This is a genomic window from Embleya scabrispora, from assembly GCF_002024165.1.
GTDB classification, from domain to species: Bacteria; Actinomycetota; Actinomycetes; order Streptomycetales; family Streptomycetaceae; genus Embleya; species Embleya scabrispora_A.
Window position 1 is genome coordinate 4485478 of the sequence record NZ_MWQN01000001.1, and the last position, 459022, is coordinate 4944499.

General features: G+C 71.3%; 407 protein-coding genes, 5 tRNA genes, 11 pseudogenes and 1 riboswitch (1 of these 424 cut by a window edge). Of the genes and pseudogenes, 216 read left to right on the forward strand and 207 right to left on the reverse strand.

Annotated features, from left to right (window positions below):
• The first annotated feature begins 201 nt into the window (after positions 1–201).
• Positions 202–1182 carry an ATP-binding cassette domain-containing protein gene (locus tag B4N89_RS49840; RefSeq protein ID WP_078977183.1) on the forward strand — a complete coding sequence of 327 codons (981 nt, stop codon included), beginning with the start codon at positions 202–204 and terminating at the stop codon, positions 1180–1182.
• Positions 1183–1410: 228 nt separating this feature from the next.
• Here the strand turns inward: B4N89_RS49840 and B4N89_RS19825 are convergent, their stop codons facing one another.
• Positions 1411–1761, reverse strand: a complete 351-nt coding sequence (locus B4N89_RS19825; protein WP_078977184.1) for a nucleotide pyrophosphohydrolase — start codon at positions 1759–1761, stop codon at positions 1411–1413.
• A gap of 139 nt (positions 1762–1900) precedes the next feature.
• Here B4N89_RS19825 and B4N89_RS19830 point away from each other — a divergent pair, with 139 nt between their 5' ends.
• Entirely contained in the window at positions 1901–2692 is a 792-nt protein-coding gene (locus tag B4N89_RS19830; protein ID WP_078977185.1) for an exodeoxyribonuclease III, read from the forward strand.
• Between the two features lie 128 nt (positions 2693–2820).
• Here the strand turns inward: B4N89_RS19830 and B4N89_RS19835 are convergent, their stop codons facing one another.
• Together B4N89_RS19835 and B4N89_RS19840 are read right to left on the reverse strand one after the other, a co-directional pair.
• The gene (locus B4N89_RS19835; protein ID WP_414646424.1) at positions 2821–3978 is read right to left on the reverse strand and encodes a DUF5925 domain-containing protein; all 1158 of its coding nucleotides are present in this window, start codon (positions 3976–3978) and stop codon (positions 2821–2823) included.
• 113 nt (positions 3979–4091) lie between these two features.
• Complete coding sequence (locus B4N89_RS19840; RefSeq protein ID WP_078977186.1) at positions 4092–4460, reverse strand: GntR family transcriptional regulator; 369 nt, start codon at positions 4458–4460, stop codon at positions 4092–4094.
• Positions 4461–4704: 244 nt separating this feature from the next.
• Between B4N89_RS19840 and B4N89_RS49845 the strand changes: the two genes are divergently transcribed.
• From B4N89_RS49845 to B4N89_RS19855, 4 genes are read left to right on the forward strand one after another with little or no spacing between them, the layout of a single operon-like run.
• Complete coding sequence (locus B4N89_RS49845; RefSeq protein WP_161500761.1) at positions 4705–4866, forward strand: hypothetical protein; 162 nt, start codon at positions 4705–4707, stop codon at positions 4864–4866.
• Position 4867: 1 nt separating this feature from the next.
• Positions 4868–6304: a hypothetical protein gene (locus tag B4N89_RS19845; RefSeq protein WP_078977187.1), complete on the forward strand. Its 1437-nt coding sequence runs from the start codon at positions 4868–4870 to the stop codon at positions 6302–6304.
• Entirely contained in the window at positions 6286–6963 is a 678-nt protein-coding gene (locus tag B4N89_RS19850) for a hypothetical protein (RefSeq protein WP_078977188.1), read from the forward strand. Before B4N89_RS19845 ends, B4N89_RS19850 begins: the two co-directional genes overlap by 19 nt.
• Positions 6960–7964 carry a collagen-like triple helix repeat-containing protein gene (locus B4N89_RS19855; protein ID WP_078977189.1) on the forward strand — a complete coding sequence of 335 codons (1005 nt, stop codon included), beginning with the start codon at positions 6960–6962 and terminating at the stop codon, positions 7962–7964. Before B4N89_RS19850 ends, B4N89_RS19855 begins: the two co-directional genes overlap by 4 nt.
• A 109-nt stretch (positions 7965–8073) precedes the next feature.
• Here the strand turns inward: B4N89_RS19855 and rpmG are convergent, their stop codons facing one another.
• The gene (rpmG, locus tag B4N89_RS19860) at positions 8074–8238 is read right to left on the reverse strand and encodes a 50S ribosomal protein L33 (RefSeq protein WP_078977190.1); all 165 of its coding nucleotides are present in this window, start codon (positions 8236–8238) and stop codon (positions 8074–8076) included.
• A gap of 182 nt (positions 8239–8420) precedes the next feature.
• Between rpmG and B4N89_RS19865 the strand changes: the two genes are divergently transcribed.
• Complete coding sequence (locus B4N89_RS19865; RefSeq protein ID WP_268812518.1) at positions 8421–9158, forward strand: Mut7-C RNAse domain-containing protein; 738 nt, start codon at positions 8421–8423, stop codon at positions 9156–9158.
• A gap of 69 nt (positions 9159–9227) precedes the next feature.
• Here B4N89_RS19865 and B4N89_RS19870 read toward each other — a convergent pair whose 3' ends face one another.
• From B4N89_RS19870 to B4N89_RS19885, 3 genes are all read right to left on the reverse strand, one after another.
• Positions 9228–10193, reverse strand: a complete 966-nt coding sequence (locus tag B4N89_RS19870; RefSeq protein WP_078977192.1) for a pirin family protein — start codon at positions 10191–10193, stop codon at positions 9228–9230.
• Positions 10194–10478: 285 nt separating this feature from the next.
• Positions 10479–10832, reverse strand: coding sequence for a hypothetical protein (locus B4N89_RS19880; RefSeq protein ID WP_078977194.1), 354 nt, complete (start codon positions 10830–10832; stop codon positions 10479–10481).
• Positions 10833–11012: 180 nt separating this feature from the next.
• Positions 11013–11816, reverse strand: a complete 804-nt coding sequence (locus tag B4N89_RS19885) for a DeoR/GlpR family DNA-binding transcription regulator (protein WP_235618699.1) — start codon at positions 11814–11816, stop codon at positions 11013–11015.
• A 136-nt stretch (positions 11817–11952) separates the two neighbouring features.
• On the opposite strand from B4N89_RS19885, the gene galT reads away from it, so the two are divergent.
• The 3 genes from galT to galK are packed head-to-tail and all read left to right on the forward strand — an operon-like array spanning position 11953 to position 15127.
• Entirely contained in the window at positions 11953–13050 is a 1098-nt protein-coding gene (gene galT / locus B4N89_RS19890; RefSeq protein WP_078977196.1) for a galactose-1-phosphate uridylyltransferase, read from the forward strand.
• Between the two features lie 5 nt (positions 13051–13055).
• Entirely contained in the window at positions 13056–14021 is a 966-nt protein-coding gene (galE, locus tag B4N89_RS19895; RefSeq protein ID WP_101897129.1) for a UDP-glucose 4-epimerase GalE, read from the forward strand.
• A complete protein-coding gene (gene galK / locus B4N89_RS19900) occupies positions 14018–15127 on the forward strand; it encodes a galactokinase (protein WP_078977198.1) in 1110 nt (369 codons plus the stop codon). Before galE ends, galK begins: the two co-directional genes overlap by 4 nt.
• 416 nt (positions 15128–15543) lie before the next feature.
• On the opposite strand, the gene B4N89_RS19905 is transcribed toward galK, so the two are convergent.
• Positions 15544–15616, reverse strand: a tRNA-Arg gene (locus B4N89_RS19905).
• 160 nt (positions 15617–15776) lie between these two features.
• On the opposite strand from B4N89_RS19905, the gene B4N89_RS19910 reads away from it, so the two are divergent.
• The 8 genes from B4N89_RS19910 (at position 15777) to B4N89_RS19945 (ending at position 26282) form a co-directional block, all read left to right on the forward strand.
• Positions 15777–16841, forward strand: coding sequence for a Gfo/Idh/MocA family oxidoreductase (locus B4N89_RS19910; protein ID WP_078977199.1), 1065 nt, complete (start codon positions 15777–15779; stop codon positions 16839–16841).
• 157 nt (positions 16842–16998) lie between these two features.
• Entirely contained in the window at positions 16999–18378 is a 1380-nt protein-coding gene (locus tag B4N89_RS19915; protein WP_143658033.1) for a GTPase domain-containing protein, read from the forward strand.
• A gap of 76 nt (positions 18379–18454) precedes the next feature.
• Positions 18455–20410 carry a GTPase gene (locus tag B4N89_RS51515; protein ID WP_078977201.1) on the forward strand — a complete coding sequence of 652 codons (1956 nt, stop codon included), beginning with the start codon at positions 18455–18457 and terminating at the stop codon, positions 20408–20410.
• The gene (locus B4N89_RS19925) at positions 20395–20865 is read left to right on the forward strand and encodes a single-stranded DNA-binding protein (protein WP_078977202.1); all 471 of its coding nucleotides are present in this window, start codon (positions 20395–20397) and stop codon (positions 20863–20865) included. The genes B4N89_RS51515 and B4N89_RS19925 overlap by 16 nt, the downstream gene beginning before the upstream one ends.
• 543 nt (positions 20866–21408) lie before the next feature.
• The gene (locus B4N89_RS19930; RefSeq protein ID WP_161500762.1) at positions 21409–22809 is read left to right on the forward strand and encodes a Cys-Gln thioester bond-forming surface protein; all 1401 of its coding nucleotides are present in this window, start codon (positions 21409–21411) and stop codon (positions 22807–22809) included.
• A 609-nt stretch (positions 22810–23418) separates the two neighbouring features.
• Complete coding sequence (gene ettA / locus B4N89_RS19935) at positions 23419–25083, forward strand: energy-dependent translational throttle protein EttA (protein ID WP_078977204.1); 1665 nt, start codon at positions 23419–23421, stop codon at positions 25081–25083.
• Between the two features lie 114 nt (positions 25084–25197).
• Positions 25198–25638 (forward strand): acyl-CoA thioesterase, encoded by a 441-nt coding sequence (locus tag B4N89_RS19940; protein ID WP_078977205.1) that lies wholly within the window; start codon positions 25198–25200, stop codon positions 25636–25638.
• On the forward strand, positions 25635–26282 hold the full coding sequence (locus tag B4N89_RS19945) for a hypothetical protein (RefSeq protein ID WP_078977206.1): 648 nt from the start codon (positions 25635–25637) through the stop codon (positions 26280–26282). The genes B4N89_RS19940 and B4N89_RS19945 overlap by 4 nt, the downstream gene beginning before the upstream one ends.
• Positions 26283–26314: 32 nt before the next feature.
• Here B4N89_RS19945 and B4N89_RS48700 read toward each other — a convergent pair.
• The 5 genes and pseudogenes from B4N89_RS48700 to B4N89_RS19965 all read right to left on the reverse strand — a co-directional run.
• Positions 26315–26512 (reverse strand): annotated as a pseudogene (locus tag B4N89_RS48700) (alpha-amylase family glycosyl hydrolase); the annotation flags it as partial.
• A 48-nt stretch (positions 26513–26560) separates the two neighbouring features.
• Positions 26561–26947: a globin gene (locus tag B4N89_RS19950; RefSeq protein WP_078979477.1), complete on the reverse strand. Its 387-nt coding sequence runs from the start codon at positions 26945–26947 to the stop codon at positions 26561–26563.
• Between the two features lie 59 nt (positions 26948–27006).
• Positions 27007–28479, reverse strand: a complete 1473-nt coding sequence (locus tag B4N89_RS19955) for an SDR family oxidoreductase (RefSeq protein WP_078977207.1) — start codon at positions 28477–28479, stop codon at positions 27007–27009.
• Between the two features lie 255 nt (positions 28480–28734).
• Positions 28735–29763, reverse strand: coding sequence for a mechanosensitive ion channel family protein (locus B4N89_RS19960; protein ID WP_078977208.1), 1029 nt, complete (start codon positions 29761–29763; stop codon positions 28735–28737).
• A 135-nt stretch (positions 29764–29898) separates the two neighbouring features.
• On the reverse strand, positions 29899–32094 hold the full coding sequence (locus B4N89_RS19965; protein ID WP_078977209.1) for a prolyl oligopeptidase family serine peptidase: 2196 nt from the start codon (positions 32092–32094) through the stop codon (positions 29899–29901).
• A gap of 202 nt (positions 32095–32296) precedes the next feature.
• On the opposite strand from B4N89_RS19965, the gene B4N89_RS19970 reads away from it, so the two are divergent.
• Together B4N89_RS19970 and malQ are read left to right on the forward strand one after the other, a co-directional pair.
• Complete coding sequence (locus B4N89_RS19970; RefSeq protein WP_078977210.1) at positions 32297–32839, forward strand: HNH endonuclease; 543 nt, start codon at positions 32297–32299, stop codon at positions 32837–32839.
• Between the two features lie 200 nt (positions 32840–33039).
• Entirely contained in the window at positions 33040–35214 is a 2175-nt protein-coding gene (gene malQ, locus B4N89_RS19975; RefSeq protein WP_235618701.1) for a 4-alpha-glucanotransferase, read from the forward strand.
• Positions 35215–35296: 82 nt separating this feature from the next.
• Here malQ and B4N89_RS19980 read toward each other — a convergent pair whose 3' ends face one another.
• The 3 genes from B4N89_RS19980 to pepN (B4N89_RS19990) all read right to left on the reverse strand — a co-directional run bounded on the left by B4N89_RS19980 (position 35297) and on the right by pepN (B4N89_RS19990) (position 41383).
• Positions 35297–35524: a hypothetical protein gene (locus tag B4N89_RS19980; RefSeq protein WP_078977212.1), complete on the reverse strand. Its 228-nt coding sequence runs from the start codon at positions 35522–35524 to the stop codon at positions 35297–35299.
• Positions 35525–36205: 681 nt separating this feature from the next.
• On the reverse strand, positions 36206–38752 hold the full coding sequence (pepN, locus tag B4N89_RS19985) for an aminopeptidase N (protein WP_078977213.1): 2547 nt from the start codon (positions 38750–38752) through the stop codon (positions 36206–36208).
• Positions 38753–38839: 87 nt separating this feature from the next.
• Positions 38840–41383: an aminopeptidase N gene (gene pepN / locus B4N89_RS19990; protein WP_078977214.1), complete on the reverse strand. Its 2544-nt coding sequence runs from the start codon at positions 41381–41383 to the stop codon at positions 38840–38842.
• 239 nt (positions 41384–41622) lie between these two features.
• Between pepN (B4N89_RS19990) and B4N89_RS19995 the strand changes: the two genes are divergently transcribed.
• From B4N89_RS19995 to B4N89_RS20030, 8 genes are all read left to right on the forward strand, one after another.
• Entirely contained in the window at positions 41623–42252 is a 630-nt protein-coding gene (locus B4N89_RS19995) for a disulfide bond formation protein DsbA (RefSeq protein ID WP_201260868.1), read from the forward strand.
• A gap of 125 nt (positions 42253–42377) precedes the next feature.
• The gene (locus tag B4N89_RS20000) at positions 42378–43064 is read left to right on the forward strand and encodes a hypothetical protein (protein ID WP_078977215.1); all 687 of its coding nucleotides are present in this window, start codon (positions 42378–42380) and stop codon (positions 43062–43064) included.
• Positions 43065–43183: 119 nt separating this feature from the next.
• Entirely contained in the window at positions 43184–44581 is a 1398-nt protein-coding gene (locus tag B4N89_RS20005; protein ID WP_078979479.1) for an aldehyde dehydrogenase family protein, read from the forward strand.
• Between the two features lie 137 nt (positions 44582–44718).
• A complete protein-coding gene (locus tag B4N89_RS20010; protein ID WP_078979480.1) occupies positions 44719–45315 on the forward strand; it encodes a biotin transporter BioY in 597 nt (198 codons plus the stop codon).
• Positions 45316–45455: 140 nt separating this feature from the next.
• The gene (locus tag B4N89_RS20015; RefSeq protein ID WP_078977216.1) at positions 45456–46202 is read left to right on the forward strand and encodes a hypothetical protein; all 747 of its coding nucleotides are present in this window, start codon (positions 45456–45458) and stop codon (positions 46200–46202) included.
• A gap of 37 nt (positions 46203–46239) precedes the next feature.
• The gene (locus B4N89_RS20020) at positions 46240–46707 is read left to right on the forward strand and encodes a ribose-5-phosphate isomerase (protein WP_078977217.1); all 468 of its coding nucleotides are present in this window, start codon (positions 46240–46242) and stop codon (positions 46705–46707) included.
• Positions 46708–46846: 139 nt separating this feature from the next.
• Positions 46847–47674 carry an Fpg/Nei family DNA glycosylase gene (locus tag B4N89_RS20025; RefSeq protein WP_078977218.1) on the forward strand — a complete coding sequence of 276 codons (828 nt, stop codon included), beginning with the start codon at positions 46847–46849 and terminating at the stop codon, positions 47672–47674.
• A gap of 55 nt (positions 47675–47729) precedes the next feature.
• Positions 47730–48839: a PP2C family protein-serine/threonine phosphatase gene (locus tag B4N89_RS20030; RefSeq protein ID WP_201260993.1), complete on the forward strand. Its 1110-nt coding sequence runs from the start codon at positions 47730–47732 to the stop codon at positions 48837–48839.
• A 12-nt stretch (positions 48840–48851) separates the two neighbouring features.
• On the opposite strand, the gene B4N89_RS20035 is transcribed toward B4N89_RS20030, so the two are convergent.
• The 6 genes from B4N89_RS20035 to B4N89_RS20060 all read right to left on the reverse strand — a co-directional run bounded on the left by B4N89_RS20035 (position 48852) and on the right by B4N89_RS20060 (position 53471).
• The gene (locus tag B4N89_RS20035) at positions 48852–49691 is read right to left on the reverse strand and encodes an energy-coupling factor ABC transporter ATP-binding protein (RefSeq protein WP_078977219.1); all 840 of its coding nucleotides are present in this window, start codon (positions 49689–49691) and stop codon (positions 48852–48854) included.
• Positions 49688–50431: a cobalt ECF transporter T component CbiQ gene (gene cbiQ, locus B4N89_RS20040; RefSeq protein WP_078977220.1), complete on the reverse strand. Its 744-nt coding sequence runs from the start codon at positions 50429–50431 to the stop codon at positions 49688–49690. Before cbiQ ends, B4N89_RS20035 begins: the two co-directional genes overlap by 4 nt.
• 3 nt (positions 50432–50434) lie before the next feature.
• A complete protein-coding gene (locus B4N89_RS20045; protein WP_078977221.1) occupies positions 50435–50818 on the reverse strand; it encodes an energy-coupling factor ABC transporter substrate-binding protein in 384 nt (127 codons plus the stop codon).
• A complete protein-coding gene (locus B4N89_RS20050; protein ID WP_078977222.1) occupies positions 50815–51528 on the reverse strand; it encodes an energy-coupling factor ABC transporter permease in 714 nt (237 codons plus the stop codon). Before B4N89_RS20050 ends, B4N89_RS20045 begins: the two co-directional genes overlap by 4 nt.
• Positions 51529–51556: 28 nt before the next feature.
• A riboswitch (cobalamin riboswitch) is annotated at positions 51557–51765 on the reverse strand.
• 161 nt (positions 51766–51926) lie between these two features.
• Complete coding sequence (locus B4N89_RS20055; RefSeq protein WP_078977223.1) at positions 51927–52472, reverse strand: RDD family protein; 546 nt, start codon at positions 52470–52472, stop codon at positions 51927–51929.
• A gap of 138 nt (positions 52473–52610) precedes the next feature.
• The gene (locus B4N89_RS20060; protein WP_235618702.1) at positions 52611–53471 is read right to left on the reverse strand and encodes a class II aldolase/adducin family protein; all 861 of its coding nucleotides are present in this window, start codon (positions 53469–53471) and stop codon (positions 52611–52613) included.
• Positions 53472–54305: 834 nt separating this feature from the next.
• On the opposite strand from B4N89_RS20060, the gene B4N89_RS20065 reads away from it, so the two are divergent.
• The 3 genes from B4N89_RS20065 to B4N89_RS20075 all read left to right on the forward strand — a co-directional run bounded on the left by B4N89_RS20065 (position 54306) and on the right by B4N89_RS20075 (position 56468).
• On the forward strand, positions 54306–54677 hold the full coding sequence (locus B4N89_RS20065; RefSeq protein WP_078979483.1) for a hypothetical protein: 372 nt from the start codon (positions 54306–54308) through the stop codon (positions 54675–54677).
• 256 nt (positions 54678–54933) lie between these two features.
• The gene (locus B4N89_RS20070) at positions 54934–55881 is read left to right on the forward strand and encodes an NAD-dependent epimerase/dehydratase family protein (protein WP_078977224.1); all 948 of its coding nucleotides are present in this window, start codon (positions 54934–54936) and stop codon (positions 55879–55881) included.
• Positions 55882–55976: 95 nt separating this feature from the next.
• The gene (locus tag B4N89_RS20075; protein ID WP_078977225.1) at positions 55977–56468 is read left to right on the forward strand and encodes a glutathione peroxidase; all 492 of its coding nucleotides are present in this window, start codon (positions 55977–55979) and stop codon (positions 56466–56468) included.
• 115 nt (positions 56469–56583) lie between these two features.
• Here the strand turns inward: B4N89_RS20075 and B4N89_RS20080 are convergent, their stop codons facing one another.
• Positions 56584–57396 (reverse strand): protein phosphatase 2C domain-containing protein, encoded by an 813-nt coding sequence (locus B4N89_RS20080; RefSeq protein ID WP_078979484.1) that lies wholly within the window; start codon positions 57394–57396, stop codon positions 56584–56586.
• A 242-nt stretch (positions 57397–57638) separates the two neighbouring features.
• Here B4N89_RS20080 and B4N89_RS20085 point away from each other — a divergent pair, with 242 nt between their 5' ends.
• The gene (locus B4N89_RS20085; RefSeq protein ID WP_078977226.1) at positions 57639–59423 is read left to right on the forward strand and encodes a bifunctional metallophosphatase/5'-nucleotidase; all 1785 of its coding nucleotides are present in this window, start codon (positions 57639–57641) and stop codon (positions 59421–59423) included.
• A gap of 157 nt (positions 59424–59580) precedes the next feature.
• A complete protein-coding gene (locus tag B4N89_RS20090) occupies positions 59581–60579 on the forward strand; it encodes a LacI family DNA-binding transcriptional regulator (RefSeq protein ID WP_078977227.1) in 999 nt (332 codons plus the stop codon).
• Positions 60580–60628: 49 nt separating this feature from the next.
• On the opposite strand, the gene B4N89_RS20095 is transcribed toward B4N89_RS20090, so the two are convergent.
• The 3 genes from B4N89_RS20095 to B4N89_RS20110 all read right to left on the reverse strand — a co-directional run bounded on the left by B4N89_RS20095 (position 60629) and on the right by B4N89_RS20110 (position 63796).
• Positions 60629–61498 carry a sensor domain-containing protein gene (locus B4N89_RS20095; RefSeq protein ID WP_143658035.1) on the reverse strand — a complete coding sequence of 290 codons (870 nt, stop codon included), beginning with the start codon at positions 61496–61498 and terminating at the stop codon, positions 60629–60631.
• 325 nt (positions 61499–61823) lie between these two features.
• Positions 61824–62618 carry a hypothetical protein gene (locus B4N89_RS20105; RefSeq protein ID WP_078977230.1) on the reverse strand — a complete coding sequence of 265 codons (795 nt, stop codon included), beginning with the start codon at positions 62616–62618 and terminating at the stop codon, positions 61824–61826.
• A 284-nt stretch (positions 62619–62902) separates the two neighbouring features.
• Positions 62903–63796 carry an ADP-ribosylglycohydrolase family protein gene (locus B4N89_RS20110; protein WP_078977231.1) on the reverse strand — a complete coding sequence of 298 codons (894 nt, stop codon included), beginning with the start codon at positions 63794–63796 and terminating at the stop codon, positions 62903–62905.
• 131 nt (positions 63797–63927) lie between these two features.
• On the opposite strand from B4N89_RS20110, the gene B4N89_RS20115 reads away from it, so the two are divergent.
• Complete coding sequence (locus B4N89_RS20115; protein WP_078977232.1) at positions 63928–64764, forward strand: DMT family transporter; 837 nt, start codon at positions 63928–63930, stop codon at positions 64762–64764.
• 239 nt (positions 64765–65003) lie between these two features.
• Here the strand turns inward: B4N89_RS20115 and B4N89_RS20120 are convergent.
• Positions 65004–65077 (reverse strand) — tRNA-Gly (locus tag B4N89_RS20120).
• Positions 65078–65173: 96 nt separating this feature from the next.
• Between B4N89_RS20120 and B4N89_RS20125 the strand changes: the two genes are divergently transcribed.
• From B4N89_RS20125 to clpX, 5 genes are all read left to right on the forward strand, one after another.
• A tRNA-Pro gene (locus B4N89_RS20125) sits at positions 65174–65249 on the forward strand.
• Positions 65250–65365: 116 nt separating this feature from the next.
• Positions 65366–66793: a trigger factor gene (gene tig / locus B4N89_RS20130; RefSeq protein ID WP_078977233.1), complete on the forward strand. Its 1428-nt coding sequence runs from the start codon at positions 65366–65368 to the stop codon at positions 66791–66793.
• Positions 66794–67221: 428 nt separating this feature from the next.
• Complete coding sequence (locus B4N89_RS51520; RefSeq protein WP_020550724.1) at positions 67222–67794, forward strand: ATP-dependent Clp protease proteolytic subunit; 573 nt, start codon at positions 67222–67224, stop codon at positions 67792–67794.
• 105 nt (positions 67795–67899) lie between these two features.
• Entirely contained in the window at positions 67900–68562 is a 663-nt protein-coding gene (locus B4N89_RS20140; protein ID WP_078977234.1) for an ATP-dependent Clp protease proteolytic subunit, read from the forward strand.
• A 162-nt stretch (positions 68563–68724) separates the two neighbouring features.
• Positions 68725–70005, forward strand: coding sequence for an ATP-dependent Clp protease ATP-binding subunit ClpX (clpX, locus tag B4N89_RS20145; RefSeq protein WP_078979485.1), 1281 nt, complete (start codon positions 68725–68727; stop codon positions 70003–70005).
• Between the two features lie 44 nt (positions 70006–70049).
• On the opposite strand, the gene B4N89_RS20150 is transcribed toward clpX, so the two are convergent.
• Together B4N89_RS20150 and B4N89_RS20155 are read right to left on the reverse strand one after the other, a co-directional pair.
• Positions 70050–70709, reverse strand: a complete 660-nt coding sequence (locus B4N89_RS20150) for a hypothetical protein (RefSeq protein ID WP_078977235.1) — start codon at positions 70707–70709, stop codon at positions 70050–70052.
• Between the two features lie 121 nt (positions 70710–70830).
• Positions 70831–71544 carry a hypothetical protein gene (locus B4N89_RS20155; RefSeq protein ID WP_078977236.1) on the reverse strand — a complete coding sequence of 238 codons (714 nt, stop codon included), beginning with the start codon at positions 71542–71544 and terminating at the stop codon, positions 70831–70833.
• A gap of 270 nt (positions 71545–71814) precedes the next feature.
• Here B4N89_RS20155 and B4N89_RS20160 point away from each other — a divergent pair, with 270 nt between their 5' ends.
• From B4N89_RS20160 to B4N89_RS20205, 10 genes and pseudogenes are all read left to right on the forward strand, one after another.
• Positions 71815–74448, forward strand: a complete 2634-nt coding sequence (locus B4N89_RS20160; protein ID WP_078977237.1) for a valine--tRNA ligase — start codon at positions 71815–71817, stop codon at positions 74446–74448.
• A gap of 54 nt (positions 74449–74502) precedes the next feature.
• Positions 74503–75954, forward strand: a pseudogene (folC, locus tag B4N89_RS20165) (bifunctional tetrahydrofolate synthase/dihydrofolate synthase); the annotation flags it as partial.
• Positions 75954–76289 (forward strand): DUF4233 domain-containing protein, encoded by a 336-nt coding sequence (locus B4N89_RS20170; RefSeq protein ID WP_078977239.1) that lies wholly within the window; start codon positions 75954–75956, stop codon positions 76287–76289. The pseudogene folC and the gene B4N89_RS20170, both read left to right, overlap by 1 nt.
• Before the next feature lie 146 nt (positions 76290–76435).
• Positions 76436–76846: a nucleoside-diphosphate kinase gene (ndk, locus tag B4N89_RS20175; protein WP_078977240.1), complete on the forward strand. Its 411-nt coding sequence runs from the start codon at positions 76436–76438 to the stop codon at positions 76844–76846.
• Positions 76847–77276: 430 nt separating this feature from the next.
• The gene (locus B4N89_RS20180) at positions 77277–78296 is read left to right on the forward strand and encodes a rod shape-determining protein (RefSeq protein WP_078979486.1); all 1020 of its coding nucleotides are present in this window, start codon (positions 77277–77279) and stop codon (positions 78294–78296) included.
• Between the two features lie 115 nt (positions 78297–78411).
• Positions 78412–79452 carry a rod shape-determining protein MreC gene (gene mreC / locus B4N89_RS20185; protein ID WP_078977241.1) on the forward strand — a complete coding sequence of 347 codons (1041 nt, stop codon included), beginning with the start codon at positions 78412–78414 and terminating at the stop codon, positions 79450–79452.
• 4 nt (positions 79453–79456) lie between these two features.
• A pseudogene (mreD, locus tag B4N89_RS20190) lies at positions 79457–79963 on the forward strand (rod shape-determining protein MreD); the annotation flags it as partial.
• Between the two features lie 52 nt (positions 79964–80015).
• On the forward strand, positions 80016–82271 hold the full coding sequence (gene mrdA, locus B4N89_RS20195; RefSeq protein WP_078979487.1) for a penicillin-binding protein 2: 2256 nt from the start codon (positions 80016–80018) through the stop codon (positions 82269–82271).
• A gap of 74 nt (positions 82272–82345) precedes the next feature.
• Positions 82346–83524: a rod shape-determining protein RodA gene (rodA, locus tag B4N89_RS20200; RefSeq protein ID WP_235618957.1), complete on the forward strand. Its 1179-nt coding sequence runs from the start codon at positions 82346–82348 to the stop codon at positions 83522–83524.
• 143 nt (positions 83525–83667) lie between these two features.
• Positions 83668–85593: a TIGR03960 family B12-binding radical SAM protein gene (locus B4N89_RS20205; RefSeq protein WP_078977244.1), complete on the forward strand. Its 1926-nt coding sequence runs from the start codon at positions 83668–83670 to the stop codon at positions 85591–85593.
• A gap of 28 nt (positions 85594–85621) precedes the next feature.
• On the opposite strand, the gene B4N89_RS20210 is transcribed toward B4N89_RS20205, so the two are convergent.
• Positions 85622–86017 carry a PPOX class F420-dependent oxidoreductase gene (locus B4N89_RS20210; protein WP_078977245.1) on the reverse strand — a complete coding sequence of 132 codons (396 nt, stop codon included), beginning with the start codon at positions 86015–86017 and terminating at the stop codon, positions 85622–85624.
• A 104-nt stretch (positions 86018–86121) separates the two neighbouring features.
• Here B4N89_RS20210 and B4N89_RS20215 point away from each other — a divergent pair, with 104 nt between their 5' ends.
• A complete protein-coding gene (locus tag B4N89_RS20215; protein ID WP_078977246.1) occupies positions 86122–86505 on the forward strand; it encodes a winged helix-turn-helix transcriptional regulator in 384 nt (127 codons plus the stop codon).
• A gap of 22 nt (positions 86506–86527) precedes the next feature.
• Here the strand turns inward: B4N89_RS20215 and B4N89_RS20220 are convergent, their stop codons facing one another.
• Positions 86528–87433, reverse strand: a complete 906-nt coding sequence (locus B4N89_RS20220) for an alpha/beta hydrolase family protein (protein WP_078977247.1) — start codon at positions 87431–87433, stop codon at positions 86528–86530.
• Positions 87434–87522: 89 nt separating this feature from the next.
• Between B4N89_RS20220 and B4N89_RS20225 the strand changes: the two genes are divergently transcribed.
• Positions 87523–87894, forward strand: a complete 372-nt coding sequence (locus B4N89_RS20225; protein ID WP_078977248.1) for a MerR family transcriptional regulator — start codon at positions 87523–87525, stop codon at positions 87892–87894.
• A gap of 884 nt (positions 87895–88778) precedes the next feature.
• On the opposite strand, the pseudogene B4N89_RS20230 reads toward B4N89_RS20225, so the two are convergent.
• The 4 genes and pseudogenes from B4N89_RS20230 to B4N89_RS20250 all read right to left on the reverse strand — a co-directional run.
• Positions 88779–89090 (reverse strand): annotated as a pseudogene (locus B4N89_RS20230) (Scr1 family TA system antitoxin-like transcriptional regulator); the annotation flags it as partial.
• Between the two features lie 520 nt (positions 89091–89610).
• Positions 89611–91350, reverse strand: coding sequence for an ABC transporter ATP-binding protein (locus B4N89_RS20240; RefSeq protein ID WP_078977251.1), 1740 nt, complete (start codon positions 91348–91350; stop codon positions 89611–89613).
• The gene (locus B4N89_RS20245) at positions 91347–93065 is read right to left on the reverse strand and encodes an ABC transporter transmembrane domain-containing protein (RefSeq protein WP_078977252.1); all 1719 of its coding nucleotides are present in this window, start codon (positions 93063–93065) and stop codon (positions 91347–91349) included. The genes B4N89_RS20240 and B4N89_RS20245 overlap by 4 nt, the downstream gene beginning before the upstream one ends.
• A gap of 587 nt (positions 93066–93652) precedes the next feature.
• Complete coding sequence (locus B4N89_RS20250; RefSeq protein WP_078977253.1) at positions 93653–95197, reverse strand: fatty acyl-CoA synthetase; 1545 nt, start codon at positions 95195–95197, stop codon at positions 93653–93655.
• A gap of 125 nt (positions 95198–95322) precedes the next feature.
• Between B4N89_RS20250 and B4N89_RS20255 the strand changes: the two genes are divergently transcribed.
• The 3 genes from B4N89_RS20255 (at position 95323) to B4N89_RS20265 (ending at position 98572) form a co-directional block, all read left to right on the forward strand.
• Entirely contained in the window at positions 95323–96585 is a 1263-nt protein-coding gene (locus tag B4N89_RS20255; RefSeq protein ID WP_078977254.1) for a glutamate-5-semialdehyde dehydrogenase, read from the forward strand.
• A gap of 127 nt (positions 96586–96712) precedes the next feature.
• Positions 96713–97372, forward strand: coding sequence for a hypothetical protein (locus B4N89_RS20260; RefSeq protein ID WP_078977255.1), 660 nt, complete (start codon positions 96713–96715; stop codon positions 97370–97372).
• Between the two features lie 150 nt (positions 97373–97522).
• Positions 97523–98572: a hypothetical protein gene (locus B4N89_RS20265; RefSeq protein ID WP_143658037.1), complete on the forward strand. Its 1050-nt coding sequence runs from the start codon at positions 97523–97525 to the stop codon at positions 98570–98572.
• Between the two features lie 37 nt (positions 98573–98609).
• Here B4N89_RS20265 and B4N89_RS20270 read toward each other — a convergent pair whose 3' ends face one another.
• The 9 genes from B4N89_RS20270 to B4N89_RS20310 form a co-directional block, all read right to left on the reverse strand.
• Positions 98610–99014 carry a hypothetical protein gene (locus B4N89_RS20270; protein ID WP_414646382.1) on the reverse strand — a complete coding sequence of 135 codons (405 nt, stop codon included), beginning with the start codon at positions 99012–99014 and terminating at the stop codon, positions 98610–98612.
• A gap of 45 nt (positions 99015–99059) precedes the next feature.
• On the reverse strand, positions 99060–100163 hold the full coding sequence (gene proB / locus B4N89_RS20275) for a glutamate 5-kinase (RefSeq protein WP_078979488.1): 1104 nt from the start codon (positions 100161–100163) through the stop codon (positions 99060–99062).
• Positions 100164–100278: 115 nt separating this feature from the next.
• A complete protein-coding gene (gene obgE, locus B4N89_RS20280; RefSeq protein WP_078977258.1) occupies positions 100279–101724 on the reverse strand; it encodes a GTPase ObgE in 1446 nt (481 codons plus the stop codon).
• 110 nt (positions 101725–101834) lie between these two features.
• Positions 101835–102089, reverse strand: a complete 255-nt coding sequence (gene rpmA, locus B4N89_RS20285; RefSeq protein ID WP_020550744.1) for a 50S ribosomal protein L27 — start codon at positions 102087–102089, stop codon at positions 101835–101837.
• Between the two features lie 11 nt (positions 102090–102100).
• Positions 102101–102415, reverse strand: a complete 315-nt coding sequence (rplU, locus tag B4N89_RS20290; protein WP_078977259.1) for a 50S ribosomal protein L21 — start codon at positions 102413–102415, stop codon at positions 102101–102103.
• A 209-nt stretch (positions 102416–102624) separates the two neighbouring features.
• Positions 102625–106260, reverse strand: coding sequence for an Rne/Rng family ribonuclease (locus B4N89_RS20295; RefSeq protein ID WP_078977260.1), 3636 nt, complete (start codon positions 106258–106260; stop codon positions 102625–102627).
• Positions 106261–106410: 150 nt separating this feature from the next.
• Positions 106411–107280, reverse strand: coding sequence for a TIGR03936 family radical SAM-associated protein (locus B4N89_RS20300; protein ID WP_078977261.1), 870 nt, complete (start codon positions 107278–107280; stop codon positions 106411–106413).
• A gap of 71 nt (positions 107281–107351) precedes the next feature.
• Positions 107352–108167, reverse strand: a complete 816-nt coding sequence (locus tag B4N89_RS20305; RefSeq protein ID WP_143658038.1) for a hypothetical protein — start codon at positions 108165–108167, stop codon at positions 107352–107354.
• 189 nt (positions 108168–108356) lie between these two features.
• Positions 108357–109478, reverse strand: a complete 1122-nt coding sequence (locus tag B4N89_RS20310; RefSeq protein WP_078977263.1) for a M48 family metallopeptidase — start codon at positions 109476–109478, stop codon at positions 108357–108359.
• Positions 109479–109637: 159 nt separating this feature from the next.
• Here B4N89_RS20310 and B4N89_RS50740 point away from each other — a divergent pair, with 159 nt between their 5' ends.
• The 9 genes from B4N89_RS50740 to B4N89_RS20350 all read left to right on the forward strand — a co-directional run bounded on the left by B4N89_RS50740 (position 109638) and on the right by B4N89_RS20350 (position 118591).
• A complete protein-coding gene (locus B4N89_RS50740) occupies positions 109638–109787 on the forward strand; it encodes a hypothetical protein (RefSeq protein ID WP_201260871.1) in 150 nt (49 codons plus the stop codon).
• A gap of 136 nt (positions 109788–109923) precedes the next feature.
• A complete protein-coding gene (locus B4N89_RS20315) occupies positions 109924–111315 on the forward strand; it encodes a TerD family protein (RefSeq protein WP_161500763.1) in 1392 nt (463 codons plus the stop codon).
• A gap of 146 nt (positions 111316–111461) precedes the next feature.
• On the forward strand, positions 111462–112751 hold the full coding sequence (locus B4N89_RS20320) for an extracellular solute-binding protein (RefSeq protein ID WP_078979489.1): 1290 nt from the start codon (positions 111462–111464) through the stop codon (positions 112749–112751).
• Positions 112748–113680 (forward strand): carbohydrate ABC transporter permease, encoded by a 933-nt coding sequence (locus B4N89_RS20325; protein ID WP_078977265.1) that lies wholly within the window; start codon positions 112748–112750, stop codon positions 113678–113680. Before B4N89_RS20320 ends, B4N89_RS20325 begins: the two co-directional genes overlap by 4 nt.
• Complete coding sequence (locus B4N89_RS20330; RefSeq protein WP_078977266.1) at positions 113677–114510, forward strand: carbohydrate ABC transporter permease; 834 nt, start codon at positions 113677–113679, stop codon at positions 114508–114510. Before B4N89_RS20325 ends, B4N89_RS20330 begins: the two co-directional genes overlap by 4 nt.
• A 42-nt stretch (positions 114511–114552) precedes the next feature.
• Positions 114553–115155: a nicotinate-nucleotide adenylyltransferase gene (nadD, locus tag B4N89_RS20335; RefSeq protein ID WP_078977267.1), complete on the forward strand. Its 603-nt coding sequence runs from the start codon at positions 114553–114555 to the stop codon at positions 115153–115155.
• Positions 115152–117368, forward strand: coding sequence for an LCP family protein (locus B4N89_RS53030; RefSeq protein WP_078977268.1), 2217 nt, complete (start codon positions 115152–115154; stop codon positions 117366–117368). The genes nadD and B4N89_RS53030 overlap by 4 nt, the downstream gene beginning before the upstream one ends.
• A gap of 162 nt (positions 117369–117530) precedes the next feature.
• The gene (gene rsfS, locus B4N89_RS20345) at positions 117531–117953 is read left to right on the forward strand and encodes a ribosome silencing factor (RefSeq protein WP_078977269.1); all 423 of its coding nucleotides are present in this window, start codon (positions 117531–117533) and stop codon (positions 117951–117953) included.
• Positions 117950–118591: a histidine phosphatase family protein gene (locus B4N89_RS20350; protein ID WP_201260994.1), complete on the forward strand. Its 642-nt coding sequence runs from the start codon at positions 117950–117952 to the stop codon at positions 118589–118591. The genes rsfS and B4N89_RS20350 overlap by 4 nt, the downstream gene beginning before the upstream one ends.
• 116 nt (positions 118592–118707) lie before the next feature.
• On the opposite strand, the gene B4N89_RS20355 is transcribed toward B4N89_RS20350, so the two are convergent.
• Positions 118708–119289 carry a PadR family transcriptional regulator gene (locus B4N89_RS20355; RefSeq protein ID WP_235618704.1) on the reverse strand — a complete coding sequence of 194 codons (582 nt, stop codon included), beginning with the start codon at positions 119287–119289 and terminating at the stop codon, positions 118708–118710.
• 117 nt (positions 119290–119406) lie between these two features.
• Between B4N89_RS20355 and B4N89_RS20360 the strand changes: the two genes are divergently transcribed.
• The 6 genes from B4N89_RS20360 to B4N89_RS20385 all read left to right on the forward strand — a co-directional run bounded on the left by B4N89_RS20360 (position 119407) and on the right by B4N89_RS20385 (position 124581).
• Positions 119407–120546 (forward strand): LLM class flavin-dependent oxidoreductase, encoded by a 1140-nt coding sequence (locus B4N89_RS20360; protein WP_078977271.1) that lies wholly within the window; start codon positions 119407–119409, stop codon positions 120544–120546.
• Between the two features lie 134 nt (positions 120547–120680).
• The gene (locus B4N89_RS20365) at positions 120681–121445 is read left to right on the forward strand and encodes a glucose 1-dehydrogenase (protein WP_235618705.1); all 765 of its coding nucleotides are present in this window, start codon (positions 120681–120683) and stop codon (positions 121443–121445) included.
• Positions 121446–121555: 110 nt separating this feature from the next.
• Positions 121556–122332, forward strand: coding sequence for a glucose 1-dehydrogenase (locus B4N89_RS20370; RefSeq protein ID WP_078977272.1), 777 nt, complete (start codon positions 121556–121558; stop codon positions 122330–122332).
• A gap of 99 nt (positions 122333–122431) precedes the next feature.
• Positions 122432–123193, forward strand: coding sequence for a glucose 1-dehydrogenase (locus B4N89_RS20375; RefSeq protein ID WP_078977273.1), 762 nt, complete (start codon positions 122432–122434; stop codon positions 123191–123193).
• Between the two features lie 156 nt (positions 123194–123349).
• Positions 123350–123422, forward strand: a tRNA-Ala gene (locus tag B4N89_RS20380).
• Positions 123423–123603: 181 nt separating this feature from the next.
• Positions 123604–124581: an SDR family NAD(P)-dependent oxidoreductase gene (locus tag B4N89_RS20385; RefSeq protein WP_078977274.1), complete on the forward strand. Its 978-nt coding sequence runs from the start codon at positions 123604–123606 to the stop codon at positions 124579–124581.
• An 81-nt stretch (positions 124582–124662) separates the two neighbouring features.
• On the opposite strand, the gene B4N89_RS20390 is transcribed toward B4N89_RS20385, so the two are convergent.
• Complete coding sequence (locus B4N89_RS20390; protein ID WP_414646383.1) at positions 124663–125115, reverse strand: nuclear transport factor 2 family protein; 453 nt, start codon at positions 125113–125115, stop codon at positions 124663–124665.
• Positions 125112–125750: an HD domain-containing protein gene (locus B4N89_RS20395; protein ID WP_078977276.1), complete on the reverse strand. Its 639-nt coding sequence runs from the start codon at positions 125748–125750 to the stop codon at positions 125112–125114. Before B4N89_RS20395 ends, B4N89_RS20390 begins: the two co-directional genes overlap by 4 nt.
• Before the next feature lie 193 nt (positions 125751–125943).
• On the opposite strand from B4N89_RS20395, the gene B4N89_RS20400 reads away from it, so the two are divergent.
• From B4N89_RS20400 to B4N89_RS20410, 3 genes are all read left to right on the forward strand, one after another.
• The gene (locus B4N89_RS20400; protein ID WP_078977277.1) at positions 125944–126900 is read left to right on the forward strand and encodes a GlxA family transcriptional regulator; all 957 of its coding nucleotides are present in this window, start codon (positions 125944–125946) and stop codon (positions 126898–126900) included.
• Positions 126901–126947: 47 nt separating this feature from the next.
• Positions 126948–127724, forward strand: coding sequence for a rhomboid-like protein (locus B4N89_RS20405; protein WP_078979492.1), 777 nt, complete (start codon positions 126948–126950; stop codon positions 127722–127724).
• An 11-nt stretch (positions 127725–127735) separates the two neighbouring features.
• A tRNA-Ala gene (locus tag B4N89_RS20410) sits at positions 127736–127808 on the forward strand.
• 87 nt (positions 127809–127895) lie between these two features.
• Here the strand turns inward: B4N89_RS20410 and B4N89_RS20415 are convergent.
• Positions 127896–129062, reverse strand: coding sequence for an epoxide hydrolase family protein (locus B4N89_RS20415; RefSeq protein ID WP_078977278.1), 1167 nt, complete (start codon positions 129060–129062; stop codon positions 127896–127898).
• Between the two features lie 62 nt (positions 129063–129124).
• Here B4N89_RS20415 and B4N89_RS20420 point away from each other — a divergent pair, with 62 nt between their 5' ends.
• The 8 genes from B4N89_RS20420 (at position 129125) to B4N89_RS20455 (ending at position 140962) form a co-directional block, all read left to right on the forward strand.
• The gene (locus tag B4N89_RS20420; RefSeq protein WP_078977279.1) at positions 129125–130102 is read left to right on the forward strand and encodes a helix-turn-helix transcriptional regulator; all 978 of its coding nucleotides are present in this window, start codon (positions 129125–129127) and stop codon (positions 130100–130102) included.
• 143 nt (positions 130103–130245) lie between these two features.
• Positions 130246–130890 carry a lysoplasmalogenase gene (locus B4N89_RS20425; protein WP_161500764.1) on the forward strand — a complete coding sequence of 215 codons (645 nt, stop codon included), beginning with the start codon at positions 130246–130248 and terminating at the stop codon, positions 130888–130890.
• Between the two features lie 244 nt (positions 130891–131134).
• A complete protein-coding gene (gene leuS / locus B4N89_RS20430; RefSeq protein ID WP_078977281.1) occupies positions 131135–134035 on the forward strand; it encodes a leucine--tRNA ligase in 2901 nt (966 codons plus the stop codon).
• A 233-nt stretch (positions 134036–134268) separates the two neighbouring features.
• Positions 134269–135045 (forward strand): hypothetical protein, encoded by a 777-nt coding sequence (locus B4N89_RS20435; protein ID WP_078977282.1) that lies wholly within the window; start codon positions 134269–134271, stop codon positions 135043–135045.
• Between the two features lie 200 nt (positions 135046–135245).
• Positions 135246–136091: a DegV family protein gene (locus B4N89_RS20440; RefSeq protein WP_078979493.1), complete on the forward strand. Its 846-nt coding sequence runs from the start codon at positions 135246–135248 to the stop codon at positions 136089–136091.
• A gap of 2628 nt (positions 136092–138719) precedes the next feature.
• A complete protein-coding gene (locus B4N89_RS20445; RefSeq protein ID WP_201260872.1) occupies positions 138720–139154 on the forward strand; it encodes a ComEA family DNA-binding protein in 435 nt (144 codons plus the stop codon).
• Positions 139151–140032, forward strand: a complete 882-nt coding sequence (locus B4N89_RS20450) for a hypothetical protein (protein WP_078977283.1) — start codon at positions 139151–139153, stop codon at positions 140030–140032. The genes B4N89_RS20445 and B4N89_RS20450 overlap by 4 nt, the downstream gene beginning before the upstream one ends.
• A 312-nt stretch (positions 140033–140344) precedes the next feature.
• Positions 140345–140962 carry a GntR family transcriptional regulator gene (locus B4N89_RS20455; protein WP_078977284.1) on the forward strand — a complete coding sequence of 206 codons (618 nt, stop codon included), beginning with the start codon at positions 140345–140347 and terminating at the stop codon, positions 140960–140962.
• Positions 140963–141066: 104 nt separating this feature from the next.
• Here B4N89_RS20455 and B4N89_RS20460 read toward each other — a convergent pair whose 3' ends face one another.
• Together B4N89_RS20460 and B4N89_RS52655 are read right to left on the reverse strand one after the other, a co-directional pair.
• Positions 141067–141258 (reverse strand): hypothetical protein, encoded by a 192-nt coding sequence (locus tag B4N89_RS20460; RefSeq protein ID WP_078977285.1) that lies wholly within the window; start codon positions 141256–141258, stop codon positions 141067–141069.
• Positions 141259–141531: 273 nt separating this feature from the next.
• Positions 141532–141663: a hypothetical protein gene (locus tag B4N89_RS52655; protein ID WP_268812519.1), complete on the reverse strand. Its 132-nt coding sequence runs from the start codon at positions 141661–141663 to the stop codon at positions 141532–141534.
• 175 nt (positions 141664–141838) lie between these two features.
• On the opposite strand from B4N89_RS52655, the gene B4N89_RS20470 reads away from it, so the two are divergent.
• The 7 genes from B4N89_RS20470 (at position 141839) to B4N89_RS49050 (ending at position 145727) form a co-directional block, all read left to right on the forward strand.
• Positions 141839–142954: a helix-turn-helix domain-containing protein gene (locus B4N89_RS20470; RefSeq protein ID WP_078977287.1), complete on the forward strand. Its 1116-nt coding sequence runs from the start codon at positions 141839–141841 to the stop codon at positions 142952–142954.
• Positions 142955–142975: 21 nt separating this feature from the next.
• The gene (locus tag B4N89_RS20475) at positions 142976–143551 is read left to right on the forward strand and encodes an HD domain-containing protein (RefSeq protein WP_078977288.1); all 576 of its coding nucleotides are present in this window, start codon (positions 142976–142978) and stop codon (positions 143549–143551) included.
• 118 nt (positions 143552–143669) lie between these two features.
• Complete coding sequence (locus B4N89_RS20480; protein ID WP_078977289.1) at positions 143670–143996, forward strand: DUF6247 family protein; 327 nt, start codon at positions 143670–143672, stop codon at positions 143994–143996.
• Positions 143993–144241: a type II toxin-antitoxin system RelE family toxin gene (locus B4N89_RS20485; protein ID WP_078977290.1), complete on the forward strand. Its 249-nt coding sequence runs from the start codon at positions 143993–143995 to the stop codon at positions 144239–144241. The genes B4N89_RS20480 and B4N89_RS20485 overlap by 4 nt, the downstream gene beginning before the upstream one ends.
• Before the next feature lie 75 nt (positions 144242–144316).
• Positions 144317–145009, forward strand: a complete 693-nt coding sequence (locus B4N89_RS20490) for a SpoIIE family protein phosphatase (RefSeq protein WP_235618706.1) — start codon at positions 144317–144319, stop codon at positions 145007–145009.
• A gap of 29 nt (positions 145010–145038) precedes the next feature.
• Positions 145039–145293 (forward strand): hypothetical protein, encoded by a 255-nt coding sequence (locus B4N89_RS20495; RefSeq protein ID WP_078977291.1) that lies wholly within the window; start codon positions 145039–145041, stop codon positions 145291–145293.
• Positions 145294–145481: 188 nt separating this feature from the next.
• Entirely contained in the window at positions 145482–145727 is a 246-nt protein-coding gene (locus tag B4N89_RS49050; RefSeq protein ID WP_078977292.1) for a hypothetical protein, read from the forward strand.
• Between the two features lie 65 nt (positions 145728–145792).
• On the opposite strand, the gene B4N89_RS20505 is transcribed toward B4N89_RS49050, so the two are convergent.
• The 41 genes from B4N89_RS20505 to B4N89_RS20700 form a co-directional block, all read right to left on the reverse strand.
• On the reverse strand, positions 145793–146155 hold the full coding sequence (locus tag B4N89_RS20505; RefSeq protein WP_078977293.1) for a hypothetical protein: 363 nt from the start codon (positions 146153–146155) through the stop codon (positions 145793–145795).
• On the reverse strand, positions 146148–146591 hold the full coding sequence (locus B4N89_RS20510) for a hypothetical protein (protein ID WP_078977294.1): 444 nt from the start codon (positions 146589–146591) through the stop codon (positions 146148–146150). Before B4N89_RS20510 ends, B4N89_RS20505 begins: the two co-directional genes overlap by 8 nt.
• Positions 146588–146833 carry a hypothetical protein gene (locus tag B4N89_RS20515; RefSeq protein WP_078977295.1) on the reverse strand — a complete coding sequence of 82 codons (246 nt, stop codon included), beginning with the start codon at positions 146831–146833 and terminating at the stop codon, positions 146588–146590. Before B4N89_RS20515 ends, B4N89_RS20510 begins: the two co-directional genes overlap by 4 nt.
• A complete protein-coding gene (locus tag B4N89_RS20520) occupies positions 146830–148269 on the reverse strand; it encodes a glycoside hydrolase domain-containing protein (protein WP_078977296.1) in 1440 nt (479 codons plus the stop codon). Before B4N89_RS20520 ends, B4N89_RS20515 begins: the two co-directional genes overlap by 4 nt.
• Positions 148270–148335: 66 nt before the next feature.
• Positions 148336–148797, reverse strand: a complete 462-nt coding sequence (locus B4N89_RS20525) for a hypothetical protein (RefSeq protein ID WP_078977297.1) — start codon at positions 148795–148797, stop codon at positions 148336–148338.
• Entirely contained in the window at positions 148797–149915 is a 1119-nt protein-coding gene (locus B4N89_RS20530) for a hypothetical protein (protein ID WP_078977298.1), read from the reverse strand. The genes B4N89_RS20525 and B4N89_RS20530 overlap by 1 nt, the downstream gene beginning before the upstream one ends.
• On the reverse strand, positions 149912–150841 hold the full coding sequence (locus tag B4N89_RS20535) for a hypothetical protein (RefSeq protein WP_078977299.1): 930 nt from the start codon (positions 150839–150841) through the stop codon (positions 149912–149914). Before B4N89_RS20535 ends, B4N89_RS20530 begins: the two co-directional genes overlap by 4 nt.
• 8 nt (positions 150842–150849) lie before the next feature.
• Entirely contained in the window at positions 150850–151701 is an 852-nt protein-coding gene (locus tag B4N89_RS20540) for a phage distal tail protein (RefSeq protein WP_078977300.1), read from the reverse strand.
• Positions 151701–154850 (reverse strand): phage tail tape measure protein, encoded by a 3150-nt coding sequence (locus B4N89_RS20545; RefSeq protein ID WP_078977301.1) that lies wholly within the window; start codon positions 154848–154850, stop codon positions 151701–151703. The genes B4N89_RS20540 and B4N89_RS20545 overlap by 1 nt, the downstream gene beginning before the upstream one ends.
• Positions 154851–154853: 3 nt before the next feature.
• Positions 154854–155051 carry a hypothetical protein gene (locus B4N89_RS20550; protein ID WP_078977302.1) on the reverse strand — a complete coding sequence of 66 codons (198 nt, stop codon included), beginning with the start codon at positions 155049–155051 and terminating at the stop codon, positions 154854–154856.
• Entirely contained in the window at positions 155048–155491 is a 444-nt protein-coding gene (locus tag B4N89_RS20555; RefSeq protein WP_078977303.1) for a DUF7426 family protein, read from the reverse strand. Before B4N89_RS20555 ends, B4N89_RS20550 begins: the two co-directional genes overlap by 4 nt.
• The gene (locus tag B4N89_RS20560; RefSeq protein WP_078977304.1) at positions 155491–156219 is read right to left on the reverse strand and encodes a phage tail tube protein; all 729 of its coding nucleotides are present in this window, start codon (positions 156217–156219) and stop codon (positions 155491–155493) included. The genes B4N89_RS20555 and B4N89_RS20560 overlap by 1 nt, the downstream gene beginning before the upstream one ends.
• A gap of 14 nt (positions 156220–156233) precedes the next feature.
• Positions 156234–156677, reverse strand: coding sequence for a minor capsid protein (locus B4N89_RS20565; RefSeq protein WP_078977305.1), 444 nt, complete (start codon positions 156675–156677; stop codon positions 156234–156236).
• Positions 156674–157021 carry a hypothetical protein gene (locus B4N89_RS20570; protein ID WP_078977306.1) on the reverse strand — a complete coding sequence of 116 codons (348 nt, stop codon included), beginning with the start codon at positions 157019–157021 and terminating at the stop codon, positions 156674–156676. Before B4N89_RS20570 ends, B4N89_RS20565 begins: the two co-directional genes overlap by 4 nt.
• Entirely contained in the window at positions 157018–157317 is a 300-nt protein-coding gene (locus B4N89_RS20575) for a hypothetical protein (RefSeq protein ID WP_235618707.1), read from the reverse strand. Before B4N89_RS20575 ends, B4N89_RS20570 begins: the two co-directional genes overlap by 4 nt.
• 11 nt (positions 157318–157328) lie before the next feature.
• The gene (locus B4N89_RS20580; RefSeq protein WP_078977308.1) at positions 157329–157748 is read right to left on the reverse strand and encodes a hypothetical protein; all 420 of its coding nucleotides are present in this window, start codon (positions 157746–157748) and stop codon (positions 157329–157331) included.
• Between the two features lie 10 nt (positions 157749–157758).
• Positions 157759–158235: a hypothetical protein gene (locus B4N89_RS20585; protein WP_078977309.1), complete on the reverse strand. Its 477-nt coding sequence runs from the start codon at positions 158233–158235 to the stop codon at positions 157759–157761.
• Complete coding sequence (locus tag B4N89_RS20590; RefSeq protein WP_078977310.1) at positions 158232–158615, reverse strand: hypothetical protein; 384 nt, start codon at positions 158613–158615, stop codon at positions 158232–158234. Before B4N89_RS20590 ends, B4N89_RS20585 begins: the two co-directional genes overlap by 4 nt.
• 54 nt (positions 158616–158669) lie before the next feature.
• Positions 158670–159584, reverse strand: coding sequence for a P22 phage major capsid protein family protein (locus B4N89_RS20595; RefSeq protein WP_078977311.1), 915 nt, complete (start codon positions 159582–159584; stop codon positions 158670–158672).
• 12 nt (positions 159585–159596) lie between these two features.
• Positions 159597–160403, reverse strand: a complete 807-nt coding sequence (locus B4N89_RS20600) for a hypothetical protein (RefSeq protein ID WP_078977312.1) — start codon at positions 160401–160403, stop codon at positions 159597–159599.
• A gap of 50 nt (positions 160404–160453) precedes the next feature.
• A complete protein-coding gene (locus B4N89_RS47775) occupies positions 160454–162358 on the reverse strand; it encodes a phage minor capsid protein (RefSeq protein WP_101897131.1) in 1905 nt (634 codons plus the stop codon).
• Positions 162359–162361: 3 nt separating this feature from the next.
• A complete protein-coding gene (locus tag B4N89_RS20610) occupies positions 162362–163927 on the reverse strand; it encodes a capsid protein (protein WP_078977313.1) in 1566 nt (521 codons plus the stop codon).
• Entirely contained in the window at positions 163927–165207 is a 1281-nt protein-coding gene (locus B4N89_RS20615; protein WP_078977314.1) for a PBSX family phage terminase large subunit, read from the reverse strand. Before B4N89_RS20615 ends, B4N89_RS20610 begins: the two co-directional genes overlap by 1 nt.
• Positions 165207–165743 carry a helix-turn-helix domain-containing protein gene (locus B4N89_RS20620; protein WP_078977315.1) on the reverse strand — a complete coding sequence of 179 codons (537 nt, stop codon included), beginning with the start codon at positions 165741–165743 and terminating at the stop codon, positions 165207–165209. The genes B4N89_RS20615 and B4N89_RS20620 overlap by 1 nt, the downstream gene beginning before the upstream one ends.
• 10 nt (positions 165744–165753) lie before the next feature.
• Positions 165754–166035, reverse strand: coding sequence for a hypothetical protein (locus tag B4N89_RS20625; RefSeq protein ID WP_143658040.1), 282 nt, complete (start codon positions 166033–166035; stop codon positions 165754–165756).
• Positions 166036–166045: 10 nt separating this feature from the next.
• Positions 166046–167080: a DUF4082 domain-containing protein gene (locus tag B4N89_RS20630; RefSeq protein WP_078977317.1), complete on the reverse strand. Its 1035-nt coding sequence runs from the start codon at positions 167078–167080 to the stop codon at positions 166046–166048.
• Between the two features lie 13 nt (positions 167081–167093).
• Positions 167094–167606 (reverse strand): hypothetical protein, encoded by a 513-nt coding sequence (locus tag B4N89_RS20635; RefSeq protein ID WP_078977318.1) that lies wholly within the window; start codon positions 167604–167606, stop codon positions 167094–167096.
• Between the two features lie 60 nt (positions 167607–167666).
• On the reverse strand, positions 167667–168236 hold the full coding sequence (locus tag B4N89_RS20640) for a hypothetical protein (RefSeq protein ID WP_143658041.1): 570 nt from the start codon (positions 168234–168236) through the stop codon (positions 167667–167669).
• A 92-nt stretch (positions 168237–168328) separates the two neighbouring features.
• The gene (locus tag B4N89_RS20645; protein WP_078977320.1) at positions 168329–168610 is read right to left on the reverse strand and encodes a hypothetical protein; all 282 of its coding nucleotides are present in this window, start codon (positions 168608–168610) and stop codon (positions 168329–168331) included.
• A gap of 150 nt (positions 168611–168760) precedes the next feature.
• On the reverse strand, positions 168761–168934 hold the full coding sequence (locus tag B4N89_RS20650) for a hypothetical protein (RefSeq protein ID WP_235618708.1): 174 nt from the start codon (positions 168932–168934) through the stop codon (positions 168761–168763).
• 93 nt (positions 168935–169027) lie between these two features.
• A complete protein-coding gene (locus tag B4N89_RS49850) occupies positions 169028–169180 on the reverse strand; it encodes a hypothetical protein (RefSeq protein WP_161500765.1) in 153 nt (50 codons plus the stop codon).
• On the reverse strand, positions 169177–169563 hold the full coding sequence (locus B4N89_RS20655; protein WP_078977322.1) for a hypothetical protein: 387 nt from the start codon (positions 169561–169563) through the stop codon (positions 169177–169179). The genes B4N89_RS49850 and B4N89_RS20655 overlap by 4 nt, the downstream gene beginning before the upstream one ends.
• A gap of 29 nt (positions 169564–169592) precedes the next feature.
• A complete protein-coding gene (locus tag B4N89_RS20660; protein ID WP_078977323.1) occupies positions 169593–169805 on the reverse strand; it encodes a hypothetical protein in 213 nt (70 codons plus the stop codon).
• A 130-nt stretch (positions 169806–169935) separates the two neighbouring features.
• Positions 169936–171879 (reverse strand): hypothetical protein, encoded by a 1944-nt coding sequence (locus B4N89_RS20665; protein WP_078977324.1) that lies wholly within the window; start codon positions 171877–171879, stop codon positions 169936–169938.
• A complete protein-coding gene (locus tag B4N89_RS20670) occupies positions 171879–172256 on the reverse strand; it encodes a hypothetical protein (protein ID WP_078977325.1) in 378 nt (125 codons plus the stop codon). The genes B4N89_RS20665 and B4N89_RS20670 overlap by 1 nt, the downstream gene beginning before the upstream one ends.
• Before the next feature lie 65 nt (positions 172257–172321).
• Positions 172322–173254 (reverse strand): hypothetical protein, encoded by a 933-nt coding sequence (locus B4N89_RS49855; RefSeq protein ID WP_161500766.1) that lies wholly within the window; start codon positions 173252–173254, stop codon positions 172322–172324.
• A 281-nt stretch (positions 173255–173535) separates the two neighbouring features.
• Positions 173536–173784, reverse strand: a complete 249-nt coding sequence (locus tag B4N89_RS20680) for a hypothetical protein (RefSeq protein WP_143658042.1) — start codon at positions 173782–173784, stop codon at positions 173536–173538.
• A gap of 4 nt (positions 173785–173788) precedes the next feature.
• The gene (locus B4N89_RS20685) at positions 173789–174085 is read right to left on the reverse strand and encodes a hypothetical protein (protein ID WP_078977328.1); all 297 of its coding nucleotides are present in this window, start codon (positions 174083–174085) and stop codon (positions 173789–173791) included.
• Positions 174086–174116: 31 nt separating this feature from the next.
• Positions 174117–174308: a hypothetical protein gene (locus B4N89_RS20690; RefSeq protein WP_078977329.1), complete on the reverse strand. Its 192-nt coding sequence runs from the start codon at positions 174306–174308 to the stop codon at positions 174117–174119.
• 131 nt (positions 174309–174439) lie between these two features.
• Positions 174440–174634 carry a hypothetical protein gene (locus B4N89_RS49860; protein WP_078977330.1) on the reverse strand — a complete coding sequence of 65 codons (195 nt, stop codon included), beginning with the start codon at positions 174632–174634 and terminating at the stop codon, positions 174440–174442.
• 89 nt (positions 174635–174723) lie between these two features.
• Positions 174724–175080 (reverse strand): hypothetical protein, encoded by a 357-nt coding sequence (locus tag B4N89_RS20700; RefSeq protein WP_078977331.1) that lies wholly within the window; start codon positions 175078–175080, stop codon positions 174724–174726.
• Positions 175081–175204: 124 nt separating this feature from the next.
• Here B4N89_RS20700 and B4N89_RS20705 point away from each other — a divergent pair, with 124 nt between their 5' ends.
• Positions 175205–175390, forward strand: a complete 186-nt coding sequence (locus B4N89_RS20705; RefSeq protein WP_078977332.1) for a hypothetical protein — start codon at positions 175205–175207, stop codon at positions 175388–175390.
• Positions 175391–175392: 2 nt separating this feature from the next.
• Here the strand turns inward: B4N89_RS20705 and B4N89_RS20710 are convergent, their stop codons facing one another.
• From B4N89_RS20710 to B4N89_RS20855, 31 genes and pseudogenes are all read right to left on the reverse strand, one after another.
• Positions 175393–176142 (reverse strand): hypothetical protein, encoded by a 750-nt coding sequence (locus B4N89_RS20710; RefSeq protein ID WP_078977333.1) that lies wholly within the window; start codon positions 176140–176142, stop codon positions 175393–175395.
• Between the two features lie 84 nt (positions 176143–176226).
• The gene (locus B4N89_RS20715; protein WP_078977334.1) at positions 176227–176514 is read right to left on the reverse strand and encodes a hypothetical protein; all 288 of its coding nucleotides are present in this window, start codon (positions 176512–176514) and stop codon (positions 176227–176229) included.
• Positions 176515–176680: 166 nt separating this feature from the next.
• Positions 176681–176893, reverse strand: coding sequence for a hypothetical protein (locus B4N89_RS20720; protein WP_078977335.1), 213 nt, complete (start codon positions 176891–176893; stop codon positions 176681–176683).
• Complete coding sequence (locus B4N89_RS20725; RefSeq protein WP_078977336.1) at positions 176890–177189, reverse strand: hypothetical protein; 300 nt, start codon at positions 177187–177189, stop codon at positions 176890–176892. The genes B4N89_RS20720 and B4N89_RS20725 overlap by 4 nt, the downstream gene beginning before the upstream one ends.
• The gene (locus B4N89_RS20730; RefSeq protein WP_143658043.1) at positions 177186–177518 is read right to left on the reverse strand and encodes a hypothetical protein; all 333 of its coding nucleotides are present in this window, start codon (positions 177516–177518) and stop codon (positions 177186–177188) included. The genes B4N89_RS20725 and B4N89_RS20730 overlap by 4 nt, the downstream gene beginning before the upstream one ends.
• On the reverse strand, positions 177515–177856 hold the full coding sequence (locus B4N89_RS49865) for a helix-turn-helix domain-containing protein (protein ID WP_161500767.1): 342 nt from the start codon (positions 177854–177856) through the stop codon (positions 177515–177517). The genes B4N89_RS20730 and B4N89_RS49865 overlap by 4 nt, the downstream gene beginning before the upstream one ends.
• Positions 177853–178089 carry a hypothetical protein gene (locus B4N89_RS49870; RefSeq protein ID WP_161500768.1) on the reverse strand — a complete coding sequence of 79 codons (237 nt, stop codon included), beginning with the start codon at positions 178087–178089 and terminating at the stop codon, positions 177853–177855. The genes B4N89_RS49865 and B4N89_RS49870 overlap by 4 nt, the downstream gene beginning before the upstream one ends.
• Positions 178090–178141: 52 nt before the next feature.
• The gene (locus tag B4N89_RS51535) at positions 178142–178456 is read right to left on the reverse strand and encodes a hypothetical protein (protein ID WP_235618709.1); all 315 of its coding nucleotides are present in this window, start codon (positions 178454–178456) and stop codon (positions 178142–178144) included.
• 82 nt (positions 178457–178538) lie between these two features.
• Positions 178539–178766, reverse strand: coding sequence for a hypothetical protein (locus tag B4N89_RS20745; protein ID WP_078977339.1), 228 nt, complete (start codon positions 178764–178766; stop codon positions 178539–178541).
• Between the two features lie 69 nt (positions 178767–178835).
• Positions 178836–179993, reverse strand: coding sequence for a hypothetical protein (locus B4N89_RS20750; RefSeq protein WP_078977340.1), 1158 nt, complete (start codon positions 179991–179993; stop codon positions 178836–178838).
• Positions 179990–180340 carry a hypothetical protein gene (locus B4N89_RS20755; protein ID WP_078977341.1) on the reverse strand — a complete coding sequence of 117 codons (351 nt, stop codon included), beginning with the start codon at positions 180338–180340 and terminating at the stop codon, positions 179990–179992. Before B4N89_RS20755 ends, B4N89_RS20750 begins: the two co-directional genes overlap by 4 nt.
• Complete coding sequence (locus tag B4N89_RS20760; protein WP_078977342.1) at positions 180340–180651, reverse strand: hypothetical protein; 312 nt, start codon at positions 180649–180651, stop codon at positions 180340–180342. Before B4N89_RS20760 ends, B4N89_RS20755 begins: the two co-directional genes overlap by 1 nt.
• 70 nt (positions 180652–180721) lie before the next feature.
• Positions 180722–181159, reverse strand: a pseudogene (locus tag B4N89_RS20765) (single-stranded DNA-binding protein); the annotation flags it as partial.
• A gap of 6 nt (positions 181160–181165) precedes the next feature.
• Positions 181166–181411, reverse strand: a complete 246-nt coding sequence (locus B4N89_RS20770; RefSeq protein WP_078977344.1) for a response regulator transcription factor — start codon at positions 181409–181411, stop codon at positions 181166–181168.
• Between the two features lie 342 nt (positions 181412–181753).
• Entirely contained in the window at positions 181754–183280 is a 1527-nt protein-coding gene (locus B4N89_RS20775) for a DnaB-like helicase N-terminal domain-containing protein (protein WP_078977345.1), read from the reverse strand.
• 254 nt (positions 183281–183534) lie between these two features.
• Entirely contained in the window at positions 183535–183939 is a 405-nt protein-coding gene (locus tag B4N89_RS20785; RefSeq protein WP_078977347.1) for a hypothetical protein, read from the reverse strand.
• Positions 183940–183972: 33 nt separating this feature from the next.
• Positions 183973–184341, reverse strand: a complete 369-nt coding sequence (locus tag B4N89_RS20790; protein ID WP_078977348.1) for a hypothetical protein — start codon at positions 184339–184341, stop codon at positions 183973–183975.
• A complete protein-coding gene (locus B4N89_RS20795) occupies positions 184338–184856 on the reverse strand; it encodes a RusA family crossover junction endodeoxyribonuclease (RefSeq protein ID WP_201260873.1) in 519 nt (172 codons plus the stop codon). Before B4N89_RS20795 ends, B4N89_RS20790 begins: the two co-directional genes overlap by 4 nt.
• The gene (locus tag B4N89_RS20800; protein ID WP_078977349.1) at positions 184853–185347 is read right to left on the reverse strand and encodes an SLOG family protein; all 495 of its coding nucleotides are present in this window, start codon (positions 185345–185347) and stop codon (positions 184853–184855) included. The genes B4N89_RS20795 and B4N89_RS20800 overlap by 4 nt, the downstream gene beginning before the upstream one ends.
• Positions 185344–185739, reverse strand: coding sequence for a hypothetical protein (locus tag B4N89_RS20805; protein ID WP_078977350.1), 396 nt, complete (start codon positions 185737–185739; stop codon positions 185344–185346). Before B4N89_RS20805 ends, B4N89_RS20800 begins: the two co-directional genes overlap by 4 nt.
• A gap of 338 nt (positions 185740–186077) precedes the next feature.
• Positions 186078–186821: an exonuclease domain-containing protein gene (locus B4N89_RS20810; protein ID WP_235618710.1), complete on the reverse strand. Its 744-nt coding sequence runs from the start codon at positions 186819–186821 to the stop codon at positions 186078–186080.
• Positions 186818–187609 carry an ERF family protein gene (locus B4N89_RS20815; RefSeq protein ID WP_078977351.1) on the reverse strand — a complete coding sequence of 264 codons (792 nt, stop codon included), beginning with the start codon at positions 187607–187609 and terminating at the stop codon, positions 186818–186820. The genes B4N89_RS20810 and B4N89_RS20815 overlap by 4 nt, the downstream gene beginning before the upstream one ends.
• Positions 187606–188628, reverse strand: a complete 1023-nt coding sequence (locus B4N89_RS20820) for a YqaJ viral recombinase family protein (RefSeq protein ID WP_078977352.1) — start codon at positions 188626–188628, stop codon at positions 187606–187608. Before B4N89_RS20820 ends, B4N89_RS20815 begins: the two co-directional genes overlap by 4 nt.
• Complete coding sequence (locus tag B4N89_RS49875) at positions 188625–188801, reverse strand: hypothetical protein (protein ID WP_161500769.1); 177 nt, start codon at positions 188799–188801, stop codon at positions 188625–188627. The genes B4N89_RS20820 and B4N89_RS49875 overlap by 4 nt, the downstream gene beginning before the upstream one ends.
• Positions 188798–189349, reverse strand: a complete 552-nt coding sequence (locus B4N89_RS20825) for a hypothetical protein (protein WP_078977353.1) — start codon at positions 189347–189349, stop codon at positions 188798–188800. Before B4N89_RS20825 ends, B4N89_RS49875 begins: the two co-directional genes overlap by 4 nt.
• A gap of 89 nt (positions 189350–189438) precedes the next feature.
• Positions 189439–189960 (reverse strand): hypothetical protein, encoded by a 522-nt coding sequence (locus B4N89_RS20830; protein ID WP_078977354.1) that lies wholly within the window; start codon positions 189958–189960, stop codon positions 189439–189441.
• Positions 189957–190526 (reverse strand): hypothetical protein, encoded by a 570-nt coding sequence (locus B4N89_RS20835; protein ID WP_078977355.1) that lies wholly within the window; start codon positions 190524–190526, stop codon positions 189957–189959. The genes B4N89_RS20830 and B4N89_RS20835 overlap by 4 nt, the downstream gene beginning before the upstream one ends.
• Positions 190523–190993 (reverse strand): hypothetical protein, encoded by a 471-nt coding sequence (locus tag B4N89_RS20840; protein WP_078977356.1) that lies wholly within the window; start codon positions 190991–190993, stop codon positions 190523–190525. The genes B4N89_RS20835 and B4N89_RS20840 overlap by 4 nt, the downstream gene beginning before the upstream one ends.
• The gene (locus B4N89_RS20845) at positions 190990–191460 is read right to left on the reverse strand and encodes a DUF6197 family protein (protein WP_078977357.1); all 471 of its coding nucleotides are present in this window, start codon (positions 191458–191460) and stop codon (positions 190990–190992) included. The genes B4N89_RS20840 and B4N89_RS20845 overlap by 4 nt, the downstream gene beginning before the upstream one ends.
• A gap of 96 nt (positions 191461–191556) precedes the next feature.
• Positions 191557–191742, reverse strand: a complete 186-nt coding sequence (locus B4N89_RS20850; RefSeq protein ID WP_143658044.1) for a hypothetical protein — start codon at positions 191740–191742, stop codon at positions 191557–191559.
• On the reverse strand, positions 191739–192026 hold the full coding sequence (locus tag B4N89_RS20855) for a helix-turn-helix domain-containing protein (protein WP_078977359.1): 288 nt from the start codon (positions 192024–192026) through the stop codon (positions 191739–191741). Before B4N89_RS20855 ends, B4N89_RS20850 begins: the two co-directional genes overlap by 4 nt.
• A gap of 247 nt (positions 192027–192273) precedes the next feature.
• On the opposite strand from B4N89_RS20855, the gene B4N89_RS20860 reads away from it, so the two are divergent.
• A complete protein-coding gene (locus B4N89_RS20860) occupies positions 192274–192657 on the forward strand; it encodes a hypothetical protein (protein ID WP_143658045.1) in 384 nt (127 codons plus the stop codon).
• Positions 192658–193002: 345 nt separating this feature from the next.
• Here B4N89_RS20860 and B4N89_RS20870 read toward each other — a convergent pair whose 3' ends face one another.
• Complete coding sequence (locus B4N89_RS20870) at positions 193003–194547, reverse strand: recombinase family protein (protein WP_161500770.1); 1545 nt, start codon at positions 194545–194547, stop codon at positions 193003–193005.
• A 7-nt stretch (positions 194548–194554) separates the two neighbouring features.
• On the opposite strand from B4N89_RS20870, the gene B4N89_RS51540 reads away from it, so the two are divergent.
• Complete coding sequence (locus B4N89_RS51540) at positions 194555–196942, forward strand: ComEC/Rec2 family competence protein (RefSeq protein WP_414646425.1); 2388 nt, start codon at positions 194555–194557, stop codon at positions 196940–196942.
• Positions 196891–197880 (forward strand): DNA polymerase III subunit delta, encoded by a 990-nt coding sequence (gene holA / locus B4N89_RS20880; protein ID WP_078979498.1) that lies wholly within the window; start codon positions 196891–196893, stop codon positions 197878–197880. Before B4N89_RS51540 ends, holA begins: the two co-directional genes overlap by 52 nt.
• A gap of 216 nt (positions 197881–198096) precedes the next feature.
• On the opposite strand, the pseudogene B4N89_RS50745 reads toward holA, so the two are convergent.
• Together B4N89_RS50745 and rpsT are read right to left on the reverse strand one after the other, a co-directional pair.
• Positions 198097–198765: pseudogene (locus B4N89_RS50745) on the reverse strand (WD40 repeat domain-containing protein); the annotation flags it as partial.
• Between the two features lie 616 nt (positions 198766–199381).
• On the reverse strand, positions 199382–199648 hold the full coding sequence (gene rpsT, locus B4N89_RS20890) for a 30S ribosomal protein S20 (protein WP_078977364.1): 267 nt from the start codon (positions 199646–199648) through the stop codon (positions 199382–199384).
• A gap of 364 nt (positions 199649–200012) precedes the next feature.
• Between rpsT and lepA the strand changes: the two genes are divergently transcribed.
• From lepA to hemW, 3 genes are all read left to right on the forward strand, one after another.
• Complete coding sequence (gene lepA, locus B4N89_RS20895; RefSeq protein ID WP_078977365.1) at positions 200013–201866, forward strand: translation elongation factor 4; 1854 nt, start codon at positions 200013–200015, stop codon at positions 201864–201866.
• Positions 201867–202294: 428 nt separating this feature from the next.
• Entirely contained in the window at positions 202295–204163 is a 1869-nt protein-coding gene (locus tag B4N89_RS20900; RefSeq protein WP_235618712.1) for an AMP-dependent synthetase/ligase, read from the forward strand.
• A gap of 49 nt (positions 204164–204212) precedes the next feature.
• Positions 204213–205433: a radical SAM family heme chaperone HemW gene (gene hemW, locus B4N89_RS20905; protein ID WP_078977367.1), complete on the forward strand. Its 1221-nt coding sequence runs from the start codon at positions 204213–204215 to the stop codon at positions 205431–205433.
• Positions 205434–205604: 171 nt separating this feature from the next.
• Here hemW and B4N89_RS20910 read toward each other — a convergent pair whose 3' ends face one another.
• The 4 genes from B4N89_RS20910 to B4N89_RS20925 form a co-directional block, all read right to left on the reverse strand.
• On the reverse strand, positions 205605–207578 hold the full coding sequence (locus B4N89_RS20910) for a dynamin family protein (protein ID WP_161500771.1): 1974 nt from the start codon (positions 207576–207578) through the stop codon (positions 205605–205607).
• A gap of 70 nt (positions 207579–207648) precedes the next feature.
• Positions 207649–210414, reverse strand: a complete 2766-nt coding sequence (locus B4N89_RS20915) for a dynamin family protein (protein ID WP_078977369.1) — start codon at positions 210412–210414, stop codon at positions 207649–207651.
• Positions 210415–210457: 43 nt separating this feature from the next.
• Positions 210458–211567, reverse strand: coding sequence for a hypothetical protein (locus tag B4N89_RS20920; RefSeq protein WP_078977370.1), 1110 nt, complete (start codon positions 211565–211567; stop codon positions 210458–210460).
• The gene (locus B4N89_RS20925) at positions 211567–213609 is read right to left on the reverse strand and encodes a dynamin family protein (RefSeq protein WP_161500772.1); all 2043 of its coding nucleotides are present in this window, start codon (positions 213607–213609) and stop codon (positions 211567–211569) included. Before B4N89_RS20925 ends, B4N89_RS20920 begins: the two co-directional genes overlap by 1 nt.
• A 295-nt stretch (positions 213610–213904) precedes the next feature.
• On the opposite strand from B4N89_RS20925, the gene B4N89_RS20930 reads away from it, so the two are divergent.
• Both B4N89_RS20930 and B4N89_RS20935 read left to right on the forward strand, forming a co-directional pair.
• Positions 213905–214798 carry a phenylalanine 4-monooxygenase gene (locus B4N89_RS20930; protein ID WP_078977372.1) on the forward strand — a complete coding sequence of 298 codons (894 nt, stop codon included), beginning with the start codon at positions 213905–213907 and terminating at the stop codon, positions 214796–214798.
• Between the two features lie 116 nt (positions 214799–214914).
• Complete coding sequence (locus tag B4N89_RS20935) at positions 214915–215484, forward strand: Uma2 family endonuclease (RefSeq protein ID WP_078977373.1); 570 nt, start codon at positions 214915–214917, stop codon at positions 215482–215484.
• 77 nt (positions 215485–215561) lie between these two features.
• Here B4N89_RS20935 and B4N89_RS20940 read toward each other — a convergent pair whose 3' ends face one another.
• Genes B4N89_RS20940 through B4N89_RS20950 form a run of 3 tightly spaced genes read right to left on the reverse strand, consistent with a single transcriptional unit; the run spans position 215562 to position 218444 of the window.
• Positions 215562–216818 carry a WD40 repeat domain-containing protein gene (locus tag B4N89_RS20940; protein WP_078977374.1) on the reverse strand — a complete coding sequence of 419 codons (1257 nt, stop codon included), beginning with the start codon at positions 216816–216818 and terminating at the stop codon, positions 215562–215564.
• Positions 216819–216828: 10 nt separating this feature from the next.
• Entirely contained in the window at positions 216829–217659 is an 831-nt protein-coding gene (locus tag B4N89_RS20945; protein ID WP_078979499.1) for a DUF3097 domain-containing protein, read from the reverse strand.
• 29 nt (positions 217660–217688) lie between these two features.
• Positions 217689–218444: an MBL fold metallo-hydrolase gene (locus B4N89_RS20950; protein ID WP_078977375.1), complete on the reverse strand. Its 756-nt coding sequence runs from the start codon at positions 218442–218444 to the stop codon at positions 217689–217691.
• A 150-nt stretch (positions 218445–218594) separates the two neighbouring features.
• Between B4N89_RS20950 and hrcA the strand changes: the two genes are divergently transcribed.
• The 11 genes from hrcA to era all read left to right on the forward strand — a co-directional run bounded on the left by hrcA (position 218595) and on the right by era (position 229076).
• Positions 218595–219611 carry a heat-inducible transcriptional repressor HrcA gene (hrcA, locus tag B4N89_RS20955; protein ID WP_078979500.1) on the forward strand — a complete coding sequence of 339 codons (1017 nt, stop codon included), beginning with the start codon at positions 218595–218597 and terminating at the stop codon, positions 219609–219611.
• 2 nt (positions 219612–219613) lie between these two features.
• Positions 219614–220747 (forward strand): molecular chaperone DnaJ, encoded by a 1134-nt coding sequence (gene dnaJ / locus B4N89_RS20960; protein ID WP_078977376.1) that lies wholly within the window; start codon positions 219614–219616, stop codon positions 220745–220747.
• A 556-nt stretch (positions 220748–221303) separates the two neighbouring features.
• Complete coding sequence (locus tag B4N89_RS20965) at positions 221304–222371, forward strand: NAD(P)H-dependent flavin oxidoreductase (protein ID WP_078979501.1); 1068 nt, start codon at positions 221304–221306, stop codon at positions 222369–222371.
• Positions 222368–223108 (forward strand): 16S rRNA (uracil(1498)-N(3))-methyltransferase, encoded by a 741-nt coding sequence (locus B4N89_RS20970; protein WP_078977377.1) that lies wholly within the window; start codon positions 222368–222370, stop codon positions 223106–223108. Before B4N89_RS20965 ends, B4N89_RS20970 begins: the two co-directional genes overlap by 4 nt.
• Positions 223109–223199: 91 nt before the next feature.
• Complete coding sequence (locus tag B4N89_RS20975) at positions 223200–223562, forward strand: histidine triad nucleotide-binding protein (RefSeq protein WP_078979502.1); 363 nt, start codon at positions 223200–223202, stop codon at positions 223560–223562.
• 6 nt (positions 223563–223568) lie between these two features.
• Complete coding sequence (locus tag B4N89_RS20980) at positions 223569–224480, forward strand: ribonuclease Z (protein ID WP_078977378.1); 912 nt, start codon at positions 223569–223571, stop codon at positions 224478–224480.
• A 214-nt stretch (positions 224481–224694) separates the two neighbouring features.
• Positions 224695–225747, forward strand: coding sequence for a PhoH family protein (locus B4N89_RS20985; RefSeq protein ID WP_235618959.1), 1053 nt, complete (start codon positions 224695–224697; stop codon positions 225745–225747).
• 5 nt (positions 225748–225752) lie between these two features.
• On the forward strand, positions 225753–226226 hold the full coding sequence (gene ybeY, locus B4N89_RS20990; RefSeq protein WP_078977380.1) for an rRNA maturation RNase YbeY: 474 nt from the start codon (positions 225753–225755) through the stop codon (positions 226224–226226).
• 51 nt (positions 226227–226277) lie between these two features.
• Positions 226278–227585, forward strand: a complete 1308-nt coding sequence (locus B4N89_RS20995; RefSeq protein WP_235618713.1) for a hemolysin family protein — start codon at positions 226278–226280, stop codon at positions 227583–227585.
• A 97-nt stretch (positions 227586–227682) separates the two neighbouring features.
• A complete protein-coding gene (locus B4N89_RS21000) occupies positions 227683–228042 on the forward strand; it encodes a cytidine deaminase (RefSeq protein ID WP_078977382.1) in 360 nt (119 codons plus the stop codon).
• 83 nt (positions 228043–228125) lie between these two features.
• Positions 228126–229076, forward strand: coding sequence for a GTPase Era (era, locus tag B4N89_RS21005; protein WP_078977383.1), 951 nt, complete (start codon positions 228126–228128; stop codon positions 229074–229076).
• Positions 229077–229115: 39 nt separating this feature from the next.
• Here the strand turns inward: era and B4N89_RS50750 are convergent, their stop codons facing one another.
• Positions 229116–229868, reverse strand: coding sequence for a hypothetical protein (locus tag B4N89_RS50750; protein ID WP_201260874.1), 753 nt, complete (start codon positions 229866–229868; stop codon positions 229116–229118).
• 313 nt (positions 229869–230181) lie between these two features.
• Here B4N89_RS50750 and leuA point away from each other — a divergent pair, with 313 nt between their 5' ends.
• The 7 genes from leuA to B4N89_RS21045 all read left to right on the forward strand — a co-directional run bounded on the left by leuA (position 230182) and on the right by B4N89_RS21045 (position 237197).
• Positions 230182–231939: a 2-isopropylmalate synthase gene (gene leuA / locus B4N89_RS21015; RefSeq protein ID WP_078979503.1), complete on the forward strand. Its 1758-nt coding sequence runs from the start codon at positions 230182–230184 to the stop codon at positions 231937–231939.
• 210 nt (positions 231940–232149) lie between these two features.
• A complete protein-coding gene (locus tag B4N89_RS21020; protein ID WP_078977384.1) occupies positions 232150–232758 on the forward strand; it encodes a hypothetical protein in 609 nt (202 codons plus the stop codon).
• A 63-nt stretch (positions 232759–232821) separates the two neighbouring features.
• Positions 232822–233574 (forward strand): DNA repair protein RecO, encoded by a 753-nt coding sequence (gene recO, locus B4N89_RS21025; RefSeq protein ID WP_078977385.1) that lies wholly within the window; start codon positions 232822–232824, stop codon positions 233572–233574.
• Between the two features lie 23 nt (positions 233575–233597).
• Positions 233598–234458 (forward strand): isoprenyl transferase, encoded by an 861-nt coding sequence (locus tag B4N89_RS21030; protein WP_078979504.1) that lies wholly within the window; start codon positions 233598–233600, stop codon positions 234456–234458.
• 159 nt (positions 234459–234617) lie between these two features.
• Positions 234618–235703: a permease gene (locus B4N89_RS21035; RefSeq protein ID WP_078977386.1), complete on the forward strand. Its 1086-nt coding sequence runs from the start codon at positions 234618–234620 to the stop codon at positions 235701–235703.
• Positions 235700–236482 carry a TIGR03943 family putative permease subunit gene (locus tag B4N89_RS21040; RefSeq protein WP_078977387.1) on the forward strand — a complete coding sequence of 261 codons (783 nt, stop codon included), beginning with the start codon at positions 235700–235702 and terminating at the stop codon, positions 236480–236482. Before B4N89_RS21035 ends, B4N89_RS21040 begins: the two co-directional genes overlap by 4 nt.
• 163 nt (positions 236483–236645) lie before the next feature.
• Complete coding sequence (locus B4N89_RS21045; RefSeq protein ID WP_078977388.1) at positions 236646–237197, forward strand: hypothetical protein; 552 nt, start codon at positions 236646–236648, stop codon at positions 237195–237197.
• A gap of 21 nt (positions 237198–237218) precedes the next feature.
• Here B4N89_RS21045 and B4N89_RS21050 read toward each other — a convergent pair whose 3' ends face one another.
• The 4 genes from B4N89_RS21050 to B4N89_RS21065 are packed head-to-tail and all read right to left on the reverse strand — an operon-like array spanning position 237219 to position 240326.
• Entirely contained in the window at positions 237219–237638 is a 420-nt protein-coding gene (locus tag B4N89_RS21050; protein ID WP_078977389.1) for a Fur family transcriptional regulator, read from the reverse strand.
• A complete protein-coding gene (locus B4N89_RS21055; protein WP_078977390.1) occupies positions 237635–238597 on the reverse strand; it encodes a metal ABC transporter permease in 963 nt (320 codons plus the stop codon). The genes B4N89_RS21050 and B4N89_RS21055 overlap by 4 nt, the downstream gene beginning before the upstream one ends.
• Entirely contained in the window at positions 238594–239370 is a 777-nt protein-coding gene (locus B4N89_RS21060; RefSeq protein WP_078977391.1) for a metal ABC transporter ATP-binding protein, read from the reverse strand. Before B4N89_RS21060 ends, B4N89_RS21055 begins: the two co-directional genes overlap by 4 nt.
• Positions 239367–240326 carry a metal ABC transporter substrate-binding protein gene (locus tag B4N89_RS21065; protein ID WP_078977392.1) on the reverse strand — a complete coding sequence of 320 codons (960 nt, stop codon included), beginning with the start codon at positions 240324–240326 and terminating at the stop codon, positions 239367–239369. The genes B4N89_RS21060 and B4N89_RS21065 overlap by 4 nt, the downstream gene beginning before the upstream one ends.
• Before the next feature lie 163 nt (positions 240327–240489).
• On the opposite strand from B4N89_RS21065, the gene B4N89_RS21070 reads away from it, so the two are divergent.
• Positions 240490–241872 carry a glycine--tRNA ligase gene (locus B4N89_RS21070; RefSeq protein ID WP_078977393.1) on the forward strand — a complete coding sequence of 461 codons (1383 nt, stop codon included), beginning with the start codon at positions 240490–240492 and terminating at the stop codon, positions 241870–241872.
• 113 nt (positions 241873–241985) lie between these two features.
• On the opposite strand, the gene B4N89_RS50755 is transcribed toward B4N89_RS21070, so the two are convergent.
• Both B4N89_RS50755 and B4N89_RS21080 read right to left on the reverse strand, forming a co-directional pair.
• Positions 241986–243023 carry a hypothetical protein gene (locus B4N89_RS50755; RefSeq protein ID WP_201260875.1) on the reverse strand — a complete coding sequence of 346 codons (1038 nt, stop codon included), beginning with the start codon at positions 243021–243023 and terminating at the stop codon, positions 241986–241988.
• Positions 243024–243037: 14 nt separating this feature from the next.
• A complete protein-coding gene (locus tag B4N89_RS21080) occupies positions 243038–243730 on the reverse strand; it encodes an NADAR family protein (protein ID WP_078977395.1) in 693 nt (230 codons plus the stop codon).
• 101 nt (positions 243731–243831) lie between these two features.
• On the opposite strand from B4N89_RS21080, the gene dusB reads away from it, so the two are divergent.
• Both dusB and B4N89_RS21090 read left to right on the forward strand, forming a co-directional pair.
• Positions 243832–245028 carry a tRNA dihydrouridine synthase DusB gene (gene dusB / locus B4N89_RS21085; RefSeq protein ID WP_078977396.1) on the forward strand — a complete coding sequence of 399 codons (1197 nt, stop codon included), beginning with the start codon at positions 243832–243834 and terminating at the stop codon, positions 245026–245028.
• Between the two features lie 116 nt (positions 245029–245144).
• Positions 245145–245726 (forward strand): TetR/AcrR family transcriptional regulator, encoded by a 582-nt coding sequence (locus B4N89_RS21090; protein ID WP_078977397.1) that lies wholly within the window; start codon positions 245145–245147, stop codon positions 245724–245726.
• 110 nt (positions 245727–245836) lie between these two features.
• On the opposite strand, the pseudogene B4N89_RS53035 reads toward B4N89_RS21090, so the two are convergent.
• Positions 245837–246748 (reverse strand): annotated as a pseudogene (locus B4N89_RS53035) (M23 family metallopeptidase); the annotation flags it as partial.
• Between B4N89_RS53035 and rpsB the strand changes: the two are divergent.
• From rpsB to rlmN, 6 genes are all read left to right on the forward strand, one after another.
• Complete coding sequence (gene rpsB / locus B4N89_RS21100; protein ID WP_078977398.1) at positions 246747–247685, forward strand: 30S ribosomal protein S2; 939 nt, start codon at positions 246747–246749, stop codon at positions 247683–247685. The pseudogene B4N89_RS53035 and the gene rpsB overlap by 2 nt on opposite strands.
• 203 nt (positions 247686–247888) lie before the next feature.
• Positions 247889–248722 carry a translation elongation factor Ts gene (gene tsf, locus B4N89_RS21105; protein ID WP_078977399.1) on the forward strand — a complete coding sequence of 278 codons (834 nt, stop codon included), beginning with the start codon at positions 247889–247891 and terminating at the stop codon, positions 248720–248722.
• An 80-nt stretch (positions 248723–248802) separates the two neighbouring features.
• Positions 248803–249612 carry a UMP kinase gene (gene pyrH, locus B4N89_RS21110; protein WP_078977400.1) on the forward strand — a complete coding sequence of 270 codons (810 nt, stop codon included), beginning with the start codon at positions 248803–248805 and terminating at the stop codon, positions 249610–249612.
• A gap of 32 nt (positions 249613–249644) precedes the next feature.
• Positions 249645–250202, forward strand: a complete 558-nt coding sequence (frr, locus tag B4N89_RS21115) for a ribosome recycling factor (RefSeq protein WP_078977401.1) — start codon at positions 249645–249647, stop codon at positions 250200–250202.
• Entirely contained in the window at positions 250202–251476 is a 1275-nt protein-coding gene (locus B4N89_RS21120; RefSeq protein ID WP_078977402.1) for a phosphatidate cytidylyltransferase, read from the forward strand. Before frr ends, B4N89_RS21120 begins: the two co-directional genes overlap by 1 nt.
• A gap of 98 nt (positions 251477–251574) precedes the next feature.
• Positions 251575–252681 carry a 23S rRNA (adenine(2503)-C(2))-methyltransferase RlmN gene (gene rlmN, locus B4N89_RS21125; RefSeq protein WP_078977403.1) on the forward strand — a complete coding sequence of 369 codons (1107 nt, stop codon included), beginning with the start codon at positions 251575–251577 and terminating at the stop codon, positions 252679–252681.
• A gap of 390 nt (positions 252682–253071) precedes the next feature.
• On the opposite strand, the gene B4N89_RS21130 is transcribed toward rlmN, so the two are convergent.
• Both B4N89_RS21130 and B4N89_RS21135 read right to left on the reverse strand, forming a co-directional pair.
• On the reverse strand, positions 253072–254382 hold the full coding sequence (locus tag B4N89_RS21130) for a hypothetical protein (RefSeq protein WP_078977404.1): 1311 nt from the start codon (positions 254380–254382) through the stop codon (positions 253072–253074).
• 4 nt (positions 254383–254386) lie between these two features.
• The gene (locus B4N89_RS21135) at positions 254387–255136 is read right to left on the reverse strand and encodes an ABC transporter ATP-binding protein (protein WP_078977405.1); all 750 of its coding nucleotides are present in this window, start codon (positions 255134–255136) and stop codon (positions 254387–254389) included.
• 180 nt (positions 255137–255316) lie between these two features.
• On the opposite strand from B4N89_RS21135, the gene B4N89_RS21140 reads away from it, so the two are divergent.
• The gene (locus B4N89_RS21140; protein WP_078977406.1) at positions 255317–256123 is read left to right on the forward strand and encodes a tyrosine-protein phosphatase; all 807 of its coding nucleotides are present in this window, start codon (positions 255317–255319) and stop codon (positions 256121–256123) included.
• 10 nt (positions 256124–256133) lie between these two features.
• Here B4N89_RS21140 and B4N89_RS21145 read toward each other — a convergent pair whose 3' ends face one another.
• The 4 genes from B4N89_RS21145 to B4N89_RS21160 all read right to left on the reverse strand — a co-directional run bounded on the left by B4N89_RS21145 (position 256134) and on the right by B4N89_RS21160 (position 260250).
• Entirely contained in the window at positions 256134–257513 is a 1380-nt protein-coding gene (locus tag B4N89_RS21145) for an NAD(P)/FAD-dependent oxidoreductase (protein ID WP_078979505.1), read from the reverse strand.
• Positions 257510–258166, reverse strand: a complete 657-nt coding sequence (locus B4N89_RS21150) for a pyridoxamine 5'-phosphate oxidase family protein (protein ID WP_078977407.1) — start codon at positions 258164–258166, stop codon at positions 257510–257512. Before B4N89_RS21150 ends, B4N89_RS21145 begins: the two co-directional genes overlap by 4 nt.
• A gap of 210 nt (positions 258167–258376) precedes the next feature.
• Positions 258377–259762, reverse strand: a complete 1386-nt coding sequence (locus B4N89_RS21155; protein ID WP_078979506.1) for an aspartate aminotransferase family protein — start codon at positions 259760–259762, stop codon at positions 258377–258379.
• Complete coding sequence (locus B4N89_RS21160; protein WP_078977408.1) at positions 259759–260250, reverse strand: Lrp/AsnC family transcriptional regulator; 492 nt, start codon at positions 260248–260250, stop codon at positions 259759–259761. The genes B4N89_RS21155 and B4N89_RS21160 overlap by 4 nt, the downstream gene beginning before the upstream one ends.
• A gap of 186 nt (positions 260251–260436) precedes the next feature.
• On the opposite strand from B4N89_RS21160, the gene B4N89_RS21165 reads away from it, so the two are divergent.
• Together B4N89_RS21165 and B4N89_RS21170 are read left to right on the forward strand one after the other, a co-directional pair.
• Positions 260437–261867 (forward strand): gamma-aminobutyraldehyde dehydrogenase, encoded by a 1431-nt coding sequence (locus B4N89_RS21165; RefSeq protein ID WP_078977409.1) that lies wholly within the window; start codon positions 260437–260439, stop codon positions 261865–261867.
• A gap of 192 nt (positions 261868–262059) precedes the next feature.
• Positions 262060–263277 carry a polyamine ABC transporter substrate-binding protein gene (locus B4N89_RS21170; protein WP_078977410.1) on the forward strand — a complete coding sequence of 406 codons (1218 nt, stop codon included), beginning with the start codon at positions 262060–262062 and terminating at the stop codon, positions 263275–263277.
• 73 nt (positions 263278–263350) lie between these two features.
• Here the strand turns inward: B4N89_RS21170 and B4N89_RS21175 are convergent, their stop codons facing one another.
• Positions 263351–264550, reverse strand: coding sequence for a cation:proton antiporter (locus B4N89_RS21175; protein WP_078977411.1), 1200 nt, complete (start codon positions 264548–264550; stop codon positions 263351–263353).
• 117 nt (positions 264551–264667) lie between these two features.
• Between B4N89_RS21175 and B4N89_RS21180 the strand changes: the two genes are divergently transcribed.
• Positions 264668–265897, forward strand: a complete 1230-nt coding sequence (locus B4N89_RS21180; RefSeq protein ID WP_078977412.1) for a geranylgeranyl reductase family protein — start codon at positions 264668–264670, stop codon at positions 265895–265897.
• Between the two features lie 153 nt (positions 265898–266050).
• On the opposite strand, the gene B4N89_RS50760 is transcribed toward B4N89_RS21180, so the two are convergent.
• Positions 266051–267187 (reverse strand): hypothetical protein, encoded by a 1137-nt coding sequence (locus B4N89_RS50760; RefSeq protein ID WP_078977413.1) that lies wholly within the window; start codon positions 267185–267187, stop codon positions 266051–266053.
• A 215-nt stretch (positions 267188–267402) separates the two neighbouring features.
• On the opposite strand from B4N89_RS50760, the gene B4N89_RS21190 reads away from it, so the two are divergent.
• Entirely contained in the window at positions 267403–269310 is a 1908-nt protein-coding gene (locus B4N89_RS21190; protein WP_078977414.1) for a serine/threonine-protein kinase, read from the forward strand.
• Between the two features lie 7 nt (positions 269311–269317).
• Here B4N89_RS21190 and B4N89_RS21195 read toward each other — a convergent pair whose 3' ends face one another.
• Complete coding sequence (locus tag B4N89_RS21195) at positions 269318–270931, reverse strand: PucR family transcriptional regulator (protein ID WP_078977415.1); 1614 nt, start codon at positions 270929–270931, stop codon at positions 269318–269320.
• 360 nt (positions 270932–271291) lie between these two features.
• Here B4N89_RS21195 and B4N89_RS21200 point away from each other — a divergent pair, with 360 nt between their 5' ends.
• The 8 genes from B4N89_RS21200 to B4N89_RS21235 all read left to right on the forward strand — a co-directional run bounded on the left by B4N89_RS21200 (position 271292) and on the right by B4N89_RS21235 (position 281151).
• Positions 271292–272788, forward strand: coding sequence for a gamma-aminobutyraldehyde dehydrogenase (locus B4N89_RS21200; RefSeq protein ID WP_201260995.1), 1497 nt, complete (start codon positions 271292–271294; stop codon positions 272786–272788).
• A 101-nt stretch (positions 272789–272889) separates the two neighbouring features.
• Complete coding sequence (locus B4N89_RS21205) at positions 272890–274041, forward strand: ABC transporter ATP-binding protein (protein ID WP_078977417.1); 1152 nt, start codon at positions 272890–272892, stop codon at positions 274039–274041.
• On the forward strand, positions 274038–274979 hold the full coding sequence (locus B4N89_RS21210; protein ID WP_078977418.1) for an ABC transporter permease: 942 nt from the start codon (positions 274038–274040) through the stop codon (positions 274977–274979). The genes B4N89_RS21205 and B4N89_RS21210 overlap by 4 nt, the downstream gene beginning before the upstream one ends.
• Entirely contained in the window at positions 274979–275779 is an 801-nt protein-coding gene (locus B4N89_RS21215; RefSeq protein WP_078977419.1) for an ABC transporter permease, read from the forward strand. The genes B4N89_RS21210 and B4N89_RS21215 overlap by 1 nt, the downstream gene beginning before the upstream one ends.
• A 105-nt stretch (positions 275780–275884) precedes the next feature.
• On the forward strand, positions 275885–277315 hold the full coding sequence (locus tag B4N89_RS21220) for an NAD(P)/FAD-dependent oxidoreductase (protein WP_078977420.1): 1431 nt from the start codon (positions 275885–275887) through the stop codon (positions 277313–277315).
• 310 nt (positions 277316–277625) lie between these two features.
• On the forward strand, positions 277626–279128 hold the full coding sequence (locus B4N89_RS21225; RefSeq protein WP_078977421.1) for a CoA-acylating methylmalonate-semialdehyde dehydrogenase: 1503 nt from the start codon (positions 277626–277628) through the stop codon (positions 279126–279128).
• 164 nt (positions 279129–279292) lie between these two features.
• Positions 279293–280252, forward strand: coding sequence for a metallophosphoesterase (locus tag B4N89_RS21230; RefSeq protein WP_161500773.1), 960 nt, complete (start codon positions 279293–279295; stop codon positions 280250–280252).
• A gap of 104 nt (positions 280253–280356) precedes the next feature.
• A complete protein-coding gene (locus B4N89_RS21235) occupies positions 280357–281151 on the forward strand; it encodes a tyrosine-protein phosphatase (RefSeq protein WP_078977423.1) in 795 nt (264 codons plus the stop codon).
• A 99-nt stretch (positions 281152–281250) separates the two neighbouring features.
• On the opposite strand, the gene B4N89_RS21240 is transcribed toward B4N89_RS21235, so the two are convergent.
• Positions 281251–282669, reverse strand: a complete 1419-nt coding sequence (locus B4N89_RS21240) for an APC family permease (protein ID WP_078977424.1) — start codon at positions 282667–282669, stop codon at positions 281251–281253.
• A 236-nt stretch (positions 282670–282905) separates the two neighbouring features.
• Positions 282906–283553, reverse strand: coding sequence for a phosphatase PAP2 family protein (locus B4N89_RS21245; RefSeq protein WP_161500774.1), 648 nt, complete (start codon positions 283551–283553; stop codon positions 282906–282908).
• Positions 283554–283947: 394 nt separating this feature from the next.
• Here B4N89_RS21245 and B4N89_RS21250 point away from each other — a divergent pair, with 394 nt between their 5' ends.
• The gene (locus B4N89_RS21250) at positions 283948–284535 is read left to right on the forward strand and encodes an STAS domain-containing protein (protein WP_078977426.1); all 588 of its coding nucleotides are present in this window, start codon (positions 283948–283950) and stop codon (positions 284533–284535) included.
• Between the two features lie 191 nt (positions 284536–284726).
• Here B4N89_RS21250 and gabT read toward each other — a convergent pair whose 3' ends face one another.
• Positions 284727–286082: a 4-aminobutyrate--2-oxoglutarate transaminase gene (gene gabT / locus B4N89_RS21255; RefSeq protein ID WP_078977427.1), complete on the reverse strand. Its 1356-nt coding sequence runs from the start codon at positions 286080–286082 to the stop codon at positions 284727–284729.
• Between the two features lie 268 nt (positions 286083–286350).
• Between gabT and B4N89_RS21260 the strand changes: the two genes are divergently transcribed.
• The 11 genes and pseudogenes from B4N89_RS21260 (at position 286351) to B4N89_RS21310 (ending at position 302799) form a co-directional block, all read left to right on the forward strand.
• A complete protein-coding gene (locus B4N89_RS21260) occupies positions 286351–288753 on the forward strand; it encodes a hypothetical protein (protein WP_078977428.1) in 2403 nt (800 codons plus the stop codon).
• A 43-nt stretch (positions 288754–288796) separates the two neighbouring features.
• Positions 288797–290317, forward strand: coding sequence for a PucR family transcriptional regulator (locus B4N89_RS21265; RefSeq protein WP_078977429.1), 1521 nt, complete (start codon positions 288797–288799; stop codon positions 290315–290317).
• Positions 290318–290425: 108 nt separating this feature from the next.
• Positions 290426–291868, forward strand: a complete 1443-nt coding sequence (locus B4N89_RS21270) for an aldehyde dehydrogenase family protein (RefSeq protein WP_078977430.1) — start codon at positions 290426–290428, stop codon at positions 291866–291868.
• Positions 291869–292073: 205 nt separating this feature from the next.
• Positions 292074–293998: pseudogene (locus B4N89_RS21275) on the forward strand (acyl-CoA dehydrogenase family protein).
• A 141-nt stretch (positions 293999–294139) separates the two neighbouring features.
• The gene (gene dxr, locus B4N89_RS21280; RefSeq protein WP_078977431.1) at positions 294140–295402 is read left to right on the forward strand and encodes a 1-deoxy-D-xylulose-5-phosphate reductoisomerase; all 1263 of its coding nucleotides are present in this window, start codon (positions 294140–294142) and stop codon (positions 295400–295402) included.
• On the forward strand, positions 295399–296700 hold the full coding sequence (locus B4N89_RS21285) for a M50 family metallopeptidase (protein ID WP_078977432.1): 1302 nt from the start codon (positions 295399–295401) through the stop codon (positions 296698–296700). The genes dxr and B4N89_RS21285 overlap by 4 nt, the downstream gene beginning before the upstream one ends.
• A 157-nt stretch (positions 296701–296857) precedes the next feature.
• Positions 296858–298015 (forward strand): flavodoxin-dependent (E)-4-hydroxy-3-methylbut-2-enyl-diphosphate synthase, encoded by a 1158-nt coding sequence (gene ispG / locus B4N89_RS21290; protein ID WP_078977433.1) that lies wholly within the window; start codon positions 296858–296860, stop codon positions 298013–298015.
• A 338-nt stretch (positions 298016–298353) separates the two neighbouring features.
• Positions 298354–299802 carry an alpha/beta hydrolase gene (locus tag B4N89_RS21295; protein ID WP_078977434.1) on the forward strand — a complete coding sequence of 483 codons (1449 nt, stop codon included), beginning with the start codon at positions 298354–298356 and terminating at the stop codon, positions 299800–299802.
• Positions 299799–301295: an alpha/beta hydrolase gene (locus tag B4N89_RS21300; protein ID WP_161500775.1), complete on the forward strand. Its 1497-nt coding sequence runs from the start codon at positions 299799–299801 to the stop codon at positions 301293–301295. Before B4N89_RS21295 ends, B4N89_RS21300 begins: the two co-directional genes overlap by 4 nt.
• A 102-nt stretch (positions 301296–301397) precedes the next feature.
• Positions 301398–302255: a GNAT family N-acetyltransferase gene (locus B4N89_RS21305; RefSeq protein ID WP_371863021.1), complete on the forward strand. Its 858-nt coding sequence runs from the start codon at positions 301398–301400 to the stop codon at positions 302253–302255.
• Positions 302256–302271: 16 nt separating this feature from the next.
• Positions 302272–302799, forward strand: coding sequence for a GNAT family N-acetyltransferase (locus tag B4N89_RS21310; protein ID WP_078979508.1), 528 nt, complete (start codon positions 302272–302274; stop codon positions 302797–302799).
• Between the two features lie 64 nt (positions 302800–302863).
• Here B4N89_RS21310 and B4N89_RS21315 read toward each other — a convergent pair whose 3' ends face one another.
• From B4N89_RS21315 to B4N89_RS21325, 3 genes are read right to left on the reverse strand one after another with little or no spacing between them, the layout of a single operon-like run.
• Positions 302864–303781: an aminoglycoside phosphotransferase family protein gene (locus B4N89_RS21315; RefSeq protein ID WP_201260877.1), complete on the reverse strand. Its 918-nt coding sequence runs from the start codon at positions 303779–303781 to the stop codon at positions 302864–302866.
• Positions 303778–304263 (reverse strand): ferritin-like domain-containing protein, encoded by a 486-nt coding sequence (locus B4N89_RS21320; protein ID WP_078977436.1) that lies wholly within the window; start codon positions 304261–304263, stop codon positions 303778–303780. Before B4N89_RS21320 ends, B4N89_RS21315 begins: the two co-directional genes overlap by 4 nt.
• Positions 304260–304730 (reverse strand): hypothetical protein, encoded by a 471-nt coding sequence (locus B4N89_RS21325; RefSeq protein ID WP_078977437.1) that lies wholly within the window; start codon positions 304728–304730, stop codon positions 304260–304262. Before B4N89_RS21325 ends, B4N89_RS21320 begins: the two co-directional genes overlap by 4 nt.
• A gap of 232 nt (positions 304731–304962) precedes the next feature.
• Between B4N89_RS21325 and rimP the strand changes: the two genes are divergently transcribed.
• The 9 genes from rimP (at position 304963) to B4N89_RS21370 (ending at position 314519) form a co-directional block, all read left to right on the forward strand.
• Positions 304963–305529: a ribosome maturation factor RimP gene (gene rimP, locus B4N89_RS21330; RefSeq protein ID WP_078977438.1), complete on the forward strand. Its 567-nt coding sequence runs from the start codon at positions 304963–304965 to the stop codon at positions 305527–305529.
• Between the two features lie 3 nt (positions 305530–305532).
• The gene (gene nusA / locus B4N89_RS21335) at positions 305533–306555 is read left to right on the forward strand and encodes a transcription termination factor NusA (RefSeq protein ID WP_078977439.1); all 1023 of its coding nucleotides are present in this window, start codon (positions 305533–305535) and stop codon (positions 306553–306555) included.
• Positions 306556–306563: 8 nt separating this feature from the next.
• A complete protein-coding gene (locus tag B4N89_RS21340; protein ID WP_078979510.1) occupies positions 306564–306932 on the forward strand; it encodes a YlxR family protein in 369 nt (122 codons plus the stop codon).
• A gap of 98 nt (positions 306933–307030) precedes the next feature.
• The gene (infB, locus tag B4N89_RS21345) at positions 307031–310201 is read left to right on the forward strand and encodes a translation initiation factor IF-2 (RefSeq protein ID WP_078977440.1); all 3171 of its coding nucleotides are present in this window, start codon (positions 307031–307033) and stop codon (positions 310199–310201) included.
• A gap of 225 nt (positions 310202–310426) precedes the next feature.
• A complete protein-coding gene (locus tag B4N89_RS21350) occupies positions 310427–310720 on the forward strand; it encodes a DUF503 domain-containing protein (RefSeq protein WP_078977441.1) in 294 nt (97 codons plus the stop codon).
• Positions 310721–310848: 128 nt separating this feature from the next.
• A complete protein-coding gene (gene rbfA / locus B4N89_RS21355; RefSeq protein ID WP_078977442.1) occupies positions 310849–311343 on the forward strand; it encodes a 30S ribosome-binding factor RbfA in 495 nt (164 codons plus the stop codon).
• Positions 311340–312470 carry a DHH family phosphoesterase gene (locus B4N89_RS21360; protein WP_235618714.1) on the forward strand — a complete coding sequence of 377 codons (1131 nt, stop codon included), beginning with the start codon at positions 311340–311342 and terminating at the stop codon, positions 312468–312470. Before rbfA ends, B4N89_RS21360 begins: the two co-directional genes overlap by 4 nt.
• Complete coding sequence (gene truB / locus B4N89_RS21365) at positions 312467–313360, forward strand: tRNA pseudouridine(55) synthase TruB (protein WP_078977444.1); 894 nt, start codon at positions 312467–312469, stop codon at positions 313358–313360. Before B4N89_RS21360 ends, truB begins: the two co-directional genes overlap by 4 nt.
• A gap of 208 nt (positions 313361–313568) precedes the next feature.
• The gene (locus B4N89_RS21370) at positions 313569–314519 is read left to right on the forward strand and encodes a bifunctional riboflavin kinase/FAD synthetase (protein ID WP_078977445.1); all 951 of its coding nucleotides are present in this window, start codon (positions 313569–313571) and stop codon (positions 314517–314519) included.
• Between the two features lie 53 nt (positions 314520–314572).
• Here B4N89_RS21370 and B4N89_RS50765 read toward each other — a convergent pair whose 3' ends face one another.
• From B4N89_RS50765 to eccE, 3 genes are all read right to left on the reverse strand, one after another.
• Positions 314573–318532 (reverse strand): AAA family ATPase, encoded by a 3960-nt coding sequence (locus B4N89_RS50765; protein ID WP_235618715.1) that lies wholly within the window; start codon positions 318530–318532, stop codon positions 314573–314575.
• Between the two features lie 204 nt (positions 318533–318736).
• On the reverse strand, positions 318737–319561 hold the full coding sequence (locus B4N89_RS21380) for a hypothetical protein (RefSeq protein WP_078977446.1): 825 nt from the start codon (positions 319559–319561) through the stop codon (positions 318737–318739).
• Positions 319562–319601: 40 nt separating this feature from the next.
• On the reverse strand, positions 319602–320888 hold the full coding sequence (gene eccE, locus B4N89_RS21385; RefSeq protein ID WP_235618716.1) for a type VII secretion protein EccE: 1287 nt from the start codon (positions 320886–320888) through the stop codon (positions 319602–319604).
• A gap of 167 nt (positions 320889–321055) precedes the next feature.
• On the opposite strand from eccE, the gene eccB reads away from it, so the two are divergent.
• The 7 genes from eccB (at position 321056) to B4N89_RS21415 (ending at position 327899) form a co-directional block, all read left to right on the forward strand.
• On the forward strand, positions 321056–322531 hold the full coding sequence (gene eccB / locus B4N89_RS21390; protein ID WP_078977447.1) for a type VII secretion protein EccB: 1476 nt from the start codon (positions 321056–321058) through the stop codon (positions 322529–322531).
• Between the two features lie 276 nt (positions 322532–322807).
• A complete protein-coding gene (locus tag B4N89_RS21395; RefSeq protein ID WP_020553087.1) occupies positions 322808–323113 on the forward strand; it encodes a WXG100 family type VII secretion target in 306 nt (101 codons plus the stop codon).
• A gap of 136 nt (positions 323114–323249) precedes the next feature.
• Complete coding sequence (locus B4N89_RS21400) at positions 323250–323537, forward strand: WXG100 family type VII secretion target (protein WP_078977448.1); 288 nt, start codon at positions 323250–323252, stop codon at positions 323535–323537.
• A 226-nt stretch (positions 323538–323763) separates the two neighbouring features.
• Positions 323764–325011, forward strand: a complete 1248-nt coding sequence (gene mycP, locus B4N89_RS21405; RefSeq protein ID WP_078979513.1) for a type VII secretion-associated serine protease mycosin — start codon at positions 323764–323766, stop codon at positions 325009–325011.
• Positions 325012–325102: 91 nt separating this feature from the next.
• Positions 325103–325681, forward strand: a complete 579-nt coding sequence (locus B4N89_RS49060; RefSeq protein ID WP_143658047.1) for a hypothetical protein — start codon at positions 325103–325105, stop codon at positions 325679–325681.
• A 2-nt stretch (positions 325682–325683) separates the two neighbouring features.
• Positions 325684–327387: an alpha/beta hydrolase gene (locus B4N89_RS21410; protein ID WP_078977449.1), complete on the forward strand. Its 1704-nt coding sequence runs from the start codon at positions 325684–325686 to the stop codon at positions 327385–327387.
• Between the two features lie 65 nt (positions 327388–327452).
• The gene (locus tag B4N89_RS21415; protein ID WP_078977450.1) at positions 327453–327899 is read left to right on the forward strand and encodes a hypothetical protein; all 447 of its coding nucleotides are present in this window, start codon (positions 327453–327455) and stop codon (positions 327897–327899) included.
• A gap of 4 nt (positions 327900–327903) precedes the next feature.
• On the opposite strand, the gene B4N89_RS51545 is transcribed toward B4N89_RS21415, so the two are convergent.
• The 4 genes and pseudogenes from B4N89_RS51545 to eccCa all read right to left on the reverse strand — a co-directional run bounded on the left by B4N89_RS51545 (position 327904) and on the right by eccCa (position 335472).
• Positions 327904–328158: a hypothetical protein gene (locus B4N89_RS51545; RefSeq protein ID WP_235618717.1), complete on the reverse strand. Its 255-nt coding sequence runs from the start codon at positions 328156–328158 to the stop codon at positions 327904–327906.
• Between the two features lie 147 nt (positions 328159–328305).
• Positions 328306–329202: pseudogene (locus B4N89_RS53375) on the reverse strand (S8 family serine peptidase); the annotation flags it as partial.
• 1693 nt (positions 329203–330895) lie between these two features.
• Positions 330896–331297 carry a hypothetical protein gene (locus tag B4N89_RS21435; RefSeq protein ID WP_078977454.1) on the reverse strand — a complete coding sequence of 134 codons (402 nt, stop codon included), beginning with the start codon at positions 331295–331297 and terminating at the stop codon, positions 330896–330898.
• Between the two features lie 224 nt (positions 331298–331521).
• A complete protein-coding gene (gene eccCa, locus B4N89_RS21440) occupies positions 331522–335472 on the reverse strand; it encodes a type VII secretion protein EccCa (protein WP_078977455.1) in 3951 nt (1316 codons plus the stop codon).
• A gap of 272 nt (positions 335473–335744) precedes the next feature.
• On the opposite strand from eccCa, the gene eccD reads away from it, so the two are divergent.
• The 6 genes from eccD to B4N89_RS21470 all read left to right on the forward strand — a co-directional run bounded on the left by eccD (position 335745) and on the right by B4N89_RS21470 (position 342826).
• Positions 335745–337145 carry a type VII secretion integral membrane protein EccD gene (gene eccD / locus B4N89_RS21445; RefSeq protein ID WP_078977456.1) on the forward strand — a complete coding sequence of 467 codons (1401 nt, stop codon included), beginning with the start codon at positions 335745–335747 and terminating at the stop codon, positions 337143–337145.
• A 144-nt stretch (positions 337146–337289) separates the two neighbouring features.
• Complete coding sequence (gene rpsO / locus B4N89_RS21450; RefSeq protein WP_020553079.1) at positions 337290–337577, forward strand: 30S ribosomal protein S15; 288 nt, start codon at positions 337290–337292, stop codon at positions 337575–337577.
• A 328-nt stretch (positions 337578–337905) separates the two neighbouring features.
• Positions 337906–340131 (forward strand): polyribonucleotide nucleotidyltransferase, encoded by a 2226-nt coding sequence (locus B4N89_RS21455; RefSeq protein WP_078977457.1) that lies wholly within the window; start codon positions 337906–337908, stop codon positions 340129–340131.
• The gene (locus tag B4N89_RS21460) at positions 340128–341489 is read left to right on the forward strand and encodes a M16 family metallopeptidase (RefSeq protein WP_078977458.1); all 1362 of its coding nucleotides are present in this window, start codon (positions 340128–340130) and stop codon (positions 341487–341489) included. Before B4N89_RS21455 ends, B4N89_RS21460 begins: the two co-directional genes overlap by 4 nt.
• A 123-nt stretch (positions 341490–341612) precedes the next feature.
• On the forward strand, positions 341613–342365 hold the full coding sequence (dapB, locus tag B4N89_RS21465) for a 4-hydroxy-tetrahydrodipicolinate reductase (protein ID WP_078979514.1): 753 nt from the start codon (positions 341613–341615) through the stop codon (positions 342363–342365).
• A 5-nt stretch (positions 342366–342370) separates the two neighbouring features.
• Positions 342371–342826, forward strand: a complete 456-nt coding sequence (locus B4N89_RS21470) for a hypothetical protein (RefSeq protein WP_078977459.1) — start codon at positions 342371–342373, stop codon at positions 342824–342826.
• Here B4N89_RS21470 and B4N89_RS21475 read toward each other — a convergent pair.
• Together B4N89_RS21475 and B4N89_RS49880 are read right to left on the reverse strand one after the other, a co-directional pair.
• Positions 342823–343542: a TetR/AcrR family transcriptional regulator gene (locus B4N89_RS21475; RefSeq protein WP_161500776.1), complete on the reverse strand. Its 720-nt coding sequence runs from the start codon at positions 343540–343542 to the stop codon at positions 342823–342825. The two genes, B4N89_RS21470 and B4N89_RS21475, sit on opposite strands and share 4 nt — an antisense overlap.
• A 170-nt stretch (positions 343543–343712) precedes the next feature.
• A complete protein-coding gene (locus B4N89_RS49880) occupies positions 343713–344258 on the reverse strand; it encodes a GNAT family N-acetyltransferase (RefSeq protein ID WP_078977461.1) in 546 nt (181 codons plus the stop codon).
• Between the two features lie 174 nt (positions 344259–344432).
• On the opposite strand from B4N89_RS49880, the gene B4N89_RS49885 reads away from it, so the two are divergent.
• The 6 genes from B4N89_RS49885 to B4N89_RS21510 all read left to right on the forward strand — a co-directional run bounded on the left by B4N89_RS49885 (position 344433) and on the right by B4N89_RS21510 (position 350788).
• On the forward strand, positions 344433–345155 hold the full coding sequence (locus B4N89_RS49885; RefSeq protein WP_161500777.1) for a hypothetical protein: 723 nt from the start codon (positions 344433–344435) through the stop codon (positions 345153–345155).
• A gap of 385 nt (positions 345156–345540) precedes the next feature.
• The gene (gene dapA / locus B4N89_RS21490; protein WP_078977463.1) at positions 345541–346440 is read left to right on the forward strand and encodes a 4-hydroxy-tetrahydrodipicolinate synthase; all 900 of its coding nucleotides are present in this window, start codon (positions 345541–345543) and stop codon (positions 346438–346440) included.
• Between the two features lie 127 nt (positions 346441–346567).
• Entirely contained in the window at positions 346568–348256 is a 1689-nt protein-coding gene (locus B4N89_RS21495) for a ribonuclease J (protein WP_078977464.1), read from the forward strand.
• Positions 348257–348836: 580 nt separating this feature from the next.
• Positions 348837–349154, forward strand: coding sequence for a peptidoglycan-binding domain-containing protein (locus B4N89_RS49890; RefSeq protein WP_161500778.1), 318 nt, complete (start codon positions 348837–348839; stop codon positions 349152–349154).
• A 172-nt stretch (positions 349155–349326) separates the two neighbouring features.
• A complete protein-coding gene (locus tag B4N89_RS21505; RefSeq protein WP_078977466.1) occupies positions 349327–350247 on the forward strand; it encodes a type IV toxin-antitoxin system AbiEi family antitoxin domain-containing protein in 921 nt (306 codons plus the stop codon).
• Between the two features lie 19 nt (positions 350248–350266).
• The gene (locus B4N89_RS21510) at positions 350267–350788 is read left to right on the forward strand and encodes a GNAT family N-acetyltransferase (RefSeq protein WP_078977467.1); all 522 of its coding nucleotides are present in this window, start codon (positions 350267–350269) and stop codon (positions 350786–350788) included.
• 2081 nt (positions 350789–352869) lie between these two features.
• Here the strand turns inward: B4N89_RS21510 and B4N89_RS21515 are convergent.
• Positions 352870–355392: a SpoIIE family protein phosphatase gene (locus B4N89_RS21515; protein ID WP_078977468.1), complete on the reverse strand. Its 2523-nt coding sequence runs from the start codon at positions 355390–355392 to the stop codon at positions 352870–352872.
• Positions 355393–355711: 319 nt separating this feature from the next.
• Between B4N89_RS21515 and B4N89_RS21520 the strand changes: the two genes are divergently transcribed.
• The 9 genes from B4N89_RS21520 to B4N89_RS21560 all read left to right on the forward strand — a co-directional run bounded on the left by B4N89_RS21520 (position 355712) and on the right by B4N89_RS21560 (position 370184).
• Positions 355712–361405: a HAMP domain-containing protein gene (locus B4N89_RS21520; RefSeq protein ID WP_078977469.1), complete on the forward strand. Its 5694-nt coding sequence runs from the start codon at positions 355712–355714 to the stop codon at positions 361403–361405.
• A gap of 401 nt (positions 361406–361806) precedes the next feature.
• Positions 361807–362499: a response regulator gene (locus B4N89_RS21525; RefSeq protein ID WP_078977470.1), complete on the forward strand. Its 693-nt coding sequence runs from the start codon at positions 361807–361809 to the stop codon at positions 362497–362499.
• A 110-nt stretch (positions 362500–362609) separates the two neighbouring features.
• Positions 362610–365123 carry a DNA translocase FtsK gene (locus B4N89_RS21530; RefSeq protein ID WP_078977471.1) on the forward strand — a complete coding sequence of 838 codons (2514 nt, stop codon included), beginning with the start codon at positions 362610–362612 and terminating at the stop codon, positions 365121–365123.
• 57 nt (positions 365124–365180) lie between these two features.
• Positions 365181–365657 carry a helix-turn-helix domain-containing protein gene (locus B4N89_RS21535; RefSeq protein WP_161500779.1) on the forward strand — a complete coding sequence of 159 codons (477 nt, stop codon included), beginning with the start codon at positions 365181–365183 and terminating at the stop codon, positions 365655–365657.
• On the forward strand, positions 365654–365974 hold the full coding sequence (locus B4N89_RS49895) for a DUF4115 domain-containing protein (protein WP_161500780.1): 321 nt from the start codon (positions 365654–365656) through the stop codon (positions 365972–365974). The genes B4N89_RS21535 and B4N89_RS49895 overlap by 4 nt, the downstream gene beginning before the upstream one ends.
• Before the next feature lie 81 nt (positions 365975–366055).
• Positions 366056–367555: a 30S ribosomal protein S12 methylthiotransferase RimO gene (rimO, locus tag B4N89_RS21545; protein ID WP_078977473.1), complete on the forward strand. Its 1500-nt coding sequence runs from the start codon at positions 366056–366058 to the stop codon at positions 367553–367555.
• Positions 367552–368226 (forward strand): CDP-diacylglycerol--glycerol-3-phosphate 3-phosphatidyltransferase, encoded by a 675-nt coding sequence (pgsA, locus tag B4N89_RS21550; protein ID WP_078977474.1) that lies wholly within the window; start codon positions 367552–367554, stop codon positions 368224–368226. The genes rimO and pgsA overlap by 4 nt, the downstream gene beginning before the upstream one ends.
• Positions 368227–368272: 46 nt before the next feature.
• Positions 368273–369550, forward strand: a complete 1278-nt coding sequence (locus tag B4N89_RS21555; RefSeq protein ID WP_201260878.1) for a CinA family nicotinamide mononucleotide deamidase-related protein — start codon at positions 368273–368275, stop codon at positions 369548–369550.
• 244 nt (positions 369551–369794) lie between these two features.
• Positions 369795–370184: a helix-turn-helix domain-containing protein gene (locus tag B4N89_RS21560; protein ID WP_078977475.1), complete on the forward strand. Its 390-nt coding sequence runs from the start codon at positions 369795–369797 to the stop codon at positions 370182–370184.
• 352 nt (positions 370185–370536) lie between these two features.
• Here B4N89_RS21560 and B4N89_RS21565 read toward each other — a convergent pair whose 3' ends face one another.
• The 4 genes from B4N89_RS21565 to B4N89_RS21580 form a co-directional block, all read right to left on the reverse strand.
• A complete protein-coding gene (locus B4N89_RS21565) occupies positions 370537–371334 on the reverse strand; it encodes an SDR family NAD(P)-dependent oxidoreductase (RefSeq protein ID WP_078977476.1) in 798 nt (265 codons plus the stop codon).
• 93 nt (positions 371335–371427) lie between these two features.
• Entirely contained in the window at positions 371428–371901 is a 474-nt protein-coding gene (locus tag B4N89_RS49900; RefSeq protein WP_078977477.1) for a hypothetical protein, read from the reverse strand.
• Positions 371898–372731, reverse strand: coding sequence for a DNA-formamidopyrimidine glycosylase family protein (locus B4N89_RS21575; RefSeq protein ID WP_078977478.1), 834 nt, complete (start codon positions 372729–372731; stop codon positions 371898–371900). The genes B4N89_RS49900 and B4N89_RS21575 overlap by 4 nt, the downstream gene beginning before the upstream one ends.
• A 345-nt stretch (positions 372732–373076) precedes the next feature.
• On the reverse strand, positions 373077–377681 hold the full coding sequence (locus B4N89_RS21580) for an ATP-dependent helicase (RefSeq protein WP_078977479.1): 4605 nt from the start codon (positions 377679–377681) through the stop codon (positions 373077–373079).
• 120 nt (positions 377682–377801) lie between these two features.
• Here B4N89_RS21580 and B4N89_RS21585 point away from each other — a divergent pair, with 120 nt between their 5' ends.
• Complete coding sequence (locus tag B4N89_RS21585; protein WP_078977480.1) at positions 377802–377999, forward strand: DUF3046 domain-containing protein; 198 nt, start codon at positions 377802–377804, stop codon at positions 377997–377999.
• A gap of 153 nt (positions 378000–378152) precedes the next feature.
• Positions 378153–379370: an AI-2E family transporter gene (locus B4N89_RS21590; protein WP_078977481.1), complete on the forward strand. Its 1218-nt coding sequence runs from the start codon at positions 378153–378155 to the stop codon at positions 379368–379370.
• Here the strand turns inward: B4N89_RS21590 and B4N89_RS21595 are convergent.
• Both B4N89_RS21595 and panB read right to left on the reverse strand, forming a co-directional pair.
• Positions 379343–380146, reverse strand: coding sequence for a site-2 protease family protein (locus tag B4N89_RS21595; protein WP_101897136.1), 804 nt, complete (start codon positions 380144–380146; stop codon positions 379343–379345). The genes B4N89_RS21590 and B4N89_RS21595 overlap by 28 nt on opposite strands.
• A gap of 68 nt (positions 380147–380214) precedes the next feature.
• A complete protein-coding gene (panB, locus tag B4N89_RS21600) occupies positions 380215–381096 on the reverse strand; it encodes a 3-methyl-2-oxobutanoate hydroxymethyltransferase (protein ID WP_078977482.1) in 882 nt (293 codons plus the stop codon).
• 312 nt (positions 381097–381408) lie between these two features.
• Between panB and B4N89_RS21605 the strand changes: the two genes are divergently transcribed.
• The 3 genes from B4N89_RS21605 to B4N89_RS21615 all read left to right on the forward strand — a co-directional run bounded on the left by B4N89_RS21605 (position 381409) and on the right by B4N89_RS21615 (position 384865).
• Positions 381409–383016, forward strand: coding sequence for an MFS transporter (locus tag B4N89_RS21605; RefSeq protein WP_078977483.1), 1608 nt, complete (start codon positions 381409–381411; stop codon positions 383014–383016).
• A gap of 1 nt (position 383017) precedes the next feature.
• Entirely contained in the window at positions 383018–383695 is a 678-nt protein-coding gene (locus B4N89_RS21610) for a TetR/AcrR family transcriptional regulator (RefSeq protein WP_078977484.1), read from the forward strand.
• Positions 383696–383809: 114 nt separating this feature from the next.
• Positions 383810–384865, forward strand: coding sequence for an endonuclease/exonuclease/phosphatase family protein (locus B4N89_RS21615; RefSeq protein ID WP_078977485.1), 1056 nt, complete (start codon positions 383810–383812; stop codon positions 384863–384865).
• 76 nt (positions 384866–384941) lie between these two features.
• Here B4N89_RS21615 and B4N89_RS21620 read toward each other — a convergent pair whose 3' ends face one another.
• Positions 384942–386708, reverse strand: coding sequence for an NAD+ synthase (locus tag B4N89_RS21620; protein WP_078979518.1), 1767 nt, complete (start codon positions 386706–386708; stop codon positions 384942–384944).
• A gap of 458 nt (positions 386709–387166) precedes the next feature.
• On the opposite strand from B4N89_RS21620, the gene B4N89_RS21625 reads away from it, so the two are divergent.
• Entirely contained in the window at positions 387167–388528 is a 1362-nt protein-coding gene (locus tag B4N89_RS21625) for a glutamine synthetase family protein (RefSeq protein ID WP_078977486.1), read from the forward strand.
• Positions 388529–388742: 214 nt separating this feature from the next.
• Here the strand turns inward: B4N89_RS21625 and B4N89_RS21630 are convergent, their stop codons facing one another.
• Complete coding sequence (locus B4N89_RS21630; RefSeq protein WP_078977487.1) at positions 388743–389369, reverse strand: TetR/AcrR family transcriptional regulator; 627 nt, start codon at positions 389367–389369, stop codon at positions 388743–388745.
• A 244-nt stretch (positions 389370–389613) separates the two neighbouring features.
• Here B4N89_RS21630 and B4N89_RS21635 point away from each other — a divergent pair, with 244 nt between their 5' ends.
• Entirely contained in the window at positions 389614–392631 is a 3018-nt protein-coding gene (locus B4N89_RS21635; RefSeq protein WP_078977488.1) for a bifunctional [glutamine synthetase] adenylyltransferase/[glutamine synthetase]-adenylyl-L-tyrosine phosphorylase, read from the forward strand.
• Here the strand turns inward: B4N89_RS21635 and B4N89_RS21640 are convergent.
• The 4 genes from B4N89_RS21640 to B4N89_RS53040 all read right to left on the reverse strand — a co-directional run bounded on the left by B4N89_RS21640 (position 392595) and on the right by B4N89_RS53040 (position 396386).
• Positions 392595–393473 (reverse strand): phosphatase PAP2 family protein, encoded by an 879-nt coding sequence (locus B4N89_RS21640; protein ID WP_235618719.1) that lies wholly within the window; start codon positions 393471–393473, stop codon positions 392595–392597. The genes B4N89_RS21635 and B4N89_RS21640 overlap by 37 nt on opposite strands.
• Positions 393474–393763: 290 nt before the next feature.
• Positions 393764–395209, reverse strand: coding sequence for an MFS transporter (locus tag B4N89_RS21645; protein ID WP_078979520.1), 1446 nt, complete (start codon positions 395207–395209; stop codon positions 393764–393766).
• Positions 395210–395394: 185 nt separating this feature from the next.
• Positions 395395–395634, reverse strand: coding sequence for an HNH endonuclease (locus B4N89_RS51550; protein ID WP_235618720.1), 240 nt, complete (start codon positions 395632–395634; stop codon positions 395395–395397).
• Entirely contained in the window at positions 395610–396386 is a 777-nt protein-coding gene (locus tag B4N89_RS53040; protein ID WP_321170701.1) for a hypothetical protein, read from the reverse strand. Before B4N89_RS53040 ends, B4N89_RS51550 begins: the two co-directional genes overlap by 25 nt.
• Before the next feature lie 782 nt (positions 396387–397168).
• Between B4N89_RS53040 and B4N89_RS21655 the strand changes: the two genes are divergently transcribed.
• A complete protein-coding gene (locus B4N89_RS21655) occupies positions 397169–398164 on the forward strand; it encodes an SMODS domain-containing nucleotidyltransferase (protein WP_078977489.1) in 996 nt (331 codons plus the stop codon).
• 359 nt (positions 398165–398523) lie between these two features.
• Entirely contained in the window at positions 398524–399933 is a 1410-nt protein-coding gene (locus tag B4N89_RS21660) for a ThiF family adenylyltransferase (RefSeq protein WP_235618721.1), read from the forward strand.
• An 84-nt stretch (positions 399934–400017) separates the two neighbouring features.
• Here B4N89_RS21660 and B4N89_RS21665 read toward each other — a convergent pair whose 3' ends face one another.
• On the reverse strand, positions 400018–401169 hold the full coding sequence (locus tag B4N89_RS21665; RefSeq protein ID WP_235618722.1) for an HNH endonuclease: 1152 nt from the start codon (positions 401167–401169) through the stop codon (positions 400018–400020).
• A 331-nt stretch (positions 401170–401500) separates the two neighbouring features.
• Here B4N89_RS21665 and B4N89_RS21670 point away from each other — a divergent pair, with 331 nt between their 5' ends.
• Positions 401501–405097 carry an ATP-binding protein gene (locus B4N89_RS21670; protein WP_143658048.1) on the forward strand — a complete coding sequence of 1199 codons (3597 nt, stop codon included), beginning with the start codon at positions 401501–401503 and terminating at the stop codon, positions 405095–405097.
• A 158-nt stretch (positions 405098–405255) separates the two neighbouring features.
• Here B4N89_RS21670 and B4N89_RS21675 read toward each other — a convergent pair whose 3' ends face one another.
• Entirely contained in the window at positions 405256–406797 is a 1542-nt protein-coding gene (locus B4N89_RS21675; RefSeq protein WP_078977492.1) for a peptide deformylase, read from the reverse strand.
• Between the two features lie 144 nt (positions 406798–406941).
• Here B4N89_RS21675 and B4N89_RS21680 point away from each other — a divergent pair, with 144 nt between their 5' ends.
• From B4N89_RS21680 to B4N89_RS21695, 4 genes are read left to right on the forward strand one after another with little or no spacing between them, the layout of a single operon-like run.
• Entirely contained in the window at positions 406942–408099 is a 1158-nt protein-coding gene (locus B4N89_RS21680) for a glycosyltransferase (protein WP_078977493.1), read from the forward strand.
• Complete coding sequence (locus B4N89_RS21685) at positions 408096–408800, forward strand: hypothetical protein (RefSeq protein ID WP_078977494.1); 705 nt, start codon at positions 408096–408098, stop codon at positions 408798–408800. The genes B4N89_RS21680 and B4N89_RS21685 overlap by 4 nt, the downstream gene beginning before the upstream one ends.
• A complete protein-coding gene (locus B4N89_RS21690; protein ID WP_078977495.1) occupies positions 408797–410032 on the forward strand; it encodes a hypothetical protein in 1236 nt (411 codons plus the stop codon). The genes B4N89_RS21685 and B4N89_RS21690 overlap by 4 nt, the downstream gene beginning before the upstream one ends.
• The gene (locus B4N89_RS21695; protein WP_078977496.1) at positions 410029–410919 is read left to right on the forward strand and encodes a hypothetical protein; all 891 of its coding nucleotides are present in this window, start codon (positions 410029–410031) and stop codon (positions 410917–410919) included. Before B4N89_RS21690 ends, B4N89_RS21695 begins: the two co-directional genes overlap by 4 nt.
• Here the strand turns inward: B4N89_RS21695 and B4N89_RS21700 are convergent.
• Entirely contained in the window at positions 410877–411377 is a 501-nt protein-coding gene (locus B4N89_RS21700) for an AAA family ATPase (RefSeq protein WP_201260880.1), read from the reverse strand. The two genes, B4N89_RS21695 and B4N89_RS21700, sit on opposite strands and share 43 nt — an antisense overlap.
• A 103-nt stretch (positions 411378–411480) precedes the next feature.
• Between B4N89_RS21700 and B4N89_RS21705 the strand changes: the two genes are divergently transcribed.
• Positions 411481–412398 (forward strand): FkbM family methyltransferase, encoded by a 918-nt coding sequence (locus tag B4N89_RS21705; protein ID WP_078977498.1) that lies wholly within the window; start codon positions 411481–411483, stop codon positions 412396–412398.
• Between the two features lie 89 nt (positions 412399–412487).
• Positions 412488–412961 carry an NUDIX domain-containing protein gene (locus tag B4N89_RS21710; protein WP_078977499.1) on the forward strand — a complete coding sequence of 158 codons (474 nt, stop codon included), beginning with the start codon at positions 412488–412490 and terminating at the stop codon, positions 412959–412961.
• A gap of 1406 nt (positions 412962–414367) precedes the next feature.
• Here B4N89_RS21710 and B4N89_RS21715 read toward each other — a convergent pair.
• The 5 genes from B4N89_RS21715 to B4N89_RS21735 all read right to left on the reverse strand — a co-directional run bounded on the left by B4N89_RS21715 (position 414368) and on the right by B4N89_RS21735 (position 419798).
• The gene (locus tag B4N89_RS21715; RefSeq protein WP_078977500.1) at positions 414368–416110 is read right to left on the reverse strand and encodes a relaxase/mobilization nuclease domain-containing protein; all 1743 of its coding nucleotides are present in this window, start codon (positions 416108–416110) and stop codon (positions 414368–414370) included.
• The gene (locus tag B4N89_RS53380; RefSeq protein WP_078977501.1) at positions 416110–416775 is read right to left on the reverse strand and encodes a MobC family plasmid mobilization relaxosome protein; all 666 of its coding nucleotides are present in this window, start codon (positions 416773–416775) and stop codon (positions 416110–416112) included. Before B4N89_RS53380 ends, B4N89_RS21715 begins: the two co-directional genes overlap by 1 nt.
• 72 nt (positions 416776–416847) lie before the next feature.
• Positions 416848–417648 carry a DUF2637 domain-containing protein gene (locus B4N89_RS21725; protein ID WP_078977502.1) on the reverse strand — a complete coding sequence of 267 codons (801 nt, stop codon included), beginning with the start codon at positions 417646–417648 and terminating at the stop codon, positions 416848–416850.
• Between the two features lie 517 nt (positions 417649–418165).
• Positions 418166–419269 (reverse strand): DUF3631 domain-containing protein, encoded by a 1104-nt coding sequence (locus B4N89_RS21730; protein ID WP_078979522.1) that lies wholly within the window; start codon positions 419267–419269, stop codon positions 418166–418168.
• Between the two features lie 328 nt (positions 419270–419597).
• The gene (locus tag B4N89_RS21735) at positions 419598–419798 is read right to left on the reverse strand and encodes a helix-turn-helix transcriptional regulator (RefSeq protein WP_078977503.1); all 201 of its coding nucleotides are present in this window, start codon (positions 419796–419798) and stop codon (positions 419598–419600) included.
• Between the two features lie 337 nt (positions 419799–420135).
• Here B4N89_RS21735 and B4N89_RS21740 point away from each other — a divergent pair, with 337 nt between their 5' ends.
• Together B4N89_RS21740 and B4N89_RS53385 are read left to right on the forward strand one after the other, a co-directional pair.
• Positions 420136–420669, forward strand: a complete 534-nt coding sequence (locus tag B4N89_RS21740) for a helix-turn-helix domain-containing protein (RefSeq protein ID WP_078977504.1) — start codon at positions 420136–420138, stop codon at positions 420667–420669.
• Positions 420670–421051: 382 nt separating this feature from the next.
• A pseudogene (locus B4N89_RS53385) lies at positions 421052–421777 on the forward strand (tyrosine-type recombinase/integrase); the annotation flags it as partial.
• A gap of 204 nt (positions 421778–421981) precedes the next feature.
• Here B4N89_RS53385 and glnA read toward each other — a convergent pair.
• Positions 421982–423391 (reverse strand): type I glutamate--ammonia ligase, encoded by a 1410-nt coding sequence (gene glnA, locus B4N89_RS21750; protein ID WP_078979523.1) that lies wholly within the window; start codon positions 423389–423391, stop codon positions 421982–421984.
• A gap of 169 nt (positions 423392–423560) precedes the next feature.
• Between glnA and B4N89_RS21755 the strand changes: the two genes are divergently transcribed.
• Positions 423561–424097: an RDD family protein gene (locus B4N89_RS21755; RefSeq protein ID WP_078977505.1), complete on the forward strand. Its 537-nt coding sequence runs from the start codon at positions 423561–423563 to the stop codon at positions 424095–424097.
• Between the two features lie 134 nt (positions 424098–424231).
• Here the strand turns inward: B4N89_RS21755 and B4N89_RS21760 are convergent, their stop codons facing one another.
• The 5 genes from B4N89_RS21760 to B4N89_RS21780 all read right to left on the reverse strand — a co-directional run bounded on the left by B4N89_RS21760 (position 424232) and on the right by B4N89_RS21780 (position 428195).
• The gene (locus tag B4N89_RS21760) at positions 424232–424918 is read right to left on the reverse strand and encodes a DUF4191 domain-containing protein (RefSeq protein ID WP_078977506.1); all 687 of its coding nucleotides are present in this window, start codon (positions 424916–424918) and stop codon (positions 424232–424234) included.
• A gap of 150 nt (positions 424919–425068) precedes the next feature.
• Positions 425069–425332: a hypothetical protein gene (locus B4N89_RS21765; protein ID WP_235618724.1), complete on the reverse strand. Its 264-nt coding sequence runs from the start codon at positions 425330–425332 to the stop codon at positions 425069–425071.
• A 91-nt stretch (positions 425333–425423) separates the two neighbouring features.
• Positions 425424–426395 (reverse strand): lipoyl synthase, encoded by a 972-nt coding sequence (gene lipA / locus B4N89_RS21770; RefSeq protein ID WP_078977507.1) that lies wholly within the window; start codon positions 426393–426395, stop codon positions 425424–425426.
• Between the two features lie 266 nt (positions 426396–426661).
• The gene (gene lipB, locus B4N89_RS21775; protein WP_078979525.1) at positions 426662–427456 is read right to left on the reverse strand and encodes a lipoyl(octanoyl) transferase LipB; all 795 of its coding nucleotides are present in this window, start codon (positions 427454–427456) and stop codon (positions 426662–426664) included.
• Positions 427457–427484: 28 nt separating this feature from the next.
• Positions 427485–428195, reverse strand: coding sequence for a hypothetical protein (locus tag B4N89_RS21780; protein ID WP_078977508.1), 711 nt, complete (start codon positions 428193–428195; stop codon positions 427485–427487).
• 413 nt (positions 428196–428608) lie between these two features.
• Here B4N89_RS21780 and B4N89_RS21785 point away from each other — a divergent pair.
• Positions 428609–429978, forward strand: a pseudogene (locus B4N89_RS21785) (regulator).
• A gap of 13 nt (positions 429979–429991) precedes the next feature.
• Here the strand turns inward: B4N89_RS21785 and B4N89_RS21790 are convergent.
• The 4 genes from B4N89_RS21790 to lpdA all read right to left on the reverse strand — a co-directional run bounded on the left by B4N89_RS21790 (position 429992) and on the right by lpdA (position 435861).
• A complete protein-coding gene (locus tag B4N89_RS21790; RefSeq protein WP_321170702.1) occupies positions 429992–431245 on the reverse strand; it encodes an NAD(P)/FAD-dependent oxidoreductase in 1254 nt (417 codons plus the stop codon).
• Between the two features lie 293 nt (positions 431246–431538).
• Positions 431539–432432, reverse strand: a complete 894-nt coding sequence (locus B4N89_RS21795; protein ID WP_078977510.1) for a TIGR01777 family oxidoreductase — start codon at positions 432430–432432, stop codon at positions 431539–431541.
• 149 nt (positions 432433–432581) lie between these two features.
• Positions 432582–434402, reverse strand: coding sequence for a 2-oxoglutarate dehydrogenase, E2 component, dihydrolipoamide succinyltransferase (sucB, locus tag B4N89_RS21800; RefSeq protein WP_078977511.1), 1821 nt, complete (start codon positions 434400–434402; stop codon positions 432582–432584).
• A gap of 70 nt (positions 434403–434472) precedes the next feature.
• The gene (gene lpdA, locus B4N89_RS21805) at positions 434473–435861 is read right to left on the reverse strand and encodes a dihydrolipoyl dehydrogenase (protein ID WP_078977512.1); all 1389 of its coding nucleotides are present in this window, start codon (positions 435859–435861) and stop codon (positions 434473–434475) included.
• Between the two features lie 273 nt (positions 435862–436134).
• Here lpdA and B4N89_RS21810 point away from each other — a divergent pair, with 273 nt between their 5' ends.
• Positions 436135–436458, forward strand: coding sequence for a hypothetical protein (locus tag B4N89_RS21810; RefSeq protein WP_078977513.1), 324 nt, complete (start codon positions 436135–436137; stop codon positions 436456–436458).
• Positions 436459–436579: 121 nt separating this feature from the next.
• On the opposite strand, the gene B4N89_RS21815 is transcribed toward B4N89_RS21810, so the two are convergent.
• The 4 genes from B4N89_RS21815 to B4N89_RS21830 all read right to left on the reverse strand — a co-directional run bounded on the left by B4N89_RS21815 (position 436580) and on the right by B4N89_RS21830 (position 442191).
• Entirely contained in the window at positions 436580–438085 is a 1506-nt protein-coding gene (locus tag B4N89_RS21815) for a leucyl aminopeptidase (RefSeq protein WP_078977514.1), read from the reverse strand.
• Positions 438086–438242: 157 nt separating this feature from the next.
• Positions 438243–439025, reverse strand: a complete 783-nt coding sequence (locus B4N89_RS21820) for an adenosylcobinamide-GDP ribazoletransferase (protein ID WP_078977515.1) — start codon at positions 439023–439025, stop codon at positions 438243–438245.
• Entirely contained in the window at positions 439022–440062 is a 1041-nt protein-coding gene (locus tag B4N89_RS21825; RefSeq protein ID WP_078977516.1) for a nicotinate-nucleotide--dimethylbenzimidazole phosphoribosyltransferase, read from the reverse strand. The genes B4N89_RS21820 and B4N89_RS21825 overlap by 4 nt, the downstream gene beginning before the upstream one ends.
• Before the next feature lie 812 nt (positions 440063–440874).
• Positions 440875–442191: a bifunctional adenosylcobinamide kinase/adenosylcobinamide-phosphate guanylyltransferase gene (locus tag B4N89_RS21830; RefSeq protein WP_078977517.1), complete on the reverse strand. Its 1317-nt coding sequence runs from the start codon at positions 442189–442191 to the stop codon at positions 440875–440877.
• A 92-nt stretch (positions 442192–442283) separates the two neighbouring features.
• Between B4N89_RS21830 and B4N89_RS21835 the strand changes: the two genes are divergently transcribed.
• Positions 442284–442490, forward strand: a complete 207-nt coding sequence (locus B4N89_RS21835) for a hypothetical protein (RefSeq protein WP_078977518.1) — start codon at positions 442284–442286, stop codon at positions 442488–442490.
• A gap of 73 nt (positions 442491–442563) precedes the next feature.
• On the opposite strand, the gene B4N89_RS21840 is transcribed toward B4N89_RS21835, so the two are convergent.
• The 3 genes from B4N89_RS21840 to B4N89_RS21850 all read right to left on the reverse strand — a co-directional run bounded on the left by B4N89_RS21840 (position 442564) and on the right by B4N89_RS21850 (position 445064).
• Positions 442564–443562: an aldo/keto reductase family protein gene (locus tag B4N89_RS21840; protein WP_078977519.1), complete on the reverse strand. Its 999-nt coding sequence runs from the start codon at positions 443560–443562 to the stop codon at positions 442564–442566.
• Positions 443563–443691: 129 nt separating this feature from the next.
• Positions 443692–444462, reverse strand: coding sequence for a class I SAM-dependent methyltransferase (locus B4N89_RS21845; protein WP_078977520.1), 771 nt, complete (start codon positions 444460–444462; stop codon positions 443692–443694).
• Positions 444459–445064, reverse strand: a complete 606-nt coding sequence (locus tag B4N89_RS21850) for a DUF3043 domain-containing protein (RefSeq protein ID WP_078977521.1) — start codon at positions 445062–445064, stop codon at positions 444459–444461. The genes B4N89_RS21845 and B4N89_RS21850 overlap by 4 nt, the downstream gene beginning before the upstream one ends.
• A gap of 199 nt (positions 445065–445263) precedes the next feature.
• On the opposite strand from B4N89_RS21850, the gene B4N89_RS21855 reads away from it, so the two are divergent.
• On the forward strand, positions 445264–446025 hold the full coding sequence (locus B4N89_RS21855) for a PspA/IM30 family protein (RefSeq protein WP_101897137.1): 762 nt from the start codon (positions 445264–445266) through the stop codon (positions 446023–446025).
• On the forward strand, positions 446022–446300 hold the full coding sequence (gene pspAA, locus B4N89_RS21860) for a PspA-associated protein PspAA (RefSeq protein WP_078977523.1): 279 nt from the start codon (positions 446022–446024) through the stop codon (positions 446298–446300). Before B4N89_RS21855 ends, pspAA begins: the two co-directional genes overlap by 4 nt.
• A gap of 124 nt (positions 446301–446424) precedes the next feature.
• Here the strand turns inward: pspAA and nadA are convergent, their stop codons facing one another.
• The gene (nadA, locus tag B4N89_RS21865) at positions 446425–447609 is read right to left on the reverse strand and encodes a quinolinate synthase NadA (RefSeq protein ID WP_101897138.1); all 1185 of its coding nucleotides are present in this window, start codon (positions 447607–447609) and stop codon (positions 446425–446427) included.
• 195 nt (positions 447610–447804) lie between these two features.
• On the opposite strand from nadA, the gene B4N89_RS21870 reads away from it, so the two are divergent.
• On the forward strand, positions 447805–448158 hold the full coding sequence (locus B4N89_RS21870) for a HesB/IscA family protein (protein ID WP_020553010.1): 354 nt from the start codon (positions 447805–447807) through the stop codon (positions 448156–448158).
• Positions 448159–448249: 91 nt separating this feature from the next.
• On the opposite strand, the gene B4N89_RS21875 is transcribed toward B4N89_RS21870, so the two are convergent.
• Both B4N89_RS21875 and B4N89_RS21880 read right to left on the reverse strand, forming a co-directional pair.
• The gene (locus B4N89_RS21875; RefSeq protein ID WP_078977525.1) at positions 448250–448831 is read right to left on the reverse strand and encodes a hypothetical protein; all 582 of its coding nucleotides are present in this window, start codon (positions 448829–448831) and stop codon (positions 448250–448252) included.
• Between the two features lie 123 nt (positions 448832–448954).
• Positions 448955–449176 carry a hypothetical protein gene (locus tag B4N89_RS21880; protein ID WP_078977526.1) on the reverse strand — a complete coding sequence of 74 codons (222 nt, stop codon included), beginning with the start codon at positions 449174–449176 and terminating at the stop codon, positions 448955–448957.
• Positions 449177–449362: 186 nt separating this feature from the next.
• On the opposite strand from B4N89_RS21880, the gene B4N89_RS21885 reads away from it, so the two are divergent.
• Complete coding sequence (locus tag B4N89_RS21885) at positions 449363–450340, forward strand: carbohydrate kinase family protein (RefSeq protein WP_078977527.1); 978 nt, start codon at positions 449363–449365, stop codon at positions 450338–450340.
• A gap of 74 nt (positions 450341–450414) precedes the next feature.
• On the opposite strand, the gene B4N89_RS21890 is transcribed toward B4N89_RS21885, so the two are convergent.
• The gene (locus B4N89_RS21890) at positions 450415–451815 is read right to left on the reverse strand and encodes a cysteine desulfurase/sulfurtransferase TusA family protein (RefSeq protein ID WP_078977528.1); all 1401 of its coding nucleotides are present in this window, start codon (positions 451813–451815) and stop codon (positions 450415–450417) included.
• A gap of 235 nt (positions 451816–452050) precedes the next feature.
• Between B4N89_RS21890 and coxB the strand changes: the two genes are divergently transcribed.
• The 5 genes from coxB (at position 452051) to B4N89_RS21915 (ending at position 457985) form a co-directional block, all read left to right on the forward strand.
• Positions 452051–452914 carry a cytochrome c oxidase subunit II gene (gene coxB, locus B4N89_RS21895; RefSeq protein ID WP_078977529.1) on the forward strand — a complete coding sequence of 288 codons (864 nt, stop codon included), beginning with the start codon at positions 452051–452053 and terminating at the stop codon, positions 452912–452914.
• Positions 452915–452917: 3 nt separating this feature from the next.
• Positions 452918–454636, forward strand: a complete 1719-nt coding sequence (gene ctaD, locus B4N89_RS21900; RefSeq protein WP_078977530.1) for a cytochrome c oxidase subunit I — start codon at positions 452918–452920, stop codon at positions 454634–454636.
• Positions 454633–455031: a cytochrome c oxidase subunit 4 gene (locus tag B4N89_RS21905; protein WP_078977531.1), complete on the forward strand. Its 399-nt coding sequence runs from the start codon at positions 454633–454635 to the stop codon at positions 455029–455031. The genes ctaD and B4N89_RS21905 overlap by 4 nt, the downstream gene beginning before the upstream one ends.
• 219 nt (positions 455032–455250) lie before the next feature.
• Positions 455251–456540: a L,D-transpeptidase gene (locus B4N89_RS21910; RefSeq protein ID WP_161500782.1), complete on the forward strand. Its 1290-nt coding sequence runs from the start codon at positions 455251–455253 to the stop codon at positions 456538–456540.
• Between the two features lie 218 nt (positions 456541–456758).
• A complete protein-coding gene (locus tag B4N89_RS21915) occupies positions 456759–457985 on the forward strand; it encodes a L,D-transpeptidase (protein ID WP_078977533.1) in 1227 nt (408 codons plus the stop codon).
• 189 nt (positions 457986–458174) lie between these two features.
• Here the strand turns inward: B4N89_RS21915 and B4N89_RS21920 are convergent, their stop codons facing one another.
• Positions 458175–459022: the 3' portion of a cytochrome b gene (locus tag B4N89_RS21920; RefSeq protein ID WP_101897139.1), read on the reverse strand. The gene runs 796 nt beyond the window's last position; 848 of the gene's 1644 nt are visible here — the last part of the coding sequence; its start codon lies off the right edge, out of view; its stop codon occupies positions 458175–458177.

Here is a 459022-nt window from a genome sequence, read left to right on the forward strand (position 1 = left end):
ACCGAATACGTGCCGTGGCCGGGAGGTGACGCCGAGCCAGGAGGGGAGTCGGCGTACCCCGGCCGGGGCGCGGGAGCCGTCCCGGGTGTCCCCGGGTCGGGGCCGGACGGGGCGGGGGAGCCCTGTTCGACCGTCGACCCGAGCTCGGGTGCGGCTTCCGATACGGGTGGTGCGCGGGTGGGGGGTGACGCCGTGTCAGGTATGGCGTTCGATCCCGCGCGCCGCCCGTGGCGAGGGCCCGATGCCGAGGCGCGTAGACCGACGCGCCTCGGCTCGGGCCCGGGATGTGCTCGGCGGGCGCGGTCGGCCCGGGGCCGGGTTCGGGCGCTGCGCTCGCCGGCCGACGGCGAGATCCCGGATCCCGTACCGCTGTTCGCCTCGGGACCCGAACCGATTCCGGCGATCGGCGTCGATCGGGTCCGGCGACCCGTGCTGCGGGCCCGGGACCTGCGGGTGGAGTTCGCCGGGGTGCCCGCCGTGGACGGGGTGTCCATGTGGGTCGAGCGCGGTGAGGTGGTCGGCGTGGTCGGTCCCGCCGGCAGCGGCAAGACCACGCTGCTGAACGCGCTCACCGGGGTGGTGCCGGCCACCGGCGCGCTGTTCGTGGACGGCCTCCCGGTGCGGCTGGGCAGCCCCGAACGCTCGCGCCGCGCCGGTCTGGTCCGGATGTTCCAGACCCCGCAACCGGTTCGCGCGCTCTCCGGCGCGGACAACTTCGTGCTCACCCGCTCCGACACCCGACACCGGGGTCTGCTCGCCGCGTGGTTGTTGCACCCGCTGCTGGCGCGGGTGGACCTGGAACGGGGCATCGGGACGGACCGGGTCGGGCCGGGGGGACGGCCGCAGCGGGGCGCGGACGTGCTGACGTACGGGGAGCGTCGGCTGCTCGACATCGCCCGGAGCATCGCGGCGGTGCCCCGGGTGCTGATGCTGGACGAGCCGAGCGCGGGGCTGAGCGCACGCGAGACGGACGCGCTGCTGGTACTGCTGCGGGGGGTCGCGGCGGACGGCGTGGGCCTGATCGTGGTGGATCGAAGGATCGAGTTCATCGAGGCGCTGTGCGATCGCGTCACCGTCCTGGACTCCGGCCGCGTGGTTGCGGAGGGCACGCCGGCCGAGATCCGACGCAATCGTCGCGCGATGGACGCCTGCCTGGGGGCGGGGGCCGGGTACGACGCCTGAGCCCCGGCGTCGACGGTCCACCGTTCCCGGGGCGGGGTCGGCGGGCGCGTTCGGGGGCGCCCGACCCGGGGTCACCGGCTCGTCCGGCGACCCCGGCGACCCGCCCACCACAATCCCCCGCCGGCCCGAAACGCTCCCCGGGCCGGCGGTTTCACCCCCTCGCGCGCAGGCTGCCGCCCGGGGGCCGATCCACCGGGATCCGCCGGACGGGGCCTTTGGGGCGACGCCCTAAAGGCCCGGCGCGCCCGCCGGATACTTGATCGCGTTCTTCACCATCTTGTCGCGCAGGGCCTGGGCCGGGTCGATGCCGAGGCGGTTCGCCAGGCTCAGCAGATAGGACAGGACGTCGGCGATCTCCTCGCGGACGTGTTCGCCCCGGTCCGGATCCGACATCACGTCGTCGGCCTGTTCGGGGGTCAGCCACTGGAAGATCTCCACCAGTTCCGAGGCCTCCACGCTGAGCGCCATCACCAGGTTCTTCGGGGTGTGGAAGGGCTGCCAGTGCCGCTCGGCGGAGAACGCGGCGATCGCGGCGGTCAGTTCGGCAAGGTCGGAGCCGGCCGGGGGAGTGGTGTCCATATCCCCATGCCTACCGCACCGGCCGCGCCGCGGGCGGCCCGGCCCTGTCACCCCGGCGAGGGACAATGGCCGAGGGCAGGCCCGGACTCGTCCGGGCGGCCCCGATCGCCGTCGTCCGCCCTGGAAGGTTCACGTTCACATGAGGGTCGCCACCTGGAACATCAACTCGATCGGGGCCCGGCTGCCCAAGCTGCTCGAGTGGCTGGAGCGGGCCGCACCCGACGCGGTGTGCCTGCAGGAGCTGAAGTCCACCCCCGAGGCGTATCCGCTGAAGGAGCTTGAGGAGGCCGGCTACACCTCGGCCGTCAACGCGGGCGGGCGCTGGAACGGCGTCGCGATCCTGTCGAAGGTCGGCCTCGACGACGTCACCGTCGGCCTGACGCCGGGCCCGGGCTTCCCCGAGGCCGACGGCCCGCACGAGGCCCGGGCGATCTCCGCGACGTGCGGCGGCGTGCGGCTCTGGTCGGTGTACGTGCCCAACGGCCGCGAGGTGGACAACCCGCACTACGCCTACAAGCTGGAATGGCTGGGCGCGCTGCGTGCCGCGGTCGCCGCCGACGCGGCCGGCCCGCGGCCGTTCGCCGTGCTCGGCGACTTCAACGTCGCGCCCACCGACAAGGACGTCTGGGACATCTCGCTGTTCGGCGAGAACTCGACGCACGTGACGCAGGCGGAGCGGGACGCGGTCACCGCGCTGGAGGGTGTGGGGCTGCGCGAGGTGATGCCCCGGGCGCTCAAGTACGACGTGCCGTTCACCTACTGGGACTACCGCGAGCTGGGGTTCCCGAAGAACAAGGGCATGCGGATCGACCTCGTCTACGGCAACGCGCCGTTCGCCGCCGCGGTCTCCGACTCGTACGTCGACCGCGAGGCCCGCAAGGGCAAGGGCACCAGCGACCACGCACCGGTCGTGGTGGACCTCGACGTGTAGCCGGTCGCCCCCGCACGGGCCTCCGCGCCGGCCCTCCTCGCACGGCCTTCTTGTACGGCCTTCTTCGCACGGCCCTCCTCACACGCGGTCCCCGAGCCGACCGACCGGCTCGGGGACCGTGTGCGGCGCTACAGATACAGCCCTTCGCCCCCGTGCCGGGGCCGTTCGATCTCCACCGGCGCCGCCCCGTTGCGCAGCGCGTACAACTCGGCCAGCGTCGCGTGTGTACCGATGCCGTCGGCGGTGCCCAGCCATTCGCGCGCCTCGGCGAATTCCAGCGGGCCGACGTCGATCTGGGCCAGACAACGACCGGGGCGGACCACCGCCGGGTGCAGCCGGCCCAGGCTCTCGTTGGTGGTGATCGCGACCATCACGTTGCGCCCCTGGCCGAGCAGGCCGTCGGTGAGGTTGAGCAGCCGGGACAGCGCCTGACCCGCCGAGCGTTTGGCCTCGCCCCGGATCAACTCGTCGCAGTCCTCCAGGACCAGCAGCCGCCACTTCTGCTTCTTCGACTTGTCGTGCGACTCCTCGTCCTCGTCGCCGCGCCCGATCGCGACGTCCATCAGGTAGCCGGTGTCGCCGAACAGCGCCTCGGGGTCCAGGACGCAGTCCATCCGACACCAGTCCTGCCACGCGCGGGCCAGCGCGCGCAGCGCCGTGGTCTTGCCGGTGCCGGGCGGCCCGTGCAGCAGGATCAACCGCCCCGACACGTCGTCGGGCGTGACCTTCATCAGCCGGTCGAACGCGCCGGCGGTGGGCCCCGTGTAGTTGCGGCGGATGTCCTCCCAGGGCGCGGCGGTGATCGCCCGGGTGGTGCGGTACGGGCCGCGCCGGGCGGAGAAGTACCAAAAGCCCATCGCCACGGCCTCGTCCTTGGGCGGCGGGTCGGCCGCCGCGCCCTTGACCGCCTTCTTCAACACCGCGCGGCCGACCTTCTCGTCGACGGCGGTCACGGTCACCTCGCCGCCGCCGCTGCGCCAGCGCACCGACCGCAGGGTCCAGCCGTCGCCGACGGCGAGTTGGGAGGAACGGTCGTCCTCCTCCACGGCGCGGACCACTCTGGCGCCGCGCGGGACGAGTCGGGCGCCGGGCTTGACCCGATCCAGGCGGGTGGTCCTGGCCCAGGGCTGGGCGCCGGTCAGGAAGGCGGCGAGGGCGAGTCCGTCCACGGCGTCGTACGGGGTGTCCGCGTCGTCGAGTCCGAACACGAAGGGCAACAGCGTTGATGGGTCGTCACCGGCTGAATTCGGCGCCCCATCCGGTGGGCGGGGCGTCTGGCGAGGCATCGACATGATTTCGATGATCCGGTGCCCCGGGCCGTCCGTACAGGGGTTTACACATAGCGGTTTCCGGGCCGGACAAGGGCTCGGGAGCCCCGCCGGGGGATCGGGGGCACGCCTCAGCGCGGATAGGCCGCCTCGACCGCGCCCAGTGCGGCGCCGATCGCCTCGTCGCGGGTCAGGCCGAGCCGGTGTGCGCGGTGCGCGTATTCGAGCGCGGCCTCGCTCGCCGCCCGGTGGGCGTGGTCCCCGACCGCGGCGACGAAGCTGCCCGAGCGGCCCCGGGTCTCGATCACGCCGTCCGCCTCCAACTCGCGATAGGCGCGCGCGACCGTGTTGGGTGCCAGGCCGAGTTCGCCGGCCAACCCGCGTACGGTCGGCAGTCTGGTGCCGGCGGGCAGCGTGCCGGCCCGGGCCTGATCGGCGAGCTGCCCCCGAATCTGCTCGAACGGTGCGACGGACGAGGCCGGATCGATGGTGATCACCATGCGGGCGAGCCTAGACCCGCCGGGGTCGCGGGCCGGGCAACCGGGTGCGATTCGGCGGTGGCGGGCGGTGAGGGACGGGGCTTCCCCGCCGGTGGGGATTCGTCAGTGAAGATGGCGAATTGCTCGGTCGCGATGCCATGAACCGTCGTGCCGAATTCGAACGGAGCCCGCGAGAACGCCGCGGCTGCGGCACGGTGGACCCGACGAACCCAGCGTGGCCACACGCTCACCGAAGGGGGAATCCGTGTCCGACCTGCCGCCGATCCGGTCGTCGTCCGCCGTGGACGCCGAGCCGCTCGACTCCCACCGGCGCGCGCCCGCGTCCGCGGTGGCCCCGCACTCGGCCCGCGACGACCGGGATCCGGACGACGATCCGCACGTCGCCGCCCCGGCCCGGGGCGTCTGAGATGACCCACCCCGAGGAGCGACCGCTCGACCCGGTCGACTCGCTCGATCCGTTCGCCTCCGAGGACGTCGACGCACCGCGCGAACCCGGCGGCGGGGCCCGCACGCCGGTGTCGCCGACCGTCCCCGGACCGGCCGACGGGGCGTGGGCCGGCGAGGCTTGGCCCGACGAGGAGTTCGGGCCCGCGGAGTCGGCCGCGACGGTGATCGTCACCCACGACGGAACCGGCCGGCACCACTTCGGCGCGGGCTCGCCCCCGGCCGCGCCGCATCGGCCGCGCCAGGCCCGTGAGGGACCGATCTGGGCGGAGGAGAGCGACCTGGTCCGGCGTACGTTCGTGCCGCCCAAGGGCTACTTGCGCGCCCAGGGCATGATGTCCCGGCAGTTGATCCTGCTCACCGGCGAGGCCCGGTCCGGAAAACGCACGCTGGCCCTGCATCTGATGCAGGATCAGCACGTGGAGAGCGTGATCGCGCTCGATCCCGACGAAGACCTGACCACCCGTCGGATCCAGCGCGGTCGGGGTTACGTGGTCGACTCCGTCGGCGCCGACGCGCTCGCCGGCTACACCCGCGGCGACCTGGAACTGCTGCGCCGCCGCCTGGTCGAGCGCGGCAGCGTCCTGGTCGCCACGGCGGTCGTCGGCGCACCGATGCTCGGCGTGTGGGCGCCCTGGCACGTACCGTGCGCCCGACCCGATCCGGTCCAGGTGCTGCACAGCCACCTCACCGACCGCCTGGGTCCGGGCTGGCAGCGCCGGCACCTGGACCTGGTGGACGAGGACATCGCCGAACTGGTGCGCGCCGACGGCGGCCGGCCCGCACGGGCCGCGAGGATCGCCGCCGAGCTGGCCGGCTTCGCCGACGGCGGGTTTCCCAGGACCCAGGTGCTGAACGCGCTGCGCGATCGTGAGCACGCGGCGGTGGCCGGCTGGCTGCGGGCCCATCCGGCCTGTGCCGACTGGGCGCTGATGATCGCCGCCGCGGTGTTCGAGGGGCACGACTACGGCATCGTCGCCGAGCGGGCCGCGGCGCTGCGCGCGATGCTCGCCGAGCACCTGCCGGCCTCGGCCGGCGCGTCGGCCGACGGGTGGCCGCCGCAGCCCCGGTCCGCGCGCCTGGACCTGATCGACGCGACCGCGGTCGCCGCCGACGCCACCCGGGACGGGGCCCGCTACCGGCTGGACGTGGTGCGCTTCAACCGGCCGCGCTGGGCGGCGTCGGTCCGCGAGCACGTCTGGGACGTCTACCCCGATCTGCGCGACCCGCTGGTCGAGTGGTTGGCCGCGACCCCCCGCCGGCCGGCCGACGTCCACCGGGTCGCGGCCCGGGCCGCGGGCGCGTTCATGGCCGGGGGCGGGGGCATCGGCCGCTGGGCCCGATCCACCGGTGGGCCGCGGCCGGTGGTGCGCGGCGCGCCATGGCGGTCCCGGCGCTGAGGGCGGCGGCCCAGGACGCGGTGGTGGCCACGCAGGTACGGCACCTGGTGGAGGCGTGGAGCCGGGACACCACCCACCCGGGGCTGCGCCTGATGGCCGCCCGCGCCTACCCCGGTCTCGCCTCCGTCTATCCCGGCCCGACGCTGACCGGCCTGCTGCGCCTGGCCCGGACCGGGGATCGTGCGGTGGCGGAGGCGGCCCGGGACGGTATCGCGACGCTGTGTCGGGAGGGCATCCGCGCCGAATCGGTCCTGGAGCGGGTGGAGGACTGGGAAGAGGCCGCCGCCGCGGCCGAGTTGGCCGCACACCTCGTGCTCGACGAGGGGGCCGGCGGGTCGCCGGCCGACGACCGGTTCCTGGCGGTGGTCCGGAACGCGGTCACCGATCGGGACGGATATGCCGTCGTGGCGCGGCTGTTCACCCGACTGCTCGGGGCCGGTGCGGGTGATCCGACCCGCGCCTCGGCGCTGCGGGAGGGCCTGACGCGGCTGTTCGGTCCGGGGCGCGACCACGGGCTGGAACGACTCGCCTTCGACCTGACCCGGCTCGCCTACGAGGGGCTGCCGAACGGCGAGGTGATCGACATCGGGGTGCTCGAACCGGCGATCCGGGCGTTCGAGGCGCCGATCCTCGGGCCGAACGAGGGTGCCGGCGCATGATCGACGAACCCCTGTCCCTGGTCCGCCCCGTCGGCGGATCGCGCCTGGTCGCCTACCTGCGGTACCGCCTGGGCCGGCGTGCGCGGCGGGTGCTCGCGGTGCCGTCGAGCGCGGGGCCGATGCCGACCTTCGCGGAGATCCGCGGGGCGGGCGAGCTGTGGTGGGTCACCGTCCGCGAGTTCGCCGAGGTGCGTACGTTCGAGGTGCGGGTCGACGCGGCGGGGGAACGGTCCGGCCGGGTCGAGGTGCAGCTGCGGTGGTGGGTGCACGATCCGAGGGTGGTCGCCCGGCATCGGGCGGTGGACGCCGCGGCCTTCGTCTATCGCGATGTGGCCAACCGGATGCGTGCGGTGTTGGCGGGTGCGGGGGGTGCGGATGGTGCCGGTGGCGCGGATGGTGCCGCCGATGTCGACGACGGACGGTTGCAGCGTGCGCTCGATATCGCGTTGTCGGACACGATCGTGCTCGCGGAATACGGGCTCGGTTATCGCCTGGTGGGGGCGTTTCTGCGTGCGGAGCCGATATCGGCCGATGATCGCGGGGAGTTGGACCGGGCGCGGGCGGCGATTCCGCTGGAAAAGGAGCGGCAGCGGCTGACCCTGATGCGGATGGAGTTTCACCGGGGGCTGATTCGGGAGGGACCGGAGGCGCTGATCGCCTACTGGTTGACCCGATTTCCCGATCAGATCAAGGCCGTGGTGGATCACTTGGACGACCGGGGAATGACGCGGGGCGTCGATGGTGCACCCGGTGCACCCGGTGTGCCCGGTGCGGCTGGTACGCCTGCCGCTTCGGTCGCGCCCGGCACGCCGGCCGGGGAACTGCTCGCGCTGCTCGGGGACGCCGACGACTTCGAGCGGAATCAGCTGCGCAAGGCGCTGGTATCCGGCCTGGCCGCGTCCGGGCCGCGCGGGATGGCGGTGCTGCGCGAACTCGGCTGGTGGCACGACCTGGTGGGCGACGACGCGTGGGCGGACGAGGCGGGCGAGTCGTCGGCGTAGGGGGCGGCGAAAGGGCCACCCGCTCGATGCGAGCGGGTGGCCCTTTCGATTTCGGCCCGAAATCCGAGTGCTTCCGGCTGCCTACGGTTGCGTGTCCGCTTCCGGTTGCCTATCGCTCTTCGCGGAACAGCACGTGCTTTCCGGCGGCCGGGTCGTACTTGCGCAGCGTCATCCGGTCCGGATCGTTGCGCCGGTTCTTTCGGGTCACGTAGGTGAATCCGGTCCCGGCGGTGGACCGAAGCTTTACGATCGGACGAAGCTCACTGCGAGCCATGGACGCCTCCCGGAGTTTTCGAAGTCTGTCCCGACGGGTGCTTCAAGGCGGATGGGCACCCCGTTATTCCACGACGCCATTCGCGGGAGCGAGAGGGCGCCGGGCGCGCCCCGGCGGACGGGTGCGGCGGGGGGTTCGGAAACCACGGGCGCGCCGGGTGTCGCCGGTGCGATGCTTGCCCGGTGAACCGATCGGACGTGCTGCTTCAGATCCCCGCCGAACTGCAACAGTTCCTGCCGCCGCGCCTGCGCGGGCTGCCGGTGACCGCCCCCGCCGACGGGGATTCGACGCTCGGACACCTGGTCGAATCGGTCGGCCCGCCGCTGCCCGAGGTGGGCGGACTGCTCGTCGACGGCCGCGAGGTGGCGTCGGGATATCGACCGGTGGGCGGCGAGGTGGTCGACGTGCTGCCGATCCGGCGCCCGCAGGCGATTCCGGAGTTCGCCGACGCGGCACCGCGCTTCCTGCTCGACGTGCACCTGGGCGCGCTGGCCCGCCGGATGCGGCTGGTCGGGATCGACACCGCGTATCACAACGACTGCGACGACCCGACCCTGGTGATCCAGGCCAACGCCGAACGCCGGGTGCTGCTCACCCAGGACCGGGGGCTGCTGCGGCGCAAGAACCTGTGGTTCGGGGCGTACGTGTACGGGATCCGCGCCGACGCCCAACTCGACGACCTGCTCCGCCGGTTCGCGCTGCCGCTCGCGCCCTGGACGCGCTGTACGGCGTGCAACGGCGAGCTGCGTGCGGCCACCCGCGAGGAGGTCGAGTCCGAGGTCGAGGCGGGCACGCTGGACAGGGTGGACGCGTTCGCCCGGTGCCGGGCCTGCGACCGGGTGTACTGGCACGGGGCGCACGGCGGCCACCTGGACGAGATCGTGGAGGCGGCGCGGCGGACGGCGGCGGGCATCCGCTGAGTCCGCGCGGCGTGGCACCGGGGTCGCCGACCGGGCCGCACGCGGCGGCCCGGTCGGCGGACGGGGCCACTAACGCACGCGGCCCCGGGCCCGCAGCGGGACCGCCGGCAGCTCCGGTGCGGTCATTCGGGGCGCCGCGTAGCCGGTGACGGTGCCGAAGTCCGACCCGTCCTCCCAAGCCGTGCGCGCGGTCGCGATCTCCTCGCCGGTCCGCGCCACGAAGTTCCACCACATCACGATCTCCTCGGCGAACGGCTCGCCGCCGATGAGCATCAGGTCCGCGCCGTCGGCGGACCGTACGGACAACGAGGTCCGGCCGCAACCGAGGTACAGCAGCCCGCCTCGGGTCAGCGGCACGCCGTCCACCTCGGCCTCGCCCGACATCGACATCACCGCGTACTCGAAGTCCGGCTCCAGCGGCGGCCTTACGTCGGTGCCCGGGGCCAGGGTCAGATCCGCGCCGACCAGCGGGGTGTACGCGGTGCCCGGTGAGGTCGCGCCGTCGAGCGTACCCATGATCACCGTGGCGGTCAGGCCGCCGCCGGTGACGATCGGGAGTTCGGTGTGGTGCTCGAAGTGCGGGTCCACATGCCGGTGCTCGTTCGGCAGCGCGACCCACAGCTGCGCCCCGTGCAGCAGCCGGGCGTGCTCCTTCGGCGACTCCTCGGAGTGCGAGATGGCCCGCCCGGACGTCATCAGCCCCAGTTCGCCGGGCCGCACGGTGGCCAGACTGCCCAGGCTGTCCCGGTGCAGCACGGTGCCCTCGCGCAGCCAGCTCACCGTCTGCAGGCCCAGGTGCGGGTGCGGCGGAACCTGCATGCCGGGCCGATCGGCGATGTCGTCCGGCCCGTAGTGGTCCACGAAGCACCAGGCGCCGATCATCCGCCGACCCAGGCTGGGCAGCAGCCGACGGACCATGTGGCTCTCGCCCAGCAGTACATCGCGCGACTTCAGCAGCTCGCGCACGGGTTCGCCCGACACGTCGGCCCGGCCACCGCACGTGGTCAGGGTCGGTCGGGTATCGAGGTTGCTCATGCCGTCACGGTACGCGGCGGAGCGAGGGCGCGGGGCGCGCGGGCAACCGTACGGTCCGGGGCCGGCGGGAAACGGATGATCCGGCGGCCTTGGCGATCTTCGCGGCCCGAAGGCCCTCATCGGGCACCCGGCTCCGTGATATGCCCGGGCCCGCGCGTGGAACCGCCTCCCCGCCGATTTCACGCCGGCCGACCACCTGGCAATCGGCAACATGTACACGGGTAACCCGCCCACCGCGGCCCGAGCCCTCCGCGCCGACCCGGCCTACCGAAGCCGCGGGGATCGTCAGGCGGCCGGGCCGTTTTGGCAGAGGAGGAAGCCGGTGGCCTGGAGGGTGACGGCCAGCAGGGCCACCGGGATTCCCACCGCGTAGCGGCGGCGGGGGTGGGGTGGGAGGACCAGGGCGAGGAAGGCGACGATGAAGGACAGTACGAACATGCCGAAGACCCAGGGCAGCCTGGTGTCGTACCAGTCGCGGCAGGCCTGGTCGGCGCAGGATTCGGTGCCGCCGCCGAGTCCGAGCAGCACGAACAGGTCGGTCATCGCGACCACGACGAACGCGAACAGGCCACCGACGAACGTCATCGCGCGAGCGAATCCGTGCTCGCCGGCGTCGGGGGTGGGAGGCGTGTAGGTCATGCGGCTCACGCTAGGTGGCGGGGTCGGGCCGGACATCCGTACAGGTACTCACTTCGGCGAGGGCCGCACGGACGACACATCGGCCGTACGGGCGAGGGCCGAGAGGGAAAACGCCCGTCACGGAAGCGAGTTGCCGAAGCGCCGCACCCGCCGCGTTCGCCGAAGCGCCGCACCCGCCCCCTACTCCGCCACCAGGATCTCCAGCCCCGCGTCCCGCAGCGCGTCGAGTGCGTCCGGATCCGCCGGGCCGCTCGTGATCAGCAGGTCGATGTCCGCCAGCGGGCACACCTCGGCGAGTTCGGTCCGGCCGAGCTTCGAGCCGTCGGCGACCACGACCCGGCGCCCGGCCGCTCGCAACATCGCACGTTTCGCCTCGGCTTCGGGCAGGTTCACGTTGGTGATGCCGCCCGTCGGGTGCACGCCGTTGCAGCCGAGGAAGACCGTGTCGGCGTGGATCCGCTCCAGGATGTGGCCGCCGAGCGGGTTGATCAGCGAGTGCTGGAGCGGTCGCAGCGTGCCGCCGGTGACCACGACGGAGAACCGCGGGATCGCCCGCTCCAACTCCAGCGCGATGGTCAGCCCGTTGGTGAAGACCACCAGGTCGCGCAGGTCCTCGCGGTCCACCAGGGCGCGCGCCACGAAGGTGGTGGTGGTGCCGACGTCCAGGACCACGCTCTCCGACGGCGACACCAGCGCCGCCGCGGCCCGTCCGATCAGCGTCTTCGCGGGCGAGGCCGAGGTCAGCGCCTCCTCGAAGGACGGCTCGACGCGCGGATCGCGACCGGTGAACATCGCCCCGCCGCGGACCCGGCGCACCCGACCCTGCCGCTCCAGTACCTCCAGGTCGGCGCGGACCGTGACGCGTGAGATGCCGAACGCCTCGGCCAGGTCGGTGACCTTGGCGAAGCCGCGATCCGCGATCGTGGCGGCCATCCGGGCACGGCGGCCTTCGGCGGGCAGACCGTCGGTGTCGTCGTCAGGCATGGGCAGCATCTTGCGGACACCTTCCGAAACTTGTCAAACCGCAGGTGGGGACGGGTCCAGCCCTTCGTTGGCAAGCTTCATACCTACCAAAGCTTTCTGATTGACAAGATTTGGAAAGCTTCGCAAAATGAAAGACATGAAGAAGACGCAGGCCGTCCTGGCCGACGGTCGCGAGATCGTCTACTACGACTCGCGGGACGAGGGGGTGCGCGCCGCCGTCGACACGCGCGACCTCGCCCCCGTGGTCAGCGGCTCCGAGATGCGCTACGACCGACTCCTCGACGAGTGGGTCGTGGTCGCCTCGCACCGGCAGACCCGGACCCACCTGCCCGCCGCCGACGCGTGTCCGCTGTGCCCGTCCACGCCCGAGCGGGCCACCGAGGTGCCCGAGGCCGACTACGAGGTCGTGGTCTTCGAGAATCGCTTCCCGTCGATGTCCGGCGGCGGCGCCTCCGACCGGGAACCGCTCGCACCCGGATGGGCCGACGACCCGTTCCCGCGCCGGCCGTCCGGCGGGCGCTGCGAGGTGATGTGCTTCACCCCCGAACACGACGCCTCGTTCAAGGACCTCACCCCCGAGCGGGCCCGCCTGGTGCTCGACGCGTGGACCGACCGCACCGCCGAGTTGTCCGCGCTGCCCGGCGTGGAGCAGGTGTACTGCTTCGAGAACCGGGGCCGGGAGATCGGCGTGACGCTGCCGCACTCGCACGGGCAGATCTACGCCTACCCGTTCGTCACCCCGCGTACGGCCGCCATGATCGCCTCCACCGCCGCCCACCGGCACCGCACCGGACGCAACCTCTTCGAGGACGTGGTCGCCGCCGAGCGCGCCGACGGGGCCCGGATCGTCGCGGAGAACGCGCACTGGACGGCATTCGTCCCGGCCGCCGCGCGCTGGCCCTACGAGGTGCACCTGTACCCGAACCGCCGCGTGCCCGACCTGCTCGCCCTGGACGAGGACGCGCGCGCCGCGTTCGGCGGGATGTACCTGGACCTGCTGCGCCGCTTCGACCGCCTCTTCGACGGCGAGCCCGCGCCGTACATCGCCGCCTGGCAGCAGGCGCCGGTGCGCTCCGGGCGGGTCGACTTCGCGCTGCACCTGGAGCTTTTCTCGATCCGCCGGGCGCCGGGCAAGCTGAAGTACCTTGCCGGAAGCGAATCGGGGATGGGCGTGTTCATCAGCGACGTACCGCCGGAGACGGCGGCGGCGCGACTGCGGGAGGTCGGCGAATGAGGCTCATGGTCACCGGCGGCGCGGGCTACGTGGGCAGCGTGGTCGCGGCCCACCTGGTCGAGGCCGGGCACGACGTGGTGGTGCTCGACGACCTGTCCACGGGGCATCGCGACGCGGTGCCGGAGAAGGCGGAGTTCGTCCGGGGCCGGGTCCAGGACGCCGCCGGGCACCTCGACGCCTCCTTCGACGCGGTGCTGCACTTCGCCGCCTCGTCCCTGGTCGGCGAGTCGGTCACGCACCCGGGGAAGTACTGGCACAACAACGTCGGCGGCTCGCTCGCGCTGCTCGACGCGCTGCGCACGCACGGGATCGACCGCTTCGTGTTCTCCTCCACCGCGGCGGTCTACGGCGCCCCGGAGGTCTCGCCCATTCCCGAGGACGCGCCGAGTGCGCCGACGAACCCCTACGGCGCCTCGAAGGCGGCGGTGGATCAGCTGATCGCGTCGTACTGCGCCGCCTACGGCCTGCGGGCGGTGAGCCTGCGCTACTTCAACGTGGCGGGCGCGTACGGGCGTTACGGCGAGCGGCACACGACCGAGACGCACCTGATCCCGCTGGCGCTCCAGGTTCCGCACGGCACCCGCGGCTCGGTCGCGCTGTACGGCACCGACTACCCGACGCCCGACGGGACGTGTGTGCGCGACTACATCCACGTCGCCGACCTGGCCGACGCGCACCTGCTCGCGTTGGACGCCACCGCCGAGGGCGGCGCGGCGACCGGACACCTGGTGTGCAACCTCGGGAACGGGACCGGCTTCTCGGTCCGCGACGTGGTGGACGCGGTACGGGCGGTCACCGGCTGCGCGGTGCCCACGCACGAGGCGCCGCGCCGGGCGGGCGATCCGCCGGTACTGGTCGCCTCCGCCGACCGGGCACGCGAACTGCTCGGCTGGCGGCCCTCGCGCACGTCCCTGGAGGACATCGTGGCGGACGCGTGGTCCTTCCTGCGCGAGGGTGAGGCCGGTCGGTGAGCGAGTTCGTCGTCGAGGGGGTCTGGGCGGCCCCGGGCCGGGTCAATGTGATCGGCGAACACACCGACTACAACAACGGGTTCGTGCTGCCGATCGCCATCCCGCACACCGCGCGCGCGTTCGTCGGCCGGCGTACCGACGGTCGGCTGCGGCTCGCGTCCACGCACGCCGGGAGCGAATCGGTCGACCTCGCGGCCGCCGACCTGGCGCCCGGCGCGCTGTCCGGGTGGGCGGCGTATCCGGCGGGCGTGGTGTGGGCGCTGCGGGCGGCCGGGTACGACATCGGCGGCGCGGACATCCGGATCGACAGCGACGTGCCGGTGGGCGCGGGCCTGTCCTCGTCGGCGGCGCTGTCCTGCGCGGTCGTGCTCGCCTTCGGCGACCTGTACGAACTGGGCTTGGACCGCATCGAGTCGGCCCGGATCGCGCAGCGCGTGGAGACCGACTTCGTCGGCGTACCGGTCGGCATGCTGGACCAGATGGCCTCGCTCGGCTGCGTCGAGGGCCACGCGTACTTCCTGGACTGCCGTGACCTGACGGGCACTCACGTCCCGTTCGACTGCGCGGGCGCGGGCCTGCGCCTGCTCGTCGTCGACACCCGGGCCCGGCACGCGCTGGTGGACGGCGGGTACGCGGAGCGCCGCGCCTCGTGCGAGGAGGCGGCGGCGCTGCTCGGCGTGCCGTCGCTGCGCGAGGTGGCCGACCCGGACGCGGCCCTCGCCGCGCTGCCCGACGGCCCGCTGCGCCGCCGGGTACGCCACGTACTCACCGAGAACGAGCGCGTGCTGCGCGTGGTCGACGCCCTGCGCAACGGCGATGTCCGGGCGATCGGCCCGGAGTTGACCGCGTCGCACGCGTCGATGCGCGACGACTACACGATCTCGTGCCCCGAACTGGACACGGCGGTCGACACCGCGCTCGCCGAAGGCGCCCTCGGTGCCAGGCTGGTCGGCGGCGGCTTCGGCGGCTCGGCGATCGCCCTGGTCGACGAGGCCCGCTGCGAGGCGGTGACGGCGGCGGTCGAAAAGGCCTTCGCGGCCCACTCCTTCACCCCGCCCCGCTTCTTCCAGGCCGTCCCCTCGGCGGGAGCCCGCCGGGAGGGCTGAGCGGCGGGTGCACCGGGGCGCGGCCGCTCGACCTCGGTCGAGCGGCCGCGGCCGTTTTCGGCACGGGTATCACCGCCGCCCCGGTCCGCGTCGGATCGCAGCGGCGACGATTTTGCGGGTTGTGATCCGACCCCGTCGGAAGGGCGTCGTCGTTCCGCTCGCCGTTTACGCTCCGTGCATCTTCGGCCACGAAGCAGATTCACATAAGTGAATCGAGTCGGCGCTCGCGCCGCCCTGACGGACTTCACCGCGTATTCGCCGTGGCTATCCGTGGAAAACCGGTGACAGTCGGAGAGGGCCGGACTCCCGCCGATTCACCCGGTGGGCGTCCGGCGCTTCGTCGTGTCCGCACGAGACCCGCGCCGACCTGCGCGGACGCCGCCCGGGGGTGCGGGCGGCGGACGGCGGCGTGGCTGTGCCCCCGGCAGGACTCGAACCTGCGACCAAGTGCTTAGAAGGCACCTGCTCTGTCCACTGAGCTACGAGGGCTGGGCGAATCAGGATCTTGCACCGGATCCGGTCGCGGCACAACAGAATAGGGCCGTGTGCATGCCTCACCGGCGTTCCGGCGGCCACCGTTACCTGATCAGACGCAGTTGGCGGCCAGAATGTGATCAGCGAAGGGCCGAAACGGACAGCGGGAGGCGCAGTGGGTCCCATCAGGACTGTACTTGTCGGATACGGCGTGGGGGGTTCGGCCTTCCACGCGCCGGTGCTGACGGCCGTCGAGGGGCTGGAACTCGCCGCCGTGGTGACCGGGAATCCGGCTCGGCAGGACGAGGTGCGGGCGCGGTATCCGCGGGCCGAGGTGATCGGCACGACCGACGAGATGTTCGCTCGCACGGGTGACTTCGACCTCGTGGTGATCACCGTGCCGAACCGGTTCCACGTGCCGCTCGCCACCCGGGCGCTGGAGGCCGGGCTGCACGTGGTCGTCGACAAGCCGTTCGCGGGCACCTTCGCGCAGGGGCGGGCGCTGTGCGAGACGGCGGCGCGGTGCGAGCGGAGGCTCGGGGTGTACCAGAACCGGCGGTTCGACGGTGACTTCCGGACCGTGCGGCGCCTCGTCGAGGAAGGGCGGCTCGGCGACGTGTACCGGTTCGAGTCGCGGTTCGAGCGGTGGCGACCGCAGGTGCGCACGGCGGGCTGGAAGGAGCAGGCCGACCCGGCGGCGCTCGGCGGGATCCTGTACGACCTCGGCACCCACCTGATCGACCAGGCGGTGTCGTTGTTCGGGCGGCCCACGCACGTATACGCCGAACTGGACACGCGGCGGGACGCGGCGCTCGTGGACGACGACAGCTTCGTGGCGCTCACCCACGAGGGTGGGGTGCGCTCGCACCTGTGGATGAGCGCGGCGGCGGCCGATCTCGGGCCGCGTTTTCGGGTGCTCGGGTCGAAGGCGTCGTACGTGAAGTTCGGCATGGATCCGCAGGAGGAGCTGTTGCGGGCCGGGAGTACGGCGGTCGGTACGCCCGCGTGGGGGACCGAGCCGGAGAGTGCGTGGGGCAGGCTCGGTACGCCCGGTGACACCGTGGCGGTGGAGACCGAACCGGGGGCCTACCAGGACTACTACGCCGGGTTCGCGGCGGCGGTGCGCGAGGAGAGCGGGCCGCCGGTGCCGCTGTCGGAGGCGCTGACCGTGATCGAGGTGATCGAGGCGGCGCAGCGGTCCTTTGCCGACGGGGCGACGGTGGTATTGCCCACCGGGTGAGCGGTTCGATGCGGATGGGCGGCGGGTGTGCGGCCGGCCGGCCCGTGTGACGCCGTCGGCCGGCCGGGCGGGATGCCGAGCGGGTGACCGCTGTGGTGTGGCGTCGGCTGCACGTTGAGAATGCGGACAATTCGGGCATTGGTCGCCCGTGGTGATCATGGGAAGCGACACCCTGTCCGCAGCCCTCGCCGACCTGCGTGATCGGGTCGCGGCGACGTGCTTCCCGCTCGACCTGCCCGGTGCCGTGCAGGCGCGGTTGGCCCGCCGCGAGTTGATCGAACAGCTCGACGACTACGTGCTGCCGCGCCTGGCGGTACCGCGTGCGCCGTTGCTCGCGGTGGTCGGCGGCTCCACCGGGGCGGGTCGGTCCACCCTGCTGAACGCGCTGGTCGGGCGGGCGGTCACGGCGGTCGGCTCGGTACGGCCGACCACGCGCGTGCCGGTCCTGGTCTGCCGATCCGGGGACCGGCACTGGTTCGCCGCGGACACCGCCATCGCACTGCGCCTGGACGAGCGGGTGCCGCCCGGATTGGCGCTGCTCGACGTGCCCGACATCGACTCGGTGTCCGCCGACAACCGCCGGGTCGCGGTGCGTCTGCTCGGGGCCGCCGACCTGTGGGTGTTCGTCGTGTCCGCGGCGCGGTACGCGGACGCCGCGCCGTGGCATCTGCTCCGGCTCGCGCGGGATCGGAACACGCGGTTGGCGATCGTGCTGAGCCGGGTGCCGGCGGAGTCGGCGGACCCGGTCCGGGCCGACTTCGTGCGGTTGTTGCGGCAGGCCGGGCTCGGCGATGTACCCCTGTACCCGATCGTCGAGGTCGAGCCGGGGGCCGGGCTGCCCGAGCGCAATGTGGTGCCGATTCGTACCTGGCTCGCCGAGCGCGGGGCCGATCCGGACGCGCGGGCCGCGGTGGTGCGGCGCACGCTCGGCGGGTTGTTGCACAGCCTGGACCGGCGGGTGCCGCCGTTGGCGCAGGCGGTGGAGCGGCAGTACGAGGCGGCGGGGCATACGCGCGACTGCGTGGATCGGGCCTATGCGGTGGCGGCGCGGTGGGCGTCGCGGGCGCTGGGCGACGGCTCGTTGCTGCGCGGCGCGGCGGCCGGCCGGTGGCGCGAGGGGGATGCGGACGGGGCGGCGCGGGGGGTTCGGGAGAGCTTGGACGCGCTGTTGGCGGACGCGTTCGCGCGGGGGGCGGAGCGTTCGTGGGGGTGTGCGCCGTACGACGGGGCGCCTCGGCTTCGGCCCGCTCCCGTGGTCTGGCCCGACGCGGGGGAACCGCTCGCGCTGATCGCGGCGGTGGGCGGCCTCGGGACGGAGCCGGGCGTCGGGCGCGACGCGGCGGGGCTGCTCGGGACCCGGATCGGCGTGGAGTCGGCGGCGCGGTTGATCCTGGGCGTCCGTCGGGGCCTGCGTGCCGAACTCGCGGCGGCGCTCGACGCGGAACGGGGCCGGCGCGCGGCGGCGGTGGCGGTGGTGCCGGGGCGGGCCGACGTCGGGTTGATCGAGGCGCTGGACCTGGTGCGGAGGAGCGCGTGAGGGGCGGTGGCGGGCTGCCGGTCGGGGCGGGTGGGCGTCGGGGCGGGCGAATCGGTGGCGTGGTTCGGCGGCGTCGATGACGGCGGGCGGGGAGTACCTCGATCGGTTCGCCGTGCGCCGGGCCCGGCAGGTGATCGAGACGGAGGGATCGGCGCGGCTGACGGCGCGGTCGGCCGCCTTGCACCGGGTGGTGCGGTTGGCCCGGGATCGACTTCCCGGGGCCGAACTCGCCGCCGCCGAGGACCTGCTCGGGCATGCCGAGACGCGGCTCGCCACGGCCGGCCGGCACACCGTGGTGGCGCTCGCGGGGGCCACCGGTGGGGGGAAGTCGTCGCTGTTCAATGTGCTCACGGGGTTGCGTCTGGCGGATACCGGGATGCGTCGGCCGACGACGCGGACCACGCTCGCGTGCGCGTGGGATCCCGACGGGGCGGCGCCGTTGCTTGATCTGCTCGGGATCGAGCCGACGTGTCGGGTGGCGCGGCACGGGGTGTTGGACGGGTGGCACGGGGGCGTTCGGCAGGGTGGGCCCGACGCTTGGCACGGTGGCGGCGCGGGCGCTCGGCGCGATGGCGGGTCGGGCGCCCGATACGGCGCCGGTTCGGACGTCCGGTACGGCGCCGGTTCGAACGCCTCGCCTCGCGCCGGTTCGGATGCCTGGCTCGCCTCGCCGCACGCCCGATACGGCTCGCGGGGCGCTCGGCGCGGTGGCGGGATGCCCGCCGGATTGATTCTGCTGGACCTGCCCGATCACGACTCGATCGACCTCGCGCACCGGACGGAGGTGGACGCGTTGGTGGCGGTCGCGGATTACATCGTGTGGGTGCTCGATCCGCAGAAGTACGCCGACGCGCTTCTGCACGACCGGTATCTCCGGGTGTTCCGGCACCACGCGCGCTGCATGACGGTCGTGCTCAACCACGCGGACCGGCTGCCCGTCGGGGACCTGGCGGCGTGTCTGACCGATGTACGGGCGTTGCTCGCGGCCGACGGGCTCGCCGAGGCGCGGGTGTTGGCGACCTCGCCGGAGACCGGGCTCGGGATCGCCGAGTTGCGCCGCGTGGTGGCCGGTGTGTCCGGGAGCGGCGAGGCGTCGGTGGTTCGGCTGGGCGCGGATCTGGACGCGTTGGCCGAGCGGCTGGAGCCGTACTTCGCCGGCGTGGTGCCGGGTGTGGAGGTGTTCGCCGCGGCGGATCGGGACGCGCTGGTGGGCGAGTTGTGCGACGCGGTCGGGGTGGGCGTGGTGGCGGCGGCCGAGGGGCGGCGGGTGCGGACTGCGCGGGCGTCGTGGTGGCGTCGGGCCCGGCGGCCGGTGGTGCGGGTCGAGCCGGTGCAGGTACATCGGGCCGAGCAGGCGATTCGGCGGGCCGGGGCGACGCTGAGCCGGGGGATGCCGGCGGTGTGGGTGGGCGGGGTGCGTCGGGCGTTGGCCGAGGGGTTGCGGGTGTTGCCGGACGAGGTGGACGCGGCGCTGGTCGGGGCCGTGCCGGAGGCGCCGCCGCCGACGCGGGGGGCGCGGGCGGCGGCGGGTGCGCGGTGGGTCGGCGTGGTCGCGGTGATCACGGGGTTGCTCGGGGTCGGGTTGGCCGCGACGGGGGTGCCGGTGGCGCGGTGGCTCGGGCTGCCGGTGGCGGCGTGGGTGGCGTTCGCGGGGCTGGTGGCGGGGTCTCGGGCGCGTGGTGTGGCTGGCGGGCGGCGGTGGGTGCGGCCGGGCGGCGGGTTGTGGCGGTGGAGGCCGCGTTGCGGGCGCGGGTGGCGGATGTGGCGGACCGGGTGGTGGTGGAGCCGGGGGAGGCGGAGGTGGCGCGGTATCGGGAGGCGTGCGCGGAATTCGGGGCGGTGCTGGAGGGGGGCGGGCGGTCGGATTGTCACCCACGTGAGTGACGCGGTCGTTGTCCACAGGCGCGGAGTTGTCCACACCTCGTCCCGGTTCCCGACCTTCCCACCGCCGCATGCCGCATCGTCGAGTGCGGACGGCGATGCCGCGGTGCACGCCGGTGACACAGGGAGGCAAGCGTGGACACGTACGTGACGGTGGTCGGCAATGCCGCGAGCGAGGTCCGGGTGCAGATGACCCAGGCCGGTGTGCCGCTCGCGCGGTTTCGGATGGCGGTGTCGCCGCGGCGCTTCGACCGGGACAGCGGCCAGTGGGTGTCGGGGGACGCGTCCTTCTACACGATCGTGTGCTTTCGCGGGCTGGCCGAGAACGTGACGAGTTCGATCGACAAGGGCGACCCGCTCGTGGTCACCGGACGGCTGCGGGTGCGCGAGTGGGAGCGGGAGGGACGGTGGTTGACGATCACCGAGATCGACGCCTCCTCGGTGGGACACGACCTCGCCCGAGGGGTCGCGGAGTTCCGACGGGTGGCTCGACCGGCCCGACTGGCGCTCGTGGCGGACGACGTCGCCGCCGGAGCGACGGCCGACCAGGGCGTCCTCGCGATCGGGACGGGGAACAGTCCCGAACGCGAAGAGGAGGCGGCATGAATTGATGCACGACATGGCCGCGTGTTCGGGAAAGCCATTCATTGGCGATAGCCGAGATAATTCCGGTCGGTTTTCGGGACGAATCTGAAACAGAATTGTGACGACACTGCCACCGCCACGATGTGTATCGAAACGGGCCAATCGTCACAACCGAGGCAACCGTCGTGGTGGCGGGGTCGGAAAGCGTCGGATCACGGGGGTGAATACACCCGGGGCAAGGTATTGATCACGGAAGACCGTTTCGTACGGTTGTGCACCTTGAAAAATCAATAGTGAGCCAGATCGCCCTGATCGGCGGCTATGCGGCTCGACGACCGCAATGAGCCGCTATTTCCGTCGAGGACTTGTCGACTCGACGATATTCGAATTACCTTCCTCGAGTCGGATCCTCTCCCGAGGTAAAGAACGTGAAACAAATTGCTACCCCGGGTCGCGGGGGGTGGCCCATCGGCTCATACCATTCGACCGTTCTTTACTCGCGCCGTGCTCGGGGGAACGATGCGCCGCGCGAGATTCGGCATACATTTTCGAGGGGACCACCACATGTTCCGTACACCGGGACGGACGGCCACCCGCCTGTCGGCCATGGTCGTGGCGACGGGCCTGGCGGCGGCCGGCGTGATCGGTTTCGCGGGTGCGGCCGGCGCGGAGGGCGCCAAGGGCGTCTATCAGGGCGGCGATGTCGGTGCGGACATCTACCTGCAGGGCAAGACCGACTCGCAGCGCGCGTCGATCCTGAAGCTCCAGGTGGACGGAAAGATCCTCCGCACCTACTGCATCGACTTCCACACCAAGGTGTACGACAAGGCCAAGTACGACGAGGCGAACTGGAAGGAGACCTCCTTCGGGACCAAGGCCGACAAGGCCAAGGTCAAGTGGGTCCTGCTCAACTCCTTCCCGACCGTCGACCTGGCCAACGTTCGTACGACGATCAAGAGCGAGAAGCTGAGCGAAGGTGACGCCGCGGCTGCCACGCAGGCCGCGATCTGGCACTTCACCGACGGCCAGAACCTGGACGAGGGCAAGAACAACGCCGACATCGTCAAGCTGTACAAGTACCTGATCGGCGACGCCAACAAGGGCGACGTCTCCGAACCGCCCGTCTCGCTCTCGCTCAACCCCGGCGAGAAGACCGGCAAGATCACCGACAAGCCCGGCATCGGCCCGTTCGAGGTCAAGACCAATGCCGAGGGCAAGTCGATCAACGCGAAGCTCACCACGGGCGACACCGACGGCAAGCCCGTGCTGGTGGACGCCGACGGCAAGCCGGTCACCAAGGTCGGCAACGGCGACAAGCTCTACGTGAACCCCACGGGCGCCACCAAGGAAGGCAGCCAGACCTTCGAGGTCTCCGGCGAGTCGACCGTGCAGGCCGGTCGGGTCTTCCAGGGCGTCAACGTCAGTGGGACGACCAGCCAGCTGCTGATCGTCGCGGACAAGCAGAAGGTGCAGGCCTCGGACCACGCGGTCGCCAAGTGGGGCAAGCCCGGCAAGGGCCCGCTCCCGGAGATCAACGCCACCAAGGACTGCGTCGACGGTGGCGTGAAGGTCACCGTGAAGAACAACGGTGACGAGTCGTACAAGTTCAAGCTCGACGGCAAGGAAACCACCGTCGAGGCGGGCAAGTCGTACGAGCAGGTCGTGAAGGTCCAGGAGGACCAGGCGTACAAGATCACGATCGTGGGCCCCGACGGCAAGACCGCCAAGGAGTTCACCGGCACCCTCGACTGCAAGACCGCCGGCGCCTCCGAAGGTGTGACCGGCGGCACCACCGGCGGAACCCCGGCCCCGGTGAACCCGAAGGGCCCGGACCTCGCCGAGACCGGTAGCGACGGCAGCAACACCCCCGCGATCCTGGGCGGCGCCGGTGCGCTCGTCCTCGCGGGCGGCGGCCTCGTCTTCTTCATGCGTCGTCGCAAGGGCTCGACCGGCGCCACCGCCTGATAGCAAAACCGCCACACAAAGCACCAACCCCGAGGACCGGGCCCCGCCGCACCCAACCGCGCCGGGGCCCGCCCCCTTGCACCAGCACCGACCCCAGTCCCCAAACCCCGCCGCAGCCCCAAGCCGAGACCGAGAGCCGAACCGATCAGGACCGGCCCGGTGCCGATCGGGTTGCCGCCGGCGCCGGGGCGGGGCCGGTGTTGCGTCGGCATCGGGCATCGGAGCGGTCCAAGCCGCGTACCGGGCCGCGTCGAAGTCTCGACCGCGACCTCGAGCACCGCCGCACCGAGCCACGACAAGCCCGCTCGATCCCGCACACGCGGCACCCGAACCAAGCCGTTCCAGCCCGTCCGGCGCTGGAGCACGAGCGGGCCGCAGGCCGGCCGACCCTCGATGGGCCGCAGGCGGGCGGCAGGTCCGACTCGAAAGAGCCTCGATTCCGCGCCCACCGCGCGGCCCGTGCCTCGATCTCGCGCCCACCGGGCAGGGGCGCACCGGGCGGCCCCGCCGGGGTGCGCGCGGTGGGCCGCCCGGCCCGCGCGGTTCGCGTCCCGCGCCCATCGGGCACCCATGCACGGGCACTGTCCGCCAGACCATAGGCTTGGACGCATGGCTGAGTACATCTACACCATGCGCAAGGCGCGTAAAGCGCACGGCGACAAGGTGATCCTCGACGACGTGACGCTCAGCTTCCTGCCGGGAGCCAAGATCGGCGTCGTCGGCCCGAACGGCGCGGGTAAGTCGACCGTTCTGAAGATCATGGCCGGGCTGGAACAGCCCTCCAACGGCGACGCGTTCCTGTCCCCCGGCTACACCGTCGGAATCCTGCTCCAAGAGCCTCCGCTCGACGAGACCAAGACCGTTCTGGAGAACGTCCAGGACGGCGTCAAGGAGATCAAGGGCAAGCTGGACCGGTTCAACGCCATCGCCGAGGAGATGGCCACGAACTACACCGACGAGCTGATGGCGGAGATGGGCGAGCTGCAGGACCAGCTCGACCACGCGAACGCCTGGGAACTCGACTCGCAGCTCGAACAGGCCATGGACGCGCTGGGCTGCCCGCCCGGCGACTGGCCGATCGTGAACCTCTCCGGTGGCGAAAAGCGCCGCGTGGCGCTGTGCAAGCTGCTCCTCGAAGCCCCCGACCTGCTGCTCCTCGACGAGCCGACCAACCACCTCGACGCGGAGAGCGTCCAGTGGCTGGAACAGCACCTGGAGAAGTACGCGGGCACCGTCGTCGCGGTCACCCACGACCGGTACTTCCTGAACAACGTCGCCCAGTGGATCTGCGAGGTCGACCGCGGTCGCCTCCACCCCTACGAGGGCAACTACTCCACATACCTGGACACCAAGGCCACCCGCCTGAAGGTCGAGGGGCAAAAGGACGCCAAGCGGCAGAAGCGGCTCAAGGACGAACTCGAGTGGGTCCGCTCCAACGCGAAGGGCCGGCAGGCCAAGAGCAAGGCGCGACTGGCCCGCTACGAGGAGATGGCCGCCGAGGCGGACAAGATGCGGAAGCTGGATTTCGAGGAGATCCAGATCCCGCCGGGTCCGCGCCTGGGCAGCGTCGTGATCGAGGTGGAGCACCTCGGCAAGGCGTTCGACGACAAGCTGCTGATGGACGACCTGTCCTTCACGCTGCCGCGCAACGGCATCGTCGGCATCATCGGTCCGAACGGCGCGGGCAAGACCACGCTGTTCAAGATGCTGATCGACGCCGAGACGCCCGACACCGGCAACATCAAGGTCGGCGAGACCGTCAAGGTCTCCTACGTCGACCAGTCGCGCGGTGGCCTGGACCCGAAGAAGAACCTGTGGGAGGTCGTCTCCGACGGCCTGGACTACATCAAGGTCGGCAACGTCGAGGTCCCGTCCCGGGCCTACGTCAGCGCCTTCGGCTTCAAGGGCCCGGACCAGCAGAAGCCCACCGGGGTGCTCTCCGGCGGTGAGCGCAACCGGCTCAACCTGGCGCTGACGCTCAAGCAGGGCGGCAACCTGCTGCTGCTCGACGAACCGACCAACGACCTCGACGTCGAGACCCTGTCCAGCCTGGAGAACGCGCTCCTGGAGTTCCCCGGCTGCGCCGTGGTCGTCTCGCACGACCGCTGGTTCCTGGACCGGGTCGCCACGCACATCCTCGCCTACGAGGGTGACTCGAAGTGGTTCTGGTTCGAGGGCAACTTCGAGTCGTACGAGAAGAACAAGGTCGAGCGCCTGGGCGCCGACGCGGCCCGGCCGCATCGCGCGACCTACAAGAAGCTCAAGCGCAACTGATCCATCCGATCGGTTCGGCGCGGCCGACGGCCTGTCGCATGCCCCCATGCGGCAGGCCGTCGGCGACACCGGGTCGTCCGGTCGGTCGGCAATCACAGAGAAGAGGCTGGGCACGTGGCCAGGCACATCTATCACGCGGCGGTTCGGTGGTCCGACATGGACGCCTACCGGCACGTCAACAATGTGCAGTACCTCCGCTACCTGGAGGAGGCGCGCGTGGACATGATGTTCACCCTCGGGCAGCGCGAGGGGGCCAAGACGCTCTCCGAGGGCGTGGTGATCGCCCGCCACGAAATCGACTACAAACGCCCGCTGGTGTGGCGCGCCGAACCGGTGCGGGTGGAGACCTGGGTGACCCGGATCGGAGCCGCACGGTTCACCCTGGCCTACGAGATCAGGGACGACGAGCAGGTGTACGCCACGGCACTGTCGGTGCTCGTGCCCTATTCGCTGGTCGAGCAGCGTCCCCGGCGGTTGACCGAGGACGAGCGGACCTACCTGGACCGCTTCCTCGAACCGCGGGACGAGTCGGCGGGGCGGTCGGCCCCCGCATGACCGTGCTGCGCCTCGCCGACCCGGCCGCCGCCGCGGACCTGGGCGGCTACCTGAGCCGACTGCTGCGCTACGACCGCGGCGCGGTGGTGCGGATACGGGCCGAGGGGATGGTGCTCGGTACGTTCGGGCATCCGCCGTTCGGCGCCGCCGCCTCGGGCGTGATCACGCTGCGGGCGAGCGAATTGGCCGAACCCGCGACGGTGGACGCGACCGTGTCCGCCGGACAACTCCTCGACGCGATCGCGGACGACGCGCGTGTGCCGCTCCCGACGTCGGTGACCGGTCCGGGGTGGGCCGGCCTGCTGCCGCCGCGCACCGGCTGGGAACACGTCGCCGACCTCGGAGTGCCCGACCTGGCCCGCGAAGTGGCCGCCGGTGTCGCCGAGTTCCGGGCCAGGACCGAGCCGGGCATGCCGCGTGCCGAGTTCGAGCGGGTCGCGGCCGGGATCTGGACCCGACCGATGGCCGGCCGACTGCCGCTGCGTGCCGCGCACGCCGCGCAGTCCTTCGGCTTCCTGGGCCCGCCGGACGCCGACGCCCGGGCCGAGGTGTTGCGCACCGGCGCCTGGCTGCGCCTGGAGGCGCGCTACGGCTCGGTATCGGTCCGGCGCGAGGGCGCCCCGGGCCTGCTTTTCACCCGCTGACCGACCCCGTCCGCCGCCCACACCGACCCCGCCTACGTCGAGCCGCCGATGTCGGCTCGACGGAGGCAGGTTGTGGTCATGCCCGTCGGCGAGGGTGCCGAACGGGGGCCCGCGTCGCGCGGATCGGGGACGTCGTAGCCGGCGTCGACCATTGGCGAGCGATGGAAGGGGCTCGGCCGGATCGCGTCGACGCCCAGGCTGCTGAGGTGCGGCAGGCGGGCGAGGAGCCCGGGCGGATCGCCGGCCCCGCCCCGACTCGCCCGCCGTGGGTCGCGGCGTCAGTCGAGCCGGTTCACCATCGACTGCGCGGCGTAGACCAGGTATTCCCAGAGGGTGTTCTCCTGCTCGGCCGGCAGCGCGATCTCGTCGACCGCCGCGCGCATGTGCCGCAACCACGCGTCGCGCGCCTCCTCGGTCACGGCGAACGGCGCGTGCCGCATCCGCAGCCGCGGATGGCCGCGTTGCTCGCTGTAGGTGCGCGGGCCGCCCCAGTATTGGACGAGGAACATCCGCAGCCGGTCCTCGGCCCCGTCCAGGTCCTCCTCCGGATACATCGGCCGCAGCAGGGGATCCTCGCGCACCCCCTGGTAGAAGCGGTGCACGAGCTTGGCGAACGTCTCCTCGCCGCCCACGGCTTCGTAGAGACTCGGTTCAGGCGCCGGCATCTGGGTCACCGCCCCATCCTCCCAGATGGCCCCGCGAGCCGGAGGCCCCCGGGCAGGGACTAGCGTTCCGCGGCGCGGGCGATGCCCCGGCGCATGCCGCCGAAGACGATGCCGTGGAAGGGGAACACGGCCCACCAGTACGCGTGCCCGAGCAGTCCCCGGGGATGGAAAAGAGCACGCTGGCGGTACTGCGTGGTGCCGTCGCGGTCCGCGACGGTGAACTCCAGCCACGCCAGGCCCGGCAGGCGCATCTCCGCGCGCAGGCGGAGCAGGCGGCCGGGCACCACCTCCTCCACCCGCCAGAAGTCGAGCGAGTCGCCGACCCGGAGCCGCTGCGGATCACGGCGCCCCCGGCGCAGTCCGACCCCGCCCACGATCCGGTCCACGGCGCCGCGCACCGACCAGGCGAGCGGCCACGAGTACCAGCCGTTGGTGCCGCCGATGCCCTCGATCACCCGCCACACCGCCGCCGGGGACGCGGCCGGCTCCGCCTCGCGCACGTCCTCGTACAGCGTGCCGCCCGACCAGTCCGGGTCGGTGGGCAGCGGATCGCTGGGCGCCCCGGCGGTGGCCGCCGAGGACCAGCGGGTGGCCACGTCGGCGTCGCGGATCCGGGTCAGGGCCAGTTCGAGGGCTCGGTCGAAGCCGATCAGGCCCTCCGGCGGATCGGGGACGTAGCGGGCGATGTCGTGCTCGTGGCAGACCACCTCGCTGCGCAGCGACTCCACCAGTGGCCGGGCCAGGGCGCCGGGCACGGGGGTGATCAGGCCCACCCAGTGGCTGGACAACCAGGGCGAGAGCATCGGCACCGGCAGCACCCGGCGGCGGCGCAGACCGGCCGCGGCCGCGTAGCGCTGCATCATGCGCTCGTAGGTGAGCACGTCCGGGCCGCCGATGTCGAAGGCGCGGTTCACGTCCGGGGGCAACGTGGCGCAGCCCACCAGGTAGCGCAGGACGTCGCGAACGGCGATCGGCTGGATTCGGGAGGTGACCCAGCGCGGGGTGACCATCACCGGCAGCCGTTCGGTCAGATAGCGCAGCATCTCGAAGGACGCCGAGCCGGAGCCGATGATCACCGCCGCGCGCAGCACGACGGCCGGCACCGCGCCGGCGAGCAGGATCTCGCCCACCTCGGCACGCGAACGCAGGTGTGGGGAGGAGTCGCGGGCCGAGGAGCCGGCGGCCGGACCCAGGCCGCCGAGGTAGACGAGCCGGCCCACGTCCGCGTCCTCGGCCGCCGCGGTGAACACGCGCGCGCTCTCGCGGTCGGTGTCGGCGAAGCGCGGTCCGCTGCCGAGCGCGTGGATGAGGTAGTAGGCCACGTCCACGCCGTCGAGGGCGCGGCGCACCGCTGCCGGGTCGAGCGCGTCGGCGCGTACGACCTCCACCCGGTCCGCCCAGGGATGGTCGCGCAGCTTGGCCGGGGTCCGGGCCATGCAGCGCACCCGATGGCCGGCGGCGAGCAGTTCGGTCACCAGTCGGCCGCCCAGATAGCCGGTGGATCCGGTGACCAGGCACAGGGGAGCGTTCACCCGACCCAGTCTCGGCGACCCGGCGGCCACAACGACCGAAGACGCGCCACGGGTAGCCCGAATGGTCCCGCACTCCACGCCCCGGGGACGCCCGCGCGCAGGTGGCCGCCGGCGGGGGCGGCGGGCTCGGTCGGCGAGACGCCAGGGACGAGAACCGGCGGCCCCGACCCGAGAGGACCGGGGCCGAGCGGCATCGGCGACACGGGCAGCGGGGTTCACCCACCCGACGGATGGGGCCGGCACGCGGTGTCGGGATCAGGGCGCCCCGGGGGCCTGCGGCGTGGGGGGCGTGGGCGGCGGGTTCACCGGGATCGGGGCGGGCTCGGCCTGCGGCGCCGGGGCGCCCGGGTCCTCGGTGGGGGGCGTGGCACTGGCGATCGGTTCGCTGATGCGGATGCCCGCGTCGTCGAACGCGCGCTTGACCCGCCCGCGCAGCTCGCGCGCGACCGGCAGTTCCTGGCCCGGCATGGTCTTGATCTGCACCTGGAGCACCACCGCGTCGGCCGTCACCGACTCCATCCCGACCACCGTCGCCGAACCCCAGACCCGCTCGTTCCACGGCTCCACGTCGGCCAGCGCCTCGGCGGTGGAGGCGATCACCGCGCGGACCTTGTCGATGTCCTCGTGGTAGCCGACCTGCACGTCCACCTTGGCCGTGCCCCAGCCCTGGCTCTTGTTGCCGATGCGCTTGATCTCGCCGTTGCGGATGTACCAGACGGTGCCGTCCACGTCGCGCAGCTTGGTGATCCGCAGGCCCACCTCGACCACGGTGCCGGTGGCCGGACCGGCGTCGACCAGGTCGCCCACGCCGTACTGGTCCTCCAGGATCATGAACATCCCGGACAGGAAGTCGGTCACGAGGTTGCGCGCGCCGAAGCCGAGCGCGATGCCGGCGATGCCCGCGCTGGCGAGCAGGGGCGCGAGGTTGACCTTGAACTCGCCGAGCACCATCAGCCCGGCGATGCCCAGGATCACGAACGACGCGGTGCTGCGCAGCACCGAGCCCACCGTCTCGGCGCGTTGGCGGCGCCGCTCGGCGTTGAGCAGGAAGCCGGTGACCGGCCGCCCGCTGCTGTCCGTGCCGCTGTTGGCCATCCGGCCGACCAGCTGGGTGATCAGTTTTCGGGTCACCGCCCGCAGGATCAGCGCGACCAGGATGATCACGAGGATCCGGATCGGCGTCACCACGAGTGACTCGCCGTGCCGATCGAACCACGACGACACCTTGCCGTTGCCTGCGGCGGCGTCGAGGGACAACTGGACTCCGGGGACGAGCGCGGACACGTACGAGACCTTTCGGACGACGAGCGGGGGACGATCTCCCCGCGACCGGGGACCCGCGTCCCACAGTAGTCACGAGGCCGAGGGCACTCGTGCGATAGCTCTCCTTCGCGCCTTTCGTCGTGAATCACCGCTATGTCACCGATCCCCGCCTTCGTCGATCCCGTACCCGAGGCCGTGCCCGAGCCCGGCCGGCGCGGAGCCGGGCCCATCCGGATCGAGGCCGGTGTGCGCGGCCAGGAAGGAGAGGGTGTCCACGGTCAGTTCGACCGTGCGGGTGACCGAGCGGGCCGCGTGGCCCACCTCGGCCTCGGCCCGCAGCAGCACCGGGCGCCCGCTCGTGCTCGCGTGTTGCAGGGCCGCGCACATCTTGCGCGCGTGCAGCGGATCCACCCGGCTGTCCCCGTCGAACACGGTGAACAGCACCGCCGGATACGCCACACCCGGGCGCACGTGGTGATAGGGCGAGTAGCCCAGCAGCCAGAGCAGTTCCTCCGCCACGTCGGCGGTGCCGTACTCGTCGGACCACAACCGCCCCAGGCCGAAGCGCTCGTAGCGGACCATGTCGAGCAGCGGCATCGAGCAGGCCACGGCCGCGTACAACTCGGGCCGCTGGGTCAGCGCGGCGCCGACGAGCAGTCCGCCGTTGGAGCCGCCGGACGCGGCGAGCCGGTCGGACGTGGTCCACCCGCGGGCGACCAGGTGCTCCGCGGCGGCGTGGAAGTCGTCGAACACGTGTTGCTTGTGCCCGCGCATGCCCGCTCGATGCCACTGCTCGCCCTCCTCGCCGCCGCCGCGCAGGTTGGCGATCGCGTACACCCCGCCGGCCTCCACCCAGGCGAGTACGCCCGCCGAGTAGGCGGGGCCGAGCGAGATGCCGAAGCCGCCGTACCCGTAGAGCACGGCGGGCCGGGGGCGGTCCGGTTCGGCGGTCGGCGCGATCACGAACATGCGCACCGTGGTGCCGTCGGCCGAGCGGTACGTCTCCTGGCGCACGTGTACGTCGGGCAGCGTCGCGGTGCCGGGCGCGGTGGCCCAGGTGTCGATCGCCCCGGTACGCGCGTCGTAGCGCAACACCGCCGACGGGGCGGTGTAGTCCGACCAGCCGAACCACGCCTCGTGTCCGCCCTCGGGGTGTTCGGCGAGGCCGCCGATGGATCCGGGCGAGCCGCCGGGCAGGCTCGGCCGGCCCAGCAACCGCCCGTCGGCCGGGTCGTACGCGGCCAGTTCGCCCACCGCGTGCCGGGTCCGAGCGACCAGCAGCGTCGGTCGGGGCGCCTGCGGTCCGTCCAGGATCGCGAAGCCCGTCAGTACCGCGTCCGGCTCCTCGGCGATCAGGTCGCGCCAGCCCTCGGGCCCGGGCGCCGCCGGATCGGCCACGCACAGCCGGCCGCGCGGCGCGTCCAGATCGGTGAACACGTACAGCCGTCCGTCGCGGCCCACCCGCACCCCGGTGAGCGCGTCCAGTCCCACGGTCACCGGTCGCAGCACCGGCCGCTCCGGCGGTCCCGCGCGCAGATCGGCCAGCCACAGGTCGTTGCGCGGCGCGGTGCCCGAGAAGGAGGACACGCTCAGCCAACGGCCGTCCCGGCTGACCCCGACGCCGAAGTAGGTGCCCGGATCGGCGCCCGCGCCGAACACCTCCACGTCGTCGGCCGGATCCGTGCCGATCCGGTGCAGGTACACCCGGCGGTGGTGCTGCTCCTCGCCCTCGGGTACCGCCTCCGGCGGCAGTCGGCGCACCAGGTAACACGCCTCGCCGCCGGGGAGCCAGGCGATCGAGGTGTCCCGCATCCGGTCGATCGGGCCCTCGATCCGGGTGCCGTCGGCGACGTCGAGCACGTACAGGCGCGACTCCTCGTCCCCGCCGGTGGAGAGCAGATACGCCAGCCGGTCGCCCTCGTCGGAGGGCACCCACTGGTCGAGCGTGGTGGTGCCGCCCGGGTCGATCGCGATCGGGTCCACCAGCTCCCGCTCGCTCCCGTCCGCCTCGACCACGAACAACACGCCGTGCTCGCGCCCCGGGTCGCGGCGGAGCAGGAAGTGCCGCCCGCCGCGCCAACAGGGCAGCCCCGTCGACCCGGTGGCGAACAGTTCGTCCAGGCGCGCCCGCAGCCGATCGCGTCCGGCCAGATGGTCCACATGGCTGTGGAACCACTCGTCCTGTGCGGCGGACCAGGCGCGGGTGGCCGGCGCGTCCGGGTCCTCCAAGGCGCGATAGGGATCCGGCACGGGGCGACCGAACAGCACGTCGACCGTGTCGCCACGGGCGGCGGCGGGGGCGAGGGGGATCTCGTGGGGGGCGTGTTCCGCGGGCTGCACAGAGCGCGTCATGGGCGCACCCTAGACGCCCACGCCCATCGCGCGTTCGCACGCTGCGCACGGTCACCGATCCAACACGAGCGGCCACTCGTGCAGGTGAACGCTGTGTGACCTTGTCGATTCCTGGTAGCGCGTGGGGTATCCCGCCATGGACACTGGAGGCCGATCGTCCCCGGCGCGAGCCACGCGCTGTCGGCGTCACAGGGAGGCATACGTGCCGCATTCGCTGGTCCTCAACGCGTCGTACGAGCCCCTGTGCGTGGTGCCCGTTCGCCGCGCACTGATTCTCGTGCTGAACGACAAGGCAATGTGCCTGGAAGAGACAGGCACCATCCTGCACAGCGCCACCACCGAGATTCCCGTACCCAGTGTCATCAGGCTGACCCGTTTTGTCCGAATCCCCTTTCGGGGCCAGGTCCCGCTCACCCGCCGCGCGCTGTTCGCCCGCGACGGAGGGCGTTGTGTCTACTGCGGAAGCGCCGCCACCAGCGTCGACCACGTCGTCCCCCGCAGCCGCGGTGGCCGGCACACGTGGGACAACGTGGTCTCGGCGTGTCGTCGCTGCAATCACGTCAAGAGCGACCGCTACATCGCCGAACTGGGCTGGCGAATGCCGCGCCCACCATCCCAACCCACCGGCCTGGCGTGGCGGATCCTCGGTACCGGGTTCCGCGATCCACGCTGGGAGCCCTACCTGGCGCCGTACGGTGCGCAGGAAGCGGGCTTCGACCATTTCGACCAGGTCGCGAGCGCCTAGACGGCGGCGGATTTCCCCAGGGGAGCCCGTCGCCGTTCGCGTTTCGGCAGGGTGCCGCGTTGCGCGAACACTCTGCGCTTCGACGGGTTCCCCGCCGCGTTTCGACGTGTCCCCGCGCCGCGGTCGGGTTTCGACACACCCGCTCGCGTCCGCGGCGAACACGCCGACAGCCGGGCCGTTCGGGTGCGATGCTCGCGGGCATGGAGGAACCACGCGTATCGCAGTTGTCCCCCGAATTGGTCCGGCTCGCCTCCGCGTTCGGGGTGGCCACGGAGTACGAGGGGTGGCGCGGCGAGGCCGTGTACGCCGCCCCCGCGACGGTGATAGCGGTGCTCGGCGCACTCGGGGTGGACGCGTCGACGCCCGAGGCGGCCCGGGCCGCGCTGGCGGCCCAGGACGAGGCGCGCCGGACCCGGCTGCTGCCTCCGGTGCTGGTGCTGCGGGCGGGCCGCGCGGCCGGCTTCACGGTCAATGTGCCGGTGGGACACCGGGTCGAGTTGTGGATCGAACTGGAGGACGGCGGGATCCGGCGCGACGTCGGTCCCGGCCCGGGGCCCGGCCCGGGGGGTGACCCGATCGGGGCCCACCGCATCCCCTCCGACCTGCCGCTGGGCTGGCACACCCTGCACGCGCGCTGCTCGCCCGCGCCGGAGGAGTCGTTGGGCTCGGGTGGCGTGGCGAGTGCGGACGGCGAGGGGGTGTACGCGTCGTGTGCGATCGCGATCACCCCGGCCGTGCTGCCCGTGCCGGCGGAGCGGTCGTGGGGCTACATGGTCCAGCTCTACTCGCTGCCCTCGCGCCGCTCGTGGGGCATCGGCGACCTGGCCGACCTGGCCGACCTGGCCACCTGGTCGGCGCGTGCGCAGGGGGCCGGGTTCGTACTGGTCAACCCGCTGCACGCGGCTTCGCCGGTGCTGCCGGTGGAGGCCTCGCCGTATCTGCCGGTGAGCCGTCGCTTTCCGGATCCGATGTACGTGCGGGTCGAGGCCGTGCCCGAGTTCGCGTATCTGAGCCCGGTCGAGCGGGCCGTCGCCGAGGAGTTGCGGGCCTCGGCGGGCGACGGGTCGGACGGCGCGGATCGACTGGACCGGGACGCGGTCCGCACGGCCAAGCGGGCCGCCCTCGCGCTGGTCCACAAGGTGCCGCGGAGTCTGGGGCGCGACGCCGACTACCGGGCGTTCATCGCGCGTGAGGGCCAGTGGCTGACCGACTTCGCCACCTGGTGTGCGCTGGTCGAGGAGTACGGCCCGACCTGGCGCGACTGGCCCGAGGAACTGCACGACCCGGACTCGGCCGAGGTCGCCGCGGCGCGCGAACGGCTGGCCGGGACGGTCGACTTCCACCGCTGGACCCAGTGGGTGCTGGCCGATCAGCTGCGCGCCGCGCAGGAGGCCGCGACCCGGGCGGGCATGCCGGTGGGCGTGGTGCACGACCTCGCGGTGGGCGTGCACCCCGACGGGGCTGACGCGTGGGTGCTCGGCTCGACCCGGGGCGGCGGGGTGCTGGCGCTCGGGGCGACGGGCGGGGCGCCGCCGGACGCGATGAACCAGATCGGGCAGGACTGGAACCAGCCGCCCTGGCATCCGCAGCGGTTGGCCGAGGCCGGCTATGCGCCGTACCGGGAACTGCTGCGCGCGGTTTTTCGGCACGCGGGCGCGGTGCGGGTGGACCACGTGCTCGGGCTGTTCCGGTTCTGGTGGGTGCCGAAGGGCAACAGCCCCGCCGAGGGCGCCTATGTGCGCTACGACCACGAGGCCATGGTCGGCATCCTGGCCCTGGAGGCGCATCGCGCGGGCGCGGTGGTGATCGGCGAGGACCTGGGCACGGTGGAGCCGTGGGTGCGCACCTATCTCGCCGAGCGCGGGATCCTGGGCACCTCGGTGTTGTGGTTCGAGCGCGACGACAAGGGCCGGCCGCTGCCGCCCGAGCAGTGGCGGGCGAGTTCGCTGGCGACGGTGACCACGCACGATCTGCCGCCCACCGCGGCCCGGCTGGCGGGGGAGCACATCGACCTGTGGGAGCGGCTGCACCTGTTGGTGCGGGACGTGGAGGTGGAGCGGGCCGAGGATCTGGCCGACCGCGAGCAGTGGCTCGAACTGCTGCGCCGGCGCGGGTATCTGCGGCCGGGCGCGGGCGAGCGGGAGACGGTCGAGGCGCTGCATCGGCTGCTCGCGGCCGCGCCGTGCCGGCTGCTGGGGGTGTGGCTGCCGGACGGGGTGGGCGATCGGCGGCCGCAGAACCTGCCGGGCACCTCGACCGAGTATCCGAACTGGCTGCTGCCGGTCGCCGACGGCGAGGGGCGGCGGGTCTGTCTGGAGGACCTGCCGGTGGATCCGCGCGCGGTGTCGTTGGCGCGGGCGCTGCGGGGTCGCTAGCGCGCGGGCGGGAGCGTCGCGGCCGCGCACGTGCGGAAGCCGCCGAGTGGGCGTGGGCCCGGTCGGCGGCTTCGGCGGAGGGTCAGCGCTTCTTTTTGATGATGTCCGGGAGCATCACGAGGCCCGCGATGAGTACGAACGCCAGGATCGGGATGCCGACGAAGACGGCCAGCGTCGTGCCGAGGCCCATGCTTGCGCCCGGGTCGTCGCCGTCGTCGCGGATGTTCGCGAAGGCGGGCGCCGAGATCAGCGACATGAGCGTGACAACGGCCGACACGGCCCCGGCGCGAAGTGCATTCCTGTTCACCACGGGGGTTACGCTACCTGGCCGGTGCGGTGGGGTGCGCACCGGGTTGACCCTTTCGGGGTGGGCCGACCTCCGGTCCGGTGGCCTCAAACGCCGGCCGGGCTACTTGGCCTCAAGCGCCGGCTGGGCTGATTGGCCTCAAACGCCGGCCGGGCTATTTGGCCTCATGCGCCGGCCGGGCTGAGTGGCCTCAAACGCCGGCCGGGCTATTTGGCCTCATGCGCCGGCCGGGCTGAGTGGGCTCGAGCGTCGCTTGGGGCTGGATGGGCTTGAGCGTTGGTTGGGTTGCTTGGCCTCGAGCGCCGGCCGGGCTGGGTGGGCTCATGCGCCGGCCGGGCTGAGTGGGCTCGAGCGTCGGTTGGGTTGCTTGGCCTCGAGCGCCGGCCGGGCTGAGTGGGCTCAAGCGTCGGTTGGGCTCGGTGGGCTCGAGTGTTGGTCGGGTTGCTTGGCCTTATGCGCCGGCCGGGCTGAGTGGCCCTAAGCGTCGGCCGGGCTGAGTGGCCCCAGGCGCCGGCCGGGCTGAGTGGGCTCAAGCGCCGGCCGGGCTGGGTGGGGTTGAGTGTTGGTTGGGTTGTTTGGGGTCAAGTGCCGGGCGGGCTGAGTGGGGGGCCTGGTGGCTGGTGGGGTGGGTTTGGGTTGGTGGGTCTTGGGGTGGGGCGAGTTGTTTGGGGGTGTCTTTGGGGGTTAGTGGGTGTCTCGGGATTGGGCTCGGAGGCTTCGGGCTACGCCGTCTCGGCTTTCCAGGACCAGGCGGCGGAGGCCGGCCGGGTGGTCTGCGCCGGCCAGCCAGGCGTCCGTGCGGTTGAGGGTGTCTTCGGTGACCTGGAGGGTCGGGTAGAGGCCGATGACGATTTGTTGGGCGATTTCGTTGGTGCGGGTGGCCCAGACGTCGGCGATCGCGTCGAAGTAGCGTTCCGTGTACGTGGCGAGCAGGTCCCGTTGGGCGGGCTGGACGAAGCCGCCGATCACCGCTGCCTGGGTGGCGTTCGGGAGGGTGTCGGATTCGACCACCGCCGCCCATGCCGCGTCCTTGGCTTCGGCGGTCGGGCGGGCCGCGCGGGCCGCTTCCGCGTAGCGCCGGCCGGCCGCGGTGGAGTCGCGCTCCAGTTCGGCCAGTACGTCGGCCTCGCTCGCCCCGCCGGTCGCCGACAGCCGCAGCAGCAGCGTCCAGCGCAGGTCCGCGTCGATCGCCAGGCCCTCGACCGTCTCGGTGCCGTCGAGCAGGCCGCGCAGGATCGCCAGGTGGTCCGGTCGCGCGGCCACCGTCGCCAGGCAGCGGGTCCAGGCCAACTGGTGGTCGCTGCCCGGCTCGGCCGCCCGCAGGAACCGCTCGGCCGCGACCGCGAGTTCGGCCAACGAGCGCTCGCGACGCGCCGGGTCGACGTAGAGCTCCAATGCGCTGGTGACCTGGCGCTGGAGCGACTGGACGATGTTGATGTCCCGCTCGCTGCCCGCGCCGGCCAGCACCAGCTTGAGGTAGTCGCTCGCCGCCATCTCCGCGTCGCGGGTCATGTCCCATGCCGCGGCCCAGCACAACGCGCGCGGCAGCGGCTCGACGAACTCGCCGATCGCCTCGGTGACGCAGGCCAGCGACTGCTCGTCGAGCCGGATCTTGGTGTAGGTCAGGTCGTCGTCGTTGAGCAGCACCACGTCCGGCCGGACGCGCCCGACCAGTTCCGCGACCTCGGTGCGCGCGCCGGCGATGTCCAGCTCCAGCCGGTGGGTGCGCACCAGGCCCGCGTCGGTGCGGTCGTAGAAGCCGATCGCGATGCGGTGCGAGCGCAGCGTCGGCCACGCCTCCGGAGCCTCCTGGAGCACCGCGAAGGAGGTGATCACGCCGTCCGGGCCGAGCGAGATCTCGGGCCGCAGCGTGTTCACGCCCGCGGTCTCCAACCACTCGCGCGACCACGCCTTCAGGTCCCGGCCGGAGGTCTCCTCCAGCGCGCCGAGCAGGTCGGCCAACCGGCTGTTGCCCCACGCGTGCTTCTTGAAGTAGGCCCGCACACCGGCGAAGAAGTTCTCGCTGCCGACGTAGGCGACCAACTGCTTGAGCACCGAGGCGCCCTTGGCGTAGGTGATGCCGTCGAAGTTGACCTCGACGTCCTCCAGGTCCCGGATGTCGGCGAAGATCGGGTGGGTGGACGGCAGTTGGTCCTGCCGGTAGGCCCACGTCTTCATCTTGTTGCCGAACGTGGCCCACGCGTGCGACCAGCGGGTCACCTCGGCCTGGCAGCGCACCGACGCGTAGGTGGCGAACGACTCGTTCAGCCACAGGTCGTCCCACCACTGCATGGTGACCAGGTCGCCGAACCACATGTGCGCCAGCTCGTGCAGGATGGTCTCGGCCCGCGTCTCGTAGGACGCGTCGGTGACCTTGGAGCGGAAGACGTAGTCCTCCAGGATCGTCACGCAGCCCGCGTTCTCCATCGCGCCCGCGTTGTACTCCGGCACGAAGAGCTGGTCGTACTTCGCGAACGGGTACGGGAAGTCGAACTGCTTCAGGAAGTAGTCGAAGCCCTGCTTGGTGACGTCGAAGATGGCGTCCGCGTCCAGGTGCGGCGCGAGCGAGGCGCGGCAGTACACGCCGAGCGGCACCACCGTGCCGTCGGCGGCGGTGTAGGCGTCGTGGACCGCGTGGTAGTGGCCCGCGACCAGTGCGGTGATGTAGGTGGAGATCCGGGGGGTCGGCTCGAACGCCCACACCGAGGCGCCGTCGGCGCCCGCCGTCGGCTCGGGGGTGGGCGAGCAGGAGACCACCTCCCAGTCGCTCGGCGCGGTGATGGTGAACGCGAACGTGGCCTTGAGGTCGGGCTGTTCGAAGTTGGCGAACACCCGGCGGGCGTCGGCCACCTCGAACTGGGTGTAGAGGTAGGTCTTCCCGTCGACCGGGTCGACGAAGCGGTGCAGGCCCTCGCCGGTGTTCATGTAGGCGCAGGACGCCACCACACGCAGCTCGTTGCTCTCGGCCAGGTCGGCGAGCGCGATCCGGCTGTCCGCGAACACGGCGTCGACGTCGAGCGCCTTGCCGTTGAGGGTGATCTCCCGCACCTCGGGGGCGATCAGATCGACGAAGGTCGCCGCGCCGGGCTCGGTACACCCGAACCGCACCACGGTCGTGGACGGGAACGTCGCCCCGGTGCCGGTCAGGTCGAGGGTGACGTCGTAGGAGTCGACGGTGAGGATCCGGGCCCGCTCGCGGGCCTCGTCACGCGTCAGGTTGGTACCGGGCACGCTGCGCTCCTTGTGGGATGGGCGCCGCCGGGATGGCGGCCGACGGACCGGGCCCCGCCGCGGTCGGCGGCGGGGTCCGGGAGGACTTCAGTTGCGCCGGTCGCGCCCGCGCGCTCGGAGGGCGCGGGCCACGTCGTCGCGGCATTCCAGGACCAGGCGGCGCAGGGCCGGCACCGGTTCGGCGGCGGCCAGCCACTCGTCGGTGCGGCGCAGCGTGTCGGGGTCGATCCGGCCCGACGGGTACAGGCCGACCACGATGCGCCGCGCGATCTCGATCGAGCGGTCCCGCCAGACCGGGGTCAGGGCGGCGAAGTAGCGGTCGACGTACGGGTCGGTCAGCTCCTCCTGGCCGGCGGTGGCGAAGCCGGCGATCACCGCGCCGAGCGTGGCGTTGGGCAGTTCGTCGCTGTCGACCGCCAGGTGCCAGGCCTCGGCCTTGGCCTCGGCGGTGGGCCGTGCGGCGCGGCACTCGATCGCGTGCCGCCGGCCCGCGGCGGTGCCGTCGCGCCCGAGTTCGGCGGCGATCTCGGGTTCGTCGGCGGCGCCGCCCGCGCACAGCGCGCGCAACATGGCCCAGCGCAGCTCGGTGTCCATGGCCAGCCCGGGGACCTCCTGCCCGCCGGACAACAGCTCGCGCAGGAAGGCGAGTTCGTCGGGCGTCGCGGAGGCCGAGGCCAGGCAGCGGGCCCAGGCCAACTGGTGGTCGCCGCCGGCCGGCGCGGCCCGCAGCTCCTCGGCGGCGCCGGTCGCGAGCCGGTGCAGCGCCTCGGCCCGCAACGCCGGATCGGTGTAGTGGTCCAGGCCGGTCTTGACCTGGGTGTGCAGCTTCTGCACCACGCCCACGTCGCTTTCCCGGCCGGCGTGCCGCAGCACCAGGTCCAGGTAGTCGCGGGCGGACAGCTCGCCGTCGCGGGTCATGTCCCACGCCGCGCCCCAGCACAGCGCGCGGGCCAGCGAGGAGTCGATCGTGCCGAGCGAGTCGAGCAGGGTCCGCCACGACTCGGGGTCGAAGCGCACCTTCGCGTAGGTGAGGTCGTCGTCGTTGAGCAGGATCAGCGGGGCGCGGACGCGGCCGACCAGCGCCGGTACCTCGGTGCGCGCGCCCACCACGTCCACCTCGACCCGGGCGACGCGCTCGGCGCCGTCGTACAGGCCGATCGCGATCCGGTGCGGGCGCAGCGTCGGGAAGCCCGGCGCGGCCTCCTGGAGCACGGCGAAGGAGGTGATCACCCCGTCGGCGTCGGTCTCGATCGCCGGCCGCAGCGTATTGACGCCGGAGGTCTCCAGCCAGTCCGCCGACCAGGACTTCAGGTCCCGGCCGGAGGTCTCCTCCAGGGCGGTGAGGAAGTCGGCGAGGGTGGTGTTGCCCCAGGCGTGCGTGCGGAAGTAGGACCGGGCGCCCGCGAAGAACTCGTCCTCGCCGACGTAGGCGACCAGCTGCTTGAGCACCGAGGCGCCCTTGGCGTAGGTGATCCCGTCGAAGTTGAGCTTGGCGTCCTCCAGGTCGTTGATCACCGCCACGATCGGGTGGGTGGTGGGCAACTGGTCCTGGCGGTACGCCCAGTCCTTGCGGCGGGCGGCGAAGCTGGTCCAGGCGTCGGTCCAGCGGGTCGCCGCGCCCTGCGCGTAGGAGCCCATGAAGTCCGCGAAGGACTCCTTCAGCCACAGGTCGTCCCACCAGCGCGGGGTGACCAGGTCGCCGAACCACATGTGCGCCATCTCGTGCAGGAGCACGTTGGCGCGGCCCTCGTACGCGGAGTCGGTGACCTTGGAGCGGAAGACGTATTCCTCGGTGAAGGTGACCGCGCCCGGGTTCTCCATCGCGCCGAGGTTGTACTCGGGCACGAAGAGCTGGTCGTACTTCCCGAACGGGTAGGGGAAGCCGAACCGGTCGTGGAACAGGTCCAGGCCCTGCTTGGTGACCGCGAAGATCTCCTCGTGGTCGAACGACTCGGCCAGCGACGCGCGGCAGAAGCCGCCGAGCGGGACGACCAGGCCGGCCTCGCTCGTGTAGCTGTCGAAGACCGCGTGGTACGGACCGGCGACTATCGCGGTCAGGTAGGTGGAGATCCGCGGCGTGGGGGCGAAGTCCCAGCGGGCCACCCCGTCGCGGACCGGCTCCGGGGTGGGGGTGGTCGAGTTCGACACCACCCGCCAGTCGGCCGGGGCGGTGATCGAGAACCGGAACGAGGCCTTGAGGTCGGGCTGCTCGAAGTTGGCGAACACCCGGCGCGAGTCGGCCGGTTCGTACTGGGTGTAGAGGTAGACGCGATCGTCGACCGGGTCGACGAAGCGGTGCAGACCCTCGCCGGTGCGGCTGTAGGCGCACGAGGCGAGTACGCGCAGTTCGTTGGCGCCCTCGACGAGGTCGGTCAGCAGTACGCGGGTGCCGTCGAAGACCTCGGCGGGATCGAGTACCCGGCCGTTGAGCACGACCTCGTGTACTTCCGGGGCGAGCAGGTCCACGAACGTGGCCGCACCCGCCTCTCGGCATCCGAAACGGAGCACCGTCTCGGAGTGGAACGTCTCCGTGCTGTCGGTGCTGACGTCGAGCCTGACGTCGTAGTCCTCGACGCTCAGGATCCGGGCCCGCTCGCGGGCCTCCTCGCGGGTCAGATTCCTGCCGGGCACTGGATCACTCCCTGGTTGGCTGCGGTCCCGGCGATCCTTTCACGGCGCGGGCGCGCCTGTCGGCCCGGTTGTTCGGGAATGGCGGGTCGCGGTCGCCGGTTGCACAGGCGACGCCCGCCATGCGGTCGTCGGTATGTCCGAACCGCGCTCGTCGTCGGCCGGGCGTACCGCATCGCGAACCGGGCGGAACCGGACGCAACTTTGCCCGACCGGATATCAGGACCGAGAGGAACTCCGCAGTGACCACCAAGGACAACGGCTCCCCCCGCGACGTCGCGCACTTCTGGTTCGACCCGCTGTGTCCGTGGGCGTGGATGACGTCGCGCTGGATGCTCGAGGTGGAGAAGATCCGCCCCGTGGACGTGCGGTGGCACGTGATGAGCCTGTCGGTGCTCAACAGCGGTCGGGAGGACATACCCGAGGCGTACAAGGAGATGCTGGAGCGCGGCTGGGGGCCGGTGCGGGTGTGCATCGCCGCCGAGCAGCGGTTCGGCAACGAGGTACTGCTGCCGCTGTACACGGCGCTCGGCACCCGTCGGCACCCGGGCGGCGAGGAGTTCTCGCGCGAGATGATCGAGGCGGCGCTGACCGAGGCCGGGCTGCCCACCGATCTCGCCGACGCGGCCGACTCGACCGAGTACGACGAGGCGCTGATCAAGTCGCACCACGACGGCATGGACCGGGTGGGCATGGACGTCGGCACCCCGGTGATCAGCGTCAACGGCGTTTCCTTCTTCGGCCCGGTGGTGACCCCGGCGCCCAAGGGCGAGGACGCGGGCCGGCTGTGGGACGGTGTGGTGCTGGTCGCGGGCACCCCCGGATTCTTCGAGATCAAGCGCTCCCGGGACCAGGGGCCGATCTTCGACTGACGATCCGGCCGGGCCGGGATCGGCGGTTCGCACCGGCCGCCGGCGGTTTCGACTGACCGGATGAAACCCGTCGATTCCGGCTCGCCATCGACTACAAAGTAAACAAAGCTAATTAATCTGGATAAATGACGGCTCCGGAACGCCAGAGCAGCGTGATCCACACCTCCCGAACCGGGCGGCCGGATCCGCGCACACCCAACGGCAACGCCCCCTACGCGTCCCGCATGCCCCGGTGGCGCGATCGTGCGCTGGCCCTGGGGCTGCGCGCGCTGGTTCCGCTGTGGCGGTTGGTGGGGCTGCGGACCGGCGCCGCCTCGCTGCGGCACTACCTGCTCGGCCGCGGCGCGCCGTTCGTGATCGACCCGGCCCAGCCGCTGCGGGCCAAGCCGTTTCGCCGCGCGGCGCTCACCCACTTCGAGGAGTGGTGGGCGCTCGCGGCGATCCGGTGGCACGACAGCGAGGGCACGGAGAGCGTCTTCGAGACCACCACGCACTGGCACGGGGTGCTCATCCGACGCGCGGACGACACGGACTGGTGGCTGGCGATGCGCGGTCTGCAGTACCGGATCACCGGCCGGATCGAGGTGCTGCCCGGGACGACCGCGCTCCCCGGCTCGCCGGTGTTGCCCGACGTGCGGCTTGTATACCGGGTCGAGGTGTACAAGGACTGGGGCTTCGACAAGGACAAGGACGAGTACGGGATGTCGTTCACCCCGCTCGCCCACCTGCACGAGGTGGGCCTTGCCCGGGAGTTCCCGGTCACCGGACACAGCGGCGAACTGGTGTGGACCTCGAACGGGCCGACGGGCTGACCGGCGCCCGCCCGCTCGGGCCGGTCGCGGCACCGCTCGGGCCGGCGCTGGGGATCGCATCCGCGTCGCCGTACGCTCGAGGGAGGTCACCAGCGGCGAACGGCGAGGAGTCCGGCGGCATGAGCAAGGCTTACGACACCATCTACATCGACGGCGCGTGGACGGCGCCTTCGTCCACCGAGACCATCGACGTCGTCGACCCCAACACCGAACAGGTCGTGGCGACGGTGCCGCAGTGCACACCCGCCGACGTGGACCTTGCCGTGGCCGCGGCCCGGCGGGCCTTCCCCGGCTGGGCCGCGACCGCCCCGGCCGAGCGGGCCGCGTTGTTGACCAAGGCCCGGGACCTGCTCGCGGAGCGCACGGACGCGATGGCCGAGGTGATCACCGCGGACATGGGCGCGCCGGCCTGGCTGGCCTCGCGGGTGCAGGTCGGCCTGCCGCTGACGGTGCTCGCGAGCTACATCGCGCTCGCCGAGGAGTTCCCGTGGGAGGAGCACGCCGGGACCTCGCTGGTGGTGCGCGAACCGGTCGGCGTGGTCGGCGCGATCACGCCGTGGAACTACCCGCTGCACCAGATCACCAACAAGCTCGCCCCGGCGCTGATCGCGGGCTGCACCGTGGTGGTCAAGGCCAGCGAGGTGGCGCCGCAGGCCGCGCACCTGTTCTTCGAGATCCTGCACGACGCGGGTTTCCCGCCGGGTGTGGTGAACCTGGTCTCCGGCACCGGTCCGGTGGTGGGCGAGGCGATCGCGGCGCACCCGGACGTGGACATGGTCTCGTTCACCGGCTCGACCCGGGCCGGCACCCGGGTGTCGGAGTTGGCGTCGGCGACGGTCAAGCGGGTCGCGCTCGAACTCGGCGGCAAGTCCGCCAATGTGATCCTGCCGGGCGCCGATCTGGACAAGGCGGTCCGGGCGGGCGTCGACGGCGCGTACCGCAACAGCGGCCAGACGTGCAGCGCGCTGACCCGGATGCTGGTGCACCGCGACGACCTGCCGCGCGCGGTCGAGGTGGCCACCGCCGCCGCCGAGGCGTCGGCGCAGCGGCTCGGCCCGCTGGTCAACGCGACCCAGTTCGAGCGGGTGCGCGGCTACATCGCCAAGGGACTGGCGGAGGGGGCGACGCTGGCCACGGGCGGTGCGGAACTGCCCGAGGGGGTCGAGGTCGGCTACCACGTGCGGCCCACCGTGTTCACCGACGTGACCCCGGAGATGACCATCGCGCGCGAGGAGATCTTCGGGCCGGTGTTGTCGATCATGGCCTACGACACCGAGGAGGAGGCCGAGCGGATCGCCAACGACACCCCGTACGGCCTGTCCGGCGCGGTGTGGGCGCCGACCCGGGAGGCGGCGGTGGCGTTCGCCCGCCGGCTGCGTACCGGGCAGGTGGAGATCAACGGCGGCGCGTTCAACCCGATCGCGCCGTTCGGCGGGTACAAGCAGTCGGGCAACGGGCGTGAGCTGGGGCGCCACGGGCTCGAGGAGTACCTGGAGGTCAAGGCGCTGCAGTTCTGAGCCGCCGCACCGCTGGTGGTCGTTCGGTGGTGTTCGACAAAGTGCGGATCCGTACGTTGTCGGGCACCACTGTGACCGCTCGATGTCCGATTGGTTAAGTTCACAGGGTCCCGCAACACAAGAGTGTGGAGTCCGCTGTGAGCACTGCCCTTCTCGACACGCGCCGCCCCGTTCTGGCCGACCTCGTCCCGGCCCGCGCCTTTCGCGGCGCGGCCGTCCGTGACGCCGCGCTGGTCGTCGGCGCGTCCGCGTTCGTCGGCCTCGCCGCCCAGATCTCCGTCCCGGTGCCCGGCTCGCCGGTGCCGGTGACCGGCCAGACCTTCGCCGTCCTGCTCGCCGGCAGCGCGCTCGGCGCCTGGCGCGGGCTCGCCGCGATGGTGCTCTACCTGGGCCTGGGCGCGGCCGGGATGCCCTGGTTCGCGGAGGGCACCTCCGGGACCGGTTTCCCGACCCTGGGCTACGTGTTCGGCATGGTGCTCGCGGCGACCGCGGCCGGCTTCCTGGCCCAGCGCGGCACCGACCGCAGCCCGCTGCGCACCGCGGGCACGATGCTCCTGGGCAACGCGGTGATCTACGCGGCGGGCCTCACCTACCTCGCGCACGACCTGGGCATCTCGATGTCCCAGGCGTACGAGATCGGCATGCGCAACTACCTCTTCGGCGACGCGGTCAAGATCGCGCTGGCGATGGCGCTGCTGCCCAGCGCCTGGAAGCTGGTCGGCCGGCGCGGCTGACGCCTCGTCACTCGTTTCGGACGCCCGGCGCCGGACGTCGGGCGCCGGACGCCGAAAGCGCGGACCCCGTTTTCCCACAGGGGAGAACGGGGTCCGGTTTTCTTTGGCGCAGCACGCCCGAGGACGCCTAACCTCGTGTCATGAGACCGGGGGCAAACAAGCGCATCGCCGTCAGCGGGACCATCGTCGCCTTCCTCCTGGTGGCCGGTCTGGGCAACCAGTGGGTCTTCAAGGAGGCGTGGAAGGAGAGCAGCGACCACGACAAGTGGTACACCACGCTGTTGCGCATCGTCAGCTATCCGCTGTGGATCGTGGATCGGGACGACCTGGGCGACGATTTCGGCTTCGCCTTCACCACCCGCTACGTCACCGCCGGATTCGTCGGCTTCGCGCTGCTGCTCGTGGCGGTCGCTGCGGTGCTCGCGCTCGGTGCGCGGGGTCTGGGCGAACGGTCCGGCGGGTTCGCCGCGTTCGTCGTCGGCTGGTTCTCGCTGGTGTTCGGCGGCGCCGTGAACGGACTGACCGTGGTCGCCATCGCCAACGACGACGAGGTGACCATTTCCGAGGGCTCCGGCTTCGATCGGGTCATGGCCAACGCGCAGGCCGGGGCCTACTTCGGCGTCCTCCTCGGGTGGCTGGTCGGCCTGGCGGCGGTGGCCGTCTACCGGTCGGCGGTGAGCCACGGGCCGCCCGCCTCGCCGCTGTCGCCGGGCGGATACGGCCCGCCCTTCGGCTACGGCGCCCCACCCGCCTCCGGCCACCCCGGCTACGGCGCACCCTCCCCCTACGACGCGCCGACCACCATCCGCCCGGCCGGGCCGCCGCCCACCGCGCCGCCGCGGCCGACCGGTGCGCCGGACACACCACCCGGTGGATACCGGCCCTGACGGGACGTTCGGGACCGGGCCTGAGAGACTGCGCCCCATGCGCGTTTACCTCGGCTCCGACCATGCCGGCTACGACCTCAAGCAGCACCTCATCGCGTGGCTCGACGCCAACGGCCACGAGGCCGTCGACTGCGGCCCGGCCGTCCAGGCCGACTCCTACGACTACCCCGTGTACTGTCTGCGCGCCGGCGAGCGCGTCGCGGCCGACCCCGGCAGCCTGGGCGTGGTCCTCGGCGGCTCCGGCAACGGCGAGGCGATCGCGGCGAACAAGGTCAAGGGGGTGCGCTGCGCCCTGGTGTGGAGCGAGGAGACCGCGTCGCTGGCGCGCGAGCACAACAACGCGAACGTGATCTCGATGGGCGCGCGCATGCACACCCCGGACGACGCGACCAGGTTCCTCGAGGTCTTCGTGAACACCCCGTACAGCGAGGCCGAGCGGCACACCCGCCGGATCTCCATGCTGACCAAGTACGAGAACACCGGCGAGCTGCCGGCCCTGCCGTAGCCCGCACCCCGCTCAGCCGCACCTCCCGCCGCCCCCGATCGGTCCGCCCGGTCGGGGGCGGCCGCGTGTCGGTGCGGGTCGGTAGCGTGGAGGGCGACACACCGCCCGTGTCCCCACCCGTCGCAGCGCTGGAGGCCGCGTGCCCGAGGGCCACACCATTCACCGTCTCGCCGCCGAGCACCTGGAGCGCTTCGGCGAGGTGCCGCTGCGGCTGAGCAGTCCGCAGGGGCGCTTCGCGGAGAGCGCCGCGCTGCTCGACGGGGAGCGTCTGGTGGATACCGACGCGCACGGGAAGCACCTGTTCCTGGAGTTCCCCGGCGAGCGCTTCGTGCACGTGCACCTGGGCCTCTACGGACAGTTCTCCTTCGGCGAGGGCGAGAAGTTGCCGGAGCCGGTCGGCCAGGTCCGGCTGCGGATGGCCGCGAAGGTGCCCGGTGGGGCGAGTTGGGCGGATCTGCGCGGGCCGACCGCGTGCCGGCTCCTGGAGCGGGCCGAGAAGGACGCGGTACACGCCCGGCTCGGCCCCGATCCGCTGCGCGACGACGCCGACCCCGCCGCGGCCTGGCGGCGGATCGAGCGCAGCGCGAAGCCGATCGGCGCGCTGCTGATGGAGCAGGACGTGCTCGCGGGTGTGGGCAACGTCTACCGCGCCGAGGTGCTGTTCCGCTTCGGGGTGGATCCCAAGCTGCCGGGCAAACGGCTGGCGCGGGCCACCTGGGACGCGATGTGGGCCGACCTGGTGGCGCTGATGCACGAGGGCGTGCGGCTGGGCCGGATCGACACGGTGCGGCCCGAGCACACCCCCGAGGCGATGGGTCGCGAGCCGCGCAAGGACGACCACGGCGGCGAGGTGTACGTATACCGGCGCACCGACGCCCCCTGCCTGATCTGTGAAACCCCGGTGCGGACCGCCGAGTTGGTCGGGCGGAATCTGTTCTGGTGTCCCACCTGCCAGCCGTCGGCGTAACCTCCGGTTGGTTCCCGTTCGGTAGTGTCGCGGGGTGGCCGCGCCGACGAGCAGGATGAACCGGGCAAGCCGGACGGGCCGGCGGGCGGCGGCGGTGCGCCGGGGCCGGCGGATCGTGGCCTGGTTGCGGCATCGGGTGTTCCCCTCCGACGGCTTCGCGCTGGCCGGTCTGCTGGTCGCGGTCACCGCGTGCGGGCTGCTCTCCGACCTGAACGCCGACTGGTTTCCGGCGACCGCACCGGTCCTGCCGATCCTGGTCGGCGGTCTGGTGCTGCGCATGCCCAGCCTGCTGCTGCTCTACGCGGCGACCGCCGGGGTGCTGGTCGCGCAGGACCGGGTGCACGACCCCGACGAGGTCACCGTCGGCACCGTCCTGGTGGTCGCGGCGGTCGCCGGCATCGTGTTGTTGATGGCCCGGATGCGGACCCGGCTGGGCGTGCAGTGGACGCGCGGCGAGTCGATGTTGTTCGACCTGCGCGACCGGTTGCGGGCGCAGGGGGAGATGCCGGTGTTGCCGCCGCAGTGGCACACCGAGGTGGTGCTGCGGCCGGCCGGCGGGCAGTCGTTCTCCGGCGACTTCCTGGTCGCCGCCCGCAGTTCGACCGGTGGGCGGATGCTCGAAGTGGTGCTCGTCGACGTCTCCGGCAAGGGGCTGGCCGCGGGGACGCGGGCGCTGATGCTCTCCGGCGCGTTCGGCGGGTTGCTCGGATCGCTGCCGCCGCACGGATTCCTGCCGGCCGCCAACGACTACCTGCTCCGCCAGGAGTGGGCCGAGGGCTTCGCGACGGCGGTGCACGTGGTGCTCGACCTGGAGTCGGGCGAGTACGAGTTGTTGTCGGCGGGCCACCCGCCGGGTGTGCACTGGATCGCCGAGACCGGCCGCTGGCGGGTGGTCGAGGCGGCCGGCCCGCTCCTGGGCGTGCTCGACGACGCCACGTTCGAGGGGGTGCGCGGGCGACTGGACCACGGCGACGCGCTGCTGCTGTTCACCGACGGCATGGTGGAACTGCCCGGCGAGGACATCGCCACCGGCATCGACCGGTTCCTCGGCGAGGCGGAGCGGCTGGTCCGGGACGACTTCCACGACGCGGCGCGGCGGATCGTGGCGGCGGCCGGGCGCAACGTGGGCGACGACCGCGCGGTGGTGCTGCTGCGCCGACGCTGAACCCGGCCGCGGTCAGTGCGTACGCGGCTGCGCGGGCAACGCCAGGGCGGTCAGTTCGGCCGGAGTCCGGGGCAGCGTGCCGGGCGGGGCCACCCCGTGCGCGATCAGTACCGCGGCCACCGCGTGCGCCCAGGTCGGCCGCAGGCTCGCGGCGGCCAGCAGCGTGGTGTCCGCGAGCAGCTCCGCGGCCGGCCCGGTATGCAGCCGCCCGTCGGCGAGCACGGCCGCGTCGTCGGCCCAGCGCAGCGCCAGGTCCACGTCGTGGGTGGCCATCACCACCGTGGTCCCGGCCGCACGCAGCTCGGCGAGCGTGTCGAGCAGCGCCTCCTGACCGGCCGGATCCAGGCCCGCCGTCGGCTCGTCCAGGACCAGCACCTGCGGCCGCATGGCGACCGCGCCGGCGATCGCGACCCGCTTGCGCTGCCCGAAGGACAGCAGGTGCACCGGCCGCTCGGCCAGCTCGGCGATGCCGAGCGCGGCCAACGCCTCGGCCACCCGCGAGCGCACCTCGTCCGGCGCGAGCCCGAGGTTGAGCGGCCCGAACGAGACGTCCTGGGCCACCGACGCGGAGAACAGCTGGTCGTCGGGATCCTGCACGACCAGTTGCACCACCCGGCGCAGTTCGGCGAGTCCCTTGCGGTCGTGCCGGATCGGCGTGCCGTGCAGCTCCACCCGACCCGAACCCGGCACCAGGCCGCCGGTCAACAGCCGCAGCAGTGTGGTCTTGCCGCTGCCGTTCGGCCCGAGCAGGGCCAGTGCCCGGCCCGCCGGGACGGCCAGGGACAACCCGGTCAGTACCGGCGGCCCGTCCTCGTAGGCGTAGCCGACCTCTCGTACCCGCAGCGGAATCACGGCATCACCGATCCCAGGAGAAGAGTGGCGACGACGACCGCCGCCACGAGGAACACGGACCGGGCGACGAAGCCGCGCGAGACGGGCACCTCGTCCACGAGCACCCGCAACCGCCCGTCGTAGCCGCGCCCGGCCAGCCCTTCCTCCAGCCGCCGGGCCCGCGCGAACGCGTGCACGAACACCGCCGACCCCAGCCCCGCCACCGAACGCCACCGGGCCCGCCGGGTGCGATGCCCGAGCCGCCCGGCCTGGGCCTGGTTGATCCGGGCGGTGGTGTCGTAGAGCAGGAACAACATCCGGTACATCACCGCCGCCACGTCCACCACGGCCGCCGGCACACCCACCCGGGTCAGCCGGGGCAGCACGTCCGACAGCGGCGTGGTGAACGCGAACAACAACATCGCCAACCCGGCCGCACCGGAGCGGGCCACCAACTCGCCCGCGTGGCGCGGCCCGTCCGGCGCCCAGCCGACACCGTCCGCGCGGATGGACACGAGCAGCGTCAGCGCACCGGTCACCGCGAAGCCCAGCGGCGCGCGGGCCGCCCGCCACAACCGCCGGGCGGGCACCCGGGCGAAGCCCAGCGCGATCACCAGCACGGTGACCGCGACCAGCACCGCGCCGGGCCACGGCGGCAGCGCCACCGCGCACCCGAGCAGCCCGAGGGAGAGCACGGCCTTGTCGGCCGGATGGCGGCGGCGCCAGGCACTGGCATGCGCCGCCGCGTCGATCGGCAGCACGGATCAGCGACCCGGGACCGATACCGGGCCCTCCGCGGCAGCCGCCGGATCAGGGCCCGGGCCCGGCTCGTCGGGGGTGTCGCTCGCCTCGGGCGCGAGCTTTCGGCGGGTGCGCTTGACGCCGAACATGTACCCGACCACACCCGCGCCGAGCGCCGCCTGGAGCGCGAACAGGCCGGACTCGATCTCGCCGGACGGCGGTTCGTACAGCGGGCTGAACCACGGCTCGTAGTCCGGGTCGTTCTCGGTGATCGCGGTCTCGGCCTGGGTGTCGGCGCCCGCGAACGGCTCGTCCTTGTGGTCGCCCATGCCGAACACCACGGGCAGCGCCGCGAGCAGCACCACGGCCAGCACGATCAGCAGGTTGATCTTCGTCGAGCGCTTCACTTGCTCTTCTCCTCCTCGCGCACGGGCCGCGCGTCGGTCAGCACGCCGAGGCGGATCAGGTCACCGCGACTGGACTGCCGCAGCAGGCGCACCACCAGGACCGTCAACAGGCCCTCGCTGATCGCCAGCGGGATCTGGGTGAGCGAGAAGATGCCGCCGAACTTGGCCAGCGCGCCCGGGAATCCGCTGTCCGGGTCGGGGAAGGCGAGGGCGAGTTGCACGCTGGTGACGCAGTAGGTGCTCAGGTCCGCGACGAACGCGCCGGCGAACACCGCGACGTCCAGCGGCATGGTGCCGCCGCGCCGGTCCAGGAGCGAGCGGGCGAGTCGATATGCGCCGTAGCCGGCCCAGGGGCCGACGATCGCCATCGAGAACACGTTCGCGCCGAGCGTGGTCAACCCGCCGTGGGCGAGCAACAGCGCCTGGAAGAGCAGGGTGATCGTGCCGAGCACCGCCATGATCGGCGGCCGGAACAGGATGGCGCCCAGACCGGTGCCGGTGGGATGCGAGCAACTACCGGTGACGGATGGGATCTTCAGCGCGGACAGCACGAACGAGAAGGCGCCGGACGCGCCGAGCAGCAGGGTGTTCTCGGGCCGGTTGCGCACCTCGCGGGTGAGCGCGCGGGCGCCGTGGACGACGAACGGGGCAGACGCGACGCCCCAGGCGGCGGCGTGTTCCCAGGGCAGATAGCCCTCGGCGATATGCATGAGGAAGGGTCCCTCTCCAACACCTCGTGGACGGACGATCGCCGTGGCCGGTCTCCTGGCTGACGGGTCGTGCGTTCACGTCTCCGCCTTCCCGGGTCCGCGACAGCGGTCCCAGTGGCTTCCCGAGGCGACGAGTCAACGTTTCCGCGGGGGTGGAGGAGAACTTCCCGATCACAGTGGCGAGGGCCGCGCCGGCATCGAACCGGCTTCCCGAGCACCACGGCGAGCCGACACTAGTGGTCGAGTGGACATGGCGACAAGGTGGCATCTGCAAACCGTGCGCAAGGCCACAAGGTGGGCGGAGCGGCGGAGCAATAGCCGCATTCCGGGACGGCGCGACGACCCGTCGGGGCAGGAGCGCGGGCGGGGCACGGGGCCGGGCGGTCCGTGCCCGGGCCTCAGCGCAGCCCGGGGCCGCGCCCCCGGACCACCAGGGTGCCGGCGACCCGGTCGCCGATCCGCTGGCGCCGCTCGCTGGTGAGCACCGCGACCAACCCGATCGCACCGAGCGCGAACGCGTCCACGCACAACAGCACCCAGCGGATCGCCAGTTGGCGCCGCCCGGCCCGACCGCCGGACACGTCGACCACACGGATCCCGAACACCTGCATGCCCCAGGTGCGCCCGTCGTGCTCGGCGGGACGCAGCACCCAGTACCAGAACAGGATCGCCACCGCGACCACGAGCACACCGGCGGTGATCGTCGCGGTGAGCGGACCGCTGCGGATCGAGCCGTCGGGGTGGGTGGGCAGCAGCACGAACAGGAACATCGCCGCGCCGGGCAGCAGCGCGGAGGCGATCACGTCCACTACGAACTGGCCGATCCGCCGGTACAGCACCGACGGGCCGACCCGATGTGCGCTCGCCGGCAGCCACACCCGGGCGCGCGGCCCGACGGGATGGGCCGAGCGCGCGAACCGCTGCGGAAGGCTCCGTTCGTACATGTTCTTGTACTTTCCGCAACCGGGCGCGTTGACTCCCGGCAGGGCCGATCTCGCCGAGATTGCGCCCGGTCGGCGGACAACGGGCCCGACCGGGCGGCGGTGAAATGATCATGAATCGGCAGGATCGACTAAAAACGATCAGACCGTCATCGGGCCGTCGACTCCGAACAGGTCCGGCTCGGAGCGGCTGATCACGTCGTACAGCGGCTTGTAGTTGATCCACGCCACCGTGTCGTTGCCGAGCTGCTCCCGGGTCAGCCGCGCGTTCTCCGGCGAGATCGGCCGCAGCTCGCCCGCCGCCTGGGCCAACAGCTGGACCTGGCAGGAGCGCTCCATGGTGATGAACCACCAGGCCGCCGCGTCCACCGACCGTCCGACCGTAAGCAGACCGTGGTTGCGCAGGATCAGCGCCTTGTGCGTGCCGAGCGTCTTGGCGATCCGCCGTCCCTCCTCGGTGTCGAGCACCACGCCCGCGTAGTCGTCGAAGAGTTCGTGGTCCTCGTAGAACGGACACACGTCCTGGGTGATCGGCTCGAGCCGGATCCCCAGCGCGGACAACGCGCGCCCGTGCGTGGAGTGGCTGTGCGCCGCGGCGACCACGTCCGGGCGGGCCGCGTGGATCTGCGAGTGGATCGCGAACGCGGCCTGGTTGACGTGGAACCGGCCCTCGACGACCCGCCCCTCGTGATCGACCAGGATCAGGTCGTCCACGGTGATGTGCTTGAACGACATCCCGAACGGGTTGACCCAGAAGTGGTCGGCGAACTCGGGGTCGCGCGCGGTGATGTGTCCGGCCACCCCCTCCTCGAAGCCGAACCGGCCGAACAACCGCAGCGCCGCCGTCAGCCGCTCCTTGCGGTGTCGGCGCTCCTGCTCGACGGTTTCGAACGTGGGCGGCAGCGCGAAGCTCAGGTCGGTGGGCGAGACCGGTCGCGGCGGCGCCGACCGCTCGGTGCTCGGCGGGCCGTCCTGGGGGCGAGGCGCATCGGTGGCGGACATGTCCATCTCCTCGGGCTCGGGGCGCGCACGGGCGCCGCCGACGCTACCCGCGAGTCACATCCGTGGACAGCCTTGGGCGGGCGTCGGATCGCGCGGGAGCGGCGGGGCCGGGGGCCGTGTGCGCGGGCCGCGGCGGCGGGAGCGGGCCGGGGGTACGCGGCCCGGGATTCTAGCGTCCGAACGTCGTGCGGACCGGGTTTCGGGCAATTAACCGAATATTGCCCACGACCGCCTTCGGGCCGCTCCTACGCTGCCGTTCAGCGAGTCCGGGAGGTCGAGTCCGAAGCAGTCGAACTCGAATTCCCGGACCCGCTCGAAGGCGACGGGAAAAGTACGCGCGGACGTATACACGGGGAAGGGGCGCGTGAGGTGAGCGGCGGGGGAGTGCATTCCACGGAGGTCGCGAATATCGGCGTACGGCCGGCCGCGGGCGCGCCCGGGTCCGGCCGGGGCGACGGGGCGGCGTCCCGGACCAGGACCGAGGCGGGCCGCCGGGGCGCGCCCGCGCGAGCGCCCGCGTCCAGGAGCCCGATCGCGAGGAGTTGGGCGGAGATGGCACCACCCCCACGCCGATCCAGACCGTCCCGGCGCAGATCAGCCGACCCGCCGACCGGATCCGATCCCGGGCGGGCCCCATCGATCGAGGTGGATGTCATCGAAGCAGTCGAGGCCGTTCCCCCCGCGCCGGCCGAGGTCGAACCGATCGCACCGATCGAGACGACCGCGGTCGGCGGGCCGCTCCCGAGCGACCCGGACCCGGGACCGGCCGGGCCCGGCGACGAGCCCGTCGGAGTCCACCGGAAAGCCGCACCGCCGATCGCCCCGGAGGCAATCATGGCCAGTATGGAAACGGCCCTCAAGGAAGCAATGACGATCGAGGGCGCCGTGGGAGTGGCCCTGGTCGACTACACCAGCGGAATGGCGCTGGGAATTCTCGGCGGCAGCAAGGAACTCGATCTCAACGTGGCCGCCGCCGGGAATACCGACGTGATGCGCGCGAAGATGCGCACGATGGAGATGCTGCACCTCGGCGACCAGATCGAGGACATCCTCATCACGCTCGGCAAGCAATACCACCTGATCCGGCCGCTGTCCGGTCGCGCCGGAAAGGGACTGTTCCTGTACCTGGTGCTGCTGAAGGACCGCGCCAACCTCGCGCTGGCCCGACACAGCCTCAAGCGGGTCGAGGAGGAGATCGAGGTCTGAGCCCGGATGCGCCGGCGAGCCGCGGCCCGCCGGCGCTTCCGCAGACCTGTCCTCGACACCTTCCGGCGCCCTCCGCCACCCCCGTGCGGCGGGCGCCGGCGGGTGTCCGGGGACACGTGCGGCGGCCCTGGCCTCCTCGCTCCGTCTCGGATATGACGGTACGTCAGATGTACCGTCGAGCCTCGACGTACCTCGCGCGGGCGATTCCCACCCGATCGTGCGCGGATCGTGTCCCCCGAGTCCTCCGAGGAGCCGCATGTTGTCGGGCGAGAAGATCCTGATCACCGGTCCCGCGGGCCAGATCGCCTATCCGCTGACCGAATACCTGGCCCGGGACAACGAGGTGTGGGGCATCGCCCGCTTCTCGAACGCCGAGGACCGGGCGCGGGTGGACGCCCTCGGGGTGACCACGCGCGCCGTCGACCTGGGCTCGGGGGCGTTCGGCGACCTGCCCGAGGACTTCACCCACGTCCTGCACCTGGCCACCTTCCAGGGCCCCGGACTCGACTACGACGAGGCGCTGCGGGTCAACGCGGAGGGCACGGGCCTGCTGCTCGGGCACTGTCGTCGGGCCAAGGCCGCGCTGGTGATGTCCACCGCGTCGGTACTCAAGCCGCACCCGGACCCGATGCACGTCTTCCGCGAGAGCGACCCGCTCGGTGACGCCAACGTCGGGCACGCGCCGACCTACTCGGTGTCCAAGACCGCCGAGGAGGCGGTGGCCCGCTACTGTGCCCGCGCCTTCGACCTGCCCGTGGTGATCGCCCGGATGAACGCCTCCTACGGCCCCGGCGGCGGACTGCCGACCATGCACATGGACGCGGTGCTGGCCGGCCGGCCGATCACGACCCGCTGGGACCCGTGCATGTACAGCCCGATCCACCAGGACGACATCAACAGCCAGGCGGCGGCCCTCCTGGACGCGGCGTCCACCCCCGCGACGGTGGTCAACTGGGGCGGCGACGAGCCGGTGAGCGTGCAGGACTGGGCGGCGTACACGGCCGAGCTGAGCGGCCTGCCCGCCGAGGTGGTGGTGCGCGAGCAGCCCGGCACGCTGCGCGGGCAGATCCAGGACACCACGAAGCGGGCGGCGATCACCGGGCCGTGCGCGGTCGACTGGCGCGCGGGACTGGCCCGGGTATACGCCTCCCGACGCGACGATTCGGCCCGACCGGGTCGGGCGGCTTCGGGCCGCGCTCGATAGCGTCGAGTCGTCACGTCTTACTCGCGCCGTCGCGGCGCGCGCCACGTCCTCGGATCGGGTGGCCGCGGCGGCACCACGCAGGAGGGACAACGATCATGGGCATCCTCGATACCCCCATCGCCACGCTGGCGGGGGAGAGCACGACCCTGGGCGAGGTGACCGGGGGGAAGGTGGCACTCGTCGTCAATGTCGCGTCCAAGTGCGGCCTGACCCCGCAGTACACCGGCCTGGAGGAGTTGCAGAAGGAACTCGGCCCGCGCGGCTTCACCGTGGTCGGCGTGCCGTGCAACCAGTTCATGGGCCAGGAGCCGGGCAGCGCGGAGGAGATCCGGGAGTTCTGCTCGACCACCTATGGGGTGACCTTCCCGCTCACCGAGAAGATCGACGTCAACGGCGCCGACCGGCACCCGCTCTACGACGTGCTCACCGCGGCCTCCGACGCCGAGGGCGGCGCGGGTGACGTGCAGTGGAACTTCGAGAAGTTCCTGCTCTCCGCCGACGGCGCCATCGTCGGCCGGTTCCGTCCCAAGACCGACCCGCACGACCCGAACCTGATCGCCGCGATCGAGAGCGTCCTCCCCAAATAGCCCGTATGTCCGCCTCATTCGCGAACCCCGGGTCGACACCGACCGGGGTTCGCGGACGAGGCGGGGCACGGGTCTCGCGTGAGGCGTTCGGCGGGACGGGACCGGATCGGCCGGGTCAGATCAGCGCCCAGACCGCGGTCGCGTCGTCGCAGACCTTCCCGCGCGGCCAGCGCGCGCCGTCCGCGTCCGAGGCCTCCGCGGCCCGTACCCGCGCCAGCAGTTCCGCCGGCCCGAAGTGGCGCAGCGTGGTCATCAGCCGATCCCAGTCGCCGATCCCGAACCGGTCCACCAGCCGACTGGCCCCGTCGGTGAGCGCGGCGAACGCGTGCACCTCGCCGAGTGCCAGACCGCCCGTCAGCGCCTCGCCGGCGGCCGCCGGATCGGCCGCCGCGACCCAGTGGCCGCCGGGCACGTTCCGCGTCGCCCGGACCGTGTCGGCGTACTCCTGATGTGCCGTCAGGTAGCCCGGGCTGCCCGGCGGATGGGCGTTGCGCCGGCGCCGCGCCGCCGCGCCGACCACGCCCAGTCGATCGTCGGTGACCACGGTGAGGTCGTCGTCCCGCTCGATCAGCAGCGTCGAATCGGACAGCACCAGGTATTCCAGCCGGTCCTCGACCACCCGCACCACCACGGCGGTCGCGGCCGGCGCGTCGGGCCGGCCCAGGTCGCACGCGTCCACGTGCAGCGCCGAGGTGTCCTCGATCGCGTCGTGCAGACACTCGGCGAGCGAGCGGTCCGGGCGCCCGCAACTGTGGGTGAACAACGCGGTGCCCAACCGCTCGACGAACCACGGCACGCCGTGTTTGCAGCCGTTGTCCGAGCTCGACGTCACACCGTCGAGCAGCACCAGTGTCGTCGGCCCCGCGACGACGAAATCCTCGTTCGGTTCGCCCGGATGACCCGGTTCGGTCGCGAATTCCACGCGCATCGCGGACATCCCTCCCTTTTAGGTGCCACGCCGTACGGCTGCCCCGCGCCCGAGCCCGGGAAACGACCGTTGATCATGCCCCCCTTGCCGGGACGCTCGGAAAGTTCACAGCGGTTTCACGAAACGGTTTCGCGTGAGGTCTCGTGTGAGCCGGGGAACTGCCCCTACTCTCTGGCTTCGAGACACCTTCAGGCCCCACTTCTACGCGCGTCACCATGCGGCGCGCCCTCCGAAGGGATCCCATGTTCGGGATTGGACGACGCCGCGGTCGCCTCGCCCTCACCGGCCTGGTCGCCGCGAGCCTGCTCACCATGGGCGGCCCCGCGACGGCCGGCACGGGCGCCGACCGCGGTCGCCCCTCCGGCACGACGGACCTCGAATTCCTGGCGCTCAACGACCTGCACGGCAACCTGGAGGAACCGCAGGGTTCCGCCGGCAACGTCACCGAGATCGGTCCCGACGGCAAGCCCGTCTCGATCCCGGCCGGCGGCATCGAGCACCTGGCCACCCAACTGCGCGCGGAGCGGGCCAAGAACCCCAACTCGCTGACGATCGCGGCCGGCGACATGATCGGCGCGAGCCCGCTGCTCTCCGGGCTCTTCCACGACGAGCCGACGATCGAGGCGCTGAACAAGGTCGGCCTCGACGTCACCTCCGTGGGCAACCACGAGTTCGACGAGGGCAAGAAGGAACTGCAGCGCATGCAGTACGGCGGCTGCCACCCCAAGGAGGGCTGCTACACGCCGGGCCGCACCTTCGGGGGCGCCGACTTCCAGTACCTCGCCGCGAACGTGCTCGACGAACGCACCGGGCTGCCGATCCTGGCGCCGGTGAGCATCAAGAACGTGGGCGGCGCGCGCGTCGGCTTCATCGGCATGACCCTGGAGGGCACGCCGGACATCGTCACCGCCGAGGGCGTCAAGGGCCTGACCTTCAAGGACGAGGTCCAGACCGCCAACGCGGTGGTGCCGTGGCTGCGGCTGTTCGGCGTCGAGTCGATCGTGGTGCTGCTGCACGAGGGCGGCCTGCCGACGAGCAACGCGTACAACTACGACTGCAACGCGGGCGGCAACCTGGGCCTGTCCGGCCCGGTCGTGGACATCGCCAAGAACCTGGACCCGGCGATCGACCTCGTCGTCACCGGCCACACCCACCAGGCGTACGCGTGCAACATCCCGGACCCGGCGGGCAAGCCGCGCATGGTCACCAGCGCGTCGTCCTACGGGAAGATGTACACGAAGATCGACCTGACCTACGACAAGCGCACCCGCGACATCGTGCGCACCTCGGTCAAAGCACAGAACACGGTCGTGCGCCGGGACACCCCGAAGGCCCCGGACCTGACACAACTGCTCGCCGACTGGCAAAAGCTCGCCGCACCGGTGGCGAACCGCTCGATCGGCTACATCGGCGCCGACATCCGCGGCCGCGGCGCCACCACGCCCGAAACCCCGCTGGGCGACGTGATCGCCGACGCGCAACTGGAGGCGACCGCACCGGCCGACAAGGGCGGCGCGCAGATCGCCTTCATGAATCCGGGCGGCATCCGATCCGACCTGCAATACGCGGCCGCCGGGTCCGAGGGCGACGGCGTGGTCACCTACGCCGAGGCGTTCACGGTGCAGCCGTTCACCAACATGATGCAGACCCTCGACCTCAAGGGTCAGGCCGTACTCGACGTGCTGGCGCAGCAGTACTCCGGCGCCAACGCGGCCAACCCGAAGGTGCTGCAGATCTCCAAGGGCCTGACCTACACGACCGACCGGTCCAGGACGGGCGCCGACAAGATCGTGCCGGGCAGCGTCAAGCTGAACGGCGTGCCGATCGACCCGGCCGCGACCTACAAGGTCAGCGCGAACGAGTTCCTGGCCGGTGGCGGCGACAACTTCGCCGCCTTCAAGACCGGTACGAACAAGCTGGTCGGCGGATCCGACCTGGACGCGCTGCTGGCCTACTTCGCCGCCCACTCGTCGGCGAGCGCGCCGCTCGCGCCGCCGGCGGCGGACCGGATCACCTTCATCGGGTGACCCGCGGCTGATCGCCCGAAGTGGCCCGGCCCCGCAGGGGCCGGGCCTTTCGACGTATCGCCGCCCGCGCGGCACTCCCCGGCGGAGCGTCCCGACACGAGGGCGATCGGGCGGCCCGGATGCCGGGTTCGCCCCGCGGCTGGGCCACAATCGCCCCATGAGCACACCGAGACGCCCCCCGACCGGGGCCGATGTGGCCCGTGCCGCAGGCGTTTCGCGCGCCACCGTGTCGTACGCGATGAACGACGTGCAGGACGCCCGCATCCCCGAGGAGACCCGACGGCGGGTGCGCGAGGTGGCCGCCGACCTGGGCTACGAGCCGCGCTCGGACGCGCGTTCGCTCCGGCGCGGGCGCACCGACCTGGTGATCGTGCCCACCTACGTGGTGCCGTTCGGCCAACTCATCCAGCGGTTCCTCGACGGCCTGGCCCGCGAGTTGCACGGGCTGGGCCACACCCTGGTGATCCACGGCAACCCCGCCGCGCACGGGATCGAGGCCGCCAAGGCGTGGGGCGCGCTGAACCCGACCGTGGTCCTGGTGCTGCCCGAGCGCATGTCCGCCGAGGGCGTGGAGTACCTCACCGCGCGCGGGACCGCCGTGGTGGCCCTGGGGCACAGCGCGGTGCCGGTCGCGCTCACCTTGGGGATCGACCACGCGGCGGCCGGCGGGTGCGCCGCGGAACACCTGATCGCGGGCGGGCGACGCGACTTCGCGGTGGTGGTGCCGCGCGAGCCGGGGCTGGCCGAGATCGGCCGGGAACGGCTGGCGGGCTTTCGGGCCTGCGCCGAGGCGGCCGGCGGGTCGGTCCGCGTGGTCGAGATGGCGGAGAGCGCGGCCGAGGCGGCGCGGATCGTGGGGGAGTGGCGCGCCGGGGACTGCCCCGACGGGGTGTACGGCTACAACGACGAGTACGCGGCGCTGCTCCTGGGCGCGTTCGCCGACGCCGGCCTCGACGTGCCGGGGCGGCTCGCGGTGGTCGGCACCGACGATCTGACGCTGTGTGAGATGGTCCGGCCGCGGCTGACCTCGGTCGCCTTCGAGGAGGTCATCCCGATGCGCGCGGTGGCGGCGGCCATCGTCGCGGCGGGCGAGGGTGCGGTGGCGGGCGAATTGACGCTGTGGCGGATGGCGATGCGGGTGCGGGAATCGGGCTGAGCCGATGCCCGACGGGGTTGTTCGCGCCGTGCCCCGGTCGGTGGACCCGTCAGCCGCCGGCGGTCTTGAGCTTGGCGATCTGACGGGCCACCAGGTCGTCGGCCGGTAGGCCGGGTGTGGCCGCGGCCAGGTCGGCGTTGCTCACCACGACGATCGTCGGGCCGACCCGCACCACGATCATGCCGAGCGCGCCGCCCGCGCCGGGGTTCATCCCGACCGCGAGCGATTCGTCGCCGAGCGCGGCGTGCGGGATCTCGGCGTACGTGTCGGTCTCGGTCGCGCCGTCTTCGTCGATCGAGGTGATCGACGGGCAACCGCGCAGCGCCTGGCGGCCCTGCGCGAACAGGTCCCGGGCACCGGTGTCGGTGAAGGCGAACAACTCGACGACGGTGAACCCGGTCGGGTTCGGATCGCCCCGGGTCACCGACGCCTGGGCGGATGCGATCGGGGCGCCGGCCGCCTGCCCGGGACGCAGCAGGTCGATCACCGGCTGACAGGACGGCTGCTGGGCCCGTTCCCGGCTCTCGGGCTCGCCGCGTGAGCCGTCATAGGCGCCCGCGGGCATCTCGCCGGCGGTCAACAGCGCGGCGTCGAGCCGGGATTGCGCGGCGGGATCGGATCCGGTCCCGGTCCCGGCCCCGGTCGGCCCGAACGACTCCTCGATGGGCGGCAGCGCCGGCGGCGGCTCCCCCGGCGCGGTGGTCGCGGCCGGCGGAGCCACACTCGGCGCGGCCTCGGCGGTCGGAGTCGTGGCGGCCGGCGCCGACGGTACGGCGGCCCTGCCCGCGGCGGGCGCGGTCGCCCGACCCGCCTCGTACTCGCGTGCCAGCGCCTTCTCGTCCCGGCCACACGCGGTGGCGGCCAGAAGCAGGGCCCCGGCAACCGCCGCCGTGCCCACCCGGATCACGATCTTGCGCATGCGCGCCTTCCTCCGAAGCAACGGACCCGACCCGCCGCGGGGTCGGAACGATCCGGACGACCGGAACCACACGAGCGAGCCGAACACGAACCGCCACCGCCGGCCGCATGCCACGAGGCGGCGCGGCGCGGCCCCCACCGGCGTGGGATCGGTCGGCGACGCGAGGGGCCTCATCATCGCGGACGCCCCGCGCCTTTGCCAACCGTCCGGCGCCACCCGCATCGGTGCCTGACCGGCCGTCAAAAAGCCCGCCCACTCGTCGGATTCGCTCCGGGGGCGAAGGCGAGGGTGGTGGGCCGGTCGGAGCACGACCCACCGCCCCGGATCAGCCCTTGGCCGCCGCCACGACCTTCTCGACCTGCCTGGTCACCGTCGCGGTGTCCGGCAGTTTGGGAGTGGTGCCGGTGAACTCGACGATCCTGACGACGACCAGCGTGCCGCCGACGCGGACCACGACCTGCCCGCCGCTGCCGCCGTCCTCCGGCGTGCTGTGGATCGCGAGCGTCTCGTCGCCCAGTTTGGGGTGGGCGGCCTCGGCGTGCTTGACCGTCGAGGCCTCGCCCTCGGAGTCCTTCGTGGTGAGCGAACCGCACTTCGCGAGCGCGGTCCGCGCCTTGCCCAGCACCGTTTCCGCGTCGGTGCCCGCGAACGCGAACAACTCGGTCGTGATCACCGCCGACGGCGTCGGGGCGCCGCCGATCGTCACCGCGGCCTGGGCCGCGGCCGCCGGCTTGACGGCGCCCTGGCGCGGCAGCAGCAGGTCGGTGACCGGTTGGCAGTCGGGCGCCGCCGCCGTCACCCGCTCGCCGGCCCCCTTGGGCTCCCGGGTGAGGTAGGTGCCCTGCGGCAGCTCCGCCGCCGTGAGGAGCGCCTTCTCCAACTGTGCGGCGGTCAGCGGCGTTGCGGCCGGGGCACCCGAGGCGCCGGGCGCGCCGGGCGCCCCCGCGCCGGGCGCCCCCGCGGCCGGCGCGGGCGCGGTGGCCGGGGGCGTGGAGGGCGTGCTGCTCGCGGCGGGCTTCCCCTCGGTCTTCTTGTCGTCGTCGGAGCCGCACGCGGTGGCCGCGAACACCACCGAACCGATGAGCACCAGCGAACTCGACCGAAACAGGGACTTGCGCATGAAGACGGAATCCTCCGGGGAAGGTCGGCCGTGTCCCGGGCCGCGTCGCGTCGTCACGAGGGAGCGGACGAGGCGGCGCGGACCGACGGGATGTGATCGGCCGTCAGGAAAGCGGTGGCAGCGACCGTGCGCCGATCGACGTCCCCCCACGAGACGTGCGTCCGACGGCGAACGGGCCGAGGGCTCCCGTCCGACGCGACGCGAACCACCCTGCACAGCAGGGGAGTCCGGGCCCGGATGACGAGAGCGCGCTCATCATGATGCAGCACCCTCACCTTTGCCAACTATTTAAGCCGAGCGGCCTCGATCACCTCGCGCCACCACGTCGGCAGCGCCTCCACATGCCCGACCCACCCGGTCGGCAACTCGGCGCGGACACCGACGATTCCCCCGACGATCGCGCACGTCGTGTCCACGTCGCCGCCCGCGCTCGCGGTCGACCAGAACGCCGCCGCGTAGTCGTCGAGGTGCCGGGCCGCCGACCAGATCGCGAACGGGACGGTGTCGGGGGCGCTCACCAGGCGGCCGTTGCCGAGCGCGCGACCCACCGCGCGAGAGTCCGTCCGGCTTGCCGACTCCACTGCGGCGCCCAGGCGTTCGCGGACCAGGCCGGCGGGTGTGCGGTCCCGGACGAAGGTGATGAAGTCGGCCGGCTCCGGCCGCTCCAGGGTGGCCGCGCCCGCCGCCGCCACGGCCACCGCCACCGCGCCCGCGACGCCCTCGGGGTGGGTGTGCGTCACCTCGGCCGAGCGCGCCGCCTGCTCCACCACCGCGTCGAGGTCGGCCGCGAACCACGCGCCCAGCGGCGCCACCCGCATCGCGGCCCCGTTGCCCCACGAGCCCTGCCCGTCGAACGGTTCGGCGGCCAACGTCCGCCAGTCGCCGCCCTGACGCACCAGGCGCAACATCCGGTTCGTCGAGGGCCCGTAGCCCCGATCGAAGTCGTGCCGCACCGCGAACGCCCGGGCCAACGCGTCCTGGTCGACGCGCCCGCGCCGGACCAGTTCGGCGTGCAGGACGCAGGCCATCTCGGTGTCGTCGGTCCACGGCCACTCGCCGTCCGGAAGGCGACGGTCGGCGAGGCGGCGGAGGTTGTCGGGAACGAAGAACTGGGCGCCCAGAGCGTCACCGAGCGCGAGACCCCGCAGGGAGGCGAGGGCCGAGGAGTGATGAGTCATATGGACGGCCATTATCGTGCCCGCCGTGCTTGGATGATCCGAATGACGTGCCATCAGCTACCGGCGTCCGGCGGCGAGTTCGCCCGCCCGGGCGGTGTGGCCGGAGTCGACCGCCGGCTCGCGGTGCGTGCGTGACCCCGGCGGTCGCCGCCGCCGTACTCGGCTCGGCCGGGTTGCACGCCGCCTGGAACGCGCTCGCGCACGGCCTCGGGGACCGACGCGGGACCATGGTCATGATCCAGGTGGCGAGCCTGGGCATCGGGCTGGTCTGCCTGCCGTTCGTCGGCGTCCCGGCGGCCGGCGCGTGGCCCTGGCTGCTCGGCTCGGCCGCCCTGCACATGGTGTACAACCTGCTGCTGCTCGCGACCTATCGGCTCGGCGACTTCGGTCAGGTGTACCCGATCGCCCGGGGCACCTCCCCGTGGGTCACCGCGCTGATCGGGGTGACCCTGCTGCACGAATACCTCACCGTGACGCAGACCGTCGGCGTGGTGGTGATCTCGGTCGGGATGCTCGTGCTCGCCCTGGCCGGCGGTATACCGCGCCGAACCGAGGCCGCCGCCGTCGCGGCCGCGTTCGTCACCGGCTGCGCGATCGCGCTGTACACCGTCCTGGACGGCGTCGGCGCCCGCTCCTCCGGCTCGGCGATGTCCTACGCGGCCTGGCTCTTCGTCCTCGAATCGGCCCCGACCATCGTGGTCCTGCACCTGCGCCGCGAGCCCACCCGTGAGCGCAACCCGCAACGCGCCTGGGGCCTGCTCGGCGGCGCCATGTCGATCGCCGCGTACACCCTGGTCATCTGGGCCCAGACCCGAGGAACCCTGGCCACGATCGCCGCCCTGCGGGAAACCTCGGTGGTGATCGGCGCCGTGATCGGCACGGTCGTCTTCCACGAGACCTACGGCCGCCACCGCCTCGTCGCCACGATCCTGGTCCTGCTCGGCATCACCGCGATCAACATCGCGTAGCCCACCGGAGCAACGCCGGCCAACCGGGACAAAAAGTGAGATTGGCGACTTTATCCATCGGTCCCACGGACGGGTCGGCCGCGTAAGAGATCCGAAAATCCACCCGGAGGACCCCGGCGTCGACCCGGAAAGGTCGGGACCGAGGCCCACCGAGTCAAGGCCGCAGCCCCCGCGAGCCGTGTCCGGGCACGACAAAGGCCCAGTTCGGAGAAACAACCTCCGACCTGGGCCTTTACCTTTGGAGCGGGTGACGAGGATCGAACTCGCACCACTAGCTTGGAAGGCTAGGGCTCTACCATTGAGCTACACCCGCAGCTGGTGTGGCGTGCACGTGGCGCCTAGGTTAGCGGATTGGTGCGCGGCCAGTGCAGACTCTAGCGTGTCGTCCTCTAGACTTCATCGGGCGCCACGGGGCGTAGCGTAGTGGCTAGCGCGCCTGCTTTGGGAGCAGGAGATCGGGAGTTCGAGTCTCCCCGCCCCGACCACCACATCGAGAATTCGCTGCAGGATGGATCGGTAGCACCGGTTCTGAACCTTCAGTGTGCCGTCAGGCAAGATGCACAGGCCCGGAAGAACAGCCCGCAGCAAGGAGACCCTTACCGTGAAGAGCGCCGTCGAGACGTTGAACCCGACCCGGGTTCGGCTCACCGTCGAGGTTCCCTCCGAGGAGCTGAAGCCCAGCCTCGACGCGGCGTACAAGAAGATCGGCAAGCAGGTGACGGTCCCGGGCTTCCGCAAGGGCAAGATCCCGGCGCGCATCATCGACCAGCGCTTCGGTCGCGAGGCCGTCTTCGTCGAGGCGTTCGACGACATCCTGTCCTCGTCGTACGGCAAGGCCGTCGAGGAGAACGAGCTGCGCGTGCTGGGCCAGCCCGAGGTCACCGAGGTCACCGACGTGACCGAGCTGGCCGGCGGCGCCGATCTGAAGTTCACCGCAGAGGTCGACACCCGTCCCGAGATCGAGCTGCCGGACTACTCCGGCATCGAGGTCGAGGTCGATGACATCACCGTCACCGACGAGGACGTCGCCGAGAAGATCGAAGAGCTGCGCGACCGCTTCGGTGCGCTGAACACCGTCGAGCGGGCCGCGGCCGAGGGCGACACCGTCGTCATCGACATCGAGGCCAAGGTCGACGGCGAGGTCCTGGAGGACGGCGTCGCGAAGGCGATGTCGTACCAGATCGGCGGCGACACGATGCTGGACGGCCTCGACGCCGCCGTCATCGGCGCGTCGGCCGGCGAGACCAAGACCTTCGAGACCGAGCTCCAGGGCGGCAGCGCCGCCGGGCAGACGGCCGAGGTCTCGGTCGTGGTGACCACCGTCAAGGCCAAGGAGCTCCCCGAGCTCGACGACGACTTCGCGCAGCTGGCCAGCGAGTTCGACACGCTGGACGAGCTGAAGGCGGACCTGCGCGAGAAGCTGGACCACCAGAAGCTGCACGACCAGCAGAACGAGGGCCGGGACAAGGTCCTCGAAGCCCTGCTGGAGCAGATCGAGGTGCCGCTGCCGGAGAGCATCGTCACCGAGGAGATCGAGCAGCGCCGCGGTCAGCTGGAGCAGCAGCTCGGCATGATGGGCATGGACCTGGCCAAGTGGCTGGAGATCCAGGGCCAGACCGCCGAGGAGTACGAGGAAGAGCTCCAGGACAGCGTGCGCAAGGGCATGCGCGCCCAGTTCGTGCTCGACGAGGTCGTGAAGAAGGAGCAGCTCTCCGTCAACCAGGAAGAGCTGACCCAGCACCTCATCCAGCGGGCGCAGCAGTCCGGCATGAGCCCCGACCAGTTCGCCCAGCAGGTCATGCAGTCCGGCTACGTGCCGGTCCTGGTCGGCGAGGTCGCCCGCGGCAAGGCCCTCGAGGTCATCGCCAAGAGCGCCAAGGCCAAGGACGCCTCGGGCAACGAGGTCGGCCTCGGTGTCGACCTGCACGCGGACGACCACGAGGGCCACGACCACGCCGAGACCGAAGAGGCCGCGGCGACGGACGAGGCCACCACGGACGAGACCGCGGCGGACAAGGCCGAGGCCTGATCCACTCGCGCACCGGCCACGGCCGGCGCGGCACGCGACACCCGGGCCCGGTCCCCGCTTCGGCGGGGGCCGGGCCCGTCGGCATGCTCCGCAGGCCCGCAGAGGGGCGCACACGCCTCGGCGGAGGCATCCGGTGCCCGGCGGTCGATCCGGGTCGGATCCGCGCGCGACTACCCCGGCACCGGCCGGATATCGCCCTGCTGCGCTCTGGGCGAACAGTCCTGAGTCTGGGATGGCCTGCGACGATCCGCGCGTTAGGGTCGCTGTACGAAGGGGGTCACCCGCCACAAACGCAGGTGCCTCCCAAGGTCGACTTCGTGACGGCTCGGGATTGCCGTCGGAAACGAGCAGGTGGATACGTGACGAATCCGCAGATCGTGACTCCGGGGCTCGCGGTGCCCACTTCGCGTGCATCTCAGCCGGGTGGGATGGGGCTCGACGACCAGGTCTACAACCGGTTGCTGCGCGAGCGGATCATCTTCCTCGGCTCGGTCGTCGAGGACCAGATCGCCAACGCGATCTCCGCCCAGCTTCTGCTGCTGAACGCGGAGGACCCGGAAAAGGACATCTGGCTCTACGTCAACTCGCCCGGTGGCTCCATCACCGCCGGTATGGCGATCTACGACACGATGCAGTGGATCAGCAACGATGTCGCGACCGTCGCGATGGGCCTGGCCGCCTCGATGGGCCAGTTCCTGTTGACCGCCGGAGCCCCCGGCAAGCGCATCGCGCTGGCCAACTCCGAGATCCTGATGCACCAGCCGTCCGCCGGCCTCGGCGGCTCGGCGTCCGACATCAAGATCCAGGCCGAGCAGCTGCTGCGCACCAAGCGCAAGATGACTCGCCTGATCGCACACCATTCCGGGCAGACCCCCGAGAAGATCGAGCACGACTCGGACCGCGACCGCTGGTTCTCCGCCGAAGAGGCCAAGGAATACGGCCTGGTGGACCACGTCGTTCGCAGTGCGGCCGAGGTTCCCAACACCGGCAGCACCAGCTGATCCCGGCGTCCGTACCGACCGACCGCACAGCCGACAAGCGCTGACGGCGGTCACCGGTCGCCCGGCAACCGAGTCGAGTCCGCAGTCCCGGAGGGCTGAGATTTCATGAACGACAATCTGTTCCACCGGCCCGAGGGCCTGGCACCCCTGGCCTCGCGCAGCGCCGAGAGCCGCTATGTCCTGCCGCGCTTCATCGAGCGCACGTCGCAGGGCTACCGCGAGCAGGACCCGTACACCAAGCTGTTCGAAGAGCGGATCATCTTCCTCGGCGTCCAGGTCGACGACGCGTCGGCCAACGACGTGATGGCGCAGCTCCTGACGCTCGAGTCGATGGACCCCGATCGGGACATCTCGATGTACATCAACTCGCCCGGCGGGTCCTTCACGGCGCTCACCGCGATCTACGACACGATGCAGTTCGTGCGCCCCGACATCCAGACGGTGTGCATGGGCCAGGCGGCCTCCGCCGCGGCCGTGCTGCTCGCCGCGGGAACTCCGGGCAAGCGAATGGCGCTGCCGAACTCCCGCATTCTCATCCACCAGCCGTACAGTGAAACCGGGCGCGCGCAAGTCAGCGACCTGGAGATCCAGGCTCGTGAGATCCAGCGCATGCGCACCATGCTGGAGACGATGCTCGCCAAGCACACGACCAAGCCGATCGAGCAGATTCGCGACGACATCGAGCGCGACAAGATTCTGACGGCCGAAGAGGCGCTCGCGTACGGCCTCATCGACGAGATCACGGCACCTCGGAAGGTCGTCGGCTAGTGTCCCCGCCCGGTCGGCGGCTTGCCGCCGACCGGACAACGGTGACCGGTTGATGGTCAAAACCGGGGGAAACCGGGGGAGCGGAGATTCCGGCGGGGTACCGTCGAAAGACCAGGCACCAGGTCCGGTACATCCGGGGCCCAGGCGAAGGAGATGCACCTCGTGGCACGCATCGGTGACGGTGGCGACCTGCTCAAGTGCTCGTTCTGTGGAAAGAGCCAGAAGCAGGTGAAGAAGCTCATTGCCGGTCCGGGTGTCTACATCTGCGACGAGTGCATCGACCTGTGCAACGAGATCATCGAGGAGGAGCTCTCCGAGTCCTCCGAGTTGAAGTTCGAGGAGCTTCCCAAGCCGCGGGAGATCTACGAATTCCTCGACGGCTACGTGGTCGGGCAGGAAGTCGCCAAGAAGGCGCTTTCGGTGGCGGTGTACAACCACTACAAGCGGGTCCAGGCCGGCGAGGCGGGCAAGGCCTCGCGCGACGACGGCGTGGAGTTGGCCAAGTCGAACATCCTGCTGCTCGGGCCGACCGGCTGCGGCAAGACGCTCCTGGCGCAGACCCTGGCGCGGATGCTCAACGTGCCGTTCGCCATCGCCGACGCGACCGCGCTCACCGAGGCGGGCTACGTCGGCGAGGATGTGGAGAACATCCTCCTCAAGCTGATCCAGGCGGCCGACTACGACGTCAAGAAGGCCGAGACCGGGATCATCTACATCGACGAGGTGGACAAGATCGCTCGCAAGAGCGAGAACCCCTCGATCACCCGCGACGTGTCCGGCGAGGGTGTCCAGCAGGCGCTGCTGAAGATCATCGAGGGCACCACCGCGAGTGTGCCGCCGCAGGGCGGGCGCAAGCACCCGCACCAGGAGTTCATCCAGATCGACACGACGAACGTGCTGTTCATCGTGGGCGGCGCGTTCGCCGGCCTGGAGAAGATCATCGAGGGCCGGGTCGGTCGCAAGGGCATCGGCTTCGGCGCGCAGATCCGCTCCAAGCGCGATGTGGAGAGCGCCGACTCGTTCGCCGACGTGATGCCCGAGGACCTGCTCAAGTTCGGCATGATCCCCGAGTTCATCGGCCGACTGCCGGTGCTCACCTCGGTGCACAACCTGGACCGCGAGGCGCTGATCCAGATCCTGACCGAGCCCAAGAACGCGCTGGTCAAGCAGTACCGCCGGCTGTTCGAACTCGACGGCGTCGAGTTGGACTTCGAGATGGAGGCGCTGGAGGCGATCGCCGATCAGGCGATCATGCGCGGCACCGGTGCCCGCGGCCTGCGCGCGATCCTCGAAGAGGTGCTCCAGTCGGTGATGTACGAGGTCCCGTCCCGCAAGGACGTGGCCCGCGTGGTGGTCACCGACCAGGTGGTGCTCAAGCACGTCAACCCCACGCTGGTGCCGCGCGACGTGGTCAAGCGCGAGCGGCGCGACAAGAGCGCCTGATCGAGGCCGGGTCGGGCCGGCGTGCCGGCCCCGACCCCGATGGCCTATCGGGCGGTACCCGCGTACACGTTGGCGATCACCAGGCGGGCGTGGGCCGTGCCCGCGCCGTCGCTGACGTAGATCAGATCGTGCTCGTCGCCCCACAGGCACATCGCCGTGGTGGGGTTGTGCCAGCACCGGAGCAGCCCCGGCGGACCGCCGGGCACCGGCGCCTCCTCGGGCGTCGCGACCGCCGGTACGAAGTCCCTGACGTAGGCCATCGGCGCCGTCTCGCGCCTGCTCGCCAGGGTCAGCAACACCGTCTCCCGGGTCTGTGCGCCGCCGAAGACCTCGGTGCGCACGTCGGTGAAGGTGCGGGCCATCGTCGCGGACAACTCGGCCACCGCAGGCGGGAGTTCGGTGCGGGCCACCGGCCCGCGGCCCTCGATCGCGGCAGGCATCGCGAGCGGCCCGGACATCCGTGCGGCGGCCGGTGCGGTGGGCAGGCCACGCGGTGTGCGGGCCCCGTCGCCGCCGGTGTCCAGGAGCAGCAGCACGGTCACCACGGCGGCGGTCACCACCAGCGCGCTGCCGAGTACGCCGGCCAGGAGCACGAGCCGTTCCCGCGACCGGCTCCCGCCCGGGTCCGGGTGGCCCGGCGGGCCGAACGGATACCCCGCCCCGCCCGTCCCGGGCCCCTGCCCGCCGCCGTATCCGTCGCCCATCGCCCCCACCGCCCCGTGGTCCGGCCGTACGTCATCGGTACCCGGTACAACGACGGCGGGGCCGCGAGGCGACGCGCGAACCGGTGTTCGACCGGCCGGGCCCGCGCGTCGCCGACGGGCGCTACTTCTCCAGGTCCGCGCGCATCGCCTTGAACTTCACCGCGGCCTGGTCCGCCGACAACCGGTCGAAGTACGCGACGGCCGTGGTGTACCGGTCCGCCCATCCGCAGATCGCCGCCGGCCGGGCGTCCTGGGCCGGTACACACTCCAGGGTGCCGCCCAGCGGGCCCGGGTCGTAGCCCTTCATGGAGAGCCCCGCCGGAACGCCGCCCTCGGTGGCGTTCACGTGGTCGACCATGCCGCGGACCATGTGCTCCAGGCGCTTCCCGTCGATCCCGGTCATCCCGTCCACCCCGACGAACAACACCGAGCGCGGGCCGGACCCGGCCGCGCCGTACGCCGCGACCAGTACGTTGTTCGCCGGCGAGCGCACCTCGCCCGGATCGACCGGGACGTCGCTCGGCCCGTCCGGCAGCCGGACCAGGCCACCGGCCTGGGCGGACGGCCGGAGCCGCGGGACACCGTCCGAGCCGGCCGGCCGGCCCGACGGGGCCGACGTCGACGGCGCGGTCGACACGTTCTTGCCGGGCGGCAGGGTCGGCGGCTTCGTGACGGTCGCGGTCGACAGGACCTTCTCCGGCGGCGCCGTCGTGGCGGCCTGTGCCGGGCCGCTCTTGTCGTCCTTGTCGTCCTTGGCCCCGCAACCCGTCAGCACGGTGGCCCCGAGCAGCGAGAAGGTGGCGGCGGTGAGCAGTGTCGCGGTGCGAGTACGCACGAAGATCCCCCCGGATTCGAGAACTCACGGACATCGGGCCGCTCCCGGCGCTGCGACCGACGCGTGATCGGCGAAACCGGAACGGCTTGTACCGCAAGCTAGCGGTGCCCGCCGGCCGGCGGGGTCGCGGTGACAGCACGGTGACAAGCGCGAGACGTCGTCGACGCGAAACCGGCCCGCGCCGGCCGCGTCGTCGCCCCCCGCCCGCCGCCCGCCCGCCGTCGGCTTGCCGCGTCGAAGGCGCCCACGCGCCTTCCGTAGACTGGGGCGGTGACCGAGAACACCACTCCCGCAGCCGCTGCCGCCGAGCAGCCGCAGGCCCTTCCCTCCCAGTACACCCCCGCCGAGGTAGAGGGGAAACTGTACGAGCGCTGGGTAGCCGCGGGTTGGTTCGAGGCCGACGCCAAGAGCGACAAGCCGCCGTACACGATCGTCATCCCGCCGCCGAACGTGACCGGGCAGTTGCACCTCGGTCACGCGTTCCAGCACACGCTGATGGACGCGCTCACCCGCCGCAAGCGCATGCAGGGCTTCGAGGCGCTGTGGCTGCCCGGCATGGACCACGCCGGCATCGCCACCCAGAACGTGGTCGAGCGCGAACTGGCCAAGGAGGGCAAGTCGCGGCACGACCTGGGCCGCGAGGCGTTCGTGGACCGGGTCTGGCAGTGGAAGGAAGAGTACGGCGGGCGGATCCTCGGCCAGATGCGCCGGCTCGGCGACGGCGTCGACTGGTCGCGCGAGCGGTTCACCATGGACGAGGGCCTGTCCCGGGCCGTGCAGACCATCTTCAAGCGGCTCTACGACGACGAGCTGATCTACCGCGCCGAGCGCATCATCAACTGGTGCCCGCGCTGTCTGACCGCGATCTCCGACATCGAGGTCGAGCACCAGGACGACGAGGGCGAGCTGGTCTCGATTCGCTACGGCGACGGCGACGCCTCGATCGTGGTGGCCACCACCCGCGCCGAGACCATGCTCGGCGACACGGCCGTCGCGGTGCACCCGAGCGACGAGCGCTACGCGCACCTGGTCGGCACCGAGATCGAACTGCCGCTCACCGGTCGGCGGATCCCGATCGTGGCCGACGAGCACGTGGACCCCGAGTTCGGCACCGGCGCGGTCAAGGTGACCCCGGCGCACGACCCGAACGACTTCGAGATCGGCCGCCGGCACGACCTGCCGATGCCGACGATCATGGACGAGCGCGCGATGGTCACCGCGCACGGCCCGTTCCAGGGCCTGGACCGCTACGAGGCCCGCTTCGCCATCGTGGCCGCGCTGCGCGAGCAGGGCCGGATCGTCGCCGAGAAGCGCCCGTACACACACGCCGTGGGGCACTGCTCGCGCTGCAAGACCACGGTGGAGCCGCGCCTGTCGATGCAGTGGTGGGTCAGGGTCGAGCCGCTGGCCAAGGCCGCCGGCGACGCGGTGCGCGACGGCCGGGTGGCCATCCACCCGCAGGAGTTGGCCGGGCGCTACTTCGCCTGGGTCGACAACATGCACGACTGGTGCATCTCGCGGCAGCTGTGGTGGGGCCACCGCATCCCGGTCTGGTACGGCCCGAACGGCGAGACGGTCTGCGTGGGCCCGGACGACGAGGCGCCCACCGGCGAGGGCTGGACGCAGGACACCGACGTGCTGGACACGTGGTTCTCCTCCGGCCTGTGGCCCTTCTCCACCCTCGGCTGGCCCGAACAGACCGCCGACCTGGCCAAGTTCTATCCGACCGACGTGCTGCTCACCGGTCACGACATCATCTTCTTCTGGGTGGCCCGGATGATGATGTTCGGCCTGTACGCGATGGACGGGCAGGCGCCGTTCCACACCATCACGCTCACCGGCCTGGTCCGCGACCAGTTCGGCAAGAAGATGTCCAAGTCGTTCGGCAACGTGGTCGACCCGATCGACTGGATGGACGCGTACGGCACCGACGCGCTGCGCTTCACCCTGGCCCGCGGCGCCAACCCGGGCACCGACGTGCCGATCGGCGAGGACTGGGTCCAGGGCTCGCGCAACTTCTGCAACAAGATCTGGAACGCCACCCGGTTCGCGCTGATGAACGGCGCCACCGTCGAGGGCCCGATGCCGGCCGCCGAGCACCTGTCGGCGACCGACCGCTGGATCCTGTCCCGCCTGGACGCGGTGGTGGCGGAGGTGGACGCCTACTACGAGGACTACCAGTTCGCGAAGCTCTCCGACACGCTGTTCCACTTCGCCTGGGACGAGGTCTTCGACTGGTACGTGGAGCTGGCCAAACTCCCGCTGAACGGCGACGACGAGGCCGCGGCCGGGGCCACCCGGCGCGTGCTCGGCCACGTGCTCGACGTGACGCTGCGGCTGCTGCACCCGGTCGTGCCGTTCGTCACCGAGGAGTTGTGGACCACGCTCACCGGCGGCGAGTCGCTGGTGGTGGCCGAGTGGCCGGCACCGAGCGGGTTCGCCGACCCGGCCGCCGAGGCCGAGATCACCACCCTTCGGCAGGTGGTCACCGAGGTCCGCCGCTTCCGCTCGGACCAGGGCCTCAAGCCCGGCCAGCGGGTGCCGGCCAACATCTCGCTCGCGGGCACCACGATCGCCGCGCACGAGGCGGCGCTGCGTCAGCTCGCCCGCTGCACGCCGGCCGGCGAGGGCTTCTCGGCGACCACGTCCTTCCCGGTCGCGGGCGCCCTGATCGAGCTGGACCTGTCCGGCGCGATCGACTTCGCCGCCGAGCGCAAGCGGCTGTCCAAGGACTTGGCCGAGGCGGAGAAGGTCCGCGACGTGAACACCAAGAAGCTCGGCAACGCGGGCTTCCTGGCCAAGGCCGCCCCCGACGTGGTGGACAAGGTCCGGGAGAAGCTGGCCGGCGCCGAGGCAGACATCGCACGCATCCGGGGCCAGCTCGACCGGCTGCCCTCGGCCTGACCCGTACGGCCGCGCGGCCCGGACACCCCGGGCCGCGCACAGGGCCGGCACTCGGCCGGCTCCCGAAGAACTCGATCAGAACCGGTGACACCTGTGACAGACCCCGCCGAGGCCCTGGCCGCACAGCGCGCCGTCGAGGCCGAACTGGTCGGGCGCTGGCCCGAGACCAAGCTCGACCCCTCCACCGAACGTGTCGTCGCGCTGATGGACGTGCTCGGCCAACCCCAGCGGGCCTACCCGGTCATCCACATCACCGGCACCAACGGCAAGACCAGCACGGCCCGGATGATCGAGAGCCTGCTGGGCGCCCTGCGGCTGCGCACCGGCCGCTACACCAGCCCGCACGTCGAGTCGATGACCGAGCGGATCAGCCTGGACGGCGAGCCGATCAGCGCCGAACGCTTCGTCGAGACCTACCGCGACATCCAGCCCTACGTCGACATCGTCGACGCCGCGCAGCAGCATCGGTTGTCCTTCTTCGAGGTGCTCACCGCCATGGCGTACGCGGCGTTCGCCGACGCGCCGGTGGACGTGGCGGTGGTCGAGGTCGGCATGGGCGGCACCTGGGACGCGACCAACGTGGTCGACGGCACGGTGGCGGTGGTCACCCCGATCGCGGTCGACCACGCCAACCGGCTCGGCTCGACGCCCGGCGAGATCGCGGTGGAGAAGGCCGGGATCATCAAGAAGGACAGCCTGGTGGTGCTGGCCCGGCAACCGGCCGACGCCGCCGAGTCGCTGCTGCGGCGCGCGGTCGAGGTGGACGCGACGGTGGCCCGCGAGGGCATGGAGTTCGGCGTGGTCCGGCGCGACCTCGCGGTGGGCGGCCAGTTGCTCACCCTGCGCGGCCTGGCGGGGGAGTACGAGGACGTCTTCCTGCCGCTGCACGGCATGCACCAGGCGGAGAACGCCGCGGTGGCGCTGGCCGCGGTGGAGGCGTTCCTGGGCGTCGGCACGGCCGACCGACCCGGGCTCACCGGCGCCGGCGCGCTGGACGCCGACCTGGTCCGCGAGGCGTTCGCGTCGGTCACCTCCCCGGGGCGGCTCGAGGTGGTCCGACGCAGCCCCACCGTGCTGATCGACGCCGCGCACAACCCCGCCGGCGCCCTGGCCACCGCCCGCGCGATGACCGACTCGTTCGACTTCCGGCACCTGGTGGGGGTGGTCGCGGTGATGGCCGACAAGGACGTCAGAGGCGTCCTGGAGGCCCTGGAACCGGTGCTCGCCGAGGTCGTGGTCACGCAGAACTCGCAGCCGCGCGCGATGCCCGTCGACGAACTCGCCGCGCTCGCCGTCGAGGTCTTCGGCGCCGACCGGGTGGACGTACAACCCGCGCTGCCCGACGCGATCGAGGCCGCGGTCACGCTGGCCGAGGAGGAGGGCGACCTCGGCGGCGCCGGCGTCCTGATCACCGGCTCGGTGGTCACCGTCGGCGAGGCGCGGGTGTTGCTCAAGGGCGGCGCACGCGAGGCCGGAGCCGGCCGGACCGACGGAAAGGGCGCCTGATGCGCGCGCTGTGCTCGACCCACCTGATCGGCCAGGCCCTGGTGATCTGCCTGGCCGCGCTGGTCGCCATGCAACTCACCGACATCTCCACCGGGGTGTTGTGGGCGGTCGCGGGGCCCTCGGCCCTGGTGTGCGTGTGGTTGTGCGCCAAGCTCAAGGAGCCGTGGGCGATCACGGCGGGCTGGGTGCTCCAGGCCGGCCTGTTCCTGACCGGTTTCGTGGTCCCGATGATGTTCCTGATCGGCGTGGTGTTCGGCCTCATCTGGTACGGCTGCATCCGGGTCGGGCGGATCATCGACGCCGCCAAGGCCGCCCGCGAGGCCACGGCCGAGTGATCCGGGATACGGCCGAAAGGTCCGGGCGTTACCCCGGATAGGCTCTGGGCGTTGACCCATTCGTAGGGTCGCGACACCCGTACGTCGCAACATCCGTACGGTGCGACACCCGTATCGAGTCCCCCTCCGATCAAGCAAGGAGCCCCATGTCCGAGCGCACGCTCGTCCTGGTCAAGCCGGACGGAGTCCGGCGCGGTCTCGTCGGCGAGGTCATCGGCCGCATCGAGCGCAAGGGCTTCACCCTGACCGCGCTCGATCTGCGCGTGATGGACCGCGAGACGATCGAGCGGCACTACGCCGAGCACGAGGGCAAGCCGTTCTACGCCCCGCTCGTGGAGTTCATGACCTCGGCGCCGTCGGTGGCGATGATCGTCGAGGGCGAACGCGTGATCGAGTCGTTCCGCGCACTCGCGGGCGTCACCGACCCGATCAAGGCCCTCCCGGGCACGATTCGCGGCGACTTCGCCACCATCACCCGGGAGAACATCGTGCACGGCTCCGACTCGGTGGACTCGGCCGAGCGCGAGATCAAGAACTTCTTCCCCGAGCACGCCTGACGGTTCGGCCGCGGTGCCCCGGTGCGCGCTTCCCACGATCGCGACCCGCGCACCGGGCCGGACCCCGTGCCGAGACGATCCCCGGCGCCGCGCGACGCGCGCGGGCCGCACCGGGCGTCGAAATTTTTTACGGACCCGCCGGGCGCGCCCGCGCGCGAGCGCGAGAGTGCCGATCGGGCGCCGCGCGTGCGCTGTTAGAGGGAAATCCCTCCATTCCCCGCGCGTGGCACGCAACCCCTCGCCCGGTGATCACGTCATGGTGGATGGAGGGTGCAGCCGTGCCCCGGAACATCGCGGTTCTGTCGCCGTTACTCCGTGCCTACGATTGTGGTCGGCCGGTTCGGCGTCCCGGACGTGACGTCCTCCGGCCGGCTCATGTCCTCATGGCTACGAGCTCGGGAAGGCCCTAGGTTTTTTTATGGCGAACAACTTGTCGTTCATCGGTCGTGACATGGCGGTCGACCTCGGTACGGCCAACACGCTGGTGTACGTCAGAGGCCGCGGCATCGTGTTGAACGAGCCGTCGGTGGTCGCCAAGAACACCACGACCGGGGGCATCCTGGCGGTCGGCGCCGAGGCGAAGAAGATGATCGGGCGCACGCCCGGCAACATCGTGGCGATCCGACCGCTCAAGGACGGCGTGATCGCCGACTTCGAGATCACCGAGCGGATGTTGCGCTACTTCATCCTCAAGGTGCACCGCCGCCGCTACCTGGCCCGGCCGCGCGTGGTGATCTGCGTGCCCTCCGGCATCACCGGCGTCGAGCGCCGCGCGGTGGTGGAGGCGTCCAGCCAGGCCGGCGCGCGCAGCGTGCACATCATCGAGGAACCCATGGCCGCCGCGATCGGTGCCGGCCTGCCGGTGCACGAGGCGACCGGCAACATGGTCGTCGACATCGGCGGCGGCACCACCGAGGTGGCGGTGATCTCGCTCGGCGGGATCGTCACCGCGCAGTCGATCCGGGTGGCGGGCGACGAGTTGGACAACGCGATCATCGCCTACGTCAAGAAGGAATACTCGCTGCTGTTGGGCGAGCGCAGTGCCGAGGAAATCAAGATGTCGATCGGCTCGGCCTTCGACCTCGGCGAGGACGAGCACAGCGAGATCCGCGGCCGCGACCTGGTCAGCGGGCTGCCGAAGACGATCGTGATCTCCACCTCCGAGGTCCGCAAGGCCATCGAGGAACCGGTCAACACCGTCGTGGACGCGGTCAAGAGCACCCTGGACCAGTGTCCGCCCGAACTCGCCGGCGACGTGATGGATCGCGGCATCGTGCTCACCGGTGGCGGCGCCCTGCTGCGCGGCCTCGACGAGCGGCTGCGGACCGAGACCGGCATGCCGATCCACATCGCCGACAACCCGCTGGACTCGGTGGCTCTGGGCGCGGGCAAGTGCGTCGAGGAGTACGAGAAGCTTCAGCAGGTACTGGACGCCCAACCGCGCCGCTGACCGAGGAGACGGAGGCGGCCGACCGTACGCGCCGCCCTCCGTGCCCGATCCGGCGCGGCCACACACCACAACTGCCCACCAGCGCCGCAATGTACGAAAGGGGCGGGCGCGCATCGTGAGGGACTCCCGGCATGGTCGGCTGGTCCTCGTGCTGCTGCTGGCGATCTCTTTCGCCCTCATCACCGTGGACATCCGCGGTGGCCGGAACTCGCCCATCGCGAACGTGCGCGACTGGGCCTCGGCCGTGTTCGGTCCCGCCGAACGCGGCGTGTCCGCCGCCGTGGACCCCGTCGGCCGGGCCGTGAACGCGGTCAAGGACGCGGGTTCCCACGAGGGCGAGAAGAAGCGCCTGCAGGACGAGAACGCCAAACTCCGGCAACAGGTCGACAACATCCAGTTCGACCGCAACCGCGCGGCCGAACTCGACAAACTGCTCAAGGTCTCGGCGGCCGGCCAGTATCGGATCAAGCCCGCGCGGGTGGTCGCCATCGGCCCCGCCCAGGGCTTCTCCTGGACGGTCACCATCGACGCGGGCGCCGGCGACGGCATCAAGCCCGACATGACCGTGATCAACGGCGACGGTCTGGTCGGGCGGGTGACCCAGGTCGGCCCGATGACCTCGACCGTACTGCTCGCCACCGACCCCGGATTCTCGGTCGGCTCGCGCCTGGCGGGGTCGATGGAGATAGGGATCACTTCCGGCCGCGGCAGCAAGCCGATGAACCTCAAGCTGCTCAACGGACAGGCCCAGGTCAAAAAGGGCGACCGGCTGGTGACGTTCGGATCGCAGGGCGGCAAGCCGTTCGTGCCGGGCGTGCCGGTGGGCGAGGTCGCCCAGGTGCGCAACACCCCGGGCGAGTTGACCCGCAGCGTCGAGGTGAAGTCGTACGTGCACTTCTCCAGCCTGGACACGGTGGGCGTGGTGATCGAGCCGCCGCGCACCGATCCGCGCGACTCGATACTGCCGCCCGCGCCGACCCCGGAGACGCCCGCGCCGCCCCCCGCCCAGCAGGCGCCGCCCGCGCCGCCCGCGCCGCCGGCGAGCACCGAGCCGCCGCGCGGCGCCTCGGCCGCGAAGCCGGCCACGGCGGGCAACCGCAGTACCAACGCCAAGCCGCCGGCCGGCGGCACGACCCCATCGACCGGAAGGGACTGAGACGGTGCGGATCTCCCGCGTGTTCTACGCCGCGTTGCTGATCGTCGTCGCCCTCGTGGTCCAGGTGAGCGTGCTCGCCCGGCTCGGTCTGCCCGGCGCGGTGCCGGACCTGCTGCTGTTGGTGGTGGTCGGACTCGCGCTGACGTACGGGCCGACCTCGGGGTGCGTGATCGGCTTCGCGGCGGGCCTGTGCGCGGACCTCGCGCCGCCGGCGGACCACGCGGCCGGCCGGTACGCGTTCGTGTTGTGCCTGACCGGTTACGTGGCGGGCATGTTCGCCTCCCGCAACCCCCGGCGCTCGGTGCTCACCCCGATCGCGGTGATCGCGATCGCCGCGGCGGGCACCACGGTGCTCTACGCGGCGGTCGGCGCGCTGGTCGGCGACGGGGCGGTGCGCGAGGTGGGGCTGACGAAGCTGCTGCTGACCGCGGTGCTCTACGACGCGATCCTGGCCCCGTTCGTGGTCCCGTGGGTGATGGCGCTGGCCCGCAAGGTGGATCCGAAACCGCTGCTCTCGGGCCTGTCCCGGTAGGGGGTGACCGAGCCAGATGCGCAAGAAGTACATGCCCAGCCTGCTCAACGCCGGGCGATCGCGGGGCGACGGCGCACATACCGTGCGCGCCCGGATGGTCATCCTGCTGATCCTGGTCCTGTCGCTGATGATCACCCTCTTCGGCCGGCTCTGGTACCTCCAGATCCGCGAGGGCGACCACTACGCGGCGGCGGCCTCGCAGAACGCGGTCCGGGACGTGGTGACACCAGCGGTGCGCGGCCGGATCCTCGACGACAAGGGCCGACCGCTGGTGAACAACCGCACCGCGCTGGTGGTGTCGGTCAGCCGTACCGAGTTGATGCGCATGCCGGACCTGGGTACGGCCGTGCTGACCCGGCTGGCCAAGGTGTTGGAACTGCCGGTCGACGAGGTCAAGGCACGCACCCGGCTGTGTGAGCGCAACGTGCCCAAGCCGTGCTGGAACGGCTCGCCGTACCAGCCGATCCCGGTCACGGACAACGCCACCACCCAGCAGGCGCTGACCATCATGGAGCACCGCGAGGAGTTCCCCGGGGTGACCGCCGAGCCCACCGCCGTGCGCCAGTACCCGGCGCCCGAGGGGGCCAACGGCGCGCACGTGGTCGGCTACCTCTCGCCGGTCTCCGACGACGAGTTGAGCAAGCAGAAGGCCGAGGGCAAGAAGGACCTCCAGCGCGCCGACGAGGTCGGCCGCAGCGGTCTGGAGCGCACCTACGACGCCGACCTGCGCGGCAAGTCCGGGGTCACCGGGCTGTCCGTCGACCACCTGGGCCGGGTCACCGGCACCGTCTCGGAGACGCCGCCGGTGGCCGGAAACCACCTGGTCACCAGCATCGACGCGAAGATCCAGGCGATCACCGAGCAGCAGTTGGACGAGGCGATGAAGCGGGCGCGCGCGACCTTCGACGCGGGCAACACGCACAAGAACTTCATCGCCGACGCGGGTGCGGCGGTGGTGCTGGACATCAAGACCGGGCGGGTGATCGCGATGGCGAGCGCGCCCAACTACGACCCGTCGGTGTGGGTGGGCGGCATCTCGCCGCAGGACTACAAGGCGCTCACCGACGAGAAGGCCGGCGTGCCGCTGGTGTCGCGGGCCATACAGGGTCAGTTCGCGCCGGGCTCGATCTTCAAGGTGATCTCGACCTCGGCCGCGGCCGAGTCGGGTTACTCCACCAAGGCCACCTACGACTGCTCGCCCAGCATCTCGGTCGGCGGCACGACCTTCAACAACCTGGAGTCCAGGGGTTACGGGCCGATCTCGCTCCAGCGCGCGCTGGAGGTCTCCTGCAACACCGTCTTCTACGGCATCGGCTACGACATGTGGCTCAAGGACGGCGGGATCTTCGGGAAGACCCCCAAGGACCCGATGGTGACCATGGCCAAGAACTACGGCCTGGGCGCCCCCACCGGCATCGACCTGCCCGGCGAGTCGGGCGGGCGGATCGCCGACCGGGCCTGGAAGAAGCGCAACTGGGAGCAGAACAAGGACGCGTGGTGCAAGCAGGGCAACACGGGCAACGAGTACGTGGACAAGATCGCCAAGGAGAACTGCGTCGACGGCTGGCAGTTCCGCGCCGGTGACGCGATCAACTTCGCGATCGGCCAGGGCGACACCACGGTGACCCCGTTGCAGATGGCCCGGGTGTACGCGGCGATCGCCAACGGCGGCACGTTGTGGAAGCCGACCATCGGCAAGGCGGTGGTCAGCCCGGACGGCAAGCTGGTGCGCGAGATCCAGCCACAGGCGGCGGGCAAGGTGCCGGTCGGCGACGCCACGATGAAGTACCTGCAGAACGCGCTGATCGGCGTCGAGATGAACGGCACCGCGGCCGGCGTGTTCGCCAACTGGCCGAACGCGCAGATGCCGATAGCGGCCAAGACCGGCACCGGCTCGGTGTACGGCAAGCAGAGCACGTCGTGGTTCGCCACCTACGGCGGGCCCAAGGACGGTCCGCAGTACGCCGTGGTGATGATGGTCAGCCAGGGCGGTACCGGCTCCGGCACCTCGGGTCCGTCGGTGCGCAAGATCTACGAGGCGCTGCTCGGCGTGGACGAGAAGGGCGCGATCGACCCGAGCAAGGCGCTGTTGCCCAGCCCGCCCGCGGACCTGCCGCACATCCAGGCGGACGGGACGGTGGCCTCGGTGTCCTTGCGCGCGCCGTCCTTCGTGTCGCCGCCGCATCCGCTCGGCGACGGCGACGGGCGCACGGTCGGTGTGTCGGCTTTCGGGCCCGGGGCGCTGCCGCCCGAGCGGGTGACCTACCGGACCGGGAGAGGGACATGAACCTGAACCTGCGACTGCGGCCCGCCTCGCGGGTGGCCGGATTCGGGACACCGGACCTGGGTCGCCTGGCACCGGTGTTCACCCCGCGCCGGTCGATCACCCGGCAGATCATCCAGCGGGACGCGCCGGTGCGGCGGTTGGACTGGCTGCTGCTCGGCCCGGCGCTGGTGTTGTCGGGCGTGGGCTCGCTGCTGGTGTGGTCGGCGACCCGCAATCGGCGCGGACTCACCGGCGGTGATCCGCAGTTCTTCTTCAAGCGGCACCTGCTCAACCTGGCGATCGGGTTGGTGCTGGCCACGGTGGTGGCGATAATCGGTCACCGCCGGATCCGGGCGTTCTCCCCGATAGTGGCGATCGTGGCCGTGCTCGGGTTGTTCGCGGCGCTGAGCCCGCTGGGCAGCACGGTCAACGGGGCGCGGGCCTGGATCCAGATCGGCGCCGGCTTCTCGCTGCAACCCGCCGAGTTGGTCAAGCTCGGGATCATCCTGTGCATGGGGATGATCCTGTCCGAGCGGGTGGACACCGGGGACCTGGCCAGGCCGGGCGACAAGGCCGTGTTCTGGGCCCTGGTGGTGGCCGCGGTGCCGATGGCGGTGATTTTGCTGATGCCCGACATGGGGTCGGTCATGGTGATCGCGATGATCGTGCTGTGCGTGCTGCTCGCCTCCGGCGCGCGGGCGCGGTGGATGGTGCTGATGTTCGCGCTCGCGGGGGCCGGTGCGGTGGCGGTGGTGCGCTTCGGGCTGCTCAGCGAGTACCAGATCGACCGGTTCCGGGCCTTCGCCGATCCGAGCTTCGACCCGGGGGGCGTCGGCTACAACACGGTCATGGCGCGGCTGGCGATCGGCTCGGGCGGGCTCACCGGCCAGGGGTTGTTCCACGGCGAGCAGACCGGCGGCTCGTATGTACCCGAACAGCAGACCGACTTCGTCTTCTCGGTGGCCGGCGAGGAGCTGGGTTTCGTCGGCAGCGCGGTGATCATCGGGCTGTTCGCGCTGCTGCTGTGGCGCGGGATCCGGATCGCGCTGCACGCCGACGACCTGTTCGGCACGATCGTGGCGGCGGGTGTGGTCGGCTGGTTCGCGTTCCAGGCGTTCGAGAACATGGGGATGAACCTCGGCATCATGCCCGTGGCCGGGCTGCCGCTGCCGTTCGTCTCCTACGGTGGATCGTCGATGTTCGCCGTGTGGATGGGGATAGGACTGTTGCAGTCGGTGCACATGAGACACGCCGGCGCCTTCAAATACGCCTGATCGCACCGATCGCACCCCGTGCGGGCGGGCTCTCGCCGACATCTCGGTAGGGGGTCCGCCCGCGTCGCGTTAGGCTGGGAGGTCGATCACCCTTCCCGCCACGAGGTGGTCGATCCCCTCCCCGCACTCCCGGAAGGACCGCCATGCCCGTCGAGTCCCTGTTCCCGCGTCTGGAGCCGCTTCTGCCCCAGGTGCAGAAGCCCATCCAGTACGTCGGTGGCGAACTCAACTCGACCGTCAAGGACTGGGACGCGTGCGCGGTCCGCTGGGCCCTGATGTACCCCGACGCGTACGAGGTCGGGCTGCCCAACCAGGGCGTGATGATCCTGTACGAGGTCCTCAACGAGGTCGCCGACGTGCTCGCGGAGCGCACCTACGCGGTGTGGGGCGACCTGGAAAAGCTGATGCGCGAGCACCGGGTGCCGCAGTTCACCGTGGACGCACACCGGCCGGTGGGCGCGTTCGACGTGTTCGGACTCAGCTTCTCCACCGAGCTGGGCTATACGAACATGCTCAACGCGCTCGACCTCGCCGGGATCCCGATCGAGGCGAAGGACCGCACCGAGGACCACCCGATCGTGCTCGCCGGCGGGCACGCCGCGTTCAACCCCGAGCCGATCGCGGACTTCATCGACTGCGCGGTGGTGGGCGACGGCGAGCAGGCCGTGCTCCAGATCACCGACATCATCCGGGCCTGGAAGGCCGAGGGCCGTCCGGGCGGCCGGGACGAGCTGCTGTTCCGCCTCGCGGTCACGGGCAGTGTGTACGTGCCGCGCTTCTACGACGTGGACTACCTGGACGACGGTCGGATCCAGCGGGTCGCGCCGAACCGCTCGGGCGTGCCGTGGCGGGTGTCCAAGCACACGGTGATGGACCTGGACGAGTGGCCCTACCCCAAGCAGCCGCTGGTCCCGCTCGCCGAGACGGTGCACGAGCGCATGTCCGTGGAGATCTTCCGCGGCTGCACCCGGGGCTGCCGGTTCTGCCAGGCCGGCATGATCACCCGGCCGGTGCGCGAGCGCAGCATCGAGGGCATCGGCGCGATGGTGGACAAGGGCCTGAAGGCGACCGGCTTCGAGGAGGTCGGCCTGCTGTCGCTGTCCTCGGCGGACCATACCGAGATCGCCGAGGTGGCCAAGGGCCTGGCCGACCGGTACACCGACGACAAGATCGGCCTGTCGCTGCCGTCCACCCGGGTCGACGCGTTCAACATCGACCTGGCCAACGAGCTGACCCGCAACGGGCGCCGCTCGGGCCTGACGTTCGCCCCCGAGGGCGGCAGCGAACGGCTGCGCAAGGTGATCAACAAGATGGTGTCGGAGGAGGACCTGATCCGCACCGTCGCCACCGCCTACGGCAACGGCTGGCGCCAGGTCAAGCTCTACTTCATGGTCGGCCTGCCCACCGAGACCGACGAGGACGTGCTGCAGATCGCGGACATGGCCAAGAAGGTCATCCAGAAGGGCCGCGAGGTCTCGGGCAGCCGCGACATCCGCTGCACGGTGTCGATCGGCGGGTTCGTCCCCAAGCCGCACACCCCGTTCCAGTGGGCCCCGCAGCTGGACCCGGCGGCCACCGACGCGCGGCTGCACAAGCTGCGCGACGCGATCCGCGCGGACCGGCAGTACGGCAAGTCGATCGGCTTCCGCTACCACGACGGCAAGCCGGGCGCGATCGAGGGCCTGCTCTCGCGCGGCGACCGCCGCGTGGGCCGGATCATCCGCGCGGTGTGGGAGGACGGCGGCCGCTTCGACGGGTGGAGCGAACACTTCAGCTACGACCGCTGGGTGCGCTGCGCGGGCGAGGCGCTGGCCGACGAGCCGGTCGACCTGGACTGGTACACCACGCGCGAGCGCGAGTGGAACGAGGTGCTCCCGTGGGACCACCTGGACTCCGGTCTGGACAAGGACTGGCTCTGGGAGGACTGGCAGGACGCCCTCGACGAGACCGAGGTCGAGGACTGCCGCTGGAGCCCCTGCTTCGACTGCGGCGTCTGCCCCCAGATGGGCACGGAGATCCAAATCGGCCCGACGGGCCGGAAGCTGCTGCCGCTGTCGGTCGTCAAGTAGCCGGTCGCCGACCGGGGTTCGGGCTCGATCAGACCGAGAACGAGTTCACCCTGGTCGGCGTCACGCGCACCACCACGCGGGCGATCGTTTCGGGCTCCGGCGGCGGGGCCTCGCCGAGGTACTTGAGCGAGAGCGCGAGCGGGAGTTCCTTCGTGGGGTCCGGGACGATCTCGGCGGTGCCTCGCAACTCGACCGAGTGGTAGGGGTTTTCGAGGTCGAAGACGGTGACGCTGACGCGTGGGTCGCGGCGGAGGTTGCGGACCTTTGCGCGGCCCTCGGTCGCGGAGAACACGATGGTGTCGCCGTCGCGTTGGAACCAGACGACCGAGGCCTGCGGGCCGCCGTCGGCGTTGAGCGTCGAGACGGTGGCGAAGTTCTTGGCGTCGAGCAGCTTGAGGGTCGCGTCGTCGAGCGTGATGGACATCGAGTGCTCCCGGTTCCGTGGGGTTTGTGGTGTTCGCTTGGTGCACTTCTTGTTACGGGACACATCCTCCGTGACCATGGAGGCCGACGAAAGAAGGCACTTTCATGTCACAGCGGAACATCTGTGTAACGGAGCAGGCCGAGGTCACCCAGGCATGCCGCGTGCTGGACGTGCTCAACCGGGTGGCGGGCAAGTGGAGCATCAGCGTCCTGATGGAGGCGCGCAACGGCCCCGTACGCTTCACCGAGTTGGAACGCGCCATCCACGGCATCAGCCGCCGCATGCTCACGCTGACGCTCCGCAGCCTGGAACGCGACGGTCTGCTGATCCGCACGGTGTACCCGACGGTGCCGCCGAAGGTCGAGTACGAGGCGACCGTGATGGCGAGGGAGCTGTTCGAGTACCTGTCCGGCCTCACCGCCTGGGCCGAACGCCACGAGCCGGCGGTCACGGCGTCGCGGGAGGCGTACGACCGCGCGGCGGGGTGAGCGCGGGGCGGGCACGGGGGAGTCACTTGGATTCGATACGTCCCATGGGTGTGCCGTTCTTTGCTTCCGCCCAGTCGGCGTCGTCGATGCCGAGGGCGTGGCGGAGGTAGGCCAGGGTGACCCGTTGGATCAGGGCCACACGCTCGGGGTTTTCGTCCGTGGTCTCCCGGGCCTCGTAGCCGGCGATCCCGCCGAGGGAGTGCTCCGCCTCGAAGAGGGTGAGCAGGCTCTTGGGCCCGGGGCTGAGGTGGTACGGGTCGGCGAGCCACTCCGGCCCTCGGACGGACAGCGGCGACTCGTCGTGGTCCCCGGCGACGACGAGGGCCGGCGCGGTCATGTGCGCGAAGTCCGGCCCCTTGAGCCACGGGAGGTTCTCGGCCGCGAAGGGCGTCAGGTCGTCGCCGCCCCGGCCGGCGGTGGCGAGCAGTACGCCGGCCTTGATCCGCGAGTCGGCCAAGTCCTCGGCGTTGCCGGTCACCGGGTCGAGGACGCGCAGCCCCAGCAGAATGCCCGCCGTCTGCCCGCCGAAGGAGTGCCCGGCGGCGGCGATGCGGCTTCGATCGAGGCGCCCGGCAAGCCCGGGAACGGCCGCCTCCAACAGATCGAGCCGGTCGAGGACGAGCCGCATGTCCCCGACCCGGGTGCGCCAGAGTTGCGGCCTGCGGGAGGCGTCCGGGGGGAGGCCGACGGTCCTGGAGTCGAGGTGGGTGGGCTGGATCACCACGAAGCCGTGCGCGGCCCAGAAGTCGACGAGCGGCCCATAGCAGAGCGACGACGACCCGAAGCCGTGCGAGAAGACAACGATCGGCAACCCACTCCCACCAACCGGCGCGGAAACCCGCACCCGCAGATCCACACCCCGATCCGGCGCCGCCAGGACGACGGGCTGTACCGAGACGACGGGGATGGCCACGTCCGAGACGAGCATGAGCGAACTTCCTTCGCGGAGCGGACAAGCAGTCGCGAGCTACGCTAAAACCTGACGCCCACGTCAGAGGCAAGCAGTGGAGAGGCGTAATGCGCATCGGCGAGCTGGCCACCAGCACAGGCGTCAGCGTCCGAGCGCTGCGCTACTACGAGGAACAAGACCTGCTCGCCGCGGAACGCACCCCCAGCGGCCAACGCCAATACCCGGACAGCGCGATAGACCGCGTCCTACTCATCCAACAGCTCTACGCCGCCGGCATCCCCAGCAAGTCGATCGCAGCCCTGTTGCCCTGCGTCATAAACGGCGTGGCCACCCCGGAACTCCTGACCCGCCTGGCAGCAGAACGCGATCACATCGACACCCGAATCGCCGCCCTGGTGACCGCCCGAACCAGACTCGACGCCGTCATAACCGCCGCCAACACAAACCTACAAACAGGCCAACCCTGCCAACGCCCCTGACCGACAAGCCGGTTCCGGCCGGCACTGTGCCCTTGGTCGCGGGTGGCCGGTGCGGGGCCGGTCAGAGTCGGTGATGGGCGGCCGCCGCCGGCGTGCGGGGCTCCGAGATTCGGGCCTACCGACGAGGCGGGTGCGTTGCTCGGCGAAACCCGGCCGGCAGCGAGGGAGCGGGTGGGGGTTCGGGTCGAGTCCTCCGGGGAGCCTTCCCGAGTGGGTCGGGTGGCTTCGGAGTGCAGCGGGCAGTGGGCATGGGAGTGGCCGAGCTTCACGAAACCGGATCTCGTGGGGTGCCACAGCGCCGGACCGAGAGAAAACCGCAGGTCAGCGCTGGCGGATGGCATTGCGGGTGCCTCGGGATCCCGTTCGGCCCCCCTTGGACGCCTGTGTGAGGTCGGAGAGCGCGAAACCGGTCTCGACTCGGCACTTTCGGTCCTCACGCCGGCATCGAGGAGTCCGGAGCAACACGAAACCGGCACTCGACACCCGACTTTCCGCCTCGACCCCAAAACCGCAGGTCATCGATACCCCAGGGCCCCAGAGCACCCGTCGCGATCCGGTTGCGGCCCCAAGCACCCCGAAAACGTCCCCCAAATCACCGACCCATTCGGGAAGGCTCACCGGGAACTCGACCCGAGCCCCCTCCTCCCCGCCGCTGCCGGCCGGGTTTCGCCGAGCAACGCACCCGCCTCGTCGGTAGGCCCGAGTCTCGGAGCCCCGCACGCCGGCGGCGGCCCACCACCGACTCTGACCGGCCCCGCACCGGCACCTCGCAACCAAAGCGCGACTCTCGCCGGGAATGCCCCGGCCGGCGTCCTTGACGCCTTCCGGGGGACTCTGGCCACCATCTCCGATATCCGTGAGCGAGGGCTGAGGGCGTGTCTTCGTCAAGCGCTCTCCAACAGGTCCTGCAGAAGTTGCTGCGAACGCGAAGGGGAGAGAGCTTCGGCCCGCAACAGATCGTATCGATGCTCTACTTCCGTGACCGCTTCGCCCTTGGTGACGATTTGACCCTTTGACATGCTCGCGACGTAGGCGCGCTCGCCGCGGCCCGGAATCGTGAGAACAACGAATGCGCCATCCATACAAGGGTGCAAGCCGCAGTCCATCGGCACCACTTCGAGCACCACGTTGGGAAGTTCGCTCAGTTCCAGCAGATGCACGAGTTGCGGCCTGGCTACGGATACGTCAAGTTGCGCATGCGCGAGGACGGGCGTGCCGAAGGGCGGTTCGTCGACTCCGTTGTGTCCTTTATGCCCTCACGTGAGAGTTCGTCGCCAGAGATCGGGCCCATGATGCGGGCGGCGATCGCCGGCAGGGCGGCGACGACCGGACGCGCCACTCGGGTTGCTGCTGAAGTGCTTGATGACCCGGCTTTCCTGTGGGCGGCGCAGCTTGCCCTCCCGGGCACGATTCGTCTTCGCTACTCGGCCACGCGTGAGGTGGCGGGGCGCTGGTTTCTCCACCCGGATGGGTCGTGGGCGGTCGTGGAGAGTGACGTCGCAGGCGGGGGCAGGTTGTACGAGGGCGGAACTCGGCCGTTGGGGAGCAACCTCGAAGCGGTGATGGCTTCTTGGTTGTCGAATGGCCGACCGGGCTTGAGGCGGTATGGGCTTACTGTCACGCCGCAGGCCAATGTGGTGTGGCTGGATGACCCCGGTGGCCACTCTTGGACTCTCTGACGCAGCGGGAAGGCCCCGGCCGGGCGTGAGCCGGGGCTCACCCGTGCCAGGACCGCCACAGGGCCGCGTAGGCTCCGTCGGCCGCGATCAGTTCGCGGTGGCTGCCCAGCTCCGTGATGCGGCCGTCCTCGACCACCGCGACGCGGTCCGCGTCGTGCGCCGTGTACAGGCGGTGTGCGATCGCGATCACCGTCCGGCCCTCGATCACCGCGCCCAACGAACGCTCCAGGTGCCGGGCTGCCCGAGGGTCGATCAGCGAGGTCGCCTCGTCCAGGACCAGCGTGTGCGGGTCGGCCAGCACCAACCGGGCCAGTGCCAGCTGTTGTGCCTGCGGAGCCGACAACTCGTGGCCCTTGGGCCCGACTTCGGTGTTCATCCCGTCGGGCAGCGCGGCCACCCAGTCCGCGTCGACCGCCCGCAGCGCCGCCAACACCGCGTCGTCGTCGGCGTCCTCGCGTGCCAGCAGCAGGTTGTCCCGCAACGTGCCCCGGAACACGTGGTGTTCCTGGGTCACCAGCGCGACCCGGCCGCGCAGTTCGTCGAGCGGCAGGCCGACCAGCGGCACCCCGCCGACCTCCACCTTCCCTGACGTCGGCCCGTTGACCCCGGCCAACAGCCGCCCCAGCGTGGACTTCCCGGCCCCGCTCGGCCCCACCATCGCGATCCGCTCGCCCGGTCGCACCGTCAGGTCGATCCCGTGCAGCACCTCGCGCCCCGAGTCGTACGCGAACCGCACATCGCGCACGGTCAGGGTCTCGTCCACCGGCTTGGCGTCGGTGGGTACGCGGTCGGACGGCACGTCGGCCACACCCAGCAGTCGGGCCAGCGAGGCCGCCGAGATCTGTACCTCGTCCAGCCAGTTGAGCAGTTCGTCCATCGGCCCGATGATCAACTGCACGTACAACACCGCGGTCGCCACCTCGCCGAGCGTGGCCCAGCCGTGCAGATACGCCCAGCCGCCGAAGGCGGTGGTCGCCACCACCGGCAACATGTAGCCGAAGTCGACCGTCGGGTACCAGATGGTGCGCAGCCACAACGTGTACCGCTCGGCCGCGTACGCCTTGCCGACGTCGTCCTCACCGCGCCGCCGCCGCCGATCGGCCAGCCGCAGCGCCTCGACCGTACGCGCGCCCTCCACCGTCTCCGCGAGCGAGTCGGTCACCTGCGCCCAGGCGGCGTTCTCGCGCAGATAGCCCGCCGGCGCCCGACGCAGGTACCACCAGGTGACCGGGATCAGCAGCGGCACGGTGATCAGCAGCGGCAGCGCCAGCAGCGGATTGAGCACCAGCAGCCCGGTGAAGGTCAGCACGATCGTCACGGCCGCGACCAGCACCGAGGGCACCGCACGACGGGCCGAGCGGGACATCGCCGCCACGTCGCGATTCGCCCGGCCGAGCAGGTCGCCGGAGCCGGCCCGCTCGACGGTGGACAGCGGCAGGTCCAGGATGCGCTCCACGAACTCCTCGCGAACCTGCGCGAGCAGGCCCTCGCCGAGCCGAGCCGCGGCCACCGCCGCCTGACGCACGATCAGCGCCTGGAGCAGCAGCGCGCCGGCGATACCCAGGCCGAGCAGGTCGATCGTCCGGGTCGGGGCATCGTCGCGGACCTTCTCGATCAGCACGCCGAGCAGCCGCGGTGCGACCAGTCCGGCCACCGCGGCGAGCGCGTAGAACAGCACGGTCAGGATCAGGTCGCGCCGCCGCTCGCGCAGCAGCCGCACGGCGTGCCGGCCGACCTCGGCGGCCGGGGCCACCGGCAACAGGCGGCGCGTGCTCACGCGTCCACCTCCTCATCGTCGTCGACACGGGTGACCAACGCCGCGTATCCCGGTTCGTTCGCGAGCAGTTCGCGGTGCGGTCCGACCGCCATGACCTTGCCGTCCTCGACGTAGGCGACCTCGTCCATGGTGTCGAGGACGAGCGGGCTGGTGGTGGCGACCACCGTGGTGCGCCCGCGCCGGTGCGCGGCGAGCCGGGCGGCGATCCGGGCCTCGGTGTGCGCGTCCACCGCGCTGGTCGGCTCGATCAGCACCAGCGTCTGCGGGTCGGCGACCAACGCCCGCACCAGGCGCAGGCGTTGTACCTGACCACCGGAGAACTCCCGGCCGCGCGCCGCGATCTCCGTGTCCAGGCCCTCGTCCAGCGCGTCGACCACGTCCGCGGCGCAGGCCACCTCCACCGCCTCGGCGAGGCCGACGCCGCCCCCGCCACCGCTGCCGGGCGTCAGTTCGCGGCGCAGCGGCCCGGAGAACAGCCCGGCGTCGTGGTGCGCGATCAGAATCCGCTCGCGCACGTCGGCCACCGCGAGGTCGGCCAGCGGCACGTCGTGGTAGAAGACGTCGGCGTCCTCGTAGCGGCCGAGCCGGTCGGCCAGCGCGGGCGCGTCCTGCGGGTCCTCGCAGGCGATGCCGAGTTGCACGCCGGGCCGAACCACCAGGCCGGAGCGCCGGTCCACCAGGTCGCCGGGTGCCGGCCAGGCGAGCGGGTCGGGGCGGTCCTCGACGCCCGGCGCGAGGCCGAGCACCCGCACCACGCGTCGCGACGCGACGTGGCCGCGGACGACGCGGTCGGCGAACTCGGTGAGGGTGGAGAGCGGGACGGTCAGGAACGCCGCATAGCCGTAGAACGACACCATCTGACCGACCGTCAGGCGCCCGTCCAGGGCGAACCGGGCGGCCAGCCAGGTACCGAACGCGACGAAGAAGCCGGGCACCAGGAACTGCGCCGCCTCCAACATCGATTCGATCCTGGCGGTGCGTACGCCCGCCACCCGCAACTCCTGCGATTCGCGCCGGTAGCGGGCCCCGAAGCTGCGCTCACCGCCGATGCCGCGCAGCACGCGCAGCCCGGACGCGATGTCGACGGCCCGATCGGCCAGCCCGGACTGCAGTTCGCGGTAGGCGTTCTGACGCCGGTGCAGCGGTCGCAGCAGCAGCGAGACCACGCCCATCAGCAACGGCACGCCGATCAGCACGAGCAGCCCGAGCGGCACCGACATGTTCAACAGCACGACGGCGACCACGGCGAGCGTGACCACCGAGGCACAGCCGCGCGCGGTGATGTCCAGCGTCGAGCCGATCGCGTCCACGTCGGAGGTACCGATGCCGACCACCTCGCCGGAGGCGATCCGGCGTTGCAGCACGGCGCCGAGCCGGGCGGCCTGCCGGGTGACGAGTTGGATGGTACGAAAGGCCGAGTCGAGGAAGTTGCCGACCGCGTTGCGGTGGCGCATGACGCCCGTGAAGCCGATCAGCACGGCGAGCCCGAGCAGTACGCCGCACCAGGTGTACAGCCGACCCTCGTCCCGCGCCTCGATGGCGTCGATCGCCCGGCCGACGGCGGCGGGCATGAGGGCCTGGGCCACCATCCACACCGACGCCCAGACGATGCCCATGACAATCGTCCGCCGGGTGCGCGCGGCGAGCCAGAGCAGGTAGCGGCCCGCCGACCGGATATCGGGATCGCCGGGGTCGGCGACGGGAAACGTTCGCATTGTCCATCGACGCTAACCCGCGACCCGGGTCACGTTCCACGCATTATTCCCGGCCCCGGCCCGGCGTGAAGCTGCCTGGAAGCCGCAAAACGCAACGGGGCACCGAGCGCGGTGGGCGCGGTGGGCACCGCCCCGACACGTAAGGGACCGCAAGCCGCGCGGCCGGAAGGCCACGCACGGCAGCCCGCAAGCAGCGCCACCCAGTCCTTCCGCACACACTCGGCGATCCGCCGCCGGCGTGCGTGACTCCGAGACTCCGGTTTCTGGCGAGGCAGGCGTGATGCTCGGCCAAAACCGGCCGGCAACGGCGGGCGGTAGGGACTCGGCGGAACCCAGCCCGGCCCCCTCTCTGCCGCCCGCCGTTGGTCGCCTTTCCCCCGACCGGGGCGCCCGTCCCGACGAAAGCCCACACCCCGAAGCCCCACACCACCACCGACCCGGACCGGCGTTCTGTAGCAGGCCGAGGCGCGACTTCCTCCGCCCTGCGGTGGCCTCAAGCGCACTCGGGCCGGTACGGGCGGCAGTCGGTCTCGGGCGTCACCCGGGGCGGCTTTGCTCGGCTGTGGCCGGCGTTGGAAGCAGGTGCGCTATTCCGCAGCCAACTTCGCGTGTTGGTCTCGGAGTTGGCGTTTGAGGATTTTGCCGCTGGGGTTTTTCGGGAGGGATTCGGCGATCACCACATACTTGGGGACCTTGAAGCCGGCCAGGCGGGCTTTGCAGTGTTCGATCACCTCCTCCTCTGTGATCCGCTCGCCCGGGCGGGGGACGACCACCGCCGTGACCGCCTCGATCCAGTACGGGTGGGGGACGCCGAATACCGCCGCCTCGGCCACCGCCGGGTGGGCGTGGATGGCTTCCTCCACCTCTCGGCCGGCCACGTTTTCGCCGCCGGTCTTGACCATGTCCTTTTTGCGGTCGACCACGGTGAGGTAGCCCTCCGCGTCCAGTACGCCGAGGTCGCCGCTGTGGAACCAGCCGTTGCGGAAGGCCTCGGCGGTGCGGTCCGGGTCGTTCCAGTAGCCGAGCATCGTGTGTGGGCCGCGGTGCACGATCTCGCCCACCTCGCCGGGCGGCACCGGGCGATCCTCGTCGTCGACCACGGCGGTTTGCACGTTGAGCCCCGCGCGTCCCGCCGAACCCGCCTTCCGCTCCTGGTCGTCCGGGCCCAGGATGGTGGCCACCGGCGACATCTCGGTCTGGCCGTAGAAGTTGTACAGCCGCAACCGCGGCAACCGGCGCCGCAGTTCGCCCAGCACCTCGACCGGCATCGCCGCCGCGCCGTAGTAGCCCTTGCGCAGCCCGGACAGGTCCCGGGTGTCGAAGTCGGGGTGGCGAAGCAGCGCGATCCACACCGTCGGAGGGCAGAACAGCTTGGTCACCCGCTCGCGTTCGATGGTGGCGAGCAGCGTGGCCGGGTCCGGCGCGGGCAGGATGATCGACGTCGCGCCGAGGTAGACGTCCGGGGTGAGGAAGCAGTGCAACTGCGCGCAGTGGTAGAGCGGCAGGGCGTGGATCTCCACGTCGTCGGCGGCCATCCCGCCGTCGATGATCGCGGTCGCGTACTGGGCGATCAGATTGCGGCTGGTCATCACCGCGCCCTTGGGGCGGGACTCGGTGCCCGAGGTGTACATGATCTGTACCGGGTCGTCGTCGAGGAGCGGCACATCCGGCACCGGGCCGCCCTCGGCGATCAGCTCGGCGAACGGCTCCCACCCCGGAGCCGCCGGGCCGAGCACCACGCGCAGCGCCTCGCGGCCGGCCAGGGCGGCGTCGGCGGTGGCGGTCAGCTCGGGCCCGGCCAGCACGGCGATCGCGCCCGCGTGCTCCAGGACGTAGCCGACCTCGGGCGCGGTGAGCATGAAGTTCACCGGGACCGAGATCGCCCCGAGCCGGGCCAGCGCGAAGTAGGCCACCACGAAGCCGTGCGAGTTGCGGGCGAGCAGCACCACCCGGTCACCCTTGCCGATGCCGCGCGCGGCCAGTGCCCCGGCGGCGCGCGAGACCGTGTCGTCGAGCTCGGCGAAGGTCTGCCGCAGCTCGCCGTCCACCACGGCGAGCCGGTCCGGCAGCCGGGCGGCGGTACGCGTGAGCAGGTCGGCGATGCCGTGCCGGCGGGCCTGGACAGCGGTCACGGATGGCTCCTCGCCTCGGTGAAGGGTGGCGGCGTCATTGTGTCCGGCCCGTCCGCCGGGCGGAAGCGTCTCGCCTCCTGAAATCGTCGTGTTGATCACCGACCCGGCTAGGTAGGCTTGCGGGCATGACCAGCAGCGCAGCGTCCGCAGTCCTCGACACCGCCCGTCGCGCCCGGGAGGCCGCCGCCGTCCTCGCGCCACTGACCCGGCGGGTCAAGGACGACGCGCTGCTCGCGCTCGCCGACGCGCTCGTGGCCCGCTCGGCGGAGATCGTCGCGGCCAACGCGGAGGATGTGGAGCGGGCCCGGGCCAACGGCACCGGCGAGGCGATGATCGACCGGCTCACCCTGACCGACGAGCGCATCGCCGCCATCGCCTCCGACGTGCGCGACGTGGTCGGCCTGCCCGACCCGGTCGGCGAGGTGCTGCGCGGCTCGACCCTGCCCAACGGCCTGGAACTGCGCCAGGTGCGGGTGCCGCTCGGCGTGGTCGGGATCATCTACGAGGCCCGCCCCAACGTCACCGTCGACGGCGCCGCGCTGTGCCTGAAGTCGGGCAACGCGGTGCTGCTGCGCGGCTCCTCGTCCGCCTACCGCTCGAACACCGCCATCGTCGCGGTGATGCGCGACGCGGTCGTCGCGGCCGGCCTGCCCGCCGACGCGATCCAGTTGGTGCCGGGCGAGACGCACGACTCGGTGAAGGAGCTGATGACCGCGCGCGGCCTGGTCGACGTCCTGATCCCGCGCGGCGGGGCGAGCCTGATCCGCACCGTGGTCGAGGGCTCGACCGTGCCGGTGATCGAGACCGGCGTGGGCAACTGCCACGTCTACGTCGACACGCAGACCGACCTGGGGATGGCGGTGAACATCCTGGTCAACTCCAAGGCGCACCGGGTCAGCGTGTGCAACTCGGCGGAGACGCTGCTGGTGCACCGCGACGTGGCCGACGCCTTCGTACCGCTCGCGCTCGCGGCCCTGAAGGACGCGGGCGTGACCGTGCACGGCGACGCCGCCGTACAGGCCTACTCGGCCGACGTGGTGCCCGCCACCGACGCCGACTGGGACACCGAATACCTGTCCTACGACATCGCCGCCGCCGTGGTGCCCTCGCTGCACGACGCGGTCGCGCACATCCGCCGGCACTCCTCCGGCCACACGGAGGCGATCGTCACCACCTCGCAGGCCGCGGCCCGCGAGTTCGTGGCCCTGGTCGACTCCACCGCCGTGATGGTCAACGCCTCGACCCGGTTCACCGACGGCGGCCAGTTCGGCTTCGGCGCCGAGATCGGCATCTCCACGCAGAAGCTGCACGCGCGCGGCCCGATGGGGCTGCCCGAGCTGACCAGCACGAAGTACGTGGTCACCGGCGACGGCCACGTGCGCTCCTGATCGCCTGCGCGACCACCCGGCCGGGGTCGGCGCGCCGAGCCGGAGTCCGGAGCGGCACGGCGAAGGGCCCCGGACCGGTGCGCTGAATCGGTATCCATCGGAGTGCCCGCGGTAATACTGTCTAGGAGTGCCCGATTCACCAGGGCCAGAGTTCCCGGACGGCCCAGACTTTCCCGAGTTCTCGGAGGACGAGCTCTCCTCCGTCGTCTTCGACGAGTCGTTCGTGCGCGCGGCCCGCGTACACGAACCCTCGGCGAACGAGCGTGGCGCGGCGATCGACGCTGCGCCCACACCCACCGCCGCCGCGCCCGAGCGGACCGACCGGACGACCGAACAGGCCGACCGCTCCGACTGGTTCGACGACGGGACGTATCCACCCGACGGCGAGGACCCGTGGCGGGCCCGGACCGTACCCGGACCCGACACCGAGCCGATGTTGCCGCACGTGCCGGCCTGGTTCGCGGGCGAGCCGTGGGCCAAGGCCGCGCGCACCACACGCTGGCGGCGCGGAGTGGCCTGGGCGCTGGCCCTGCTGATGGGCGTCGGCGTGGTGGCGATGGCGGTCACCGCCGTCTACCGCAGCGGATCCTCGCAGGGGCCGACCGCGCCCCGGCAACCGTCGGTGGGCACCGGTCGCAGCGCGACGACCGACAACAACCCCGTGCCGGCGCCGCCCGGCCAGGACACCTCCCAGGTGCGGATCACCGTCGCGCCGGGGGATTCGGGCACGGCCGGCGATACGACGGCACCGTCGCAGGCGGCGGTGGCCCGTTCGGGGCCGGGCTGAGAAGGGCCGGGCCGAGAAGGGCCGGGCCCGTGCGGAGCCGAAGACCCGGCCCCCGGAGGCACGGCCCGCTCGCGACCTCGCCGCAGACCCCGACGCAACCCCGCGCCCGGGCGCATATCCACCCGCTCACGCGCGACTTAAGCTGATGGTATGTCCGGACGGGGAGTGCCCCCCGAAGGCCCGAACAGGGGTGGGCCCGACGGCGAGGACGAGTTCAGCGCCGTCGTATTCGACGCGACCTTCGTCCGTGCGGCGGACCTGCACGAGCCCTCCGCGCGGGAGCGGCTGCACGCCGGCAAACGACCGCACCGGCAGCGCCGGGTGCTCGGTGTCCGGCTGCGCACGCTGCGCGGTGTGGCGGGCGTGCTGGTCGTACTACTGGTGATCGGTGGCGCGACCTTCCTCGGCGCCCGGCGGGCCGGCACCGCCGGATCGCACCCGGAGGTCGGCCCCGCCGTCCTGCAACGGGTCTCGCTGACCCCGCCCGTGGACTACGCGACGGGTCCGCTGCCCGCCGATCCGATGGCCGGCGGACCGGCCGCGGGCTGGGCCCAGGGCGCCGCCGGGATCGTCATCGGCGAACGCCGCGACTCGGCCCACTACTCCGCCGGCCAGGTGGGCCAAGCCCTCGACCTGGTACGCGAGTTCGTGGTCGGCAGCCAACTCGACCCGACCGTCCTGGGGGGCGGCCGGCCGTGGGCGGCGCTGCCCCTGCTGCGCCGCGAACAGCGCGACCAACTCGGCGCGGCCCTGGTCGCCCCCCGCGACGACGACGTGTCGGCGCCCACCGGCTGGATCACCCGCTTCGACCCGGCGGCGATCCGGGTCCTGGACGCGGCACCCCGCGCGGCGGGCACGATCACGGCCGCCGAACACGCGCAGCGCGACCTCGTGGTCACCGCCGACGTGGTGTTCGTCTACGCCGTCGCCCAGTTCGGCGGCCCGGGCTGGACCCGCTTCGTGGTGCACCGCGTCTGGGACTTCCACACCGACGCGCCGATGCTGCACGACGGCCTCCTCCAGGTCCGCCGCATCCTGACCGTGGCCGGCCCCCAGACCTGCACCCCGGACAACGCCACCTGGTTCCACCCCGTCTTCACCGGCCCCACCCCGGCCGACGCCCCACCAGGGCCCGAGCAGATCGACCCCTTCCACCCCACCCCACCCACCACCTGCACCCGCATGGCAACGACCCCGTAGCCGCGTCGGAACGCGTCGAGCGCTCGCCGTACCGCCCTCAGAACGGCTGGACGCGGCCCGGTTGGACCGGGAGGGGCGCCGGGGCGCCGGCGCGTTTTTGATAGGTGGGGCGGTCGACGACCTCCAGGCCGATCAGCTCCCACGGGGGCAGGTCCGCGCTCCGGCGGTGTTCGCCCCAAAGGCGCAGCGCGATCGCGGCGGCGTCGTGGAGGTTGGGGGCCTCCTCCCAGTAGCGCACCTCGGCGTGGTCGGCGGCGTAGCGGCCGGCGAGCAGGAACGGGTGCTCGTGGGCGAGGCGTTCCAGCGCTCGCCGCACGTCCTCGGGGTCGCCCGGCGGACCGGCCAGGGTCAGCGTGATGTGCCACATTCGGCCCGCGCCGTCGGGTTCGGTCCGCGCCGGCGTCGTCGGCTGTCCCCAGGGGCGATCCCCACGCTCCGGCACGGCCGGCCTCCCGTCGGCGAGCTGCTGATCTTCCGTGGTCGTCGCTCAGCGGCGCAGCAGCACCAGGTCGTCGCGGTGGACGACCTCGCGCTCGTAGGCCGGACCCAGCTCCCGGGCCAATTCCCGGGTGGATCGCCCGAGCAGGCCCGGCAGTTCCTTCGCATCAAAGTTGACCAGTCCGCGGGCCACGATGTGACCGTTTTCGTCAACCAGGTCCACCGGATCGCCGGCGACGAAACCGCCCTGGACGCCGGTGATTCCGGCCGGCAGCAGCGAACTGCGCCGCTCCACCACGGCCCGCACGGCGCCGGGATCGAGCGCGAGCCGACCGCGCGCGGTGCTCGCGTGGGCCAACCACAGGAGCCGGTCGGCGGTGCGAACTCCGGTGCGGTGGAACAGAGTTCCGGTGTCCTTGCCGGCCAGTGCGTCGGACGCGAAGCGGGTCGCGGTGAGCACCACGGGAATGCCCGCCGAGGTGGCGATGCCCGCCGCCTCGACCTTGGTGACCATCCCGCCGGTGCCGACCCCGGACTTGCCGGCCTTGCCGATCTCGATGCCTTCGAGATCGGCCGGACCGGTCACGAACGGAACCCGCGACGACGTCGGCTTCGCCGGATCGCCGTCGTACAGCCCGTCCACGTCGGACAGCAGGACCAGCAGATCGGCGTGCACGACGTGCGCGACCAGGGCCGCCAGCCGGTCGTTGTCGCCGAAGCGGATCTCCTCCGTGGCCACCGTGTCGTTCTCGTTGACCACCGGCACCGCGCCCATCGCCAGCAGCTTGTCCAGCGTGTTGTAGGCGTTGCGGTAATGCGCGCGGCGGGTGACGTCGTCGACCGTGAGCAGCACCTGGCCCACCCGCAGGCCGTAGCGGGCGAACGAGGCGGTGTAGCGGGCCACGAGCAGCCCCTGACCCACGCTCGCGGCGGCCTGCTGGGTGGCGAGGTCGCGTGGTCGGCGGGCCAGGCCCAGCGGCGCGAGGCCGGCGGCGATCGCACCGGAGGAGACCAGGACGACCTCGACCCCCTCGGCCCGCTTGGCCGCTATCACGTCCACCAGGACGTCGACCCGATCCGGGTCCAGGCCACCCTGCGCGGTCGTCAACGAGGACGAACCGACCTTGACCACGATGCGGCGCGCGGAGGTCACGTCCTCGCGCGCCGCGCCGGCCCCACTGTGCACTTCAGGCCCCGCTTTCCGGTCGGGAGATTCGAGAGGGTCGCCAGTCCGCGGCGTCGGCGGAGATCCACCGGACCGCGAGGCGTCAGGAGTCGTCCGAGAACGGGTCGAACTCCTCGTACTGCGTCTCGATCGCCTCGCGCTCGCGGCGCCGGTCGACCGCCGGGCGGTGCGTCTGCAGGCGGTGGTCCTCGCCGCGTCGACCCAGCATCTCGGCGCCCGCCGCGACGGTCGGCTCCCAGTCGAAGACCACACCGGTGACGTCGTCGCCGATGACCACCTCGGCACCGGGGACGGCCCCCGCCGACCACAGGGCCTCCTCGACCCCGAGTCGGGCGAGCCGGTCGGCCAGGTAGCCCACCGCCTCGTCGTTGCTGAAGTCGGTCTGGCGCACCCACCGTTCGGGCTTGGCGCCGCGCACGATGAACGCCTCGTCGCGCCGGGTGACGGTGAAGCCGCTGTCGTCCACCGCGGTCGGGCGCAGCACGATGCGGGTGGCCTCCGGCGCGGGCGCCGCGTCGCGGGCGCCCTGTACCTGGGCGGCCATCGCGAAGGACAACTCGCGCAGCCCCGCGCGGCTGACCGCGGAGACCGGGAACACCTTCAGTCCGCGGGCCTCCAACTCGGCCGTGACCATCTCCGCCAGATCGCTGCCGTCGGGCACGTCCACCTTGTTCAGCGCGACCATCCGAGGCCGGTCCTCCAGGCCGCCGTAGGCGGCGAGTTCGGCCTCGATGGTGTCCAGGTCGGTGATCGGGTCGCGGCCGGGCTCCAGCGTCGCGCAGTCGAGGACGTGGACCAGCGCCTTGCAGCGCTCCACGTGCCGCAGGAACTCCAGGCCCAGGCCCTTGCCCTCGCTCGCGCCGGGGATCAGTCCGGGTACGTCGGCGACGGTGTAGACGATGTCGCCGGCGGTGACCACGCCCAGGTTCGGCACCAGGGTGGTGAACGGGTAGTCGGCGATCTTCGGCCGCGCCGCGCTGAGCGTGGCGATCAGCGACGACTTGCCGGCACTGGGGAAGCCCACCAGCGCGACGTCGGCGACGGTCTTCAACTCCAGGACGAAGTCGCCGGCCTCGCCGGGTTCGCCGAGCAGCGCGAAGCCGGGGGCCTTGCGGCGCGGGGAGGCCAGCGCGGCATTGCCGAGGCCGCCGCGACCGCCCTGGGCGATCACGTAGCTCGCGCCGTTGCCGACCAGGTCCTCGACGAATTCCTCGTCGCCGTTGGGAAGCAGCCGCTTGACCACGGTGCCGTCCGGCACGGGCAGGATCACGTCGCTGCCGTTGGGACCGGTGCGGTTGGCGCCGGCGCCGGGCTTGCCGTTGGTGGCCTTGCGGTGCGGGTGGTGGTGGTATTCGAGCAGCGTGGTGGTGTTGGCGTCGACGACCAGCGTGACGTCGCCGCCGCGACCGCCGTTGCCCCCGTCGGGGCCGCCGAGCGGCTTGAACTTCTCGCGGTGCACCGAGGCCACGCCGTGGCCCCCGTTACCCGCCGCGACGTGCAGCACGACGCGGTCGACGAAGGTCGTCACGTGGATTCCTCCTCGGCTCCCGAGCAGGGAGCGAACACTGTGGACAAACACCCGAGGGCGGACCGAATAGGGTCCGCCCTCGGGTGTCGAAGCGAATTGCCGCGGCGGAATTATTCCGCCGGGACGATGTTCACCACGCGGCGACCGCGCGCGGTGCCGAACTGCACGGCGCCGGCCGACAGCGCGAACAGCGTGTCGTCGCCGCCGCGACCGACGTTGGTGCCGGGGTGGAAGTGCGTACCGCGCTGGCGGACGATGATCTCGCCGGCGTTGACGACCTGGCCGCCGAAGCGCTTGACGCCGAGGCGCTGCGCGTTCGAGTCACGGCCGTTCCGGGTGGAAGATGCACCCTTCTTGTGTGCCATGTCGCTGCTCCCTACTTCCCGGAGTTGATGCCGGTGATCTTCAGCTGGGTGTGCTGCTGGCGGTGACCCATGCGCTTGCGGTAACCGGTCTTGTTCTTGTACTTCAGAATGTCGATCTTCTTGCCCTTGGTGTGGTCGACGACCTCGGCCGTCACCTTCACACCCGCGAGGACCCACGGGTCACTCGTCACGGCTTCACCGTCTACGACGAGAATGGCCTGGAGCTCAACTGCCGTGCCCGCCGCACCGCGAATGCGGTCGACCTGGACGACGTCACCGATGGCAACCTTGTGCTGCCTGCCACCGGCGCGAACGATCGCGTACACCGTGGATCTCTCTCTCTGCAGGGTCCGAGCCCCTGAAGCCAGCCACACCGAACAGATATCGGGGGCCTCCTCCGAAGCTTGCGATCCGGAGGGTGGTTGCTCAGGAGCCTGTGCCTAAGCACACCAAGGGCAAAGGTTACAGGATGCCCGGGGCCGAAGGCCAAACGGGTCCGCCCCGGGGATAGCACCCGGGGCGGACCCGTCACGGCTCAGCTTCCGCTCGCCGCCGGCACCGGCTCGGCGCCGTCCACGGCACCCTCCGGCGGACCGGCGGGCCGGGTCGCCCGCCGCGAGGTCTTGCGCGGCTTGGCGGCGGCCTTGGCCGGCTTGGCGGGCTCGGCCTCGGCCGGAGCCTCGGTCGCCGGCTCGGCGGGGGCGGTCTTCGCGGCCCGCTTGGTCGCCTTGCGCGCCTTGGCGGGCGCCGCCGGGGCGGCTTCGGGCGCCGCCTCGGGTGCGGTCGACTCGGTCGGCTGCTCCGTCGCCTCGGCCTCGGCGGCGACCTTCTTGGCCGACTTCCGGGGCGCCTTGGCGGCGGTCTTCTTCGCTGCCGTGGTCTTGGCCGCGGTCTTCTTGGCGGCCGTCTTCTTGGCGGCGGCCTTGCGCACCCGCTTGGCCGGCGCGGGGGCCTCCTCGGCCTCGTCGGCCTGCTCGGCCGCCGCGTCCGGTACGTCCACGCCCTCGGTCACCGCGGGCTCGGGGGCCTCCGCCACCGGCACCTCGGCGACCTCGACCGGCGCCACCGGCTCCGGCACGATCTCCGCCTCGACGACCTCGACCGGCTCCGCGACCTCGACGACCTCGACGTCCTCGAACGTCTCGGCGAGCGCGGGCACCTCGACGACCTCGACGACCTCGTCGAACTCCGGCACGTCCCGCTCGACCGACTCGTCGGTCTCGACGATCTCGGTGATCGGCCCGCTGCCGTTGCGGTCGGCGTTGCCCTTGTTGCGCTTGCGCCGCCCACCGCCGCTCGCCGCACCGTTGCCGCCGTTGCCACCGTGGGTGTGTCCGCCGTTGCCGTGGCCCTTGCTCTCCGGCGCGTCCATGTGCACGATCACGCCGCGCCCGTTGCACCGCTCGCAGTTCTCCGAGAAGGCTTCGAGCAGACCCTGGCCGACCCGCTTGCGGGTCATCTGGACCAGGCCGAGCGAGGTCACCTCGGCGACCTGGTGCTTGGTCCGGTCCCGGCCCAGGCACTCCATCAGCCGGCGCAGGACCAGATCGCGGTTGGCCTCCAGGACCATGTCGATGAAGTCGACGACGATGATCCCGCCGAGGTCGCGCAGCCGGAGCTGGCGGACGATCTCCTCGGCCGCCTCCAGGTTGTTGCGGGTGACGGTCTCCTCGAGGTTGCCGCCCTGACCGGTGAACTTCCCGGTGTTGACGTCGACCACGACCATCGCCTCGGTGCGGTCGATCACCAGCGAGCCGCCGCTGGGCAGCCAGACCTTGCGGTCCAGCGCCTTCATCAGCTGCTCGTCGATGCGGTACGTCGCGAAGACGTCCACCTCGCTGGTCCACCGCGACAGGCGCGGGGCCAGGTCGGGGGCCACGTGGCCGACGTACTCGTGGATGACGCCCCACGCCTCGTCGCCCGAGACGATCAGCTTGGAGAAGTCCTCGTTGAAGATGTCGCGGATGACCCGGACCGTCATGTCCGGCTCGCCGTACAGCAGCGAGGGCGAACTGGTCGTGATCATCTTGGACTTCTTCTTGATGTCCTCCCACTGGGCCTGGAGCCGCGTCACGTCGCGGGTCAGGTCCTCCTCGGTCGCGCCCTCGGCGGCGGTGCGCACGATGACGCCCGCATTCTCCGGCACGATCTTCTTGAGGATGGTCTTCAGCCGAGCCCGCTCGGTGTCCGGGAGCTTGCGGCTGATCCCGGTCATGGTGCCCTCGGGCACGTACACCAGGTAGCGACCGGGCAGCGAGACCTGGCTGGTCAGCCGGGCGCCCTTGTGGCCGATCGGGTCCTTGGTGACCTGGACCAGGACCGACTGGCCGGGCTTGAGCACGGCCTCGATCCGGCGCGGACCGCTGAAGCCCGCCGCCTCGAAGTTGACCTCACCGGCGTACAGCACCGCGTTGCGGCCCTTGCCGATGTCGACGAACGCGGCCTCCATCGACGGCAGCACGTTCTGGACCTTGCCCAGGTAGACGTTGCCGACGTAGGCGGCCTGGGTGTCCTGGCTGCGGCTCACGTAGTGCTCGACGAGCACGTCGTCCTCGAGCACGCCGATCTGGGTGCGGTCGCCGTTCTGGCGCACGACCATGACCCGCTCGACCGCCTCGCGGCGGGCCAGGAACTCCGATTCGGTGATGATCGGCACCCGGCGGCGGCCCTGCGCGCGCCCCTCGCGGCGGCGCTGCTTCTTGGCCTCCAGCCGGGTCGAGCCCTTGACGCCCTGCACCTCGTCGGTGGGGCTGTCGGCGAGCACGTCGCGCTTGCGCGGCTCGCGGACCTTGACCACGGTGCGCTCGGGATCGTCCTGCGGCTCGCCGGCGGGCTCGTCGGCGGCCCCGTCGCGACGGCGGCGCCGACGGCGACGGCGGCTGCTGGTGGTCGCGCCCGCGTCGCTCGGATCGTCGGGGTCCGCGTCCTCGTCGGGGCCGTCGCCGACCCCCTCGATCCGCTGCTCGTCGTCCTCGTCGGAACCGTGGTCCTCGGCGCCGTCGTCACCGCGACCGCGGCGGCGTCGGCCACCGCGCCGGCGCCGACGGGTCGGGCGGTCGCCGTCGGTCTCGTCCTCGTGCGCGTCGTGTGCCTCGGCGCCCTCGGGCTCCTCGGTCGACTCGACCGGCTCGGCCGAGGCGATCGGGCGAGCCGCGTGCCGCTCCTGCTCGTCCTGGTAGCGCGAGTCCTGCGGCTCGGCCTCGGCCGCGCCGTGCACCTCGTCCACCGGCAGCGCGCGACGCCGGCGACGCCGACCGCGCGGCTCCTCGGGCGTGGTCCCCGGCTCGGCCTCGACGGTGTCCTCGGCCGGCGCGGCGACCGGTTCGGCGGCACGCTGCGGCGCCGCGAAGACCGCGGCCTGCGGGGCCTGGAACAGCGGCTGGAAGACCGGCGGCGGCGTCTTGCGCCGGGACGACGGGGCCGCCGGCTCGGCAGCCGCCTCGGGCTCGACCACCGGCTCGACCTCGGCGACGGGCGTCGCCTCGGCCTCCTCGACGGCCGGCACCGCACGCTTGCGGGTACGCCGGGTCCGCCGCGGCGCCTCCTCGGCCTCGGCCTGCGGAGCCTCGGCCTGCGAGGGCTGCGCGGGTTCAGCCGCCTGAGAGACCTGCGCGGCCTGCGCGGTCTCGGCGACCGGCTCGGGCGCGACCTCCTCCGGGGCCGCCTCGGGCGCGACGGCGGCCCGCTTGCGGGTCCGCCGGACCCGACGCGGCGCCTCCTCCTCGGCCGGCGCGCCGGCCTCGGCGGCGACCTCCGCCGGCGCGGCCTCGACCGCCTCCGTCGGCGCGGCCGCGATCGCGGCCGTGTCGGTCACCGGCGCGGTCACCCGCTTGCGGGTACGCCGCGTCCGCCGCGGCGCCTCGGGCTCCGGCTCCGGCTCGGGTTCCGGCGCGGCGTCGACCGGTGCGGTCTCGTCGACCTCCGGCTCCTCCTCGTCGGCCCCACCGGCGGGCGCGGGCGCCTCGGGCGTTGCGGCGGCCGGAACCGGCGCGGCCTCGGGAGAGGGCACGCTCGGCGGTCCGGCCGGACGGCTGGCGGCGCGCCGACGGCGGCGGGGTGCCGACGTCGTGGCCGTGTCGTCCTTCGTACTGTTGTCGTTGTCGGTACCGGGGTTTACCACCCCGGAAGTACCTGATGTCTCAGGCGTGTCGTTGGGCTCGGTGTCGAGCATGCGGGTCTGTCTCCCGTCACGCTTCCGGGCGCTCCAACGCAGGGCGCCGCGCGGAAGCTTCTCTCTCACTCGCCGGTCCCGGCCTTGCGGCCGTGATCCGGGCGATAAGTCTGTCGGAAATTCAAGCCTTGGGCCTCGTGTACCCGGTCGTCACCGATTCGAGGCTTCGACGACGGGTTCTGCACCGCCCTGCGGGCCGGTTCGGAGTTCCTCGCCCCCCTGCGAGGTGTGCTCCACCGCCGATGTCGCGCGGTCGGGCGCGAGCGGGTCGGTCACCGAAACGGTCGCGGCATCGAGCGGCCCCTGCGCCAGGCGGGTGACCGCGGCGGCGGTGGGCGTCACAAGTTCGGCGACCGTGCGAAGACCGGACAGAACGTCGTCGGGTCGAACGGCGGGTGTGGTGTGCCGGACAACCAGTCGCAGTATCGCACAGGGTGCGGCACTACCCGCATCGACACCCTGGTGACCTGCGTCGTTCCCGTCGGGGGTGGTGACGGTCAGCGCGATCACCGCCTCGCGGGCGTCGAATGTGCGCATCCCGTTCTTGCTCATCCGCTGGACCTCGACGGTCTCGGCGGCCAGGAACGCGGTGACCGCGCGCTCGGCCTCCTCGGGAGCGACCCCGTCCAGGGCCAGCTCCCAGACCGACGCCTCCAGGCGCTCGGGGAGGTTGCCGCCCTGTGCCTCGACGATCTCGACGATGTCGAGACCGCTCGGCAGCGACGCGTCCAGCAGATCCCGAAGGCGGGCGGGGTCACAGTGTGTGGCCACGCCGATCTCGAGGTATTCGGCCTCGCTGGCGACGCCGGTGGGCGCCGCTCCCGCGTAGGACACCTTGGGGTGGGGGGTGAAACCGGCGGAGTAGGCCATCGGCACTTCCGCCCGACGCAGGGCCCGCTCGAACGCGCGCTGGAAGTCCCGGTGGCTGGTGAACCGGAGGCGGCCGCGCTTGGTGTACCGGAGGCGCAGTCGCTGGACCGTCGGCGCGGGCGGCGGTCCCTCGGGCGTACGTCGTGCCAGTTTCGCTCAGTCCTCGACTCAAGGGGATGGACAGAAGTCGGTCCAAGACTACGGCCATGGGACGGGTCGGGTCAGCGCCCCCCGATTCCGAGGGCTCGGAGCACCTCTGCGGTGGCCCTGCCGATCGGCCGGAGGACGGCCCGACCGACCCAGCGGCACGGCGCCACGACCAGAACCCGCCATACGGCGCGGATGGCCCTGCCGATCGGCGTGAGCACGTTGCGCCAGGCCCAGGCCACCGGCAGCACCACCAGATGCCGCCAGACCACCGCGATGCCGCGACCGATCGGAACCAGCACCGCACGCCACACCCAGGACAGCGGTCGAATGATCAGGACGTTGAGCACCGCGGTGGAAACGTCCCACGCGAACCGCAGCGCCAGCAGGGTCGCGCGCCCGATCGGCCGCAACACGTGCCGCCACAACCAGGCGCCGGGCACGAGCAGCAGACAGCGGAACAGGAAGGCGAGCGGTCGGTGGATCAGCCGGGTGACCACCCACGCGAGGGCGTTGGCGATCGGGACGAGGATGTAGCGGCCGACGAAGCTCAGCACCGGGTAGAGGAACCAGTCCCACAGCAGCTTCTTCAGCCCCCGCAGGATCGGATGCAGGAACCAGTCCCAGAACAGGAATTTGATCCCCCTGCCGATCAGCCGCACCAACTCCCACAGCAGGCGCAGCGGGACCACGATGATCAGCGCGATGATCCGGGCGGGCCAGCGGACCACCGCGTACAGGCAACCCTCGCCCGGCTCGGGGCCGGTGCGTGGCGGGTACGCGTGGTCCGCGTGCTGTTGCCAGGCCGGCGGCTCCGGCCGGCCCGGTGGCGGATTCCCGCGGGACGGCTCCCACGGCACCCGATCCGGTTGCTCCCCGTTTGCAGTCACCCGGGAAGATTAGTGGTCCCGCCCCCGGCGGGGAGGCGGGACCGGCATCACTGCTTTATGTGACTATCCGACTACTTGACAGCATCGTCAGTGCCCCCGGGTGCGGCCTGTGTGGCGCCTATATATAGGGAGAGCGAGCCACTTCACGCGGGCCACCCCCTCGGCCCCGAGCCCGACCCGGCCCTCGGGTCACTCCGTCGACGTGCCCCCACGCGACGGCGGCGTGTGATCGTCGGGCCGCGCGCCACCGTTCGGCGACATGCCACCGTCCGGCGACGGCCCCGATTCGGCGCGGCGGCCGGCGAACCGGTCCCGGAGCTTGCCGCCCGCGTCCGCCGCGCCGTCGGCGAGGTCGCGCAGCAGGCCGAACAGCGGGTCCGTGGTGGTGCGTACGGACTCGCGGTAGGCGTTCGCCGAGGCCTTGGCCTCCTCGCGCACCGACGCGTTCGGGTCGTCCTCGCGACGCGGATACTCGCCGGCCAAGATCCGCCGATAGTCGTCCCCGTCCGCCCACTTGCGCAGTTCGGCGACCCGGACCACCGGGAACGGGTGGGAACGCCCCAGCAGGTTCATCAACTTGAGCACGCTGTCGCGCAGGTCGCCGGCGCCCTCGTACTCGGCGGCCTGCTCCAGGAACGCGTCGGTGCTCATCTCGTGCAGCTGCGAGCCCCCCGCGACCTTCATCAGTGCGCGCATCGCCACCTCGGGGTCCTGGCCGACCAGCAGGCCCGCCCGGTCACAGGACACCTCCGACTTGCGGAACCACTCCTGCAACGCGGTGATGATCGCGTGCACGCCGATCGTGCCCAGCGGGATCCCGGACAGCGCGGCGGCGAACCGGGTCAGGATCAGCAACATCGTGCGGTACACGGCGTGCCCGGACAGGATGTGCCCGGTCTCGTGGCCGATCACCGTGCGCATCTCGTCGTCGTCGAGCAGTTCGACCAGGCCCGAGGTGACCACGATGAACGGCTTGTCCATGCCGATCGCCATCGCGTTCGGCTGCGGGTCCTGGGTGACGAACAGCTCCGGCACGGCGGGCAGATCCAGGATGTACGCCGACTCGCGGACCATCTCGTGCAGGCGGTGGAACTGCTGCTCGCCCACCCGGACCGAACCCGCCAGGAAGGCGAGTCGGATCGCCCGCTCGGACACCAGGCCCGACATCTGTTTGAGGATGAGATCGAAACCGCTGAGCCGGCGCATCGCCACCAGCGCGGCGCGATCGGAGGGGTGTTCGTAGGCCCGGGAGGAGATCCCGGGGAATCGTCGGCGTCCCTCGAACGGTCCGATCGTCTTGTCGTCCGGCATGCTGCGCCCCCTAGCCTCGAGCAATCCACCTCCACCCTAGGCGCGTCCACGCCCCGAGGCCGAGGGTCGTCCCCGGAACCTGACCGCGCGCCTCACCCTCCGCGCCCGTACGATGTCGTCCGCACACGTCGGCAAAAACTACGCAAGGGCTGACCACGGATGACCCAGCACGCCACGACCGTCCTCACCACGCTGGCCAACGAGAGCGGCAAGCACGAGAACCTGAACGGGCTGGGCGCCGGCATCGGTGCGCTGGCCACGCTGCTCATCCTGCTGTTCGTCGTGACGCGCTTCAACAAGGACCGCTGAGCCCTCGGTCCGAACCCGGACGGCCGCGTCCGGTTCGTCGAATCTCCCTGTCCGCGCCGGGTGCCCCGTTGCCGCCCGGCGCTTCGTCATGCGCGTTAAGGTGACGCCAGGTCAGGGGAGGCCGGGGGAGGGCTCGATGCGCACATTCGCCATGGGCGAGAAGACGAGGCTGGACGATTCGGCCATCAGGGTGGAGTTCGACGTGTCGGGCGAGGGCCTGGCCGCGTACTGCTTCAGCCTCGGGACGGCGGATCTGGACGTGGTCTGCACCGCCCGACCCGCGTCGCTGACGAGCGCGGTCGCGCTCGTGGCGGGCGGGACCGGGACCGCCGAGTTCCATGTGGACCTGTCCGCCGTGGACGACGCGGTGGACCGGCTGGTGTTCGCGATCGGCGCGCAGGCGCCGGGGTTCGGCGCCGGGTCGCGGTTGCGCCTGCTCGGCGCCGACGGCGAGATCGGCCGATTCGTGCTGCCGGTGGGCGAGTTGACCCGGGAGCGGGCGCTGATCCTGGCCGAGGTCTATCGCCGGGACGGGTGGCGGTTCGGCGCGGTGGGGCAGGGCTACGAGGCGGGCCTGGACGAGTTGGTGCGGGACCTGGGCGCGGAGCCCGACCAGGCGCTGTTCACGGCCGCGGTGATGGCGGACCCGGTGATACCGGACACGGCGGCGCACGCCGAACCGGCACCGGAACCCGCCGAGGGAGCCGAGGTCGAGCCCGCGGCCGACGCGCCGGAACCCGCACGGGAGTCCGAGGCCGAATCCGAGGCCGAATCCGAGGCCGAATCCGTGATCGATCCCGAGCCCGCCCCGGAGCCCGACCCCGAGCCCGCGCCGGAACCCGAGGTCGGATCCGCCGCCGAACCCGCGCCGCCCGCCCCGGCCGATGTCGTGGCGGAACCGCCTCCCCCGACCGAGCAGTTGCCGGACTCGCACGCCGCGCCCGACCCCGAGCCCGCCGACGCCGGCCCCCGCTCGCCCCGCCCCGCGCCCGCCGTCGAGTACGAGGGCCGCGGCGACCGGGTCCTCTCCATCGAGCGCCCCGTCGACGCCGGCCCCTTCCTGGTCGAGCTGGAGTCCCGGGGCACCGACAACTTCGTGGTCTGGACGCTGGACGCCGACCTGGAGACGGACAAGCTCCTGGCCAACACGATCGGCACGCACCGGAGCCGGGCCCTGGTGGACGAGCGCGGCACCCGTACCTCGCGCCTGAAGATCGAGGCCGACGGCGCGTGGACCGTCCGACTGCTCACCCCCGAGGCCGCCCGACCGCTCACCGACCGGCTGGAGGGCACGGGTCCCGAGACGGTGCGCTGGGCCGGCCCGCGCACGGTGGTCGCGATGACACACGCCGGCGGCAGCAACTTCATCGTCGGCACCTTCACCGAACACGGCGACGACGAGGCCTATCTCGGCACCCTGGCCAACGCGATCGGCGACTACGAGGGCGAGTCGATCCTGCCCAAGGGCCCCTGCCTGATCGAGGTGGAAGCCGACGGCGCCTGGTCCCTGACCACGATCCCCGACTGACCCGGCGGCCCACCCGCACCTCCCGCCCGGCCGTCGCGACACCCGGCACCGACGCCGACGGCAGACGGCTGAGGCCGACACGCCACCGTTCGGGGGAGTTGGCGGGATAAGGGCCGGTTCCTTGATCTGCTGATCAGGTGAACCACATGCCTCGTCGTCACGGGCTCCTGGCCGTCGCGCTCGCGTTGGTCGCCTCCGTCGTCGTCGGGTGCGGGGGCGGCGGGTCCGGGCCACCCGAGCTGAACTGGTACGTACCGCCGGACAACGGGGCCTATCAAAAGCTCGCCGACCGGTGCAGCCGGGCGTCCGGCGGCGCCTATCGGGTCAAGGTCTCGGTGTTGCCCACCGACGCGTCCGGACAGCGTGAGCAACTGGTGCGCCGGCTGGCCGCCAAGGACTCCTCGATCGACGTGATGGCGCTCGACCCCGTCTACGTACCGGAGTTCGCCGAGGCGCGCTTCCTGCGCCCGTTCACCGCGGCCGAGGCCCCGACGCTGACCGACGGCATGCTGAGCAGTGCCGTGGAGTCCTCGGAGTGGCGGGGCCGCCTGGTCGCCGCGCCGTTCCGGGCCAACACCCAACTCCTGTGGTACCGAAAGTCGGTGGCCGCCGAGGCCGGACTGGACCTCACCCGGCCGATCGGCTGGGACGACCTGATCACCGCCGCGGAGAAGACGCACAAGACCGTCGCGGTGCCCGCCAAGCGCTACGAGGGCCTGACCGTATGGGTCAACGGCCTGGTCACCGGCGCCGGCGGGGCGATCGTGCGGGACGTGGAGAAGGGCGTCGACCTGAAGCCCGCACTGCGCGAGGGCGGCGCGGGCAAGCGGGCCGCCGAGGTGATGCGCCGCCTGGGCCGCTCCTCCGCCGCACCGGCCAACCTGGCCACCTCGATCGAGGACGACACCCGGACCGTGTTCCAGTCCGGCTCCGGCGGCTTCATGATCAACTGGACGTACGCCCGCGGCGCCGCGGCCGAGGCGGTCGCCGGCGGCCAACTCTCGCGCGAGGTGCTGGACGACTACGGCTGGGCCCGCTACCCGCAGACCGATCCGGACAAGCCGTCCAAGCCGCCGTTCGGCGGGATCTCACTGGGCGTCAGCCGATACGGCAAGCACGCCGCCGAGGCGGTGAGCGCGGTGCGCTGCGCGGGCACCCTGGAGAACCAGATCACCTACATGCTGGAGTCCAAGGAGACCACGGCCAGGGCCGCCGCCTACGACGATCCGGGCGTACGCGCGGCGTTGCCGATGGCGGGCCTGATCAAGGAGTCCCTCGACCAGGCCGGCCCGCGTCCGCGCACGCCCTACTACAACGACGTCTCCGCGTCGGTGCAGCGCGAGTACCACCCGCCCGCCGACGTCGACCCGAACTCCGCCCCCCGCGCCACCGACGACCTCATCACCGGGGTCCTGCACGACAAGGTGCTGCTGTGAGCACGGCATCCGCGACCCGCACCGCGCCTCGGCACAGGAAGCCCCGGAAGCAGCTCGACCACGCGCAGCGCATGCGCCGCACCGGATGGCTGCTGTCCGCGCCCGCCGTGCTGATCATGCTCGCGGTCGCGATCGCGCCGCTGGTCGACGCCGCGTGGCTCTCGCTCTTCCACAAGCGGCTGACCACCCCGGACGCCAACTCGTTCGCGGGTCTGTCGAACTACTGGGTGGTGCTCAAGGACCCGCTGTGGTGGACCGACGTGTGGACCACCCTCGCGCTGACCGTGCTCACCGTCTCGGTCGAGTTCGTGATCGGCTTCGGGCTCGCCCAACTGATGCAGCGCGCGCTGTACCTGCGCCGCACACTGCGCACCATCGTGCTGATCCCGTACGGCATCGTCACGGTCGTCTCCGCCTACGCCTGGCGCTACGCGTTCGACCCGTCCACCGGGTTCGTCAACGACTGGTTCGGCACCGACGTCGCCTGGTTCGACCACCGCTGGACCGCGCTGTTCGTGATCGCCCTCTCGGAGATCTGGAAGACCACGCCGTTCATGTCGCTGCTGCTGCTCGGCGGCCTGATCCAGGTCTCCCCGGATGTGCACGAGGCCGCGCGGGTGGACGGAGCCGGGCCGTGGCAGCGGCTCACCCGGGTCACCCTGCCGATCATGAAGCAGGCGATCCTGGTCGCGCTGCTGTTCCGGACCATGGACGCGTTCCGCATCTTCGACTCGGTCTTCGTGATGACCGGCGGCGCCAACGACACCGAAACGGTGTCCTTCCTGGCCTACCGCCAACTGGTCAGCCGCACCGCCCTGGGCCTGGGTTCGGCGATCTCGGTCCTGCTGTTCGCCTGTGTGCTGCTGATCGCGTTCCTGTTCATCAAGCTCTTCCGTACCGACGTGAGCAAGCTCGGGAGCCCCACGTGAGTCAGCCAAGCCCGGCCCGCGAGGGTGTGCGCACCCTGGTCAGCGTCGTGGTGATCGCAATCACCGTGCTCCCCCTGGCCTGGATGCTCTCGCTGTCCTTCAAGAGCGGCGACGACATCAACAACGCGCAGTTCCTGCCCAAGACCTGGAGCCTGGACAACTACCGCACGGTCTTTCGCAACGACCTCTTCACCGACGCGCTGCGCAACTCGATCGGCATCTCGCTGATCGCCACCGCGATCGCGGTCGCCTGCGCCACCGGCACCGCGTACGCGATCGTGCGGATGGAGTTCCCGGGCAAGCGGCTGATCCTGCTCGGCGCGCTGGCGATCGCGATGTTCCCGACCATCGCGGTGGTCGGCCCGCTGTTCGACATGTGGCGCACGATCGGCCTGTTCGACACCTGGATCGGGCTGATCCTGCCCTACCTGTCGTTCACGATGCCGCTGTCGATCTGGACGCTGACCTCGTTCTTCAAGCAGATCCCGTGGGCCCTGGAGGACGCGGCACGGATCGACGGCGCCTCCGCGTGGCAGGCGTTTCGCTACGTGATCGCGCCGATGGCGGTGCCGGCCGTGGTGACCACCGCGATCCTGGTGTTCTTCTTCGCCTGGAACGACTTCGTCTTCTCGGTGTCGCTGACCTCGACCAACAACTCCCGTACCGTGCCCGCCGCGCTGGCCTTCTTCACCGGTGCCTCGCAGTTCCAGCAGCCCACCGCCGCGATCGCGGCGGCCTCCGTCGTGGTGAGCGTTCCGGTGATCGTCCTGGTGCTCGTCTTCCAGAAGCGGATCGTCGCGGGGATCACCTCGGGGGCGGTCAAGGAGTAGGGGCGCGCGCTCGGGGAGCGCGGAACGATAGATTCTCGCGCCATGAGCGAGCGGAACAGACGTGTCGGTGTCATGGGCGGCACCTTCGATCCCATCCACCACGGGCACCTCGTCGCCGCGAGCGAGGTGGCGGGCCAGTTCGGGCTCGACGAGGTCGTGTTCGTGCCGACCGGTCGACCCTGGCAGAAGTCCGTGCAGGACGTGTCCTCGCCCGAGGACCGGTACCTGATGACGGTGATCGCCACCGCGTCCAACCCGACGTTCTCGGTGAGCCGGGTGGACATCGACCGCGAGGGCGAGACGTACACCCTCGACACCCTGCGCGACCTGCGCGAGTCCTCGCCCGAGGGCACCGAAATATTCTTCATCACCGGCGCCGACGCGCTGTCCCAGATCTTCTCCTGGCACAACGCGCACGAGATGTTCGAGCTCGCGCATTTCGTGGGTTGCACCCGTCCGGGGCACACTCTGTCCGACCCGGGTTTCCCGGACGGCGGCGTGAGCCTGGTGGAGGTCCCCGCACTGGCCATCTCGTCGACCGACATCCGTGCAAGGGTGGCCGGGGGCGATCCGGTCTGGTACCTGGTACCGGACGGGGTCGTTCAATACATCAGCAAGCGGGGGCTGTACCGGGGAGCTTCGTGAGCAACGACGACCGGCGCGATTGGGAGCCTTACGGCACCGAGCGAGGGGACGGCGGGCAGGCGCGGGAACCGTACGCCCCGGGGCCGGGCGACGGCGGACACCCGGGATACCCCGCACAACCGCCGGCCGGATCGGGGCCGGAGGGTCTCGAACCGGTGAACTTCGCGCCGCAGCAGTACCCGTACGACCCGAACACCGGTTACGACCCGAACGCGGCCTATGACCCGAATGCCGCTTACGGCGCGGGGAGTTACGACGCGAACGGGTACGGGTCCGGGGCCTACCCGGCGGCGAACCCCGGCGGGGACCCGAACGGGTACGGCCAGGGCGCGGGCGCCGGGACGTACGACCGCAGCGGCGGCCACGGCACGGGCTACGACCCCAACGCCGGCGCCTACGCGCCCGGCACCTACGACTCCACGTCCACCGGCCACACCTCCGGCGGCTACGACCCCAACGCGTACGACCCCAACGCGTACGACCCCAGCCCGTATGACCCCACCCCGTACGACCCCAACGCCTACGACCCGAACGCGTACAGCCCGAACTCGTACGACACGAACGCGTACAACCCCAACGCCTATGACCCGGCGACCCCTTCGGGCGAGGCGTATCCGCAGCAGGGCAACCAGGGCGGATACCCGGACGGGCAGCAGGGCCGCCCCGAACCGCAGCAACCCACCGCGTACTACGAGCAGCCCCCCGCCGCGCCCGCCCCGCCCGTGGTGCCGGCGAGCCGGCCCGGGTCGGCCACGTCGCTGCCGGCGGCCGGTACGGACCCGACCTCGATCGGGGTCGCGGCGGGGTCGACGCCGGTGCGGCCGGCGCGTTCGCGGTCCACCGAGGCGAAGGGCGACGCGGCCCCGCCCGCCGGCTCGTCCGCCGGCAGGGCCGAGGCCGGCTCGACGGGCGACGGTCGGGTGCCGCCGCCGAGGAAGCGTCGCCCGGGTCCGGGGCGGCCGGGACGACCCGGCTACGGCTCGGACGAGTTCGCGTTCGTCGACGACGAGAGCGAGCAGGCCGAGGACGTCATCGACTGGCTCTCCTTCGCCGAGACCCGTTCCGAGCGCCGGGACGAGAAGCGCCGGGCGATCCGGACCCGGCTGATCGCCCTCGTCGTGGTGATCGCGGTGGCGCTGCTCGGTGTCGGCGGCTGGTTCGCCTGGGACACCTGGTTGCGGGACGAGAAGAAGGTCGCCGCGCCGGGCAAGAACGGCGGCGTGCTGGTGCAACTGCGCGGCAAGGACGGCCGCGCCTCGGCCAACGCGCTGCTCACCGTCGACCCGGCGAAGAACACCGCGTCCATGGTCAGCGTGTCCTCGGTCACCATCGTCAACTCCGACAACAGCTCCTTCCCGCTCGGCCAGTTGATGGCCGACGAGGGCCCCGGCGCGTCCCGGGACGCGCTGTCCGACCTGCTCGGGGTCAAGCTGGACGGCTCCTGGGTGGTCTCCGAGCCGGTCCTGCAGGGCCTGGTCGACCTCGCGGGCGGCATCCAGCTCAACGCCGACATCGAGATCAAGGGCCAGGACGGCAAGGTCCTGGTCGGACAGGGTCGCAACCCGGCGAACGGGGTCGCGGCGCTGGCGTTCGCCACGTACAAGCAGCCGGGCGAGTCGCCGACGGTGTCCGGCGACCGGTTCGGCCGAGTCCTCCAGGGCCTGCTGGCCGCGTTCCCGACGCAGCCCGACGCGGTCCTGACGCTGCTCGCCAACATGGCGAACCTGCCCGACCCCTCGCTGCCGGACGACAAGCTCAGCACCCTGCTCGCGAACCTGGCCAAGGCGACCCAGGCGAAGCTGTTGCAGGTCCGGGCGCTGCCGGTCTCGCCGGAGGGCATCCTGGACATCAACGCCGCCGTCCCGATCGTGCGCGAGCTGCTGGGCGGCACCGTACGTCAGGGCCGGGTCGAGGCGGGTCCGGCGCGGGTGATGGTCGAGGACGCGAGCGGCAAGAACGGCGCCCAGGAGGACGCGCACGCCAAGCTGCTGAACGCGGGCGTCACGTACGTCCCCGGCGGCGCGTCGGGCAAGCGCGCACAGCCCACGTCGGTCGTGCAGTACTCCAACGACTCCCGCAAGGCGGACGCGGAGCAGGCCGCGCTGACCCTGCACCTGCCGCCGACCTCGGTGAAGAAGGCGACGGGGGAGATGCTGGCGGACGTGGTGGTCACGCTCGGCCAGGACTACGCGTTCGAAGCGCCCAAGCCGTAGCAGCGGCGCTTCCCGGCCCGCCGGTCCCGAATGGACCGGCGGGCCGGGAAGCGGGCCGGGTCGGCTGCGGCCCGGCCGGTCGGGAAATAACGAGTCGCCGTCGCACGCCCCGCGTGTGAGACCCTGAACGGTAATCCCCTTGTCGTCCGCAGGAAGCGAATCGTGACCGCAACCCCCCACGCCCTGGAGCTCGCCACCGCGGCTGCCGTGGCATGTGCAGAGAAGCTCGCCATCGACGTCGTCGCCTACGACGTGAGCGAGGTGGTCACGATCACCGACGTGTTCGTGCTCGCTTCCGCGTCCAACGACCGCCAGGTCAAGGCGATCATGGACGAGGTCGAGGAAGCGTTGCGCGGGCTCGGCGCCAAGCCGGTCCGCCGCGAGGGCGAGCGCGAAGGGCGCTGGATCCTCCTCGACTACATCGACATCGTGGTGCACGTCCAGCACGCCGAGGAGCGGGCCTACTACTCGCTCGAGAAGTTGTGGAAGGACTGCCCGCGGATCGAGCTGCCGGAAGCGGTGCTCCGCGGCAACGAGCAGGCCCGGGCCGCAGAGGCGGCGGGGGCGGCGGAGGGCGCGCTCTGAGCGGCACCGGCCGCCGGGTCCTGCTGTGGCGGCACGGCCAGACCACGTGGAACGTCGAGCGGCGCTTCCAGGGCCAGACCGACATCCCGCTGACCGACGAGGGCCTGGCCCAGGCCCGGCGCTCGGCCCGACTGCTCGCGGCGCTGCGCCCGGACGCAATCGTGTCCTCCGACCTGACCCGCACCGTGGACACCGCGGCGGAGCTGGCCCGGCTGGTCGACGTCCCGGTCACCCTGGATCCCGCACTGCGTGAGACCTACGCGGGCGAGTGGCAGGGGCTGACGAATCGCGAGATCGAGGCGACCTTCCCCGAGCAGTTCGCCGCCTGGCGACGCGGCGAGCCGGTCCGGCGCGGCGGCGGCGAGCTGGAGAGCGAGGTCGCCGAGCGGATGGCCGAGGCGATCAACCTCGCGGTCGAGAAGCTGCCCGACGACGGCACGCTCGTGGTGGTCTCGCACGGCGGCGCGATCCGCTGCGGACTCGGCGCGCTGCTCGGCCTGCCCCGGGAGACCTGGGGCGCGCTGGGCGCGCTGTCCAACTGCTGCTGGTCGGTGCTCGGCCCGGGGGCCCGGGGATGGCGCCTGCTGGAGCACAACGCGGGGACGCTGCCGGAACCGGTCATCGGGGACGACGTCTGACGGTCGTGACGCAAGGCATGTGACGGTCTCGGAGCCGGGTGCGAACCCGGCTCCGAGACCGTTTTCGCTGCACCCCCGCCGCACCGCCGAGTCTCGCCCCGCTTGCCGCCGAGTCCTCACCCGGCGGCCTCGCCCCCCTGTTTGCGGTACAGGTCCTCCAGGTCGGCGAGCATGCCGTCGGCGAGATCGCGCTCGGCCTGCCAGTAGCGCTCGCTCCACTTGAGCACCAGGGCCGGGAACGGCCAGCGGTCCTGCGCGCTGTCCTCGCTCGCGCGCACCTCGACCAGCGTGCTCGCCGCGTAGTCGCGGTGCTCGACCAGGGTCTTCCGCAGCTCTTCCGGCTCGCTGAGGTGGCCGAGCCAGACCCGGAGCGCGACGCCGTGCTTGAGCACGGGCGGCCCCGCCGGGGTCTCGCGCGCCCACGTGGCCAGCGCCTCCTGACCGGAGTCGGTGATGCGGTACAGCCGCTTGTTGCGCAGTTCGTCCTGCGAGGCGATCCGCGAGACGGCGAAGCCGAGCTGCTCCAGGCGCTTGAGCTCGCTGTAGATCTGGCTGAGCGCCGGACTCCAGTAGAAGAAGCGCAGGGACGCGTCGGCCCACTTCTTGAGGTCGTAGCCGGAGCGCTCGCCCGGGAACGACAAGAGGCCGAGCACGGCCCACGCGGTTGCGGGCAGCTTCGGGAGCGGATCCCCCGTCATCGTGGCCTCCATCGGTACGCGCGAGTTTTTCTGATTCTACGTCAGTTGGCTATTGACCTGACTGGTCGTCATACATCTAATTGAAGTATTCCACGCCTCGCGCACCAGGAGTACGGCATGCAGTTCTCGATGATCTTCGAAGCCCAGATGGCCAATCCCACGGCGGAACACGAGCGTGAGGTCATCCTCGACTCCGTGGAGCAGGCCGTATACGCCGAGCGCATGGGCTTCGACCGCGTCTGGGCCGTGGAGCACCACTCGACGAAGTGGTACTCGCACATGAGCGCGCCGGAGATCTTCCTGACCTGGGTGGCCGCGCGTACCAGCCGGATCCGGATCGCCCACGGCGCGGTCTGCATGCCGTTCAACTTCAACCACCCGGCCCGGGTCGCCGAGCGCATCGGCATGCTGGACACGCTCTCCGGCGGCCGGCTCGACGTCGGCGCGGCCCGCGGCGGCACGCTCCAGGAGTCCTCGCTGTGCGGCGTGGACATCGAGCAGACCAAGGCCCAGGTCGAGGAGGCGCTGCGGATCATCGGCGCGGCGTGGCAGCAGGACGAGTTGGTGTGGCACGGCGACGTGCTCGACATCGAGGGCTCGCACCCGATCCTGCCGCGCCCGGTACAGACTCCGCACCCGCCGCTGTTCCTGGCCTGCAGCAAGCAGCCGAGCCTGGTCGAGGCGGCGGAGTACGGCGTCGGCGCGCTGGTCCTCGGCTTCGCCGGTCCGGAGGAGGTGGCCAACCTCAACCGGATCTACCGGGACGCGATCAAGGAGCGCACCGGGGAGCGGTTCGTGTCCTCGGTGACCAACGACCACTTGGTCGCGCTGTGCCCGACGATCGTCTCCGAGGACGGCGCCCGGGCCCGCCAGGTGGGCGCGCGCGGTCAGCGCTTTTTCGCCCAGTCGATCGCGCACTGGTTCTCCGGCGGCAGGTCCGGCATCCCGGACGAGGCCGTGGTCGAGGGCCGAGACGAGGTGGCGGTCATCCACGAGGCCGCCGAACAGCAGGTCGCGATGCTGCACGAGGCGAAGATCCCGGTCACGGTCAACGCCACCGCCACCTACAACGTGAACCACGCGTACGGCACGGCGGAGGACGCGATCGGCTACGTCCAAAAGCTGATCGACGCGGGGGCCGACGAGATCATGTGCCTGATCCAGATGGGCACGGTCCCGCAGGCGGACTGCATGGAGACGATCCGGATCTGGGGGGAGCGGGTCATTCCGCACTTCCGCGCGAAGTACGGGGCCTGAGTGATCGAGACTTCGTTCGGGACGCGGCGCGCGAGCGCCCGTGTCCCGGGCGAGAGCGACCGGCCGGATCCGGTGCGGAGGACCGGATCCGGCCGACCCGGGGCCGAGGGCCCGACGACTGGGAGGTGGTAACCGTGAGCGATTCGATCGATCTGACCGGCAAGGTGGCGATCGTCACCGGCGCGGCGCGGGGCCAGGGTGCGGCCGAGGCGCGGTTGTTCGCCCGGCGCGGGGCCCGCGTCGTGCTGACCGATCTGCTCGAGGACGAGGGTGCCCGGGTCGCCGAGGAGATCGGCCCCGAGGCCCGGTTCGTGCGGCACGACGTGTCGAGCGCGTCGGACTGGGCGGCGGTCGTCGAGCTGGCCGTGCGGGAGTTCGGCGTGGTGGACGTGCTGGTCAACAATGCCGGGATCATGTGGACCAAGCCGATCCTGGAGGAGACGCCGGAGGGTCTGGACCGGATCCTGAAGGTCAACCTGTTCGGCGCCTTCCACGGGATCCGGGCGGTGGCACCGCTGATGCGGGCGAACGGCGGCGGGTCGATCGTGAACATCTCCTCGCTCGCCGGCCTCCAGGGCATCCCGGGACACGCGGCCTACGGCTCCTCCAAGTGGGCGGTCCGCGGCCTGACCAAGACCGCCGCCCTGGAGTTGGGCGAGTACGGGATCCGGGTCAACTCCGTGCACCCGGGCGCCGTGGACACGCCGATGATCGGCAACCGCTTCACGCGCGGGCCGGGCAATTTCCCCACCGTGCCGCTGCGTCGGGTGGGCGAGCCGGAGGACGTCGGCGAACTGGTGGCGTTCCTGGCCTCCGACGCGTCCTCGTGGATCACCGGTACCGAGTTCGTGATCGACGGCGGTTCGATGGCGGGCATCGTGCCGCCGGTGCAGGGGTAGCGGCGGCAGCGGGGCCGGCCGACAACCGTTCGGTCGGATTTCGATTTGCTTAGTTGTACTATGCAAATGCGAGCCGAGAAGTCGGCAGGCACGGATCGAAGGAACGCATCATGGCTGAACTCCAGGGCCCCAACCTGACCGACAAGGTCGTCATCGTCACCGGCGGCGCCCGCGGCCTCGGCGCCGCGGCGGCCAAGCAGATCGTCGACGGCGGCGGCCGGGTGGTCCTCACCGATCTGCTCGACGAAGGGGCCGAGACGGCCGCCGCACTCGGCGCGCACGCCCGCTTCCACCGGCACGACGTGACCAGCCAGGAGCAGTGGAAGGCCGTCGTCGACTTCACCGTGGCCGAGTTCGGTCGGGTGGACGGACTGGTCAACAACGCCGGCGTGTCCACCGGGGCGATGTTCGACACCGAGACGCTCGAACACTTCGAGTTCGTGATCAAGGTCAATCTGACCGGCGTCTGGCTGGGCATGCAGGCGGTGATCCCGCACCTGAAGGCGAACGGCGGCGGGTCGATCGTCAACATCTCCTCCGCGGCGGGCCTGATGGGGCTCGCGATGACCGGCTCCTACGGCGCGTCCAAGTGGGCGGTGCGCGGCATGAGCAAGGTCGCCGCGGTGGAGTTGGGCCCGGCGCGGATCCGGGTCAACTCGGTGCACCCCGGCATGGTCTACACCCCGATGACCTCGGTCGTCGGCATCCAGGCGGGCGAGGGCAACTACCCGAACACCCCGATGGGTCGGGTCGGCGAGCCGAGCGAGATCGGCGCGGCCGTCGCGTTCCTGCTCTCCGACGCGGCGTCGTATGTGACGGGTGCGGAGTTGGCGGTGGACGGCGGGTGGACCACCGGGCCGACCGTCAAGTACGTGATGGGTCAGTGAGACGGGTGATCGCGCCGCGTCCGGAGACGGGCGGGGCGGCTCCGGTGGAGGGCGTGGTGTCCGTGGACAGTGTGGACGGGGTGGACGGGGTGTGTGGGCATGGCTGATCTGACCGGCAAGGTGGCGATCGTCACCGGGGCCGCCCGTGGGCAAGGGGCGGCCGAAGCGCGGTTGTTCGTGGCCTCCGGGGCGAGCGTGGTGCTCACCGACCTGTTGACCGAGGAGGGTGAGCGGGTGGCCGCCGAACTGGGCGCCGCCGCGCGCTTCGTCCGGCACGACGTATCCGATCCGGCGGACTGGGCCGAGGTGGTCGACGTCGCGGTCGAGGCGTTCGGCGGTCTCGACATCCTGGTCAACAACGCCGCGATCTACTGGACCAGGGGCTTCGCCGACGAGACGGCGGAGCGCGTGGAGCGGATCATGCGGGTCAACTTCTTCGGCGTCTGGCACGGCATGCAGGCGGTGCTGCCCGCGATGAAGGCGCGCGGGGGCGGCTCGATCGTCAACATCTCGTCCCAGGCCGGCCTGGAGGGCATGCCGGGACACGCGGCCTACGGCGCGACCAAATGGGCGGTACGCGGACTCTCCAAGACCGTCGCCCTGGAGGTCGGCGAGCACGGCATCCGGGTCAACTCGGTACACCCGGGCACCATCGACACCCCGATGATCGCCGCGGTCGGGCTGGAGCAGGGCGCCGGGAAGTACCCGTCCGTGCCGCTGCGCCGGATCGCCGCCCCGGAGGAGGTCGCCGAGGTGGTGGCCTTCGTCGCCTCCGACGCGGCGTCCTACCTGACCGGCACCGAATTGGTCGTCGACGGCGGTGCCATGGCCGGGATGGTCCGGCCGGTCGGCAGCTTCTAGGCGCGGGCCGGGGATGGGCGGGGTGCCTCGACGAGCGCGCTCCGCGTATCCCCGGTCACCGGCGATCGGCGCCGGGAAAGGCGTTTGGAAGCGGTGCGGGGGAGCGTGTAAAGTACTCGTGGACGGGCGGGCAAGCCCACCGGCCAAGTGAATAGCGGGGCTGTAGCTCAGTTGGTAGAGCGCTTGCATGGCATGCAAGAGGTCCGGAGTTCAATTCTCCGTAGCTCCACAGAGATGGTGAGACCGCCTTCCGGATGCGTTCGGGAGGCGGTCTTTTTTGCGTCATGGGTGTCTGTCGGATGACTGCGGGACGCCTTCCGGACGTGTTCCCGATCGGCATCGGCGGAAAAAGTGTGAAAGCCCTGTTCCGGGCATTCTCCCTTCGGGATCTCGACGGAGGTGAGCGTGCGATGACGGAGAGTCGGTTCTGGGAGCGGGCGATGGACCGGGCGATCGTGCCCGGATACAGCCGGATCGGGTACCGGGTGCGGCGGTCGGGATTCGCGGCCGACCCCGAGCACGCGCTCAAGGGGCGGACCGTGGTGGTGACCGGGGCCTCGTCCGGGATCGGCGAGGCGGCGGTGGTCGGTCTGGCCCGGCTCGGCGCGACCGTGGTGCTGGTCGGGCGGGACGAGGCGCGGACCGAGGCGGCCGGCCGGCGGGTCGCCGAACTGGTGCCCGGGGCCGACCTCGCGGTGCGCCGCTGCGACGTGGGCAGCCTGCCGGACGTGGCCCGCTTCGCGAAGGAGGTGCGGGCCGAACAGGGTCCGCTGCACGCGCTCGTGCACAACGCCGGCGTGTTGCCCCGGGAGCGGACGGTCACCGCCGAGGGGCACGAGGCGTGCCTGGCGGTGCATGTGCTCGGACCACACCTGCTCACGCGCCTCCTCGCCGGCGACGCCGCCTCCTGCGCGCGGGTGGTGTGGATGAGCTCGGGCGGGATGTACACCCAGCGGCTGCCGGTGGACGACATCGAGTACGAGCGCGGCCCGTACCGGCCCACCGTCGCCTACGCCCGGACCAAACGCATGCAGGTCGTGCTCGCCGAACTGTGGGCCGAACACCTGGGCGACGGCGGCCCGGTCGTACACGCCACCCACCCGGGCTGGACCGACACCCCGGGGCTGCGCGCGTCGATGCCCACCTTCCGCCGGCTGACCGCGCCGCTGCTGCGCAGCCCCGAGGAGGGCGCGGACACCGCCGTGTGGTTGTGCGCGGCCGACGAACCCGGCCGCACCACCGGGCTGTTCTGGCAGGACCGCGTCCCGCGCCCGACCCACTACCGCGCGGCCACGCGCGAGAGCCGGCCGGACCGGGCCTGGTTCTGGCGGCGGTGCCAGGAACTCACCCACCCGTGGGCGGGGGAGTGCGGGGGGCGTGGGGACTGAGGGGGCGGGTCGGGGTCCGGATGGGGTAGAAGGGTGGGCCCGGGGACGGTCGACTCGTCCCGGGCCCACCCCTCGAAGCGCTCACGCGAGCGGGAATCCGACCCCGTGCTCCTCGACCGGCCGAGGTCCGTGGATGCGCCGCTCGGCCTCGGTGATCGGGACGTCGTTGATGCTCGCCTCGCGCCGCCGCATCAGGCCGTTGTCGGCGAACTCCCACAACTCGTTGCCGTAGCTGCGCCAGAAGGCGCCGGCACCGTCGTGCCACTCGTACTGGAAGCGCACCGCGATGCGGTCGGCGGTGTAGGACCACAACTCCTTGCGCAGTGCGTAGTCCTGCTCGCGGGTCCACTTCTCGGTCAGGAACTCGACGATGGCCGGGCGGCCGGTGACGAAGCGGTCGCGATTGCGCCACACCGAGTCGGGGGTGTAAGCGAGCGCGACGCGCTCGGGGTCGCGGGTGTTCCAGGCGTCCTCGGCGGCCTGCACCTTGGCGCGGGCGTCGGCCTCGGTGAAGGGGGGCAGCGGGGGCCTCACTCGGACCACCCCGACTGCTCGATCACGTCGACGAAGTTCGTGCGCTCGAAGCCGGGGACGAACCGGTCCAGGACATCCGCCTTGACGTTGCCGAACGTGGTCTGCGGGCGGTGTTCGATGCCCTCGGTGAACGCGCGCAGGATCCGCCGCTTGAAGTCCGGGCGGGGATGCGCGGCGACCACGGCCGCGCGCGCCTGCTCGGAGATGTCGTCGAGGCCGATCCCGAGCACGTCCAGTTCGACGCCGGCGGTCACCAGGGCGACCTCGGGCTCCATTCGGGTGGGGATCTCGGGGGTGGTGTGCAGGGCGATCGCGGTCCACACGATGCGGGCCTGCTCGGCGGAGAGGCCGTGTCGGAGTACGAAGTCGCGGGCCGCGTCGGCGCCGTCCAGTTCGAAGCGCTGCTGTGAGTCGCGGCGCTCGGCGGTCAGTCCGAGGTCGTGGAACAGCGCTGCCACATAGAGCAGTTCGGGGTCGAAGGCCAAGCCCCGGCGGCGACCCTGGAGCGCGCCGAACAGGTACACGCGGCGCGAGTGGTCGTAGAGCAGCGGGCCGGCGGTGTCCCGGACCAGTTCGGTCGCCTCCTTGGCGAGCGCGCTGTCGGGGATGTCGACGTCGGCGATGCGTTCGGACATGGCGTCGGTCCTTTCCTGGGTGCGGGTGATGGATCGCGGGTGGTGGGTGACGTCTGGTGGGTGACGCCTGGTGGGTGACGTGTGGTGGGTTTCCGTCTGCATCGAGCCTCGCGCTCCGGACCCGTTCGAGGCCATGTCCATTCGGACACCGATCCCTCGGATTCAGACACGATCGGCGGCTAGCCTGGATGTCATGCGACGCAGGAATGTGGCCGTGCTCGGCTACGACGGAGTACGGCTGATGGACGTGACCGCCCCGCTGGAGGTGTTCGGCACCGCCGAGCGCATGGGCGGGGCATACACCGTGACGCTGTGCTCGCCGACCGGTGAGCCGGTGACCACCTCGGCCGGCACCCGGCTCATGGTGGACGCCGCCGCGGCGCAGATCGACGCCGCGCACACCCTCGTGGTGCCCGGATCGGTCGAGTTCCCGCAGTACGCGCCGCCGCTCGCGCTGCTCGACGCGGTGGCCGCGCTCGCCGAGGTCTCCGAACGGATCGCGTCGGTGTGTACGGGGGCGTTCGTGCTGGCCCGGGCCGGGCTGTTGGACGGGCGGCGGGCCGTGACGCACTGGCGGCACGCCGCGCTCCTTGCCCGGTACCACCCGGCGATCACGGTCGAGCCGGACGCGATCTTCGTCCGGGACGGTTCGGTCTACACCTCGGCCGGGGTCACCGCCGGCATCGACCTCGCGCTCGCCCTGGTCGAGGCCGACGAGGGCGCCGACCTGGCCCGCGAGGTGGCCCGCGACCTGGTGGTGTTCCTGCGCCGACCGGGCGGCCAGTCGCAGTTCTCGGTGCCCTCGCGCACCCCGCCCGGCGCCGACGACCCGCTGCGCCCGGTGCTGGACGCGGTCGCGGCGGATCCGGCGGCCGACCACTCGCTGCCCGCGCTGGCCCGGCTCGGCGGGTTCAGTCCGCGCCACCTGACCCGGCTGTTCCACGAGCGGGTCGGCTCGACGCCGGCGGTGTACGTCGAGGCGGTGCGGATCGAGGCCGCCCAGGCGCTGCTCGCCGCCGGCGCCACGGTCACCGCCGCCGCCGCGCGCAGCGGCCTGGGCAGCGACGAGTCGCTGCGCCGGGCGTTCCTGCGCCGTCTGGGCGTCACCCCCTCCGCGTACCGGGCCCGCTTCCGCAGCACGACGGGCTGAGCGCCGGTTCGGGATTGGCCACGATCGGCTTCGGGCACCGGCCCGGCGTGATCGTCGGAATCGGGCTCGGCCTCGTCGTCGCGTGGTACATGGTGCGCGGGTTCGGCAACCGGTGGTGGTGGGCGCGGCGTTGGGTGAACCGGCTGAGTCCGTGGACCCGGCGACTGCACGCGTGGGTCCTGTCCGCACCCGTCACCTTCACCTACATGGCCATCTTCACCGCGTCCACCGTGGTGCAACGCACGTCGCCGCCACGGCTGATCGACCTGCTCACCAAGCTGAACAGCACCAACCTGTTCCGACTCGGCGACGATCCGGTGGAAGCGCTGCTCACCAGCGCCTTCTGGGTCGCCGACCACGGGTCGGGCCTGGCCACGTACGTGATCGTGTTCGGCACCGTGGTGGCCTGGGCCGAACGCCGCTACGGGCCGCCTCGGATGTTGCTGATCGGCGCGAGCGCCCACGTGTTCGGCTCGCTGATCACCGCCGCGGTGGAGAAGGGCGCGATCAGGGCGGGGCGACTGCCGGAGAAGATCGCGTTCGCCACCGACGTGGGAGTCAGCTACGTCGAGGTCGGCTCGTGCGTCGCGGCGGTGCTGATCATGACCGGCTGGGTCCGCCTGGCGGGAGCCGCGGTGCTGTTCGTCTGGGTCGTCCTGCCGGTGATCGTGGACCACAGCATCTGGGACTTCGGGCACCTGTACGCGGCGATGAGCGGCCTCGCCGCCGCGATCGTGCTGCGCCTGGCCGGGCCGCTGCGCACCCCGCCGCCGCTCAAACCACCCTTGGTCGTGAGCACGGTGACCGACCGGGTAGACTCGTAACGTATTCGCGCGGGGCTGTAGCTCAGTTGGTAGAGCGCTTGCATGGCATGCAAGAGGTCCGGAGTTCAATTCTCCGTAGCTCCACATCGCGTCGAAGGCCGCTTTCCGAACCGGGAGGCGGCCTTCGGCCGTTTCGGACTCCGCGCGCCCAGCCTGCATGTTCGTCGGCACCTATCGGACCAGGCTCGCGAAGAACTCCCGGACGTCGCCGATCAGCAACTCCGGCTGCTCCAGCGACAGGAAGTTGCCGCCGCGCTCGAACTCGGTCCAGCGCACCACGTGGTGGTCGCGCTCGGCGAACCGGCGGATCGCCACGTCCGACGGCAGCGCGACCGCCACCGCCGTCGGTACGGTGCCGCGCTCCTTCGGCGCCCACGCGCCCTGGTCGTGCGCCATCTCGTAGTAGAGGTTGGCCGAGGATCCGGCGGTGCCGGTGAACCAGTACACGCTGACGTTGGTCAGCAGGGTGTCCCGGTCCACCGCGTCCTCGGGCAGCGCGCTCGCGGTGTCCGTCCACTCCTTGAACTTCTCCACGATCCACGCGAGCTGGCCGACGGGCGAGTCGTGCAGCCCGAAGGCGAGCGTCTGCGGTCGGGTCGACTGGATCGCGTTGAACCCCATTTTGTCGTTGCGGAACTCCTGGAGCCGGGCGAGCCTGGTCTGCTCGCCCTCGGTCAGCCCGGCGAAGTCGGCCGGGTCCTCGGACGGGAAGGTGACCAGGCCGTTGACGTGGATCCCGAGCACGTGGTCGGGAGCGATCCGACCCATCTCGGCCGCGATCCACGCACCGCCGCCGTTGCCCTGTACGCCGTAGCGCGCATAACCCAGGCGGGCCATCAACTCGGTGAACGCGCCCGCGATCCGGCCGGTGGTCCAGCCGGGGCCGGACAGCGGGCCGGAGAAGCCGACGCCGGGGGTGTCGGTGACCACGATGTGGAAGTCGCGCGACAGCGGCTCGATCACGTCGACGAACTGGACGAACGAGCCCGGCCAGTCGTGGATCAGCAGCAGCGCCGGGGCGTCGGCCCGATCGGAGCGTACGTGCGCGAAGTGCACGTCCTGGCCGTCGATCCGGGTGACGAACTGCGGGAAGGCGTTGAGCCGCGCCTCGGCCTCGCGCCAGTCGAACCCGTCTGCCCAGTAGGCGGCCAGGTCCCGGAGGTAATCCGTCGGCACCCCGCGCGACCAGGCGGGCACGCCAGGCACGTCGGCGGCCCAGCGGGTGCGGGCCAGTCGGTTGCGCAGGTCGTCGAGATCGGCCTGCGGGATCTCGATCCGGAAGGGACGGATCGTGGTGTCGGCGGCGGTCTCGGCTGCGGTGCTGCTGCTGTTCTCCATGAGAAGAAGACTAGGATCGAATTAGGAACACTACGATCCTATCGAGGCGGCACGCTGAGAAAATGTTGGAAACCTCCGCGCGGTTGCTGCGCCTGCTGTCCCTGCTCCAGACACCTCGTGAATGGCCCGGCTCGGAACTGGCCGAACGACTCGGCGTGACCGGTCGCACGATCCGCAAGGACGTCGACCGGCTGCGCGAACTCGGTTATCCCGTCGACGCCTCCCGCGGCTCCACCGGCGGCTATCGGCTCGCCGCCGGTGCCGCGATGCCGCCGCTGCTGCTGACCGACGACGAGGCGGTCGCGGTCACCGTCGGCCTGACCACCGTCGCCCGAGGCGCGATGGCGGGCATGGAGGAGACCTCGGTACAGGCCCTGGCCAAGCTCGAACAGGTGCTGCCCGCGCGTCTGCGCCGCCGGGTGCGCGCGTTGCAGCGCTACGCGGTGTCGGTGCCCGCGGATCGGCCCGACACGAGGGTGGACACCGAGGTGCTCACCGTCCTGGTCGCGGCCTGCCGGGACCGCGAGCGGCTGCGCCTGGACTACCTCGACCACGCCGGCGCGGCCACGCGGCGCACGGTCGAGCCGCAGCGGGTGGTCAACTGGGGGCGCCGCTGGTATCTGGTCGCCTGGGACGTGGACCGCGACGCCTGGCGCACCTTCCGGGTCGACCGGCTCATCCCGCGCACTCCCACCGGGCCGAGGTTCGCGCCGCGTGAGGATCCGGAGGGCGACGCGGCGCGGTACGTCGCGGGCAAGGTCTCGGCAGCCGCCTGGCGATACCGCGCCAGGGTGCTGGTGCACGCGCCCGCGGCCGAGGTGCTGGAGCGGATCAATCCGGCCGTGGGCACCGTCGAGGTGGTCGACGCGCACACCTGCGTGCTGGACACCGGCGCCGACTCGCTCGACACCCTGGCCGTGCACCTGGGCCTGCTCGGCCACGACTTCGACGTCACCGAGCCCCCGGAACTCGTCGCCCACCTGCGCGCCTTGACCACCCGCTACGCCCGCTCGACGCCGCCGGAGGAGGCGGGGGCGTGAGCACGACGAAGCGGCGAGCCCGGTCGGTTTGTCGCTCCCTGCGGGCACCGGTGATCACGATTGGGGTTTTTCCCGTCACGGTTGCGTGACGGGTCGAACGAGTGGGCGAATGGTCCGGTTTCCGGACAGTAGTGTCGCCGGACGTGACCCTCACCGCAGTACTCGTGCTGGTGCTCGCGAGCCTGCTCGCGGTCGCCGACTGGGTGGCCGTCGCCCGGGAACGACTCCCGCTCGATCGCCTCCTGAAACCCGCGGTGATCTGTGCCCTGATCGTGGTCGTCTGGACGTTCGACGACGTCGACGGGGCACTGCGCGCGCTGTTCAGCGTCGCGCTCGCGTTGTCGCTGGCGCGGGACGTGCTCGCGCCCCGCTGGTTCGCCGGGGCCGTGACCGCCTCGCTGCTCGCACACGGCGTCTACGTCGGCGGCTTCCAGCGCATGGGCTGGTCCTGGTTGTGGGCCGCGGCGGGCATCGTGGTCGTGCTGTTCGCGGCGGGGGCGTACGCGGTCCGGCTGGTCACCGGCGCGCGCGAGACCGCGCCCGCCTACACCGGCATGGTGCCGGTGTACGTCGGCGTCGTGTCGGTGATGGTCGTCGCCGCGGCGGCCACCGGCCGGCCGAGCGCGGTGGCCGGCGCGTTCCTGTTCTACGTCTCCGACACCCTCGTCGCCTGGAACCGGTTCCGCGCCCCGACGCCGTACGCCCCGGTGCTGATCGTCGGCGCCTACCATCTCGCCCAGATCCTGCTGGTGTTGTCGTTGTCCACCGGGCCCGCCCCGGGATTGTGAGCGGCGCGGCCCGGGTGCCGCCCCCGGGCCGACGGCGTCCTGCGGTAACCTGGGGCCATGCGTGCCGTACTGCTGCTTACCGGGCCGCGCTGAGCAGGCCGGGTGGAGACCACTCCCACCCGACTCGGCGCGGCGACCCCTCCTGAGCGAGGGGTCTTTTCGTTTCCAGAACCGACCGTTTCGCGGAAGCGGCCGTAACCGGAGAAGCAGTCGACGGCTGCCCACACCCCGATGGTTGAGGACGATGACCGAGATGACGCAGGGTCCTGCCGGCAACACCGACGCCCCGACCGAGCCCTACCGCTACACCGCCGCCCTGGCCGGTGACATCGAGGCGCGGTGGCAGGACCGCTGGGAGGCCGACGGCACGTTCGAGGCGCCCAACCCGGCCGGCCCGCTGGCCGCGCCGGAGAAGGTCGCCGGGCGGCCCAAGATGATGGTGATGGACATGTTCCCGTACCCCTCGGGTGTGGGCCTGCACGTCGGACACCCGCTGGGCTTCATCGCGACCGACGTCTACGCCCGGTTCAAGCGCATGACCGGCCACAACGTGCTGCACACGCTGGGCTACGACGCCTTCGGCCTGCCCGCCGAGCAGTACGCGGTCCAGACCGGCACCCACCCGCGCGTGACCACCGAGGCGAACATCGCCAACATGCGCCGCCAGCTGCGCCGGCTGGGTCTGGGCCACGACCAGCGCCGGTCGGTGGCCACCACCGACCCGGCGTACTACCGCTGGACGCAGTGGATCTTCCTGCAGATCTTCAACTCCTGGTACGACCCCGAGGCGCCCGGCGCGGACGGCGGCGTCGGGCGGGCGCGGCCGATCGCCGAACTGGTCGAGCAGTTCGAGATGGGCGCGCGGCCCACCCCGGACGGGCGCGTGTGGGCCGACCTGACCGGCACCGAGCGCGCCGCCGTGCTGGACGGGTTCCGCCTGGCGTACGTCTCGCAGGCCCCGGTCAACTGGGCGCCCGGCCTGGGCACCGTGCTGGCCAACGAGGAGGTCACCGCCGACGGTCGCAGCGAGCGCGGCAACTTCCCCGTGTTCAAGGCGAATCTGCGGCAGTGGATGATGCGGATCACCGCGTACTCCGACCGGCTGCTGGCCGACCTGGACAAGCTGGACTGGCCCGAGCCGATCAAGATCATGCAGCGCAACTGGATCGGTCGATCCGAGGGCGCCCGGGTCTCGTTCGCCACCGACGCCGCGCCGATCGAGGTCTTCACCACCCGCCCCGACACGCTGTTCGGCGCCACGTACATGGTGCTGGCGCCGGAGCACGACCTGGTCGACACGATCGTGGCCGACGCGTGGCCCGAGGGCATCCCGGCGGTCTGGACGGGCGGCGCGGCCACGCCGGCCGACGCGATCGCCGCGTACCGCCGGTTCGCCCAGTCCAAGAGCGACGTCGAACGACAGAGCGAGGGCAAGGACAAGACCGGTGTGTTCACCGGCGCCTACGCGACCAACCCGGTCAACGGCGAGCGGGTGCCGATCTTCATCGCCGACTACGTGCTGATGGGCTACGGCACCGGCGCGATCATGGCCGTCCCGGCGCACGACCACCGCGACTTCGAGTTCGCGCGCGCCTTCGAACTGCCGATCCGGTGTGTGGTCCGGCCGAGCGACGACCGCTCGATCGAGGACACCACCGACTGGGCCGACGCGTTCGTCTCCTACGACGCGGCGCTGGTGAACAGCACCGGCGAGGGCATCGGCCTGGACGGGCTGGGCGTGGCCGACGCCAAGAAGGCGATCACCGAATGGCTGACCGAGCGCGGCATCGGCGAGGGCACGGTCAACTTCAAGCTGCGCGACTGGCTGTTCTCCCGGCAGCGCTACTGGGGCGAGCCGTTCCCGATCGTGTTCGACGAGGACGGCGTCGCGCACGCGCTGCCCGACTCGATGCTGCCGGTCGAGCTGCCCGAGATCGACGACTACCGCCCGCGCACGTTCGACCCGGACGACGCGGACACCAAGCCCGAGACGCCGCTGTCGCGCAACGCCGACTGGGTGAACGTCACCCTGGACCTGGGCGACGGGCCCAAGCGCTACCGCCGCGAGACCAACACCATGCCCAACTGGGCCGGTTCGTGCTGGTACGAGCTGCGCTACCTGGACCCGACCAACGCCGACGTGCTGGTCGACCCCGAGGTCGAGAAGTATTGGATGGGGCCGCGACACGAGGGCCACACCGGCGGCGTGGACCTGTACGTCGGCGGCGTCGAGCACGCGGTGCTGCACCTGCTGTACTCGCGCTTTTGGCACAAGGTGCTGTTCGACCTGGGCCATGTGTCCTCGTTCGAGCCGTTCCACAAGCTGTTCAACCAGGGCTACATCCAGGCGTTCGCGTACAAGGACGAGCGCGGCGTCTACGTCGAGGCGAGCGAGGTCGAGGAGCGCGACGGCGGCTTCTTCCTGGGTGAGCAGGCGGTCAGCCGCGAGTACGGGAAGATGGGCAAGTCGCTGAAGAACTCGGTGACTCCCGACCAGATGGCCGAGGAGTACGGCGCGGACACGCTGCGCCTGTACGAGATGTCGATGGGCCCGCTGGAGATCTCCCGGCCGTGGGACACGCGCGCGGTGGTCGGTTCGTACCGCTTCCTGCAGCGGCTGTGGCGCAACATCGTGGACGAGCACACCGGCATGCCGACCGTGGTCGACGAGCCGGCCGACGAGGCCACGCTGCGCGCCACCCACAAGGCGATCGACGGCATGCGGCGGGACATGGACGCGCTGCGCTTCAATACCGCCATCGCGAAGGCGATCGAGCTGAACAACGCGCTGGTCAAGCTGCCGGCCGTGCCGCGCGAGATCGCCGAGAAGCTGGTCCTGATGGTCGCGCCGCTGGTGCCGCACGTGGCCGAGGAGCTGTGGTCGCGGCTGGGGCACGGCGACACGGTCACCTACGAGTCGTTCCCGCAGGCGGATCCGGCCTACCTGGTCGAGGACACCGTCACCTGCGTGGTGCAGGTCAAGGGCAAGGTGCGGGCCCGTCTGGAGGTGCCGCCGACGATCGGTGAGGACGAGCTGAAGGCGCTGGCGCTGGCCGATCCGGCGATCGTGGCGGCGCTGGACGGGGCGGGTGTGCGGATGGTGATCGTGAAGCCGCCGAAGCTGGTGAACGTGGTTCCGGCGTAGGGGGTCGGCGATCGGGGTCGGGGTCGGTCGCTCCTTGTGGGGCGGCCGACCCGGCTCACGGCCTGGGCGATCGGGGCTTCGGTGCGGCGATTTCCGGTCGGTGGCGGGGGTGTTTCCGGTCGGTGACGATCGGCCCGGAACGCGGGGTTTTCCCGGCGCGTGCGTAGCGGAGCCTCGCGGCGGGGTTAGTGTGAGTGAATACCTTCCGGCCCCGACCAGGCAGGAGACGCCTCGTGGCCCTCGCCGACGTTCCCGCGCCCACCCACTCGTTGGCCGACGGCGCCGAGACCCTGGGCGTGGTGCTGGGCGCCGGCGTGCTCGCGTGTCTCGTCCTCGTGGGCGTCGTGGTGGGCCTGATCACCATGATGCGGCGCGCGGTGCGGCGCCGGATCGAACTGCACGCGCCGCGCGTGCGCGGCCTGGTCGAGGACGCCGCGTCGAAGGCCCGTTCGTACACGCTCACCGGCGGCGCCGGCGAGGCGGCCCGGATGCGCGGCTCGGTACGCCGTTCGCTCGACCAGACCCGGCGGGTGCTGGAGGCGGGCTACGCGCACGACGCGCAACTCTCCGACGCGGTCGCGCTGCTGCGCCGGCTGGACGAGTTCGCCAAGGCGCTGGACACCGATTTGAAGCTGCTCGAACGCGAGCCGGACCGGACCCGGGTCGACCGCGAACTGCCCGGCCTCAAGGACCGCGCGGACCGCATCGAGCATGCCGCGGCCTCCCTGCGGTGGGCCGTCCAGGACCGCGAACGCCACTTGGGCGAGGACGAGTTGGACCGACTCGGCATCGACGTCGAGCGCGAGGCGGCGGCCTTGCGGGCGTATGCGGAGGAGAGCGGGGCGGGCGGAGCCGGCGGTCCGGGTTCGATGGGGCTGCCGGGTCGCTCGGATGGCTCCGGTCGCTCGGATGGCTCGGATCGCTCCGATCGCTCCGATCGCTCTGGTCGCTCCGATCGCTCTGGTCGCACTGGTCGCTTCGGTCGCTCCGAAAGCAAGCGGCTGACCTGAACACGTGCCGGCGGCGAGCCCCCACGACGGGACGCGTCGGCCGCACCGTGGCGCGCGCCACCCGCGTGCCGGGGCGTGGCATGGTGACCGAAAATTGATGTGTGGTGTCCCGAATCGGCGACCCGACCCCGGGTAGCCCGGGACACCGACCCCGCCCCCCTGTCGTCTCACATCCGGGTGGTTGCCCGCTCATGCCGACGATGCCGACCGATCTCGCCGTGGTCACGGACTCCACGGCCTACCTGCCCGAGGAGCTCGTGGAGCGGCACCGCCTCGTGGTGGTCCCGCTCAAGGTCGTCCTGCGCGGGCGGCCGCTGGACGACGGCGTCGAGGCCACCCCGGCCCAACTCGCCGACGCCCTGCGCCAGCGCCGGATCGTGACCACCTCGCGGCCGGCGCCCGAGACGTTCGCGGAGACCTACCGCGAACTCGCCGAGAAGGGCGCCACGGGCATCGTCTCGATCCACCTCTCCAGCGAACTCTCCGGCACGTACGAGGCGGCGCTACTGGCCGCGCGGGACGCCGAGGTACCGGTGCGGGTGGTGGACTCGCGCACGCTCGGGATGGGGATGGGCTTCGCCGTACTGGCGGCGGCCGAGGCGGCCCGGGACGGCGCCACCCTGGAGGAGGCGGCGATCGCGGCGGAAAAGCGGGCCCAGGCGGCCTCGGCCCTCTTCTACGTCGACACACTCGAATACCTGCGCCGAGGCGGCCGGATCGGCGCGGCGGCGGCCTTCATGGGCACGGCGCTGGCGGTGAAGCCGCTGCTGCACGTGAGCGACGGCTTGGTCGGCCCAATGGAAAAGGTCCGCACATCGGCGCGCGCGATCAGCCGCCTGGAGGAACTGGCGGTCGAACACGCGGGCGCAGGCCCGGTCGACGTCGCCGTACACCACCTGGCCAGCCCGGACCGAGCGGAGGCCCTGGCCGCGCGCCTCCAGGAGCGCCTACCGAACCTGCACGAACTCTTCGTCAGCGAAGTGGGCGCGGTAATCGGCGCCCACGCGGGCCCGGGGTTGCTGGCGGTGGTGGTGTCGCCACGGTGAGGGGCGTGGGCGTGGGCGCGGGCGTGGCGAGGTGGGGTGGGGTAGGCGCGGCGCGTGCTCGGGTAGGCGCGCGGTGCTGGGGTGGGGCAGGACTTAGGGGAGGCGGAAACCCGGCCGCTCGTGGTCGTGGGTGCTGCGCGTGGCGCGGGCCGGCGCGGCGGGAAAGGCAGCCTGCGGCGGTGGGATGAGAGGGCGCCCGGGTCTCGTCGCCCGGCCGGCCCTTCCAAGGGGGCTAGGCGTTTTTGGCGAGCGTTGCGCTTGTGGCTGCGGGTAGCCGGTGCGGGGTCGGTCCGAGTCGGTGATGGGCCGCCGCCGGCGTTCGGGGTTCCGAGACTCAAGGTTCCCGATGAGACAGGCGTCTTGCTCACCGAAAACCGGCTGGCAACGGGGGGCAGGGAGGGCGCTCGGGTCTCGGCGCCCGGGGAGCCTTCCCGGGCGGGTCGGGTGCTTTCGGCGGGCGTTGCGCTTGTGGTTGCGGGTGGCTGGTGCGGGGTTGGTCCGAGTCGGTGATGGGCCGCCGCCGGCGTTCGGGGTTCCGAGACTCAAGGTTCCCGATGAGACGGGCGTCTTGCTCACCGAAAACCGGCTGGCAACGGGGGGCAGGGAGGGCGCTCGGGTCTCGGCGCCCGGGGAGCCTTCCCGGGCGGGTCGGGTGCTTTCGGCGGGCGTTGCGCTTGTGGTTGCGGGTGGCTGGTGCGGGGTTGGTCCGAGTCGGTGATGGGCCGCCGCCGGCGTTCGGGGCTCCGAGACCCAAGGTCCCGATGAGACGGGCGTCTTGCTCACCGAAAACCGGCTGGCAACGGGGGCAGGGAGGGCGCTTGGTCTCGGTGCCCGAGGAGCCTTCCCGAGTGCGTCGGGTGCTTTGGGCGGGCGTTGCGCTTGTGGTTGCGGGTGGCTGGTGCGGGGTTGGTCCGGCTCAAGAGGTGGGCCGCCGCCGGCGTTCGGGGCTCCGAGGCTCAGGGTTCCCGACGAGACGGGCGTATTGCTCATCGAAAACCGGCTGGCAACGGGGGCGGGGAGGGCGCTCAGGTCGAGTCCTCCGGGCAGCCTTTCCGGGTGGGTTGGGGTGTTTCCGGGCGGGCGTGCGCGTGTGGCTGCATGGGCTGGTCCGAAAACCCGAAGGTCCCGACGAGACGGGCGCGTTGTTCGGCGAAACCCGGCCGGCAGCGGCGGTGAGGGAGAGCGGCCGGGTCGAGTCCTCCGGAGGGCTTTCGAGTGGGCCGGGGCGCTTCGAGGGCGTTTGAAGAGGAGTTGGGCTCGAAACCGGATCGCGATCGGTGGTTGTGGGCTTTGAGCTCCGGTGACCTGCGGTTTTGTGGTGTCGAGGTGGAAAGTCGGGCGTCGAGTGCCGGTTTCGTGTGTCCTGACCCTTCAATGGCCGCGTGGAGACCGAGATCGCCCGGTCACGCCGTCCGGTTTCGTGAACTTCCGCCCCCTTACATGCCCACCCCACCTCGAAATGCCCTGGCCGGCCCACTCGGAAAGGCTGCCCGGAGGACTCGACCCGAGCGCCCTCCCCGCCCCCCGTTGCCAGCCGGTTTTCGCCGAGCAATACGCCCGTCTCGTCGGGGGCTTCAGGTCTTGGAGCCCCGAACGCCGGCGGCGGCCCATCACCGACTCGGACAAACCCCGCACCGGCCACCGGCAACCCCACGCGCAACGCGCGCCGGAAACGCCCGACCCACTTGGGAAGGCTCCTCGGGCGCCGAGACTCGAGCGCCCTCCCTGCCTCCCGTTGCCAGCCGGTTTTCGGTGAGCAAGACGCCCGTCTCGTCGGGAACCTTGAGTCTCGGAGCCCCGAACGCCGGCGGCGGCCCATCACCGACTCGGACCGACCCCGCACCGGCTACCCGCAACCACATGCGCAACGCCCGCCGAAACCACCCGACCCATTCGAAAGGTCGCCCGGAGAACCTGACCGGACAGCCCTCCCGCTGCCGGCCGCTTTTCGCCGAGCAACATGCCCGTCTGGTTGGGAGCTTCCAGCCTCGGAGCCTCGAACGCCGGCGGCGGCACATCATCGACTCGGACCAGCTCCGCACCGGCCACCCGCGACCACACGCGCAACGTGCGCCGGAAAGCCCCAACACACCCGGAAGGCCCCTGGCCTCCGTCGAACTCAACCCCCATCCGGCACCCAAGTGGGGGCATCCGGTTTCCACAGGTTGGTTGTTGTGCACAGGTGCAGGGCGATAGCTCGGTCGGGGGATGGGTTCGGCCTAGTTTCGGGGCATGTCCGGGAATTCGGCTGGTTCTTCTGCATCTCCTCCCTCGGGGTCGCCGAGGTCGGGGGCGGAGCGGGTTGCGGCGTTGTTGGGGGCGCCCGAGGTGCTTTCGGTGCAGGGGGCGGATTCGGGTCGGCGGTTGGTCGAGGCGGTTGCGGATCGGGTGCCGCCTCGGCTTCGGGTGGGTGTGGATCGGCGCGTGGTGGTTGCGGTCGCGGTGCTTGCGTTGGTGGCGGTCGCGCTGGCCGTGAGTGGGTGGTGGCGGGCGCGGCCGCAGAGTGTGGCCGCGCCCGTGGCGGTGGGGCAGGCGACGGGGGGAGCCGGGGTGGGGACACCGGTGCAGGCCGGGCCCGCGTCGGGGGTTGCCGGCGGTGCGCCGACTTCCGCGGGTGGGCCGCTTACCGTGCATGTGGCGGGGAAGGTGGCCCGGCCCGGGGTGGTCGTCCTGCCGCCCGGGTCGAGGGTGGCGGACGCGGTGCAGGCCGCCGGGGGTGCGCTGCCGGCGGCGGATCTGGCCACGTTGAACCTGGCTCGCCCCCTGGCCGACGGCGAGCAGATCCCGGTGGGCGTCCCCGGTGCCACGCCTCCGCCCGCCGCCAATCCGTCCGGAGCCGGCTCCACCGCCTCGGCGGGAGGCGCCCCGGCAGCCGTTCTCGACCTCAACACGGCAACCGCCGCGCAGCTCGAACAACTGCCCGGCGTCGGTCCGGTCCTGGCCCGCCAGATCATCGAAAAGCGCACCCAGCTGGGCCGCTTCGCCGCCGTCGATCAACTGCGTCAGGTCCGGGGCATCGGCGATCGCAAGTACAGCGACCTCAAGCCGAGGGTTCGGGTATGACCGCGCCCGACGTCCCGAGAAGCCGTGCCCGGACCGACGCCCGGCTCGTCCCCGGCGCGGCCGCCGCCTGGGCCGCCGCGTGGGGTGCGCCGCTGATCCCGCTCCGGGCCGCCGTTGCGGTGAGCGTGTGCGCCGCCGCGTGTGCCGCCGTACTCGCGTGTCGGCCCACGATTCGGCACCGGGCCACGCTCGCCGTCGTGCTCGTGTGCGTCGCGGCCGGCGGATTGGTCGCAGGCCTCCGCACCGCCGCCGACCACGACGGCCCGGTGGCGGCCGCGGCCCGGCAGCGCGCCGAGGCCACCGTCGAGCTGACGGTACGCACCGACCCGCAGCGCCGCGTCACCCGCGTCCGAGGCAGCGAACTCGGCTCGTCCCCCACGGTGTTCGAGGCCCGCATCGACCGCATCGACCCACCCGGCGGCCCACTCGGCGCGCCCGGCGGTTCCGGCGCATCGGGGGTGCCGCGGATGGCCGGCGTACGGGTGCGGACGCCCGTCACGGTGCTGGCCTCCGGGCCTGATGCGGACGCCTGGCTCGGACTGCTGCCGAGTACCCCGATCCGGGTCCACGGCCGCCTGGTTCCGGGGCGGAGCGGCCAGGCCCTGCTCCTGGTCCGGGCCGCTCCGGACCGGATCGGCGCCCCTGCGGCCCACCAGCGCTTCGCGGGCCTGCTCCGGGCACGGCTGCGGGCCGCCTGCGCGGAACTGCCGCCCGCTGCCCGGGGATTGCTTCCGGGCCTGGTCGTCGGCGATACGAGTCGGCTCCCGGCCGACCTCGAAGCCGACTTTCGTACCACCGAACTCACCCACTTGACGGCGGTCAGCGGCACCATCGTAGGAAAGAGATACTGGTCACACTGGGTGAGCACTCCCGCGTGAGATGTAGGGGCTCCACAAACAGCATCGCCCCAGGCCGCTGACCTGGGGCGATGTGGACGGCGTGCGGGATACCTTCCCCAAGGTGCCCGCGTGCCGTCCGTCTGTACGCCACGCGGTGAGGAAGGCGCGGCGAGCCTGTGGGTGGATACAACCGGAAGGCTGCCTTCCTTCCTAGTGGCCCAACCCGCCGGAAGGAAGATCGTTTTGCCAACTCACTCGATAGAGTGAAAAAAGACTCGAACCTTTATTCGATATTGACTTTCGAGCGATCTGTAATGATCAAGATTTGGCGCACGCAAGAGACTGCACGACGTGTCAGCCGAGGCGAGCTACCAGCGAGTGGCCGACGCCCTCCGCCGACGCATCCGCTCCGGCGAATTCGCACCCGGCCAACGGTTCTTGTCCCGTCACCAAATCGCCAGCGAGTACGGCGTCGGCCTCGGTATTGCCCAGCACGTGCTCGGCGTCCTCCGTGCGGAACAACTGGTCGAGGGGGCCCAGCGGCACCGGCCGACCGTGGCGCATCCTCCAGCAGTGAGAGTCCTGACCGACGCCGTGAGTTCGTGGCCACACGGCATCGGCGAGCGACAGCTAACCCGAGCCACAGCGAAGGACGACATCGCGGCCCACCTCGGGGTTCCGGACGGTACCCGCGTGCAGCGCGAGCGCGTCGAACGGCTTGACCCTGACGGACGCACCAGCCACTTGTTCGTGAGGTACACCCACCGATTGCGCCCCGCTGTCGGCGGTGAGCAGTATGCCGAAACATCGGCGCGAACAGCCGCGCCGGGCGAGGCGGGGATGCTCGGTGTTGCCATCGGTGCTGTCCTCCTGGTCGTGCGGGTCGTCAGGTTCTCGCGGGACGGACGCCCCGCAGCGGTCGACGAGTTGCTGCTGCCGGCGGACCGGTGGCGGGTGCGGCTCGGTTAGCTCCATCCGGAATGTCGGGCTCCACATTCCTAGCCTGTGCACTCGTGTGGGCGGAAGATGGATCGACCAACCGACTCCGCTCAGTGATCACCAGCGGGCTTGGCCTAGTAGGTTCCCGGGCGCCGCCGCCGTACCTCGGCGCGGGGAGCGGTCCAGATGCCGGCGGGGTCGCTCTCGTAGACCTCGACGGTCTCCGCCGCCGGGTCGTCCGTGATCAGAACCCCCCACCGGCCCTGCCCGCCGGACGGCGGCTCGTGTACCACGTGGTCGCCTCGCCGGAGCGGTCGGTCGGTCATCGCAGTCTCCCTCGTGAGTGAGTGGTGGAAGCGGGGCCGCGCGGCCCCTTGCGCGCGCGGCCCCGCGTGGTACCCCGCCCGGCCGCCGTCGGGGGTGGATACGGCCGGGCGGGAGTCGGGGGCCCAGCGGCGCTGCCACACCGCCGGGCCGAGGGCCGCCCGCCGAACGGTGCGGTCGGCCCGCTGGAGGCCGGCCCGGCGGCGCGGTGGGGGGCGCGGGCCGGGCCGGAGGCCGCGAGCGGTGCCCGTGCGCCGCGGCAAGGGGGCGGCTCGTCAGCCGCCCGAGTTCGAGAACCGGCCGCGCGACGACGCGACCCGGTACAGCAGGTGCGCCCGGATCTCGTGCTGCAGCGCGACGAGTTCGTCGGCCGTCACGTCGAACGACCTGCCGTCCGAGAGTGACACCCGGATCGGACGGTGCGGGTCACCGGATGCCGTGACACACGGCTGATCGGATTGTTCGGTGACGATCATGATCGCTCGCCTCTACGCTGGGTGAACTGATACCGCAACGCTACGAGCAGCCCCAACGGCGCGGCAGTGACCGCCGGTACGGGTTGTCGAGCCATCCGGAGGGCCCATGACCCCCGCACCCCCCGAAACCCTGACCGACACGCAGGGTTCCACCGGACGTGCCCGCGGCGGCGTCATCTCCGGGTACGTGATGCGGTGCATTCGCGAGCAAACCGGCCTCACCCAGGACGGTCTCGCCGAGCAGTTCGGCGTGAGCGTCGACACCGTCGCCGCCTGGGAGACCGGGCGTCGGCCGATCACCGCCGTACCCGTCGGCCACATGCTCGTCTACCGCAACCGACTCCTCCAGGCAGGTGCTTCGCCCGACCTCCTCACCGCACTCGATCGAGCCATGGAAGCCGACGTCCTCCTCGCCGGAGTCCTCGAGGGCGGCTCCGCCGGACCCCATCACCCCCTCGGCTCCACCGTGCTCCAGCGCAACGTGGTCGAGATGCTCACCTGGCCGCTCACCGGCCGTGCGCCCGCCACCATCGATGCCCTCCCCACGCCGCGGCGCCGCGGCCCCGTAGCCACCAGCCCCGAACTCCCCGCCACCAGCCGCCGGGCGTTCTTCACCTCCGTCCGCCACACCGCCGAGACCGCGACGCGGCCGGCCGACATCCTGACCCGCCGCCAGGCGCTCTACCTCGTCAGCTACGACCCGGCCCCGGACACAACGCCGTGGATACAGCACCAGCAGCGCGGCCGACGCAGCCAGGGATGGCTGGCCGACTGGCTCGACGCCCGCTCGGTGGCGTCCGTTGCCGTGCGCCAAGGCGACCGAGAGCGCATGACCCACTTCATCGAGCGCACCCTCGTGGACAGCGACCCCGGAGAGACCGCGAACCTCAACTACTGGGCGTACTGGGTGGGCGAGTTGCCCCGCCTGCACGGCGACGACGCGTTCATGGCGGCCCCCGTCACCCCCGGAGCCTGGGGCGGACAGCGCCTCCTGGCCCACCTCGTCGACCACCTCACGCCGGGACTCGGGTTCTCCGAGCTGTACATCCACACCCTGTGGTCACTGCTCGCGATCCGTCCCCATCTGCTCCAGGCGGCGGGCGTCGATACCGACGTGCTGCGGGAACGAGTCGATGTCCTGTTGGATGGCGGGACGTTGTCCGCGCAGGCGCGGCGCGAACTGGACGGAGTCCGGTACGCCATCCGGCTTTCGAGGACGTAGACCACAGGCAAGGAGCATGGGGTGGCTGACGAGGACCGCGTGGTGGCGAACTTCCTCTTCGAGGCGGGCACGCTGAAGAACCACAAGCGGACCGGCTGGTGGATTGCAGGCATCAAGGACCCGGAGAGCGTGGCCGAGCATTCCTGGCGGGCCGCGCTCCTGGCCTCGATCATCGCCGAGATGGAGGGTGCCGATCCGGCGCGAGCCGCGCTGTTGAGCGTGTGGCACGACACCGGCGAGACCCGCACCGGGGATCTCGCGCACATCAGCCAGAAGTACGTCGGCAAGGGCGACGCGGTGGCCATCGCCGACGACCAGTCCACGGGCATGCCCGCCGGCCTCGGGGCGCTGATGCGGTCGATCATCGGCGAGTACGAGGCCCGTGAGACGCCCGAAGCGATCTGCGCTGGCGACGCCGACAAGTTGGAGTGCCTGGTTCAGGCGATCGAGTATCAGGATCAGGGGCACAAGAACGTCGACCGGTGGATCGTCAACTCACAGAAGCGAATCCGGACCGAGTCCGCGAAGCGCATTGCCGCCGAGTTGCTGGAAACCGGATCGCTGACGTGGCTTCGCGAGGCGATGGGCGAGGCGTAGCGGTGAAGCGTCCTGCGCTGCCGAACCACGTCGGCGACGCAGGGCGCACCGCCCGGCGCGTGCACCACCCGAGTGCGCCGGCTACCGATCACCCGGGCCGCGATGCCACCCTGACCGCATGAACGAGCAGACCCCAGACCCCCGCGACCCCGACGTCACCATCCACACCGGCGGCGCCCTCTGGCCAACCCCCGGCGAGATCCGCGCAGGCCTCCCCGACGACGCCCGCGCCGAGTTCGAACAGGACTACGCGCACGCCCTCCAGGTCGCGGCCGACCTCGGCGACCTCGCCCAACTCGCCCACGTCCTCGAACCCTGGCAGCGGCGCCTGATCCACCACCGAGCCGGCGACTACGACGACATCCTCGACCGCGCCCGAGCAGTCCGGGCAGGCGAGGACGTCGGGGCGATCCCCCTCGCCCGACTCCAGGACGCCGACCGGTGAGCTACACGATCGAGTACCACCCGAAAGCCGAGCTGGTCAGGCGGAGCCTCCCGCGCGCCGCCCTCACCGCCCTCGACACCCTGGAGCGGCAGCTACAGCGCGACCCATGGGGCGCCGGGACCCGCATGTCCGGCGGGCTGAAAGACACGTTGGAGGCGCCGTTCGGCCGCTACGGCTTCGCCACCTACGTCGTGCAGGACGCGCGCGTGCTGGTCAGCGTCATCCACCTCTCCTGGGCCGGCTGACCACCCGAACGCCAGCCGCGCCCGCTCTCCGCGTATCGGCCCCGGCGGCACCCACCCACCGACATCCTGGGGACCGTGACCACACCCACCATCGCCATCGCCACCCGCGAGGGAACCAGCGGCCCGATCGCCGACGCCGCCACCGCCTACACGTCCACCACCACCGACCGCACCGCCGTCGCCCTCGTCGACGGCATGGGCCACGACCCGGACATCGTCCGCCTCGCCCCCATGCTCGCCGAGACCGCCGCCCGCGTCGGCGCGGTACGCGGAGGCCTCGCCGGGCTGCTGTCGGCCGGACTGCTACTGCACGACCCCGGACCGGACGCGGTCGCCGTCCTCGCCGTGACCCATCAAGGCGGCGGCGCCGAGATCGTCTGGGCCGGCGACAGCCGCGCCTACCACTGGGACGGCACCGAGCTGCAGCTGCTGACGACCGACCACAACCTCGCGGCGTACCTGTCGCGAGCGGCCCGGGAAGCGGGTGACGTACCCGTCTCCGCCCTGGCCGATTTCGTCGGCATCTCCTTGGGGACCGCGGTGCCGGCGACCGTGCCCTACGTCTCGGTACCCGCCGGCGGCCTGCTGATCCTCACCACCGACGGAGTCCACGACCAAGTCGAGCCCGCCGCAATCGAGGCCCTGGTCCGCAAATATGCCGTCGACCCGCAGGCCCTGGCGGATGCGCTCGTGGCCGCCGCCGAGCCGGACATCGACGGCTATCGCGACGACGCCACCGCGATGGTGATCCGCGCGGCAGCCGGGTGATGTCGGACCCGGCGGGTAGCGTCGCACGGATGCACGACACGCACGACAGCACACCCAGCCTCGCCGACCTCAAGGCCGCACGCGAAGCAGCCACCGCCGCCGTCAAGGAGCACGCCGCGGCGAGCCTCCCGAACGGCCGGCTGCCCGACGCCGAGGACGCGACCGGGTGGGAGACGTGGCGCGAGGCCCGCGCCGGCTGGGGCGCCGAGTGGCAGCGGCTTCTCCAGGCCGAGCGGGACGCCGCCGTCGCCGTTCACCAGGCCCGGCAGGCCACGGGCGAGTAGCCACCCAGGCCGCCGCCACACTGCCCGCCGCGCCGACCAGCGCGCACACCAGGTCCCACATGCCGCCTCCTCCATGGGCCGGGCGGCCCGTGGTGAGAGCGTGGCGGGAGGCAGGGCCCGGCGGGTGGGCGGCGGCGAACCTGTGGATAAACCGGCGGGCTGTGGGCGGAGTTTGGTAGGCACTTCCCATGACGCGACGCTGGTACGGATCCCGCCCGGGCGACACACCCCCACCCGACGACACCCCCGCCATCGAACTCATCGGCGGCCCACTCGACGGCGAATGGGTCGTGATCACCGGGAGCGGCGACCCGCCCTACCCCGACGGCCTCGCCCTGATCGCCACGCACGGCGCTTACGACGGCGGACGCAGCCACTACGAGCACGTCGACCCGCCGGACGGCAGGCTGCACTGGGTCGGCGACAGCGCCTAACCGAGCCCGGACAGCACGAAGCGCCCCCGCCGCCGCCCGAAGGCAGCAGCGGGGGCGGTCGTCGTTCACACACCGGTGCGGTTGTACTCCTCCACCCGAGCAGGCGGCGCCGGAGGCTCCATCCCCTGCTGACGCATCTGCGCGGTGAGCTGCCCCACGTACAAGGCGAACGCCCGCACCAGCGACCGAAGCGACCGAGCCTCAGCACGCATCTCGTCTATCTCGACCGACTGCTCGGCGCGGATCGCCCTGAACGCCTCCAGGTCCTGGCGTCTTTGCTCCGGCTCCGCCGTGATCCGAGCCGCGGCCTGCTGGGCCTCCGCCGTCGCCGCAGCCGCGGCCTTCGTTGCCCTCGCGGTGAACAGGCCGCCCAGCGTCAGCGCGACCGCCCCCACCAGCGCACCCACGACACCCCATATCTCACTCACGACCGCTCCCGGGGTCTCTCACCACACGATGGGGCACCGAGTGCTCAGGCACGGTCGCAGCCCACAGAATCACGCCGACATGGCTGGTCAAGTACCAGCCCGCCAGCCACGCACCACGCGCATAACCCCCCGACACCGTCGACCACAGATACGCCGACGCCCACACCGACGGCGGCACCAGAGCAGCAGAGAACCCGATCGCGTCACGGCCGACCGGCAGCATCGACGCCGCGAACGTCACCGACCCGGCCAGAATCCACACCCACGCCCAGCAGTGCAGCGGCGCGCGGTCGGTCAGCAGCTCCAAGCCACGGGTGGACGTCGGCGGAGCGGCGAGAAACCCCGCGCCGAGGCAGATCTTTCCGGTGCCCAGGATCACGAGGATTGCCCCGCGGCGGCCCAGGCGCTGCCGCAACCGGGCCACCGCGAGCCTCACGCCCTCGGCTCCGCTCCGCTCGGAAGCGCCGCCGCCGTACCCGGAGTACCCAGCATGCTCGACAACGCGCCCTTCACGACCGCGAGCGCAGCCGGGATCCCCGCGATAGCCGCAGCCTTCGCCACCGACAGGTCGATGGCCGACGTCGTCGCCGACGCGATCATCAGACCCAGCACGACCTCGACGTAGGTGAACAGGGTGCGCTCGACGAGGTCCAGGAAGAACCGGCCCTTGATGCTCACTTGCCCGCCTCCTTCGCCGGTACGGCCAGCGCGTCGACCTTGGCGGTCAGCGCCGCGAGCGCCTCGGACATCGCCTCGGACAGCGCCACCACGTCACCGTGGATCCCGCGCAGATAGTCCGCCGCCGACGGGGCGCCATCGTCGGTCTCGCCGAACTTGTAGTTCCACACGCCCTCCGGCGACGAGTCCTTCAGCCGCTGCCACGCATCCGGGCCGTCGTTCGGGTTGGCGTAGGACCAGGTCTCGACAGGGGTAGCCATGAATCCTCCAGAGGAGTTGCTGGGAACGGGAGGCACGGGGCCGCCCGCGAGAACGCGTTGGATGCCGGGCAGGATGACCTCGTCGAACTGCTCCACCCGGGCGTCACCCGGGCACGCGGTGCCGTCCGTCGACCACTGCCGGAACATGCGGTGATAGCCGATCCCCGGCGCGTCCCACGTCGGCGGCCGGTGGGCGGGGATCCCGTGGGTCTGGCACAGCCACACACCCAGGCGGATGATCACCGCGACCTGGGCGTCCGTCCACGGATCCGTGTGCTCCAGGTTCGACGCGCTCTCCAGGCTGATCGCTCGCACGTTGGCCTGCGCGCTGGCGTCCGCGCGGGTCAGCGTCCCGATGAACTGGGCGAGCGAACCGTCGAACCCCAAGCCGAAGTGCGACTCCAAGTTCGTCGAGTCGTGCCAGTATTCGTAGATCCGCTTCGGTGTCCACGGCGCCGCGATCGAGTGCAGGATGAACTGCGTCGGCTTGATCGCCACCTGATTGTCGGACTCGGGTTGCAGCTCCATGCGCTGCGCAAACGGGCACCAGGCCATAACTCCTCCAGGCGGGTCGAACCACTGGCCGTAATCCGGCTGGTGGGCGTCGTCGATGTCGATGTCGTAGGACCCGAGACGCGTACTCGGGACGCGCTGCCACAGGTGAATGCCGGGCACCCGGTAGGTCCCGGACCAGGCGCCCGTCTGCCACCACCAGGCTGCGGCGCCCGAGGACATCGCCCACTCGATGACGCGACGGCCGCCGTAGACGCCTACGTTCGCCGGGTCGAACACCGACCGGACGCCCCGGAAGTACTCGGCGACAGCCGCCAGATCGGACGACGAGACGTCGTAGTCGACCGCGAAATAGACCGGCCGCCCCTGGTCGCCCTCCGGCCGCCCGAGCGCGCCCGCCTGCTGGGCCGCGAGCCGGGCATCACGGCGGCCGCGGTCGTAGCCGCCGCGCCATGCGGTCGTTCGGTCCGGGCCGCCGCCCTGCCACACCGCCACCACACCCAGACCCGCAGCGCGGTAGGCGGTGATCTCGGGCAAGGTCCACGCCTTGGCCCGGTGGGGGGTGTCCAGGTCGGTCAGGTAGCTGATGGCGAAGGTGTGGCCAGCCGCGCGGGCCGTGGCGGGCGGGACGCGGCTGAAGCTGAAATCGATGCCGGTCGGCATGGCGCACCTCCTCGGAGCGTGAGAAAGCCCCAGCCAAAGGCTCGGGGCGCGGGTCGACGCTGCGTGTCAGTTCGCGGCGAGCAGGAGTCGGCAGTACCGCATGCCCACCCGCACCAGGCCCGTGCCGCTCACGCGCCGAGCCTGGACCTCGACCACGAGCGCCGAAACGGACACCCCGTGCGCCGCGACCGGAGGCGACCAGGTCACGGCCGAGAATGCGGCAACGCTCACGGTCGGGCCGAACTGCACGCTGTTGATCAGAACCCGGGCTTCCGCCGTCGTGCCGGTCTCGGTCGCCACCACACCGCCGATGTCCAGCAGGGGCCCGTCGTTCAGCAGGTAGCCGGCCCACAGGCTCTCGAACGAGCCCGCCGTCGTGGACAGATAGTCGGCCACACGCGCCGGATACATGCCACTCGCCGGCCGATGCGCCGGACCCGAGTTCGCGTCCGTGAACAGGCGCCCTGCGGCGGCCGTCTGGCCCGCGATCCAGTCCGCGGCGTCCTGCCGCTGGAGGGGATACGGCATCAGTCGATTCCCTCCAGGTAGATCTCCATCGACTCGTCGGACTGACCGCGCTCAGGCGGCCGAACCTTGAATCCGATCATGCGCCGGCTGATATCGAGGGCCGGCGTCCACCAGGAATCCGAGATGCGGATCCGCACCGTGTCGCCAAGATGCTGCGGAGTGACGTCCGTCTCGGACAGGCGCACCGTCACCGACGGCGTCGCCACCGACCCGGACGAGCGGCTCATCTCCGCCCGGGCCAGGGCCCGCAGCGTCGCACCGTCGGTGATGTCGCTGTAGTCGCGCACCACATCGACCAGCGGCCATCCCGCGTCCAGATAGTCCTGGGCGGGTTCGTACACGGTGCCGTCATCGTGCGACGCCGGCCGTGTCTCGTTGCCGACCGGGACGCCACCGCCACGGCAGCGGAAAGAAGTGCCGCCGCGGGTGCCGTCCTCGTCCCAGGTCCAGGTCAACAGGTTGCCCGGGTCCGACAGTTCGTGCTCGGCCTCGACCCGGCCCAGCCGTGGGGACCCGAGGCGCATGTGCCGCACCCGATCACCACTGCTGTCGTGGTATGTGTCGATGCCGTACTCGAATCCGCCCTCGACGTCGGCGATCTGGTCGATCGCCGCACCGTAGGACGTTCCGTTGTTCCAGGGCCACGCCACCGTGATCAGCGTCCCCGAGAGCGTCGCGTCGACGGTGATGCCCAGGTCACCGCCGGGCTCGGCCTGGACCCGATTGACGAGGTAGCGGACGACGTCGAACCGGTCCATGTCGACGAACGTCTCCGAATCGCCGATGAACAGCGGGACCTGCCTGTACAGGTACGACTCGAACGACGCGGCCTGGAGCCGCACCATGTGCGGCCCGCGGCGGGGGCGCTCGATCGTGCGGCGCCACATGATGCCCGCCCACCAGATGTCCCGATCACCCCTGTAGACGTACATCGCAGTCCGCTGCGGCTCGCACGGCCGAACGAGGTCGGCGGTGACCGGGTCCGGAATGACGAGCGTGCAGGACAGCGACCCCGGCCGGCCGATCAGCCGGTCGAACTCGACGCCGGTGGCCTCGACGTCGGCGAGGGTGCGGTCGGTGCGCAGGTCGGCGAGTTCGACCCGCCACGTTGCCGTCACGTCGCGCCCTCGTACGACACCATCAGCGTGCAACTGTCGCCGTTGCCCCAGGTGATCGGGCCGCTGGCCGGACCCCACGGGGTGTCCTCGGCATTGCTGAACGCGATCACCACGGCCTCGGCGCTGCCGACCATGGCCACGCCGTGGTGGACCCCGACACCGGCGTCGGTCGCGAGCGCGCTGCCCAGACCGGCCTGGCCCGCTGTGGTCGTGGCGCCCACGACGGGCACACTGAACGACCAGTAGCCGGAGCCGGCCGAGGTGGTGGACCCGAGGACCAGGGTCGTTCGGACGGTGATGAGGCGACCGACTCGCATCCATCGGCCGGCGAGGGTGCCGTTGCCCAGGGATGCGCCGCCGCCGGACGCGGTCCACGTCGGCGTGTACGACGTCCACGCCCCCGTGTCGATGCGCGACCAGCCCGTGTAGGTGCGGCGGTCGGTGAGCGCACTGCCCCAGACGACGCCGCCGTTGCCCGCGTTCGCGCCGGCGTTGACCCTGACCTCCCACAGGGGGATGGCCGAGGTCGGGACGGGCGGCGCGACCGGGGACGCCGCCGCGGTGCCAGCAACCACGTAGATCCGGCCGTCCTGCTGCCCGCTGCTGTCGTAGGGGTTGTCCCGGACCTGGGCCACGACGAGGTCCTGCCGCGGCAGGGTGGCGTGGCCGTCGGTGATCGTGATTGCCGCCGTCGCGTCGTTGACGAACGGGTACGCACTCTGCAGCGAGTTGCTCGTGCCCTGGATGGTCGCCCTGAACGCCGAGATGGTCGCCGTCATCGCGCCGGTCGAGACCAGGGCTCCGCCTGCGGTGGTGAGTCCCGACGTCGAGGTGAGGGCAGCAGCCGGCGGGATGGCGGTCGACGCGTAGTGCCGGTGGTCCTCCGGCGTGATGCCCGATTTCTGGAATCCGACTCGGATGGCCACTACAGCTCCTACATCCACGCCGCATAGCGGCTCACGGTCATGGTGGCGGTGCCGCTCAGGGCGCGGAATGCGATCTCCTGTGCGCCCGGCGGCACGGTGAACTGCCGCAGCAGCGCCGAGCGGGAGGTGCGTGTCATCAGCCTCGACGCAACCCCGTTGAGGGTCGCCGTGCCGGCCCGGCAGTCGACCACCAGGGTGTCGGCGACCGTCAGGGCAATGTCGAATTCGAGCACCATGCCGGTCGACACGACCGTCACCGACGGCGTGTCGCACTCGCCGGCGAACACGACGATCGGATGACTGTCGGCGTTGCCGCCATTGGTCACGGCCACCGCACCGGACGCGCCCCCAGAGCCGTAACTCAGTGGATACGTGAGGTTGTACGTCAGGCCGACCGGCGCCGACGGTAGGCCCGTTCCGGCCGCGACCTCCGTCGGGTCGTACAGCCGGGGATCGGAGGCCTCCCACTGCAGGGCGGCGTACACCCGGCCGACCCGGTGCGTCGGTGTGATCGGCAACGCCCGCCGGGTGCAACGCGCCTCGGCGTACAGCGTCTGGCCGTCCAGCCGCACGACCAGCGGCTGCTCGTCCTGGGCGACGGGCGTCCCCGCCCGGATCGCCGCCACGTTGGCCCCGAGCGGCTCGCGGACGATCACACCCTCGACGGTGATCGTCCGCGGCTGCGCGTACAGCCGACCCGGCCAGGCGCCGTGCTCGACCGGCCGGGGCGTGGTGCCGCTGTCGAGGCCCGGCATGTCGAGCCAGCCAGCGAGCTGGGTCCAGCCCGCAGCGCCGCCCTCGCCGAGCAGGAGGTCGCCGTACTGAATGTGGCCGTCCTGGGTGACCAGATCGCCGATCATCAGGCCCCCCGCTTCGTGGCTTCCCACCACAGAGCCTCGGCGATCCCCTGCTCGCTCTGGCCGTCCGCGTAGTAGTTGTCGATGTGCACGGTGACCGACCTCCCGCCCGCCGATTCACCGGATACGCCCGCCGTGGCGGAGGCCGCCGTGGTTCCGATGCCAGCGAGGGCGGGGGCGCCAACGGTCCGCGATGCAGGCATGAGTTCGAAGCCGAACGCGCTGGCTGTCCTTGCGAGGATCGCCGTCGATCGCGCGCGTTTCGCCAGTGCCCACGGGATGTAGGACTCTTTGTCGGTTTCTTCCTCGGCCCAATAGCGGCCCACCGGTGTGCCGTCGGCGATCTGCGCCACGTGCTGCTCGATCCCGCCACCAGCGTACGAGCGGTAACGGCCGGGGGTGATCCCGCCGTTCACGAACGACAGAATCCCGCCGTCGGCCTGACGCGCCATCGCCAGCGCGGCAGCGGCACCGGCACCGATAGCCGCGCTGATCAGGATCACCTTCTCGTTGGGGATGCGCGCGAGCGCACCCAAAGCCGAACTGACGCCCCGGAGCGCTCCCGACGGGTCAGCCTCGATGCTGGTGCCGACCTCGCCCGGAATTCGAAAGTACTGCTGGATGAGGACGGCAATCTGATCCTTCGTGTACCCCATCTGCTCCAGCGTTGCCCGAAGGCGTTCCCTCTGGGTGGCGAGGACTGCGTTGGCCTGCTCGCGGCTGCCGGTCTCCTGCAGCGTGGCCTCGGACAGCGCGTACGACGCCTCTACCATGTCCCGGATTGCGCCGCGGTTGTTGCGGCCCTTCTCGGTTCCCGCGTCGAGGGTCCGCCCGTTCTCCTCGATGCTCGCCGTCAGATCGTCGACCGAGGCCTCCAGGTCGTCCTGGGCGGCCATGCTGTCCAAAGCCTTCCCATTCAGGGCGTCCCAGCTGTCCTTGAGGGCCTTGACGGCCTTCTCTTGATCCTCGGCCGCCCGCGTGACGGCCTGCTGCTGGGCCGCCACCTCCCTGGCCTGCTCGACCGACTGCCCCTGAGCCTCGGCCTGCCGCTCCCACTCGGAAGTCCCGTACTTCAAGGCCTCGTTGGTACTCTCCAGCGACCCCAGCACGGTCCAGGCGTCCTTGGCGGTGTCGCCCCAGAGCCGGTCGCCGATCGCGGCCTTGACTCGTTCCCATGCCGCAGCGTTGCCCGTGGCGGCGTCCGTGACGTCCTGCATCGAGAGCCCCAGCTTCTGGGCGCTCTGCAGCACGCCCTTCTGGGACAGCTCCCCGCGGACCATCGCCTTCGTCGACTCATCAACCGCCCCGCCGGCCTTCCTGATGCTGTCGGTGAAGCGGTTGACGTCGTCCGACGATTGCTTCGACGAGTGGCCGAGCAGCGCCATGACCGTGGTGACCGCGACGGCCGCCAAGCCGAGGACGCCCATCGACACCTGGAGGACCCGCATTGCCGTACTCGCCACGGTCGCCTGGGCGGACAGCGCCGCGAGCATTGCCTGGTAGGCGCCGACCGCCGCCCGGCCCACGCTGAACGCGAGGGTCAGGCCACCGACGACCAGCGTCGCGAGCCCCAGGACCTGGATGACGTCCTTGCCGCCCTCGGGGATGCCCTCCCACATGTTCTTCGCGAACGATGCCAACTCCAGCAGCCGTGGCAAGACTTCGCCGCCGATGAAGTCGACCAACCCGGCCTGCACGGAGCGCTTGAACTTCTCCATGTTCACGGCGGCCGAGTCGCGCATCGTCTCGCCCGCGCGCTCGGCGGCACCGGCCAGGTCGCTCATGCCCTTGGTCGCGGTCTTCGGGTCGAGGGCGAACAATGCGGCCTGGGTGTCCTCCAGTTTGGTGCCGAAGAGCGCGAGCGCCGTGCTGTTGCGGAGCGTCGGGTCCTCAATGCCGCGCAGCGCGTCCAGGACCTGCTGGAGCGCCGCCCGAGCGGGCGGCCCGCCTTGCGTGAACGCCGCCTGCATTTGGTCGGCGTTCAGGCCGAGTTGCTTGATCGCGGCGGCGGCCGGCGGGGCCATGCCCTGCATGATGAGCAGGCCCTCTTTGAGGCTGTCCGCGAGGATGTCGGAGTTCCAGGCGCCGCCTTCGAGGCCCTGCTTCAGGATGCCGAGCGATGTCTGGGCGTCGAGACCGAGCTGCCGAAGGAATGGGCTGTACTCGGCGAAGGTGTCGAGGAGGTCCTCGCCCTTGTTCACGCCCTGCTGCATGCCGACGGTCAGGACGTCGAGCGCCTCCTCGGCGGTCTTGACCAGGCCGTTCTTCAGCATGCTGGACACGGCCATCGACGTCCGGCCGAAGTCTTCCTCCAGGAGCCCCGACACGTCGGCGACCTTGGTGGCGATGCTCTCCAGTTGGGCGTTCGTGGCGTCCGGCGGCATCAAGCCCTGCTGGACGATGCCCTTGATGACGTCGGCGCCCTCCTGGACCGTCTCCACGACGGCGTTCTTCCACAGCCTCCCGGCGAGGTCGCCGTATTGCTTGGCGTCCGCGCCGGTAGCGCCGAGTTGCGCGTTGAGGCGGTCGGTGATCTGCTCCCGCTCCATGACCTCGGCGAACGCCGCGATGAACGCGGCGCCGAGCAGCGCGCCCGACGCGGCGACCGCCTTGGTACCGGCGTCGAGGCCCTCGGTCAGACTCTCGCCGCCTGCCTCCCCGGCGTCCTGGCCGCCCTGGGCCATCTGGTGGGTCAGTGCCTGACTCGCGTCCTGCCCGGCGGACTGCCCCGCGTGCTGGGCAATCGCGCCGAGCGTGTGGTCCAGCGCCGCCCCCGCCTGGGTGCCCGCCGCCCGCGCACCGCCGGTGATCCCGGCGAGTCCCTGCCCGGCCTGGGTCGCCGCCGTCTGCCCGGCCTGCGCCGCGGCCGACCCGAGGGACGCATCGAGTTGCTGCCCGGCCTGCTGCCCCGCCTGCTGGGCGTGCTGGGCGATCCCGCCGAGCCCCTGCTGGGCGAGCCGGGCAGCGTCCTGCGCGCCCGACCCGACGCCCTGGGCGAGGTTTTGCCCGGCCTGCTGTCCGGCGCGCTCGGTCGTCTGGGTGATCTGTCGCCCGGCCTGCTGCATCGTCTGCTCGGCGCGGGCCATGCCCTGCTGCATGCCGCGGTCGTCGATCGTCAGGTAGGCGACCAGCTCGCCGACGGTGAGCGCCACGGATCACCTCCCGGGTGCTGGGTCCTGACGTGGTGTCAGCGCCCGGTAGAGGCGGCTGTCCGTGGAGAGCAGGCCGGCGATGCGAACCGCCATCCACCGCCAGGAGCGGCGATCGAGGGCGTCGTCGTAGTCGATGCCGTACACCTGGTGGAGGTCGGCCTCGACGGCGTCCTCGTGGTCGAGGATCTGCTGCCACTTCACCGGCGCCGTCGATTGCCCCGGCTCCGGGGCCGTCCCGTCCTCGTACTCGTAGTACTCGTAGATGCCGTCCTCGCAGGTGCCCCGGCCGACGAGTTGCCGCCCGCCGGGGCCCGTCGAGGGTCGGCACCGGTCCACACGCGCTCGGCGAGGTCCTTGCCGGCGATCACCCAGGTCACCAGCACGGTGCAGACGTGCATGAACTCGCGGTCGTCGAGCATGTCGAGGAGCGTCGTGTAGTGCTCTCCGAGGAGCTGCTTGTACTCGGCGGCGGTCTGGTCATCGCCGAGGAGTTCGCTGTCCATGCGGCCGGTCGATGCGGCCTTGACCAGCGCGCGGCCGAGCCTCGCGTTGACCATCTTGAAGCGGTACCGCGTTCCCTTGATGGGGAGTTCGAGGTACTCGCCGGTCAGGCCGAGTTGGTCCAGATCGGGAAGGCCCATCACGCCGCCGGGTTCGCGATGGTCGTGCGCTTGCCCTGCCCGGTGAGGGTGAGGTTGACGGTGTCGAGAGCGGGCGCGTCGCCGCCCTGGGGCTCCCAACCAACGTGCGCAAAGCCGGTGTACGCCTCAGGGCCCCCGGTGCGGTCGTACCAGCGGAGCTGCACCAGGCCGTCGGGGCCGAACTGGTCGTGCGCGGAGCGGATCTTCTCCTGTCCCGGATCGTAGTTGCCGGACGTGGCACCGACCTTGCGGCTGAGCGTCGCCGTAATCGACCACGCAAGCATGGTTTTTGCCTGCGATCCCCAGCCGTCGGAGTCGTAGTCCGAGTCGTCCTGCATCGTGGGGCTGATCGGCGTAGCCATCGTGGTGATCGCCCGCACCTGGGTCCAGATCGGCGATCCCGCCGTGCCGGTGTTGACGTCGATCCGGAACTTGCGCGCGAGTGTGGACGTCAGGACGGCGTCGCTCGTCGGCGCCGCGTAGGTGTACTGAGCGGTGAGGGTGACGGTCGTGCTGCCGTCGCCCAGGACGATGTTCGCCGTGCCCGCCGTACCGGGCGGAGTGAGGATCCGGAGGAATTTGGCGTTGAGGATCTCGAAGTCTGGCGCGGCCGTGCCGCCGACGGTCACCGTGGTCACGGTGTTGAGGTCGGTGCCGGACACGGTGATCGTGTCGCCGCCCAGGGTGGATCCAGTCGCCGGGTATACCCCGGTGATGGTGAGCGCCATGTGCTGACTCCCTGTCAGTCGGGGTAATGCGTGGTCGGCCGCTCGGCCGTGATCGCGAAGTTGTCGGTGCGGCCCGGGCGGTTGCTGCCGTCAAGGCCGAGCACTCCAGGGCCGGAGGCATGGAGGATCTGCGAGATGCGGATCCCGCCGACCGTGACGGCCCTGTATCCGTCGAGGTAGTCCCGGATCGGGTCGGCCACGTAGTCCGCCGAACGCGAGTCACCCGCAGGCCCGCGGGCGCGCCCCTGGATGGAGACTCGGACGTCGGCGAGCCCAGATGGTCGGACGGTGCCGTAGAGCGAGAGGCAGTAGACACGGTCAGGCATCGGCGGCAATACGCCCGCAACCACCGCGATATCGGCTGCGGCATACGTACCGGTCGGCCGGTAGACCCCGAGCCCGGCGTCGTGCAGGAGCTGCGCGAGGCCGTCGATCAGGCTGGTGGTCCAGGTGCTCACCGCAGCGCCCGCCGAATCTCCGCCGCCACCAGGTCCAGGACGGTCGGCGTCTCCTCGGCCATCGGCAACTCGAGGTATTTCGCGGTGCGGCCCGGCAGATGGTTGTACGTCATGTTCTCGTGCTGGTCCTCGGCATACGGGGTGTCATAGGACACGGCGCCCACGAGCCGCCCCTCGTCCACGCTTGCGGTACCGCTCCTGTCCAAGGGGCCTTCGTCCAGGGGGACGACCTTCTTGCTCTCACCGAGGACGTGCTCCATGCCGAGCAGCAGCCCGCGGGCCGCGCCGTCGTGGGCGAGCCCGGCGGCGACGTTCCCGGTCCAGGTCACCGTGGCTCGGGTCATCGCATCATCACCTCCGAGTTGGCGGGCAGCGGCGGAATGTCGACGCCCTCACGGCGGACCGTGATGACGGTCGTCACTCGTCCGTCGGGCAGGGTCACCCGGGATCCTGGCGGCGGGTCATGCACTGGGTGCGTGATGTACGAAGCGGACGAGGTGACCTCGCGGCCGTCGGGCGCCCGGACGAGCTGCGTCACTTGTGACAGCAGGCACGAGACTGGCGCTGGCGGCCCGTAGACCGATCCGTGTGAGCCCTCGCCCGCGTAGGTCTCGACCGTCACCACGTGGGCGAGGAGCATCCCCGGCAGGCTCACCATCGACAGCCCCCGGCGGCAACGGCGCCCAGGCGGAACACTTCCGTGGGGAGCACCGCTAGGACATCGATTGCGGACTGCGGCAGCTCGGCCGCCGCCGCGACCGGGTCCGCCGCCGCCCGGGACATGGCCACCGACCCGGCGGACACCGACGTCCAAGTGCCGCCGCTCCCGGCGTCGTCGTCGCCGTTCGTCAGCCGGTACTCGACGATTGCGCACGTCGCGTCGCGGAACGCCGCCGATACCTCGGCGTCGGTCGGCAGCCCGGATGGGCCGACGTCGTAGACGGCCGTCAGCAGTGCCCGCCGCAGCCGCGCCGACGCCCGCAGGAGCCGCCGCTCGGCGTCGTCGGGGACGTCGAGCGTGGGCGGGAGCCATGCCGTCAGGTCGTCGACCGTGGCGTAGACGAGAGGCATGGCCGCTCCCCTACTTCTTCGCGGACTTGCGCGCCGGCCTGCGCTCCGTGGCGGCTTCGTCGGACGCCCCGTAGCGGTCGATCAGTTCGTCGCGGGTCATGCCCTCGATGTCCGACTGCGCCTCGGGGTTGTCCTCGACGAGACGGGCATAGTTCTGCCACTCGACCGTGGTGGCCGATCTGGCGGGCGCCCTCGTTTCGGAGGGAACGCCGTCCTCGGTGGTCGCGAGCCCCTCCTGTTCGACATCCGCTTCCTGGTCGGGTCGGTTCTCGCGGATCGCCTGGTTGGTGACCAACTCCGCACCGGACAGGTCGTGCACGCCCGGTGCGGTGAGCGTCGGCCGGGACAGCACGCCGTCGTTGACAAGCGGCGGCAGGGGCTCGCCGTCCTTGATGCGCTCCCAGTTCGGGAGCGCTTCCAGGCGCGGGTTCGGCGCCTCGTAGCGAGCGATGTCACCGGTGTTGGTGTTGCGGTAGGAGACGCTCATGCCGGGACCGCCGTTCGCATGTCGACCTGGACGAGGATCTCCGTGGGCGAGCCCGCAGGGGCGGCGAGGACGACGCTGATGTTGTCGCCCGCCGCGCACGACGCGTTCTGGACGGTGGTGTTGCCTGCCCAAGAGTCGGTGGCGGTGGCCAGGGCGGAGGCGAGAACGTCACTCCCGCCCTTCTTCACCTGGACCGTTCCGCCGGTGCCGCCGGTGCGGTATGCGCGCACCGCGATGACGCTGGCAGCGGCGGGGACCTTGAAGAGCTGGTAGGTGCCTGCCGTGCCGGAGGCGACGCGGACTTCCTTCGAGTAGGTGCGGGCGGTGGAGAGGTCGATCTCGCCGCCCTTGCCGTCCACGGAATGGACCTTGTAGCCCATGAGGTGTCCTTCCTTCGATCAGGGGGTGGGTCCGGCTGTACCTGGCCGGTTGGGCTACGGGACGTCGGCGCCCTTGATGAGAACGGCGCGGTTGGCGTCCAAGGTCTTGGTGCCGTAGAGGCAGTCCACGCTGACGACCATCTGCTTCTTGTCCATGTCGTAGTCGTAGACCACCCTCAGACCGAAGCCCTTGTAGTTGGAGATGGCCGCGTCCCGCGCACCCATCGGCAGCTCCAGCGGCCGGAAGGCCAGGGCGAACGCCGACTTGTGGAAGGCGAGCCCTTCCTCGGTGGTGCTGTTGCCGCTGGTCTGTGCGGGCTTGGCGATGTTCTGCGTCATGTACGGGTCGAACCCGAACACTCGGCGGCCGAGGGACGCCTCGGTAAGGCCCTCGGTGGTGCCGCGCTTGTCCGCCTCGTGGAACAGCGGATCGCCGAGCCACTTCGCGGCGATGTTCGGGCCCACGACGGCGCGACGCTCGGTGGCCGGAACCTTCTGGGTGTTCAGGACGCGGCCCGCGTCGATGAGGACGCGCGGGTTGTCCCACGCCCACTCGTTGTCCCCGGCGACGACGCCGACCTCCTGCACGATGTCGGTGCGCAGGGCGAGGATGTCCCGGTCGATCTTCTGGGCGATGGCCTCCATCGCCGGGGTGAGGAGTTGCTCGTCGAAGTCCTGGATCTTCAGCGTCATGTCCTCGGACGTGACGGCGAAGGAGACGTCCGCGAAGTGGTTCAGCGTCATGTTGATGCTGTTCTCGGTCGCGTCCTGGACCGTGATGCCCGCCGCGCGGTTGTACTCGTTGGCCACGAACGTCGTGGGCTTGCGAATGGTGATCGCGTCGCCTTGCTTGCGCGCGAACTCTGCCTCGTAGTCGCGGTGTACGAGCGACGCCATGACGGTCGTCTCGTACAGGTTCGCCAGTGCCTGCTGGGCGATGACCTGCGAGGTCAGGAAGGTGTTGGCCATGGTTGAGTCCTCCTATCCGGCGCGGCGCTTGCGGCGCTCGGCCCGGATGTCGTCGATGCTGCGGGTACCTGATGGAGGCTCGTCGCCGGTCCCGCCGGAGAACTCGCCGGATGCGCGCGCCGGGGCCTGCCCGGCGGCGGAGAGCTTGGGGTTGTCCTTGACCGCCTGCTCGATGGCCTTGCCGACGGCCTTGGTGAAGCCGTCGGCGGCCGGGTCGAGCTTGGCCAGGGTGTTGAGGAACGCGCGGCTGTCGGTCAGCGCGTCCGGGTCGGCGCCGTGCGCGGCGGCCCCCTTGTAGACGGCGAGTTCGACGGCGGTGTCGCGGTGCGCCGCCTGGGCGCGTTCGATCTCCGCCATGAGCTTGGCCGGGTCGGGCGGCGGCGCCTTCTCGTCCTTGATCAGCCCGAGGGCTTTGCCGAGTTCCTGCACCATGGCGGCGCGCGCTTCCGTGGCGGCGGCTTCCTTTGCCGACACGCGCTCCTTGGCGGCCTCGCCGCGGGCGCCCTTGAGTTCCTTTTCCAGGCGGGCAATGGTCGCCGCCGGATCTTCGTCCTTGCCGGCGGACGACTTGGTGACATCCTTCGGTGTCGGCTTCGCGTCGCCCTTGGCGCTGTCGGCAGCGCTGCCTGCCGCCTCCGCTTCGGCGCCGGCATCGGTGCTTGCGTCGGCGTCCCCGTCGCCGGCGGACTCGCCAGCATCGCCGGCGTCCTCGGAGCCGCCCTTGATTGGCCAGAAGGCGCGGCCGGTCCGCGGCGACACGTACACGGCAGTCAGGCCGGTGCCCGGGTGCACGGGCATGACGAGGTCGGGGGTCTCCATAGTTTGCCCTCCTGGGGCTGGTGGGGATCCGCGCCCGGCGGATCGGGTGATCAGCTACCACTTGAGAAGTCGTCCCCGAGCTGGGCCCGGAGCCGCGCGAGCGAGAGGGCCTTCATGCGCTTGTCCGCAGCGGCGGCAACACCCGGCGTCTTCGCCTTGAGTTGGCCCCTGCGATACAGCCATTCGGCATCCAGCTCACGCCAGTTCATCAACGCCGGGTCCTCGTACCGGCGGCCCATCCTCGGCGGGCGTGCCGGGGGCGGCGGGTCGACATCGGGGATGGGCTTGTGCATGCTGTGCCGCTCGCTGTAAGCCAGCGCCTGAGCGCGCCCGGCGTCGGTGACGACACCGACTTCGTCGATCCACCCGCGGGCGTACAGCGCATCGAGCGCCTGATCACGGGCCCGGCCGTGGATCCCGACGGTGCGGTACGGCAGCCTCTCGCCCGACTTGGTGCGCACCAGTTCGCGCGCATCGGGAGTGAGTGGTGGGACCTTCGTCAATGCTGCGCGGCGCGGAAGATCCTCGGTGCGCACCGACACCGCGAACTCTCCGGCCGGCCTCCTGTTGGACGCCGGGTCGTCGACTGCGTGCGCGGGCGCCGATGGTGTCGCCGTTGGTGCGGTAGCGGCGTGTGGCGTCGGGGTTGGCCTCGGCTGTGGCGTGATCGCCGCCGGGGGTGACGTTTGAGGTCGTGGTTGTGGCCGCGGCATCGGGGTCGGGGCCGCCGTCGGGCGGGGCGCCTGTACTGGCGGTCGGGCTGCCGGTGCAGACGGGGGCGCGGGAGGGCGTGGCGTCGGGTCAGCAGGACGCGCGGATGGACCGCCCCGCCCGGGGCGGCCCGCCGACGGCTTCTCTCGCTCCGGCTTTCGCTTCAGGCCCTTCGCGCCGGTCAGCTCCCTGAGCTTGGTCTGGCTCTCCGCCACCTTCCGCCGTGCGACCTTGGCAGTGTCCTCGTCGAGCGCCGCCGCTTCCCGCTTGCGCCACTTGCGGACTTGGCGCTCCAGGGCACGCTGGCGTTGCGTATCGGCATACGTCGCACCGGCCGGGTGCGGCACCGATTCGGGCGGAGTGGAGACGCCCGGCAGGTAGGCGGCGATCGAGCACCGGCAGTTCGGGTGCAGCAGGCCGGCGGCGCGGGCTTCGGGGAGGGATCCGGCTACTTTCACCGTGGCCCACTTGCCGTCCTCGGTGGCGTGCTCGACCATCACCGTGCCCGCCGTCGCGGCACCCGAGCGCCACAGGATCTTGCCCGCCCATTTGTCGCAGCGCGGGCAATGCAGGGGCTGGTCGGACACCATGACCATCGGTACGCGAGCCGCGCCCAGGCGATCCGAGTGGGCCTCGATCGCCGCCCGGCCTACTGCGGTGCGGAGCGCCATCTCGGCGTACTCGGCCATGCCCCACGCGCGCCCGCGGGTATCGACGAAGTTCACGATGCCCCGGTCGACGAACGCATCGAGCGCCCGCTGCGTGGCCTGCCTGCGGGTCTCCGCGCCCAGGGCCGGAGCCGCCGCGGCCTGGGCAATCACGCTGCGGTACACGTCCTGCGTCTGCCGCAGGATCGCGGTCCGCACCGGCGTCAGCGTGTCCAGGACGCTTGCGGCGAGGCGGTCGACGACCGGCGCGGTGGGCAGCACCGACGCCACGACCGCAGCCTGCCCGACCGCGACCGCGCTGAGTTCCGCGACGGCCGCCTGCTGCCCGCGGTCGTAGGCCGTGGACAATGCCTCGCCGACCGTGCCAGCGGTCTCTCCGGCAAGGGCCTCGGCGATGCCCGCGAGTGCGCTGGACAGGTCTCCGAGCGCAGCCAATTTGCTCTCCGCCCAGTTGGGCAGCGACATGCCGGTCGCCAGGGTGCGCTTGATCGTGTCGATCAACACGTACTCGGCGGCCCGGTACAGGTCGCCGAGCACGCTGGCCAGGCCCTCGGCCAAGGCGGGGGACACCGGCATGCGTCACCCCTCGATCGGATCCGACTCCTGCCCGAAGTCGTCGCCCGGCGGCAGCTCGTCGGCGCCGAACGCTGTCGGGTCCTCCGTTGCCATGCCGGTCTCGGCCAGGATGCGCGCCACCTCGGCGCTCACCTGCGACGGGTCCCAGTCCGGATGGACGATCTCGACGAGCGTCTGTGTCGAAGCGGCCTGGGCGCGACGGAGCGCGTCGACCGTGTTCGCCAGTGTCAGCATGTCCTCGCGGATACCGTCCGCGAATGCCACGGCGGGCGGCTCGGTCGAGACCTTCGCGCCGAAAACTTCGCGGTACGTCGCCAGCCAGTTGCCGAGCGCGTGCGACAGCTCCGGGCGCCACGTGAGGACTTTGTCCGCCTTGGTCAGGCCAGTCAGCCGCTCCTTGCTGTCGACCTCCGTGGCGGTGATGGCGACCTGGTCACTCGCGCCGAACGTCTGCGTGCTGTACCCCGCCGACGTCAGGATGCGCTCGACGAGGTCGTCCACCGTGGCCTTGTGCTCGGCCGCGCGGATCGCGAACTGCGTGACCGCCAGGGTGAGTGAATTGCCCGGCCGCTGGAGGGCGTTGAGGGTTGCGTACACCTCGCGGTCAACGTCGAATCGCGAGCCGCGCCCTGGGCCGTTCGAGTCGAGCATCGATTCGGGGACGTGGACGCGGCCTTTGGCCAGACGGATGTCACGCATCCAACTGCCGTACGCCTCGTCCAGGTTGTCCATCAGCGACACGACGCCGTCCAGGTCGGAACGCCCGAGGTGCTCCAGACCGGGCATGCTCCGCCACCTGCGACTCATGCGGTTGGCAACGTACGTCGGCCCGAGCCCTTTGATGTTCGTGGCGATGCGGCCCTCGGAGTCGACCTCACGGGCCAAACCCGCCAGCGCGGGCATGTCCTCCAGCGGCACGGGCATGCCGAGCTGGTCCCGTGTGCCCTGGTAGAGGCCGTGCATGACCCACCCGGGCTCATGCCGTTCCAGGTGCCGCCAGACCTGCCCGTCGTCCTCGGCCATGATCCGCCAGAATGTGACCGCGCGGAGCATGCCCCAGGTGAACTCGGGAACGGCGCGGTCGGCGTGGACGGTGTCGATCCACGGCCGGTCCGAGATGTCGGTGTCGTGGACCGTGCGCAGGTAGACGCCGCCGAGCATGGCGGACACCTCGGCTGCGTTCTTGAGGCGGGCGTGCGCCCGGTCGTCCAGGTACTCCGTGAGCTGGTCCTGGGTGCCACGGTCCGCCGCCGTGATCTTCGGGGGCTCGGCAAACAGCAGCCGGGCGGACATGGCGCAGATGTCGCCCGCGATCGGCACGTGGATGTGCGAGCGCTCTTCTCCGGCCGGTGTGGGCTGCCCCCACCACCAGCGGGACAGGCGGCCGACGAGCCCGCCCGCGTACTGGCCCCGCTTGGGGTCGAATCCGCTGGTGACGCCACCGCCGTACAGGCTGGTCAGCCGGTCGGGGTCGCCCGCCCACCAGGTGTCCCAGATGTGCATGTCGGTGAGCGCCGGCTTGAGGTATCGCGGCGGCCATGGCATGTTCCCGCCCTCGGGCAGAGGCATCAGGCAGCCACCTCCAGGTGGGTCGGGATGTAGGGGCGCCACAGCGCCTCGGTGGTACGGATGCCGTAGCGGAGCGCGTCGCAGGAGTGGTCGTTCTCCTTGAGCGGTTCGTCCCGACCGGCCTCCGCCGCCGCGTCGTCCCAGGCGTAGCCCGGGAGTTCGTCGATCAGGCCGACCGCCGACTCGTGCACCACCAGGCGCCCGGCGGCGAACAGGCTGGACACCGTGCGGATGCCGTCGAGGACGGCGTTGTCGGCCTGGGACACGCCGGTCACGCCGTCCCGGTGGAGTTGCTCGATGTAGGACGACGCCGACGGGTCGACGATCGTCCACTCGGGCTGCACGCCGAGCACGTTGGACCCGGGATGCGGCACTGCGGCGAGCCATCGCCGCCGGGCCTGGCTGTACTCGGCGTCCGTGAGCTGGCGCCGGGCGAGCCGCGAGTCGTGCCGGTACTCGGACACGACGTAGAGCCGGCGGTCGACGCCGAGGCCGATCAGCACGTCGCTGTAGGGGTTGACGGTGCCGTAGTCGATCGCGTCGCACAGCCACCGGTCGATGCGCGGCAGGTCACGGACGACGTGGCGTTCGACGTCGAACATGTCGTAGATCGAACCCTCGGACTGCGTCCACTGGCCCTGGATGAACCGCCTGTACCAGAGGCCCACGTACTCGGCCTTGAGCGCCCGGACGTAGGCCGGGTCCAACGAGGGGTTGTCGTCCAGGGTGAAGTGCCATGACCTCAAATCGAGTTCGCCCTCGCGCTGGAGGAACTCCCGCTTGAGCCAGTGCCCCGGGTTGTCGGGGTTTGTCGTGGCCAGGAGTCGGGCGCCCGCAATGGACAGGCGCGCGAGCATCTGCCTGAAGAAGTCCTTCGGCAGGAGCGACGCTTCGTCGATGTACGCGAGGCAGACCGTTGCCCCGCGGATCTTGCCCTCGGACCGCCTGTCGTTCGCCCCGATCAGGTGCACCGTGCGGCCCATGATCACGGCCGTCGACGCGCCCGGTGTCCACCTGATCAGCCTGGACAGTGGCCCGAACAGGGCCTGGTCGACGAGGGGTTCCATGATGTTGCGGCCGATGGTGTCGAGTGTCCGGCCGGTGATGATGATCAGGCCCCGGGGCGGGGCCGCCGCCACGGCCGCCAGGAACGCGATCAAGCTCGCGATGGTCTTGCCCGATCGGACCGCGCCGTGCCAGATGCAGATGCGGGCGTTCGCCTCGACGATGCTCTGGATCTGCCGCGGCGACAACAGCCGCCGGATCTCCTCGGGGAGCATCAGGCCCCCTCGTCTGTGGCCTCCTGCTGATCGCGGTGGATCGCGGTGAGCCCGGCCATGAGGCTGGTGATGAGGTCGCGGCCGGCCTGCTCGTCGCTGGACCCGGCGTCGGGCGGGCACAGCTTGAGACTGCGGTCGTAGAGCATGCTCGCCGCAGAGGCGAGGGCCCGCTTGTCGGAGGCGGGCGGTTCGTCGACCGCACGCTCCTCGTAGGTATTGTCCTTGCCGCCGAAGCTGAAGACCACGGCCGGCTGGCTCATCTGCTCGCGTATGCGCATCGCGTCCAACAGGCAGAAGTAGGCCTCGCGGGTGCGCAGTCCCTCCAGGTCGGCCTTGCGAGCGGCGGTCGCCGCCTCGACCTCCGGGCCTCGGGCGAACGTGAACCCGGCATCGGCGACGGTCAGCGAAACCGTGCCCGAAGACCGGCGGGTCTCCCGGCAAATCTCGTTGCGGGTCATGCCCTGCGCGTGAAGGGCGAGGATGTGCTGCCGTTCCTCGTCGGTGACCGGGACCTGGCGGACGCCGCGTGGGGTCACGATGCACCTCCTACCGGATGGTCAGCGTGCCGGACCGCAGGATCACGGTTTCCGGGTCGGCTGCGACGCGGACGTGGACGCTGTACCGGCCGGGCGTGAGGTCGACGCCGCCCGGGCCAACAAGTAGCTGCGCGCCGCCCGTGGTCAGTTCGGCCGGGTGCCATGTCGGCAAGTCCGGCAGGGGCAGCCCGAGGGCGGTGAACGCCAGGTCGATCGCGGTCGGTGACTCGCCCGCGGCGGAGGTGACAGGCACCTCGACGTACTGGGTGGAGTCGTCGTACAGCACAGCCACGGCGGTCTCCCTACGTCGTCGGCGGCCCGGCGGCCCAGGTCGTGCGTGGCGGGCCGACGCGGATGTGGTGCGGCCCCGGTGGCGTGCCGGTGGCGCCGACTGCGGCATCGACGAGGCCGATGGTGTCGACGATCGTGGCGGTCAGGACGCGGTCGAGGGTGGCGGTCACCGTGTCGGTGAGGCCCAGTAGTTCGCCTGCCGAGCGGGCGCCGTCGAGCGTTGCCGCAGGGGCGTCGGTGAGCCCGAGGAGGTCACCCGGCCCGCGGGCCCCCGCCTGCGTGGCGTCGACCGCGTCCGTGAGCCCGAGCGGGTCGATGATGTCGCGCGGCCGATCGAGTCCGGCGGTGGCCTGGTCGGTCAGCCCGAGGGGATCGACCGCTGCCCTGTCGGCGTTGATCACCGCGTTGGCCTGGTCAATGAGCCCCAGTGGATCGGCGGGGCCGCGGTCGAGGGCCTGCGTCGCTGCGGCCAGGTCGGTGAGGCCGAGCGGTTCGCCGGGCGAAGCTGTGTAGTCCGTGCCGCCGGGGTTGACGTCGGCGATCGTTGCGTCGCCCCAGTAGCAGCCACCGTTGAATGTGGAGGCGGGCGCGGCAATTGCGCCGGCCTCGTCGAAGCGGCCGTTGCCGACGGGCGCGGTGGTAACGGCGCTCGCCGCAGGGGCGGTGATGATGCCGTTGCTGATGCCGCTGGCGCCGGGGCCGCTGGCGAAGTACCCGCCGGTGCCGGCGTACCTGTCGGTGTGCCGAATGACGATGACGTACCTGGTGCCCGCCGACAGTTGCACAGGAGCGGCGAGCGTGGCGGTATGCCAGCCGGTGCCGCTCAAGGTGAACGTGACGGCGGTGCCGGTGACCTGGGTTGCGGTGGTGACGTTGTAGATGGCCCCACTGACAGGGCCGAGTTCGCTGAGTGTTGCGCGCCAGAAGTGGAGCGCGGTGACCCACCCGGTAGCGCTGAGGATGATTTCGGTGCCGAGGTTGATCGGGTTGGTGGCCTCGTCGGTCGGGCTGCCGTTGGTGGCGGGCCAGAGGCGGTACGTGGCCACTGTGGCCTCCTCGTCAGGCGCCGAGCAGGTCGTGGCTCCAGGTCACAGTGAGCGTGTCGCCGGAGCCCTTCGACCCGATGCCGGTGAGGAGCGCGCGGGCGATGGTTGCTGCGGCGAGGCTGGTGGCATCGGTCAAGGTCTCGTTGACGAGGACCACCTCGGTGATCGGGCTCGCGGTGGTGGCCTTGCCTGCGGCCCACACGGCGCGCCAGGTGATGCGGCGGGACGCGGTGGCGAGGGACGACTGCGGGTAAGTCGCGGCGATGGCCTGGTGGGAGTCGGTCAGGTAGGTGGCGAGCGCGGCGCCGCCGCCGGTTTTGGCCGGGGTGGTCGAGCCGGTGCCGAGCTTCATGCCGGTGACCTGGGCGGGCGGGCTGGAGATGGCTGCCGCGCGCTCCATGTAGTACTGGTCGCCGACCTGGGTCACCAGGTTCGTGGTCTCGCAGCGGCCGATGATCCGGCCGGCCGGGTCGACGAGTTCGGCGATGACGAGGCTGTGGATACGGACGAGGGATCGGGGGTCCATGGCGCCCTCCTCCGGGCATGAGTAAGGCCCCGCACGACGGCGGGGCCTCGGGTGGGCCGGCTACGGCAGAGCGGGCGTGCCGGGTGACGGCCCGTCCGGGTCGGGGCAGTTCATGCGGATGGCCGGCCAGCGGTCGGCCGTGAAGTCGCCGCCGGTGTACAACTCCGAGGCACGCCCGTCCTTGAGCCATCGGCCGCTGCAGACGTACACCTTGCTGGTCTCGGAGCGAACGACGGTGATGTCGACCTTCTCCATGCCTTCGCCGCGGTTGAACAGCTTCGAGTACGAGCGGATCACGTCCTGGGCGCCGGGGATCGTGGCGTCGGGCACGAGGAGTTCGACGTTGCCCGTCCTGGCCTTGAGGTCCTTGATTAGGACGGTGTAGTGCGGAACGGGGCCGCTCGGATCGGTCAGGTCGGGTGCGTCGCCGCTGTCGCTGCTGCGAACGACCGCGAAGCCGATGGCGAGCGCCAGGACGACGACCACGAGGACGCCGATCCACACGCCTGTCTGTGCGCTGCGGCGCGGAGGCGGCGGCGGGGGATGGTAGCCCGGCGGCGGTTGCTGGTAGGGCTGTTGCGGACCCCATTGGCCCGGCTGTCCGGGCTGTTGCGGCGGCTGGTAGCTCATGATCCCCCCACGGGTCAGGTCCCGGGGAGGCTACGCCCACCAGCCGTCGGAGGGCGGGTGCTTGGCCGAGTCGTAACCGATTGCCGCCGAGGTCAGGTCCGTTCGGGCCAGTGCCAGGTGCCGCCGGCGTGTTCGGTCTCGTCCTGGATGATGTCGCGGTTGAAGAACATCCCGGTTGGGTTCAGGACGCACAGGCCGACCGCCCAACATCCGGTGCCGCCGTCGTTGGGGCAGCCGTCGTGCGGTTCGTCGGTGCGGTAGGCGGGAACTTCGGTGACGATGGCCGCGCGGCACTGTGAGGTGTACTCGCCGCCGGGGGTGCCGTAGCTGACGTAGTGGACGATCCGCCCGACGGTGGGCGCGGGTTCGGTCATGGCGGCCTCCAGCCACTCGGGGACAGGGGCATCGGATGTGCCGAGAGCCCCGGGCCGGTGCGGCTCTCGGGGCTCTCGAAGTGCGTTCGGGCACGACTCGCCTGTGCGGTTATCGTGCGCGCTCAGGATGCACGACCGGTGATCACCCGGTCAAGCAGGCTGTTTCCGCTGCTCACGCTGCTGCATCGCGGCCCGCAGGTCGCCGACGTAGTACAGCGGGTACCGCTCGGTCCCGCCCCAGCGGCGGAGTTGGCCTCGGCGGACCATGCCGCGCAGTGCGGCCGGGCTGAGCCCGGTGATCTCGGCGGCGAGGTCGGCTCGCATGATGCCTGGCGGGAGCATCGGCCGGGGTTTCGGTCGCATCCTCCGATGATCGCACCGGGCCGGGCTACGGGCGCCATTCCTCGCGGTCGTCGGTCACGCTCCACCTCCGGCGAGCACTCGTGCCGCCACGACGACGGTGACGATCGGCGTGCTGATCATGGCGCTGAGGATGACGCTCTCCCGGTAGGCGGGGTCAGACCACCAGTCGCGCAGCGTGTCGGTGATGCGGTGCGCGAGCCAGGTCATGCGTTCTCCTCGACTGCGGGCGGGCGGACGCCGTCGGGTGCTACCGCCACCTCCGTCAGCGCGCGGGCACCGTCGTTGAGCAGCCTGCCGACGTGGGCCAGGTACTCGTCGCGCAGAACACCCTCGGGTAGGTGCGGGGCGGTTGCGGTCGCCAGGCTGGACATCTCGGTCAGCAGGGTCACGGCGATCTCGGCGAGCCGAGCAGCCATTGCCCGGGGCGCAGTCCACAGTTCGGTGACCGCTGCCTGCACCTCGGGCGACGGCTGACCGGCGGCCGCTCGGGCGACCTCGCGTCGCGCACGGCTGTGGCCGAGGGTCGGTGCGAGGCGGGTGGTGAGGGCGTTCCGGAGGTCGGGGCTCAGCGGGACGGCGATGGTGTCCATGGACAGATCCTCCCCTATCGGGCCGACGCTCACAGGGCGTTCCGCTCGAGCGAGAAGTGGAGCGTGGTGGCTTTGTTGGTGCGGATCTCGCGGAGGGCGTGGGCGAGGATCGTCTGATACGCCGTCTCGCGGGTGTCGTTGGGCGTGGGGCTGTATGTCCCCTGGTCGGTGTAGGTCCCCATCCCGCCGTCGGGCAGGGTCCATTGCAGGGTGATCACGTAGTGGTACGTGCCGTCGGCCATGTTGGTCTCCCGTGTGGTGTCGAATGAGGCGTCAGGTGGTGGCGTCTGACGCGTCAGGTCGTCGCGCGCATGCGCACGCATAGGGCCCGGATCGCCCTGACGCCTGACGCGTCTGACGCGTCAGGGCAGGTCAGGCGGGGACGAGGTCGCGGATGCGGTAGTTGCCGCGGCCGTCGTCCTCCAGCAGGCCCGCTTTGACGAGGGCTTGGAGTTCGCCGGTGACCCAGGTGCGGGCGCGGCCGACCCGCGCGCGGACGTCCCGAAGATCGTGCGGCCGGAACTCGGTGCGGCCGGCGCGGTTCATCTCCACGATTGTCTCCCGCAGCAGCGCGACGGCCTGTTCACGGGGCATTTCTTGAGTGGCCGGCCGGGCGAAGGTGATCGACGGCGTGGTGGGCACCTCGATCGGCGCGTCGACGTCGGGCTCGGGCAAGTCGGGCTCGTGGTTGACGGGCAGGTCAAGGCGATCGGTGTCACGAACGATCACAGCGGGCCCCTGGCGGGGGGCGGGCATGGTCGTTGTCGTGGCGTCCCGGTGCCGGTTTGCGTAGGCGCCGCCCGCGGCGGCGGCGGACACGGCGTCCAAGCTCGCGCGGATCTCGGCGTACCCCTCGACGGCCTCGGCGAGCTGCTCGGCGGTGATGCGGTAGGCCCGCATGGGCGTGGCGTACCGCTCCTCGTCCACGCCGGGTGCCACGAGGTAGGCGTAGCCGGCCCGGCGGTTCGCCCACGCTTCGGGGGCGGCGCCCGCGGCGCGAACCTCCGGCGGGAGGGCCATCTTCGCCGTCGTGCTGCCCTTGACGCCGAAGCACCAGGTGGCGCCGATCTGTTCGCGGTCGTCGCCGGACATGATGCCGACCGAGGGCCGCTGGAGGGAGATCACGATGAACACGCCGGCGGAGCGCGCGGTCTCCAGGAGGCCGGTGATGTCCTCGCCGATTTCGTCGCGGAAGAGCTTGGCGGCCTCTTCCCACCACACCACGAGGGCCGGCATGTCGTGGGTCTCGAAGACGTCGGGGGTCCACTGCTTGTGGCCCCACCGGCCGAGCTGGTCGGCGCGGGCGGCGATGACGTCGGGGAGGGCGCGGATCTGGTCTCGGCATCCGGCGGTGTCGGTGACGACCCAGTCGCCGCCGGCCCGTACCGCGCCGAGGGTTTGTTCGCCTTTGACGGGGTCGCCGAGCCACAGGCAGGCGTCGCGGCGGGTGAGGAGGTCGGCCCAGGTGACTTCCCCGCCGGAGGATTTGCCGCTGCCGTTCATGCCGAACACGCCCAGGTGGGTGGCGTTGCGGCCTGCTTCGGGGTCGCCGTTGAGCCAGAACACGGCGGGGATGCCGTCCTCGTACAGGCCGACAGCGAAGCCGTCGCCGATGCTGCCGCCGGGGGCTGATGGGCCGGGCCAGGGGATGGTGTGTTTGAGGTGGTCGCGCGGGACGACGATCAGTTCGGCGCGGCCCGCGTCGTCGGGGTCGGCTTGGACGCGGACGCTGTTGCGGCCGACGCCCAGGGCCGCTGCGATGGTGCGGGTGGCGTCCTGTACGCGCTCGATGTCGCCTTCGGGCGAGACCACGTGGAGTGGTGCCTTCACCCGGCCGCCTTCGACGGCGGGCGGGCCGATTTCGACGCCCTTGAGGGCGCGGACCTGGGCGGCGAGGCCGCTGTCTCCGGCCGTGAGGGCTTTCGGGCCGTCCGAAGTGGTGCCGCCGTTGCGGGTGATGCGGCGGATCGTCCACGACAGGGGCGTGGCGATGCCCAGGATGGCCCAGGCGGACAGGGCGCCGGGGCTGGTGGGGTCGATGGCGGCGGAGAGGGCGATGCCGCCGGTGGCGAGGCCGACGGTGGCGGTGGCGTGCGCGCGCCACAGCGGTGCGGACGTGGGGGTGATGTGGCTGGTGCCCCAGGTGACGGCGGCGGCGAGGAGCGCGCTGGCCATGGCGGGGCCGGGCTGGTCGTGCCATGCGGTGTGCGCGGCGTGGGCGAGGCCGTAGGTGGCGGGGGTGGCGAGCCAGGCGGGGACGTAGGGGGCGACGGTCGAGAGGGCGCGTTCTGCGGCGCGTTGCTGGAGGGCGGCCATTACTTCTTGCCCCCGATCTTGAAGTCGGGCTTTTTGGCGGCCTTGGGCCTGGTGGTGCCGTAGGCGTCGTCGAGTTCGGGGGCCATGTGCTTGGAGAAACTCGACTTGGCGCGTGCCGCGCAGACGGCGGCGGTGTTGAACGCGTCGGCGGCGGACTGGATGTGGCCCGCGATCAGGGACGCGCGTTTTTTCGACGAGTGATCGGCGTCGGGGTGTTCGGGGAGTTCGGACAGGAGTCCGCGGATTTCGTCGGCGAGGTAGGAGATGTGGGTGGCGCCTTCGCGTCCGATTTTGCGGATGCGTTCGCAGAGTTCGTTGAAGGCGATGTCGTCGGTGACGTCCTGGTCGCCGATTGCTTCGACGATGGAGCGAGCCATGGTGGGGTCCTGTCGTGGGCCCGGGGGCGGCGCGCGGCGCCTGCTCGCCCGGGGTGTGGTGAAGGCTAGTTGGCCGAGCTGACGAGCTTTTCGACGTCGGCGCGGGCGTACATCTTCCAGCCGAGTTCGTTGCGCCCGGCGAGCGGGACGATGCCGTTGGCGGCCCAGTCGCGGAAGGTTGCCGGGTGGACGCCGAGCATTCCGGCGGCCTGGCTCGCGGTGATGCGTGCGGGCTCGGGCTCCGCGCTCGCGGGTCGCATCTCGGGCTCGCCGGTCGCGTCGTCCGCCCGGTCGTGGGTGTCGGTGTCCTCGCCGGCCGGCGCCTCGGCCGCCACCTCGAGGGCCTGCGGCTCGGGGGTGGGCGCGGCCTTCGCGTGCTTGCGCTCGACCTTCGCGGTTTTGGGCGCGCGGGTCGCGCGTTGGGCGAGCCACACGTCGAGGAGGCCGCGTACGCGCTGGAGCATCACGGCGACGAGGTGCGCGCCGAGGGCGATGCACAGGTTCGGCGCGGCTGCGGCGAGCGTGACGTGCGCCCAGGTCATCGACGCGGACTCGTGGGTCACGCGCGCCGCTTCGAGGCCGTGCGCGACGTTGAGGACCGTTGACACCGCGGTCAGACCGACGACGGTGCCCATGGCGGCGCGGTAGCCGGCGCGGCCGTAGAGGGTGATAGCAGCGATGATCGCGACGCCGTCGAGTCCGTCGATCGCCAGGGGATACCACCGGCGGACCTCGCCCAGGCCCACGTCGACGGCGGTGTCGCGCAGCGGTACCCAGGACACGCGCATGCCGACGATCACGGTGAGGACCAGGAGGCCGGCCACGATCGTGAACGCGAGCATGGCGGCCGAGACGTGCCAGCCGGTGACGCGGGGCTCGGGGGTCGAGCGGGGTGGGCGCGTGGGTCGCGGGGGTGCCGCGTGGGGGTGATGTGTGGGCGTGTCCTGGGGGGTGATCACCCGGGAGCGCCCACGTTGGATAACGTGCGTCGCAGCCATGACGAGGTCCGTTCTCGTTCGTGGTCAGGTCCTGCGTCCGGTGCTACCAACACCGGCCAGGGCCGTTTTTCTGTTCTCGTCCCGTCGTTATATCACGGATTATGATGGTCTGTTGCGATTCTTTCGAGGGTCGCGTAATGATCAAGTAGCGGGCGCGGCCCGCGAGTTCGACGGTGCGCAGGTCGAGCGGTCGCGGACGGCGGTTGTCGGTCCGGAGAAATGCGAAGCGCCCGCAGCCCGCCCTCCGGCGCGAGGGTCGAGTTGCGGACGCGAGGGTCGCGTCAGGTCGCGCGCTTGCGCTCGACCCGCGAGTAGTCCTCGCCCGGCAGGCGCTCGACCCGCGCGCCGGGGACCCTCATCACGAGGGTGTGTTCCTCGCCGTTGACCCAGCCCTGGTACTCGATCAGGGCCCACCACGCGCCGGTCGCGTCCCGCTGCCACCAGCGGATGCGGGCGTCGAGCCGGCCGCCGCCGGGTTGGGCCACCCGAACTGGCGGGTGGTGCGCGGCAGTCGGCGGGCGCGTGTCCATGGCGTCATCGTGGCCGGTTCGGTCCCCAGATGTCTCGCTCCCCGGGGATGACGCAGTCGGAGTCGTACACCCAGTCGTCGGCGTAGTGGCGGCGGTCGTCGCCGGTCCACTCGGTGTGGATGATCACGGCGCCGGATCGGAGCTGGGTCCAGCCGGCGATGCAGCCGTGGCGCCAGGCGCCGTCGATGGCGAGGAGGGCGTAGGGCCAGGGGTGGGGGTGGCCGCCGTGGCGGATGGTGTCGTAGTCGCGGGTCGGGGGCCAGGCGAGGCTGCGTGCGGGGGCGGGGTGGTCGGTGTCCACCCCGCCATGATCTCGCACATGTGTTCGGGTATCAGTCGGCGTTGCGGACGATCGGACGCCGGCAGGTGCTGCACTCGTTGGGGACGATGCCGGCGACGATGTCGTGGCCGGAGTGCGTGGTGTCGCCGTCCTGCGGTTCGCCGTAGCAGAGCAGGCACAGCAGGCGGCTGTTTCGGTTGATTGCGGCGAGGCCGTCAAGGCCGCGCGGGTACGGGTTCGGCATAGCGGTGCTCCCTGCTGCTCGCGGCCGGCTGGTCCGGCGCACTCTCCGACCCCGGGCGTGTGTCCGGGGTCGGCGAGCGGGACGGCGTCAGGCGGGGTGGAGGGCGGCGATACGGCCGTCGGCCTCGACGGTCAGATCGATGAGCGCTGCCCGGCGAGGACGCGGTAGGCGCGAGCGGCGGCCTCGTAGTACTCGGCGGCGGCGGCGTAGTGCCGGAGCCGGGCGTCGGGGTCGGCGTCACTGGCGGCGATGCAGTCGGCGGCTGCCGCGATGTGCTCGGCGGCCACGTCTTTGAGGATGCGGACTCGGCGGTTGGTGTCGGTCATGATGGGTCTCCCTGCTGCTCGTTGTGGGTGGATGTGGGGCCCGGGGTGGCCAGCTTGCTGCCAGGCGGTGCGGCCATCCCGGGGCGGGGCTACGCGGCGAGGCGGTACGCGAGGCGCTCGAACGTGGCGGCGGCGGTGCGGTCCTTCGGCCGGTAGACCAGCGCGCGGGCCACGAAGGCCGGCAGGTCGTACAGCTTGACCGTGACGCGCTTGGTGACGCGGCCCCGGAGCTTGATGCGGCCGGCGGTGGTGGCGGTGGGCTCGACGCCCCGGGAGAACGCTCCGGCGAACCGCTTGGCGGAGGCGGGCTCGATGCCGGCGGCGGTGAGGTGGTCGGCGGCGGTGGCGAGACCGGTGGCGACCGCGCGGGTGGCGGTGCGGCGGGCGCGGTTGGTGCGGATGGCCTGGCGGGTGTGGTGGCGGGCGGCGCGGGCGGTGGCGTTCACGGTGGACTCCCCTGTTGAAGCGGTGTTTCTGTGTCCACATAAAAGCATTCTCCCGGTGAGTACGCAACCCCTTCTCCGCATGTCACCCTTAGAATCTGTGACCACGGAAACTCAAGGAGGACTCATGGCCAAGCTCGGCAGACCCGCAACGGGCGAGACGCCCATCCGCCGCTTCCGATCCGGCGCGATCTGGGACGCCGCGAAAGCGAAGGCCGACATCGAGGGGCGGACGATGACCGACGTCCTCAACGACGCACTGCGCAAGTACGCGGCGACGCCACCGAAGCCGCCGACCCCGCCCGCCAACTGACCTCACGCCGCCGACCACCCAGCCCGCAGCCGCTGTTCGTGCTCGTCGATCAGCGGCGGCCGGGTGTCGACGCGCTCGGGCGGTGCGGCGGCGGTCAGCATCCACCAGTCGTCCCGACCGCGCGCCTCCCTGCACCGGCCGCAGGTGATCACGTCGTCCCCGGGTGCGACGGTCAGCGTCGACCCGCACGGGCACCGGCCCGCGTACCGCTCCTCCTGGCCGTCGATCGCCGCGTACACGCCGCGCAGCACGCTCGCCGCCGTGGACGTGACGTCGTCCTCCAGCAGCGCGGGGAGCCCGCGTTCGACCGCGCCGAGGAGCCACAGGCAGGCCCAGGGGGCGCCGTGCCGCCACGTGTAGTCCCACCTGTTCGGGTCGGCGCCGGTCAGTTCCGTGTACGTCCGGGCCGGGACGCCGCGGACGAGGCTGTGCCGAAGCCGCCGGAGCACGCGCGACGGCGGCGCCGCGGGCTGCACGGCCTGGGCGATGCGGTCGGCGAGGGAGCACAGGTCGGCGGTGAGGCGGTGGGCGGCGAGGAGCTGGTCGAGGTCGCACGGTGCGGGTGAGGCGCCGCGGCCGTGGATGCCGAGTTCGACTTCGCGGCGTTCGGCGACCCACTCGACGTAGCGGTCGAGCTGTTCGGCGGGGGTGAGTTCGCGGCGGGGCGGGCGGGGCCTGCGGGTGCCGGGCTCGCCGGTGAGGAGGGGCCAGGTGTTGAGGATGCGGGTGAGGTCTCGGATCGCGTCGTGCATGGTCGCTCCCTGGGCGGTACGGTCCGGGGTGTGAGGCGGGACCGTGCGGCCCTCGGGTGACCGGGGGCCGCCGCCGCGTCCGGGTCAGCCGGCCGACCGACCGAACGGGAAGCCGCGCTCGTACTCCTCCCGCGTCATCGAGGGCACCTCGGGCGCGGGGTCGATCCAGGTGATGACGGTGGCGCCGCCGTGGCCGTGGACGTGCTCGGCGTCGTGGATGCTGGCCCAGTTGACGGTGCTGGGTCGGGCGCCGCGCCAGCGGACGGTGACGGTGCCGTCGGGCCACATCACGCCGTCGGCGACCCGTCCGGTGCCGGAGGCTCCGGTGACGTCCGTCCGGCGGTCGAGGTAGAACCTGCGGGGCTCGGTCATGTTCGTGCTCCTTGGTGTGTCTGTCCGGTTTCGTTCCGGTCTCGAAACGATCTACGTATGGCGGTCGTTGCAGGTCGGGCGTACCGTCCCTGGTCCGGCCCACCCCCCCGGCCGGTGTAGGGCCCGTGCTCTCGGAGCCGCCGATCGAGCGCGGGCCCTCGGCGCGTCAGGGCGACCAGCGCCGGTCGCAGCGAGCGCAGTACGGCCAGCCCGCGTATCCGGAGACGGTGCCGTCGGTGCGGAGCGTCAGCGCGCCGTGCTCGGGGCAGCGTTCGTGGTTGGAGCGGAGGACCCAGTACCAGGAGCCGCAGGGGCAGATGGCGGGTTCGTCGCCGGCGGGGGGTCGGCGGTCGGCGAGGTTGATCACGGGGCCGGTCACTTCGGCCCCCGGTTGTCGAGGGCGGCGATGATCCGGTCGGCGCATCCGGCCGCAGTGAGGCCGTGGCCGGCGGGTCGGGCCTTGAGGCCGTTGGCGTAGTCCCGCACGCGCTGGTCGGCTTCCTCGGCTCGTTCGGCGCGCTGGTAGTGGTGGTCGTAGCCGCGCCGCCACCGGTCGCGTTCGGTGGTGAGGCGGGCGATGCCGGCGCGGAGGCGGTCGGTTTCGGCGCGGGTGAGGGCGTGGCGTTCGGCGCGGTCGAGGAGGTTGTCGAGCTGCTCGGCGGTGGGCTCGGTCATGTCGGGTCGGCCTCCTCGGCTTGGGCGAGCGCTTCGGCAACGGTGTGGCCATTGACGGTGACGTGTGGGGCGGCGGCGCGGGCGAGTTCGAGCGCGGTGTCGAGGTCGAAGCGGTGCTCGCGGAGCCAGTCGTCCTCGCGTTCGGACGGCCGCATCTCGTAGTCCCAGGTGCCGTCTCGGCCGAGGCACCGGCTGTGGCGGGTGACGGCCCAGAGATCGCGGCCCCGGTACTCGACGTCGATCGTGTAGGACGGTTCGTTGATGTCGCCCTCGGGGAGCGCGCACACCTGGTAGCGGGTAGGGCGGACGTGGATGCGGGGCTCGGTCATCGCTGCGGCTCCCGTGTGTGGGTGGCGGGGGTGCGTGTGCCGCACGTGTTGCACGTCATCCCGGCGGGCGGCGTGCCGGTGCAGGTCGGGCAGTCGGCGGCGGCGAGGAGGCTGTCGGCGGTGACGCCGAAGACCGCTGCGAGGACGGCGAGTTGGTCGGCGCTGACGTGGACGGGTGCGCCGTCGCTCATGCCGCGTTCGATCTTGCTGATGGTCGCGCGGTGAACCGCGAGGCCGTGTTCGGTGCAGCGGTCGGCGAGTTGCTGCATGGTCCAGCCGACCTGCTTGCGGAGGGCGCGGGTGTTGAGGCCGACGGCGCGGGAGGCGGTGGCGGTCATCGCTTCGGTTCCTCGCCGATGAACCCGGCGCGCTGCGGGGGCTGGTCTGCCCGGTAGCCGATGACGATGACGTCGTCGTCGATGGTCACGAGGACGGAGCTGTCCGCGTTGGGGTCGTTGTCGCGGGCGACGACTGCGGCGTTGATGGCGTCGGCGACGTCGGTGTAGTGCGCGGGGGTTTGGAGTGTCCATTCGTGGTGGACGACGGTGCGGGTGCGGCGGTCGGCGAGCATGGTGGTCTCCGGTGGTGGGGCCGGGGCGCGTGGCCCCGGCCGGGCGGGTGGTTCAGGTGCTGCGGGTGGCGAGTTGGTGCTCCAGGTCGGCGACGCGACCGCGCAGCGCGTCGATCTCGGCCCGTGCGGCGATGAGTTCGGTCTCCGGGTCGACCGGCATGCGGATGCCGTGGTCGGCGAACGCGGCGACGACGTCGGGGTCGTCGAGGAACAGCTCCAGCGACTCGTCTTCGGTGTCCCAGTCGCCGTCCTGGAGCCTCCTGATCAGGTCGCCGAGGACCTTGCGCTTGGTGGGTCCGTCGACTCCGGCGTCGATGAGCGCGCGGGCGACGGGGTCGAAGATGTGGCCGGCTGATGCCCAACCCATGGGTCTCTCCTGGGGGTGGTGGTGGGTACGGTCTGTGCGGGCCCGCCCCTCGGTTCGCGCGAGGGGCGGGCTGTTGCGTGGGTCAGGACGGGTCGGGCAGGAAGTAGGCCCGGTCGAGAGCTGCCATGGCCTGGCGTGCGTTGTCGCAGGCCAGGGAGCCGTCGCATTGGTTGCTGGCCGCCTGGCAGGCCGGGCAGTCGTCCCAACCGCCGAGGACGCTGATCTGGTGGGCAACGAGTGCCTTCGCGGCGCCGAGGCCGGATCGGAGGACGCGGATGGTCTCGGCGTCGGATCGCGCGGCGGGGGTCATCGGTGGTGTCTCCTGTCGTCGGCCGGGCTCGGATGGCCCGTGCGCGCGGCTGTGTGCCCGTCTGCGGGCTCAGCGGGTGTCGGGTGTCTCTTTGGATGCGGGCGCGCCTGCGGGGCTCTCAGGGGCGCGTGGGGCGTCGAGCCAATGCGTCGACTCCACCCGGAGCACCCGCACCTCCGACGCCCCCGGCCGTGCACGCCGCCGGGCAGCCCGGGCATGGGCGTCCTCGCGGCGCGCATACGGCCCCCAGTCGTCCACCCAGCCATCCGCCGCCGCCCCCGGCTGCCACGGCTCGCGGGCTTGGACGACCCACTCGACGCGCGGCGGGTACAGCGGCGGCTCGGCGGCCGGCGAACGGTCCGTCACCCGCATCCAGCCCAGGGCTCCCCGGTGGGCGTAGGTCTCGGCAAGCGCCCACCGGGCCACGGCCACGGCGTCACGGTGCTCGACCCGCAGCTCGTGCCGGCCCCGCCAGGCGGACCGCCACGCCGACCGCAGCCGGGCAGCGTCGTCCCGCGCCTCGTCCCGCTCGGCCTCCAGCCGCTCGGCCGCGTGCTCGGCCGCCCATGTCCGGTCCCGCGCCAGCCGCCAGTCGCCCCGCGTGGGCATCCCACGCCCGGGATTCGCGTCCGCCTCGTCTCGGCGCCCGATCTCCGCCGCCATGCGTCCGGCGAGGTCCGCCGTCAGGGCGCCCAGGCCGGGGCCGATCGCGACGGCGGTGGTCCGCAGGCGCTGGATCTCGGCGGCCTGTTCGGCGACGACCGCCTCCAGCCGGTCGCGCTCCGCGTCCGTCGCCGCGATCGTCTCGATCAGCGCCTCCCGGGTCGGCTCGCCGTCGTCGTCCTCGTCGGCATCGCGGGTGACCTCGATGAGCGCGGTGTCGTAGCGGGCGATCGTGGCGTCCCGCTCGGCGAGTGCGGCCAGCAGCGCGGCCACGTAGTCGGGCGCCCGCTCGGTGAACCGGGCGACCGCGTTGTCGATACCGCCCGCCTCGTCGACCAGTTCGGTGCCGGAGAACATGCTGCGGCCGTCGCGGACCTCGTGGAACAGCACCTCGACGTCGCAGCCGTCGGGGTCGGGTTCGTGGTCGGTCGCGATGACCACCGTGCGGCCGGCGACGAGCACCGTGTGGCCGTCGACCTTCCATCGCCAGGGCGGGGCGGGGACGGCTGCCAGGTCGGCCCGGATCGCGTCGAGGTCGAGCGGCGCCGCGGTGGGCTCGGTCATCGGGGCGTCTCCGTCGGGTGGTCGGCCGGGCTGCGGCCGTGTGTGGTGGTCGCGGCGGCGTCGCGGACCATGCGGGCGGCGTCGTGGTAGGCGTCGCGGATCTCGCGGCTGGACAGCTCGCCGCCGGACTCGCGGAGTTCGTCGCCCCGAGCCTGGATGGCGTCGGCGATGCGCTCCTGGGTGGTGGGTGGTGTCCAGCCCTGGTCTACGGCAGCCCGGACGACGGCGACGGCGAGCCAGGCCGGTTCACGGCTGGTGAGGTCCTCGATGGCCGCGGTGATTGCATCGGCCAGGTCGAGTTCGGCCGGGGTGGGTGGCCGGCGGTGGCTGTCGGGCGTGCGGGGCATCAGGTGCTCCTGGTGGCGGGGTCGGTGGGTCGTCCGGTCGTGGCGGCGAGCCGGAGGCCGGGGACGCCGTGGCCGTAGAGGGTGATGCGGTAGTCGCCGAATCCGCCCTTGCCGTAGGTGAAGGACTCGTTCTTCGTGGTGATCGTCTGGGCGTCGACCGCGACGAGGTCGCACCATTGCTGCCACTGGCCCATCGAGGCCGGGCGGGTGTGGACGGAGGCGTGTCCGTCGGAGCAGTCGACTGCGTGCGGGAGGACGAGGCCGGCTGCGGTGGCGGCGTCGGCGAGGTGGTTGGCGAGGGGCTCGGTCATGTCGGGTCCTGGGTGTTGGGGTCGGGCAGGAGGCGGTAGCTGGCCCTGGCGGGGTGGGTCAGAAGGGGGCTTCGTTGCTGGAGTTGGGCGGGTTGCCCCAGCCGCTCTGCCGGGTCTGCTGCCGTGCGTTGCCGCCGCCACCGCGGCTGGCCTTGGTGACCGTGGCGGTGGCCCACTTGAGGCTCGGGCCGATCTCGTCGATCTCGAGCTCCACGACGGTGCGTTTCTCGCCCTCTTTGGTCTCGTAGGACCGCTGCTTCAGCCGGCCCTGGACGATGACGCCCGTGCCGCGCTGGAGGGATTCGGCCACGTTCTCGGCGAGTTGCTTCCAGGCGGAGCAGCGCATGAACAGCGGTTCGCCGTCTTTCCATTCGTTGGTCTGCTTGTCGAAGGCGCGGGGTGTGGACGCGACGGTGAAGTTGGCGACGGCGGCGCCGCTGGGGGTCCATCGGAGTTCGGGGTCGGCGGTGAGGTTGCCGACGATGCAGATGGTGGTGTCTCCGGCCATGTGGGTTCAGTGCTCCAGGGGTTCGATGTAGCCGCGGCTGAGGGCGATGGCGACGGCATGGGTGCGGTCGTTGGCGCGGAGGCGGATGGAGGTGCGGCGGATGTGGCATTTGACGGATGCCGGAGCGAGGTAGAGGGCGCGCCCGATTTCGGCGTTGCTGTGGCCGAGGGCGGCGAGGGCGAGGACTTCGCGTTCGCGGGCGGTTGGTGGGGTGTCGGGGCGGGGGTCTCCGCGTTGGGTTCGGGTCGGCATCGGGCCGGGTGTCCTTTCGAGAAATTCACCAGCCCCACGACCTCGCCCCTCCCTATAGGGGAGGGGGCGGGGCGAGGTCGTTTTCGGGTGCTGGCCGGTGATCGGGGGCGAGGTGGGGGCGAGGTCGGGGCGAGGTGTGATCGTTTAGGTGTTTATGCAGGTCAGAGGTGGTTTTGACCTCGCCCCTGATCATGGAAGTTCAAAGCTGACGATCCGTCAGAATCGCGCCGGTTATGTCCGATTCGACCTCGCCCCCACCTCGCCCCTCGGCGGGGCGAGGTCGCGGATGTCCGAACTGTCGGAGTAGGGACCAAGATCAGGGGCGAGGTGGGGCGAGGTCGTTCAGGACGCATCCGGAGCCTCCCGGTAGGGCCTCGCAGACCGGTGGACGAGCGCGTTCCGCTCACCCTTCTCGACCACCACGAAGCCTTCGCGAACGAGCAACTCCATTGCCGCGCGGACGGCCTCTCGCTTGCCGCCGGTCAGCGCCTCCAACGACGCCTTCGACAAGCCCGGGGTCTCCTCGACGATGCGGCTGACCTTCTCCATGAGGGCCGTCGGCCGGTGCGTACCGCCCGCAGACCCGGGAGGGCCGTCGTAGGGCCGCGGCGACCGCAACTCGACCCGCACGCTCCGGTCCTCGGACGAGAACATCTGCAGGTCGCCGATCACCGCGCCGACCGCGTGTTCCCGAACCCGGCCCGGCCGGTCCTTCGCCACACGCACCCGACTGATGCCGTGCGCGCCGTACCCGAACGGCTTGATCGGCTCGACCAGGTAGGCGGCGCCGTCGATGCCGGCGAGCTTGTGCTGGGCGCCCATGGCGTACCGACCACGCTTCTCCGCGTCCTTGACGACGTGGTCGATCATCGCCACGGCCGGGCCCTTGCGGGCGACGAACCGCGGAACCGCCTCGTAGAACTGGGCGGCGCCCTTGTTGTCGAGCGGGTCCAGGCCGTGAAGGTTCATGGCCTCGGTGACGCCGTCCACGACGCACAGGCCGGGCCGGTCCCGCTCGATGACGGCGCCGATGACGGACCGGGCCGCGTCATCGATCGGGATGTCGGGTCGGCAGTACCGCAGGCCTTGCAGGATGAGGTCGGCGGGGATGCCGAGCGCCATGAGGCGCCCGACGATGCCCTCGGCGGAGTCCTCGAAGTCGAGGTACAGAACGACGCCGCCGGCGCCGATGAGCTGGGCGCAGGCCAGCAGCAGCAGCCAGGTCTTGCCGGATTCCGACTCCCCCGACACCGAGTGGATCTTGCCCGCGTACAGGAGGGACTCGCCGTCGTCGCGCTGCAGGAACTCGGGTGCGGCGTTGAGCTGTTTGCCCGCGACTACGTCGGTCAGGTCGAGCGGCGCCCAGGGGTGGGCGACGTCCAGGGTGGCGGCCGTCCGCTTCTCGACGAAGCTGGTGATGAGCTTCCCGGCGAGTTCGCGATCGTGGTCGGGCGAGTGGCCGTTCTGCATGAGTCGGGTGCCCAGGGCGATCTCGGAGCGGATCTCCGCGTGTTCGTGGATGATCGCCGCGTAGTACTCGGCTTGGCCAACGACTGCGGCCTGGGAGTACACGGTGTGGAGGTAGGGCGCGCCGCCGACGCGTTTGATGTCGCCGCTGCGGGTCAACTCGTGGTTGAGAGCGATCGGATCGGTGGGCGTGCCTTCCGCATGGAGGCGGGACAGCGCCCGCCACAAAGTCTCGTGGGCCGCCCGATAGAAATCACCCGGGTCCATGAGCGCAGCGGCGCGAGCGTGCTCCGCGGGGTCGTACATGGACAGTCCGAGGATGCGCATCTCGGCGTCGATGTCGTGGGGCGGCAGGCGCGTCAGGGGTCCCTCGTCCTCGCGCAGGTAATGGACGTTGTCCACGGGACTCCTCGGTCAGATGAGCGTGAGCTGCGTGCAGGTGGGCGGCGGACACATGTGTCGTCGGTGGCCGGCCGGGGTGCCGGTCGAGAGTGCGTCGAGGGCCTGGTCGGTGGTGATGGACCCGCCGCCGGGGAGGTATGGGCCGTATAGGTGCGGGTCGGCGTCGAGATGCCCGTCGGTGGGGCTGTGGAGGACCGGGGCCGAGCACCGGGGGCAGGCGTGCGGCCCGCCCCCGGTGTCCTGGTGACGGTTCGTCACGCGTCCATGCGGGCCCGGAACTCGGCCTCGGACGGCAGGCGTTCGGTCATCTCGTCCAGGTACAGGCTCGGGTCGCGCGGGCCGGGTCCGACCTCGTCGAGGGTGCCGTCGAGCTTGCGCCGCCGGAACATCGCCCGCATTGCCTCGCGCAGCCCACGTTCCTCGTCGGGGGTTCGGGCGGTCTCGGCGAACGTGACGCGGACGACGACCTGTGGCGCCTTCTCCTCGCTCGCGGCGGTGCCGCTGTACTTCTTCGCGGTGAGTTCGACGACGGCCATGACGGTGGAGTCGGGTGCCTCGAAGAGTTCCCGCCGCTGGTCGCGGGTCAGGCTGATCTCAACAGCGCCGCCGGAGGAGTCGAGCTTGACCTCGGGGACGGCGTCCTTGGGGAGTCGGGGCATGGTGGGTCCTTTCGGTGGAGGTGCTTGGGTGGGTCAGGTGGTGTGCGGCTTGTGTCGGCCACAGGCGGGCCACCAGGCGCGGACGTCGGTTGCCGCGCCGTGGGTGAGGTAGGCGGCTCCGTAGGCGTCGCACTTGGGCCACGTCTTGCCGTGGCCGCTTTGGAAGATCCGGTGGACGCAGGAGCCGCAGCGCAGCCCGACGGCTTGCTTGTCGCGGGCGTCCGCGGGCGCTTTCGGGTTGAGGCCGCCGCCGGTGAGCGGGTGGCGTCCGGCGGCGACGTCGGCGATCTGCCGCTTGGTGCGGCGGACGCCGGCGCTGTCGTCGGAGACGGGTGGGCGCGTACCGGCGAGGACGGTGGGGGTAACGGCGCCGCCGAACAGGTTGTCCTGGTGGGCGCTCATGACAGGGCCACCGCGACCCGTTGCCCGATCCGCCATACGCGGATGACGGCCCCCGGGCGCCGCAGGGCGTCGACGCCCTCCTCCGGGTAGACCTTCGTGGCGGTGACCTCAACGACCCGTGAGTCGTCCTCGATCGCGCCGCTGTCGGTGAGCGCGTCGAAGGTGGCCCGGACGAGCTTGTCCAGGTCGCCGCTGTACCGGGTGATCGGCCATGTGGTGCGTCGCTTGGGCGCGGAGGCGGGCTTGACGACGGTGAGCACGATCTCGACCGCGAGCGGCCCGCCGAGGGGGTCTGCCCCCGTACCGTCGAGCACCTCGCGGACGGCCAGGCAGACGGCTTCACGCCACGGCTTGACCCGCTTGGAGGACTCGATCAGGCGTCCGCCGCCGACGTGGCGCTTGCTGCCCTGGGGTGCCGGGATGCCGTAGGCCACGACCTCGAGGTCGGGCCGCACGGCGTGGAGCGTGCGGGCCATTGCGGCGCGGGCCCGGGCGATGTCGTCGATGGCGGTCATGCGACACCTCGCCGGGCGAGCGCGGGCAGCACGACCGGCTGGCCGCTGGCGGGCGTCCACTTGCGGCCGGGGATGCCGTGCTCACGGGCCGCCTTGATCATGTTGGCGGTGCCCCATGCCCCTGGCCCGGCGAACGCCACGAACTCCTTGGCGCCGCGCTGGGCGAGCGCCAGGTTGCGGCGGGGACCGGCGCCGGGGCAGTAGGTCGGCAAGCTGCCCGGGTGGTGCACGTCTCCCGCCTTGCGCGGTTTGCGGTGCGGCCTGCGCGGGCAGGTCGGCGCGCAGTGGTCCCAGTACGCGGGGAACGGGTCGCGGGCGATGCCGAATTCGGCGGCGATCGAGTCGGCGAGGGCGTCCGCGCCGGTGGGGCAGGCGCCGTGGGCGATGACCAGGTTGCGGCCGTGCTCGTCGTGGAGATCCCCGATGACGGCCCGGATGATGATGGGCTTCGCCCACCAGCGGGAGCCGGTGAGAATGACGCGGTATGTCATGCCGCAGTCCTTTCGATGTGCCAGCGGCACGCACCGCTCGCGCAGCTCCTGCACAGCGGCGGCGTCAGGTGCAGGTGGCGGCGGGCGCGGGTGACCGTGCGGGAGGCGACGCGCAGATGCTCGGCGATGTCGCGGTAGCTCAGGCGGCGTTCGGTGAGGATGCGGACGGCCTCGCGGCACTCGGCGGGGTTGAGCTTGCCGGGGTTACCGGCGACCGCGCGTTCGACGGCCATCGGGTCGACTTCGTCGGGTCGGCGGCCGGTGCCGCGGGTGAGTTCGCTGCAGGTCGTGCAGATGCCGCGGAAGCCGTCGGGCAGCCGGGCGTCGCGCCAAAACTTGCTGACGGTCCTGTTCCGGTGGCAGCGGTTGCATTGCTTGGTCGCGAGGGACATCGGATCCTCCGGTTCCGTGTGGCGGGGTGTGTTCGGCGCGGTTGCGGGCTTTGGCCTCGCGCAGGACCGCGACGGTGCAGACGATGAACGCGAGGTAGGCGAGGACGGCGTCGACGATCACCCGGGCCTCCGGTGGCGGCCGGTCGGTACCGGCTCCCACATGGAGCCGGGCGCGACGTACCAGTCCTCATCGGCGAGGGTTTGGCCCGGGGCGCGGTGTGGCCGAGGCGGGATCGTCACGGTGGTGACGACGTGCGCGCCGTTGCAGACCGGGGCTGCGGTGCGAGGGCCCCGCCGGGCCGGAACGACCCGGCCCAGCAGGGTGGCAATGCGGCCCGTCACGAGACGCCGCCCGCGTAGGGCACCACCGGCCACGACCGATCGATCGCCGCCGTCGGGTCCTTGCGCCGCAGGTACTCCTCGAACGACGCAGCCCAACGGGCATGCCACACCACCTGCCACGCGTGCAGCTGCGCGGCCGGCACCTGCAACTCGGTGAACTTCTCGGCGATGCGGACCGCAACGTCGAGAGCGGCCTGCGCGTCGGCGTCGGCGGCGTGCGCCCGATCGAACTTGACGCCGTAGTGCGCTGCGAGGGCATCCAGCTTGCGGGAGCCCTTGCGCCACTTGTCCGCCGCCCGATCCAGCACGAGCGGGTCGACGACGTGCGGCTCTTGGCCTTCGAGGCGATCCACCAGGGTGGGCAGGTCGTGTCGGCGGCACTCGCGGTCGAGGACCGTCAGGTCGTAGGGCGCGTTCATAATGATCAACACCGAGCGGGTGGCGACCTCGTCCGCGAGACGTTCGCAGATGTCGTCGATCACCAGGGCGGCCGGTTGGCCGTGCTCGCGGGCGTGCTCCGTCGATACGCCGTGGACTGCGGCGGCCTCGTCCGGGATGTCGATCCCGGGGTCGGCCAGCCACAGGACCGGTTCCCGGCCCGGGACTACGAGCGCCGCGGTGACGATCCGCGCGGTGTCCACGTCCACCCCGGTCGTCTCGCAGTCGTACGAGGCCAGGCAACCCGTGTGCCAGGGCGCGCTCGCGACGCCGCCCAGGTGCGGTTGCACGAAGTCGCTCACGAGGCATCAGCCCCGACGCGTTCCTTGCCGATGCGCACGACCATCGGCCCGATCGCTTCCTCGTCGCCGACCTCGTTGGTGACCCGCGCGTCGAGCAGGCGGGCCTGCTTCAGCTCGTAGTGGATCTGCCGCAACCGGCCGGGAGAGGTCCGCGGTTCGCAGATCTCCTCGACGTAACTGGCCGCGGACCGTGCCGGAGCCTCGCCGCGCTCGATGTACGAGCTGTCCGGGTCCGGATCCTGCGTCGGCACCATGCCGCCCTTGGTGAGCAGTTCGCGCAGTGCGACCGACTGGGCTTTCGCCGTGGCCTTGTCCGCCGAGTCGAGCGCCTCGCCGCACGTCTGCAACAGGGGCAACGAGTCGCCCATGGGGCCCATGACCTGCCACGTGCAGGTGACGGTGCACTCGTGCATGCGGTTGTTCTTGCTGCTGACCGTGTCGCGGTACACGGCGACGGTGCGGACCGGAAGGATGTTCACGCCGTGCTTGAGCGTGATGGGGCTGTACACGTTGACGACGGTGTCGACGCCGCGGAACGCGAAGCGCGTGCCGCCGCCGTTGTACTGCTCGCCCTTGCCGATGAAGCGGATGTCGCGGCGGACCCGCAGCCACGCGAGGTGGACCGGGATCATCTCCGGGTCCTGGTCGCCGACTTCGTAGGTGCTCATGTCGATCTCGGGTGCCGGGGCGCCGGTGAACTGCGTGGTGGACGAGTCGGCTTCGGTGTCGGCCGGGGTGTCGCTGCTGCGGCCGGCCGCAGCGGCCGCGCGCTCGGCGAGGGACGTCATCGGGCATACTCCTTGCGCACCGCATCCGGGATGCTCAGACGGTCGTGGGTCTTCTCGACGACGCACGCGGCGTACGCCTCGGGGAACTCCTCGCGGAGCCGCGCCAGGTCCGGCGTCGACTTCGAGGACTGCTCGATCGAGTACGCGGGCTTGTCGCCCAGCACCGCCATGTACGCGCCACCGAGGTGACCGAGCAGCCTGGCGTGCGCCTGCTTCTTGGCCTTCTTCGCGGCGGACTCGTCAGCTGCGGCCTCGCAGTAGTCCCCAAGTGCATTCTGGGCGTCGCCGTCACGGTCGATCCGGACGAGGCCCTGGCGGTCGGGGTGCAGCCGCCGATACAGGTCGATCAGCGGGTCCGGGTCGGCGTCGCGGTCGAGCACGGGGGGCCGACCCGCCTGGATCTGCTCCCACAGGTGGGCGCCGGCCGCGCGCAGGTCGTCGATCGTCGCCTCGTAGTCGGCCACGCGGATGACGAACTGGCGGTAGTCGTTGCCTCCGATCAGGCAGGCGGCGTGGACGTGGTCGAAGCCGGTGACGTCGGCCTGCCACAGCACCTGCGCGAGGACGTCGTCCGGGATCCCGGCCCGCCACTGCCCGGCTTTGAACGCCGACCGGCATTTGATCTCCAGCGCGCACGCTTCACGCTCGGCCGACAGGGGGCACTCGACGATCCGCCGGTCCAACGTGCAGCGCTGCCAGGGGCGTTCGGTGTGGGCGACCAGGCCGACGCGGCGGCCGAAGGAGCGGTTCCGCCGGCACCACTCGCGGGCGACGGTGTCCTCGATCGCGCGCCCCCACAGTGCGGGTTCGGAGTCGTCGCCTTCCAGCGGCAGGCTGCCGCGCTTGTCGTGGTAGACCGACAGGGCGTTGCCGTACTTCGACAGGCCCAGGACGGCGGCGATGTCGGAGGAGCCGATGCCGCCGCGGCGTGCGGTCAGCCACACGTCGTGGTCGGCGTCGGCGGGGGTGATCAGTCGGGCGGTCGGGGTGACCCGGCGTCCGCTCAGCGTGGTGGTCACGGTTCACCTCGGTAGGTGTCGTCGGCGGAGCCCTCGATGCCGGTCCCGCCGCAGCCCCAGCAGCATTGGGCGGGGTCGGTGGGCTCGACGGCGGATCCGCCGCAGCGCGCGCAGCGGATGTCGGTGGGGGCCGCCGCCCGGAGCCTCGGGGCGGCGGCGGTCGGGGTGCTCACTCGTCCAGCCCTCCGTTGGCGGCGCACGCGTTGAGGTCCGCGCACACCCACGCGCCCGGAGTCGCCTGCAACTGCTGGCCCGGCCGCCCGCAGCAGTCGCACGTACCGACGCACACGAGGTCCGCGGGCGGCATGCCGCGCTGGATGCGGTCGAGCCGGATGGTCAGCGCGACCTGCCGCACGGTCCACCCGGCCGGCGCCGCCCGCATTGTCTGCAGCCGCTGCCACACGTTCTCTGCGGCGGCGAGTTCGGCGAGCGTGAGCGGTGGGTCGATCGCCGCATCCTGCTCGCGCTGTTCGCGCTGCACGACCGGGTCCCGTTCGATCTGGTACATCGGGCGGCCGGTCTCGGTCATCAGGTCGTGGATGCGCTGCCACTCGCCGGCCGAGCACGCCGCACCGACCGAGGAGTAGTTGTTGTCGGGCAGGGTGTTGCGCTCCCAGGCGCGGACGCCGCGCAGGCGCTTGGCGATCTCTTTGAGCCGGAGACCGTGCGCCTGCCGACGGACGTGGGCGTCCCATTTGGCGCGGGTGGCGGGGTCGATCATCGAGTCCTCCGGGCGATGGGTGTGGGCGTCGTCTGCGGGGGCCGCCGCCGCCCTGGGGGGCAGGGCAGCGGCGGCAGTCGAGGGGGCGGTCACGCGAGGGCCTCGCTCGGATGCGAGACGGCCGGCCCGCCGGGGAAGCTGCCCGCGAGGTAGTCGTGCGCCAGGCACACGTCGGCCTGGCACGCGTACATCTCGGCCTCGGTCACACCCGGGTCGCCGCAACGGCACATGACCGGCGTGGACGCCAGCACCCGGTGCCCGGTGTACGGTTCGCGCGGCAACAGCACGCCCTGGCCGGGCGGGTCCGGGATCGGCCGCGGCGTCGGGTCCGGGCCGTCGTCCTCGTCCCGGTACTCGGTGCACACGTACTGTGTGGCGATCGAGAACAGGCCCGTCTCGCCGCGCGGCCCGTCGAGCCACTGCACCGGCCGCTTGCCGATCATCGCGATCAGCAGCAGCGGGCAGCCCGGACCGGAGTCGTCCCGGATCGGCTTGTCGTGCACGCAGGTGTCGCAGTTCGCCGCCATCCAGCCGTAGCCCTCGGTGCCGTTGCTGAACGTGGGCTCGTCGAGCGCCTCCGCCTCCAGCGCGTCGTAGTCGTCGGGGGTCACTTGGCACCGCCCGACTCTGTGCCCGAGAGATAGTTGTGGTTCCGGATCACGGCGTCGGCACCCACCGTCGGCACGGCGTCGGAAGCCACGAGGAACCGGCCGCCCTCGAACGGGCCCGGCCCGTACAGGAACCAGCCAGCCCCGGGATCGTCCGGGCCGATCTCCGTCTCGTCGCACTCCTCCAACGCCCACATCACGCCGTCGACGCGGCGCTCGTACCGCTCGACGTGGATCTGACGCCACCCGCACAAGCCGGTGGTGCAGGTGCTGTTGTGAGAGGTGCCGCGCGCTTCGGCGTCGTCCAGCATCTTGCTGAACCACTCGCCGTAGGACTGCGGCTGCCCACCGGCGGCCTTGACGATCTCGTCCCATACGAGCGGCAGGACGATCGCGAACGCGCTCGTGTCCCAGTACCCGGGCTTGTACGGGCTGCCGAAGGTCTCGGCCGTGTGGCAGGACTGCGGCCAGGTGCGGCATCCGCACAGGTCGGCGTGGTAGTGGTTGTTGAGCGCCGCGTTCATCGCGTCGGCGAGCGCATCGAACTCCTGCGGTGTCGGCGGCTTCATGCGGCACCACCCGACTCGGCCGGAACACCGACCGGGTGAGCGGCGATCCACCGCTCCGCGTACACCCGCGCCATCTGGGGCCACGACCCCAGCCACTCGCCCGACGTGCCCGGCCCAACCAGGTACCAGCCCGGCCGCTCACACGTCAGGCGGTGCTCCATCGCGTACCGCTGGTCCGACGTCTCGCAGTGGCAGTCGTCTCGCCACACCCACGCCAGGCTCGGCGGCAGCACCTCGTCCGGCGACGGGTCGCACGGGTTCGGCTGCGCGAGCAACTCCTCGACCGACACCCGGCGCAGACCGGGGATCGTCGGGCAGGCCGGGTCGCAGGCGAACACCTGGCCCCGACCGGGAATGATCCCCACCGGCGTCGAGACTCGCGGGTACGCGACACCGCAGAGCACGCACGCAAGGCCGTCGAGCTGAGCCTCCGTCAGTCCCTCCGCGCGAAACACGTGGACGTTCATGCCGCCACCGCCGTCGCGTACCGGTTACGGCCAGCCAGCACCAGCGACTCCCACGACGAGCGGGCCGCGACCAGGTCGCCCGCGAGCGTGCCCGCGACCTCCTCCGGCCGGTCCTCAACCTCCCGGGCCTCCTGCTCGGCGACCTCACGCAGGTGCGTCGCCGTGTACCGCATCAACTCGACGACCTCGGCCGCGTCCTCGGCGGCGTTGTCGGCCCAGCAGTCCAGCGACCCGCACAGGACCTGCGCGCACATTTCGATCGCGGTGTGTACCAGCGGCGGCATCGGGCGGACGTACACGCGGCCGGTCGCGGCCACGCAGATCGCGGTCTCCGCGCCGAGCGGGCCGTCCTCGTGCCGGTCGGTCCAGGCCTCGTGCCGCAGCAGGCCCTGGGTGTCGATCAGGTCGGCCGCCCTGTCGAGCAGGTCGGCGACGGTCTCCGGGGGGATCGGATCGGTAGAGTTCATCTGTCCTGCCACTCCTTCGGATCAACGCTTCGGTGGTGGTGGGTCAGCGGGTCGCGCCGTGCCATCGGTCGCGGCCCGCACTGGTTCAGGTGAGGCTCAAGCCGCGGCGGTCTGCTCGGCCGGGCGAGCCACCTGGGCCTCCGCGAACACGCGGCGGAGAGTGTCGAGTTGCTCCGGGCCGAGCGGCGGGGCCGCGTCGACGAGCCGATCGATCTCGGCCATAACTGCAGGCCCGAGACGGGCTGTGAATGCCTCGCGGCTGTAGTCCTTGGCGGGGCTCATGCGGCGCACGTGGCTTCAGCGTGAGCCGTCTTGTCTCTCGACGGAGACGCCGGGGGCGTGAAAAGCACCAGAAGGGCGACGCCGACGGCCTCCGCGATGCGATGCGCCGTGTCGGCCCTGCAGGACTCCCGCTCGCCGGTGAGGAGATGGCCGATGGTGGAGTGGTGGCAGCCCACGGATTCAGCCAGTTCTCGAACGCTGTACTCCTGGCCGCGCCCGGGGTTCAGCATGATGGTGCGGAGCAGGCCCGGGTCTCGAAGCCTGTAGAGCCGGGGGGTATTCATGGATCACCTCTTCTCGTAGACGAATCGTCTCTCGATGGAGACAGTCAATCATGCTGTAGACGGACTGTCTACAGATGGAGACGATCCGGATCGGAAACTTGCCAAATCATGCGCCCGTCGACTCAATCCGTAGACGAGTTGGGTCATGTGCATGTATTCACGAGGTGCCCAAGCTGTACGTATGCGAGCGTCTCGTGAGCCCATCTGTAGACACCCGCCGCTGTCACCCGCCCAGGGGGAGTGCATCATGATCCGTGTGGCCACTGAACGAGACGACCTCTCGCGCCTGGTGCGCGAGGCCCACGACGCCGGGGCGTCCTACGGTGAGATTGCACAGAGGGCGGTTGACCCGGAGTCGGGTGAGACATTGTCGAAGCCCTACATTGCTCGGCTTGCGCACGGACAGGTCGACAATCCGCCTCGTGCGTCGATGCTGCGAGCGTTGGCTGCCGGCCTGCGATTGCCCGTTTCCGTGGTGAAAGCCGCTGCGGCGGCCCAGTGGATGGAGTACGTCGCCACGGGTCTAACGGGCTACGGGGATGATGTCCGAATCATCGTGGCTCACCTGGGCGACATGTCGGAGGATGAGGTCGCGCGTTTCCGAAGGCTCGTGGAGTCTTGGCGCGAGTAGCCCTTGTGACCTGCGGTGATTGAATGATCGCTTACCGTCGATCTTCGATAGTGGCCGAGCGGCATTAGTGTGACGGACAGCGTTTTTCAGCCCATCCGTGGTGCAAACCAGGCGTACGCTAGGTCTCCCTTCCCCAAGGTGTTCGAATGTTCGTTCGAATAATGGCGAAAGGGGGCGGCCAGGTGGGGCTCGACGAACAGGAGTACCAGTACGCCGTCGTAGAGGAGCCCGGGCTCACGACCACGGACCCGGTGGTGATCGCCGAGTGGCGGTCCGGGAGGCTGGTCATCGGGTGCGCTCCGGGGGAGACGACTCCGCAGTTCCGCGCGGCACTTGCCGCAGCACTCAAGCGTTGGCGCCCGGGCCGGAAAGTGGACCGGGACGCCGACGAGGAGCCCCAGGCGTAAGCCAATCGAGGGTCACGCGACCAGGGCGAATCGACCTCGCCCCCTTGCCGGTCGGATTGACGGTGACCGTGACGATCGCCCGGAGTGCCTGACGGCGCTCCGGGATCGTCAACCCACCCCAGACCTCGCGAGCGTTCGGACCCACCAGCTGCTCCAGCACAGGCGGAATACTCGATCTCCGAGCCCGCTCACGCGCCGCCTCGATCTCCGGCATCCAGGCCGCCTCCATCGCCGCCAGCGACGTCAACGACAAGGTGCCCTTCGTCGCGAGTGCCCGCGCCTCCTCCAACTTCGCCTGCTTTTCCGAGATTTCGGCAAGCGCCGCCTGAACCACATCGTCATCATTGGAGGCGTTCAGGAACGCGTCCGCGGCGTCCGGCCGTTCCAGACGCTCCAAGACCGCAGCCTCGACGTAGTCGTCCAACAGATGCTCGGCCATGGCCACATGGAAAGCGGCAATACACGTGTAGCAGAACGCATTTCGCGGGTGACGCATGCGCAGATACTCGCCACAGCCCGGGGCACCACAAAACGCCAGGCCGCTGAGAAGGTGCTTCACCGCGTTGTCCCGATGCGTTTTACGCGTCGGATCGGCGATGATCGCGGACGCCTGCCACCAAGCGGTGACGTCGTCGTCCTTCAGCAGCGGCTCCCACGTGGCCTTGCCAATGACCTTGCCCTGATGGACGCGCATCCCGATGTAGGCGGGGTTGCTCGCGGTTCGAACCACCTGGATGATGTCCCATCCTCGAGCGTTGCGAAAGGGCGTAGGAATGCCGCGCCGGTTGAGATCCTGCGCGATCGAGTACGCCGATTGACGTGCGGCGATACGCCGGACGATCTCCCGCACGATCGGCGCCTTCGGATTCGCCAGCGCCTCGAAGGCGAACTCGGCCGTCGGCAGGGCATCATCCGGGATCTGCGCGATCAACTTCCCGGTGTCCGAGTGGTAGATCCTTCGGTACCCGAACGGGATGCGGCCATGAGGTTCGCCGCGCTCGGCGCGCTGACGCACGGTGCGCAACACGCCTTCCCTGATGCCCTCGCCGGCGTCCTCGTCACGGACGGCGTCCAGGGCGGTGCGATTGCGGTGCGACCGCAGGGTGAGGTCGTACAGCTCTCCCGTGTACCACCAGAGCGTTTTCGTGTCATGGCACAAATCCCGGAGCGCGACATAGACGGCAAGGTCGCGTTGCGCGCGCGCCGACTCCCATGTCATCAGGACATCGCCCGCCCCTGAGCGGACGGCTTCCATCATTGCCGCGAACTCGTCGCGGGGCTTGCGGGCATGCCGGGTTGCAGACATGCCGACGTCGCGGAACTCGCCGACGATGGGCCACATTTCCCGGGCGGCGACAGGACGCATTTCCGCGAACTGGTCGTTGACGGAGATACCTCTTCGGGTGCGGTCGTGGGAGTTTCGGGCGTAGAGGATGGCGCGCAGGCCCGGTCGCCGAAACTGCGTGTCGTCGATGCCGCTCATGGCGGGAATGTACTCCCGGAACTCACATGTCTGTACTACCTTCGCAGGAACCAACATCACAATTTTGTTGGGTTTCGTACTGTTCGTGCTCCGTCGTGTGGGAGTCCACGGACGTACGCTGCCGATTGCCGGCGCCGCCGCCGTGGCGTGCTTCGTGGTCGTCGCCCGTCCCGAGCCCAGCGTGCTGCGGGCCGCCGCGATGGGCCTGGTCACCGTGGTCGCGCTGTATACCGGCCGGCCCCGGCGAGGGCTTCCGGCGCTCGCGGTTGCCGTACTCGGCCTGGTCCTGCTCGATCCGACCCTGGCCCGCTCCTACGGTTTCGCGTTGTCCGCGCTGGCCACCGGCGCGCTGCTCCTGCTCGCCCCGCACTGGACGAAGCGCCTCCGGGCCCGGGGCTGGCCGACGTGGGCCGCGGTCCTGGTGGCCGTACCGCTCGCCGCGCAGGCGGTATGCGGACCGCTCGTGGTGACCTTCGCCGGCCGGATCAGCCTGATGGCCGTCCCGTGCAACCTGCTCGCCGAGTTCGCGGTCGCACCGGCCACGATCCTCGGCTTCGTCACCCTGCTCCTCGCCCCGATCTGCCTCCCGCTCGCCCGGCTCACCGCCTGGCTCGGCTCGTGGCCGATCGCCTGGATCGCGGCCGTGGCCCGCACCGGCGCCGACCTGCCCGGCGCCGCCGTCACCTGGCCGACCGGCCTCTTCGGCGGCGCGGCACTCGCGGCGATCACGATCGCGGCCGTCCCGACCCTGCGGCTGCTCCGCCGCACGCCGCGACCCGAGCGGTCCGGGCGTGGGCGGGCGATGTCGACGGCCCTGCTCGCGACCCTCGTGGTGGTCCTCCTGCTGCGTCCGCCGATCCTGGTGCGCCCCTTGACCGGCTGGCCGCCCCCGGGCTGGCACTTGGTGATGTGCGACGTCGGCCAGGGCGACGCCCTCGTCCTGAACGCGGGCGCCGGTGCGGGCGTCCTGATCGACGCCGGCCCCGACCCGGATGCGGTCGACGGCTGCCTACGCGACCTCGGCATCCGCCGGCTGCCGCTGATCGTGCTGAGCCACTATCACGCCGACCACGTGGAGGGACTCCCCGGAGCACTGCGCGGCCGAGGGGTGGGGCTCATCCAGGGCACCCCGATCCTCGATCCTGCGGGCGAAGTGGTGCGAGTCCGCCGTTGGGCCGCCGGAGCCGGTGCCTCCTTGAGCACCCCCGCCGGCGCCGTTGAGCAGCGCACATTGGGGTCGCTGACGTGGCGAACGTTTACTCCGTCGAACCTGGAAGCCCTCTCCGCCCATCCGGCGGATCGGCAAGTGCCGTCGCGTGCCGCGTCGACCTTCATACCTGCGGATCCATTCGGGTGTGCCCGATGTGACGCGGCAGCGGGTGCGGTCGACTTGCCGGTGCTGGGTGTGGGTGGGAGCGGGACGTCGGGGCGGGCTGTGGGTGGGTCGGTGGCCAACAACGCGAGCCTGGTGGTACTCGCGGAACGGCACGGGGTTCGGATGCTGCTCACCGGTGACGCCGAAGTCGAGGCGCAGGAAGCGCTGCGGGGGCGGCTGGCCGGTGTTCGGGTGGACGTCCTGAAGGTTGCGCATCACGGCTCGGCTCGACAGGACCCCGCTCTCGTTCTCGGGCTGCGCCCCAGGCTGGCCCTGGTCTCGGTGGGCAAGGACAACCCCTACGGCCACCCGTCGCCGTCCGCCCGTGCCTTGGTCGCCGCGTCCGGCGCCCGCCTCCTACGCACCGACACCGATGGGCCCATCGCGGTGACCGGCTCCCCGGCTCACCTCGAGGCGGTGGCCCGAGGACCGGCCACCCGGCATGCCCATCGCCCTTTGGTGGATGGCGGTCGGCCCGCCGTTGTGGTCGAACGTAGTTCCCGGCGAGGGTGGGGTGTTGGGTGGCGGAGCGGGCGCCGCCGGGTCGGGGGGCGTTGCCGCTGCGCGGCGCCTGGAGGTTCCGGCTCCGCTGCGCTCCACCGCTGCCTGGATCGCACCCGGGGCCGGGTCGGGCCGGGTCGCGGCGGGGCGGAGTCGGTGGAGGCGGTTTGCGCGGCCGGAGCCGGATGTCTGCGCGCGGTATGGCACGAAGCAGGTGCCCGAGGGCTGGTTTCCGGCATTCGCGCCCGGAGTGCCCGTGTCGGTCCCGAGGGGCCCAGAGGGCGGCGGAACCGGAGCCCAGGGCGGCTCTCCTGCCTTCTCGCTCGTGCCGACCTGCGGTTGCACCTCCCAGTCGCGGCGCAGGCCCCGTGCGATTCGGTTTCGTCGATGGCGCCGGTCGGTCGATGCCAACTTTCGGTGTGGGTGGCTCGGGATGTGGGTGGGTTGGGGTGTCTGTCGGGCGTGGGATGCTTGGTCGGGTGGCCAGACGAATGCAGGATGATCCGCTCGCGCCGGTGACGCTTGTCGTCGGGGCCGAGGAGTTGCTCGTGGATCGGGCGATCGGGGATGTGGTCCGTGCCGTTCGGGCGCAGGATCCCGAGGCGGATGTTCGGGACGTGGCGCCGGGGGCGTTGCAGGCCGGGATGTTGTCCGAGTTGGCCAGTCCCTCTTTGTTCGGTGAGCGCAAGGTCATCGTGATCCGGTCCGCGCAGGATCTGGGGACGGATCTGGTCGGCGAGGTCACGCGGTTGATCGCCGATCCTGCCGAGGAGATCGTGCTGGTGCTCGCGCATCTGGGCGGGCCCAAGGGCAAAAAGCTGTTGGACGCGGTGCGCAAGGTGGGTGTGCGCGAGGTCGCGTGTCCCAAGGTGACCAAGGTCGGGGATCGCATCGCGTTCGCGCGGGCGGAGTTTCGGGTGGCCGGGCGCTCGCTCACCGAGGACGCCTGTCGCACGTTGGTCGAGGCGATCGGCAACGATCTGCGGGAGTTGGCCTCCGCGTGCAGCCAGTTGATGGCGGATGTCGACGGTGTGGTCGACGAGGAAGTGGTCTCGCGCTACTACAGCGGCGTTGCCGAGGCGTCCAGCTTCACCGTCGCCGACAAGACCGTCGAGGGGCGTACCGCCGAGGCGCTGGAGCAGTTGCGCTGGGCGTTGTCCGTGGGTGTTGCGCCGGTCATGGTCACGAGCGCGCTCGCGCAGAGCGTGCGGCAGATCGCCCGGGTCGGCGCCGCCCCCCGGAACGCCCGGCCGAACGATTTGGCGCGCGACCTCGGCATGCCGCCGTGGAAGGTCGACCGGGTTCGACAGCAACTGCGTGGCTGGACTCCGGACGGCATCGTCCGAGCCCTCACCGCCGTCGCCGACGCCGACGCGGCGGTCAAGGGCGGCGGTATGGATCCCGCGTATGCACTGGAAAAGGCCGTGGTGACGATCTCCACCGCCCGCAACGCCTGACCGCCGCGACCACCACCCCGGTGGCGGGCCGAATCGCTCGTCGCTTCGCCTCCGGACGACCCGACCGTCCAACTCCACCGCCCCACCCCGAGGCACGACCCCGCCTACCGGCGGCCCAGAAACCAACCCGCCACCCCAAGGCCGGATCCACCCGCCGCCCCAGGGCCGGACGCCACCTGGGCGCGGATCGCGGGGGTCGCCGACGTCCCACAGCCGGGTGCCGCCGTCCTCGCTCCCGGTGACCAGGACGCGCCCGTCCGGGCCGAAGGCGACGGTGCCCACCGTCGCGGTATGGCCGGCCGGCGCGGACAGCCGGGTCGGGGTGCGACGGTCCGAGATGTCCCACAGGCGCACCACACCCCCCGCGCCCGCCGTGACCAAAAGGCGCGCGTCGGGACCGGGCACGGCCCGGAACACCGCCTCGTCGTGCGCCGCGAAGTGGGTGATCAGCACCGGAGCGCGGGGATCGGACACGTCCCACAGACGCACCGTGCCGTCATAGTTCGCGCTGACCAGCAGTCGGCCCCCGGCATCGACGGTCAGCGATTCCACGTCCTCGGGCCGGCCGGGCAACTCCGCGAGCACGGTCGCATGCCGGGGGCAGATCCCATCCACCGCTCCGGGCCCGATCCACCCGCCGCTCCCGGGGGCCGGACCGACCCGCCACTCCGGCGGCCGGACCCACCCGTCACTCAGGCGGCCGGACCCCATCTCCCGCTCCGGGCCGGATTCACTCGCCACCCCGAGGGTTGGACCGATCCGCAGATGCCGGGGGCGGACCCCACCCACCGCTCCGGGCCCGATCCACCCGCCGCTCCCGGGGGCCGGACTGACCCGCCACTCCGGCGGCCGGACCCACCCGTCACTCAGGCGGCCGGACCCCATCTCCCGCTCCGGGCCGGATTCACTCGCCACCCCGAGGGTTGGACCGATCCGCAGATGCCGGGGGCGGATCCCATCACCCCTCTGGAGCCTGATCCACCCGCCGATCCCGAGGTTGGATTGATCCGCCGATGCCGGGGGGCGGACCCCACCCACCGCTCCGGGGCCCGATCCACCCGCCAATCCCGGGGGCCGGACTGACCCGCCACCGCGGCGGCGGACCCATCCGTCACCTTGGCGGCCGGATCCACCTGTCACCTTGGCGGCCGGACCCGCCTGTCACCTTGGCGGCCGGATCCACCTGTCACCTTGGCGGCCGGATCCACCTGTCACCTTGGCGGCCGGACCCACCCGCCACCCCGACGGCCGGACCCGCCTGTCACCTTGGCGGCCGGACCCACCCGCCACCCCGACGGCCGGATCCACCTGCCACCCTGGCGGCCGGACCCACCCGCCACCCCGGCGGCCGGACCCGTCCGGCGATGCCGGCCCGTTTTGCCACCGCCGCCCACCTCCGCACACCACAAAAGCGCCGCCCCCCGAGATGGGGAGCGGCGCCCTTGTAGTGCGCTGAGCGGAGTGCGCTCGGGTGTCACGCCATGGTGATCGGTGTTGCGAGTCAGGCCTTGGCCGTCGCGACACGCTTCGCCAGGGCCGACTTCTTGTTGGCGGCCTGGTTCTTGTGGATGACACCCTTGCTGACGGCCTTGTCGAGCTTGCGGGCCGCGAGGCGGGTCAGCGCCTCGGCCTGCTCGACGTTGCCGGCCTCGGCGGCCTCGCGCGCCTTGCGCACGAAGGTCTTCAGCTCCGACTTGACGGCCTTGTTGCGCTGGCGCGCAATCTCGTTCGTCTTGTTGCGCTTGATCTGGGACTTGATGTTCGCCACGAAAGAGCCTTCTGAGTACTAGGTCGGGATCCGATCCAGGGAGAGGGCCCGTTCGGACGTTGACTTGCGTGGCAGAGACACGTACGCCACACGCGATCCATCAGATTACCAGCAGCCGGCGGCCGGTAAGGACACGGCCCACATTCCGACCCCGCCCCGGCCCGCCGAACACCCCCGATCCCCGCCGCCAACGCGGCGTACCCATGCCGCATGGGACGATAAGGAGGACACCTGTGCTCCGGCGCGTGATCCGATAACGATCGCCCGCGGCCCGCACAGGGCACTCGCAGCATCCGAGCTTGACCTTTGCTTGACCTTTGCCCGACCCTCGCCAGTCCACCCGATCGAGAATCTGGAAGCCCGCGTGCCCGCGACCCCGCCAGTGAACGTGCCGGAGCCCAGCCGTACCGACCCGGCGCTGATCCGGAACTTCTGCATCATCGCCCACATCGACCACGGCAAGTCGACGCTTGCCGACCGGATGCTTCAGATCACCGGCGTGGTCGATGCGCGGCAGATGCGCGCGCAGTACCTCGACCGCATGGACATCGAGCGTGAGCGCGGCATCACCATCAAGTCGCAGGCGGTGCGGCTGCCGTGGACGGCCCCCGACGGGCAGATCCACATCCTCAACATGATCGACACCCCCGGCCACGTGGACTTCACGTACGAGGTGTCCCGCTCGCTCGCGGCCTGTGAGGGCGCGATCCTGCTGGTCGACGCGGCGCAGGGGATCGAGGCGCAGACGCTCGCCAACCTCTACCTGGCCCTGGAGAACGACCTCCAGATCATTCCGGTGCTGAACAAGATCGACCTCCCGGCCGCCCAGCCGGAGAAGTACGCGGCGGAGCTCGCGCACATCATCGGCTGCGACCCGGAGGACGTGCTCAAGGTCTCCGGCAAGACCGGCGTGGGTGTGCCCGAGCTGCTGGACGAGTGCGTACGCCTGGTGCCGCCGCCGATCGGGGTCAAGGACGCGCCCGCCCGCGCGATGATCTTCGACTCGGTCTACGACTCGTACCGGGGCGTGGTCACCTACGTCCGTGTGGTCGACGGCGACCTGAAGAAGCGCGAGCGCATCCAGATGATGTCGACGGGGGTGACCCACGAGCTTCTGGAGATCGGCGTCATCTCGCCCGAGCCCAAGCCGTCCGACGGCCTGAGCGTCGGCGAGGTCGGCTACATCATCACCGGCGTGAAGGACGTTCGGCAGTCCCGCGTCGGTGACACCATCACCTCCCTGCACCACGGCGCCACCGAGGCCCTCGGCGGGTACAAGGACCCGAAGCCGATGGTGTTCTCGGGTCTGTATCCGCTGGACGGCTCGGACTACCCCGAGCTGCGCGACGCGCTGGACAAGCTCCAGCTCAACGACGCCGCGCTGGTGTACGAGCCGGAGACCTCGGTCGCGCTCGGCTTCGGGTTCCGCTGCGGCTTCCTGGGGCTGCTGCACCTGGAGATCGTCCGGGAGCGGCTGGAGCGCGAGTTCAACCTGGAACTCATCTCGACCGCGCCGAGCGTGGTGTACCGGGTGGTCATGGAGGACGGCAGCGAGCACACCGTGACCAACCCGAGCGAGTTCCCCGGCGGCAAGATCGCCGAGGTGCACGAGCCGGTGGTGCGGGCCACCATCCTGGCCCCGAGCGAGTACATCGGCACGATCATGGAGCTGTGCCAGACCCGGCGCGGCGTCCAGATCGGGATGGACTACCTCTCCGAGGACCGGGTCGAACTGCGCTACACGCTGCCGCTCGCGGAGATCGTGTTCGACTTCTTCGACGCGCTCAAGTCCAAGACGCGCGGCTACGCGTCGCTCGACTACGAGACCACGGGCGAGCAGCAGTCCGCGCTGGTCAAGGTCGACATCCTGCTCCAGGGCGAGGCCGTCGACGCGTTCAGCGCGATCGTGCACAAGGACAAGGCGTACAACTACGGCGTCGAGATGACCAAGAAGCTGCGCGAGTTGATTCCGCGTCAGCAGTTCGAGGTGCCGATCCAGGCCGCCGTCGGGGCGCGGGTGATCGCCCGCGAGAACATCCGCGCGATCCGCAAGGACGTGCTCGCCAAGTGCTACGGCGGTGACATCAGCCGCAAGCGCAAGCTGCTCGAGAAGCAGAAGGAAGGCAAGAAGCGGATGAAGATGGTCGGTCGCGTGGAGGTGCCGCAGGAGGCCTTCATCGCGGCGCTGTCCACCGACGACAGCGGCGGGCGGAAGTAGTACCGAGTAGGGCCGGCGGTCAGGGCCGCGGTAGAACTGCGGTCAGAGCCGAGGTAGGGCTGAAACAGGACATTCGGGCGGCTTCGGTCGCTCGGGAGGAGAATCGATTACTCGATTCAGCAACTGATCCGAGAAAGCTACTACCGCGTAGCCGTCGAGCAGCGTACGTTGCGGGTGCATCGGGCAGAATCGATGCACCCGCTTCGCGTTTTGTCCGCGCCGTACCGAAGCCACAAAGGCCGAGCCGCGCACCGAACCAACCATGCTCCATCCTCTGATCACTTCATCGGCTTCTTCCGCAGACCGGTTGGTCGGTTTCACTGCTCGCCCCGGGCACGCGCATACCGGTATCGATACGGGTATGTGATCGCGACACCGCTCGGCACCACCACCACACCCGGAAATCCGCCCTGGACACGGAGGCCGAAGTGAGTTCAGAGTCCGCCGCCATCGAGAACCGTTCGCCGTCCATCGCGGTGGACTTCCTGGAACGTATTCGGGCCACGCCCGAGAACGAGGCGTACCGCTACCCGGTCGCGGTGGGCGACGGCGACCGGGAGGAATGGCGCTCGATCACCTGGGGGCAGGCGGGCGAGCGGGCCAAGGCGATCGCCGCCGGGCTGGCGGCGCTCGGGGTCGAGGCCGAGGACCGGGTCGCGATCGTGGCCGAGACCCGGCTGGAATGGGTGCTGGCCGACTTCGGCGTGATCTGCGCCGGCGCGGCCACCACCACCGTGTACCCGACCACCAACGCCGACGAGGCCGCCTTCATCCTGACCGACTCCGGCAGCGTGATGGCGTTCGTGGCCGACGACACCCAACTCGCCAAGCTGCGCGGCGCACGGGCGGACCTCGCCGCGATACGCAAGGTGATCGTCTTCGACCCGCCGAAGCCCGGGCCCGAGGCCGAGCCCGCCGACGACTGGGTGATCACCCTCGCCGAACTGGAGGACCTCGGCCGCGCCCGGCTGGTCGAGGAGCCGGACCTGGTGGAGACCCGGGTCGCCGCGATCACCCGGGACCGGCTCGCGACCCTCATCTACACCTCCGGCACCACCGGTCGGCCCAAGGGCGTCCGGCTCACGCACGACACCTGGGCGTATCAGGCCGCCGCGCAGGTCGCGATCGGGGACAACGACGCCGACGAACTCCAGTACCTGTGGCTGCCGCTCGCGCACTGCTACGGCAAGGTTATGGTCTGCGGACAGATCCGGATCGGCTATGCGACCGCCATCGACGGCCGGATTCCCAAGCTGATCACCAACCTCCCGATCGTGCGGCCGACGTTCATGGCCGCCGCGCCGCGCGTGTTCGAGAAGGTGTACAACTCCGTGCACATGCGGGTGCGCGCCGAGGGCGGCCTCAAGTACCGCATCTTCCGCTGGGCGATCGGCGTCGGCCGGGAGATGTCGCAGGCCAGGCAGGCCGGCCGCACCCCGTCCGCGGTGCTCGCCGCGAAGTATCGGGTGGCCGACCGGCTCGTCTTCGACAAGCTGCGCGCGTTGTTCGGCGGTCGGCTCAAGGGCTGTATCTCCGGCAGCGCGGCGCTCTCGCCCGACGTCGCCGAGTTCTTCGACGCGATCGGGATACCGATCCTGGAGGGCTACGGCCTCACCGAGGCCAGCGCGGGCAGTTCGGTCAACCGCTTCGACCGGCACCGGATCGGCACCGTCGGCCCGGCGCTGCCCGGCTCGGAGATGCGCATCGCCGAGGACGGCGAACTGCTGGTACGCAGCCCGGCGGTGATGCAGGGCTACCACAACAACCCCGAGGCGACCGCCGCCGTGCTCACCGAGGACGGCTGGCTGCGCACCGGCGACATCGCCGTGATCGAGGACGGCTATCTGCGGATCACCGACCGCAAGAAGGACCTGATCAAGACCTCGGGCGGCAAGTACGTCGCGCCCAGTGAGATCGAGGGCCGGTTCAAGGGCCTGTGCCCGTTCGTGAGCAACATCCTCGTGCACGGGGAGGGCCGCAACTTCTGCTCCGCGCTGATCACGTTGGACCCGGACGCGCTCCGGGGCTGGGCCGCGGAGCAGCCGGCACTGCGGGGGAGGTCGTACGAGGAGCTGGTCGGCGCCGAGGAGGTCCGGGCGCTCGTCGCGGACTATCTCGACCGGCTCAACGCCGATCTGCAGCGGTGGCAGACGGTGAAGAAGTTCGCCATCCTGCCGCGTGACCTGAGCGTCGAGCGCGGTGAGCTGACGCCGAGCCTGAAGGTGAAGCGGCGGGTGGTGGAGCAGGAGTACGCGGCGGTCCTGGACGACATGTACAAGGGCACGCTGGTCACCTGACGGCGGTTGCCGTCGGCGGGTCGGTCGTGTGCTCGTGGACAATGGGGGGATGCCCTCCGCACCCCCCGACGGTCTGCCCGTGCCCGAAGACGGCTCGCTGCCCGCGTCCGCGCTCGCCGAGTTCGCCGGCGCGAGCCGTCCGTTCGGCTTCTATGTGCATGTGCCCTACTGCGCGTCGCGCTGCGGCTACTGCGACTTCAACACCTACACCGCGACCGAACTGGGCGGGTCGGCCTCGCAGGGGTCCTACGCGGACGACGCGATCGCCGAGATCCGGCTGGCCCGGCGGTTGCTGGGGGACGCGGACCGGCCGGTGGAGACGGTGTTCTTCGGCGGCGGCACCCCCACGCTGCTGCCGGCCGCCGACCTGGCCCGGATCCTGGGGGCGATCCGGGACGAGTTCGGGCTCGCGGCCGGGGCCGAGGTCACCACCGAGGCCAATCCCGAGTCGGTGGACCCGGCCTATCTGGACACGCTGCTCGCGGGCGGGTTCAACCGGCTGTCGTTCGGCATGCAGAGTGCGCGCGAGCACGTGCTGCGGGTCCTGGACCGGCGGCACACCCCGGGGCGGCCCGAGCGGTGTGTGGCCGAGGCGCGCGCGGCCGGGTTCGAGCACGTCAACCTGGACCTGATCTACGGGACGCCGGGGGAGTCCGACGACGACTGGCGGGCCTCGCTGGACGCGGTGCTCGGTGCGGGGCCGGACCACGTCTCGGCGTACGCGCTGATCGTCGAGGACGGTACGCGCCTGGCCGGGCGGGTGCGGCGGGGCGAACTGCCGATGCCGGACGACGACGTGCTTGCCGACCGCTACCTGATGGCGGACGAGGCGTTCGAGGCGGCCGGGCTCGGGTGGTACGAGGTGTCCAACTGGGCGACCGACGCGGCGGCGCGCTGCCGGCACAACGAGCTGTACTGGACCGGGGCCGACTGGTGGGGGGCGGGGCCGGGGGCGCACAGCCATGTGGGGGGTGTGCGGTGGTGGAACGTGCGGCATCCCGCCGCGTATGCGAAGCGTTTGGCGGCGGGTTCGTCTCCTGGGCAGGGGCGGGAGTTGCTGGGTGCGGAGGATCGGCGGGTCGAGCGGATCCTGCTGGAGCTGCGGCTGGTGGAGGGGGTTCCGCGCTCGCTCCTCACGGAGGTGGGGAGGAAGGCGGCGGATCGGGCGGTGGGGGATGGCCTGCTTGTCCGCGACGCGGGGGATCGGGTCGTGTTGACGTTGCGGGGGCGGTTGTTGGCCGACGCGGTCGTGCGGGATCTGGTCGACTAGCCGGCCGTCCTCGGCCTGTCGGCCTCAAGCGCCGGCCGGGCTGTTTCGCCTCAAGCGCCGGCGGGGCTGATTGGTTGGTGGCTTTGAGTGTTGATGGCCTGCGGGATCTTGTGTGTTGGTGCGGCCGGCCGGGCCGGCTTTGCTCGGCCGGGCTCGAAGGGTTCGGGGGGTTTACATTGCTACGTCCATGATCAAGTCGGCCAAGGATTCGTCGACTCGGTTTAGTTCCTGGGCGTAGCGGCGCATTTCTGTGCTTTCGCGCTTTGCGTCGGATTCGCCCTGTTCCTTCGTGCGCAGGGCTGCGCCTACCTCGTCGCGGATGGATTTGATCTCCGCGTCCAGGCCCTGGGCGATCGCGTCGCGCATCTTGCGGAGTTGTTTGACGACCTCTTCGCCCAGGTTGGTGACATCGGTGTCGGCCTGCTTGCGCAGTTCCAGCTGGACCTGCTCGGCCACCTGCTCCTTGAGCCGGCGGTTGGCCTTGTTCAGTTGCAGGGCGCCCTTGAACACGGTCGAGCCCAGTACCGCGCCCAGGATCACGAACGGCCCGAGGCCGACCAGAAAAGCCGCCGTGCCGACCGCGATCTGCGGGAGCAGGGCGGTGAGCATCGAGCGCAGGTTGAACTTGCCGCCGGAGACCGCCGTCGCCGGGTCGAGTACGAAGCTGACCGCGTCCGCGAGCAGTCGCTCGATCGGCGTCGAGGGTTTGCCGTCCTCCTCCGTGCCCACCGGCCCGGCGGTGAGCGAGGCGCGGATCTCGTCGATGCGCGTGACGAACTGCTTCACGTCGTCGTCGATCATCCGCTCCATGTCCTCGACACGGCGCGCGACGAGCGGCTTGAGCTCGTTCTCCTGCCACTGCGCGAACTCGACCTGGACCCGCCCGGAGAGATGGTCGGTGATCTCCTTGACCGCCGCCTCCATCTTCTCCCGGGCGTTGAACGGGTTGGCGCCGATGGTGTTGCTCGGGTCGTATTCCTGCGCCCAGGTCGGGATGTTCGCGGCGACCCGGTCCATGAACCGCCGGGTCGCGCCCTCGACCTCGCCGCGGGTCTCGCGCAGGTGCTCCTCCATCTGCGCGACGATCACCCGTCGGTTCTGCTCCAGGCGGGTCAGCGGACCCTGGACCCGCTCGTAGGTGGCGCGCAACTCCTCCACGTCCTGGGTGAGCAGCGCCTCCTTGCGGTCGATCTGCTCGCGCGCCTCGATCAGCAGGTACTTGAGCTCCCGGGCGGGGGACAGGATCTTGGCCCGGCCGCGCTCGCGGGTCAGGAACTCCTCCAGGCCGCGTTCGAGTTCGGGCATCCCGGACCCGGCCAGCAGGTCCGGGTCGCCCTTTTGCCGACCGGTCAACGCGGCCCGGGCGTTGACGAAGAAGACCCGGTCCGGGCGGGAGAGGTACGGCGACAGGCGCTTGCGGATCTCCCGCTGCACGTCCTCGCGTTCCTCCTCCTCGACGAGGTTGATCTTGTTGCCGACGTAGAAGACGTCCTCGTGGCCGCGCGCCTTGACGTGCACGTCCAGGAACAGCTGTTCGCTGCGCGACATCGCGGCCTGACAGTCCACCACGAACACGAGCACGTCGGCCTGTTCGAGATAGTTGAGGGTGACCTTCTCCCGCTCCGGCGCCTCGTTCAGGCCGGGGGAGTCGACCACCACCACGCCGTTGCGGCACAGTTCGAGCGGCCAGCGCACGACCGCCCGCTCGTACGGGTTCGGGGTGTTGTCGTCGTCCGCGCCGATGGTGACGTAGTCGGCGATCTCGTCCACGCCGACGGTCAGCGGCTCACCGGCACTGCCGTCCGCCTCCAGCGGATAGATCAGCGCCGAGCGGGTGTCGCCCCACGTCACCTCGTTGATGATCGCGGTGCACGGTCGGGCGAAGGAGGGCAGCACCTTCTCGCCGAGCATCGAGTTGATCACGGTGCTCTTGCCGCGCTTGAACTCGCCGACGATCATCACCTTGAACGCCTCGGACGCGGCGCGCTGCTTCAGCGAGTCCAGCTTCTTGACGCCCGCGCCGATGCGCAGCCCGGCCACGATCGGCGTGAGCCGATCGATCAGGCCGACCAGGGTCTCCTGCCGTGCCCGCCACGCGCCGTAGCCCGCGTAGGCCCCATCGGCCGCCCCGTGACCCGTGTCCACCTGACCGCTCCCCTCCTCGACGGCTGCCCGATGCCGGGACCTGCTCCGGTCCCGGCATCGGCGTCCGGCACTAGCCTCTGGCGCCCAGCATGGTGTTGAGCTGGACCGCCAGCTGCTCGCTGCGCGAGACCAGATCCTGCCATGCGGGCCCATCGGCGCCGACCTTGGCCAGCGCGGTCTGCCGATCGGTGCGCCAGGCCCGCTGGCCGCGCACCGCCTCGTCCATCACTCCGGCGTACAGCGTGTGCAGCCGCTTGGAGACCTCCTCGGAGAAGCCGCCGAGGACCTCCTCGACCACCGGCTCCAGGGCCTTCATCGCCTGCGCGCGCTGTGCCTCGGTCAGCGAGGTCGACTTGACCTCGCCGAGCACCATGCCTCCGGCCGACGCCGCCATGCTCGCGCCCATCGGCAGCGCGGAGACGCCGCCGGTGAGCGGGATCAGCAGCGCGCCGAGCACGGCGACACCGGTCGGGCCGATCCGCCAGGCCAGCTTGCGGCTCTTGAGGTCCTTCAGGCCCAACGACTCCGCCTCGCCGAGCTCGAACTCGGTGGACAACTGCTCGACCTTCTCGAGGCGGTAGCCGCTTCCGCGCCCGAAGTGCAGCTTCATCTTCGCGTCCAGCCACTGCACGTCGGCCTGCACGCTGGAGTGCAGCTGGGCTTCGAACTTCTTGGCCAGCGCGGTCAGTTCGCGGCGCAACCGGAACGGCAGATCGCGTTCCCACCAGGTCCGGGCGTCGGGCGCGCGTTCGAGTTCGTAGCGCAGCGTGTCCAACAGGTCCCCGCGCGAGAGTTGCAGGTGCTCGCGGAACTTCTCCGACGTCTGCGTGCGGCGCTGCTGGAGTTCGACCCGGACCCGGCCCCATTCGCCGGCCATCCGGTCGATCTCCACCTCGGACTCCTCGACGGCGCGCCGCCGTTCCGTCTCGCCGAGCGCCGCGGCGGCCAGTCCGTCCCGGCCCAGGCCCGCCATCTCGTCGAGCAGCGCGAGCAGTTGGCCCGCCGTCTGGCGCGAGCGCATGCTGCGCCGTCCGCCGGAGGTGGTGTATTCGGTGATCCGCGCGTACACGCCGGCCGCGGGCGAGGCGTCCTCGCGATGCGGGCCGGCCAAAACCTGCAGCGTCGGCGAGATGCGGCGCACCCGGCCGCCGAGGTAGTCGACGATGTCCTCGCGCTCGTCCTCGTCGACGGTGTCCAGCTTGGACACCACCACGGTGATCCGCGGCACGTGCCGGGCGATCACCTCCTCCTCCAGGAACGCGGTCTCGGACAGGCCGAGCGGCGCGCTCGCGGAGACCACCATCAGCACCGCGTCGCTGGCCGCGACCGTACGGCGGACCAGGTCCTCGGTGCGGCGGTCCAGGTCCTCCGCGTCCTCGCCCTTGCCCCGGCCCGCGTTGACGCCGGGGGTGTCCACCAACTCGACGTCCAGGCGGGCCAGTTCGGGCTCGGCCACCAGGACCCGCACGCCGACCAGGCGGGAGGCGGCCTCGGAGTCGCGGTCCGCGCCGAGCCGGGACACCTCGTCCCAGGTCGCGGCCACCGCCGGACGCGGCTCGGCGTGCCCGTCGGCGAACTGCAACTCCAGGCGCGGCTCGGGTCCGGCCACGACCACCAGCGGCACCGGGGTGTGCCGGCCCTCGGGCAGCACGGGGGCGCCGAGCAGCCGGTTGATCAGCGACGTCTTGCCGCGGCCGAACTCGCCGACCACCGCGATCCGCAGCCCCGGTCGGCGCATCCGCGCGCGCAACCGGTCCAGCTCGGCGGCGATCGCGTCCAGACCGAAGTCGGTGGCGATGGTGTGCGCGTCGTTGATCCGCCGGCCGAGCGTGGTCGCCGACGGCGCCTGCCGGACCAGGCTCGTCACCGAGCCGGGAGGCGTGGCGGAAGGGGCGGGGGCGAGCGGCGGAGCCGACACCGGCGCGGCGGGGGCTTCGGCGCCCGGCCGCGGCGCCGGCGGCCGAGGCGCGGTCGGCGCCACCACCGCCGGCGTGCTCTGCCCGGCCGGCCCGGCGTGCGCCGAACCGGCGCCGGGCCCGGCCGCACCCGGCGCACCCGCACCCGGCGCACCCGCACCCGGCGCACCCGCACCCGGCCCACCGCCGACGCGCCCCGCCCACCCCTGGTTCGGCCCCGGCGTACCCAAAGAGTCGTCGCCCGCCGGGCGCGGACCCGGAGCCGGGGCCTGCCTCCGGTCCGCCGTCTGCCCCGACGGGCCGGGTCGGCCGGTGGGCGAGTCGCCCGAGTCGCGCCGCGCGCCCGCCTCACGCGGTGCACCCGCACGCAGCCACGAGGCGGTCGACGGCACCAGCCGGTGGTACGCGGCCACCGCCCCCACGGGCATCACCCGCGCGTAGAGCCCGGCGAGGATCTTCGGTCCGCCGCGCGCGTCCGCCTCCGGATCGGCCAGGAATCGACCGAGCGACTGGAAGAAGCGGGCCCGTTCCGCCAGTGCGTCCGGCTGCATCGACAACGTCCAGGCGGACACGTCCGAGATGGTGCCCTCGACCGATGCCGCGACCTCGGGCAGCTCGCTCAGCTTGACGTGCCGCAGCACGTTCTCGCTCGGCCAGGCCCACTGGACCGCGCCCCAGACCGGATGGATCGGCAACTCCCGCCGTGCCGGGGTGGCCTTGCCGACCCCGATCAGGCTCCACAACGTCCAGCCGTCGGCGGTCCGCTCCGGTACCGGCGGCAGCGCCACCGACTCCATGGTGATCCAGCCGCGCAGCTCGTCGCTGCGATGGATCCCGCTCAGCAGACCCGCGACGCCCGGACGGCGGCGTGGTTGTACCTGCGCGGCCTGGCGCAGCACGTGTTCACGATCGAACGACATGTGTGGTCCCTACTCCCGTCGAATGTGTGCTGGTGTCGAACGATCAGGCGTGCGTGGGGTGGGCCACGATCATCGTGGTGTCCCGGTCCTGCCACGCGTTGACGAAGTCGGCCAGCGGAATCGGCTCGACCTTGCCGAATGGCGCGCCCGGGTCGTTGAGCAGCACGTACGTCGACCCGTCGGGCCGGGTGTCGACGCCGGTCACCCACACCGCGTGCCCCATCGTGGGGTCCTGCTCCAGCGGCGCGCCGGTGGTCGCGTCGTGCAGCGGCGACCAGATCTCCTGCGCGTCGAGGGCGACGATCACCTGGTCGCCCTTCTGCAGGGCGTCGAGCATCTGCCGCATGTCGGCGCCCGGGACCATGTCCGTGTCCACGCCGTGCATTTCGAGCAGCTTGCCGATGTCGCCGGTCTTGGTGCCGTTGGCGGGGTCGTAGATGCCCGCCTGCTGGGCCTCGGTCACCAGCGCGTTCTCGTCCATCGGCATGCCGGTGAGCTTCTCCAGGATCATGCCCTGGGAGACCACCGCGCAGCTGGTGTCGCCGGCCTGCTGGTGCCAGTACTTGGCGTCGCCGACCGGGTCGCCGGTGCCCTGGAACTGCTCCGGCGCCCAGTCCGGCGCGTGGTAGGTCCAGTTGCCCTGGTCGTCGTAGACCGCGCCCCACGAAGCGGGCGTCGCCTCGGTGTAGGTGCTCGGGTCGTACGAGGCCGGGTCGGCGTACGGGTCGGTGCCGTAGGGGTCGCCGTACGGATCGCCGTACGGGTCGCTGCCGTACGGGTCGCCGTAGGGATCCGCGTACGGGTCGTACGGGTCCAGGTACGGGTTGTTCACCTGGTCGTCGTGCCACTGCTGACTGGGCGTGGGCTGGTTGCCGTCGGTCGGGTCGAACGCCTTCGGGTCCCAGGCGTCGACCTTGCCGTCGCCGTCGCTGTCCGCGTGGAACGGGTCGTAGTTGGGGTCGTGCAGCGGATCGAAGTTGGGATCCGTGTAGGGAAGGGTGGAGTTCGGGTAGGCGCCGTTGAATCCGCCGGCCGCGTCGGTCTCCCACAGTGGCGCCGCCCCGACGCTTCCCCCGTCGGCGGTGTCCACTGTGTCGATGGTGTCGTCGGAGACCACCGCGAACAGGTCGTCGTCGTGCGTGTAATCGCTCATCAGCCGAAATCCCCCCGGTGCGTTAGGCGTTCGCGTTGGCTGTTCACCGTGGCGCGACGCCGTTCCGTCTGCCTGTCCGCGTCCTGCAACAGGTTTCTGCGAGCCGCGAGAATATCCTCGCGGCGTTGATGTTCGGCCACCAGTTCGGCGACCGTCGCCTCGTAGGTGGCCCGGTAGCGGTCCACGTGTTCCGAGACGTCCTGCGAGTAGTGCGTGGTGGCCGTGCGCACGGCCTCGTCGATCTGTCCGGACAAACCGTCCGCGACGGTTCGCAGTGTCTGATGCATTTCGGCGCGTGCGTGGTTCCGCAGGGCCGTCATGTCGGTGGATGACAACGAATCGGCCACTTTGGCGATGAATCCGCCGAATCCGATCCGCCCGGGAGGAGTGCCCGGGGAGCCGTTGCGGGTGCCGCCGAACCACTGGTCCAGGGCGCCGCCGATCCGCGCGCCCGGGGTTTTGGGCGCGGTCGGGTCGAGCCGGACGGCTCGGATCTGCTGGGTCACCCCCGTGACGGAACTCTCGTACGCCCGCATCGCCGCGTCCGCGAGTTGATGCCCGGTCAACACGGTGACCGCGTCCGATCCGGCCGGTCGGGCCACCGCGCCGAGGCGGGCGTAGGCGGCGGCGAACGCGGTGTCCACGGCCGAGCGCGCGGTCTCGGCCGCCGTCGACAACGCGCCGGTGACCGCCTGTTGCACGATGTCGCCGATCCGGGGCAGGCCGCGCCGGATCAGTTCGGGGGCCTGTTCGGCGAGCACCGCGCGCAGTTCGTCGGGGGTGTTCGCGCGGTTCAGGGCCCGATCGATCTCGTCGCGGGTGTAGCCCCACCACTGCGGGGCCATGCCGCCGACCGCCTGCTGGGCACGCTGGGCGCCGGCGCCGAGCAGGCGAGCGGTCTCGCCGTGCTGGGCCCGGACGAAGGCGGCCATGTCGGCGATCCTCGCCTCGGCCAACTCCGCCTCCTCGGCGTCGAGCCGCTGCTCGGCCAGGGTCACCTCGCGGCGCAACTCGTCGAGCAGGTCCTCGAGCAGTCGCAGCAGGTGGTCGGAGACCGCGACGATGCGCTGGCGCCGCATCAGGTCGCGCAGCCGGGCCACGGTGCGCGGAAACTCCTGGGCCCAGTGCTCCTGTTCGGGGCCGCGCAGGGGCCGTCCGGTGGCCAGCCGCACGACCGGCTCGGCGGCGACCGGTTCCAGGACCGGGTCGGGCACACCGAGCATCCGGGCGAACCGCTGTCGGACGTGGGCGAGCAGATCGTCCCGTTCGTCCTCGTCGATGTGGTCCATCTTGGTGACGAGGATGATGCAGCGGCGCAATTGCCCCGGATCGAGCGCATCGGTGAGGAATTCGGTCAGCGACACCGGCGACGGCGACGTGGACGCGGTCAGTACGGCCGCCACGTCGGCGACGTCGCGCATCACCGCGCGCGTGATCTCCGTGTGACCTGCCCGGGCGTTGGTTCCGGGCGTGTCGATGATCACCAGGCCGTCGCGCAGGGCCGGCGCGGGGTGGCGGACCTCCAGGCTCTGCACCTGCGGGGCGATCGCCCCGTCGGCGGTGAGCAGGCGCAGGATGCCGGCGGTGTCCTCGGGGATCGGGGTGTCCGGCGCGAGGTGCGCGAGCATCCGGCCGAGCGGGCTGTCCGCCCCGGTGTACCGCCCGGAGGGGTACACATAGCGGATCCCGTGGCCGGTGAAGCGCACCTCGACGGAGAGCTCCTCCCCGTGGGTGATCCGAGTCGCGGCGCCGGTGGTCGGCAGTGCGGAGGTGGGCAGCAGATCGTCGGCCAGCAGCGCGTTGACGAAGGTGCTCTTGCCGGCCGAGAACTCGCCGATCACCGCCAGGTAGTAGCGGTCGTCCCGGAGCCGGGTCTCGATCTCGCGGATGCGCGCGGTCAGTTCCCCGAGCCGTTCCTGGTCGCCGACGATGCGGCGGACCATCGCCAACGCGAAGTCGAGGTGGTCGGAGGTCTCGGTGAGTGCCTCCACCACCTCGCGTCGCCTCGCCCGATCCCCGGCGATGCCGTGTGAATCCACCACCGCGCCCCCTCTCGACGGTGCCCTCCCCGATGTACGGGCGATCCTGTCACGCGGGCGGGAATCCCGTCTCGGTCTGTGGACAGTGCGTTCGGCGCGGTCGTCTGCACCCCTGTGCCCCTTGTGTGACGCCCGTCCGGATGATGCGATGAGGACGTCGAGGCGATCCCTCGCAGCTGATTCCCGTTGCCGTGGCCCCCGACCCGATCGGTCTGAAAGGCATGAAAACGGCGCATACTGGTTGCGTGGGTGCCGCGACTTGTCCGGCGAGTCGATTCCGATGCGATCAGGAGATGGCATGTTCGAGGAGGCCCAGTATCTGGCCCCGGTCACCCGTAGGGCCGACGGCGGAGTCGAGGTCGAGCTGTCCCGCAGCCACCCGGGGTTCGCGGACGAGGTGTACCGCGAACGCCGGAACCGGATCGCGGGGCTGGCCCTGGACCACCGGCGCGGCGACCCGATCCCGGAGGTCGAGTACACCGACGAGGAGCACGAGGTCTGGCGCCTGGTCTCCCGGGAGTTGTCCGCCTCGCACGCGGAGTACGCGGTCGCGGACTACCTGGACGGCGCCGCGCGCCTGAAGCTGCCGACCGAGCGGATCCCCCAGTTGGAGGAGGTCAGCGAGGCGCTGCAGCCGCTCACGGGCTTTCGCTACCTGCCCGCGGCCGGCCTGGTCCCGCTGCGCGACTTCTACGGGTCGCTGGCCGACTCGTACTTCCACTCCACGCAGTACATCCGCCACCACAGCGTGCCGCTGTACACCCCCGAGCCGGACGTCGTGCACGAGGTGATCGGCCACGCCAACATGCTCGCCTCGGACCGCTTCGCGGCGCTGTACCGGGTCGCGGGCGAGGCGGCCCGCCGGGTGGAGAGCCGCGAGGCGCTGGAGTTCGTCTCCAAGGTCTTCTGGTTCACCCTCGAGTTCGGCGTCATGCACGAGGGCGGCGCGCTCAAGGCCTACGGCGCCGGGATCCTGTCCTCCTACGGCGAGATCCGCGAGTTCCGCACGGTCGACATCCGCGACCTGGACCTGGTCGCGATGGGCACGATGCAGTACGACATCACGCACTACCAGGACATCCTGTACGCCGCCCACTCGATGACCCAGCTGGAAGACGTCGTCGGCACCTTCTGGGCGGACTGCACCGACGACTCGATCGCCGCGTTGTCGGCCTCGGCGAAGACCCCGTAGCGCCGCCCCGCATAGTCGTTCACCCGTGCGGGTGACCGGAACCCAAACTTTCCGGTCGCCCGCACGACGCGTCCCTATGCTCGCGTCGACTACGGAAGGGGTTCAGAATGTCTGCCATGGCACACGAGATCCCCGCGCAGGAAGACGTCATGCTCGACGGCTTCCTGGCGTTGGACACCCCCTTGGGCTTCCGCGCCGAGTTCATCGAGGGGGACATCGTCGTGACACCACCGCCGATGGGAAATCACGAGCGCATCATCAGCGCGGTGGTTCGCCAGATTCTGAGCGGCTCGGCCGTGCCGATGGATTTCTCCGGTGGCAAGGGATTGGTGGTGGCCGCCGGCGGGGGACCCGCCCCCAACCATGTCATTCCGGACGGCACGTTCGCTCCCGAGGAACTGGACCTGTTCCTGGACGCCGAATCGTGGATGCCGTGCGCCGGGGTTGCCCTGGTCCTGGAGGTGACGTCGTATCGAGCCGGCTTCGATCGGGAACAGAAGCGACGGGCCTATGCCCGCAGCGGCATTCCGCTGTACCTGCTCGTGGATCGAGAGCAGAGCAAGGTCACGCTCTTCCTGGCGCCGAAGGGCGACGACTACCTGGAGAGCCACGCCGGTCCCTTCGGCAAGCAGATCGATCTTCCCGCGCCGTTCTCGATGACGCTGAGCACCGGCAAGTTCGTGTGACGAACCAGGGGTCCGCGCGTCACCTTTCGAGGGGGCGCCGTGCCCGAAGTCGACGAGTTCTTCGGTCGGCGCGTGCCTCACACCCGCCGGACGAAGACCCGGCCGAAGTCGCCGCCGGTGGCCAGGAGGGTGCCGTCGGCGGAAAAGGCCAGGCGGCGGATGCGTTGTTCGTCGTAGCCGGGCAGGGCGACGGCGCCGCGCTCGCGCAGCTCCGCGTCGTACACGCGCAGGGCGCTCGTACGATGACCGCCCACCGCGATCCGCCGGCCGTCCGGCGAGTAGGCCCACGCGTAGCAGGTCGCCCAGCCCTTCGGGTGGTGCGGATCACCCAGGTGCCAGGCCGGCTCGCCGGTGTCGATCGAGATCGCGAACGGCCCGTGCACGCGGCCCCGATTGACCAGGAGCAGCGTCTCGCTCGGATCGAAGCCGAGGTCGCCGATCTCCCACTCCAGCGGCACCCGCGCGACCGGCCGGCCGGCCTCCACGTCCCACACCTCGACCTCGTTGGTCGGATCCTCGCTCGCGTCCCGGTGCCCGTACACCAGCCCGCGACCGACCCGCCACACCGCGAGCAGCCGACCCGAGGGGGACAGCGCGGCGCCCCGGCACTCGGTGGCCGGCGAGCGGGTGGACACCTCGCAGACCGGCGCGCCGGCCGCGTCCAGGACGCGCACCCGGTCGTCGGCGTCGAACACCACCAGGCGCCGCCGGGCCGCGTCCCAGGCCGGCTGCACGGTGTGCGGATTGAACAGGGCGTTCTCGAACTGCCGGTAATCGGCCAGCGGTTCCTCGTGCAGCGTGCCCAGGTCGAGCCGCCGGGTCGAGCCGCCGACGGTGTAGACCACGGCCGAACCGGTCGCGTCGAACAGCGCGGTGGCGATGCCGGTCGGCCGCTCGGCCGCGGGCACCGCGTGCACCGTGCGGCGCACCCCGGTCGCCACGTCCACGAGCCGGATCGCGCCGTCGTAGGCGATCAGCACGGTGCGGCCGTCCGGATGCAGGTCCATGGCCCGGGACGAGGTCTTGCCCGGCGGCATGAACTCCAGCACCACCGGGTCCTCGGCCCCGCCCAGGCGGACGAACCCGGCGCGCATCGCCTTGCCCACCTCCCGGCGCAGCGCGATCACGGCGGCGGCCGGGTCGGCGAAGTCCTTGCGCGTCTCCCGGGCCGCCCCGTCACCCGAGCGGGCGGAGCGGACGAACGCGGCGCCGGACACGCCGAACATCCGATACTTCGGCCCGGCCGAGTCCGGCAATACGAGGGTGATCTCTTCCTGCGCCATCGCCGTACGGTAGCGCCGCAGGTCGTACGTGGTGACGGTCGGCCATCGCATCGCCCGGGCCTCACCCCTCGGGCGGCGCCGTCACGAAGTCGATGAGTTCCTCGACCCGTCCGAGCAGGGCCGGTTCCAGGTCGCGGTACGAGTCGACCGCCGCGAGGATGCGGCGCCAGGCCGCGGGCGGGTTCACCGGCCAGCCGAGGGCCGCGCAGACGCCCTCCTTCCACGGGACGCCGCGCGGGACGTCCGGCCAGGCCGCGATGCCGACGGAGGCGGGGCGTACCGCCTGCCAGACGTCGATATAGGGGTGTCCCACCACCAGCACGTGGTCTCCGCCCACCCGACTCGCGATCCGGCTCTCCTTGGAGCCGGGCACCAGGTGGTCGACCAGCACGCCCAGGCGGCGACCCGGGCCCGGCGCGAACTCGCGGACCACGTCCGGGAGATCGTCGACGCCCTCCAGATACTCCACGACCACGCCCTCGATCCGCAGGTCGTCGCCCCACACCCGCTCGACCAACTCGGCGTCGTGGCGGCCCTCGACGTAGATCCGCCCGGCGCGCGCGACCCGGGCCCGGGCGCCCTGTACCGCGATCGAGCCCGACGCGGTGCGCCCCGGGGTGCGGGCCGGACCGGGGGCGGCCGGACGGACCAGGGTGACCACCTCGCCGTCGATCAGGAACCCGCGCGGGTCCATCGGGAACACCCGCAGGCGCCCGTGCCGATCCTCCAGCGTGACGGTGAAGCCCTCGGGGGTCTTCTCCACCCGGACCACCGCGCCGCAGAAGCCGGTGGACGCCTCCTCCACCACCAGATCGCGCTCGGCCGCGACCTCCGGGACCGGCTTGTCCTTCTTCCATCCCGGGATCAGCGACTCGGGTCCATAACTGCGCATGACCACGACGCTAGCCGGGTGACGGTACGTCAGTCCGGTACGACGCGCCCGGCGGCCACCTCGGCCAGCCAACGGTTCTGCCGGATCACGAACTCCTCGTCGACCACCGCGCCGTGTCCGGGCAGCCAGACACTCGCGTCCAACGCCCGCACCCGGGCGAGCGAATCGCTCCACTCGGCGGCGAACGCGTCCGAGCCGAAGACCGGCGGCCCGCTCTCCTCCACCATGTCGCCGGCGATCAGCACGCCGCAGTCCGGCACGTGGACGACCACGTCGTGGTCGGTGTGCCCGCGACCGGGCGCGAACAGCACCACCTCGCGCCCGCCCAGGTCCACCGTCACCGGCGTGCCCGCGGACACCGCGCGCGTCGGCGGCACGATCCGCGCGGCGCGCATCAGTTCCGGGTCGAACCCGTGCTCGACGCCGCTCGCCCGACCGGCCTCGGCCCACCGCTCCAGATACTCCGGCAGGTCCGCGTGTCCCCAGACCTCCGCGTCGGGGAAGGCGCGCAGCACCTCGTCGTTGCCGAAGCAGTGGTCGAAGTGGCCGTGTGTGTTCACCACCGCGACCACCCGGTCGGGCAATCCGTGCCCGGGCAGTTCGCGGGCCAGCGAGGCCAGGATGTCGGCGGCCTCGTGGTCGTGCGAACCGCTGTCCACGAGCAGGATCCCGTCCCGCCCCGTGACGACCGCCACATTCAGTTCGAGCCCGGGCAACCGACGACGCAGTACGCCCGGCCCGATCGGCTCCCAGGTGGCGTGTTTCGGCTGTTCGGCGCGTAGCATGCGTCAACCTTGGCACGGACTCAGGGGTACGGTCCGGATCGGGTGACCCGTACACTGGCACTCGGCGGGACGGAGTGCCAACCAGTGGGACGAACCACCGCCTACGCGACACGGCAATGGGTGGAAGAACGGGTCAGGGAGGTGCGCACCATGCTCGACGATCGGAAACAGGACGTGCTGCGTGCCATCGTGCAGGACTACGTGGCGACCCAGGAGCCGGTCGGCTCCAAGGCGCTCGCGGACCGACACAACCTCGGGGTCTCCCCGGCCACCATTCGCAACGACATGGCCGCGCTGGAGGAGGAGGGCTACATCACGCAGCCCCACACCAGTGCCGGCCGGGTGCCCACCGACAAGGGCTACCGGCTGTTCGTCGACCGGCTCGCGGGCGTCAAGCCGCTGTCCGGCGCCGAGCGCCGGGCGATCCAGACCTTCCTGGCCGGCGCGGTCGACCTGGACGACGTGGTGGGCCGCACGGTCCGGCTGCTCGCGCAGCTGACCCATCAGGTCGCCGTCGTGCAATACCCCTCGCTGACCCGCTCGACGATCCGGCACGTCGAGTTGCTCACCCTCGCGCCCACCCGGGTCATGCTCGTGCTGATCACCAGCACGGGCCGGGTCGAGCAGCGGGTGATGGACACGCCGGGCCCGGTCGGCGAGAACCTGCTCGCCGACGTCCGGGCGCGGCTGAACAGCCGCATCACCGGCAAGCGGTTCGCCGATGTGCCGTTGCTGGTCCAGGACCTCGCCGAGCCGTTCACCGCCGAGGAACGGCCGATCGTGGCGGACATCCTGGCCACCCTGCTCGACACCCTGGTCGAGCACAAGGAAGAGAAGGTCGTCCTGGCCGGGACGGCCAACCTGACCCGTTTCGGCATGGACTTCCCGAACACGATCCGCCCGGTCCTGGAAGCGCTCGAGGAACACGTCGTATTGCTGCGGCTGTTGGGCGAGGCGACCGACCCGGGCATGGTCGTGCGGATCGGACACGAGAACATGCACGAAGGACTGGCCGCGACCTCGGTGGTCGCCGTCGGATACGGCAGTGGGCAGGAAACACTGGCGAAGCTCGGAGTGCTCGGGCCGACCCGGATGGACTACCCCGGAACGATGGGAGCGGTGCGCGCCGTGGCACGGTACGTCGGACAGATCCTCGCGGAGTCGTAGAGTTGGCTACCGATTACTACGAGGTCCTCGGGGTACGGCGCGACGCCACCCCGGAGGAAATCAAGAAGGCCTTCCGCCGGCTCGCTCGGGAGCTGCACCCGGACGTCAATCCGGACCCGAAGACGCAGGACCGGTTCAAGGAGATCAACAACGCCTACGAGGTCCTTTCGGATCCGCAGAAGCGTCAGATGTACGACCTCGGCGGCGACCCGCTGTCCTCCGGGGGCGGCGGGGGAGGTGGTGGCTTCGGCCAGGCCGGCTTCGGCTTCAGCGACATCATGGACGCGTTCTTCGGCCAGGCCAGCCAGCGCGGACCGCGCTCGCGCACGCGCCGCGGCCAGGACGCGATGATCCGGATCGAGATCACCCTCGAAGAGGCCGCGTTCGGCACCACCCGGGAGATCCAGGTGGACACCGCCGTCACGTGCAACACGTGCAACGGCGAGGGCGCGGCCCCGGGCACCACGGCGCAGACCTGCGACATGTGCCGCGGGCGGGGCGAGGTCAGCCAGGTCACCAAGTCGTTCCTGGGCCAGGTCATGACGTCGCGGCCGTGTCCGCAGTGCCAGGGCTTCGGCACCGTGGTCCCGCACCCGTGCCCCGAGTGCGCGGGCGACGGCCGCATCCGCGCGCGCCGCACGCTCACCGTCAAGATCCCGGCGGGCGTGGACAGCGGTACGCGGATCCAGCTCGCGGGCGAGGGCGAGGTCGGCCCCGGCGGCGGCCCGGCGGGCGATCTCTACGTGGAGATCGTCGAGGTCGCGCACGCCACCTTCCAGCGGCGCGGCGACGACCTGCACTGCACGGTCACCATCCCGATGACGGCGGCGTCGCTCGGCACGAAGGTGCCGCTGCAGACGCTGGACGGCACGGAGGAGATCGACATCCGCCCGGGCACCCAGTCGGGCCAGTCGATCCCCCTGCACGGGCGGGGCATCACCCACCTGCGCGGCGGCGGCCGTGGCGACCTGGTCGTACACGTCGAGGTCCAAACGCCGAACAAGCTCGACCCCGAGCAGGAGGAACTGCTCCGCCGCCTGGCCAAGCTGCGCGGCGAGGAACGCCCGTCGGGGCAGTTCACCCCGGGGCAACAGGGGCTGTTCTCGCGCCTGAAGGACGCCTTCAACGGCCGGTAGCGCGGGCGCTCGTCGCGCGTCGTGACATCGTCCCCGGGCGCCGGATGGGCCGGACTCGGCCGAGTCGGGTCCGGCAGGCGAGCTTGGGGACGCGGAGCGGTCGCGCTGCGCCCCTGGCCGCGGGGCCAGTCCGAGTCTGTGGTGGGTGGGCCGCCGTCGGCGTGCGGGGCTCCACGGCCCTGGGTTTCCGGCGAGGCGCGTGTGTTGGTCGGCGCAAACGCGGCCGGCGGCGGACCCGGGTGGGGCCCGGGCCGTGTCTGCCGGGCGGGCGTTCCCGAGTGGGTCGGGTGTCTCCGGCAGGCGTCGCGCTTTCGGCTGCGGGTGGCCGGCGCGCGGCTTGCCCGAGGTGGCGGCGGCCCGCCACCGACTCGGGCCGGCCCCGCATCGGCCACCCGCAACCGCTCTTGGTCCCCGATCCGGTATCGGCCGCGACCGAGCCCACCTCGTCCGGGGTGTGAGGGTGCTCGACGGCCGGCGTCTCGCTTCGGGGAACCCGTGGGCGCCTAGGCTTGGGTGGGTGATGGGTGCGTAGTCGAGCGAGGGGACGGGGAGCATGATGCCGACGAACGTCGATCCGACCCGGCTGGCCGAACTGCCGATCGTGCAGGCGCCGATGGCCGGTGCGGGCGGGCCCGCGTTGGCGGCGGCGGTCGGGCGTGCCGGCGGGCTCGGGTTCTTGGCGGCCGGGTATCGGTCGGCCGCGGTGTTGGGCGCCGAGATCGAGGAACTGCGTTCGCTGGTCGGTGACGTGCCGTTCGGGGTCAACGCGTTCATGCCGCAGCCGCCGCCCACCCGCGCCGAGGGCGAGCTCACCGCGCGCTACGCCCGCTCGCTGGCCCGGGCCGCCGCGCGATACGGCGGCAGCGTCGGCACCCCCGCGCCGGGCGTCGAGCGCGACGACTGGGACGCCAAGCTCGACCTCCTCGTGGCCCACCCCGTCCCGGTGGTGAGCTTCACCTTCGGCCTGCCCGACATCGAGGCGGTCGCCGCGCTGCGGGCGGCCGGGACGCTCACCGTCGCCACCGTCACCACCCCCGAGGAGGCCCGGCTCGCCGTCGCCCACGGCGTCGACGCGCTGTGCGTCCAGGGCGGCGAGGCCGGCGGCCACCAGGGCAGCTTCGACAACCCCGCCGCCCCCGCCCCGTACGGCCTGCTGACGCTGCTCACCCTGATCGCCGCCGAGACCGACCTCCCGCTGATCGCCGCCGGCGGCCTGATGACCGGCTGGCAGATCGAGGCGGTCCGGCTCGCCGGAGCGAGTGCCGCCCAACTGGGCACCGCCTTCCTGCGCTGCCCGGAAAGCGTCGCCTCGACCGCGCACAAGGTCGCGCTCGGCGACCCCGCGTTCGAGCGCAGCGTGCTCACCCGCGCCTTCTCCGGCCGCTGGGCGCGGGGGCTGCACAACGGCTTCGCCGCCCGGCACGAGGCCGAGGCCCCCGGGGTCTACCCGTACGTCCACCACCTGGTCGCGCCGATCCGCAAGGCCGCCGCCGCGCGCGGCGAGGCCGACGGCCTGGCCCTGTGGGCCGGTCAGGGCTGGCGCCTCGCCCGCGAGGAGCCGGCCGCCGAGGTGATCCACCGGCTCGTCGACGAGATGGCCGCAGCCCGAAAGGCATCCGCTTGAGTGCCCCCGTCTTCCTCGCCCCCGGCGACACGATCCGGCACGGCCGGCAGGTCGTCCTGGACGGCGCCGAGGGCCGACACGCCGTCACGGTGCGCCGACTCGCGACCGGTGAGCCGATCGTCCTCGCCGACGGCGCCGGACTGGCCGTATACGGCACGGTCAACCGCACCGAGGGCAAGGACACGCTCTACATCGACGTCGACTCGCGCACCGAGGAACCCGCCCCCGCGCCCCGGATCGTCGTGGTCCAGGCGCTGCCCAAGGGCGATCGCGGCGAACTCGCGGTGGAGACGACCACCGAGGTCGGCGTCGACGTGATCGTGCCCTGGACCGCCGCCCGCTGCATCACCCAGTGGAAGGGCGAGCGCGGGGCCAAGGCGCTGGCCAAGTGGCGCGCCACCGCGCGCGAGGCGGGCAAGCAGGCCCGTCGGCTGCACCTGCCCGAGGTCACCGAACCGATGAGCACCCGGCAGGTGACCGCGCTCCTCGAGGCCGCCTCGTTCGCGGGCGTCCTGCACGAGGCGGCCACCGAGCCGATCGCGACCGCCGCCGTCCCGGACGAGGGCGACCTGGTCCTGGTGGTCGGCCCCGAGGGCGGGGTCACCCCGGAGGAACTGGCCGCGTTCACCGCCGTCGGCGCGACCGCCTACCGACTCGGCCCGACCGTACTGCGCACCTCCACCGCGGGTGTCTCGGCCGCCTCGGTCCTCCTGGCCCGCTCCGGCCGCTGGAGCTGAACCGCCCGGCCGACCCGCGCGAGCGAGGGGTTCGGCCCACTACGATCGACGGCGACCGCTCGTGATCGACACGGACCCGATGGAGGCACCCATGGCTGCGGGGGAACCCCAGGCCGACTGCCTGTTCTGCAAGATCCTCGCCGGCGACGTCCCGGCCACGATCGTCCACGAGACCAAGGACGTGGTGGCCTTCCGCGACATCAACCCGCAGGCGCCCACGCACATCCTCGTCATCCCGCGCGCGCACTACGCCAACGCCGGCGAACTGGGCGCCGATGCCCCCGAACTGGCCGGCGCGCTGCTGGCCGAGGCCGCCGTGATCGCGACCGCCGAGGACATCGCCGACTCGGGCTACCGGATCGTCTTCAACACCGGCGCCGGCGCCGGCCAGACCGTCTTCCACGTACACGCCCACCTCCTCGGCGGCCGCGGGCTGAGCTGGCCTCCCGGTTAGGCGTACGTGTCCACCAGGGAGTTCGTCGTCCTCGGCACCGCGAGCCAGGCCCCGACGCGGCAGCGCAACCACAACGGCTACCTGCTGCGCTGGGACGGCGAGGGGCTGCTGTTCGACCCGGGCGAGGGCACCCAGCGCCAGATGTTGCACGCCGGCGTGGCCGCGCACGACATCACCCGGATCTGCGTCACGCACTTCCACGGTGACCACTGCCTCGGCCTGCCCGGCGTGCTCCAGCGGCTCTCGCTCGACCGGGTCCCGCACCCGGTGACCGCCCACTTCCCGGCGAGCGGGCAACACTGGTTCGACCGACTGCACCACGCGACCGCGTTCCACGAGGCCGCCGTGCTGGTCGAGCACCCGCTGGCGGGCGAGCACGTGCACACCCCCGCCGGGCCGTTCACGCTGGAGGCCCGCCGCCTGTCCCACCCGGTCGAGTCCTACGGCTACCGCGTGGTCGAACCGGACGGCCGCCGGATACTGCCCGAGCGACTGGCCGCGCACGGCGTGGCCGGGCCCGACGTGGGCCGGATCCAGCGCGAGGGCCGGATCGGCGCGGTGACCCTGGAGCAGGTGAGCGTGCCCCGACCAGGGCAGAAGTTCGCCTTCGTGATGGACACCCGGCGCTGCGCGGCCGCGGTCGAGCTGGCTCGCGACGTCGACCTGCTCGTATGCGAGTCCACCTTCGCCGACGCCGACGCGGACCTCGCGCACGAGGTCGGCCACCTCACCGCCCGCGAGGCGGCGGCCATCGCGGCCGAGGCGGGCGCGCGGCAACTGCTGCTCACCCATTTCTCGCAGCGCTACCCCGACGTGGGCCCGCTCCTGGACCAGGCCCGCGAGGTGTTCCCGGACACCGTCGCCGCCCACGACCTGGACCGGATTCCGATTCCGCGCCGCCGGCCGGCGCCGGAATAATCCCGAAGTTCGCGGGGGCCGGAGAGTTACCATTGAGCAGCATCGAACCGCTTCCCGAGCACGGAAATGAGGCGTGATCAGGCCGCCAAGGCCGCCCATGGCTCCCACGACGAACGCGCGAGGCGCGAGCTCCGAGAACACCCCGCGGGACGACTCCCGGGCAACTCCGACCGCGCAGGCCCAGGCGAAGATCACGATCCCCGCCAAGCATCCGATGGTGGCGCTCCTCGGTTCCGGCGACTCGTTCCTGCGAGTGGTCGAGCAGGGCTTCCCCGAGGTCGACATCCACGTCCGCGGCAACGAGGTCACCGTCTCCGGCAACGAGGCCGAGGTCGCCCTCGTCCGCCGGCTCTTCGACGAACTCCTGATCATCGTCCGCACCGGCCAGCCCCTCAACGAGGAGGCCGTGGAGCGCTCGGTGGCGATGGTCCGCTCGAACGACGGACACGGTCCCGCCGAGGTGATGACCCTCAACATCCTGTCCAACCGCGGCCGCACGATCCGTCCCAAGACGCTCAACCAGAAGAGCTACGTGGACGCGATCGACGAGCACACCATCGTGTTCGGACTCGGCCCGGCGGGCACCGGCAAGACCTACCTCGCGATGGCGAAGGCCGTCCAGGCCCTCCAGTCCAAGCAGGTCACCCGGATCATCCTGACCCGGCCCGCGGTCGAGGCCGGCGAACGCCTCGGCTTCCTGCCCGGCACCCTCTACGAAAAGATCGACCCATACCTGCGCCCGCTCTACGACGCGCTGCACGACATGATCGACCCCGACTCCATCCCGCGCCTGATGGCCGCCGGCACCATCGAGGTCGCACCACTCGCATACATGCGCGGCCGCACGCTCAATGACGCGTTCATCATTCTCGACGAGGCGCAGAACACCTCGGCCGAGCAGATGAAGATGTTCCTGACGCGGCTCGGGTTCGGGTCGCGCATGGTGGTCACCGGGGACACCACCCAGGTCGACCTGCCCGGCGGCACCCAGTCGGGGCTGCGGGTGGTGCAGGAGATCCTGCGCGGCGTGGACGATATCGCGTTCTGCACGCTCACCAGCGATGATGTGGTCCGACACAAGCTCGTCGGCCGGATCGTGGACGCGTACGCGCGCTACGACATCCGGGTCGAGGCGGACGGGCGGCCGAACGGCGACGGCTCCGGAAACGGCGACGTGCCCAGGTCGCGCGGCCGGCGGCCGATCGACAAGAACGGCCGCGGCAAGCACACAGTGAACATGCAGACAGTGGAACGGGAAGTGAACTGAAGGCCATGTCCATCGACATCGCCAACGAGTCCGGCACGGGGGTGGACGAACACGCGATCGTGGACGTCGCCCGATGGACCCTGGACCGTATGCGCATCCATCCACTGGCGGAACTGTCCGTGGTCATCGTGGACGAACCCGCGATGGAGCAACTGCACATCCAATGGATGGACCTGCCCGGTCCGACCGACGTGATGTCCTTTCCGATGGACGAGCTGCGTCCGGGCAAGGCCGACGAGGATCCGCCGCAGGGGCTGCTCGGCGACGTCGTGCTGTGCCCGACCGTCGCCGAGCGCCAGGGTGCGGCGGCCGGCCACACCATGGACGACGAGCTGCACCTGCTCACCGTGCACGGCGTGCTGCACCTGCTCGGCTACGACCACGCGGAGCCCGACGAGGAGCGCGAGATGTTCGCGTTGCAGAAGGAACTGCTCGAATCCTGGCGGGAGGCCCGCCGCGCCGCGGACGACCGCGGATGAGCCGGCCACGGGATATCCCCGCCCCCGGCCGAGCGCGCGTCGGGGGCGGCAGTGCCCGCTGACAGCGTGGTGCGCCTCGTGGTCGGCGCGATCGTCCTGGTCGTGGTGGCCGGTCTGTTCGCGTGTCTGGAGGCCGCCCTCTCGCGCATCTCGCGGGTCCGCGCCGAGGAACTGGTCCGCGCCGAACGCCGGGGCGCCAAGCGTTTGCTGACGGTCGTTCAGGACCCCGCCCGGTATCTCAACCTGGCCCTGCTCGTGCGGGTCGCGTGCGAGTTGTCGGCGGCCGTACTGGTCACCGTGGTGTGCGTGGACGACTTCGACGAGACCTGGCAGGCCGTACTGGTCACCATCGGCATCATGGTCGTGGTGTCCTACGTCGCCGTCGGGGTCTCCCCGCGTACCGTCGGTCGGCAACACCCGGTGACGGTGGCCACGATCGGTGCGCCCGTGCTGTTCGGGCTCGCGCGGGTGCTCGGGCCGCTGCCGAAGCTGCTGATCCTGCTCGGCAACGCGCTCACCCCCGGCAAGGGTTTCCGCGAGGGGCCGTTCGCCTCCGAGGCCGAACTGCGCGCGTTCGTGGACCTCGCCGAGAAGGACTCGCTGATCGAGGACGACGAGCGCGAGATGCTGCACTCGGTGCTGCAACTGGGCGACACGATCGTGCGCGAGGTGATGGTGCCGCGCCCGGACATGGTCTTCATCGAGCGGCACAAGACGTTGCGGCAGGCGATGTCGCTGGCGCTGCGCAGCGGCTACTCGCGGATCCCGGTGATCGGCGAGAACGAGGACGACGTGGTCGGCATCGTCTTCCTCAAGGACCTGGCCCGGCGCAGCACGATGGGCGATCCGGGCTGGGCCAAGGAGAGCGTCGACTCGATCATGCGCTCCGCGACCTTCGTGCCGGACAGCAAGCCGGCCGACGACCTGCTGCGCGAGATGCAGTTCGAGCGCACGCACATGGTCGTCGTGGTCGACGAGTACGGCGGCACCGCCGGCCTGGTCACCATCGAGGACATCCTGGAGGAGATCGTCGGCGAGATCACCGACGAGTACGACACCGAGACCGCGCCGGTCGAGCCGCTGCCCGACGGTGCGTTCCGGGTCACCGCCCGGCTGCCGGTGGACGAGTTGGGCGAGTTGTTCGGGCTCGAACTCGACGACGAGGACGTGGAGACCGTGGGCGGCCTGTTGGCCAAGGCCCTGGGCCGGGTGCCGATCCCGGGCGCGACGGCGGTGGTCGAGGGGCTGCGGCTGGTCGCGGAGAGCCCGTCGGGGCGGCGCAACCGGGTCGGCACGATCGTGGTGCGCCGGATCGAGCGGGGCGAGGAGCAGCCGGCGGCGTCCGTCGAGGGGGGTTGACGTCGGCCCGGTGGGCCGGTTCGGGCCGGTACATCGGGCGTCGGCGGCGGCAAGTTACTGTGTCGGCATTCGTACCGCGCCGAACAGGAGAGCCCCCGTGAGCGCCGAGACGCCCGAGTTCGTCGTCGACCCCGAGGACGCCAAGATCGTCACGCTGGCCCGGGCCACCCGAGCCCGCAACGGGGCGAGCGAGGGCGCCGCGGTACGGGACGAGACCGGGCGCACCTACACCGCGTCCACGGTCGCGCTGCCCTCGCTCGAGCTGTCCGCGCTGCGCACGGCGGTCGCGATGGCCGTCGCGGGCGGCGCGCGCGGCCTGGAGGCGGCGGCGATCGTCGGGGCCGACGACACCGTGACCGAGGCCGATCGGGACGCGGTGCGCGACCTCGGCGGCGCCGGCACGCCGATCCTGTCCGCCGGTCCGGACGCGGTCGTACGCACGATCGTGACGGTCTGAGGCCGCCTCCGGGCCGGCCCGCCCCCCGCCGGTGCGACCGCGACCGACCCGCGCGGCGAGGAACGCTCGCGGCTTGAGCGACAATGTCACCCATGAGTGATCGCCCCAACCCCTCCGCACCCGTCCACCGCTCGGGCTTCGCGTGCTTCGTGGGCCGCCCCAACGCCGGCAAGTCCACCCTGACGAACGCGCTGGTGGGCACGAAGGTGGCGATCACGTCGGGCCGCCCCCAGACCACCCGGCACACGGTGCGCGGCATCGTGCACCGCCCCGACGGCCAGCTCGTCCTGGTCGACACCCCCGGCCTGCACAAGCCGCGCACCCTGCTCGGTCAGCGGCTCAACGACCTGGTCCGGGCCACCTGGGCGGAGGTCGACGTGATCGGCTTCTGCATCCCGGCCGACCAGAAGGTCGGTCCCGGCGACCGGTTCATCGCGGCCGAGCTGGCCGAGGCCAAGCGCACGCCCAAGGTCGCGATCGTCACCAAGACCGACCTCGTGGACCCGCAGACGCTGGTCCAGCAGTTGCTCGCGGTGCAGAAGATGGGCGAGGACGTCGGCATCGAGTGGGCCGAGATCATCCCGGTCTCCGCGGTCGGCGACAGCCAGGTGACCCTGGTCGCCGATCTGCTGGTGCCGCTGCTGCCGGCCGGCCCGCCGCTGTACCCGGACGGCGAGCTGACCGACGAGCCCGAGATGGTGATGGCCGCCGAGCTGATTCGCGAGGCCGCGCTCGAAGGTGTGCGCGACGAACTGCCGCACTCGCTCGCGGTGGTCATCGAGGAGATGATCCCGCGCGAGGACCGCCCCGCCGACAAACCGCTGCTCGACGTGCACGCGAACCTCTACGTCGAGCGCCCCAGCCAGAAGGCGATCGTCATCGGGCACAAGGGCGGGCGGCTCAAGGACGTGGGCACGCGCGCCCGCAAGCAGATCGAGGCGCTGCTTGGGACGCCCGTCTACCTGGACCTTCACGTGAAGGTGGCCAAGGACTGGCAGCGCGACCCCAAGCAGCTCCGCAAGCTCGGATTCTGACCCCGAGCCCGCCCCCGAAACCCGTCCCGAAGGGGCGGGTCAGCGGCCGTAGGGGCCGGACTGGTTCCGCTTCGCGGTCATCAGGACGAACCCGGCGGCGGCGATCGCGATCACCGCGCCGGCGAGGACCATCCACAGGCCCACCTCGACCTGGAGTTCGATGCCGAACTTGTCCAGTTGCGCCTTGTAGCGGTCCTTGTCGTCACTGGAGACGTCGTCCTTCGCCATTGGCAGGCGCACCTTGTCGGCGATGTTCCAGATGGCGAAGCCCAAGGCGACCACAGCGGGCACGCCGGCGCCCGCGGCGGCGATCGCCTTGCGGGTGAAGATCCCGGCCGCGAACAGCAGCACGGCCACGATCCCGGCGGCCAGCGTCCACTTGCCATCGCCGTCGAGGCCCTTGATCGCGTCGCCCTCACCCTTGGCGCCGATCCAGGCCAGGCACGAGCCGATCACCACGAGCAGCGCGCCGACCGCGCCCCCGATCGCCCCCGGCCCGAACGACGGAAGCCCGCCGCCCATGCCGCCTCCGCCCGGCGTGGGCGGCGGGTATCCACCGGGCTGCTGCCCATACCCGGGCTGCTGCCCGTACGGGTTCGGCTGTTGCCCGTAGGCCGGCGGCTGTTGGCCGTACTGCGGGGGCTGCTGTCCGTACTGCGGCGGAGGCTGCTGCTGTCCGTATCCGCCCTGCTGGGGCTGCTGTCCATAGCCCGGACCACCCTGCTGCGGGTATCCGCCGGGGCCGCCCTGACCCGGTTGTGGTCCGTAGGGACCCTGGTTGTAGTCGCTCATGGTGAGTGAGCGTAGGAGCATCGCGCCCGTCCAGGGGAGGGGGCCCGCCGAAAAGATCACATCTGTTCGCATGACGGACGCCGCCTCGACCTTTCCGACGCGTCGGGTATGGTTGCCGACATCATGCGTCAGTGGCTGCTTCTCCTTAGCCGCCGCGCCGGGGGCTCATCCCTCTGACAGAGGTCAGACCGGCTCCCCCGTCGCGGGGATAGAGGCATGTCCGCACGTCGGAGCCTCCGGGATGTCGTTCCTCCCGTCGCCGGCCCATCTGCCCTCGCCGCAGTCCTTCCTCGCGTTCAGGAGACTCACCCGCATGCCTTCCGGAAATCGCTCCACCCCGATCACCGCCGCGTCCGTGACCCAGCAGCCGTCCGGGATGCCGATCCACAAGTACCAGCCGTTCCGGGGCGTCGACCTGCCGGACCGCACCTGGCCGTCGAAGACGATCACCGTCGCCCCGCGCTGGCTGTCCACCGACCTGCGCGACGGAAACCAGGCGCTGATCGACCCGATGAGCCCGGCACGCAAGCGCACCATGTTCGACCTGCTGGTGCGGATGGGCTACAAGGAGATCGAGGTCGGCTTCCCGGCCGCCTCGCAGACCGACTTCGACTTCATCCGCTCGATCATCGAGGAGGGCGCGGTACCGGAGGACGTCACCATCTCGGTACTGACCCAGGCCCGTGAGGAACTGATCGAGCGCACCGTCGAGTCGCTGATCGGCGCGCCGAAGGCCACGGTCCACCTCTACAACGCGACCGCGCCGACCTTCCGCCGGGTGGTCTTCAACGTCGACCGCGACCAGTGCCGGGCGATCGCGGTGACCGGCACCGAGCACGTGATGCGCTACGCCGAGAAGCACCTGGGCGAGGAGACCGCGTTCGGCTACGAGTACTCGCCCGAGATCTTCATCGACACCGAGCTGGACTTCGCGCTGGAGGTCTGCGAGTCGGTGATGGACGTATGGCAGCCGGAGGCCGGTCGCGAGATCACGCTGAACCTGCCCGCGACGATCGAGCGCTCCACGCCGAACGTGTACGCGGACCAGATCGAGTGGATGAGCCGCAACCTGACCCGCCGCGAGTTCATCGCCCTGTCCGTGCACCCGCACAACGACCGCGGCGCCGCGGTGGCCGCGACCGAGCTGGCCGTGATGGCCGGCGCGGACCGGGTCGAGGGCTGCCTGTTCGGGCACGGCGAGCGCACCGGCAACGTGGACCTGGTCACGCTGGGGATGAACCTGTTCAGCCAGGGTGTGGACCCGATGATCGACTTCTCCGAGATCGACGAGATCCGGCGCACCGTCGAATACTGCACGCAGCTGCCGGTGCACCCGCGCCACCCGTACGCGGGCGACCTGGTCTACACCGCGTTCTCCGGCTCGCACCAGGACGCGATCAAGAAGGGCCTGGAGGTCCTGGAGCGCGACGCGGCCGCGGCCGGCAAGTCGGTCGAGGAGATCGAGTGGGCGGTGCCGTACCTGCCCATCGACCCCAAGGACGTCGGCCGCACCTACGAGGCCGTGATCCGGGTGAACAGCCAGTCGGGCAAGGGCGGCGTCGCGTACGTGCTCAAGGCCGACCACCGCATGGACCTGCCGCGGCGCGCGCAGATCGAGTTCTCCCGGATCATCCAGACCAAGACCGACGCCGAGGGCGGCGAGGTGACGCCGGCTCAGATCTGGGCGGTGTTCCGGGACGAGTACCTGCCCACCCCCGACGCTCCGTGGGGCCGGCTGGCGCTGCGCGGGCACCGTACGGTCTCCGGCGCGGACGGCAAGGACGTGCTGACCGTCGAGCTGAGCGTGGACGGCGAGACGCAGACGCTGGAGGCGATCGGCAACGGTCCGATCGACGCCTTCGTCCGGGCCCTGGGCGGGCTGGGCTTCGACACCCGGGTGCTGGACTACAGCGAGCACGCGATGAGCGGCGGCGAGGACGCGCGGGCAGCGGCCTACGTCGAGTGCGCGGTGGACGGCCGGGTGCTGTGGGGCATCGGCGTGAACGAGAACATCGTGCGCGCGTCGCTGGAGGCCGTGGTGAGCGCGGTGAACCGGGCCGCCCGCGGGTGACCTCGACGCGGTGAGGCGAGACGACGGCGGCTCCCGGGCGACCGGGGGCCGCCGCTTCGCTGTTGCCGACCGGTCCGACGCCACTCCTCGTTCCGGGTCGGGAAAAAGTAACCATCTGTCCGCTTTCGATGACGCTTCGTGAAATTCGTGGCAGCATCGAAGCAGGCGGACAGAAGGCTCTCCGCCGCGCGGGACGCAGGGGGCGGCACCATGTTCTTCGTCGTGGGCATCCGGACCATCCGATCGGCGATCGGTGACGGCGAGTTCCACTGTCCGGCGTGCGGAGGCGATCGGCGCTTCCGCAAGGGCGGCGGTCGGCGTCGGCTCGTGCTGTTCGGCGTGGCGCTGATCCCGCTCGGGCGGGCCGGCTCCGGCGTCGAGTGCGCGATGTGCTGCACCCGGCACGACGTCGCCGTGCTCGACACGCCGACCGCCCGGGCGCTGACCCTGCTCCTGCGCGAGGCGGTGCGCACGCTGGTGGTGGCCGTGGTGGCCGCCGTCGACGACGAGCCGCAGGAGGTGGACGCGATCCGCGCGGCGGCGGTCGAGGCGGTCCGGGCCGCGGGCATGCCGAGCTACGACGCGTGCGCGCTCGCCGTCGACGTCGGGGCGCACCTGGCGCAGGACACCGCGTGGGCGCTCGCCGAGATCGCCCCGCACCTCGCCGTCGCCGGGCGCGAGCACCTGGTCGGCGTCGCGGCCCGGGTGGCGCTGGCCTGCGGGGCGTACGACCCGGCGCATCGGGTGATCCTGTACCACGCCGGCGACCAACTCGGGCTCGGCCGGGCCCGCGTCGACCACGTGCTCGCGGGCCCGTGACCCGCGGGCACGCGAGGGGGCCGGCCGACGCGGCACGTCGGCCGCGCGCGGCACAATGGGAGCATGAGCCTCCTCCGTGACGAGGGTGTTGTGTTGCGAACCCAGAAGTTGGGTGAGGCCGACCGCATCATCACCCTGTTGACCCGCGACCACGGGATAGTGCGCGCCGTGGCGCGCGGGGTGCGCAAGACCAAGTCCAAGTTCGGCGCCCGGGTGGAACCGTTCGCCCACGTCGACGTCCAGTTCTTCACCCGGGGCAGCGACTTCCCCGGACGGGGCCTGCCGATCATCACGCAGGCCGAGACCCTGGGCGCGTACGGCGGTCGGCTCGCGCTCGACTACGCCGCGTACACCTCGGGCACGGCGATCCTGGAGACCGCCGAGCGATTGACCGACCACGAACGCGGCCAGCCCGCGTTGCAGCAATACCTGCTGCTGATCGGCGCGCTGCGCACACTGGCCTCGGGCGCCCACGAGCCCGGTCTGGTCCTGGACGCGTTCCTGCTGCGCTCGCTCGCGGTGGCCGGCTACGCGCCGAGTTTCGCCGACTGCGCCCGCTGCGGCCTGGACGGACCGAACCGGTTCTTCACCGTCCAGGGCGGTGGGACGGTGTGCGGCGACTGCCGGCCGGCCGGATCCGTCGTACCCTCACCCGAGACCCTTTCCCTGCTCGGTGCGCTGTTGACCGGCGACTGGGGCCGAGCCGACGCGAGCGAGCCGCGGCACCGGCGCGAGGGCAGCGGCCTGGTGGCCGCGTATCTGCAATGGCACCTGGAGCGGGGTATCCGCTCGTTGAGATTGGTGGAGAGATCGTGAGTCAGTCGCGTGGCCGCTTCGGCCTGTTCCCCCGCCGTCGGCGGGCCGAGTCGGCGCCCGCCCGGGCCGCTCGCGAGCAGCGGCACTACCGCGACCCCAAGCCGCACGCCGAGGGCGCGCTGCCACCGGACATCCCGGCCGATCTGGTGCCCGAACACGTCGCGCTGGTGATGGACGGCAACGGCCGCTGGGCCAAGGAGCGCGGGCTGGCTCGCACCGACGGGCACACCGCGGGCGAGGCGTCGTTGTTCGACGTCGTCGAGGGCGCCGCCCAGATCGGCGTCAAGTACGTCTCCGCGTACGCGTTCTCCACCGAGAACTGGAAGCGCTCGCCCGAGGAGGTGCGCTTCCTGATGGGCTTCAACATCGACACGATCCACCGCCGGATCGACGAGATGGACGAACTCGGCGTGCGGATCCGCTGGTGCGGCCGGCGACCCCGGTTGTGGGCGAGCGTGATCAAGGAGTTGGAGATCGCCGAGGAGCGCACCAAGGACAACACCCGGCTGACCCTGGCGATGTGCATCAACTACGGCGGCCGGGCCGAGATCGCGGACGCCGCCGCGCTGATCGCCGAGGACGTCAAGGCGGGTCGGCTCGACCCGAAGAAGGTCGACGAGAAGACGTTCGCCAAGTATCTGGACGAACCGGACATGCCGGATGTCGATCTGTTCATCCGCTCCTCCGGTGAGCAGCGCACCTCCAACTTCCTGCTGTGGCAGTCCGCCTACGCCGAGATGGTCTTCCTGGACGTGTTGTGGCCGGACTTCGACCGGCGGCACATGTGGCAGGCGTGCGAGACGTACGCGTCGCGCGACCGCCGCTACGGCGGCGCGCTGCCGAACGCGATCACCGAGCCGGAACCGGTGCCGTCGGGCTCCTGAACGCTCGCCCCCAGGTTCGGCCCCGGTTCGGCCTCTGCCGTTCGGGAGCCCGAAATGTCGGCTCTCGGCGGCCCGGCGCCCGAAGTCGCGACTCCCGAAGCGTGAAAGCTTCGCAAAGCGGGGTGTGGAGCGAGCGGCGGCGTCGTGATCGATGCGAACATGAACTCCATGTTCGAAAAGAGTGCGCCGCCGCGCCCCGCTGCCGCCGCGCGGGTGGCGCCCCCACCACCTCGTGGCGCCGAGTCGTCCGCGACCGCCGGGTCCGCGGCACACGGCCGCCCGCCCGCCGAGCGGTGGCGGCCGGGCCAACTCGAATTCTTCGTACTCGCCCTGCTCGTGCTGCTGTTCGCGCAGCCGTGGATCGTGGACCGGCTCGGCACGCCCGCGGTGCAGACCTGGGCCACCGTGTTCGTCGCGATCTCCGTCCAGGCGCTGCCGTTCCTGGTCCTGGGCACCCTGCTCTCCGCCGCGATCACCGCGTTCGTACCGCCCTCGGTGTTCACCAAGGTGCTGCCCAAACGGCAATCCCTCGCGGTGCCGGTGGCGGGTGCCGCCGGGGCGATCCTGCCGGGCTGCGAGTGCGCGTCGGTGCCGGTGGCCGGCGGACTCATGGCGCGCGGGGTCGCGCCCGCCGCGGCGCTGGCGTTCCTGCTGTCCTCGCCGGCGATCAACCCGATCGTGCTGACCGCGACCGCGGTCGCCTTCCCCAAGCAGCCCGAGATGGTGCTCGCCCGGTTCGTCGCCTCGCTCGGCACGGCGGTGCTGATGGGCTGGTTGTGGGCCCGGTTCGGCCGGCCCGAGTGGATCAAGCCCATGCGCCGTCCGCACGATCACGGCGGCAACGGCAAGTGGGAAAACTTCCGGCTCGCGCTCCAGCACGACTTCCTGCACGCGGGCGGCTTCCTGGTGATCGGCGCGATCACCGCCGCGACGCTCAACGTCACGGTGCCCAAGCACGTGATCGACGCGGTCTCCGGCTCGCCCTGGTTCGCGGTGCTCGCGCTGGCCTTCCTGGCCGTGGTGCTCGCGGTGTGCTCGGAGGCGGACGCGTTCGTGGCGGCGAGCCTGCTCGGCTTCTCGCCGACCGCGAAGCTGGCCTTCATGGTGGTCGGCCCGATGGTGGACGTGAAGCTGATCGCGCTCCAGTCGGGCACCTTCGGGCGCGGCTTCGCGGCCCGGTTCTCCTCGGCGACGTTCGTGGTGGCGATCGTCGCGAGCTACGTCGTCGGATGGTGGTTGTTGTGAGGCGGGACGTCCAGGCGGTGCTGTTGATCCTGATCGGCGGCGCGCTGCTGCGGATCTCGTTGACCGACATGTACCTGCGCTACGTCAAGGACGGTCTGCGGCCCGCGCTGATCGCGGCGGGCGCGATCCTGCTCCTGGTCGGCCTGGTCTCGGCGGTCCGGGACGGGATCAAGGGGCGGGTGGCGGAACCCGCGGCCGATGTCGAGCACGCGCACGCGGCGGGCGGGGAGGCTCCCGTGCCCGCGCCGGACGAGGCCGGGCACGGGCATGACCACTCGGCGGGCCCGCGCGCGGCCTGGCTGCTGTGTCTGCCGGTGCTCGCGCTGTTCCTGATCGCACCGCCGGCGCTCGGGTCGTACACCGCCTCGCGCTCGGACAACGTGGTGGCCAAACCGGCCGCCGCGAACAACGACGCCGGCTTTCCCGCGCTGCCGCCGGGGGACCCGCTGCCGATGACCCTGGCCGACTTCCTGATCCGCTCGGTGTGGGACACCGCCGCGCCGCTGAAGGACCGCAACGTCCAGCTCACCGGCTTCGTCACACCCGGCAAGACCGCGGGCACCTGGTACGTGACCCGGATGGTGATCAGCTGCTGCGCGGCGGACGCGTTCGCACGCAAGATCGAGGTGCACGGCGTCGAGGCCCCGCCGACCGACTCGTGGGTGACCGTCACCGGCCGCTGGCTGCCCAACGGCCAGGTCCAGGCCGACGACGCGATGCCGGCCCTGACCGCGACCAAGGTCGATCGGGTGCCGACTCCGAAGGAGCCGTACGAGTAGGCACGTTGTGACGATCGGCCGCGTTGTGACGATGTCACCGTCCGGTCACCGCCGCGTTCGCGTCCTGCGAGCGCGGCGGTGCGGCAAGTTCGGTTCGCCTAGCGTGAGTTCGCGGACGGATCGCCTGGGGAGGACGATCCGCCGAATTCTCGGGGGAATCGTCATGGGCTGGGGAATTCGTCGTGCCGTCGTCGCGGCGGCCGTCGTGGGCGTACTCGTATCGGGTGCGACGGCGTGTCAAAAGCAGGATCGGGGAGCGGACGCCGACCCGAAGGGCAAGACGAGCGAGCCGGTCCAGACCGCCGACACGGACGGCAAGGCCGGCGACGGGGACCTCCGGGTCAAGGGCGTGTTCCTGACCGTCACGCCCGGCACGCTGGCCGGCGTCCGGTGCAGGACCGCGTTCATGGAGACGTACATCGGCACGATCACCTTCGCCGACGGGCACCGGGGCGGCCGGATCACCATCTCCTACGGCGGATCGTCCGGCGGCATGAAGCAGGAGGAGATCGACGTGCCCGCGGGCAAGAAGTCGATCACCAAGACGTTCGCCTACTCGGAGTTCCTGTCCGGCGGCTCGATCGCGGCCGGGCAGCTCAACGTGCTGAAGCCGAATCCGGTCGGCTCGGCCACGGTGCGGCCCACGGGCACGTGCTCCGAGGGCGGAACGTGGGGCGGCACCACGACCGGTGCGACCGGGGGCGGCGGCTGGTAGCCGGCGCCGAGCGGGGCGGGGTCAGCCCGGCGTGCCGGCGCACTGGGCGCACGTGCCGAAGATCTCCAGTTCGTGCGAGACGTCGCCGAAGCCGTGTTCGGCGGCGATCCGATTCGCCCAGCGCTCGACCGCCGGGCCCTCGACCTCGACGGTGCGGCCGCAGGAGCGGCAGACCAGGTGGTGGTGGTGCCCACGGCTGCATCGACGGTAGACCGACTCGCCGTCCTGGGTGCGCAGGACGTCGACCTCGTCCGCGTCCGCCAGAGCCTGGAGGGTGCGGTACACCGTGGTCAGGCCGACCGCCTCGCCGCGCTGCTTGAGCAGGTCGTGCAGATCTTGCGCACTGCGGAAGTCCTCGATCTCGTCGAGGAGCGCGGAGACGGCGGCACGCTGCCGGGTGGACCGACCCCGAACCGGGCTCGTGCCGTGGGCGGTGGTCACCTGGGTGCCTCCTCGATGGGTACGGGCCGGACGACGCCGCCGGGTGCCTGTCCCGCCATTGTGCCGGCGCCGGGGGCCTTCGCGTCCACACGCACGTCGTCGATCCGAGGCGCGTCCACCTCCCCCGCCGCCGCCTCCGCGCGTCGGGCCCGGCGCCGATTCAACGGCGTCGCGAGCACTCCCACCAGAACGAACAGTCCGATCGCGAGCAACACGATGGTCGCCCCGGGCGGCGCGTCGACGTAGTACGTCAGCGCGGTGCCGGAGACCGAGACCAGCACGCCGACCACGATCGCGAGCGCCGCGGTCATCGAGAACGTGCGAGAGAGCTGCTGCGCGACCGCGACCGGGACCACCATCAGCGCGCTGACCAGGAGCAGGCCCACCACCCGCATCGCGACCGTGACGGTGACCGCGGCGGTGACCGCGAGCAGCAGGTTCAGCGCGCGCACCGGCAGCCCGGTGACCCGGGCGAAGTCCTCGTCCTGGCACACGGTGAACAGCGCGCGGCGCAGTCCGAGGGTGACCGCGAGCACGGCCGCGGCCAGGATCGTGATCACCCGGATGTCCTCGGGCGAGACCGAGGTCAGCGAGCCGAACAGGTACGACTGGAGATTGGCGTTCGAGCCCTCGGGGGCCAGGTTGATCAGCATCACCCCGCCCGCGATGCCGCCGTAGAACAGCACGGAGAGCGCGACGTCGCCGCTGACCCGGCTGCGCTCGCGGATCAGTTCGATCAACACCGCGCCGACCGACGCGGTGAGCACCGCGGTGAGCACGGGGGAGGTGCTGAGCAGGAAGCCGAGACCCACCCCGGTGAGCGCGACGTGCCCGATGCCGTCGCCCATGAACGCCTGCCGGCGCTGCACGAGGTATACGCCGACGGCGGGCGCGGTCATGCCCACGAGCAGGGCCGCGAGCAGCGCGCGCTGCATGAAGGGGAAGTCCAGGATCGTCACGAGAGCAGTCCCATCCCGGCGTGGTGCGCGGTGTGATCGTCGTGCGGATGTACGTGGTCGTGGCCGGGCAGCGCGTGTTGGCCGACCGCGCGCGGCGGCGGTCCGTCGTGGCACACGCAACCCTCGCGCAGCACCACGGCGCGGTCGATCAGCGGCTCCAGCGGGCCGAGTTCGTGCAGGACGAGCAGCACCGCCCGGCCCTGCTCCTGCTGTCCGCGCAGGGTGCCGGCCAGCACCTCCTGGCTGCGCAGGTCCACGCCGGCCATCGGCTCGTCCATGATCAGCAGGTCGGGGCGGCGGGCCAGCGCGCGGGCGATCAGCACGCGCTGCTGCTGGCCGCCGGACAGGTGGGCGATGCCGTCGCGGGCGCGGTCGCGCATGCCGACCGCGTCCAGCGCCGCGTCCACCGCGGCCCGCCCCTCGCGGCCCGGCCCGAACAGCCGGCGCCCGTCGAGCAGGCCCGAGGCGACCACCTCGCGCACGCTCGCCGGCACACCTGCGGCGGCCGTGGTGCGCTGCGGGACGTAGCCGATCCGGGACCAGTCGCGAAAACGCGCGAACGGGGTGCCGAACAGCTCGATCGTGCCGCCGGTGAGCGGGACCAGGCCGACCAGGGTGCGCACCAGCGTGGACTTGCCCGAGCCGTTGGCACCGAGCAGCGCGACCACCTCGCCGGGGTGCACGGTCAGGTCCACTCCGCGCAGCACCGGTCGGCCGCCGAGGGACGCGGTGCCGCCGGTCAACCGGGCGACCGGGGTCCGAGGTTCCGTCATGAGCAGCCCAGCCCCTTCCGCAGCGCGTCCAGGTTGGCGCGCATCACCGAGAAGTAATCGTCGTGCGCCTCGTCTTTTATGCCCTCGAGCGGATCCAGGACCGCGGTCTGCACGTGCAGGTCCTCGGCGAGCGTCCTGGCGGTCTTGGGTTCGGCCAGGGTCTCGAAGAAGATCGTGGTCACCCCCCGGTCCCGGGCCAGGCGCTGGATGTCGGCCCGCCGGGCGGGGGAGGGCTCGGACTCCGGGTTGACGCCGTTGACCGCGATCTGGTTCAGGTGGTAACGCTCCGCGACGTAGCCGAAGGCGGCGTGGCTGGTCACCACGTCCTTGCGGGCGCAGGTGGCCAGACCCGCGGTGAACTCGCCGTCGAGGGTCTTCAGCCGGGTCACGAGCGCCGCGGCGCGCTCGCGGTAGTCGGCCGCGTTGGCCGGGTCGGCGCCGGCGAGCGATTCGCCCACGCCGGTCGCGATGGCGGCCAGCCGGATCGGGTCGAGCCACACGTGCGGGTCGCCGTGTTCGGCGTCGGCGTGGTCGTGGCCCGCGTGCTCGTCCTCGGCGCCGTGTACCTCGGTGCCGTGCTCCTCCAGCGGTGCGAACCGGCTCGCCTCGGCGATGTGCTTCGGCTTGTTCTGCGAGATCGCCTTGTCCACGGCCGGCTGCAGGCCCTTGAGGTAGACCACCAGATCGGCCTGCGAGACGGCGCCGACCTGCTTGGGGGTCAACTCCAGATCGTGCGGCTCGGCCCCGGCCTTGGTCAGGTTGGTCACCTTCACGTGCGGGCCGCCGACCTGCTGTGCGACGAATTTCATCGGGTAGAACGCGGCGATCACCCGCACCTTCGCACCCGCCCCGGTGTCCGCCTTCGCGTCGTCGGTGCCGGCGCATCCGGAGAGCAGCAGCGCGGATGCGGCAGCGGTCGCGAGCAGGGCGACCGGGGCGGAGCGACGTATCTTCATGACAATCATTCTCAACTAGAATGACAATCGTTGTCAATAATACGGGTTTGGGCCAACCGTGGCGGACCCGGGTCGGCAGTTATCGATTTACGGGGGTGACCAGCACGCCGGTAGCCTGTGCCGACACTGTCACTGCCCGCATCGTCGCACCGAAGAGAGCATTGTGGCCGCCGACAAGATCGACACCATCGTCAGCCTGAGCAAGCGCCGAGGCTTCGTTTACCCCTGTAGTGAGATCTACGGCGGCCAGCGGGCCGCCTGGGACTACGGTCCTCTCGGCGTGGAGCTCAAGGAGAACATCAAGCGCCAGTGGTGGCGCACGATGGTCACCTCGCGTGACGACATCGTCGGTCTGGACTCCTCGGTCATCCTCGCCCGCGAGGTGTGGGAGGCGTCCGGCCATGTCGAGGCGTTCGTCGACCCGCTGACCGAGTGCACCTCGTGCCACAAGCGCTACCGCGCCGACCACCTCGAAGAGGCGTACGAGGCCAAGCGCGGCCGGCTGCCGGAGAACGGCCTCGCCGACATCACCTGTCCCAACTGCGGCAACAAGGGCACGTTCACCGAGCCCAAGATGTTCAACGGTCTGTTGCAGACCTTCCTCGGCCCCACCCAGGACGAGTCCGGCCGCGCCTTCCTGCGCCCGGAGACCGCCCAGGGCATCTTCGTCAACTACAAGGCCGTCGAGCAGACCTCGCGCAAGAAGCCGCCGTTCGGCATCGCCCAGACCGGCAAGAGCTTCCGCAACGAGATCACGCCGGGCAACTTCATCTTCCGCACGCGCGAGTTCGAGCAGATGGAGATGGAGTTCTTCGTCAAGCCCGGCGAGGACGAGCAGTGGCAGGAATACTGGATGCAGCAGCGCTGGGACTGGTACGTCGGTCTCGGCCTGAACCCGGACAACATGCGCTTCTTCGAGCACCCGAAGGAGAAGTTGTCGCACTACTCGAAGCGCACCGTCGACATCGAGTACCGCTTCAACTTCGGCGGCAGCGAGTTCTCCGAACTGGAGGGCATCGCCAACCGCACGGACTACGACCTGCGCACCCACTCGGAGAAGTCCGGCACCGACCTGTCGTACTTCGACCAGGACGCCAATGAGCGCTGGTTCCCGTACGTCATCGAGCCGGCCGCGGGGCTGAACCGGGCGATGCTCGCATTCCTGCTCGACGCCTACTTCGAGGACGAGGCGCCGAACGCCAAGGGCAAGCTGGAAAAGCGCACCGTGCTGCGGCTCGACCCGCGCCTGGCGCCGGTCAAGGCGGCCATCCTGCCGCTGTCGCGCAACGCCGACCTGTCGCCGAAGGCCCGGAGCCTGGCCGCCGACCTGCGGCAATACTGGAACTGCGACTTCGACGACGCCGGTGCGATCGGCCGCCGCTACCGCCGCCAGGACGAGATCGGCACGCCGTTCTGCATCACCGTCGACTTCGACACGCTCGAGGACGACGCGGTGACCGTGCGCTCGCGCGACACGATGCAGCAGGAGCGGGTCTCGCTCGACCAGGTCGTGGGCTATCTCGCGGCGCGCCTGCCGGGCTGCTGACCCGAAACCGGCCGCGGGCCGGGTGAACGCGGTGAGGGGCGCCGTCGCGGACGGCGCCCCTCACGGATGTCCCGGGTCGGATCGTGCTTCCCCGCGATTCGGGTGTTGGCGAGCTACTTGAAGACGCCCGCCACGATGCGGTCGGTCATCCGGAAGCTCAGGTCGCTCAGCACGTTGCCCGCGGCCTTCGAGGCCTCCTCGCCCTGGCCCTTCATCGGCCCGCCGTCGGCCCGGCCGATGTCCAGGACCAGGACGTAGTGTCCGGTCGTGGTGGCGATGGCGGCGTGCTCGGAGCCGTCCTTGAAGGTGACCCCGCTCGACGCCGGCGGCTGGAGCCAGGCGATCGGGGAATTGGACAGCGCGATCGTGCCCAGCCCCTTCTTCACCGCCTCGGCCTTCTCCTTGTTCGGCATCGAGATCACCGACAGCGTCACCGCATACTTCCCGGCCGAGTCCTTGTACGACCCGCGCAGCACACCCACGCAACCGTTCCGGGTGACCGCCGAGCCGCCGGCCGTGATCACCTTCGAGCAGTCCTTGACCGCCGAGTCGTCGCTGCTCAACTGCCGATACTTCGCGCCGGTGCGGCCCTGGAACTCGGCGGTGTCCTTGAAGAAGTAGTCGGTGGTGAAGGACAACTTGTCGGTCGACAGGTCGTCGATGGCCGAGTTGTTCGGCGGCGGCGCCGACTGGAACCCCTTGGGCTCGTCACCGCCCGGCCCGGGCGAACCGCCGGTCGCGGGCAGCGAACCGCCGGTCGCGGGCAGCGACCCGCCGTTGGCGGGGGCGGTCGGCGAGGTCTGCGCGGCGGGCTTCTTGTCGTCGTCCTTGTCGTTGGACAGGAAGAAGAACACCCCGCCGCCGATCACCGCGAGCGCCACCACCGCGGCCGTCGGCACCAGCCACTTCGGCCGGCCCGACGGCGGGGGCGGCGGCTGGCCGTAACCCTGGCCGTACTGCTGAGGGTAGGGCTGCTGCCCGTACGGCTGCTGCCCATACGGTTGTTGTCCGTACGGCTGTTGCCCGTAGGCCGGTTGACCCTGGGGCTGCTGCCCGTAGGCCGACCGGCCGTTGTTCGGTTGTCCGTACGGCTGTTGCCCGTGGCCGTAGCCGGGCCCGTTCGGGGGCTGCGGGGGCGGGAAGGCACTCATGTGCGGAGGTTAGTTCATCCGGACGACGGTGCAGGAGCCGATTCCGACACCGCGCGATCGTGCCCTCCGGCCGACGCGGTCGAGTCGGGCGAGGCGCCGGAGCCGGCCGCGCCGGCCAGCCGGGCCCGGGCCGCCATCAGCGCGAAGCCGAGCAGGTTCAGCCCGCGCCAGTGCTCGGGGTCGCCCGCCCGCTCGTCGTCGGCGGCCAGCCCGATGCCCCAGATCCGGTCCAGCGGACTGGCCTCGACCAGGATCCGCCGCCCGGTGCCGAGCAAAAACGCGCCCATGTCCGAGTGCTGCCCGAACTTGGCCACGTTGCCGCGCACGATCAACTCGAACCGCTCGTCCACCCAGCGCCGCTCGTCGAAGCCGCGCACCTGGCGTCCGATCGTCTTGGCCCCCTTGGGGTGAGCGGCCGCAAGCACCCGGCGCTCCGCGTCGGCGTCGCCGAACATCCGGGCCTTGCCGGCCATCATCCAGTGTTCGGCGGTGCGATAGGTGATCCCGTCCACCTCGAACGGCGACGGATACCACTGACTCAGACAGCTCGCGTCCACTCCGCGGATCGGCTCGCGGTGGCCCCAGAAGAAGACGTACTTGAGCCGGGGCTGCCGCCGGGCCCGCAGGATCAGGGACGCGACGTCGAGCGGCTCACGGTCGGACTCGGCGGCGGACCCGGCGGACGCCGGCGGAAGGTCGGAGGTCATGACGGCGATGCTGTCAGGACGCGGTGACACCCGGAAACCGCTTTTCCCGGTGGGGGACAATGGATCGGACCCATCCCCGCACCCCTCCTGGAGCACCGTCCATGGCACCCGCCGACGCACCCACGCCCGACGCCACCGGCAGCCCGTGGCCGCCGCTGCGCCTGGGCGCCTTCGGCGGTGCGCTGATTCGGCCGCCCGTGGTGCTGGCCCCCATGGCCGGTATCACCAACGCGCCGTTTCGCACGCTCTGCCAGGAGCAGGCCGAGGCGGCCACCACCGCGCGCCCGGCCGGGTTGTACGTCAGCGAGATGATCACCACCCGCGCGCTGGTCGAGCGGGACGCCAAGACGCTGCGGCTGATCCGCTTCGCCGAGACCGAGCGCCCGCGCAGCATCCAGCTGTACGGGGTCGACCCGCACATCGTCGGCCGCGCGGTCGCGATGATCGTGGACGAGGGCCTGGCCGACCACATCGACCTCAACTTCGGCTGCCCGGTGCCCAAGGTGACCCGCAAGGGCGGCGGTTCCGCGCTGCCCTACAAGCGCAACCTGCTGCGCGACATCCTGCGCTCGGCGGTCAAGAACGCGCGGGGCGTGCCGGTCACCATCAAGATGCGCAAGGGCATCGACGACGACCACCTGACCTACCTCGACGCGGGCCGGATCGCCGTGGACGAGGGCGTCACCTGGGTCGCCCTGCACGGCCGCACCGCCGAGCAGCACTACGGCGGCACCGCCGACTGGTCCGCCATCGCGCGGCTGAAGGAGGTCGTCACCGACATCCCGGTGCTCGGCAACGGTGACATCTGGGACGCCGAGGACGCGCTGCGGATGATGCGCGAGACCGGTTGCGACGGCGTCGTGGTCGGTCGCGGCTGCCTGGGCCGCCCGTGGTTGTTCCGCGACCTGGTCTCCGCCTTCGAGGGCAGCGCGGACCGGGCCCGGCCGACCCTGGGGGAGGTCACCACGATCATGCGCCGACACGCGGTGCTGCTCGCCGAGTGGATCGGCGACGAGACCCACGGGGTCACCGACCTGCGCAAGCACGTCGCCTGGTACATGAAGGGCTTCTCCGTCGGCGGCACCATCCGCCGCGGCCTTGCCACCGCGAGCAGCCTGGCCGAACTCGACGACTGGTTCGGGCAACTCGACCTGGACCAGCCGTGGCCGATCGGCGCCGACGGCCCGCGCGGGCGCACCGCGGGCGGCAAGCGCGTCGTGCTGCCCGAGGGCTGGCTCGACGACCCCGAGTGCGCGCTGCCCCCGGTCGACGCCGAACTGGACCACTCCGGCGGCTGACCGCGCCGCCGCGAGGCACCGCGCACCCGGGATCCGGGAAATCCGGGAAATCCGGGAAATCCGGGAATTGGGCAAGCTCCCCGATGGCACGCACGGTGACGTCGTAGAGTGAGGGGATGCCCAAGATTCGAGCCTCCTCCGTCGCCGAGCACCGTGCGATGCAGCACGCCGCGCTGCTCGACGCCGCCCGGAGCCTGCTCGACGAGGGCGGCTTCGCCGCGCTCACCTTCCCCGCCCTGGCCGAACGCACCGGCCTGGCCCGCTCCTCGCTCTATGAATACTTCGCCTCGCGCGCGGCCGTGGTCGAGGAGCTGTGCGCCGTCGACCTGCCCGCGTGGGTGGCCGAGGTCGAGGACGCGATGGGCGCGACCGAGGACCCGGCGCAGAAGATCGCGGCCTACGTCGCGCGCCAGTTGGAACTGGTCGGTGATCGTCGTCATCGTGTCGTCGTCGCGATCTCCACCGGCGAGCTGGACACGAACGCGCGCGAGCGCATCCGGGCCGCCCACGGGCGGATCGTCGAACTGGTGGTGGACGCGCTGTCCGCGCTCGGCCACCGGGACCCGATGCTGGTCGCCACGCTGGTCCAGGGCATGGTCGACGCGGCGGTCCGGCGGATCGAGGGCGGTGCCGATCCCGCCGAGGTCGAGTCCGCCACCCTGGCCCTGGTGCTCGGCGGCGTCGCCCGGGTCGCATAGCCCGCCGAACCGGCCGAGCCCGACCCCGGGCGGTTCGGGTACAGCCGCACCCGCACCCGGCGCAGCAGCGAGAGCGGGTCGTGATACGCGGGCACCAGCAACCCCCAGTGCAGACACGGCACCGGCAGATGGAACGGCCCCGGCGCCAGCACCCCGATCGGTTCACCCGCCGCGACCACCCGGCCCGCCGCCACCGACGCGAGCACCGGCTCGTAGGTGGTGCGCACGTCGCCGTGCCGCACGGTGATCACCCCGCGCCCGGCCACCGCGCCGGCGAACACCACCACCCCCGCGCCCGCCGCGCGCACCGACTGGCCCACCGTCGCGGCCAGATCCACCCCACGATGCCCGGCCAGCCACGCCGCAGCCGGCGGCTCGAACCCGCGCAGCACCACCGGCCGCGGATCCAGCGGCCACACCCAGCGCCGCGCCTCCGGCGCGGCCCGCGCCGCCCCCGACGCGAGCGGCACCGGGGAGGCGAGGGGCGATGCGACCGTCGACACCACGGCGGTGAGCAACAGCAGACCCATCACGGCGGGTCCGCGACCCGCCCTCGATTCGTTCATGCGCCCACACTCACCGCCCGCGCCGGACGCGTGCGCCGATCCGCGCCGGCCTGTGGACAAACAGCCGTCCGATGCGCGTAGACAACTCTTTCGTCCACAAGCGGTCGCCGATCGCCGAAGTGCGATACGCCACGAAAAGCCGGCATACAAGCCGACGAGGCGGTGGAAAAGGGTGGCCGGAAGGCGAGTCGCCCGGCCGCGTACCGGTCCCGTACACTTCCCGGAGCGGCCCGGCCTTCCGGGTCGACTTCGCGCGCCCACCTTCGAGCCGCCGACGTCCCGCATGGCGAGACGCCAGTGAGCGGGACTCGATGGGGACACCTCTCGGTCCGGGAATCCGCAAGGACCTCGGCGTGGTGTCGCGGGCGTCAGGCGTGACGGCGACCCGTCGTCACGACACAACCGAGAGTCCCGGGCTCGATCGCCGGGACGAGAGTCCAAGGAGCGTACGGCCATGGCCGTCGTCACGATGCGGGAGCTGCTGGAAAGCGGCGTCCACTTCGGTCACCAGACCCGCCGCTGGAACCCGAAGATGAAGCGCTTCATCTTCACGGAGCGCAACGGCATCTACATCATCGACCTGCTCCAGTCGCTGTCGTACATCGACCGCGCCTACGAGTTCGTCAAGGAGACCGTCGCCCACGGCGGCACGATCCTGTTCGTCGGCACCAAGAAGCAGGCGCAGGAGGCGATCGCCGAGCAGGCGACGCGCGTGGGCATGCCCTACGTCAACCAGCGCTGGCTCGGCGGCATGCTGACCAACTTCTCGACCGTCTACAAGCGCCTCCAGCGCCTGAAGGAGCTCGAGCAGCTGGACTTCGACGACGTGGCCGGCTCGGGCATGACGAAGAAGGAACTGCTCGTCCTCAAGCGCGAGAAGGACAAGCTGGCGAAGACCCTCGGCGGCATCCGCGACATGCAGCGCGTGCCCTCGGCCGTGTGGATCGTGGACACCAAGAAGGAGCACATCGGCGTCGGCGAGGCCCGGAAGCTGCACATCCCGGTCGTCGCGATCCTCGACACCAACTGTGACCCCGACGAGGTCGACTACAAGATCCCGGGCAACGACGACGCGATCCGCTCGGTCACGCTGCTCACCCGCGTGATCGCCGACGCCGTCGCCGACGGTCTCATGTCGCGTGCCGGTGGCGCCGCCGCCGACACCAAGGCCACCGCCGGCGAGCCCCTCGCCGACTGGGAGCGCGAGCTCCTCGAGGCGGGCAAGAAGGACGAGGCCGCTCCGGCCGAGGCCGCCCCCGCCGCCGAAGAGGTCGCCGAGTCCGGCTCGGTCACCGAGGCCGACGTCGAGGCCGAGGCCACCGAGGCCGCTCCGGCCGCCGAGGCCGCCCCGGCCACCGAGGCGCCCGCCGCCGAGGCCGACCCGCAGGCCTGACCCTGGAACGAGGGGTACGACGGCCCGGCCGGCGTACCCCTCGCCCTGTGCCGGGACCCGATCACGGCGCGTACGCATCCCGTACGTCCCCGTATGTGTCGGAATACCGCACGGACCCTTGACCTTCATCGGGTGGGGCGACACCCTCACCCCCAGTCGCTCGGGCAACCGGGCCGCTGACCGAGAGACGAGAGAATCAGGACATGGCGAACTTCTCCGCCGCGGACGTGAAGAAGCTCCGTGAGCTCACCGCCGCGGGCATGATGGACTGCAAGAAGGCCCTCGAAGAGGCCGAAGGCGACGTCGACAAGGCGGTCGAGATCCTTCGCGTCAAGGGCCAGAAGGGCGTCACCAAGCGCGAGGGTCGCTCGGCGTCCAACGGCGCGGTCGTCGCGCTGCTCGACGGCAACGCCTCCGGCGTCCTGGTCGAGCTCAAGTGCGAGACCGACTTCGTGGCCAAGAGCCCGAAGTTCATCGAGGCCGCCAACGCGATCGCCGCGCACGTCGCCAAGACCTCGCCCGCCGACATCGCCGCGCTGCTCGCGAGCGAGATCGAGGCCGGCAAGAGCGTCCAGCAGTTCGTGGACGACGCGAACGTCACGCTCGGCGAGAAGATCGTGCTCGACCGCTTCGCGCAGTACGCCGACGGCTTCGTCGCCGCGTACCTGCACAAGACCAGCCCCGACCTGCCCGCGCAGATCGGCGTGCTGATCGAGCTGGACGGCGCCAACGCCGAGGTGGCCAAGGACGTCGCGCAGCACATCGCCGCGTTCTCGCCCACCGTGCTCGCCCGCGAGGACGTGCCGGCCGAGACGGTCGCGACCGAGCGTCGGGTGGCCGAGGCCACCGCGCGCGAGGAGGGCAAGCCCGAGGCCGCCCTGTCCAAGATCGTCGAGGGTCGGGTGACCGGCTACTTCAAGGACAACGTGCTGCTCGACCAGGCGTTCGCCAAGGACAGCAAGAAGTCCGTGGGCAAGGTCCTGGACGAGGCCGGCGTCAAGGTCAAGCGCTTCACCCGCTTCAAGGTCGGCGTCTGATCGCCACTTGCGGCACCGCTTCGGCCGGGAAGTGAACACGGCCGGGGCATGTAGTAGGCATGAACGCAGTGAAAAGCAGTATGGCGAGGAGGCCGCAAGGCGTGGAGGGAACCGTGCAGGAAACCGAAACGAAGGCGGCCTCCTCGTCGTCCGCCGAGGGCGACGAGCCGAACCCCTACGCGCGCCGGGTGCTGCTCAAGCTCTCCGGTGAGGCGTTCGCGGGCGGCGGGGCCCTCGGCGTCGACCCCGACACCGTGCAGACCATCGCGCTCCAGATCGCCGACGTGGTCCGTCGCGGCACCCAGGTCGCCATCGTGATCGGTGGCGGCAACTTCTTCCGCGGCGCCGAGTTGCAGATCCGCGGCATGGACCGGGCCCGCTCGGACTACATGGGCATGCTCGGCACCGTGATGAACTGCCTGGCGCTCCAGGACTTCCTGGAGAAGCAGGGCATCGACACCCGCGTGCAGACCGCCATCACGATGGGCCAGGTCGCCGAGCCGTACATCCCGCGCCGCGCCGTGCGACACCTGGAGAAGGGCCGCGTGGTCATCTTCGGCGCGGGCATGGGCATGCCCTACTTCTCCACCGACACCACGGCCGCCCAGCGCGCGCTCGAGATCGACGCGGTCGCGCTGCTCATGGCCAAGGGCGTCGACGGCGTATACGACTGCGACCCGAAGTCCAACCCGGACGCGGTCATGTTCGATCGTCTGGATCACGCCGAGGTGCTCGCCCGCGGGCTCAAGGTCGCGGACGCCACCGCGATCAGCCTGTGCATGGACAACGAACTGCCGATCGTCGTCTTCAACCTGCTCGTCGAGGGCAACATCGCCCGCGCCGTGCGGGGTGAGAAGATCGGCACCCTGGTCAGCCGTACCGACGGCTGATCGACGGCGACAGGACCGGGACAGGAGCCGACATGATCGACGAGATTCTCCTCGAGGCCGAGGAAAAGATGGAGAAGGCCGTCGCGGTCGCCAAGGACGACTTCGCGGCGATCCGCACGGGCCGGGCCACCCCGGCCATGTTCAACAAGATCCTCGTGGACTACTACGGCTCGCCGACCCCGGTGAACCAGCTCGCGTCGTTCACCACCCCCGAGCCGCGGATGGTCCTGGTGACCCCGTTCGACGGCGGTTCGAGGAACGCGATCGTCAAGGCGATCCGCGACTCCGACCTCGGGGTCAACCCGACCGACGACGGCAAGGTCATCCGGGTCGTCTTCCCGCAGCTCACCGAGGAACGCCGCAAGGAGTTCATCAAGGTGGCGCGGAGCAAGGGCGAGGACGCGAAGATCTCGCTGCGGTCGATCCGCCGCAAGGCCAAGGACACGCTCGACAAGCTGGTCAAGGACGGCGAGTCCGGCGAGGACGAGGTGCGTCGCGCCGAGAAGGAACTCGACGACACGACCCACAAGTACGTCGCGCAGATCGACGAGTTGCTCAAGCACAAGGAAGCCGAGCTGCTCGAAGTCTGATGAACGACTCGACCTGGGGCGGTACGCCGCCGGCCGATCCGCCCGCGGGAGCGCACCCCGATCTGCCGCCCGGCCACGACCCGTACGGGTCGTACGGCGCGTGGCCGGAGCAGGTCCCGGACGCGCCGACGGGTTACGACGCGGCCCCCTACGATGCGATCCGGCCCGGCAGGCCGGACGGCCACGGCGACGGTGCCACTCGTGCGCAGCAGCACTTTCCCGCCGGCGTCGGGGTACGGACACAGGATGACCACACGCAGGTGCTCTCACCGATCGCGGGTCACGACCCGGACGACGGATCGCAAGCCGACGCGGGCGAGCCGTTTCACGAGGAGCCCATTCGACGGGACCCGGCGCACGCCGAGGCACCACGCGAGGGCCGTGTGGTGACCGGGGACCAACCCGCGAAACCGGTCGGCAAGGCCGGACGCAACCTGCCCCAGGCGATCGGCGTCGGCCTCGCCCTCGGCGGGGTGATCGTGGCCTCGCTGCTCACCGTCCAGGTGTTGTTCGTGGGCGTCGTGCTGCTCGCGGTCCTGGTCGGACTGTGGGAGCTGGCGGGCGCCTTCGGCCGGGCCGAGGCGGTCGCCGACGCGGCCGGGCGGACCGCGCAGGGCGCCACCGTCGGGCGCGGGATCCGGATCCCGGTGATCCCGCTCGCGGTCGGCTCGGCGGCGATGTTGATCGCCGCCTACGCGCGCGGTGCGCAGGGGTTGGCCGTGGCGACCGCGCTGACCGCCGTGGCGGTGATGATCTGGCGGATGACCGAGGGCCCCGAGGACTTCCTGCGGGACATGACGGCGGGTGTGTTCACCGTCTTCTACCTGCCGTTCCTGGCCGGCTTCGCGGTGCTCATGCTGGGCGACGACGACGGCGCGAAGCGGGTGCTGACCTTCATCGTGCTGGTGGTGTGCGCCGACACCGGCGCCTACGCGGCCGGGGTGATCTCCGGGGGCCGACACAAGATGGCGCCCACGATCAGTCCGGGCAAGAGCTGGGAGGGCTTCGCCGGCGGCGTGGTGCTGGCCGCCGCCGCGGGCGCGCTGTGCGTGATGTCCATGCTGGACGGCGCGTGGTGGCAGGGCGCCGTGGTGGGCGTCGCGGCCGCGGCCGTGTCCGCGCTCGGCGACCTCGCCGAATCGATGATCAAGCGCGACCTCAAGGTCAAGGACATGGGCAGCCTGCTGCCCGGTCACGGCGGCGTGATGGACCGCCTCGACTCGCTGCTCGCCGCCGCCCCGGTGGTGTGGCTGCTGCTCGCCGTATTCGTATGACCCGGACCTGATCCGGCAGCACCTCGGACCAGGCCACGCAGACGCACGGAGCGGGGTCGATCCGGCCCCGCCCGTACACCTGCGACACTGGACGAGCCATGCCCAAACCAGGAGAACTCACCTTCACCGCGCCGCCGCGTCGTTCGAAGCCGCCGCGCCACCTTGCCGACCTCACCCTCGCCGAGCGCCGCGAGGCGGTGGCCGAGCTGGGCGAGAAGCCGTTTCGCGCGGCCCAACTGTCCAAGCACTACTTCGGCCACCTCTCGGACGACCCGGAGCAGTGGACCGACATGCCCGCCGCGACCCGGGCCAGGCTCGCCGAGGCGCTGCTGCCCTCGCTGATGACCTCCGTACGGGACATCTCCTGCGACGACGGGGCCACCCGGAAGTCGTTGTGGAAGCTCTTCGACGGCACCCTCGTCGAGGCCGTCCTGATGCGCTACCCCGACCGGGTCACGATGTGCGTGTCCTCGCAGGCGGGCTGCGGGATGAACTGCCCGTTCTGCGCCACCGGCCAGGCGGGCCTGACCCGCAACCTGTCCACCGGCGAGATCGTCGAGCAGGTGCTCGCCGGCGCCCGGTCGCTCGCGCGCGGCGAGGTGCCCGGCGGTCCGGGACGGGTCAGCAACATCGTCTTCATGGGGATGGGCGAGCCGCTGGCCAACTACAAGGCCGTGGTCGGCGCGGTGCGCCGGCTCGTCGACCCGAGCCCCGAGGGCCTGGGCATCTCCGCCCGCTCGGTGACCATGTCCACGGTCGGCCTGGTCCCCGCGATGTACAAGCTCGCCGAGGAGCGGATCCCGGTCACCCTCGCGCTGTCCCTGCACGCGCCGGACGACGAGCTGCGCAACACGCTCGTCCCGGTCAACACCCGCTGGGACGTGCGCGAGGTGCTGGACGCCGCCTGGCACTACGAGGGCGTCACCGGTCGCCGGGTCTCCGTCGAGTACGCGCTGATCAAGGACATCAACGACCACGGCTGGCGGGCCGACCTGCTCGGGCGTCGGCTGAAGAACCACAACGCGCACGTCAACCTGATCCCGCTCAACCCGACCCCGGGGTCGAAGTGGACCGCCTCCACGGCCGAGCGCCAGGAGGAGTTCGTCCGGCTGTTGACCAAGCACGGCGTGCCGGTCACCGTCCGGGACACCCGAGGCCGCGACATCGACGGCGCGTGCGGACAGCTCGCCGCCGCCGAGGTCTGATTCCGCGGCGTGATCGGCGGGCGGCCCACGCCGGCCCGCCGATCCACGGGGACACAGTCGGCAAGCGGGACAATCGGTGCAGGTCACGGGTGCGCGGCGCGGCGATATAGAACGGGTAACGAATCCTTATCGGATTCTTAGGCCGCACAGGGCAGACTGATCTCAGTGCCAAGCCGTCGGATCCTTTGATCCCCCCGTTCGAATGATCCGGCGGTGGCACGCCCAAGCCGCCGGTCGAAGGGACACGATCCGGCGCACGGCTCGGGGTCGCGTGGCCCCCGAGACGAGAAGCACTTCGAGCCCGTCGCGGAAGGGGACGCCGCGCCGGGCTCGGAGTGTTTTCCCATGTCCGAGTGTTTTTCGGGCTGGACGTCTTCCCATGTCCGGGGTTCAGGCCCGGCGCCGCCGCCGCGGTCGTTCGTCCCGCAGGATCACCGCCGCCGCCGCGATCAGCGCGGCCGCCGGCAGGCCGACCGCCCAGACCGTGCCGAGCAGCGCGGCGTGGGTGGAAACCGTCGGGAACGGATTCGCGCCCTCGTGTGCGGGCCAGGCCGCCAGTGCGCCGACCGTGATCGCCGTCGGCACGCAGACCAGGACCGGGACGGCGAGGGCGACCAGGGCCGCGCGGCGATCCGTCGGGGTGGCCGCGCCGATCGTGTGCAGGGTTCGCGAGGTCTCCCGGCGGGCCGGGCCGTACTCGATCACCACCGCGAACAACATCGCCGCCGCACACAGCGAGACCGTGGCCACCGTCAGGAACAGTGGTGCGTCGGCCATCCGGACCGGCGTGCGCTCGCCCGCGAGCCGGCCGGTGGTGACCACCGCCAGCGCGATCGTGGTCAGTCCGAGCGGCAGCGCCAAGCCGTGCGCGCCGGCCTCCATCCGCCGGGCCGCGCACAACGTCCAGACCCGACCGGCCCGGGAGGCCCAGCCGCCGCCGATCCAGGCCACCAACCACGGCACGGTCAGCGCGGCCCCGATCAGCACCGCGGCGTATCCCGCCACCGCCGCCGGCAGCGCGCCGTGCGGCAACTGCTCGGGGCGCGCCGGGTCGGCGATCAGGTACTGCGCGAGCAGCCCGGCGAGCACCAGGAGCGGTCCGACGTACGGCGCCACCCGCGGCGACGACCGGGGCGACGGGCCCCGCACCGCGCTCGCCGCGGCGATCGCCGCGATCGTGGGCACCACCACGAGCAGCGCCACCAGGCCCGGCCAGTGCACCTCGGCGCCCACCACGAGCAGTCGGCGAACCGCGGGCGGGACCGAATCCCGCACCGAGCGCAGCAGCAGGTGTGCCTGCATCCCGGCAATCGTGCCGACCAGGGCCGTGATCGCCGCCTCCGTCGCGACCGCCCCCCGCCCCCTCGCGTGCCCTGCCCCATGTCCCGCGGCCGGCGGGCCCTCGGCGATCGCGGCCCGAGCGTGCCGGGCGCGGTCGGCCCGGTCGTGCCGGTGCAGGATCGCGAGCCGGGTGCCGACCGCGGTCAGCACCGCCACGGCGGCCAGCACCGGCAGCGCCGCGAGCAGCGGACCGGTCGGCGCCGGTGCCGCGCGCCCGCTCGGGCGCGCCCAGGCCAGCAGGCAGAGCAGCACGATCGTGGCACTGCCCGCCAGCGCCGCGCCGGCCAGTACCCGCACCGCGTCGACCCGGGACGCGCCGTGCCACGCGTCGCGCAAGAACCGTGCGCCGGTTCCGGACATCGCCCTACCACCCCTCCGCGCGCGGATCGAGACGGCCCTCGCGCAGGATCAGACCGTGGTCCGCGTGCGCCGCCACCCGCCGATCGGCGGTGGCCAGCACGAGGGTGATCCCGTGCGAGCGCACGGCGGAGACCAGGATCCGCATCAGATGGTCGAGTTCGACGCCGGCCAGGCCGTGCGCCGGCTCGTCCGCGAAGACCACCGCCGGTCGGGTGACCAGCGCGCGGGCGACCGCCGCCCGACGCAGCAGCGCCGGCCCCAGGCCCGGCGGCCGGGACTCGGCGTACTCCGTGACGTCGAGCCGGTCCATCCAGTGCCGGGCGATCGCGAACGCCTCGGTGCGGCGCATACGATCCAGCAGCAGCGGCAGGGCGACGTTCTCCGCGACGGTCAACTCCGGCAGCAGCCGGGTGCGGCCGTCGACCAGGCCGAAGTACCTGCGCCGCAGCGCGGTACGGCCCTTCTCGTCGAGCACGTGCACCGGACCGCTGTTGAACCAGACCTCGCCGGCGTCGGGGGCGAGCACGCCGGACAGGCACGCGAGGAGCGCCGACTTGCCGGCGCCGTCGGGCCCGGTGATCGCGAACGTCTCGTCGGCGCGGACCGCGGCCGAGACGTCGCGCAGCAGCGTGCGCGGCCCCTGGGTGAGGGTCAGTCCGCGAGCGCGCAGCACGTCGTTGTCGGGCGGCGCGGTCGGCGCGTCGGCGACGGCGCGCCGGTCGGCGGGTCTGGTCGCGCGGGACGACAGGGACATGGCACACCTCCCGCAGAGTTACGTTCGTAGCCGCCCGTTCTCCTCCAACGAGCGTCGCGGCACGTGGTTTCGGCACGGACGACAAACCCCCTCGGTCGGGGAGCCCTGTCGGCGGCGGGAGTTCGCACACATCATGATGAGGCGAACAGGTGTCTCGAACGCGTTCCGAACGGGGTGCACATGAACCGCCGACTCGATCTTCCAGATCTGCTCAATGCCCGCGACGTCGGCGACCTACCGCTGATCGGTGGCGGTGTCACTCGAACGGGGGTACTGATGCGGTCCGAGACCCCGGACCTGCTCACCCCCGAGGGGGTCGACCGATTGATCCATACCTATCGCGTACGGCACGTGCTCGATCTGCGTTCGGACCACGAGGGGTTGCCCCTGACCGAGTGGGCGGGCGTGGTCCGACACCGGCTGCCGCTGCTGGGTCGACGCTCGGCGCTGGCCGCCGACCGGGCCGCGATCGGTGACGTGTCGGCCGGGCAGACCCAGGGCCTGGAATTGGACGACGACATCGACCTGGGCAGCGTGGACGAGTTCGGGGCCGGGCTGCTCTACATGCGGATGGCCGAGCGCGGCCGCGAGTCGTACGTACGCTCGCTGGAGATCCTGGCCGGCGACGGCGGGGTGCCGGCGCTGGTGCACTGCACCGCCGGCAAGGATCGGACCGGGATCCTGGTCGCCCTGCTCCTGTCGGTCGCCGGGGTCGAGCGCGAGGCGATCATCGCCGACTACACCGAGACCGAGACGCATCTCGTGGAGATGTTCGAACGTATCGACCGATTGCCGCGTCAGCCCCGGATCGACCCGTCGCATCCGGTCGCGCCCGCGATGCGCGGTGCGGCGCGGGCGTCCATCGACACCTTCCTGCGGGTGCTGGAGGAGCGGCACGGCTCGGCGGCGGAGTTCCTGCTCAAGGCGGGTGCGGCGCCGGACCACCTGGAGTCCTGGCGCCGCACCATCCGAGGGGGAACGGGGTGACCGGCCGGTCTCAGTGACCCAGGAAGCGGCCGAACGCGTGCGCCAGGCGTGATTCGCGCCCGGTGCGCCGCTCCTCGACGTCGGCGCCCGCCATCACCCGCAGGCCCACGTTGGTGCCGATCCAGCGCAGCGGCTCCGGCTCCCACCGGGGCGAGCGGTGTCGGACCCAGGGCAGCCGGGTCAGGTCGGTGTACTCGTCGCGGATCAGGTCGGCCAGGGTGCGGCCGGCGAGGTTGGCGGTGCCCACGCCGTCGCCGACGTAGCCGCCGGCCCAGGCCAGTTTGCGGGCGCGGTCCAGGCCGCAGCTCGCGTACCAGTCGCGGGCCACGCCCAGCGGGCCGCCCCAGGTGTGGGTGATCCGCGCGTCGGCGACGGCCGGGAACAACTCGGTGATCACCCGGCGCAGTTCGGCGAAGACCTTCTCGTCGCGGTCGAACTCGGGCCGTACCTTCGAGCCGAAGTGGTACGGCGCGCCGCGTCCGCCGAAGGCGAGGCGGTCGTCGGCGGTGCGCTGGCCGTAGATGATCAGGTGCCGCATGTCGCTGAAGCTCTCCCGGCGGGCCAGGCCCACCTCGTCCCAGAAGGCCTTCGGCAGCGGCTCGGTGGCGATCATCAGCGAGTAGACCGGCGCGAGGTCGCGGTGGAAGCCGGCCAGTTCGGGGGTGTAGCCCTCGGTGGCGCGGACCACCACGTCGGCGCGGACCCGGCCGTGCGGGGTGACGGCGACGCCGTCCTCGATCGAGAGCACGGGTGTTTGCTCGTGGACGCGCACGCCGAGGCCGGCCACCGTCTCGGCCAGGCCGCGGGCCAGCTTGGCGGGGTGGAGCACCGCGCAGTGCGGGGTGTAGGTGCCGCCGAGCACGTCGGTGGCGCCGACCATCGCGCGCGCCTCGGCGGCGTCGAGCAGTCGGGCGTCGGACGTGTCGAAGCCCCACGCGTGTTCCGCGGCGACCGCCTCGCGCGCGCGGGAAAGCTGTACCGGGGTGCGGGCCAGCACGACCGTGCCGCCCTTGTCGAAGTCGCAGTCGATGCCCTCGGCGGCGACCACCCGGCCGACTTCGTCGACGGTCGCGTTCATGGCCCGCTGCTGGGCGATGGCGCGTTCCCGGGTGCTGTCGCGGGCCACCTTGGCGATGGACGCGGGGAACAGCGCCGAGCACCAGCCGCCGTTGCGGCCGGACGCGCCGAAGCCGGCGACCTCGCGCTCCAGCACCACGATCCGCAGCGAGGGGTCGGCCCGGGCCAGGTAGTACGCCGTCCACAGGCCGGTGTAGCCGGCGCCGACGATCGCCACGTCGACGTCCAGGTCGCCCGCGAGCGCGGGGCGTGCGGTGACGTCCGCGCCGAGGGTGTCGAACCACAGGGACACGTCGCGGTAGTCGGCGGTCATCGGGTCCACGTCCCTACATAGTTCGGCGCGGGGAGGTCGAAGCGCAGGTCGGGGGCGGGCACCGGGGTGCCGAAGTGCTCGGTGATCGGGACCGTGCCGGCCCAGATCGGGGCGTCGAGGTCGGCCTCGTCGTCGTCCGGCGGCCCGGCCGAGATCTTCACCGAGGCCTCGTCGAGGGACAGCGCCAGGACGAGCGTCGCGGCCAGTTCCTTGGTCGTGTGCGGACGCAGGTCGCCGCGGCGGCCGGGGAGCAGCCGGTCGGTGAGCAGGTCCAGGGCGGCGGTCTTCTCGGCGTCCGGGAGCACCGTGCACGAGCCGAGCACCATCGCGCTGCGGTAGTTCATCGACGACTCGAAGGCGGATCGGGCCAGCACCAGGCCGTCGAGCAGGGTCACGGTCAGGCAGGTCGGCGCGCCCGCGGCCAGGCCGCGGAAGAGTCGGCTGCCGGTCGAGCCGTGGATCAACACCCGCTCGCCGTCCCGGGCGTAGGCGACGGGCAGGACGAACGGCTGTCCGTCCGCGCCGGTGATGGCGAGGTGGCCGACCAGGCCGGCGTCCAGCACGGCGTGCAGCGCGGCCCGGTCCTCGACGGCGTGATCGGGCAGGCGGCGTATGCGGGTTCGGGGGGTGGAGCCGGGGACGGGGTGACTCATCGGGCCTCTTCGGGGATGTCGGTGGTGCCGATGGTGCCGGTGGTACGCGGTGTTTCGGGGTATCCCGGGGTATTTCGGGGATTCGGCGCCGGATATGAGTCTGCCGCCGTCGCGCACGGGTGTGTGCGCGACGGCGGCAGACTCACTGAGGGTTGGTCGAAATGCCGGTGTGTCCACCGTCGATTCGGATGTCGAGTCGACGGCGGCGTTCTACAGCTTGGTCCAGGCCTCGGTCAGCACTCCGCGCAGGATCTGCTCGATCTCGTCGAACACGCCCTGGTCCGCGACCAGCGGCGGGGAGAGCTGGATGACCGGGTCGCCGCGGTCGTCGGCGCGGCAGTACAGGCCGTTGTCGTAGAGCGCGGTGGACAGGAAGCCGCGGAGCAGGCGCTCGGCCTCGTCCTCGTTGAACGTCTCCTTGGTGCCCTTGTCCTTGACCATCTCGATGCCGTAGAAGTACCCGTTGCCGCGCACGTCGCCGACGATCGGCAGGTCCTGGAGCTTTTGCAGGGTGGCCAGGAACTTGGACTCGTTGTCCAGCACGTGCTGGTTCAGGCCCTCGCGCTCGAAGATGTCGAGGTTGGCCAGCGCCACGGCGGAGGACACCGGGTGCCCGCCGAAGGTGTAGCCGTGCATGAAGACGTTGTCGCTGCCGTTGTAGAACGGCTCGGCGAGGCGGTCCGAGACGATCATCGCGCCGATCGGGGAGTAGCCCGAGGTCATGCCCTTGGCGCAGGTGATGATGTCCGGCACGTAGTCGAACTTGTCGCACGCGAACATGGTGCCGAGTCGGCCGAACGCGCAGATGACCTCGTCCGAGACGAGCAGCACGTCGTACTGGTCGCAGATCTCGCGCACACGCTGGAAGTAGCCGGGCGGCGGCGGGAAGCAGCCACCGGCGTTCTGCACCGGCTCCAGGAAGACCGCGGCGACGGTGTCGGCGCCCTCGTTGAGGATCGCCACCTCGATCTGGTCGGCGGCCCAGCGGCCGAACGCCTCGGGCGAGTCGTCGGCGAGGAACTCCGGCTTGCGGTACTGGTTGGTGTTGGGCACCCGGAAGGTGCTCGGCACCAGCGGCTCGTACGGCGCCTTGTAGTCGGGCAGGCCGGTGATCGACAGCGCGCCCTGCGGGGTGCCGTGGTAGGCGATGGCCCGCGAGATGACCTTGTGCTTGGTCGGCTTGCCGGTCAGCTTGAAGTAGTGCTTGGCCAGCTTCCACGCGGACTCGACGGCCTCGCCGCCGCCGGTGGTGAAGAAGACCTTGTTCAGATCGCCCGGGGCGTAGTTCGCCAGGCGCTCGGCCAGCTCGATGGCCTTGGGGTGGGCGTAGCTCCACACCGGGAAGAAGGCCAGCTGCTCGGCCTGCTTGCGGGCGACCTCGGCCAGCTCGGTGCGGCCGTGCCCGGCCTGTACCACGAACAGGCCGGCGAGGCCGTCGATGTACTTGCGACCGTTGGTGTCCCAGATGTAGCTGCCTTCACCGCGCACGATGGTCGGCACGGGAGCGTTCTCGTACGACGACATGCGGGTGAAGTGCATCCACAGGTGGTCGTAGGCGCTCTTGGAGAGGGCCGCGTTGTCGTACTGCTGTGTCATCGAGTACCCCACTGGTAGGTCTGCTTCCGGAGCTTCAGGTAGACGAAGCTCTCGGTGCTCCGTACGCCCGGAATCGCTCGGATCCTCTTGTTGATGATGTCGAGCAGGTGGTCGTCGTTCTCGCATACGAGTTCCACGATGAGGTCGAACGAACCCGCCGTGATGACGACGTAGTCCACTTCCTTCATCGTGGCCAGTATGTCCGCTACGGGCTCGATGTCTCCTTCGACCCGAACCCCGACCATGGCCTGGCGATGGAAGCCGACGGTCAGCGGATCGGTCACCGCGACGATCTGCATCACGCCCTGGTCGAGCAGGCGCTGTACGCGTTGGCGCACGGCGGCCTCCGAGAGACCGACGGCCTTGCCGATCGCGGCGTACGAGCGGCGTCCGTCCTCTTGGAGCTGCTCGATGATCGCCTTCGACACGGCGTCGGCCGGCGCACTCGGGTTTCTGTCTCGACCGGCCACGTGGTCACTCTGCCTCATCAGATGGGCCTTTCGCAAGGGAATCCGTTGACTTTGCTCAACAGGACAACTGATTCAGTTGTTGGTGTGTGTTGGGGATGCGGATACCGACAGCAATCCGGTTAGGCTGGGATCGCGGCCCAGGTCGGGAATCGACCCCCTCGCCGTCCTGCCGGCGCCGCCCCGTTTTCGAAGGAGACTTGGGACATGAGCGACCTGCGTACTCTGCGCAACTACATCGACGGCACGTTCACCGACGCCGCGGACGGCGGCACGCTCGACATCGTCGACCCCGCCACCGGCGAGGTCTACGCGACGTCCCCGCTGTCTCGCGAGCGGGACGTCGACGCGGCGATGCGCGCGGCGGCCACGGCGTTCGAGAGCTGGAGCGAGACCACGCCCGCCGAGCGCCAGCTCGCCCTGCTCAAGATCGCCGACGCGGTCGAGAAGCGCGCCGACGAGTTGATCGACGCCGAGTGTCGCAACACCGGCAAGCCCCGGGCGCTGACCGCGTCCGAGGAGATCCCGCCGATGGTGGACCAGATCCGCTTCTTCGCGGGCGCGGCGCGCATGCTCGAGGGCAAGTCGGCCGGCGAGTACATGGCGGGGCACACCTCCATGGTGCGGCGGGAGCCGGTCGGTGTCTGCGCCCAGGTGGCGCCGTGGAACTACCCGATGATGATGGCGGTGTGGAAGTTCGCGCCGGCCATCGCCGCGGGCAACACCGTGGTGCTCAAGCCGTCCGACACCACGCCGGCGTCCACCGTGCTGCTCGCCGAGATCATCGGTGAGATCCTGCCCGCCGGCGTGTTCAACGTGATCTGCGGCGACCGCGACACCGGCCGCATGATGGTCGAGCACAAGACCCCGGCGATGGCCTCGATCACCGGCTCGGTACGCGCCGGCATGTCGGTCGCGGAGAGTGCGTCCAAGGACCTCAAGCGGGTGCACCTCGAACTCGGCGGCAAGGCGCCCGTCGTGGTCTTCGAGGACGCCGACATCGCCAACGCGGCCGAGGGCATCGCCGGGGCCGGCTTCTTCAACGCCGGCCAGGACTGCACCGCCGCCACCCGGGTGCTCGTGCACTCCTCGATCCGTGACGAGTTCGTCGCCGCGCTGGCCGCGGCCGCCAACGACCTCTCCACCGGCCCGCAGGACGACGCGTACTACGGTCCGGTCAACAACGTGAACCAACTCGCGCAGGTCAGCGGCTTCATCGAGCGCCTGCCCGCGCACGCGAAGGTGGAGACCGGCGGGCACCAGGTCGGCGACAAGGGCTACTTCTACGCGCCGACGGTGGTCTCCGGGCTGAAGCAGGACGACGAGATCATCCAGAACGAGGTCTTCGGCCCGGTGATCACCGTCCAGGCGTTCGAGGACGAGGCCGAGGCGCTGGCCAACGCCAACGGCGTGCAGTACGCGCTCGCCTCCTCGGTGTGGACCAAGGACCACGGCCGGGCGATGCGGATGGCCAAGCGGCTCGACTTCGGCTGCGTGTGGATCAACACGCACATCCCGCTGGTCGCCGAGATGCCGCACGGCGGCTTCAAGCACTCCGGTTACGGCAAGGACCTCTCCGGCTACGGCTTCGAGGACTACACCCGGATCAAGCACGTGATGACCAACTACGACGCCTGATCCGCCGCGCCGCGCGAGCGGCACCCCGCGACACCCGCACGCACCCTGTCAACTCCGCTCCGCGAGGGTTGACAGGGTGCGTGTTGCCGTCCGGGGCGGCACCCGGCCACGATGCGGTGGGCCGTCCGTACGCCCGGCGCGTGCCCGCGCCCGGGGAGCAGGCCCCCGTTCCGTACCGCCAAGGAGTCGCCGATGATCCGCGCCCGCTCTCGCGCCCAGTCCCCGCTGCGGATTGCCGGGCACCGGGTGGACCGGCGGATGTTCCTGCGCGGCACCGGAGCGGCCGCGGCCGTCGGCGCGCTGGCCGCGTGCGGCGTGCCCTCGGCGTATGTCGAGGAGTCCAAGCGCGGCGGAACGGACCGGTCGGACAGGGAGAAGGTGGTCCGCTTCTCCAACTGGGCGCTGTACATCGACGTCGACGACGAGGACGAGCAGCGCCGGCCCACGCTCGAAGCATTCACCGACAAGACCGGGATCAAGGTCCGGTACTCGGAGGAGATCAACGACAACGACGAGTTCTTCGGCAAGATCCACCCGGCCATCCAGGCGGGCAAGGAGCCGGGGCGCGACGCCATCGTCATCTCCGACTGGATGTGCACCCGCTTCGTCCGGCTCGGCTGGGTGCAGAAGCTGAACAAGGCCAACCTGCCGCAGGTGGGCGCCAACCTCGCCGAATCGTTGCGCAGTCCCGGCTACGACCCGAAGCGCGAGTACACCGTGCCGTGGCAGAGCGGGATGACCGGCATCGCGTACAACAAGAAGCTGGTGGACCGCGAGATCCGGTCGGTGAACGACCTGTGGCGGCCCGAACTCAAGGGCCGGGTCACCGTGTTCGCGGGCTTCATGGAGGCGGTCGCGCTGCTGATGCTCGGTGAGGGCTCGGACATCCGCACCTTCACCGACGCCGACGTGGACAAGGTGATGGAGCGCATGCAGAAGCTGGTGGACAAGGACCACATCCGCAGCTTCACCGGCAACGACTACACCTCGGGCCTGGCCAGTGGCGACATCCTGGCCTGCCAGGCGTATTCCGGCGACGTGGGCCAGCTCAAGCTGGACAACCCCGACATCGAGTTCGTGGTGCCCGAGGAGGGTGCCGAGCTGTGGTCGGAGAACCTGATGGTGCCGAACAAGGCCGCGCACAAGACCAACGCCGAGAAGCTGATGGACTTCTACTACGACCCCGAGATCGCCGCGGAGCTGGCGAACTACGTGGCGTACGTGTGTCCGGTGCCGGCCGCGCAGCAGGTGCTGGCCGAGTCGTCGGACGAGGAGATGCGCGCGTCGGCGACCAACCCGCTGATCTTCCCGGACGCGGAGATGACCGCGAAGCTGCACGGGATGCGGGAGACCACCGAGGACGAGGAACGGCGCTGGGAGAAGGCGTGGGGGAAGATCATCGGCCTGTGAGCCGGCGGCCGGTGCCTCGCGGGCGGCCGGTGCCCGTCGGGCGGTCCTCGGTCCTCGGGTCCGGGTGGCGCGGTCAGCGCTCCGCCATCGCAGGGTCGGCGGTCCGCGCCCTGCGGTAGGCGCGCAGCCCGAGCAGCGGGAAGACCAGCACCGAGACCATGCCGGCGCCGACCATCGCGGCCGCGGTGCCCGCCCGCAACTCGCCCTCCGCCACGCCGATCCCGGTGATCACCACGATCAGCGGCAGGCCGGCCGACGCGATTAGGGCCAGGCCCAGGCGTACCGCGGCCGGGGAACCGCGCTCCACGACATAGGTCGGCACGCCCCGGACCAGCAGGAACAGCGCCAGGAACAGCGGGAGCAGGGCCACCGTGCCAAGGTCCGCGAACAGCGCCCGCCCGTCGAAGCGCACGCCGCTGATCACGAAGAACACCGGGATGAACATCCCGAAGCCGATCGCGTCCAGCTTGGCCGCCACCGTCTCCCGCGACTCGGCCGGCATGTCCGACAGCAGCAGCCGGATGATCAGACCGGCCGCGAACGCGCCGAGCAGCGCGTCGAGGCCGAGTTCGTCCGCCGCCCAGACCAGCGCCGCCAGGACCAACACGGCCATTCGGACGGCGAGTTGGCCGCTGGAGTGCAGGGTGGCCCGAACCACCCGGTCGAGTGCCGAGGGCAGCGGTCGGCGCGCGAACGCCAGTATCACCAGCGTCACCGCGGCGAAACAGGCCAGCGCGACCGCCGAGGCATCCGCGTTGCGTCCGCTCAGCAGCAGCGAGACCGCGACGATCGGACCGAACTCGCCGAGGGTGCCGATCGCCATCACCCGCGCGCCGAACCGGGTGGGCAGCGCCCCCGTGTCGCGCAGGATCGGCAACAGCGTGCCGAGCGCGGTGGTGGTCAGGGCCAGGCCGACCACCAGGCGCGACATGGTCGAGCCGGACCACACCAGGAGCAGCCCGACCGCCAGGCCGACCGCCAGGGACACCACCCAACCCAGCGTGGCCAGGCGCAACGGCCGACCGTTGAGCCGGGACGGGTCGATCTCGAAGCCGGCCAGGAACATCAGGAAGGCCAGCCCGAAGTTGGCGGCGAAGGTGAGCACGGTCGTCTCGTGCACCCGGTCCAGGACGGACGGTCCGACCAGTACGCCGAGCAGGAGTTCGAGCACGACGGTGGGTACCGGGATCCGTCGCCCGAGCAGATCGGCGGCTGGCGGCGCGACGAAGGCCAGGGCCAGGACGATCAGGAACGGCGCGCTGTCGTGGGACACCGGCGGAGCATAAGGTGCATTCGCCGGCGATTCGGGCCGACGCGCGGGTGGGGTCGCGCATGCGGGTGGGAGCCGCCCGGACGGACGCACCGCGTGGTGGCACTAGGGTCGATTTCCATGACCAGCATCTCCCCAGAGGCCACCGCCGTGCCCGCCGTCGCAACGCCCGCCGACCCCGCCGACGATCCCGGTGATCCCTCGGGTTGGGACGTCGTGGTGATCGGCGCGGGCCCCGCCGGCGCGTCGGCGGCGCTGGCCGCGGCACGCGCGGGACGCCGCGTGCTGGTCCTCGACCGGGCCGAGCTCCCGCGCTACAAGACGTGCGGCGGCGGCATCATCGGCCCGTCCAAGAACGCCCTCCCGCCGGGCTTCGAGCCGCCGGTGGAAGACCTGGTGCGCGAGGTCGAGTTCACCCTGCGCGGACGCCGCCGCCGGGTCCGCTCGGCTCGGACCACGCTGATCGGACTGGTCGACCGGGCCCGCTTCGACGAGGCGCTGACCCGGGCGGCGGTGGCCGCGGGCGCGGTGCTGCGCGAGGGCACGGCGGTCTCCCGGATCGTCGAGCGGGACGGTCTGGTGGAGTTGACCCTCGCGGGCGGCGAGACGGTGCGTGCGCGCGCGGTGGTGGGCGCGGACGGCAGCGCGGGGCGCAGCTCGGCCTATGTCGGGGTCACCTTCGAGCAGGTGGATCTGGGCCTGGAGGCGGAGATTCCGGTGCCGCCGGAGGTCGCCGCGCACTGGCGCGGGCGGATCCTGCTCGACTGGGGCCCGCTGCCGGGCTCGTACGGGTGGGTGTTCCCCAAGGGCGACACGCTGACCGTCGGGGTGATCTGCGCGCGCGGCGAGGGTGAGGCCACCCGTGCCTACCTGCGCGACTTCATCGGCCGGCTGGGTCTGGCCGGGTTCCGGCCGGCGGTGGAGTCGGGCCATCTGACCCGGTGCCGCAAGGAGAGCGCGCCGCTGTCGCGCGGCCGGGTGCTGGTCGCCGGGGACGCGGCCGGGCTGCTCGAACCCTGGACGCGCGAGGGCATCTCGTACGCGCTGCGCTCGGGCCGGCTGGCGGGGGAGCGGGCCGCCCAGGCGGCCGGGGTCGAGACCGTGGCCGAGGTGGACAAGATCGGCGCGGACTACCACGCGGACGTGGACGCGGTGCTCGGTCGCGAGATGCGCGCCGGGCGGATCCTGCTCGACGTCTTCGAGCGGCACCCGGCGATGTTGCACCACGCGGTGACCACGCTGCCGCAGGGCTGGCGGGTGTTCCGCAAGGTGGTCCAGGGGCGCACCACGTTCGCCGACCTGCTGGAGCGGCCCGCCGCCCGGCGGGTGTTGGCGCTGACCGGGCACTGATTCGAGCGCCTGCCGCTCGTCGATCGGTGGGGTGTACCGGGCACGGCCCCGGGTCCGCGGTGCGCGGGCCCGGGGCCGTTTTCGTGGGGCGTGTGCGGCCGGCCCGGGTGCTGCGGCGGTGCGGTGTCGCGGTGGGCCGGGTCGGGCTTCCGGTCAGTCCTGCTCCTGCTCCGGCTCCTCGTCCTCGGCGGAGTGGATCCGGCGCAGCCGCGCGCCCTGGAACAGCGCGTTGCCGACGAGCAGCAGGCCGACCGCGCCGCCCGCGAGCGACAGGGTGTCGTCGTCGGGTCCGGTCTTGGGCAGGGTGCTCGGCGGTGTGCGGTCGGTGTCGCCGGGAGTGGTGCCGTCCGTGGCTCCGCCGGTGTTCGTGCCGGCGGTGCTGCCACCGCCGGTGCTCCCGCCACCGGTGGAACCACCGCTCGTGCCGCCGCCCGACGTGCCTGCGCCGGTGCTGCCGCCGGAGGTCCCGCCCGGGAAGCTCGGCAGGGGTGTGTCGACGGTGTAGCCGATGAACGACGGGTCGTTGTTGTCGGCCCGACCGACCAGGGTCAGCGGTCCGGCCCGCCCCAGGATCACCGAGGTGTCCGCGGCGCCCTCGGGTACCACCAGGACGCAGAACGTGGAGAGGTCGGTCTCCGGCGCGAGCGGGAGCCGTACCTCCGCGCGGGCCGCGCGCGGCGACCCGGCCACGGCGGGCGGGTATTCCACCGAGGCCGACCAGCGCTTGGTCTCGTGCGGCCGGAGCGAACCGGGCGAGCACTTGAAGCTGGTCGCCCAGGCCGGGCCCGGATCCCGCAGCGCGGGCGCGGCCGAGCAGCCGGCCACCGAGGTGATCCGCAACCGCCCCGTGCTGTAGGCGTAGACGTCCCGGGCGGGCTGCGCCTTGTCGGTGTCATTGGTGACGGTGAACCAGATCGTGCCCCGGCCCCGGGCGTCGAAGGTGATCTGGAGGGCGGTCGCCACCTCGATCCGCGTGGTCGGCGGTGCCGTGGTCGACGGCCGAGGGGACGACGAGGTGGTGCCGGGCCGCCCGGTGGTCGATGGTGGCGTGGTCGGCGGCCGGGTGCTGCTCGGCGGCCGGGTGGTGGTGGGCGGTTCGGTGGTCGGCCGGTGGGTGCCCGGCGGCGACGTCGTGGCCGGCTTCGTGCTCACCGGCGGTTTGGTGGTGACCGGCGGCCTGGTGCCCTCGCCCGTCGGGGGCCGGGTCAGCGTGTGCCCCCCGCCGCCGGCTCGCGGTACCGACCCGCTCGCGTCGGTATCCGCAACGGCCAGGCCGGCGTTCAGAATCATTCCCATTCCGATCGGAACAGAAATGATCAACGCGGCTCGCCTGACATTTTCTGATCGAAGTTTTCTCCACAGGAACATGCGGTATCCCCCTCCCGCTATGTGTGACGATTCGTTCTACCATGTCCGTCCTAAGCTTTAGGACGGCTTTTGGGGGATAACCCTGGTAAAGCTGAAATGGTCTGATCTTGAAAAGCGGCGAACCTGGGGGAAAGCCGATGTCGGGCGGGCCGGGTGACGGTGGGACGGGCTTCGTGGTCGGAGCCCGCTACGAGCTGGTGAGCGTGCTCGGCAGCGGCGGAATGGGCACCGTGTGGCGGGCCCGCGACCGGCTGCTCGACCGACCCGTGGCGGCGAAGGTGATCAGCACGGGCTGGGGGCGCAACGCGTCGCAGTCCTTTCGCGAGCGGAGTCTGCGCGAGGCCCAGGCGACCGCCCGGATCAACCATCCCAACGTGGTGCGGGTCTACGACTACGTCGAGGACGACGACCGGTTGTGGATCGTGATGGAGCTGCTCGACGCCCGCTCGCTGGACACGATCCTGGCCGAGGACGGGCCGCTCACCCCGCACGCCGCCGCGGCGATGGCGGTACAGATCGCTCGCGCGCTCGGCGTCGTGCACGCACACGGGGTGATCCACCGCGACGTCAAGCCGGGCAACGTCCTGATCGAGCGGGACGGGCACGCGGTGCTCACCGACTTCGGCATCGCCGCCCTGGAGGGCGTGAGCGGACTGACCGGGACCGGCGCGATCCTGGGCTCGCCCGAGTTCATGGCGCCGGAGCGCATCGAGAGCGAACACCCGGGGCCGGCCTCGGATTTGTGGTCGCTGGGCGTCACGCTGTGCGCGGCGGTCACCGGCGCCTCGCCGTTCCGGCGGGCCACCCCGGTGGCCACGATGCACGCGATCGTGATCGCCGAGCCCGAGGTGCCGGAGGAGATCGGGCCGCTGGAGCCACTGGTCCGCGACCTGTTTCGGCGCGATCCGACGCTGCGCCCGAACAGCGCCGAGGTGGAGGCGCGGCTGAGCGCGGTGGTCGCCGCCGAGGGCCGCCGGCGCGCGGGCGATCCGACCCGGCCGATCCGGCCCACCATGCCCGGGCGGGCGTCGGCGTTCGGGGCGGTGGAGGCGGGGGAGCCGGCCGTGACCGACCCACACCCGACCGACCCACACCCGACCGACCCGCCCGCGACGGACCCGTACCGGACGGATCCGTTCGGCGGTGATCCCGATTCGACCGACCCGGACGCGACGCTGGTGCCCTCCCCGCACCGGCAACCGCCGCTGCGCGACCTGCTGCCCACCGCGCGGCCCGCCCCCGACGACGCCGGATCGTTCGAGCCGCTGCCCCGGGTGCCCGCCGCGCCGCCGCCCGGGCGCCGACCCGGCGGCCCCGCGGAGGCCGGGGATCCGCCGACCTTCCCGCTGCCCTCCCGCGGCCGGCGCCCGGCCCGCTCGCGCCGTCGGTTGTTGGCGGTCCTGCTCCCGATCGTCACCGTCCTCGTCGCCGGCGCGATCGTGGCGGCGGTGCTGCTCGCCGGCGCCGGCGGCCGGGGCGGCGACACAGCCGGGGCGTCGCCCCGGGCGAACCCGCCGACGGTCACCGGGTCCGGCTCGCGACCGGCCGCCGATCCGCTCGCCGGCCTGGCCGCGTACCCCACCGCGCCCCCGGGAAGCGCGCCGATTCCGATACACCGGGTCGACGAGAGCACTTTCGCCTGGCGGGTCCCGCAGGGCTGGACCCGCAAGGAGCAGAACCAGAGCGTGATCTACACCGACCCCGCCGGCCCGACCGTGTTGACCGGGCGGACCGCCTTCCAGCAGACCAGCGATCTGCTGGAACAGTGGCGCGACGACGAACAGAACGCCGCCCGGGTATTTCGCGACTATCGAAAAGTGACCTTCGAGTCGCGTGCCATTCACGGCCGCAAAGGCGTGGTCTGGGAATACACCTGGACCGAGTCCGGTATTGCCCGGCACGCGATGTTGGCGTCGGTGATCATCGACGGGATCTACGTCGAGGTCGATGTGTTCGGCACCGAGCAGCTGTGGCCGCGCGACGCGGTCCTGCACGCGCTCGCGATGAACGAATTCACCCTCGCCGGTACCCGGCCGGCCGCCTGAGCGGCGCTCAGCGCCGGAGCGCCTCCAGGCCGAGCAGCGCCACGTGCAGCGACAGGCAACTCTCCACCTGGTCCAGGTCCACGCCGAGCACCCGCTCGATCCGGTGCAGCCGCTCGTAGAAGGACGGCCGGGACAGGTGCGCGGCATCGGCGGCGGCGGACTTGTTGCGCCCGTGCTCCAGATAGATCCGCAGCATCGGGACCAACTGGCTGCCCTGCTGCGCGTCGTAGGCCAGCAGCGGCCCGAGTTCGCGCTCGACGTAGGTCTGCAACCGCGCGTCGTCGCGCAGCAGGTGCAGCAGGCCGCGCAGCCGTACGTCGGGCAGCCGGTAGAACGCGGCCTTGCCGCCCTGGTGCAGTGCCGCGTCGGCGACCTGGGTCGCCTCCAGGAGCGAGCGTCGCGCGTCGCGCGCCGCGCCCACCGAGGAGCCCACCGCGACCACGATGTCGTCCGCGAGATCCGGCGCGAGCCGGCGGATCGCGGCCGAGAAGCCCTCCAGCGCACCGTCCTCGGTGTCCTGCGAGGCGAGCGCGACGAGCAGCCCGACGTTGTCGTCGTCGAGCCCGCCGACCAGCGCGGCCAACCGGCGCTCGCGCACCGCGGCGGCGGCGATCTCGGTGAAGTCGCGCAGCCGGGCCTGGGATTCCAGCGCGGCCGGGGTGGTGTTGCGCCGCAGCCGCAACACCACGCCGACCAGACGCCGGCCCTCCAGCGGGATGCCCAGGGCACGGGCGCGCAGGGTCACCTCGGCCACCGTGTACGAGTGGGTCAGGATCCCGGACAGCAGCGTGCGGTGGGTCTGCCGCTCCAGGCTCTCCCGATCGCGCACCACCAGCCGGTTCAGCGCCAGCGTGGAGGCCGCCCGCTCCAGGAGCATGGTCTGCCGCGCGGGCGGCGGGGTGCCGTCGCCGACCAGCACCAGCCGGCCCCAGTCGTGCCCCCGGGCGCCCACCGTGGTCACCAGCCACCCGGTGCGCTCGTCGAAGGCGGTGCGGGTGGACAGCCGCAGCTGCCGGGAGCGGTCCTCCCAGTTCTCCAGCAGCGTCTCGGCCGCCGTGCCCGCCGCGTCGTAGGCCAGCACCTGGTGCGCCAGGTTCTCCAGGATCACCGGCCGCCCGGCCATCCGGGACGCCTGGCGGACCACCTCGGCGGGCTCGGCGCCCTCCACGGCCAGCTCGTTGAACGCCTGGTGCACCGCCTCGGACGCCTGCAACTCGGCCAACTGGGCGTCGATGATCAGCGCGTGCACGGCCTCGGTGATACCGATGAACCGGGTCTCGTTGCGCAGCGTGATCACCGGCAGGCCGACCTGCTCGGCCGCGGCGACCAGCGCGCGCGGCAGTTGTTCGGTGTAGCGCCGGCCCAGTTCGAGCACGAGCCCGGCGGCGTCCACCTCGGCCAGATCGCGGATGTAGCGCTGCAACCCCTCACGCTCCTCCGGGAGCGCGATGCCGGTGGCCATCACCAGCTCGCCGCCCTTGAGCAGGCGGGTCACGTCGGGCAATTCGCTGATGTGCACCCAGCGCACCGGACGGGCCAGGCCCCGCTCGCCCGCCACCACCTGCGGGCGGCCGCGCCGGACGATGTCGAGGGCCAGTACGTCGGAAACGGTGGGGAACATTCGACAACCTCCGCGTGCTGACCACGATCCGACCGCGGGGCGGTTGGTTCCCGAGGGAAAGCCGAAGGGAACCGAGGGATCCTGAGAGAAGGAAACCCGCAAACCGTCAAGCAAGCTGTAAACGGCTCGGCGGGCGGTGCTTCCATGGTGACAGGTCACCCGCGGGTTCGAACTGCCGCCCCGGGGTTCGTCCCGGCGATTTCCGACCTGTAAAGGCCATGGGCCCGTACCTGTCGATGTGCCTGTTGCGGCACCCCGTGTCGAAACGGCATCGTCCTACGCTGACGCGGCTCACGCGCATAACCACCACTCGCGACGCCCGTCGGCTCATCGAAATTCCCTTGGAGGGCTCCCATGCCTATGCAGGACTTCGGCAACGGTCATCAGTACGTCGGGGGACAACTGCGGCAGGGCTCGTCCGGGGAGACGTTCGACGTGGTGAACCCCGCCACCGGCGACACGGTCGAGACGCTCACCCTCGCGGACCCCTCGGACGTGGACGCGGCGGTCGCCGCCGCCAAGGGCGCCTTCCCGCAGTGGTCGGGCGCCACCCCGGGCGAGCGGGCCGGCGTACTGAACAAACTCGCCGCCCTCATCGAGGAGCGGGCCGAGGACTTCGCCCGGGTGGAGAGCGCGCAGGCGGGCAAGCCGATCCGGCTGACCACCGAGTTCGACGTACCGGGCACGATCGACAACACCGCGTTCTTCGCGGGCGCCGCGCGCAACCTGGAGGGCAAGGCGGCCGGGGAGTACGCGGCCGGCTCCACCTCCATGGTGCGCCGCGAGGCGATCGGCGTGGTCGGCTCGATCGCGCCGTGGAACTACCCGCTGCAGATGGCCGCCTGGAAGATCCTCCCGGCGATCGCGGCGGGCAACACCATCGTGCTCAAGCCGGCCGAGATCACTCCCCTCACCTCGCTGATGTTCGCCCGCGCGTGCACCGACGCGGGCATCCCCGACGGTGTGGTCAACGTGGTCACCGGCAAGGGACGCACCGTCGGCGAGTATCTGATGGGCCACGCCGACGTGTCGATGGTCTCCTTCACCGGCTCCACCGGGGTGGGCAAGCGGATCGGCGAGGTGGCCCTGCGCACGGTCAAGCGGCTGCACCTCGAACTGGGCGGGAAGGCCCCGTTCGTGGTCTTCGACGACGCCGACCTCGACGCCGCGATCAACGGCGCGGTCGCCGCGTCCCTGATCAACTCCGGCCAGGACTGCACCGCCGCCACCCGCGCCTATGTCCAGCGCCCGCTCTTCGACGCGTTCGTCGCCGGGGTCGCGGAGCTGTACCAGGGTGTGCGCCTGGGCGACACCACGGACCCCGCGACCGACCTCGGCCCGCTCGTCTCGCGCCGCCAGCAGGAGTCGGTGGCCGGCTTCGTCGAGCGTGCCCGCGGCTACGGCGCCACCATCGTCACCGGCGGCGAGATCCCCGGCGGCGACCTGGCCAAGGGCGCCTTCTACCGGCCGACGCTGGTCACCGGGGTGGCCCAGGACAGCGAGATCGTGCAGGACGAGATCTTCGGCCCGGTGCTGGTGGTGCTGCCGTTCGACAGCGACGACGAGGGCATCCGGCTCGCCAACGACACCCCGTACGGCCTCGCCGCCTCCGCGTGGACCCGTGACATCTTCCGCTCGCTGCGCGCGACCCGGGAGATCCAGGCCGGCTGCGTGTGGGTCAACGACCACATCCCGATCATCAGCGACATGCCGCACGGCGGCTACAAGGCCTCCGGCTTCGGCAAGGACATGTCGCAGTACTCCTTCGACGAGTACACCCAGGTCAAGCACGTCATGTACGACGGCACGGGCATCGCCCGCAAGGACTGGCACCGGACCATCTTCGGAGCTCGGTAGACACCCCCACCTTCCGGATCGGCGGCCGAGAGCGAGAGCTCCCGGCCGTCTCGTGTGGCCGGCGGACGGGCCTTCACCCGTCCCGGGCGGCGAGAGGAAACATGACTGAGCAGCAGCGGGCCGGCGCCTCCGGCGATGTCTCCTTGGCGGGTCTGAGCAAGCACTACGGGAGCTTCACGGCCGTCCGCCCCATGGATCTGACGATCCCCGCGGGATCGTTCTTCGCCCTCCTCGGCGCCTCGGGCTGCGGCAAGACCACGACGTTGCGGATGATCGCCGGACTGGAGCAGCCCTCGACGGGCACCGTCCGCATCGGGGATCGCGACGTCACGGCGCTGCCGCCGTACAAGCGCCCCGTCAACACGGTGTTCCAGAACTACGCGCTGTTCCCGCACCTGAGCGTGGCCGACAACGTCGGCTTCGGGCTGCGCCGACGAGGTATCAAGGACACCGCGAAGCAGGTCGAGGACATGCTCGCCCTGGTCGAGCTCGGACACCTGGCCAAGCGCAAGCCGACCCAGCTCTCCGGCGGCCAGCAGCAGCGGGTCGCGGTGGCCCGGGCGCTGATCAACACGCCGCAGGTGTTGCTCCTGGACGAGCCGCTGGGCGCGCTCGACCTCAAGCTGCGCCGGCAGATGCAACTCGAACTCAAGCGCATCCAGACCGACGTGGGCATCACCTTCGTGCACGTCACGCACGACCAGGAAGAGGCCATGACGATGGCCGACACCATCGCCGTGATGAACGGCGGCCGCATCGAACAGCTCGGCTCCCCGGTCGAGTTGTACGAGTCGCCGCGGACCACCTTCGTGGCCAACTTCCTCGGGCAGTCCAATCTCATCGAGGCCGAGGTGACCGGGCGCGCCGACGGCGATCTGCTGCTCGACGCGCAGGGCAACCGCCTCGTGCTGCCCGCCGCGCGCTCCGCCGCCGACGGCGACCGGCTCGTGATGGGCATCCGCCCCGAGAAGATCACCATCGTGCACACGAGCGACGCCAAGGTCGCGGACGGCCGCAACCGGCTCGACGGCGGAGTGATCGTGGACGCCGCGTTCATCGGCGTCTCCACCCAGTACGTGGTGCGGATGCCGTGGGGCCAGGAATTCACCGTCTTCGAGCAGAACATGGAGCGCGACCGGCGCCTGGTGCCCGGCGCGGGCGTGCTGCTGCACTGGAACCCGGAGCACGGTTTCGGACTCGAATCGGGCGACCTGACCGCGGGCATCGCCGAGGCGAGCGAGGACGCCGCGTGAGCGCGCTCGGCACCCTCGGCACGGGCACGACGGGAGGTGCGGACACCGCCGACAAGGGGGGCAACGAGCCGGCCCGGCGCGGCAGATGGGTGCCGTACGCACTGCTCGCCCCCGGCCTGCTGTGGCTCGTCGTGTTCTTCGCCGTTCCGATGGTGGTCCAGGGCTCCACCTCGCTCCAGACCGGCAACCTGACCAAGGGCTACGACCTCACCTGGCACTGGGCCACCTACTGGGACGCGATCGAGCAGTACTACCCGCAGTTCCTGCGCTCGTTCGGCTACGCCGCCGCGGCGACCGTGATGTGCCTGGTGATCGGCTACCCGCTCGCCTACGCGATCGCGTTCAAGGCGGGCCGGTGGCGCGGCATGTGGCTGGTGCTGGTGATCGCGCCGTTCTTCACCAGCTTCCTGGTGCGCACCCTGGCCTGGAAGACGATCCTCGCGGACAACGGGATCGTCGTGGACGTGCTCAACACGCTGCGCTTCACCGACGTCACGGCGTTCCTCGGACTCACCCAGGACGACCGGGTGTTGGCCACGCCGCTCGCGGTGATCTGCGGATTGACCTACAACTTCCTGCCGTTCATGGTGCTGCCGCTGTACGCCTGCCTGGAACGGATCGACCCCAGGCTGCACGAGGCGGCCGGCGACCTGTACGCCTCGCCGCGCACCACGTTCGCCAAGGTCACCTTCCCGCTGTCGCTGCCGGGCGTGGTCTCCGGCACGCTGCTCACCTTCATCCCGGCCTCCGGCGACTACGTCAACGCGCAGTGGCTCGGCTCGCCCGACACCGGCATGGCGGGCAATGTGATCCAGACCCAGTTCCTGCGGGTCCTGGACTACCCGACCGCCGCCGCCCTGTCGTTCATCCTGATGCTGCTGATCGTGCTGATGGTGACCGCGTACATCCGCAAGGCGGGGACGGAGGACCTGGTCTGATGGCCGTCGTCAACTGGTTGCGTCGCAACGTCATCGTGCTGGTCGGCCTGCTCGCGCTCGGCTACATGACGCTGCCCAACATCGTCGTGCTGATGTTCTCGTTCAACGACCCGAACGGGCGCTTCAACTACACCTGGAACGGCTTCACCACCGACGCGTGGGAAAAGCCGTGCGGGGTCGCGGGCATCTGCGACTCGGTCGAGGTCAGCATGAAGATCGCGGTGTTGTCCACCCTGATCGCCACCGCCCTCGGCACCGCGATCGCCTTCGCGCTCGGCCGCTACCGGTTCCGGGCCCGGGGCGCGATCAACACGCTGCTGTTCCTGCCGATGTCGATGCCCGAGGTGGTGATGGGCGCCTCGCTCGGCACGCTGTTCCTGAACATGCGGATCAACACCGGTTTCGTGACCATCCTGATCGCGCACATCATGTTCTGTCTGAGCTTCGTGGTGGTCGCGGTCAAGGCCCGGGTGCTGGGCATGGACCCCAAGCTCGAAGAGGCCGCGCAGGACCTGTACGCGTCGCCCACCCAGGTGTTCCTGCGGGTGACCCTGCCGCTCGCGGCACCCGGTATCGGAGCCGGCGCGATGCTCGCGTTCGCGCTCAGCTTCGACGACTTCGTGATCACCAACTTCACCTCGGGCAACACGGTCACGTTCCCGATGTTCGTGTACGGCGCGGCCCAGCGCGGCACCCCGCCACAGATCAACGTGATCGGCTCGGCGATGTTCGTGATCGCCGTACTGATCGTGATGATCGGGCAGATCCGCGCGTCGCGGCGGGCCAGGCAACGCGCCTGACCGCGCCTGTTGGATGATGAACACTCCCAGATCCGTAGCTATGCGGTGAAACCGCCGGGGTCCGACAAGGGGACTCCGGCGGCATCGCGAAAGTGGTGAAACCCCATGGGTCCCCGGAACACGTCGGATCCTGCCCCATCGGTCGAGGCCGTCCGCTCGCTCGCGGACGCCGCGCCGGTTCCCTTCTGGCTGGACCAGCCGGACCGCCCCGCGCCGCACGCGGCCCTGATCGGCGACGACCACTGCGATCTCGCGGTGGTCGGCGGCGGGTACTCGGGCCTGTGGACCGCGCTGATCGCGAAGGAGCGCAACCCCTCGCGGGACGTGGTCCTGATCGAGGCACACGAGATCGGCTGGGCGGCCTCGGGTCGCAACGGCGGCTTCTGCGCCGCGAGCCTGACCCACGGCTTCCACAACGGCCTCGACCGCTGGGAGGGCGAACTCGCCCGGCTGGAACGGCTGGGCGAGGAGAACCTCGACGAGATCGAGGCGGCGATCGAGCGCTACGGCATCGAGTGCGACTTCCGCCGCACCGGTGAGCTCAACGTGGCCACCCAGCCGCACCAGGTCGAGGAACTGCGCGAGGAGATCGACCTCGCGGCGAAGTACGGCACCGAACTGACCTTCCTGGACCGGGACGAGGTGCGGGCCGAGGTGGACTCGCCCACCTACCTGGCGGGTGTCTGGGACAGGACGGGCTGCGCGATCGTCGACCCGGCCCGGCTGGCCTGGGGCCTCAAGGCCGCGTGCGAGTCGCTCGGCGTTCGCGTCTTCGAGCGCACCAAGGTGACCGAACTGGCCGAGCACGGCTCGGGGATGGTGCTGAAGACGCCCTATGGGCGGGTCTTCGCGGGCCATGTGGCGCTGGGCACCAACGTCTTCCCGTCGCTGGTCAAGCGGCTGCGGCCGTTCGTGGTCCCGGTCTACGACTACGCGATGATGACCGAGCCGCTGAGCGCCGGGCAGTTGGCGGCGATCGGCTGGAACAACCGCCAGGGCATCGGCGACACGAACAACCAGTTCCACTACTACCGGCTGAGCGCGGACAACCGGATCCTGTGGGGCGGTTACGACGCGGTCTACCACTACGGCTCGCGCCTGTCCCCGGAACTGGACCAGCGCCCGGAGACCTTCGCGAAGCTCGCGGGGCACTTCTTCGAGACGTTCCCGCAGCTCGAAGGCCTGCGCTTCACCCACACGTGGGGTGGCGCGATCGACACGTGCAGCCGGTTCTCGGCGTTCTTCGGGACGGCATACAAGGGCAAGGTGGCCTACGCGATGGGCTACACGGGCCTCGGCGTGGGCGCCACCCGGTTCGGCGCCGAGGTGATGCTCGACAAGCTCGACGGCCGCCCGACCGAGCGCACCGAACTGGAGATGGTGCGCACCAAGCCGCTTCCGTTCCCGCCGGAGCCGATCAAGTGGGCCGGCGTCACGATGACCAAGTGGTCGATGGATCGCGCCGACAAGAACGCCGGCAAGCGCAACCTGTGGCTGAAGACCCTGGACAAACTGGGCATGGGTTTCGACAGTTAGAACCGCGCTGCGCGCGGGAGGGCGGCCTCCGGCCGCTCTCCTCGCGCGCTCGTCGGGCACCGCACGCGATCACGTCGTGGGCGCTGACGCGCCGTCGGGCAGCCGGGTGAGCAGGCACCTCACCCGGCTTCCGGCGTGCCTCCACGCGGGCCGCGGGCCACGATCGGCCGCCTCGCCGCGATGGATCCACGGCACCCGACCGAGACGGTCTGTAAGCCAAAAGCCGCAACCGCCGACAGCCTGAAGGTTGAGCCGCCCTCACCGGACCACGCAGACTGGCGAAACCACATCCCCTCGGAAGGTCGGACCCGTGACGAACCACGTAACCCACTGGATTGCCAACGCGGAGTGGACGGGGACGTCCGAGCGTCGTGGTGACATCCACAACCCCGCCACCGGCAAGGTCACCGGCACGGTCGACTTCGCGTCCGTGGCGGAGGTCGACGAGGCCGTCTCCGTCGCCGTCCGGGCCTTCGCGACCTGGCGCAACGCCTCGCTGGCCAAGCGCTCCCAGGTGCTCTTCAACTTCCGCGAGCTGCTCAACGCCAAGAAGGACGAGCTGGCCGCGATCATCGTGGCCGAGCACGGCAAGGTGCACTCGGACGCGCTCGGCGAGATCGCCCGCGGCCAGGAGGTCGTGGAACTCGCCTGCGGCATCCCGCACCTGCAAAAGGGCGGCCACTCCGAGCAGGCGTCGACCGGCATCGACGTCTACTCGATCCGCCAGCCGCTCGGCCCGATCGCGATCATCTCGCCGTTCAACTTCCCGGCGATGGTCCCGATGTGGTTCTTCCCGATCGCGATCGCCACCGGCAACACGGTGATCCTCAAGCCGAGCGAGAAGGACCCCTCGACCGCGAACTTCCTCGCCGAGCTGTGGAAGCAGGCCGGCCTGCCCGAGGGCGTGTTCAACGTCGTGCACGGTGACAAGGTCGCGGTGGACCGCATCCTGGAGCACCCCGACGTCAAGTCGGTCTCCTTCGTCGGCTCGACCCCGATCGCCAAGTACGTGTACGAGAACGGCACCCGCTACGGCAAGCGCGTGCAGGCCCTGGGCGGCGCCAAGAACCACATGCTGGTGCTCCCGGACGCGGACCTCGACCTGGTCGCCGACGCCGCGGTCAACGCCGGCTTCGGCGCGGCCGGCGAGCGCTGCATGGCGATCTCCGCCCTGGTCGCGGTGGAGCCGATCGCCGACGAGCTGATCGGCAAGATCAAGGAGCGGATGACCAAGCTCCGGGTCGGCGCGGGCAACGACGCCGCGTCCGAGATGGGTCCGCTGGTCACCCGGCAGCACGCCGACAAGGTGCTGTCCTATGTACAGGCCGGCGTGGACCAGGGCGCGACGCTCGTGGTCGACGGCCGCACCCACCCGATCAACGGGGACGACACGGCGGAGGGCTACTGGGTCGGCCCGACCCTGTTCGACAACGTCACGCCCGAGATGTCGATCTACACCGACGAGATCTTCGGCCCGGTGCTCTCCGTGCTCCGGGTCGACTCGTACGACCAGGGCCTGGCCCTGATCAACGCCAACCCGTACGGCAACGGCACCGCGATCTTCACCAACGACGGTGGCGCGGCCCGCAAGTTCCAGAACGAGGTCGAGGTCGGCATGATCGGGATCAACGTGCCGATCCCGGTCCCGGTCGCCTACTACTCGTTCGGCGGCTGGAAGAACTCGCTGTTCGGCGACCTGCACGCGTACGGCGCCGACGGCGTGCAGTTCTTCACCCGGGGCAAGGTCGTCACCCAGCGCTGGCTCGACCCGAGCCACGGCGGGATCAACCTGGGCTTCCCCACCAACGACTGATCACCTCCTCGCCTCGGCGAGACCTCACGGCGAGCCCGCCGGACCCCGACGACGTGGTCCGGCGGGCTTCGCCATTTCCTCCACACGCCTTCCCTGGCAGCATGCGTGACGGGTCGTCAGATGATCAGTCGACGGCCGTTACGGACGTGACAGGGGAACGGCGCATGCCCATCCAAGACAGTGCAACCGGCGACACCGCCGTCCGGTTGATCCAGATCTCCGACGTGCACTACCGGGACGCTCCGGGCACCCACGGATTCGTACAGCACGACCCGGACGCGGGATTGGCGGCCACCCTGGAGGGCGCCGCCGACGCGCTCGCCTCGGCGGACGTACTGGTCGCCTCCGGCGACCTGGCCGACACCGGCGAGCCGGGCGCCTACCGGCGGCTCGGGGACGTGCTCCAAGGGCTCCCGGTGCCGGTGTACTGCCTCCCGGGCAACCACGACAGCCACGACGCCTACACCGCCGGCCTGCCCCGCACCGGCGTGCACCTGGAACCCGCGGTACGGATCGGGTCCTGGCTGCTGCTCATGGTGGACACCAACGCGCTCGGCCGCGAACACGTCGGGGACGGGGTGTACCGCGACCTCGACGACCGCATGACACGTGCCGACGGGCCGGAGCTGAGCGCGCCGGAGGCGGCCCGGATCCGGGAGATCCTGGCCGGCTCGGACGCCGAGCACGCGCTGCTGTTCCTGCACCAGCCGCCGCTCGCGGAGATCTGTCCGAACCTGGACCCCTCCGGTCGACTCGGCGCGCTGCTGCGCGACTTCCCGCGGATCCGGGCGATCTCCGGCGGACACCTGCACGGCTCCCTGGAAGGCGAGTTCGCGGGTGTACCGGTGTTCGTGGCGCCCTCGACCACCTACAGCATCGACTACGACGGCAGGCGCTTCGACGGCCCCGGCTACCGGACCTTCACCCTGCACCCCGACGGCCGGGTGGAATCCGCCGCGCACACCGTGCCCGGGCCGATCACCGACGCGATGCGGGCCAGGCCCGCGCCGCGCTTCCTCACCGAACTGATGATGGGCCTGGTGACGGTCGAGGAGATGCGCGCGCTGACCGACGAGCAGTTCGAGGAGCGCTTCGGCGAACCCCGGCCGGTACGCGGCGCCTGAGCCCGACGCACCGCCCGCGCGGCGGCCCGATCGACCCCGACCGATCGACCCCGGCCGCGGGTATCGGTTGTTCCCGTCCCGGCCCGACCAGCACGAGGAGACACGTGACACAGCATCAGGCGCACGCCGGAGTCGCTCTCGAAGGCGTTCGCAACTTCCGCGACATCGGCGGTCTGCCGACCGTCGACGGCCGACACGTCCGAGCCGGTCGCTACTTTCGCAGCGGCCACCTGGCCACGCCCACCGACGCCGACCGGGCGAGCCTGGCCCGACTGGGCATCCGGCTCGTGGTCGACCTGCGCAGCCCGGCCGACATCGAGCTGGACGGCGCGGACGTGCTGCCCGAGGGCGCGCGATGGCTCAACCTGTCGATGTCCGACCCGGCCCGGGGCGCGGACTTCTGGCGCGACATGCGCTCGGCCGACCTCGACGTGTTGCGCGAGCGGCTGGGCGACGGGCGGGCGGAGAAGTCGATCGCCGCCGACTACCGCGACCAGGTGGTGAGCCGGGTCGACAAACACGCGGCACTGGTGCACGCGCTGATCGAGGCCGACGGCCTGCCGGTGGTGGTGCACTGTTCGGCCGGCAAGGACCGCGCCGGCATCGCGGCGGCCTTGGTGCAACGCCTTCTGGGCGTCGGCGTCGACGACGTGGTGGCGAACTACCTGATCAGCAACGACCCGGCGAACCGCTACACGCCCAACAGCGACCGGCTCGCGATGCGCCCGGGCCTGCTGGAGCTGTTCCGGCCCTTCCTGGAGGTGCGCGAGGAATACCTGCGCGGCGCGCTTGAGGTGATGGACACCCACTGGGGAAGCTTCGACGCCTACCTGGACCACGGCCTGGGCCTGGACGCGGACCGGCTGGAGCGGCTGCGCTCGGCGCTGCTGACCGACTGATCGAGGGCCGAGGACCCGAGCCGGCCCGGAACACGCCCGAGGGCGGTGCCCCAGGAGGAGGCACCGCCCTCGGGCGGGTGGTACGGGAACCGGGGAGGCTCAGGAGTCGTCGGCCATCAGCTTGATGTTCCAGCGGGTCTCCTGGCGCGGGCGCAGGTAGAGCACCCAGTACAGCGAGGCCGCCACGAGGATCCCGCCGGTGATCTCCAGCGCGCGCATCGGCTGTTCGGTCAGTACATAGATCATCGCCGCGATCAGCAGCACCGGGATCACCGGCCACAGCGGCATCCGCCAGGCCCGGCCGCTCTTGTGCACACCCCGGCGGGCGACCAGTACGGCCAGCGCCACGGTCAGGTAGAGCGCGGCGACCGCGACGCCGGTGACCTCACCGAGGATGTCGAGGTTGACGAAGCACAGCAGCGCGCCCGGCACGCCGACCACCAGCGTGGACACCCACGGCGAGCCGAACCGGTTCACCTTGCCGAAGGCCCGGTTGATCGGCTCCGGCCACGCCTTGTCCCGCGCCGATGCGTAGACCACCCGCGAGTTCTGGATCACCATGACCACGCCCGCGTTGATGATCGCGAGCGCGATGCACAGCCCGATGAAGGTCGCCATGCCATGGTTGGACCAGCCCTCGACCAGACCGAGGATGTCGCCCTCCGCCAACGCCGCCTGGGACGGCGCGCCCAGCGAGATCGCGATGGTCGGCACGATCAGGATCACGCCGCCCAGACCCAGGGTCCACAACACGGTTCGGGAGACCGTGCGCCGCGGGTTCTCCATCTCCTCGGCCAGGTAGACCGCGGTGGAGAAGCCCTGCAACGCGAACAGCGCGCCGGCCATGCCCGCGATGAGCAGGCCCATCTTCAGCGGGTCGGTCGTGCCTGCCGCGGCGTCCGCGACCACCTCGGGCTTGACCAGCGTCGAGGCGGACTGGTGCACGTTGCCGAAGCCGAGGAAGGCCACGATCGCCGCGGCGATCACCTCCAGGGCCAGGAACACACCGGTCACCCACGCGTTCGCGCGCAGGTCGAGCAGGCCCATGATCGTCGCGAGGATCATCACCGCGGCGCCGGCCCACATCGTGTCGATCGTGGCGATCGAGGTCAGATAGTCGGCGGTGCCGAGCGCGATGATCGGCGGCACGATCATCACCACGATGGTGGCGATGATGAAGACCAGCCAGCCCATGAAGCGCCCCATCAGGGTGCCCACCATGGCGTACTCGCCGCCGGCACTGGGGATCAGCGTGCCCAACTCGGAGTAGCAGAACGCCACCCCGATACACAGCACGGCGGCCACGACCAGGGCCAGCGAGGTGCCGGACCCCAGGTCCGCGAACATGCCCGGCACGATCACGAACAGGGACGACGCGGGAGTCAGACAGGACAGGGTGAGCAGTGTGCCGCCGACGACACCGATGGATCGTTTGAGCGGGGCGGGTGCGCCACCGACGTCTTCGAGCGTGACTGGAGTCAGGGTCCCGGACGGCGGTGGGGTGGTTTCTACAGCCATGAGCGCTACCTCTGCGGGACAGCGGGGTGCGGTTATCGCCTCCGGGACGGATGTGGGCCGTTCGCACGTTCCGAACGGTGCGGCGTAATACAAACGCCCGTTTGATCACGCGTCAAGGTTCCGTTACCAACTGATTCCGTAGGTTGTGCACCCAGATTTCATCGAATAACGCTTCAAGCTGGCAGGTGATGGTGCGTAATCCGCAGATCGGCCGGCGGGAAAAATTCTCCGACCGTTCACCTGGCGAGACGGCCGCCGGATCCGGTCGTCGTCCGGTCCGCCGGTCGGCCCGTCGGGCGGGTCGCCATCCGGGTCGTCAGGTGCGCCGCCGCCCACAGCACGATCCCGCACAGCGCCCACGCGGCCAGCACGTCCGCCAACCAGTGGTAGTCGCACCACAGCAGGGAGAAGCCGATCGCCGCGCACAGGACTCCCGCGCCGCGATGCCACCGGCGGGCCGCACGCGCGGAGCCGACACGCCCGAGCAGAAGCGCGGCCGTGCCGTAGCAGATGGTCGAGGTGGCCGTGTGGCCCGACGGGAAGAAGCCCCACTGGTCGGCGGGCAGCGGCGACTCGCTCGGCCCGGTCCGGCCGATCAGGGCCTTGCCGCCGATGACCGCGACGGTCACCACGAGCACCGCGCCCGCGGCGATCGTGATCGGGTACGCCCGGCGCAGCCGCCACGCGGCGAACAGCCCCGCCGCGGCGAGCGCGAGGCCGGCGGGCAGCGGTCCGCCGAGGTCGGCGAGGGTGTGCATGGGCCCGTCGAGCCAGGCCGCCGCGGTGGCGTCGGCGAGGTTTCGCACACCGTCGCGGACGATCCGGTCCAGCGCGATCGAGGGTCCGCTTTCGGCCATCACCTGCACCGTGAGCACCAGAAGCACGATGGCGAGAATCAGCGGCACCGCGAGGCGGCGCGTGTACCGGCGCGTGTACTGTGAGTGAACAGACCACCGCCCCGGAACGGGGGGCGTTGTCCCGGGGCGGCCACCGGCTTGCTCAGGGCCGGTGTCGGAGGAAGGTCTGTGCATCTCACTCGAAGATACGCGGAGAAGGGGTCGTCGAGTTCCCGACGCGCGGCCTCCTCACAAACCCTGCACACGTTCTCCACGGTCTGGAAGGTGGGACATACACGCTGTACGTTGGAGCATTGAAGGGTGTGAGCGGGGTCACAGCGCGTGTTCCGTGAGCCCGAACACCCGAGCGGGTCCAAGTACGCGGAGAACATCCGTAAGCAGGGCAAATCGACGGTTACTCGAGTGACGTGGCATTGACGCAATGTCGTCGATCGCCCCTCTGCTGTCAGCACGCAAAGGTAGGGTTGGCCAGGTGGTTGAAGAGTCCGATTACTCGACATACCGCGTGCCGTGCATCCCGGCCCCTGCGGGGAGCGGGCGCGTCCGCCGGATCGAGGCTCCGGTGGTTTCCAAGGGCGTCAAGGCGGGCGGTGCCGTGTTCGATTCCTCGGTGGAACCCCGGCCGGGTCGCGGCGCGGGCGCGATGGGCGTGGTCCTGACCAGCGACCGCCAGCTTCGCGTCGTGCGCACCACCCGACCGCGCGGCCTCCGGCTCGAAGGCGAGATCGACCTGGCGAACGTGGACGTGGTGCGCCGCGTCCTCGGCGCCGCCGCGCGCGACGGTGGCGACGTCCGGGTGGACGTGAGCAAGCTCGCGTTCATCGACGTCGCGGGTCTGCGCGTGTTCGTCGACCACGCCGGCGCATTGGCGCGGCGCGGTGGACACATGGTTCTGGTCGGCGCGAGCCGACAGATGGTGCGCGTGCTCACCCTGTGCGGGTGGGACGCCGTTCCGGGCCTGACCATGGTCGAGCGGATCGCTCCGGCGCCGCGCCGACCACGGATCTGATCGCCCGAACCCGGTTGTTCGACCCCGATCCCCGAGCATTCGGGATCCGAGGCATCCGACCCCGGTCGCCCGCCGAGCGCGGGTCCGATCCTTCGACCCGATTTCCCGACACGACGCCGAACCCCCGGCCGCCGGAGCATTCCGGTGACCGGGGGTTCGTGGTGTTCGGGCCGTTCGCGGTGTCGCCCGACTCAGACCGTCGCGGCGAAGGCCTGCTCCAGCAGGTCCAGACCCTCGACGAGCAGGTCCTCCGGGATCACCAGCGGCGGCAGGAAGCGCAGCACGTTGCCGTAGGTGCCGGCGGTCAGCACCACCAGGCCCTGCGCGTGGCACGCCTTGGCGAGCGCGCCGGCCAGCTCCGGGTTCGGCTCCTTCGAGCCGGGCTCGACCAGCTCGATCGCGATCATCGCGCCGCGCCCGCGGACGTCGCCGATCTCGGCGAACTTCTCGCTCATCGCGCCCAGTCGGCCCAGCATGATCTCGCCGATCCGGCGGGCCGCGCCGTTCAGGTCGAGCGCGCGCATGGTCTCGATCGCGCCGAGCGCCGCCGCGCACGCGACCGGGTTGCCGCCGTACGTGCCGCCCAGACCACCCGCATGGGCGGAATCCATGATCTCGGCGCGCCCCGTCACCGCGGCCAGCGGCAGGCCGCCCGCGATGCCCTTGGCGGTGGTGATCAGGTCGGGCACGATGCCCTCGTCCTCACACGCGAACCACTGGCCGGTGCGGCAGAACCCGGTCTGGATCTCGTCCGCGACGAAGACGATGCCGTTCTCCCGGCAGAACTCCACGATCCTGGGCAGGAAGCCCTTGGCCGGCTCGATGAAGCCGCCCTCGCCCAGGATCGGCTCGATCACCACGGCGGCGACGTTGTGCGCGCCGATCTGCTTGGTGATCGCGTCGATCGCCTGCGCGGCGGCCTCCTCGGCGCAGTTCTTTGCGCCGGTGAGCCAGCGGTAGGGGTAGGCGACCGGGACCCGGTACACCTCGGGCGCGAACGGGCCGAACGACTCCTTGTACGGCATGTTCTTCGCGGTCAGCGCCATGGTCAGGTTGGTACGACCGTGGTAGCCGTGATCGAAGACCACGACGGCGGGGCGCTTGGTGTGAGCGCGCGCGATCTTGATCGCGTTCTCCACCGCCTCGGCGCCCGAGTTGAACAGCGCGGTGCGCTTGTCGTGGTCGCCGGGGGTCAGCTCGTTCAGCTGCTCGGCGACGGCCACGTACGACTCGTACGGGGTCACCATGAAGCACGTGTGGGTGAAGCGCTGCAACTGCTCGGAGGCGCGACGCACCACGCCCTCGGCCGAGTTGCCGACGCTGGTCACCGCGATGCCGGAGCCGAAGTCGATCAGCGAGTTGCCGTCCACGTCGACGACCACGCCGCCACCCGCCTGGGTCACGAAGACCGGCAGGGTGGTGCTGACGCCGCGCGGGACCGCCGCGTTGCGGCGGTTCATCAGCTCGGTCGACTTCGGGCCGGGGATGGCGGTGACGAGCCGGCGCTCCTGCGGGAGCGAGGGCCCGCCGGGCTGCGAAGCGCCCATGCTGGTCTCCTGTGGGGTCGAGGTGGGTCGGCGCGGTGGCACCGTGGTCCTCTCCGCAGGCTAGGCGCCGGGCAGTGTTCGCCGCATGCGCCGCATCGGTGAGTCACCCGGTTGCTTGTGTCCGGGATGGACAAATGCCGATCGGGCAGAACAACTCCGAGCGGATTGCGGAACGGATCGCGGACTCGCCTCGGAATGATCGTCACGAGCGCGGGTTCCGCACCTAGATTGAGTCCCGGCCGAAGGTGTGGTTCCGGAAGGGCGAGGCGTGAACGTGGAACGGTCGGATTCCCCTGCGTCGCGGGCCGTCGAGGCCGAGGCCCTTCGCGGTGATCGTAGCCGCGGTGATCGCGGCCGAGGCGATCCCACCCGTGCCGACGAGCCGCCGGGCCGCCGCCCGCCCGCCGGCCGGGCCCGGGTGCCGGCGCCCACCTCGCCCGGACGCGGCCTCGACCCCGACGGCTTCGACCTGCGCGGCTGGCTGCGCGGGCCGCGACACCGCGAAGCCCCCGGCGTCTACGGATTCGGGCGCGACGAGCGGGAGATCCGGCTGCGCGCGGCCGAGCGCGACGCCCGCACCCGGCCCGAGGCCGCGCTGGTGCGCCGGGCCGTGCTGTGGCTGGTGATCGCGATCGTGAGCCTGAACTGGGTGATCGTCGCCTACGTCTGGCTGGTCCGGAAGATCCTGCCCGAGTTCCTGTGGCCGCTGCTGTTCAACAACCTGCTCTACGTCCTGCTGTTCGCGCTCTTTTGCTACCTCGGCCGCTGGTACGAGATCGCCTGGCCGTTCCTGCGCCCGTGGTGGCAACGACTGGACCGGCGCGCCGAGCTGAACGGGCGTCCGCGCCCCGAACAGTGGCGCCGGGCCGCGCTGTTCCTGGTGCTCGGCTTCGTCGCCTGGATCGCGCTGATGCGGCCGTTCGTCGCGCTGCTCCTGCTGATCTTCCCGCGCGGGGCGCTGCACGACGTGCAGTGGCTGGTGCGCCTCGTCTACAACGGCGGCTTCGTCTACGCCGCCGCGGTGCTCGGCCGGTGGCGTGTGGTGGTCGAGCCGTACACCCGCACCCCCCGCGAGCACGCGGTGCCCGAGGACGAGGAGACGCCCGTCGACGCGGACCTGTGGCCCGAGTTGCGCGAGGCGGGGCAACACGAGGCGGCCGACGTGCTCGACGACGAGGTGGCGGCGGGGCGCCTGCGGGACGTGGACTACCTGCGGCTGCGCCGGGTGATCGAGGCGGGCGACCAGGACCCCGAGTACCTGGCCGACGTGGCCGAGGAGATCGTCGATCACGGCGCCGCGGCCTGTCGGCACGGCTCCGGGCAGCGCGACGTGCGGCCCCGGCGGGCCGAGCACGACCTGCTGACCGGGCAGGTGCGGATCGGGACGGGCACCGACCACGCGCGCAATCCGGCGCTGTACCGCGCCACGGACTTCGCCCTGGACCCGGACGTGCTCGGCGCCTCGATGCTGGTGGTCGGCGCGTCCCGGGCCGGCGAGCCGGGGCGGCTGCTGGAACCGGTCGTGGAGGCGATGAGCCTGCGCGCGCTCACCGGCACCGCCTCGCTGCTGGTGATCGACGCCAAGGGCGACGAGTTCGAGCGCCCCGGCGGCTACGACCGCGAAGTGATCGTCGGCGACCGCGACTCGCCCTGGGGCCTGGACCTGTACGGCGGCGCCGGCACCCCCGAGGACGCGGCCGATCGGCTCGCCGCCGCCGCGCTGCCGCCGAGCGCGCTGGGCCTGGGCGAGGGCGCGAGCAACGCGCTGCGCCAGGTGCTGGGCGCGTATGTGGCCGGGCACGACCGCTATCCCGACGTGGGCACGCTGCTCGACCTGCTCGACGGCACCGAGGCGGCGCTGACCACGCTGGAGGAGGCGCTGCGCGCGGCGGGCCGCTACCCCGAACACGAGCGGGCGCTGCGGGCGATGGCGCGCGGCGACGACGACGCGCGGATGCTGGTGCAGCGGCTCGCGGTGCTGGAGCGACCCGGCGTCGCCGAGCTGTTCCACGCCGACCGGGAGCGGTTCGGCGCCGGCGAGATCGACCGGCCGCTGCGGGTGCGGATCGCGCTGAACGAGGCGGCGCACCCCGAGGCGGCCCGGCTGATCGGCCGGCTCGTGCTGGCCCAGTTCGTCCAGGCGATGGCCACCCCGCGGCGCGAACGCGGACCGCGCCGGGTGTTCGCGTGTCTGGTCGCCGACGACGCGGGCCGGCTGATCGACGAGTACGCGGCCAAGGGCCTGCAGTGGGCCCGCAACCGCCGGGCCGGCCTGGTCCTGTCGGTGCGCTCGCTCGACGACCTGGCCCCGGCGCTGCGGCACGGCGTGTTCACCGCGGCCGGCTGCAAGGCGATCGTCCCGGGCGCCTCCCGCGCCGACGCCGAACTGTTCGCCGAACACTGGGGCATGACCAAGGAGCAGGAGCGGTCGATCACCATGGGCTCGCCGGAGGGCGGCCTGGTCAAACGGCTGCGCTACTCGGTGCTCGGCGCGCTGTTCGGCGAGAAGGCCAGTGGGCGCTCCGAGCGGGTGACCACGCGCACCGTCGAGCGATTTCGCTGGTCGCCGGCCGAACTCACCAGCGACCTGCCCACCGGGCACGCCGTGCTCAGCCTGACCACCCGAAAAGGTGAGCGCACGCCTCCCGTGCTGATCGATCTCGGCCGCTGAGTCACACTGGGGGTCTCTCCCACTCCAGTTTGGACAAATCGACATGCCGCCCACCCTCGCCTCCCTGGTCCGCGCGCCCGTCCTCGACCTGCGCGTGCTCGCGGGCAAGGGCGGCCTGGAGCGCGAGGTGCGGTGGGTGCACACCAGCGAACTGGCCGACCCCACGCCCTACCTGGAGGGCGGCGAACTGCTGCTCACCACCGGGATGAAGCTCGGCCGCAACAACGCCGAGCGGCGCGCCTACGTCGAGCGGCTGGCCGCCGCCGAGGTGGCGGGCCTGGGCATCGGCGTGGGCCTGACCCTGGACCGGGTGCCCGCGGTGATCGTCGAGACGGCCGAGAGTTGCGGCTTCCCGGTGTTCGAGGTGCCCCGACCGACCCCGTTCATCGCGATCAGCAAGGTGGTCTCCTCGGCGCTGGCGGCCGAGCAGTACGAGACGGTCACCACCGGATTCGCGGTGCAGCAGGAACTGACCCGGGCCGCCGCCGGGCGCGAGGGCGCCGCGACGCTGATCCGCCGACTCGCGGGCCGGCTCGACGGCTGGGCCGCGCTCTACGACGCCGACGGGACGCTGCGCCAGGTGGCGCCGGCGGCCGCCCGTCCGCGTACCGAGGCGCTGCGCGCCGACATCGACAAGCTGCGCCGGATGCCCGCCCCGTCCTCGGCGTCGCTCCAGGAGGACGAGGGCGACGGGCGGGTGGTGGTGCAGTCGCTGGGCGCCGAGCGGCGGATCAGCGGCTTCCTGGCGGTGGGTACCGACCGGCCCGCGCGTACCGCCGACCGGCAGACCCTGGGCACCGCCGCGTCGCTGCTCACCCTGGCCCTGGAGCAGTCCCGGGCGGGCGCCGACGCCGGGGCCCGGATGCGGACCGCGCTGCTGCGGCTGCTGCTTACGGGGGAGCGGGCGACGCCCGCCGAACTGGCCCACGACATCGAGGCCGATCTGCCGCCGGGGCCGTGGCGGATGGTGGTGGCCACCGGACCGGACGCGGCGGTGGCCGCGTTCACGGAGCGGCTGTGCGCGCGGGCGGTCCGGGCGGGTACTCCGGCGCTGACCGGCGAACTGGCCGGCGCGACGGTGCTGGTGCTACCGGACTCGGTGGACCCGGTCGAGCCGGTCGACCTGCCTGGGCTGGTCGCGGGCGTGTCCGGTCCGGTCGAGCCGGACCGGGCGGGCGACGGCTACCGGCAGGCGCTGGGCGCGCACGCGATGGGCCTGCGCTCGGAGAAGGCGCTGACCGTGCACGGCCGGGACGCGGGCGGCCTGCTGCCGCTCCTGGACGGCGACGCGGTGCACGCGTGGGCCGACCAGGTGCTCGCGCCGCTGCGCGCGCACGACGCGGGCGGTCGGGGCGACCTGATCGTCTCGCTGCGCGCGTGGCTGGCCCGGCACGGGCAATGGGACGCGGCGGCGGGCGACCTGGGCGTACATCGGCACACGCTGCGCTATCGCATCCGCCGGGTCGAGGAGATCCTCGGCCGCACCCTGGACGATCCCGACACTCGCGCGGAACTGTGGTTCGCGCTGCGCGACACGACCGGCACCGCCGAGGACAAGTCGTAGCACCGGCGGCCCGGGATTGGCCGGCATGGACAAAAACCGGCACGCCCGATCGACGTACCGTGGACGGCACCGGGATCATCGGCGCCCGTTGACGGAGAAGGAGCAGCAGTGACCACCACCCACGCGTTCTGGCTGGCGGGCCGCCAGGCCACCGGCGAGTCGACCTTCGACGTCACCAACTCGTACGACGGCCGGCTGGTCGGCCGGGTCTCCGAGCCCACCGACGCGCAGATCGAGGAGGCCGTCGCCGCCGCGCACGCGAGCGCTCACACGTTCGCCGCGCTGCCCGCCTACCGCCGCGCCGCCGCCCTGGACCACGTCGCCCGGCGCCTGGGTGAGCGCACCGAGGAGATCGCCCGGCTGATCACCGCCGAGAACGGCAAGCCGATCAAGTGGGCGCGCGGCGAGGTCGGCCGCGCGGTATCGGTGTTCCGCTGGGCCGCCGAGGAGGCCCGCCGGTTCAACGGCGAGGGCATGCGCCTCGACACCGACGCGGGCGGCACCGGCCGCTACGCGCTGGTCCGGCGGATCCCCAAGGGCGTGGTGCTCGGCATCGCGCCGTTCAACTTCCCGCTCAACCTGGTCGCGCACAAGGTGGCCCCCGCGATCGCGGTCGGCGCGCCGATCATCCTCAAGCCGGCGCCGGCCACCCCGCTGTCCGCGCTGGTCCTGGGCGAGATCCTGGCCGAGACCGACCTGCCGGCCGGCACCTGGAGCGTGCTGCCGGTGCCCAACGACCGGATGCCGGCGCTGGTCGAGGACGAGCGGCTGCCGGTCATCTCGTTCACCGGCTCGGGCCCGGTGGGCTGGAGCATCATGGACTCGGTCCCGCGCAAGCACGTGACCCTGGAGCTGGGCGGCAACGCCGCCGCCGTCGTGCTCGCCGACTGGTCCTCCGAGGCCGACCTGGAGTGGGCCGCGCAGCGGATCGCGACGTTCTCCAACTACCAGGGCGGCCAGTCCTGCATCTCGGTGCAGCGGGTGATCGCCGACACGAGCGTGTACGACCGCCTGGTCGAGAAGGTCGTGGCCAAGGTCGCCGCGCAGGTCACCGGCGACCCCGAGGACGACGCGGTCGACGTCGGCCCGCTGGTCAGCGTGGCCGCCGCCGAGCGGGTGCAGGCGTGGGTGGACGAGGCGGTGCAGGCCGGCGCCAAGGTGCTCACCGGCGGCACCCGCGACGGCGCGAACTACGCGCCCACCGTGCTCAGCGAGGTCCCGGCGGGCGTCACCATCGCCTGCGAGGAGGTCTTCGGCCCGGTGCTCACGCTGACCCGGGTGGACGGCACCGACGCCGCCTTCGCCGCGGTCAACGACTCCGAGTTCGGCCTCCAGGCGGGTGTGTTCACGCACGACATCCAGACCGCGTTCCGGGCCCAGCGCGAGCTGGAGGTGGGCGGCGTGATCATCGGCGACGCCCCGTCCTACCGCGCCGACCAGATGCCGTACGGCGGCGCCAAGAACTCCGGCGTCGGCCGCGAGGGCGTCACCTACGCGATGACCGACTTCACGTACGAGCGCGTGATGGTGCTCACCGGCCTCGACCTGTAGGCCCGACCGACGAAGGGCCCGGCCACCTGGGGTGGTGCCGCCGGGCCCTTTCGTGTGTCGGGAAGCATGCGGCGCATGTCTTGACGTCGGCGGTGGCATAGCTCTGGACAAAACCTCGTCACCCGGCATTCAGTGGACGTGCACGGGCAGGTAACACCGGCCGGTAACAACGTCGGTTCCGCTGCGAGTCCGCGAGGAGTCCGCCATGCCCCCTGTCAGCGAACGCGAAGCGCGCAAGGTCGCCGAGGAAGCGCGACAGCAGGACTGGGACAAGCCCAGTTTCGCCAAGGAGTTGTTCCTCGGCCGGTTTCGGCTCGACCTGGTCCACCCGCACCCCGAGGCGGACGCGGAGGAGATCCGTCGGGGGAGGACTTCCTCGCGGTGCTGCGCGAGTTCCTGACCACGCGGGTGGACCCCGCCGTGATCGAGCGCGACGCGCGCATCCCCGACGAGGTGATCAAGGGTCTCGCCGACATCGGCGCGCTCGGGATGAAGATCGACACCGAGTACGGCGGCCTCGGCCTGAGCCAGCTGTACTACAACAAGGCGCTGGTGCTGGTCGGTTCGGTCAACGCCGCGCTCGGCGCGCTGCTGTCCGCGCACCAGTCGATCGGGGTGCCGCAGCCGGTCAAGCTGTTCGGCACCGACGACCAAAAGCGCGAGTTCCTGCCGCGCTGCGTACGCGAGGTCAGCGCGTTCCTGCTCACCGAGCCCGACGTCGGCTCCGACCCGGCCCGACTGGCCACCTCCGCGGTGCCCACCGAGGACGGCGACGCGTACATCCTCGACGGGGTGAAGTTGTGGACCACGAACGGCGTGGTCGCCGGTCTCCTGGTGGTGATGGCCCGGGTGCCCGAGGCCGAGGGCCGGCGCGGCGGGATCACCGCGTTCGTCGTGGACGCGGACACCCCCGGGATCACCGTGGAGAACCGCAACGCCTTCATGGGCCTGCGCGGCATCGAGAACGGCGTCACCCGCTTCCACCGGGTCCGAGTGCCCGCGGCGAACCGGATCGGCGCCGAGGGCGCGGGCCTGAAGATCGCGCTGACCACGCTCAACACCGGCCGGCTCTCGCTGCCCGCGATGTGCGCCGGCGCCGCCAAGTGGTCGCTGAAGATCGCGCGCGAATGGGCGGGCGAGCGCGAGCAGTGGGGCCGCCCGATCGCCGCACACGAGGCGGTCGCGGGCAAGATCGCCTACATCGCGGCCAACGCCTTCGCGCTGGAGGCGATCCTGGAGCTGACCGCACGGATGGCCGACGAGGACCGGCGCGACATCCGGATCGAGGCGGCGCTGGCGAAGCTGTACTCCTCCGAGGTGGGCTGGCTGGTCAGCGACGAACTGGTGCAGATCCGCGGCGGACGCGGCTACGAGACCGCCGCCTCGCTGCGCGCCCGCGGCGAACGCGGGGTGCCGGCCGAGCAGATGTTGCGCGACATGCGAATCAACCGGATCTTCGAGGGCTCCACCGAGATCATGCACCTGCTGATCGCCCGCGAGGCGGTGGACGCCCACCTGGCCGTGGCCGGCGACATCATCGACCCCGACGCGGACCTCAAGGCCAAGGGCAAAGCCGCCGCCGACGCGGGCGTCTTCTACGCCAAGTGGCTGCCCAAACTGGTCGCCGGCAAGGGGCAGGTGCCGACGTCCTACCGCGAGTTCGCCCCCGCCGGCCTGCCGAGCCTGGCCGCGCACCTGCGCTTCGTCGAGCGCACCTCGCGCCGGCTGGCCCGCTCGACCTTCTACGGCATGGCCCGCTGGCAGGGCGCGATGGAGCGCAAGCAGGGCTTCCTCGGCCGCGTCGTCGACATCGGCGCCGAGTTGTTCGCGATGAGCGCGGTGTGCGTGCGGGCCGACATGCTGCGCCGCCGCGACGCCGAGCAGGGCCGGGCCGCGTACGAGCTCGCCGACCTGTTCTGCCGGCAGGCGCAGATCCGGGTGGACGAGCTGTTCGGCCGGTTGTGGACCAACACCGACACGCTGGACGTGCGAGCCGTCGAGGGCGTGCTGGCGGGCCGCTACCTGTGGCTGGAGGAGGGCGTGCTCGACGTCTCCACGGAGGGCCCCTGGATCGCCGACGCGACGCCGGGACCGTCCAAGGCGGAGAACGTGCACCGACCCGTCGGTTGAGCTCCGCGCGGGGGGCCGGCGGGCGGGTACCGCGGGCCCCCGCGCGCCGATTCGCGCCGATTCGCGCGGGCCAACGCGGTCGCCGCGGGCAATCGGCCGACCTGTGCTCGGCGCCCCGTCGGCGCGGGCCACAATGGACGGATGGACTCCCTGGCCGATCCGTACGCGCCCTTCGCCGCCCCCGACCAGCCGCCCACCCGACGGGACGTCGTCCTGCTCGGCTCCACCGGGTCGATCGGCACCCAGACCATCGACGTGGTGCGCGCCCACCCCGAACTGTTCCGTATCGTCGGCCTGTCCGCCGGCGGCGGCCGGGTGGACGAACTGGCCCGGCAGGCACTCGAACTCGGGGTCGAGGTGGTCGCGGTGGCCAAGGCGTCCGCCGCGCAGGACCTGCAACTGGCCTTCTACGCCGAGGCGCAGCGCCGCGGCTACGCCAAGGGGCAGTACAGGCTGCCGCGCATCCTGGCCGGCCCCACCGCCGCCACCGAACTCGCCGAACATCCGTGCGACGTGGTGCTCAACGGCATCACCGGCTCGATCGGCCTGGCCCCCACCCTGGCCGCGCTGACCGCCGGCCGCACCCTCGCGCTGGCCAACAAGGAGTCGCTGATCGTCGGCGGCCCGCTGGTCAAGGCGATCGCCAAGCCCGGCCAGATCGTCCCGGTCGACTCCGAGCACTCCGCGCTGATCCAGGCGCTCCGCGGCGGCCGGGCCGATCAGGTCAGGCGGCTCGTGGTCACCGCCAGCGGCGGCCCGTTCCGCGGTCGCACCCGCGCCGACCTGGTCGACGTCACCCCCGCGCAGGCCGCGGCGCACCCCACCTGGGACATGGGCCCGGTGATCACGATCAACTCGGCGACCCTGGTCAACAAGGGGCTGGAGGTGATCGAGGCGCACCTGCTCTACGACATCCCCTTCGACCGGATCGACGTGGTGGTCCACCCGCAGTCGATCGTGCACTCGATGGTGGAGTTCACCGACGGCTCGACGCTGGCCCAGGCATCCCCGCCCGACATGCGGCTGCCGATCGCGCTCGGCCTGTCCTGGCCCGACCGGGTGCCCGACGCGGCGGCCGGCTGCGACTGGACCAAGGCGGCCACGTGGGAGTTCTTCCCGCTCGACAACGAGGCCTTCCCGGCGGTCGAACTCGCCTGCACCGCCGGCCGCGCCGGCGGCACCGCGCCCGCGGTGTTCAACGCGGCCAATGAAGAGTGTGTGGACGCGTTCGTCGCGGGACACCTGGGGTTCAACGGCATCACCGACACGGTCGCCGCCGTGCTGAGCGAGCATGATGTACGTGGGGACGGCAACCGGTTGACACTGGAGGACGTCCTCGACGCGGAGGACTGGGCGCGCCGACGGGCACGCGAGATCATCGCCCACGGAGGAGAACCCCGTTGACCCTGTTCATGACGATCCTCGGCATCGTCGTCTTTGTCGTGGGCCTGCTGTTCTCCATCGCCTGGCACGAGGCGGGCCACCTGATCACCGGCAAGATGTTCGGTGTCCGGGTGCCGCAGTACATGGTCGGCTTCGGCCGGACGTTGTGGTCGAAGAAGATCGGTGAGACCGAATACGGCCTCAAGGCGATCCCGGCCGGTGGCTACTGCCGGCTGATCGGGATGTTCCCGCCTGACGCGTCGGGCAAGGTCCAGGCCCGCAGCACCTCGCCGTGGCGCAGCATGATCGAGGACGCCCGGGAGGCGTCCTACGAGGAGGTCGGTCCCGGCGACGAGGACCGCATGTTCTACCAGCGCAAGCCGTGGCAGCGCACGATCATCATGCTCGCCGGCCCGTTCATGAACCTGATCCTGGCCATCGGGCTGCTCGCGGTGTACCTGATGGGCTTCGGGATCAACAAGACCACCTCCACGGTGAGCACCGTCTCCGAGTGTGTGGTCAGCGCCGACGCGAAGACCGACAAGTGCCCCGCGGACGCGAAGCCGGCACCCGGCAAGGCGGCGGGTCTGCTGCCGGGCGACCGCATCGTGTCGTTCAACGGACAAAAGATCGGCGACTACGAAAAGCTCCAGGGTCTGATCCGCAAGTCGTCCGGCGAGGTCACCCTGGTGGTCGACCGCAAGGGGCAGAAGCTCACCCTCAAGCCGGTGCTCGAACAGAACAAGATGATCAAGCTCGACGGCGACGGGCGGGCCGTGCCCAACCAGTACACCACCACCGGTTTCCTGGGCATCAGCCCCGCGACCGGGATCCAGCGCCAGAGCGCGGCCGAGTCCGTCGAATTCACGAGCGACATCGTCAAGAACGCCTTCCACGGCCTGCTGCGCATCCCGCAGAAGGTCCCCGCCCTGTGGGGCGCGGCCTTCCAGGGCGACGAGCGCGACCAGGACTCCCCGGTCGGCGTGGTCGGCGCGGCCCGGGTCGGCGGCGAGGTCGCCGCGCTGGACGTACCGCCGTCCCAGCGGGTCGGCCTGATGATCTTCATCATCGCCGGCTTCAACGTGTCGCTGTTCCTGTTCAACATGCTGCCGCTGCTCCCGCTCGACGGCGGTCACGTGGTCGGCGCGTGGTGGGAGTCGATCCGTCGCCGGATCGCGAGCCTGCGCAAGCGGCCGGACCCGGGCCCGTTCGACGTGGCCAGGCTGATGCCGGTCGCCTACGTCGTGGCCTCGATCTTCATCGCCTTCACCGTCCTGGTGTTGATCGCCGACCTGATCAACCCCGTGAAGGTGACCTAGCGTCGAAAACGCGCCCGTACTCCGCCCTGCCGGCCCACCGTGTGTCGATCAGGCAACAGCTGGGACGGCACAGGGGTACGGGCGCGTCCGTACCGCGGGAGGGTGGCGTAGCGTTGACGACGACCTACCCCGCCGAACCCACGGGACTCAAGCGAACATGACCGCGATCCAGCTCGGAATGCCGTCCGTACCTGCCCGGCCCCTCACGCCGCGCCGCAAGTCACGGCAGATCATGGTCGGCAACGTGGCCGTCGGCGGAGACGCCCCGGTGTCGGTGCAGTCCATGACCACCACCCTGACCTCCGACGTCAACGCCACGCTTCAGCAGATCGCCGAGCTGACCGCGTCCGGCTGTCAGATCGTCCGGGTCGCGGTCCCCTCGCAGGACGACGCCGACGCGCTGCCCGCGATCGCGCGCAAGTCGCAGATCCCGGTGATCGCGGACATCCACTTCCAGCCGAAGTACGTCTTCGCCGCGATCGACGCCGGTTGCGCGGCGGTGCGGGTGAACCCGGGCAACATCAAGCAGTTCGACGACAAGATCGCCGAGATCGCCAAGGCGGCCTCCGCGGCCGGCACCCCGATCCGGATCGGGGTCAACGCCGGATCGCTGGACAAGCGACTGCTCGCCAAGCACGGCAGGGCCACCCCCGAGGCGCTGGTGGAGTCCGCGCTGTGGGAGTGCTCGCTGTTCGAGGAGCACGACTTCCGCGACATCAAGATCTCGGTCAAGCACAACGACCCGGTCGTGATGATCGAGGCCTACCGGCTGCTCGCCGAGCGCTGCGACTACCCGCTGCACCTGGGCGTCACCGAGGCCGGTCCCGCCTTCCAGGGCACGATCAAGTCCGCGGTCGCGTTCGGCGCGCTGCTGTCGCAGGGCATCGGCGACACCATCCGGGTCTCGCTCTCCGCTCCGCCCGTCGAGGAGATCAAGGTCGGCAACCAGATCCTGGAGTCGCTCGGACTGCGCCAACGCGGCCTGGAGATCGTCTCCTGCCCGTCCTGCGGCCGGGCCCAGGTCGACGTGTACAAGCTCGCCGAGGAGGTCACCGCGGGCCTGGACGGGCTCAAGGTGCCACTGCGGGTGGCGGTCATGGGCTGCGTCGTCAACGGCCCCGGCGAGGCCCGCGAGGCGGATCTGGGCGTGGCGTCCGGCAACGGCAAGGGGCAGATCTTCGTCAAGGGCGAGGTGATCAAGACCGTGCCCGAGTCGAAGATCGTCGAGACGCTGATCGACGAGGCGCTCAAGCTGGCCGAGCAGATGCAGGCCGACGGTGTGATCAGCGGCGAGCCGATCGTCGACATCGCCTGAGTCGGCCGCCGGGCGGGCCGTCGCCGGGGCGGATTTCGGCCGGCGTTCGATCCGGAGTGGCGGACTCGATCCGGCCGGATCCACGCGGATCCACGCCGATCGGGACCGGTCACCCTGATCCATGCGGGTCCACGCTGATCGGGCCTGGTCACCCTGATCCATCCGGGTCCACCTTGATCCGGCCGGTCCACTTCGGTCCACCCCGGTTCGAGCCCGACCGGATCAATCGGCTCGCCCACGCGAGTGACAAATCGTTGATGCGCCCCGACCCCAGGTAATCGACCCCGATCATCGAGACACATGATCGGGGCGTCGCCCCCGGGGGAGGGGCGTCGCGCGTGGGACGCATCGTCGTGGCCGTGATGGCCATCGCCGCCATGATCGCGGGCACCGCCGCGGGACCCGCGCCCGGTCCCGACGCGGCGCACCCGGCCGTCGGGAGCAGGCCCGGCGTCGTGTGGGGCGGCTGCCCCGACGACGTCGCCGAACCCGGACTGCGCTGCGGCACCCTGACCGTCCCGGTCGACCACGCGCGCCCCGACGGGCCCACCACGACGCTGGGTCTGTCGCTCGCGGCGGCCGGCGGGGGGCGGGCCCGGCGCGGCACGATCGTGGTCAACCCCGGCGGACCGGGCGGCGGCGGGATATGGCCGGCCGGGTCGGTCCGCCGCGCCCTGCCCGAACCGGTACGGCAGAGCTACGACATCGTCGGCGTCGACCCCCGCGGCAACTACCACAGCGACCCGATCTCGTGCGTCGACGCGAGCTTCGACCGGGCGCCGCGGCCCGACCCGGTGCCCGCCACGGCGCGGGACGAGGAACGGCTGGTCGAGCGCGCCCGCACCTATGCCCGCGGCTGCGCCGAGCGCGCCGGCGACCTCCTCCCGCACCTGGGCACCCTGGAGAACGCCCGCGACCTGGACCTGGTCCGCGCCGCGCTCGGCCGGCCGAAACTCTCCTTCATCGGCTGGTCCTACGGCACCTACCTGGGCGCGGTCTACGGACAGTTGTTCCCCGAGCGGGTCGACCGGATGATTCTGGACAGCATCGTCGACCCGCGCCCCGACCAGGTCTGGTACGGCTCCAACCTGCGTCAGGACATCGCCTTCCAGGGCCGTTGGCGCGACTTCCTCGACACCTCCGGCGCCGACCTGGACCCGATCTTCACGCGCGTGCTCGCCGCCGCCCGGACCCGTGCCCTCGCCGACGTGGTCGGCCCGGCCGAGCTCTACGACCTCGCCACGCGCACCCTGTACAACTCGCGGAGCTGGCCCGGCTTCGCCGACGCTCTGCGCGCCTGGGACCGCGGCGACCCGGCCCCGCTGACCGCGCTGTACACGCCGCCCACCGCGCAGGACGCCAACGGCACCGCGATCTACACCGCCGTCGAGTGCCACGACGGGCCGTGGCCGGGCGACTGGGCGGTGTGGGACCGCGACGCGCGCGCCGTGGACGCCGCCGCCCCGCTCACCGCCTGGCCCAACACCTGGCTGAACGCGCCCTGTGCGTTCTGGCCGGTGCCGGCCCGGACCCCGATGCGCATCGACGGCCACGACCTGCCGCCGGTGCTGCTCGTCCAGGGCACCCGCGATCCGGCGACCCCGCCCGCCGGGGCGAACGCGCTGCACGACGCGCTGCCCTCTTCGCACCTGATCACCGTGCCCGGCGAAGGCGACCACGGGATCCTCGCGTTCCAGCCCAACGACTGCGTTCTGGCCGCCGCCGCGGCATACCTGACCGACGGCACGCTCCCGGCGGGCCGCGACACCACCTGTGAGGAATCGTGACCCGCGCCGTCCGCGCCCTCCTCGCCGGCGCGCTCACCGCCGCCGTGCTCACCGCCGCCCCCGCACCGGCCCGCGCGAGCACCGAGCCGATCGCGTGGGGCGACTGCCCGACGGGCACCGCGCCGGGCGAACGCTGCGGCAGCATCGGCGCGCCGCTCGATCACACCCGCCCCGACGGCGCCCGGATCCGGGTCGGCGTCTCGCGGGTGCCGGCCACCGGGAGTCGGGCCGAATACCAGGGCGTCCTGGTGGTCAACTTCGGCGGCCCCGGCGCCTCCTCCGTCGGCTCGATGGCCGCGCTGGCCGGCGGCCTGCCCGAGCGGCTGCGCCGGGCCTACGACCTGATCGGCTTCGACCTGCGCGGGCGCGGCACCAGCACGCGGGTCACCTGCACCGACCCGGTCACCTTCGGCCGAGCGCCCAGGCCCGATCCGGCCGTGCCCGCCGGTCGCGCCGCGCACCTGGCCGCGACCCGCGCGTTCGCCGACGGCTGCCGGGCCTCCGCGCCCGACCTGCTGCCGCACCTGACCACCCGCGACATCGCCCGCGACCTCGACCTGGTCCGGGCCGCGTTCGGCGCGGAGCGGCTGAGCATCCTGGGCTACTCGTACGGGAGTTACCTGGGCGCGGTGTACGGGCAACTGTTCCCGCGGCGGGTGCACCGGATGCTCCTGGACAGCGTGGTGGACCCGACCGAGGTCTGGTACGGGACCGGCTTCCTCCAGGCCCGCGCCTTCTCCGCACGTCAGCGCGACTGGGCGGGCTGGGCCGCCGACCGCGACGACCGCTACCACCTGGGCACGAGCGCGGCCCGGGTGCTGGCGACCTGGGACGTGCTGCGCGCCCGCCTGGTGGCGCGGCCCGCCGACGGCGTCTTCGGCGGCGTCGAACTCGACCAGTTCACCATCGGCTCGCTCTACACCGACCGGGACTGGCCCAGGCTGGCCGGCGCGCTCGCCGACTACGCCTCCGGCGACCCGGCGGCGCTGGTCAAGTCCCGGCGGGCGGCGACCGGCGAGGAGGTCAACTTCGAGTCGGTGTTCCAGACCGTCTCCTGCGCGGACGCCCCCTTCCCGGCCGACGAGCGGGTCTTCGAGGCGGACATGGTCCGACTCCGGGCCCGCTACGGCGCGCTCGGCGCCGCGATCGCCTCGCCCGGGGCGTGCCTGTACCTGCAGACCAACACCGCGCCGCCGACCCGGATCGACGGGGCCGGCCTGCCCGGCGTGCTGCTGATCCAGTCCGTCGGCGACCCGGCCACGCCCTACGAGGGGGCGCTGCGCATGCACGAGGCGCTGCCCTCCTCGCGGCTGCTGACCGTGCGCGGCAACGGCAACCACGGGCACTACCTCGTCGACGGCCCGTGCGTGGACGACCGGGCCACGGGGTACCTCGTCGACGGGACCCTGCCCGCGCACGACATCGAGTGCGACGCCGCCGCGTCGGAGGGGCCCGTGACGCGCCGACCGGGGGTGCCGAGGCTGCCGCGCTGACCCGCCCGCCGATCCCCCTGCCTCCCGGGCGGCACATACGGCCCGGACCTGCATAGGGTGGTGCCGCACCAACCGGCATTTCCCCAAGGTCCGCCCGATGGCATGGTGAGGCACGTGCTGAGCTCGGTTTCCACCAAGGTCCTGGACGGGACCGACCTGTCCGCCGTCCAGGCGCTGCTCGACCGCGACCCGGTCACCAACGTCTTCGTCGCGTCCCGGGTCCGGCTCGCCGGTGTCGATCCGTGGCGCCTGGGCGGCGAGCTATGGGGCTACTACGAGGGCGGCCTGCTCACCTCGCTGTGCTACGCGGGGGCGAACCTGGTCCCCGTCGAGGCCGGGCCCGACGCCATACGCTCCTTCGCCGAACGTGCCCGGCGCCAGGGCCGGCGCTGCTCGTCGATCGTCGGCCCCGCCGAGGCGGCGGCCGGTCTGTGGCGGCTGCTCGAACCCGCCTGGGGGCCCGCCCGCGACGTACGCCCGGTGCAGCCGCTGATGGTCGCCGGGCGGCCCTCGGCCGAGGTGCCCGCGGATCCGCTGGTGCGCCGGGTGCGGCCGGACGAGCTGGATCTGGTGATGCCCGCGTGCGTGTCGATGTTCACCGAGGAGGTCGGAGTCTCGCCCCTGATCGGCGACGGTGGCACGCTGTATCGCGCACGGGTGTCCGAACTCATCGCCGGCGGCCGTGCGTTCGCCCGGATCGAGGACGGCAGGGTGGTGTTCAAAGCGGAGATCGGCGCGGTCACCCGGCACGCGTGCCAGATCCAGGGTGTGTGGGTGGCCCCGGAGCGGCGCGGCGAGGGGCTGTCCGAGATCGGCATGGCGGCGGTCCTGCGGCACGCGCTCGCCGAGGTCGCACCGGTGGCCAGCCTGTACGTGAACAGCTACAACGGCCCCGCCCGCGCCGCCTATCGGCGGGTCGGCTTCGCCGAGACCGGCGCCTTCATGAGTGTGTTGTTCTGATGGAGTGCGTGTGCTGATGGAGTGGACGTGCCGGGTCGTCGACCTCGCCGCGTACGCGGACGAGGCGGTCGAGGTACAGGCCCACGCGTTCGGGCTCGCCGACGACGAGATCGCGGTCCGGCAGCGGATAATGCGCCGCCACGCGACCTTCGCCGGGGTGCGCTCGCTCGGCGCGTTCGACGGCGCCGGTCGCCTGGTCGGCTTCGGCTACGGCTATCCCAACCTCACCGACCAGTGGTGGAGCCTGGTGATCGAGCCGCACCTGGCCCGGGAGGGCCACCGGTCCTGGCTGGACGAGTCGTTCGTGGTCGGCGAGTTGCACGTGTTGCCGCGCTGGCAGGGGCACGGCATCGGCCGCACCCTGATCGGCCTGCTGTGCCGGGGCCAGGACCGCTCGCACATCCTGCTCTCCGCGATCGACGAGCAGACCCCGGCGCGCCGGCTCTATCGCGGGCTGGGCTTCGTCGACCTGGCCCGCCCGGTGCTGTTCCCGGGCAACAACCGGCCCTACACCGTGATGGGCGCGATCCTGCCCTTCGCGTGACGTCGCCGAGCCCGATCCCGCCGAGCCCGACCGTGCCGCCGCGCGCCGGTCGCGGGGGTGCGGCTCAGGACAGCCACTCCGCGACCGACAGCAGGTCCTCGCCCGCCGGGTCGTCCACCGACAGGCACCACAGACCCAGCGCCAACGCCTGCACCAGCGCCCACCCGCGCACCCGCTCGGGGTCCAGGTCCAGCGCGTTCGCCAACCACGTCACCCGCCGCCGCACCAGCGCCTGCGGCCGCGGCTCGGCGACCACCGTGGCCATCCGGTCCCGGACCAGCGGGCCCAGGTCGAAGGCCCGCTCGCCGAGCATCGGCCGCGGATCGATCGCCAGCCACTTCGCCCGAGTGCCCGCGAGCACGTTGCCGTGGTGGCAGTCGGTGTGCAGGACCACGACCTCCGGCTGCGACGCGGCCAGATCGGCGCACAGCGCCACCGCCTCGTCGACCAGCGCCCTCGGGCAGGGCCCGGCCAGGTCCGCGTAGCGCTGCGGGATCGATTCGCCCCAGTGCCCGGCCCGCTCCGCGACCGGCTCGATCGGGCAGTCGGCGGGCGGGGCCACCCACAACCGGCGGATCACCTCCGCGGCCTCCAGCATCGCCCGATCCTCGGCCAACGAGCGCAGCGAGACGTCCGGTTGCAGCCGCTCCAACAGCAGCGCGCCGCGTGCCGGATCCGCCTCCAGCAACCGCACCGCGCCGGCGCCGTCCCACAGCGCGAGCGCGGTCGGCTCGTGTGCGGTGTAGCGATCCACGAAGCCCAGCTTGAGCGTGGCCGGCGTGTCGTCCGCCCGGCGGACCAGGAAGGTCAGGCTCAGCGCGCCGCCGGGAATGATCGGCCGCTCCACGGTCAACTCCCAGCGTGCCGCGTACTCCGCGACCGCCTCCGGCAGCCCCGCGAGCCACGCCCGCGCGGCCTCCTCGCCGCACCAGCGCAGCGCGGTCCGCGTCAGTCGTTCCGGTACCTCGACCCGATCGTTCACGTGCGGCCCCCCGCCGTCGCCGTCCCCGAACCACCCTCCTCGGGCAACCCCGGGAAGGGCGTACTCGCCCCCCGCCAGCGCACCCCCCACACCGCGGCCTCGCGCAACCAGCCCGCCGCCTCCGCCCGCAGCGGTGAGCCGGCCGCGGCCACCAGCGCGCCGAGGTGCAGCGCGACCCCGTCCTCCAGGTACACCGCGAGCCGGGTCGCGTCCGCCGGCGTGGCCACCGGGAAGGGCACCGTGTACGCGGGCGCCGCCGGCGGCGCGGTCGCACCCCGATCGGCGATCAGCCGGGTGATCGTGTCCCGCCGGGCGCGATGCGCGTCCAGCGCGGTCCGTGCCTGGGCCCGGGCGGCGCCGGTCAGCCGCCCGCCCGCGACGCCGTATCCGTAGACCGCCGCGTGCTCCGCGTCCAGCGCGTCGCGCAGCGCCCTCACCTCGACGGCGGCGGCCCCCGACGGGGCCGGACGCGGCGTACTCACGATGCGCTCCGAAGCAGTTGGGCGTGTCCCGCCAGACACGCCGAGGTGGCCGCCAGTCGGCGGGCGAGATCGGGGGAGACCCGGTCCAGGTCGACGAGGCGCTCGTCCGAGGCCTGCTGCGCCCGGTCGGCGATCGAGGCGGTCGCCGCGGCGAGGTCGTCGGGCGCGGCCCCGGGAGGTGGCGCGGAGTGTGTCGCGCGACCGGCGAAGGCGGTCAGGTGTTGCCGCAACTCGACCGCCAGCGGCCGGATCCGCTCGGCCAACGGGGCGTGTCGCGCGGCCACCGCGTCATAGTGCGCCAGCAGCGCCCCGGTCGCCGTGTACGCCCGCTCCCGCGCCGCGTCGTCGGCCTTGCGCCGCCCCTGGTCCGAACCCCCGCCGTCGTCGCAACCGGCGACCGCGGCGGCGATCGTCGCCGCGGTCACGGCGCCGAGGACGGCCCGTCGCGTCGGCCCCGCGTCGCGCATGCGTCCCGCTCCTGAACCTCGTCCGTGATGTCCGTGCCGCCTCCGGCCGTGTCGGACGCTACCGCATGGCCGGGCCCGTGGAGCCCGCCGGACATCCGGCGGTCGACCCGCGTACCCCGGGCGGACGTGCGCGAGATGGCTCCCGGACCGGATACTGTTGTCCTTCTCCGACCCGCCCTCCGGCGGTCGACGCACCTAAGACAACAGCACACGCAGCCGAGGAGTCACCCGGATGAGCACCACCACGTTGGACCGGCTGCGGGAGTTGCTGGAGCCGGTGGTATCGACCCTGGGCGTGGATCTCGAGGAGGTTTCCCTCACTCCCGCCGGCAAGCGGCGTGTGCTGCGCGTGATGGTGGCCGCCGACGGCGGCGTCGACCTGGACAAGGTCGCCGAGGTCAGCCGCGCGGTCTCCGAGGTGCTCGACCCGAGCGATGTGCTCGGCTCGCTGCCCTACCTGCTCGAAGTCACCACCCCCGGCGTGGACCGCCCGCTGACGCTGGAGCGGCACTGGCGCCGCGCGGCGGATCGACTGGTCCTGGTGCAGCTGCACGACGGCGGCACGGTGACCGGCCGGATCGGCGCGAGCGACGCGGAGGGCGTGGAACTGGACGTCGACGGCACGCCGCGGCGGTTGACCTGGGACGAGGTGGCCAAGGCCGTCGTACAGGTCGAGTTCAACCGCAAGGGCAAGGACTCGGCGACGACCGCCGAGACCGAAGAGGACGACGAGGACGACGAGGACACCGGTGTCGAGCACGACACCGACGCGGACGACACCATGGACGAGGAGGCGTAGGACGTGGACATCGACATGAGCGCCCTGCGCGGGCTCGAGCGCGAAAAAGAGATCAAGTTCGACCTCCTGGTCGAGGCCATCGAGTCGGCCCTGTTGATCGCCTACCACCGCACCGAGGGCAGCCTGCCCAAGGCGCGCGTGGAGCTGGACCGGGCAAGCGGTCACGTCACCGTATGGGCGACCGAGACCGACGAGGCCGGTCAGCGCGTGCGCGAGTTCGACGACACCCCGGACGACTTCGGCCGGATCGCGGCGACCACCGCCAAGCAGGTGATCCTGCAGCGGTTGCGCGACGCCGAGGAGGAGATCACGTTCGGCGAGTTCGCCGGCCGTGAGGGCGAGATCGTCGCCGGTGTGGTCCAGCAGGGCAAGGACAACCGCAACGTCCTGGTGGACCTGGGTCGCATCGAGGCGATCCTGCCGCCCCAGGAGCAGGTGCCGGGCGAGCGGTACGCACACGGCATGCGCCTGCGCTGCTATGTCGTACAGGTGCGGCGTGGGCCCAAGGGGCCGTCCATCACGCTCTCGCGCACCCACCCCAACCTGGTGCGGAGGCTGTTCGCGCTGGAGGTCCCGGAGATCGCCGACGGCAGCGTCGAGATCGCCGCGATCGCCCGCGAGGCCGGCCACCGCTCCAAGATCGCCGTCTACTCCACGCGCGCCGGGCTCAACCCCAAGGGCGCGTGCATCGGGCCGATGGGCGCGCGCGTGCGCGCCGTGATGGCCGAGTTGAACGGCGAGAAGATCGACATCGTCGACTGGTCGGACGACCCCGCGCGGATGGTGGCCAACGCGCTGTCGCCGGCGCGGGTGAGCAAGGTCGAGATCGTGGACCTCGCCGCGCGCTCCGCCCGGGTGACGGTGCCCGACTACCAGCTCTCGCTGGCGATCGGCAAGGAAGGGCAGAATGCCCGACTTGCCGCGCGATTGACCGGATGGCGCATCGACATCCGGCCGGACACCGAGACCACCGATTCGGACGATCGCACCCGGTCGACCGAACCAGGTCGCGGTGAGGAGCGGTAGACTTGAACATGTCTGGTCGCAGGCGTGCCCGAGCATGCCCTCGTACAAGGTCGGAAGAGCGGGAGATTTCCGCTTCCCCGTGCCGAACGTGCGTGGGTTGTCGGCAGCGTGCGGCCAAGGCCGACCTATTGCGGGTCGTGGCGGTCGAGGGCGTTTGTGTCCCCGATCCCCGCGGCCGAATGCCCGGGCGGGGAGCGCATCTGCACCCCGATCCGGAGTGCCTGGCCCAGGCGGAGCGCCGCAAGGCGTTCGTTCGGGCTTTGCGCGTGCCGGGGCCGCTGGACTCGGCACCACTGCGTGCTTTTTTGAGCGGTGATGGGTTGTCAGAGGTCGGTCGGACAGGTCCAGCGAAGCGGTACCTCGCGAGTCGGAAGTAGGTCGAGATTGCGATGAGCACTCGATGAGTACGCGATGAGTACAGACATGCGGTAGTGACGGTCCGGCGGACGACCAACCCCGGACCAGAAGGAGCGACGTGGCAAAGGTCCGGGTATACGAACTCGCCAAGGAGTTCGGAGTCGAGAGCAAGGTCGTCATGGCCAAGCTCCAAGAACTCGGTGAGTTCGTTCGTTCGGCGTCCTCGACGATCGAGGCGCCGGTTGTTCGCAAATTGACGGAAGCACTCAAGACGGAAGGCGGGCCCGCCCGCCGCGCCCCGCGTCCGCCGGCCTCGCCCGGTGCGTCGCAGGGTGCCCCCTCCCCGCAGGGCGCCGCGCGCCCTGCCCCCGCTCCGGGCCCGCGCCCGGCGGGTGCGCCGACGCCGGGCCCGCGCCCGACGCCGCGCCCGGCCCCCCAGGGCAGCACCGCCCCGCCCGTGGTGCCGGCCGCGCCGGCCGCGGAGGCGGCTCCGGCCGCCCCGCGTCAGGCGGAGCGTCCCGCGGCACAGTCGGGTCCGCGTCCGGGCGGCGCGCCCGCTCCGGGTCCGCGTCCGGCCGCACGTCCCGCCGAGCGCGGTCCGGCCGAGCGTGGCCAGGGCGACCGCGGCCCCGCCGAGCGCGGTCCGCGTTCGGACCGTCCCGCCGCGGCCTCCTCGGGTCCGGCGGCGGGCAGCCGTCCGGGTCCGCGTCCGGGTGGTCCCGGTCAGGGCGGCCCCGGTGGTCGTCCCGAGCGTGGTGACCGTCCCGAGCGCGGCGAGCGTTCGTCCGGTCCGCGTACCGGCGGCGCACCGTCCGCCGGTGGCCCGCGTGCCGGTGGTCCCGGTCAGGGTGGTGCCCCCCGTCCGGGTGGCGCGCGTCCGGCCGGCCCGCGTCCGGGCAACAACCCCTTCACCTCGGGCAGCACCGGTATGCCGCGGCCGCAGGCCGCCGGCGGCGGTCGCCCCAGCCCGGGCGGCATGCCGCCGCGTCCGCAGGGTCCTGCGGCCGCCGGCCCGCGTCCGGGTGGTTCGGGTGGTCCCGCGGGCCCGCGTCCGGGTGGTAGCGCAGGCCCCGGTGGCCCGCGTCCGAACCCGGGCATGATGCCCAACCGTCCGGCGCCCGCGCGTGGCCCGGGTGGTCCCGGCCGTCCGGGCGGTGCGCCCGGACGTCCCGGTCCCGGTGGCGGCGGCGGTCGTCCGGCGGGTGCCGGCGGCGGTGGCGGTCGTCCCGGTGGTGGCGGTGGCGGCTTCGGCGGTCCCCGTCCCGGCGGTGGCGGCGGCGCTCCGGGTCGTCCCGGTGGCGGCGGCGGCTTCGCCGGTCGTCCCGGCGGCGGCGGTCGTGGCGGCCCGGGTGGTCGCGGCGGCACGCAGGGCGCGTTCGGTCGTCCCGGTGGGCGTCCGGGCCGCGCGCGCAAGTCGAAGCGTCAGCGTCGTCAAGAGTTCGACCAGATGCAGGCTCCGTCCGCCGGTGGCGTGATGGCTCCTCGCGGCAACGGGCGGGTCGTCCGGATGTCGCGCGGTGCCTCGCTCACCGACTTCGCGGAGAAGATCAACGCGAACCCGGCGGCACTGGTCCAGATCATGTTCAACCTGGGCTCGATGCTGACCGCGACGCAGTCGGTGAGCGACGACGAGCTGCAGACCCTCGGGGCCGAGCTCGACTTCGTGATCCAGATCGTCTCCCCGGAGGAGGAGGACCGCGAGCTGCTCGAGTCCTTCGACCTCGAATGGGGCGAGGACGAGGGCGACGAGGACGACCTCGAGGCGCGTCCGCCGGTGGTCACCGTCATGGGTCACGTCGACCACGGCAAGACCCGCCTGCTCGACGCGATCCGCAAGACGAACGTGATCGCGGGCGAGGCCGGCGGCATCACCCAGCACATCGGTGCCTACCAGGTCGCGACCACGGTCAACGACGTCGACCGCAAGATCACCCTGATCGACACCCCCGGTCACGAGGCGTTCACCGCCATGCGTGCCCGCGGCGCCAAGTCGACGGACATCGCGATCCTCGTGGTCGCGGCGGACGACGGCGTGAAGCCGCAGACGATCGAGGCGCTCAACCACGCGCAGGCCGCGGGCGTGCCGATCGTGGTGGCGGTCAACAAGATCGACAAGGAGGGCGCGGACCCGACCAAGGTGCGCGGCCAGCTCACCGAGTACGGGCTCGTGGCCGAGGAGTACGGCGGCGACACGATGTTCGTCGACATCTCGGCGAAGCAGGGCATGGGCATCGACGACCTGCTGGAAGCGGTCGTGCTGACCGCCGACGCGGCTCTCGAGCTCACCGCCAACCCGCACCAGGAGGCCCAGGGCATCGCGATCGAGGGTCACCTCGACAAGGGCCGCGGCCCGGTCGCCACCGTCCTGGTCCAGCGCGGCACGCTGCACATCGGCGACGCGATCGTGGTCGGCGAGGCGTACGGCCGCGTCCGCGCGATGATCGACGAGAACGGCAACAACCTCACCGAGGCCACGCCGTCGCGTCCGGTCATGGTGCTCGGCCTGACCTCGGTGCCCGGCGCCGGTGACAACTTCCTCGTGGTCGAGGAAGAGCGCACCGCGCGGCAGATCGCCGAGAAGCGGGCGGCCCGGGAGCGCAACGCGGTCCTGGCCCGTCGGTCGAAGCGGGTCTCGCTGGAGGACCTGGACAAGGCCCTCAAGGCCGGCGAGATGCAGCAGCTCAACCTCATCCTCAAGGGCGACGGCTCCGGTTCGGTGGAGGCGTTGGAGGACGCGCTGCTCAACCTGGACGTCGGCGAAGAGGTCGAGCTGCGGATCATCGACCGCGGCGTCGGTGCCATCACCGAGTCCAACGTCACCCTGGCGATGGCCTCGGACGCGATCATCATCGGCTTCAACGTCCGGCCGGAGGGCCGGGCGCGGACGATGGCCGACCGCGAGGGCGTCGACATCCGCTTCTACTCGGTGATCTACCAGGCCATCGAGGAGATCGAGGCCGCGCTCAAGGGCATGCTCAAGCCCGAGTTCGAAGAGGTCCAGCTGGGCACGGCGCAGATTCGCGCGGTGTTCCGCTCCTCCAAGCTCGGCAACATCGCGGGCTGCATGGTCACCGGCGGGACGATCAAGCGCAACACCAAGGCGCGGATCATCCGGCAGGGGGCCGTGGTCGCCGACAACCTCAACGTCGAGGGCCTGCGCCGCGAGAAGGACGACGTCACCGAGGTCCGCGAGGGCTTCGAGTGCGGTATCAACCTCGGTTCGTTCAACGACATCAAGGTCGAGGACGTCATCGAGACGTTCGAGATGCGGGAGAAGCCGCGAGGCTGATCCGGTAGGGCGTTCGAGCGCCTCCGGCCGCCGATCCGGTGGTCGAAGGCACTCGGACCCACCGAGACGACGCGACGGATCCGCCCGGTGCACACCGGGCGGATCCGCCGTGTCGCGAAGCAGAGTGGTGGTATCCGGGCCGCGACGTGCGTGCCCGGTTCTTTTCGTCGGCGGCCCCCGGTGGCCCCGACCCGAGGCCTCCCGGGCCGGCCAGGCCCGTCGCCTATGTTTGTGGGAACGATCAGCCTCGATGTGTTGTTCGGCGATGTGCACTCGTTGAAGGAAAAACGATCTTTGATCCGCCCCATCCTGGCGGACCTTCAGCGCAAGAATGCCGTTGCCGCCGCCGAGGTGGAGCATCAGGATCTGCATCGGCGCAGCGTGATCGGGGTCGCGGTGGTCTCCGCGACCGTCGAGCGGTGCGCCGAGGTGTTGGACAGTTGCGAGCGGCTCGTCGCCGGCCGGCCCGAGTTGGATCTGCTCTCCGCACGCCGCAGGGTGTACGGGGACGACGACTGACGAACCCGGCGAGGGTGGTCGCCCTCGCCCTCGCCGTCGCAGAGAAGAAGAACGAGAGCGGTCCTCGCGCCCGGTGATCCCGGGCGCGGGGAACCCCGCCGAAACGCCGAGCAATCGCAGGAGGATCAGTGGCCGACACCGCGCGGGCGCGCAAACTCGCGGACCGCATCCAGGTCGTGGTCGCGGAGACCTTGGAGCGCCGGATCAAGGACCCCCGTCTGGGGTTCGTGACGATCACCGCCGCACGAGTGACCGGTGACCTCCGTGAGGCGACCGTGTTCTACACGGTCTACGGCGACGAGACCGAGCGCGCGGCGACCGCCGCCGCGCTGGAGAGCGCCAAGGGCGTGCTCCGCAGCGAGGTGGGCCGGCAGACCGGCGTGCGCCACACCCCGTCGCTGACGTTCGTCGCCGATGCCCTTCCGGACAGCGCCAAACTCATCGACGATCTCCTCGCCCGGGCACAGCAGGCCGATGCGGCGGTACGCTCAACCGCCGCAGGCGCCGGTTATGCCGGTGACGCGGACCCCTATCGGACCCCGGCCGCGGGCGATGCCGACGACTCCGACGACGAGTCGACGGCGAAGACCGAGGCGGACACACAGGAGGGCGACCGACCTTGACACCAGGCGTGGCGGCGGACCGGGACTCCGGTCCGGCCGCGGGAGCGAAGCCGCGGACCGGCGGTGGTTCCGACGCGGAGACGAGGCCGCCGACCGCGCCGGGTGCGGCCGACTGGGACGAGGCGGTACGCCTGCTCCTGACGGCCGAGGACATCACCCTGCTGGCCCACGTCAGCCCCGACGGCGACGCGCTGGGTTCGGCGCTCGCCGTCGGGCTCGCGCTGCGCGAGCTGGGGCGGAGCGTGCGGGTCTCCTATGGCGACGACCCCCTCGTGGTGCCGTCCTCGTTGGAGTTCCTGCCCGGTCAGGACCTGCTGGTGCCGCATACCGAGGTCCCCGAGGAGCCGGAGTTGGTCGCGGTCTTCGACGCGGCCGGTTCGGCCCGGCTCGGCCTGCTCGAAGGCAGGGCCAAGGCGGCCGGGACGCTCCTGGTGGTCGACCACCACGCCTCCAACACCCGGTTCGGCACCCACCACCTGATCGACATCGACGCGCCCGCCACCGCGGTGCTCGCCGACGAGTTGATCACCCGGCTCGGCGCCACGCTGACCACCGACATCGCCACCGCGCTGTACACCGGCCTGGTCACCGACACGGGCTCGTTCAAGTACGTGGGGACCACGCCCGAGACGCACACCTTCGCGGCCCGGCTGATGGCCACCGGGATAAGGCACGACCTGATCCAGCGGGCGATCTGGGACACCTGCCGATTCGGCTACCTCAAGGTGCTCGCCGCCGCCCTCGCCGGGGCCCGGCTCGACACCGGCGCGGCCGGCGGTCTGGGCCTGGTCTCCACGGTGATCACCCGCGCCGAGCGGGCCGCGCACGGGATCCGCCTGGACGAGATCGAGGGCGTGATCGACGTGGTCCGCAAGAGCGGCGAGGCCGAGGTCGCGCTGGTGCTCAAGGAGGACGACGACGGCGCGCTGCGCGCCTCCGCGCGGTCCAAGGGCGCGGTGGACCTGGGACGGGTCTGCGGCGCCTTCGGCGGCGGCGGACACGCGTTCGCGGCGGGTTTCACCGCATACGATCCACCGGCCGAGGTGGTAGCCCGATTCCGGGACCTCCTCGCCGACGCACTACTGCCGGTCGCCCCGGCGCAGGCAACCCCGGGAGACGACGCGTGAAGCGCCGCAACGCAGGACCCCCGCCGCCCGACGGTCTGGTGATCGTGGACAAGCCGGCCGGACTGACCTCGCACGACGTGGTGGGCCGGCTGCGCCGGATCGCCGGTACCCGCCGGGTGGGCCACGCCGGGACGTTGGACCCGATGGCCACCGGCGTCCTGGTGATCGGTGTCGAGAAGGCCACGCGCCTGCTCGGCCACCTCGCGCTCACAGAGAAGGGCTACGACGGCACGATCCGGCTCGGGCAGAACACGGTCACCGACGATGCCGAGGGCGAGGTCACCGACTCGACCCCGGCCGGGCACGTGGGCGACGCCGCGATCGCGGCGGGAGTGGCCGCGCTGACCGGGCCGATCATGCAGGTGCCCTCGAAGGTGTCGGCGATCAAGATCGACGGCAAGCGTTCCTACTCGCGGGTGCGGGCCGGCGAGGAGTTCGAGCTGGCCGCCCGCCCGGTCACCGTCTCCGCGTTCGAGGTGCTGGCCACCCGTCGCGAGGGCGAGACGATCGACCTGGACGTGCGGGTGACCTGCTCGTCCGGCACCTACATCCGGGCGCTGGCCCGGGACCTGGGCGCCGGGCTCGGCGTGGGCGGCCACCTGACGGCGCTGCGGCGCACCAGGGTCGGTCCGTACGGCCTGGACCGTGCTCGCACGCTGGAGGAGTTGGAGGAGTCCTTCGGCGTGTTGCCGATAGCCGACGCGGCCGCGGCGGCGTTCCCGCGCCGCGAGGTGAGCGAGGACGAGGCGCGGGCGGTCTCGCACGGCGGGCGGCTGCCGGCGGACGAGGCGTCGGGGCCGGTGGGCGTGTTCGGGCCGGACGGGACGTTCCTGGCGTTGGTGGAGAACAGCGGGGGCGTGGCGCGGCCGCTCGCGGTGTTCGTGGGCTGAGGTTGTGGGCTCGGCCCGTGGGCAGGGTTCGTGAGCCGAGGCCGTCGGGCGGGCTCGTGGGCTCGGTTCGTCGGTCGGATCCGGGGCTTGCCCGGGTGTGTGCTCGGGCCCGGGGTGATCGTCGCCACGGCGGGGTCGGGACCGGGCCGGGGCCGGTACGTGGGAGGCTGGACCCGCGACACACCACGGAGAACGAGGAGCGGTTACGGTGCAGCGTTGGCGGGGCTTGGAGGACGTCCCCAGCGATTGGGGACGCTCCGTCGTCACGATCGGGTCCTATGACGGTGTGCATCGCGGACACCGGCGGACGATCGGCCGAGCGGTCGAGATCGGTCGCGAGCGCGGTCTGCCCGTGGTCGTGGTCACGTTCGACCCGCACCCCAGCGAGGTGGTCCGCCCGGGCAGCCATCCGCCGCTGCTGACGCCGCACCATCGGCGCGCGCAGTTGATGGCGGACCTCGGGGTGGCGGCGGTCCTGGTTCTCCCGTTCACCCTCGAATTCTCCCGGCAGAGCGCGGTCGACTTCGTCCGCCAGGTGCTGGTGGACACGCTGCACGCGGCCGTGGTGGTCGAGGGACGCAACTTCCGTTTCGGCCACAAGGCGACGGGCAACGTCGCCCTCTTGGAGGAGTTGGGCGTGGCGAACGACTTCACCGTCGTCGAGCCGGAGCTGTTCGTCTCCGGCGAGGTGACCTTCTCGTCCACCGTCGTCCGGGCCCGGGTCGCCGAGGGCGACGTGGCGGGCGCGGCCGAACTGCTCGGCCGACCGCACCGGGTCGAGGGCGTGGTGGTGCGCGGGGACCAGCGCGGGCGCGAACTGGGCTATCCGACGGCCAACCTCGAGGTGCTTCCGTATACGGCGATTCCGGCCGACGGGGTGTACGCGGGGTGGCTGGTGATCGACGGCGAGCGGTTGCCGGCGGCGATCTCGATCGGGACGAACCCGACCTTCGACGGTACGGAGCGCCGGGTCGAGGCGTACGCGCTGGACCGGACCGATCTGGACCTGTACGGGGTGCACGTCGCCGTGGACTTCCTCGAATACCTGCGCGGGACCGTGCGGTTCGAGTCGGTCGACGACCTGCTCGACCAGATGGCGCGGGACGTGAAGCGGGCGCGCGAGTTGATCGACGCGACGGATCTCGACGCCGCGCGCTGAGCGAACCGACGAGGGCCGCCCCGGAGACTTTCTCCGGGGCGGCCCTCGTGCGTTCAGCCCTGTCGCGGTGGTTGCCAGTCGCCGGGCGGGGGCTGCTGGTAGTACGGCTGTTGGGGCTGCGGTTGTTGCGGCTGCGGCTGCGGCTGTTGGTGTTGTGGGTGCGGGTGTTGCGGCTGCTGCGGGTGTTGTTGCTGTTGGTATGGCTGCTGTTGCGGGTACGGCTGGGGCTGTTGGGGCCCGCCGTAATAGGGCTGCTGCGGCGGCTGTTGTTGGTACTGCGGTTGCCACTGCTGCTGCTGCTCGCCGGGCTGGGTGCGGTGGAAGTCCTCGGCGACCAGCGCGGCGAGTTCGAAGTACGCCTCGCGGGTCTTGGGGCGCATCATGTCGAGGTCCAACTCGGCGCCCGCGGACAGGTGTTCGTCGAAGGGGACGACCACGACCGCGCGGCAGCGGGTCTCGAAGTGGGCGACGATGTCCTCGGTCTTGACCATCTTGCCGGTCTCGCGGACCCCGGAGATCACCGTGATGCTGTTGGCCACCAGGTCGGCGTAGCCGTGTGCGACCAGCCAGTCGAGTGTGGTGCTGGCGCTGGTCGCGCCGTCCACGCTGGGCGTGCTGATCACGATCAACTGGTGGGCCAGGTCCAGGACTCCGCGCATCGCGCTGTAGAGCAGGCCGGTGCCGGAGTCGGTCAGGATGATCGGGTACTGCTTGCCGAGCAGGTCGATCACCGAGCGGTAGTCGTCGTCGTTGAACGTGGTCGAAACCGCCGGGTCCACGTCGTTGGCCAGGATCTCCAGGCCGCTGGACGACTGTGAGGTGAACCGCCGGATGTCCATGTAACTGTGCACGTGGGCCATCGAGTTGACCAGGTCGCGAATGGTCGCGCCGGTCTCCCGGCGGACCCGGCGGCCGAGGGTGCCGGCGTCCGGGTTGGCGTCGATCGCGATCACCCGGTCCTGGCGCTCGGTGGCCAGGGTCGAGCCGAGGGCGGTGGTGGTCGTGGTCTTGCCGACGCCGCCCTTGAGGCTGATCACCGCGATCCGGTAGCAGCCCAGGACGGGTGTGCGGATGCGTTCGAGGCGTTCGGCGCGGCGGGCGTCGGCGGACTTGCCCCCGAGCCGGAAGCGCGGGGTCTGCCGACGGGGTTGCGGTTGTTTGCGAAGCAGGCGGTCGCTGGTCAGTTCGACGGCCGCGGTGTAGCCGAGGGGCGCGCCGCCGACGGTGCGGGCCGGGGCGCCGCCGCCGTCGGGGGACCAGGGCTGCTGCTGGGGTTGCGGGTTGCCCTGGGGCGGAGTGCCCGGGTGGTAGGGCTGGGGTGCCTCGGGGGGTTGGGCGGCGTACGGGTCGGCCGGGTCGGGGTGTTGGGGCGTGGGGTGACTGGGGTATCCCGGTTGCCCCGGCTGCGCGGGGTGGGCCGGCTGTCCCTGTGTTCCCGGTGCTCCCTGTGCGCCCGGTGCGGCCTGGGGGCCGGGGGCGCCGTGTGGGGGCGTGCCCTGGTGGGGCGGTTGGGCGTCGGCGGGAGGTTGGCCGTACGCGGGTTGCTGCGGGGCCGCGGCGCCCTGGGGCGGGGTGCCCTGGGCGTAGGGCGGTTGCGGGTGGCCGGGGTTCGGCTGTCCGTAGGGGGCGCCCTGGGCGTAGTCCGGTCCCTGGGGGCCGGGGGGTGCCTGGCCGTAGGGCGGCTGACCCGGCTGCGCCTGGGCGTACGGGTTGGGTCCGCCCTGCTGCGGATCGGGCTGCGGGTACGGGGCGTGTGGCTGCGGGCCGGGGGCACCGTGCGGCGGGGTGCCCTGGGCGTACGGTCCGGGGGCCTGCTGGTACGGGCCGGGGGCCTGGGCGTAGGGCGGTTGGCCGCCGTGCTGTTCCGGTGCGGTGGCCTGGTCGTTGCCGCCGCCGAAGGCACGGCGCATCCACGAACGTTCGTCGCGCTGCTGCTGCGGGGGCGCGATCGGCTCGCCACTCGGCGGCGGCAGCGGTTGTCCGGTCGGCGGCGGTGCCGAGCCGCCCCAGGCCTCGCCGTGTCCGGGAGCGGAGCCGGTCCAGGCCGGCGGCGGCAGCGGCGAACCCTGCGGAGGCGTCATCGGGCGCGGCGGGGCGCCGGCCGGCGGGCCCTGCTGCGGGACGCCGGGCGGGGCGGCCATGTCGTCGGTGACGGGCGGGATCAGCCGGGTCGCCTGATCGGGCGTCGGGGGGCTTTGCCGACCGGGATACGGCTGCTGCGGGGCTCCCGGGTGCGCGGGGCCCTGGTATTGCGGGTAGGGCAGCGGCCCGCCCGGGGGCGGGGGCGGCTGCTGGTGTTGTCCGTAGGGCGGGTATGCGCCGGCGGGCGGTTGGGGTGCCGGGGCGGTCGGCGGGGCCGGGGGCTGAGGCTGCTGCGGTTGGCCGGCGGCCGGTGGTTGCGGCGGCTCCGGTGCCTGCGGTCCCTGCGGCGGGGCGGGCGGCTGCGCTTCGGCCGCGTACGGCTGCGCCTGGGGGTTCTGGTCGTAGCCCTGCGGCGGTTGTGGTGGCGGCGCGGGTGTGTCGGCCGGCTTGGTGTGGGGGGCTTCCGGGGCCGCCGGGGACGGTTCGACGGCGGAGAGGCCGGGGATCGGCGTGCCGCCGGCGGGGGTGGTGGGTACGTCGTGCGGGTCGAACGGCGCGGGTGCGTCCGGGCGGGCTTCCGCGGCCGGGGGCGCCTCGTCGGCGCGGTCGGGTGCGGAGTCGGGCCGCGGGGCGGCTTCGCCGGGTGGACCGGCGGGCGACTGTTCCGGGGACGCGGCGTCGGTCGGGCGCGCGTCGCCGGCCTCGGCGTCGGGGCGGGGCGGCTCGACCGGCTCCGGGTGCTCCGGGCCGGGCGGGGCCGCGTCGACCGGAGCGCCGGCGGGCGGGTCGGCGGGACCGGGCTCGGCCGGCTCCGTGGCGGGGCGGCCCGGGTCGTAGGAGGGCGGTACGACCATGGTCGGGTCGCCGGGCGTGAAAGCCGGGCCGGGGTGGTTCGGGTCGCCGGACGGCGGGACGACGGTGGTGCGGTCGTCGGCCGGGGGAGTGGGCTCGGGCCGGCTTTCGTCGAACGACGGCGGGACGACCGTCGTCGGGTCGCCCGGGGCGAAGCTCGGGTCCGGGCGGCTTTGGTCGTGGGAGGGCGGGACGACCGTCGTCCGGTCGTCCGTCGGTACGAGCCCGCCCGAGTGGTCCCGGTCGAGGGACGGGGGTACGACCATCGTCGGGTCGCCGGGGGTGAAGGGCTGTTCCGGTCGGTCGTCCTGGGCGGACGACGGCGGGGCGGCCGGGCCCGGGCGGTCCTGATCGGTCACCGGCGGCATCACCATGGTCTGGTCGCCGGGGGTGAAGGTCGGGCCGGGGCGATCCTGTGCGGCGGGCGGCTGGCCGCCATACGGCAGGGGGGCCGAGGGCTGGTGCGGGGTGTACTGCGGCGGGACGACGGTGGTCGGCTCGGCCGAGCCCGCGCCTGCGCCCGAGCCCGCGCCGAACGCGGGCGGGGGCTGGGGCGCGGGCGCGTTCGCGTCCACGCGGTACGGCGCCGGCGGCTCGGGGTTGGGGTGGGCCTCGCCGGGGCCGGCCGGGCGGTGCGCGCCGTGGTCGACGGCGGCCGGGGGCGCGGGCTCGTGCGTGCGGGGCTCGTCGGCCGGCGGTCGGTGGGTGGGCTCGTGCGTCGGGGCGCCCGTCCCGGGCAGGCCGGCGGGCGGCGATACCGGTGCGCCGGAGCCGTACGGGCCCGGGGCGCCGGCGGTCGGGCCGGCCGGGTGCGCGGCGCCGTGGTCCGCCCCGTACGGCAGCGGCGCGGGCGCGTCCGGCGTGCGTGCCGGCGGCACGAGCGTGGGGTCCTCACTGCCGTAGCGGGGCGCCTGGCTCGGCCCCGGTGGTGCGGGCGCACGGACCCCGGACGGGGGTGGCGCGGGCGCGCCGCCGTCCTGGTGGGTGTACCACGAGGGCATGGTGAAGTCGGGTCCCGACCACTCCTCTTCCTCGTCCGCCCCCGCCTCGATGTGTGCGCCGTCCTGCTCGCTGCTCACGGTGTGGTCCTTCCGATCGTCCGGAGGCGGCTCGGCATCAGAGCACACGGCGCCGCCGTCGGCCGTACCCCGACCAGGGTCGAGGTTGCCCCCTACACGAGCCTCACAGCGTAGTCAGCGGCGTCGGCGGTCGTCGCCGGTCCGTCCACTGTTCGCGCCGAGGCGGTGCTCGGAACCGCGCGCCCGGTGCGCCCGGACTCGGGGTCAGTCCATCCGGCGCGGCGGCCCGAGCAGGTCGAGTTCGGCCCGAGTGGGCGTCAGCATCACGTACTTGCGCGATTTCCTGGTGCTCCACAGGGTCAGCTCGTCGGCGAGCGTGGGCAGCGCGGCCTCGTCCTCGCCGGGCAGGCTCAGTACGGTCGCGGCCGCCTGCGCCTCCATCGGCGAGACCCGCTGGATGCCGATCAGCCCGACGCCCGCGCCGATCCGCTGCCGGGCCTGCGCCGGGTCGAGGAAGGGCAGCAGGGTCAGCGTGGTCTGCCAGGCGGCCGGCGCGAGCCGATTGCGCGGCGGCCGGGCGCCGCAGTCGCGGACGACCAGGACCGGACTGCCGGGAGTGGGGCCCTGCGGGCCGAGCCGACCCACCTGATGCACCGTCACGCACGGCTGCGCGCCGCCTGCCGCCTGGGCCATCGCGGACCACAGTTGCGGTCGGCCGGACTCGATCGCCACCCGGGCGCCGATCGCCGCCGCCCGCAACGCGATGATCTGCACCACATACGCGCCGCCGACGAACGCCACCTCCAGCGGCTCGGGCCGGAACAGGCCCAGGACCGCCGGATCACGATCCGCGTCGACCCCGATCACCACGCCGTCGTCGCCCACCGGCAGGCCGAGCGCGGGCAACTGGGCGGCGGTCAGCAGATGCCGCTCGTGGCGCGGGCCGATCAACCGGGCGAGGCCTCCGCGCCGCGCCGGCTGCGGGGCGGGGGTGCCGGATCCCGGGGTCGGGGCCGGCGTCGGCGCGGGGGCCGGATTGCGCCCGTTCGGCGCCCGGCGTCGGCCGCGGCCGGTGTTGGTCGTGCTCACAGGTGGGTCCTCCCCGTACGCGTGCACATGTGACGCCTCGTCACGACAGGCCGCCGAGCGGCAGCGTGGCCAGCAGGGCCGGCTGCTGCTCCCAGTCGAGCCGGGTCAGCCCGATCCGCTCGGACCGCGCGCGGCGCTCCAGCTGTCGGGTCACGTCCGCCAGTTCGCTGCCGGAGCGGGCGGCGATCCGTACGTGCGTGGTGAGCGCGGTGGTCCCGCCCACACCGTGCCTGGCGGTCAGCGCGAAGGTGGTGGCGATCGCCGGGGTCGCGGTCAGCGCGCCCACCAGGTCGGAGGTCCGCCCCTGGGTCAGCTGCGGCCAGCGGTTCGCCCAGTACGTGGTGTGCCACCGGTCGTCGCAGCGCCACGCGCGCTTGGACTCGGTGGTCCGCCGCCCGCCGCGCCCGTACTGGCGCGTGGTGCGGTTCACGCTGCACGAGGTGGCGAGCGCCTGGACCAACTCGGCCTCGTCCAGGGCCCGGGCCTCGAAACCGGCGCCGGTCAGGTTGCCGGCGAGTTGGTTGACCGCGCGCAACAGCGCCCGCTGGGCGCCCTCCTCGCCGCCGCCGCGCGCGGCCACCGCGCCCGCGCACAGCTCGGGTTCGAAGCGCAGCGCGATCCAGGTCAGCCGCAGCGCGGGCACGTCGTGCAGGCCCTGCTCGACGAGTTGCCGGTAGGAGCGGGTGGCCAGCGCCTCCTCGGGCAGGTGGGTGGCCGGCGCCGGCTGGGTGTGCTGGACCACCTGGACCGAGGCCAGCGTCACGTCGTCCACGTCGAGCGTGCTCACGATCGCGGGCAGCGGCAGCGGTCGTTGGGCCCGCGAGGGGCGCAGCGGTTCGTCGCGCGAGGTGACCAGCAGTACGGCGGTGAGGAAGGTGCCGTCGCCGATCAGGCCGATCGAGCGGCGGTCGCGGTCGGTGACCGAGGTGGTGGTCAACCGCGGCGCGCACTCCAATACCGGGACCAGGACCGGATCCGCGTCGTCCGGCACGGCCGGCATCCGACGCCTGCGGCGGAAGTCGTACATGATCGGCAACCACTGCGCGAGCCACCGACCGCGCAGCCGCACGAGCGCGGGCACCACGAGCAGGATCGCCACGGCACCCAGACCGATCAGCACCGCGGGGTTGGCGGCCAGGCCGATCGCGACCAGCAGCACCGCGAGTTGGATCAGTACGATCTGCTGGACCAGCACGCCGCCGATCCGGCCCGCGCGCGGATGTACCCGCAGAGAGGCGCGTTGGGGCGGCGTCGGTGGCGACGTCCCGTCGGGTGGTGTGGGCGGGCGGGTCTGCCGATGCGTCCCTACCGGCGTGGGTGCGGCCACGTTTGTAGATCCCCCATGTCACGACTTGTCCCCGTACGCCGTCGCCCGGCTGTCACAACGGGTGCGGCACACCGTACGGTACGGGGCCGGGGGTCTGGCCGCGACCCTGCGACCGCGACGGTGGTAGAACCGTCAGCCGGAGCGTTCGGTCGATCACGGGGAGAACGATGGCATCGCGCCGCGAGCAGCTTGAGGCGTACATCTTCGCGCGCCGCCGGATGGTGGCGGCCTTCCTGCAACCCGCGCCCGGCGGGGGCACCGAGGAGAACGCCCCCAAGCCGATGCGGATGGTCACCCCCAGCATCGTGGTCGCGATGCTGGTGCTGGCCGGGTTCGGGGTCGTCGGTCTGATCAAGCCCGGGACGCCGCCCGGTTGGAAGGACAAGAGCAGTCTGATCGTGGGCCGCGACTCGGCCAGCCGATACGTCTTCCTCGACGGCAAGCTGCACCCGGTGCTCAACATCGCGTCGGGCCGACTGCTCCTGGACCCGGGCAACTTCAAGGTCAACATGGTGCCGGAGAAGCAGCTCAACAGCGTGAGTCACGGCGCGCCGCTGGGAATTCCGAACGCGCCGGACCGGCTGCCCACCGCCAAGGAGGTCCGGGGGCGCAAGTCCTGGACCGTGTGCGAGCGTCCGGCGATCGGCAAGGACGGCAGGCCCGACCCGGCCGGCGAGCCGCAGCGCAGCGTGTTCATCGGCGCGTCCCCCGCGGACGGGCCGCTCGCCCCCGGTCAGGGGCTGTTCGTGCAGGACCGCAACCAGCGCAAGTACCTCGTCTACCAGGGCAAGCGCTACGCGGTGGAGGCGCCGACGGTGATCGGCGCGCTCAACCTGGTCGGGATACCTGCGCAGCCGATGAGCGACTCGTGGTTGGCCACGCTGATCGACGGCGGGGTGATCGACCACCCGCTGCCGGCCGACTACGGCAAGCCCACCTCGCTGCCGTTGGCCAGGGAGTACAACAGGATCGGCATCGTGCTGCGGGCCGAGGGCGGTGCCCAGCGGCAGAACTACGTGGTCACCAAGGAGGGCGTGATGCCGATCAGCGAACTGACCGCCGTCCTGCTCACCACGAACCCGAGGGTCAAGGAGGCGTACGGCAACACGCCGCCGAACGCGTTCCCGGTGAACATCGGCACGCTCGGCACCGCCGTGGTGCAGGACCGCACCTACGCCGCGGACAAGGGATGGCCGGAGATCCCGCCGACCCCGATGAACCGGATGACCCGCAACGACCTGGAACTGCCGCGCAACGTGGTGTGCAACACCTTCGCCGACAACTGGCGCGGCACCCAGCCGGTGACCACGCAGTCCGCGGGGACCCGGCCGCCGGAGCAACTGGTCGACGGCATGGGCGGGGTGTGGGTCAAGCCCGGCGCGGGGGCGCTGTACCGGGAGGTCACCGGTACGCCAGAGGGTGGTCCGATGTATCTGGTCGCCGACTCGGGACTGCGCTACAGCGTGCCGGAGGAGGCGCAGACCGGCGGCGGGCAGGCGCAGTCCGGGCAGGAGAGCGAGGCGAAGCAGCGCCTGGGGTACAAGGGCGTGGAGCCCGCGTCGTTGCCCCGGGCGTGGTCGGAACTGGTGTCCCGCGGACCGCGATTGAGTACGGTCGATGCCAAGAAGCCACAGGGTTCCTGAGCCTGGATGCGGGAGTTGGGGTAGCGTCGGGAGAGTCGTGTGTGGCGACGAACCGACCCGAAAGCACCACTGAAGACCCGCGCATTGCACAAGACCCGCAGTGGTATCGACCGGGTCAAGGTTCCGTAACCTTGCGTAGGGCGTCGCTTGGGTGGCGTCCGGGGTTGCGGTTAGAGTTCCCACGACGTCGCAACGGTGACGTTGGTGCGGGGGCACCCGACACGGGTGACACGAACCTTCCCTCGCGCACGTCTGTCTCATGGGGGATGGTGAAACATGGCAGGTGAAGCGTTCAAGATCACTCCGCAGATGTTGGCGGAGTTGTCGAAGAAGGTTCAGGGTGTCGCGACCGACCTCGAGGCGGCCATCCAGGAGATGAACCGCAAGGTCGACGCGATCGAGGGTCAGTGGCAGGGCGCTGCCAGGAACCAGTTCGACCCGCTGCAGGAGCAGGCCGTGCAGAAGGCGCTCGGGGTGAAGCGCGCTCTGGACGCCATCTCCGGGGCGATGGGCCACAACGCCAACTCGTACGACCAGACCGAGACGACGGTGTCCGGCAACATCTCGAAGTTGATGTTCTGACCGAGGTTCGTTCCGGGATTCGTACCGTCGTCGCCGTGCGCTTGGTCGCCCCTGTCGCCGACGGTCGAGTCCGCTCTCGTGGCGCTCGGGGCGATGCCCCGGTCGTTCGCCCGTCATCCGACACTGGGGAGAAAGCATGTCGCAGGTAGTTGTCACTTTCGCTGCGCTCGAACAGGCCGCAGCCGATATCCGCGCCCTCAACGCCCGTCTGGCCGACATGCAGTCGGGTCTGAAGCGGGACATCTCGCCGGTCACCGAGTCGTGGTCCGGTGACGCCCGTGAGGGCTACCTCGTCCAGCAGGCGAGCTGGGACCAGAACGCGCAGGGGCTGCAGGACGCGCTCAACGGCATCGCCGACGGCCTGATGCGCGCGGCCGACGCCTACCGCCAGACCGAGGCGTCGAACGCCAAGATGTGGCAGTAGTCGCCGCTTCGTTCCTCGGCGCGGAGCGTCGTCGGCGAAGTGCGCGAGTGCGCGAGTGCGTTGGTGCGTGTGCGAGTGAGTGACGTGATGTGAGGAGGCGGGCTCGTGCCCGCCTCCTCCCGCGTCCGTCATCGGTCTTACGGGGGCCGGGGACACCCATGAGACGAACCGCCCGGTCCGGTGGAACGGGGTCGGGCGGTCGGTGATCCGGAAGGCGAACGAACCGATGCGACCCGTGCGGCGACGGTGGGCGGCACCCCTTCTGGCGCTGGGTCTGGTGCTTCCCGCCGGATCGGTGGGCGCGGGGGCGGGGGACGCTGCCTCGGCCGGCCGGGGCCCGGTGGACACCACGCTGCTCGCGGGGAGCGACTGCCAGTACCCGTCGAAGCCGATGCCCGGCAAGCCGTGGTCGTTGCAACGGGTGTTGCTCGACGAGCTGTGGCAGAAGGCGACCGGCAAGGGGGTCACGGTCGCGGTGATCGACAGCGGGATAGACGACGACAACCCGCAGTTGGCGCCGGCGATCGTGGCCGGCAAGGACTTCTTCAACGACAAGGCGAACGGCACCGACGACACCAACGGCCACGGCACGATGGCCGCGGGCATCATCGCGGCCCGGCCCGGGGATCGGCTGACCCCCAGGCTGGAGACCGGATTCGCCGGGATCGCGCCCGAGGCGATGCTGCTGCCGATCCGGCAGAACGGCGGCGACGACGCGACCAAGGGCAACGAGGACACCCTGGCCCAGGCGATCGACTTCGCGGTCGCGGGGGGCGCCTCGGTGATCAACATTTCGCAGGACACCGTGGGCGGCCAGGAGCCGGGCCAAAAGTTGCGGGACGCGATCCAGCGGGCGCTGGCCAAGCAGGTCGTGGTGGTGGCCGCGGCGGGCAACTCCGGCGACAAGGACAACCTCGACTCGTGGCCCGCGAAGTATCCGGGCGTGCTGGGCGTCGGCGCCGCCGACCGCAACAACGAGCGGGCGCCGTTCTCGCAGAACAAGCCGTATGTGGGCGTGATGGCGCCCGGCGTGGACATGTGGTCGACGGTCCCCAAGGGCGGCCACTGCCGGGGTGACGGCACCTCCTTCGCGACGCCGTACGTGGCGGGCGTCGCGGCGCTGATCCGCTCGGCGCACCCCGACTACACCGCGGCCCAGGTCATCACCCTGATCGAACAGACCGCCCAGCGCACCGCCCCGGGCCACATGGACGGCGTCGGCTGGGGCGTGGTCGACCCCCTGCGCGCCCTCGCCTTCACCGGCGTCCCCGGCTCCGTCCCGGTCCCCGACCCCAAGGTCGACCGCAGCACGGAACTGGTCAACGTGGCCCCACTGGCCCACGGCCCCACCCGAGCCGACCGCGACCGCCGCAAGGCCTCGGTAACCCTCTTCGTCGCGATCGGCCTCACGATCGTGGTGATCAGCGGCGCCATCGTCATCCGCGACGCCCGCAACCACCCTCCGACCGGCTGAACCAACAACCGGCACTTGGTTCCCGGGGCACCAGGCCCTGCCGGAACCGTCGGCGCGTTTGGTGACTCCCACCCCGATCAGCGGAGTGAAAATGGCTGAGCACAACATTCCCGACACGAATATAAACCGGGTTCTGTCACCCGAATATTTCCGAGTGGACCCGACCGACCCACCGTCGAATCCACTCCTTTCTGCTCCGGCAGCGCCCCGGCCACCCATGCCGTCGGCGGACACCGATCCGGCTCTGTTCGATGGTGGGCCCAGGTTCGCCGACAATCCGGACGGTCAGCGGGCGGGGCCAGGGATGAATCAGATTCTCAGCGGCCCCGGGGCGCGGACGGCATTACCCGAGGTCATGTCTCCTGTCCTTTCGCCCCCGGGGAACAACTTCGCGGTCGATGTCGACAAGCTCGTTCCTGCGGCCGGCAAGGCAGTCTCCATCGGCCAAGACCTCAAAGCTGTGAGTGGAGACGTGGGCCACGGTCCGCCGATCGGGACGCCGGGCTTCAAAACCGGATTCCAAATGGGTGAATTGAGCCGGGAATGGTCGGCCGCGATAATGCGACTGGCGAATGGATGCCAGGCGGCTGCCGACAAGATTTACCGCACCCGGACAAAGTATCGTGAGAACGAGACCGAATTGAAGACGATGTTCGACGGAAAGTCTTAGATATGGTCAACTTTGTCGAACTCAGGGATGCAAAATTCGATGGGTGGCGTGATTTTGCCGCTGCCTGGAGCAAAGCGACCACCCGTCTGCACGACCTGGAGACATCCTTCCGGGCCGGCGTCAACGACGTGGTCGAGCAGGCCGGGTGGAAGGGTATATCGGCGCAGACCGCCGACAAGGATCTCGAACGTGTCGTTCGACAGATTGCCATCTCCGCCATGCAGGCCCAATCGATAGGATCCGCTGCCGACCAGGCGGCAGCCGAGATGCCGGTCATCCAGAATGCCTTGCTGACAGTCGTTCGAGAGGCGGAGGCGGCCGGGATAAAGGTCTCGGAGTCGGGTGGGGGCTACGTCCTCGACACCGCTGCACCTCGTGGCGCAGAAGGCGGAGGGGCTGCTCCCGGAGATCCGGCCAGGATGCAAAGCTTGCTGGATGAATTCAAGCGGCGCCTGGATACGATAATTCGTCAGGCATGCGAGGTGGATGACAAGCTTGCCGGAGTGCTCGCCGGACTCAATCCCTCGGATGTTGCCGCGACGGCACTGAACTCGTGGGAAAATGCGCAGGAGGACGCTCGACGCGTCGCCGCTCTACATGGTGTGAACGGCCTTCCGAAAGATATGGACCCCGCTGGATCGGCGGCCTGGTGGGGAGGGTTGACGGAGGAGCAGCGGCGCCTTTACTTGAGCAGCTACCCGCACGAGATCGGGAGTATGGATGGGATTCCGGCCGCCGACCGTGACAAGGCGAATCGGAGGGCGCTCGATGCACGCCTGGCCGATTTGTCGGGGCGGCCGCTGAGCGATGGAGAATTCCGGGAGATCAAGAATCTCCAAGCCATAGAGTCGGCCTTGACGAAGAACGGGACATGTGCCGCGGACGACTCGGGAATACTGCTGCTGAAGTTCGGCAACAAGTTTCTCGACGGCCAGGTGGTCATGTCGATCGGAAACCCGGACCTGGCTAGGCACACCGCAATCCTGGTGCCCGGCACGAATACCGATGTAGCGGGCGGTTTGGAGGGGCAGATGAAGCGTCTGGACAAGATCCAGGATGCTTCCGACCGGTTGACCCCCCAAGCGGGTGATGTGGCGTCGGTTTTCTGGCTGGACTACGACGCTCCCGAAGCTTCTTTCGGTGGGATCGACAAGCCTTGGGAATCGAAAGTCTCCAGCGTCGTCGGCTGGGATCGATCGCAGGAGGGAGCGCCGCGTCTCGACACCTTCGTCGGCGGCCTACGTGCTCAATCCACGGACCACCACATCAGTGTCGTCGCGCATAGTTATGGGTCGTCACTCCTGGGTGATGCCGGGCGGAAGGGCGACGGCATCGCCGTTGACGACATGATCGTGGTGGGGAGCCCCGGCACGCATACCGACAGCGCGGATGACCTGCACATCGACCCACGCCACTTTTGGGCCGAGGTCGCGGACAACGACGGAATACCGGGACTGGGCGCGGCAAGTCACGCCGGATGGCAGGCCGAACACGGTAAGACTCTGCCCCACGACAAGGACTTCGGGGGAAATCGGCTCGTGGCATCACCGGGCGATCACAGTAGCTACTGGAGCATGAATGGCGATCAACCGGAGTCGAGTCTCGAGAACCAGGCAAGAGTGATCATGGGGCTCTACGACGATCCCAACCCTGCTCGCCGCCCGGAACTGGAGCACGGTCGGCTTCCGACCGCATCGAAGCCATGAGGGCCGATCGGCTTTTGGCTTCGGTGATCGGTCTGGTCGTCTTCGGTTCAGCCTGTGGAGGAAATGTGTCCAAAAAGAACGAACCGCTGCGCGTCAAGCCGCTGGAGGAGTCCCGCGCGATTGCGGAGCGGCATGCTCGGGCGGTGCTGGACGTCATCGGTGCCCCGGTTACGCCGCAGGGAGTCTCCTCCAAGGACGGGCCCTGTGAAAATTCCGACGGAGGTGTCTCCGGGGCCGACTCCTATTCCCTGCTGCACATGTACAACGTGGTCGTGGCGCCCGCGCGCCAGGTGGAGGTCCTTCGTCGAGTCCGCGACGCGTTTGCGGCGCAGGGGGTGAGGGTGGCGCAGGACGAGATTTATGACATTCCGGAGAGCCCGGGGGGCAAGGTTTCCGGAGTCGACGAGGCCGACGGCTTTCGGATCCTGGTGAGCAGTACTTCCCCGCCCGAGCAGATCACGGTCTGGGTGACGTCGCCGTGCTTTGCGAATCCGGGGCAGGGCTCGCGATAACCCGTCAGCGCCGGTCGTAGGGGCCGCTGCCCGGCGGGTGGTAGGTCGGCGGTTGGCTGGGCCACTGGGGTGCGATGGGGGCTTGGCGGCGGGCGAGTTCGCGGGCCCGGCGCCGACGCGTGGCGATGACACCGGCGCCGGCGGCGAGGGCGACGATGATCGCGGTGCCGACCAGGACCGGAACGACGAGGCCGTCGTCGTTGCCGTCGTCGGACTCGGCGACGCCCTTCGCCGGTGGCGCGCTCGCGGGCGGGCCCACGGCCGCGGAGGGCGCAGCCGAAGCAGCGGCCGTGGCCGGCCCACTCGGCTTGTCCCCCCGCACCCCGACAAGCGGATTCACATCGGCCGGCCCAGGCGTGTCGGTCGCAGCAAGCGCCTTGCGGGGGCTCACGGCCCCATAGCCGAAGGTATCCGAAGGCACGGGCTCGGTAGGCCGATTGGCAGTATCGATCAGCCGCCGAATGACCTGATTAGCCGTCCAATCCGGATGCACCGACCACACAAGCGCGGCCACCCCGGAGGTGAGTGCGGTGGCATCACTGGACCCGGTGCCAAGGCAGTAATGGGACTGGGTCACGCAAGCTCTCGGGATCTCTTCCCCAGGAGCGCTAAGGGAAATCCATGGCCCTCGCACACTATTTGTTGCTGGTGCACCATCACGATTTACTGCACTCACGGAGAGAACTCCCGGATAAGCGGCAGGGTATAGCTGTACGCCATCCTTATCTGCTGGCGCGTTGCCACCAGCAGCAATGACCATCTTGCCTCTACTCAATGCGTAGGCGACGGATTCTTCCAGAGTCGGGGTGTTAATGCTTGAACCGACAGAGAGATTGATAATCTGAGCTGAAGAGTCGGCGGCGAGACGAACACCTTCGGCAAGGGAGGTTTGGTCGACCCCTCCCACCGGAGCCGGGTTTGTGCGAAAGGGGAGGATCTTGGCTCCTGGAGCTACGCCAAAGACGCCTTGTCCACCCCCTGCTCGGCCTTGCCCCGCGATGAGGCTGGCCATTCCCGTGCCATGTCCGTTCTGGTCCCCGGGGGCGTTTAGGCTGGGCAAAATCTGTCCGGCGAGATCCTCATGAGTGGCATCGACACCCGAATCCACAACGGCGATGGTGATTCCTGCGCCACGAGCAGCTTTCCAGACATCATCGATCTTCCACGTGTCCAGATACCACTGCTGTGCACGGATGGAATCGGCTTGTGCCGGTGCAGCGGAAATGCTTCCACCAACCAAGATCATTACGAGAAGACCGAGCAGGACAGACGGCCGCGATGCTCGGGTGGGGCGTCCGCTCATCGACGGAGGTGTCCTTCCTGAGTTACTGACGTGAGGCGCTTGTCACTCGATTACCGGTGGTACAACGCCTGGTTGTCGTGGACCATCCCACAGGTTGTCATCATCTTCTTCAGAGCGTGGGGCTCGTCGTCGTACTTGCTCGGAGCGCGTGCCGCCCGTGAAGGGTGTTCGTTGACCGAAAGGCCGCCTCGGCGTCTGATTCTCCGATGGCGCGTTGTCGCCTTCGACGGGCAGTGCTCGCAGCCTGGGTGAGTTTCGATTGGATGGGGTTCCCGAGGCATTTCCCACGGAGCCACCTCTTGAGGCTGCGAGTCTCCGACCCGAGCCACCGGCCGGCGAAGATCCAACTGTGCCTCCTGCGGCGCCCGGAACCCCAGGCATGCCAACCGGACGCCCCTGTGAGCTAGTACTAGATGCATTCCCCGGCCCGTGTGTAGTCGGGTTGCGCGCTTCGGGACGTCCGGTAAAAGGCCCTTGGCCGCCGCCGAAGCCGGGCGAGGCACCAGTACGCGGCGAAGTTTTTGGGACGGCCCCGCTTCCACTCGGTACCGCGCCGGGAATGCCTCCGCTGCGCGAAGTTACGCCCGAAGTACTACCACCCGAGGCGCCGGATCGGGGGTCGTTAACAGTGCGCACGGGGCCAGCGGTGCCGGGGATGATGCCAGGGACTGGGGGACTGCTACCCGGCGGGCCTCCGATAGGTCCGCTGCTACCTGGAACATATCCCGGCCCTGATCCCGATCCGCCGTTTCCAGAGGCCTGGGGTGTCCACGGGGTGTCTGCCGTGCCATACGGTGCAGTAAGGGAACTGTTCCCTTGAAGCTCGGTAGCTTGCGGCACAAAGCGGTGCCCACTCTCTGGCGTGCTGCCGCCGAGAGTTTCAACATGGGGCGAAGCGCCTTGCGGCATGGAGTAGATTCCCGAGTTCGGGCGACTCGATCCCGGGGTGCGCTTGGTGCCACCGGACTGACTGTCGCTCCCACTAGTCGGGCGACTGTCACTCGACCTGCTACCTGGTCCGTCAATTGCTTGGTCGCCGTCTCGAAAATCGCCTGGTGGCTGCGGGAACACCGGGGTTGGCAAAGCCTTCAAATCGGACGCTGCCACTCGGTATGTCGATGCCAGGGTGCGCATTTGGGTTACTGCTTCTCGGTGGGCTGCGTCTACCTGGGCCTTGGCTTCCTGGTGGGCCTTGATGGGGTCCGTGCCGGCCGGGTTGCCGCCGGTGGGTGGGTTGGTGGCGGCTGAGATCACCGCTACCGGGCCCTGGTTGGCCGTGGCCAGGATTGTTGGGGACACCTGGGGCATGCGCATCTTGGCGACGAAGATTTGCTGGCCCACGTGGTTGATGTGGCTGCCGGCTGCCGAGACGTAGTCGCCCAGGCCTGTTGCGGCGGCGGTGACGCTGCCGGCCCACGCGCGGAAGCTTTCGGCTGCCGGGCCCTCCCAGGCGCCGCCGAGGGCCTGGATGCACTTGGTGAGGCCGTCGGTGGCCGCGTGGATGCGTTGAGCGGTCCCGTGCAGCCTGTCGGCGTAGACGCCCAGTGCCGAGGGGTTCGCCCCGGCGATCATCGCCTGTAATTGTTCGAGCGTGTATCCCTCGAAGTCGGTTCCGCCGCCCGTCCCCCCGGTCGGCGCGCCGTCCGCGTGCACCATCAGATTCCCCCCACGACGCCGAATTCGTGTAGTCGCGTCATTCCAGACCCACCGTGCCGCTCGACTTGGCCGTCGATCCCGTCGTCACCGGCCCCTGTCCACCCTGGCCGATCCGCGCCATGATCGCGGCCAGCTCCCGGCGCGTGTCGTCGTCCACGTCGGCCGTGTTCGCGCCGTTGACCTTGACCGACAACTTCATCGCCGTGATCTGGTCGTGCAGCGTGGCGATCAGCGCGCGCAATCGGGTGGCGGTCTCCTGGATCACGCCGCCGATCATCGGGGCCTCGGCGAACGAGACGCCCAGGTCTCCGGCGCCGATTCCGTGTTCCGCCGCGTTCGCCCCCGGATCCTCGCCGACCAGCTCGGCGAGTACTCCCTCCAACGCCCCCTGAAACTTCTCCAGCATCTCCAGGCTGATCTGAAAACCGGATCCCGCCATAGCCAACGTTTCCCCCGGGCTTGGTGACCTTCGGCCGCAACCCTCCCCGGCGGACGTCGGACACGCCTGCGCGTCGCGGCGCTGACCATTGATCCACGAATGGTCAGCAGATCGCAAGAGGAGGCTGACGTTCCGTTATAACTATTCGGATGGTGGCTTCGGCCTAACGACGCAAAACGGGACCCAATCACCTGGTGATCGGGTCCCGTTCGCGTCGAATGCCGTCAGTTGTCCGGCAGCCAGGCCGTCTGGATCAGCTCCACGCCTCGCCGCCGGGTGATCAACTGCCCACGTCCCGGCGGGAGTTGGGTCGGCTTGACGTTGGCCATCAGGGCGCCCTCGTCCCGGTTGCCGGACAGGATCAGGCCGGACGTGCCCAGGTCGAGGAGCTTTTGCAGCACGGGCTCGTACAGCGCGCGGCCCGCACCGCCGCTGCTGCGGGCGATGATCAGGTGCAGGCCCACGTCGCGGGCCAGCGGCAGGAACTCGGCGATGCTGCCCACCGGGTTGCCGCTGGAGGAGGCAACCAGGTCGTAGTCGTCGATCAGCAGGAACAGTTCCGGGCCGCTCCACCAGCTCCGGTTGCGCAGCTGTTCCTGCGTCACCTCCGGCCCGGGGAGCCGCCGTTCGATGCCGCCGCGGATCTCGCCCATGAACGACGTCAGCGCCGGCGCCGCCGCCGCGTACTCCAGCAGGTGCGATTCCGGGACCACGTCCAAGAGCGTGCGCCGGTAGTCGGACACGATGATCCGCGCCTCGGCCGGGGTGTACCGCTCGGCGATGCCCCGGGAGAGCAGCCGCAGGAAGTTGGTCTTGCCCGACTCGCTCTCGCCGAACAGCACGAAGTTCGTGTCGACGTTGAAGTCCAGGTACACCGGGCTGAGCGTCTGCTCGTCCACACCGATCGGGATCCCCCGACCGGACACCTGCGCCGGCGTCGGCAGTTGCTCGTACGGCAGCAACATCGGCAGCACCCGCACCGGAGGCGCCGGCGGGCCCGCCCACGCCGCCTTGATCGCGCCGACCATCGCCGCCATGCCCTCGCCCAGGTCCTCCGGCGTCGACGAGCCGTCGATCCGGGGCAGCGCGGCCAGGAAGTGCAGCTTGTCCGGGGACAGACCACGACCGGGCGCGCCGGAGGGCACGTTCGCCGCGAGCCGCCGGTCGACCTCGGACTCCATCGTCTCGCCGAGCCGCAGTTCCAGCCGGGTCTGGATCTGGTCCTTGAGCGCGGGCCGGATCTCCGGATGCCGGGACGCGGAGAGCACCACGTGCACGCCGAAGCCCAGACCGCGCGTGGCGATGTCGGTGACCTCGGCCTCCAGCGCGTCGAAGTCGTTGCGCAGGGTCAACCAGCCGTCGACGAACAGGAAGACGTCGCCCCACGCCTCGTCCGGCAGCGTGCCCGCGGCGCGGCGTCGGCGGAACGTGTCGATCGAGTCGATGTTGTTGACCCGGAACATCTCCTCGCGCCGGTCCAGGATGCCCTTGACCTCGCTGACGATCCGGCGCACCCGTTCGGCGTCGAGCCGGCCCGCCACCCCGCCCACGTGCGGCAGGTCGTTCAGCGCGACCATCCCGCCGCCGCCGAAGTCCAGCACGTAGAACTGCACTTCGGCCGGCGTGTGGGTGAGCGCGAACGAGGCGATCATCGTGCGCATCAGCGTGCTCTTGCCGCTGCGCGGGCCACCCACCACGAGCGCGTGGCCGGCCGCGCCGGACAGGTCCGCGTACATCACGTCGCGGCGCTGCTCGAACGGCTTGTCCACCAGGCCCAACGGCACCACGAGGCGGCCGTTCGCCCCCCATTCGGGCGAGCTCAGCCCACGCTCCGCGGTGACCCGCAGCGGCGGCAACATCCGGTCCACCGAGGTGGACTCGGCCAGCGGCGGCAACCACACCTGGTGCGCCGGCGGGCCCTGATTGACCATCCGCCGCACGATCACGTCGAGGACGGTGTCCGCGAGCGCGCTGTCGACGTCCGGCTCGGGCTCGGGCTCCGGCGGCAGGTCCGGCTGCCGGTTCCACGTGTTCGCGGCCGTCCACCGGCTGTCGAACACCACCGGCATCGGCGAGCCCGTGCGGTTGCGCCGGACCCGGTCCGAGGCGCGGTAGGTGCCGGACACGTACGCGGCCTTGAACTGCACCATCGACTCGGTGTCGAACTTCAGGTAGCCCGCGCCCGGCACCGACGGCAGGTGGTACGCGTCGGGTACGCCGATCGCCGCGCGCGACTCGGCGGCGGAGAAGGTGCGCAACCCGATCCGGTAGGACAGGTAGGTGTCCAACCCGCGCAGCCGGCCCTCCTCCAGGCGCTGCGACGCGAGCAGCAGGTGCACGCCGAGCGATCGGCCGATGCGGCCGATCTGGATGAACATGTCGATGAAGTCCGGCTTGGCGGTCAGCAGTTCGCTGAACTCGTCGATGATGATCACCAGCGAGGGCAGCGGCTCCAGAGCGGCGCCGGCCACCCGGGCCCGCTCGTAGTCGTGCATGTTGGCGTAGTTGCCCGCCGAACGCAGCAACTCCTGGCGCCGGTTCAGTTCACCGGTGATCGAGTCGCGCATGCGGTCGACCAGGGTCAGGTCGTCGGAGAGGTTGGTGATCACCGCCGCCACGTGCGGCATGTCCGACATCCCGGAGAAGGTCGCGCCACCCTTGAAGTCGGCGAGTACGAAGTTCAGGATCTCCGAGCTGTGCGTGGTCGCCAGACCGAGGACCAGGGTGCGCAGCAGCTCCGACTTGCCGGAACCGGTCGCGCCGACGCACAGGCCGTGCGGGCCCATGCCCTCCATCGCCGCTTCCTTGATGTCCAGCATGATCGGCTCGCCGTTCTGGCCGATCCCGATCGGCACCCGCAGCCGGTCGTTCGGCGGCCTGGGCCGCCAGGTCTGCGACACGTCCACCTGGGCCGCGTCCCCGATGCCCATCAGGTCGGTGAAGTCCAGGTTGGCCAGCAGCGGTTCGTCGTCGTCGTTCGCCGACAGCCGCAGCGGCGCGAGCTTGCGGGCCAGCGCCTCCGCGTCGCCCGCCGACAGGAAGTCGGGCAACCCCTCGTACGCGCCCGCCGTCGACTCCAGCGTCAGCCGGTCCTCCTCGGCGATGATCGCCAGCCCGCCGCGCAACTCGTCCAGCGGCCCGGGGACCACCTCGACGATGGTCACGCCCTGCAGCCCGTCCGCGCCCGCCAGCAGCGAGTTGGCCGGCACCCCGCCGCCGTCGAGCACGACCACCAGATGCGGCTGGTCCAGCACGGGCTGCGCACCGGGCGCGAACCGCGAACGCCCGGCCAACTCCTCGGCCAGCCACTCCTCGATCTCGCCGAGGTCGCCCGCGATCATCCGCACCGACCCCGCGCCGTCCGACTGGGACGGGTGCTGCACGTGCGGCAGCCACTTGAGCCAGTCCCAGCGCGGCAGCGAGTTCGTGTCGCACGCGACCACGATCCGCACGTCGTCGGGGGAGTGCAGCACCGCGAGTTGGCCCAGCATCGACCGGGTCAGCCCGTACACCCGCTCCGGCTCGCCCGAGACGGTCAGGTGGTAGAAGGAGCGCAGCGAGACCGCCATCGGCAGATCGTCCAGCGTCGCCTGGGTGCGCAGGAACCGCCGCATGGCGTCCGCGCACAACGGCTCCAACTCCTCCAGCGGCGCGGTGTCCGGCGCCACCAGCGGAGTGGACAACTGCTGCTGACCCACCCCGACCCGGACCTGCCCGAAGTCGGCGTCACCGGCCCGCCGCTCCCAGATCCGCCGCTCGCCCGCGGCCACCGACCACAACTGGCCCGGATCCGGATGCGTCCACAACTGCGCGTCGCGCTGCTTGCGGGCGGTCCGCCGGACCTCCTTGCGCTGCTGGGCGAGGTACTTGAGGTAGTCGCGCCGGGAGTCGAGCATCTGCACCCGGTTGCCGCCGCGCGACTTGAGGATGTTGGCGACCACCATGACCAGCGACGAGATCATCATCATGCCGCCCATGACCATCATCATCTTGGGCGCGCCCGGCATGAAGAAGAAGCCCGCCGACCCGAGCATGCCCATCATCGGGAGCACGCTCATGATCCAGTTCTGATCGGTCGGGCGCTCCAACTCGGGTGGCGATTGGAGGCGGATCTCCTCCGTGGGGACAGGAGAGGGCAGCACCCTGGGCGGGCGCTTGACGATGACCACGGTCAAGGTGAATCAGCCTCATCCGTCGCGAGGATCCCGGACACGGATCGAACCCGCCGCAAAGCACGGAAAAGGAGCAGGTGATGTGAGTCAACCCACCCCGTCAGGGTCGTCTCCATGACACACGGTGGGCCGATGGGCCGTTCGTGTGTGCGCCGCATACTACTGGCCGGTCCCTTCGGCGCCACCGTCGAGTGAAGCGCGGCGTATAGAGTCGTCGTCCCGCGCCTTCGGGGCCGCGGGACACGGGGCGGCTACAAGCAGGGGGATCTGCACAGGTGAACTCCACGACCACGACGGTCACCACCGGGTTCGCCCGGATCACCGTCATCGCACCGGACTGTCGCGTCGACCTCGCGCTGCCGGAGGAGGTCCCGCTCGCGGAGCTGTACCCGGAGATCCTGCGGCTGTCCGGGCAGACCCAGCGCAACGGCACGGTGACCGGCTTCCAGCTCACCAGGCTCGACGGCGAGGCGCTGGACAGCGGGCTCACGCTGGCCGCGCAACACGTGCGCGACGGCGAACTGCTGCGCTTCACGGCCCTCGCGGACGCGCCGCCCCCGCCGGTGTACGACGACGTCGCCGACTCGGTGGCCACCTCCGTCACCGGCGACAACCGACTGTGGACGCCGGAGATGTTGCGGATCGCCGGCCTGTCCGGCGCGGCCGTCTTCTTCACCCTCGGCGCCGTCGCGCTCTGGCGCATGACCCCCCTGCCGCACGGGCTGCCCGCCGTCGTCGGCGGCTCGCTGGCCCTGGTGCTGACCGTGGTCGCCGGCGTGCGCGCCCGGGTGTACGGGGACCACTCCGGCGGCGCCGTGCTCGGCCTCGGCGCCCTGCCGAACGCGTTCCTGGCGGGCCTCGGCCTGATCGAACCGCCCGTACGCGAGGGCCCGGGCCGGGTGCAGTTCATGGTCGCCTGCGTCGCCGTGCTCGTGATCTCCACCCTGATCGCCGCCCTGCTGCCCGCCCGCGGCGCCGTCTACATCGCCGGCGCCGGCGCCGGCGCCCTGGGCACGCTCGCCACCTTCGGCCTGATCACCGTCGACGGCGCCCCGCGCGAGGCCGCCGCGGTCACCGGCACCGTCGCCCTCGCCATGATCGCCTTCCTGCCCTCCTGGGCGGCCCGCCTCGCCCGGCTGCCGATCGGCTTCCTGCCCTCCGACGCGCCGACCTCCCGCCAGAGCGACACCCTCGACCACGCCGACGTCGCCGCCCGCGCCCGCCGCGGCCACGAGGTGCTCAGCGGCCTGGCCGGCGCCTGCGCCGCCGCGCTCGTCGCCTCCTGCGTCGTGCTCGGCAGCGTCGACACCCTGTGGGCCCGGACCCTGACCGCCGTACTCGCCCTGGTCACCCTGTGCCGGGCCCGCCTGTTCCGGCACACCACCCAGGTCACCGTCCTGTACACGGCCGGCCTGCTCGGCCTGGCGATGCTGTTCGTCGGCCTGGCCCTGGACACCGGCATGGCGGACAAGGAGCGCCAGGGCTGGATCTTCGCGCTGGTCTGCGTGGTCGGCGCGCTGCTCGCGATCGTGGCGACCACCGTGCCCTCGCGTGGCCTGTCCCCCTTCTGGGGACGGCTGATGGACGTGCTCGAAGGCATGCTGATGGTGTCGGTCGTACCGCTGTGCCTGGCGGTGCTGGATCTGTACGACAAGCTGCGGAACATCACGGCCTGATGCGCTCCTGCTAGGGTTGTCCGTATCCCGGAGCCGCGTGCCCGGGATGCGTGCTGCCCACGGGCCGCGCGCCCGCACCATGTGAGCCCAGTCGCCGCCGTGAGTAAGACCGGTGGCGCTCACCACCTTGCAGAGGGAGAACACGTGTCGCTCGACACCGCAACGAAGAAGCAGATCATGGCCGACTACGCCACCAAGGAAGGCGACACCGGCTCTCCCGAGGTGCAGGTCGCGATCCTGAGCTACCGGATCAACGAGCTCACCGCGCACCTCAAGGAGCACAAGCACGACCACCACAGCCGCCGGGGCCTGCTGCTCCTGGTCGGCCAGCGTCGTCGCCTGCTCGGCTACCTGGCCAAGAAGGACATCGAGCGCTACCGCACGCTGACCGACCGCCTGAGCATCCGCCGCAGCGGCGTCGGCATCCGCTAGCAACACACGACGGGGGAGCGGCTTGCACAAGCCGCTCCTTCGCCGTATCCGGACGCGGTCTTTGTAGGCTGTGTTCCGCACGCGGGCATCCGCGGTGAGATAGAACAAGACAATCGACGTCGGTCGCGCCTCGCGCACACCCGACGACGAGGACGAACGACAGACACTGGGAGCGCCGCGTCGCGACCAAGGCGCCGACCTCCAGCGCCGGTCCTCGGTAGTGGCCCCCGGGTAACGCACCCGGGTGCTTCGATCGAAGACCGGCACGGTCGGCCCTTCAGGCGTCATGCGCCGCGGACCTCCCTCGAAACGAACGAGGAGGGCACCCGTGGAGGGTCCCGACATCAGCTTCGCCGAAGCAGTCATCGAGAACGGCACGTTCGGCAACCGCACCATCCGCTTCGAGACCGGCCGGCTCGCCAAGCAGGCCGCCGGCTCCGCCGTGGTCTACCTGGACGACGACACCATGGTGCTCTCGGCCACCACCGCCTCGAAGCGCCCCAAGGACCAGCTCGACTTCTTCCCCCTGACGGTGGACGTCGAGGAGCGCATGTACGCCGCGGGCAAGATCCCCGGCTCCTTCTTCCGCCGCGAGGGCCGCCCGTCCGAGGACGCCGTGCTCACCTGTCGGCTGATCGACCGTCCGCTGCGCCCGTCCTTCAAGAAGGGCCTGCGCAACGAGATCCAGATCGTCGAGACGATCATGGCGCTCAACCCGGACCACCTGTACGACGTGGTCGCGATCAACGCGGCCTCGATGTCCACCCAGCTCGCGGGCCTGCCGTTCTCCGGCCCGATCGGCGGCGTCCGGGTGGCGCTGATCGACGGCACCTGGGTCGGCTTCCCGACGCACACCGAGCTCGAGCGCGCCGTGTTCGACATGGTCGTCGCGGGCCGCGTGCTCGACGACGGCGACGTGGCGATCATGATGGTCGAGGCCGAGGCCACGACCGGCACGATCGAGCTGGTCAAGGGCGGCGCCGAGGCGCCGACCGAGGAGGTCGTCGCCGACGGCCTCGAGGCCGCCAAGAAGTTCATCAAGGCGCTGTGCGCCGCGCAGGTCGAGGTGGCCGACAAGGCCGCCAAGGAGACCGGCGAGTTCCCGGTCTACCTGGACTACCAGGACGACGTCTTCGAGGCGCTGGCCGCCGCGGTGACCGACGAGCTGTCGGCCGCGCTGACCATCGCCGGCAAGCAGGCCCGCGAGGCCGAGCTCGACCGGGTCAAGGACCTGGCCGCGGAGAAGCTGCTCCCGGCGTTCGAGGGTCGCGAGAAGGAGATCGGCGGCGCGTTCCGCTCGCTGACCAAGAAGCTCGTCCGGCAGCGCGTGCTGCGCGACAAGGTGCGCATCGACGGTCGCGGGCTGACCGACATCCGCACCCTGTCGGCCGAGGTCGAGGTCATCCCGCGCGTGCACGGCTCGGCCCTGTTCGAGCGCGGCGAGACCCAGATCCTGGGCATCACCACGCTGAACATGCTGCGCATGGAGCAGATGCTCGACACGCTCTCGCCCGAGACGCGCAAGCGCTACATGCACAACTACAACTTCCCGCCGTACTCGGTCGGCGAGACCGGCCGCGTGGGCTCGCCCAAGCGCCGCGAGATCGGCCACGGCGCGCTCGCCGAGCGCGCCCTCCTGCCGGTCCTGCCCGCGCGCGAGGACTTCCCGTACGCGATCCGCCAGGTGTCCGAGGCGCTCGGCTCCAACGGCTCGACCTCGATGGGCTCGGTCTGCGCGTCCACGATGTCGCTGCTCAACGCCGGTGTGCCGCTGCGGGCGCCGGTCGCGGGCATCGCGATGGGCCTGATCTCGGACGAGGTCGACGGCAAGACCGAGTACGTGTGCCTGACCGACATCCTCGGTGCCGAGGACGCGTACGGCGACATGGACTTCAAGGTCGCCGGCACCAAGGAGTTCGTCACCGCGCTCCAGCTCGACACCAAGCTCGACGGCATCCCCGCGTCGGTGCTGGCCGCGGCGCTCAAGCAGGCCAAGGACGCCCGTCTGCACATCCTCGACGTGATGATGGAGGCCATCGACACTCCGGACGAGATGTCGAAGTTCGCGCCGCGCATCATCACCGTCAAGATCCCGGTGGACAAGATCGGCGAGGTCATCGGCCCGAAGGGCAAGATGATCAACCAGATCCAGGACGACACCGGTGCGGAGATCACCATCGAGGACGATGGCACGATCTACATCGGTGCCTCGGACGGCACCTCGGCCGAGGCCGCGCGGGCGACGATCAACGCGATCGCCAACCCGACGATGCCCGAGGTCGGGGAGCGCTACCTGGGTACGGTTGTCAAGACCACCACGTTCGGCGCGTTCGTGTCGCTCATGCCCGGCAAGGACGGCCTGCTGCACATCTCGCAGCTGCGCAAGATCGCCGGTGGCAAGCGCGTCGAGAACGTCGACGACGTGATCAAGGTCGGCGAGAAGGTGCAGGTCGAGATCGCCGAGATCGACCAGCGCGGCAAGCTGTCGCTCGTCCCCGTCATCGAGGGCGAAGGCGACGCCGCCGAGGACACCGAGGACGCTGCCGCCAAGTGACGTCCTCCTCGTCGAAGAACCAGGCCGCCGCGTCCGCGCAGCGGCCTGGTTCCACGAAGACCCTGCTGCGTGACGCGGACGGTGTGGGCGCCGTCCGCCGCACGGTCCTGCCCGGCGGCCTGCGGGTGATCACCGAGAACATGCCGTCCGTGCGCTCCGCGACCTTCGGCATCTGGGTCGGGGTGGGCTCGCGCGACGAGACCCCCGCTCTGGCCGGCACCTCGCACTACCTCGAACACCTGCTGTTCAAGGGCACCGCGAAGCGCGACGCGCTGGAGATCTCCGCGGAACTGGACGCCGTCGGTGGTGAGATGAACGCGTTCACCACCAAGGAGTACACGTGCTACTACGCACGTGTGCTCGACACCGACCTCCCGCTCGCCATCGACGTGATCTGCGACATGGTGACCGGCTCGCTGATCGACCCCGAGGACGTGGACGCCGAACGCGGCGTGATCCTCGAGGAGATCGCGATGAACGAGGACGAGCCCGGCGACCTGGTGCACGAGCTCTTCTACGACGCGATGCTCGGCGACGCCCCGCTCGGGCGCCCCGTGCTGGGCACCGTCGAGTCGATCAACGCGCTCACCCGGACCCAGATCAACGGTTACTACCGGCGCCGGTACAAGGCGCCGAACATGGTGGTGACCGCGGCCGGCAACGTCGACCACGCCAAGGTGGTCCGGCTGGTCAAGAAGGCGTTCGCGCAGGTCAAGGTGGACGAGAACGCGGTGGCCGCAGCGCCGCGCGTCGGTGGTCGCGCGGCGCGCTCCGCCGGCAGCGTCCGGGTGCTCAACCGGCCGACCGAGCAGGCCCACCTGGTCCTGGGGATGTCGGGCCTGGCCCGCGACGACGACCGGCGGTTCGCGCTCAGTGTGCTCAACACCGCGCTCGGCGGCGGAATGAGCTCGCGCCTGTTCCAGGAGATCCGGGAGAAGCGCGGGCTGGCCTACTCGGTCTACTCGTTCCACTCCGGCTACGCCGACCTGGGCGTGTTCGGGATCTACGCCGGCTGCCAGCCCAAGAAGGCCCGCCAGGTGATCGAGATCTGCCGGACCGAACTGGAGCGGGTGGTGCGCGACGGGCTGCCCCGGGACGAGATCGATCGGGCGATCGGCCAATTGCGCGGCTCGACCGTGCTCGGCCTGGAGGACACCGGGTCGCGGATGAGCCGGATCGGCAAGAGCGAACTCGTCTACGGCGAACACCTGTCCGTCGACGAGGTGCTGGCCCGGATCGCCGCGGTGACCGCCGACGAGATCCACGACGTGGCGAAGGTCCTGTTCGCCGCGCGGCCCACACTGGCCGTGGTCGGACCGTTCGCCGACGACGCGGACTTCGTCGCCGCGTCGGCCTGAACGACGGCGAAACCGTGCCTGCCGGGTCGCGAGCGAGTCGGCGGGTACGGAAGTGGTGCGCCGCGATCGGCCCCGGTGCCGATCGCGGCGAAGAACTGTGCTGACGGGAGAGTGCGCGACATCATGACTGCGATCCGGGTGGGTGTGATCGGTGCGGCCGGCCGCATGGGCACCGAGGTGTGCCGTGCCGTCGAGGCGGCGGACGACCTCGAACTGGTGGCGCGCGTCGACGAGGGCGACGACCTCGCCGACCTCGCGAAGGCGGGTGCGCGGGTCGCTGTGGACTTCACCCATCCGGGTGTGGTCATGGGCAACCTGGAGTACTGCGCGGGCGCCGGGATCCACGCCGTCGTCGGCACCAGCGGGTTCACTCCCGACCGTCTGGCGCGGTTGCGCGAGTGGCTGGCCAAGAGCCCGGAAACCGGCATTCTGATCGCGCCGAACTTCGGCATCGGCGCGGTGCTGATGATGCGGTTCGCGGCCCAGGCGGCGCGCTTCTACGAGTCGGTCGAGATCGTCGAACTGCACCACCCGAACAAGGTCGACGCCCCCAGCGGCACCGCCCGCCGGACCGCCGAGCTGATCGCCGAGGCGCGACAGGGCGCCGGCCTGGGGGAGATGCCCGACGCGACGGTGGACGACCCGGACGGCGCGCGCGGCGGCAGGGTCGACGGTGTGCCGGTGCACGCGGTCCGACTGCGCGGCCTGGTCGCCCACCAGGAGGTGCTGCTCGGCGACGACGGGGAGATGTTGACCATCCGCCACGACTCGTTCCAGCGCACGTCCTTCATGCCGGGTGTGCTGCTCGGGGTGCGTCGTGTGGTTTCCACACCCGGCCTGACCGTGGGCCTGGAACACTTCCTCGATCTGGGCTGAGCATCGTGAGGCAACGTGTCACCGCGCTCGTGCTGATCGCGGTCCTGGTCTTCTACGTCTTCCTCGTCGGCAGTCGCGGCATGATCGCGATTCGCGACGGGCAGCCGGTCACCATCGTGCTCGGGCTGGCGATCCTGCTCGTGCCGGTGGTGGGCGCCTGGTACATCTGGCGCGAGGTGCGCTTCGGCTTCGCGATGCAGCGGCTGGCCCGCGAGCTGGAGGCCGAGGGCGGGCTGCCGGCCGACGAGCTGGCCCGCACTCCCGGTGGGCGGGTCGATCGGGACAGCGCCGACGAGGTGTTCGAGCGGCGCAAGGCCGAGGTGGAGGCCGCGCCCGACGACTGGCGGGGCTGGTATCGGCTGGCCGTGGCCTACGGCGACGCGCGCGACAACGCGCGCGGACGCCGGGCGATGCTGACCGCGATCCGCCTGCACGCGGGTCGGGCGCCCGCCACCTCCTAGGGTCTGGCGCCGGCCGGCCGGTCGAGCGCCGCGGGCTCGGCCATATGGGGCGGGACCGGCTGCGGAGCGGTGGGGTCGAGGGCGGTGAGCAGGCGGGCCGATACGGGCGCGGCCAGGATGCCCGCCACCGCGTCCACCAGGTCCTCCACGAACGCCGCGGGCGGCAACACGTCGTGCGCCTGCCCCTCGTGTACGCGCTGTTCGCGATCGGCCGTCGCGTGCACGGCCAGGCTGCCGCCCAGGCGCAGCCGGTTGCGCCGCACGGCGGTCGGCAGGTGGCCCAGCGCCAGGTCGATCAGGTGGGTGAACTCCGGCGAGCTGCCCTCCAGGCCCATCGCCGGCAGCGCGTAGGCGGAGGCGCCCGGGTGCTGGTGCACCCGGGCCAAAAAGCGCAGGTAGAAGCTGCCCCCGACGTCGATCTGCTCGGCCAGCGGGCGCACCATGGCCTCGGCCAGGGCCCGGGGGTCCCGGTCGAGGCCGGCCCTGACCAGTGCGCGGACGAGGTCCTCGCGGCGCCCGTTGACCGCCGCGAGCCGGAACCCGAAGATCGCCCGGATCAATTCCTCTTTGCTGCCGAAGTGGTACTGCGCGGCGGAATTGTTGCGCTGACTCGCCGCGACACTGATCCGGCGCAGCGAGACCGCGTCGATTCCGTGTACGGCGAACAGCCGCTCGGCGGTGAGCAGAAGGCGCTCGCGGGTCGGAGTTCGGCTCACGGCGCCCACGTTAAGTCGGCTGACTTACCCACTTCAATGGCACATCGGTGTGGTCTTCACCGTGCTCGCCGGCCGTTTCGCCCGCCGATTTCCCGCTCGTGTCACGGGGATTGCCGTCGGGCGGAAACGGATCGACCCCGGGTGGGGCGACGAACGCGGTCGGATCGTGTTCAGGGCATCGGGGAGACCGCCGTGTGCAGTCGCACCTGGCGGATCACCGCGCCGCCGGTCTCGTCCACCCACAGTTCGCGGGTGGCGCCGTCCGCGGCCCAGCCCGCGCCGGTCAGGAAGTCGTACAGCGGCTTGTCGTTCTCCAGGACCCAGGTCACCAGCGTGTCCACGCCGTCGGACACCGCGTCCGCGACGACCGCGGTCAGCAGCCGGGAGGCGTGCCCCTCGCGCTGTCGGGCCGGGTCGATCACCAGGATCGCCAACTCGCCCGCCCGGGCGGGGTCGAGATCCTCGTCCGAGCCGGGGACCAGGGCCGCGAAGCCGGCCGTGGTGGAGCCCGCGCAGGCCACGAGCACGCGGTGGCGCGGTGAGGGCGGCGCGACCGCGGCGTCCTCCCATTCGGCGGCCAACGCCTCGGGCGTGGCCGTCGCCAGCGCCGCGGCGGGCAGCACCCCGGTGTAGGCGTCGTGCCAGGCCCGGGCGTGTGCGGCGCCCAGGGCGGCGCCGTCTCCGGCGTGGGCCGGCCGTACGTAGGAATCGCTCATGTGGTGCCCCCATCGTCGAGTTCGGCCGATTCTCGCGTGCCCGACGGTTTCCTGTCCGCCGCTCGCCGAACGCACACACCCGTGGGCGACACGCGGCGCCGGCGGTGCCGCCCCCGCGCGCGGCGTGCGACGCTGTCGGCCAAGGATTGGTGGGCGCGGCAGCGGAGGATGGTCATGGGGGTCCGGGTCCGACGAATCGCCCCGGTGTGCGCGGTGGTCGCGGTGCTCGCGACCGGCTGCATGGTGGGTCCGACGATCGACGACGAGAAGCCGAAGCCGGCCGCGGCCGGCCCCACCGGCAATCCGCCGGACCTGCCCGACAAGAATCCGACCGACGGCTCGGCACCGGCCGCCCCGCCCCCCTCGGGCGCGGCGCCGCCGTCCGGCCGGACCGGACAGAAGCAGCAGTCGCACACCTACTCGAACGGGCTGACCGTCACCGCCCTCGCGCCGTCGGTGACCCGGACGGCGGGCGTGCCCGGCGAGCGGCGCGAGACGGTCGACGTGGCGATCCCGATCCGCTACGGCAACCGGACCGGATCGAACCTGTACGTCGACCTGTTCCAGGTGACCCTGTACGCGGGGCCGGACGCGCTGCCGTGCGCCCTCGCCAAGGTCGGCCCGCCGCGCAGCGGCCCGGATCAGGCCGCGCTGAACGCCGACACGGTGATCACCTACAACTTCGCGGTGCCGAGGGAGTTGATCGGGAGGCTGGAGGTCCAGGTGCAGCCGTACATGTCGCGGCTGGACCGGGCGACCTTCACCACATCCGCGGCGCTGCCGGCGGGCGCGCCGACGCGGCCCGCCGAGGGGCCGTCGACCCAGCCGAGCACGGTGGTGGTGCCGCGCTCCACGCCCACGGGCGCTGGGACGAGCGCGGCTCCGGGCGGTGGTTAGGCATGCCGGCCCGAAACCTGTCGCCGGCCTGCAACGCGTGCTCCCTGATGCACTTCCCGGGGCTTCGCACCAGGCATGACGACACGACCTTCGCGTGGGCCGGAAGCCGGTTGAGCCGTCCGAGTGGTCAAATCGGCACATAGGGTGACATCAGAAGTTTTTCGCCAGAATCCCTAATGTTTCGCCCGTGGTGGTCGATACTGAAAGAGATCAGGCGCTGCTCGAACCCCCGAGCGGGCAGCGCCTGGTCCCTTGTTTTGTTCGGCCCGGTTCCCCGGTTCCGTCCGGTGTCGTTCGGGCCGGCGGGGCGGGCCTCCGGGCGGTGGAGGTCTCATAGGGCGGGTGCTACCCGCAGGTCAGGTGCGGGCCCGGTACGGTTTGGGCCATGGCTCCGACGTCTACCCCCCAGACCCCCTTCGGCCGGGTCCTCACCGCGATGGTGACCCCCTTCACGGCCGACGGTGCGCTCGACCTCCCAGGCGCCCAGCGCCTGGCCGCCCACCTCGTCGACGCCGGCAACGACGGACTCGTCGTCAACGGCACCACCGGCGAGTCGCCCACCACGAGCGACGCGGAGAAAGAGCAGCTGGTCAGGGCGGTTCTGGAGGCCGTGGGCGATCGCGCGTTCGTGGTCGCCGGCGTGGGTACCAACGACACTCGGCACTCGGTCGAGCTGGCCCGGCAGGCACAGGCCGCCGGCGCGCACGGGCTGCTCGCGGTCACCCCGTACTACAGCAAGCCCCCGCAGGAGGGCCTGTACCGGCACTTCACCACGGTCGCCGACGCGACCGGGCTGCCGGTGATGCTGTACGACATCCCCGGTCGCAGCGCCGTGCCGGTCGAGACCGAGACCCTGGTCCGACTCGCCGAGCACCCCCGGATCGTGGCGAACAAGGACGCCAAGGGTGATCTCGCCTCGGCGAGTTGGGTGCTGGCGCGCACCGACATGGTGTACTACAGCGGTGAGGACATGCTGAACCTGCCGCTCCTGTCCATCGGCGCGGTCGGCGTGGTGAGCGTGGTCGGACACCTCGTTTCGGCGGAGCTCCGCGCGATGATCGACGCCTTCACGGCCGGCGACGTCGCCAAGGCGCGCGAGATTCACCAGCGTCTTCTTCCGGTGTACACCGGCATTTTTCGTACCCAGGGCGTGATCCTCACCAAGGCCGCACTGGGATTGCAGGGCCTGCCCGCCGGGCCGCTGCGGCTGCCGCTGATCGAGGCCGACGAGGCACAGATCGCGCAGCTGAGGCAGGATCTTTCGGCGGGTGGGGTAGAGCTGTAAACAGGAATATCTGTAAGTAGTGCCCCGGGCGGGTACCACACCCGCTCGGGCCGAACACGAGCTTTTGCGCGTTCCCGTCCGGCCGAGTATCGATCGGCCGGACGGCGGCACGTGGCGAGGAGAGAACTTGAGCCATCCCCACCCCGAATTCGGCCCGCCGCCGGTGCTGCCCAAGGGCGGCCTTCGGGTCACCCCGTTGGGCGGCCTCGGCGAGATCGGCCGAAACATGACCGTCTTCGAGTTCGACGGCCGGCTGCTGATCGTCGACTGCGGGGTGCTGTTCCCCGAGGAGGAGCAGCCCGGAGTCGACCTCATCCTGCCGGACTTCAGCTCGATCCGGGATCGCCTCGACGACATCGAGGCGGTCATTCTGACCCACGGGCACGAGGACCACATCGGCGCGGTCCCGTACCTGCTGCGGGAGAAGGCCGACATCCCGCTGATCGGGTCGAAGCTGACCCTCGCGTTCATCGAGGCGAAGCTCACCGAGCACCGCATCCGGCCGTACACCCTCGAGGTCAAGGAAGGCGACATCGAGCGGCTGGGGCCGTTCGAGTGCGAGTTCATCTCGGTGAACCACTCGATCCCGGACGCGCTCGCGCTGGCGATTCGCACCGAGGCCGGCACCGTCGTGCACACCGGCGACTTCAAGATGGACCAGCTGCCGCTGGACAACCGGCTGACCGACCTGCCGGCGTTCGCCCGGCTGGGCACCGAGGGCATCGATCTACTGCTCGTGGACTCCACGAACGCCGAGGTCCCGGGCTTCATCCCGGCCGAGCGGGACATCGCGGGCGTGCTGGACCGGGTCTTCGCCGACGCCGACCAGCGGATCATCGTGGCCAGCTTCGCGAGCCACGTGCACCGCATCCAGCAGGTGCTCGACACCGCGTACGCCTACGAACGCAAGGTCGCCTTCGTCGGCCGCTCGATGGTGCGGAACATGAAGATCGCCGGGGAACTCGGCTATCTGAAGATCCCCGCCGGTCTGGTCGTGGACGTCAAGACGCTCGACGACCTGCCGCCGGACGAGGTGGTCCTCGTCTGTACCGGCTCGCAGGGCGAGCCGATGGCGGCGCTGTCGCGGATGGCCAACCGTTCGCACCAGCAGATCCGGATCGTCGAGGGCGACACCGTGGTGCTCGCGTCCTCGCTGATCCCGGGCAACGAGACCTCGGTCTACCGGGTGATCAACGGGCTGACCCGGTGGGGCGCCAAGGTCGTGCACAAGGGCAACGCCAAGGTGCACGTCTCGGGCCACGCCTCGGCCGGTGAACTGCTGTACTTCTTCAACCTCACGCGCCCGCGCAACCTGATGCCCGTACACGGCGAATGGCGTCATCTACGCGCGGCCGCCGATCTGGGCGTCAAGACCGGGGTGCGCAAGGACCGGGTGGTCCTCGCCGAGGACGGGCTGACCGTCGACCTGGTGGACGGTGTCGCCAAGATCACCGGGAAGGTGCAGGCCGGGTACGTCTACGTGGACGGTTTGTCCGTGGGCGACGTGACCGAGTCCTCGCTCAAGGACCGTCGGATCCTGGGCGAGGAGGGCTTCGTGTCCGTGTTCCTCGCCGTGGACTCCAGTTCGGGCAAGGTGGTCGGCGGGCCGACCATCACGGCGCGGGGATCGGGTATCGACGACGCCCGGTTCGACGCGGTGGTCCCGAAGATCGAGGAGATGCTGCAGAAGGCGGCCGCCGACGGGGTGGCGGAGCCGTATCAGTTGCAGCAGCAGGTGCGGCGGATCGTGGGCAAGTGGGTGTCGGACACCTATCGGCGCCGGCCGATGATTCTGCCGGTTGTGGTGGAGGTCTGAGACCTCGTCGACCGTTTTGCGCGGGGCCCGCTACGAAATCTTCGTAGCGGGCCCCGTGTGGTTTGGGGGTGGGGTGGTGGGTTGGGTCGGTGGGCGTGGTTCGGGGCGGGGGGTCGGCGGTTGTGGTTGGCGGTGGCGGCGGGTTGTCGACCGGATGTGCGAGGCGGTGGGTGGGGGCGGCTGTGCTTGTGGTGCCGGGAGGGGGGCGGCGGCTGTGAAGCTGGGGTGCGATGGGGGATTTGTGGCCTTTTTGTGGTGTGAAGGTCGGCTTCTCTTACTTATGCGAGGTCTTGACTGCCGGCTCATAACGTCGGTCGTGTTCGGAGGGCACCCGCTCTCCGGGCGCTGGACAGGTCGACACGATCGACAGGAACGGCAGTCAGGAGCACACATGTATGCGGTACAGCGGAACCGGCGTTGCGGCGACGGTCCACGACGGGGCGCTCCGCCGCCCGCGCCGTCGGGCGCGCCGATTTCGGTTCCCGGGCGGCGGGTGGCCGGCGGGTTCGGGCGGACGCGGCGTGGGCGGGTCGCGGCGCTCGCGCTCGGCTCGTGTGCGGCGCTGGGTCTGGGCGCGGGGATGACGGGCCCCATCTCGCCGGCGGCGGCCGCCCCGCGCTGCGACCACGTGGCGAAGGACAACCGGCCGGAGCTGCGTGAGGGGGATCGGGACGACGCGGTCGCCCAGGTGCAGTGCCTGATCGACACGAGGTCCGGAGCCCCCGGCGAGTTGCCGGAGACCGGGGTGTTCGACGCGGCCACCGCGGACGGGGTCCGGTGGGTGCAGAAGTGCAACGGCCTCGATCCGTCGGGGGTCACGAACGAGGCCACCTGGAAGGTGCTCTATCGCGCGAAGAAGGGGTGCGGGCGGCAGGCGGAGCACACCGGCACCGAGTAGCGGGTGTGGGCCGGGCGGGAGGCGGAAGGGGCGTCGGCGGGTCGGCCGGGCTCGGGTCGTGGGGGCGGCCCGGCCGAAGTCGTACACAGGTCGGGTGTGATGGTCACACCCATCCCGGGGGCTGTGGACGACGGACGGCGCGCGTGGAGGGGGCGCGCGCACACTGGCCCGCATGACGCCGACCGATCTTTCCGCACTGCTGTCCCGGCCCTTCACCCTCGCCGTCGCCGCCCGCCACGGGGTCGGCCGGTCGGTCGTTCGACGCCTGGTGCGCGACGGCGACGTGCGTCGGGTCATACACGGGGTCTACGTCGGCGCGCACGTTGACGACACGCCGGAGGTGCGGGCCCGGGCCGCGGTCATGGTTCTGCCCCGCGGGGCCGTGGTCTGTGGGCGCACCGCGGCGAGGTTGCACGGCGTGCGCGTTCCGGCGCTGCCCCGAACGCAGGCACGGCGCGCGGCACCGATCGAGGTGGTCGTGCCGGTGGGGGCGGCTCTGCCCCGCCGGCACGGCTGCCGAGCGCGGATCATGGCGCTCGGGCCGGGGGAGACGGTGTGGCGGGCCGGGATTCCGGTCACCTCGCCCGCCCGGACCGCGGCGGACCTGATCCGAACCTCGGATCGGGAGACCGGCGTGGTGGTGCTCGACGGGTTCCTGCGGGCCGGGCTGATCGCGCCCGACACGTTGGCGGCCCTGGTCGAGCGCTACGCCGGACACCCGGGGCGGCATCGGCTCGCCGAGGTGGTGCGGCTGGCCGACGGGCGCAGCGCGGGCGAGGACGAGACCCTATTGCGGCTGGCGCTGCTCGACGCCGGGTTGCCGGCGGCCGAGGTCGGCTGGGAGATCCGCTCGGCGTTCGGTCGGGTCCTGCGGCGCTTTGCGCTGGCCTGGCCGGGGGCGCGGGTCGGGGTGGAGCTGACCGACGACCGGCAGTGGGTCAGGGCGCGGCCTCGGAGCATCGCCGGGCAGCGCTGGCTCGTCTTGCACTGCCCGACACTCCAGGCGCGCGAGCGGCCGACGGCCACGGTCGCCCGGATCGGATCGGAGTTGCGGCTGCGGGAGCACCGCAACCGCGGCGACATCGCCGCGTGAGCGCCGGCATGCTGCGGCGATGAACGTGGACGAGGCAGGGTCGGTGGTCACCGATCGGCTGGAGTTGATTCCGGTCGAGGTCGGTCACGCCGAGGAGATGGCACGGGTCCTGGGCGATCCGGTACTGCACACCTTCATCGGTGGTGAGCCGGAGGACGTGGACGCGCTGCGGGCGCGCTACACGCGCTGGGCGAAGGGATCGCCGGATCCCGACGTGGTTTGGTTGAACCGGGTGATCCGGCTGCGCTCGCGGGGGTGTCTGGTCGGCACGGTCCAGGCCACGGTGGGGCCCGGTCCGGTCGCCGACGTGGCCTGGGTGGTGGGAAGCCCCTGGCAGGGCCGGGGCATCGCCAAGGAGGCGGCCGTCGCCTGGGTGGCCTGGCTCCGGGCCCAAGGCATCGAAGAAATCCGCGCCCACATCCACCCGGCCAACACAGCCTCCGCCGCAGTCGCCGAAGCAGCATCCCTGACCCCCACCGAAACATGGCAGGAAAACGAACAACGCTGGTCCACAACGAGCCCCACCCCAACACCCAAGTAACCCCAAGGGGCCCGCCCCACCCACCCCGGTGCGCACCCCGCGCACGCGCCCACCGAGGTTTGCGCTTCCGGTTGCGGCTACGGGCGTCGGCGCGAGCTCGTCCGAGCAGGTGACGGTCCGCACCGGCGTTCGGCGCTCCAAGACTTGAGCCTTCCGACGAGACGCGCGCATCGCTCGGCGATAACCGGCCGGCAGCGGGGGCGGAAGGGTCGGACGCTTCCGGCGCGCGCTGCGCCTTTGACTGCGGGTGGCCGGCCGGTCCGGGGCTTGTCCGCGTCGGTGGTAGGCCGCCGCCGACGTTCGGGGCTCCAAGAGTCCGGCTTTCGACGAGACGGGTGCGTTGCTCGCCGAAAACCGGCCTGCGGTGGCGGGCAGGGAGGGCGCTCGGGTCGAGTCGCCCGGCGAGGCTCTCCGAGTGGGTCGGTCGTTCCAGGCGGCCGTTGCACTCTCGGCCGCGTGCCGTCAGGTGCGGGGTCCGTCCGCGTCGGTGGCGGCCGCCGCCGGCGTTAGGGGCTCCGGGACCTGGGGTTTCCGGCGAGGCGGGTGTGTTGGTCGGGGAAAAGCGGCCAACGGCGGCAGGCCGGGGAGGAAACTCAAGTCGTGTCCGCCGGGCTTGCGTTCCCGAGCGGGCCGGGTAGTCCTTGACGGGCATTTAGCCTTGGGCTGCGGGTGGCCGGTCCGAGTCGGTGATGGGCCGCCGACGGCATCCGGGGCTCCGAGGCTGCGGCTTCCGGTGAGACGCGCGTTGCCCGGGGGAAGCGGCCAACGGCGTCGGGCCGGGGTGGGGGCTCGGGTCGAGTCCTCTCGGGAGGCTTCGCGCGCGGGCCGGGTGTTTCCGGCGGGCGTTGGGGAGGTGTTGGGGTTCGAAACCGGATAGCGGTGGGTGGTTGTGGGCTTTGAGCTTCGGTGACCTGCGGTTTTGTGGTGACCAGGTGGAACGGCGGGTGTCGAGTGCCGGTTTCATGCGCTATGGCCCCGTCGATGCCGGTGAGAAGACCGAAACTGCCCGGTCGGGGTCGGCTTCGGGCGCTGCGGCCTCGTAGAGGCCCTTGAGGAGACGGAAAGTGCTCAGTCGCGGCCGAAACCGGATTCCGAGGCACCTGAAACAGCCCGCCGCTCGCGCTGACCTGCGGATTTCTCTCACGCCGGGGCAAGAGCGCCCCGCGCCATCCGAGTTCGTGACCACATGGCCCGCCCGCCGGAACCACCCGGCCCCCTCGCGAAGCCTCCCGAGAGGACTCGACCAACGCGCGCGTCTCACCGGAAGCCGCAGCCTCGGAGCCCCGGACGCCGTCGGCAGCCCATCACCGACTCGGACCGGCCCCGGGTCGGCCACCCGCAGCCCAAGGCTCAATGCCCGTCGAGGACTACGGGAACACAGGCCCGGCGGACACGACTTGAGCCTCCTCCCCGGCCTGCCGCCGTTGGCCGCTTTTCCCCGACCAACACACCCGCCTCGCCGAAAGCTCGGAGTCTCGGATCCCGCACGCCGGCGGCAGTCGACCACTGACTCGGACCGGCCACCCGCCGTTCAAGGCTCAATGCCCGTCGAGGACTACCCGGCCCGCTCGGGAACGCAGGCCCGGCGGACTCGACCCGAGCCCCCTCCCCGGCCTGCCGCCGTTGGCCGCTTTTCCCCGACCAGCACGCCCATCTCGCCGAAAGCCCCAGGGCCCGGAGCCCACGCCGGTGGCGGCCCACGTTCGACTCGGACTAATCCCGCACCAGCCGACTCGCAGCCCAAGGCTCAATGCCCGTCGAGGACTACCCGGCCCGCTCGGGAACGCAAGCTCGGCGGACTCGACTCGAGCCTCCTCCCCGGCCTGCCGCTGTTGGGGCTTTTCCCTGGGCAACGCTTCCTTCTCGCCGAGGGTCCCAGGGCTTGGGGCCCCGACGCCGGCGGTGGCTCGCCTTTGACTTGGGGCGGTTCCGGGGGGCTGACCGTGGGCGCTGGGTGGTGATGGTGGGGTCGTGGGCGGGGGTGCCCGGTGGGTGATCGATGTGATGTTGCGGCTGCTGTACCCGGTTGGGCCGTTCGGTGCTTTGGCTGTGGGTGGGGCTAGGTTGATGGTGGGTCGGGGTCAGTTGTCGCCGGAGACTCGTAGGACCAGGATGGCCATGTCGTCTCGGGCCTGTTCTTCGGCGAATTGTTCGACCGCGCGGTGGATTCGGGCCGCTACCGCGCCGGCGGTCAGGCCCGTGCAGCCGGACAGGACCTCGGCCAGGCCGTCGTCGCCGAGCATGCGGGTGCCCTCGCGGCGTTCGGTGACGCCGTCGGTGACGCAGACCAGGACGTCGCCCGGGTCCAGGTCCACCGTCTCCAGGACCAGGTCGACCTCGTCCATGACGCCGAGCAGCGGCTGCGGGGTGGCCACCGCGTCGACCGTGCCGTCGGGGCGCAGGCGCAGCGGGAGCGGATGGCCCGCGGAGACCAGGCTGAGGCGTACGCCGCCGCCGTCGCGGTGGGTCAAGTGGCCGTGCAGGAGGGTCAGGAACCGGCTGCGCGGGCCCTCGTCCAGGATCGCGGTGTTCAGCCGTTGCAGGACGGCGGGCACCGACAAGCCCTCGCGGGTCAGCAACCGCAGCGCCTGGCGGGCCAGTCCGGTGACCGCGGCGGCCTCCGGGCCGGTGCCGCACACGTCGCCGATGGCGAAGCCCCACTTGTCCTCGCCGATGGTGAACAGGTCGTAGAAGTCGCCGCCGACCTCGTTGCCCTCGCCGGAGGCCTGGTAGACGACCTCGACGTCCACCCCCGGCACCTTGGGCAGCTCCGGCGGCAGCAGGCTGCGCTGGAGGGCCTGGCTGGTCGCGTTGCGCTCCGAGTACAGCCGGGCGTTGTCCATCGCCAGCGCGGCGCGGCGGGACAGGTCCTCGGCGAGTTCCAGGGTGTCCCGGCGGAACCGGTCGCCGGCCAGGATGCCGAAGGTCAGCATGCCGATGCCGCGCCCCCGGGCGACCAGCGGCAGCGTGACCGCCTCGCCGGTGACCAGGTCGCTGTGCTCGCGCACCACCTCGGGGTCCAGGGACCGCAGGCCCAGCCAGCGCCGGGCACCGGGCGTGGGCTGCGCGCGCGGCGCCTCGGCACGGTCGAGCAGTGCGCGCAGGTCGTCGATCCGCATCTCGTCGGCGTGCCACACCACGCTCAGCACCGGTGCGTGCGACTCGCCGGTGTGCACCGCGCACCAGGTGCCCAGTCGCGGCACCACGATCTGGGCGATCATGGCCAGCGTCATCTCCGGGTCGAGGGTGCCGGCCAGCAGGTCGGACGCTTCGGCGAGGAAGGACAGCGAGCCGCGCCGGACCCGCTCCAACTCGGACAGGCGCGCGCTCTCCACGGTCAGCGAGACCCGGTCGGCGGCGCGCTGGAGCCGGGCCGCGTCGTCGTTGTCGAAGCGGGCCGCCGACTCCGAGGCGACGCCGAGTGTGCCGGTGAGCCGGCCCTCGACCTTGAGCGGCACGGTCACCGCCGAGCGCATCCGGGTCTCCTGGAGGATCGGCACCGCGTCGGGCCCGGCCACCAGGTCCTCGTGCACGGCGGGCATCCGGGCCGAGCCGTAGCGGCCCACCGAGGTCTCCACCGGCACGCGCGACAGCCGGTGCACGGCGCCCGCCAGGCCGGTGGTCGCGCGCACCTCCATCTCGCTCTCGTCGTCGGTGGCCAGCAGCACGAACGCGGCGTCGGCGTCGAGCAGGTCGCGCGCACGTTCGACCGCGCGCTGGAGCAGGTCCTCCAGGCCCAGCCGGCTCAGCCCGTCGATCCCGTCCCATTCGCTGTCCACCGGGATCGCCGCCCCGGCGCGACCGCGCGAGGCGTCCCGGTTCTCCAGCAGCGCGCGGGCCTGCGCGGGCACCAGGAGCGCGACCAGCGCGGGGTCGCCGTCGGCGTCGCGCAGCCGCACGTGCGACGCGAAGACGCGCGTGGCCACCCCGTCGGCGGCGCGCACGTCGTAGCCGCCCTGCCAACGGGACAGCTCCAGCATCTCGTCCAGGGTCAGCTCGGTGCCCGGCGTCTGCGGCCAGGCGATCAGGTCGCCCAGCGCCATGCCGATCGCCTCGGTGTCACCGAGGCCGAACAACCGGGCCGCCTCGGGGCTCCAGTGGGTCACCTTGCGCGAGGCGTCGGCGTGCACCACCGCCACGCGGACCGGCACCGCGGCGTCGGGCAGCGCGTTGGCGGGCAGCAGCGGCCCGGCCGAACTGGTCGCCGAGACCGGGTCGGGCAGTTCGAGCCGGAACCACACCCGCTTGACGTTCTTGGCGTATTCGACCCCCCACGCCGAGGCCAGCGACGCGGACAGGAACAGCCCGCGGCCGCTCTCGTCGCCGTCGTCGAAGCCGGTCGCCGGCTCCGGCAGCTCCCGGCTGGGGTAGTGGTCGGTGACCTCGATCTGCACGCCGCCGTCGTAGCGCACGCACGAGACCTCGGCCGAGGTGCCCGCGTGCACGATCGCGTTCGTGACCAACTCGCTGGTCAGCAGTACGGCGTCGTCGACCACGTCACCGGCGTCCCAATCGGTGAGCGTTTTGCGGACGAACGAGCGTGCGGCCGCCACGGACCTGCCCTCGGGTGCGAAGGCAGCGCTCATCCGGGCAGTGATGAGCATGCTCGTTCCCTGATCCATACACTCCCGCATCTGCGACGAACGGCGGCTGCGGTGACGAATCCGGCTCCACAGTCCGGCAGATTCGCACCCTATCGGTTTCGGACGATCGGGCGGACCCCTTCCAAACAGTGACGCATCGATCACGTTTTCGACAGATGTCCCGTCCGAGCGTGCCTTTCGAGCCCGCACTTCGCGGATGACAAGCACCATCCTCCCGGACCGCCTCTGCTCTCAACCCTGTGAGTGAAAGACTGTGGCAGGCAAGCGGCCGGAGGCACGAACGGTCGCGGCGAATCTGGTCCGGCGGAGGAAATGCGAGATGGCGAAGGCTTCCCCAGCGCAGGCGCGGACTGTGGCCGTCCGGCAGGACCGGCACGACGAGCAGGATCTGCGGCGTCTGCTGGCCGCCCTGACCGGTGTCCGTGACGGCAACTTCCGCAAACGCCTGACGGTCTCCGGTGACGGAATCATGTCCGAGATCGCCGTCGTGTTCAACGACATGGTCGAGCGCAACCAGCACCTGTCCGGCGAATTGGCCCGGGTGCGTCGGGTGGTCGGCCGGGAGGGCAAGCTGACCGAGCGGCTGGACCCGGGCCCGGGCGAGGGCGCCTGGGCGACGAGCATCGACGCGGCCAACGCGCTCGTCGAGGACCTGGTCCGCCCCACCGTCGAGGTCGGCCGGGTGCTGGCCGCGGTCGCCGAGGGCGACCTGTCCCAGCGCATGGACCTGCGGATCGCCGAGCAGCCGCTGCGTGGCGAGTTCCTGCGGATGGGCCGCACCGCCAACGGGCTGGTGGACCAGCTCAGCGCGTTCGCCGACGAGGTCACCCGGGTGGCCCGCGAGGTCGGCACCGAGGGCAAGCTCGGCGGCCAGGCCCGGGTGCGCGGCGTCTCCGGAAGCTGGAAGGACCTCACCGACTCGGTCAACACAATGGCCAGCCGGTTGACCCTCCAGGTGCGTGACATCGCCCTGGTGACCACCGCCGTGGCCAAGGGGGACCTGTCCCGCACGGTCACCGTCGAGGTGGCCGGCGAGATGCTGGAGCTGAAGGAGACCGTCAACACGATGGTCGACCAGCTCTCCGGCTTCGCCCAGGAGGTGACCCGGGTGGCCCGCGAGGTGGGCACCGAGGGCCGACTGGGCGGCCAGGCCCGGGTCGAGGGCGTCTCGGGGACCTGGAAGGACCTCACCGACTCGGTCAACATCATGGCGGGCAACCTGACCGCCCAGGTCCGCGACATCGCCCAGGTGACCAAGGCGGTCGCGTACGGCGACCTGTCGCAGACCATCACCGTGTCCGCGCGCGGCGAGATGGCCCAACTCGCCGAGACGATCAACGCGATGACCGGCACGCTGCGCACGTTCGCCTCCGAGGTGACCCGTGTGGCGCGCGAGGTCGGCTTCGAGGGCCGGCTCGGCGGCCAGGCCCAGGTCCCCGGCGGCGCGGGCATCTGGAAGGACCTGACCGACTCGGTCAACACCGCCTTCTTCAACCTCACCGCGCAGGTCCGCGACATCGCCGGGGTGACCACGGCGGTCGCCCAGGGCGACCTGTCGCAGAAGATCACCGTGGACGTCTCCGGCGAGATGCTGGAGCTCAAGAACACCGTCAACACCATGGTCGGCCAGCTGTCGGCCTTCGCTTCCGAGGTCACCCGCGTCGCCCGCGAGGTGGGCAGCGAGGGCATCCTGGGCGGCCAGGCGCAGGTCTCCGGCGTGGCGGGCACCTGGAAGGACCTGACCGACTCGGTCAACGTGATGGCCGGCAACCTGACCGGCCAGGTCCGCAACATCGCCCAGGTCTCCACGGCGGTGGCCCGGGGCGACCTGTCGCAGAAGATCACGGTCGACGTCTCCGGCGAGATGCTGGAGCTGAAGAACACCGTGAACACCATGGTGGACCAGCTGTCCGCGTTCGCCTCCGAGGTCACCCGGGTCGCCCGCGAGGTCGGCGGCGAGGGCCGTCTCGGCGGTCAGGCGCGGGTGGTGCCCGGCGTCGCGGGTGTGTGGCTCGACCTCACCGATTCGGTGAACTTCATGGCGGGCAACCTCACCGCCCAGGTCCGCAACATCGCCGAGGTCACCACGGCGGTCGCGCGCGGCGACCTGTCCAAGAAGATCGACGTGGACGCGCGCGGCGAGATCCTGGAGGTCAAGAACACCGTCAACACGATGGTCGACCAGCTCTCCGCGTTCGCCGACGAGGTCACCCGCGTGGCCCGCGAGGTGGGCACCGAGGGCCGACTGGGCGGCCAGGCCCAGGTGCTCGGCGTGGCGGGCGTGTGGCGCGACCTGACCTACTCGGTCAACTCGATGGCCGGAAACCTCACCGAACAGGTGCGCAGTCTGGGCCAGGTGACCACCGCCGTGGCCCGCGGCGACCTGTCGCAGAAGATCACGGTCGACGCCCGAGGCGAGATCCTCGAGCTCAAGAACACCGTGAACACCATGGTCGACCAGCTCTCCGGCTTCGCCGACGAGGTCACCCGGGTGGCCCGCGAGGTGGGCACCGAGGGCCGCCTCGGCGGGCAGGCCGACGTCAAGGGCGTCTCCGGCACCTGGAAGGACCTCACCGAGTCGGTCAACGTGATGGCCGGCAACCTCACCGGCCAGGTGCGCAGCATCGCCGACGTGACCACGGCGGTGGCCACGGGCGATCTGTCCAAGAAGATCACCGTCGACGCCCGGGGCGAGATCCTGGAGCTGAAGGAGACCGTCAACACGATGGTCGACCAGCTCTCCGCGTTCGCCGACGAGGTCACCCGGGTGGCCCGCGAGGTGGGCACCGAGGGCCGCCTCGGCGGCCAGGCGCGGGTGCGCGGGGTCTCCGGCATCTGGAAGGACCTGACCGACAACGTCAACGTCATGGCCAACAACCTGACGTCCCAGGTGCGCAACATCGCCCAGGTGGCCACCGCCGTCGCCGACGGCGACCTGTCCCAGAAGAGCACCGTCGAGGCCAAGGGCGAGATGGCGGGCCTGGCGGGCACGATCAACACGATGGTCGACACGCTGCGCGCGTTCGCCGACGAGGTCACCCGCGTGGCCCGCGAGGTGGGCACGGAGGGCATCCTGGGCGGCCAGGCGCACGTGCCCGGCGTCTCGGGCACCTGGAAGGACCTGACCGACAACGTCAACTCGATGGCGGACAACCTCACCGGCCAGGTCCGCAACATCGCCAAGGTGACCACCGCGATCGCCGGCGGCGACCTGTCGCAGAAGATCGACGTGGACGCGCGCGGCGAGATGCTGGAGCTCAAGACCACCATCAACACCATGGTCGACCAGCTCTCGGCGTTCGCCGGCGAGGTCACGCGCGTGGCGCGCGAGGTGGGTACCGAGGGCATGCTCGGCGGGCAGGCCGAGGTCGAGGGCGTCTCCGGTACCTGGAAGCAACTCACCGAGAACGTCAACGAGTTGGCCGGCAACCTGACCCGCCAGGTGCGGGCCATCGCCGAGGTCGCCACCGCCGTGACCCGGGGCGACCTGTCGTTGCAGATCGCGGTGGACGCGTCCGGAGAGCTCGACGAGCTCAAGGACAACATCAACCAGATGATCTACAACCTGCGCGAGACCACCCGGGCCAACCGGGAGCAGGACTGGCTCAAGACCAACCTGGCCCGGATCTCCGGTCTCATGCAGGGCCGCCGGGACCTGATGGCGGTCGCCGCGCTGATCATGAGCGAGCTGACCCCGGTCGTCGACGCCCAGCACGGCGCCTTCTTCCTGGCCGAGTTGACCCAGGAGGACGTGGTCGAGCTGCGGCTGATCGCCTCGTACGGCTACCAGGACGGCGGCGGCGTGCCCACCCGCTTCCGGCTCGGTCAGTCGCTGGTCGGCCAGGCCGCACTGGAGAAGCGCTCGATCCTGATCCTGGACGCGCCGCCCGGCTACATCAAGATCGCCTCCGGCCTGGGCGAGGCCGCCCCGGCGAACGTGATCGTGCTGCCGGTGCTGTTCGAGGACCAACTGCTCGGCGTGCTCGAACTCGCCTCGTTCCGCCCGTTCACCAAGGTGCACCGCAACTTCCTGGAGCAGCTGAACGAGCAGATCGGGGTCACGGTCAACACGATCATGGCCAACTCGCGCACCGAGATGCTGCTCGCCGAGTCGCAGCGGCTGACCGAGGAACTCCAGGAACGGTCCGAGGAGTTGCAGCGCCAGCAGGGCGAGCTGCGACACTCCAACGCCGAGTTGGAGGACAAGGCGGCGCTGCTCGCCCGGCAGAACCGGGACATCGAGATCAAGAACCGGGAGATCGAACAGGCCCGGCAGGCGCTGGAGGAGCGGGCCGAGCAGCTCGCGCTGTCCTCCAAGTACAAGTCCGAGTTCCTGGCCAACATGTCGCACGAGCTGCGCACCCCGCTGAACAGCCTGCTGATCCTGGCCAAGCTGCTCGCCGACAACGTCGAGGGCAACCTGACCCGCAAGCAGGTCGAGTTCGCCGAGACCATCCACGGCGCCGGATCCGACCTGCTCCAGCTGATCAACGACATCCTGGACCTGTCCAAGGTGCAGGCCGGGAAGATGGACGTGCGTCCCGCGCGGATCGCGCTGGCCCAGTTGATGGACTACGTCGAGGCGACCATCCGTCCGCTGACCTCGGAGAAGAACCTCGAGTTCACGGTGCACGTCTCGCCCGCGGTGCCCGGGATCCTGTTCACCGACGAGCAGCGGCTGCAACAGGTGTTGCGCAACCTGCTCTCCAACGCGGTCAAGTTCACCGACTCCGGCTCGGTCGAGGTGTTGATCACGCTCACCGACGACATCCCGCTGACCAACACCGAGTTGGACAACGCGGAGCACGCGGTGGCCTTCTCGGTGATCGACACCGGCATCGGCATCGCGGTGGACAAGCTCAAGGTGATCTTCGAGGCGTTCCAGCAGGCCGACGGCACCACCAGCCGCCGCTACGGCGGCACGGGCCTGGGCCTGTCGATCAGCCGGGAGATCGCCTGGCTGCTCGGCGGCGAGATCCACGCCGAGTCCATGCCGGGACGCGGCAGCACGTTCACCCTCTACCTCCCGCTGGACAGCGTCCTGGTCCCGGGCGACGAGATCGCCCACGAGCGCGACACCGAATTGCCGCCGACCCCGTACCGGCCGGCGCTGCCCGCCGCCGCGCCGTCCACCCCGCTGCTCAGCGACGCGCCGGAGCTGCCCGGGGACGGTGAGGACGAGGCCGGCGACGTGGGCGAGACGACACCGCGCCGGGTCCTGGTGGTGGAGACGCCGCAGTCCGACGGCGCGCCGCTGAGCACCGCGCTGGCCGGGCTCGACGGGCAGATCGAGCTGAGCACCGCCGCCGACGAGGGCGAGGCGGTGCGTCTGCTCGCCGAGGCGCCGCCGGCGTGCCTGGTGGTGGATCTGCGGCTGCCCGACGAGGGCGCCTGGCAGGTGCTCGACGCGGTCGCCTCGCGGACCGAATTGCAGAGCCTGCCCGTCGTGGTGCACGTCCCGGCCCGTCCGACCCGCTCCGAGTCGGGTCGGCTGCGCGGCTACCGGCGGCGGATCGTGCTGCTCCAGCGGGTCTCCACCCCCGACGCACTGGCCCGGGCGGTGCTGGGCGCCACCGGGCCGGTGCGAGCCGACCACACCGGTCCCGCCAAGCCGGTGGTCGAGCCGTTCGAGGGCACCTTCGACGGCGAGCGGGTGTTGATCGTCGACGACGACGTGCGCAACGTGTTCGCGCTGACCAGCGTGCTGGAGCAGTACGGACTCAGCGTGTTGTACGCGGAGAACGGCCGCGAGGGCATCGAAGTGCTCCAGGGGCACGACGACATCGCGATCGTGCTGATGGACGTGATGATGCCGGAGATGGACGGATATGCCACCACTTCGGCGATTCGCCGGATGCCGCAGTACGCGGGGCTGCCGATCATCGCGTTGACCGCCAAGGCGATGAAGGGGGATCAGGAGAAGAGCATCGACTCCGGCGCCTCCGACTACGTGGCCAAGCCGGTCGACACGCGGCACTTGTTGGGACTCATCCGCACTTGGCTCGACCACTAGTTCGCTTCCCGGGTGGCAAGCACCACATGATGGAACCCGTATGGTCGAACCGGCGTTGAAGGAGTGGAGGGGTCGATGCGGTGTCGTCGCAACCGTAGGTCGGGCTGTGGTGACACCATGCGGTCGTCTGTTCCGGAATACCTGCCGAGCCGATCGCCTGGCCACTACCATGACCGGGACGAGCACCAGCCGGAACGTGTGCTCGACCGGCGTGGAGTGCGTCGGGGCGATCTCGGCCGACGGTGTGCCGGGCCGAACCGTGTCGATCGAGGCCGTGTCATTCTGGGCAGCGTCAGCAGTGCCGGCAGTGTCAACCAGGCAAACCGAAATCATGCACAAGGACGAGTGGAGCCGACCGATACGCGGGGTTACCCACCGTGTCGGATCGAAGAGGGTGGGCCATGACGGAGAAGGCCAAGATCCTCCTGGTCGATGACCGTCAGGAGAATCTGCTCGCCCTGGAGGCGATCCTGTCCGCGCTGGACCAGACCCTGGTTCGGGCGCACTCGGGCGAGGAAGCCCTCAAGGCGCTGCTCACGGACGAGTTCGCGGTGATTCTGCTCGACGTCCAGATGCCCGGTATGGGCGGGTTCGAGACGGCCGCGCACATCAAGCGGCGGGAGAAGACCCGCGACATCCCGATCATCTTCCTGACCGCGATCAACCACGGTCCGCACCACACCTTCCGCGGCTACGCGGCCGGCGCGGTCGACTACATCTCCAAGCCCTTCGACCCGTGGGTGCTGCGCGCCAAGGTCTCGGTGTTCGTGGATCTGTACAAGAAGAACTGCCAGTTGCGCGAGCAGGCCACGCTGCTGCGCGGGCGCCTGGAGGGGCCCGCGGGCGGCGACCGGGCCGGGGCGGACGTGATCGCGGAGTTGTCCACCCGGCTGGCCGCGGTCGAGGAGCAGGCCGACGGCATGGCCAAGCAGGTCGAGTCGACCGACGACCCGATCCTGGCCGCCTCCGCGGTGCAACTGCGCCGCCGGGTGGCCCGGATGCGTGCCGCGCTCGACGCCCTCGCGCCGGCCACGGCCGGCCACGGCGGACCCCCGCTGGTCCCGGCCCCGGACAAGGGCGAGGCGGCCGGCTGACCCCGGAGCGCCCGCGCGGACCGGACCGTCGACGACGGCCCGGTCCGACACGGCGCGCGCTCCGGGCCGGGACGCATGAGGTGGGGAGGGTCCACCGGTAACCTCGGGACATGGCCACACGTGCGTCCGGCGGCGGAGCGCAACCGCGCACGGCCGCGAAGAAGAAGGCTCCCGCCAAGAAGGCGGCTCCGCCCCCGCCTCCCCCGCCGAAACTGCTCGGCGGGGTGCCCGCGTTGCTCGGGAAGGCACTCAAGGGGCTGTGGCTGGGACTGGCGCACGCGTTCGGTTCGGTTGCCCGGGGCATCGGCTCCGGCGCGCGCGGACTCGACCCCGCGCACCGTCGGGACGGGCTCGGGCTCGCCCTGCTCGGCCTGGCGATAGTGATCGCCGCGGGCGCGTGGGGCACCATCGACGGCGCGGTCGGCGAGGGGGTCAACGCGGTCGTCGCGGGCCTGGTGGGCCGGTTGGACGTGCTGGTGCCGTTCCTGGTCGGCGCGTTGGGCGTGCGGGTGATGCGCCATCCCGACCAGAAGGACGCCACCGGGCGGATCGTGATCGGCTGCACGGCGCTGGTGTGCGCGGTGCTCGGGCTGATCCACGTCGGGTGCGGCACGCCGCAGCCCGGTGACGGCGCGGCGGCGATGCGCGACGCGGGCGGACTCGTCGGTTGGGCGTTCGCGACCCCGCCGGTGCATCTGGTCACCCGGTGGGTCGCGGTGCCGCTGCTCGTGCTGCTGATCGTGTTCGGGCTGCTCGTGGTCACCGCGACGCCGATCAACGCGGTGCCGGAACGCCTCGGGGTCTTCCTCGGCTTCATCGAGGGGCCCGAGCCGGAGCCGTACCACGAGGACGACGATCGCCCGAGCGGGTTCGCCGGCTTCGACGAGGACGAGGAGCCCGCGCCGGCGCCGGTCCGCAAACCCCGACCGCGCCGCCGCCCGAGCCCGGCCGCCGGAGCCGGCCACCCGGACGCGGTCGACGTGGCCGCGGCCGCCGCCGCGGCGCTGGACGCGGGCGACGCCGGCCTGGTCGTCCCGCCCGCCCGCTCGCGCAAGGCCGCCGCCGCCCGGGTGGTGACCGATCTGCGGGCCCGCGGCGCCGACGCCCCGGCGCACACCCCCGCGCCGCCGCGCAGCGAGCAGCTCAGGCTCTCCGGCGACATCACCTACCACCTGCCCGGCCCCGCGCTGCTGCGCAAGGGCCCGCCCGCCAAGGCCCGCAGCAAGGCCAACGACGACGTGGTCGCGGCGCTGTCCAAGGTGTTCGAGCAGTTCAACGTCGACGCGCAGGTCACCGGCTTCTCCCGGGGCCCGACGGTGACCCGCTACGTGATCGAGCTGGGCCCGGCGGTCAAGGTGGAGCGGATCACCGCGCTGGCCAAGAACATCGCCTACGCCGTGGCCAGCGCGGACGTACGGATCATCAGTCCGATCCCCGGCAAGTCCGCGGTGGGCATCGAGATCCCCAACACCGACCGCGAGATGGTCAGCCTCGGCGACATCCTGGCCTCGGAGACCGCCGCCGGCGACGCGCACCCGATGATCGCCGCGCTGGGCAAGGACGTCGAGGGCAACGACGTGGTGGCCAACCTGGCCAAGATGCCGCACCTGCTGGTGGCGGGCGCCACCGGCGCGGGCAAGTCGAGCTGCATCAACGGCCTGATCACCTCGATCATGATGCGCGCCACGCCGGAGGAGGTGCGGATGGTGCTGGTCGACCCCAAACGGGTCGAGCTCACCACCTACGAGGGCATTCCCCACCTGATCACGCCGATCATCACCAATCCGAAGAAGGCCGCCGAGGCGCTGCAATGGGTCGTGCGCGAGATGGACATGCGCTACGACGACCTGGCCAACTTCGGCTTCCGGCACGTCGACGACTTCAACGTCGCGGTGCGCGCCGGCAAGCTGAAGGTGCCGCCGGGCAGCGAGCGGGACATCCAGCCCTATCCGTATCTGCTGGTGATCGTCGACGAGTTGGCCGACCTGATGATGGTCGCGCCGCGCGACGTCGAGGACTCGATCGTGCGGATCACCCAGCTCGCCCGCGCCGCAGGCATCCACCTCGTGCTGGCCACCCAGCGGCCCAGCGTGGACGTGGTCACCGGTCTGATCAAGGCCAACGTGCCCTCGCGGCTCGCGTTCGCCACCTCCTCGCTGGCGGACAGCCGGGTCATCCTGGACCAGCCCGGCGCGGAGAAGCTGATCGGCAAGGGCGACGCGCTGTTCCTGCCGATGGGCGCGAGCAAGCCGATCCGGATGCAGGGCGCCTACGTCACCGAGGAGGAGATCGACGCGATCGCCCGGCACTGCAAGGAGCAGTTGCAGCCGGAGTACCGCGACGAGGTCACCGCGGGACCGGATCGCAAGAAGCAGGTGGACGAGGACGTCGGCGACGACCTCGACCTGCTGTGCCAGGCCGTCGAACTGGTGGTGTCCACCCAGTTCGGCTCGACCTCGATGCTCCAGCGCAAGCTGCGCGTCGGCTTCGCCAAGGCGGGCAGGCTGATGGATTTGATGGAGAGCCGGGACATCGTCGGACCGAGCGAGGGCTCCAAGGCCCGCGAAGTGTTGATCAAACCGGATGAAATCGAGCAGGTTATGGCCACGTTGCGTGGAGAATGATCTGACTTAAGTAATGATTGGTGTCAGTCGTGATGAATGACGCATAAGGGGCGAACAGTGTCGATCGGTCAGAGCCTCGCGGAGGCGCGCGTACGGGCCGGTCTCACCGTGGAACGGCTCAGTGAGGTCACCCGGATCCGACGGAACATCATCGAAGGCGTCGAACACGACGACTTCGAGCCGTGCGGGGGCGACTTCTACGCCCGCGGCCACATTCGCACCCTGGCGCGCGCCACCGGCCTGGAACCCGCGCCGCTGATCGCCGAGTACGACCACACCGTCGGCGGCACGAGCACCCCCCGACCCACTCAGATCTTCGACTCGCCGCGCAAGTCGATCGAATACCGCCGCCCCAACTGGACCCTGGCCATGGGCGTCGCCGTGGTCATCGTGCTGATCTTCGCCTTCGTACAACTCGCCGGCGGCCCGGCCGACGACGACGAGAAGGAGACCGCGTCCCGGGTCGCCCCGACCACCGCCGCCCCCGCGGCACCGGCCCCCCGCCCCCGCCGCCGTCCTCGGCCGCGCCGGTGAGCAAGGCGCCGGAGTTCCCGGCCGGCGTCGTGGTCACCATCACCGCCGTCGACGGGCGCAGCTGGATCCGCGCGTTCGACTCCAAGGACAAGCAGATCCTGGAGACGATCCTGGACAAGGGCGAGGCCAAGACCTTCGAGGACCCCGCACAGCTACAGGTCCAGGTCGGCAATTCGGGCGCCGCGCGACTGAACGTCAACGGCAGGGACCTGGGCCCGGCGGGCGAGGACGGCGAGGTGGTCCAACGCACATTCGTACCCGGCGACCCCCTCCCGCAGATGCGCACGAGCGCGTCGGCGACCCCGTCGCCCCGGTGACCGGGCATCGTGACCTCCCCGGAACCATCCGACGCTTCCCTGCGTCCGGTCCACGCCCGCGTCTGACGTAGGCTTTCCGGCATGTCCGCCCGCGATACCACCCGCCCCGCCGCCCCGGCCGAGAGCCCCGCCGCCCTGCGCACCGTCGCCCTGGTCACCCTCGGCTGCGCCCGCAACGAGGTGGACTCCGAGGAACTCGCCGGCCGGCTAGAGGCCGACGGGTGGGCCCTCGTCGAGGACGCCGCGGACGCCTCCGTCGTCATGGTCAACACCTGCGGATTCGTCGAGTCCGCCAAGAAGGACTCGATCGACACCGTCCTGGAGGCCGCCGACCTCAAGGGCGACGGCCGCACACAGGCCGTGGTGGCGGTCGGCTGCCTGGCCGAGCGCTACGGCGACCAGCTCGCGGGCGCGCTGCCCGAGGCCGACGCGGTGCTCGGCTTCGACGACTACGGCGACATCTCCGGCCGGCTGCGCTCGATCCTGGCCGGCGAGAGCCACATCCCGCACGCGCCCCGCGACCGCCGCGCACTGCTGCCGATCACCCCCGTCGAGCGCCAGGCCGCCGACGTCGCGGTGCCCGGCCACGGCATCCCCGAGGACCTGCCCGAAGGCGTCGCGCCCGCCTCCGGGCCGCGCGCCCTGCGCCGCAGGCTCGGCTCGGGGCCGGTGGCCTCGCTCAAACTCGCCTCCGGCTGCGACCGCCGCTGCTCGTTCTGCGCCATCCCCTCCTTCCGCGGCTCGTTCCTGTCCCGCCGCCCCTCCGACGTGCTCGCCGAGGCCCGCTGGCTGGCCGAGCAGGGCGTCCGCGAGATCGTCCTGGTCAGCGAGAACTCCACGTCCTACGGCAAGGACCTGGGCGACCTGCGCCTGCTCGAGACGCTGCTGCCGGAGCTGGTCGCCGTCGAGGGCATCGAGCGGGTCCGGGTCAACTACCTCCAGCCCGCCGAGATGCGCCCGACGCTGATCGACGTGATCACCGGCACGCCCGGCGTCGCGCCCTACTTCGACCTGTCCTTCCAGCACGCCTCCGAGCCGGTGCTGCGCCGGATGCGCCGCTTCGGCTCGGTCCAGGCGTTCGTCACCCTCATGGAGCAGATCCGGGCCAAGGCCCCCGAGGCCGGCGCCCGATCCAACTTCATCGTCGGCTTCCCCGGCGAGACCGAGGAGGACGTGGACGACCTGGAGCGCTTCCTGATCGCCGCCCGGCTCGACGCGATCGGCGTGTTCGGCTACTCCGACGAGGACGGCACCGAGGCGGCGAACTATCCCGACAAACTCGACGCCGACGTGATCGAGGCCCGCGTGCAGCGGATCTCCCGGCTCGCCGAGGAACTGGTCGCACAACGCGCCGAGGACCGGATCGGCACCGAGATCGTCGTACTGATCGAGGAACTCGGCGAGGACGGCGGCGCCGAGGGCCACGCGGCGCACCAGGCCCCCGAGACCGACGGCTCGACCACGGTGGTCGGCGAGGGACTGCGCGTGGGCGACCTCGTCCGGGTCCGGGTCACCGACAGCGAGGGCGCCGACCTGTACGGCGAGGCGATCGACGTGATCGTGCCCGGGGGCGATCGGTGACGGCCGAACCGGCACCGCCGCGCCGGCGCCCGGCCGAGGCCGTCCGGGCCGCCGCCGCCAACCACCCGCCGAAGCCCGACCGCCTCGGCGACCCCACCACCTCGGTCAGCGCCTGGAACGCCGCCAACGCGCTCACCCTGATGCGGGTGGCACTGGTGCCGGTCTTCGTCACCCTGCTGCTTCAGGACGGCGGCCACGACCCCGCCTGGCGCGCCTGGGCCTGGGCCGCGTTCACCGTGGCCAGCATCAGCGACCTGTTCGACGGCAAGCTCGCCCGGATGCACAACCTGGTCACCGACTTCGGCAAACTGGTCGACCCGATCGCCGACAAGGCGCTGATGGGCGCCGCGCTGATCAGCCTGTCCGCACTCGACGACCTGCCCTGGTGGGTCACCCTGGTGGTGCTCGCCCGCGAGATCGGCATCACCCTGCTGCGCTTTTGGGTGATCCGCCACGGCGTGATCCCGGCCAGCCGGGGCGGCAAGGCCAAGACCATGCTCCAGGGCAGCGCGATCGGGATGTACACACTGGTCATGACCGGCCCGCTGGCCAGCACCCGGGCCTGGATCATGGCGGCCGCGGTGATCGTTACCGTGGTGACCGGCCTGGACTACATCGTCAAGGCCGTACGACTGCGACGCGGCACCCCGGTGCCCGCCGGACAGGGCTGACCGTCGGGACGAATCCGGACCACGGGGGAAGCGGGGAAGCGGGACCATGCGCGAATTGAAGATCGAACTCGTGGCGGTGGGGGACGAGTTGCTGGTCGGCGACGTGGAGAACACGAACGCCGGGACGCTCGGCCGCCGGCTCACCGCCGCCGGTCTGCGGGTGAGCGGGGTCTCCACGGTGGGGGACGGCCTCGACGCGATGATCGACGTCCTCGCCCAGGCCGTCCGGCGCGCCGACGCGGTGATCGTCTCCGGCGGCCTCGGCCCCACCTCCGACGACCGCACCCGCGAGGCGATCGCCGCCGTCGCCGGTGTGCCGCTGCACCGTGACCCGGCGATCGAGGACTGGCTGCGCCGGCGCTACCGGGGCATGAACCGCACCCTCACCGCGCTCGGCCTCCAGCAGGCCGACGTCCCCGAGGGCGGGCGCAGCCTGCCGAACGCGAACGGCAGCGCGCCCGGCATCGCCGTGGAAATCGGCGACGTGGCGGTCTACGCGATCCCCGGCCCGCCGCACGAGATGATCGCGATGACCGAGGAGCAGGTCCTGCCCGACCTGCTGCGCCGCGCCGGCGAGCCGCCGATCCGCGCGCAGCGCCAACTGCTCACCGCCTCGATCGGCGAGGGGGTGATCGCCGCGATGCTCGAACCGCTGGAGAGGGAACTCGCCCGGGACGGCGCGGTCGAGGTCGCCTACCTGGCCACCGCCGGACAGACCCGGGTCAAGCTCACCTCCGCCGGCCCCGGCGGCGCAGCCGAGGTGGACGCCGCCGCCGCGCGGGCGCGCGAACTGCTCGGCGGGTGTGTCTACGGCGAGGCCGGCGACACCCTCGCCGGCGTGGTGCTCGACCTGCTGCGCGGGCGCGACGCCACCGTCGCGGTCGCCGAATCGCTCACCGGCGGCCTGGTCGCCGCCGAGTTGACCTCGGTGCCCGGCGCGTCGGCGAGCGTGCGCGGCTCGGTCACCGCGTACGCCACCGACCTCAAGGGCTCGGTGCTCGGCGTGGACGCCGACCTGCTCGCGGCACAGGGCGCGGTTCACCCGGACGTGGCCGCGCGCATGGCCGAGGGTGTGCGCGACCTCATGTCGGGTACGTACGGGGTGGCCACGACGGGGGTCGCCGGTCCGGACCCCCAGGACGGAAAGCCCGTGGGCACCGTATACATCGCGGTGGCCGGCCCCGAGGGAACAATCGTGCTCTCCCTGCTGTTCTCGGGCAGTCGGGGCAGGATCCGCGAGATGACCACGGTCCGCGCGCTCGACCTGCTCCGCTGTGTCGTGGCCGGCCTGCCGGCCGAGCAGGACCCGGCGTGTACGGGGTGAGCGGGAGCGCCGATCGGCCGACGAGACCGCGCCGGCCGGGTGCCCGGGGGAGGCCCGAAAGGCCGGCCGACGAGGAGCTGCGAATCGAGGTGGGAGTGCACCGCAACGCCCATGGACCCTGGGGACCCCCGCCGTCAAGGTTCCACGCCCTGAGTGAACAGGACGGCAAGGCGGGCACACCCGCACGGTCGGGCAGGTACGGTGGGGCTGTGACCCCCCGAGCCGCCCTAGGAGGGAGCGACCGATGATCCTGCTCCGTCGCCTGCTGGGTGACGTGCTGCGGCGCCAGCGCCAGCGTCAGGGTCGCACCCTGCGCGAGGTTTCGTCCTCAGCCCGGGTATCCCTTGGCTACCTGTCCGAGGTCGAGCGCGGCCAGAAGGAAGCCTCGTCCGAACTGCTCGCCGCGATCTGCGACGCGCTGGACGTGCGCATGTCCGTGCTCATGCGGGAGGTCAGCGACGAGCTGGCCCTCGCCGAGCTGGCCTCGGCCGAGGCGATGCGCCCGGTCCTGGAGCCGGTGGGTGCCGGCTTCACGCCGAACGAGCGCGCCACCGAGCGTCAGAACAACGACCGCACGTCGGGCGCCGCCCCGATCGCCGGCGACAACGCGGTGAGCGTGGTGGTGGCGGCCTGAGCCGCGTCCGCGCGGCGGGCACCCGCCGGGTGTCGCGCACCGGACGCCGGGCCCGATCGACCCGAACACGACAGCGAGGCCCCGTCCCCGATACCGGGAGACGGGGTTTCGGCATGGGCGGGCGCCGGGGCCGTCACCTCCCGGCCGCGCCGCGACGCCCGGCACGCCCGCTCGCCGCACCGGGCGAAGGCCCGAGTGCGCCGGGACGAGGACTTTTGTCCGGCATGCCGAGTGCACGCACCGGGCCGGTGCGTGCACTCGGGGCGCCGACCCGGCGCCGACCGAACGTCGAACGGGCGCCGACGGGGCGCCGACGTGGACGTGACGGCAGGGCCCGTGGCGCGCGGACGCGCTACCAGGGCATCGCGACGCCGCCGTTGGGGCGCAGGATCTGGCCGGTGACGAACTTGGCGGCGTCCGAGGCGAGGTAGGCCACCGCGTAGGAGATGTCGGTGGGCTCACCGACCGTGCGCAGCGGGGCCATCCGGGCCATCGGCGCGGCGACGGCGGCCTTGCGCTCCTCGTCCTCGTTGCCGTCCGCGTCGGTCCAGTGCCGGCCCGTCATCCCGGTGACGATCCAGCCCGGCGCGACCGCGTTGACCCGGACGCCGCGCGGACCGACCTCGGTGGCCAGCGTCTTGGTCAACTGCACCACCGCGGCCTTGGCCGCGCCGTAGCACAGCAGTCCGGAGGTGGCGGTGTCCACGGCGCCGGAGGCCATGTTGACGATGCTGCCGAAGCCCTGCGCCGACATCACCCGCGCCGCGGCGCGGCAGCCGAAGAAGACCCCCTTGAAGTTGATCGCCAGGACCCGGTCGAGGTCGGCCTCCTCGGTCTCGATCACCGTGCTCAGGTGCATCACCCCGGCGATGTTGGCGAGTACGTCGAGTCGGCCGTGCGCGGCGACGGTGTCGTCGATCAGCGCGTCCACCTGCGCGGCCCGCGAGGTGTCCACGGCGGCGGCGGTCGCGGCGCCGCCGGCGGCCACGATCGTCTTGGCGGTCTCCTGCGCCCCGGCCTCGTGGATGTCCGCGCAGACCACGGTCGCGCCCAGTTCGGCCAGCACCTCGGCGCTGGAGCGGCCGATGCCCGACGCCGCGCCGGTGACGACGGCGACCCGGCCGGTCAGATCGAGGGCTTCACGGAACACGGGTGACCTCCCGGCGCTGGTCGAGTATGGCGCGCCGACCGTACGAGCCATCTGACGAACAGTCAATAAAGGTGCGGGCCGGGGAGATCGGCGTCACCGCAGGCCCTCCTGGCGGCGGCACCAGCGGTGCGTCTCGCCGCCGGCGGGGAACACGCCGGCCGCCGCGAGGGCGTCGCAGGGGTCGGTGGGCATCCGCGCCGGCCGTCCGGTCCGGGTGCCGCCGGAGTGCGCCGACCGGGGCGGGCGGGCCGCTTCGGTCGCGGCCCGGGGGCGCGGGCGGCCGGCCGGCGGCGCGGTGTCCTCGGTGGGTTCGTCCGCCGGCGGCGTCGGGGGCTCGGTCGGGGTCGGCTCGGCCGAGCCGCCCGCCATGGCGGTGATCGCCGGCGCGGGTTCGCCGGCGAGCGGGTCGACGGGGGAGGGCGTGCCGGTCGGCCCGTGCGGCGCGGCGGCCGCGGGCGGGGTCTGCGGGCGCGGCGCGGGGGTCGGCGCGGATACCGAGGTGCAGCCGGCCGAGGCCAGGAACAGCACGGGCAGCACCAGGACGGGCAGGATCCGGGGAGGGGTCATGCCCGGTACGACGAACCACCCGGTCGTCGGTCACCGGGTGTACCTCCATCGGGTGACGGCTGGCAGCGCGGACACCAGAAGGCCACCCTCGGCGGATCGCCCAGATCGGCTCGCCGGATCGCGCTGCCGCAGCGCGCGCACGGGCGACCGGCGCGCCCGTACACCCAGTGGCGCCGGCCCGGCCGGGTGTCGCCGGTGGTGACGTGCCCGACCCGGTTCCGATTGGCCGCGAGCAGGCGCTGGGCCAGTACCGCCCAGGCGAGCGGGTCGCCGGCCTCGGCGACCGGGGTCCACGGGGCGACGCCGCGCAGGAAGCACAGCTCGGCCCGGTACACGTTGCCGATCCCGGCCAGATTGCGCTGATCGAGCAGCGCCTCGCCGATCGGCCGGCGCGGGCGGGCGGCCAGGCGCCGGGCCGCCTCCGGCGCGTCCCAGTCCGGACCGAGCAGATCCGGGCCCAGATGGCCGACCACGCTCGACTCGTCGGCGCCGCGCAGCAGCTCCACCACCGGCATCCGCATCCCGACGACGGTGTGCGCGGCATTGGCCAGCACCAGTCGGATCGCGTGCCAGGGGCGGGGCAGCGGGTGCGCGCCGGTGTCCTGGACATGCCAGGTGCCGTCCATCCGCAGGTGGGTGTGCAGCGTGACGCCGCCCTCGATCCGGGTCAGCAGGTGTTTGCCGCGCGGGACCACCTCGAGCACCGAGCGGCCGGTCAGGTCCACCGTCGCCAGCGCGGGCACGCGGAAGTCGGTCACGGTCAGCTCGTGGTCCACGAGGGCCGCGCGCAGTCGCCGCGCCGCCTGGTACACGGTGTCGCCTTCGGGCATGCCGCCATTGTCCCGGCCATGCCGGTGACCGTGCGCCCCGGCCCGGGGCCGGCCCCCGAGTCCCCCCGGACCCGTCGGTGCGGCCGCCCCCGGGGGTCGGTGACGCCTTGGGACGCGCGCTGCTTCGCGGTACCCGGACCGACGTCGCGCACGCGCGGCCAGGAACACGTCCGCGACGCCGGATCCGAGTGCACCCGACCGTGACGCGTGCAGGGTCGCCACGGGCGGGATAATGCCGGCCGGCCCGCCGGGATCACTCCCGGGTCGCCGTCCGTGACCACGATCCTGCGGGATGTACATGACCGGGGTGTTTCGCGGACCGGGCGCTCGTGTAACGAAACGATGTCACCCTCGCAGACGCAGCCCCTTCGGGGTGGCATGGAACCCGGCCGCCTCCAGCGCCTTGCCCAGTGACGAGGTCAACACCTCGGCGCCGTCGGCCTTCTCCACGGTCAGCTTGCCCAGCGCGCCCGCGCGCACCGCGTCGGCCAGCGCCTCGGCCGCCGGACCCACCCGATCCGGGTCGTCGGTCCAGGACAGCAGGGTGCGACCGCCGCGTTCGACGTACAGGATCGGCTCGCCGTCGAGCAGGATCACCAGCGCGCCGGCCTTGCGACCGGGCCGGTGGCCGCCGCCGGCCTCGCCCGGTCGGTCCGGCCAGGGCAGCGCGGCGCCGTACGGGTTGGCCGGGTCGGCGGCGGCCAGCACCACCGCGTCGGGCCGCTCGTGCGGCTCGCGGCGCTCGCTCGCGTTGTGCACCGCCCGCAGTCGGTCCACCGCGCCGTCGGCGGCGAACTGGGCCGCGCCCAGGCCCTCCACGAAGTAGCCGCGCCGAACCCGGCCGCCCTCCTCGAACACGCTCAACACCTTGTACGCCGCCGCGAAGCCGCCGGGGCTGCCCTCGGCGACCACCGCGCCGCGGGTGACCACGCCGTGCCGGTCGAGCAGCGTCTCGGCCAGCGCGTGGGCGCGCCGGGTCGGGTCCGGCTCGGGCACGGGAGCCAGCGACCAGCGCCCGGCCACGGTCGGTGGCCCGGTGCGCGCGCCCGCCACGGGGCGGCCCCGACTCAGGCCCGCGTACCGCCCGCGCGGGGTCGCCCGCCGGGCCCGGTGCGCGGTCGAGCCGGAGGTGCGCCCCGAGCCGAGCAGCGCGCGCAGCGGGGTGAGCGTGTCCCCGGTGACCCGCCCGGCCCACACCAGGTCCCACAGCGCCTCGGCGACCGCCGCCTCCGACGCCGGCGTCTCCTGGGTCAGCCGCTCGGTCAACTGCCGGAAGAACAGCGCGTATCCGCCGTCGAGCGCGGCCAGGATCGCCCGATGCAGATCGCCCGTGTCCAGCGGCACCGGAGGCGGCAGCAGGTAGGGCGCCGCGTCGGCGAGGTAGAGCGAGAGCCACCCGTCCTTGCCGGGCAGCGCGCCGTGGCCGGCCCAGAGCACCTCGCCCGCCGCGCACAACTCGTCGAGCATCGCGGGCGTGTAGCCGACCACGCGCGAGGGCAGCACCAGTTTCTCCAGCGCCGACGCGGGCACGCTCGCGCCCTGCAACTGCTCGATCACCCGGACCAGGCCGTCCAGGCCGCGCACCCCGCTCGCCCCCACGCCCTGCCACGTGGTGAGGAAGCGGGCGAGCGCGACCGGCGGCACCGGCTCCACCTCGTGCCGCAGTGCGGCCAGCGAACGGCGGCGGAGCATCCGCAACACCTCGGCGCCGCACCACTCCAGGCCGGACCCGCCCGGGCGGAACTCGCCGGAGACCACCTGCCCGTTCGCGGCCAGCCGCTCCAGCGTGCCGGTGGTCACCGCGACGCCCAGGCCGAACCGGGCCGCGGCCTCGCCGGCGCGAAACGGCCCGTGTGTCCGCGCGTGCCGGGCCAGCAGATCGCCCAGCGGGTCCTTGACCGGCTCGGTGAACGCCTCGGGGACCCCGACCGGCAGCGGCGTGCCCAGCGCGTCGCGCAGTCGGCCGGCGTCCTCGATGCCGGCCCAGCGCTCCTCGCCCGCGATCCGCACCCGGATCACCCGGCGGGCTTGCTCCAGGCCGGCCACCCACTCCACCTCGAAGCCCGGCTCGGCCCGCGCGGCCACCTCGGCGGTGGTCAGCGGCCCGAGCAGCCGCAGCAGATCCGCCACCCCCTCCGCGTCCCGCACCCGGCGGTCCTCGGCCAGCCGCTGCAACTCGCTCTCGGTGCGCGCCAACACTTCCGGATCCAGCAACTCGCGCAGCTCGGCCTGCCCCAGCAACTCGGCCAGGAGCCGCGAGTCCAGCGCCAGCGCCGCCGCCCGCCGCTCGGCCAGCGGCGAGTCGCCCTCGTACATGAACTGCGCGACGTAGCCGAACAGCAGCGAGCGGGCGAACGGCGACGGCTCGGTCGTGGTCACCTCGACGATGCGCACCGCGCGCGTGGCGATGTCGCGCATCAGCCCGGTCAGCCCCGGTACATCGAACACGTCCTGGAGGCACTCGCGCATCGTCTCCAGGACGATCGGGAACGAGCCGTATTCGCTCGCCACCGCGAGCAGTTGGGCCGAACGCTGCCGCTGCTGCCACAGCGGGGTGCGCCGGCCCGGCATCCGGCGCGGCAGCAGCAGCGCCCGGGCCGCGCACTCGCGAAAACGCGACGCGAACAGCGCCGAGCCGCCCACCTCGGCGGTCACCAGCGGCTCGACCTCGGCCTCCTCGAACACCGCGAAGTCCGGCGGCAGCGCACCGGCCGCCAGGTCCTCGGGGGCGTCGCCGAAAGGGTCGCCGGTGTCGGGCAGCCGCAGCACGATCCCGTCGTCGCCGTGCATCGTCTGCACGTCCAGGCCGGTGCGCTCGCGCAGCCGGGCCGCGATGGCCAGCGCCCACGGCGCGTGCACCTGCGCGCCGAACGGCGAGTGCACCACCACCCGCCAATCGCCCAACTCGTCGCGGAAACGCTCGACCACGATGGTCCGGTCGTCGGGGACGTGGCCGCACGCCTCGCGCTGCTCGCCCAGGTAGCCGAGGAGGTTGTCCACCGCCCACGGGTCCAGGCCCGCGGCGGCCACCCGCTCGCGCGCCCGATCCGCCGGCAGCGCGCCCACCTCGCGCACGAACGCGCCGAGGGCGCGGCCCAGTTCCACCGGCCGGCCGAGCGCGTCGCCGTGCCAGAACGGCAGCTTGCCGGGCACCCCGGGGGCGGGCGAGACCAGCACCTTGTCGTGGGTGATGTCCTCGATCCGCCAGGAGGAGGTGCCGAGCGTGAACACGTCGCCCACGCGCGACTCGTAGACCATCTCCTCGTCCAACTCGCCCACGCGCGACTTCGCCTCGCCCGCGACCAGGAACACCCCGAACAGGCCCCGGTCGGGGATGGTGCCGCCGGAGGTGACCGCGAGCCGCTGCGCGCCCGGGCGGGCGGACAACACGCCGGCCACCCGGTCCCACACGATGCGCGGGCGCAACTCGGCGAACGCGTCGGAGGGATAGCGGCCCGCGAGCATGTCCAGGGTCGCCTCGAAGGCCGACGCGGGCAGCGCGGTGAACGGCGCGGCCCGGCGGATCAGCGCGAGCAGCGCGTCCACGTCGCGGTCCTCGACCGAGACCATGGAGACGATCTGCTGGGCGAGCACGTCCAGCGGATTGCGCGGCCCGCGCACCGACTCGATCGCGCCCTCGCGCATGCGTTCGGTGACCACCGCCGTCTGCACCAGGTCGCCGCGGAACTTCGGGAAGACCACACCCCGGGAGACCGCGCCCACCTGGTGCCCGGCCCGGCCCACCCGCTGCAGGCCGGAGGCCACCGAGGGCGGCGACTCGACCTGGACGACCAGGTCCACCGCGCCCATGTCGATGCCCAATTCCAGGCTGGAGGTGGCCACCACCGCGGGCAGCCGGCCCGCCTTCAGGTCCTCCTCCACCTGGGCCCGCTGCTCCTTGGACACCGAGCCGTGGTGGGCCCGGGCGAGCAGCGGCGGCGCCCCCTTGCTGCTGCCGGCCTGGGCCATCAGCTCGGCGGGCGAGGCGTCCTGCGGCATCTCCTCGCCGGTCGCCCGCTCGTAGGCGATCTCGTTCAGCCGACCGCACAGCCGCTCGGCCAGGCGGCGCGAGTTGGCGAACACGATGGTCGAGCGGTGCGCCTGGATCAGGTCGACGATGCGCTCCTCGACGTGCGGCCACACCGAGGCCTTGCGCTCGTTGCCGGCCTCGTCGAAGTCGCCGGTGCCGCCGCCCAGCTCGCCCATGTCCTCGACCGGGACCACCACGGACAGCTCGAACGTCTTGGCCGACGGCGGCTGGACCACGTGCACCTCGCCCGTGGCGCGCATCCACCGGGCCACCTCGTCGACCGGGCGCACGGTCGCCGACAGGCCGATCCGGCGGGCGGGCCGCTCCAGGAGTTCGTCCAGCCGCTCCAGGCTCAGCGCCAGGTGCGCGCCGCGTTTGGTGCCGGCGACCGCGTGCACCTCGTCCACGATCACCGTGTCCACCCCGCGCAGCGCCTCGCGGGCCTGCGAGGTCAGCAGCAGGAACAGCGACTCGGGCGTGGTGATCAGGATGTCCGGCGGCCTGGTCGCGAACCGGCGCCGATCGGCGGCGGGGGTGTCGCCGGAGCGCACCCCCACGGTCACCTCGGGCTCGGGCAGGCCCAGCCGTACGGACGCCTGCCGGATGCCGGTGAGCGGGCTGCGCAGGTTGCGCTCGACGTCGACCGCGAGAGCCTTGAGCGGCGAGATGTACAGCACCCGACAGCGTCGCCGGGGATCCTCCGGCACCGGCTCGGCGGCGAGCCGGTCGAGCGCGGACAGGAAGGCGGCGAGCGTCTTGCCGGAACCGGTCGGGGCGACGACCAGCGCGTCCTTGCCCTCGGCGATCGCCCGCCAGGCGCCTTCCTGGGCCCGGGTCGGCGCGGAGAAGGCGCCGGTGAACCACGCCCGGGTGGCGGGGGAGAAGCCGGCCAGGACGGAAGCGGAATCGTCGTGTGGCATAACTCCCCATGGTGCCGGGTGGCTCCGACATTCGCGTCGCTCGACAGGCGGGCGGCGGTGTGAGCGGTGGTGTGGGCGACGGTGTGGGGGCGGGCCGGCCGGCACCGGGATACTGGTCGCATGGGACTCACCGACTTCTGGCGACGCATGCGCGCGCACTTCGGCGACTCGTACTTCGAGTCCTTCGCCCGCGACCACGTGATGTCCGAACTGGGCGGGCGTACCGTGCACGAGGCGCTGGCCGCGGGCATCGACGCCAAGGACGTCTGGCGGGGCGTGTGCGTGTCGATGGACCTGCCGACCACCAAACGCGCCTGACCCCTGCGACGGGCGGCCGGGCTGGGACCCGGCGGGTCCACACCGGTCCGTGCGGGCGAATCTGTACAAAGCGACCCAGCGTGACGCTCTAGTCTCTTTCGGTCATACGACGCATGGCACCACACATGCCACGCGACCGGACAGGGAGCCCACGTGACCACACCCGACACCCGGACCACCCGGGTCGAGGCGCGCGACCGCATGCCGTCCTGGTTGCCGCGGGCGGTGTTCCTGGTCCTCGTGATGATCGCCGGCTTCCGGCTGCTCGGCTGGACCCTGGCCCAGTTGCGCACGCTGCTGATCGACCTGCTGGTGGCCTTCTTCCTCGCGCTCGCGTTCGAGCCGGCCGTGGACCGGCTCGCCCGCCGCGGGATGCGGCGCGGCGTGGCCACCGGGATCGCGTTCGTGGTGGTCTTCCTGGCCTGCGCGGGATTCCTGGCGGTGGTCGGCTCGCTCCTGGTGGACCAGGTGGTCGCCTTCGCCGATCACCTGCCGCGCTACCTGGAGGACCTGGTCGCGTGGGTGAACCGCACCTTCGGCACCGATCTGACCGTGGAGAAGATCCAGGGCAGGATCTTCAAGGACACCGGCACCGTGCAGGGCTACGCCGAGCAGGTGGCGAACCACGCGCTCGGCTGGTCCGCCCGGATCGTCGGCGCGCTGTTCCAACTCTTCACCATCGCGCTGTTCACCTTCTACTTCACCGCCGAGGGCCCGCGGATACGGCGCGCGGTGTGCTCGCTGCTGCCGCCCGGCCGCCAGGCCGAGGTGTTGCGCGGGTGGGAGATCGCGATCGACAAGACCGGCGGATACCTCTACTCGCGCGCCGCGCTCGCGCTGATCTCGGCGCTCGCGCACTACGTCGCGTTCCTGGTGCTGGACCTTCCGTACGCCATCCCATTGGCGTTGTGGGTCGGGCTGATCTCGCAGTTCGTGCCGACCGTGGGCACCTACATCGCGATCGTGCTGCCCGCGCTGATCGCGCTGACGGTGAGTCCGGCCGCCGCCGTGTGGGTGGTGCTGTTCGCGACCGCCTACCAGCAGTTCGAGAACTACCTGCTGCTCCCGAGGATCACCGCGCGCACGGTGGAGATCCACCCGGCGGTGGCGTTCGGCTCGGTGATCGCCGGTGCCGCGCTGCTCGGCGCGGTGGGCGCGCTGATCGCGATCCCGGCGACGGCGACCGCGCAGGCGTTCATCGGGAGCTACCTGCACCGCTACGAGGTGCCCGAACACCACCTGACGCCCGACGAGACCCGGCCGCCGAAGCGGCCGGGTCGGCTGAGCCGGCTGTGGCGGCGGCAGGGCGGGGACCCGGCCGGCCCGGCGGGGGACGCGGACGCTCAGGACCAGAAGCGGAACAGCCGGTAGCCGTCGTTGGCCAGGTACGGGGACACGTCCAGCGCGTCGGTGATGTGGTCGACCACGTCGTAGAAGTAGTGGTTGACCGACGGCGACCACAGCAGCGCGAACAGGAACAGGATCGCGTAGGGCGCGTACGGCGCGATGGCGCGGCGGAACTCGAAGGGCAACCACGGCTCCAGCACGCCGTAGCCGTCCAGCCCCGGCACCGGCAGCAGGTTGAGCACCGCCGCGATCACCTGGAGTTGGATCAGGAACGAGAACGCGGCCACGAAGGTGGCACTCGCCCCGTCCACCACGCCGGACGACAGCAGCAGCGCGAGCACACCGGCCAGCACGGCGTTGGTCAGCGGTCCGACCGCCGACACCAGGCTGTTGCGGGCCCGGCCGCGGATCGCGCCGCGGTCCAGGTAGACCGCGCCGCCGCTGAGCGGGATCCCGCCGAGCAGCACGAAGACGGTCGGCAGGATGAAGGACAGCAGCGGGTCGCTGTACTTGAGCGGGTCCAGGGTGAGATAGCCCTTGCCCACCACGCTGTGGTCGCCCGAGCGCAGCGCGGCGAAGGCGTGCGCGAACTCGTGCAGGCACAACGAGACCAGCCAACCCGACATGACCAGCAGGAACACGCTGGTGCGGGTGGCGGGTTCGGAGGTGCCGTCGTCGTGCCACGCGTACCAGCCCGAGGCGACGCAGACCGCGACGATGGCGAGGAAGACCGGGCTCGGCCGCACATGGCGCAGCGCGCCGGCCGCGGGGCGGCCGTAATCTCCGTAGGGGTGCGTCACGAACTGCTCCAGACAGGCGGAAGGGCCGTACGACCGGGAGTTCGCATCGTACGGCCCTGCCGGGACACTCAGTGGAACGCGTGTTCCGGAGCCGGGTAGGCACCCCCGACCACGTCGCCCGCGAACGCCTTGGCGGCGTCGCCGAGCGCGCCGCGCAGGTCGACGTACCGCTTGACGAACTTGGGGGTGTGGCCGGTGGTCATGCCGGCCATGTCGGTCCACACCAGCACCTGCGCGTCGGTGCCCGCGCCCGCGCCGATGCCGACGGTGGGGATGTCGAGGAGGTCGGTGACCCGGGCGGCCAGTTCCTCCGGCACACACTCCAGGACCACCGCGAACGCGCCCGCGGCCTGCATCGCCTTGGCGTCGGCGATCAACTGCTCGGCGCTCTCCGCGTCCCGCCCCTGCACCCGGTAGCCGCCGAAGGCGTGCACCGACTGCGGGGTGAGCCCGAGGTGGGCCATCACCGGGACACCCGCGGCGACCAGGGCCTCGACCTGGGGCACCGAGCGCCGCCCGCCCTCCAGCTTGACCGCGCCGGCACCGGCCTCCTTGAGGAAGCGCACGCCGTTGCGCAGCGCCTGCTCCGGGGACTCCTGGTAGGAGCCGAACGGCAGGTCGGCCACGATCAGCGCGCGCTTGGTACCGCGCACGACCGAGCCGGTGAGCATCACGAGCTGGTCCATCGTGACCGGCACGGTGTTCTCGTAGCCGAGGTGGTTGTTGCCGGCCGAGTCGCCGACCAGAAGTACGGGGATGCCCGCGTCGTCGAAGACCGAGGCGACCATCGCGTCGTAGGCGGTGAGCATCGGCCACCGCTCGCCGGCCCGCTTGGCCCGGGCCAGGTCGCGCACGGTGACCCGGCGCCCGGTTCCGTCGCCGCCGTACAGGGTCAGTCCCGGACCCTCGGCCGAAGCGGATATCGGCTGCGCGGACTTGTTGCTGGACATGGTGTTCTCCCGACTCGAGGCGCTCGGACGGCGTCCCCGGACAAGGCCATGGTGACATGCCTCCGAACAGCACAACAGAGGCGTCGGGCGGGGGATTCCGGGAGGCCGGAGGCGGGTCGGGAGCCGGTCGGACGCCGGTCGTGGGCGGGTCGGGAGCGGGACGCGGGCAGGTCGGGGGCGGGACGCGGGCTCGTCGCGCGCCGTGACGTTTACCGAGGTTTTGCAATACGAGACCGTCTCGTTTCGTAAAGTCTCGCTAGCCTGAAGGGGAATCGAGCAGTGTCTACGTGTCGTACGAATCGAGCCTCACCCGTGACCGCAACGAACGTTCCCCCGATACGCACCGTCGACGAGCACATACACCGCCGGCGCTGGGCCATCCTCGGCGTCCTGGTGATCAGCCTGCTGGTCGTCGTCCTCGACAACTCCATCCTCAACGTCGCGATCAAGACCATCGCCGACCCGGACAAGGGTCTGGGCGCCACCCAGAGCGAACTCCAGTGGGCGATCAACTCCTACACGCTGGTCTTCGCCGGACTGCTGTTCACCGCCGGCATCCTGGGCGACCGCTTCGGTCGCAAACGAACGCTGTTGTTCGGCATGGTGATCTTCGGTCTCGCCTCGCTGCTGTCCGCCTACTCGCAGAGCCCGGGGCAACTGATCGCGGCGCGCGCGGTGATGGGATTCGGCGGCGCGTTCGTGATGCCGGCCACGCTCTCCATCATCAGCAACGTCTTCGAGCCGCAGGAACGACCCAAGGCGATCGGCATCTGGTCCGGCGCGGTGGGTCTCGCGATCGCGATCGGCCCGATCACCGGCGGCGCGCTGCTCGACCACTTCTGGTGGGGCTCGGTGTTCCTGATCAACGTCCCGATCGTGATCGTCGGCATCGTCGCGATGCTGGTGCTCGTGCCGGACTCGCGTGATCCCCGGCCGGGCCGGCTCGACCCGATCGGGGTGGTGCTGTCCATCGCGGGCCTGGTCTCGCTGGTCTACGGCATCATCCGCGGCGGCGACGCGGGCTGGGGCAGCGTCGAGGTGATCGGCACGATCGTGCTCGGCCTGGCCGTACTCGCCTTCTTCGTCTGGTTCGAGAAGCGCAGCGACCACCCCGCGCTCGACGTGCGGTTCTTCCGCGACCCGGCGTTCTCCGCCGCGGCCGCCGCGATCGGCCTGGTCTTCTTCGCGCTCCTGGGCGTGACCTTCTTCATGGCCTTCTACCTGCAGAGCGTACGCGGCTACACCCCGCTGCAGACCGGTCTGCTGCTGCTCCCGCTGGCGGTCGCGCAACTGCTGTTCTCGGCGCGCAGCTCGGTGATGGTCAAGCGGTTCGGGGTGCGCGCGGTGACCACCGGCGGCATGCTGCTGGTCGGCCTGAGCTTCCTGTCCTTCCTATGGATGGACCGCACCTCGCCGATCTGGATCCTGTGCGTGGTCTTCTTCGTCCAGGGCGCGGGCATGGCGCACGTGATGCCGCCGGCCACCAACTCGATCATGTCCTCGCTGCCGCGCGAGAAGGCCGGCGCCGGATCCGCGGTCAGCAACACCGTGCGCCAGGTGGGCGGGGCCCTGGGCGTGGCGATCCTGGGTTCGGTGTTGTCCTCGGTCTACCGCGACCGGATCTCCGGCGACCTCGACAAGCTCCCGCCGAACGTGCCGCGCGGCCCGGCCGGCGACTCGGTCGAGGCCACCCTCGCGGTCGCGGGCAGGCTCGGCGACCGGGGCGCGGCGCTGGTCGACCCGGCCAAGGACGGCTTCATCGACGCGATGCACGCGGCCTCGATCGGCTCGGCGGTGGTCGGCCTGATCGGCGCGGTTGTGGTGTTCCTGTGGATGCCGCGCCGCGATGCCGGGCAGACTGGCCCGGGAGCGGGCCGACCCGGGGAGCCCGTCGAGGAACAGCGCTCCGCGAAGGTCTGACATGCAGCCTGCGACATCCCGATCAACGGTCGAACCGACGGCCGGCCCCACCGACCCCACCGTCGAGGCCGGCGTCGACCCCGGCGCGGCGGACAAGCCGCGCCGGGGCCGGCCCCGCAGCGAGGAGGCCGAACGGGCGATCCTCGACGCGACGTTGCGACTGCTCGCCGAGCACCGCAGCGTCGCCGGCCTCTCGGTCGAGGCGGTGGCCCAGGAGGCGGGGGTGGGCAAGGCCACCATCTACCGCCGCTGGCCCGGCAAGGAGGCGCTGATCATCGCCGCGCTCGAGGCCGCGGAGGTGACCCCGACGGTGCTCGCGGGCCGCTCGTTGCGCGAGGATCTGGTCAGCGTGCTGGAGAACATGCGCCGGCAGGCCATCGACAAGCGCGGCGACGGCCTGATGGGAATAGTGGCGGGCGAGATCCGCAGCCATCCGGAGCTGTACCGGCGCTACCACGAGGTCGTGGTGGAAAAGCGCCGGGCGATCCTGCGGGATCTGCTGCAGCGCGGGATCGACTCCGGCGAACTGCGCGCCGACCTTCCGATGGAAGTCCTGATGGACCTCGTCACGGGCCCCATACTGGTACGCAAGCTCGTACGGGCGAACGCGAGTCTGGATCCGGAACTGCCGGCCCAACTCGTAGACGCGCTGCTCGGCGGAATCCGCGCTCGCTCCTGAGCCCAAAGGGAACCTATCGGCCGCTTTCCGGCGTCCGTTTCGACGTAGGCGGCGTTTTGTTCGTACGTTGACGCGGACAGTCGGGACCCGCACCCCGGGACATCAGGAGGCAGCATGACGTGGCCCACCACGACCGATACCGGAGCCGAGCCGCAGCCGGCCGGCGACGGCGGTCCGCGGCGCGGGTCACGTTGGTCGTGGGAGTCGATCCGGGACGGCGCGGTCCGCGTCTGGCACACCCCGCCGTGGCGGCGCGGCCGGGTGATCGCGGTGTTCGCGGTGCTGGCCGCGCTGCCGATGGCCTTCCACCGGCTCGTGCCCAACACCCCGGGCAACTGGGGCAGCTTCGTCGAGACCTTCCTGCCCTGGGCGGGCCTGGTCATTCCGCTGCTGCTGGTCTGCGCGGCGATCCGCCGCTCGTGGACCGCGGTCGCCGCGACGATGCTGCCGGTCCTGGTCTGGGTGACCATGTTCGGCGGCTTCTTCCTGCCCGGCCGCGGCGGCGGTTCGCACGACCTGCGGGTGGTCAGCCACAACGTCAACGCGGACAACCCCGACCCGGCCGGCACCGCCCGTTCGCTGCTCGGCTCGGGCGCCGACGTGATCGCGCTCGAGGAACTGCCCGAGGGCGCGTGGAAGCAGTACAACGCCGTGCTCAAGGACCGCTACCCGAACGTGCAGCACGAGGGCACGGTCGCGGTGTGGACCACGGCCCGCTTCCCGATGAGCAGGGCCGAGGCGATCGACGTCGGGATGGGCTTCACCCGGGCGCTGCGCACGGTGATCACCACGCCCAAGGGCGACGTGCCCTTCTTCGTCGCGCACCTGGCGTCGGTGCGTTTCGGCCCGAGCGGCTTCACGGTCGGCGACCGCAACCGCACGATCGACCGGCTCGCGTCGTCGCTCGCGGTCGAGACCGCGCCGCACGTGATCCTGGTCGGCGACCTCAACGGCACCACCGACGACCGCGCGCTGCGCCCGGTCACCCGCTACCTGCGCGACGCCCAGGACGCGGCGGGCACGGGCATGGGCTTCACCTGGCCCGAGTCGTTCCCGATGGCCGCGATCGACCACATCATGTACCGGGGCATGGCCGCGGCCGACGCCAAGGTCCTCGGCAGCACCTCGAGCGACCACAAGCCGATCCAGGCGGACCTGCGCCTGAACTGAGCCACCGCGAACCCGAACGCCGCAGGGCCCGACCACATCGGCCGGGCCCTGCGGCGTGTCGGCTTCCGGGCCGTGGTCAGCCGCTTTCGCGCCAGTGGTTGGTGATGGGTAGGCGGCGGTCGCGGCCGAAGGCCTTGAGGGAGATCTTGGTGCCCGGCGGGTATTGGCGCCGCTTGTACTCGGCGGTGTCGACGAGGGCCAGGATGCGGTCCACCAGGGCCGGTTCGAAGCCCGCGGCCACGATCGCGTCGCGGCCCATGTCGCGTTCGACGTAGTCGTCCAGGATGGCGTCCAGCAGGTCGTAGGGCGGCAGCGAGTCGGTGTCGACCTGGCCGGGTCGCAGTTCGGCGCTGGGCGGCTTGGTGATCGAGTTGACCGGGATCGGCGCGACCTCGCCGCGCCGCTCGGCCTCGGCGTTGCGCCAGCGGGCCAGCCGCCACACCGCGGTCTTGGGCACGTCCTTGATCGGTGCGAAGCCGCCCACCGCGTCGCCGTACAGGGTGGAGTAGCCGCAGGCCAGCTCGCTCTTGTTGCCGGTGGCCAGGACCAGGTGGCCCTCCTGGTTGGACAGGCCCATCAGGGTGGTGCCGCGCACCCGGGCCTGGAGGTTCTCCTCGGCCAGGCCGGTCAGCCCGAGCGCGGCCAGGTAGGCGTCCACCATCGGCGCGATCGGCACCTGCCGGTAGTCGAGCCCGATGCGCTCGGCGGTGTCGGCCGCGTCGTCCCGGGAGTGCTCGGAGGAGTAGCTGCTGGGCATCGAGACGCCGTACACGTTGCCGCCGCCCACCGCGTCGGCCGCGATCGCGGCGACCAGGGCCGAGTCGATCCCGCCGGACAGGCCGAGCAGGACCGACTTGAAGCCGTTCTTGGCCACGTAGTCGCGCAGACCGGTGACCAGCGCCCCGTAGATCTCCGCGTCGTCGGACAGGGCCGGCGCGATGGTGTGCTCGGCGGCGGGCCCGGGCGGCGGCGCGGACTCCTCGGTCAGCACCACGTGCCGGATGGTCAGGTCGTCGGCCACCGTGTCGTCCGTGCGGGCGAGCCGGGCGTCGACGGTGCGCTGCGGCAGGTCCAGGTCGGCCACGAGCAGTTCCTCGTGGAATCGGGCGGCGCGCGAGAGCACCCGGCCCTCGGCGTCCACGATCAGCGAGTCGCCGTCGAAGACCAGTTCGTCCTGGCCGCCGAAGGCGTTGACGTAGGCGAGTGTGCAGTCGGCCTCGCGGGCCCGGCGGCGGACCAGGTCGAGCCGCGAGTCGTCCTTGCTCACCTCGTACGGCGACGCGTTGATCGACAGCAGCAGCCCGACCCGGGCGGCGCGCGCGGCGGCCACCGGGCCGCCCTCCTGCCACAGGTCCTCACAGACCGCGATCGCGATGTCCACCCCGCCGATCCGGGCGACCAGGAGCCGGTCGCCGGGCACGAAGTAGCGGTATTCGTCGAACACGCCGTAGTTGGGCAGGTGGTGTTTGGCGGAGCGGGCCGCGATCCGGCCCCGGTGCAGCACCGCGACCGCGTTCTGCGGGGCGCCGGCCGGGCGGCCCAGGCGCGGTGTGGACGCCTCGCACCGGTCCAGATAGCCGACGACCACCGCGATCTCGCCCAGTCCCTCGGCGGCGAGCCGGCCGGCGAGGTGCTCCATGGCCAGCCGGGAGGCCTCGACGAAGGACGAGCGCAGCGCCAGGTCCTCGACGGGGTAGCCGGTCAGGGCCATCTCCGGGAAGGCCACGAGTGTCGCGCCGCGCTCGGCGGCCCGTCGGGTGCGGCCCAACACCAGTTCGGCGTTGCCGTCGAGATCGCCGACCGTGGGGTCGATCTGGCTGAGGGCGATGCGAATCCGGGTCACGCGTTCCAATGTACCCGACCCTTGACGTCAGAGTGACGAATACTCCGGAGGAGGGGCCGCGGCATGCGGCCCGCCGCGCGATGGCGGCCCCTCGGCCGGACGGAAAACCGCAGGCCAACAGCGGGCGAAAGGCGTTCACCCGAGCCGGCCCGGGGCTCGGCGTCGAACCGCCCGGAGGATACCCTTGGCACGGTTCACCACCGGGCCTTGACGACTCGCCCGACGGGATCGCCCGACGGGTGTGATGCCGTACGAAACAGCCGTCCCGCAGGTCGTCCCCGAGCGGTTTCGGGGTACCGGAGCACGGGGCGTGGCGAAGCACGGCGATAGCTGTACGCGACCGAGGACGCAACGCAAAGGGCACGTAATGTGCTCGAAACCCCGCAGCGGGATACTCGGGTGCCCGCGGTGCCCCGCCGATCGCTCACAGGCCGTCCGACCTGCAAGGATAGGGAATTATGGATAAGCAGCAGGAGTTCGTGCTCCGCACCCTCGAGGAGCGCGACATCCGGTTCGTGCGGCTTTGGTTCACCGACGTGCTCGGCTTCCTGAAATCCGTCGCGGTGGCACCGGCCGAACTCGAGCAGGCGTTCGCCGAGGGCATCGGCTTCGACGGCTCGGCGATCGAGGGCTTCGCGCGCGTGCACGAGTCGGACATGCTCGCCAAGCCGGACCCGGCCACGTTCCAGATACTGCCGTGGCGGGCCGAGGCCCCCGGTACCGCTCGCATGTTCTGCGACATCCTGATGCCCGACGGCTCGCCGTCGTTCGCCGACCCGCGCTACGTACTCAAGCGCACCCTGGAGCGGGCCTCGGAGAAGGGCTTCACCTTCTACACGCACCCCGAGATCGAGTTCTTCCTGTTGAAGGAGAAGCCGGTCGACGGGACCCCGCCGACGCCGATCGACCACAGCGGCTACTTCGACCACACCCCGCAGCCGGTCGGCCAGGACTTCCGCCGCCAGGCGATCACCATGCTCGAGAACATGGGCATCTCGGTCGAGTTCAGCCACCACGAGGGCGCGCCGGGTCAGCAGGAGATCGACCTGCGCTACGCCGACGCGCTGAGCACGGCGGACAACATCATGACCTTCCGGCTGGTGGTCAAGGAGGTCGCCCTGGAGCAGGGCGTGCACGCGTCCTTCATGCCCAAGCCGTTCTCCGAGCACCCCGGCTCGGGGATGCACACCCACCTGTCCCTGTTCGAGGGCGACCGCAACGCGTTCTACGAGGCCGGCGCCGAGTACCAACTCTCCAAGGTCGGCCGCTCGTTCATCGCGGGGTTGCTGCGGCACGCGGGCGAGATGGCCGCGATCACGAACCAGTGGGTCAACTCGTACAAGCGACTGTGGGGCGCGTCGGCGCGCACCGCGGGCATGGGCGGCGAGGCGCCGTCGTACATCTGCTGGGGGCACAACAACCGCTCCGCCCTGGTGCGGGTGCCGATGTACAAGCCCACCAAGGGGCAGTCCACCCGGATCGAGGTGCGCCAGATCGATTCGGCGTGCAACCCCTACCTGGCCTACGCGGTGCTGCTCGGCGCCGGGCTCAAGGGCGTCGAGGAGGGCTACGAGCTGCCCCCGGGCGCCGAGGACGACGTGTGGGCGCTGACCGATGCCGAGCGGCGTGCGCTCGGCATCGCGCCGCTGCCGCAGAACCTGGCCGAGGCGATCGCGCTGATGGAACGCAGCGAGCTGCTGCCGGAGATCCTGGGCGAGCACGTCTTCGAGTTCTTCCTGCGCAACAAGCGGCACGAGTGGGAGGAGTACCGCCAGCAGGTGACTCCCTTCGAGCTGAAGCGCTACCTGCCGGTCCTCTGAGGCGGGCGCCGGCTCCGTTGGGGGTTCGGCTCCACTTCCCAATCCGGCTCCGCCACGTCGAACGGCCCGACCCCACCGGGGGATCGGGCCGTCGATCGTCGGGCGGCGCGGGACGGTCGCGCGTACGGGCCGCCGGCGGCCGGGGGACGTCCGCGCCCGATACGTCCGCGCTCGGGACGTTCGCGCCCGGGAAGTCCGCCCGGGACGGCCGCGCTCAGGACATCGGCGGGCCCAGCAGCTCCAAAATGTACCGGACGTAGGCGTCCTTCTCCTCGCCCTGCGGCAGCAGTTGCGGCGCGCCTCGGCGGATCAGCGCGATGCCGACGGTCATGGTCAGCGCGGTCAGCGCATGCCGGTAGGCGGCGTCGGCGGGCAGGCCCAGTTCCTCGGTCAGCCGGGCGCCGAACTCCAGCCGCCGGCGGGTGACCTGCTCCAGGATCGGGCCGACCACCGGGTGCTGGGCGTGGATCAGCAGCGTGGTGGTGATGTCCGCGCCGCTGGGCGCGGTGAACGCGTACTCGGTGAGCCGGCGCCCGCGTTCGACCGGATCCTCGATCCGCTCGGCCGCGGCCATCAGCTCCTCGGACTCGGCCACCCAGCGCTCCAGGGCGGCCTGGATGAGCGAGTCGCGATCCTTGAAGTGCCAGTAGAAACTGCCCTTGGTGGTGCCGAGGCGTTCCGCGAGGGGTTCCACCGCGACCGCGCCCAGGCCGCCTTCCCGCATCGCCTCCAGGGCCGCTCGAGCCCAGTCCTCTCGGCTGAGGGTGCGGCGGCCGGGGCGAGCGGACCGTTCCGGTTCGTCGTCTGATTGAACCCTCTCCGAGGGAACACCGTTGCGCATGGCACCTACGCTAACGTAGGGTGACGTCCCGTACGGTGGCGTATGGCGGCTCGTCGCTACGGAGGCCTCTTCGGGCCGTGGGACGGACGGCTCGCAGAGTGGAATCGCCGTTCACCACCGGACGAGGGCGCGCCGCACATGTGTTCGCCGCGGTCGGGGGGCTCGGCGAACCCCCGGTGCGGCGCGTCCACATTCCCAGTTCCGTTCTTGATCGATCAGTCGTTTGACCGGATACGCTCGGCCGGTGACCTCTGCGGATCAGCCTCGCGAACCGGCGGCCACCGACGGGCGTCTGGTGCGACTGGGCTTCACCGACATCGCGAGCGCCGCGCGCAACCTGCGCGATCCGGCCCTGCTCGGCGCGGGCGACGACCCGCTCTTCCTGGACGCGCTGGCCGCCACCGCCGACCCCGACCTCGCGCTGCTCGGCCTGGTCCGACTCGCCGAGGCCGCCGCCGATCGCTCGGTCCTGCTGTCCACGCTCGCGTCCGCGAAGCCCTTTCGGGACCGGATACTGGGCGTCCTCGGGGTCAGCGCCGCGCTCGGCGACCACCTCGCCCGGCACCCCGACGACTGGCGCTCCCTGGTCACCTACGACGTGCGGGACGCCCGGCCCACCCCGGCCTACTTCCACACCGTGCTCGCCGGCGCGCTCACCGGCCTGCGCGGCGACCCGGCGCTCGACGCGCTGCGCGTCGGCTACCGGCGCTGCCTGCTCTCCATCGCCGCGCGCGACGTGTGCGGCTCGGCCGACGAGCCGACCGTGGCCGCCGAACTCGCCGACCTGGCCGGTGCCACCCTGGACGCCGCGCTCGACCTGGTCCGCCGCGAGCACCCGGTCGAGGCCGAACAGTGCCGGCTGGCGGTGATCGGCATGGGCAAGTGCGGCGGGCGCGAACTCAACTACATCAGCGACGTGGATGTGGTCTTCGTCGCCGAGGCCCCGCCCGGCGTGTCGGAGGGCATCGCGGTCGCCGCCGCCAACCGGCTCGCCGGCGCCCTGATGCGGGCCTGCTCGGCGACCACCGTCGAGGGCTCGATCTGGGAGGTCGACGCCAACCTGCGCCCCGAGGGCCGCAACGGCCCGCTCACGCGGACCCTGGCCAGCCACCTCGCCTACTACGAACGCTGGGCCAAGACCTGGGAGTTCCAGGCCCTGCTCAAGGCCCGCCCGGTGGCCGGCGACGCGGCCCTGGGCCGCAAGTACATGGACAGCGTCTCGCCCATGGTGTGGACCGCGGCCGGCCGGGAGAACTTCGTCGCCGACGTGCAGGCGATGCGCCGCCGGGTGGTGGACAGCATCCCCGCGCGCGAGGTGGCCCGCGAGGTCAAGCTCGGGCCGGGCGGGCTGCGCGACATCGAATTCGCCGTGCAGCTGCTCCAGTTGGTGCACGGCAAGTCCGATCCGACACTGCGCCGCGGCTCCACCCTGGAGGCACTCGCCGCGCTGTCCGCCGCCGGCTACGTGGGCCGTGACGACGCCGCCGGGCTGGACGCCGCGTACCGCTTCCTGCGCACCCTCGAACACCGCATCCAACTCTTCCGGCTGCGCCGCACCCACCTGTTGCCCACCGACGCGGGCGAACTGCGCCGGATCGCCCGCTCGATGGGCATGCGCTCGGATCCGGTGGGCGAGTTGGAGAAGGCCTGGAAGCAGCAGACGCTGGAGGTGCGCCGGCTGCACGAGAAACTGTTCTACCGGCCGCTCCTGGACGCGGTCGCCCGGCTCAAGGCGGGCGAACAGCGGCTTACCGCCGAGGCCGCGCGGGCCCGGTTCGAGGCGCTGGGCTATGCCGACCCGGCCGCCGCGATGCGCCACCTGGAGGCGCTGGCCTCCGGGGTCAGCAGGCGCGCCTCGATCCAGCGCACGCTGCTGCCGGTGATGCTGAGCTGGTTCGCCGACTCGGCCGACCCCGACGCCGGGCTGCTCGCCTTCCGGCAGGTCTCCGACGCGCTCGGCAACACGCACTGGTATCTGCGGCTGCTGCGCGACTCGGGGGCGGGTGCCTCCGGGGCGGCGGCGGAGAACATGGCCCGGGTGCTCGCCTCCGGGCGGCTCGCGCCGGATCTGCTGCTGCGCGCGCCCGAGGCGGTGGCGATACTCGGCGACGGGGACGGGTTGCGGCCGCGTTCGCGGGCGGCGCTCGAGACCGAGATCCTGGCCGCGGTCGGGCGGGCGCCGGGGCCGGAGAGCGCGGTACAGGCGGCGCGCAGTGTGCGCCGACGGGAGCTGTTCCGGATCGTCGCCGCCGACGTGCTGGGCCGGCCGGCCGTGGACGCCATCGGCCGGGCGCTGACCGACGTCAACGCCGCCACGTTGACCGGTGCGCTGCGGGCCGCCGTCGACGGGTTCGAGCGTGAGCGGGGGCCGATGCCGGCTCGGATCGCGATCATCGCGATGGGCCGGTTCGGCGGTTACGAGCAGGGATACGGCAGCGACGCCGACGTGATGTTCGTGTACGAACCGATCGAGGACGTGCCGGAGGAGTCGGCCGCCAAGGCCGCACAGCGGGTGTGCAACGAGGTGCGCCGGCTGCTGCAGATCCCGTCCACCGACCCGCCGCTGCTGATCGACGCCGACCTGCGCCCCGAGGGCCGGCAGGGACCGCTGGTGCGCACGCTCGCGTCGTACCGGGCCTACTACGAGCGCTGGTCCAAATTGTGGGAGAGCCAGGCCCTGCTGCGCGCCGACGTCACCTCGGGCGACGCCGACCTGGGCCGGCGGTTCCTGGCACTGGTCGAGCCGGTGCGCTACCCGTGTGGTGGGATCGACGACGGCCAGGTCCGCGAGATCCGCCGGATGAAGGCCCGGATCGAGGCCGAGCGGCTGCCGCGCGGGGCCGACCCGACCACACACACCAAACTCGGCCGAGGCGGTCTGGCCGATGTCGAATGGGTGGTGCAACTGCTCCAGCTGCGGCACGCGCACGAGGTGCCCGCGCTGCGGGTGACCGGCACCCGACAGGGGTTGGCGGCGGCCCGGGACGCGGGGCTGCTCGACGCGCACGACGCCCGGATCCTGGACGATGCGTGGGTCGAGGCCACCCGGGTGCGCAACGCGGTGATGATCGTGCGCGGCCGGTCCTCGGACAGCTTCCCGTCCGATGTACGCGAACTGGGCGGGGTGGCCCGGCTGCTCGGGCACGCCTCGGACGAGACCGGCAGCCTGCTCGAGGAGTATCGACGGGTGACCAGGCTGGCACGGGCCGTGGTGGAGCGGGTCTTCTACGGCGAGGACGAGACTTCGACGGGCTCGCGCTGAGGCTTCCCGCGAGGGGCGTCGGGTGCGTGCCCGTCGTGCCCGTCGGCGGCCTTGGGGACCGGCGGCGGCGGTGGCGGCGCGGCCCGCGGGTCGTCCGGCGGATACTGCGGGAAGCGGTACGCGGAGCGTCCGTTGACCAGGCACTGGACGCCGAAGGCCGCGGCCAGGGTGATCCAGCCGCCCACCGCGTCGAGTACGAAGTGGTTGCCGGTCGCCACGATCACGAACAGCGTGGTGATCGGGTACAGGACGCCGAGCACCTTGGCCCACAGCGGCCGGGCGAACATCACGATCGCGAGCGCGCACCACGTCGACCAGCCGATGTGCATCGACGGCATCGCCGCGTACTGGTTGGAGACGTTCTTCATGTCGCCGGACGCCATCGATCCCCACGTGTGGTGGATCAGGACGGTGTCGATGTAGTCCGCCCCGGGCAGCAGTCGCGGCGGTGCGAGGGCGTAGAAGAAGTAGCCGAACAGGGCCATCCCGGTGGTCAGGAACAACACCGTGCGCACGGCCCGGTAGCGGCCGGGATGTTTGTGGAACAGCCACACCAGGACACCGATGGTGACCACGAAGTGCAGGGTGGCGTAGTAGTAGTTCATCGGCACGATCAACCAGGTGACGCCGTTGACGGCGTGGTTCACGCTGTGTTCGATGTCGATGTGCATGGTCTTCTCGACATCGAGGAGTTGCCAGGCGCGGTCGATCGCGGTCCCCTGGCGCTCCGGGACCGCGTTGCGGATCAGCGAGTACACCCAGTAGCTCAGCGCCACCAACGCGAGTTCGACCACGAATCGCGGACGACGCGGCGTGTGCAGATATACACGCAATCGGGTCATCGTGGGGATTGGCTGCATGGTCTTCCGTCCGGCTTCGTCGGTCAGCCGTCGCCCCGACGGCGGCATGGTCTCTCGGCTCGGATTGCCCCCCATGACTCAAGTCTGCCAGAGCCCGCCGCCGAGCCGATCACCCCGTGGGGTCGTCCGGGCACGATCTTCTCCTCCCGAGGACGGAGAAAAGGCACGTCGCGGTGGGTGCGCGAAGGCCGCCCCCCGCGGGATGGAGGGCGGCCTTCGGAGTTTCGGACGGGGTTCGTGACATCGGACGGGGCCGGTGGGCCGGGGTGTGATCAGGGAGACGGGACGGACTCGGGGGCGGGGTCGGCGGAGGTCGGGTCGGTGGCACCCGCGGGCTTGCGCAGGGTGATCGCGGCGATCACCGCGCCGGCGGCGGCGATGGCGGAGGCACCGAGGAACGCGGCGGAGAAGCCGTCGGTGAGCGCGTCGGGGTTGCCGACCTCCTGGGCGCCGTGTGCGGCGGCGACGGCGGTCATCGCGGCCAGGCCGAGGGCCGAGCCGATCTGGTAGCTGGTGTTGACGATGCCGGAGGCGAGACCGCCCTCCTCGGGGCGGGCGCTGGAGATCGCGGTGCCCAGGGATGGGATGAAGGCGAGCGCCATGCCGGCGGCGGCGAGCAGGGAGGCGGGCAGCACGTCGACCCAGTAGTTGCCGTCGGAGCGGACGAGGGACAACCACAGCATGCCGCCGGCGAGCGCGATCAGGCCGGTGACCACCAGCGGGTTGGGACCGAAGCGGGCGATCAGGCGCGGCGCGAGCACGATCATCATGAGCATGATGGCCACGGTCATCGGCAGCAGGGCCGAGCCGGAGGCGAAGGCGCCCAGACCGAGCACCTGCTGAAGGTAGAGGTTGAGGAAGAACCACATCGGAATCCAGGCCGCGGCCATCAACAGCTGGGCCAGGTTGGCCCCGGCGAGGTTGGGCGTACGCAGGATGCGCAGCGGCATCAGCGGCTCGGCCCGCTTTGCCTGGACCAGCAGGAACAGGGCGATCAGGCCGATGCCGGCGGCGAGGACTCCCAGGGTCTCGGCGGAGCCCCAGCCGGTCTCGGGGGCACGCACGACGGCGTAGACGGCGACGCCGAGCCCGGCGGTGGCGAGGATGGCACCGAGCACGTCGATCGAGCCGCGCCGGGCGGGGGCGTCCGGCATCAGCGACGGGGTGGCGACCAGGGCGAGTACGGCGACGGGGATGTTGATGTAGAAGACCCACGGCCAGCTGGCGTATTCGGTGATCAGGCCGCCCAGGAAGACACCGGCGGTGCCGCCGGCGGGCGCGGCGGCGCCGTACAGCGCGAACGCCTTGGTCAACTCCTTGGGGTTGCCGCCGAAGAGCATCATCAACAGGGTCAGCGCCGAGGGCGCGATGAGCGCGGCACCAACTCCCTGGACGGCCCGCCCGACGAGCTCGACCCACACCTCGCCGGCGAGCCCGGCGGCCAGCGACCCGACCCCCAGGATCGCCCAGCCGACCGAGAACACCCGCTTGGCGCCGAACAGGTCGGACAACCGCCCACCGAGCAGGAGCAGCCCGCCGAACGCGACCACGTAGGCGTTGAAGACCCAGGACAGGTTCTCCTGCGAGAACCCGAGATCGGTCCGCATCTCGGGCAGGGCCACGCCGATGATCGACGTGTCCATGATGACCATGAACTGGGCGAGCGCAATCAGCGCAAGCGCCGCCCAACGACGCGGATTGGCTTGTGGTTCGGACATCACGATCACTCCATAGATACGACCGGGGGGTATCCGGCGACCAGGAACATACCCGAGGGGGGTATACAAAATCCAGAGGCCGGCCATAAATACCTGCCGGGGGTATGCGATCGGCGTCCGCGAGGCCCACAAAACGCCGCAAAGGCCGACTCTGGCCGGAGCCGACGAGGGGCCTCGCGGGGCCGCTACTTCGTGATCAGCGCACGGAGCTGGTCGATGGTCAGCCACGGGTTGGCGCGGTGCACCATGCGGTGGCAGTTGGCGCAGATGAGCGCGAGGTCGGAGAGCTTGGTCTCCCCCTCGCCGGCCACGTGCAGCGGAACGACATGGTGGCACTCGATGTAGCCGGCGCCGTGCGCACCGTACTTCGCCTCGAAGTCGAAGTCACAGACGGCGCAGCTCAAGTGGCCCTGCTCGTCGAGCACCTCGGCGAGCTTGCGCTCGCGCAGGCTGTGGTTGCGTTCCCGGTAGAGGTGCCGTCGGGCGAGGATGCGCCCTTCGGGTGCGCTGTACTCCTCGAATTCTTCGAGCGGAGCCGGGGGAGGCTGAGCAATTCACCGGAGCGCAGGCCCGACCGGATACGCCGCGCGGCCTCGGCCATGGTGCTCGGTGCCGCGAGGAACGCGTGCAGGACCTCGTAGTCCAACGTGTTTCGGTGGGTGCGGGTCGGCTTGCCGATGTTGTCCGAGTGGCACGTTCGGATGTCCGAGATCTTCTGCGCGACACCATCGGCGTTGCGGAAGGTTTCTCCGCGCGTGGCTTCGGGGTGGAAAGGAAGCTTCTGCAGCAGGCGGGAGAGTTCGATCACGCGCTCGTCGCTCGCGTCGATGTGCGCCCAGTCGTTGCCGGCCAACAGGGCGCAGGCAAGCACCAGTTCGTCCCAGACCCAGTCGAGGCTGCGCATGGGGGCGCGCACTTCGAAGCCGAGCTTCAGCAGCCACCCCGCTGCGGCGGCCTTGCCCCCGCTGAACTCGTCCGCCCTGAGCGCTCTGCCATGGCAGTACCGATGGGCCACGCCTGCGATGGCCTTGGAGTCGTACTCCTTGCCGTCGTGAACCAGAACGTATTTCCGGGCCGACCCGAAGCCGTAGGTCTCCCGGAACGCTTCGGGCCCGAGTCGATCGCACTCCGCAAGGGCCCGCAGAACGGCGTCGCGGGTCAGCTCCCCGATCTTCATCGCCCGAGTCTGTCAGCGGCGCGAGAGCGGCCACCACAACCCCGAGCGGAAAACCCCGCCAGGCCGATCCGGCCGCGGCCCCGAAACCGACGAAGAAGGCCGCCGACCGCGTGATGGCAGCGGTCGACGGCCTTGTCTTCGAGAGGGGGCGAGGCCGCCCTCGGGCAGGCTTAGATGTCGAAGAAGTGATCAGGGGGATCCGCTGACCTGCGGGAACGCCGTGGTATGGGCTCTGACCTGTACAAACGCCTTGCATGACTGCTCAGTGTTTCGCGCCATTTCTTGCCTTGGTGTGCCCTCTCCGTGCCCTACTGTCCGCCTCCCAGCGCTCTCGGCAGCAAACGCCAAGCTCTCGCCTCGCTCGTGCCCGACCGGCTGTATAGGCCCGTTGCCACCCAACAGCGGGGCCAGGGCCGCGCCGTTCCTTCGGACACTGGTCGCCCGTGATCGTTCTCGACTGTCTTCCTACACCCTCATTGCCGTCAGGACTGCCGTCATTCTGTGTTGGCTCGTCATGGACTGCGCCGCCTTCGTCAGCGGACAACCAACGCTCAGCTTCCTGGGGCGTCCGCGCCCACCGCCCCGGTTCCCGGGCGGGCTTCCTCTGGGGCTGCAGGGTTGCCGTCGGCAGGACGATGTCAGTGGGGACGCCTACAGTAAAAAAACAGCGATAAGCGCACAGATTGGCTTCATGCCCTCGACCGCAGGCGCGCTCGTGATCTTGGCCTATCGCCAACTCCCGTCCCGGCCATACGGCTCTGCTCTCTTTCCGAGGACAGCACATGCAACTCGCCGACCATTTCAACGAACTCCTGGGCAACACGGTGAACCTGGGACAGGTCAAGCTGAACCTGCTAGAAACACGGGTGGAGTCGATCTACCGGGCGCTGAAGGCCGATCCGGTGATTGGCCAGTTGATCCTCGACAAGATCCCGCAGGGCTCCTGGGCGCACCGCACGATCATCGACCCGGTCCGCGGCGCGGAGTTCGACGCCGACGTGATGCTGCTGATGGCCGAGAACTCCGGCTGGAGCCCGAAAACCTACATCGAGGAGGTCTATGCGGCCTTGCACCGGCACAGCGTCTACAAAGACATGCCGCACTCGCGCAAGTGCCGATGCGTGCGGCTGGTCTACAGCAACTCCATGCACGTCGACCTCGTGCCCTCCGTGCGACTGGCCGATGGCAGGGAGGTCATCGTTAACCGCGATGAGGACCGCTGGGAGTACACCGACTCCGAGGGCTTCACGACCTGGATGCGCACCCAGGATCAAGCCGCCCAGGGAAACCTGCGGAGGGTCATCCGGCTGATGAAGTTCCTGCGCGACCACAAGGGGTCGTTCACCGGAACCCGGTCTGTGATCTTGACGACGCTGCTGGGCAACCAGGTCAGCACCTACAAGAAGCTTTCCGACCCGGGCTACTACCGCGATGTGCCCACCACGCTGCTGCACATCGTCGAAGACCTGGACATCTACCTGCAGGCTTACCCGGTCAAGCCGTCGGTTGCGGACCCCTCCGGGTCTGGGCTGACCTTCGACCACCGCTGGGAGCAGAGCACCTACTCCTACTTCCGCGACCGGATCCACACGCACGCCAGCGAGATCCACGACGCGTATCACGCCGCGGACAAGGACACGAGCGTGCGGCTGTGGCAGAACCTGTTCGGCCCCGGCTTTAAGGCGCCGGTGGTGGCCGCCAGCAGCGCGAAGTTCCCGGCGACTGCGGCTTCAGCGGGCGCTGCGGCAACCGTCGCCCGGCCCGGCCGTGCCGGGTGACTCGCAAGACCCGCCCTGGACTCACGCATTGGCAGAAGCAGGCCCTGGCTGATCTGCGCCAGGTATCGGCCGAACAGCCTGATGTGCTGCGCTTGGTGGGGGCCCCAGCTCACGGCCGAGACGGGTCACTCTTGGTGAGGCTGCGACTGCACACCGGCCCCTTGGCTACCGGCGCAGATGGTGGCCTTGCCCTGCAGGAACACGAGGACTTTGTCGTGACCCTTCCGGGCTCCCCGTTACCGATGCCTACCATCGAGGTGACACACCCGAGGTTCACCGGCTACCCCCATGTCCTGGCGGGCCGCCGGCTATGCGTCTTCCTGGACCCTGCCCGCGAGTGGGACCCACTACGCGGGGGTATGCGCGCGCTACTGAGCCGCCTGTGGGCCTGGCTGGCGGATGCGGCCGCAGGCCAGTTCGATGCCTCGCAAGCGATGTACCACGCGGTCGGCGGGGTGCTCCACCACACACCCGGAACCCCGACCTTGGTAGTGCGCGCCCCCGGCCCCGACCGGCGCATCCAGGCCGGTTACCTGATCACCCGCACCAAGCACCGCCTCGACCTGGTCTACGGCCCGCCGCCGCAAGGCGGCGGGCTGCGGGTACCGGTGGTCAGCCTTGCCGCAGCGTTGCCGCTGGGCGGTGGCACCACCCTCGCCGAGCTCATGGCCCATCTGGACGGCCGCGGCCCGGCCTCTGCGCAAGGACGACCAGTGCGGGCGGCTGTGTCCCCCCAGTCCCCGGCGATCTTGACCACGCTCGCAACGAGTGCAATCCGCAACCCTGACAACACCCACCAGTACCTGATACTGGCGGTCCCGCATCCTGTCGGCGGACCACCCCACCTGCTGGGTGCACGCCTTCCCGCGCCCGCCGCGGACGCGCTGCGCCACGCGGTCCGCGCACAAGGCGCCGCCCTGAATATTGACGTCTCCCGCATCCGCCCCGACCTGCCGATCGAATGGTGCCCTGTGTCCGATGAACGGCCCGCCGTGACCACCCGCCGCGATCAGGGCACTCCGATCAGCGGCTTCCTGGGCAAGCACGTGCAGGTCTGGGGCTGCGGCGGGATCGGCTCTTGGATGGCCGAATTCGCCGTACGCGCTGGCGCCGCACAGGTCAGCGTGTGCGACCCGGGAACAGTCACCGGCGGACTTCTGGTCCGGCAGAACTACACGGAGGGCGACGTCGGAGCGCCGAAGGCCCAAGCCCTGGCGCAGCGCCTGCAGGCCATCAGCGACACGGTAGTGGTCGACGCCCACGACGGAGCAGTACCTGATAACGCCGCCGACCTCACCGGGACCGACGTGCTCATCGATGCAACCGTCACCATCGCCATGGGCCATGTCCTTGACCAGTTTGCCGCCGTTGAAGGCCCCCGCCCGGTCCTGGCCCAGGTTGCCACCGACACTCGCACTGGCACTTTGGGCCTGCTGAGCGTCTGCGCTCCGGGTACCGCGCACGGGCCCAGCAGCATCGATACCGCCGCCGGAAAGACCGTGCTCGCGGACCCGGCCCTGGAGCTCTACCACTCGCTGTGGCAGGCCACTCTGGGCGGCGACGAACTGGTGCCCACCCGCGGCTGCTCGGTACCCACCTTCCACGGATCGTCGGCTGACCTGGCCGCCGTTGCAGGAACACTCACCTCCCTGCTGGGTATGCATCTGGTGGCGCCTGCCTCCGGCACGCACCTCGTCGCGCTACCCCACGCCGCCGGCTCACCCCATCACCGCTTCCTGCCCCACGACCTGCCACCGGCCGTGCCCTGAGCCCGGGCGCAGCGGCGGGGACAATTCAAAGCCTGTGGCTCCGGACGACGTTCCGGCAAAGGGGAGCACGCGGGGCAAGCCTCGTCAGGGGATCTCCATCGCTGCGTTGTAGCGGCCATCACTGCGGTCGTAGATGACCAGGACGGGATGGACGTTCGCGTCGTGGAGACGGCCGAGGGCCACGGCGGCAGACACGGGGGCCGCTGCCAGCACGTGCAGGCGCCTGATGTGCTTGTGCCGGGCTTCGAGATCGGACATCAGCGACCTCAACGTGGAGCTGTACGCGTTCAGCGTGTCCACGGAGTTGACGACGTCAACGGACGGGGTGACGCCATGCGGACTAACCCGCCAGCGGGGCAGGTCCTGCAGGTCGCTGGGAAGCTCCGCCTCCTGGATGCTGCCCGAGATGTTCAGCAGCAGAAGTCCCTCGGTGGCCTGTTTCTGAGCACCAGGCATGGCCTCGACGCTGAAATCTGCTGGTGCCGTCAGTGTCTCCGGCCATGTCCAGGCTTCCGTGCTGCGGTGGCGCTGGTAGATGGTCACCGCGAAGGTGTCATCAAGACGGGAACCGAAGTACACCAGCAGCGGAAGGCGGGCAAACCCGAAGACGCTGACGTGACGCACCGAGTCCTGCCGTACGGCCTCCGCCAGCCGGTATTCGAGCACCTGGTTGATCCTCCGGCGACACTGCTGCCAGTACGCCGGTTCTCCACGTTCCTCGCCGACCACCTGCCGCAGATCTACTTCGAAGCCGTCTCCGTGAAGGCTTAGCGGGAACTCTGGGAAGCGGCCCTCGGATCGGATCACTGCCTCCGCCGTGGTGGCCTTGGTCAGTTCGACCTCTTGGCCCCGAACGCTGCCGATGAGGCGGATGACGACTGTGCCGTCCGTGGGGTTCAGACCAGTGACCCTGCGGATCCACTCCTCGCGCTCGCGCTTGATCTGGCGCAGCCGCTCCACCGTCACAAGGTCTAGCGAACCCCTGCGGTCGATCTCATCGTGCTCGCCGCGGCACAGCAGCATCAGGTTCTCGGCCAGGTCACGCTGGTCCACCGGCAGCGGATCGCCGCCCCGTGGGGACCCCGGGGCCGTGTCCTGCCCCACGATGTGCGCCAGCTCGCCGAGCCTGAACTCCCGGTATGTCAGCTTTCCTTCCAGCAGATACGCGCCGCACAACTCGCATCTGCCTCCCGCTCGCACCCACGCCTTGAGCCGCTCCGTTTCCGAGACCGCCACCGGACACCCCCTTTTGATGCGTATGTAAACAGACAGATCACAAACCACAGCCTTACAAGCACATCACGAACCCCAGAAGCAACCGTGCAACTCACGGGCCTGTACTTCACATCCCAGGACGCAACCGCTGGCCCACTGCGTTTCCGTGCGGCGAGACTTGGGGAAGCTGTGTTCCATGGCCAGCGGCGGCAGCCCGACACCGGTGCCCTGACTGCGGGCATCCGGCGCGGGGGCGGGGGTTGCAGTGGGTGCGGATTCGGATGGTGGGCGGGTCGCTGCCCGGGGATTCCAGTACCAGTATCTGCGGACGTTGGAGGCTTTGCTTGCTTCGATGACCGATCAGTCTGCGGTGGCTTCGTGTCGGATCGAGGGGCCAGTGACCGCCACTTCGCTCCACGAGGTAGACGCGGTCGATTTCGACTTGGCGGACGCCCTTGGCCGCTCGTTGGTGGCGGTGCAGGTCAAGAGTTCCGGCCAAGGGCGGCCACTTAGCGCGCCGCGGGCTCTGGAAGTGCTCGTCCAGTTAGTGTCCGGCCTGTCCTCGCAGCGGTACGAACTGATCACCAACGCCCGACCCGACGAGCGGTGCGCACGCCTGGCCGACATGTTGGCGACGCTTAACTGCGACCCGGTACGGCTGCGTCAGGAGTTGGAGGACTTCTTCAGCGCCGCGCCGGCGTCGTTGCGACGTCTCGCGACGCTGACCCCGGAGCAGTGGCAGCGGCTGGCGACGATGCGGATCGTGTTCGACACACGGGACGAGGACGGCCTGCGCGTGGATCTCCACAATCGGTTGTGCGCACTGCGGCACGGCAGCGAACAGGGGCTGTCCGTCCGCTCTGCCGGTCTGGTCCTGGGCTTTCTGGTGGCCGAGGTCCTTCGGCGGGCCGCGAACCCGCCGTCGAGTGGGTGGGACCTGGAGGACTTCCGGGCGTGTGTGCGGGTCGACGACGATGTCCTGGTGACGGCGTTGGGCCGACAGGACTACGGCGTCGTGGCTGGCCCGCTGCCACCGGTCCCGGACATCAGCCGTCCGCAGCTGTTGGAAGAGGTCGCTGCGGTGCTCCACCCAGCTGCTCCCACTGCAGGCGTCGCCGTCTGTGTCCTCAGCGGCTTGTCAGGGATCGGAAAGTCGAGTCTGGCAGCGGGGTATGTGGCGGCGCAGGCGTACCGCTACGACATGGTGTTCTGGATGGACGCCTCCACTCCGCAGACTCTGGCGGGTGCGTTTGCGCGGCTGCTCGCGCATTTGGGCGCTCCCAACGATGCGGCGCTGGACCCGGTCTTCGTCCGGGAGCGAGTGCATATCCTGCTGCAGCGGACGCCGGGGCCCTGGCTGCTGGTGTTCGATGACGCCTCTCCCGGCATGCTGCAGGAGTGGCTTCCTCCGCTGGGGCGAGGCCAGGTGCTTGTGACTTCTACCTCCCGCAGGTGGCGCGGTGCCCTGGGCCTGGTGGAGGTGGACGCTCTGGAACCGCCGCAGGCCCTTGACCTGCTTCGGCTCCGCCTGGGTCTGCGCGACGACCAGGGCACCTCTCACGAAGAGGCCTTGACCGGATTGGTGGAGGCATTGGGGCGGTGGCCGCTGGCAATCGAACTTGCCGCGGGCTACCTCGTGGACAGCCGGCTCAGCCCCGAACGGGTCGGCGAATACCAGTCGCGGCTGCTGTCCGTCGCGCTGGACGACGAGACGGTCCTACCGCCCGGCTACCCGCGGACACTGGTTGCCGCTGTGACCCTGAGCCTGGAAAGGCTGTACGAAAGTGCCCGTCGCAGCCCGGAGATCCTGGTCGGGTGCCGAAGCCTGCTGCTGTCGTTCTGCTGCTTCGCGGCGCAGCGCATTCCGGTACACCTTGCATTCGTGAGTGCGTTCGTGTCAGGCGCGGAGTTGCCTAACACCCGTGTGCAGTTGATGTTCGATGAGGCAGCCTCACCGCTGCGCGACATCCTGCGTGAGCTGTTCGCGCTGTCCTTCGTGCGCCCCGACGCCCGGTTGCCACCCAACGAGATGCGTGATGCGGTTCCTGGCGGCGAGGAGACCGTGTCGATGAATACAGTGCTCCAGCTTGTGCTGGACCGATTACTGAGCCAGCGCTTCAACAAGGTCCAGATTCTGCAATGGGCGTGCGCCCACACGAACGCGTGGCTGGCCCAGGCAGTTGACGACGGTCAGAGCGACCGGGCATGGGATCTAGCCCAGCACGCCGCCGTCCTGGCTGATCAGGTGCAGAATGGCGATATTGCGACGCTCCATACTGCACTCCTGTTGGGCAACCTCGCCGCGTTCCAGAGCGATCATGGTCGTTATGATCTGGCCCGCCTGCTCCTGGAGCGTGAGCTGGAGTGGTTCGCCAGCGGTCGTGTCCACGCGAATCGAGTCACAGCGCAGGCACGGCTCCAACTCGCTTCACTGATTGATCTAACCGCCTCTGCGGACGCCGGCGAACAAACTGTTCTCCAACTCGTCCCCGTCCTGGATCACCTCGCTGCTCTGCCTGCGGCGGACCACCGCAACTACGCCGATGTGATCACGCAGGCTCTGATTCTCCTGCAGCGTGCATCTCGCCGTACTTCCCGCAGCACCGTCATCGATCAGCTCCTGGCACGGTTTCAGAAACTGGCCGATCCCTTGCCCGACACACCGAAGATCCGTGCCATGCAGCAGCTCGTCTCTCTCGGTGCCCTCATGGAGGAAGGGCGAGCAAGCGATGCGGAGCAGGCCGCCATCAGAGCGTTGGACCTGATCGGCTCGCCCTGGACCAGCCAGGCGGCAGAGGCCCGTCGGCTGCTGATCGAAGCGTTGGCCCTGCAACATAAATGGGAGCAGGCCGACGCCGAGTACACCCGATTTCGGCGCTACCTCGGTCCACGGACTCTGCACCGCCTCACGGTGAACTACCTCGTCCACAATCTCGGTCAGTGCACCGCGATGATGTGGGTCCTCACTGGTAACGACGCAGCGCTCGCCCTGCTCGACCGACTGGTCGAGGATACCGGCTCTTATCATGACCATCTCGCCGAGAACGACTATGACCGCACCCGCTTCCAACTTCTGCGCGCCGTACACGCCGCAGCACACGAGGTCGTCAAAGTCGACGAGCCCACCATTCCGGGAGTAGCGCGCCCCACTGATTTCGTGACCCTGTTGTCGCAGATCGCTACCCTGCCGTTCGCGGATGCGCCGCTGCGCGCACACGCCTGGGAGGTAATTTTCGGGGGACTGCATACCCGATTGACCGTCCGCTTCGGCGAAGCAATGCATGGCCGGATCCACTCCCATGAGAGCGCAGCACTTGCCGAGCTGCCACCCTCAATGGGGGCACAGCTCGATGTGGCGCTTCGTGAGACGCCCACGCTGGGGTACCTCGGCCTGTCGACCGATGCCGGCTTTGCCGCCCTCGGATTCCGCAGCAACATCGACCTGCTGGGCCCCAGCATCCCGGGGTTGTCCGGTCCGCTCCCTCTGGTGCTGCTGGAACCCAAAACTCGGCACCTGGTTAGTGCTGCCGACGGCACCATGGTCGACGCGCAGCTGCATTGGCTTTGCGCGCACGGACTACGCCGTCTATGGGGGTTCCAGGCTGTTCCCTCAAGCGCAGACCTGACGCTGCGCCCCGGCGGGACCTCCTCGCTCCTGCTCGACAGCAAGGAGGGTGTGGTGACCCGCATATACGCCAAGCCCAACCCTGCCTGGCAGAAGGCCATCCAGCGGCGCGGCACGGCTCTGATCATTGCCTGCTACGCCTTTGCTCTCGGCGAGCCCCTCCTGAGCCGGACGATCCTGTCCTCGCCCCTCAGTACAGCCCAGCGTTTCCAGGAAGCGCTCACTGAGGGAACCCTGGCCGCGTCTATGGTCAGATGGACAGACCCACGCCCGCCCTCCGCACGCAAGCGGCCATGCACCAGCAGGAAGCGCCGCCGCCGATAGCGTGTGACCAAAGGCAGTGCCCTGGAGAGGGCTCTTCCACGTTTTTCGTAGCTGGTGATCGAGACACACCGCGGGTGCACTGACCACAGAGGGGCCTCAATGTGGCGATTAGCTGACCTGGGCTGACTACGAGTGCTCAGCGCGAGCCGTGCAGGCGGTCACTGCTCGTAGGACCAGGCGCGGCCGGTCTGTCGGTATTGCTCGACGGGGATGGGCTCGACGTCGGCTCGCATTCGCGCGGTGTACAGCAGGCCGTCGAGGTGGTCGATTTCGTGGTGGATTAGGCGGGCGAGGCCGCGTTGGTAGGTGGTGATCGTCGGCTGGCCGTCCGGGTTGGTGGTCTCCACGGTGATCCGCAGCGGGCGGGGGACCAGGCCGCGGACGTCGAAGAAAGACAGGCAGCCTTCGAACTGTTCGTCCGTCTCGTCGGCGTGCCCGGTAATGCGCGGGTTCAGCAGGACGATCGGCGGAGCATCAGGGTCGGCAGGCCGGACGATGGCGGCGGCCCGGTCGATCCCGACCTGTGGTGCCGCGATGCCCATGCCCTTGGCGAAGGGGTGGACCTGGCCGATGCGCTCCATCGCGATGAACAGTTTCTCGACGACCTCCTCGGCGCTCTCGCGCTCGGTTGGCAGGTCGAAAGGGCGGGCGGGCTCGGCGAGGATGGGGGTGCCCTCCTGGACGACGCCGAGGTCACGCATCCGGTCGCTGGGCCGCACCTGGGTCACCTGAACTCCCCTTGAATCGTGTCGTGTTCGTTCGGCTCGGGCTCGGAATCGCCATTCCAGACGGTAGCGGGCGTGGAGGGTGGGCGTGGACGTGCTCCAGGAGAAGACCTGCAAACCGGCCTCGTCGCGCCGGATCGGGGCGGTTCGCAGCGGCACCGCTTCGGCGGTCATCGACGTCTCGGTGCCCCAGACCGCCGGGTCGAGTTCGGCGGGGAAGGCGAGTTCGACCTCCAGGTGCTCGGTGGGCAGGCGGACCGCGCGCTGGAACCAGCGGCCCCACTTCTCCTCGCCGACCGTGTAGGCGTATTCGATCCACACCGACTCGCCCGGGTACAGCGGGAAGCGGCCCTGCTCGTTCTCGAAGAGCAGCCAGATCTCCTTGAACGCGTCGCGGTCGTGCTTGGCCTGCCAGTTCATTGCCTCTCCGCGGCAGGTCGCGGTCAGCGCGAGTTCGTCCCAGGTCAGCGGGTGTTCGCGATAGTGCGCGTTGGAGCGCTCCGGCTCGCCGGGGTAGCGGTCCACGCTGATGCGGATCAGGTAGCGGGTGATCGGCTCGCCGCCGGTGTTGCGCAGCAGTCGGCGCATCGTCAGCCGGTAGCCGGCACCGTCGAACTCCATGCGGGCGGCGTCGTGTTCGACGATGATCGCCGATCCGGTCGCGTACGGCTGCTCTGTCCGGCGGTGCGCCGGCGGGGCGGTGCCCGGCGCGGTCCGGCTTCTGGCCGCCTCATAGTCCAACCAGCGCTTCCACAGGGCCTTGCCCGCGTTCAGGATGTCCTCGGCTCGGCGGGCGAAGTCTTCGGTGGGCTTGTGCCGCCCTGACTCCACGTGGCTCACGTACGACGGGTCGAAGCCCATCTTGATGGCCAACTTCCGCTTGGACAGGCCCCGCACCTCGCGCCAATGGGCGATCTCCGCTGCGAACGCCTCGGCGGCCTGCTCGACCGTCAGGGTGTCGTCCCGCGCGTCCATCGAAGCCCCCGCCCTGGCCGCCGGATGAGATGAGTGAACCGTGAGTGATCGCAATTCATCATGTTGTCACGGTCCTGATCGCCAGTTTCCTTCTTTCACCGACCCGGGTCGAGCCCCGGGCTCCGAGAAGGAGGGTCGCACGCGATGCGCCTGCTCTACCTGCTCAACGTCTCCAACGCCGGCCGCTTGACCGCCGATTCCGGCTTCACCTTTGCCGACCTGCTGGCTCCGGCCCTGGTGGATGCCGGGGTGGAGGTGATCGTGGCGTCCCCGGTCCCGGCCGGTGACGAGCGTGTGCACTTCACCCGGACGGCTTCGCCGTCCACCAAGTACCGGGCCCGCTTCAACCCGGGCATGGGTGCGATGGTGCGGCTGTTCCGGCACCACCGGCCCGACGTCGTCGTGGCCAACCAGATCGAGGCCGCACCGGCGATCCGGGCCGCCCTGCTGGAGGCCGGCGTGGACGCGCGGATCGCCGGCTACTGCCACTACCTGCCGTTCTCCTTCACCGACACCGGCAAGCTGGAGCTGGACCCGGCGATGGACGACGGCGGGTTGGGCCGCAGTGTGCTGCTGGCCTTCGCCGCGGGCCTGGCGGCCTGCGACCGCGTCCTGGTCCACTCCTCCACCGCGGCCTCCTGGACCAGCGCGGCTGCCGCCCGCACCGGCGTGGAACTCCTCGGCGAGAAGTTGCACGTGGTGCCCGCTCCCAGGGACGTGCGCCTGGTGCGCGACCCAGCCGACATCACCCCGCCGGCAGGGCAGGCCACCGGCATCTACAACCACCGTCTGTACGCCCACTACGGCACCTCCCGCTTCACCCGGCTCGCTCGCCGGCTCGTCGCCGAGGCCCCGGTGCGGCTCACGGTGATGGACCTGTTCGGCACCCGCAGCCCCGAGCGCGTCCGCTTGGACCCAAGCCCCGAGCAGCACTTGGGAGAGCTGGCCGCCGTCGACGGTGTGGCGATCGCCTCCGACCGCGGCGACCGCATCCGCTACCGCAACCTGCTGGCCGAAGCCCACTTCGGCATCGCGCCGTTTCGGCCCGGCTGCCCCTGGTCCATGTCGGTGATCGACTGCCAGGCGATGGGCCTGCCCGTGATCGGCCCACGCACCGGCTGGCCGGCCGAGCACATCGACCCCGAGCTGCTGTTCGACACCGACGACCAAGCCGTCGGGATCGCCAACCGCCTCGCCACAGACCCGGAGTTCTACCGGCTGCACGCCAAGCGGGCACACGCCTCCACCGCCGATCTCGCGCCCGCCGCGGTGGCCGCCCGCTACCTGGAGGCGATCAAGTGAGCGGCTTCGACGCGGTCCAACTCTCCTACGACGAGCCCCTGGCCGACTCCCTGCACACCCGCTTGGCTCGGGTGCTGGGCGACAACGTCAAGCGTCTACACGGGGTACGCGGGATGCGCCGCGCCTACCGGCTGACCGCCGAACTGGTCGACACCGACCAGTTCTTCCTCGCAGACGGTGACTTCGCCATCGACCACGCGTTCCCCGCCGCCGAGGTGGAGCCGCTGGCGAACGGTGTGTCCATGCGGGTCTGGCGGGCCGTCAACCCGGTCAACGGCCTCACCTACGGCTACGGCGGTCTCAAGCTGATTCGCACCGGTGCGCTGCGCGAGATGGGTCAGGCGGTCGACGTGCTGGCCGCGCTGCCCGGACGCGTCGAGTTCAGCGAGCACACCGCCGGCACCACGCTGTTCAACCAGACCCCGTTCCACGCCTGGAAGGCAGGCTTCCGCGAGTGCGCGATGCTCGCGCGCGGCAGCGAGTACGGCATGACCGACACCTCGGCCCAGGAACGCATCATGGCCTGGACAACGAGCAAGGACGGCGACTTCGCGCACTACGCGGCGGCCGGTGCCCGCGACGGGTGCGACTTCGCCCATTCGGCAGCCCGCGACCCCGAGCGGTTCGAGGCGCTCAACGACCCGACCTGGCTGCACCGGTACTTCACCACGCTGCACGGTGAGCAGGCGATCGCCGGATGAGTACCCACTCCGGGCCGCTGGTCCTGATCGAGCCGTACGCCCACCGAGGTGGCGGGCACCACCAGCGCACGCTGATCGCACTCGCCGCCGCGTGCCCGGGTGCCCTGGTCATCACCCCGGAGGGGATCGCAGACGGCCTCGGTCCGCTGCGGCGTGCCGGCGCCCGCATCACCACAGGCCCCATGGGTCCGACGGCGAAAACGCTGCTGGCCGGTGCGCGAGCGGCGGCACGCGTCTCGGCTGTCGGTCAGCGGCTCTTCGCCTCGCGCAGCCGGCCGGTGAGCTTGCGTCGGTTACCGCACCAGATCACCCTGATCGCTCGCTGTCTGACCGAGGCGGCGTGCCTTCGCACTGCCCGTCGTCTCGCCCCGCAGCCCGGAGCGGTGGTGATCCTCAGTGCGAGCGAGGCCCTGCACGATGCTGCCGCCCTGCTCGGCGGTGGCCGACATCTGCGGTTCATCCACGAGCTCGTCACCACTGAGGACCGACCGCTCCGCCTGTTGGGTCGGCTGGCAGGCCGGGGCGAGAAACGCGTGGTCGCGCTGTACCCGACCACCGCAGTCCGCGATCGGCTCCGGCGGAGCTTCCCCCACCTGCCCGGACGGGTACGGGCGTTCGCGGTCGACGACGGCCGGCGCCTGACCGAGGCCGAAGGTGAGGGCGCCCGATCCGCCTTCACCATCCCTGCCGGAGCGACGGCCGTGTGCCTGATCGGCGGCTGGTGGCCGTACAAGGACATCACCACCGTCGATGCGGCTCTGGCCCGCGTCACCGAGCCGCTGCACGTCCTCGTCTGCGGAACTCCGCTGGACGCCACGGTGCTCGAACGCTGGCAGCGCCTACCCCTCGTCCGAGTCCACATCGTGCCCGGCCCGGTCGGCGAGGACGTCCTACGACTCGTCTACGCCGCCGCCGATGCCGCGTTGGTGGCCCGGCGTCCCGGGACGGGTAAGGAGTCCGGACTGGTCATGGACGCCGCCCGGCTCGGGGTGCCGCTGATCGTCTCCGACCACGACCCGGACCTGACCGAGCGGCTGGCCGGACAACCCTGGGCCCGGCTCTTCACGGCCGGCGACCCGGACGCCCTCGCCATGACCCTCGACCGGCTGCAGGCCGCGCCGCCTGTCCGACCGGGGCCGCAGGCCCCCGCAGTGGTGGACATGCTCCCGGCCCGCGAACAGGCCGTCTACCTCACCGACACCTATACCGACCTGGTCAAGGAGTACCGATGACGCCCGCCTCCCCCGCCTTGGTTGCTGTGGTCGGCCCGGTCGAACCGGCCCTGCTGACCGTGTGGACCGCCCACTACCGCCGGCTCGGCGTCGAGCGCTTCCACCTCGCCTTCCACTTCCCCCAGCACGTCCCCGATGCCGGGCGCCACCAGCTGCTGGCCACCGCCCGGGAACTCGGCCTGCCCACCGGCCAGGTCAGCATGGGTCCATGGCACGAGCAAATCAACTCCAAACTGCGCGACGCGCTGCGTGAACAGGCTGGCCCCGGTTGGCACCTGCTCGCCGATTCCGACGAGCTCCACACCCACCCTGCCCCGCTCGTCGAGGTCACCGAGGCGGCCGAGGAGAACGGCCGAGCCGTGGTGGGCGGGCTGATGCTCGACCGCGTCAGCGCCGACGGCCGCCTCGCCCTCTGGCGCCCCGAGGACGGACTCGACCGCACCTTCCCTCTCGGCGGCCACCTCACCCACCGCCTCCTGCACGGCGACCCCCGCAAGATCGTTCTCGCACTCTCGGACGCCGCCGTCGCTTCCGGCAACCACCGCGCCTCCGGCCGCAAGCCCGACCCCCACACACTCGCGTGCGTCCACCACTTCAAATGGCGCTCCGGCGTCGTGGACGACCTGCGTCGCCGCGTCGACCACTTCACCAGCGGCGCCTGGACCGAGCACACCCCGGCCGTCCGCAGCGAGGCCACCCGCCTGCTTCAGCACATCGACCGCCACAACAACCGCATCGACGTCTCCGACCCCCGCCTCGGGTTCCGCCACGTCACCCTCGACCGCATGCCCGATGACTGGGCCACCGAAGCCGCCCGGATCCACACCGCTTGGCGCCCGCCCCGTCAGAGCCGGCCCGGCTCCACGATCTTCTCGCCCTCGTTCTGAGGCACCTCGAACCGCGCGAAGAAGTCGTCCAGAGCCTCAGGGGTCACGATCAGCGAGTTTGCGGTCCCTCTCCGGTTGCGCTCAGCCAGCCTGCGCAGCAGCTCGTCCCGATCGACGGGGAAGTAGAGCAGCCGCCAGCGCCCGCCAGCCGACTCCACCAGCTTCTTCATCGCATCGCGGTCCTTGCGCGGCCACAGCCCGTGGTCCCAGACCACATCCCGGCCCTCGGAGACCAGCTCGACCAGCCGTGAGTGCAACTCGGCGACGACCGGGGCCTCCTTCTCGAAGTAGGTGTGCTCCGGGTAGTCGACGCCGTACCGACCGTGCCGCTCGTGGACGACCTCGTCCACCGAAAGCCGCACCGCGCCCTGCGGCTCCAGCTTCCGCCGAGCGTAGGTCGTCTTTCCCGAACCGGTGAGCCCCACCAGCAAGAACACCACTGGAGAACTCTCGGCCACCGACGACTCCCTTCACCGCTACCGGCGTTCACCGGCAAGTCTGCCACCACGGCCAATTCCGGGAACCGCGATCCCTATCCGCTGCCACCTCAAGGAGACACACGTGCCCGCCTTCACCCTCGCTCGCCTGTTGCGGGCCTACGTCCGCCACGCGCCCGGAACAATCGTCAAGGGTCCGCTCGTCGACCGCTTCCTCGACGATCACCTTCGAACCCATCCCCTCCACACCACTGCCCGGTTGCGCTCGGGTGACCTGGTCACCGTCACCACGAGCGACGTCATTCAGCGCTACCAGTACCTCTTCGGTGAGTGGGAGCCGAACCTGAGCGCCTTCCTGCGCGACCGCCTGCGGCCGGGGGATACCTTCGTCGACGTCGGTGCCCACCGTGGCGTGTTCAGCCTCCTGGCCTCCCACGCGGTCGGACCTACCGGCCGCGTCGTCGCCATCGAGCCCACCCCGCAGTTCCACGACGACCTCACCACCGCGGCCACCACCAACCACCGCACCAACATCCGCACCGTCCGTTCGGCCGCCTCCGACACCATCGGCACGCTGGTCCTCTACCTGGAGGATCCGGCCAACCTCGGCCACACCACCGCCATCCGACCCCGCCACGTCCACACGACCTTCAAGGTGCCGACCGCGCGGCTCCCGGAACTGCTCAGCCAGGCCGAGCTCTCCACCGCCCGCGTCATCAAGATCGACGTCGAGGGCGCCGAGGCGGCGGCGGTCAGGGGACTGCTGCCCGCGCTCCCGTACCTGCGCGAGGACGCGGAACTGGTCGTGGAAGTCACCCCCAGGTTCCTGGCCAAGCAGGGCGAGAGCACCGCTGGCATCATCGACAACCTGCGCGAGCACGGCTTCCACGCCTACACGCTCACCAACGACTACGACCCTGCCACCTACCCCCGGGCCATACGCCGACCACAGGCGCCCGTCAGGTGCATCGGAACCCCGGAACATATGACCGACATGGTCTTCTCCCGTACCGACGCCGACCGCCTCGCACCCGGACGCTGAACCGGACCCACACACCCCGGCAGCGGGGGCGGCCTGAGCCGCCCACCTCGCCGTTGACAGCCCTGGCGCTATGACGAGGAGTGGGCACTGTGACGAACGGCAGCATGATGAACAGCCGCAACTCGGTCTGCGTGATCGTCCATGACAAGGACACCGACAGGATCGCCGCCGTGCACTACGCCGCCCGAAACTGGTCCCCGCAGCCGGCGTGGACCGTCCCGGGCGGCAAGGCCGAGCCCGGCGAAGCCCTCGACGTGGCCGCCGTTCGCGAACTCGAAGAGGAGACCGGCCTGCTCGTCGATCCGGCAGATCTCGTACTCGTCCACGTGATCCACGTCGAGCAAGGCTGGGACCAGGCCGGGCAGTTCATCCTGTTTGTCTTCGCCGCCGACACGTGGGCCGGTGAACTGACCAACACCGAGCCGGACAAGCACCTGGCTGCCCAGTGGGTCACTGCGGACCGGCTACCGGAGCCCGCGTTCCCGACCTCCGCGCAGGCGCTGGTCGCCTACCACGGCGGAGGTCCCTCCTTCTCCCGCTACGGATGGTCGGTCTCGCACTGAACATCCTGCGGAACGTGTCCCGGAAGGTACGGAGACGCCGACGAGTGGTAGGGAGAACTGGCCCTCACGGCGGCGAGGGGGAGGGGCTCGGTGGAGGAGGTGCCGACCTCGATGAGCTCCGGTGCTGGGCGGCACCCGGCCTGATCTTGGCTTGTATCAGTCTCTTGCGGAGAAGTCAGACAGGGCAGCATCGAGGGCAGGTCGGCTGCTAGGAGGCGCGATGCTGAACTACGCAGGGGACTGGATATTCCCGAAGGCCGAAGCCTTCAAGACCGAGCGGGAACTCAGCACACACGTCCTGGGTGTGCTCGAAAAGTGGTTCCACATCCAGGAGCAAGTGCCTGGACTGTACCGGGGGCGCGAGCCCGTGAGAATCGATGCGATTCTAGTTCCACGTGATCCCGAGCCCTGGTTCGACGAACCCGGCGTTCGGGGTGGAGTTCAAGCGCCCCGTGGAGGAAATGAATCTAGGGTCTTACCATGCGTGGGCTGGGCAGGCTGTCGACTATGCGCACTGCGAGTTCGGGCGTCATGGGCGCCTTCAGGTGTTCCTCTGTCCCTCCCCCATGGTCGGCTATCTGGCCAGCGAGCGGCACATGACTGAACTGCGGCAACGGCGTGCGAGCCTGCCGGCATTCGCAGAGCAGAGTGAGCTGAGCATTTCGGCCCGACTACCAGGCACGGGGGATACGCCCGAAATAATTCGGGCGCGAGCCAACAAGAGGAGGAGGGATCAGCAGGCCAGACTCGATGCCGAGGACACTACGGCCCGCGGTCTTGGTTTCGAGGATGATGTGCATAGGAGGCAGGAAGAACGTCGATCCACAGCGCTGGAACTTATGCGTCTTCTGGGCCAGCTCAACGTAGGGGAGCTTATGCCAAGCCGATACTACGGGTGGACGCTGCTGCGTTCCGGCATGCCGCTGTGGTCGGAAAACAGAGGCGTCCACCGTAGGTTCAGCCTCAAACCGCGGACAGCGGCTCGCGATCGTTGACCAGACGTACGGTGGACGCCGCCCGGCTCAGCCAGGAAGGCCGAGGTCCCTGAGGTAAGGCAGGCGGGCATTTATGGCCGCAGAGAAGAGCTGCTCTGCACACCGGCCCTGACCAGCTAATCAGTACCTCCCGCACATCGGGGGAAGCTCAGTCGTGCAGGGTGGTATCAGGGAACAGGGGAGTGGCCACGCGTCGACCCTACTCGGCGTGGCCTCGGCTACGGGTCCGCCTGTGGATAACGGTGAGGCTGTCGAGCTGCCCTCTGCTGGCATCGGACTTCAAGTGGGCTTGCTCCGGTTGGATGGATAACCTCCTCGAGAGGCCGAAACCCCTCAAACAGGGTGTATGTCAAACCGGATCAAGCCCAGCGGGTGTGTTCGCGCGGGTCGCAGGGTCGGTGAGTGCTCCGGTCAGCGTGAGTGATGTGTGGTGTCCCGGGCGGTTGCCCGTGTGAGGGCCGGCGGGGTCGTTGTGGCCGGGCGGGTGTGGCGGCTGGTTCGAGTGCGGGCAGCGGCGGTGCGGGGGTTGTAGGGGATTTGGCGGGCGAGGCGTTGGATGCGCCAGGTGAGGACTTCGGTGGGGTTGTCGGCGGTGTCGAGTTCGCGTTGGGCGACGGCCTGGTGGAGGAGTTGTAGGGGTGGGTGGCCTTGGCCGGCGGCGTGGTGGAGTGCGGCAGTGAGGGCGGGCCAGGCGGGGTCGGTGGTGATGGTGTCGGCGCGGGGCCCGAGGACGGTGCGCGCGTGGTCGGCGTATCGCGCGGTGGTGTCGGGGCTGGGGCTGTCCGGGGTGAGGCGGGCGAGTGCCGGTGGGGCGATGGTTCGGTACGCGGCGCGCAGATGCTCGGCCGTCCGTGCGGCGGCGCGGGCCTGTTGGCCGAGGTCGCGGGCGGCGTACCAGCGGCTGATCGCGACGACGACCAGGATCGACGAGGCGACGATGTCGGCGAGGGCTCCGTCGCCGGTTCCGGTTGCGTGGTGGGCGAGTTCGCGCACGGTGGAGCGCAGCGCGTCGGCCTGGCGGTGGGCGGCCTTGATGCGGGAGCGGGACGCTCGTTCGTATGCCTTGGCCGCGGCGGCCAGGGCGCGGCGGTCCGTGCCGGCGATCGGCGCGGTGGCCGGGGGCAGGGCGTCGAGGAGGTGCCCGACGGCGGCGATGTGCCCGGCGACGACGGGATCTGGGACGCGGCTTCCGCTCGTGCCCGTGCCGTCGGTCTCCTGTAGGAACGGGGCGAGTTGGTCGAGATGGGCGGCTGTGCGATCCCACGGGTCGGTGGCGGCGAGGTCGGGTCGTCCGGCGGGGGCTTCCGCTCTGCGGGTGGGTGTGGTGAGGCGTTCGAGGATGCGGGGCCAGGACAGGTCGGGTGCGAGGGTGCGTCCGGCGAACCAGATTTGTTCGCCGGACGCGTTGGTGTCGCCGGGGAGGGCGACCTTGTAGCCGAGGGTGTCGCCGGAGGGGCCTTCCCTGGTGTGCACGTCCACTCCGAGGTCGCGGAGGGCTCGCAGGAACGTGGGCGGGTCGGCGGCGTAGGCGATGGCGGTGCGTACCCGGGTGCGGAGTTCGTCGCGGGGTGTGGTGGTGCGTTGGGCGCGTTGGGCCTTGTGGACCTCCGGGGCGGTGGCGGGTTTGGCTGCGGTGCCGTCGCCGGGTGCGATGCGTCGTAGGCCGAGTTCCTTCTCGATGCGGCGGCATTCGGTCTGGGCCTTGGTGCCGTCGCGGTAGGGGTGGACGGGGGTGAGGTCGGCGTTGACGAGGGTGGCGGCGATGTGGATGTGGTCGTCGGCGTGGCGTACGGCGACCCAGCGGCAGCCGTTCTGGTCGCCGTGGGGGTCGATGCCGGTGGCGGCCAGGACGCGGCGTGCGATGTGGGCCCATTCGTCGTCGGTGAGGTGGCGGTCCTCGGGGGCGGCGCGGATCGACAGGTGCCACACGTGCCGGTTCGGCGCGCGGTCGCCGGCCTGCTTGACGGGCACGTCGAGGATCCTGGCGAGTCGGCCCGGGGTCACGGTGGGGTCGCGTCCGGGGTCCGGGGTGAAGTCGTCGAAGGAGGCGACGATGTGCGGGTCGGTGTGCGCCTCGGCGGTCTTGCCCGGCCCGTACAGGTAGTGGAGCAGACCGACGACGCGGCTGTGACGCTTGTGCACGCGCGGGTACATCAGCGCCCTCGTTCGACCATGTCCTCGACCGCGAGGTCGAGTCGTTGGAGCGACCCGGACACCTCGGTCAGGACGGTCCGCAGGTGGGCGAGCAGGTCGTCGTCGGTGGGTTTGCCGGCGAGACGGTCGATGTTCAGGGCCCGGGCGATCTGGTTGAGGTTGGTGCCCACCCGGCCCACCTCGGTCCGCGCGGCGGACACCTGCAGGCCGGTGTCGTGGAGTTGGGTGTCGCGGGTGAAGTCCTCACCGGCCGCGGCGGCGAGGGCGGCCTCGGCGAGGAACCCGGAGGGGCGCATGTTCGCCCGTGCGGCGGCGTCCTCGATGCGTCGTTTCTCGTCCGGGTGGACCCGGGCCTTCATGGTGAGTTCGCGCCGGTTGCCGGCGCCGGTGCGGGTCTGGGTGTCGGGCAGGCGTCGGGCGGGGCGTGGCGGTGCTTTGCGGGCGGTCCGGCCCCGCCGTGCGCCGGCGGCTTCCCCCTCGACGACCCCCGGCGGCGAGTTCCCGTCCGGTCCTCGCGCGCCCTCGTGCGAAGACCGGACGGCGTCGCCCCGCCCCTCGGGCGGGGCCACTGTTCCGGAAAGGCCCCCTGGGGCCTCCGGAACACCACCTTGCTCGCCCCGTCGAGGAGGAACCTGCCTTGTGGAGAAGGGGAGTTCGTCGCTCATGCTTCCGGCTCCTGACTGCGGAAGAGTCACCCGCCCGGAACGCCCGGGCGGGTGTGGATCGGTGACGGGTGATCAGCTGTGGGCGGGCGCCTTCGAGGCGGCGTCGGCCTCGTCGCGCAGGGTCCGCATCAGGTCGGTGAGACGCTCGTTGGAGACACGGTGGCCTTGGTCGCGCAGGGCGTTGGCCACGATTGCCCGGGTGATCCGGCCTCCGTCCGCGACAGCCCGGCGGGCGGCCGGCAAAAGGTCGTCCTCGGCCGTGACGGGGTCCGGCTCGGCGGCGAACACGGTCGCCTCCGGTCCGGCGAGGGCGAGTTCGCTCTGCTCGGCGTCCCCGGTCACCGTCGCTGTGGGCAGTCGGTCAGTCACCGGGTCGCCGGTCCGGGACGGGTGTCCGGGCGCGATCCGCCGGTCGGTCGCGACGGTGGCGGTGGCCGGTTGGCGGGCGATGAGGATGTACAGGTGGACCGCCCCGGCGAGGGCGAGCGGCGCGAGCGTCGACAGCACACCAACGGTGGTGTCGCCCAACCGCAGCCCGGGATTATCTCCCGGGTCGGTCTGCTGGTTGATGCGGACGGCGTGCAGGGCGTTGGCCCAGATGCTCGCGCCGGTCGCCGACCCGAACAGCAGCCACACGTACACCCGGGCGGCCGGCGGCGCGGTCCGCAGGACCAGGAGCGCGCGGATGCCGTAGGCGATGAACCCGTCGATCAGCAGCGGGAACAGGAAGCTCAGCGCGCCGCGCACGTGGACGGCCACGGCCATCTGCCGCAGCGCGTCGTAGGAGAGGGCGAATCCGGCGAGACCGAGCCCGGCGATCGCCGCACGGTCCCAGGCCGTTGCCCGGGCGGGACCGGTAGTGGTGTCGGTGATGGTGGTCAGGGTCGCTCCTTGAGGGGCGTGGGTGGGGTGGGCAAGGGTTTGGGCGAGGGTCGGGCGCGGTGCCGTTGCACTCGTCCCACCCGTTGCATCGCTGGTCAGCGCGGTACGGGTCGCAGGTGTGGGACGGGTCGACTCGTTCCGCGTCGACGTTCATCGGCGCGCCGACCTGCGCGGGGACGGTTGGGACGAGTGGGATCGGTAGCGGCCCGATCCGGTCTCGTCCCGGCCTACCTGCGGGCGGAGCGTCGCGAAGGCGCGCACGGCGGTCACAGCCGAGGTCGGTTTCCTGAGTGGACAAGGCGAGCGTCCACCGAGTGGACGGTCCTCTCGTTTCCTGAGTGAACAGAGCGGGCGTTCCCCGAGTGAACAAAGCTGCCGTTCCCAAAGGGAACAGTCGGGCATCTCGCTGGGCGTGCCCGGGACGGGTCGACTCGTCCCGGGCCGGGACTCGTCCCCGCGCCGACCTGCGCGGGGACGAGTGGGACGGATGGGACGGGTTGCGGCCTCGTCAGGGCTGCCGGGGCGGCTCCGGGTCGGGCTCGGGGCAGTAGCGGTGCCAGGCGTCGACGAACTGGCTGCGGGTGAAGCCCTTGCGCTGGTTGCCGTCGGGGAAGCGGATGTTGGACGAGGAGATCCCGTAGTCCTTGAGGTGGATCCCCAGCGCGCGCGGGGTCAGTCCGCCGGCGCCGTGATCGGCCCAAGGGGCCTCGACGTCGTCGCGTAGCGCGCTCAGGAGTTGCGCCGTGGACAGCGCCGCGATGTCGTTGAGCCCTGCGAACACCCGCCGACAGTCCGAGAGCAGGCGGATACTCAGGCCGCCCTGGTCGTCGTTCGCCTCCTCGGCGGCGGTCATCTCCGCGCAAGCCACCCGCGCCGCCCTGGGCCAGGACCCGCCGGCGAGGTCCGCGACCACGACCAGGGGCTCCCACGTGTCGGCCGCCCGGTCCTCGACCGGCATCTCGGGCTCCGCATCGGCGGCGACATCGGCCACCGAACGCAGCCACGCCGCGAGCCGGTCGCGCAGTTCGTTGAGCCCCGGCTGGTCACGGCGGGTCCGGAAGGGCGCCGCCCGTTCCCCCTTGACCTTGCGGCGCATGCGGATCACCACCGCCCGGTCCATGATCGTGTCGGGGAGGTCACCGATCCCGGCTATCGCCGCCATGGCGAACGTGTTGAAGCGGTGCGGCTTGTGGTCGTTGCCCACCACCCGCAGCGTGTAGCGGTTGCGCTGGTGGCCGGCGTTGAGGAGACCGCGCATCTCCTCGTTCTTCTCCGCGACCTTCGCGCTGCCGAACAGCGTGTCGGCCTCGTCGACCAGCAGGGTCGGCGGCTCGTCCGTGATCGAGCGGAAGATCGCCGCCGGGGTCGCGTTCACCGTGATGCACGGGTCGTGCACCGTCTCGTGCAGGACGTCCAGGAGCCGGGACTTCCCGCACCGCTTCGCCGGAGCCACCACCGCCAGGCGCGGCGCGTGCTGCAACACCGGCTGCAGGTGGGTCGGCGCCGTCCACAGGGTCACCGCGTCCAAGGCCGCGCCGTGGGGCAGGATCACGTATCGCGCGATCGCGGCACGCAGTTCGTTCAGGAGGGCGTCGCCCTCGGTCGCGGGCATGTCCGGCAGGGCGACCGGCGGGCGCGGGCCGTCCGCATCGTCGGGCACCGACGCGTCGGCCGCCGGGCCCGGCTCGGCTGCGGGCGGTCGGCCGGGGGTTCGGACCGGAGGCCAATCCGCGTAGCGCGGCGGGCGCTCGTCGGTCGACGACGCGCTTGGCGTCGGAGGACGCGGCGTCGTAGTGTGGGGCACAGATTCTCCTCACCCGGTGGCGACGAGCCCGGCAAGGCCCGCCGCCACCGCATAGTGATCGTTCAGGAGTGGGCGTATCCGGTGTGGATCCTGAAGCCCTCGACGTTCACAGCGTCGGGGGCTTTCTGCTGTGCGCTCAGGCGGCGCGTTCGGTGGTCCGGCTGTCGAGCCACGCCTCCACCTCCGACCAGCGGTAGCGCAGGTGCCGGCCGACCTTGATGCTCGCCGGCCCGAGCCCGCGGTGGTTCCACGCGTACAGCGTGGCCAGCGGGACGCCGAGATGGTCGGCGAGTTCCTCGGCGGACGCGAGCTTGCGGGTGTCCCGTGCTCTGGTCATCTTGGTGACGTTGTCACGAGCTATGTTGCCTCCGCTGATTTATCGGCCCCGGGTGGGCGGACGACGAAGCTAGCCGAGAAGTCCCCGAGTAGTCCAGGAATTGTGGACCCAACCCGCGACGCCGCAAAATCGTGCATCGTTTTACGCGGTAAACGGCTGTGGACTGCGTATATGTCATCCGGATGAGCGCGGACGAGACCAGGCTCTGCCGGATTATTCGGCCCTCGCGCGGATTTTCCGACACTTCCCGGGGCTGGATAACACCGGGCGCCACGAACCGGCACGGGAAACGTATTGCTGTTTGACAATTCGGCGGACCGGGATCAACATCCCCATCATGGGAACACGGGTAGTGGAGATCGGGCCGACCGGCGTGATGGTCGCCCACAATGTCGAACGCCTGCGGGTGGCCGCCGGACTCAGCCAACGCGCGCTGGCCGAACGCCTGACGGATCTGGGGCGGCCGACGGCGTTCACCGCGATCAGCAAGATCGAGCGCGCGGAGCGGCGCGTGGACACCGACGACCTCGTCGCGTTGGCCGTCGCGCTGAGCGTTGCCCCCACCACGCTCCTGCTGCCTCCGGTGGCCGACGGCTCCCCCACCCGCGTCACCGGCGGAGGAAGCGTCACCACGGCCGAAGCATGGGAATGGGCCGACGGCAAAAGACCGTTGGTCCGGCTCCCGGAGGTCGACGGCGGCGCCCTCGCGCACGCCCGTCGCGCCCGCCCGTTGGGGCGCCGCGCCGATCACCTGGTCACCGGGGCCGCCGACACCGATGCGGGCGACCGGCCCGATCCCCTCGCGCATCTCACCAAGCAGGAACTGCTGGCTCTCCTCGACAACCTCACGGAGGTACTCCGGAATGGCTGACGTGTACGACCGCTGGCACAAGTCCCGCCCGAAGGCGGACGAGAAGGAATGCCGCGAGCACAAGGGTAAGGTGCCGTCCGCCGATCACGGCAAGGGCAAGCGCTGGCAGGCCCGTTGGCGGGACGCCGCCGGCAAGCAGTGCAAGGAGAACTTCGACCGCCGGGTCGATGCCGACGCCCGCGCGACCAAGGTTGACAACGACCTCAACGAGGGCACCTACCTCGACCCGAGCGCTGGCAAGGTCACGTTGGCGGCGTTCGCCACGAAGCGCCTCGCCTCGCTCACCGGTGACCCCGGGACGTACGTGGCCGTCGAACTCCGTATACGGCTGCACGTCCTGCCGCACCTCGGCCACCACCAGCTGCGCGCGCTGCGGCCGTCCATGCTCCAGACCTGGATCCGAGACCGGGAGAAGGCCGGCCTCGCCTCGTCCTACATCCGTGTCATCTTCGCGAACCTCTCGGCCATCCTCGTCGCTGCCGTGGATGACGGTGTCATCGCCAAGAACCCGTGCAGCGCCGGTTCCATCCGCCTACCCAAGAGCACCAAGCCCCCGATCGAACCGTGGTCCTCACAGCGCGTCCTGGCCGTCGTCGGGGCACTTCCCACCGCCTACGCCTGCACGGCCGTCATCGGGGCCGGCTGCGGGCTTCGACAGGGCGAGATCTTCGGCTTGGCCGAGAAGGACATCGACCAGGCTCGCGGCTACATCCGTGTGCGCCGCCAGGTCAAGCTGATCGGCAGCAAGATGGTTTTCGCCCTGCCCAAGGGCGGAAAGGTGCGCGACGTTCCGCTGCCGCCCAAGGTGCTGCAAGCGATCCTCGCTCACCTGGAGGCGCGCCCCGCTCGTGACGTGACCCTCCCGTGGGCCGATGTCGACGGCAAGCCCACCACCGTGAAACTCATCTTCACCGGTCGCGAGACCAAGGCGATCAACCGCAACTACTTCAACCCGAACATCTGGAAGCCCGCGCTCGCCAAGGCCGGCGTCATCGAGACGCCGGACGAGGGCGAGCTGTACGCGGAGTCCCGCAGCGAGGGGATGCACGCGCTCCGGCACCACTACGCGAGCGTCGTGCTCGACGCGGGTGAGAACATCCGGGCGCTCGCCGAGTACCTCGGACATGCCGACCCCGGCTTCACCCTCCGGATCTACACCCACCTCATGCCCGCGAGCGAAGAGCGCACGAAGAAGGCCGTCGACCGCGCTCTTGAAGCAGCGGTCGACGGCCTTGTTCTTCGGGGGGAGTGCCCTCGTTGTGCCCTCTCGGGCTGCCTGGAGGGTGAACCCGCGCGGCGGCGCTGTTTCGGCTTAGATGTCGAAGTAGAGCTCGAACTCGTGGGGGTGGGGGCGCAGGCGGACCGGGTCGATCTCCTTGGTGCGCTTGTATTCGATCCAGGTGTCGATCAGGTCCTGGGTGAAGACGCCGCCTTCGAGGAGGTAGTCGTGGTCGGCCTCCAGGGCGTCGAGGACCTCGGCGAGGGTGCCGGGGACCTGGGGGACGGCCTGGTGCTCGTCGGGGGCCAGTTCGTACAGGTCCTTGTCGACCGGCTCCAGCGGCTCGATCTTGTTCTTGACGCCGTCGAGGCCGGCCATCAGCTGGGCGGCAAAGGCCAGGTACGGGTTGGCCGACGGGTCCGGGACGCGGAACTCGACGCGCTTGGCCTTCGGGTTGCTGCCCGTGATCGGGATGCGGATGCAGGCCGAGCGGTTGCGCTGCGAGTAGACCAGGTTGACCGGCGCCTCGAAGCCCGGGACCAGGCGGTGGTACGAGTTCACCGTCGGGTTGGTGAAGGCCAGCAGCGACGGGGCGTGCTTGAGCAGGCCGCCGATGAAGTAGCGGGCGGTGTCGGACAGCCCCGCGTAGCCCTGCTCGTCGTAGAACAGCGGCGAGCCGTCGGCCCACAGCGACATGTGGCAGTGCATGCCCGAGCCGTTGTCGCCGAAGATCGGCTTCGGCATGAAGGTCGCGGTCTTGCCGTTGCGCCACGCGACGTTCTTGACGATGTACTTGAACAGCATCAGGTCGTCGGCCGCCGCGAGCAGCGTGTTGAACTTGTAGTTGATCTCGGCCTGGCCGGCGGTGCCCACCTCGTGGTGCTGGCGCTCGATTTCCAGGCCCGCCGCCTCCAGCTCCAGGGAGATCTCCGCACGCAGGTCGGCGAAGTGGTCGACCGGCGGGGTCGGGAAGTAGCCGCCCTTGTAGCGGACCTTGTAGCCGCGGTTGTTCTCCTCCGCGCCGGTGTTCCAGGCGCCCGCCTCGGAGTCGATGTGGTAGAAGGACTCGTTCGCGCCGGTCGCGAAGCGCACGCTGTCGAACACGTAGAACTCGGCCTCGGGGCCGAAGTACGCCGTGTCGGCGATGCCGGTGCCGGCGAGGTAGCGCTCGGCCTTCTTCGCGACGTTGCGCGGGTCGCGGCTGTACTCCTCATCCGTCAGCGGGTCGTGGATGAAGAAGTTGATGTTGAGCGTCTTGTCCTTGCGGAACGGGTCGAGGCGCGCCGTGGACAGGTCCGGGCGAAGCGCCATGTCCGACTCGTGGATCGCCTGGAAGCCGCGGATCGAGGATCCGTCGAAGGCCAGCGTCTCACTCGGGTCGAACGTCCTCGCCGGAACCGTGAAGTGCTGCATCACGCCAGGCAGGTCGCAAAAACGAACGTCGACGAACTTGACGTCGTTGTCGGCGATGTATCGCGACACCTCTTCGGCGTTGTTGAACATCAATCCTCCTCGACCCGGCGCCAGGCGCGGGTAGTTGCGTTCGCGGGGAGCGGCCTCCTCCCCGGTGGCCACTAGGCCATGAAGGTAGGCGCGAGCGGTTTCCCGTCGGTGTCCCTCGTGTTTCCGGGATGTTACGCACCCACCCGTACGGTCTAACCGGTTTGCCTGGATGCGTGTGCCCGTGATCGGCCGCCGGTACGCCCACCCCGAGGCGGGTGAATCGGCCCGGCTCGTCTACTTTGGAGGGGTGGACGAGAACACGAGCGCATCGCGGACCCAGGCCTCCGGGGCGGCGGACGACGAATTCGCCTACCGCGGCAAGCGTCTCGGGCTGCCCGAGGACGGACCCAATTCCCTGGCGCCGACCGGCCGCCGGCTCCTCGCCCTGGTCATCGACTGGGGCATCTGCTACGTCATCGCGCTGTCCTTCCTGGGCGGCGGCAAGCTCAACGCCATCGGCACCAGCTGGGGCACGCTCGGCGTGTTCGCCGTGGAGAACCTGCTCCTGGTGAGCACCCTCGGCTGGACCCTCGGCAAGCGGATCATGGGCATCCGGGTGGTCTCTGTCACCCGCGGCTCGCTGCTGCCGCTCGCGGTCGTGGTGCGCACGTTCCTGTTGTGCCTGGTGATTCCGCCGGCCATCTACGACCGGGACGGGCGCGGCTTCCACGACAAGGCGGTCGGCACGGCGGTGGTCCGGGCCTAGGCCCTTCTGCGACATCCGTGCTCCGAAACGCAGGAGAGCGGCGGCGATCCGGGTTCGGATCGCCGCCGCTCTCGCGTCGAACGGGGGACGGGGGACAGGGCGCGGGTGCCGCAGGGGCGCGGCGCCGGGTTGGGTCAGCCGCGCGGGCCGCGCGGCATGCGCGCGCCCTTCGGCATCGGGCCCTTGGGCACCGGCATGTTCTTCATCAGGTCGCCGACCGCCCGCAGCCGGTCGTTGACCTGCGCGACCTCGGGCTTGGCCATGGTCGGGGTCAGCTTCATGATGTGCCGCTGGAGCTTGAGCAGCGGGACCTGACCCTCGTCGTTGCCGACGATGATCGTGTGCACCGTGGTGTTCGCCGCCAGTCGGGACATGCGCTTCTTCTCATCGGCCAACAGTCGCGTCACGCGACCCGTCTGACCCTCGCCCACCAGGATGATGCCGGGGCGACCCACGGCGCGGTGTACGACATCCTGGTTGCGGGTGATGGCCACGGTGGGGGTCACGACCCAGCCACGCTTGAGTGACTGCATGACCGCCAACGCGGCGCCGGGCTGGCCCTCCATCTGGCCGAGCACCGACTTCTCGGCCCTGCGTCCGAAGATGAAGGCCGCCGCGAGCAGACCCACGAGGGCACCGAAGATGCCCAGGTAGATCGGATGTCCCCACCAGAAGCCGATGGCCAGGAGTACTGCGAATACGCCCAGGCCCCAGGCCGCCACAATCAAGCCGACCCACGGATCGGCCTTCTTCGTCTGCTGGTAGGCGAGCCGGATCTGCTTCAGCCGGCCGCTCTTCTCGGATGGTTCCTTGCTCGCCATGTGAAAAGGATACTGGCGTGCCGTCCACCGGGGACAATGCCTGGCGCCGGCTTGTCGCAACCTTCCCGCCCAAGGCGCGGCGATCCGGCCGTCCGGCGGGAAATCCATCCCGGAGGACGGCCGAACCGCAGGCCGGCGGCTCCCGCGGTCCTAGTGCGAGCCGGTGCGCGGTGCGGGATTGACCGGGGCGAGGCGGGCCAGGATGTCGGAGGCCTCGGCGCGGGCCCGGGCACGGCTGCGGTCGGCGCACACGGCGGCCCACGCGTTGCGGCGGGCGGTGCGCTGACCACCCTCGAACATCAGGACGGTCTCGACGGCCCGGAAGACCCGGCCGACGGTGGCCCGACGTGCGGCGAGGCCGCGATCGAACGCGCCGCGCAGCACCGAGGCGTTGTCCTGCTGCATGTCTTGCATGAGGTCGTCCCCCTAGCTGTGCTCGATGCGAGGTTCCGCCGCATCGCGGCCGACTCTCGCAACACTGTGTTGCCGGATGATGGCGCCCGGGTCACACCGAGGTGAAGCTCTGCGCACCCTCGGCCGACGCGGCGCGCGTCTCGCGCACCTCCAGGGCTTGGCGGTACAGCCGACCCGCGCGGTACGACGAGCGGACCAGGGGTCCGGAGAGCACGCCCGCGAAGCCGATCTCCTCGGCCTCCTCGTTCAGCTCGACGAACTCCTCCGGCTTCACCCAGCGCTCGACGGGGTGGTGTCGCACGCTCGGCCGCAGGTATTGCGTGATGGTCAGCAGTTCGCAGCCGGCGTCGTGCAGGTCCTGCATCGCCTGGCTGATCTCGGCGCGCTCCTCGCCCATGCCCAGGATCAGGTTGGACTTGGTGACCAGGCCGGCCGCCCGGGCCTGGGTGATCACGTCGAGCGAGCGCTCGTAGCGAAAGCCCGGCCGGATGCGCTTGAAGATGCGCGGCACGGTCTCGATGTTGTGCGCCAGCACCTCGGGGCGCGAGGAGAACACCTCGGCCAACTGGTCCGGCTGCGCGGTGAAGTCCGGGATCAGCAGTTCGACGCCGGTGCCCGGGTTCAGCTCCTTGATCTGGCGGACCGTCTCCGCGTACAACCACGCGCCGCCGTCGGGCAGGTCGTCGCGGGCCACACCCGTGATCGTGGCGTACTTCAGGCCCATCGCCTGGACCGACTCGGCCACCCGACGCGGCTCGTCGCGGTCCAGCTCGGCGGGCTTGCCGGTGTCGATCTGGCAGAAGTCGCAGCGCCGGGTGCACTGGTCGCCGCCGATCAGGAAGGTCGCCTCGCGGTCTTCCCAGCATTCGTAGATGTTGGGACAGCCCGCTTCCTCGCACACCGTGTGCAGCCCCTCGCGCTTCACGAGTTGCTTGAGCTCGGTGTATTCGGGGCCCATCTTCGCCCGGGTCTTGATCCACGAAGGCTTGCGCTCGATGGGAGTCTCGGCGTTGCGGACTTCCAGGCGAAGCAGCTTGCGGCCGTCGGGTGCGACAGCGGACACGCGCGACTCCCTCTTCTCGGGTCAGCCTGCGGGGCGGGACGGACTGCGGTGGGCCCGGCAGGATGGGACGGGCCCGTGGTGGGGCGGTGCGTCCAGAGTACGCCGAGCGAATCGGGGCTCCGGACGCCCCGTCAAGTGGCAACCGGGACGAACCCGGGTGGATTCCCCGGCGGTCGGGTCCGGGACGAGGCGTGCGTCACGTGGTGCGGGTCGTGCGGTGCCGGTTACGCGGTGCGCGTCGTGTGCCGCCCGTCACGCGGCGCGCGTCACGCCGGGACTTGGGCGAAGACGTCGGCCAGGTGCCGCTCGGCCAGCGGCAGGACCACGGCGACGGTGACCTCGCGGCCGAGTTCGCGGCTGAGCGAGGTGACCCCGGCGTCCTTGATGCCGCACGGCACGATGCGGTCGTAGTAGGTCATGTCGGCATCACAATTGATCGCGAAGCCGTGCATGGTGACCTTGCGCGAGACCCGGACGCCGATCGCCGCGAGCTTGCGGTCGTCGCCGCGCTGCCCCGCGTTGGAGGGCGCGTACTCCGGACCGGCCAGGCGCGGGTCGAACTCGGGGTGCAGGCGCGGATCGGGCGCGGCCGTGAGCCGGCTGTCCAGGCGCAGGTCGAGGCCGCCGGTCGGGGCGGCTCCTTGCGGCACCGCGTCGCCCAGGACCCAGACGCCGCTGCGTCCCTCGATCCGGGTGGTCTCCAGACCCAGGTCGGCGCAGACTCGGATCAGCGCCTCCTCCATCCGACGCACGTGCGCGACCACGTCGACCGGCTCGGGCAGGCGCACGATCGGGTAGCCGACGAGTTGGCCGGGACCGTGCCAGGTGATCTTGCCGCCGCGGTCGACGTCGACCACGGGGGTGCCGTCCATCGGGCGCTCCGAGGGGTCGGTACGGCGGCCGGCGGTGTAGACCGCGGGGTGTTCCAGGAGTAGACACGTGTCGCCGACCTCGCCGCTCACCACCTGCTCGTGCACGCGGCGCTGTTCCTCCCAGGCAGCCTCGTACGGAACGGCGTCGGTGCCGAGGCCCAGGTGCACGAATCGCAGGAAGCTGGTCACGTCCACCAGCGTACGACGGGGTCGAACGTCACCCGCGACCGGCGTCGAGGCCGCGGACTCGGCAGGTCACGCCGGTGAAGGTGCAGCCGATCGCATCGACTCGGCCGTACAGGCCGAACTCGATCACCACGCTCGCCCCGGGCGCCAGCGGTCCGCGGCCGCGGGCGGTCGCCACGCCGCGATCGGTGCTGGTGCGCATGTCCTCGCCGTAGAGCATGGTGAAGCCGCTCTGCCGGCCCGAGGTGGTGAGCGTGAGGTCCCAGGCGGGCAGCGGGCGCGGGGTGCGGTTGGTGATCACCACGGTGCCGTCGGCGCCCCAGCCGGAGTCGGTCACGGTGGCGTCGACGGACATGTCCGCGGGGCCGGTGGTGGCGGGCGGCGGCGGGACGGGCGGGGCCGGCGGCGCGCTCGAACGGGTCGCGGTCGCGCTCGCCCCGGGGTTGGCGCTCGCCGAGGCGGACGGGGAGCGGGTCGCCGACCGGGTCGCGCTCGCGGTCGTCGGCGGGCCCGGGGCGGTGGCCGTACCCGCGCCCGGGCTCGCCGCAGCGGTGCCGGGCAGCGGAAACGCCGGTGCCGGCAGCGGCAGGTTCCGGTCGAGCGAGACCGGGCCGTCGGCCCGGTCCGAGTCGCCGAGGCCGGCGAACAGGAAGACCCCGCTGGTGAGCAGCAGGCAGACGATCGCGACCGCGGCGAGGGGGATCACGATCCCGCGGGCGGTGTCGTCCGATTGCCGGGTCACGCGTGCGTTTCCTTCGCCTGGTCGCGGACGGCTCGCGATTCCCGGACGCTTCGGCCGATGTGGCCCGACGCCCCCGAGGCGCGTCCGCACGGACGTCGGCCGCGCGGAAGTCGATCATCCCAACGGGTGAACTACCTCGCGCATGTTCCACCACCGCTACGCGCATCGCAAGCGGCGCCGGGCTGGCGACAGCGCGGTGGATCCGGGTCGCCGATTCGGCAGGTTTTGCCGAACTTGGCCGAACCGGGGCTTCCTCGGGGCGAATTCGCCCCATCCCCGCGGGTCCTTCGGGCGTAACTCGAAAGGGTCATTGTTGTGAGCGTTCGGGTTGTAGCGCTCCAGAAATCGCTAGATTCTCGCGCGATCACCCACCCACCCCCGAACCACCGCACCAGCGGGAGGCGTTCATCTCCATGGCAGCCAGGGTCGAGCGGCGCCCCAATCACCGGCTGGCGGCGCTTGTCGAGGAAGCCGGCTTCTCGCATGCCGGTCTGGCCCGACGCGTTGACCAACTCGGTGCGGAACAGGGCATCGATCTCCGGTACGACAAGACCTCCGTGGCGCGCTGGCTGCGTGGCCAACATCCGCGCGGGATCGTGCCGATACTGCTCGCGGAGGTCTTCACCCAACGACTCGGCCGCAAACTCAGCGCCGAGGATCTGGGCATGGCCGGATGCCGGCCGGACTATGCCGGGCTGGAATACGCGTCCGGTCCGCCCGAGGCGGTCGAGATCGTCACCGGCATGTGGCAGGCCGACTCGGCGCAGCGATCCGCCCTGGTGGAGGCCGCGTTCACGCCCGGGGCGCTGGTGGTGCCCAGCCGGGACTGGCTGATCGGCGCCGGCGACGAGCGGCCGGCGCGGCAGGACGGCGACCGCGTGGGCCTCGGCGACGTGGCCGCGGTGCGTGCGGTCGGTGAGGCGTTTCGGCGGTTGGACGACTCGTTCGGCGGGGGCACGGCCGGCAGGCGCTGGTGCGCTACCTCGACACCGAGGTGACCGCGATACTGCGCGGGACCTACGACTCGCGCACCGGCAGCGCGCTGTTCGGCGCTGCGGCCACGCTCACCCGCCTGGTCGGCTGGATGGCGTACGACGTGGGCGTGCACGGGATGGCGCAGCGCTATTTCGTCCAGGCGCTGCGGCTGGCCCAGGCGTCGGGGGATCGCGCGCTCGGCGGGTTCGTGTTGTCCACGATGAGCCGGCAGGCGGTCTACCTCGGGCACGGGCGCGAGGCGGTGCAACTGGCGCGGGTCGCCCAGCAGGGCGCGTCGGTGGTGGCCACGCCCCGGGTGCGCGCGCTCTTCCACGCGGTCGAGGCGCGCGGGCACGGGCTGCTCGGCGACGCGCGGGCGTGCGGGGCGGCGCTGTTGCGGGCCGAGCAGGCGTTGGAGTGCGTCGCGCCGGGGGACGAGGAGCCGGAGTGGGTCGCGTTCATGGACGAGGCCCAGTTGGCCGATGATCACGCGCACTGCTACCGGGACTTGGAGGACTACGACAAGGCGCGCGAGTACGCCGAGCGCTCGTTGCGGCTGCGCGGGAGCGAGTACGCGCGCAGCCGGTTGTTCTGCCAGACGATCCTGGCCACCGCGTTGCTGGAGTTGGGCGAGGTGGAGCAGGCGTGCCGGGTGGAGGCGGAGGCGACCGAACAGGCGGAGGGGCTGCGGTCGTCGCGGGCGGTGGACTACGTACGCGAGTTCACCCATCGATTGGCGCCGTATCGGGACGTGCCGGCGGTGCGCGAATTCGAGGCGCGGTCGGGCTGCTTCGTCCGTACGGCCTGAGCGGCGCGGCGGGTCAGGCCGCGAGGGCACCCAGGTCGGCGAGGGCGGAGCGGGCCGCTCTGCGACCGGAGGCCAGGGCGCCCTGGATGGAGCTGGAGTCACGATGGTCGCCGCAGACGTACAGGCCGCCGATCAGCCGGACCGGTCGGCGGAAGTTGTGGCCGGGCTCGACGACCGGGACGGCCTGCGGGATGTGACAGGTGGTCAGATGTGTCCACGTGGTGGTGGGCGTGTCGTGGACGACCGCGAGCCGTTCGCGGACCCGTAGTTCGAGTTTGGCCGGCTCCGAGCCGTCGTGCCCGAGCACGGTGGTGGCGATCAGCGCCCGGCGGTCCGGCGTGTAGGTGGGGGCGACCTGGCTGACCACCGTCGTGTGCGTGAACGGGCTGCGGGCGTCGGCCTCCACGAGCAGCGACGCGTCGGCCCGGGGCGCGCCGCGGGCCACGTGGTACAGCGTGGTCACCGGGTGGAACGCGGGCATCCGCAGGCCCGGCAGCAGCGCCACCGCCGTACTCGGATCGGTGGCCACGATGACCGCGCGGGCCCGGATCTCGCCCGCCGCGTCGGTCAGCACCCGATCGGCCGAGACGGACGACACCCGCACGCCGTAGCGCACCACGTCCGCCGGCAGGGCCGCCGCGAGTTGGCTCGGCACCGCCGCCATGCCCCGGGCGGGCAGCGCCACCCGGCCGCGCAGGAACGACCGGAGCATCAACTCGGCGAACCGGCTGGACGAGCGCAACGCGGGGTCGTGCAACAGCGCGGCCAGCAGCGGGCGCAGGGTCCGCCGGGTCAGCTCGGGTGGCAGCGCGCGCAACACCGGCGCATCGGCCGCGGCCGTCTCGGCGGCGCCGAACACCCGCGCCACCGGGGCGGACGCGGTCCGGGCGAGCAGGGCGGCCAACCGGGCCCGATCGGTGCCGCTGCCGTTGCGCAACCCGCCGATCGCGTCCCGGACCCGGCGCACGTCGCCGATCCGATGCGTGCGGCCGTCCTCGTACAGCAGCACACCGGGCTGGAAGGCGCGCAACCCCAGTGCGGCGACGTCGAGTTGCCGGCGCACCTGGGGCCAGGAGGTGGTCAGCGACTGGAAGCCGCGGTCGACCCGGAAGCCGTCCACGAGATCCGTCCGCACCCGTCCCCCGGGTCGATCGCCCGCTTCCAGCACGGTGACCGGCACCCCGGCCGCGGCCACGGTCCGTGCCGCGCTCAAGCCGGCCAACCCGGCCCCCACCACGATCACCTCGGTACGGCGCACGTCGACCACGATCGTCCTCCCGTCCCCCAGCCCACGACCAACCACGCCGCGGTGTCGGTTCCGTCGCCTACAGGTCATGCCCCTCGATAGCCCGGTCGGTTTCACCGCCTACAGGTCATACCCCTCGAAGCCCGGTCGGTTTCATCGCCTACGGGTCATACCCCTCGACGCCCGGTCGGTTTCATCGCCTACGGGTCATACCCACCAGAAGCCGGAAGGAGCGCGCCGACCAACACCGGTTGTCCGGTGGGCGACAGCAGGGCGTCCACCGGTCGACGGGCGGGCCGGACGTGACGTCGGGGTCACTTCGCCAGGGCGGCGGCGATGGCGGTGTCGATGGTGGGGTGTTCGAAGGTGAAGCCGGAGTCGAGGAGGACCCTGGGCACCATGCGCTGACCGGTGAGGATCTCCTTGGCGAAGTCGCCGAGGGCGATGCGTAGCGCGAATGGGGGGACCGCGAGGAGGGTGGGGCGGTGCAGGGCCCGGCCCATGGCCCTGGTGGCCTCGGCGTTGGTGACCGGGTTCGGGGCGGTCAGGTTGACCGGGCCGGACAGGGTCGGGTGGTCCAGGACGTGGCGGATCGCGGCCACCTCGTCGATCAGGGAGATGAAGCTCCAGTACTGCCTGCCCGAGCCGAGTCGGCCGCCGAGGCCGGCCCGGAACAGCGGGAACATCCGGCCCCACGCGCCGCCGGAGCGGGAGACCACCAGGCCGGTGCGCAGGTGGGCGACCCGGATGCCGGCCTCGACGGCGGGCGCGGTGGCCGCCTCCCACTCCGTGCACAGGTCGGCCAGGAAGCCGGTCCCGGGCGGGGACGACTCGTCCACCTCGCGTTCGCCCGTGTCGCCGTAGTAGCCCATCGCGGAGCCGGCCAGCAGTACCCGCGGCGCCGGTCGCAGGGCCGCCAGCGCGCGCGAGACGGCCGCGGTGCCCAGGACCCGGCTGTCCCGGAGTTCGCGCTTGTACGCGGCCGTCCAGCGCCGATCGCCGATGCCCGCGCCGGCCAGGTGCACCGCCGCGTCCACCGGGCCCAGCGCGGCGGTGTCCACCGTGCCGCCGTGCGGGTCCCAGCGCACCTCGTCGGGCCCGCCGGGGGGCCGGCGGACCAGCCGGACCACCTCGTGGCCGTCGGCGGCGAGCGAGTGGACGAGAGCGGAACCCACGAGGCCGGACGAGCCGGTGACGGCGATACGCATGAGAGCATCCTGACCTACCCGGCGCCGAACATGCCGAAGGCGGCCCGGACCGGGGTCCGAACCGCCTTCGGGTCGTGCGTGTCGCCGGGTGCCTGCAGACGGGGCGCCTACAGACGGGTTCCTACAGGTGACTGCCTACCGGCGGTCGCCTACAGGCCGAGGTCGCCCTCGAAGGCGCCTTCCTCGAGACGGGTCTTCACCGTCTGCAGGAAGCGGGCCGCGTCCGCGCCGTCCACCAGGCGGTGGTCGTAGGACAGGGCCAGGTACACCATCGAACGGACCGCGATGACCTCGCCGAGCGTCGGGTCGTTGACCACGACCGGGCGCTTGACGACCGCGCCCGTGCCGAGCATCGCGACCTGCGGCTGCGGGAAGATCGGCGTGTCGAACAGCGCGCCGCGCGAACCGGTGTTGGTCAGCGTGAACGTGCCGCCGGCCAGCTCGTCGGGGCTGACCTTGTTGGTGCGGGTGCGCTCCGCCAGGTCCGAGATCTTCCGGGACAGGCCCGCGATGTTCAGGTCGCCCGCGTTGTGGATGACCGGGACCATCAGGCCGCGGTCGGTGTCCACCGCGATCACCAGGTGCTCGGCGTCGTGGTAGGTGACCGTGCCCGCGTCCAGGTCCATCGAGGCGTTCAGGACCGGGTGGACCTTGAGCGCCTCGACCGCCGCCTTGGCGAAGAACGGCATGAACGACAGCTTGACGCCCTCGCGGGCCACGAAGTCGTTCTTCGCCCGGTCGCGCAGGCGGGCGATGTTGGTGACGTCCACCTCGACGACGGTGGTCAGCTGGGCCGAGGTCTGCAGCGACTCGACCATGCGCTTGGCGATCACCGTGCGCATCCGCGACAACTTCTCGGTGCGACCGCGCAGCGGCGACGGCTCGATCGGCGCCGCGGCCTTGGCGGCGGGAGCGGCGGCGGCCGGAGCCGGAGCCGAGGCCGCCGCGGCGGCCTGGGCCGCCTGCTGCTTGCGGGCCGTCTCCAGGACGTCCTGCTTGCGGATGCGGCCACCGATGCCGGTGCCCTCGATCGCGCCCAGGTCCACGTTGTGCTCGGCGGCGAGCTTGCGCACCAGCGGCGTGACGTACGCGCCGTCGGCCTCGGCCGGCGGGGCGAGCTGCGGCGCCGGGGCGGCAGCCTGCGGAGCGGGAGCCGGCGCGGGCGTCGGAGCCGGCTTCGGCGCGGGTGCCTGGGCCGGCGCGGCGGCGGGCGCCGGAGCCGGAGCCGCGGCCTGGGCCGGCGCGGTGGCCGGAGCAGCCGCCGGAGCCGGAGCAGCCGCCGGAGCCGCAGCCGCCGGAGCGGGCGCCGCGGCCGGAGCCGCACCGGGCGCGCCGATGACGGCCAGCTCGGCGCCGACCTCCACCGTCTCGTCCTCGGCGACCTTGATCTTCAGCAGCACGCCACCGACCGGCGACGGGATCTCGGTGTCGACCTTGTCCGTCGAGACCTCGAGCAGCGGCTCGTCGGCCTCGACCGTGTCACCCTCCTGCTTCAGCCAGCGGGTGATGGTGCCCTCCTGCACGCTCTCGCCGAGCGCGGGCAGCAGCACCGGGGTGCCCTGCGCGTCGCCGGCGGGCGCGGCCGGAGCCTGGGCGGGCTCCTGTGCGGCCTGAGCGGGCTCCTGCGCGGCCGGCGCCGCCGGCGCGGCGGGAGCCTCGGCGGGCGCCGGAGCCTCGGCGGGCGCCTCGGCCGCCTGCGGAGCCGGTGCGGCGGCCGGAGCCGAAGCCCCGGTGCCGTCGTCGATCACGGCCAGTTCGGCGCCGACGTCGACCGTGTCGTCTTCCTGGGCCTTGATCGACACCAGGATGCCCGCGGCGGGGGAGGGGATCTCGGTGTCGACCTTGTCGGTCGAGACCTCGAGCAGGGGCTCGTCCAGCTCGACGCGCTCACCCTCCTGCTTCAGCCAGCGGGTGATGGTGCCCTCCTGCACGCTTTCGCCGAGCGCGGGCAGTGTTACGGAGACCGGCATGGGTCAATGACTCCTTCTCAACGCTTCAAGGCGTGGGTCTTGGATGACGGGGCGCGATAGGGGCGCGTCGTCAGTCGTGGACGTGCAGGGGCTTGCCCGCCAACGCGAGGTGGGCCTCGCCAAGCGCCTCGGACTGCGTCGGGTGCGGGTGGATGAGCTGGGCGACCTCGGCCGGCAGGGCCTCCCAGTTGTAGATCAGCTGGGCCTCCGAGGTCAGCTCGCCCATCCGGGCGCCGACCATGTGGATGCCGACGACCGGGCCGTCCTTGACCGAGACGACCTTGACCTGGCCGGTCGTCTTGAGGATCTGGCTCTTGCCGTTGCCGCCGAGGCTGTAGCTGATCGACGCGAGCTTGTCCGAGCCGTAACGCTCGACCGCCTGCGCCTCGGTGAGGCCGACCGAGGCCACCTCCGGGTCGCAGTAGGTCACGCGCGGCACGCCCGCGTAGTCGATCGGCACCGGGTTCAACCCGGCGATGCGCTCGGCGACCAAAATGCCCTCGCCGAAACCGACGTGGGCGAGCTGAAGGGTGGGGATGAGGTCGCCCACGGCCGAGATCGTCGGCACGTTCGTGGCGCAGTACTCGTCGACCAGGACGTAGCCGCGGTCCATCGCGACGCCGGCCTCCTCGTAGCCCAGGCCTGCCGAGACGGGGCCGCGGCCGACGGCGACGAGCAGCAGCTCGGCCTCGATCTGCTTGCCGTTCTCCAGCGAGACCCGCACGCCCGCGTCGGTGTACTCGACGCCGGAGAAACGCGCGCCGAGTTCGAACTTGATGCCGCGACGACGGAAGGCGCGCTCCAGGAGCTTGCTGCTCGCCTCGTCCTCCAGGGCGACCAGGTGCGGCAGCGCCTCGACGATGGTCACGTCCACACCGAAGGACTTCCAGGCGCTGGCGAACTCGACGCCGATCACGCCGCCGCCGAGCACCACCGCGGACTGCGGGACCCGGTCGAGCACGAGCGCGTGGTCGCTGTTGAGCACGCGGTTGCCGTCGATCTCCAGGCCCGGCAGCGACTTCGGCACCGAGCCGGTCGCCAGTACCACGTGTCGACCCTCGTAGCGCTGCCCGTTCACCTCGACCGCGGTCGGCGACACAAGCTTCCCGGCGCCCTCGACGACGGTGATCTTGCGGCTCGCGATCAGCCCGGTCAGGCCCTTGAACAGGCGCGAGATCACGCCGTCCTTGTACGCGTGCACCGCGGCGATGTCGATGCCGTCGAACGTCGACTTGACGCCGAACTGCTCACTCTCGCGCGTCTGGTCCGCGACCTCGCCGGCGTGCAGCAGCGCCTTGGTCGGGATGCAGCCGTTGTGCAGACACGTGCCGCCGAGCTTGCCCTTTTCGACGAGGACGACGCGCATACCGAGTTCGGCCGCGCGCAGGGCGCACGCGTAGCCGCCACTCCCGCCGCCGAGAATGACTACATCGAAAACGGCTCCGGCGTCGTTCGCCACGTCACGTCCTCCTGTGATTGCGATGCCGACCCGCGCGGTACGCGGCGGGCGGCACCCCCTTCTTGTGGAAGGTCTCAAGTGCCGGTACAACATCCTCCCACTTGTCGGAGGCGACCGAGCACTCCGCCCCGGTGTTGCCTGTCCCACAGGGGCCGCGCCGAAATGGCGGGTCGGGGGCACAACGTGCCCTCGCGAGTCGTTGTTCCGGCACGATCCCGACGTCCGCGCCGGACGGACGCGGGCGAACGCGCGAACGACAGGAAGGAAATCCCCGTGGGGCTGTTCCGACGCAAACGCGGTGCCGGCGCGGACGCGCCCGATCGTAAACAGGCCGCCGCCGCGGCCGCCCACCTGAGCGAATTCGCGCACAGCCGCAAGGGTGTCGAGGCCTACATCGAACCGGTGACCACGCTGAGCGGCACGACCGTGGTGTTCATCGCCGACACGGGGGAGTGGACCCGGCGCCGGGTCGCCGATCCCGCGGCCGCGCGCTCCCTGGCACGCAAGCTCGGCATCCCGGTGTACGAGGCGGCCCTGGTGGGCTACCCCAAGCGCATGCGCGAGTGGACCCGGCGGCAGTCCGGCGACGGCTCCTGACCCGATCCGCCGCCGCACCGCCGCCGTTGCCCGGCGACGGGCGATCCACCGCGGTACGGCCGGCCGGTCCGGTCGGGGCGCCTGCGTGCCCCGCCCGGACCGGACCGCCGTCCCGTTCCGGTCAGATCCGGTTGTCCGCCACGTCCTGCGCGACCTGGAGCAGCGAACGCACCGCGACGCCCGTGCCGCCCTTGGCCCGGTAGCCGCCGGCCTCGCCCTCGTGGAACGCCGGGCCGGCGATGTCCAGGTGCGCCCAGTGCACGCCCTCGGCGACGAACTCCTGGAGGAAGATGCCGGCGATCAGGCCGCCGCCCATCCGCGAGTTGCCCATGTTCTTCAGGTCCGCGATCGGCGAGTCCATCTGCTTGCGCATGTCGGCCGGCAGCGGCATCGGCCAGGCCTGCTCGCCCGCCCGCGTCGCGGCGTCGTACACCGCGTCGCGGAAGGTGTCGTCGTTGGCCATGATCCCGTAGATGTCGTTGCCCAGGGCGACCATCATCGCGCCGGTCAGCGTGGCCACGTCGATCAGCATCTGCGGCGACTCCTCGCACGCGCGCGTGATCGCGTCGGCGAGCACCAGGCGGCCCTCGGCGTCGGTGTTCAGCACCTCGACGGTGCGACCGCCGTACATCCGCAACACGTCGCCGGGGCGGATCGCGGTGCCGGAGGGCATGTTCTCCGCCAGCGCCAGCCAGCCGGTCACGTTGACCTCGAGGCCGAGCCGGGCCACCGCGGTGACCGCGCCCAGGACGGCCGCCGCGCCGCCCATGTCCATCTTCATCGTCTCGTTGGACCCGGCCGGCTTGAGCGAGATGCCGCCCGAGTCGTAGGTGATGCCCTTGCCGACCAGTGCGATGGTGCGCTTGGCCTTGGGGTGCGTGTAGCCCAGGCGGACCAGGCGCGGCTTGTTGGCCGAACCCTGGCCGACGCCGAGGATGCCGCCGAAGCCGCCCTTGGCGAGCGCCTTGTCGTCCAGCACCTCGACCTTGAAGCCGGCGTTCTTGCCGGTGTCCACCGCGATCGCGGCGAAGTCCTTCGGGTTCAGGTCGTTCGGCGGGGTGTTGACCAGGTCGCGGGCGTGGTTGACGCTCTCCGCGGTGATCGCGGCGCGCTCCGCGGCGGCCTTGACCGCCTTGTTGGCCTTCAGGCCGAGCAGCACGACGTCCTTGACCGCTTCCTTGCGGCCCTCGCGCGACTTCTCCCGGTAGGTCTCGAAGGAGTACGCGCCGAGCAGCACGCCCTCCCCGAACGCACCCACCGCCTCCGCACCGGCCAACGGCAGCGCCACACCCGCCTTCTTGACGCCCGCGAGCGCTCGCGCCACGGTGCCGCCCACGCGGCGCAGCGTCTCGTGCGCGAAGCCGTCGGCGGGCTGCTCGCCCAGGCCGACGACCAGCACGAGCGGGGCCTTGGCCACGCCGAACGTCGGCACCCGGTGTAGTTCGCCCTCGGCCCCGCCGGCGTCGACGGCGGACAGGGTGGCGGTGAGCCGGCCGTCGAGCGCCGCGTCGATGCTCTCGGCGCCCTCGGCCAGGACGGTGCCGTCCTTGCCCTTGACGGCGCCGATCACGAGAACGTCGGCGCGCAGGGAAAGGGCCGCGGTGGAGCCGATACTCAGTGTGGTCACGAGTGTCCTGTCTCTCATCTCTCGGAGGTGCTGAGTGCCCGCACGATCGGTGGGGCACCGACGCGGCGATCCTTGCTCGGGATGCCTCGTCGAGCGGTGACGAGCCGTATGGAAGATACGTTCGCCCTCAGCATTTCACGCCTTCCCGGCAAACGTCTCAGCCAGTGGACAGGACCACGAGCGCGACGCAGCCGGCGGTCTCCACGAGGGCGCCCAGCACATCACCGGTGATGCCGCCGAATCGGCGGGTGGCGTGCCGCAACAGCAGGGCGGCGGCGGCGAGTCCGGCGATTGCCGCGCCGAGCGCGCGCAGTGCCTCGGTGGGGCCTTGGACGAGGCCGTACAGGCCGGCGCCGGCGACCAGGACGAGCGACCAGGCGAGCAGGACGCCGCGCCCGACGGTGCCGGCGACCATCGCCCCGAGTCCGTCGGGGCGCGCGGACGGCACGCCCGGGCCGCACCCGATCGACAGCGCGACCCGGCCCGTGACCACCGCGAATCCCAGGGCGGCGGCGGCCGGTCCGCTGCCGTCCCGCCCGAGCCGACTCAGCGCGCCGATCTCGATCAGGACCAGGAAGAGCAGGGTGAGTACACCGAACGGGCCGATGTCGGACGCCTTCATGACGCGCAGCGCGTCCGGGGCGGGCTTGGCGGAGCCCAGGCCGTCGGCGGTGTCGGCCAGGCCGTCCAGGTGCAGCCCTCGGGTGAGCAGGGCCAGGGTGGCGACGGCGAGCGCGGCGGCGGTGAACGCGCCGGTGCCGGCCCATCCGGCGAGCGCGAGGACACCTGCGGCGAGGCCGCCCAGGACCAGGCCGACCAGCGGCGCGCAGGCCATCGCGCGGCCGGCCACCGGGCGGTCCACCCGCTCCACCTCGACCGGGATCACCGACAGGATGCCGAATGCCAGGCGCAGCCCGGCCGAGGTGGTACCGGCGCTCACGGGGTGGGCTGCACCCGGGCCACCAGGTCGACCGCGGCGCGCAGCACCGGGAGCGCGAGCAGCGCGCCGACGCCCTCGCCGCCGCGGACCCGGTAGTCCAGGACCGGTTCGAGGGCGAGCCGGTCCAGCGCCTTGACGTGGCCGGGCTCGGGGGTCACGTGGCCGGCCAGCCACCAGTCGGGCGCGCGGTAGGAGATCCGCTGGGCGACCAGGGCCGCCGCGGCGGTGGCGACGTCGTCGAGCAGCACCGGCGTGCGGCGGACCGAGCACTGGAGCAGGAATCCGGTCATCGCGGCGAAGTCGGCCCCGCCGCTGACGCCGAGCAGCCGCATCGGGTCGCCGAGCACCGGCCGGGCCCGGCGCAGCGCGTCGCGGATGGTGGCGCACTTGCGGATCCAGGTCGCGTCGTCGATGCCGGAGCCGCGGCCGATCACCGCCGCCGCGTCCATGCCGGTGAGCGCGCCGATCAGGACGGCCGCCGGGGTGGTGGCCGCCGCGCCCAGCGAGCCCAGCAGCAGCACGTCGGCGCCCGAGTCGATCTCGGCGTCGGCGATCTCGGTCCCGGCCCGGAACGCCGCCTCGGCTTCGCCGGGGGCGAGTGCGTCGGCGCTGTCCAGCGCGCCGGAGCCGCGGCGGATCCGGTGGCGCGTGATCGGCTCGGGGAAGGCGTCGGGCTCGGCGTCGACGGCGATGTCGACGACCCGGATCGGCGTGTCGAGCGCGGCCGCGAACGTGGCGGCGGGGGTGGTGCCGGCGAGGGTGGCCCGCACCTCGCGCGCGGTCCAGCCGGGCGGGCGGACCGAGACGCCGTGCGAGGCCACTCCGTGGTCGGCGGCGAACAACACCACGCGGGGGGCGCCGATGGGGGCGGTGGTCTTGCCGCCCCGGATCGAGGCGTACCGGATCGCGAGCTCTTCGAGTCGGCCGTACGCGCTCGGTGCGCCCGCGAGGTCTGCGAGGTGGGTGCGGACGCGGGCGCGGGCGTCGTCGTCCGGGCGCTCCACCTGTGCGGCCAGGGAGTCGAGGTCGATTGTCACCTGGTCAGGGTAGTTGTCGTCGGCGCGACCGTTGCGCCTCGGTGGGCTCGGGTTGGTTTACCCGCCCGCTCCGCCCGTTGCGTTGCGATCGAAGGCTGCGGTCGCACAGCACAGGGACCCCGCCGACCCCGCCCGCAAGCCGATTCGGGGCCGTTGTGAATGCTGACCGATCACGGGCTGCGGTTGCACCCCCGCCCGCCGGCCTGCTCGCCCGCTCACCTGCTCGGCTGCTCACCCGCTCGCCCGCTCATTTGTCCGTCCGCCGGCCTGCTCGCTCGCCGGCCGGTCGCCCGTCCGCCTGCCTGTCTGCGCGCCTGCCTGTCTGCGCGCCCGCCTGTCTGCGCGCCCGCCGGCCCGTCCGCCTGCCTGTCTGCGCGCCTGCCTGTCTGCGCGCCCGCCTGTCTGCGCGCCCGCCGGCCCGCGCGCCCGCCGGCCCGCGCGCCCGCCGGCCCGCGCGCCCGCCCGTCCGCTGGCCTGTCTGCCTGTCTGCCTGCTCGCCTGCCTGTCCGTCCGCCGGCCTGCTCGCTCGCCGGCCGGTCGCCCGTCTGCCTGCCTGCCTGTCTGCTCGCCCGCCTGACCGCCGGCCTACCTGCCTGCTCGCTCGCTCGCCTGCCCGTTCCTCCACCGGCCTGCTCGCCGGCTCGATCGCTCGCTTGCCCGGCGGCCTGCTCGTCTGCCCGTCCGTCTGTCTGCTCGCCTGCGCGCGCCGGCCTGACAGCGGCCGGCCACCGGTCGCCTGTCTCCCCACCCGCTCTGCTCGCCTGCCTGCTCGCTTGCTTGCGGGGGTGCCTGCCGTGTGTTTGGGGGTGGGGTCAGTCGGTGGCGTGTTTGGCTTGGTTTGGGAGGCTTCGGAGGGTGAGGGGTTGGCCGGCCACCACCAGGAGGACCTCGTCGGATTCGGCCGCGATCGTCGCGTTGAGGCGGCCCAGTTCGTCGCGGAAGCGGCGGCCCGCGGGGGTTGCCGGGACCACGCCGCTGCCCACCTCGTTGCTCACGCCGACCACGGGGACACGGCACGCCCGCCACGCGGCGGCCAGCGCCGCGACGTCGGCCCGTACCGCCTCGCGCGCGCCGCCGTCCGCCCACGCGTCGTCGTCCCACGCGCCGTGCGCGTCCATCACCGCGGTCAGCCACAACGACAGGCAGTCCACCAGGAGCGGCCGACGGGCCTCGGCGAGCAGCGCGGTCAACTCCACCGTCTCGGCGGTGCTCCAGGTGTCCGGTCGGCGATTTTGGTGCAGCGCGATTCGCTCGGCCCACTCCGGATCGCCCTCCCGGGTGCCGCCGGTCGCCACGTAGAGCACGTCCGGACAGGCCGCCAGGCGCCGTTCGGCCTCCGCCGACTTGCCCGAGCGGGCCCCGCCCAGAACGAGGGTGCGATGCGGACGCGGCGTCGGCGAGGGGTCGGCGCCGACCCGCACCACGCCGCCGTCCGGCACCGCGCGAGCGCCCCACGCGGCCAACCGGCGGTGCAACTCCTCGCCCGGCGGCGACTCGTGCGACAGGTGGATCGCCAGTACGTCGGTGTCCTCGGTGACCGCGCCGTCGCGCCGCAGCGTGGCCAGCCGCTCCGGCCACGACACCACGTCGAGCAACACCACGTCGTAGGGCCCGCCCCCGCGTGTCCAGGCCCGCCCGGCCTCGGCCTCGGGCGGCAGCGTCGAGGGTGGCACGTACAGCAGCCGCGTACCGTCGGCTCCGATCACCTCGTAGGCGACCCGCCCGGGAGTCCCGCCGGGCAACACCCGTATTCGCCGACCGTCCACCTCGAAGGCGTCACCCGCCGCGACCCGTCGCCACTGGGGGCCGCCCGCCGACGGCGCCGGCAACCAGGCCGGCGGCGCGGACGGCGCGGCCACCTCGTCGAGCCCCGCCGCGGGCAGCCAGGCCAGCGGCGCGGTCTCGGCCGGACCGCTCAGCAACAGCCGTCGCACCCCGGTCAGCGGGTACCCGGCCCGCGCGGCGGCGTGCGCGGGCTCCGGACCGCAGTCGAGCAGCAGTGTGCCGTCGAGCAGCACGCACGCGGGTCCGCGCACCGCCGGCCCGGTGCACCCCAGACACGAGGCACAGGTGCAGAACGGCTGGGGCCAGCCCTTGGGACCGGCCGTGCCGAGCAGCGTCAGCTCCATGGGTGTCGTCGAGCTCCTGGCTATGAGGCGGGTGGGCTTGATCTACTGTGCAGGTCTTTTGACGGTCCGAGATCCGAGATGAGGAGCCCGACATGTCGTGGGTGTGGCGGTATGAGGACGCGGACGGTGCCCCCGTCGAGGGCCCGGAGGCCGAGGACTTCACCAACCAGTCGGACGCCGAGAGTTGGCTCGGCGAGACCTGGAAGGACCTGCTCGCGGCGGGCATCGAGCAGGTGAGCCTGCTGGAGGACGACGCCGTCGTCTACGAACACATGAGTCTGCGCGCCGCCGAGGGCTGACCCCGCGCGGCGGACCGCGCCGATCCCATCCGCCGCGGGGCGCGGCCCAGGCCGCGCCCCGCGGCGTTTTCGGCTACGGACGCGTGCTCGGGCTCAGGGTGAGTGCCGGGTCGCGGTTGACCACCGGGTCGAGGATCACGTCGATCTTGTTCAGCAGGCTCTCGTCCAGCCGGACACCCGCCGCCTTGACGTTCTCCCGCACCTGCTCGGGGCGGGACGCGCCGATGATCGCGGCCGACACGTTCGGGTTCTGCAGTACCCACGCGACGGCGAGCTGCGCGAGCGAGAGACCGGCCTCGTCGGCCAGCGGGCGCAGTTGCTGCACCCGGGTGAGCACATCGTCGGTGAGCATCCGCGAGACGAAGTCCTGGCCGCCCTTGTCGTCGGTGGCGCGCGATCCGGCCGGCGGCGGCTGCCCCGGCAGGTACTTGCCGGTGAGCACACCCTGCGCGATCGGCGACCAGACGATCTGGCCGAGCCCCAACTCCTCCGAGGCCGGCACCACCTCGGCCTCGATCACCCGCCACAACATCGAGTATTGCGGCTGGTTGGAGACCAGCGGCACGCGCAGCTCGCGGGCGAGTTCGGCGGCGGCGCGGATCTGCTCGGCGTTCCACTCGGAAACCCCGATGTACAGCGCCTTGCCGGCGCGGACCACGTCGGCGAAGGCCGACATGGTCTCTTCCAGCGGCGTCGAGTAGTCGAACCGGTGGGCCTGGTAGAGGTCCACGTAGTCGGTGCCCAGGCGCGACAACGACCCGTCGATCGCCTCGAGGATGTGCTTGCGCGACAGGCCCCGGTCGTTGCGACCGGGACCGGTGGGCCAGTAGACCTTGGTGAAGATCTCCAGGCCCTCGCGGCGTTCGCCCTTCAGCGCCCGGCCGAGCACCGATTCCGCGCGCGTCTCCGCGTACACGTCGGCGGTGTCGAAGGTGGTGATGCCACAGTCGAGCGCGGCCCGCACACACGCGAGTGCCGCGTCCTCCTCCACCTGGGAGCCGTGGGTGAGCCAGTTGCCGTAGGCGATCTCGCTGATGACGAGACCGCTGCGGCCGAGGTGTCGGAAGTCCATGCGAACACCCTATGTCGGACACTCGCGCGACGATCTTCCGCCTCACCGGACACACCCGTCGCCGTGGTGGGCCGCCCGGGTCCTGCCACGCGCCGCCGCGTCCGGCGCACCCCAAGCCCCGGGCGGGACCTAGCGCACGGTCTTCTCGGCGACCAGGTGCAGGACCGGTGCGATCAGGCGGTACGGGTCGCGGCGCGACGCGTCCTCCTCGCAGGCGAGCAGGTTCGTCCACGCCTTCTGGCCGCGCGGCGGCTCGGCGTCGTCGGGCTGGAGGCCGCTGAAGACGCCCACCCCGTACCAGTCCAGGACCGGCGCGCCCAGGTCCGCGAGCACCGTGCACAGCCCGTCGACGGTGTCCGCGCGCAGCGTGCCGCCGGCCGGGTTGGGATACGTGGTCGCCGACAGGCCCTTGAGCGTCGCGGTCCACTGGGCCGCGGCCCCGGCGCGCATCGCCAGCGATCCGGCGTTGCGCGAGGTGACCGAGATCAACCCGCCCTGAGACATCATCCGGGCCAGCGCGGCGAGCATGCCGTCGGGCTCGGGCTGGGCCTCCAGCACGTCGTGGCAGACGGCCAGATCGAAGCTGCCCGGCGGGAAGTGCCGGCCGGCCTCGGCGCCGTCGCCCTCGACCAGCCGCATCCGCCCCTGTACGTCGGCCGACTCCCGGGCCAGGTCCTCGTGCAGTGAGGTGAGCACGTCGGTGTCGGTGTTCACCGAGGTGACGATGTGTCCCGCACGGGCGAGCAGGATGCCGGGCGAGGCCGGCCCGCAGCCGACGTCGAGCACCCGCAGCGGACCGCGGTCGCGCAGGCTCGTCATGTGCTCGGCCAGTTGGCGGGCCACCAATTCGCGGCGGACCTGCGTGTGCAGGTCGCCGCTCAGCCCGGTGATCGTCGTCATGCGACCTTCTCGCCTCGTTTGACCTGCGGTTTGGGCAGCCGCAGCCGACGGAGTTGGAGACAGCGCATCAGCGCGTACGGGGTGACGCCCTTGAGGTTCTCCTTCGGGAACTTCGCCCGCAACGCCTTCTTCAGGCCCATGTTGACCCGGACCGAGTCGAGGATGATCAGCAGGATCACCGCGAGCCACAGGAAGAGCGAGAAGTTCTTGATCGCCAGGCTCGGCAGGATGCTCAGGATCAGGATGATCACGGCCGAGGGCAGGAAGAACTCGCCGACCGTGTAGCGCGCGTCGACGTAGTCGCGGGCGAACCGGCGCAGCGGCCCCCGGTCGCGGGCCGGCAGCGCCCGCTCGTCGCCGGTGAGCAGCGCCTGGCGCTGTGTCTCGCGCTCCTCGCGCATCCGCAACCGAGCCTGCCTGCGCGCCGCCTTGGGGTCCTTGGGCACGGACACCTTGGTCTTGCGGTTGGCCTGCGCCTCGGAGCGCTTGGGCGTGGGGCGGCCCTTCGGGGCCTGGGGGTCCCGGACGGCCGACTCGCCCTGGAGACGCTCCAGGGACTGCTCGGCGGTCTCGGGCTCTGCGTGGGAACGTCGTCGGAACACGGGCAAAGCCTACGTGTTCGGGGGGCGGGAGATTTCAACGCTCCCCGAATCGGGCGCGAGGACGATCCGGAACTCTCGCGGGCGGGAAGACGTCAAGTGAGGCAAAGCCCTGCTGCCACAAGGTCGCTTGGGCATTTAGGCTTCAGGGAGCAGCACGGGTTGCCTACGAAGGGGGCACGCGAGGCCCATGAGCGGTGTAATGAAGCGAATGGCGATGATCTTCCGCGCGAAGGCCAACAAGGCCCTCGACAAGGCCGAGGATCCACGCGAGATGCTCGATTACTCGTACCAGAAGCAGCTCGAACTGCTGCAGAAGGTGCGTAGGGGTGTGGCCGATGTGGCGACCTCCCGCAAGCGGCTCGAATTGCAGATGACCGGTCTGCAGCAGCAGTCGGGCAAGCTCGAGGACCAGGGCCGCAAGGCGCTGGCGCTCGGTCGCGAGGATCTGGCCCGCGAGGCGCTGATGCGCCGCTCGGGTGTACAGCAGCAGATCTCGGACCTCGGCACCCAACACCAGAACCTCCAGGCGGAGGAGGAGAAGCTCGTCCTTGCCTCGCAGCGACTGCAGGCCAAGGTCGACGCCTTCCGCACCCGCAAGGAGACGATCAAGGCGACGTACACGGCGGCCGAGGCCCAGGCCCGGATCGGCGGCGCGGTCGCCGGGATCTCCGAGGAGATGGGCGACGTCGGGCTCGCGATCCAGCGGGCCGAGGACAAGACCGCGCAGATGCAGGCCCGTGCGGGCGCGATCGACGAGTTGCTCGCCTCGGGCGCTCTCGACGACCCGACCGGGATGGCGAAGGACGACATCACCGCCGAGCTGGAGCGTTTGTCCAGCACGTCGGATGTGGAACTGGAGCTGGAGCGGATGAAGGCCGAGTTGTCCGGAGGCACCCCGCCGCCGGCGATCGGCCCGGGTCAGCCCCGGCCGCGGTTCGACAAGCAGGGAGAAGGCACATGATCGTGCGGATCGTGGGTGAGGGCCAGCTCGACGTCGCGGAGGAGCATCTCGATGCGCTCAACCGGCTCGACGACGAGCTTCGGGTCGCGATCGAGGGCGGCGACGACGCCGCCTTCCGCGCGGGGCTGACGGCGCTTTTGTCCAGGGTCCGCGAACTCGGCGCTCCGGTGCCGGACGACGCGATCGTGCCCTCCGACCTGCTGTTGCCGGCGGAGGACGCGCATGTGGACGAGGTCAGGAAGATGTTGAGTGCGGACGGCCTGATCCCGGGCTGACCAGACCATCGCTCTTCCGTGCTGCGTGTGGGCGGTGTGCCCCGGGGCTTCCGGGACACACCGCTCGCTCACGTGGGTACACCGCCCGCGCACGCCCGGCGACGGCCCGCGGCGGGTGGGCGCCCTACGGCAGGGCCAGCATGCGGTCCAGCGCGACCTTGGCGAACTTCTCGGTCTCCGCGTCCACCCGGATGCGGTTGACCACGGTGCCCTCGACCAGCGACTCCAGGGTCCAGACCAGGTGCGGCAGGTCGATCCGGTTCATCGTCGAGCAGAAGCACACCGTCTTGTCGAGGAAGACGACCTGCTTGTCCGGATGCGCGGCGGCGACCCGGCGGACCAGGTTCAGCTCGGTGCCGATCGCCCACGCCGACCCCGGCTCGGCCGCGTCCAGCGTGTTGATGATGTATTCGGTCGAGCCCACGTGATCGGCCGCGGTGACCACCTCGTGCCGGCACTCCGGGTGGACCAGCACGTTGACCCCGGGGATGCGCTCGCGCACCTCCTCGACGGAGCTCACGTCGAATCGGCCGTGCACCGAGCAGTGCCCGCGCCACAGGATCATCTTCGCCGCCCGCAGCTGTTCGACGGTGAGGCCGCCGTTCGGCTTGTGCGGGTTGTACAGCACGCAGTCGTCGAGGCTCAGCCCCAGCTCCAGGACCGCGGTGTTGCGGCCGAGGTGCTGGTCGGGCAGGAACAGCACCTTCTCGCCCTGCTCGAAGGCCCAGTCCAGGGCCCGCCTGGCGTTGGAGGAGGTGCATATCGTGCCGCCGTTGCGGCCGGTGAACGCCTTGATGTCGGCCGAGGAGTTCATGTACGAGACCGGCACGGTCACGTCCGCGATGCCCGCCTCGGCGAGCACGTCCCAGCACTCCTCGACCTGCTCCGAGGTGGCCATGTCGGCCATCGAGCAGCCCGCGGCCAGGTCCGGCAGGATCACCTGCTGGTCGTCGGAGGTGAGGATGTCCGCGCTCTCGGCCATGAAGTGCACACCGCAGAAGACGATGTACGGCGCGTCGGGTCGGGCCGCCGCCTCGCGCGCGAGCTTGAACGAGTCGCCGGTCACGTCGGCGAACTCGATCACCTCGTCGCGCTGGTAGTGGTGACCCAGGATGAAGACCTTGTCGCCGAGCTTCTCCTTGGCCGCGCGCGCCCGGGCCACCAGGTTCGGGTCGGAGGGCGAGGGAAGGTCGCCGGGACACTCGACGCCGCGTTCGCTGCGCGCGTCGGCGGCGCGCCCGAGCATCAGCAGGGCGAGCGGCGTCGGCCGCACCCCCGGCGGCAGGTCCAGATCGTGTGTCGCGGTCACTGCGCGCACCTCTTTTCGTCTACTTGACGTTAATCATCTTATCCTGTTCATGTCAGGTTGACGAGAGTGGGGGTGTGCGACCATGAGTAAAACGCGAGGGCCCGAAGCATGATGTGGGAATAGGGCCGAGCCACCATCGGTTGCCGACGGTGGAAGTGGCGTACGAATGTCGAACCACCACGTGGGAGCTTGCAGATGACTGTCCAGGACGAGACCACCAAGACCGGTGGCATCCTCCTCAGCGATGAGGCGGCGGCCAAGGTCAAGACTCTGCTGGAGCAAGAGGGTCGCGACGATCTCGCGCTGCGCGTGGCCGTCCAGCCCGGCGGTTGTTCCGGCATGCGGTACCAGCTGTTCTTCGACGAGCGCTCGCTCGACGGCGATGTCGTGGCCGACTTCAACGGCGTCTCCGTGGTCACGGACCGGATGAGCTCGCCCTACCTGAGCGGCGCAACGATCGACTTCGTCGACACCATCGAGAAGCAGGGCTTCACGATCGACAACCCGAACGCGGCCGGCTCGTGCGCGTGCGGCGACTCGTTCCACTGATCCCCGTCGGGACACGTCCCGAACTTTGACGCCGCGCCGGCCCGCAGGGGCCGGCGCGGCGTCGTCGTATGGGGGTTCGGGGAGGGTGCGGTCAGCCGGCGGTTAAGGGGTTGCCGCCGGGCGTGACGGTCGCGCCGGTCTCGGCGTCGACGAGCCGGCGGGCGCCCAGCGGTGTGGGAAGCATCACGTCGGCTTTGTTCTCGACGGCCATGTCGGTGCATACGTCGCCGATCCGGGTCACCTCCACCCGGACGGCCACCGCGTCGGCCGTATCGCTCGTGACCACCAGGCGGTCGGTCTCGCATTGGCCGCCCCACGACCACGCGGTCAGGGTGCGGCCGTCGGGGGCCACCGTGTAGCGGCTGAAGCGGGTGTTCGGCTGGGCCGGGTGGTAGGTGTGCGGAGCGGCCCCGGGCAGCCTGGGGGAGGACGTCGAGGTGTCGGGACCCGCGCCGTTGTCGGTGGCGGGTGCGCCGGGTCGGGCCTGGGCGGCATCGCTCGGGGAGGCGGGCGGGGCACCGCTCGCCGCGCCGCCGGGAGCGGCCGGTTCGATCTGCGCCGGTGCGCTCGGGTCGGCGGCGTTCGAACGGGGTGATCCCTCGTCGCCGTCGCCCTGCAGCGCCCAGGCGCCGCCGCCGATGCCGAGCACCCCGACGATCGCCAGGACGGTCATCAACGGGCGCCGGCGCGCGGAAGGTTCGGGTCGGATGCGGTCATCGGGCTCGCCGTGGATACGCATGGCCCTTGGACGCGCCCGCCGCCGGGGCGGTTCCCGAGGCGGGGCGGCCCGGGGCGGTCAGTCGCCGTACTCGGACATGCCCGCCACGAGGGTCGCGCCGTGCGCGGGCACGTCGGTGGCGGGGGCGTGCGAGCCGGCGGGTGCCGCCTTGGCCGGCGTGCGCTCCGGGCCGGGCGTGGTCCACGACGCATCGATGTGACGGCAGTCGCCGCGCAGGTCGTCGAGCGTCTCGGGCTCGGCCTGGGACGGCATCGCGGGCATCACGGGCATCGGGGACATTCCCTGACTCCTCGACTTGACTGATCATTGGGGGATTTCCAGCCTAGTTCGCACGGAGCGTGACGGCACGGTGTACCCATGGGTAGTTTGCGAAGGTCACCGGAGCGAGGTGGGTTAATGTGTGCGGGTTTCCCCACCCCCCTCGTTCGCACCGTTGCTCGCCGTACTCCACAGGAGAGACGTGCCATGCGTATTGCCGTGACCGGATCGATCGCCACCGATCACCTGATGACGTTCCCGGGTCGCTTCGCCGACCAACTCGTCTCGGACAAGTTGCACGTGGTCTCGCTTTCCTTCCTCGTCGACAAACTGGACATCCGACGCGGGGGCGTGGCGCCGAACATCTGCTTCGGCATGGGCTGCCTGGGGTTGTCGCCGATCCTGGTCGGCGCCGCCGGCGCGGACTTCGTCGACTACCGTTCGTGGTTGGACCGCCACCAGGTGGACACCGAGTCGGTGCACATCTCGCAGACCCACCACACCGCCCGGTTCGTGTGCACCACCGACGAGGAGCACAACCAGATCGCCTCCTTCTATACGGGGGCGATGAGCGAGGCGCGGGAGATCGAACTGCGGCCGGTGGCCGACCGGGTCGGCGGCCTGGACCTGGTCGTGATCGGCGCCAACGACCCCGAGGCGATGTTGCGCCACAGCGAGGAGTGCCGCGAGCGCGGCTACCCGTTCGCGGCCGACCCCTCGCAGCAGTTGGCGCGGATGGACGGGGAGGACATCCGCCGGCTCATCGAGGGCGCCGCGTACCTGCTCACCAACGAGTACGAGAGCGCGTTGATCGTGCAGAAGACGGGATGGTCCGAGGCGGACATCCTGAAGAAGGTCGGCGTACGGGTGACCACCCTCGGCCCCGGCGGGGCCCGGGTGGAGCGGGCCGGCGAGGACCCGATCGTGGTGACCTGCCCGGCCGAGGAGGCCAAGGTCGACCCGACGGGCGTCGGCGACGCGTTCCGCGCCGGCTTCCTGTCCGCCATCTCGTGGGGCCTGTCCCTGGAGCGCGCCGCGCAGGTCGGCAACATGCTGGCCACCCTGGTCATCGAGACGGTGGGCACCCAGGAATACTCGCTGCGCCGCGGGTCGTTCCTGAGCCGGCTCGCCGGGGCGTACGGCGACGCGGCCGCGGCCGAGGTCGCGGAACACCTGCCGCTCTGACGCGATGGCCGGCCCTCGGGCGCCGGCCGGGCCCGTTTCGGCCCGACCGGCGCCCCAGGTCGTCGCGGCACGGATCAGGAACGGCGCCGGACCACGTACGCGCTGCCGCGCTCGCGGGGTTCGGCGCGAACGAACTCGTGGCCGGTCATCTCGCACCAGGCCGGGATGTCCAGCGCCGACGCCTCGTCGTCGGAGAGCACGACGACCGCCGTGCCCTCCTCGACGTCGAGGATGCGCTTGGCCAGTTCGATCACCGGGATCGGACAGCGCCGGCCCAGCGCGTCGACCACCACACCCTCCTCGGCGGCGGCCGCGACCGGCGCCGCCGGCGGCTGCGCGACTCCCGCGCGCAGCCGGGCGACCAGGCCCGGGAGCAGCGCCAGGAAACGGTCCACCTCGGCCTCGGCCGTGCCGCGCGGCAGCGAGACGCGGATGTTGCCCTGGGACAACACGCCCATCGCCTCCAGGACATGACTGGGCGTCAGCGTCGAGGACGTGCACGAGGACCCCGAGGACACCGCGAACCCCGCCCGGTCCAACTCGGCCAGCAGCACCTCGCCGTCCACGAACAGGCAGGAGAACGTGACGATGTGCGGGAGCCGCTCGATCGGGTCGCCGACCACCTCGACGTCGGGGATCGTCTCGCGGACCCGGGCGCGGATCCGGTCGACCAGCCCGGACAGGCGCGCGTCCTCCTCCGCCGACTCGGTGCTCGCCGCACCCAGCGCGACCGCGGCCGCCACGATCGCCGGCACGTTCTCGAAGCCGGGCACCCGCCGCGCCTCGCGCTCGTCGTAGGGCAGCGCCGACACGTAGCGGGTGCCCTTGCGCACCACGAGCAGACCGACCCCGGCCGGGCCGCCCCACTTGTGCGCGCTCGCGGTCAGCACCGACCACCCGTCCGGGACCGGCAGTCGGCCCACCGACTGCGCGGCGTCCACGAGCAGCGGCACACCCGCCGCCCGACACGCCGCCGCCACCTCGGCGATCGGCTGTACCGTGCCCACCTCGTGGTTGGCGCTCTGCACACACGCGAGCGCGGTATCCGAACGAAGCGCCGAGGCGAACGCCGACACGTCGAGGCGGCCCGTACGGTCCACCCCCGTCCGGGTGATTTCCGCGGTCGTTCCGCGCTGCTCCGAACGGGCCGCGTGAGTGTCCGCGGTGTGCAGTACAGAGGAGTGTTCGACCGCGCCGAGCACCAGATGGGCACCGACCCGGCGGCGTCCGGCGAGCACGCCGAGCATGCCCAACTGGACCGCCTGTGTCCCGGATGTGGTGAATGACACTTCATCAGGTCGGGTGCCGAGCACCGACGCCACCGTCTCCCGCGCGGCGTCGAGCAGCATCCGCGCCCGTCGGCCGTCGTGATAGCCGCGCGCGGGGTCGCCCCAGCCCTCGTCGAGCGTGCTCAGGAACGCCGCTTTCGCGGCCGGGTGCAGTGGTTCGGTGGAGGCCGCGTCGAAATACGCCATGGGTCGGACCGTAGCCAATAACCGAATCCCGGACGCGTTCGGGCCGTTCGCCCGAACGGACGCACCGTCACATCTACCCGGCCCGCCACACCAGACCTCCGCGCGCGACCCGAATAGGGCTGGAGTAGGGTTTGGCCCGCAGAAACATCCATACCTGTCCGCGCAACGGGTCGTCAGGGAAGAAAAGTTCCCCACCCCGACTCGCGCGCGGGCGAGACATTCGGGAAGGCGCTACGTGAGTCCCTACGGCTCCGACCGCTCGCCGCGGCGCTGGATGCGGCGCAGGGTGCCGCAGCTGCTGGCTCTGGGCCTCGTCACCGCGACCGCCACCGGCTGCTCCGTCGATTCCAAGGACCTGCCGAGACTCGGCCTGCCCAACCCTGTCACCGAGCAGGGTCCGCGAGTCCTGTCGCTCTGGCAGGGCGCCTGGATTGCAGCGCTGATCGTCGGGGCCGTGGTGTGGGGGCTCATCCTGTGGAGCGTCGCGTTCCACCGCCGGTCGCGCACCAAGATCGAGATCCCGCCGCAGACGCGATACAACCTCCCCATCGAGGTGCTGTACACGGTCATCCCCGGCATCATGATCGCGGTCTTCTTCTACTTCACCGCGCGTGACGAGACCAAGCTCGAAGAGCTCTCCAAGAACCCCGACAACGTGATCAACGTGGTCGGCGTGCAGTGGAGCTGGTCCTTCAACTACAAGGGCGACCCCGCCGACGGCACGGTCGACGTCTACGAGCAGGGCACGCCCGGCAAGAGGCCGACGCTCTACCTGCCCGTCAAGGAGTCGGTCCGGTTCGACCTCACGTCGCCGGACGTCATCCACTCGTTCTGGGTGCCGAACTTCCTGTACAAGAAGGACATCATCCCGGGCCGCACGAACAAGTTCGAGGTCGTTCCGACCAAGAAGGGCACCTACGGCGGCAAGTGCGCCGAACTGTGCGGTGTGGACCACTCGCGCATGCTCTTCGACGTGAAGATCGTGGACAAGGCCGACTACGTCCAGCACCTCAAGGAGCTGGCCGCGAAGGGCCAGACCGGCGAGCTGCGCAGCAAGATCAACGAGCCGGCCCCCGTTGACGCGCACGGGAAGAAGTGACGAGTGACAATCCTCAGTGAGCCACAGACCGTGGCCCCGGACGGGCCACCCCCGATCCGCCGGAAGCAGCCCGGGAACATCGTCGTCAAGTGGATGACGACCACTGACCACAAGACGATCGGGTCGATGTACCTGATCACCTCCTTCGTCTTCTTCTGCATCGGTGGTGTGCTCGCGCTGCTCATGCGCGCGGAGCTGGCTCGCCCCGGCACGCAGTTCATGTCGAACGAGCAGTTCAACCAGTCGTTCACGATGCACGGCACGATCATGCTGCTGATGTTCGCGACGCCGCTGTTCGCCGGCTTCACGAACTGGATCATGCCGCTGCAGATCGGCGCCCCCGACGTGGCGTTCCCGCGCCTGAACATGTTCGCCTACTGGCTGTACCTGTTCGGCTCGATCATCGCGGTGGCCGGCTTCATCACCCCGCAGGGTGCCGCCGACTTCGGGTGGTTCGCGTACGCGCCGCTGTCCGACGCGGTGCGGTCGCCGGGCATCGGCGGCGACATGTGGATCATGGGTCTGGCGATGTCGGGCTTCGGCACCATCCTCGGTGCCGTCAACTTCATCACCACGATCATCTGCATGCGCGCGCCCGGTCTGACGATGTTCCGCATGTCGATCTTCTGCTGGAACGTCCTGCTGACCTCGGTGCTGGTCCTGATGGCGTTCCCGGTGCTCGCCGCCGCGCTGTTCGCGCTGGAGGCCGACCGCAAGTTCGGCACACACGTCTTCGATCCGGCCAACGGCGGACCGATCCTGTGGCAGCACCTCTTCTGGTTCTTCGGCCATCCCGAGGTGTACATCATCGCCCTGCCGTTCTTCGGCATCGTCTCGGAGATCATCCCGGTCTTCGCGCGCAAGCCGATGTTCGGTTACAAGAGCCTGATCGCCGCGACCATCTCGATCGCGGGCCTGTCGGTCACCGTGTGGGCGCACCACATGTTCCCGACCGGCGCGGTCATGCTGCCGTTCTTCTCCTTCATGACGTTCCTGATCGCCGTACCGACCGGCGTGAAGTTCTTCAACTGGATCGGCACCATGTGGCGCGGCTCGTTGTCCTTCGAGACACCGATGTTGTGGACCGTCGGCTTCCTGGTCACCTTCGCCTTCGGTGGCCTCACCGGCGTCATCCTCGCCTCGCCGCCGCTGGACTTCCACGTCTCCGACACCTACTTCGTGGTGGCGCACTTCCACTACGTGGTGTTCGGCACCGTGGTGTTCGCGATGTTCGCGGGCTTCCACTTCTGGTGGCCCAAGTTCACCGGCAAGATGCTCGACGAGCGGCTGGGCAAGATCACCTTCTGGACGCTGTTCATCGGCTTCCACACCACGTTCCTGGTACAGCACTGGCTGGGTGCCGAGGGCATGGCCCGCCGGTACGCGGACTACCTGGACGCGGACGGCTTCACCACGCTGAACACGATCTCGACCCTGGGCTCGTTCCTGCTGGGTCTGTCGATCCTGCCGTTCTTCTACAACATCTGGAAGACGCACAAGTACGGCAAGAAGATCACCGTGGACGACCCGTGGGGCTACGGCCGTTCGCTGGAGTGGGCGACCTCCTGCCCGCCGCCGCGGCACAACTTCACGAGCATTCCGCGGATCCGTTCCGAGGCGCCCGCGTTCGACCTCCACCACCCGGAGATCGCCGCGCTGGAGTACCTCACCGACGAGCGTTCCGAGGCATCGCCCGAGCTGGCGAAGGGAGCCGAGAAGTGAAGTTCAACGGTGTCCTGTTCGCCGTCCTGGCCGTGTTCCTGCTGCCCGTGACGATCGTCTACTGGGTGCTCTCCGAGGACCCGACCGGTACCACCGCGCTGTCGCTGACCTTCGGCCTCGCGCTGATGATCGGGTTCTACCTGATCTTCACCGCCCGGCGGATGGACCTGCTCGCGCAGGACAACGAAGAGGGCGAGATCGCCGACGACGCCGGCGAGTTGGGCTTCTTCGCCCCGCACAGCTGGCAGCCGCTGATGCTCGCGCTCGGCTCGGCGCTGCTGTTCCTGGGCGTCATCTTCGGTTGGTGGCTGGCGATGTTCGCCGCGCCGATCGTCGCGATCGGCGTCTTCGGCTGGGTCTTCGAGTTCTACCGGGGCGCCGACCAGCGCTACTAGGACCGCCGCCGCGGGCCACCGGTTCGCAACCAACGCAATACGGTTTCGCCACAAGGCCGATCATCCGAAAGGGTGATCGGCCTTGTGTGATATCTACAAGGGACTCCGACACCCTCGAATGTCACCGATGTGTGACTGTTCGCCGGTTGTAGCAACCTCGACGGGGGGTCGATGCGTCAAATGGGCGCAAGGGAGTACCAGGACGAGGGAGGAACACGCGTGCCCCGGATACACGGAGCATCGCGCACGGGGGCAGCGGGCGGCGGCATACGCCTCTTCGCGGGACTCATGGTGGCGCCGCTCATATTCATCGCAGGCTGCTCGTCCGACGGCGGCAAGTCCGAACCCGGCGGCTCCGGAGGTACTTCCGGCGGCACGGGGGGCGGCACGAACAAGAAGGTCGCGGCCGGTCCGGCGACGATCGCGATCACTCCCGCCGACGGCACCAAGAGCGTGGAGACCGACGGTGTGCTCAAGGTCGACGCGACCGGGGGCAAGCTCACGTCGGTGGTGGTGACCGACGCCAAGGGCAAGGCCGTGGACGGGCAGCTGAGCCCCGACGGCGCCGGCTGGAAGCCGACCGCCCCGCTGGCCAACGGCGGCGCCTACACGGTGGCCGCCAAGGCCGCCAACGCGGACGGCGCCGAGGTCACCGCGCAGAGCAAGTTCAACACCAAGTCCGCCGACAACACCTTCGTGGCCGACTTCAACGTCGCCCCCGACAGCACCTGGGGCGTCGGCGCCATCATCTCGCTGAAGTTCAACGCGCCGATCAAGGACAAGGCCGCGATCGAGCGCAACCTCAAGGTGGTCAGCGAGCCCGCCGTGCAGGGCTCGTGGTCCTGGCTCAAGGACCTCGATGGCAACGACCGGATCGACTACCGCCCGGAGAAGTACTGGGCGAGCGGTACGAAGGTCAACCTCAAGGCCAACCTGACCGGTGCCAAGGCGGCGCCGGGCGTCTACGGCAAGCAGACCAAGGACATCAAGTTCACCATCGGCCGCTCGCTGGTGGCCACGGCGGACCTGAAGTCCAAGCACATGTCGCTGAAGAAGGACGGCGTCGAGGTGGAGGACCTGCCGATCTCCGCCGGCGGCCCCAGCTACCCCACCTGGGGCGGCACGATGGTCGTGCTCGACAAGGAGGACGGCATCAACATGGACTCGGAGACGGTCGGTCTCGGCGATGCCTACAACATGAAGAACGTCCGGCACGCGGTGCACCTGACCACCTCCGGCACGTACGCGCACGGCGCGCCCTGGAACGAGGGCAAGTTCGGTCGGCAAAACGACAGCCACGGCTGTATCGGACTCAGCGCCACCAATGCCAAGACCTTCTACGACATGGTCATCCAGGGTGACCCCGTGGAGGTCGTGAACAGCACCGACAAGATCGTCAAGGCCGGCAACGGACTCGGCGGCTGGAGCGTGGACTGGGCGACCTGGCTCAAGGGCAGCGCGCTCGGCGACAGCGGTTCGACGGCGGCTCCCGCCGCTCCGGCCGCGTAGGGCGCGGCTCCCGAGGCGCGGAACGACAGCAGACGGGGCCCGTGACCGGGCTCGACACGGTAGGGCGAACCGCCCGATCGCGCGATCCGACCGATGGTCGGGATCATGCGATCGGGCGGTTTGTCTGATTATCCGAATGAATCGGGACCATCCCGGCCACTCTCGCTGCGGCAACACGCGCGTGCTCCGCGCTCGCCCCGCACGGCTGGAGGTCTCGCATGATGCGGAATGGAGCTGTTCGCCCCCGGTGGCTCTGCGCGGCCCTCGTGTCGGCACTGCCCCTGGTGTTCGTCGCCGGCTGCGGGACATGGGACAAGCACCGCGACGCCGACAACCCACGCCCCGACGGGAGCGTCGCCCGGGTGGCGGTGGACGTCCGGCCGGATCGACCCGCGCAGCCGGGCCGGCCCATCGTGGTCAGCGTGCGCGACGGCCGGCTGTACGCGGTGAACCTGGTCGGCCCCGACGGCAGGGCGGTGCCCGGGGGCAACGCGCCGGGCGACGCGACCTGGTCCAACTCCGAGCCGCTGGGCTACGCCACCAGGTACACGCTCACCGCGTCCGCGGTGGACGCCTTCGGGCACACCACGACGCGTACCGAGGACTTCACCACGATCGCCCGGGACGCCGAGTTGACGGTGGACACGGTGGCACCCGACGCCGATTCGACGGTGGGCGTCGGCATGCCGATCACCGTCACCTTCCACAGACCGGTCACCGATCCCGCGCAGCGCGCCGAGGTGGAGCGGCATCTGGAGGTGTCCACCTCCGAGCCGGTCGAGGGCGCCTGGGGCTGGGTGGACGACGAGACGGTGCGCTACCGGCCCCGGGCGTACTGGCCGGTCGGCACGAAGGTGGCGGTGCTCACCAGTCTGCTCGGGGTCGACTTCGGGCACGGTGTGTACGGCGGTCCCGGCGGACGGGTCGGCTTCGCCGTCGGCGACTCGGTGATCGCCACGGTGGACTCCGGGGCGCACACGATGACGGTCAGGCGCAACGGCACCGATCTCAGGACCGTCCCGGTGACCACCGGCAAACCCGGCTTCACCACCCGCTCGGGCACCAAGGTCGTGCTCGGCAAGGCGCCGCACGTGCTGATGGACGGCACCACGGTCGGCATCTCGGCGGACAGCGGCGACGGCTACCGGCTCGACGTGGAGTGGGCCACCCGGGTGACCTGGAGCGGCGAGTTCGTGCACGCCGCGCCGTGGTCGGTGGACTCGCAGGGCAGCGCCAACGTGAGCCACGGCTGCGTGGGGATGAGCACCGACAACGCCAAGTGGTTCTACGACCAGGTCAAGCTCGGCGACGTGGTCACCGTGGTGAACACGGGTGATCCCAAGGCGATGGAGCCGATCGGCAACGGCTATGGCGAGTGGAACCTGGCCTGGCCGGACTGGCTGGCCAGGAGCGTCGCGGGAGCGGGGACGACCCGGCCGCTGTGAGGTCGATGTCGCCCCGCCGCGATCACCGGGGCCGCGTCGGCCCGCGGTCGGCCGCGAAGGGCCCTGAGCGGCCGGCTGCGGGCCGAACGACGAAGGGCCCCACCGGATGTCCCCGGTGGGGCCCTTCGTCGTTCCTGCGCGTCCTACGGGTCGTGCCGATGTGGCGTCAGCAGCCCGGCCCCGGTCGCGTCAGTGGTGACCGTGTCCGCTGGTCAGCTCCTTGTACTCCTCCGCCGTCGGCTTCTCGATCGGCTCGGCGAAGTACCAGTGCGACATCCGCGACCGCAGCTTGTCCGAACGCTTGACCTTGCGGGCCACGCCGTTCTCGTCCTCGGCCGCGTCCAACTCGTACGGCTTCGGCTGCTCGTGCGCGGTGAGCGTGTGCCGCATCCCCGGCTCCAGCGGTTCGTGGATCTCGATGAACTCGCCGTGCGGGAGCTTCTTGATCACACCGGTCTCGCGACCGTGCAGGACCTTGTCCCGGTCCCGGCGCTGCAGACCCTTGCAGATCCGCACCGTGGCCAGGTAGGCCAGCACCGGGGCGACGAAGAACGCGACGCGGCCGATCCAGGTGATCGCGTTGATCGACATGTGGAAGTGCGTCGCGATGATGTCGTTGCCACCGCAGACCCACAACACGCCGTAGCAGGTGATCCAGGCGACACCCAGGCCGGTGCGCACCGGCATGTTGCGCGGGCGGTCCAGGAGGTGGTGCTCACGCTTGTCGCCGGTGATCCAGCCTTCGATCCACGGGTACATCGCCATGAACGTGAACAGCACACCGGGCAGGATCAGGGACGGGATCAGCACGTTGAAGCTGAACGTGTGGCCCCAGATGTTCCACTCCCAGTTCGGCATCAGGCGCAGGGATCCCTCGAGGAATCCGATGTACCAGTCGGGTTGGGAGCCCGCCGTGATCTGTCCGGGGTTGTATGGACCGTAGGACCAGATCGGGTTGATCTGCACCAGGCCGCCGAGCGCGGCGGTGATACCGAACACGATGAAGAAGAAGCCACCGGCCTTGGCCGCGTAGACCG

What these genes read in the sequence shown, in the direction of transcription:
- hrcA (WP_078979500.1), top strand. Translation starts at nt 218,595, where the DNA reads ATGCTCGACGATCGGAAACAGGACGTGCTGCGTGCCATCGTGCAGGAC.
- B4N89_RS20745 (WP_078977339.1), bottom strand. Translation starts at nt 178,766, where the DNA reads ATGACCCCCGCCGCGCGATCCGACGCCGAGACCATCCGCGTCCTCCGA.
- B4N89_RS20525 (WP_078977297.1), bottom strand. Translation starts at nt 148,797, where the DNA reads ATGCCGTATCCCCTCCAGCGGCAGGACGCCGCGGACTGGATCGCGGGC.
- B4N89_RS21065 (WP_078977392.1), bottom strand. Translation starts at nt 240,326, where the DNA reads ATGAAGATACGTCGCTCCGCCCCGGTCGCCCTGCTCGCGACCGCTGCC.
- B4N89_RS20075 (WP_078977225.1), top strand. Translation starts at nt 55,977, where the DNA reads ATGGGCATCCTCGATACCCCCATCGCCACGCTGGCGGGGGAGAGCACG.
- B4N89_RS20580 (WP_078977308.1), bottom strand. Translation starts at nt 157,748, where the DNA reads ATGCCTCTCGTCTACGCCACGGTCGACGACCTGACGGCATGGCTCCCG.
- B4N89_RS21645 (WP_078979520.1), bottom strand. Translation starts at nt 395,209, where the DNA reads ATGTCCGAACCACAAGCCAATCCGCGTCGTTGGGCGGCGCTTGCGCTG.
- B4N89_RS49060 (WP_143658047.1), top strand. Translation starts at nt 325,103, where the DNA reads ATGGCTGAGCACAACATTCCCGACACGAATATAAACCGGGTTCTGTCA.
- B4N89_RS21530 (WP_078977471.1), top strand. Translation starts at nt 362,610, where the DNA reads ATGGCCACACGTGCGTCCGGCGGCGGAGCGCAACCGCGCACGGCCGCG.
- B4N89_RS20540 (WP_078977300.1), bottom strand. Translation starts at nt 151,701, where the DNA reads ATGATCGGCGATCTGGTCACCCAGGACGGCCACATTCAGTACGGCGAC.
- B4N89_RS21090 (WP_078977397.1), top strand. Translation starts at nt 245,145, where the DNA reads ATGCCCAAGATTCGAGCCTCCTCCGTCGCCGAGCACCGTGCGATGCAG.
- B4N89_RS21715 (WP_078977500.1), bottom strand. Translation starts at nt 416,110, where the DNA reads ATGTACCCGCGCGTGCACAAGCGTCACAGCCGCGTCGTCGGTCTGCTC.
- B4N89_RS21830 (WP_078977517.1), bottom strand. Translation starts at nt 442,191, where the DNA reads ATGGAGCTGACGCTGCTCGGCACGGCCGGTCCCAAGGGCTGGCCCCAG.
- B4N89_RS20600 (WP_078977312.1), bottom strand. Translation starts at nt 160,403, where the DNA reads ATGGAGACCCCCGACCTCGTCATGCCCGTGCACCCGGGCACCGGCCTG.
- B4N89_RS21310 (WP_078979508.1), top strand. Translation starts at nt 302,272, where the DNA reads ATGGAGTGGACGTGCCGGGTCGTCGACCTCGCCGCGTACGCGGACGAG.
- B4N89_RS50760 (WP_078977413.1), bottom strand. Translation starts at nt 267,187, where the DNA reads ATGATTCTGAACGCCGGCCTGGCCGTTGCGGATACCGACGCGAGCGGG.
- panB (WP_078977482.1), bottom strand. Translation starts at nt 381,096, where the DNA reads ATGTCCAGCAACAAGTCCGCGCAGCCGATATCCGCTTCGGCCGAGGGT.
- B4N89_RS20940 (WP_078977374.1), bottom strand. Translation starts at nt 216,818, where the DNA reads ATGCGATGGCCGACCGTCACCACGTACGACCTGCGGCGCTACCGTACG.
- B4N89_RS49890 (WP_161500778.1), top strand. Translation starts at nt 348,837, where the DNA reads ATGACGGGCCCCATCTCGCCGGCGGCGGCCGCCCCGCGCTGCGACCAC.
- B4N89_RS21520 (WP_078977469.1), top strand. Translation starts at nt 355,712, where the DNA reads ATGGCGAAGGCTTCCCCAGCGCAGGCGCGGACTGTGGCCGTCCGGCAG.
- gabT (WP_078977427.1), bottom strand. Translation starts at nt 286,082, where the DNA reads ATGGGCGCTTCGCAGCCCGGCGGGCCCTCGCTCCCGCAGGAGCGCCGG.
- B4N89_RS20205 (WP_078977244.1), top strand. Translation starts at nt 83,668, where the DNA reads ATGCCCGTCGAGTCCCTGTTCCCGCGTCTGGAGCCGCTTCTGCCCCAG.
- B4N89_RS20225 (WP_078977248.1), top strand. Translation starts at nt 87,523, where the DNA reads ATGCGCATCGGCGAGCTGGCCACCAGCACAGGCGTCAGCGTCCGAGCG.
- B4N89_RS20105 (WP_078977230.1), bottom strand. Translation starts at nt 62,618, where the DNA reads ATGCGCAAGTCCCTGTTTCGGTCGAGTTCGCTGGTGCTCATCGGTTCG.
- B4N89_RS20170 (WP_078977239.1), top strand. Translation starts at nt 75,954, where the DNA reads ATGCGCGCGCTGTGCTCGACCCACCTGATCGGCCAGGCCCTGGTGATC.
- B4N89_RS20150 (WP_078977235.1), bottom strand. Translation starts at nt 70,709, where the DNA reads ATGGGCGACGGATACGGCGGCGGGCAGGGGCCCGGGACGGGCGGGGCG.
- B4N89_RS50755 (WP_201260875.1), bottom strand. Translation starts at nt 243,023, where the DNA reads ATGAGTGCCTTCCCGCCCCCGCAGCCCCCGAACGGGCCCGGCTACGGC.
- B4N89_RS20080 (WP_078979484.1), bottom strand. Translation starts at nt 57,396, where the DNA reads ATGCGCGTGGAATTCGCGACCGAACCGGGTCATCCGGGCGAACCGAAC.
- B4N89_RS51540 (WP_414646425.1), top strand. Translation starts at nt 194,555, where the DNA reads ATGTACTCCCGGAACTCACATGTCTGTACTACCTTCGCAGGAACCAAC.
- B4N89_RS21505 (WP_078977466.1), top strand. Translation starts at nt 349,327, where the DNA reads ATGACGCCGACCGATCTTTCCGCACTGCTGTCCCGGCCCTTCACCCTC.
- B4N89_RS19830 (WP_078977185.1), top strand. Translation starts at nt 1,901, where the DNA reads ATGAGGGTCGCCACCTGGAACATCAACTCGATCGGGGCCCGGCTGCCC.
- B4N89_RS21080 (WP_078977395.1), bottom strand. Translation starts at nt 243,730, where the DNA reads ATGACCTCCGACCTTCCGCCGGCGTCCGCCGGGTCCGCCGCCGAGTCC.
- B4N89_RS21410 (WP_078977449.1), top strand. Translation starts at nt 325,684, where the DNA reads ATGGTCAACTTTGTCGAACTCAGGGATGCAAAATTCGATGGGTGGCGT.
- B4N89_RS20650 (WP_235618708.1), bottom strand. Translation starts at nt 168,934, where the DNA reads ATGCGAGCCGACCTCGCCGCCGAGATCACCGGGCTCAGCCCGGCCGCA.
- B4N89_RS20915 (WP_078977369.1), bottom strand. Translation starts at nt 210,414, where the DNA reads ATGTCGTTCGATCGTGAACACGTGCTGCGCCAGGCCGCGCAGGTACAA.
- B4N89_RS21155 (WP_078979506.1), bottom strand. Translation starts at nt 259,762, where the DNA reads ATGACACAGCAGTACGACAACGCGGCCCTCTCCAAGAGCGCCTACGAC.
- B4N89_RS20725 (WP_078977336.1), bottom strand. Translation starts at nt 177,189, where the DNA reads ATGACCGAGCCCACCGCCGAGCAGCTCGACAACCTCCTCGACCGCGCC.
- dxr (WP_078977431.1), top strand. Translation starts at nt 294,140, where the DNA reads ATGGACTCCCTGGCCGATCCGTACGCGCCCTTCGCCGCCCCCGACCAG.
- B4N89_RS21670 (WP_143658048.1), top strand. Translation starts at nt 401,501, where the DNA reads ATGACCGATCAGTCTGCGGTGGCTTCGTGTCGGATCGAGGGGCCAGTG.
- B4N89_RS20090 (WP_078977227.1), top strand. Translation starts at nt 59,581, where the DNA reads ATGAGCACACCGAGACGCCCCCCGACCGGGGCCGATGTGGCCCGTGCC.
- B4N89_RS21350 (WP_078977441.1), top strand. Translation starts at nt 310,427, where the DNA reads ATGTTTGTGGGAACGATCAGCCTCGATGTGTTGTTCGGCGATGTGCAC.
- B4N89_RS20050 (WP_078977222.1), bottom strand. Translation starts at nt 51,528, where the DNA reads ATGCATATCGCCGAGGGCTATCTGCCCTGGGAACACGCCGCCGCCTGG.
- B4N89_RS20495 (WP_078977291.1), top strand. Translation starts at nt 145,039, where the DNA reads ATGCACGACACGCACGACAGCACACCCAGCCTCGCCGACCTCAAGGCC.
- B4N89_RS21525 (WP_078977470.1), top strand. Translation starts at nt 361,807, where the DNA reads ATGACGGAGAAGGCCAAGATCCTCCTGGTCGATGACCGTCAGGAGAAT.
- B4N89_RS20670 (WP_078977325.1), bottom strand. Translation starts at nt 172,256, where the DNA reads ATGGCTCGCTCCATCGTCGAAGCAATCGGCGACCAGGACGTCACCGAC.
- B4N89_RS20370 (WP_078977272.1), top strand. Translation starts at nt 121,556, where the DNA reads ATGGCTGAACTCCAGGGCCCCAACCTGACCGACAAGGTCGTCATCGTC.
- B4N89_RS20945 (WP_078979499.1), bottom strand. Translation starts at nt 217,659, where the DNA reads ATGCGCAGTTATGGACCCGAGTCGCTGATCCCGGGATGGAAGAAGGAC.
- B4N89_RS21695 (WP_078977496.1), top strand. Translation starts at nt 410,029, where the DNA reads ATGACGCCCGCCTCCCCCGCCTTGGTTGCTGTGGTCGGCCCGGTCGAA.
- B4N89_RS20930 (WP_078977372.1), top strand. Translation starts at nt 213,905, where the DNA reads ATGTTCGAGGAGGCCCAGTATCTGGCCCCGGTCACCCGTAGGGCCGAC.
- B4N89_RS21510 (WP_078977467.1), top strand. Translation starts at nt 350,267, where the DNA reads ATGAACGTGGACGAGGCAGGGTCGGTGGTCACCGATCGGCTGGAGTTG.
- frr (WP_078977401.1), top strand. Translation starts at nt 249,645, where the DNA reads ATGATCGACGAGATTCTCCTCGAGGCCGAGGAAAAGATGGAGAAGGCC.
- B4N89_RS21835 (WP_078977518.1), top strand. Translation starts at nt 442,284, where the DNA reads ATGTCGTGGGTGTGGCGGTATGAGGACGCGGACGGTGCCCCCGTCGAG.
- B4N89_RS51515 (WP_078977201.1), top strand. Translation starts at nt 18,455, where the DNA reads ATGACGGCGGGCGGGGAGTACCTCGATCGGTTCGCCGTGCGCCGGGCC.
- B4N89_RS21045 (WP_078977388.1), top strand. Translation starts at nt 236,646, where the DNA reads ATGGGCTGGGGAATTCGTCGTGCCGTCGTCGCGGCGGCCGTCGTGGGC.
- B4N89_RS21230 (WP_161500773.1), top strand. Translation starts at nt 279,293, where the DNA reads ATGCCCATCCAAGACAGTGCAACCGGCGACACCGCCGTCCGGTTGATC.
- sucB (WP_078977511.1), bottom strand. Translation starts at nt 434,402, where the DNA reads ATGCCGGTCTCCGTAACACTGCCCGCGCTCGGCGAAAGCGTGCAGGAG.
- B4N89_RS21730 (WP_078979522.1), bottom strand. Translation starts at nt 419,269, where the DNA reads ATGCCCGCGACCGAGGGCGACGCCCTCCTGAACGAACTGCGTGCCGCG.
- leuA (WP_078979503.1), top strand. Translation starts at nt 230,182, where the DNA reads ATGCCTTCCGGAAATCGCTCCACCCCGATCACCGCCGCGTCCGTGACC.
- B4N89_RS21145 (WP_078979505.1), bottom strand. Translation starts at nt 257,513, where the DNA reads ATGACCGCCGACTACCGCGACGTGTCCCTGTGGTTCGACACCCTCGGC.
- mycP (WP_078979513.1), top strand. Translation starts at nt 323,764, where the DNA reads ATGCGACCCGTGCGGCGACGGTGGGCGGCACCCCTTCTGGCGCTGGGT.
- rpmA (WP_020550744.1), bottom strand. Translation starts at nt 102,089, where the DNA reads ATGGCACACAAGAAGGGTGCATCTTCCACCCGGAACGGCCGTGACTCG.
- B4N89_RS20360 (WP_078977271.1), top strand. Translation starts at nt 119,407, where the DNA reads ATGCAGTTCTCGATGATCTTCGAAGCCCAGATGGCCAATCCCACGGCG.
- B4N89_RS20610 (WP_078977313.1), bottom strand. Translation starts at nt 163,927, where the DNA reads ATGCCTCTGCCCGAGGGCGGGAACATGCCATGGCCGCCGCGATACCTC.
- B4N89_RS51520 (WP_020550724.1), top strand. Translation starts at nt 67,222, where the DNA reads ATGGGGCTCGACGACCAGGTCTACAACCGGTTGCTGCGCGAGCGGATC.
- tsf (WP_078977399.1), top strand. Translation starts at nt 247,889, where the DNA reads ATGGCGAACTTCTCCGCCGCGGACGTGAAGAAGCTCCGTGAGCTCACC.
- B4N89_RS20315 (WP_161500763.1), top strand. Translation starts at nt 109,924, where the DNA reads ATGCGCACATTCGCCATGGGCGAGAAGACGAGGCTGGACGATTCGGCC.
- B4N89_RS21325 (WP_078977437.1), bottom strand. Translation starts at nt 304,730, where the DNA reads ATGCGCGACGCGGGGCCGACGCGACGGGCCGTCCTCGGCGCCGTGACC.
- B4N89_RS49850 (WP_161500765.1), bottom strand. Translation starts at nt 169,180, where the DNA reads ATGACCTGGCTCGCGCACCGCATCACCGACACGCTGCGCGACTGGTGG.
- B4N89_RS21740 (WP_078977504.1), top strand. Translation starts at nt 420,136, where the DNA reads ATGGGAACACGGGTAGTGGAGATCGGGCCGACCGGCGTGATGGTCGCC.
- B4N89_RS20715 (WP_078977334.1), bottom strand. Translation starts at nt 176,514, where the DNA reads ATGACCGAGCCCCGCAGGTTCTACCTCGACCGCCGGACGGACGTCACC.
- B4N89_RS21190 (WP_078977414.1), top strand. Translation starts at nt 267,403, where the DNA reads ATGTCGGGCGGGCCGGGTGACGGTGGGACGGGCTTCGTGGTCGGAGCC.
- B4N89_RS49840 (WP_078977183.1), top strand. Translation starts at nt 202, where the DNA reads ATGGCGTTCGATCCCGCGCGCCGCCCGTGGCGAGGGCCCGATGCCGAG.
- B4N89_RS21735 (WP_078977503.1), bottom strand. Translation starts at nt 419,798, where the DNA reads ATGACCAGAGCACGGGACACCCGCAAGCTCGCGTCCGCCGAGGAACTC.
- era (WP_078977383.1), top strand. Translation starts at nt 228,126, where the DNA reads ATGTCACCCATGAGTGATCGCCCCAACCCCTCCGCACCCGTCCACCGC.
- B4N89_RS53040 (WP_321170701.1), bottom strand. Translation starts at nt 396,386, where the DNA reads ATGAAGATCGGGGAGCTGACCCGCGACGCCGTTCTGCGGGCCCTTGCG.
- B4N89_RS21035 (WP_078977386.1), top strand. Translation starts at nt 234,618, where the DNA reads ATGAACTCCATGTTCGAAAAGAGTGCGCCGCCGCGCCCCGCTGCCGCC.
- B4N89_RS20000 (WP_078977215.1), top strand. Translation starts at nt 42,378, where the DNA reads ATGACGGCTCCGGAACGCCAGAGCAGCGTGATCCACACCTCCCGAACC.
- B4N89_RS20975 (WP_078979502.1), top strand. Translation starts at nt 223,200, where the DNA reads ATGGCTGCGGGGGAACCCCAGGCCGACTGCCTGTTCTGCAAGATCCTC.
- B4N89_RS21395 (WP_020553087.1), top strand. Translation starts at nt 322,808, where the DNA reads ATGGCAGGTGAAGCGTTCAAGATCACTCCGCAGATGTTGGCGGAGTTG.
- B4N89_RS21615 (WP_078977485.1), top strand. Translation starts at nt 383,810, where the DNA reads ATGACGTGGCCCACCACGACCGATACCGGAGCCGAGCCGCAGCCGGCC.
- B4N89_RS21195 (WP_078977415.1), bottom strand. Translation starts at nt 270,931, where the DNA reads ATGTTCCCCACCGTTTCCGACGTACTGGCCCTCGACATCGTCCGGCGC.
- B4N89_RS20480 (WP_078977289.1), top strand. Translation starts at nt 143,670, where the DNA reads ATGAACGAGCAGACCCCAGACCCCCGCGACCCCGACGTCACCATCCAC.
- B4N89_RS49885 (WP_161500777.1), top strand. Translation starts at nt 344,433, where the DNA reads ATGGGGGTCCGGGTCCGACGAATCGCCCCGGTGTGCGCGGTGGTCGCG.
- B4N89_RS20850 (WP_143658044.1), bottom strand. Translation starts at nt 191,742, where the DNA reads ATGAGCCCCGCCAAGGACTACAGCCGCGAGGCATTCACAGCCCGTCTC.
- dusB (WP_078977396.1), top strand. Translation starts at nt 243,832, where the DNA reads ATGGCACCCGCCGACGCACCCACGCCCGACGCCACCGGCAGCCCGTGG.
- leuS (WP_078977281.1), top strand. Translation starts at nt 131,135, where the DNA reads ATGACCGAGATGACGCAGGGTCCTGCCGGCAACACCGACGCCCCGACC.
- B4N89_RS19845 (WP_078977187.1), top strand. Translation starts at nt 4,868, where the DNA reads ATGACCCACCCCGAGGAGCGACCGCTCGACCCGGTCGACTCGCTCGAT.
- B4N89_RS20590 (WP_078977310.1), bottom strand. Translation starts at nt 158,615, where the DNA reads ATGGGCTACAAGGTCCATTCCGTGGACGGCAAGGGCGGCGAGATCGAC.
- B4N89_RS19840 (WP_078977186.1), bottom strand. Translation starts at nt 4,460, where the DNA reads ATGGTGATCACCATCGATCCGGCCTCGTCCGTCGCACCGTTCGAGCAG.
- B4N89_RS21165 (WP_078977409.1), top strand. Translation starts at nt 260,437, where the DNA reads ATGAGCGACCTGCGTACTCTGCGCAACTACATCGACGGCACGTTCACC.
- B4N89_RS20840 (WP_078977356.1), bottom strand. Translation starts at nt 190,993, where the DNA reads ATGAACGTCCACGTGTTTCGCGCGGAGGGACTGACGGAGGCTCAGCTC.
- B4N89_RS20060 (WP_235618702.1), bottom strand. Translation starts at nt 53,471, where the DNA reads ATGTCCGCCACCGATGCGCCTCGCCCCCAGGACGGCCCGCCGAGCACC.
- nadD (WP_078977267.1), top strand. Translation starts at nt 114,553, where the DNA reads ATGAGCGAGCGGAACAGACGTGTCGGTGTCATGGGCGGCACCTTCGAT.
- ispG (WP_078977433.1), top strand. Translation starts at nt 296,858, where the DNA reads ATGACCGCGATCCAGCTCGGAATGCCGTCCGTACCTGCCCGGCCCCTC.
- rimP (WP_078977438.1), top strand. Translation starts at nt 304,963, where the DNA reads ATGAGCACCACCACGTTGGACCGGCTGCGGGAGTTGCTGGAGCCGGTG.
- B4N89_RS21765 (WP_235618724.1), bottom strand. Translation starts at nt 425,332, where the DNA reads ATGCAAGACATGCAGCAGGACAACGCCTCGGTGCTGCGCGGCGCGTTC.
- ybeY (WP_078977380.1), top strand. Translation starts at nt 225,753, where the DNA reads ATGTCCATCGACATCGCCAACGAGTCCGGCACGGGGGTGGACGAACAC.
- B4N89_RS20555 (WP_078977303.1), bottom strand. Translation starts at nt 155,491, where the DNA reads ATGGGCCTTCCCGATCTGGACCAACTCGGCCTGACCGGCGAGTACCTC.
- B4N89_RS49855 (WP_161500766.1), bottom strand. Translation starts at nt 173,254, where the DNA reads ATGGCTGCGACGCACGTTATCCAACGTGGGCGCTCCCGGGTGATCACC.
- B4N89_RS20375 (WP_078977273.1), top strand. Translation starts at nt 122,432, where the DNA reads ATGGCTGATCTGACCGGCAAGGTGGCGATCGTCACCGGGGCCGCCCGT.
- B4N89_RS21160 (WP_078977408.1), bottom strand. Translation starts at nt 260,250, where the DNA reads ATGAGGCAGAGTGACCACGTGGCCGGTCGAGACAGAAACCCGAGTGCG.
- B4N89_RS21890 (WP_078977528.1), bottom strand. Translation starts at nt 451,815, where the DNA reads ATGGCGTATTTCGACGCGGCCTCCACCGAACCACTGCACCCGGCCGCG.
- B4N89_RS19945 (WP_078977206.1), top strand. Translation starts at nt 25,635, where the DNA reads ATGACCGTGCTGCGCCTCGCCGACCCGGCCGCCGCCGCGGACCTGGGC.
- B4N89_RS20255 (WP_078977254.1), top strand. Translation starts at nt 95,323, where the DNA reads ATGACCAGCAGCGCAGCGTCCGCAGTCCTCGACACCGCCCGTCGCGCC.
- B4N89_RS20870 (WP_161500770.1), bottom strand. Translation starts at nt 194,547, where the DNA reads ATGAGCGGCATCGACGACACGCAGTTTCGGCGACCGGGCCTGCGCGCC.
- B4N89_RS19930 (WP_161500762.1), top strand. Translation starts at nt 21,409, where the DNA reads ATGTTCCGTACACCGGGACGGACGGCCACCCGCCTGTCGGCCATGGTC.
- B4N89_RS21625 (WP_078977486.1), top strand. Translation starts at nt 387,167, where the DNA reads ATGGATAAGCAGCAGGAGTTCGTGCTCCGCACCCTCGAGGAGCGCGAC.
- B4N89_RS21610 (WP_078977484.1), top strand. Translation starts at nt 383,018, where the DNA reads ATGCAGCCTGCGACATCCCGATCAACGGTCGAACCGACGGCCGGCCCC.
- B4N89_RS20065 (WP_078979483.1), top strand. Translation starts at nt 54,306, where the DNA reads ATGGCCAGTATGGAAACGGCCCTCAAGGAAGCAATGACGATCGAGGGC.
- B4N89_RS19950 (WP_078979477.1), bottom strand. Translation starts at nt 26,947, where the DNA reads ATGCCGGCGCCTGAACCGAGTCTCTACGAAGCCGTGGGCGGCGAGGAG.
- B4N89_RS21885 (WP_078977527.1), top strand. Translation starts at nt 449,363, where the DNA reads ATGCGTATTGCCGTGACCGGATCGATCGCCACCGATCACCTGATGACG.
- B4N89_RS20095 (WP_143658035.1), bottom strand. Translation starts at nt 61,498, where the DNA reads ATGCGCAAGATCGTGATCCGGGTGGGCACGGCGGCGGTTGCCGGGGCC.
- B4N89_RS21915 (WP_078977533.1), top strand. Translation starts at nt 456,759, where the DNA reads ATGATGCGGAATGGAGCTGTTCGCCCCCGGTGGCTCTGCGCGGCCCTC.
- B4N89_RS20815 (WP_078977351.1), bottom strand. Translation starts at nt 187,609, where the DNA reads ATGACGTCCCTCGCCGAGCGCGCGGCCGCTGCGGCCGGCCGCAGCAGC.
- B4N89_RS20860 (WP_143658045.1), top strand. Translation starts at nt 192,274, where the DNA reads ATGATCCGTGTGGCCACTGAACGAGACGACCTCTCGCGCCTGGTGCGC.
- B4N89_RS20070 (WP_078977224.1), top strand. Translation starts at nt 54,934, where the DNA reads ATGTTGTCGGGCGAGAAGATCCTGATCACCGGTCCCGCGGGCCAGATC.
- B4N89_RS21880 (WP_078977526.1), bottom strand. Translation starts at nt 449,176, where the DNA reads ATGTCCCCGATGCCCGTGATGCCCGCGATGCCGTCCCAGGCCGAGCCC.
- mrdA (WP_078979487.1), top strand. Translation starts at nt 80,016, where the DNA reads ATGCCCAGCCTGCTCAACGCCGGGCGATCGCGGGGCGACGGCGCACAT.
- B4N89_RS20985 (WP_235618959.1), top strand. Translation starts at nt 224,695, where the DNA reads ATGGTGGCGCTCCTCGGTTCCGGCGACTCGTTCCTGCGAGTGGTCGAG.
- B4N89_RS20710 (WP_078977333.1), bottom strand. Translation starts at nt 176,142, where the DNA reads ATGCACGACGCGATCCGAGACCTCACCCGCATCCTCAACACCTGGCCC.
- B4N89_RS49860 (WP_078977330.1), bottom strand. Translation starts at nt 174,634, where the DNA reads ATGACCGACACCAACCGCCGAGTCCGCATCCTCAAAGACGTGGCCGCC.
- rlmN (WP_078977403.1), top strand. Translation starts at nt 251,575, where the DNA reads ATGCCCAAACCAGGAGAACTCACCTTCACCGCGCCGCCGCGTCGTTCG.
- B4N89_RS20935 (WP_078977373.1), top strand. Translation starts at nt 214,915, where the DNA reads ATGGCACACGAGATCCCCGCGCAGGAAGACGTCATGCTCGACGGCTTC.
- B4N89_RS19835 (WP_414646424.1), bottom strand. Translation starts at nt 3,978, where the DNA reads ATGCCTCGCCAGACGCCCCGCCCACCGGATGGGGCGCCGAATTCAGCC.
- B4N89_RS20245 (WP_078977252.1), bottom strand. Translation starts at nt 93,065, where the DNA reads ATGCGAACGTTTCCCGTCGCCGACCCCGGCGATCCCGATATCCGGTCG.
- dapB (WP_078979514.1), top strand. Translation starts at nt 341,613, where the DNA reads ATGACTGCGATCCGGGTGGGTGTGATCGGTGCGGCCGGCCGCATGGGC.
- B4N89_RS21690 (WP_078977495.1), top strand. Translation starts at nt 408,797, where the DNA reads ATGAGTACCCACTCCGGGCCGCTGGTCCTGATCGAGCCGTACGCCCAC.
- B4N89_RS49865 (WP_161500767.1), bottom strand. Translation starts at nt 177,856, where the DNA reads ATGACCGCCACCGCCTCCCGCGCCGTCGGCCTCAACACCCGCGCCCTC.
- B4N89_RS20585 (WP_078977309.1), bottom strand. Translation starts at nt 158,235, where the DNA reads ATGAGCGTCTCCTACCGCAACACCAACACCGGTGACATCGCTCGCTAC.
- B4N89_RS21560 (WP_078977475.1), top strand. Translation starts at nt 369,795, where the DNA reads ATGATCCTGCTCCGTCGCCTGCTGGGTGACGTGCTGCGGCGCCAGCGC.
- B4N89_RS21630 (WP_078977487.1), bottom strand. Translation starts at nt 389,369, where the DNA reads ATGCGCAACGGTGTTCCCTCGGAGAGGGTTCAATCAGACGACGAACCG.
- B4N89_RS21205 (WP_078977417.1), top strand. Translation starts at nt 272,890, where the DNA reads ATGACTGAGCAGCAGCGGGCCGGCGCCTCCGGCGATGTCTCCTTGGCG.
- B4N89_RS21250 (WP_078977426.1), top strand. Translation starts at nt 283,948, where the DNA reads ATGTCGTCGATCGCCCCTCTGCTGTCAGCACGCAAAGGTAGGGTTGGC.
- B4N89_RS20450 (WP_078977283.1), top strand. Translation starts at nt 139,151, where the DNA reads ATGACCGCGCCCGACGTCCCGAGAAGCCGTGCCCGGACCGACGCCCGG.
- dapA (WP_078977463.1), top strand. Translation starts at nt 345,541, where the DNA reads ATGGCTCCGACGTCTACCCCCCAGACCCCCTTCGGCCGGGTCCTCACC.
- B4N89_RS19825 (WP_078977184.1), bottom strand. Translation starts at nt 1,761, where the DNA reads ATGGACACCACTCCCCCGGCCGGCTCCGACCTTGCCGAACTGACCGCC.
- galT (WP_078977196.1), top strand. Translation starts at nt 11,953, where the DNA reads ATGAAGAAGACGCAGGCCGTCCTGGCCGACGGTCGCGAGATCGTCTAC.
- malQ (WP_235618701.1), top strand. Translation starts at nt 33,040, where the DNA reads ATGGAGGAACCACGCGTATCGCAGTTGTCCCCCGAATTGGTCCGGCTC.
- galE (WP_101897129.1), top strand. Translation starts at nt 13,056, where the DNA reads ATGGTCACCGGCGGCGCGGGCTACGTGGGCAGCGTGGTCGCGGCCCAC.
- B4N89_RS21515 (WP_078977468.1), bottom strand. Translation starts at nt 355,392, where the DNA reads ATGCTCATCACTGCCCGGATGAGCGCTGCCTTCGCACCCGAGGGCAGG.
- B4N89_RS21060 (WP_078977391.1), bottom strand. Translation starts at nt 239,370, where the DNA reads ATGACGGAACCTCGGACCCCGGTCGCCCGGTTGACCGGCGGCACCGCG.
- B4N89_RS21855 (WP_101897137.1), top strand. Translation starts at nt 445,264, where the DNA reads ATGAAGCGAATGGCGATGATCTTCCGCGCGAAGGCCAACAAGGCCCTC.
- holA (WP_078979498.1), top strand. Translation starts at nt 196,891, where the DNA reads ATGCTTGGTCGGGTGGCCAGACGAATGCAGGATGATCCGCTCGCGCCG.
- B4N89_RS53380 (WP_078977501.1), bottom strand. Translation starts at nt 416,775, where the DNA reads ATGAGCGACGAACTCCCCTTCTCCACAAGGCAGGTTCCTCCTCGACGG.
- hemW (WP_078977367.1), top strand. Translation starts at nt 204,213, where the DNA reads ATGCCCTCCGCACCCCCCGACGGTCTGCCCGTGCCCGAAGACGGCTCG.
- B4N89_RS20825 (WP_078977353.1), bottom strand. Translation starts at nt 189,349, where the DNA reads ATGATCGACCCCGCCACCCGCGCCAAATGGGACGCCCACGTCCGTCGG.
- B4N89_RS21130 (WP_078977404.1), bottom strand. Translation starts at nt 254,382, where the DNA reads ATGTCCGGAACCGGCGCACGGTTCTTGCGCGACGCGTGGCACGGCGCG.
- B4N89_RS20395 (WP_078977276.1), bottom strand. Translation starts at nt 125,750, where the DNA reads ATGTCCGAACGCATCGCCGACGTCGACATCCCCGACAGCGCGCTCGCC.
- B4N89_RS20420 (WP_078977279.1), top strand. Translation starts at nt 129,125, where the DNA reads ATGTTGGAAACCTCCGCGCGGTTGCTGCGCCTGCTGTCCCTGCTCCAG.
- B4N89_RS20560 (WP_078977304.1), bottom strand. Translation starts at nt 156,219, where the DNA reads ATGGCGCTCACCATCACCGGGGTATACCCGGCGACTGGATCCACCCTG.
- B4N89_RS21875 (WP_078977525.1), bottom strand. Translation starts at nt 448,831, where the DNA reads ATGACCGTCCTGGCGATCGTCGGGGTGCTCGGCATCGGCGGCGGCGCC.
- recO (WP_078977385.1), top strand. Translation starts at nt 232,822, where the DNA reads ATGAGCCTCCTCCGTGACGAGGGTGTTGTGTTGCGAACCCAGAAGTTG.
- B4N89_RS21120 (WP_078977402.1), top strand. Translation starts at nt 250,202, where the DNA reads ATGAACGACTCGACCTGGGGCGGTACGCCGCCGGCCGATCCGCCCGCG.
- B4N89_RS21340 (WP_078979510.1), top strand. Translation starts at nt 306,564, where the DNA reads ATGTCTGGTCGCAGGCGTGCCCGAGCATGCCCTCGTACAAGGTCGGAA.
- ndk (WP_078977240.1), top strand. Translation starts at nt 76,436, where the DNA reads ATGTCCGAGCGCACGCTCGTCCTGGTCAAGCCGGACGGAGTCCGGCGC.
- glnA (WP_078979523.1), bottom strand. Translation starts at nt 423,391, where the DNA reads ATGTTCAACAACGCCGAAGAGGTGTCGCGATACATCGCCGACAACGAC.
- B4N89_RS20570 (WP_078977306.1), bottom strand. Translation starts at nt 157,021, where the DNA reads ATGACCCGAGCCACGGTGACCTGGACCGGGAACGTCGCCGCCGGGCTC.
- B4N89_RS20030 (WP_201260993.1), top strand. Translation starts at nt 47,730, where the DNA reads ATGAACCGGGCAAGCCGGACGGGCCGGCGGGCGGCGGCGGTGCGCCGG.
- B4N89_RS20400 (WP_078977277.1), top strand. Translation starts at nt 125,944, where the DNA reads ATGCGACGCAGGAATGTGGCCGTGCTCGGCTACGACGGAGTACGGCTG.
- B4N89_RS20660 (WP_078977323.1), bottom strand. Translation starts at nt 169,805, where the DNA reads ATGGCCGACGGCACGTACCACTACGTGATCACCCTGCAATGGACCCTG.
- B4N89_RS20460 (WP_078977285.1), bottom strand. Translation starts at nt 141,258, where the DNA reads ATGACCGACCGACCGCTCCGGCGAGGCGACCACGTGGTACACGAGCCG.
- B4N89_RS21240 (WP_078977424.1), bottom strand. Translation starts at nt 282,669, where the DNA reads ATGGCTGTAGAAACCACCCCACCGCCGTCCGGGACCCTGACTCCAGTC.
- B4N89_RS20415 (WP_078977278.1), bottom strand. Translation starts at nt 129,062, where the DNA reads ATGGAGAACAGCAGCAGCACCGCAGCCGAGACCGCCGCCGACACCACG.
- B4N89_RS20770 (WP_078977344.1), bottom strand. Translation starts at nt 181,411, where the DNA reads ATGCCGACCCGAACCCAACGCGGAGACCCCCGCCCCGACACCCCACCA.
- B4N89_RS21150 (WP_078977407.1), bottom strand. Translation starts at nt 258,166, where the DNA reads ATGAGTCACCCCGTCCCCGGCTCCACCCCCCGAACCCGCATACGCCGC.
- B4N89_RS20020 (WP_078977217.1), top strand. Translation starts at nt 46,240, where the DNA reads ATGCGCGTTTACCTCGGCTCCGACCATGCCGGCTACGACCTCAAGCAG.
- B4N89_RS21840 (WP_078977519.1), bottom strand. Translation starts at nt 443,562, where the DNA reads ATGGACTTCCGACACCTCGGCCGCAGCGGTCTCGTCATCAGCGAGATC.
- B4N89_RS21220 (WP_078977420.1), top strand. Translation starts at nt 275,885, where the DNA reads ATGGGTCCCCGGAACACGTCGGATCCTGCCCCATCGGTCGAGGCCGTC.
- B4N89_RS20220 (WP_078977247.1), bottom strand. Translation starts at nt 87,433, where the DNA reads ATGCTCGTCTCGGACGTGGCCATCCCCGTCGTCTCGGTACAGCCCGTC.
- B4N89_RS20310 (WP_078977263.1), bottom strand. Translation starts at nt 109,478, where the DNA reads ATGCCGGACGACAAGACGATCGGACCGTTCGAGGGACGCCGACGATTC.
- B4N89_RS21660 (WP_235618721.1), top strand. Translation starts at nt 398,524, where the DNA reads ATGCGCGCGCTACTGAGCCGCCTGTGGGCCTGGCTGGCGGATGCGGCC.
- B4N89_RS20015 (WP_078977216.1), top strand. Translation starts at nt 45,456, where the DNA reads ATGAGACCGGGGGCAAACAAGCGCATCGCCGTCAGCGGGACCATCGTC.
- B4N89_RS21305 (WP_371863021.1), top strand. Translation starts at nt 301,398, where the DNA reads ATGGTGAGGCACGTGCTGAGCTCGGTTTCCACCAAGGTCCTGGACGGG.
- B4N89_RS20690 (WP_078977329.1), bottom strand. Translation starts at nt 174,308, where the DNA reads ATGCCGAACCCGTACCCGCGCGGCCTTGACGGCCTCGCCGCAATCAAC.
- B4N89_RS20655 (WP_078977322.1), bottom strand. Translation starts at nt 169,563, where the DNA reads ATGGACACCATCGCCGTCCCGCTGAGCCCCGACCTCCGGAACGCCCTC.
- B4N89_RS19885 (WP_235618699.1), bottom strand. Translation starts at nt 11,816, where the DNA reads ATGCCTGACGACGACACCGACGGTCTGCCCGCCGAAGGCCGCCGTGCC.
- B4N89_RS20730 (WP_143658043.1), bottom strand. Translation starts at nt 177,518, where the DNA reads ATGACCGAGCCCCGCATCCACGTCCGCCCTACCCGCTACCAGGTGTGC.
- B4N89_RS47775 (WP_101897131.1), bottom strand. Translation starts at nt 162,358, where the DNA reads ATGCCGGTGTCCCCCGCCTTGGCCGAGGGCCTGGCCAGCGTGCTCGGC.
- B4N89_RS20795 (WP_201260873.1), bottom strand. Translation starts at nt 184,856, where the DNA reads ATGACCGCCATCGACGACATCGCCCGGGCCCGCGCCGCAATGGCCCGC.
- B4N89_RS20950 (WP_078977375.1), bottom strand. Translation starts at nt 218,444, where the DNA reads ATGCTACGCGCCGAACAGCCGAAACACGCCACCTGGGAGCCGATCGGG.
- B4N89_RS20760 (WP_078977342.1), bottom strand. Translation starts at nt 180,651, where the DNA reads ATGACCGAGCCCCTCGCCAACCACCTCGCCGACGCCGCCACCGCAGCC.
- B4N89_RS20920 (WP_078977370.1), bottom strand. Translation starts at nt 211,567, where the DNA reads ATGAGCGATTACACGCACGACGACGACCTGTTCGCGGTGGTCTCCGAC.
- B4N89_RS20215 (WP_078977246.1), top strand. Translation starts at nt 86,122, where the DNA reads ATGTCACAGCGGAACATCTGTGTAACGGAGCAGGCCGAGGTCACCCAG.
- B4N89_RS20845 (WP_078977357.1), bottom strand. Translation starts at nt 191,460, where the DNA reads ATGAACTCTACCGATCCGATCCCCCCGGAGACCGTCGCCGACCTGCTC.
- B4N89_RS21555 (WP_201260878.1), top strand. Translation starts at nt 368,273, where the DNA reads ATGCGCGAATTGAAGATCGAACTCGTGGCGGTGGGGGACGAGTTGCTG.
- B4N89_RS20665 (WP_078977324.1), bottom strand. Translation starts at nt 171,879, where the DNA reads ATGGCCGCCCTCCAGCAACGCGCCGCAGAACGCGCCCTCTCGACCGTC.
- B4N89_RS21400 (WP_078977448.1), top strand. Translation starts at nt 323,250, where the DNA reads ATGTCGCAGGTAGTTGTCACTTTCGCTGCGCTCGAACAGGCCGCAGCC.
- B4N89_RS20110 (WP_078977231.1), bottom strand. Translation starts at nt 63,796, where the DNA reads ATGACTCATCACTCCTCGGCCCTCGCCTCCCTGCGGGGTCTCGCGCTC.
- B4N89_RS20800 (WP_078977349.1), bottom strand. Translation starts at nt 185,347, where the DNA reads ATGACATACCGCGTCATTCTCACCGGCTCCCGCTGGTGGGCGAAGCCC.
- B4N89_RS19850 (WP_078977188.1), top strand. Translation starts at nt 6,286, where the DNA reads ATGGCGGTCCCGGCGCTGAGGGCGGCGGCCCAGGACGCGGTGGTGGCC.
- B4N89_RS20640 (WP_143658041.1), bottom strand. Translation starts at nt 168,236, where the DNA reads ATGAGCTACCAGCCGCCGCAACAGCCCGGACAGCCGGGCCAATGGGGT.
- B4N89_RS20055 (WP_078977223.1), bottom strand. Translation starts at nt 52,472, where the DNA reads ATGTACGAACGGAGCCTTCCGCAGCGGTTCGCGCGCTCGGCCCATCCC.
- ettA (WP_078977204.1), top strand. Translation starts at nt 23,419, where the DNA reads ATGGCTGAGTACATCTACACCATGCGCAAGGCGCGTAAAGCGCACGGC.
- B4N89_RS21180 (WP_078977412.1), top strand. Translation starts at nt 264,668, where the DNA reads ATGACCAGCATCTCCCCAGAGGCCACCGCCGTGCCCGCCGTCGCAACG.
- rpmG (WP_078977190.1), bottom strand. Translation starts at nt 8,238, where the DNA reads ATGGCTCGCAGTGAGCTTCGTCCGATCGTAAAGCTTCGGTCCACCGCC.
- B4N89_RS21575 (WP_078977478.1), bottom strand. Translation starts at nt 372,731, where the DNA reads ATGCCCGAAGGCGACACCGTGTACCAGGCGGCGCGGCGACTGCGCGCG.
- B4N89_RS21845 (WP_078977520.1), bottom strand. Translation starts at nt 444,462, where the DNA reads ATGACGACGATCACCGGGCTGAGCGGCGACCTGCACACGCAGGTCCGC.
- B4N89_RS20705 (WP_078977332.1), top strand. Translation starts at nt 175,205, where the DNA reads ATGGCCAAGCTCGGCAGACCCGCAACGGGCGAGACGCCCATCCGCCGC.
- B4N89_RS20295 (WP_078977260.1), bottom strand. Translation starts at nt 106,260, where the DNA reads ATGCTCGACACCGAGCCCAACGACACGCCTGAGACATCAGGTACTTCC.
- B4N89_RS21640 (WP_235618719.1), bottom strand. Translation starts at nt 393,473, where the DNA reads ATGACCCGATTGCGTGTATATCTGCACACGCCGCGTCGTCCGCGATTC.
- B4N89_RS21870 (WP_020553010.1), top strand. Translation starts at nt 447,805, where the DNA reads ATGACTGTCCAGGACGAGACCACCAAGACCGGTGGCATCCTCCTCAGC.
- B4N89_RS20210 (WP_078977245.1), bottom strand. Translation starts at nt 86,017, where the DNA reads ATGTCCATCACGCTCGACGACGCGACCCTCAAGCTGCTCGACGCCAAG.
- B4N89_RS20355 (WP_235618704.1), bottom strand. Translation starts at nt 119,289, where the DNA reads ATGACGGGGGATCCGCTCCCGAAGCTGCCCGCAACCGCGTGGGCCGTG.
- B4N89_RS21795 (WP_078977510.1), bottom strand. Translation starts at nt 432,432, where the DNA reads ATGCGTATCGCCGTCACCGGCTCGTCCGGCCTCGTGGGTTCCGCTCTC.
- B4N89_RS20520 (WP_078977296.1), bottom strand. Translation starts at nt 148,269, where the DNA reads ATGCCGACCGGCATCGATTTCAGCTTCAGCCGCGTCCCGCCCGCCACG.
- B4N89_RS20835 (WP_078977355.1), bottom strand. Translation starts at nt 190,526, where the DNA reads ATGAAGCCGCCGACACCGCAGGAGTTCGATGCGCTCGCCGACGCGATG.
- B4N89_RS21170 (WP_078977410.1), top strand. Translation starts at nt 262,060, where the DNA reads ATGATCCGCGCCCGCTCTCGCGCCCAGTCCCCGCTGCGGATTGCCGGG.
- B4N89_RS21675 (WP_078977492.1), bottom strand. Translation starts at nt 406,797, where the DNA reads ATGGACGCGCGGGACGACACCCTGACGGTCGAGCAGGCCGCCGAGGCG.
- B4N89_RS50740 (WP_201260871.1), top strand. Translation starts at nt 109,638, where the DNA reads ATGACCCAGCACGCCACGACCGTCCTCACCACGCTGGCCAACGAGAGC.
- B4N89_RS21135 (WP_078977405.1), bottom strand. Translation starts at nt 255,136, where the DNA reads ATGTCCCTGTCGTCCCGCGCGACCAGACCCGCCGACCGGCGCGCCGTC.
- B4N89_RS20085 (WP_078977226.1), top strand. Translation starts at nt 57,639, where the DNA reads ATGTTCGGGATTGGACGACGCCGCGGTCGCCTCGCCCTCACCGGCCTG.
- B4N89_RS19915 (WP_143658033.1), top strand. Translation starts at nt 16,999, where the DNA reads ATGGGAAGCGACACCCTGTCCGCAGCCCTCGCCGACCTGCGTGATCGG.
- B4N89_RS19855 (WP_078977189.1), top strand. Translation starts at nt 6,960, where the DNA reads ATGATCGACGAACCCCTGTCCCTGGTCCGCCCCGTCGGCGGATCGCGC.
- B4N89_RS19965 (WP_078977209.1), bottom strand. Translation starts at nt 32,094, where the DNA reads ATGACGCGCTCTGTGCAGCCCGCGGAACACGCCCCCCACGAGATCCCC.
- eccB (WP_078977447.1), top strand. Translation starts at nt 321,056, where the DNA reads ATGGCATCGCGCCGCGAGCAGCTTGAGGCGTACATCTTCGCGCGCCGC.
- B4N89_RS21755 (WP_078977505.1), top strand. Translation starts at nt 423,561, where the DNA reads ATGCGTGTGCCCGTGATCGGCCGCCGGTACGCCCACCCCGAGGCGGGT.
- B4N89_RS21760 (WP_078977506.1), bottom strand. Translation starts at nt 424,918, where the DNA reads ATGGCGAGCAAGGAACCATCCGAGAAGAGCGGCCGGCTGAAGCAGATC.
- B4N89_RS49870 (WP_161500768.1), bottom strand. Translation starts at nt 178,089, where the DNA reads ATGCTCGCCGACCGCCGCACCCGCACCGTCGTCCACCACGAATGGACA.
- B4N89_RS19880 (WP_078977194.1), bottom strand. Translation starts at nt 10,832, where the DNA reads ATGACCTACACGCCTCCCACCCCCGACGCCGGCGAGCACGGATTCGCT.
- B4N89_RS20265 (WP_143658037.1), top strand. Translation starts at nt 97,523, where the DNA reads ATGTCCGGACGGGGAGTGCCCCCCGAAGGCCCGAACAGGGGTGGGCCC.
- B4N89_RS21265 (WP_078977429.1), top strand. Translation starts at nt 288,797, where the DNA reads ATGCCGCCCACCCTCGCCTCCCTGGTCCGCGCGCCCGTCCTCGACCTG.
- B4N89_RS21140 (WP_078977406.1), top strand. Translation starts at nt 255,317, where the DNA reads ATGAACCGCCGACTCGATCTTCCAGATCTGCTCAATGCCCGCGACGTC.
- B4N89_RS21020 (WP_078977384.1), top strand. Translation starts at nt 232,150, where the DNA reads ATGTTCTTCGTCGTGGGCATCCGGACCATCCGATCGGCGATCGGTGAC.
- B4N89_RS20470 (WP_078977287.1), top strand. Translation starts at nt 141,839, where the DNA reads ATGACCCCCGCACCCCCCGAAACCCTGACCGACACGCAGGGTTCCACC.
- B4N89_RS21435 (WP_078977454.1), bottom strand. Translation starts at nt 331,297, where the DNA reads ATGGCGGGATCCGGTTTTCAGATCAGCCTGGAGATGCTGGAGAAGTTT.
- B4N89_RS20755 (WP_078977341.1), bottom strand. Translation starts at nt 180,340, where the DNA reads ATGCCCCGCACGCCCGACAGCCACCGCCGGCCACCCACCCCGGCCGAA.
- B4N89_RS49900 (WP_078977477.1), bottom strand. Translation starts at nt 371,901, where the DNA reads ATGACCCCTCCCCGGATCCTGCCCGTCCTGGTGCTGCCCGTGCTGTTC.
- B4N89_RS21655 (WP_078977489.1), top strand. Translation starts at nt 397,169, where the DNA reads ATGCAACTCGCCGACCATTTCAACGAACTCCTGGGCAACACGGTGAAC.
- B4N89_RS51535 (WP_235618709.1), bottom strand. Translation starts at nt 178,456, where the DNA reads ATGGGTTGGGCATCAGCCGGCCACATCTTCGACCCCGTCGCCCGCGCG.
- rimO (WP_078977473.1), top strand. Translation starts at nt 366,056, where the DNA reads ATGTCCGCCCGCGATACCACCCGCCCCGCCGCCCCGGCCGAGAGCCCC.
- B4N89_RS20855 (WP_078977359.1), bottom strand. Translation starts at nt 192,026, where the DNA reads ATGAATACCCCCCGGCTCTACAGGCTTCGAGACCCGGGCCTGCTCCGC.
- B4N89_RS20005 (WP_078979479.1), top strand. Translation starts at nt 43,184, where the DNA reads ATGAGCAAGGCTTACGACACCATCTACATCGACGGCGCGTGGACGGCG.
- B4N89_RS20680 (WP_143658042.1), bottom strand. Translation starts at nt 173,784, where the DNA reads ATGGACACGCGCCCGCCGACTGCCGCGCACCACCCGCCAGTTCGGGTG.
- B4N89_RS21580 (WP_078977479.1), bottom strand. Translation starts at nt 377,681, where the DNA reads ATGCCACACGACGATTCCGCTTCCGTCCTGGCCGGCTTCTCCCCCGCC.
- B4N89_RS20790 (WP_078977348.1), bottom strand. Translation starts at nt 184,341, where the DNA reads ATGAGCGCCCACCAGGACAACCTGTTCGGCGGCGCCGTTACCCCCACC.
- B4N89_RS20575 (WP_235618707.1), bottom strand. Translation starts at nt 157,317, where the DNA reads ATGCTCCTCGCCCACGTGGTGACGGTCGAGACCTACGCGGGCGAGGGC.
- pspAA (WP_078977523.1), top strand. Translation starts at nt 446,022, where the DNA reads ATGATCGTGCGGATCGTGGGTGAGGGCCAGCTCGACGTCGCGGAGGAG.
- B4N89_RS21200 (WP_201260995.1), top strand. Translation starts at nt 271,292, where the DNA reads ATGCAGGACTTCGGCAACGGTCATCAGTACGTCGGGGGACAACTGCGG.
- B4N89_RS49050 (WP_078977292.1), top strand. Translation starts at nt 145,482, where the DNA reads ATGACGCGACGCTGGTACGGATCCCGCCCGGGCGACACACCCCCACCC.
- pyrH (WP_078977400.1), top strand. Translation starts at nt 248,803, where the DNA reads ATGGCGAGGAGGCCGCAAGGCGTGGAGGGAACCGTGCAGGAAACCGAA.
- B4N89_RS20615 (WP_078977314.1), bottom strand. Translation starts at nt 165,207, where the DNA reads ATGCTCCCCGAGGAGATCCGGCGGCTGTTGTCGCCGCGGCAGATCCAG.
- B4N89_RS20385 (WP_078977274.1), top strand. Translation starts at nt 123,604, where the DNA reads ATGACGGAGAGTCGGTTCTGGGAGCGGGCGATGGACCGGGCGATCGTG.
- B4N89_RS20140 (WP_078977234.1), top strand. Translation starts at nt 67,900, where the DNA reads ATGAACGACAATCTGTTCCACCGGCCCGAGGGCCTGGCACCCCTGGCC.
- B4N89_RS50750 (WP_201260874.1), bottom strand. Translation starts at nt 229,868, where the DNA reads ATGAGCGACTACAACCAGGGTCCCTACGGACCACAACCGGGTCAGGGC.
- B4N89_RS20440 (WP_078979493.1), top strand. Translation starts at nt 135,246, where the DNA reads ATGCCGACCGATCTCGCCGTGGTCACGGACTCCACGGCCTACCTGCCC.
- B4N89_RS20645 (WP_078977320.1), bottom strand. Translation starts at nt 168,610, where the DNA reads ATGACCGAACCCGCGCCCACCGTCGGGCGGATCGTCCACTACGTCAGC.
- B4N89_RS19870 (WP_078977192.1), bottom strand. Translation starts at nt 10,193, where the DNA reads ATGAGCAACCTCGATACCCGACCGACCCTGACCACGTGCGGTGGCCGG.
- B4N89_RS20785 (WP_078977347.1), bottom strand. Translation starts at nt 183,939, where the DNA reads ATGCCCCGACTCCCCAAGGACGCCGTCCCCGAGGTCAAGCTCGACTCC.
- B4N89_RS20635 (WP_078977318.1), bottom strand. Translation starts at nt 167,606, where the DNA reads ATGGACCCCCGATCCCTCGTCCGTATCCACAGCCTCGTCATCGCCGAA.
- B4N89_RS49880 (WP_078977461.1), bottom strand. Translation starts at nt 344,258, where the DNA reads ATGAGCGATTCCTACGTACGGCCGGCCCACGCCGGAGACGGCGCCGCC.
- B4N89_RS20320 (WP_078979489.1), top strand. Translation starts at nt 111,462, where the DNA reads ATGCCTCGTCGTCACGGGCTCCTGGCCGTCGCGCTCGCGTTGGTCGCC.
- B4N89_RS21585 (WP_078977480.1), top strand. Translation starts at nt 377,802, where the DNA reads ATGGGACTCACCGACTTCTGGCGACGCATGCGCGCGCACTTCGGCGAC.
- B4N89_RS20750 (WP_078977340.1), bottom strand. Translation starts at nt 179,993, where the DNA reads ATGACCGAGCCCACCGCGGCGCCGCTCGACCTCGACGCGATCCGGGCC.
- rpsB (WP_078977398.1), top strand. Translation starts at nt 246,747, where the DNA reads ATGGCCGTCGTCACGATGCGGGAGCTGCTGGAAAGCGGCGTCCACTTC.
- B4N89_RS21680 (WP_078977493.1), top strand. Translation starts at nt 406,942, where the DNA reads ATGCGCCTGCTCTACCTGCTCAACGTCTCCAACGCCGGCCGCTTGACC.
- B4N89_RS20965 (WP_078979501.1), top strand. Translation starts at nt 221,304, where the DNA reads ATGCCGACGAACGTCGATCCGACCCGGCTGGCCGAACTGCCGATCGTG.
- B4N89_RS21215 (WP_078977419.1), top strand. Translation starts at nt 274,979, where the DNA reads ATGGCCGTCGTCAACTGGTTGCGTCGCAACGTCATCGTGCTGGTCGGC.
- B4N89_RS20805 (WP_078977350.1), bottom strand. Translation starts at nt 185,739, where the DNA reads ATGTCCCTCGCGACCAAGCAATGCAACCGCTGCCACCGGAACAGGACC.
- B4N89_RS20595 (WP_078977311.1), bottom strand. Translation starts at nt 159,584, where the DNA reads ATGGCCAACACCTTCCTGACCTCGCAGGTCATCGCCCAGCAGGCACTG.